The organism is Agromyces ramosus, assembly GCF_030817175.1.
Classification (GTDB): domain Bacteria; phylum Actinomycetota; class Actinomycetes; order Actinomycetales; family Microbacteriaceae; genus Agromyces; species Agromyces ramosus_A.
Genome location: NZ_JAUSYY010000001.1, coordinates 454,095 through 901,176 on the forward strand (window position 1 = coordinate 454,095; position 447,082 = coordinate 901,176).

Here is a 447,082-nt window from a genome sequence, read left to right on the forward strand (position 1 = left end):
CTCGCCGTGGCATCCGTCATCGTCGGGGTCGGCACGCTCGTGATGATCGTGCTCGTCGGCGACTCGGGAGCCCGCGCCGTGTGGGGCGGGCTCCTCGGCTGAGGCTCCGGCGCGGCCGAAGGGCCACCGGAGACCCGCTACGCGAACGCCTCCACGGGCGGGCACGCGCACACGAGGTTGCGGTCGCCGTAGGCCTGGTCGATGCGGCGCACGGGCGCCCAGTACTTGTTGCGAACGAGCGAGTGCACGGGGTAGACGGCCTGCTCGCGCGTGTACGGATGCGTCCACTCCCCCGCGATGACCGACTCGGCGGTGTGCGGGGCGTTGCGCAGCGGGTTGTCGTCGGCCGGCCACTCGCCGCGTGCGACCGCGTCGGCCTCACCCTTGATGAGGACCATCGCCTCGATGAACCGGTCGAGCTCGGCGAGGTCTTCGGACTCGGTCGGCTCGACCATGAGCGTGCCCGCGACGGGGAACGACATCGTCGGCGCGTGGAAGCCGTAGTCGACGAGCCGCTTGGCGATGTCGTCGACCGTGATGCCCGTGGCCGCCGTGAGCGGCCGGAGGTCGAGGATGCACTCGTGCGCGACGAGGTGGTTGTCACCCGTGTAGAGCACCGGGAAGTGGTCGCGAAGGCGGGCCGCGACGTAGTTGGCCGAGAGCACGGCGGCGGCGGTCGCCTGCTGCAGTCCCTCTGAGCCCATCATGCGCACGTACGCCCACGAGATCGGCAGGATCGAGGCGCTGCCGTACGGCGCGGCCGACACCGGTCCGCCGTCGTGGGTGACGCCGCCGGAGTGGTCGGCACGCTGGGCGAGCGGATGCCCCGGCAGGAACGGCGCGAGGTGCGCCTTCGCCGCGACCGGGCCGACGCCCGGTCCGCCGCCGCCGTGCGGGATGCAGAACGTCTTGTGCAGGTTCAAGTGCGAGACGTCGCCGCCGAAGTCGCCGAAGCGGGCGTAGCCGAGCAGCGCGTTGAGGTTCGCGCCGTCGACGTACACCTGGCCGCCGGCGTCGTGCACCGCCTGGGTGATCCGGGTCACCTCGTGCTCGTAGACGCCGTGCGTCGACGGGTAGGTGATCATGAGCGCGGCGATGCGGTCGGAGTGCTGGGCGATCTTCGCCCGCAGGTCGTCGAGGTCGACGTTGCCGAGCTCGTCGCACGCGACGACGACGACGCGCATGCCGGCGAGCACGGCGGATGCCGCGTTCGTGCCGTGCGCGCTCGAGGGGATGAGGCACAGGTCGCGGTCGACGTCGCCGTTCGCACGGTGATAGCCGCGGATCGCGAGGAGGCCCGCGAGCTCGCCCTGGCTGCCCGCGTTCGGCTGCAGCGAGACCGTGTCGTAACCCGTGACCTCGGCGAGCCAGCTCTCGAGCTGTTCGATGAGCCCGAGCGTGCCCTCGACGTCGGCCTCGGGCGCGAACGGGTGCAGGTTCGCGAACTCGGGCCACGTGACCGACTGCATCTCGGTGGCCGCGTTGAGCTTCATGGTGCACGAGCCGAGCGGGATCATGCCGCGGTCGAGCGCGTAGTCGCGGTCGGCGAGCTGCTTGAGGTAGCGCATCATCTGCGTCTCGGACTGGTGCGTGTTGAAGACCGGGTGCTCGAGGTACGAGCTCGTGCGGCGGAGTGCGCCCGGAAGGCTCGCGGGCAGCTCGCGAAGCGAGATCGGCACCTCGGTGCGCTCGGGCAGCCCGAACGCCTGCGCGACGAGCGAGAGCTCGGTCTCGGTCGTGGTCTCGTCGACGGCGACGTGCACGGTCGCCTCGCCTGCCTGCCACAGGTTCACGCCGAGCTCGCGGGCGCGCTCGACGACGTTGGCGGCGAGTCCGGGCACGTGGACGCGGATCGTGTCGAAGAACTCGTCGTTCGCGAGGGTCAGGCCGTAGTCGGTGAGCACGGCGGCGAGTGCGTTCGCCTTCGCGGCGGTCGAGAACGCGATGTGACGGATGCCGCGCGGGCCGTGGTACACCGCGTACATCGCTGCCATCACGGCGAGCAGCACCTGCGCGGTGCAGATGTTCGAGGTCGCCTTCTCGCGGCGGATGTGCTGCTCACGCGCCTGCAGGCTGAGGCGGTAGGCGGGATGCCCCGACGCATCCTGCGAGACGCCGACCAGGCGTCCGGGCAGCTGGCGTTCGAGGCCGGCGCGCACGGCCATGTAGCCGGCGTGCGGCCCGCCGAAGCCCATGGGCACGCCGAAGCGCTGGCTCGACCCGACGGCGACGTCGGCGCCCAGCTCGCCCGGGCTCGTGAGCAGCGCCATCGCGAGGAGGTCGGCGGCGGCCACGACGAGCGCGCCCTGCGCCTTCGATGCGGCGATGACGGATGCCGGGTTCCACACGCGCCCCGAGGCGCCGGGGTACTGCACGAAGAGGCCGAAGTGCTCGCCGAGGGCGGCGACATCCGTGCCCTCGTCGAGGGCCGCGACGACGAGCTCGATGCCCACGGCCTCGGCACGCGACTCGAGGAGCGCGTGCGTCTGGGGCAGCGCGTCGGCGTCGACGATGAAGCGGTTCGACGGGGACTTCGAGCCGCGGCGGGCCAGGAGCATCCCCTCGACGACCGCGGTGCCCTCGTCGAGCATCGACGCGTTGGCGGTGTCGAGCCCCGTGAGGTCGGAGACCATCGTCTGGAAGTTGATGAGCGCCTCGAGGCGGCCCTGCGAGATCTCGGGCTGGTAGGGCGTGTACGCGGTGTACCAGCTGGGGTTCTCGAGCACATTGCGCTGGATCACCGCGGGGGTGATCGTGCCCGAGTAGCCGAGGCCGATCATCGAGGTGCGCACGGTGTTCTGCTCGGCGAGTGCCGCGAGCTCGGCGAGCGCCTCGCGCTCGGTCGCCGCCGGTGGGATCGCCGAGTCGAGCACCTCCTGCATGCGGATCGAGGTCGGCACGGCGGCGGTCATGAGCGCGTCGAGCGAGTCGTAGCCGAGTTCGCGGAGCATCCGCTGGTGGTCGTCGGGGCTCGTGCCGATGTGCCGGCGACCGAACGCGTCGAGGTCGAAGGCCGAGGAGGTGGCGGTGCTCATGTGGTTCGTTACTCTCCGACCAGTGCGCGGTACTCGTCGTGCGTGAGGAGCTTGGGCAGTGAGGTGGTGGTGACCTTGATCAGCCAGCCCTCGCCGAAGGGGTCGCTGTTGACGAGCTCGGGCGCGTCGACGACGGCCTGGTTCACCTCGACGACCTCGCCGTTCACGGGCGCGAAGAGCTCACCTACCGACTTCGTCGACTCGATCTCGCCCACGACGTTGCCCTCGGTGACGGCCGTGCCGGGTGCCGGAAGGTCGACGTAGACGACGTCGCCGAGCTTCTCGGCCGCGTAGTCGGTGATGCCGATGGTCACGACGTCGCCGTCGACGCGGAGCCACTCGTGCTCTTCGGTGTACTGCAGGGCGGTCTGGTCGGTCATGATCTCTCCTCGAGTGCGTGCGGTCGTGCGGTCAGCGGTGCAGATGCGCGACGCGGGTCAGGCGTTGCGCTTGTAGAAGGGGAGCTTGACGACGGATGCCGCCACGCGCGAGCCCCGCACGTCGACGAAGAGCTCGCCTTCGGGCTCGGCGGCAGCGGGTGCGACGAGCGCCATCGCCACGGGGTGGCCGAGCGTCGGCGAGAGCGCGCCGCTCGTGATCACGCCGACGCGCTTCGCGCCGGCGCCCTCGCCGTCGTACACCTCGTAGCCGGCGCGGGGTGCGCGACGGCCTTCGGCGGTGAGGCCGACGAGCACCGGGGCATCCGCCGCGGGTCCCTGCTCGATCGCCGCGCGACCGACGAAGTCGCCCTCCTTCGTGAGGGCGACCACGCGGCCGAGGCCCGCCTGCACCGGGAGGATGTCGCGGCTGAGCTCGTGACCGTACAGCGGCATGCCGGCCTCGAGGCGCAACGTGTCACGGCTCGCGAGCCCGGCGGGCACGACGCGCGGGCCGCCGGTCTCGCGGAGGGCGTCCCACAGTGCGGCCGCCCGCTCGGGCGCGACATAGAGCTCGAAGCCGTCTTCGCCGGTGTAGCCGGTGCGCGCGACGAGCACGGGCTCGCCCTCGTACTCGGCGGGAATCGCGCGGTAGTACTTCAGCGCGGCGAGCGCCGTGACGAAGTCGTCGTTGTCGTTGCCCGCGCCCTGGATGCCGAAGCCCGGCGTCTGCTGCAGCACCTCGAGTGCGTCGGGCCCCTGCAGCGCGATGAGCGCGATGTCGTCGCTCTCGTCTTCGACGGCCGTGTCGAAGCCGGCGGCCCGGGAGCGCAGCTCATCGGCGACGACACGGGCGTTCGAGGCGTTCGCCACGACCATGTACCGGTCGTCGCCCGTGCGGTACACGACGAGGTCGTCGATGATGCCGCCGTCTTCGGCGAGGAGCAGCGAGTACTTCGCCTGCCCGACCTCGATCGCCGACAGCTTGCCGGCGAGCGCGAAGTCGAGCGCGGCGGCCGACTCGGGGCCGATGAGCACGATCTCGCCCATGTGGGAGAGGTCGAAGAGGCCGGCCGACTGCCGGACCGCGTGGTGCTCGGCAAGATCGCTCGAGTAGCGCACGGGCATCTGCCAGCCGGCGAAATCGGTGAAGCTCGCTCCTGCGGCGCGGTGCACCGCGTCGAGTGGGCTCAGGCGCTCGGTCGACGTGTCGACGGATGCCTCGGGGCTTGCGCTACCGGGTTCGGGGGTCACGAGAGTTCTCCAGACTGGCTGCCGAAACGAACGGCAAATCGCGAATCGCACGGCGTGTGCCGCGTGGGAACTCCCCCTCTGTCATGAGCCTGAGAGTTTCACGCGGGGACGCGCTTTCACCGTGGGCGGGCTGCCGCGGGCGTGCGGCATCCACTTTTCAGAGCGGCCTCGTCATCGCGGTGTGTGACCTGAGAGATTGGCGGGGAGGCTTGCTCCTTCGGTGCCGGCCACTGCTGCGTGAACAGCACGACCGACTCTCCCGCGACGCGTCGATGGCCCGGTATGAGGTTGTACGGCTGATCCTAGCAGCGGCCGGGCTGCGGCATCCGCTGGTCAGTACTGCGCCCTCTGCGCGGCGCATTGCCTGCACTACCGACCAGCAGACGCAGCGGGTCCCGCGGTCTGTGGATGGATTCGCGAGTGGGCGGCGATCACGCGGCAGGCTGAGGCGATGCGCCGCCCCGCCGACCTGCCGCCTGAGCTCGCGCAACGTGCGGCGTTCGCGGTCGGTGACGCACGTGGCGCGGGCGTCGGACGTGGCCGACTGGCGGCGTCCGACCTGGCGATGCCCTTTCGTGGGAGTCGCATGCCTGCCCGCATCGAGCCGTCGATCCACGACTTGGTGCAGGCATATGCGGTTCGAATGCCCGAGCGCCAGTTCTTCAGCCACTCGACGAGCGCGCTGCTGAACGGCGTGCCATTGCCATTGCACTTGGAACTCGACCGGCGGCTGCACGTGTCGGTGCTCCACGGCGCCCCTCGTCCGCGCGTCCGTGGCGTGATCGGGCATGCGCTGGAACGCTCGCGCACCCAGGTGCTCGAATCCGGTCCGATCCGCATGACGGATGCCGCGACGACGTGGTGCCAGCTCGCACCGATGCTCGACCTCGACGACCTCGTCGCCGCCGGCGACTTCATCATCACCGGCCGGATGCCGGTCGGCGGCCGCAACCCCATGGCGAGCGTCGAACGACTCCGTGCCGCGGCCGAGCTGCATCGTGGCAGCGTCGGCGCCGCCCGCCTCCGCGAAGCGCTCGAGCTGATCCGGTACGGACCGTTGTCGCGCCGCGAGTCGCGCCTGCGACTCCGCATGATTCGAGCCGGCCTACCGCAGCCCGCGATCAACTACACGGTGCGCGATGCGCGGCTCCTCGGATGGGAGCCGATGCTCGACCTCGCGTATCCCCGGTTCCGCGTCGGCATCGAGTACGAGGGCGACCACCACCGCGACCCGAAGCAGTTCCGGGTCGACGTGAGCAGGTACGAGCGTCTGTACGACGTCGGGTGGCTCACGGTGCGGGTGACCGCCGACGACCTCCCCGAGCACCGCACCGATGCGGCATCCGACGCCCTGGTCACCCGCATCGATGCGCGCCTTCGCTCGCGAGGCTGGGATGGCTCGCCTGCTGGTCGGTAATGCAGGGAATGCATGACCCGAAGGGCGCTCTACTGACCAGCAGACCGGCGGGCACCAGCAGCCGCGTCATCCGATTGGTGTTCAGGTCATTGTGACTGTAAGCTGATCCCGGCACTTCGAGTCATTCTGACTCTGAGCATCGGAGGTGAGCGGATGTCCCAGCAGTCGAGCGTGAGCGCGCAGGCCCGCCTCGCGGTCTCCACCGTGATCTTCGCGCTCAGTCCCGACACCGGCGCCGCCGCGCCGAGCCTCCGCCTCCCGCTCGTGCGCCGACTCCGTGAGCCGGGCGCCGGCCGGTGGGCGCTGCCCGGCGGCTGGCTGCCGGTCGACGAGGGCCTCGACGAGGCGGCGGCCCGCACCCTGCACGAGACCACCGGCCTCGCCCCGAACTACCTCGAGCAGCTCTACACATTCGGCGCGCCCGACCGCTCCCCCGGCGAACGGGTCGTCTCGGTTGTCTACTTCGCGCTCGTGCACTCCGACGAGGTCGAGCGCGCGGTCTCCGACGAGAACGTGTGCTGGTTCGACGAAGACCACCTGCCCGAGCTCGCGTTCGACCACCGCGACATCATCGACTACGCGCTGCTGCGCCTCCGCACGAAGCTCGAGTACTCGCGCATCGCGCACGAGTTCCTCGGCGAGACGTTCACGATGGCCGAGCTGCGCGGGGTGCACGAGGCGGTGCTGCGCAAGCGCGTCGACCCTGCGAACTTCCGTCGCACGATCGAGGCGTCCGGCACGCTCGTCGACACCGGCGAGCGACTCGCGGGCACCCCGCACCGGCCTCCCGCCCTCTACCGCTTCGACACCTCCGCCGACCCGGTCACCCCCGACCGGATCCTTCCCCTCTCGAGGATGAGCTCATGACGATCGCACCCGCCCCGGCACCCGCCCGCGACACCGCGCGAACGCGCGCCGCGGCATCCGTCGACCGCAGCATCCGCCTCATCACGAGCGGAGCCGCCGCCGGCGAGGCCTGTGCGCCCGAACTCGCGAAGGGCCCGTGGGAGTTCGACGGCGGCCCCGCGAGCTATGGGCCCGGCTCCTCGATGGGCGACGTGATCCCCACGGGCTCACCGCGCCAGGGCGCGCTGCCCGAGGCCTACCGCACGGCGTCGAACGAGGAGCTGCACGAGCGCATCCGCGCGGCGAAGGCGACCCTCGGCGACCATGTCGTGGTGCTCGGGCACTTCTACCAGCGCGACGAGGTCATCGAGCACGCCGACTTCGTGGGCGACTCGTTCCAGCTCGCGAACGCGGCGCTGAGCCGGCCCGACGCCGAGGCCATCGTCTTCTGCGGCGTGCACTTCATGGCCGAGACCGCCGACCTGCTCTCGGCCCCTGAGCAGGCCGTGATCCTGCCCAACCTCGCCGCGGGCTGCTCGATGGCCGACATGGCCGACGAGTCGAGCGTCGAGGAGTGCTGGGAGCAGCTCGAGGAGGTCTACGGCGACCTCGCGGCGGTCGGCGCCGACGGTCGCGTGCCCGTCATCCCGGTCACCTACATGAACTCGTCGGCCGCGCTCAAGGGCTTCGTCGGCCGGCACGGCGGCATCGTGTGTACCTCGTCGAACGCGAAGACCGTGCTCGAGTGGGCCTTCGAGCGCGGGCAGCGTGTGCTGTTCTTCCCCGACCAGCACCTCGGCCGCAATACCGCGAAGGCCATGGGCGTGCCGCTCGAGCAGATGCCGATGTGGAACCCGCGCAAGGCGCTCGGCGGCAGCACCCCCGCTGAGCTCGCCGACGCCCGGGTCATCCTGTGGCACGGCTTCTGCTCGGTGCACAAGCGCTTCACGGTCGACCAGATCGCCGCGGCCCGTGAGACCCACCCGGGCGTCCAGGTCATCGTGCACCCCGAATGCCCCATGCCCGTCGTCGACGCAGCGGATGCCGCCGGATCGACGGACTTCATCGTGAAGGCCATCCAGGCGGCGCCCGCGGGCTCGACGTTTGCGATCGGCACCGAGATCAACCTCGTGCAGCGCCTCGCCGCCGAGTACCCGCAGCACACGATCTTCTGCCTCGACCCCGTGGTCTGCCCGTGCTCGACGATGTACCGCATCCACCCCGGCTATCTCGCGTGGGTGCTGGAAGAGCTCGTCGCCGGCCGCGTCGTCAACCGCATCACGGTGCCCGACACGGTCGCCGACCCCGCCCGCCTCGCCCTCGAGCGGATGCTCGCGGCGAAGCCGCCCGAGGCACCCGTGCCGGCACCCGCGGCAGGAGTCTGACCCATGGCGCACGTGCTCGTCGTCGGGGGCGGCATCGCGGGCCTCTGGACCGCGGTGCGGGCGACGGATGCCGGGCACACCGTCGAGCTCGTCACGAAGGCCGAGCTCGACGAGGGCAACACCCGCTACGCGCAGGGCGGCATCGCCGCGGCGCTCTTCCCCGACGACTCGGCCGCACGCCACGCCGCCGACACGATCGCGGCAGGAGCCGGCCTCGCCGACCCAGGCGCGGTGCGGGTGCTCTGCGACGAGGGGCCGGCGCGCGTGCGCGACCTCATCCGCTTCGGCGTCGCCTTCGACCGCGGCGAATCGGGGCTCGAGCGCGGGCTCGAGGCCGCGCACTCGCGTCCGCGCATCCTGCATGCCGGCGGCGATGCGACCGGTGCGGCGATCCAGGCGGCACTCGTCGCGACCGTGCGGCGGCGCGCCGTGCACATCGACGAGGGTGCGATGCTGGTCGACCTCGTCGTCGAGGGCGGCCGGGTCGCGGGCGCACGCGTGCTCGAGGCATCCGGAGCCATCACCGTGCGCCGTGCCGACGCGGTCGTGCTCGCTACCGGCGGGAGCGGATGCCTCTCCCGGTATACGACGAATCCCGCCGTCGCGACGGGCGACGGCATCGCCGCGGCCTGGCGGGCGGGGGCGCAGCTCGCCGACCTCGAGTTCACGCAGTTCCACCCGACGGCGCTCGCTGCGCCGGGCACGCCGCTCATCTCCGAGGCGGTGCGCGGAGAGGGGGCGGTGCTGCGCGACGCGCACGGACGGCGATTCATGTTCGATGTCGATCCGCGCGGCGAGCTCGCACCCCGCGACGTCGTCGCCCGCGCGGTCTGGCGGCAGGCCATCGCTCAGGGCGGGGCGCCTGTGCTGCTCGACGCGACGGCACTCGGTCGCGAGCACCTCGCCCGCCGGTTCCCGGGGCTCGACGCCGCGTGTCGCGCCGCCGGTTTCGATTGGGCGAACGAGGCGGTGCCCGTGACGCCCGCCGCCCACTACGGCATGGGAGGCGTGGTGACCGACCTCGACGGACGCACGAGCCTTCCGGGCCTGTTCGCCGTCGGCGAGGTCGCCCGCACCGGCGTGCACGGGGCGAACCGCCTCGCGTCGAACTCGCTGCTCGAGGCGGCGGTCTTCGCCGACCGTGCCGCCCGGGCGCTCGGCGTCGCGCCCGCGGCGACCGCCCCGTCTGCCGTGACCACCGCGTCCGCCGCGACGGTCGTCACCACCGTTGTCCTCACCGCACGCGGGCAGCTGGTCGAACGAGCGGCGCTGCAAACCCTCATGTGGCAGCACGTCGGGCTCGAGCGCGACGAGGCGGGGCTCACCGAGGCATCCGCCACGCTCTCGTCCTGGCGCTCGCCGGAGCCACTCGATCGGCGCTCCGCCGAAGACCGCAACCTCCTCGACCTCGCCCGGCTCACCGTCGACGCGGCCCTCGCACGGCGCGAGAGCCTGGGTGCCCACTTCCGCAGCGACGACCCGCTCGCCGCAGCCCGCCATGCCGAGGAGGCAGCCTGATGACCGACGCCCGCGAGATCGACCGCATCGTCGGAGCCGCCCTCGATGAGGATGCGCCGTGGGGGGACCTCACGTCCGAGACGCTCATCCCGGTGCGCGCCGCCGCGACGGCCGAGCTGGTCGCCCGTGAGGGCGGAGTGCTGAGCGGCCTGGAGGTGTTCGCCGCGGCGTTCCGCCTCGTCGACCCTGCCATCTCGATCGAGCGCCTCGCCGGCGACGGCGACCACTTCGTCGCCGGTGACGTGCTCGCACGGGTGAGCGGGCCGGCACGCGGCATCCTGCGCGCCGAACGCGTCGGACTCAACCTCGTGCAGCGGATGTCGGGCATCGCCACCCTCACCGCACGCTACGTGGGCGCGACCGCTGGCACCCCGGCGCGCATCGTCGACACCCGCAAGACCACCCCTGGGCTTCGCAGCCTCGAGCGCCAGGCCGTGCGCGACGGGGGCGGGCGCAACCACCGCCGCTCGCTCTCCGACGCGGTGATGGCGAAGGACAACCACCTCGCGGTGCTCACCGCCGGCGGCCAGGATCTCGCCGAGGCGCTCCGCGCAGCACGCGAGCGGATGCCGCACACGGCGCACCTCGAGGTCGAGGTCGACCGCATCGACCAGATCGAGCCGGTGCTCGCGGGCGGCGCCGACACCGTCATGCTCGACAACTTCTCGGTCGACGAACTGCGTGCCGGCGTCGCCCTCATCGCCGGGCGCGCCATCGTCGAGGCATCGGGGGGCGTCTCGCTCGAGACGGTCGCGGCGATCGCCTCGACGGGCGTCGACGTCATCTCGGTGGGCGCGCTCACGCACTCGGTGCGGTCGCTCGACCTCGGGCTCGACATCGCCGTCGGCACTGGCGCGACGTCGGCGCCCGGCAGGGCGGGGCATCCGTGATCTTCCTCGACCACGCCGCGACGACGCCCGTGCGCCGGGAGGCGCTCGAGGCCATGTGGCCGTTCCTCACGGGGGCGTTCGGCAACCCGTCGAGCCGGCACGGGCTCGGCGACGAGGCCGCCCGCGCACTCGCGGCAGCCCGCGCCGAGGTCGCCGCCGTGGTGGGCTGCCGTCCGGGCGACGTCGTCTTCACGAGCGGCGGCACCGAGGCCGACAACCTCGCCGTGAAGGGACTCGCTCTCGCGAACCCGCGCGGCCGGCACCTCGTGATCTCGCCGATCGAGCACGAGGCGGTGCTCGAGTCCGCCCACCACCTCTCGCGACAGCACGGATTCGAGATCTCGGAGGTCGCCGTCGACGCGGGCGGGGTGGTCGAGGCCGACGCACTCGCCAGGGTCCTCCGGCCGGACACGACCCTCGTCTCGGTGCAGCTCGCGAACAACGAGATCGGCACGGTGCAGCCGGTCGCGGATCTCGCGGCGCTCGCGCACGCACACGGCGCGCTCATGCACAGCGACGCCGTGCAGGCCGCCGGATGGCTCTCGCTCTCGATCGACGAGCTCGGCGTCGACGCGCTCTCGCTCGCAGGGCACAAGGTCGGCGCGCCGAAGGGCACCGGGGCGCTCATCGTGCGCGGACGGCTGCAGCTCGAGCCGGTGCTGCACGGAGGCGGTCAGGAGCGCGGGCGACGCTCGGGCACCGAGAACGTCGCAGGAGCCGTCGCGTTCGCTACGGCGCTCCGGCTCGCCGAGGCGGAGCGGGCGGATGTCGCGCCGCGCGTCGCCGCGCTCGGCGCCGACCTCGCGGCGCGCGTCGTCGACACCGTGCCCGGCGCGCGCCTCACCGGCGACCCCGCACGACGCCTTCCCGGCACGGTCTCGTTCGTGTTCCCCGGCACGAGCGGAGAAGCGGTGCTGCTCGAGCTCGAGCGCGACGGCGTCGTCTGCTCGAGCGGGTCCGCGTGCGCGGCCGGGAGCGACGAGCCGTCGCACGTGCTCACGGCGATCGGCCTGCCGGCCGAGCTCGCGCAGACCGCGGTGCGGTTCACCCTCGGCGGCGAGACGACGGCCGACGAGATCGCGGATGCCGCGGCATCCGTCGCCAGGGCGGTGTCGGCGGTGCGCGATATCGTGGAATCATGAGCGATTCGACACCAACCCCAGCAGACGACGAGCTCGACCGCCGGGTCGAAGAAGAGCTCGCCCCTGAAGAAGAGCTGCTCCGCGAGTGGCTCCCCGAGGCTGAGCCGACCGACGGGCCTGCTCCGGCCCCGTAGAGCACGCCGCGACCCGATCCGCGCCGACGCCACCCCCTGCCGGCGACTGCGCCTTCGAAGCAATTTTCCATGCATTGCGATCCATCTCCGGATCGGGGAATAGTTCGTCTCCCGCCGCCTGTTGACCAAGCTATTCGACGCAAATCCCGGCGCAGCTGTGCGCCGAAATCGATTGGAAGCAATTTCCGTGACCGAACGCGCCGTTCCCGATCTCAACGACTCCGTCGCAGCGCCGGCCTCCGGGCCGCCCCCCGGCGACACCACCATGCACGAGCACTCCGACATCGAGGCGCTGCACGGCGCCCGCAACAACCGGGTGATCTGGCTCCTCCTCGCCTCGTCCTTCGTCGTCATCCTCAACGAGACGATCATGGGCGTGGCGATCCCCCATCTCGTCGTCGACCTCGACATCTCCGTCTCCGCGGCGCAGTGGCTCACCACCGCGTTCATGCTCACCATGGCCGTCGTGATCCCGATCACCGGCTTCCTGCTCCAGCGCTTCGCCACGCGGCCCATCTTCATCGCCGCGATGAGCCTCTTCTCGACCGGCACGCTCATCGCGGCGCTCGCCCCGGGCTTCGAGATGCTCCTGCTCGCCCGCGTGGTGCAGGCGAGCGGCACGGCGATCATGATGCCGTTGCTCATGACGACGCTCATGACCCTCGTCGCGCCGAGCGACCGTGGGCGGCTCATGGGCCGGGTCTCGATCGTCATGTCGGTCGCACCCGCGATCGGCCCGACGATCTCGGGCCTCATCCTGAACTACCTCAGCTGGCGGTTCATGTTCTGGCTCGTGCTGCCGATCGCGCTCACGATGCTCATCATCGGCATCCGCCGCGTCGAGAACGTGAGCGAGCCGCGCGTCATCCCCATCGACGTATTCTCGGTCGTGCTCTCGGCCTTCGGCTTCGGCGGCATCGTCTACGGCCTCAGCCTCATCGGCGGCGAAGCCGGCGGCGGTGGCGCGGGCGCGGCGCCGATGTTCATCGCGTTCGCCGTCGGCGCCATCGGCGTGGGCGCGTTCATCTGGCGACAGCTCGCGCTGCAGTCCTCCGACCGCGCACTCCTCGACCTGCGCACGTTCCGGTCGGGCAACTTCGCGATCTCGGTCGGCCTCATGACGATCATGATGGCCGCGCTCTTCGGCACGATCATCCTGCTGCCGATCTACTTGCAGAACGTGCTGCACCTCGAGCCGATCGCCACGGGGCTCCTGCTGCTGCCCGGCGGTCTCACGATGGGCCTGCTCGGGCCGACGGTCGGCCGCCTGTTCGACCGCTTCGGGCCGACCCCGCTGCTCATCCCCGGTGCCATCGTCGTCAGCGGTGTGCTCTGGTCGCTCACGATGGTGACCGAGCAGACGTCGCCGTGGCTGCTGCTGATCGCGCACGTCGTGCTCTCCGCCGGCCTGGCCCTTCATGTTCACGCCGCTGTTCACCTCAGCGCTCGGCTCCGTCGAGCCGCGCTTCTACTCGCACGGCTCGGCGATCGTCGGCACTGTGCAGCAGGTCGCGGGTGCCGCGGGCACGGCGCTGTTCGTGACGATCATGGCCGCCCAGTCGCTGAGTGTCGCGACCACCACCGGCGCCTCCGCCGAGGTCGCGACAGCGGCCGGCATCAGGGCGGCGTTCCTCGTCGGCGCGATCCTCTCGATCGGCGCGATCGTCGGCGCGTTCTTCGTGCGCAAGCCCGCCGACATGATGGAGGGCCCGCGCTCCGACGCCGCGCTCGAGGCCGCAGCGTCCGAGGTCTGAACCACGCTCGAACACGAAGGGCCCGGCATCGTGCCGGGCCCTTCGTGTGTCTCGGTCGGCCCTGCGGCCGCGTTCGCTCAGCCGCAGTTCGGACGGCAGCTGCGCTGTGAGAGCGCATCGACGAGCACGGTGCTGAGGTCTTCGGGCCTCGACGCGGAGTAGGCCGCACCCTTCGTCGCCTGGGCGATGCGCTGCATCGCCGCGAGGTCGGTGTCGGGCCCGAAGCCGATCATGATGACCGGCACCGGCTTCGTCGGGTCGTCGATCTTGGCGAGCTCGGCGAGCAGCGTGTCGAGGTCGATGCCGTTCTCGTCCTCGTTCTTGCCGTCGGTGATGAGCAGCACCGAGTTGACCTTCTCGGGGTCGTACGTCTCGCGCACCCGCTGCACGGCGGCGAGCGTCGTGTCGTACAGGCCGGTCGCACCGCCGAGGCGGGCGGGCAGCGATTGGATGATGCCTGCGATGCCCTGCATGTGAGCTGCATCGCCGAGCGGCGCGATGGGCGCGAGGTCCTCGTAGTCGAGATCGCCGTTGCGCGCGGTGGAGAACACCCAGACGCCGAGCTCGACCTCGCCCGAGAACTTCTGCATGGCGCCGATCGCGGCCTGCTGGAAGATGTCGATGCGGCGGAGGCCGTTCTCGGCCGGCTCCTCCATGGAGCCCGACACGTCGATGACCGCGAGCATGCGCGAACGCAGGGTCAACACGCCCCAGGCGCGGAGGATCTCGAGCTGGGTGGGACCGTCGAGCGCAGCGGTGGCAGCGGGCGGCGCGGCGCCGACGCCGTCGAGATCGAGCTCGCCGGTGCCGTCGGGAGCCCGGAAGCCCACGCTCGCGAGCGTGGTCGTGGCGTCGCGGACGGCGGCCTCGAACGCGTCGAGCAGCTCGGCCTTCGTCGCGGTGGCCGCTTCGCGGCGGTCGGCCGAGCCCTGGTCGGGCGTGGCATCCGGCCGCAATTGCACCCAGGGATAGTCGAGCAGCACCGTGCCGTCGGCCGGATACGCGGCAACCAGGGGCTCCGCGGGGTCGTCGAGGTTGTAGGCGGCGACCTGCGCCTCGGTCGTCACGACGACCGCCGGCTGCTCGGTCGCGCTGAGCGCGCCGAACGCCGCACCGGTCGATGCGGGGATGGTCTTGCCGAGCTCGATCATGGCCCCCGCGAATTGGCGCGGATCGTCGGGCGAGGAATGCCCGCGCAGTGCCAGCAGTCCGGCGAGGCTGGCAGCGGATGCCTCGGGGTCGGGGAGGATCGTCGGCAACGTGCCGCCGAGCACGCGGCCCCAACTGACCGGTTCGGTAGCCAGCTCGGTGGCCTTCGTCGCGGCAGCGGCGAACACGACGGGCGTGGACGCGATCGACAGCCGGACGTCGACCTCGGGAGCCGGCTGGCCGAGCGAAGCCGCGGTGGCGTTCATTCGGTCGAGCCAGACGCTGGACTCCGGCACCCAGGCATCGGCCTCGGACGCGCCCGACGCGAGGACCGCGGCCGTGTCGGCGGAATCCTGCGCCGTGACCTTCGTATCGACGCAGTTCTCGGAGTCCGCGTCGTAGGCCTTCGCGATGTCGGCGAGTGCGGGCGCAATGGACGTGTCGGCGACGATGTCGAGCCGCTCCGGGTCGGTGCAACCGGCCTCCGCCGCAGCGAAGAGCGGGTTCAGGTAGCCGCCCACCCAGAGGAAGACGCCGGAACCGACGAGGCCGATGACGGCGACGGCGGCGACGATGGACAGGATGAACCTACGGCCCGGCATCTTCACCGGCGCCGCGATACTGTGACGACCCACGGGTACTCCAAGCCGACGTGGCCGTGGCCCGCCGAATCCTTGAACGGGTTCCCCCGTTCAGGGGGAGGGATTTGAATCAGTGTAGGCGACGCGGCCCGATACGCGAATTTCACTCGTTACTTGCCCGGTCCGGCGCGGCTCGCACGCCGGAGCACACGAGGAAGGGGGCCGGGTGCCCCCTGGCACCCAGCCCCTGTATTTCCCCCGTCCTGCGCGGACGCTCCCTCAACCGTCACGCAGGCGCTGCTTCGCTTCGTTGCGACGTTCCACGGATTCGAACCCGGCCTCGGCTCGCCCGTCCTCGGGCCTCGGCTTGGAGCTCCTCCATCTGCTTCGACGTTAGATGCCGCTCAAGAGACGCGACAAGGGGTTGACGAACGAGACACCGCCCGGTAGTCCGGGGAAAGACAGGTGACACGCATGGAACAGTTCCGCAACCGCATCGAGGCCGGACGACGTCTCGCCGTTGCGCTCGAGGGTCATGACCTGCCGCACCCGGTGGTGCTCGGACTCCCCCGCGGCGGTGTGCCCGTGGCCGACCAGGTCGCACGCGCGCTCGACGCCCCGCTCGACGTGCTGGTCGTTCGCAAGCTGGGTCTGCCGGGCCAGCCCGAGGTCGCGATGGGCGCGATCGGCGAACAGGGCGCGCGGGTGGTGAACGAGGACATCGCCGGCCACGCAGCCCCCGCGGATCTCGCTCGCGTCGAGCAGCGCGAGCGAGATGAGCTCACGACCCGGGTTCGCCGGTTCCGAGGTGACCTCCCGCCCCTGGATCTCGCGGGGTGCACTGCGGTGATCGTCGACGACGGCATCGCCACCGGGGCCACCGCACGCGTCGCCTGCCTCGTCGCGCGAGCGCGTGGGGCGACCCGGGTCGTCGTGGCGACCCCGGTGGCCGCGCCAGACAGTCTCGCGTCGATCGCGGCCATGCCCGAGGTCGACGAGGTCGTCTGCCTCTCGACGCCTCGTGGCTTCATGGCCGTCGGAATGCACTACCTCGACTTCGGGCAGACGACGGATGCCGAGGTGCTGGCCCTGCTCGCGGCGTCGCGGGCAGGCGACGGGTGAGCGGTGTGCCGGCCGCGCTCAGGCGCGGCCGATGGCGACCGTTCCGCCGATCTCGTCATCGTGGATGATCCGGGCCTCGAGCCCACCGGCCGCCATGAGCGCGACGGTCGCCGGAGCCTGACGCTCGCTCGTCTCGATCAGGAGCCAGCCCCCAGGTGCGAGCCAATCGCGAGCGGATGCCGCGACGCGCCGGTGCACGTCGAGGCCGTCGATTCCACCGTCGAGGGCAATCGACGCCTCGTGGTCTCGCGCCTCCGGGGGCATCATCGCGATGTCGCCGGTGGGAACGTAGGGCGCGTTGACCGCCAGCACGTCGACGCGACCGCGGAGGTCGCCGGGGAGCGCGTCGAACAGGTCACCCTCCGCCACCCGCGCGCTCAGCGGCCCGAGGTTGCGGCGTGCCGCGCGAACGGCGGCGGGATCGAGGTCGGCGGCGACGAGCTCGATCGGGCCCGCGGCATCCGCGATCGCCGCACCGATCGCACCGGCGCCGCAGCACAGGTCGACGACGACGGGCCGGTGCCCGTCCACGCCCGCCGATCGAGCGAGCCGGGCGGCCTCGGCCGCGAGCAGCTCGGTGCGGCGGCGGGGAACGAAGACGCCCGGTTCGAGCAGGATGCGGCGGCCGGCGAACTCGGCCCAGCCGAGCAGCTGCTCGAGAGGCTCGCCCGCCACGCGGCGCACGACGAGTCGCTCGAGCTCGGCTGCGGCATCCGGCCGGCCGTCGACCGCCGCGAGCAGCAGCGCCGCCTCGTCTTCGGCGAACACGCACCCGGCCGCGCGCAGGCGGCTGACGAGGGCAGAGTCGATCGTGGCGGGCATTCTGGCATCGTATCCGCGTCGCCTCCGGGGCTGGCGGCGTGACGGATGCCAGGCGCGCAGTAGCTCGACCCCGCGCTGCGCGACGTCCTCGGCCGCTGATTCCGCGCGCACGTGCATTCCAGCGCGGATTCGCCTAGAGTGCAGGGCATGACCGCGTCGATCCGCACCTGGTGGCCCGCCTCCTAGGCGGACTCCACGTTTCGACGTACGACCGCCCGAGGGCGGTCGTTTCGTGTTTCTGCGGGATGCTCCGGCCGAAGGCCCGACCGGAGGCTCACATGACCCGCCTGCTGCATTCGCTCCTCGCCGCGACCGACGCGCCGCCGTTCGCGGTGCTCCATCGCGAGCACGACCCCACCGTCGACGTGCTCGTGGGCGAGGTCGTCGACGTCGAACGACTCGCCGACATCCCGCTCGACGGCGCAGAGGTGCTCGCCATCGTGCCGTTCCGCCAGGTGCGCGAACGCGGGTTCGCCGCGCACGACGACGGTGCTCCGCTTCGCTGCCTCGTGGTGCGCGAGCGCGAGTCGGTTCCGGTCGCCGAGGCGATCGAGCTGCTGCCGCGGCATCCGGTCGCCGTGGATCTCGATGTCGACGTGAGCGACGACGACTACGCGGCGATCGTGCGCCGCGTCATCGACGAGGAGATCGGCCGGGGCGAGGGTGCGAACTTCGTCATCCGGCGCGAGTTCACGGGATCGACGGATGCCCCGCCCGCGGCGACCGTGCTGGGGTGGCTGCGTGCGCTCCTCGAGCACGAGGTGGGCGCGTACTGGACTTTCGCGGTGCACACGCCCGGACTCGCGGCGGCGGGAGCGACGCCCGAGCGGCACGTCTCGTCGATCGGCGGCGTCGTGTCGATGAACCCGATCAGCGGCACCTTCCGGCACGGCCCCGGCGGGCACGACGACGACGCGTTCCGCGCCTTCCTCGACGATGTGAAGGAGCGTGAGGAGCTCGTGATGGTCGTCGACGAGGAGCTCAAGATGATGAGCGCCGTCTGCCCCGACGGCGGCGTCATCCGCGGTCCGTTCCTGAAGCGGATGTCTCAGCTCACGCACACCGAGTACGTGCTGGAGGGCCACTCGACCCTCGACCCGCGTGAGGTGCTTCGCCGCACGATGTTCGCTCCGACGGTGACCGGCTCGCCGATGGGCAACGCCTGCAGCGTGATCGCGCGGCACGAGACGACGCCGCGAGGATACTACGCGGGCGTGCTCGCGCGATTCACCCCGACGGCCGCCGGATACGACCTCGACGCCCCGATCCTCATCCGCACGGCCTACCTCGACGGCGATGGCGGTGTGCGCGTGCCGGTCGGGGCGACGCTCGTGCGGCACTCCGATCCGGCGAGCGAGGTCGCCGAGACCCGCGCCAAGGCGGCGGGCGTGCTGACGGCGCTCGGCGCGATCCCGCGGGCGGGATCGCGCGCAACGGTGCCTGACGTGGGGCGGTTCGACGGCGTGCTCGATGCGCGCAACGAGCACCTCGCGGCGTTCTGGCGCATCCCGCAGGCAGCTCGCGCGTCGCGAAGCGCGCGCGCCCTCGTGATCGACGCGGGTGACGACTTCACGACGATGCTCGCGCACCAGCTGCGCTCGCTCGGGGTCGACGCGCACGTGGTGCCGTGGCACGAGGCGTCGGCCGAGGCATCCGAGGACCTCATCGTCTTCGGCCCCGGCCCGGGCGACCCGCGCAACGACGAGGACCCGCGCATCAGGCGCCTTCGCGAGCTCATTGCGGCGCGTCTCGAGTCGGGCCGCCCGATGCTCGCCGTGTGCCTGAGTCACCAGGTCCTCGCCGACCTGGCCGGCCTGCCGCTCGCGCCGTTGGCGACACCCAGGCAGGGCGTGCAGCTGACGATCGACCTGTTCGGCACCGATGCGGCGATCGGCTTCTACAACACCTTCACGGCGCTGGGCCGGAACGCAGCCACCACGCCACGGCTCGGGCTCGAGGTGGCATCGGATGCCGCGACGGGTGTGGTGCATGCGCTGCGCGGACTCTCGGTCGCCTCCGTGCAGGGCCACCTCGAGTCGGTGACCTCGCCCGACGGATTCGCCGCGCTCGAGCGCCTGCTCGACGGCCTGCTCGGAAACGTGCGGATAATCCCGCACTCCGCCGCGTTTGGCAAGGCATTGCGGCCATCCGGCTCGTCAGGCTTGGCTTGACGCGAACCGACCCAGAGGAGGCGGATCATCGTGGAAACCAGCACCATCGTGTGGATCATCGTCGGCATCGTCGTCGTCATCGCGATCATCGCGGTCGTCATGTTCATGAACAGCCGGAAGCGTCGCGAGGCTCACGTCGAGGCCGAGCGCAAGAAGGCGGCCGAGCTGCGAGAAGACGCCCAGCGAACGGATGTCGCGCGCAGCGAACGTGAGGCCGATGCGGCACGCGCCGCGGCGGCCGCGAAGCAGGCCGAAGCCGACGCCCTCAAGGCGCGGCTGGAGTCGGAGCGGCTCGCCCGCGAGAGTGCGGCGCACCAGTCGGATGCGCAGCAGTTGCGCACGGACGTCGATGAGCGCCTGCAGAAGGCCGACTCCGTCGACCCCGACGTCGACACCGATCGAGACGGTCGAAGCGACACGGCTCAGCGTGACGAACGCGACCACGCCGGCGGCCAGCACGTCGCGGACACGACGCAACGTCGCGACACCGACACGGGTCGCCGCATCTGAGCGGACCGGCCGGATCGGTCAATCGGGCGGCGGGACATCGTCCCGCCGCCCGTCGCGTCAGCGGTCGCTGGGATCGAGGCGCGGTGCTGCCTGACGCTCGATGAGCACCCGCACCTCGGCGACGAGCTCGTCGGCCGGGCCGTCGACCGTGAGGCCCGGCGCCACCATCGTGATCGGCAGCGGCGCGACCGCTGACGGCGCGGCTCCCCTGGCGGCGCGCCACTCGGTGATCTGCGCGGCCGAGGCGACGTAGACGATGCGCCCGAGCCCGACCCACGCGTGCGCCGCGGCGCACATCGCGCAGTGCTCACCTGACGTGTAGACGGTCGAGGCGGCGCGCTCGTGGGCCGTCAAGTGCGTGACCGCCCACCGGACGATCTCGAGCTCGGGATGCCTCGTCTCGTCGCCCGTGCTCACCTCGCGGTTGCGATCGGCGAAACGTTGGACGCCGTCGGCGTCGACGAGCACGGACCCGAACGGGCCGTCGCCCCCGTCGGCGGCTTCGCGCGCGAGCTCGACGGCGCGTCGGAGGTGGATGAGGTCGGTCTCGGAGATTCCCATGCCTCGAGTCTGCCCCGACCCGCCGCGACGCGCCCGCGTTCAGCCGAGCGCGATGACCGCGTCGAGTGTCGCGTCGTCGAGCGGGCGATCGGCGAAGACCAGCCGCTCGAGGTGCGTCGTGTCATCCGGGCCGGATGGAGCCGCGCTCGACGCACCGCTCCACGCGAGTTCGAGTCCCAGTCGTTCGAGCACGCGCACCGACGAGGTGTTGTTCGCCAGTACCCGGGCGGTGACGGGCGTCTCGGGGCGGGCGTCGCGCGCGGCCGCGAGGGCGACGGTGGCCGCCTCGGTCGCGAAGCCGTGGCCCCACGCCTCGGGGGCCAAGCGATAGCCGAGGTTCCACGCGTCGAAGCCGAGCATCGCGGCGCCGGCCGAACCGAGGAACGCGCCGGCCGGGAGCCCGTCGACCGGCTCGCGGAGCATGACGGCACAATGCCCGAACCCGTGAGCGCGGTGGCTCAGCATCGACCGTTCGATCGCCCGCGCGGACTCGCCGCGACTCGTGTGTCGGCCGCTCGGCAGGTGAACCCACGTGCGCGGGTCACCATAGACGCGGTGGTAGTCGTCGACGTGGTCGATCGTGAGGGGGCGGAGCAGAAGGCGTTCGGTGCGCAATTCGTCGATCATCGCCGATCAGTATCGCAGCGGCATCCGACACTGCGCGTCACTTGAGCAGCCGGGACAGCACGCGATCGGCGAGCGGCTTTCCGCCGGTCTGGCAGGTGGGGCAGTACTGGAAGGTGGAGTCGGCGAAGATGACCTCGCGCACGGTGTCGCCGCACACCGGGCACGCCTCGCCGGTTCGGCCGTGCACCTGCATGCGGGTGCGCTTGGAGTCTTTGAGCTCGTCGGGCCGCTTGCCGGCCGCGGCGGCGATTGCGTCGTCGAGCGTGTCGCGGAGTGCGTGATAGAGCCGCTCGACGTCGTCGGGCTTCAGCTTCGCGGCGAGCGCGTAGGGCGACATGCGGGCGTTGTGGAGGATCTCGTCGGAGTAGGCGTTGCCCACGCCGGCAAACACCGACTGGTCGCGCAGCAGCCCCTTGATCTGCGTTCGGCGCCGGGCGAGGACGCCCGCGAAGTCGTCGAGCGTGAAGTCGGGCGCCGTGGGATCTGGACCGAGCCTGGCGATGCCGGGCACGTCGGATGGGTCGTGAACGACGTACACGGCGAGGGACTTCTTGGTGCCGGCCTCGGTGAGGTCGAACCCCGCGCCGTCGTCGAGGCGCACGCGAAGGGCGATGGGCGACTTGCCCGGCTTGATGAGCGTCTTCGGCAGCTCGTCGTACCAGCGCAGCCACCCGGCGCGCGCGAGGTGGAACACGAGGTGGGTGCCGCCGGCGTCGAGGTCGACGAACTTGCCGTGCCGTTGGGCCGCGACGATCTCGCGGCCGGCGAGCGTGCTGAGGGGCGGATCGAAGGTCTTCAACGCCGCGATGGCGGACACCGACGCCGACATGATCGCACGGCCCACCGCACGCTCGCGCAGGAATCCGACGAGCGCCTCGACCTCAGGAAGCTCGGGCACTCCCCTATCGTGCCACCGACCGCCGACAGGCGGGGTGATTCGAGGCATCGGGGCCGTTACGATCGATCGGGTGGTCCGGCCCATCCAGCTTCCGCACGACCTCGAGCTCCGACTCGTGCGTGCCGACGACGCGACGCGACTCGCCGACGCATACACCCGCAACCGCGAGTACCTCGCACCGTGGGAACCGCTCCGCCCCGACGCGTTCTTCGAGCCCGAGTGGCACGACGACGAGGTGCGGTTGCAGCTCGGGTCGGCAGCCGAGGGCCGTTCACTCCCCCTCGTGATCACCGACGGCGACCGGATCGTGGGCCGGCTGAACCTCTCGAACATCGTGCGCGGCGCGTCGCAGAGCGCGAGCCTCGGCTACTGGGTCGATCGTCACTACGCCGGGCGAGGGGTCGGCACGGCCGCGGTGCTCGCGGCGATCGACCTCGCTCGCGACGAGCTCACGCTCCACCGGCTCGAAGCCGGCACGCTCGTGCACAATCACCGCTCGCAGCGGGTGCTCGTCAACGCCGGATTCGAGCCCATCGGACTTGCGCCGCGATACCTGCGCATCGCCGGCCAGTGGCAGGACCACCGCCTGTTCCAGCGGCTCCTCGACGACTGAGTCGACGCCGCGCTTTCTCGTGATCGGCTCGAGGCCATACGATCCTGCTGTGGACCCGAACCTCGCGCGGCAAACGCTGCGCATCCTCCCCGACAGCCCCCTCACCGTCGAGCTCGTCGAGCGCGCGTTCGCCGGCGAGTCGTGGGCGCGACACCCTTCGCGATATCAGGATGTCTCGGCACGGCGCCAAGCCGAGGAGTGGGCGCAGACGCTGGTCGTCGCTCGCGACGTTCTGCTCGCCGAGGCGCGAACGTCGACCGCCCCGCACCCGAGCGTCGGGGCATCCGTGCCCGTCAGCACACCGGCGCCCCGCCGCGGCCTCTCGAGCGGCGCGGTCATCGGAATCGTGGCGGGCTCGGTCGCGGTGCTGGCCCTGATCACGGCCGGGGTGTTCGGTGCCACGACGCTTGCGACGAACGCGCTCACGACCGCGACCGAGCGGCTCGAGTCGGCGGCCGAAGAAGCCGCAGCTGGCGCAGAAGACGACACCGAGTTCGCCGATGTCGAGCGGATGCAATCCGGAGAGACGATGTACGCGTTCCCCGCCGCGCTCGAGATGTACAACGACAATCGGCACGGTGCCGATTGCCCGATCGAGTTCGCCGAGGGCTGCTGGCAGGTGGCGCTCTTCACCGAGGCCGACTGCCGCACCATCGAAGTCGAGCTCGGCTTCACCGACGACATCGACGCGTACTTGCCCGAACACCTCGAGACCATCGAGAAGCACGACGTCGTCGGCAATGAGGCGACGGTGGTCGTGTTCGGCAACGACGACTACGGCTACGGCTGGATCAACCAGGTCACCTGCCTCGACACCGCAAGCTGACCGACCAAGGCGACGAGCACCGGCCGGCACGGCCGTGCTTCATTCGAGCGCCGGCCGCCGCTAGGGTCGAGCCATGCGTATCGACGACAGCAGCGGCATCCGTGTGCTCCACCTCGAGGCTGAGGGCGAGCCCATCTCGACACCCGATGACGCATCCGACCTCGTCGGCACGGCCTGGTCGCACAACGCGAGCCTGATCGCCGTCCCGGTCGAACGCCTCGACCCCGAGTTCTTCCGGCTCCGCTCCGGCGTCGCCGGTGAGATCACCCAGAAGCTCGTCAACTACCGCCTGCGCCTCGCGGTGGTCGGCGACATCTCCGAGCACGTCGAGGCGAGCGGCGCGTTGCGCGACTTCGTGTGGGAGTCGAATATGGGCGAGCACGTCTGGTTCGTCGACGACGAGGCCGCGCTCACCGAGAAGCTCGCCAGCCGGGCCGCCCGCCGCGCGGGCTGACGCTGCGCCGCGTCTCGCGCTCAGCGCTCAGTCACCGTCGGCACTCGACACGAGATCGCCGGCCTCTGCGGCGGTCGGCTCCCACTCCTCGACGACCGATGCCGACGTGGAGCCGAGCGCATCGCCGGCACGAAGATTCGCCGCCTCGAGCGCGCGCTCGATCGCGACGTCGGTCGCTGATGGGTCCTGGCTGCCGCGGTCATCGATGGTCATGGTCGCCACCCCTCACTCGAAGACCGGCGACAGGAATCGTCGCTCGGAAGATCAATCCTGCCGGTCACTCGGAGTCGAAGTCCAGCTCCGAGTCCGCGACCGCGATGACCGACCAGGTGCCGCCCTCGGCATCGGTGAATTCGTAGCTCGGAACCACGAGCACGCTGCCATCGGGTTGCCACTGGCTCGCGAGGCCGAGGCGCGCGCTGACGATCTCGACGTGGTTCACCGGCCAGGAGATCGAGCTGCCCTCGGTCGGGGTCGCGGGCGGCTCGGTCGGGGGCACCCACTCCTCGGGGGTCATGAGCTGCTCCTCGCGAAACGCAATCGGCATGTTGGTCAGGTGCGCTCCGAACCGAGGATCGGAGAGGCGCTCGAACGCCTCCTGCTCGCTGACGATGGCGTATTCGCCCAGTTCGACGATGCCGGCGAGCGAACCGTTGGCGCTGAACACTCCCGCCGTCGTGAGTTCCAGCGACCACGCCTGGTCGAGACGCTGCCCGTCGATGACCGGCCACGCCTGGGCGGTTCGCGTCAACGAGCCCGCATATGTCTCCGAGGTGAACTCGAACGCTCCGGGGTCGCGTCCGACCGACACGAGGATCGACCGCAGCGCGCCGATGGCAGCGTCTTCGCTCGGCAGCTCGTCTTGGCTGGGAGCATTCGCCATCGGGTCGCACGGCTCCGTGATGTCGGCGCTCTTGGCACACTGCCATGGATTGATCAGTGGGTCGGAGTAATAGAAGGAGAGGGTGCCATCGAGACCCACGGAGAGGTATGGGGCGGTGCCGTCCTGCGGCCCGACCACCCAGCTGCCGTTCGTCAGTTCGGCTGTGCCGTCGACGCCGAGTGCACCGGCGAGCGCGGCGACGGTGTCGGCGCTCGACGCGGCGCGCGCGTCGAACGCGTATGCGACGGCGGTGCCGTCGTCGGTGGTGAGGCCCGACGCGCTGAAGCTGTTCCGACCGAACCCAGAGGGGTACATCATGTCGGCGGTCGCGAAGCCCGACGCCTTCTGGCTTTCGAGCCCCGAGGCGTCGGTGGCGATGCCCGGCGTCGTGCCCTCCTGCCCTGCACCGGTCTGCAGCGAAATGGGCGGAGCAGCGCCACCGGCCAGATTCGTCGCACCACCGGTCATCGCACCGACGCCGTATCCGAGCGCCCCGACCACGGCGATCGACGCGGCGACCGCGGCGATCGGAAGCCAGCGGGGGCGCCGGCGGGTGCGCTCGGAGGTCAGGTCGGACACCGGTGCCGGTGCCGACTCGGCAGCCGGCTCGGCGACCGCTCGAGCGACGACCTCGTCGGCGAACCCCTCGCGAGGTTCGACATCCCTCGCAGGGTCGGCAGCGCGCAGTCGCGCGACCGGGTCGAGCTCGTTGTCGTCGTTCATGTCGATCACCCTCCGTGAGTGCGGTTCACCTACGCATATGTGCGGCGCAGCCCGAACCTTGCACGAGGGTCAGAACGACATCCGCTCGCCCCATGCCTCTCGCAGTCGCTTGCGGGCCCGCGAGAGCGCAGCGTCGGCACCAGACCGGGAGATGCCGAGCACCTCGGCGAGCTCTTCACCGTCGAGACCCTCCCACGCGTGCAGGAGCAGGATCTGCCGATCGCGCTCCCCCACGGTCGCGAGTGCACCGCGGAGCTCGGCGTCGAACAGCGCGCTCAACTCGGGGTCGTCGCTGACGCGCACCGCGCCCGACTCGGGCACCGCATCGACCGGCAGGTCGACCTGTTTGCGGCGGTGGTTGGCGAGCGTGAATCCCGCAGTTCGGTAGAGCCACGGCAGCACGGCCTCGCGGGGCACGTCGTCGTGGCGGCGCCAAGCTGTGGCGAGGACCTCAGCGGCGAGGTCCTCGGCATCCTGGCGCGGTCCGCGACGGGCGAAGTAGCGAACAAGAGCCGTCGAATGCTCGCGGACGATCTCGGTGAACCAGGCCACGTCGGCGCTCGTCGCGGGCGAACCGGTGCTCTCGGGCATCGCCACCCCTCCGGCTCCGTCGGCGATTGCTGCGCTGCTGGCGTTCGTCACGACATGAATGTGTCACAACTGCCGCGAGTCTTGCACGGGATGTCGCGAATCCTCGTGAACCTGCGCAGGTCGCACCGCGTCCGCGTCGTTCGATCAGGCGAACATCGGCGTGAGGAAGCGTCGCTCGTAGCGGCGGAAGCAGCGGGTCTCCGCTCCGAACCGGTTCGCCTCGAGGCATTCGGGGTCGGTGCTCGCGGCGGTGCGGTACTGCTCGTACTCCGCGAGCGAGGGGAATGTGAAGAGCGCGAAGGCCTCATCACTGTCGCCCTCGCTCGGCAGGAAGTAGCCGTGGTGGATGCCACCGAGGCGGTTCACGAGGTGGATCCACCGTCGCCCGTACTCCTCGAAGTCGGCGAGCTTGTGGGGGTCGATCTCGTAGCGCAGGTGGATGGTGATCATGCATCCACCCTCGCATCGACCCCCGGACGGCCGGCTATGAATGCCTGCCAATCCTGCTGCTCCGACCGCCGAACTCACGACTGACGTAGCCTGAGGAACGGCCGCGATTCGCGCGGGCCGACGAAAGGCTCTCCCCGTGAACATCACCCTGCTTCGACGGTTCGTCGCAGTCGCTGAGGAGCTGCACTTTCCGCGTGCCGCAGACACCCTCGGCATCCCGCTCGCTTCGCTCTACTCGTCGATCGAGAAACTCGAGACCGAGGTCGGGCATCCGCTCTTCACCCGGAGTCGTGGTGAAACCCAGCTGACCAAGGTCGGAATCCTCTTCCTCGAAGAGGCCAAACAAGAGATCGCCGCGGCGCCCGCTCCCGCCGAGAAATCCGTGGCCAACGCCGGCGGCAAGGCGAAGGCCTCGAAGGGCAAGGGCCGCGCCCCCATCGTGAAGGGGAAGCCGAAGCCCTACAAGAATCGGCAGGGGCGCTGACCCTCCTCAGTGATTCACGGTCGGACCACCATTGTGGCGTACGGGATTCGCTTCGCCCGGTGGCGGCTCGGGTCACCCCAGCGTGATCTCGACGAGGCCGTCGTCGACGTAGCCGAGCCGCACCCGCACCCCCTCGAGAGTGAACTCGTCAGAAGCCGTCTCCACCGGGTCGCCCAGGACCGCCCGCGCTTGCTCCCGACCGCTGCCCGCGGTCAGTCCGGCGATGAGCGCGGCGGGGCGCGGATATGCACCGTCTCCGACGAGGCGGAACGTCATGACCGAAACACCGTCAGGACCGCCAGCGATCAGGGCCTCGCCGCCGGCGAGGCTCCGCGAGATTCCGGCCCGCTCGCCATCCGCCGGCTCGCCTATCGCATCGATGTGCCACCAGACCTCGCCGGCGGTCCGCGGCGGGATCATGCGGGTGCGGCACGCCCACCACAGCTCCGGCTTCCACGACCCACCGGCCGGGTGGAACAGGAGCAGGTCCTCATGCCGGCCTCGCCAGCAGTCCTCCATGAATTGCCGGTCCACCGCCCCGTCGACGAGCGCCGCGGTGTACTGCTCGTCAGTCAGCGCGAACAACGCGTCGGCCGAACCATGGCCGACCTGCTGGTCGATACCGATCCATGCCCGACCGGTCGAGAGCTCGACGCCCATGCTCGGGCTCCGGGTGACCTGCACGAACCGCCTCGTGACAGGGCGCGTGACTTCACGCTTCCGGGCCATCAGAGGTTCACCGAGCCCCAGCCGTCGGCGATCTCGATCACGTGTTCAGACGTCACCAGACGAGTGTATGGCCCGGGCCCCGGGTTCGGACCGGCCGACGGACGCGGGCAGCGGGCAGCGGGCAGCGGGCAGCAGCGGGCAGCGGCAAGAGCGCTACACGTTGAAGCGGAACTCGACCACGTCGCCGTCCATCAGCGAACCGTCTCCCACCAACCGGCTACCTTGTCCACCAGTTCCGTTGTGACAAGCCGGGTTGGCACTCCGAAGTGCTCGTCGAGTTCGTGCCTTAGGAACTGAGCGACTTCGGCCTTGCTATCGCCCCGGAGCAACCTGCTCAGTAGAGGGTCGCGGATGCAGTCGTACTCGTCCTGAGGAAGCCACTCCTCGTCGCCCGGTCCAGCCGGTACGTAGACCCCCAGTGGGTCCCACTCGTTCAGAAGAACCCGCAGCTCGCGCTGCGCCGAAAGCGCCCACGCTCTGTCGTGCTCGACCATCACCCACCCCTCATGCCTAACTGTGTGACGGAACTCCACCACGTCGCCGTCAGTCTTCTGGGCCGCGGACAGCGTCTCTGGCAGCTTGGAGTAGCCGATCGTAGTCAGTGCGGAACGGCGCAACCAGTTCTTTCTCCAACTGCCCCTCAACGCTCCAAAGCACCAGCTGTTCTGCTTTGTCCACGAAGGTCGATTCCAGCGCATCCTCGTCCTCGGCTCGGGCGAGCCATTCGAAAAGCACCAGAGCCTCTTCGGAACTGAGTTCGAGCGTGAAGTGCTCGCGCCGCTCGACTTCCGACACGGAAGGTTGCTCTGCCACCACAGCACGCTCCAATCGGACCAGACTTACGAACGCTGATCACGTTATGTTAAAGCGGAACTCCACCACGTCGCCGTCTTGCATGACGTAGTCCTTGCCCTCCATGCGGGCCTTGCCCTTGGCGCGAGCCTCGGCGACCGAGCCCGTCTCGACGAGATCGGCGAAGGAGATGACCTCGGCCTTGATGAAGCCGCGCTCGAAGTCGGTGTGGATGACGCCGGCCGCCTGCGGCGCCTTGGCGCCCTTCGGGATCGTCCACGCGCGCGACTCCTTGGGGCCGGCGGTGAGGTAGGTCTGCAGGCCGAGCGTGTCGAAGCCGATGCGGGCGAGCTGGTTGAGGCCCGACTCCTCCTGGCCGGTCGAGGCGAGCAGCTCTGCGGCATCGGCCGGGTCGAGGTCGATGAGCTCCGACTCGATCTTCGCGTCGAGGAAGACCGCCTCGGCGGGCGCGACGAGTGCTGCGAGCTCGGCCTTGCGCGCGGCATCCGTCAGCACGGCCTCGTCGACGTTGAAGACGTAGATGAAGGGCTTCGCGGTGAGCAGCCCGAGCTCCTTGATGGGCTCGAGGTCGACGGATGCCGCAGAGAGGGGTGTGCCCTTCTGCAGCAGTTCGAGCGCCTCCTTGGCAGCGACGAGCACCGACGGGTCGAGCTTCTTGCCCTTGATCTCCTTCTCGTAGCGCGGGATGGCGCGCTCGAGGGTCTCGAGGTCGGCGAGGATCAGCTCGGTGTTGATCGTCTCCATGTCGGCCTTGGGGTCGACGGTGCCCTCGACGTGCACGACGTCGTCGTCGTCGAAGCCGCGCACGACCTGCGCGATCGCGTCGGCTTCGCGGATGTTCGCGAGGAACTTGTTGCCGAGGCCCTCACCCTCCGAGGCGCCGCGCACGATGCCGGCGATGTCGACGAACGCGACGGCCGCGGGCAGGATGCGCTCGGAACTGAAGATGCCGGCGAGCGTCTCGAGCCGGGGGTCGGGCAGGTTCACCACGCCGATGTTCGGTTCGATCGTCGCGAAGGGGTAGTTCGCGGCGAGCACCTGGTTCTTGGTGAGCGCGTTGAACAGGGTGGACTTGCCGACGTTGGGCAGGCCGACGATGCCGATAGTGAGAGCCACGGGGGTCTATCGTACCGGCAGCCGTCGTGCGCGGACTCGCGCGGGTTCAGTCGAGCCGCGCGCGGAAGCAGCGCGTCAGGTACGGCACGTCGAGCTCCTCTGCCCCGGCGATCTCGGGATGCGTCGTGAGCAGGGTCTCGAGGGCGGCGATCGTGGCCCGTTGCTCGGCCTCGGTCGATGTGATGAAGTAGCTGCGCGAGCGCACGAGGTCGAGGAATCGCACCCGCGACATCCGCTCGGTCCACTCCACGGTGTGCTCCTCGACGGCGCCGAACGGCGGCCCGATCTGCACGTAGCTCTCGAAGGTGGCGCTCGCGTCGTGGCGCTCGTGCATGATGTCGCCGGCTTCACGGAGCCACTCGGCGCGCGTGTCCCGGCTGTTCCACACCAGGCCGAGGATGCCTCGCGGCCGGAGCACCCGGGCGATCTCGGGGATCGCGCGGTCGGGCTGGAACCAGTGCCACGCCTGGCCTGCGACGACGGCGTCGACCGCGCGGTCCTCGATGGGGATGTCCTCCGCGATGCCCAGGATGCGAGGCACGCCGGGCACGGCGACCTCGAGCTCCTCGAGCATCTCCTCCACCGGGTCGACCGCGATGACCTCGCGATCGAGCGCGACGAGCGCGGCCGTGAGCTTGCCCGTGCCGGCTCCGAGGTCGAGCACGCGGACCGCGTCGCCGATGAGCCACTCGACGGCCGCGACCGGGTAGCCGGGCCGGGCCTCGTGGTAGACGGATGCCGCCGCGCCGAACGAGCGCGCGCTGGTCATCGTCGCCGGGTCGCCCGGGTCGACGACGAGCCCCGTCTCGGCGGGAACCTCGTTGGCGGATGCCTCGTTCATGCCGTGATCGCCATGCGTTCGATGTGCCGGCCATCGGCATCGAGCCGGAAGGTGAACGTCGAGGGCCCGTTGAAGCCCTCGCCGCCGACGTCGGCCGTCACGATGACGTCGTCGCCGATCACGCGGGACTCGGTGACCTCGAACGTCTGGTGCACCCCGATCGACTCCTCGCGGCTCCACCGCGCGATCTCGTCGCGCCCGCGGAACTCACGCCCCCAGTCGTCGAGCACGCCGTCGTCGGCGAACGCGGCGGTGAATCGCTCGAGATCGCCGGCGTTCGTCGCGTCGAACGCCTCGCGCACGGGCATCGGAAGCTCGATCATCAGGTCTCCTCCGCTCGGCGGGCGCGAGGTGGAGAGCGCCACGGTGCAATTCCACGCCCTGCACGCGGCATCCGTCAACCGTCGAGGGCCGATCGCCGACCCGCCCGGCGCCCGCCGCGACCGTGTCGCACGTGCGTGCGAGGATGCTCGCGTGCCAGTGGACTTCACCGCGATCGACTTCGAAACCGCCAACTCGTCACCGGCATCCGCATGCTCCATCGGCCTGGTGAAGGTTCGAGACGGCCGGGTCGTCGATCGGGTGCATCACTACATCCGCCCGCCCTTCCCGCACGACGAGTTCTCCGAGTGGAACGTGCGCATCCACGGCATCACGCGCGAGATGGTGACGGATGCCGCAGGCTGGGCCGTGCACCTGCCGACGCTGCGCGAGTTCGCCGGCGACGACCTGCTCGTGGCCCACAACGCCGGGTTCGACGTGGGCGTCATCGCCAAGACCTCCGAAGCCGTGGGCCTCGCGGTGCCCGACTTCCAGTACCTCTGCAGCCTGCAGGTCGCCCGCCGCACCTACCACCTCGACTCCTATCGGCTGCCGGTGGCGGCGATGGCTGCGGGCTTCGAAGGCTTCTCGCACCACGACGCACTGGCCGACGCCGAGGCGTGCGCGGCGATCATCGTGCACGCGGCCCGCCGCCACGAGGCCGACGACCTCGAGCGACTCGCCCACATCACCCGCGTCAAGATCGGTGCGATCGGCCCGGCGGCCACCCGCGACCGCGGCGCGGTGCACGGGCCGATGGCCTTGCAGTAACGGCCGCATCGCACGCCGATCCCCCGATCGGTCTCGCGCCCAGCCGCGGCGGGTGCCCGGCGATGTCGTGGGCGCCTGCGACACTGGCGGCATGGACATCCTCGCTCTCGTTCTCGGCCTCGTCGTCGGCGCCGTGCTCGGCGCACTCGCGGTCGCGCTCCTCCTGCAGCGCCGCGCCGCCACTGCGCCCGTCGGCGAAGACCCGGCGCTGATCGAGGCGCGCCACCAGGCGCAGCTCGCCGAGGTGCGTGCCGGCGAAGAGGCGGCGAAGTCGCTCCTCCGCGAAGAGCTCGCGGCCATGCAGGCCCGGGCCGAGGCACTGCGCGACCAGATCTCGCTCGCTCAGCAGCAGCAGCGCGAGCTCGTCGAGCAGCACCGCGCAGAGCAGCAGGCTCGTGAGGCTCGTGAGCAGGCTGAGAGCCGGGTGCTGCAGGCCCTCGCGCCGGTCAAGCAGTCGCTGAGCGAGATGCAGTCGAAGGTCACCGAGCTCGAGTCGCAGCGCAACCTCCAGCACGGTGAGCTCACCCAGCAACTGAAGTCCGCCGCCGAGTCCGAAGAGCGGCTGCGCTCCACCGCCGAGTCGCTCGCCTCGGCCCTGCGCTCCAACAGCACCCGCGGCGTCTGGGGCGAGACCCAGCTCCGCAGCGTCGTCGAGGCGGCCGGGCTCATCGAACGCGTCGACTTCGACGTGCAGGCGAGCATCTCGAGCGACTCCGGCCACGGGCGTCCCGACATGGTCGTGCGGCTGCCCGGCGGCAAGTCGATCGCCGTCGATGCGAAGGTGCCGTTCAACGCCTATCTCGAGGCGAGCCAGATTCCCGCGACTGCGAGCGGAGCCGAAGGCGCACGGCGCACCGACTTCCTGAAGCAGCACGTCGCGGCGGTGCGCGCGCACATCACCGCGCTCGGCTCGAAGGGCTACTGGAACGGGCTCGACGCCTCCCCCGAGCTCGTCATCGCGTTCATCCCGAGCGAGTCGCTCGTCTCCGCCGCCCTCGAGGCCGATCCCAGCATCATGGAGTTCGCATTTTCCAAGCGAGTGGCGCTCGCCTCACCGGTGACGCTGTGGTCGGTGCTGAAGACGGTCGCCTTCTCGTGGCAGCAAGACGTGCTCACGAACGAGGCGAAGACCCTCTTCGACCTCAGCCGCGAGCTGTACTCCCGCCTTGCCACGACGGCGAGCCACATCGAGAAGCTCGGCCGCACCATCGAGCGCAGCGTGAAGGATTACAACGCCTTCGTCGGTTCTCTCGAGCGCCAGGTACTGCCGACGGCCCGCAAGCTCGGTGCACTCGACGAATCGAAGATCCTCGCCCCCCTCCAGGGCATCGAAGAGGCGCCGCGCGAACTCACGGCCTTCGAACTGGTGGCCGGCGGCGGTGCCGATCTCGACCCCGACCTGCGCCGGCAGCTGCAGACACCCGACGCCCGCGACTGACGCGCCGCCTCACGTGACGAGCACGCTCACCACGTTGCCGGCCGGGTCGCGGAACCACGCGATGTCCGGCCCCTCGCCGCTGGCGGAGCCTCTGACAATTCCGCGCTCGTCGGTGCCGAAGTCGTCTGGCGCGGTGTAGATCTTCGTTTCGATGCCCGACGCATTGAGTTCATCGACCGCTCGGTCGATGTCGTCGACCACGAGGTTCAGGATCGTGAAGCTCGCCGGCTCGTGATTCGACTTCGGGTAGACGAACACCGCCTGACCCGACGGCAACGAGATCTGCAGATCGCCCATTTCGCCATCCGCGACCGACAACCCCAGCCTGGTGCCGTAAAACTCCCGTGCCGCATTGATGTCGTTGACGCTGAAGCCGGGGAATGCATCTCGGATCGTGACCATTTCGGCCCCCTTTCGCACGATGTGTCCGCCCAGACTTGCACGAGTCGACCTCGACGTCGACCCTCGGGGCGCAACACGTCGGCGCAGGCTATCCGGGTTCGGGATCCGTGCGCGGCCGAAGCTCGCGCCGAGGGTGCGGCTCGTCGACCGGTGGCTCGAGGCGTGCGGAGGCCTCGCCACCCGTCACGGGCTCGGAGTCGACCATGCCGTCGAGCGGATGTGCCAGCTCGTCTTTGCCGAGCCGTGCGAACGCAAGCGTCGCGATCGCGAGCACGGGGCCCACGAGTCCGGCGATGAGGAACGCAGGCGCGAGTCCGATCGACTCGCCCACCGGGCCGGCGACGGCCATCGAAATCGGCATCAGCGCGAGCGAGACGAAGAAGTCGAGGCTCGACACCCGGCCGAGCATGGAAGGCGGCACGCGGCGCTGGAGCAGCGTGCCCCACACGACGGAGGCGCCCGAGAAGAGCAGGCCGCAGATGAACAGCGCCACGACCATCACCCAGAGCCACGACGTGAGCCCGATCACCGCGAGCGGGAGCCCGCCGAATCCCCACGCGAGGATCATCAGGGTGAGGTAACGCCGTGGCAGCCGCATGGATGCGACCGCGATCGAGCCGATGGCACCGCCGACCCCGAAGGCGGCGAGCGCGAGGGCGAACGCGCCGGCGCCCCCGCCGGTCTGGTCTTTCACCGCGAACGGAAGCAGCACCTCGATCGGGCCCATGAGGACGAACACGAGGAGGATCGAGAACACGAGCGTCGCGAACAGCCATCGGGTGCGCAACAGGTAGGCGAACCCGTCGCGAAGGTCGATGAACGTCTGCCGCACCGGGTGGCTCACGACCTCGTCGGGATCGCGGCGCACCGGAGTGGTGCGCATCGCGGCGAGCACGACCACCGCGACGACCTGCAGCACGGCCACGACGAAGAAGGCCAGCCACGGCCCCTGCACGGCGATGAGCAGGCTCGCGAGGGCAGGTCCGGCGGCATTCATGGCCGCAGGGCGCAGCACGCCCTCGACGCCGTTTGCCGCGAGCAATTGCGACTCGGGGAGGATGGAAGGCAGCCATGCCGAGTACGCGGGATAGAAGAAGCCGTCGGCAAGGCCGAGCACGAACGAGATGACCGCGAGGTGCCACACCTCGACGATGCCGGTGACCGCGAGGAACCCCGCGATCGCGAAGCCCGTGCCGCGCACGATCTCGACCACGAGCAGGATGCGCCGCTGCGGGATGCGGTCGGCCGCGACACCGCCGAACAGCACCGCGAGCACGAGCCCGAGGCTCGAGCCGACGGCGACGAACGAGAGGTCGATCGGGGTGCCCCCGAGTTGCACGACCTGCCAGACCGCGGCGACGATCCACGCGCCGGCGCTCAGGAGCGACGCCGCGAGGGCGATGGTGAGGAGTCGGTACTGGCCCGAGGAGAACGGACGCAGCGCGCGCGGCAGCCGGGTGGCGTCGGTCATCCGGTCATTCTTGCGGGTGCCGCCGACATCCACACGCGGTAATCGGTCAGCGGTCGGCTGGGTCGAGCCACTTCTCGGCGAGGTGGTCGGCCACGACGCGGCGGATCGTCCCCGAGGTGCCGCGGAGCACGATGCTCTCGGTGCGGATGATCGGCCCCTTGCGGCGAACGCCGTCGACGAGCTCGCCGTCGGTCACGCCCGTCGCGACGAAGAAGGTGTTGTCGCTGCGCACGAGCTCTCCGAGCTCGTAGACGCGGTCGCAGTCGAGCCCGGCGGCCTCGCCGCGCGCGCGCTCCGCGTCGTCCTTCGGCGCGAGCCGTCCCTGCATGAAGCCGCCCAGCGCCTTGATGGCGCACGCGGTGGTGATGCCCTCGGGGCTGCCGCCGATGCCGACGCACATGTCGATGCGCGACTCGTAGCGCGCCGCGTTGATGCCGCCGGCCACGTCGCCGTCGCTGATCAGGCGGGTGCCGGCGCCCGCTTCCCGGATGTCGGCGATGAGCTGCTCGTGCCGCGGGCGATTCAGCACCGCGACGCGCATCTCGCCGATCGGCTTGTTCTTCGCGGCGGCGAGCGCGCGCAGGTTCTCGCCGATGGGCTTGCGGATGTCGACGACGCCGATACCGGCGGCATCCGTGACGATCTTGTCCATGTAGAAGACGGATGACGCGTCGAGCATGGTGCCCCGGTCCGCCACCGCGATGACCGAGAGCGCATTCTGGCGCCCGGCGGCGGTGAGCGACGTACCGTCGATCGGGTCGACGGCGATGTCGCAGGCGGGCCCCCGGCCGTTGCCGACCCGCTCGCCGTTGAAGAGCATCGGGGCGGCATCCTTCTCACCCTCGCCGATGACCACGACGCCGTCGAAGTTCACCGTGCCGAGGAACGCGCGCATCGCGTCGACGGCGGCGCCGTCGGCGCCGAGCTTGTCGCCACGGCCGATCCACGGGTACGAGCGGATCGCGGCCGCCTCGGTCGCCCGCACGAGCTCGAGGGCGATGTTGCGGTCGGGGTGCAGGAACAGGGTTGCCGTATCGGTGCTCACCATCGAGGGTCCTCCCGGACGCTGTGTCGGGTTCCGACGCTCGGAACCGTCGGCGAGCGCGCGGCCCGCCCCTCCAGCCTAGGCATCCGGCCCCTGCGCGACGTGAAGTTCGAACGTTCCGAGCCGGAAAGATCCCCGGATCTTAACGTTCCGGCAAGGTCGCGTTCGTCTCCGTCGCCGCGTCGCCGTGACCTGCGGCCACCTGCACGAGCGCGGTCGGCACGGGTCCCAGCGCGCACGCGGTCACGGCGGCGATCGCGACGAACGCCGGTGAGGAGCAGAGCTCGTCTAGCGTCCGGACCCGATCGGCGTCGAGCCCCGCACGTCGAACGCGCTCGGCTTCACCGGCCGACTGTGGCGCCGCCCGGGCCTGCATGAACCCGTCGTGCGCGCGCACGATCGCCGCCTCGATGACGCCCTCGGGCGCGCCGCCGATGCCGAGCAGCAGGTCGAGCGATCCGGTGGATGCCACGGCGTGCACCACGCGCTCGATGTCGCCGTGCTCGAACGCATGCACGCGAGCCCCTGCCTGTTCGACGGCGGCGGCCGTTGCGGCATTGCGCGGCCGGGACTGCACGGCGACCCGGAGGTCCGTGACGCGGCATCCCCGCGCGGCGGCGAGGAGCGCGAGGTTCTCTTCGACCGGGAGCGTGAGGTCGAGACCGGCACCCGCGCCGGCGTGCACGAGCTTGTCGAGGTAGTGCGCCGGGCCGAGGTCGAGGAAGGCGCCGCGCGGCGCGGCCGCGAGGATCGCCATCGATCCCGGAAGGCCCGCCGCCGCGAGCCTCGTGCCGTCGACCGGGTCGACGGCGACGTCGACGGCTGGCCCGGATCCCGTGCCGAACCGCTCGCCCGGGTGCAGCATCGGAGCGTCGTCCTTCTCGCCCTCGCCGGCGACGATCCGGCCGTCGGCGGCCACGGTCGCGAGGGCCGCGCGAAGGGCATCCACCGCGGCGGCGTCGACCGCGTCGGAATCGCCGCAGCCGACGAGCGGCCGGGCGGCGTCGGCCGCCGCCGTGACCGCCGCGATGAGCTCCGCGCGTAGCGAGCGGGGAATCATCGTGGCCGCGGCATCCGTCGAGGTCGGCTGCCCGCCTGGTGCGCTGTGCATCCCGCCATCCTCGCGCACCGCGGATGCCCGCGGCATCCGTCACACCTGAGCCGTGCTCGGCAAGTCGATAGACTCGACCCAACCCACCTGTCGTCCGAAGGAGCCTTCATGCCCATCGCAACACCCGAGCAGTACGCCGAGATGCTCGACACCGCCAAGGCCAAGGGCTTCGCCTTCCCGGCCTTCAACGTCTCGTCCTCGCAGACCCTCAACGCGGTGCTGCAGGGCCTGGCCGAAGCGGGTTCCGATGGCATCATCCAGGTCACCACCGGTGGCGCCGACTACTTCGCCGGCCACACCGTCAAGGCCCGCGCGACCGGGGCACTCGCGTTCGCGCGCTTCGCGCACGAGGTCGCCAAGAACTACCCGATCACCGTGGCGCTCCACACCGACCACTGCCCGAAGCCCGCCCTCGCCGACTTCGTGTTCCCCCTCATCGAGGCCTCCGAGGCCGAGGTGAAGGCCGGCCGCAACCCGATCTTCCAGTCGCACATGTGGGACGGCTCGGCCGTGCCGCTCGGCGAGAACCTCGAGATCGCGAAGGAGATCCTCCCCCGCATGAAGGCGATCAACGCCATCCTCGAGGTCGAGATCGGCGTCGTCGGTGGAGAAGAAGACGGCGTGAGCCACGACATCAACGACAGCCTCTACACGACGCTCGACGACGCGATCGCCACCGTCGAGGCCCTCGGCCTCGGTGAGCAGGGCCGCTACATGGCCGCCCTCACCTTCGGCAACGTGCACGGCGTGTACGCGCCCGGCAACGTGAAGCTGCGCCCCGAGCTCCTGAAGCAGATCCAAGACGGTCTCGCCGCCAAGTACGGCAACGGCCCGAAGCCCCTCGACCTCGTCTTCCACGGCGGCTCGGGCTCGACCGACGCCGAGATCGCCGAGGCCGTCGCCAACGGCGTCGTGAAGATGAACATCGACACCGACACGCAGTACGCGTTCACGCGCTCCATCGCCGGCTACATGTTCTCGAACTACGACGGCGTGCTGAAGGTCGACGGTGGCGTCGGCAACAAGAAGCAGTACGACCCGCGCGCGTGGGGCAAGGTCGCCGAGTCCGCGATGGCCGCCCGCGTCGGCGAGTCGACGCGCCAGCTCGGTTCCGCCGGCCAGTCGATCACGGCATAGGGCCCCGGATGTCGCAGCACGGTGCCGCCCGCCCGTCCGACGAGTCGGACGGCGGCGGTGCCGCGCGCGGCGACGTGCCGGCCGCCCCGGCCGTTCCGCCCGTTCCCCGCGACGAGCGCCCCCGCCCGCAGTTCGGCGAGTACGCGCCCGAGGGCTGGACGTGGAAGCCCCCCGCCGAAGACCACATCTCCGACCCTGCGCCGCAGATGGTCACGCCTCCGGCCGCGGCAACCACTCGCTCGGCTCGCGCAGCCTCGGTCGAGGGCCGCCGCGAGCGCCCCACCGATCGGCTGATCACGATCATGCTGCTCGTGCTCGGCGTGTTCGGCACGTGGATCTCGATCAGCACGCTGCAGTCGCTGCCCGACGTGCTTCCCGACGCCATCAGCCGGGCCGCCGAGATGCTCGGCACGGGCGGCACGCCCCTCGACTACGTTCCCGGGCCCGAAGTGCCCGCGATCCTCCTCGCCGGCTCCATCTTCCAGGGGGTGCTGTGGCTGCTCACCGCATGGTGGTCGATCTCGCGGATTCGCGCACGGCGCCTCGCGTTCTGGGTGCCGCTCGTCGGCGGCGCGGTTTCGTTCATCGCGTTGTACGGCGCGATGACGATCGTGATCCTCAGCGACCCGGCGCTCGCCGCGAGCCTGACGCCGGCCTGAGGCCCGCGCGCCTCGGGCGCCGCGTATCGGGAGGTCGCGTGACGCCGGGTTCGCGTCAGCGTGAGACGCGGCCGCCGAGCGCCCGCGCGTCGCGGTTGCCGGCGAGGTCCTTGCGCAGTTCCTTCGGGAGCGAGAACATCAGGTCTTCCTCAGCCGTCTTCACCTCGGCGACGTCGCCATAGCCGGCGTCGGCGAGCGCGGCGAGCAGCTCTTGGACGAGCTCTTCGGGCACGGATGCCCCGCTCGTCACGCCGACCGTCTCGACCCCGTCGAGCCACTCCTGCTTGACCTCGCTCGCGTAGTCGACGCGGTAGGCGGCCTTCGCGCCGTACTCGAGGGCGGACCTCGACGAGGCGCACGCTGTTGGAGCTGTTGGCCGAGCCGACGACGATCACGAGGTCGGCGTCTTGGGCGACCTTCTTGATGGCGACCTGGCGGTTCTGGGTGGCGTAGCAGATGTCGTCGCTCGGCGGGTCTTGCAGGTTCGGGAACCGCTCGCGGAGCCGACGCACCGTCTCCATCGTCTCGTCGACCGAGAGCGTGGTCTGCGAGAGCCACACGACCTTGTCGGGGTCGCGCACCTCGATGTTCGCCACCTCATCGGGGCTGCCGACGAGGGTGACGTGATCGGGCGCCTCCCCGGCGGTGCCCTCGACCTCTTCATGGCCCTCATGGCCGATGAGCAGGATCTCGAAGTCGTCGCGGGCGAAGCGCACCGCCTCGCGGTGCACCTTGGTGACGAGCGGGCAGGTCGCGTCGATGGCATGCAGCCCGCGGTCGGCGGCGGCGTTCACGACGGCCGGCGAGACGCCGTGCGCACTGAAGACGATGTGGGCGCCCTCGGGCACCTCGTCGACCTCGTCGACGAAGATCGCCCCCTGCGCCTCGAGCTCGGTCACCACGTGGATGTTGTGCACGATCTGCTTGCGCACGTAGACGGGCGCGCCGTAGTGCTCGATCGCCTTCTCGACGGCGATCACCGCACGGTCGACTCCGGCGCAGTAGCCGCGCGGGGCCGCGAGCAGCACACGCTTGTGTCCGGGGACCGGGATATCCTTGAGCCGGCCGCGCACGCCCGGGACTCTGGGCATGCCGAGGCCGATTCGCGGGGCATCCGTCAAGCTCGTCACGGTGCCCATCCTACGCGGCGAGACTGGGCGAGCGACCTGAGAGGCCCCCATGACGGATGCACCAGCCACGCGCGAGGCGCCGTGGCCAGTTGCGGTGCTCTCCGGCAAGCTCAAGCAGTACCTCGACCGGCTCGGCACCGTCTGGGTCGAGGGCGAGATCACGCAGTGGGGCATCTCGGCCGGCAACGTCTACGGCAAGCTCAAAGACCTCGATGCCGACGCGACGCTGTCGTTCACGGTGTGGTCGTCGGTGCGTGCGCGCTTCGACGAGCAGTTCAAGCCGGGCGACCACGTCGTGGCGCTCGTCAAGCCGAGCTGGTGGGTCAAGGGCGGCTCGCTCTCGATGCAGGTGTTCGACCTGAAGCACGTGGGCCTCGGCGACCTGCTCGAGCGGCTCGAACGGCTGCGGACGCAGCTCGCAGCCGAGGGGCTCTTCGCCGCCGAACGCAAGCGCCGGCTGCCCTTCCTGCCGGGGGTCATCGGGCTCATCACGGGCAAAGACAGCGACGCAGAGAACGACGTGCTGCGAAACGCGCGCCTCCGCTGGCCGGCTGTCGAGTTCCGCGTCGTGCACGCCGCCGTGCAGGGCGATCGCACCGCACCCGAGGTGGTCGCGGCGATCAAGCGACTCGACGCCGATCCGGCCGTCGAGGTCATCATCGTCGCGCGCGGCGGCGGCGACTTCCAGAACCTCCTGGGCTTCAGCGACGAACGCGTCGTTCGGGCCGCGGCCGCCGTATCCACCCCCATCGTCTCCGCGATCGGCCACGAAGCCGACCGGCCGCTGCTCGACGAGGTCGCCGACCTCCGGGCGTCGACGCCGACGGATGCCGCGAAGCGCGTGGTGCCCGACATCAACGAAGAGCTCGTGCGCATCGAGCAGGCCCGCGCACGGCTCGGCATGCGCCTGTCGGCCATGCTCGCTCGCGAGGTCGACCGCATCACGCACCTCCGCTCACGACCCGCCCTGGCCGACACGGCGTGGATCATCGACCGCCGAGCTGAAGACCTCACCCGATGGGTCGCCAGGGGCAGCGAGCTCATCGACCGCACCCTCGAGCGAGCGACCGCCCGTACCGCCGAGCTGCGAGGCCATCTGCGCGCGCTGTCGCCGCAGGCGACCCTCGATCGCGGGTATGCCATCGTGCAGGGCGCCGACGGCCACGTGCTGCGCACTCCGGCCGCGGCTCCCGACGGCACCCCGCTCGTCGTGACGCTCGCCGAGGGTGCACTGGCGGCGGTCTCCCGCGGCCCGGCACAGGGCCGGCCCGTGACCGATGCGCCCGCGGCGGGGCCTGTCGCCGCCGCCGAATAGAATGGTTCCCATGCCCCCCACCACCGATGTCGCCGAGCTGAGCTACGAGCAGGCCCGCGACGAACTCGTGCGGGTCGTCGGCGAGCTCGAGCAGGGCTCGGCGACCCTCGAGCAGTCGCTCGCCCTCTGGGAGCGCGGCGAGGCGCTCGCCGCACGGTGCGAAGAGTGGCTCATCGGTGCGAAGGCGCGGCTCGATGCCGCCCGCTCCGGTGCGCGGCGGTCCTCGGGCGACGACGCCGGCGAGCGCTGATGGCCACGCGCGAACCCCCGGTCGTCGCCGAGCTCGGCCGGCCCGAGACCCCCGAAGAGACCGCGGCCCGCAAGGCCGAGAACTCCCTCAAGCACCGCCAGCGGCAGACGCTGAAGAACCTCGTCCTCGCGCTCGGCGCGAGCCTGCTGATCGTCCTCGTGATCGTGCTCATCGTGCCGCGCAGCGGCGCCCCCATCGATCGCGACATCGACGTCGCCGCCGTCGCCGAGCAGGCGCAGATCGCGAGCGACGACCCGCTGGCGGTGCCGAAGGTCCCCGAGGGCTGGCGGGCCAACGCCGCCGAGCTCCGCACGAGCGAAGCAGACGGCGTCACCGCCTGGTACGCCGGGTACCTCACCCCGAGCAGCGAGTACATCGGCATGTACCAGGGCCTCCAGGCGAACTCCACGTGGGTCTCCGCACTCCTCGAGCGCACGCTCGCGACCGGCACCACCACGATCGACGGCGTCGAGTGGACCGTCTACGACAACCGGGGCACCGGCGACGACGTCGGCAATGCCGAATACGGGCTCACCACCGAGGCGGGCGGCAGCACCTTCGTGCTCCTCGGCACCGCGACGCCGGCCGAATTCGAGGCACTCGCCGGCGCACTCGTGCCGACCATCGAAGCCCTGAGCTGAACCCGACCGCACCACCACTGAATCCAGCCCAACACCGAGAGGAGCGCCCGTGAGCGAGAAGCCGACCGAACGCCCTGAGACGCCGGCCGCCACGTGGCGGGAGCTTCGTCGCGGCAATGAGCGGTTCATCGCTGGCGAGCCGCAGCATCCCCGCCAAGACGTCGACCATCGCACCTCGCTCGCCACCGCGCAGCGGCCGCTCGTCGCGATCTTCGGCTGCAGCGACTCGCGGCTCTCGGCCGAGATCATCTTCGACGTCGGCCTCGGCGATGCCTTCGTCGTGCGCAACGCCGGGCAGGTCATCTCAGACTCGGTGCTCGGCTCCCTCGAGTACGCCGTCGGGGTGCTCGGAGTGCCGCTCATCCTCGTGCTCGGCCACGACGAGTGCGGCGCGGTGCGCGCGGCCATCGACTCGCAGGCGCCCGATGCCGCTCCGCTGCCGGCGCACATCGCCTCGATCGTCGACCGCATCGTGCCCGCCGTGAGGCGCGTGGCGGGCGGCGAACCGGGAGCACCCATCCGGCCCGACGACGTCGACGCGGGGTTCGTCGGTCGCGAGCACCTCCGCGACACCGTGGCCGAGCTCCTCGAGAGCTCCGAGATGATCAGCGACGCGATCGCAGCGGGTACGCTGGCTATCGTCGGCGCCAACTACCGCTTGTTCGAAGGACGCGCCGAGACCGACATCGTCGTCGGCCGCATCTGACCGCCGCGTTCCGCGGCACTCGCCGGGAGGGCCCGGCAGCAACCGAAGGAGAACCCGCCGTGGGCGACAACGCCGCCGACTACCGCATCGAGCACGACACGATGGGCGAGGTGCGGGTGCCCGCATCGGCGCTCTACCGGGCGCAGACGCAGCGCGCGGTCGAGAACTTCCCGATCTCCGGGTCCGGGCTCGAGCCGCAGCAGATCCAGGCCCTCGCGCGCATCAAGAAGGCCGCCGCGCAGGCGAACGCGAAGCTCGGCGTGCTCGACCCTGCCATCGCCGCCGCCATCGAAGAGGCCGCCGACGAGGTCATCGCGGGCCGCCACGACTACGCCGAGCACTTCCCCGTCGACGTCTACCAGACCGGCTCCGGCACCTCGTCGAACATGAACATGAACGAGGTGCTCGCGACGATCGCGACCTCGAAGCTCGGCAGTCCCGTGCATCCCAACGACCACGTCAACGCCTCGCAGTCCTCCAACGACGTGTTCCCCACTTCGGTGCACATCGCCGTCACGGCCGCGCTCATCGACGAGCTCATCCCCGCACTCGACCACCTCGCCGTCGCCCTCGAGGCCAAGGCCGAGGCATGGGCGGGCATCGTGAAGGCCGGCCGCACGCACCTGATGGACGCGACGCCCGTCACGCTCGGCCAGGAGTTCGGCGGCTACGCGCGCCAGATGCGCCTCGGCATCGAGCGCGTGCGCTCGGCGCTCCCCCGCGTCGCCGAGGTGCCGCTGGGCGGCACCGCGGTCGGCACCGGCATCAACACCCCTGCCGGCTTCCCGCAGCTCGTGATCGAGCTCCTTCAGCAGGAGACCGAGCTGCCGATCACCGAGGCGGTCGACCACTTCGAGGCGCAGGCCAACCGCGACGGGCTCGTCGACGCCTCCGGCGCGCTGCGCACCATCGCCGTGAGCCTCACGAAGATCGCGAACGACGTGCGCTGGATGGGCTCGGGCCCGAACACCGGTCTCGGCGAGCTCAGCATCCCCGACCTGCAGCCGGGCTCCTCGATCATGCCGGGCAAGGTGAACCCCGTCATCCCCGAAGCCGTGCTCATGGTGTGCGCACGGGTCATCGGCAACGATGCGACCATCGCGTGGGGCGGGGCATCCGGTGCCTTCGAACTGAACGTGCAGATCCCCGTCATGGGCACGGCGCTGCTCGAGTCGATCCGCCTGCTCTCCAATTCCCTGCGCGCCTTCGCCGACAAGACGATCGAGGGCCTCGAGGCCAACGTCGAGCGCAACGCGGCCCTCGCGGGCATGTCCCCGTCCATCGTCACGCCGCTGAACAAGCTCATCGGCTACGAGGCGGCGGCGAAGATCGCGAAGCACTCGGTCGCCAACGGCGTCACCGTTCGCGAAGCGGTCATCGAGCTCGGCTACGTCGAGCGTGGCGAGCTCAGCGAGGCCCAGCTCGACGCCGCGCTCGACCTGCTCTCGATGACGCGTCCGCCCCAGGCCTGACCTCCGAACGCCGAGCACCGCGCGGCGCGGCTCGCGGTGCTCGGCGTTCAGGCGAGCCGCCGGTACCGGTGCTCCTTGACGCGCGCGCCGACGACACGCCACGGATGCGGCTGAGCGGCCTCCAGCTCGGTGTAGAGCTCGGGCTCGACCTCGAAGTACTCGTAGATCGAGCCCGACTCGAACTGCACGGTGAGCACCCGGCTCTCCCGGTCGTACGCGGCGCCCAGCAGCGCCTCTGACTCGATGCGCCGAATCCTCGCCATGCATCAAGGCAAGCACGCGACAGGCGCCGACGGAAGGCCGCACCGCGACGCGAGCGGAGGAGAACGGCGGCTGGGGAGGGCGATCCGCTCGGATTCGCGCGCCCGTCGCGCCGATGACCTCCGCTCGCGCTCGTGGCCTCGGCTGGATCAGGTCAGCTCTGCACCGTCGAGCATCTCCGACACGAGCGCCGCGATCGCCGAGCGCTCCGACCGGGTGAGCGTGATGTGGGCGAAGAGCGGATGCCCCTTCAGCGTCTCGATGACGCTCGCGACACCGTCGTGACGACCGACCCGGAGGTTGTCGCGCTGGGCGACGTCGTGGGTGAGCACGACCCGGGAGTTCTGGCCGATGCGGGAGAGCACGGTGAGCAGCACGTTGCGCTCGAGCGACTGCGCCTCGTCGACGATCACGAACGCGTCGTGCAGCGAGCGCCCTCGGATGTGGGTGAGCGGGAGCACCTCGAGGATGCCGCGGTCGATGACCTCCTCGAGCACGTTGTCGGAGACCACGGAGCCGAGGGTGTCGAACACCGCCTGCCCCCACGGATTCATCTTCTCTCCCTGGTCGCCCGGCAAGTACCCGAGCTCCTGGCCACCCACCGCGTAGAGCGGGCGGAACACCATGATCTTCTTGTGCTGCTGTCGTTCGAGCACCATCTCGAGGCCGGCGCAGAGCGCGAGCGCCGACTTGCCGGTCCCGGCGCGACCGCCGAGCGAGAGGATGCCGATCTCGGGGTCGAGCAGCAGGTCGATCGCGAGCCGCTGCTCGGCTGAGCGGCCGTGCACGCCGAACACGTCCCGATCGCCCCGCACGAGCTTGACCTCGCGTTCGCCGACGACGCGGCCGAGTGCCGAGCCGCGCTCGGAGTGGATGACGAGCCCGGTGTTCACCGGCATCCCCTCGACCTCTGCGGTGGTCATCGCCTCGTGCTCGTAGAGCTTCGCCATGTCGTTGGAACCGAGCGAGAGCTCCCCCATGCCGGTCCAGCCGGAATCGAGGGCGAGCTCGGCGCGGTACTCCTGGGCGTCCAGGCCGATCGACGCGGCCTTGACGCGGAGCGGCAGGTCTTTCGAGACGACGGTGACCGCGATGCCGTCCTGTGCGAGGTTCGCCGCACACGCGAGGATCCGCGAGTCGTTGTCGCCGAGCTGGAGTCCGCTCGGAAGCACCGACGGGTTCGAGTGGTTGAGCTCGACCCTGAGCGAGCCGCCCTCGCCGACGGGGATCGGGAAGTCGAGTCGCTCGTGCTCGATGCGCAACTCGTCGAGGATGCGGAGGGATTGCCGTGCGAAGTAGCCGATCTCGGGGTCGTTGCGCTTCGCCTCGAGTTCGGTGATGACGACGACCGGCAGGACCACCGCGTGTTCGGCGAATCGGAACAGTGCCCTCGGATCCGAGAGCAGCACCGACGTGTCGAGCACGTACGTCCGTTCGGACTGCGCCACCGGCGCAGCAGACGCCTCACCGGACTGCGCCTTGGCGCGCCCCGCGACTCGACCGACGGACTTGGAGGTTTCAACAGAAGCCACGACCGCTCCCACCCCGAGCATGTCGCTCGGCTCTCGCGCCGGCCGGCGATCCTCCTACGAGCGGTTCACGAGCCGACTCGATCAGGCACCTTGCCCGATGCCTCAGACGCTACGACTGCGGCGGCGAATCCACGCGACCGACACGCGGGGCGCCACACGGTGTTCACCGAAACGCGGCACGGAGGTCGTTGAGACGGCGGGTCAGTACGACGCGGCGGTGCTGTACGAGACGAACGCCCCCCGGAGCATGTCGAACGTCTCCTCGGATGTCGCGGCGTGCAACGAGAGTCGCACCTGGCCGAGCCTCGTCGTGGCGGTGACCCCGTGGTTATGGAGCGACGCGGTGAGCAGCGTGACCTGCTCGGCGGGCGGCTCGAGCACGACGATTCCGGCTCGCTCCCGCTCGTCGCGCGAGGAGACGACCGCGATCGCGAACTCGTCGGCCAGGCCGATCGCCCGGCTCACGCCCTCGGCGACCGCCGCGTTGATCGCGGGGACGCCGACGCGGTCGATCTCCTCGAGGGCCGCGGCGAAACGGGCGGCGGCGATCGGGTCCTGATGCGAGATGCGGAACGCCCGGGCGTCAGGGGCGGGCGGGGGCACTTCGCCCCACGGCTCCGCCTCTTCGGTGCCGGTGAACCCCGAGAACACCGGGGTGAGTCGCTCGAGCGCCCGAGTGGAGAGCGCCATGATGCCGGTGCCCCACCCGGCGCGGCACCACTTCTGCCCACCCGTGAGCACGACGTCGGCCGCCTGCCAGGGCGCATCGACGACGCCGAAGCCCTGGATCGCGTCGACGATGAGCAGCCGGTCGCCGATGACCTGCCGGATGCCCTCGATGTCGCAGAGGTAGCCCGTGCGCGAGTCGACGAGGCTCACGGCGACCGCGGCCACGTTCGATTCGAGCTGCTCGCGGATCTGCCCGGGCGTGACCTTGCCGTGGTCGGTCTCGAGCCACACCGGCTGCACCGTGTGCAGGGCCTCCTGCGCGCGCACGGCGGCGATGGGCAGGCTGGGGAACTCGAAGGCCGAGAGGAGCACGCCGCCGGTGAGCCCGAACATCGCGTGCATGAGGCCCTGGGTGGTGTTGGGCTGCGCCACGATCTGGTCGGCGGGGATTCCGGTGACGGCCGCGGCCGCCGTGCGCAGCCGCACATCCTGCTCGAGCAGGTTGTCGAGGCTGCCGTGCCGTGCCCGCTGCAGCACTTGGGTGGACCCGAGCACCTCCTCGGCGACGACGGTCGAGAGGGGTCCGACGCGCGCGTAGTCGAGGTAGCCCGGCTCTTCGGTGAACCCGGCGGTGAATTCGTCGATGGTCACGTGAGGTGCCCCCTTCTCCGAGGCTCATTCTGGCAGAGCGCGGCCCGCGTGAGCACGGGACCGATCAGATCAGCCACCGAAGCGGCGATGGCGCTTGGCGTAGTCGCGGAGCGCGCGGAGGAAGTCGACCTTCCGCAGGTCGGGCCCGAGCGCCTCGACGAAGTAGAACTCACTGTGGGCGGCCTGCCACAGCATGAAGTCGCTGAGCCGCTGCTCGCCGGAGGTGCGGATCACGAGGTCGGGGTCGGGCTGGCCGCCGGTGTAGAGGTGCTCGCCGATGAGGTCGGGCGTGAGGCGCTCGGCGAGGTCTTCGAGGCTGCGGCCCTCTGCGTGATGCGACGCCACGATCGAGCGCATCGCGTCGGTGATCTCCTTGCGGCCGCCGTACCCGACCGCGAGGTTCACGTGCAGGCCACGCTTGTCGGCGGTGCGCTGCTCGGCAGCGTCGAGGGCGGCGACGAGCGGCGCCGGCAGCCCGGCATCCGACCCCACGTGCTGCACCTTCCAATCGCGGTAGTGCGAGAGCTCCTCGGCGAGCTCGGCGATGATCTCGATGAGATCGGCGAGCTCGGCGCTCGGGCGATTGCCCAGGTTGTCGCTGGAGAGCAGGTAGAGCGTGACCGTGCTGATGCCGAGGTCGTCGCACCACTCGAGGAACTCGCGCATCTTCGCCGCCCCGGCACGGTGGCCGTGGGCTGCCGACTCGTAGCCCAGTTGCCTCGCCCAGCGCCGGTTGCCGTCGATGATCATCGCGACGTGGCGGGGCAGTGCCGCGGGGTCGAGGGCGCGCCGCAGCCGGTTCTGGTAGAGGCGGTAGAGGATGCCGCGACCGAGGGGCTGATCGCTCGTCTGCACGGCACTACGCTACCGCTCCGCGGGGGCGGATACTCACAGCGGACCGTGATCGGCAAGGCCCTACGCTGTCCCCATGACTGCCAAGCGCCGCCAGGAGCACGACGATATCGCCGAGCGGCTCTCGCGCCCGATCGCACCCGATGACACGGCGGATGCCTCGATCTCACGCGCCCAGCACGGCTCCGACCTGCCCAACATCCCGCTGCTCGACGACGCGCTGAGCACCACCGCCGAGCCGAAGCCGACGTGGCGAGGCTGGATTCACGCCGTCACCTTCCCGCTGACGATCGTCGCGGGAATCGTGCTCATCGTGCTCGCGAACGGTGCGCCGGCGAAGTGGGCGTCCGCGGTGTTCGTGATCACGTCGATGCTGCTGTTCGGCAACTCGGCGCTCTACCACCGCTTCGACTGGGACCCGACGACGAGGGTCGTCCTGAAGCGCATCGACCACGCGAACATCTTCCTGCTCATCGCGGGCACCTACACCCCGCTCGCGATCCTCGCGCTGCCGCCCGACCAGGGGTGGCTGCTGCTCGGCGTCGTGTGGGGCGGCGCCCTGCTCGGCATCGGCTTCCGCGTGTTCTGGATCCACGCGCCCCGCTGGCTGTACGTGCCGCTCTACCTGCTCCTCGGCTGGGCCGCCGTCATGTACCTCGGCGACCTGCTGGCGGTCAACGCCGCCATGATGGTGCTCGTGATCGTGGGCGGCCTGCTGTATACGGCCGGCGCGATCGTCTATGCGCTGAAGCGGCCGAACCCGTGGCCGGGCGTCTTCGGCTTCCACGAGATCTTCCACGCGTGCACCGTGCTCGCGTTCGTGTGCCACTGGATCGCGACACTGCTCATCGCCCTCGAACCGGCGTACCACACCGGCTGACGACGGTCAGCGACCGGATGCCCCGTCGGGGCGTTCGTCGTCGCGCGGCTCGCCGTCCGCGGCATCCGTCGCCTGCCCGTCGGCCTCGCCGAGCTCGGCATCGCGCGCTTCGGCATCGAGCTGCTCGCGCACCTGTGCGCGATAGTTGGTGCGCCGGATGCGCCGCACCATGTCGAGGATGAGCAGGACCACCACGACCATCAGGAGGAACGTGACGACGAACCCCCAGATGCCCGGCGTGACGGAGTTCGGGTCGAACTCCTCTTCGCCCGCGAGGACGGCGGCGGCGGGCACGACGAGCATCGGTTTCCCTTCAGGGGGCGGGCCATTCACGGTCGGATAGGCTGGATTCAAGCCTAGACGATCGACGTCGGAAGGAGCCGTGCGGTGGCCGAGCCAGAGACCGACGCGCTCGCCGCGCGCTACGGCCGCACCCGCACCCGTCGCACGCGCGACCGGTTCCTTCTCGTCGCCGGAGCCGTCGCGTTCGCGGTCGTGCTCGTCGCATGGGTCGTCTGGGCGGGACTCGACGGGCAGAAGCCCTCGGTCGAGGTCACCGACACCGGCCATCAGGTCATGAACGACGAGCGCGCGGTCGAGGTCAGCTGGAACCTCTCGGTGCCGCCCGGAAACGACACCGCCTGCATCGTGCAGGCCCTCAACGAGGACTTCACGGTCGTGGGCTGGAAGGTCATCGAGGTCCCGGCTTCGACGGAGCACATCCGCAGCCTCACCGAGACCGTCCGGGTCGCCCAAACGGCCAACACCGGTTTGATTTCCCGCTGCTGGCTCACCTAACATAGGGCATTCGCCCCGGCAGACGACGGGGCGAAACGTCTATCCACGGAGTGTGCATCATGGCGCAGGACGCCACCGTCACCTGGCTCACCCAGGAGGCCTACGACCGCCTCGCGGCGGAACTCGAGCACCTCTCCACCCGCGGCCGTGAAGAGATCGCCAAGCGAATCGAGTCCGCGCGCGAAGAGGGCGACCTCAAGGAGAACGGCGGCTACCACGCCGCCAAAGACGAGCAGGGCAAGCAGGAGGCCCGCATCCGTCAGCTGAAAGAGCTCCTCCGCAACGCCGAGGTCGGCGACGCACCCAAGTCCACCGGCATCGTCGAGGCCGGCACCGTCATCACCGCGATCATCGCGGGCGACGAAGAGACGTTCCTCATCGGCAGCCGCGAGATCGCCGGCGACTCGGAACTCGACGTGTTCAGTGAGCAGAGCCCGCTCGGCACCGCGATCCTCGGCCTGAAGATCGGCGAGAAGACGAGCTACGAGACTCCCAACGGCCGCGAGATCTCCGTCGAGATCACGGGCGTCGAGACCTGGGGCGGCCAGTAGTCGTACCGCTCACGACGACGGCCCCTTCGCGCAGGCGACGGGGCCGTTCGTCATTCGAGGGCGCGTTCACGGATGCCTCGCGGCAACGCCCCGCTACTCGTCGTGCACGACGGGCTCGTAGCCCGCGCGCCGGAGCACTTCGACGACCTCGGTGCGATGCTCGGGGCCGCGGGTCTCGACCGAGAGCTGCAGTTCGACCTCGGAGATCTGCAGGCCCGAGCCGTGGCGCGTGTGGAGCACCTCGATGACGTTCGCGTTCGCCTCGGCGAGGAGCTCGGCGATGCGGGCGAGCTGCCCGGGTCGGTCGGGCAGCCCGATGCGCAGGGTCAGGTAGCGACCGGATGCCGAGAGCCCGTGTGCGATGACCCGTTGCATGAGCAGCGGGTCGATGTTGCCTCCCGAGAGCAGCGCGACGACCGGCCCGTCGCTGCGCACGGCGCCGGTCATGAGTGCGGCGACCGATACGGCCCCCGCCGGCTCGACGACGAGCTTCGCGCGCTCGAGCAGCACGAGCAGGGCGCGGGCGATGTCGTCTTCGGAGACGGTGACGACCTCGTCGACCGTCTCGCGGATGATCTCGAAGTTGAGCTCCCCGGGACGGTAGACGGCGATGCCGTCGGCGATGGTCGGCACGATCGGGACGTGCTGCGGCGCACCGGCCGCGAGTGAGGCGACGTAGGGCGCCGCGTTCTCGGCCTGCACGCCGATGACGCGGATGCTCCGGCCGAGCTCGGCGGCCCGCTGCTTCACGGCGCTCGCGATGCCGGCGGCCAGCCCGCCGCCGCCGATGGGCACGACGATGGTCGTGGCATCCGGAGCCTGCTCGAGGATCTCGAGGCCGAGCGTGCCCTGCCCCGCGATGACGTCGTGGTGGTCGAACGGCGGGATGAGCACGGCACCGGATGCCGCGGCGAACGCGGCCGCCGCCTCGAGCGTCTCGCCCATCGAGTCGCCGCGAAGCACGACCTCGGCGCCGTAGGCCTTGGTGGCCTCGAGCTTCGGCAGCGCGACGCCCACGGGCATGAAGATCGTCGCGCCGATGCCGAGCTCGCGAGCGGCGAACGCGACGCCCTGCGCGTGGTTGCCCGCGGACGCCGCGACGACGCCCCTCGCGCGCTCGTCGGCGCTCAGCGCGGACATGCGGTTGAACGCGCCGCGGAGCTTGTACGAGCCCGTGCGCTGCAGGTTCTCGCACTTGAGGTACACGGGCACGCCGAGCTCCCTCGCGAGGAATCGCGAGGATTCCATCGGCGTCTGCCGGGCGACCGTGCCGACGACGACGCGCGCGGCAGTGAACTCGGCAAGGCTCGGGCCTGCGATCGTCGCGCTCAACTCGTTCATTCTCCTCGTTGGTACCCGGGTCGCTGCGGCACGGTGCGCCAGAGCGGTGCGCGTGCGGCGATGGCCGGCGGCGGGGTCTCGTCTTTCCAGGCGCCGCTCGACACGTAGGCGATCATCACGTTGAGCACCGCGGCGACTGGCACGGCGAAGAGCGCTCCGGGGATGCCGGCCAGCAGCGAGCCGGTCGCGACGGCGACGACCACGCCGAGCGGATGCACCTTCACGGCGGTGCCCATGATGAGCGGTTGGAGCACGTGGCCCTCGACCTGCTGCACGAGCAGCACGATGCCGAGCATGATCAGCGCGATGACGGGCCCGTTGTAGACGAGCGCCACGAACACGGCGAGCGCGCCGGTGGCGACCGCACCGACGATGGGGATGAAGGAGCCGAGGAAGACGAGGATGGCGATCGGCACCGCGAGCGGCACGCCGAGGAAGAATGCGCCGAGCCCGATGCCGATGGCATCGATCGTCGCGACGAGGATCTGCACCTTCACGAAGTTCTGGAGCGTCGCCCAGCCGGCGACGCCGGCACCGTCGACCGCCGCGCGCGCACGACGGGGGAAGATGCCGACGATCCAGTTCCAGATGCCCCGACCGTCGATGAGGATGAAGAGCGTCGCGAAGAGGGCGAGCAGCATGCCCGCGAGGAAATGGCCGAGCGTCGAACCGAGCGAGAGCGCACCGGTCAGCAGCGCGCTGCCGTCTTCCTGCGCCGAGTTCACCACCTGGTCGACGAAGTCGTTCAGCTGCTGCTCGGTGATGTGGAACGGGCCCTCGAGCAGCCACTCCCGGAAGTCGTCCCACGCGACGAGCGACTGGGCGGCGAGCTCGTCGGAACCGCGGACGATCTGTGTGATGCCGAGGGTGAGCAGGCCGCCGACCGCGGCGAGCGCCGAGAGCATCGCGACGGTGACGGCCAGCCATTTCGGCCAGCGATGGCGTTGCAGGAAGCCGACGAACGGCACCAGCAGCGCGCCGATGAGCACGGCGACGAAGATCGGGATGACGATGAGCCGCAGCTGGATGATGAGGAACACGATGACGGCGAGCACGCCACCCACGAGCAGGAGTCGCCACGACCATGCTGCCGCGAGCCGCATGCCGAACGGGACGCTCGCCGTGACCTCGCGCTCGGCTTCGGCTGACCCGCCGACTGGCGGCTCGGCCGGCTGTGCCGGTTGCGCGGGCTCACCGGCCCGCTGCCGCGGCATCCTGCCCCGGTCTCTGGCCCGCCCCTTCGAGTCCGTCATCGCTCCAGTCTAGGCGGGACATATTGCCGCCAGGGCATGGGTTGACCGATGTCACCGGGGCCGCCCGGCCCGCATGTCGGTCGCTCCCGCTACCCTCGGAGACACCATGGTCGATGTCGTCAGTCCCGCCCTCGCTCGCCGCATCGCGCTCGCCGCGCAGGGGTTCGGTCGCCCGGTTTCCGAGACGGCGAGCACCCGTGCCGTCGGCGGGGTCGTCGATCGCCTCGGGTTGCTGCAGATCGACTCCGTCAACGTCTTCGAGCGCAGCCACTACCTCCCGGCCTTCAGCCGCGTCGGCGTCTACGACCGCGCCGCACTCGATCGCATCACGAGCGGCCGCCGCGGCCGCATGGTCGAGTACTGGGCGCACCAGGCCGCCTTCATCCCGCGCGAGCTGTGGCCGCTGTTCGAGTTCCGGCGCGAGGAGTTCCGACGCTCGGGCAGCGATTGGGGCGGCTGGGTCGCTGAGAACCGGCCGCTCGCCGACTGGCTGCGCGCCGAGCTCGCGGCCAACGGGCCGATGCGGGCCAGCGAGATCGAGCACGACGCCAATGAGCGTCGTGGTCCGTGGTGGGGCTGGTCCGACGTGAAGCGCACGCTCGAGATGATGTTCCGCACCGGCGACGTCGTGTGCGTCGAGCGTCGCCGGTTCGAGCGCGTCTACGCGCTGCCCGAGCAGGCGCTCGCGCCCGAGCTGCTCGGCCCGCCGCCGGCGGAGGCCGATGCCGTGCGTCAGCTCGTCGAGCTCGCGGCATCCGCGCAGGGCATCGCCACCGAGGCCGATCTCGCCGACTACTGGCGCATGAAGCGGGTGCCGGTGCGCGCCGCCATCGCCGAGCTCGAGGAGGCCGGCGTGCTCGTGCCCGTCGAGGTTCCCGGGTGGGCCACCGGCAGCCGCGCCACCCCCGCGTGGCTGCACCGCGACGCGAGGCGACCAAGGCGCATCGAGGCGGCCGCCGTGCTCTCGCCGTTCGACCCCGTCGTGTGGTTCCGCCCGCGCACCGAGCGCATGTTCGACTTCCACTACCGCATCGAGATCTACACGCCCGAGCCCGACCGCAAGTTCGGGTACTACTCCCTGCCCGTGCTCATCGACGACCGCGTCGTGGGCCGGGTCGACCTCAAGAGCGATCGCAAGGCGGGCGTGCTACGCGTGCAGTCGGCGTGGGCCGAGGTCGGCGCTCCGGCCGACACCGCGGCACGTCTCGTGCCCGTGCTGCGTCGCGCTGCGACTTGGCAGGGGCTCGACGACATCACGGTCATCGGGCGCGGCGATCTCTCCCCCGCCCTCGAAGCGGAGCTGCGCGCAGCGGCGTGACGCGGCGTCGCCGCGTGAGTCGGCGAGGGTACGGCGCAACCGCTAGAACGCCCCGCCGATCTGCTCGAGGCGCTTGACCCGCTCGGCGATCGGCGGGTGCGTCGCGAACAGCCGGTCGATGACCCCGGGCCTCAGCGGATCGGCGATCCAGAGGTGCGCCATCGACGAGTTCTGCCGTTTCATGGGCCGGCCGTAGGCCTCGAGCTTCAGGAGCGCTCGGGCGAGGGCGTCGGGATGCCGCGTGGTCATGGCCCCCGTGGCATCCGCGAGGTATTCACGCTGCCGGGAGACCGCGAGCTGCACGAGGCTCGCCACGAGCGGCGCGACGAGCATCGCGACGAGGCCGAAGACCATCACGATCGGATTGCCGTTGTTGTTGCCGCGGCCGAAGAACGCCATGCGCACGAGCATGTCGGAGATGAAGCCGACGGCGACGACGAGGCCGAACACGATCATCGACAGGCGGATGTCGTAGTTGCGCACATGGCCGAGTTCGTGGGCCATGACGCCCTCGAGCTCGGCGTCGTCCATGATCTCGAGCAGCCCGGTGGTCGCCGCGACGACCGCGTGCTCAGGGTCACGGCCGGTCGCGAAGGCGTTCGGTGCGGGGTCGGAGATGACGTACACCTTCGGCATCGGCGTGCCGGTGGTGATCGAGAGGTTCTCGACGGTGCGCCAGAGCCGGGGATGGTCGGCCTTGCTGCGCAGCTCAATCGCGCCCGACATCGAGAGCGCCTGCCGGTCGGCCGTGAAGTACTGGATGAGCGCGTAGCCGGTCGCCACGACGAGCGTCACCACGACGATCGTGACGTTGTCGTAGATCGCTGCCGCCAGCCATCCCAGCCCGCCGATGATGGCGAGGAAGAACAGGATGATGAAGACGGTGTTGCGCTTGTTCTTGGCGATCGCTCGGTACAACGCCGGGCCTTAGAACTGCACGCGCGGAGGCTCTGCGATGGCCGCAGGCTCCGTGACCTCGAAGAAGTCGCGCTCGTTGAAGCCGAGTCCGCGTACGAAGAGCGTGTTCGGGAACACCTTGATCTTCGTGTTGAGCTCGCGCACGCCGCCGTTGTAGAACCGGCGCGAGGCCTGGATCTTGTCTTCGGTGTCGACGAGCTCCGACTGCAGCTGCAGGAAGTTCTGGCTGGCCTGGAGCTGCGGGTACGCCTCGGCGACCGCGAAGATCGACTTCAGCGCCTGCTGCATGTGGTTCTCGGCGGCACCGGCCTCGACGGGGCCCTGCGCCTGCAGGGTCTCGGCGCGCGCACGCGTGACCGATTCGAAGACCGACCGCTCATGCGCGGCATAGCCCTTGACCGCCTCGATGAGGTTCGGGATGAGGTCGGCTCGCCGCTTCAGCTGCACCGTGATGTCGCTCCACGCCTCGTCGACGCGGACGTTCAGGGTGACGAGCGAGTTGTACGTGGCCCAGAGATAGATGCCGACGATCACCACGAGCGCGACGACGATGATGACGGGGATGAGCCATTCCATGGCACGGACTCCTCAGCGCTGTTCTGTGATGATCGACGGGCGATCTGACGATCTGATGCAGCATCCATCCTACCGACGGGCACCGCGCGGCCCCGGGCGTTCCCATGAGACTCGGAGGAACCCCGGGGCGGTCTTCGGGCGTAGGCTCGGCCTGTGGCGGATCGTTCCGAACCCCGACGGCGTGGCCGGCCGCGCGGCGCGAAGTCGGGCGACACGAAGGCGCGCATCCTCGATGCTGCGACGGCCGAGTTCAGCGAACATGGATACGAAGCCACCTCCATGCGCGCGATCGCGCGGCGAGCCGGCGTCGACCCGTCGCTCGTGCACCACTACTTCGACGACAAGCAGGGGCTCGTCGCCGAGGTCGTGTCGGTGCCGCTGCGCCCCGACCGCGTCGTGCAAGAGGCCCTCGAAGCGCCGATCGACGAGCTCGGCGAGCGGCTCGTGCGTGCGGTGCTCGGCGCCTGGGACTCCGGTCCGGTGCGGCCGGCGGCCATCGCCGCCCTGCGGTCGGCGGTCGGGCAGGGCCCGGTCGCGCGGATGCTCCGCGAGTTCCTTCGTCGCGAGATCATGCACCGCATCGCCTCGGCGCTCGGCCCCGCCGAGGACGCGGAGCTCCGGGCGGAACTCGCGGCATCCCAGCTCGTGGGGGTGATCATGGTGCGCTACGTCCTCGCATTCGAGCCGGTCGCCTCGATCGACGTCGAGGAGCTCGTGCGGCGGGTCGGGCCGGCGGTGCAGTGGCACCTCACCGGGCGTCCGGGAACGCTTGACACGGTCGCCTCGCAGGCGAACAATTCAACGCATGATGAATAAGTCGGATGCCGCGTCGGGCGCCGCATCAGGCGCCGCGGTCATCGTCGAGCAGCTGCACGTCAAGCGCGGCCGCGTCCCGGTGCTCGACGACCTCTCCCTCGCGGTCCCGCGAGGTCGCATCGTGGGCCTGCTCGGCCCGAGCGGCAGCGGCAAGACCACGCTCATGCGCGCCATCGTGGGCGTGCAGGTCGTGCAGTCGGGCACGATCGAGGTGCTCGGCGTCCCGGCCGGCACCCGCGCGCTCCGAAAGCGGGTCGGCTACGTCACGCAGCAGGCGAGCGTCTACGACGATCTCACCGTGCGCCAGAACCTCGCCTACTTCCGGCGAATCCTCGGCGCACCGGCATCCGACGTCGATCGCGTGATCGAGCGCACCGACCTCGGCTCCGTCGCCGCGCGGCTCGCCGGTTCGTTGTCGGGCGGGCAGCGCAGTCGGGTGTCGCTCGCGGCCGCCCTTCTCGGAACGCCCGAGGTGCTCGTGCTCGACGAGCCCACCGTCGGGCTCGACCCCGTGCTCCGCGTCGAGCTCTGGGGCCTCTTCCGCTCGCTCGCCGACGACGGCACCACGCTGCTCGTCTCGAGCCACGTCATGGACGAGGCGAAGCGCTGCGACCGGCTCCTGCTCATGCGCGACGGCGCGCTGCTCGCCGACGACACCGTGCGCGGCGTGCTCGAGGTCACCGGCACCGACGACGTCGAGCAGGCCTTCCTCCGGCTCATCGAACGCGGCGAGCCCGACCTGCGGCCGAGACTCGAGACGGAGGCGCCGCGATGACGCCCGGTCGCACCCTCGCCACCGCGGGCCGCGTGCTCACGCAGATCCGCCACGACCCGCGCACGGTCGCACTCCTGCTCGTCGTGCCGAGCCTGCTCATCGGCCTCATCGCGTGGATGTTCACCGACACCGACGTCTTCGCGAGCATCGGCCCCGCCATGCTGGCGCTCTTCCCCTTCATCGTGATGTTCCTCGTCACGAGCGTCGCGACCCTCCGCGAGCGCCGCCGCGGCACGCTCGAGCGGCTGCTCTCGATGCCCGTCGGCAAAGGTGACTTCATCCTCGGCTACGCCCTCGCGTTCGGACTGCTCGCGATCTTCCAGACCGCGATCGCCGTCTCGTTCGCCGTCTGGGTGTGCGGGCTCGAGATCGAGGGATCGATCTGGTTGCTCTTCGCCATCGCCGTCGCCGACGCCCTGCTCGGCACGTCGCTCGGCCTGCTCGCGAGCGCATTCGCCCGCACCGAGTTCCAGGTGGTGCAGTTCCTGCCGATCTTCGTGTTCCCGCAGATCCTGCTCGGCGGCATCTTCATCCCCCGCGACCAGCTGCCCGAGGGCCTCGAGGCCATCAGCGACTGGCTCCCGCTCACCTATGCCATCGACGCCCTCCAGGCCGTCGCCGACGACAACGAGTCGCTCGAGTGGATCCTCGCCAACCTCCTCGTGCTGGGAGCCTGGATCGCCGGATGCATCATCGTCGGGTCGATCACCCTGCGCCGCCGCACGGGGTGACGCGAGCCTCAGGCGCCGAGCACCCGATCGAGGTACGGGTTCGCGAAGCGGCGCTCGGGGTCGAGCTCGTCGCGCACCCGCTGGAAGTCGGCGAACCGCGGGTACACCGCGCTCAGGCTCTCGGCGGCCTGCGTGTGCATCTTGCCCCAGTGCGGGCGTCCGCCGTGCTCGCGCATGATCGCCTCGACCGCGCTGAAGTACTCGGTGGGGTCTTCACGGAAGTACCGGTGCACCGCAACGTAGCCGGTCTCGCGACCGTATGCGGTCGAAAGCCAGTTCTCGTCGGATGCCGCAGCACGAACCTCGAGCGGGAAGCTGATGCGCCATCCCCTCCGCTCGATCAGCGACCGTACGTCGCGGAACGCATCGGGCACCGCCGCGAGCGGCACGGCGTACTCCATCTCGCAGAACCGCACGGTGCGGTTGGTCGTGAACACCGCGGGCGAGAAGTCGGCGAAGTCGCGGTCGCCCGTGAGCTTGTCGACCTGCCGCGCGAAGAAAGGCGTCGTGCGGGGCGCGACGCGGCCGAGTGCGCAGACGCCGCGGTAGACGCCGTTCGCGAGCAGCTCGTCATCGACCCAACGCGGCACGCGCTTAAGCGGCCTGCGCGGGGCGTCTCCGGGCAGGCGCGTGTTCGTCTTCGTCAGCGCCGTGTCGGTGTGCGGAAACCAGTAGAACTCGAAGTGGTCGGCCGCGCGCACGCGCTGCTCCCACCCCTCGAGCACCTCCTCGAGCGGCTCGGGCTCTTCGACGGCGTGCAGCACGAATCGCCGCACGAGCTGCAGGGTCACCTCGACGAGCACGCCGAGGGCGCCGAGGCCGAGGCGAACGGCGGGCAACAGCTCGGATCGATCGGTCTCGCTCACGTGGATGAGCTCACCGGTGCCGGTCACGAGCTTCGCGGCGACGATCTGCGTCGCGAGCCCGCCGAAGCCGAGTCCGGTGCCGTGCGTGCCGGTCGACGTCGCGCCGGCGATCGTCTGCTTGTCGATGTCGCCCATGTTCGGCAGCGCGAGCCCGTACGGGGCGAGCAGCTGGGGCAGCTCGTGCAGGCGCGTGCCGGCGGCGAGCGTCACGCGGGCGGTCGCGACATCCGCGTCGATGAGACCCGTGAGATCGGTGAGGTCGAGCTGCACGCCCGGCGCGACGGCGATGCCCGTGAAACTGTGGCCCGACCCGACGGGCTTGATGCGCAGGCCGGATGCCGCAGCAGACGCCACGGCCCGCTGCACCGCTCCGGCCGTGGCCGGCCGCTCGACCCGGAGCGGTCGCACCGACTCCGTTCGGGCCCAGTTTCGCCACGTGCCGCCGCTCGCCGTCACAGGAAGGCCTTGCCGGCGCCGCGATACGTGGGCACCGTGTCGACGACCTCGCCACCGTCGACGATCGCGAACTCGTTGAGATGCTCGGCGAGCTCCCCCGATTTCGTGTGCCGGAACCACACGCGATCGCCCACGGCGAGAAGCCGGGCGTTGCGCCCGGTCACGGGCGTCTGCACCTCGCCCGCCATCTCGCGCGGCTCCATGCTGAGCCCCTCGGGCCACACCAGCCGCGGCTGACGGTCGTCGCCGGGCGGGCCCGACGCGATCCACCCGCCGCCGAGGATCGTCGCGTGGGCGGCGCTCGGCCGCCGCACGACGTCGAGGGCGAAGGCGGCGGCCGGCGCCGGCGTGAAGTGGGCGTAGCCGTCGAAGAGGTGCCCGCCGAGGATACCCGAGCCAGCGGCGATCTCGGTCACCGACGGGTCGGCCGAGGTGAGCTCGAGCGAGCCGGTGCCGCCACCGTTGACGAACTCGAGCTCGGCGTGCTCACGCACCGCCGCGACGGCGCGTGCGCGCCGCTCGACGAGCTCGGGCATCGAGCGGGACTGCATCCACCGGTTGAGCGCGCCGTCGATCGGCCGGCCCGCCGGCCGGTTCACGACCCCCGCGATCTGCGCCTCATACGACATCATGCCGACGAGCTCGAATCCGGGACGGGCGACGATGTACGCGGCGAGGGCGCCTGCGTCGGCCGGGTCGTGCACGGGCGAGCGGCGCACCCCGAGGTGGCCGAGCACCGGGGCATCCCACGACGCATCGAGCTCGAGGCACACGCGGATCGTCTCCCGCCTGCCGGGCGGGAGCACCGAGTCGACGAGGTCGAGCTGGCCCGGCGAGTCGACCATCAGCGTGACGCGGCTCGCGAGGTCGGAGTCGCCGGCGAGGCGACGGATGCTCCCACGCTCGGCCGTGGGATACCCGACCACGATGTCGTCGATCGTGTCGGCGAGCCAGAGCGCCTCGGCGAGCGTGTAGGCGAGCACGCCGTGGTAGCCGGGAAGACGGAGAAGCGCCTCGGTGACCTCCCGCACGCGCACGGACTTCGAGGCGACCCGGATGGGCGTTCCGTTCGCGCGCTGCTGCATGTCGAGCGCGTTGTGGCGGAGTGCCCCGAGGTGCAGCGCCCCGACCGGGGCATCGAGGTGGGCGGTCGCGGCGGTGAGCTCGGGCCAGTACCGGTCGGGCGTGCGCCAGCTCGGGGCATCCGCCCCGGTGCCGCTCATCCGGAGGTCGAGCGGCATCAGCGCACGCTCCGCACCCGGGCGACGGCGAACGCGCCCGCGAACGCGAACACGGCCGCGAGCACGAAGACCAGCACGAAGGAGCCGGTCGCGACGACCGCCGCCGCGCCGATCAGCGGGCCGACCGCCTGCGGGACCGCGGAGGCGATGTTCATGATGCCGAGGTCTTTGCCGCGCGTCGCCGCATCGGGCAGCACCTGCGTCGCGAGGGCCTGGTCGACCGAGAGGAAGCAGCCGTAGCCGAGGCCGAGCAGTCCCGCCGCGACCATCGCGACGGTCAGGTCGGGGAAGATCGCGAGGAGCAGCGCTGCGACACCCTGAAGACCCGATGCCACGAAGACGAACACCTTGCGGCGCCCGAGCCGGTCGGAGAGCTTGCCGAGGAAGAGCGACGCGATGATCACGAACACCATGTAGATGAGCGTCAGCACGATGAGGTCGGCTTCGGCATTCTCGTCGCCGAGGCCGAACATGAGGAAGTAGAGCAGCAGGCTCGTGCCGAGCGCATTGCCGACCGAGACGAGCACGCGGCTGAGCAGCGTCCAGCCGAAGTCGGGGTGCTTGCGCGGGCTGATCCAGAAGCTCGAGAGCATGCCCTTCGCGCTCACGCGCGTGCGCTCGGCCGCGGCGAGCGGCTGGTCGTGACGGGTGAGGAACGGCACGGCGAGCACCAGCAGCACCGCGGCGAGCAGGATGTACCCGAGCGACGCGTCAGTCACGAGCTCGGTCACGAGAATGAGCCCCACGATGATGCCGACCGCCTGCGGCGCCGACATCCAACCCGAGACGAAGCCCCGCTGGTTCACCGGCACCTGGTCGGAGATCGTCGCCGTGAGCGCGGCGGTGAGGATGCAGAACCCGACGGATGCCGCGATCCACGCCGCGCCGATCGCCCAGATCTCCGTCTGGAAGCCGAGCACCACGAGCGCAAGGGCGAACACGACGGCACCGACGACGATCCACGGTCGACGCCGCCCGAACCGCGAGGTCGTGCGGTCGGAGAGCGCACCCGTGAGCGGGTACGCGACGATCGTGGCGATCGCCGCGACGCCCGAGATGGTGCCGAACGCGACGACGCTGTCGACCCAGTTCTCGGGGTGGAGCACCGCATCGATCTGTGCGGGGAGCAGCAGCTGCACGGGGGTGAGCTGCGCCATCCAGATGCCGAACCAGATCGTCGCGAACGAGGCGATCCAGCCGCCGGAGACACGGCGGACCGGCTCGGCGAGTGCGGCGAGCGGTGCGGACGTGGGGGGCGCGAGGTCGGGGTCGAGGCTCGTCATCGGGGGTCGGCCATTCTCGAGAGGGCATCGGCGGCCGCGTGTGCGACCGCCCGGGCGGCGTCGTCGTCGCGATCGACGAGCCAGGTGAGGGTGAGTCCGTCGGTGAAGGCGATGAGCACGCGGGCCACTCGCTCGACGGGGGTGCGCCAGACCATCCCGGCCTGCTCGGCGGCGAGTGCGAGCGAGTGGGCGGCGAGCTCGGTGTAGCGCGCGTACTGGGCGATCGCGAGCGGATGCCGCTCGGGCGAGCGAAGCGCGTACTGCGTGAGCTCGAGCATCGCCTGCTCGTGCTGCGGATCGGCGCGCAGGTGCTCGAAATAGCGGAGCAGTCCCGCCTCGAGGAGCTCGTGGAGGTCGCGCCCCTCGACGACCTCGGGGAGCACCGCTTGCGTCTCGCGCGCGACAACCGTCGTGATGAGCTCGTCGATGAGCTCGTCACGCGAATCGAACGCGTAGTGGAAGCTCGCGAGCGACATGCCGGCCTCGGCCACGATGGCCCGCGTCGTGGCCTGTGCGATGCCGCGTTCCGCGACGACGCGGAGTGCGGCCTCGACGAGCGCCGCTCGCCGCTCGGGCGCCGGGATGCGTGCCACCGTGCTCCTCCCGACGCCTTCGCCGACCGAAGTGGGACGATCGTCCCAGTCGCATCAGTATGCACGAAAACCGTTACGCTCGCAGCATGCGCCTCGGAGTCCTCGACGTCGGTTCCAACACGGTGCACCTGCTCGTGGTCGACGCCCACCCCGGCGCCCGCCCCATCCCGACAGCCTCGCACAAGTCGGTGCTGCGGCTCATGCGCTATGTCGAGGCCGACGGCGCCATCTCCTCCGACGGCGTCGCCGCGATCCTCGACGCGGTCTCCGGCGCGGCGTCCGCCGCACGCGAGGCGGGCATCGACGAGCTCCTCGCGTTCGCCACCTCAGCCATCCGCGAGGCCGCCAACGGCGAGGCGGTGCTCACCCGCGTCGCCGACGAGACGGGCGTCGAACTGCAGGTGCTCTCGGGCGACGACGAGGCCCGCCTCACCTTCCTCGCGGTGCGTCGCTGGTACGGCTGGTCGGCCGGGCGCATGCTGCTCTTCGACATCGGCGGCGGCTCGCTCGAGATCGCCCAGGGTGTCGACGAAGTCCCCGATGTCGCACAGTCGGTGCCGCTCGGCGCCGGGCGCTCGACCATCGCATTCCTGCCCGACGATCCGCCATCCACCGACCAGGTCGCGAACCTGCGCGGACACGCTCGAAGGGTGCTCGCCGACGCGGTCGCGCCGTTCCGCGACCTGCCCTCGCCCGACCACGTCGTCGGTTCGTCGAAGACGATCCGCTCACTCGCGAAGCTCGCCGGCACGGTGGAAGACGGCGTCGGGTCATCCGAGCGCATGGTGCTCACGCGCCGCGAACTCGACGACTGGACGCCCCGCCTCGCCAAGATTCCCGCCGACGCACGCCCGGCGCTGCCCGGCATCACGGCCGACCGCACGTTCCAGATCGTCGCGGGCGCCGTGGTGCTCTCCGAGGCCATGCGCGCCTTCGACGTCGACGAGCTCGAGGTGTCGCCGTGGGCCCTGCGCGAGGGACTCATCCTGCGGCGGCTCGACCGCCTCGGCTGAGGAGATCCGCGCTGCGGGTGCTCCCGCTGGGACTCGAACCCAGACTGAGGCGATTTTAAGTCGCCTGCCTCTGCCGATTGGGCTACGGGAGCGCGGCGCCGAGTGCAGCGGCGCCGCGTCCCAGACTACTTCGCGGCGACGCGCTCGGCTTCGGCCCTCGCGCCCGGCGCGGCCTTCGACTTGGCGGGCGGTGCGACATCCTTCGATGCGGCTCCGCTCGTGATGGCGGGCTTGGGCGCCGCCTCGGCCGGGGGCTTCGGCCGTGCGGCGAACTGCTCGAACTGGGCGCGGGGCTGCTGCACCGCGGCGAGCGAGACGATGTCGCGGCCGAGCCAGAAGTTGTTCCACCAGCCCCAGAACACGCGGAACTTGCGCTCCCAGCTGGGCATTGCGAGGCCGTGGTAGCCGCGGTGCGCGAACCAGGCGATGAGGCCCGTCAGCGCAATGCGGCCCGACTGGAAGACACCCGAACCGATGCCGAGGCCCGCGACGGCGCCGAGGTTCTTGTGGAAGTACTCCTTGGGCTCCTCACCGCGGAGCACCGCGACGATGTTCTTCGCGAGGAGCTTGCCCTGACGCACCGCGTGCTGTGCGTTCGGCACGCAGTAGCCGCCCACACCGCCGCCCGTGAGATCGGGCACCGCAGCGATGTCGCCGGCCGCCCAGGCGTCGGCCACCCAATCGTCTTCATCGCCGACGCGGAGGTCGGCACGCGTCAGAATCCGGCCGCGCTCTTCGACCGGGAGGTCGCTCGAACGCACGATCGCCGGGTTCGCCATGACACCGGCGGTCCACACGATGAGGTCGGACTCGAAGCTCTCGCCCGTCGACAGCTCGATGACGCCGTCGACCGCGCTCGTGAGCTGCGTGTCGAGGTGGATCTCGGCACCGCGCTGCGCGAGGTGCTTGATGACCCAGTGGCTCGTCTGCAACGACACCTCGGGCATGATGCGGCCCATGGCCTCGATGAGGTGGAAGTGCGTCTCGTCGAAGGTGAGCTGCGGGTAGTACTCGAGCAGGGCGCTCGCGAAAGAGCGGAGCTCGGCGAACACCTCGATGCCCGCGAACCCGCCGCCGACGACGACGAACGTCAGCAGTCGCTCACGCTCGGGACCGGGCGGGAGGTTCGACGCCTTGTCGAAGTTGGTGAGCACGCGGTCGCGGATGGCGACGGCCTCCTCGATCGACTTGAGGCCGATCGCGTTGTCGGCGATGCCCGGGATCGGGAAGGTGCGGGAGACGGCGCCGCCGGTGACCACGACGACGTCGTACTCGAACTCCCACGGCTCACCGAGCTCGGGCGTGATCGTCGCGGTCTTCGCGGCGTGATCGATGCGCGTGACCTTCGCGGTGATGACGTTCGTCTTCTTCAGGTGCCGGCGCTGCGACACGACCGAGTGGCGCGGCTCGATGGAGCCGGCTGCGACCTCGGGAAGGAACGGCTGGTACGTCATGTACGGCAGCGGGTCGACGACAGTGACCTCAGCCTCGCCGGAGCGCAGCCACTTCTCGAGCTTCCACGCCGTGTAGAACCCCGCATAGCCACCGCCGACGATGAGAATCTTGGGCACGGTGAATGGACTCCTCAGGTTTGGTACGTGCGGTCTGGTGCCTGCGATCACTGCTCGCGAGTGCGGACAGTCCGCCTGGTATGCCGAGTGGCGCCGATGCCCAACAGCGCTGCTAGCGTACCAAACCCTGCGACGAGCGAGAGCGGCACCGTAATGTACGCGAGCGTCCACTGCGTCGGCAACAGGGTCTGGGCGCCATCGGATCTCGGCAGCGGCGGGTCGGCGATCGGCACGACGACGGGCGTCTCGGTCGATGGGTCTTCTTCCGCTGCATCCGCTCGCCGATGCAGGGTGATCCACGCGGCCAGCCCGTCGACGAGGGTGTCGGGGTCGATCTCGGGGACCTCTGCGGTGAGCGCCGCCACCGGGTCGATGAGCCCGTTGCCATAGAGCGGGCTCGGCACCTCGTGGCCGTTCGGATCGGCCGTGCGGATGACGCGCTCGATCACGTTCGCGGCGTCGAGGTCGGGGTACTCCGAGCGCACGAGCGCGACGAGCCCCGACACCAGCGGCGCGGCGCCGCTCGTGCCGCTCCACACGTAGGTCTTGCCGTCGGGCTGGACGCCCACGAGGTCTTCGCTGGGGGCCGCCACGCCGATCGTGATGCCCTGCGAGCTCGCGTCGAAGCTCGCGTTCTTCTCCTTGTCGACGCCGGCCACGGTCAGCACGCCCGGGATCGTGGCCGGCGCGCCGACCTCCGTCGTCCCGCCGGCGCGGTTGCCCGCCGCCGCGACGACCACGACGTCGTGCTCGAACGCGTACATGAACGCGTCGTCCCAGCTCTCGGGCCAGTCGCGTGTGTTGCGCGTCAGCGACATGTTGATGACGTCGGCGCCGTTGTCGACGGCCCACACCACGGCCTCGGCGATCTGGTCGTCGTTCGACTTCTCGACCCCGAGGTCTTCGCCGAATGCGACCGACACCGTGAGCAGGTCGGCCTCGGGCGCGACGCCGATGACGCCGTTGCCGTCGCCGGTTCCGCGTCCGGCGAGCAGGGACGCGACCATCGTGCCGTGCGTGTCGTCTTCACCGACCGGTGTCTGGCCGTCGGGCGTGCCGACGCCCGAGACATCCGTGCCGCCGATCACGACGCCCGCCAGCTCGGCGACGGCGCCGTTGACTCCCGTGTCGATGATCGCCACGGTCACGCCTTCGCCTCGCGAGGTGTTCCACGCCGTGGTGAAGCCGTAGTCGCCGAGCCAGTACTCGTAGTCGCGCACGATGTCGGCGCTTGCCGGTGCGGCTCCGGCGAGCGCGACGAAGCTCGCCGCGACGACCGCCGCGGCGGCCTTCGCGACCGTCGCGAGCGGGCGTCGGGCGGAGCGGGTCATGCGGACGGCACCTCGTCGTCGACGCCGTAGTCGGGGCACCTGCACACCGAGGGCGACCAGGTCGAGCGCTGGAGCGCGATGTCGCCGATCGGGTTCTCGCCCGGACCGGCCGCGAGCGCATGCGCGGCGAGCGCATGCAAGCACTTCACGCGGGTCGGCATGCCGCCTGCGGAGATGCCGGCGAGCTCGGGGACCACGGCGATCGACTCGCGGTCGGCGAGGTAGTCGCGGTGCGCGCGCTCATACGACGCCGCGGTCTCGGGGTCGTCGGCCAGCAGCTCGGTGCACTCCACCATCAGCTGCGCCGCCTCGAGGAACGACATCGCCGCCGTCGCCACCGGGTGCGACAGGTAGTAGAACGTGGGGAACGGCGTTCCGTCGGACAGGCGCGGCGCGGTGGCCACCACGGTGGGCGCGCCGCACACGCAGCGGGCCGGGATTCCCACCACGTCGCGGGCCGGGCGACCGAGCTGCGCCGAGACGATGCGGATGTCCCGCTCGGTCACCGGCTCGAACGGCGGGCGGCTCATTCGGCACCCCCGGTGGCCGGCGCACCGGCGGGATCGGTCGGCGCCGTCGCCTCGGGCGCCAGACCCGCGGTCATCACGGAGTCGAGCAGGGTGCGCATCCAGTCGCCCTTCGATTCGGTCACCTCGGCGGAGACCTCGGTGGTGGCATCGGCCTTCGCCGCCGCGGTGCGGTCGTCGATGACGAGGTAGCTGACCTCGCCCGGCATCACGTAATAGAGGCGCTCGCGCGCCTGGGTCACGATGAACGTCTCGTCATTCCAGCGTTCACGCTCGTCGCGGAGGCGCTGCACCTCCTCCTCCTGCGTGGAGACGGCGGCGCGGAGCTCCGCGATCTGCTGTCGTTGCTGCGCGAACGCCGCGATCGTCGGTGCGAGCACGATCACGGCGAGTACGAGCACCCCCATCATGATGAGCGAGAAACCTGAGAATCGGATGCCGCTGAGCCAGCCCGACCGCACGGCCGCCGCCTTGCCCGTGCTCGCCGCCTTCGCCGTCGCCTTCGCGTTCGCGCGTGAGGCTCGTGCGGATGTCGCGGAACTCGCCTTCGCGTCGGCGCCCCTGCCCGTGGCGGACTTCGCCGTGCCGGCCTTCGCCCGGGCGGCGGATGGGTTTGCGGGGCGCCGTGGCGCCCGGCCGGGGCGTGCGGGATCGTCGCGCATGCGCCCCTCCTCACCGACCCGGAAAGCCGCGACGGGGGCGGCCACTCGGCCGCCCCCCGTCGCTGCGTCGAACTTCGTCTACGCCGTGTAGCGGGGGAACGCCGTGCGGCCGGCGTACACCGCGGCCTCACCGAGTTCTTCTTCGATCCTCAGAAGCTGATTGTACTTGGCGACTCGCTCGCTCCTCGCGGGCGCGCCCGTCTTGATCTGGCCGCAGTTGGTCGCGACGGCGAGGTCGGCGATCGTCGTGTCTTCGGTCTCGCCGGAGCGGTGCGACATGACGGCGGTGTAGCCGGAGCGCTGCGCGAGGGAGACCGCGTCGAGCGTCTCGGTGAGGGTGCCGATCTGGTTGACCTTCACGAGGATCGAGTTGCCCGCGTGCTTCGCGATGCCGTCGGCGAGGCGCTTCGGGTTGGTGACGAACAGGTCGTCGCCGACGAGCTGGAGCTTGGTGCCGAGCTCGGCGGTGAGCGCCGCCCAGCCTTCCCAGTCGTCTTCGGCCAGCGGGTCCTCGATGGAGATGAGGGGGTATGCGTCGGCGAGCTCGGCGTAGTACGCGTTCATCTGCGCCGAGGTGCGGTCCTGGCCCTCGAAGCGGTAGACGCCGTTCTCGAAGAACTCGGTCGCCGCGACATCCAGGCCGAGCGCGATGTCGGTGCCGAGGGTGAAGCCGGCCTTGCCGATCGCCTCGGCGATGAAGTCGAGCGCGGCGCGGTTCGTCGCGAAGTCGGGGGCGAAGCCGCCCTCGTCGCCGAGACCGGTCGACAGGCCATTCGACTTCAGCAGGCTCTTCAGTGCGTGGTAGGTCTCGACGCCCCAGCGAAGGCCCTCGGAGTACGTGGACGCGCCGATCGGCAGGACCATGAACTCCTGGATGTCGACGCCCGTGTCGGCGTGCGCACCACCGTTGATGATGTTCATCATCGGCACCGGCAGCACGTGGGCGTTCGGGCCGCCGAGGTAGCGGAACAGCGGAAGGTCGGCGGCGTCGGCGGCGGCCTTCGCGGTGGCGAGGCTCACGCCGAGGATGGCGTTCGCGCCGAGGCGGCTCTTGTTCTCGGTACCGTCGGCCTCGATGAGGGCGGCATCGACGAGGCGCTGGTCTGCGGCATCCAGGTCTTCGATGGCTGGGCCGAGCTCGTCGAGCACGGCGTCGACGGCCTTCTGCACACCCTTGCCGAGGTAGCGGTCGTTATCGCCGTCGCGCAGCTCGTACGCCTCGAACGCACCGGTGGACGCGCCGGAGGGCACAGCCGCACGGGCGAGGGTGCCGTCGTCGAGGAGCACCTCGACCTCGACGGTCGGGTTGCCGCGAGAATCCAGGATCTCGCGGGCGCCTACAGCTTCGATGAATGCCACAGTGGACTCCTCTGTGATGGGGGTATGTGCGTCGGACGACTCCGTCGTGATCCGCCAGCCAGTCTAGTGAGGCGATCGAGCACGTGACATTCGCCGACGGATGCCCCGAGCCTCGCGCCCAGCGGCGCCCCACTTCCGCGGGTGGGCGATGTTGGCGAGGCAGTCGGGTGAATTCCCGCCAGAATCGCCCACTCGGCGACCATGATCGCGACATCCGAGTGGGCCTGTGGAAAAACGACGGCGTCGTAGTCGCGTACCGGTCACGATGTGCGCATGCTCGAGCGCCGTCCTCACGACCCAATCCCGCGCGGTGCGGCGATCCGCACGAGCGAGCACGAGGTGTTCGGCACGACGCGGGCGAGGCTGCGGGCCCGCGCGGTGCAGCATCCGTTCACAGGGGTGAGTTCGCTGGGACTGGATGTCGACTCGATCATCGATCTCTGCCGCGCGTACGAGCCGCTGCTCCGGCCCGGTGAGGCGTTCAGCCACTCGACCGCGGCGTTGCTGTTCGGGGCACCGCTTCCGGCGAGGCAGGGGTCGATGCGACCGCTCCACATCCTGAGCCCCGGCGTGACCCGTTCGAGGACGCAAGGCACGGTCGGCCATCGTTCCGCCACCGGCTTCCCCGTCGTGCTGCGCTTCGGCCTCCCGGTGGTTGCGCCTGCTGCCACGTGGATCCACCTCGCTGCCGAACTCAGCCGAGAAGACCTGACCGCAGTCGGCGACTTCCTCGTGACCGGTGTCCGCTACGGGCGTGCCTGCGGGGTGCCGCTCGCCACACCGCACGAGCTCGGCTTCGCGCTCGAACGGAGTGCCGGATGTCGCGGAGCGCGCGGCGCCCGATGGTCGCTGGACCGCGTCCGCGTCGGCCCGGCATCGCGAACGGAGACGCTCCTCCGATTGCTCATCATCGCCGCCGGACTCCCCGAGCCCGCGATCGGTCCAGCGGTTCCGGTCGCCGGCGGTTCCCTCATGCTGCATCCCGATCTCGCCTACCCCGACCTCCGCATCGCGATCGAGTACGAGGGCGACGGTCACCGGGACGCGGGACGGTGGGAGCGGGACATCGAGCGACGTGAGCTGTTCGAGGATGCCGGATGGCGTGTCATCAGGGTGACTCGATACGCGCTGTTCGACCAGCCGGAAACGCTCCTCACTCGCATCCGTCGCGCTCGGGCCGCGCGCTCGACCACATGAGTGGGCGAAGTTGGCGGGGCTCGATGGAGTCACTCCGCCACTTCGCCCGCTCACGAAACGGGGGCAGCGCGCCGGTGGGCGGCGGCGCGCGGGCCGCGGTGGCGCGAGCTACCCGGCGAGGTCGCGGAACGCGAGCGACGAGGCATCCGTCGTCTCGGTCGTCACGTTCGCGAAGGCGTCGAAGCCGTCGGCGGTCACACGATCGAGCAGGGCGCGCACGTTCTTGACGCGGCGCTCGAAGCGCACGCGGGTTCCGGATGCCACGAGCTCGTGCTTCAGGCCGAGCAGCGTCGACGGGGGGACCTCGGCGTCGTACACGAGCACGACCGCCCGCGGGCGCCCCTCGTCGCGCACCGCGAGGAGGTCGACGATGCGCTCGAATCCGATCGAGAAGCCGCACGCCGGCACCTCCTGGCCGAGGAAGCGCCCGATCATGTGGTCGTAGCGGCCGCCGCCGCCGAGCGAGTAGCCGAAGTCGGGGTGGGCGATCTCGAAGATCGTGCCCGTGTAGTAGCCCATGCCGCGAACGAGCGTGGGGTCGAACTCGATGGCGGCGTCGGGCAGCGCCGAACGCAGCGCGAGCAGGTCGGCATACGCCTCCCGATCGAGCCACGCGGGCGGCGGCGCGATGCCATCGTGCAGGTGCCAGTCGGCCGCGGTGAGCGCTTCGAGCTCGGCCGCGACATCCGAGTCGGCCGGCACGATGCCGAGCTCGCGGAGCTCGGCCGCCACTCCCCCGGCGCCGAGCTTGTCGAGCTTGTCGATCGTGATGAGCGCACGCTCGCGCAGCTCGTCGGGCACGCCCCACGACCCGAGGATGCCGGCGAGGATGCGCCGGTCGTTGAGCCGGATGGTGCAGCCGCCGAGTCCGAGGGCGTCGAGGGTCGCGACGGTCGCGGTGAGCAGCTCAAGCTCGGCGAGCTGGCCCGCCTCGCCGATGATGTCGATGTCGCACTGCACGAACTGGCGGTAACGGCCCTTCTGCGGGCGCTCGGCCCGCCACACCGGCGCGATCTGGATCGAGCGGAACACCGGGGGCAGCGCGGCGCGGTGGGTCGCGTAGAACCGGGCGAGCGGCACGGTGAGGTCGTAGCGCAGGCCGAGGTCGGCGAGCGAGAGGGCGTCACCGGACGCCGCGGCCTCGGCGAGGTCGGCGGGCGTCAGGCCGCGCTTCATCACCGCGAACGCGAGCTTCTCGTTGTCGCCGCCGAGGCCCGCGTGCAGGCGCGCCGAGTCCTCCATGACGGGCGTCTCGATCTCGTCGAAGCCGTGCGCCGCGTAGACGCCGCGGATCACGCCGAGCGCGTGCTCGCGTCGGGCCTTCTCGGCGGGCAGGAAGTCGCGCATGCCGCGCGGAGGGGTGACGGATGCGGCCATGCCGACCATTCTTCCAGCACCGGGACCGCGGTCGCGGTCGCCGGGCCCGCAGCAGTGCCGCTGGGTCGTGCCGGGTCAGAGCTGGATGCCGCGCGCGGCCGCCGCACGCTGGAGCGCCTGGGATTCGTCGATGCCGACGGCGAGGTAGACGTGGAGCCCGTCGGCGTCGTCGCGCACGAGGTACTCGTAGTCGGTCTTCACGATGAGCTCGTCGTTCGCGTCGAGGTAGCTCCAGCGCACGCGCACCGTGCTGATGCGGTCGGTGAGGGCGCTCGCAGCGCGGATCTCGGGCACCGCCGACTCGAGCCCGAGGCGACGGTAGACCGGATACGACGACGAGAGCCCGGCGGCCATGTCGGCGCGGCTCTCGAGCGCGCCCGCGAAGTCGTCGGTGACGACCATGCCGGGCAGGCCCCACAGCCGTGCGGTCGCCTCGGCGTCGAAGTCGCGGAGCGCCGCGGCGTACGCGTCGAAGAACTCGGCGAGCCGTTCCTCCTCGATGCCCACGGCAGCCTCCTCCATCCGTTTGTCCCGACGGTACGCCGACGCACGCCGGGGCGCGACCCCTTCGGCGCGGTGACGTTGCGGCGGCATCAGTCGCCGGCGCCCACCGCGTCGCGCTCGGTGGCGCGCACCTCGTCTTCGAGTCCGCGCACCGCGGAGCGGAGGGCCCGTTCGGCGTCGAGTCCCTGCGAGCGAGCGGATGCCACGAGCGCGAGCAGCACGCGTCCGAGCTCGTCTTCCGTGGCCGGCGAGCCCGGCACCGAGGCATCCGGCATGGGGGCATCCGTCACCGAGGCATCCGTCACCCCCACCTTCTCGGCCTTGCCGAGCACCTTCTGCGCGAGCGCGAGGGCGGGCATGCCGCGCGGGATGCCATCGAGCACGCTCGTGCGATGCGGCTTCTCGCTCGCCTTGAGGTCGTCCCAGAAGGCGACGACGTCGGCGGCCGTCTCCGCCTCGCGATCGCCGAAGACATGCGGATGCCGCGACACCATCTTCGCCGTCATGTGCCGGGCGACATCGTCGATGTCGAAGTCCTCGCCGGGGGTGTGCGCGGCGAGGTCGGCGTGGAAGAGCACCTGGTAGAGCACGTCGCCGAGCTCCTCGATCATCTCTTCGCGGTTGCCGGACTCGATCGCGTCGATGAGCTCCCAGCTCTCCTCGACGAGGTACTGCACGAGGCTCTCGTGGGTCTGGTCGGCGTCCCACGGGCATCCGCCCGGCGCCCGGAGCCGCGCGACCATTGCGACCAGTTCGGTGAGGCCCTCATGCGTGTGCGTCTCGACGTCGCCCATGCCGCCAGCCTACGTCGGCTCGGGCACGACGCGGCTGAGACCCGGCGCAATCACGCGGAGCCGGGGCCACCGATAGGATTCCCTGAGGAGCGCCGGGAAGTCTGGTCGGCCGACGGGGAAACCCGTCGTCGTCATTCGTCCGACGTCGCTTGCAGCCAGGCTGCCGCAGCGCACGCGACTTCCGAACAGGAGTCCCATGAACTTCCTCCGCTCCGAACGCTGGTCGGCCACGTTCCTCCTCATCGCCGCCGTGCTCGGCCTCGCCGTCGCGAACCTCCCCTTCGGCGCGTCGCTCCTCGACTTCAAGAACGAGCACCTCGACCTGCCGTGGCTCGGGATCGATCTCTCGGCGGGTCATTGGGTCAGCGACGGCCTGCTCGCGATCTTCTTCTTCATCGTCGCCGTCGAGCTGAAGCGCGAACTCGTGATCGGCGAGCTCAACAGCGTCTCGAAGGCGATGCTGCCGGCCATCGCGGCGGTCGGCGGCGTCGTGGTGCCGGCACTGATCTTCCTCGCGTTCACCTCGGGCACGCCCACCATCGACGGCTGGCCCATCCCCACCGCGACCGACATCGCCTTCGCCCTCGGCGTGCTGGCCGTCTTCGGCCGGTGGATCCCCACCCGCGTGCGCGTGTTCCTCCTCGCGCTCGCAGTGCTCGACGACCTCGTCGCGATCCTCATCATCGCGTTCTTCTTCACGAACGACGCCGACCTCGCCGCCCTCGGATTCGCGGGGGTGGCCATCGCGCTGTTCGGCGCGGTCAGTCGGCTCTTGAAGCCGCGTTCCGGATGGATACTCGCGCGTCGCCCGCAGTGGCCCGTCATCATCGTGCTGGTCGTGCTCGGCGTGCTCGCGTGGTACTTCGTGTACCAGTCGGGCGTGCACGCCACCATCGCCGGCGTCGCGCTCGGCCTCGTGATGGCGAGGCGGCCGGGCGGCCGGGCGGTGCACGTGCTCGAACCCTATTCCAACGGCATCATCCTGCCGCTCTTCGCCTTCACCGCGGCGATGGTCGTCGTCCCCCAGGTGCGGCCGAGCGAGCTCGACCCGGCGTTCTGGGGCATCCTCGTCGGGCTGCCGGTCGGCAAGATCGCCGGCATCCTCCTTGCCGGGTGGCTCGGTGCCGTCGTCGCGCGACGCCGCTCCGCCACGCACCTCACCAGCGGCGACCTCCTCATCGTCGGCGCGCTCGGCGGCATCGGGTTCACGGTGTCGCTCCTCATGAACGAGCTCGCCTTCGCCGGGCTTCCCGATGTGGTCGACGTGGGCACCCTCGCCGTGCTCCTCGGCTCGGGCATCGCGATCGTGCTCTCGGCGATTCTCGTGAGCCTGCGGTCCCGGTGGTACCAGCGCCACGGCGGTCACCCGGGCACCGGTGGGGCGTTCAGTCGGTGAACGAGGCCGACGCCCTGCTGCGCACCATCAACGCCGACCTCGAGCGGATGTCGGGCGCGGAGTTCCTCGGCGAGTGGGGTCACCTGAAGCGGTAGGACGGCGGCTCACCGCACGGGCCGCCGGACCGGCAGGCCGACGCCGGTGCTATTCGGCGGCCGCCACCGGCGTCGACGGCGGCACCGCGGCATCGGTCGCCTGCGCTTCGGGAACCGGGAAGATCGCCGTGATGAGCCGCGATGCCCAGTCGATGAGGTCGGCGTCGCCCGGCAGCTCGCCGCCGACGACGGGGAACGGCACGATGATGACGTCGTTCTGGGCGAAGTGCTTCGCGCCCGGATACATGCGCTCGAGCCGCACCCGGCGGGAATCGGGGATCTTCGCCGGGGCGATTCGGAGCTTCGACCCGGTCGCGATGACGTCGGAGAGGCCCGCGCGCTGCGCCTCGCGACGGAGCCTCGAGATCGCGATGAGGTGCTGCACCTGCTCGGGCGGTGCGCCGTATCGGTCGACCAGCTCTTCGAGCACCTCGTCGATCTGCCCCTCCTTCGCGGCCGGCCCGCTCGCGGCCGAGAGCTTCTGGTACGCCTCGAGGCGCAGTCGCTCGCTGTCGACGTAGTCTTCGGGGATGTGCGCGTCGACCGGCAGCTCGAGCCGCAGCTCGGTCTGGCCCTCGGCGACGTCGCCGCGGAACGCCGAGACGGCTTCGCCGATCATGCGCAGGTACAGGTCGAAGCCGACGCCCGCGATGTGCCCGGCCTGTTCGGCGCCGAGGAGGTTGCCGGCGCCGCGGATCTCGAGGTCTTTCAGCGCCACCTGGATGCCGCTGCCGAGCTCGTTGTTCGCGGCGATGGTCGAGAGCCGGTCGTGCGCCGTCTCGGAGAGCGGCTTCGCCGGGTCGTAGAGGAAGTAGGCGTAGGCGCGGTCGCGACCGCGGCCCACTCGGCCGCGCAACTGGTGCAGCTGGCTGAGGCCGTACTTGTCGGCGCGGTCGATGATGATCGTGTTCGCGTTCGTGATGTCGAGGCCGGTCTCGATGATCGTCGTCGAGACGAGCACGTCGTACTTGCGCTCCCAGAAGTCGCCGACGATCTGCTCGAGCACGTGCTCGTTGAGCTGGCCGTGCGCGACCGCGATGCGCGCCTCGGGCACGAGCTCGGCGAGCTGTGCGGCGACGCGGTTGATCGACGAGACGCGATTGTGCACGAAGAAGATCTGCCCCTCGCGCAGCATCTCGCGGCGAATGGCAGCCGCGACCTGCTGCTCGGAGTAGGGGCCCACGAAGGTGAGGATCGGATGCCGGTCTTCGGGCGGCGTCGCGAGGGTCGACATCTCGCGGATGCCGGTGACCGCCATCTCGAGCGTGCGAGGAATGGGCGTCGCGCTCATCGCGAGGATGTCGACGTTCGTCTTCAGCTTCTTCAGCGCATCTTTGTGCTCGACGCCGAAGCGCTGCTCTTCGTCGATGATGAGGAGCCCGACGTCTTTGAACCGGATCTGCTCGGTGAGGATGCGGTGCGTGCCGATGACCATGTCGACCGTGCCGTCGGCGAGGCCCGCCACGGTCTCACGCACCTCTTTGTCGCTCTGGGAGCGGCTGAGCGCCCGAACGTGCACGGGGAATCCGGCGAACCGCTCGATGAACGTCTCGACGTGCTGGCGAACGAGCAGGGTCGTGGGCACGAGCATCGCGACCTGCTTGCCGTCTTGGATGGCCTTGAACGCGGCCCGCACGGCGACCTCGGTCTTGCCGAAGCCGACGTCGCCGGCGAGCAGGCGATCCATGGGGATCGACCGCTCCATGTCGGCCTTCACCTCGTCGATGGTCTGCACCTGGTCGGGCGTCTCGACGAACGGGAACGCCTCTTCGAGCTCGCGCTGCCACGGGGTGTCGGGACCGAACGCGTGCCCCTTCGAGGCCATGCGAGCCGAGTACAGCTTCACGAGCTCGACGGCGATGTCGCGCACCGCGCGTCGGGCGCGGCCCTTCGCCTGCGCCCAGTCGCTGCCGCCCATCTTCGAGAGCGACGGCGCCTCGCCGCCGACGTACCGCGAGAGCAGGTCGAGCTGGTCGGTGGGCACGAAGAGCCGGTCGCCCGCCTGGCCGCGCTTCGACGGCGCGTACTCGATGACGAGGTATTCGCGCACCGCGGTGGGCGCCTGCGCGATGCCCGCCGTGCGGCTCGGGCCCTTGGGCCGCGAACCGGTGGCGACCTCGCGCTGCACCATCTCGACGAAGCGGCCGATGCCGTGCGTCTGGTGCACGACGAAGTCTCCGGCCTTCAACTGCAGGGGGTCGACGACGTTGCGACGACGACTCGCGAGCTTCTTGCCCTGACGGGCGTCGTATCCGGCGGCGCGGCCGTAGAATTCGGCCTCGGAGATGAGCCCGAGCTTCACCTCTGGCACCTCGTAGCCGCGGGCCGCGTCGGCCTGCACGAGGTAGGCGACGCCCGGCTCGAGCTCGGTGGGCACGTCGTCGACCAGCCGCGCGGCGAGCCCGGCCTCGGAGAGGACGTCGCGTGCCCGCTCGACGAGGCCGTGACCGGCGGATGCCACGACGAGGCTCCACCCGTCGCGCAGACGTTCGGCGGCATGGTCGACCGCGCCGGCGACGTTGCCCTGGAAGCTCGGCATCGCGTTCGCCGCGAGCCGGATCGTGGTGGCGGCGGCGGCCACCGAGGTCGCCGCGGCCTCGGCCGCCCTGGCTGCCTCGCCGCCCGCGGCGGCGACCACCTCGGTCGCGTCGCCGATGTCGAAGGTCGAGAAGTTCCACCACACGCGGCGCGGGTCGGGTTCGCCCGGGGCGCTGAAGAGCGCGGCATCGCGGAGCTCGCGCACCGTGAGGAAGTCGCCGGCGGCGAGGTCGATGGGCGCCTCGGCGCCCGCCGTCGCGGCGCTCCACGCCGCACCGAGGAACTCGCGGTTCGTCTCACCGAGGCTCACGGCGCGGCCGGCGACGCGCTCGGGGCCGAGCACGGCGACGGCGGCACCCTCGGGAACGTAGTGGGTGAGCGGCACCAGCCGGTCGAGGAGCGCGGGAGCGAGGGATTCCATGCCCTCGACCGGGATGCCCTCGGCGACCTTCTCGAGCAGTGCCGAGAGGCTCGGGAACTCGTGCACCATCTCGCGAGCCCGCTGGCGCACGGGCGCGGTGAGCAGCAGCTCTCGGCTCGGCGCGAGGGTGACCCGCTCGACGGGTTCGGGCAGCGACCGCTGGTCGGCGACCGAGAACGCCCGCAGCTCCTCGATCTCGTCGCCGAAGAACTCGACGCGCACGGGGTGGTCGGCGTTCGGCGGGAAGACGTCGAGGATGCCGCCGCGCACGGCGAACTCGCCACGACGCGCGACCATGTCGACCCGGGCATACGCGAGGTCGACGAGTCGCACCGCGAGCTCGGCCAGGTCGTAGCCGCGACCGCCGGCGACGAGCTCGACCGACGCGAGCTCGGCCAGGTTGTCGGCGAGCGGCTGCAGCGCCGCCCGCACCGAGGCGACCACGACGAGCGGATGCCGCGAGCCCGCCTCGGCCCACTCGTGCATGCGCCGCAGCGCATGCAGGCGCCGCCCGACGGTCTCGGCGGAGGGACTGAGCCGCTCGTGCGGGAGGGTCTCCCATGCCGGGAACTCGAGGAGCTCGGCGTCGTCGGCGAGGTACGGCCCCAGCGAGGCGCGCAAGGACTCGCCCTCGCGACTCGTGGCGGTGATGACGAGGAGCGCCGGCGAAAGCCCGGCGTCGGCGCGACGTTGCAGAAGGCCGGCGAGCAGCGGCGCATCGAGGCCGGCCGGTGCCGAGAAATCGGCATTGCGCAGGGCTTCGGCGAGCGCACCGTCGACGGTGGAGGCGCGCGCGAGCGCCGTGAGCAAGCCCTGGAGATTCACCCGTCGAGTCTACGCGGCGCGCCCGACACACCGGCCGGACGGCCGCCGCGACGGTCGAGCCCACCGGGATACCATGGGCGCCGCACGCGAATGCCAGGAGGCCTCCACGATGATCACTGCCGCCGCCGACGGATCGGCACTCGGAAACCCCGGCCCTGCCGGGTGGGCCTGGTACGTCGACGACGCCAACTGGGCGGCGGGCGGCTGGCCGCATGCCACGAACAACCAGGGCGAGCTGAAAGCCGTGCTCGAGCTCTTCCGCGCGACGGCGCACCTCGATGACGACCTCCTCGTGCAGTGCGACAGCCAGTACGTGATCAACTGCATCACCAAGTGGATGCCCGGCTGGAAGCGCAAGGGCTGGCGCAAGGCCGACGGCAACCCGGTGCTGAACGTCGACCTCCTCCAGGAGCTCGACGCGGCGCTCGCCGGGCGTCGCTACCGCTTCGAGTGGGTGCGGGGCCACGTCGGCCACGAGTTGAACGAGGCGGCCGACGTGCGCGCCCGCGCCGTCGCCGAGGCCTTTCGTCGCGGCGGCGACATCCCGGTCGGGCCGGGCTGGACCGGCACCGGCACGCTCGCCGCGCTCGAGCCGTCGCCCGAACCGGCCGCCGCCCTCGTCGACCCCGAGGCATCCGCGGTGCCCGAACTCGAGCTCGGTGACGACGCCCTGTTCGACCTCGACGAGGCGGCGACGGCGTGGCACACGCTCACCCTCGAGCTCTCGACCGAGGAGCACGAGCGGCTCGTGGTGCGCGCCCGCGCCGAGGGTGTCTCGCCAGAGGACTTCCTTCGCGGCCTGATCTGACGCCGCCGGGCTCGATCGAGCCGAGCCCGCCCGCCTCAGGCGGGCGAGTGGAACCGCTGCTGCGCCGCGACGAGCCCGTCGCTCGCGACCGCCTCGACGGCGTCGGCGGCATCCGAGATGAGGTTCGGCAGCGCCTGCCGCTCGGTGCCCGAGAAGTCCTTCAGCACGAAGTCGGCGGCGTCCTGACGGCCGGGCGGACGCCCGATGCCGACCCGCACGCGCGTGAAGGGCCCGGCATCGGTCGCCTTCGAGATGTCGCGGATGCCGTTGTGACCGCCGTGGCCGCCGCCCTGCTTCAGGCGCACCGTGTCGAAGGGGACGTCGAGCTCGTCGTGCACGACGATGAGCCGGTCGACCGGCAGCGAGTAGAACTTCAGGAGCGCCGACACCGGGCCGCCCGAGGTGTTCATGTAGCTGTTGGGCTTCGCCACCACGAGCTTCGGTCCGCCGGGGCGGAGGAAGCCCTCAGCGACGCGCGACGGCGTCTTGTGGCTCTTGAAGGTCGCGCCGAGGCGGGCTGCCAGCTCGTCGGCGACCATCTGGCCGACGTTGTGCCGGTTGCCGGCGTACTGCGCACCGGGGTTGCCGAGTCCGACCACGAGCCAGGTGTTCTCGGCCACGGTGTCGTCCTTCCGGCGGGGGCGGAACAGGTCGAGGAAACCCACGCGGTCTCCTTTCTGGAATGAGAAGAGGCCTGCGGCCCCGCAGTCCGAGCGTACCCGGATGCGGCGCCGCAGGCCCCTGCGGAGCTGGTTACTCGGCCGACTCGGCGGCTTCGCCCTCGGCGGCCTCGGGCGCCTCGGCCTCTGCGGCTTCGGCGGCGGCCTCAGCGGCCTCCTCGCCGAGGTCGACCTTCTGCGGCTCGTGCACGAGCACGACGAGCGTGTCGGGCTCGCTCAGGAGCGTGGAACCCTTGGGCAGCACGACGTCCTTCGCGTGGATCTGGGCCCCGTCTTCGAGGCCCTCGATGTCGACGACGATGTTCTCGGGGATGTGCATGGCCTCGGCCTCGAGCGACAGCGTCTTGGCGTCGAGGTCGGCGATGGTGCCGGGGTACGACTCGCCCGAGAGGTGCACGGGCACCTCGACCTGGACCTTCTCGCCCACGCGCACGACGATGAGGTCGAGGTGCTCGATGATCTGGCGCACGGGGTCCTTCTGCACGTCCTTCACGAGGGCGAGCTGGCTCTTGCCCTCGATCTGCAGGTCGAGCACGGCGTTCGCCTTGCGGATGAGGAGGCCGACCTGGTGGGCGGGCAGCGCCACGTGGCGGGGCTCGGTGCCGTGACCGTAGACGACGGCCGGGATCTTGCCGACGGCGCGAAGCTTGCGGGCCGCGCCCTTGCCGAACGAGTCGCGCGTGTCGGCGACGACCTTGTTGTCTTCGTCCATGATGTTGTTCTCCTTGCGGGCTCACTCGGCCCAGATCGTGTGTCTGATGTTTCGACTCGAACGCGCGCACGGAACGTGCGCATTAGCGTGAGGAAAAGCCGTGGAGCCTGCTCCTACCGCGTCGATCACGGATGCCCCGCCGCCCGTTCGTACGGGCGATGAGGCTTCCCTCGCCGAAGTTCACGGCCGCGCGCACCCGAAGGCTTTCGCGACCGAGGAGAAAGTCTACCAGCCCGGCTGGAGTGCGGCGATCGCGCGCGCGACCACGGTGTCGACGTCGCCGGAGTTCTCGACGCGGGCGCCGCGTTCGTCGTCGCCGAGCGGTTCGAGCGCGTCGAGCTGGGACGAGAGCAGGGCGGCCGGCATGAAGTGTCCGGGGCGGTGCGCGACGCGGTCCGCGAGCTCGTCGAGCGGCACGACGAGCTCGATGAAGGCGGCGTCGGGGCATCCGCGCCGGATGAGGTCACGATAGGCGCGCCGCAACGCGGAGCAGGCGATCACGCGCCCGCCCCGACCTTCGGTGAGCGACTCGCCCACGAGGAGCAGCCACGGCGCGCGATCGTCGTCGTCGAGTGGCACCCCCGCCCGCATCTTCTCGACGTTGGACTCGGGATGCAGCGCGTCGGAGTCGATGAAGTCGAGGGCCGGGAACCGGGCGGCGAGCCGGTCGGCGAGCGCGGCGCCGATGCGCGACTTGCCCGCGCCGCTCGGCCCCATGACGACGACACGGGGGACGGTGACGGATGCCGCGCTCATGCGTTGCAGGCTAGTGCACGCGAGCGCGGGGCATCCGAGCCGATCGCTCCCCGCCGACCTCACTGCAACACCGGGCAACGGTGAGCGGCGCTCACAGTACGCTGGAGGCGACCCCAGAATTCTCGAGGAGAGCTTCGTGCCTGAAACCCCCCAGTCAGCAAACATCGGCGTCGTCGGCCTCGCGGTGATGGGGTCGAACCTCGCCCGCAACCTGGCGAGCCGCGAAGGCAACACGGTCGCCGTGTTCAACCGTTCGCCCGAGCGGACCCGCACACTCACCTCCGAGCACCCCGAGGCCGGGTTCGTCGCCGCTGAGGGCTACGACGAGTTCGTCGCCTCGCTCGCGAAGCCCCGCACCGCGATCATCATGGTGCAGGCCGGCAAGGGCACCGACGCGGTCATCTCCGAGCTCGTCTCCCGCTTCGAGCCGGGCGACATCATCGTCGACGGCGGCAACGCGAACTTCCACGATACGATCCGCCGCGAGGCCGAGATCAGCCCGACCGGCATCCACTTCGTCGGCGCCGGCATCTCAGGCGGCGAAGAGGGCGCCCTCAAGGGCCCGTCGATCATGCCCGGCGGCTCCGCCGAGGCCTATGAGACGCTCGGCCCGATCCTCTCCTCCATCGCCGCGGTCGCCGAGGGCGAGCCGTGCGTCACGCACGTCGGCACCGACGGCGCGGGCCACTTCGTGAAGATGGTGCACAACGGCATCGAGTACGCCGACATGCAGCTCATCGCCGAGGCCTACGACCTCATCCGCCAGGGCACTGGCAAGTCGCCGACCGATATCGCCGACATCTTCGCCGAGTGGAACACCGGCGAGCTCGAGAGCTACCTCATCGAGATCACCGCCGAGGTGCTCCGCCAGACCGATGCCGCCACGGGCGAGCCGCTCGTCGACGTCATCCTCGACGAGGCCGGTGCGAAGGGCACCGGCGCCTGGACCGTGCAGAACGCCCTCGAGCTCGGCGTGCCCACGTCGGGCATCGCCGAGGCCGTGTTCGCCCGCAGCCTCTCCTCCAAGCGCGCGCAGCGCGAGGCGGCATCCGACCTCCCCGGCCCCTCGGCCGAGTGGAAGGTCGCCGACGCCGACGCCGACGCGTTCATCGAAGACGTGCGCCGCGCGCTCTACGCCTCGAAGATCATCGCGTACTCGCAGGGCTTCGACGAGATCGTCTCGGGCGCCGAGCAGTTCGGCTGGAACGTGCACAAGGGCGACATCGCGAAGATCTGGCGCGCCGGATGCATCATCCGCGCCCGCTTCCTGAACCGCATCGCCGAGGCCTACGCCGACAACCCCTCGCTCGTGGTGCTCGTCTCCGCACCGTACTTCCGCGACGCCGTCGCCGGCACCCAGGAGAGCTGGCGCCGGGTCGTCGCGATCGCCGCACAGGCGGGCATCCCGACGCCCGCGTTCTCGTCGTCGCTCGCCTACTACGACGGCCTCCGCGCCGCGCGCCTCCCCGCGGCCCTCATCCAGGGCCAGCGCGACTTCTTCGGCGCGCACACGTACCAGCGCGTCGACAAGCCGGGCGTCTTCCACACGCTCTGGTCGGGCGACCGCTCCGAGATCGAGACGACGCCCTCCTCGCACTGAGTCGAGGCGGGTCACCGGGAGCGAGGAGCGAGCGGATGCCGGAACCGGCCTGGCGGCACGACGGCGAGGAGCCCGACTACCGCTTCACGCTCGCGAACGAGCGCACCTTCCTCGCGTGGATCCGCACGGCGCTCGCGCTGCTCGCGGGCGGCGTGCTGCTCCACCAGTTCGCGACGGAGCTCGACCCCCGGCCGGTGGTGACGGTGCTCGCCGTCGGCCTCGGTGTCGTCGCGGGCGTGCTGAGCGTCATGTCGTACACGCGCTGGCGCGGCAATGAGATCGCGATCCGCCGTGGCCGCCCCCTGCCGTTCAGCTGGGTGCTGCCCGGGCTCGCCGCAGTGTGCCTCCTCACGAGCGCGGTGCTCGTGGTGCTGCTGCTGCTGACGTGATCGGGCGGGTCGGATGATGCGCGTGCACGCGGTGGCGGCGACCGGGGATCCCGGCCTCCAGCCCGAGCGCACGGCGCTCTCGTGGAGCCGAACGGCGCTCGCGCTCGCGGTGAACGCCCTGCTGTCGATGCGCGCGGGTCTCGTCGCGGGCGAGCCGTGGCTCGTCGCCGTCGGGGCGGTGCTGTTCGCGTCATCCGGGGTGGCCGTGGCCATCGGCACGGTGCGGCGCCGGCAGCTCTCGGGCGACCGGCTCGTGATCACTCCCCCGCGCGGCGCCCTCGTCGGCGTCGCGGTGGCGACCCTCGTCGCGAGTGCCGGCGGAGTCGCATCCGTCTTCGTCGGAGGCGCCTCATGAGCGACCACCACCCCGAACTCGACGGCGATCCCCACGACGACCGTCCGGTGCACGGCGAGCGGCGCCGTCGGGCACTCCGCATCACCGTGTTCATCGCGCTCGGCGCGCTCGTGCTGCCGCTCGCGCTCTCCGCGTACAGCGTCGCCTACTCGGCGGCGTCCCGCGCGTGCTCGGTGTACGTCGCGAACTTCAGTGCGGGCTCCGACTACCGTGTCTCGCTCGAGTTCTTCGGCGACGGCGGCCCCGGCTGGCAGTGCTTCGCCGTCTCGGCCAGCGGTGTCGCGACGCCACTCGCGAACCTCGGCCTGTTGCCGGCGGCGCCTCGACCGGCGCTGCCCGACGAGCGCGACACCTGAGCGGTCGCGGGCTCACTCCTCGTGGGCCGCGGGCCCCTCGTCGGGGAAGACGCGCTTGTACCTGCGCCCGTCGGACAGCTCGACCGTCTCGGATCGCAGCAGCCCGCGGGTGACCCGCTGGTAGATCGCCTGCGGCGTCACCCCCATGCGCGCCGCCGCCTCGGTGACCGAGAGCCCGGGTAGGTCGGTGGGCACGCTCGAGGGCCGCTCGCGCTTGCGCTTGCGGCTCGCCTCCTGGCGTGACGCGATCTCGTCGTCGCCGCCGGCCCAGCGGTACTTCGCAGCCGAGGGGCTGAGTCCAGCGGCATCCGCGATCGCCTCCCACGACCGGCCGGCATCGAGGGCCTCGCGCACGGCGACGAGGGACGCCGGGTCGGATTCGAGGGCGGCGAGGAGCGAGCGGATGCCGCGGAGCCGCTCGAGCGGCGTGGCATCCGTTTCGGCGTCACCGCCCTCGAGTGCGTCGAGCGCCACGAGTTCGGCGAGCGCGCGAGCCGTCTCGGCGGACAGGAAGGACATGCCGGGTGCCGCGCTCAGCCGTTGAGGAGCGTGTTGCGCACGTCGCGCCGCAGCACCTTGCCGATGAGCGAGCGGGGCAGGTCGTCGGCCTGCACGACCCGCTTCGGCACCTTGTAGGGCGTGAGCCCGTCGCGGGCGAAGGCGCGAATGGCGGCCTCATCGAGGGTCGCCCCCTCGCGGAGCACCACCACGGCGACGACCTCTTCACCCGAGTGCTCGTCGGGCAGCCCGACGACCGCGCAGTCGTCGACGTCGGGGTGCGCGCGAATCGCCTCCTCGACCTCGCTCGGCGCGACGTTGAAGCCGCCCGTGATGATGAGCTCCTTGATGCGGTCGACGATGCTGACGAACCCGTCGGCGTCGATGCGCACGATGTCGCCGGTGCGGAACCAGTCGGCGCCGCCATCGGTGGCGGGCACGAAGACCGCCTCGGTCTCGTCGGGCTTCAGCCAGTAGCCCGAGAACACCTGCGGGCCTCGCACGATGAGCTCGCCCTCGGCGCCGGTCGCGACATCCGTGCCGGGCGCTTCGGGGTCGACGACGCGCACCTCGGTCGAGGGCAGCGGCAGCCCGACGGTGCCCGCGCGCCGAGTCGGGGCCACGGGGTTCGCCATGAGCACCGGCGACGTCTCGGAGAGGCCGTAGCCCTCGACGAGGTAGCCGTGCGTCTGGGCCTCCCATGGCTCGACAACCTCGGCCGAGAGCGGCATGGCGCCCGAGATGGCGATGCTGATGCCGTCGAGGGAGACGCCCTCGGCTGCCGCGGCCTTCGTCAGTCGCTCGTAGATGGGCGGCACCGCCGGAAGGAAGGTGGGCGGGCGCTGCTTCACGACCTTCAGTACGAGGTCGGGGTCGAACTTCGGGAACAGCACGAGCCGCGCGCCCATGCTCATCGCGAAGGTCAGGCAGAGGGTGAGCCCGTAGGCGTGGAACATCGGCAGCACCGCGTAGACCACGGAGGTGCCGCGCTCGATCTCGGGAACCCACGCGCGCGCCTGGGCGGCGTTCGCGAGCAGGTTCGCGTGCGTGAGGGTCGCGCCCTTCGGGCTGCCCGTCGTGCCGCTCGTGTACTGGATGAGGGCCACGTCGTCGACGCTCGGCGCGATGATGTGCGGGTCGATGGGGGCGGAGTCGATGAGCTCCTCCCAGCGCACGGTGTCGCGCACCTTCGTCGTGAGGGCCGCGCGCGACTCGCGCGCCTTCGCGACCGGGAGACGCAGCATCGCGCGCATGCGGAACGGCATGGCACGGGTCACGTCGACCGAGATGACGTGGGCGACCGAGACATCCGCCGGGAACGCCTGGATCGTCTCGACGACCTTGTCCCACGCGATCACGACGCGCGCGCCGTGGTGCTCGAACTGGTGGCGGAGCTCGCGAGGCGTGTAGAGCGGATTGTGCTCCACGACGATCGCGCCGAGCCGGAGCACGGCGTAGAACGCGACGATGTGCTGCGGGCAGTTCGGCAGCACGAGCGCGACGGGGTCGCCCTGCTGCACGCCGAGGAGCCGCAGTCCCTCGGCGGCGCGCTCGACCTGGGCGCCGAGCTCGGCATACGTCGTGGTGCGCTCGAAGAACTCGAGCGCCGCGTGGTCGGGGTACTGCTCGACGGAGGCGCGGATCAGGTCGTAGAGAGACCCGTCGGGCGCCTCGATGTCACTCGGCACCCCCTCGGCGTAGCTCGAGAGCCAGGGACGGGGCGTCGTGATCGTCACGGGTGACCGCCTAGGCCGCGCCGTCGAACATGCTCGTCACCGAGCCGTCTTCGAACACCTCGTGGATGGCCCGCGCGAGCAGCGGCGCGATCGGGAGCACGGTGAGGCGATCCCAGCGCTTCTCTTCGGGCACCGGCAGCGTGTCGGTCACGACGACGTGGTCGATCGACTCGCTCTGCAGGATCTCGGTCGCCGGGTTGGAGAACACCGCGTGAGTCGCGGCGACGACGACGCCGATGGCGCCGTTCGCCTTGAGCGCCTCGGCGGCCTTCACGATCGTGCGGCCGGTGTCGATGAGGTCGTCGACGAGCAGGCAGACGCGGCCCTCGACGTCGCCGACGATCTCGTGCACGGAGACCTGGTTCGGCACGAGCGGGTCGCGGCGCTTGTGGATGATGGCGAGCGGTGCCCCGAGCTTGTCGCTCCAGATGTCGGCGACGCGCACGCGGCCCATGTCGGGCGAGACGACGGCGAGCGTCGACGGGTCGAGCTTCTCCCTGAAGTACTCGAGCAGCACGGGCATGGCGAAGAGGTGGTCGACCGGGCCGTCGAAGAAGCCCTGGATCTGCGCGGCGTGCAGGTCGATCGACATGATGCGGTCGGCGCCGGCGGCCTTGAAGAGGTCGGCGACGAGTCGCGCCGAGATCGGCTCACGCCCGCGGCCCTTCTTGTCTTGCCGCGCGTAGGGGTAGAACGGCGCCACGACCGTGATGCGCTTGGCCGACGCGCGCTTGAGCGCGTCGATCATGATGAGCTGCTCCATGAGCCACTCGTTGATCGGCGCCGTGTGCGACTGGATCACGAACGCGTCGGAGCCGCGCACGCTCTCGTCGTAGCGCGCGTAGATCTCGCCGTTGGCGAAGGTGCGCGCATCGGTCGGGACCAGGTCGGCACCGAGCTCCTCCGCGATCTGCTCCGCGAGGGCGGGGTGCGCCCGCCCCGTGACGAGCACGAGGCGTTTCGATCCGGTGGTCTCGATTGCAGCCATCTGGTCTGTCCTCTCCACCCGCCTCGGCCGGTGCATTCAGTCGGCGTCGGGGCCGGATGCCTCTCCGGCTGCCTCGGCAGCCTCGGCTGCAGCAGTGCCGGGTCGGTGCGTCTGGACCCATCCCTCGATGTTGCGCTGGGGTGCCACGTTCACGGCCAGCGCGCCTGCGGGAACATCCTTGCGGACGACGGTGCCGGCGCCCGTGTAGACCCCGTCGCCAATCCTAATGGGCGCGACGAAGACGCCGTGCGCGCCGGTCTTCACGTGCGAGCCGATCTCGGATCGGTGCTTGTTCACGCCGTCGTAGTTGGCGAAGATCGAGCCGGCTCCGATGTTGGAGTGATCGCCGACCGTGGCGTCGCCCACGTAGCTGAGGTGCGGCACCTTGGTGCCCTCGCCGATGGTGGAGTTCTTCGTCTCGACGAACGTGCCGATCTTGCCGTCGGCGCCGAGCACGGTGCCCGGACGGAGGTAGGCGAACGGGCCCACGGATGCCCCGGGGCCGACGATCGAGAGGGTGGCATCGGTGCGTCGCACGTCGGCGTTCGCGCCGATCTCGCAGTCGACGAGCGTCGTGTCGGGCCCGATCATTGCGCCGGTCGCGACGACGGTGGCGCCCTTGAGCTGGGTGCCCGGGCGGATCGTGACGTCGGGTTCGATGCGAACGGCGAGGTCGATCCAGGTGGTGGCCGGGTCGTCGATCGTGACGCCGTTGAGCTGCCAGCCGCGCACGATGAGCGCGTTGAGCCGGGCGGCGGCCTCGGAGAGCTGGGCGCGGTCGTTGATGCCCGCGACGAGCCACGGCTCGGACACCGGCACCGCCTCGACCTCGGAGCCGGCCGCGCGGAGCAGGCCGATGATGTCGGTGAGGTACTTCTCACCCTGTGCGTTCTCGGTCGTGAGGTTCGCGAGCTGGTCGCGCAGCGCCGCGGCGCCGAACGCGTAGATGCCCGCATTGATCTCGGCGATCGCACGCTCGTCGTCGGTGGCGTCCTTCTGCTCGACGATGCGGTCGAACGCGCCCGTGGCGTCGCGCACGACCCGGCCGTAGCCCGAGGGGTCGTCGTAGACGGCCGACAGCACGGATGCCGCGGCGGAGTCGGCGCGGTGCTGCTCGAGGAAGGCGGCGAGCGTGCCGGCGTTCAGGAGCGGCACGTCGCCGTTGAGTACGAGCACCTCGCCCTCGAAGTCGTCGGGCAGCGACGCGAGCGCCTGCTCGACCGCGCGGCCCGTTCCGGGGATCTCGTCTTGGTCGACGATGACGGTGCCCGGCAGCTCGGCCTCGACCGCGGCAGCGACGAGGTCGCGCTCATGGCGCACCACGGTGACGACGTGCGCCGCGTCGAGCGCACGCGCCGTGGCGAGCACGTGCGCGACGATGGGCGCGCCGGCGAGCGGGTGCAGGAGCTTGGGCACGGCGGACTTCATGCGCGTGCCCTGGCCGGCGGCGAGCACGATGATCGCGAGATTGTGATCCATGCTCCGCCGCCAGGACTCGAACCTGGACCGAACAGCTCCAAAGGCTGTCGTGCTGCCATTACACTACGGCGGATCGCGCGGGCGGGTCGCGCCGCGCGACAACAAGTCTGCCATGCCGCGCAGGGTGGTTCGTGGCATCCGCCGCGCCGTCCGCCCGCTCTCGGCGCAGGTTCGTCGCGTCGGCGCATCGACGTCGTACCGCCCGCGCGAGGAACGTGCGCCCGGCATCGGGCGTAGGGTGATGGCGGCGCGCGGGATAATGGCGGCATGACGGATGCTGACGAGGTCGACCGGATCGTCGACGACTGGGAGCGCGAGCGCCCCGACCTCGATTTCGCTCCCCTGCAGGTGCTCTCCCGCGTCGCCCGGCTCGCGAAGCACCTCGACCGCGCGCGGCGCCAGGCCTTCGCGCGGTCCGAGCTCGAGGCATCCGAGTTCGACGTGCTCTCGGCTCTCCGCCGTGCCGGCGCGCCCTATCGCCTCTCCCCCAAGCAACTGCTGCAGCAGACCCTCGTCTCGAGCGGCACGATGACGAACCGCATCGACCGGCTCGTCGAACGCGGTCTCGTGACGCGGCAGACCGACCCCAACGACGGGCGCGGCATCCTCGTCGAGATGAGCCAAGCCGGCCTCACCAGGGTGGATGCCGCGATCACGCGACTCGTCGACGCGGAGTCCGAGTTGCTCAGCGGGCTGCCCGCGGCCGAGCAGAAGCGGCTGGCCGGACTCCTCCGCAAGTTGAGCCTCGGGTTCGACTGAGCGGTTCGCGACGTGCTTCGGGCCCTCGCATCGCCCCGGTTGGGGCAGTTTTGATAATGGTTATCATTAACGATAGCGTGGCGGCCATGACGACACATTCGAAGCCACTTCCCCTCCGATCCGCGGTGATCGGGGCGTCCGTACTGGCGCTCGCCGCGCTCGCCGGCTGTTCGGCCCCGGCCGCCGGGGCGCAGACGGGCGCCGCGGCATCCGATGCTCCATCGACCGCTCGCGAGGTCCGCGCGCCTCGGGTCGTCGTGAGCTACGACGGCGGCCTCCTCGTGCTCGAGGGCGACTCGCTGGAGGTCGCGGCCGACGTGCCGCTCGACGGATTCCTCCGCCTGAATCCAGCGGGCGACGAGCGACACGTGATGGTGTCGACGGATGACGCGTTCCGCGTGCTCGACACGGGGGTCGAGATCGACCGGCACGGCGACCACGCGCACTACTACGCCGAGGAGCCCGAGCTCACCGAGCTCTCGTTCGCAGCGGAGCATCCGGGACACGTCACGACGCACGCGGGCATCACGGCGCTCTTCGCCGACGGCACCGGACGCGTCGAGCTGCTCGACCCGGCCGCGCTCGACCCCGACGCGCGCGACGGCGACGACGTCGACGAACCCGAGGTCACGGTCTACGAGAGCGCCGAGGCGCACCACGGCGTGGCGGTCGCGCTCGAGGGCGGCGGACTCCTCACGACGTTCGGCGACAGCGAGGCCCACACCGGCGCCGTCGTGCTCGATGCGGCGCGCACGGAGGTCGTGCGCAGCGAGCAATGCCCCGGCGTGCACGGCGAGACCGTCGCCGCCGACGGCGTGATCGTCATCGGCTGCGAGAACGGCGCGCTCGTCTACCGCGACGGCATCTTCACGAAGGTCGCGGCACCCGACGCGTACGGCCGCATCGGAAACCAGGCCGGTTCGCCCGAGTCGCCGGTCGTGCTCGGCGACTACAAGGTCGACGCCGCCGCCGAGCTCGAGCGGCCGCAGCGCGTGAGCCTCATCGACACCGCCACGGCGACCCTCCGATTCGTCGACCTCGGCACCAGCTACACCTTCCGGTCGCTCGCCCGCGGGCCGCACGGCGAAGCGCTCGTGCTGGGCACCGACGGGGCGATCCACGTGATCGATCCCGACACCGGCGAGGTCGCGCAGCGCATCGCGGTCGTCGACGCGTGGACCGAGCCCACCGACTGGCAGGAGCCGCGACCGGCGCTCGAGGTGCGCGGACACCGCGCCTACGTGACCGATCCCGCCGCTGACGCGATCCACGTCGTCGACCTCGAGTCCGGCGAGATCACCGCGAGCGCATCGCTGCCGCAGACGCCGAACGAGCTGACGACGGTCGGCGAGTAGCGTTCAGGGGCGGATGCCTCGGGGCATCCGCCCTCGCGCGGCGACGTCAGGGCGAGCACCCCCGTCCGTCAGCGCCGCATCACCTTGCGCGCCAGCCAGTTGCCGAAGAACTGCGCGACCTGCACGAACACCACGATCAGCACCACCGCGGCCCACGTCACCACGGGCTCGAACTGCCGGTAGCCGTAGACCTGCGCGAACGTGCCGAGGCCGCCGCCGCCGATGACGCCCGCGACCGCGGTCATGTCGATGATCGCGACGAGCACGAAGGTGTAGCCGAGGATGAGCGGCCCGAGCGCCTCGGGGATCACGACGGTGCGGAGGATGCGCAGCGGCGACGCACCCATCGACCGCGCCGCCTCGATCACGCCCGGCGAGACGGTCAGCAGGTTCTGCTCGACGATGCGTCCGATCGCGAACGACGCGGCGAGCGAGAGCGCGAAGATCAGGGCGTTGTTGCCGATGCCCGTGCCGATCACGAACCGCGAGAACGGCTGCACCGCCGCGATGAAGATGATGAACGGGATCGGGCGGAAGAAGTTGATGACGACGTTCAGCACGTTGAACACCACACGGTTCGACAGCAGCGACCCCGGTCGCGTCGTGTAGAGCGCGATGCCGAGCAGGAGCCCGGCGAATCCGCCGATCAGGAGCGTGAGCGCCACCATGTAGAGCGTCTCGACGGCGGCGACCCAGAATTCGCCCTGCAGCTCGAACAGGCGATCCATCACGGCACCTCCGTCACGTCGACGCGGGCGGCGATCGTGGCGAGCGCCCGCTCGATCGCGGCATCCGACCCCCTGATCGCCAGGGTGAGGTGGCCGAACGCCCGGCCCTGGATGTCGTTGATGCCGCCGTAGACGAGCTCGAACTCGAGCCCGGCATTCGCGAGCTCGAGGAAGACGGATGCCTGTGACGCGTCCCCGTCGCGGAACGAGATCGTGACGATGCGGCCCTCGTGGCGCTCGCGCAGCACGTCGAGCTCGGCCGGCGAGGGGACGCCCTTCACCACGGTCGCGACGAATCGCTGCGATGACGGGTTCTGCGGGTCGGAGAACACCTCGAAGACGTCGCCGTGCTCGATGACCCGGCCGCCGTCCATGACGGCGACCTTCGTGGCGATCGATTGGATGACGTCCATCTCGTGGGTGATGACGATGATCGTCACGCCGAACTCGCGATTCACGCGCTTCAGGAGCGCGAGGACCTCCTGCGTCGTGTCGGGGTCGAGGGCGCTCGTCGCTTCGTCGGCCAGCAGCAGCCGCGGCGAGGTGGCGAGGGCCCGGGCGATGCCGACGCGCTGCTTCTGACCGCCCGAGAGCTGGTCGGGGTAGCTCTTCGCCTTGTCGGCGAGCCCGACGAAGTCGAGCAGTTCGGTCACGCGCGCGGCGATCTCGGCCTTCGAGGCGCCGGCGACCGTGAGCGGGTACGCGATGTTCGCCCAGACCGTCTTCGAGTTGAACAGGTTGAACTGCTGGAAGATCATCCCGATGCCGAGACGGATGGCCCGGAGCTCGCGTTCGGGCATCGTCGTGATCTCGCGACCGTCGACCTCGATGCTGCCCGACGTCGCGGGCTCGAGTGCGTTCACGAGCCGCACGAGCGTGGACTTGCCGGCGCCCGAGTAGCCGATGATGCCGTAGACGTCACCGGCCTCGACCTCGAGGGTCACGTCGTCGATCGCGATGATGGGGTCACCCGACGCACCGGGTGCCGGGTAGGTCTTCGTGACGTTCCGGAGGGCGACGAGCGCCATGTGTCCTCTCCTCCCACACGCCGTGCAGGGCGGCGGGCGCCGAAGCCGGCGTCCGCCGCCCGTGCGGCGAGTGATCGATCGCCGAGGCGATCAGCGGTCAGCGGTCGGCGATCAGCCCTTGGCGGCCTTCGTGTCGGACTCGACCTTGGTGAGCGAGTCGACGAGGTCGGCGACGGGCGTCTGCACCGGCACCGCGGTGTTGCCCGAAGCCTCGACGAGGGCGGCCTGCACATCGGAGTCGGTCTGGAAGATCTCGACGAGCTTCAGGTAGGTCTCGTCGTCCTTGTCTTCGGCGCGGGCGGCGAAGATGTTGACGTAGGGCAGCGCGTTCGGGTCGCTCGGGTCGTCCTGCGCGATCGCGTCCTGGAAGCTCAGGCCGGCGTCCTCGACGAAGTCGTTGTTGATGACCGCGGCGGCGACGTCGGGGAGCGACGTCGGCGTGAGCGACGCCTCGAGCGCGGTGACCTTGACCTTCGATGCGGACTCGTCGATGTCGGCGAGGTCGGAGAAGATCGTGCCGCCGCTCTTCAGCTCGATGAGCCCGGCCGACTGCAGTACGAGGAGTGCACGGGCCTGGTTCGACGCGTCGTTCGGCACCGCCACGGTCTCGCCCTTTGGGATGTCCTTCACCGAGTCGTACTTCGTCGAGTAGAGGCCGAGCGGGTAGATCGCGGTGGACCCGATGGGCGTGAGGTCCTCACCGCTCGACACGTTGTAGTCGGCGAGGTACACGATGTGCTGGAACTGGTTGAGGTCGAGCTCGCCCTCGCTCGTCGCGGGGTTGGGCTGGGCGTAGTCGGCGAAGTCGACGACCTCGATCGTGATGCCCTCGTCGGCGGCCGCCGCCTCGAACGCGGCCCACTGCGGGTCGCCCGCTCCGACGACGCCGATCTTCACGACGTCGTTCGCGGAATCGCCGCCCTCGCCCGCTGCGGGGCTCGCGCATGCGGCGAGGCCGGCGATGAGCGGGACTGCGGCCAGTGCGGCGATGAGCTTCGTACGGTGTGACATGTTCTCCCTTTCGCGTGAATGCGCCGCGATCAGGTGCTGATGGCGTGGAGCAGGCATGGCTCCGCCACGGTTGGTAACGGTGGGGGCTTCGATGCCGCGAGCGCGGGCGCAATTCCACGCTAGACGAAGGATCTTCGGGGCCTTGACCACGTGGTCATGTCGCGTCACAGTTCCTGCGTCGCGATGCAGCGACTGTGAGGGATGCTTCGACGGCTCAGCCTTCGAGTGACTCCGACACCTCGAGCCACCGGGTCTCGAGCTCGGCGACCGAGGTCTCGAGCCGCCCGAGTTCGTCGCCGAGCACGGCGAGCCCCACGTAGTCGCCCTGGTCGTGCACGGCGAGCTTCTCGTGGAGCCGGGCGATCTCGGCGGCGAGCTTCTCGAGCCGGCGGTCGATCGAGGAGAGCTCCTTCTCGGCGGTTCGGCGCTCCGCCCCGGCGAGCGCCGGGGCGGCGGCCGAGGCGTGCATCGCGGCGCCGGTCGATGCGCCCGCGCCGGGGGTCGGCACCGCCGCGGCCGTCTCGACGCCCGCCTTCCGGAGCTCGAGGTACTGGTCGACGCCGCGCGGCAGGTCGCGCAGGTGCCCGTCGAGGATCGCGAACTGGCGGTCGGTGACGCGCTCGATCAGGTAGCGGTCGTGCGAGACGACGAGCAGGGTGCCGGGCCAGGAGTCGAGGAGGTCTTCGATGGCGGCGAGCATGTCGGTGTCGAGGTCGTTCGTGGGCTCGTCGAGGATCAGCACGTTGGGCTCGGCGAGCAGGATGAGGAGCAGCTGCAGGCGTCGCTTCTGCCCGCCCGAGAGGTTCTTCACGGGCGTCGAGAGCTGGGCCGTCGTGAAGCCGAGGCGCTCGAGCAGCTGCCCCGGCGTCATCTCCTTGTCGCCCACCTGGTAGGAGGTGCGCTGCTCGGCGACGACGGCGCTCACGCGCTGCTCCGAGTACTCGGTGAGCTCGGCGAGCTCCTGGCTGAGCGTCGCGATGCGCACCGTCTTGCCGCGCTTGACGCGCCCGGTGGTCGGCTGCACGGCGCCCGTGACGAGGCCGAGCAGCGTCGACTTGCCCGCGCCGTTCACCCCGAGGATGCCGGTCCGCTCCCCCGGCGCGATGCGCCACTCGAGCTCGTGCAGCACCGTGCGGGTCGCTGGGGCATCGGCCGGGGCATCCGCCACCGGGTAGACGACCGACACGTCGAGGAGGTCGACGACGTCCTTGCCGAGTCGAGACACCGCGAGCCGGTTGAGCTCGACGGGGTTTCGCAGCGGCGGCTCGTTCTCGATGAGCTGGTTCGCCGCCTCGATGCGGAACTTCGGCTTCGAGGTGCGTGCAGGGGCGCCGCGGCGCAGCCACGCGAGCTCCTTGCGCATGAGGTTCTGGCGCTTCGACTCGGATGCCGCGGCCATGCGGTCGCGTTCGACCCGCTGCAGCACGTAGGCCGCGTACCCGCCCTCGAATGGCTCGACGATGCCGTCGTGCACCTCCCACGTGTTCGTGCAGACCTCGTCGAGGAACCACCGGTCGTGGGTCACGACCACCAGGGCGCCCGAGTTCTGCGCCCACCGGGCCTTCAGGTGGCCCGCGAGCCAGGCGATGCCCTCGACGTCGAGGTGGTTCGTGGGCTCGTCGAGGAGCACCACGTCCCAGTCGCCGACGAGCAGGGCGGCGAGTCCGACGCGGCGGCGCTGCCCGCCCGAGAGGCTCGCGATCTGCGCGTGCCACGGGACATCTGCGAGCAGGCCCGCGATGACGTCGCGAACCCGCGCGTCGCCCGCCCACACGTGCTCCTCGATGCCGCCCACGACCGACTCGGCCACGGTCTTGCCCGGGTCGACGACGTCGGCCTGGTCGAGCATGCCGATGCGGATGCCCCGGCGCAGCGTCACCCGTCCGCCGTCGGGCTCGATGCGACCCGAGAGCAGCTTCAGCAGCGTCGACTTGCCGTCGCCGTTGCGTCCGACGACACCGATGCGATCGCCCTCGTCGATGCCGAGGGTGACCTCGTCGAAGACGGTGCGCGTCGGGAACTCGAGGTGCAGGCGCTCGGCGCCGAGGAGGTGTGCCATGTCCTGACGAGCCTAGCCGCCGCGGGCTGGGAGGCGACCCGGTCGCAGTCGGGGCGGCCTAGCCGTGCATGATGCGCGCGCCGTGCACCGGACCGTGCACGTGCACGACGTTCAGGCGCGCCGCGGAGAGGGCGACCTGCAGCTCGATCGCCGACTCGGCGTCGTCGACGAGGAACGCGACCGTCGGACCCGAGCCCGAGACGATTCCGGCGAGCGCGCCGTGCGCCTCGCCGAGTTCGAGGATGCCGCCGAGGCCGGGTGCGAGTCCGAGCGCAGCCGCCTGCAGGTCGTTGTGCAGCGCTCCGGAGAGGAGCCGCGGGTCGCCGGCGCGAAGCGCCTGCAGCACCGCCGAGTCGACGACGGGCGATCGCTCGGCGGGCGCGAACGCGAGCCGTTCTTCACGGCGCCGGTCGAGCTCCCGGTACACGCCGGGCGTCGAGAGGCCGAACTCCGCGACCGCGAGCACCCAGTGGAACGACCCGGTCGCGAGGGCGGGGCTCAACCGGTCGCCCCGGCCGGTGCCGATGGCCGTGCCGCCCGACAGGGCGAACGGCACGTCGGCGCCGAGCTTCGCGGCGAGCGCGTGCAGCTCCTCCTTGGAGAGCGCCGTGCCCCAGAGCGCGTCGCACGCGACAAGGGTGGCCGCGGCATCCGCCGACCCGCCGCCCATGCCACCCGCGATCGGCACGTGCTTCTCGATCTCGAGACGCACACCGCCCGGCACGCCGGCCGTGCGCGCGAGGAGCTTCGCCGCCTTGATGGCGAGGTTCGAGCTGTCAACCGGGAGCCCCGAGGTGTCGATGCTGCCGCCGAAGCCCACGCTGAACTCGTCGTCGGGCCAGGCCCGCACGTCTTCGTAGAGCGAGACGGCCTGGTAGGCGGTCGCGACATCGTGGTAGCCGTCGGCCTGCACGGAGCCCACGCGCATGAAGAGGTTGACCTTGCCGGGCGCCCGAACGTGCACTGCCTCGTCGGTCGCGGCGATCGTCATGCTTCCACGTTAACCGACTGCTCGCAGCCAGTCGCGCATCTGCGTCTTCACCTCGGCCAGGCGCGAGTCGTCGGGCAGCTTGCCCCAGGTGAGCCCGATCGACGACCTGCCGCCGTCACGGTCGGTCGCCGACGCGAGCACGAACTCGCCGTCGAGTGGGAAGCGCGCGGTCGGATGCTTCGCCTCGAGGTTCAGGGCCAGCGGCTCGACGCCCAGCTCGCGGCCGACGACCGCGGCCAGTGCCCGAAGTGCCGCCTGCTTCTCGAGCCCGACCGTGCGCGTGACGCTCGCCTCGTACGTGCCGTCTTGACGTTGCCCGGGCCGCCGGATGCCGCGCGCCTGCTCGTAGGCGACGGTGACCCCCTGCGACCACCACGGGTCGACGCCCTGGTCGCTGACGAGCCATCGCGCGATCGCCTGGTGCTTCCAGGTCGCGGCCCCTGCAGCGTCGAGGATGCCGAACCACTCGTCGCGCGAGCGACCCGTGGCCTCACGTACGGCGTCGTCGCCGACGCCCTCTGCGCTGCTCCCCACGGGCTTCGCCATGGTTCACGCTACCGCCGCTGCACGTGCGATGGCGAGGAAGTCGCCGACGCGGAGTTGCTCGCCGCGGGTCTCGGGGTCGACCCCGGCACGGGTGAGCACCTCGGAGGCGGCGGCCGCGGATCCGCCGAGCACGCCCGAGAGCGCCTGGCGGAGCATCTTGCGGCGCTGCTGGAACGCCGCGTCGACGATGGCGAACGTCGCGCGACGCTCCTGCTCGGTTCCGGGCGGAACGGCACGCTCGAAGCCGACGAGCACCGAGTCGACGTTCGGCACCGGCCAGAACACCATGCGCGACACCTGGCCGGCCGTGCGCCAGCGCCCGTACCACGCCGCCTTCACGCTCGGGGCGCCGTAGACCTTCGAGCCCGGGTCGGCTGCGAGGCGGTGCCCGACCTCGGCCTGCACCATCACGATGCCCGACGCGAGCGACGGGAAATGCTCGAGCAGGTGCAGCAGCACCGGCACCGAGACGTTGTACGGCAGGTTCGCCACGAGCCGCGTGGGCGCTCCGGGCAGCTCGGTCACCTGCAGGGCGTCGGCCCGCACCACCGTGATGGGCGTGCCCGGCTGCATGACCGCGACCGTGTGCGGCAGCTGCTCGGCGAGGCGGTGGTCGATCTCGACGGCGATGACGGATGCCCCGGCCTCGAGCAGCCCGAGTGTCAGCGAGCCGAGGCCGGGCCCGATCTCGAGCACCGTCTCTCCGGGCTGCACTCCGGCGACGTGCACGATGCGCCGCACCGTGTTGCCGTCGTGCACGAAGTTCTGGCCGAGCTTCTTGGTGGGCGTCACGTCGAGGAGCTCGGCGAGGTCGCGGATCTCGGCCGGCCCGAGCAGGCGTGGCGCGGCGGCACCACCCTCGGCCTCATGCCGGTGGGCGTTCACGCCGTGCCCTGCTGATGGATCGGCAGCACGGGCTCATCTTGCCACGAGCCGTACACCCGAACCGTGTTCGACGCGAGCTGCGAGCAGAAGTCGTCGAGGTCGGTTCCGAGCGCCTCGGCCATGAATCGGGCGGTGTGCGGCACGAGGTAGGGCGCGTTCGGGCGCCCTCGCAGGGGTGCGGGCGTGAGGTACGGGGCATCCGTCTCGACGAGGATGCGGTCGCGCGGCGCGACCCGCAACGCCGCACGGAGGTTCTCGGCGTTCTTGAACGTGACGTTGCCGGCGAACGAGAGGTACCAGCCCTCGTCGGCGGCGAGCCGTGCGAGGTCCGCGCCGCCGGAGAAGCAGTGGAACACCGTGCGCTCCGGCGCACCCACGCGCCGGAGCGTCTCGACGACCTCGTCGTGGGCGTCGCGGTCGTGGATCTGCAGCGCGAGCCCGTGCCGCTTCGCGATGTCGAGGTGCGCCTCGAAGGCGCGGAACTGGGCGCCGCGGCCGTCGTCGCCGGTGCGGAAGAAATCGAGTCCGGTCTCGCCGATGGCGCGCACGCGCGGCCGGGCCGCGAGCTCGTCGATCACGGCGAGCGCCTCGTCGAGGGTTCCGGATGCCTCGAGCCGGGGCGCCTCGTTGGGGTGCAGCGCCACCGCCGCGAGGAGCCGCGGCTCGCGTTCGGCGACCTCGGCCGACCAGCGGCTCGTCGCGACATCCGTGCCCACCTGCACGGCGCCGACCACGCCGACGGATGCCGCGCGCTCGAGGTGCTCGTGCACGTCGAGCGGCAGCGCGCCGTCGGCGATCTCGAGGTGCGTGTGGTTGTCGTAGACGCCGACCGGAAGCGGTTCGGGCAGCGGCGGGTACTCGACGGCACGGCCGCCGTCGGCACGGGTGCGGAGGTGATCGGGGGTGGGTCCGGTCACTCGGGGCTCACTCGGTGATCTCGACGCGCGGGAACAACGCCTCGAGCGGCGCGACCCGTTCGCCGGTCGCCCAGTCGTGGGCGCGATCGATGCGCTGCTCCTGCACGGTGCCGGGAGCGCCGAGCGCGGTCCAGAGCTTCGCTGTCGCCTTCGGCAGCACCGGCGAGAGCAGCACGGCGAGCGTGCCGAGGCCGTGGTAGGCCGTGGCGAGCACGGTCTCGAGCCGTTCGCGCTTGGCCGGATCCTTCGCGAGGGTCCACGGCTCCTCGATGGTGAGGTAGCCGTTGAGCGCGTCGACGAGCTCCCACGCGGCGCCGATCGCCTCGTGGATCGCGGTTCGGCCGATGGCCTCCCACGAGGCATCCGTCGCACGCCGCTCGACCGAGCCGATCTCGAGATCGGCGACCGTCGGCGCACCGCCGGTCGGAACCACGCCGTCGCAGTAGCGCGTGACCATGGCGATGACCCGGGAGGCGAGGTTGCCGAAGCCGTTGGCGAGCTCGGCCTGGTATCGAGCCGCCAGGTCTTCCCACGAGAACGAGCCGTCTTGGCCGAACGCGATGGCGCGCAGGAAGTAGTAGCGGAACGCGTCGGACCCGAAGGTCTCGGTGATCTGCTCGGGGGCGATGCCGGTGAGCTTCGACTTCGACATCTTCTCGCCGCCGACGAGGAGCCAGCCGTGCCCGAAGACGCCCTTGGGCACCTCGAGGCCCGCCGCGATGAGCATGGCCGGCCAGATGACCGCGTGGAAGCGCAGGATGTCCTTGCCGATGATGTGCTGCGCGGGCCAACGACGGGCGAACTCCGCCTCGTCTTGACCGTAGCCCGCCGCGGTGATGTAGTTCAGCAGCGCATCGAACCAGACGTAGACGACGTGCGTCTCGTCCCACGGCACCTTCACGCCCCAGTCGAACGTGGAGCGCGAGATCGAGAGGTCGGCGAGGCCCGACTTCACGAACGAGACCGCCTCGTTGCGCGCCGACTCGGGCTGCACGAAGTCGGGACGCTCCGCATAGAGGGCGAGGAGCTGGTCGGCGAAGGCGGACATGCGGAAGAAGTAGTTCTTCTCATTCAGCAGCTCGACGGGCTTCGAGTGGATCGCGCAGACGAGCTGGCCCTCGTAGTCGCCGGTGCCCGGCACGAGCTCGGACTGCTGCTTGTACTCTTCGCAGCCGACGCAGTAGTAGCCCTCGTACTCGCCGGTGTAGATGTGACCGTCGTCGTAGAGCTTCTGCAGGAACTTCTGCACGTTGCGCTCGTGCCGCTCGTCGGTCGTGCGGATGAAGTCGTCGTTCGCGATGTCGACCGTCTCGAGCAGCGGCACCCACGCCTCGGCGACGAGCTTGTCGGCCCACTCCTTCGGCGTCACGCCGTTGGCGGTCGCCGTGCGCAGGATCTTCTGGCCGTGCTCGTCGGTGCCCGTGAGCATCCACGTGTCGTCGCCCGCCTGGCGGTGCCAGCGCGCGAGGACGTCGGCGGCCACCTCCGTGTAGGCGTGGCCGATGTGCGGCACGTCATTCACATAGAAAATGGGCGTGGTGACATAGAACGAGGAGCCGTCGGCCATGCGCTCAATCCTATGGGCGAGCGCATGCGCCTTCGGCCGGGTTACACGTCGTCGAGTGCGGGGTCCGGTTCAGCGGTCGCCCCTTCGGTCTCCGCCTCCGCCCTGCGTGCGCGTTCCGCGCGTTCCTCGCGGTGCCGGCGGCGCACGCTGCCGTCGCCGATGGCCGACGGGACCGCCTCCTCGGCGTCGAGGTGCGCGTGCGGCGTGGGCACGCCGAGCGTGACGTCCTGCTCCTTGATCGCGGGCTCCTGCACGCGCTGGCCGGCGTATCCGACGATGCGGAATCCGAGCACGATCTTGCCGGGCGCCTCGCGGCGGTCGAGGGCACGGTAGGCCTCGACCACGTCGTCGAGGGGGAACACGTCGGCGATCGGCAGCCGGACCCGACGAGCGGCGGCGAGCGCGGCGACGCGGCCGAGGGCCACGACATCGCCCGCGTAGAGCTTCACGGCACCGCGTTGATCGACCGCCTCCCAGTCGACGAGCGTCAGCGTGCGCGACGCCGGCACGCCGAGTGCCACGGCCTCGTGCACCTCGCCGCCGAGGAAGTCGAGGAACGCGGTGACCGGGCCGTGCGCGAGCTCGCGGACCCGCTCGGCGAGCGCCGGGCCGTACCCGGTCGGGAGCACCCCGAACTGGCGGAGGAAGTCGAAGCGCATCGGCGCGCTCGTGCCGACCACGGTCGCGCCGCGCGAGCGGGCGAACTGGGCGGCGAGGCATCCGATGCCCCCGGCCGCCGCCGTGACGACGACGGTGTCGTTCGGGCCGAGCCCGAGTCCCTCGACGGCGTTCCAGGCAGTGGTGCCGGCGACGTAGAGGGAGCCGGCCACCTCCCACGACAAGGCCGGAGGCTTCGGCAGGAGCTGGCGTTCGGGCACGACCACGTGAGTGGCCTGTGCGCCGCGGTCGACGTAGCCCATCACCTCATCGCCCCGCGCGAACCCGACGACACCCGGCCCGGTCGCGAGGACGACGCCCGCGAGGTCGCGCCCCTGCGGCGACGGGAACTGCACCGGCCATCGATCGGGATGCTCGCCTCGCCGGATCGCGCTCTCGACGGGGTTCAGCCCGCAGGCGAACACCTCGACGAGCACTTCGCCCTCGCCTGGATCGGGCGTCGGGACCTCGACGACCTCGAGCACCTCGGGGCCGCCGAACCTGGAGAATCGGACTGCGTGAGCCATGTCGCACCTCCACTGTGCGGTGGTCCCATTCTCCGCCTCCGCGTCCGGGAGCGACAGTGCCGGGCTGGACGTGGCGTGTCGCGCGCGGGCCGGCCTCGCCTCACGCGCCCTTGCGGGCCGCGAGCGCAGCCTCGTAGAGCTCACGCTTCGGGAGGCCGCTCTCCCCGGCAACGAGCGCCACGGCGTCTTTCAGGCGGGTTCCGGATCCCGCGAGCGCGAGCACCCGCTCGAGCGAGGTCGCGGCATCGGCCTGCTGCTCGGCCGCCCCGCCGACGACGATGCAGATCTCACCGCGCACGCCGCCGGCCGCCCACTCGGCGAGCTCGCCGAGGCCGCCGCGCCGCACCTCCTCGTGCAGCTTCGTGAGCTCGCGGCAGACCGCCGCCGGCCGGTCGGTGCCGAACGCCTCTGCGAGCGCCGTGAGGCTCGCGGCGAGCCGCGACGGCCCCTCGAAGAACACGAGCGTACGCCGGTCTCCGGCGAGCTCGGCGAGGCGACGGCTGCGCTCCCCCGCCTTGCGCGGCAGGAACCCCTCGAACGCGAACCGGTCGGTCGGCAGGCCGGAGACGGCGAGCGCGGTGACGACGGCCGAGGGCCCCGGGATCACCGTGACCTCGACGCCGCCGGCCGCGGCGGCCGCGACGAGCGGGAAGCCCGGGTCGGACACCGTGGGCATGCCGGCATCGCTGAGCACGAGCAGGTCGGTCTCCCGCGCGAGCTCGACGAGCTCGGCCGCTTTCTGGCGTTCGTTGTGCTCGTGCAGTGCGATGAGGCGCGGGCGGTTCGCGATGCCGAGACCCGCGAGCAGCCGCTGAGTGACCCGGGTGTCTTCGGAGGCGACGATCGTCGCGTTCTGCAGCGCCTCACGGAGCCTCGTCGAGGCGTCGCCGAGGTTGCCGATGGGCGTCGCCGCGAGGATGATCATGCACTCAGTCTGTCACCGGCCCGCCCGAGCGCCGCTCGTGCGCGGAGTCGCCGAGTGGCGTTTGAGCTTAGGGTGGGCGCATGGGAGTGGAGCCGGGCGCCGCCGAGACGCGCGAGGGTGCGACGGCGGCATCCGATCTCCAAGACCGCCCGGTCGTGCACGACGGCGTGGCACACGAGCTGCCGCCGCACGAGCAGCCGCGCGGCACGAGGCTCGACGACTGGTGGGGGCGCCTGCTCTCCACGCCGCGTCGCCGCGCGTTCTGGTACTGGGGCGGTCCGCTGCTCGTCACAGTGGTCGCCGCCGTGCTCCGGTTCTGGAACCTCGGGCATCCGCAGGCCGTCGTGTTCGACGAGACCTACTACGTGAAAGACGCCTGGACGCTGTTCCAGAACGGCTACGAGTCGTCATGGCCCGAGGGCGCCGATGCCGACTTCGCGAGCGGCGACACCGACATCTTCAGCGACGACCCGTCGTACGTGGTGCATCCGCCGCTCGGCAAGTGGCTGATCTCGCTCGGCATGATGGCGTTCGGAGCGGGCGACGCGTTCTGGTGGCGTGCCACCACCGCCCTCGCCGGCACGATCGCCGTGCTCGTCATGACGTTCGTCGCGCGCCGCCTCTTCGCCTCGACGATCCTCGCGGTGATCGCCGGGCTGCTCTTCGCCGTCGACGGCAACGCCATCGTGATGTCGCGGGTGGCCTTGCTCGACAACTGGCTGATGCTCTTCACGCTGCTCGCGTTCTGGTTCGTGCTGCTCGACCGCGACCGATCGCGCCGCATGCTCGAGGCCCGATTCGACGAGGCGCGTGCGTTCGGCCGGGAGTCGTACGCCGGGCCCGCGCTGTGGGACCGCCCGTGGGTGTTCGCCGCCGGGCTCGCGCTCGGCGCCGCGTGCGCCGTGAAGTGGTCGGGCGTCTACTTCCTCGCCGCGTTCGGCATCTACCTTGTGGTGGTCGACGCGCTCGCGCGGCGACGAGCCGGCGTGCCGTTCTGGATCAGCGGTGCGCTGCTCAAGCAGGGGCCCATCACGTTCGTGCTGCTCGTGCCGATCGCGGCCGTCGTCTACCTCGCGTCCTGGACGGGGTGGCTCGTCACCGACGGCGGCTATTACCGGCACTGGGCCGAGGAGGCCGGCAACGCGGCGACCGGATGGCTCGCCTGGGTGCCGACCTCGCTGCAGAGCCTCTGGCATTACCACGTGTCCGCCTACGGCTACCACGTCGGGGTGCACAGCCCGCACCCGTGGCAGTCGAACCCGCTCGAGTGGCTCCTCATGATCCGCCCGACGAACATGTACTTCGACGACCAGTCGGGCGGATGCGGCGCCGACACCTGCTGGTCGTCGATCATCGAGGTGGGCAACCCGCTCATCTGGTGGGCGGCGGCCGTGGCATCCGTGTACCTCGTCTACCGGCTCGTGCGCTACCGCGAGTGGCAGGTCGGTGCGATCCTGCTCGGCATCGCGGCCGGCTACCTGCCGTGGCTCATGTACCTGAGCCGCACGGTCTTCCAGTTCTACTCGATCGCCTTCGAGCCCTACACGGTGCTCGCGCTCGTCTTCGTGATCGGGTTGATCCTCGGGCGCCGCGACGACCCCACGTGGCGACGCAAGCGCGGGCTCGCGACCGTCGGCATCTTCCTCGGCGCCGTGCTCGTCGTCTCGGCGTTCTTCTATCCGATCTGGATCGGGATGCCGGTCACGCCGCTCTTCCGCCAATTGCACTTCTGGCTGCCGAGCTGGGCGGCGTGATGTTCGCCGGTCGGATGCCGGGACTCCTCCTCGCGGCATGCGCGGCCCTCGTGGCGTGGCTCGCGCACCTCGCGGTGCCGCTCGTGCCGCTGCTGACCGCCGCCGTGGCCCTCGGCATCGTGGTCGGCCAGGTCCCGGCGCTCCGCACTGCGCTCACGGGCAGCCTCGCGCCCGGGCTGCGGGTCGCGTCGCGGCAGCTGCTGCGCATCGGCATCGTGCTGCTCGGCCTGAAGCTGAGCCTCGTCGACATCGCCGAGCTCGGCTGGGTGTCGATCGTCACGACGATCGGCGTCGTCGTGCTCACGTTCGTCGGCACGATCGGCCTCGGCCGTGCGTTCGGCCTGCGGGGGCACCAGCCGATCCTCGTCGCGAGCGGCTTCTCGATCTGCGGCGCCTCGGCGATCGGCGCGATGGGCGCCGCGGTCCGCGCGCGCGACGAGGAGCAGGCGGTGCCCGTCGCGCTCGTGACCCTGTGCGGCACGATCGCCATCGCGGTGCTGCCCGCGCTGTGGCATCCGCTCGGCCTCTCCGCCACCGGGTTCGGGCACTGGGTCGGTGCGGGCGTCCATGACGTTGGCCAGGTCATCGCCACCGCACAGATCGCCGGCACCACGGCGCTCGCCGTCGCGGTCGTCGTGAAGCTCACCCGGGTGCTCATGCTCGCCCCGATGGTCGCGATCACCGTGGCCGTCGAACGGCGGCGGGCGACGGATGCCACGAGCCCCCGCCCCGCGATCGTGCCGCTCTTCGTGGCCGGCTTCCTCGCCGCCGTGGTGCTCAACAGCCTCGTGCCGCTGCCCGAATGGCTGCTCGTCGGCGCCGACTGGCTGCAGACCGCCCTGCTCGCGATGGCGCTCTTCGCGCTCGGCGCGTCGATCCGGTTCGCCGAGCTCGCCAGCACCGGATGGCGCGCCCTCGTGGTGGGACTCACCTCGTGGGCGCTCATCGCGGTGCTCGCCTACGGTGCGGTGCTGTTGGGCTGACCTGCCGGCTGGACCCGGCTCAGCCGACCGTCAGCACGACCTTGCCGCGCACGACGCCCGACTCGAAGCGGGTGAGTGCGTCGGCCGCCTGCTCGAGCGGGAACACCTCATCGACGACGGGCGTGATCTCGCCCGCGTCGATGCGGCGGGCCAGCTCGGCGAGGTCGTCGCCGCTGCGCCGCGCGGCGAGCGGGCGCAGTCGCTGCGACACGAACGGCGAGATCGCGGTGGCGCGGATGATCCGCCCGAACGGCCCGAAGATCCTTCCTCCCGTGCCGGACGAGAGCACGAGCGTGCCGTGCTTCGTGAGCGAACCGCGCAGTCGCGCGAGCGGATGATCGACCACGGAGTCGAAGATCACGTCGAAGCGGGGGCCGCCCGCGGTGAAGTCCTCGGCGGTGTGGTCGATGACGTGATCGGCGCCGAGCGCACGCACGTGGTCGACCTTGGCGGTGCGACAGACGCCCGTGACCTCGGCGCCCATGGCCTTCGCGAGCTGCACCGCGAATCCGCCGACCCCGCCCGAGGCGCCGTTGACGAGCACATGTTGTCCGGGCTGCACGCCGGCCAGCCTCAGTCCTTGGAGCGCGGTCGTGCCCGACACCGGCACGGCTGCGGCGTGCACGACGTCGACGGCGCCGGGTCGCCGTGCGACGAAGTCCTGCTGCACCGCGACGAGCTCGGCGTAGGCGCCCTGCTCGGACTCGGCGTAGACCGGGTCACCGATACGGAATCGGGTGACTCGCGACCCCACCGCCGCGACCTCGCCCGCGACATCCCGGCCGATCGTCGGCTGCTTCGGCCGCCGCAGCCCGAAGGCGAGGCGCACTGCACGGGGCTCGCCGCGCATGATGAGCGCGTCGCCTGCGCTGACGGCGACCGCGCGCACTCGGATGAGCACCTCGTCGTCGCCCGGCACGGGCGTCTCGACCTCGGCGAGCGACAGCACCTCGGGCCCGCCGTAGCGGTGCTGCACGATGGCCCTCATGATGCGGCCTCGCCGCGCGCTGCTGCCTGCTCGCGAACCGCGGTCATCGCCACGACGACGCTGCCCGCCTTGTGCCCGGTGTCGACGCGCCGGTGCGCTTCGACGATGTCGTCGAAGGGCACGACCATGTCGATCACGGGCACGAGTGCGCCCCGTTCGACGAGTTCGACGAGGAGCGCGAGATCGGCGGCCTTCGCCTGCGCGCTGCGAAGCCCGGTGAAGGTGATCGCCGCCCGCCGGCCCCGGCTGAGCCACCGCGTGAACGGCGCCTGGAGCAGGATCGCACCCGACGGCACCGTCGTGAGGTAGATGCCCCGGTCGGTGAGGGCGGCGCGACAGGCGCCGAACGAGCGCTTGCCGACGGCGTCGAAGATGACGTCATAGGTGCCTCGCGCATCGGTGAAGTCGTCGCGGGTGTAGTCGATCAGGCGATCGGCGCCGAGCGAGTGCACGAGCGGCTCGTTCGCGCCGCTGCACACCCCGACGACGGTCGCCCCGAAGTGCTTCGCGAGCTGCACGGCGGCCGAGCCGACGGTGCCGGATGCCCCGTTCACGAGCACGACCTGGCCGGGGCGCACCTTCGCGACGTCGCGGAGGAACGGCAGGGCCGTGAGGAAGCCGTCGACGATCGCCGCCGCTCCGGCCTGATCGAGTTGCTCGGGCACGTGGACGATCGGTCCGTCTTCGGCGATCTTCAGGAGCTCAGCGTGCGCGCCGGTCGACGGCGCCACCGTGCCGAACACGCGGTCGCCGGGAGCGAATCGGCCCACTCGCGCACCGACGCGTTCGACGAGCCCCGCGAAATCGGAGCCGAGCACCGGATGCTTCGGCTTCGTGAGCCCGAAGAAGAGGCGCGCGAAGCGCGGCGTGCCGCTGCGGCCCGCGCTGTCGGAGGCGCCGACGACGGTCGCCTCGACGCGCACGAGCACCTCGTGCTCGCCGACCACCGGGTCATCGGCATCCGTGATGCGTACCACGTCGGGTGCGCCGTATCGTTCGTGGACTGCGGTTCTCATGATGCGGACTCCTCTGAGCCTGATGCGGGGTACTGGAACACGTCGTCGAGCGGCACTCGGAAGACGCGGGCGATCTGGAAGGCCATCTCGAGCGATGGCGAGTAGCGGCCCTGCTCGATGGCGATGACCGTCTGGCGGGTGACGCCGAGTGCCTCGGCGAGCTCGGCCTGGGTCATCTCGCCGTGCCGGAAGCGCAGCGCCCGGATGTCGTTCGTGACCCGGGTCGGCGGCTTCACCACGTCGGCACGCCCTTGCGGTAGACGATCACCTTCGTGACGCTCGCGAGGATCGCGGAGAGCACGAACCCGAGGTAGATCACGTTCGCGATCCAGAAGTACCCGCCCTCGAACAACGCGAGCACGAGCGCGCCGAGGGCGCCGATCACGAGGAAGGCGTTGCCGACGCGCTCGCCGAGCCGGTCGATCTCCTTGTCACGCACGTCACCACGGGTGCTGCCGCTCGGGGCCACGATCTCGACGAGGATTCGGAGCACGATCGCCGCGACGATCGCGCCGCCGATCGTCCAGAGCACGGCGGGCACGTAGTCGATCTCGTCGACCGCGGTGCCGCTCAACAGCTGCGGGAGCACGAGGAACACGTAGACCGCGTACCCGGTCACCGAGACCACGAGGTAGACCCACGTGCCCTTCTCTTCGTATGACATGCCCGCTCCTGTTGGATCGATGTAAAGAAAACCTGACATCGATCAATGTAAAGGATTCTAGACATCGCGTCAAGCATTTTTGACACGTAGGTTGCTCGAGCGTCCGCGCTAGTGGCTGCCGTCGACGAGCTTCAGGGCCGACCACGCAGCCGACGAGCCCCGCGAGGAGGGCGAGCTTCACCCACGAGACATCCGTGTCTCCCGTGATCATCGCCCAGATCACCGTGAGCGCCGCGCCGATGCCGACCCAGACCGCGTAGGCGGTCCCGATCGAGATGTCGCGCATCGCCCAGGCGAGCCCGCCCATCGAGAGCGCGAGCGCGCCGAAGAAGACGACCGACGGCCAGAGCTTCGTGAAGCCCTCGGACTTGCCGAGCGCGGTGGCCCAGACGGCTTCGAGCACGCCCGAGGCGATGAGGATGACCCATGCCATGACTGTTCACTCCCGTGGCCAGTCTTGTCGCGTTCCGGGTACTGATCCCTCGTCCGGGGCCGCGGGTCGGCGGCCTGGTTCGAGCCTAGCGATCAGGGCTGTGCACGTCCTGTGCAGCGGCGGCGGCGGTGCGGGGCCGGTGCCGCTCGTCAGCCGGCGAGCCCCGTCGGCGAAGCCGACCGCTCCGCGATCGCGCGGTCGGCGGCGAAGAGCGCGGGCGCCGGGCCGGAGCCGTCGGCCAGGTCGGCGAGGATTCGGCCGACGACCGGCACGAACTTGAAGCCGTGTCCCGAGAACCCGGCGCCGACGACGACCGGGCCGATGCGGTCGAGCACGAAATGCTCGTCGGGCGTCGTCGTGTACGTGCAGCTGATCGGCGTCACGACCTCGGCGTCGACGCCCGGCAACCAGTCGCGGGCGTAGCGCTGCAGGGCGGCGAGCTGGTCGGGCACCGGCGCGAAGTCGCGCAGATCGGGGTCGACGACGGGCCCGACTCCGTGCCAGCCCGCCTTGACGCCCTCGCCCGGCGTGAGCATGCCGTACACGGGCGACCGCCAGTAGTCGTAGCCGTCGCCCGCGCCCGGGAAGTGGTTGAAGCTCGGCCATACCACCGAGTCGTCGCGCACGGCGAAGTGCGCGGGCTGCTCCTGCGTGACCACGAGCCTCGGCAACGAGACGCCCGTGAGCAGCTTCGTGGTCCAGGCACCGAGCGTGACGACGGCCGTGCGGGCCTCGAACACCTCGGTGACGCCGGCGTCGGTGACGGATGCCACGTGCACGATGCCGTCGTCGACCACGTCGATGCGCGTGGCCCGGGTGCCGTGCCGAACGTCGGCACCGGCAGCGGCGGCTGACTCGTGCAGCGCCCGCACCGTGGCATCCGCGTTCACCCGTCCGGCCTGCTCGTTGAAGAGGACCCGGGTGTCGAAGCGGATGCCCGGCCAGCGCTCGCCCGCCTCGTCGACGCCCAGGAAGACGGCCGGGATGCCCGCCTCGGCGAGCGCGGCCCGCACGCCGTCGAAGGCGCCGCGCGGCCCGTGGTTCGCCACGCCGACGAGATCGAGGAGGGCGGCGCCGCTCTCGGCCTCGAGCTCGCGCCAGAGCGGCAACGCCTCGACGAGCATGCGCACGTAGGTCGGGTCGGCGTAGGCGACGTTGAAGTTGCGCGAGGCGCCGTGCGAGGCGCCCATGCGGTGACCCGGCTGCCAGCGCTCGAGGAGCGCGACCTCGCCACCCCGACGGGCCAGCTGCCATGCCGTCGCGGCCCCCATGGCGCCGCCGCCCACCACGATCGTCTCGACTCGCGTCACCATGGGATTCAGCCTAGACGCGGGCTGCGAGCACCTCGGCGAAGTGCTCGACGACCGGGAACGGCTCGTAGAAGCCGTGCAGGAGCTCCCGCCAGCGACCGTATTCGGGTGAGCCGCGGAAGCCGACCTCGTGCGCCTCGACGCTCTGCCACTGCACGAGGAGCAGGTACTCGTTCGGCGTCTCGATCGAACGCGACAGCCGCAGGTCGAGGAAGCCCGGCATTCCGGCGATGATGGGCGCCGCCTCGGCGAACGCCGACTCGAAGTCGGCCTCGCGGCCGGGGATGACGGGCAGGATCGCATGTTCGAGAATCACCGTCTCACCGTACTGTGCGCGGAATCAGGCCGCGGCCGCCCCGGACACGGCGTCTCTGCCGGTTTTCGTGCGCATCCGGTCAGATCGGCCGGTTTTCACCGCGCGCCGTCATCGCGCGAGGCACGATGGAGCATGCCCTTCGACGACACCGCAGCCCTCATCGTGATCGACGTGCAGCAAGGCTTCGACGACCCCGTGTGGGGCGCCCGCAACACTCCAGATGCCGAGTCCAACATCGCGCGGCTGACCACGGCATGGGCGGATGCCGCGCGGCCGATCGTGCTCGTGCGCCACGACTCCGCCTCCCCCGGTTCGCCGCTCGCGGCCGGTTCTGCGGGCAACGCGCTGAAGGACGTCGTGGCCGGGGTCCCGCACGACCTCCTCGTCACGAAGCAGGTGAACTCGGCGTTCTACGGCGAACCCGACCTGCACGGATGGCTCGAGGCCCGGGGCATCCGTCAGCTCGTGATCTGCGGCATCCAGACGAACATGTGCGTCGAGACGACCGCGCGCATGGCGGGCAATCTCGGCTATGACGTGACCGTGCCGCTCGACGCCACGCACACCTTCGACCTCGACGCTCCGGGCGGCCTGCACCTCACCGCCGACGAACTCGCCCGTGCCACCGCGGTGAACCTCGCCGGCGGCGGATTCGCCGAGGTCACGACGACCGACGACGTGCTGCGTCCATGAGGCTCGCGTTGCTCTCCGTTACGGGATCCGAGGTCGAGCGCCCCGCCCACGGCTAGCGTGAACCGCATGGCAGACCGCGAATACGGCTTCAAGACCCGCGCCATCCATGCGGGCAACATCCCCGACCAGGTCACGGGCGCCCGCGCGCTGCCGATCTACCAGACGAGCGCGTTCGTGTTCGACGACACCGCCGACGCCGCAGCCCGCTTCGCACTGCAGAAGTACGGCAACATCTACTCCCGGCTCGCGAACCCCACCGTGGCGAGCTTCGAGGAGCGCGTCGCGAGCCTCGAGGGCGGCCTCGGGGCCGTCGCGACCGCGAGCGGCCTGAGCGCGCAGTACATCACCTTCGCGAGCCTCGCCGGCACCGGCGACCACATCGTCGCGTCGGCGAACCTCTATGGCGGTTCGATCACCCAGCTGGATGTCACGCTGCGCCGTTTCGGCATCGAGACCACCTTCGTGTCGAGCTCCGACGCCGACGACTACGCCGCCGCGATCACCGACCGCACGAAGGCGCTGTTCGTCGAGACGATCGCGAACCCGTCGGGTGAGATCGCCGACCTCGAGGCGCTCGCCGACGTCGCCCACGCGCACGGCATCCCGTTCATCGTCGACTCCACGATCCCCACGCCGTACCTCAACCGGCCGATCGAGTGGGGCGCCGACATCGTCACGCACTCGGCGACGAAGTTCCTCGGCGGTCACGGCACGACCCTCGGCGGCGTCGTCGTCGAATCGGGCCGCTTCCACTGGCACTCCGACAAGTTCCCCCTCTTCGGCCAGCCCGTGCCGAGCTACGGCGGCCTCGAGTGGTCGGGCAACTTCGGCGAGTACGCATTCCTCACGCGGCTCCGTGCCGAGCAACTGCGCGACATCGGCCCGAGCCTCGCGCCGCACTCGGCGTTCCTCCTCGCGCAGGGGGTCGAGACGCTGCCGTATCGCATCCAGGCGCACATCGACAACGCGCGCGCCGTGGCCGAGTGGCTCGTCGCCGACTCGCGCATCGAGCGGGTCTTCTGGGCCGGCCTGCCCGAGCACCCGCATCACGAGCGTGCGCAGAAGTACCTGCCGAAGGGTCCCGGCTCGGTGTTCAGCTTCGAGGTGAAGGGCGGCCGCGCGGTCGGCCAGAAGCTCATCGAATCGGTCAACCTCGCGAGCCATCTCGCGAACATCGGCGACGCGAAGACCCTCATCATCCACCCCGCCTCGACGACGCACGCGCAGCTCAGCGAGCAACAGCTCGTCGACGCCGGCGTCCTGCCGGGGGTTGTGCGCCTCTCGGTCGGCATCGAAGATGTTGAGGACATCATCGACGATCTCGACCAGGCCCTCACGGCCGCGACTGGAGGAGCACGATGACCACGGTGACGGATGCCACGACCGCCGCTTCGGGCGAGGTGACGCATGCCGAGGCATCCGCCGACCTCGAGACCGTGCGCCTCGTCAACGGCCTCTCGTGCGAGCTGCCCGCGAACTCGCCGCTCGCGAAGCTGTTGCACTCGCAGCGCACCTGGGTCGGCCCCGACGCGAAGCAGCGCCTCGCGATCCTCCGCGCCGCCAAGTCCGTCGCGATCGTCGGGGCATCGCCGAACCCCGCCCGGTCGAGCTTCTTCGTCGGCACGTACCTGCAGCAGTCGAGCGACTACCGCCTGTACTTCGTGAACCCGAACGCGACGGAGATCCTCGGGCAGCCGGCCTACCCGAACCTCGCAGCGCTGCCGGAGGTGCCCGACATCGTCGTGGTGTTCCGCCGCGGCAGCGACATCCCGAGCGTGGTCGACGACGTCGTCGCGGTCGGCGCGAAGACCATCTGGGTGCAGCTCGGCATCTGGAATCAGGACGCCGCCTACGACGGCGAGGCGAAGGGCCTCACCGTCGTGATGGACCGCTGCATCAAGGTGGAGCACGCGCGCTTCCACGGTGGCCTGCACCTGCTCGGATTCGACACCGGCCAGATCACGAGCCGCAAGACGCTGCGCTGACGCGAGCCGGGCCGGCGTGCTCCGGCCTCGCCGGCGAGGCCTATCCGACTCGACGCAGCGCCCGGTCCCGTCGCTTCGCAACACTCGATCCCGACTCCCGGCGCGCCATGCGGCGCAGCACGATCGGGGCGAGCACGAGCCCGGCGACCGCCCAGGCGCCGAGCACCGCCACGGTCTCCAATTGGCGCCATGACTCCCCGATCTCGATGACCGCGGCGTCATCGGGAAGGAACGCCGAGCGCATGCCGAGGCCGAGCCAGTAGATCGGGAAGGCCTGGGCGATGCCCTGCAGCCACACCGGCAAGGCGGTGATGGGGGCGAAGATGCCCGAGATCGCGATCAGGCCGATGATCGGAAGCGACAGGTGGCCCGCTGCCCGCTGGCCGGAGACGAGCGACCCGAGCATCGCACCGATGGTCTGGGTCGCGACCAGCCCGAGCAGGAGCACCCACGCGAAAGTGAGCCATGAGCGCCAGCTGTCGAGGGTCAGGCCTCCGACGAGGAGGGCGCCGGGGATGATGAGGATCGCGAGGTACACGAGCACCGTCGCCGAGATCTGCACGAGCTTCCCGACGAGGTAGGCCGGAATCCCGTCGGGGGTCGCCTTCGCGCGCAGGAGCGTGCCGTCTTCACGATCGGCGGCGAGCTGCTGCACGACGAGGAGCATCCCGAGTGCCACGAACATGCCGAGCACTCCCGGCAGCATGACGCTGCCCAGGCTGAACCCTCCCCCGAGGTCACGGTCGCGGAGGAAGAACACGGCCACGAGCGTGGCGATCGGCCAGAGCAGTTGGCCGACCAGTGCTGCTCCGCTGAATGCCTGGCGGAGCTCGATGCGGCCTCGACGCAGGCCGGCGCGGAGGGTGGAGGTTGCGAGCGTCATCGGGATGCACCCTCCAGTTCGGTCTCCAGCGGCGCCGTGCCGGCGAGCTCCGCCTCACGCACGAGTGTCAGGTAGGTCTCCTCGAGTGAGGCACGCCGGATGTCGAGCTCGCTGACGCCCGACTCGTCTCGCCTGAGCAGCTCGCGCACGAACGCGGTGGAGTCGGCGACCGAGCGAGTGTGGTGCGCTCCGTCCTGAACCCAGCGGACCTCGTCGTGGCCGACGATCTGCCGTGCGAGCTGCTCGGAGGTGCCGTCGGCGATGATCCGCCCGCCGACGAGGATGAGGATGCGGTCGGCGAGGTGCTCCGCCTCGTCGAGATCGTGCGTCGTGATGACGATCGTCGCGCCGAGTTCGTGGGAGATCTGCCGCACCAGGCCGTGGAAGTCTCGTCGTGCCTTCGGGTCGAGCCCCGTCGTCGGCTCGTCGAGGAACACGAGGTCGGGCCGGCCGACGAGGCCGATGGCGACGTCGAGTCGGCGCCGCTGCCCCCCGGAGAGCTTGCCCACGGGCCGCTCGGCTTGCCCGGTCAGCCCGACGGCGGCCAGGAGATCGTCGACCATCCAGGGTCGCGGGATCGAGGGAACGGAATAGGCGGCGTACAGCGAACCCTGGTAGGCGAGCAGCTCCCGCACCCGCCACTTGGCGTGATCACGCCAGGACTGCAGCACGATGCCGATTCGAGCCCGCCACTGTTCGTCGCCCCGGGCCGGGTCGACACCCAGCACGTCGACTCGCCCGGCGGATCGCATCCGGAACCCCTCGAGCACCTCGATCGTGCTGGTCTTTCCGGCGCCGTTCGGGCCGAGGAGGGCGAGCACCCCGCCTCGGCGCACACCGAAGGACACGTCGTGCAGCACGTCGGTCGACCCGTAGCGCATGCGAAGTCCCTCGACCTCGATCACGTCCCGCTCGTTCGTCGTCGTCGTCATCATCGTCTCATCTCGTCTCGTGGATCGGGTTCGTCGGTCTGCGCCGACGTCAGAGCTGCTCGAGTCGGGTCACGAGCGCGGCACGGTCGACCCCTGCGTAGGCCAGCGCGCGGGGCACCGTGCCGAGGTCGGCCCGGAGCACCCCGATGAGCGCGTCGGCGATGGCGAGTCGCTCGCGCTCGGCGCGGCTTCGGTCGCGGCGCGCCTTGTAGTTGCCGCGCTGCAATCCGTCGCGGATCGACGCGCCCCAACCGGGGCGGGAGTTGCCGGTGGCGTGCAACCGCTCCTCGGCGACGGGGTCGATGCCTGCGGCGCGGAGGGCGCGCTCACGCTCGCCGCGGAGCGCTGCCTCGACGCCGGCGTAATCGAGTCCGACGTCGGCGAGCACGTCAGCCGCGACGTCCCCGCTTCCGGCGATCGCGAGCAGCAGGTGCTCCGCCTCGACCTTGGCGGCGCCGCGCCGCGCAGCCTCGTCGATCGAGCGCACGATGACGGCCTTCAGGCCCACGCCGAGATCGTCGTGGAGTTGCTCAGGCATTGCGCCTCCTCAGTTCGATGCCGGCGGTGTCGAGCCGGCGATGATGCTTCTTGTGCACGGCCTGCCGGGTCACGCCGAGCGCCTCGGCGACCTGGCTCCAACTCCAGCCGGCGCGCATGGCGCGCTCGACGGCGGCGTCTTCGAGCCGGTCGGCGAGCTCGCGCAATGCGACGACGGCAGCGAGGTCGTCGGCCTCTGCTCCAGTGGGATCCGGCGTCTGCGGGGTCATGTAAGCAACTTAGGTTGCTTACTCGGAATTGTCAACTCGGGTTGCTTACCGTGAGCTGACCGACAAGCCACGAAGACGGAATTGGCTGTTGTGGCGCCCGGCACAGCCGCGCTTGTATCGGAGGATGCCTTTCGAGTCCTCCGCCGAGCACGAGCTCTCCGGCCAGTTCGAGTACTCCGCCGATCCCGCTCGGCTCGATCACGAGCGCGTGCACCGCTGGCTGTCGGAGGAGTCCTACTGGGCGATGGGGCGGTCGCGCGCCGCGCACGAAGCCGCAATCGCGGCGTCGCGCAACTTCGGCATCTACGACCGGGCGACGGGTGAGCAGCTCGCCTACGCGCGGGTCATCACCGATGGCGTGACGTTCGCTTGGCTGTGCGACGTGTTCGTCGCCGTGGAGGCCCGTGGGCACGGAATCGGCGTGGCCCTGGTCGACCGCGTCATCGGGTCACTCGAACCCCTCGGCCTTCGGCGAATCGCCCTCACCACCGGTGATGCCCACGGGTTGTACGAGAAGTTCGGGTTCCGCCCACTCGATCGCCCGGAGGAGTGGATGTCGCGGGCCGGCACGGCGGGACCCGCATGACACGTCAGGCGGCCCCCGCCTCGCGATCGACGTCGTGGTCGGTCTCGTGGTCGGCGTCTCGCCCGTAGGCGAGCATCAGGAAGCTCGACCCGTCGGGCCGCTCGAAGACGAACTCGCGCTCGTGCAGCCGCTCGAATCCGAGGCGCTCGTAGAGGCGCTGCGCCGCGACCATGTCGGGACCGGTGTTCAGCACGACCCGCTCGAGTCCGCGGAGGCGGGCGAGGCGCAGCACATGCCGCACGAGGAGCTCGCCGATGCCGCGGCGGCGAGCCTCGGTCGCAACGCCGAGGAAACGGAAGTCGAGCTCGCCGTCGCGGGCGAGCGGTGAGATCGCGGCGCCGGCCCTGGGCGTCGAGGCGGTGCCGAGCGGCATGCCGCTCGAGGCATCCGTCACCACCCACACCTGGTGGTCACGCGCGCGCTGTGCGACCGCCGCGATGTCGGCCCGGTATGCGTCGCTCAGCTCGAAGTCGGCCGCGTACGCACTCTCGACGAGGGCCGCGACCGCACTGGACTCGTCGGGCCGCATGAGGCGCACCCGCACGTCGGCGCGCTCCTGGAGCGGCTGGGCATACACGAAGGAGTCCACGCCATCGGCGGAGGCGGCTGCATCGCGCTCGGGGTCCCGCACGAACCCGAGGCGTTCGGAGAGCGACTGCGCACGCGTGTTGCGCGCACCGGTGTCGAGCACGAGGGCGTCGGCGCCCCAATCGAGCGCCGCCTCGAGAGCCGCCCGCATGAGCGCTTCGCCGATGCGTGCGCCCTGGAGCTCGGGGTCGACCGCGAGCAGCCGGATCTCCGCCTCGCCGGCCATCGCGACCCGCGCATACCGGGTGCGCGCTCGAAGCACGCTCGCGGTTCCGACCACCCGGCCGTCACGACGGGCGACGAGCACGGCACCGGATGCCGCTCGCCCCGTCGTATCGCTCACGAACTCGCGGCGCTCGGCGCTCACCTCGAGGCGCCCATAGGGTCCGGCGGCGAAGGCCCGCTCGATGAGGGCGGACTCGGCTCCAGCCTCGCCATCGCGGATCGGACCAATGGTGAACGGTGTACCGGCGAGCGTCATCATCGCGTTCCAGCCTAGAGCGGACCCGCTGGAAGAACGGGCCCCGCCGTGTGGCGGAGCCCGTCCGTCTGGTGTGCCGAGCGAGTGCCAGGCCCGCCGCCTCGCCGTCAGGAGGCGAGCCCCTCCTGCCACTCGATGAGGTCGCCGATCTTCGCGACGAGCACGTCGTCCTGGATGCCGTTGGCCTTGGCTTCGGCCTGGCGCAGGACCTTGATCGCGGCACCGTGGTCGCCGGCATCGGCGGCGAGCTCTGCCGCGTCGAGCGACTCGGCGACATCACCGGCCAGGTGCACGTTCTTCTGCGAACCGGTAGCCAGTTCGGCCAGGAGCTCATCGACCTCGCCGAAGGTCACGCAGTCGCCCCCACCCGTCGTGACGCCGGCGGTCCACTCGATGCCGCCGAGCACGTGGCCGAGGAACAGCGGGTCGGTCCACGTGACATCCGTGTGGCCCGCCCCCTCGTACCAGGAGCGACCTCCCTCGAAGTTGTGGCACCATGCGAGCGGGTGATCGGCACCCATCGACCCGCCCGAGTAGGTGGACTCGTCGAGCGTGATCAGCACGTGCACGTCTTCCCGCGGGTTGGTCGTGTAGTTGTACCACTCGTCGAAGCGCACCAACTCGGCGGGCAGCATCTCGGTCGACGGATGCGTCGGGCTCTCGACGCGCATGGTCGCCGTCTGCTGTGCGGGGTGGTTGCGGAAGCGCGCGCCGCCACCGGTGAGCTCGCTGTACCAGGGCACCGTGTGCATCGAGTCGGTGGCGGCGTGCAGCCCGACGTACCCGCCGCCGCTCCGGATGTACCCCTGGAACGCCGCCAGCTCGGTATCGTCGAGCAGGCGCGGCCGAGCGGGATCCAGGTTGTTCGTCCCGTCCACCGGCGACGCGAACACGATCGTGGCGTACTTCGACAGGTCCGCCGCAGTGGTGAAGGGCGTGCTCGCGAGGGTCAGGGCCGGCTGCCGCGGATCCCACACCTCCACGTCGAAGCCGTTCTCCTCCCCCAGTTGGATGACCGCACGGGTGGTGTCGTCGATGTGCGAGTGCCGGAAGCCGAGGGTCTTTCCGACGACGAGCACGTCGTACTCGGCGTCGTCGGCATGGGCCGGCGCCCCGGCGACTCCGAGGGTGAGCGTGATGCCGATGGCACAGGCTCCGGTGATCAGGCGCTGCATGTGTTGCTTCATAGGTCGTTTCTCCTCGTCGAGCTGGACCGTTCCAGAGCCGCCTGCGTCAGGCGGGGCAATATGTTGCGCGAGGCGACATATTCGCCAGACCGAGACTACTGGGGCGCCTGCCCACTGTCAACGACAGCACCCGATTAGTTGCGACACGGGCGCACGACTTTCATCGCCCATGACGAACCTTTCTCTTGACAGATGAGAAAAGTGCTGCTCCCCGCACGCCCTGTCACCCGCGTGCGCCGGAAGCCCGATCAGCGCACGATTCTGCGACACGACGCCCGATGCGTGCGCGCACGGGGACGTAGCCTTGAGGGGTGACAGCGTTCGTCTCAGCCCTCGATCTCTTCTCGATCGGGATCGGCCCCTCGAGTTCGCACACCGTCGGCCCGATGCGGGCGGCACGTGCGTTCGCCGAGCGACTCGACGACTCGGGGGTCCTCGACGGCGTGACGCGCATCACGTGCTCGCTCTACGGCTCGCTCGGCGCCACCGGACTCGGTCACGGCACCCCCGACGCGATCGTGGCGGGCCTCGCAGGCCTGCGACCCGACGACTGCGACCCCGATGAGGTTCGCGCGGCATGGACTCGGCTCGGCGACGGCACCGACGTCCTCGTCGCGGGTCGGCACACGATCACGATGGCGCAATCCGACCTCAGCCTCGAACCGCGCACGCGCCTCCCCGGCCACCCGAACGCCATGACCCTGCAGGCGTGGGCCGATGGTGAGGTGCTGCCCGTCGCCGAAGAGACCTACTACTCGGTCGGAGGCGGGTTCATCCGCCGCGAGGGCGACGCGCCCGAGGACTCCGAGGCGCTGCGGCATCCGCTGCCCTACTCGAACGCCGCCGAACTGCTCGAGCTGTGCGATGAGCACGGCGTCTCGTTCTGCGACGTGGCACGGTTCAACGAGGTCGCGGTGCATGGCGAGGAGGGCATCGACTCCGGTCTCGACGCCATCTGGGCCGCGATGGCCACGTGCGTCGAGAACGGGCTCGCCACGGGCGGGACCCTGCCCGGTGGCCTCCGCGTGAAGCGGCGCGCACCCGAGGTGCGACGCCGGCTCGAAGAGTACGACCACGACGAGCAGCGCAGTGGCCAGCAGCATCGCGACACCTCGACCGAGTGGCTGCATGCGTTCGCGCTCGCGGTCAATGAGGAGAACGCCTCGGGCGGCCGCGTCGTGACCGCCCCGACGAACGGGGCCGCCGGCATCATCCCCGCCGTCGGGCACTACTACCTGCGCTTCGTGCCCGGAGCGGATGCCGCGGGCATCCGCCGCTTCCTCCTCACCGCCGCGGCCATCGCCTCGCTCGTCAAGAAGAACGCCTCGATCTCCGGAGCCGAGGGCGGATGCCAGGCCGAGGTCGGCTCCGCCTGTGCCATGGCCGCGGGCGCGCTCTGCGCCGTGCTCGGCGGCACCCCCCGGCAGATCGAGAACGCCGCCGAGATCGCCATGGAGCATCACCTCGGCCTCACGTGCGACCCCGTCGGCGGACTCGTGCAGGTGCCGTGCATCGAGCGCAACGCCATTGCCGCGTCGACCGCCGTCTCGGCAGCGCGACTCGCGCTGCACGGCGACGGCACCCACCTCGTCTCACTCGACACCGTCATCGAGACGATGCGACAGACCGGTCTCGACATGATGACGAAGTACAAGGAGACGAGCGAAGGCGGGCTCGCCGTCAACGTCATCGAGTGCTGAGCGAGCTCACCACGCCCGACATCGACACTCGTGTCCCCCGATCGGGACTCTCGCGCCCGTCGTCCGGGTCTGCCACGCTGTGCTCATGGACACCCCCGACCCGACCATCCCCGAGAGCTACGAGTTCCTCTTGGGCGCCGGCCTCATCGGCCTCATCATCGGACTCGTGATCTACCTCGCGGTCCTCGGGCTCATGCTGTGGATCGGCTACCTCATCATCAAGGCGGCGGTACGCAACGGGCTCCGCGAGCACACGCTCTGGCTCGAGAGCCGCCGCGGCCCGATTCGCTGAGCCCCCAGGCGTCGCCCCGCACGCGTGCCGCCGACGGTACCGCTGCGTTACCGCCTGTTGCGGCATCCGTCGGCCGGCCGCCGGTGCGCCGTTAGCGTGTTCGCATGAACGCCCTCGAGTTGCCCACGCCCCTCGTCACCACCGACTGGCTCGCCGAACGTCTCGGCGACGACCGTCTCGTGGTGGTCGACGCGAGCGTGCTCAGCGTCTCGACGGCGGCCGGCTCGCGATGGTTGAGCGGCCTCGACGACTACCTCATCGGCGGGCATGTCCCCGGGGCGGTGTTCGCCGACCACCTCGAGGAGTTCTCCGACCCGGAGGGCCGGTTCGGGTTCACCCGCCCGACCCTCGCCCGAATCGCGCGCGCGGCTCGTGAGCTCGGCATCGACGACGACGTCTCGGTCGTCGTCTACGACTCCTCGTTGGGGCACTGGGCTGCCCGGCTCTGGTGGCTGCTGAGCGCGGCGGGATTCCCGCGCATCGCCGTGCTCGACGGCGGCCTCTCGCGGTGGCAGGCCGAGGGCCGCCCGATCGACACGGGCTTCCAGCTCCCGCGCGAAGCCGGCACGCTCACGCTCGCCCGGATCGACGGGTTCTGGGCCGACCTCGACGAGGTGCAGCGCATCGTCGACGGCGAATCCGATGCCGCGCTCGTCTGCGCACTGTCCGCGAGCGAATTCCGGGGCGAGACCGGCACGCGATCGCGACGCGGACACATCCCCGGGAGCGTGAACATCCCGCTCGGCTCGATCGTCGACCGCGAGACGCGCACGCAGCTCGATGGTCAGGCGCTCGCCGAGCGGGTGGCTCCCGCGACCGCGGGCGGCGCGCCCCGCATCGTCGTGTACTGCGGAGGAGGCATCGCAGCCGCGGGCACGGCGCTCGCGCTGCGTCGGGCGGGACATCCGGATGTCGCGGTGTACGACGGCTCGCTCGACGAGTGGGCAGCCGATCCCGAATTGCCGCTCATCACCGTCGCGTGAGCGTGATCGTCATCATGAGCGGGGCGGCGGGCGGCGATGCGATTCAGCAGGCGCAGCTGATCGTGCCGGCGCCGACCGGCCCGCCCGCGAGGCCCGCCGCGGCGACGTTCGTGAGCGGATCTGCCCCCAGCTGGGCCGGGCCATCGGCGGTGTCGTAGGCGAAGCCCTCGCGCACCCAGTACTCGAAGCCTCCGAGCATCTCCTTCACGGGGTGGCCGAGCAGGGCGAACTCGAGCGCCGCACGCGTGGCCCCGTTGCATCCGGGACCCCAGCAGTAGACCACCACGGGCGAGCCGGCGGGAATCCGGGACGCCGCCTCCGCCGCGATGCGCCGGCCGGGCAGGTGGATCGCACCCGGCACGTGACCTTGCGCCCACGAGGCATCGTTGCGGGTGTCGACGAGGACGAAGCCCGGCTCGGGCTCGGCGAGCGCGGCGGAGACGTCGGAGACATCGGACTCGAAGCCGAGCCGGCCACGGAAGTGCGCGACCGCCGCAGCGCTGTCGGCGACGTGCTCGAACAGCGCGGGGGCGGCGCTGGTCGGGGTGGAGATCGTCTCGGTCATGTCCTCACCCTGTCACCGACGTGCTCCGGCCGGCCCGTGAGATCGCGCCGTCATGGCGCGACATCCGGCCAGCGTGCCGTGCGGCGCCGCCCGTCATACCCTGAACGCATGCACATCGGCGAGGTCTTCCTGCTGCTCGGCGGTTCGCTCGCGGTCACCGCGTTCGCCCGATGGCGAGAGTGGCCCGCGCCGCTCCTCGTGATGGGGGTCGCCTTCATCGTGTCGGTCATTCCGGCCGTTCCCGAGATCGACGTCGACGGCGAGCTCGTACTCACCCTCGTGCTGCCGCCCCTGCTCTATTCGGCGGCACTCGACGTGACGTACCTGAACTTCCGGCGCAGCATCCGGCAGATCCGCCGGCTCGGCATCGGCCTGCCGATCGGCACGGCTGCGGCCGTGGGCCTCGTCGTGTGGCTCATCGCCCCGTCGCTCGGGCTCCCGATGGCGCTGCTCGTCGGGGCGATCGTGGCACCGTCCGACGCCGTGTCGGCAGCCGCCGTCGGGCGCAGGCTCGGCCTGCCGCGCCGCGTGATGACCGTGATCTCCGGTGAGAGCCTCGTCAACGACGCCACCTCGATCACGCTCTTCCGCACGTTCGCGGCGATCGTCGCGGGCGCGACCGTGACCTGGCTCGACGGCATCGGCTCGTTCCTCATCGCGGTCGCCCTCGGCACCGCTCTCGGGCTCCTCATCGGCTGGCTCGTGACGCTGGTGCGCACCCGACTCGATGACCCCGCCGTGCTCGGCACCATCAGCCTGCTCGTTCCGTTCGCGGCGTACGCGATCTCGGAGCGCCTGGGCGGCTCCGGGGTGCTCGCCGTCGTGGCGGCCGGCATCCTCATCGGGTACAACGCCCCGAAGACGAGCTACGCGACGCGTCAGCAGGAACGGCCGCTCTGGCAGTCGGTCGACGTCCTGCTCGAGGGACTCGTCTTCGCGCTCATCGGGCTGCAACTGAGTCCCGCGATCACCGACGTGCTCTCGAGCCCGCTCGGCCTCGGCCTGAACATCGGACTCGCGCTCGCGGTGCTGGTCACCGTGATCGCCGTCCGAATCGCCTGGGTGTTCGGCGGGTACGCGCTGGCGCGCGGCGTGGGCGGATGGCTCGCCCCCCGCTGGGCGGCACGAGGTCGCCGCTACCACCTCGAGCCGAGGCTGTCGCCGAGCGAGCTCACGGTCATCTCGTGGGCGGGAATGCGCGGCGTCGTGACCCTGGCAACCGCGACCGCGATCCCGACGGCGGCGGGCGATCCCACAGCGGCGAGCACCGTCTTCCTCATCGCGTTCGTGGTCACGGTCGGCACGCTCCTCGTGCAGTCGACGACCCTGCCCCTCCTCATCCGGCGCCTCGGGGTGGTCGCCGACGACGAGCGGGAGCAGGACCGCACGGAGATCCGTGCCGTGCTCCGCCGCAGCACGAAGGCGGGCCTCGAGTACATCGAGAGCCGGCGCGAGGCATGGCGCGAGCGTTACGGCGCAGAGCTCGCCGACCGAGTCATCGATCGGTTCGAGAAGCGCGTGCGAGCGGATGCCTCCAAGACGCTGCAGCTCGCCGGCGACGATGACCAGGCGCCCGCGGGCTCGCACGACGAATTCGCGGAGCTCAACCGCAACTGGATCGCCGCCCGTCGCGCGATCGTGCTCGAGGAGCGCGACGCGGGCAATCTCAATGAGGAGGTCATGCGCGAGCTGCTCTTCTCGCTCGACGCCGAGGAGCTCGCCTTCGACTCCCGCACCGCGGTGCGGGCCGACGCCCGTGGCGAGATGACCTGACCCTGAGCCGACCTCAGGCCGCGGGCGCGAAGAACGCGGTGACCGCGGCGCCGAGGGCGACGAGGTCGTCGACGTGGGCGAGTTCCCGTGCCGAGTGCATCGACAGCAGAGGCGGCCCGACGTCGACGGTGCGCATGCCGAGACGCGTCGCCGACAGCGGGCCGATCGTCGAGCCGCACGGGATCGCATTGTTCGACACGAACGCCTGCGTCGGCACGCCAGCCTGGCGGCAGACCTCGGCCCACAGCGCGGCGCCGACGGCGTCGCTCGCGTAGCGCTGGTTCGCGTTCAGCTTCAGCAGCGGTCCGCCGCCGAGCACCGGCTGGTTCGCCGGGTCGTGCCGCTCGGGATAGTTCGGGTGCACGGCGTGCCCGGCATCCGATGACAGGATCCAGGATGCCGCGAACGCACGCCGGCGCTCGACCTCACCGGCGCCCAGCCCGGCGGCCACGCGCACGAGCATGTCCTCGAGCGCGGGTCCGCTCGCGCCCGAGCGCGACTCCGAGCCGAGCTCCTCGTGGTCGAAGGCGGCGAGCACGCTGACGTGACCGGCGTCGCGCGGCGCGGCGAGCAATGCGACGAGACCCGCGTACACGGAGGTCAGGTTGTCCATCCGTGCCGAGGCGAAGAAGGCGTTGTCGCGTCCGAAGCGGGCGGGGGCCTGCGTGTCGACGAGCAGCAGGTCGTGGCCGGCGACGGACTCGGGATCGATGCCGGCCTCGCGCGCCGCCTCGGCGAGGAGGTCGGCACCTGCGGGTGCGCCGCTGACGGTGCCCCAGATCGGCTGCGTGTGCCGCTGCTTGTCGAGCGTGAGCCCCTTGTTGACGTCGCGGTCGAGGTGGATCGCGAGTTGCGGGATGCGCAGCATCGGGCCGGTTCGCACGAGGTGCTCGGCCCCGTCGACGGTGACGATGCGGCCGGCGAGCTCGAGTTCGCGGTCGAGCCAGGAGTTCAGCAGTGGCCCGCCGTAGACCTCGACGCCGGCCTGCAGCAGTCCCCCGGTGCTGGAGGCGTGCTGCGGCTTCAGCTTGAACGACGGCGAATCGGTGTGTGCGCCGAGGATGCGGAACGGCGTCGTCGGGGTCGCGCCCTCAGGCTGCACCCACGCGATGACCGCGCCATCGCGCACCACGAGCCGGCCGCCCGGCGTGGCCGCCCACTCGTCGCGCTCGTCGAGCCGCTCGAAGCCCGCCGCCTCGAGCTGCCGTGCCACCTCGGCGGCCGCGTGGTACGACGACGGCGAGGCTTGGACGAATGCGGCGAAGTCGTCGACGTAGGCGTCGGTGTGCAGGGCGTCGGTGTGCTGCGGGGCGGTGTGCTGCGGGGCGGTCTCAGGTGCGGGCATCCTCCCATCCAACACCGCGGAGGCGGCGGGCGCGACTCAGGCGAAGCGCACGACGGCCTGGAGGCGCGAGCGCACCTCCATCACCTCGGTGCCGCCGAGGTGCGCCGAGCCCGGCAGGCCCTCGCGCACGGCACTCGCGAGCCGTGATCGGCGCACGAGGGCGACGACGGCGCCGCGATTGGTGCCACCGAGCTCGAGCGGCTCGGCGGCATGCTCGTCGGGCACCACGATGATGAGCGCGGTGGGCTTCACTCGCGCCGCGCGCCCGATCGCCTTCGCGCGAGCAGCGAGCGCGCGCATGGGGCGTTCACCGTCGAGCGGCTCGCCGACGAGCTCGCCGCGCTTCATCGCGACGGTGCCACCCCAGTCCTCCGACTGGATGGCGAAGAGCCCCGTCGGCCCGAGCACGAGATGGTCGAGCTTCGGCGGAAGGTCGCGACCCGCGGCATCCGTGGCGAGGTCGTGCCAGACGGTGTAGGCGATGCCGAGCGTCGCGAGCGAACGCGCCGTCGCCTCTTCGGCGAGCGCATCGGCGAGCACGTGACGGATGTCGCGGGGCGCGCCGCGCACGAGCGCCGGATCGTATGGGTCGTCGAGGGTCACGCCACGACCTGCCCATTCCCTGATGCGCGACAGGTAGCGCTCACGCGAGAGCCCGCCCGGATGCCCGTACGAGCGTGCGAGCGGACGCGAGTCGCGCCGCGGCTTCGGAGCGGCGGGCGCCCACGCTTCCCGGGTCGGCGCCGGCGCGCCACCGCGTGCTGCACCGCGGTCGAACGCCGCCCGCGCCTCGGGAGTGCCGACGAGTTCCCACGCCAGCTGCACGGCGTGGAATCGAGCCGGATCGCCGCCGGTGTCGGGGTGGGCCGTGCGCAAGGCACGACGATAGGCGAGCCGCAGCGCCACGGCGTCCGCGTCACGCGGCACGCCGAGCACCTCATATGGGGAGGCGGAGAGCGGACTGTCGGGCATGGACTCGCTTTCGGTGTGCGACCACGAGGATACCGTGACCATCTCGGTGTTCGCCGAGGCCGTGGCGTTCTCAGATGCGACGGATCCTCAACGCTAGACTCCGCACGAGGCCCGGTGCGGGCCGCGCAAAGGGGAGGTGCGTCGTGGTCGTCGACGTCAACTACTGGGCCGTCCTGATCGCCACGCTGTCGACGATGATCGTCGGGTCGATCTGGTACACGCCGAAGGTCTTCGGCAACTACTGGATGCGAGTGGCCAAAGTCGACGACACCGGCGACCGTGGTGCCGTCGGCCCGATCCTGACGACGCTCATCGTGAGCTTCATCTCCGCATGGGTGCTCGCGATCGCCACGCAGGTGGCCTGGACCGCCCTCGACGGCAACTACCTGCTCATGGCGATCACCACGGGCCTGATGCTGTGGGCCGGTTTCACCGCTGCGCGGTTCATCACCCACGATGCATTCGAGGGGCGACCCCCGGGGCTCACGATCCTGAACATCGGGCACGAGCTCGTCACGGTGCTCATCATGGCGCTCATCATCGGGGCGTGGCCGCCCGCCGGCACCGTCTGACCGCCACCGCCTCACCGGACACGGATGCCGCGTGCGGGGTCACTCTGGCCCGAGGTCCGACTCGGCGAAGTGCAGCATCCCGTCGTCGATGAGGGTCCGCACGGCGGGCAGCAGCTCGGCCGAGAGCGCCGACTCGTCGACCTCGAGCAGGTGCGCGAGCGCCGCGACGATCGCGCCGACCGAGAGGACGCCGTCGCAGGCGCCGACGAGCGCCGCGAGCCCCGTGTCGAGGGTGATCGCGCGACCGAACCCGCCGCCCTGGCGCAGCAGCATCGCCGTCGGATCCTCGTCGCCCGGCCAGTAGTGGCGCTCCTCGGTGACGTCGCCGGCCACCACCAGGTGCGCCGACGCGAGCTCCGCGTCATCGAGCGACGCCTGCCGGTCGTGCGCGGCGAGGCATTCGGCGAGGTGGCCGCCGAGGCCGGAGCCGTTGTCGCCGAGCGGACCGTGCAGCCGTTCGAGGCGTGCCAATCGCGGGCGCCGGCCGCTGTCGTCGGCGCGTCGCAGCAGCACGTACCCGAAGCCCACCTGATGCACTCCCCGAGCCGCGAAATCGTCGAGCCACGCGTCGTAGAGCCGGTCGAACTCGGGCGTGCCGTGGCGCGTGCCGCCGTCGCGGATCCAGGTCTCGGCGTAGACCGTGACGTGCTGGACCTCGCGTTCGACGACCCAGTGGTCGAGCCCGGTGACCCACGCGCGCACGCGGTCGAGCGCCTCGCGACGGCCGCGGTACTCCCAGTTGCCGAGCAGCTGGGCGATGCCGCCCGGCTCGAGATGGTCGGCGACGCCCCGGATGACCGCTTCGACGAGCGCGTCGCCGACCATGCCGCCATCGCGGTAGTCGTACTCGGGCACGTCGCCGCCGCGCGGGGTGATCACGAACGGCGGGTTCGACAGTATTCGGTCGAACCGTTCGCCCTCGACCGGCTCGAAGAGGCTGCCCAGCCTGAACTCGACCCCGCCGATGTCGTTCAGCATCATGTTCAGGCGCGCGATCTCGAGCGCCCGCGTGGAGATGTCGGTCGCGACGACGTGCTGCGCGAGCCGCGACGCGTGCATGGCCTGGATCCCGCAGCCCGTGCCGAGATCGAGCACGCGACGAGCCGGGGTGGGCAGCATCAGTCCCGAGAGCGTCGTCGACGCACCGCCGACGCCCAGCACGTGCCGCTCCCCCAGGGCGTGTCCGAGGGCGAGCTCGCCCAGGTCGGACAGGATCCACCACTCGGCGGAGCCCAGCGCATCGCTGAACGCGTAGGGCCTGAGATCGAGCATCGCGCGGAGGGACTCCCCGAGTCCGTGCCCGACATCGTGCCCGAGCAGCCCGAGCAGCACCGCCCCGTCGATGCCGAGCGCAGGCAACGCGTGCGCCACGTCGGCAGCCGGCACGGGCAGGCCGAGCACGAACAGCTCCGCGAGCGTCGCAAGATCGGCGGATGCCCCGTGCGCGGCCCGGCGGGCGTCGAGCACGCGGCGCGCCGGCACGCGTTCGCCGCGATGCAGCGCCGACGCGGCATCCGCACCCCACAGGCCCTCGAGCGAGGCAACCGTGAAGCGTGCCGCGGCGAGGTCGTCGCGAAGCCGGGCGATCAGGCCGCGCGTCGCCCCGTCGGCGTCGGCGTCGGCATCGACGTCGTTCGGGGTCGGCGCAACGGCGCCCGGCTCGGTGGTCATGCGTCCATTCAAGCGCACCCGTGCGCGGGCGGCCGGCCGCCCGAGGCCTCCCACGGGCGCCCGACCGTCATGCCGCCGTCATCTCGTGTACACCTCGGATTGCTCCGTGTAACCCGACCGTCACACGGTGCACGTAGCGTTGGTTACGATCGATTCAGCGAGGGGAGGCGCGACATGGCCGAGGCATCGACGCTCGAACGGCTGCGCCAAGACGCGCGCGACGAGCTCTCCGCACTCATCGAGTTGCGCTGCCGGCTCGGCGAAGACCCGTGGGTGTTCCTGCCCGAGCTGCCCTCCGTCGACGAGCAGGTCGTGGCGACGCTCCGCGAGGAGCGCCTGCATTCCGAACGCTGGAGCCCTGCACGCGCGCGCGCCTATCACCCGGCTGCCCGCGAGGGTGATGCGGCGCGGTTCGAGTACGACCTCCTCCGCGAGATCGCGCTCGACCACCCCGACCTCAGTGAAGCGGTGTGGACGGTGCTCGAGCGAGTTCCCTCGCCGTGGTGATGCGCTGCACGCGCATCCAGGTGATGAACCCGAAGATCGTGAATGCCCCGTAGAAGACGTAGAGCAGCGCTGAGGCGTAGTAGCCGGCGCTGATGAGCAGGGGGACTCCGACCACGTCGACGGCGACCCAGATCAGCCAGAACTCCGTCCATCCCTTCGCCATGCCCCACGTGGCGAGCAGCGACCCCATGAAGATCCACGCGTCGGCCCACACGGGTTCGAATGAGCCGAGCGCCCGGAAGATCGGAGTGAGCACGAGCGTGCCACCGACGAGTGCGACGGCGAGCAGCACACGCTCCTTCGTGCTCGCCCAGCGCGGCTCGACCGCGGTCTCGCTCACGTGGCGGTGCTGCGACCAGCGCACCCAGCCGTAGATCGACACGGCGATGAACATGAGCTGGCGCCCCGCCTGGCCGAGCAGGTTCACGGGATTCGGCGTATCGAAGACGGCTCCGAGGAACACGGTGAACAGGAGCGCGTTGCCGACGATGCCGACGGGCCACGCCCAGACCTTGCGGCGGAGTCCGCCGAGCGCGCTCGCGAGCCCGAAGAGGTTGCCGACGATCTCGCGCCAGAGGATCACCTGGTCGCCGATCACGAGCTGGGCGTCGAACAGCCACTCGATGGGGTTCACGCGTCGACCGAGTTCGCTCGGGAGCGACGCCGCGTGAGCGTCGCGACGACGCGCGCGAGGAGGCGCCAGCCGATGAGGAATGCCGCGAGCACCGACGCAGCGACGATCACGAACGCGGGGTCGGTGCCCTGCCCGCTCATGGCACGCAGCAGCATGCCGCCGATCAGGGTCACCACCCAGATCACGATCGCGGACGGCCAGACGGCGATCGGATGCCGCCATGCGCGTGCCACGAGCCAGCCGGTCGCAAGGGCCACGAGGAACGGCCAGGCGGTGCCCCAGACTTCGATGAGCTCGAGCCCTTCGGCGTGGCTGCGGCGCCCGATGAGGACGAAGACGACGACGGCCGCCGTGTCGAGCAGGGCAGCCGTGATGATCGCGCTCGCACGCGATGGTTCGGTCATGCTCCCATCGTAGGGATCCCGGCGACCGCCGCCGTTCACCGTTCGACGGCGAGGGCGTCGAGGGCTGCGGCGTCGCTCACGGGCAGCGCGCAGACGAAGGTGCGGCACCGGTACGCCGCGGCACGGTGATCGCCGGCGGGGCGCCCTTCGAACAGCTCGAACCCGGCGCCGGCGAAGGCGCGCGCTTGCGCTTCGGTCACGATCACCGCGACGGATGCCTCGTGGCGCCGCGTGCTCGCGACGAGCTCTGCGATCGTCGGCTCGGCGGCAACGTCCGCGTCGGGCACGACCGTGACGAGTTGCACGATCGGCGCGGCCATTCGCGCCATCAGTTGCAGCGCACTGCCGAACGCGAGCGGACGCTCGAGCGCGAGCCCCGCAACCGAGCGCATCGCGGTGGCTGCCACCTCCCGATACTCCTCGCCCGCGCCGAGGAGGTAGAGCCGCCACGCGGCGTGGGCGCACGACGTCAGGGCGGATGGCGTCGCCCCTTCGGCAGGGTCGCTCGGCAACGCGAGCCCACGGGCGGCGAGCACCGGATCGGCGCCGCCCGGTGCCGCGAACGGGACGGCCGACGCGTCGGCGGCGCGCACCGCGGCGTCGACCAGGCTGCGAGCGACGACGGCGTACGACGCCTCGCCCGTCGCCGAAGCGAGGTCGAGCAGCCCGCCTGCGAGCATCCCGGTGTCCTCGAGGGTCGCGGTCGCCGAGGAGACGGTTCCGTCGAGCGAGGATCGTACGAGCCGGTCGCTGTGGACGTGATGCTCGAGCACGAAGCCGGCCGCCCGACGCCCCGATGCGAGCAGCTCATCGTCGTCGAAGGCGAACGCCGCTCGCGCGAGCGCACCGATGGCGAGGCCGTTCCACCCGGTGAGCACTTTCTGGTCGAGCGACGGCGGTTCGAGCCCTGCCCGCCCGGCGGCGTCGCGGTGGTAATAGCCGCCCTCGCTGCGTGCGCCGTCGATGACGCTCTCGGAGTCCTGCGCGCTCGCGAACCCGCCCGACGGGAGCTGCATGCGACCGGTGAGGAACCCAGCAACGCCCCGCGCGATCGCCTCGGATCCTCCTTCGAGATCTTCCGACCGCGCGAGATCGACGGCGACGTCGAGGAGCAGCGCGTTGTCAGTCAGCATCCGCTCGTAATGCGGCTCGCTCCAGTCGGCGCGAGTGGCGTAGCGGAAGAACCCGCCGTCGACCCGGTCGCGAAGGGGCGATGCGCCCATGAGCTCGAGGGTCCGTCGGGCAATCGTCCGCCCTCGGTCGCCGGAGGCGGTGAGAAAGCCGAGCACCGGCGCCACCGGGAACTTCGGCGCACCGCCGAATCCCCCGTACAGGCGGTCCTCGTCGCGGGCGAGCGCCTCGACGGCGCCCTGCAGCTGCTCCGTCGACGGCAACGCGCCCGAGGTGTCGGCGACGGATGCCGCGACGAGCGCATCGGCGACCGCGGCGGCGGTCTCGTCGAGTTGCGGTCGCCGCTCGCGCCAAGCCTCACCGACGGCCTCGAGCACTTGGGTGAACGACGGCATGTTCGGGGCCGCGCGCGGCGGAAAGTACGTGCCGGCGTAGAAGGTTCGACCCTCGGGCGTCGCGAATACCGTGAGCGGCCAGCCGAGTTGCCTGGTGAAGGCGGATGCCGCGGCGAGGTAGCTCGCATCGACATCGGGGTGCTCTTCGCGGTCGACCTTGATCGCGACGAACCCCTCGTTCAGCACCCTGGCGACCTCGGGATCACTGAAGCTCTCGCGTGCCATGACATGACACCAGTGGCACGTTGCATACCCGATCGAGATGAGGATCGGCACGTCGCGTTCATGCGCGGCCGCGAACGCCGCCTCGCCCCATTGATACCAATCGACGGGGTTCGAGGCATGTGCCCGCAGGTACGGGCTCGTGGAGTCCGCGAGACGATGACCCATCACTCCAGCGTAGGTGCGATCGGCGACAATGCAGGGGCCTTGACCGGTGCGTTAAACCAAAGAGAGCCGCCCAACCTTGGGCGGCTCTCTTCGAAATGATGTCCGGCGGTGTCCTACTCTCCCACAGGGTCGCCCCTGCAGTACCATCGGCGCTGCGAGTCTTAGCTTCCGGGTTCGGAATGTGTCCGGGCGTTTCCCTCGCGCTATGGCCGCCGAAACTCTTGCCACACCGCGTCCGCCACGTGTTGTGGGGTGGGTGTGTGGTCTCGGTGTCCGCACCGGGCCCCGGTTGCCAACCCTGTGGTCGGGGTGGTGGTGGGGTGGTGCGGGTACAACTGTGTTGAGTTATGAAGTGTGTGGTGTTTTCCGTCTGAAGGGAACCACAGAGTGGACGCGAGCAATCTTGGGCCACTCACACGGCCTTTCGATGAATGATCTTCAAACGTGTGTGAGTGTAGTGATTGTCAAGTTATCGGCTTATTAGTACCGGTCAGCTCCGACAGTCGTTAGTCCTGTCTTCCACATCCGGCCTATCAACCCAGTCGTCTGGCTGGGAGCCTCTCCCCCGAAGGGTTGGAAATCTCATCTTGAGGCCGGCTTCCCGCTTAGATGCTTTCAGCGGTTATCCATCCCGAACGTAGCTAACCAGCGGTGCTCCTGGCGGAACAACTGGCACACCAGAGGTTCGTCCAACCCGGTCCTCTCGTACTAGGGTCAGATCCTCTCAAATTTCCTACGCGCGCAGCGGATAGGGACCGAACTGTCTCACGACGTTCTAAACCCAGCTCGCGTACCGCTTTAATGGGCGAACAGCCCAACCCTTGGGACCTACTCCAGCCCCAGGATGCGACGAGCCGACATCGAGGTGCCAAACCATGCCGTCGATATGGACTCTTGGGCAAGATCAGCCTGTTATCCCCGAGGTACCTTTTATCCGTTGAGCGACAGCGCTTCCACAAGCCACTGCCGGATCACTAGTCCCGACTTTCGTCCCTGCTCGACCTGTCAGTCTCACAGTCAAGCTCCCTTGTGCACTTACACTCGCCACCTGATTGCCAACCAGGTTGAGGGAACCTTTGGGCGCCTCCGTTACTTTTTGGGAGGCAACCGCCCCAGTTAAACTACCCACCAGGCACTGTCCCTGAACCGGATCACGGTTCGAAGTTAGATATCCAGAGTGACCAGAGTGGTATTTCAACAATGACTCCACCGACACTAGCGTGCCAGCTTCACAGTCTCCCACCTATCCTACACAAGCCACACCGAACACCAATACCAAGCTGTAGTAAAGGTCACGGGGTCTTTCCGTCCTGCTGCGCGTAACGAGCATCTTTACTCGTAATGCAATTTCGCCGAGTTCGCGGTTGAGACAGCTGGGAAGTCGTTACGCCATTCGTGCAGGTCGGAACTTACCCGACAAGGAATTTCGCTACCTTAGGATGGTTATAGTTACCACCGCCGTTTACTGGGGCTTAAATTCTCAGCTTCGCCTTGCGGCTAACCGGTCCTCTTAACCTTCCAGCACCGGGCAGGCGTCAGTCCGTATACATCGTCTTGCGACTTAGCACGGACCTGTGTTTTTAGTAAACAGTCGCTTCCCACTGGTCTCTGCGGCCCTGCAGCGCTTCCCTCAGCTAGTGAGTTCACGCCTTAGGCCCCCCTTCTCCCGAAGTTACGGGGGCATTTTGCCGAGTTCCTTAACCACGATTCTCTCGATCTCCTTGGTATTCTCTACCTGACCACCTGAGTCGGTTTGGGGTACGGGCGGCTTGAACCTCGCGTCGATGCTTTTCTCGGCAGCATAGGATCACCAACTTTTCATCCGCATCGTGTCTCAGCCTTGATGAACCGCGGATTTGCCTACGGTTCGGCCTACGCACTTGCCCCGGGACTACCATCGCCCGGGTTTGGCTACCTTCCTGCGTCACACCTGTTAATACGCTCACCGCCTCGACATGGGGTCGCACGCTCCACCAGCCGGTGTCCCCGAAGGGACGATGACTGGCTTCGGATGCTTAGCACTATCGGATTGGTGTGGGCGGTTCTTCGCCGGTACGGGAATATCAACCCGTTGTCCATCGACTACGCCTGTCGGCCTCGCCTTAGGTCCCGACTTACCCAGGGCAGATTAGCTTGACCCTGGAACCCTTGGTCTTCCGGAGGACGGGTTTCTCACCCGTCTTTCGCTACTCATGCCTGCATTCTCACTCGTGTGGCCTCCACGGCTGGTTCACACCGCCGCTTCGCTGGCCACACGACGCTCTCCTACCCATCAACACGGCTGGACCACGAAGGCCTACCACTAATGTCAATGCCACAACTTCGGTGGCGTGCTTGAGCCCCGTTACATTGTCGGCGCGGAATCACTTGACCAGTGAGCTATTACGCACTCTTTCAAGGGTGGCTGCTTCTAAGCCAACCTCCTGGTTGTCTGTGCAACTCCACATCCTTTCCCACTTAGCACGCGCTTAGGGACCTTAGTTGGTGGTCTGGGTTGTTTCCCTCTCGACGATGAAGCTTATCCCCCACCGTCTCACTGCTGCGCTCTCACTTACCGGCATTCGGAGTTTGGCTGACGTCAGTAACCTTTTAGGGCCCATCGGCCATCCAGTAGCTCTACCTCCGGCAAGAAACACGCAACGCTGCACCTAAATGCATTTCGGAGAGAACCAGCTATCACGAAGTTTGATTGGCCTTTCACCCCTATCCACAGCTCATCCCCTCCATTTTCAACTGAAGTGGGTTCGGTCCTCCACGACGTCTTACCGTCGCTTCAACCTGGCCATGGATAGATCACTTCGCTTCGGGTCTAGGACCTGCGACTGAATCGCCCTATTCAGACTCGCTTTCGCTACGGCTGCCCCTCACGGGTTAACCTCGCCACAGATCACTAACTCGCAGGCTCATTCTTCAAAAGGCACGCTGTCACCCCAACACGGAGGCTCCAACGGTTTGTAAGCAAACGGTTTCAGGTACTATTTCACTCCCCTCCCGGGGTACTTTTCACCTTTCCCTCACGGTACTTGTCCGCTATCGGTCATCTGGGAGTATTTAGGCTTATCAGGTGGTCCTGACAGATTCACACGGGATTTCTCGGGCCCCGTGCTACTTGGGATCCCTCTCCGGGCCGCCAGGCATTTCGACTACGGGACTCACACCCACTCCGGTCCGGCTTTCAATCCGGTTCGTCTATACCTGACGCGTCACCGTGACTGCACGGCAGTACAGTCCGAAAGGTCCCACAACCCCGACCATGCAACCCCTGCCGGGTATCACACATGGCTCGGTTTAGCCTGTTCCGCGTTCGCTCGCCACTACTTACGGAATCACGGTTGTTTTCTCTTCCTGTGGGTACTGAGATGTTTCACTTCCCCACGTTCCCTCTACCCGCCCTATATATTCAGGCGGGAGTCACCAGGTCACCCAAAGGGCCTGGCGGGGTTTCCCCATTCGGAAATCCTCGGATCACAGCTCGTTTATCAGCTCCCCGAGGCTTATCGCAGATTACGACGTCCTTCTTCGGCTCCAGATGCCAAGGCATCCACCGTTTGCTCTTAAAAACTTGAAAATCACATGAGATCGAATCGTGCAACACCACCCCGAAGAGCGATGCTGCGAAATTGACCAGTGAACACGCCAAACAACACCCCCGAAAGGATGCCATTGGCGATTCACCTTTTGTGAAACACGACCCGAAGGTCCTGTTTCTAAGATGCTCGCGTCCACTATGTAGTTCTCAACAGACGGCCAGAACCCCCACACCCACCAGCAACCGCCGGCATCGGTGAAGGCCTGCAAGAAACCATCACCCCCACCCCCGAAAGGGCAGAGTTGTCCGGTCCCTCAGGACCCAACAGCGTGCACGTACCAGCCTCCCCCGACCACACCGTTCCAACCCCGCAAGCGGAGCGTACTGAGTACAGCCGAAATCAACCGGCACCTATGTCAATGTTCCACCCATGAGCAACCAGCGAGCCACAAAGGACCCGATCTGGTCAGCACTGCGAAGACCCGAAAGCCTCCGAGTTGCTCCTTAGAAAGGAGGTGATCCAGCCGCACCTTCCGGTACGGCTACCTTGTTACGACTTAGTCCTAATCACCGATCCCACCTTCGACGGCTCCCTCCCACAAGGGGTTAGGCCACCGGCTTCGGGTGTTACCGACTTTCATGACTTGACGGGCGGTGTGTACAAGGCCCGGGAACGTATTCACCGCAGCGTTGCTGATCTGCGATTACTAGCGACTCCGACTTCATGAGGTCGAGTTGCAGACCTCAATCCGAACTGAGACCGGCTTTTTGGGATTCGCTCCGCCTTACGACATCGCAGCCCTTTGTACCGGCCATTGTAGCATGCGTGAAGCCCAAGACATAAGGGGCATGATGATTTGACGTCATCCCCACCTTCCTCCGAGTTGACCCCGGCAGTCTCATATGAGTTCCCACCATTACGTGCTGGCAACATACGACGAGGGTTGCGCTCGTTGCGGGACTTAACCCAACATCTCACGACACGAGCTGACGACAACCATGCACCACCTGTAACCGAGTGTCCAAAGAGTTCCACATTTCTGCGGCGTTCTCGGTTATGTCAAGCCTTGGTAAGGTTCTTCGCGTTGCATCGAATTAATCCGCATGCTCCGCCGCTTGTGCGGGCCCCCGTCAATTCCTTTGAGTTTTAGCCTTGCGGCCGTACTCCCCAGGCGGGGCGCTTAATGCGTTAGCTACGACACGGAAACCGTGGAAAGGTCCCCACATCTAGCGCCCAACGTTTACGGCGTGGACTACCAGGGTATCTAATCCTGTTCGCTCCCCACGCTTTCGCTCCTCAGCGTCAGTTACGGCCCAGAGAACTGCCTTCGCCATCGGTGTTCCTCCTGATATCTGCGCATTCCACCGCTACACCAGGAATTCCATTCTCCCCTACCGCACTCCAGTCTGCCCGTACCCACTGCAGGCCCGAGGTTGAGCCTCGGGATTTCACAGCAGACGTGACAAACCGCCTACGAGCTCTTTACGCCCAATAATTCCGGACAACGCTCGCACCCTACGTATTACCGCGGCTGCTGGCACGTAGTTAGCCGGTGCTTTTTCTGCAGGTACCGTCAAGCCGAAGCCCTTCTTCCCTACTAAAAGAGGTTTACAACCCGAAGGCCGTCATCCCTCACGCGGCGTTGCTGCATCAGGCTTGCGCCCATTGTGCAATATTCCCCACTGCTGCCTCCCGTAGGAGTCTGGGCCGTGTCTCAGTCCCAGTGTGGCCGGTCACCCTCTCAGGCCGGCTACCCGTCGACGCCTTGGTGAGCCATTACCTCACCAACAAGCTGATAGGCCGCGAGTCCATCCCAGACCGAAAAACTTTCCACCCAAAACCATGCGGTTCCAGGTCCTATCCGGTATTAGCTCCGATTTCTCGGGGTTATCCCAGAGTCCAGGGCAGGTTACTCACGTGTTACTCACCCGTTCGCCACTAATCCCCAGGTGCAAGCACCCGGTTCATCGTTCGACTTGCATGTGTTAAGCACGCCGCCAGCGTTCGTCCTGAGCCAGGATCAAACTCTCCAAAAAAACTGGTTCAACCCACCCCGAAAGGCAAGTCAAGAGTTGAATCTCTGACCGAGAACAATCATTACTGACTGTCCATCAATCCAAAGGAATCCCACCCCCACCCGAAGGCAGAGGACAGGGTTCAAAAATTGGCATTGAACATAGTGCACGCTGTTGAGTTCTCAAGGAACGGACGCACCCGGATTCAGCCTCACGGCCTGCTTCCAGGGCAACCTATCTATCGTACCACCCCTACGGCGGGCTCGGAACTGAAGTCCGGGCCGGCGGCCTGTCAAAGGCCAGAATCACAACGCGAACGTTGGGATTCTCAGGGAGTGGAGTTTCATCTTAGGCTTGAAATCACCGAGTCGCAATGCGACTTCGAGGCTATTTGGCTAAGAATATCGCCGACCGGCCGGGCCGCTGTGCTGAGTGTCTCAGCCTGCTTCCCGCACCGCCGTGGCGATGAGTAAGAATTTACGCGGATCCCGTGGCACCGGCAAATCCTGGCAGCATCCCGGGCGTGTCGCGGCGGCCGCGGCCGACGGAAGCCCAGACCGGACGCGAATTCCGTCAACTCACGTCATCGGGATGCGAGCTGACGCGTCCCTCGCGCTCGAGCGCCGTGATCGCCGCCATCTCCTCCGCATCCAGCTCGAACCCGAACACGTCGAAGTTCTCGGCCATGCGAGCACGATCGCCGGACTTCGGGAAGACGATGTGACCGCGTTGCAGATGCCAGCGGATGACGACCTGGGCCGGCGACATGCCGTGGGCTTCGGCGGCATCCGTCACCTCCGGCAGCTCGAGCAGCGGGTACTTGCCCTGGCCGAGCGGACCCCACGCCTCGATGGCGATGCCCTGCTCCTCGGCGTAGGCCGCGGTGGCGGGCTGCTGATGTGCCGGGTGCAGTTCGATCTGGTCGACCGCCGGCACGACGTCGGTCTCGGCGAGCAGGCGCTCGAGGTGCGGAACGAGGAAGTTCGAGACGCCGATCGAGCGGACCCGCCCCGACTCGCGGAGCGTCTCGAACGCGCGCCACGTCTCGACGTACCGATCGTTCGCGGGCGACGGCCAGTGGATCAGGTAGAGGTCGACGTAGTCGAGGCCGAGCCGATCGAGGCTCGCATCGAACGCGTCGAACACCGATTGCGTGCCCTGGTCGTCGTTCCAGAGCTTCGTCGTCACGAAGAGCTGTTCACGAGGGACACCGGAGGCGGCGAGCGCGCTGCCCACCCCCGCTTCGTTGCCGTAGATGCGTGCCGTATCGATGTGGCGGTAGCCGATCTCGAGCGCGTCGGCGACGATGCGCTCGGTCTGGGCCGGGTCGACCTTGAACACCCCGATTCCGAGCTGCGGGATCGAGTGGCCGTCGTTGAGCTGGATGCGGGGCACGGAGGTCATGATTCATCCCACCACGGCGGGCGGAGCATCCGACAGCCGGTTCGCTCCTCGCGATCAGCCGGCGAGAGCCGAATCGGGGAGGAAGACGATCACGAGGGCCGGCGCGCTCGTCATGAGGTTCACGAGCAGGTGGGCGACGATGATCGGCATCAGCCGACGCTGTCGCCAGACGATGATTCCGGAGCCGATGCCCCAGACGAAGAACGCCGCGAGGTAGACGAGCACGGCGTCGGGCGTGACCGCGTAGAAGACGTGCTGGAGCGCGAAGATCGACGCCGGAACGAGGATCGCCCACAGCACCGGCCAGCGCCGTTGGAGGCCCCCCTGCGAATAGCCCCGGTAGATGAGCTCTTCGGCCGGCGCGTTGAGCGGCGCGAACGTCACCACCGAGACGACGGCGAGCACCGTGAGGATCGCCCGATCGAACATCGGTGCGGCCTCGGCGTCGTAGAAGACCGTGTCGAAGCGGTCGAGCGCAGCGCCGCCGTGGAGGGCGAACATCACGCCCATCACGGCGAGGAAGAACGGGATCGCGAGCACCGTCATCCAGAGGACCCCCCACAGCACGTCGGTGCCGAGGCGTCGTGCCGAGTAGCCGATGAGGTCGCGTGCACGCCGGCCCTCACGATGCAGGGCCCGGCGCACGAGCCAGATCGAGATGAGGTTCACCGGGAGCATGGTCGCCGCGGCGAACAGCATCGACGGTGGGAACGGACCGGGCTCGTCGGCGGCGGCGAGCACCGCCCACGTGACGAGTGCGGCGGTGCCCACGAGCGCGACGCGAAGCAGGGGGAGCCCGAGCAGGGAGACGAGGGTCGGGCGGCGCGGCGGCGCGGCGCTCAGCTGGGCCGCCACATCCGTCGTCATGCCTGAGTTCTATCACGGCCCCGCGAACACCGCATACGATGGTGGGCTGTGCTTCCCGCGATCACCTATCCCCCAGAGCTGCCGGTCTCCGGCCAGCGCGAGGAGATCGCGCGCGCCCTTCGCGACCACCAGGTCGTGATCGTCGCCGGAGCGACGGGCTCGGGCAAGACCACCCAGCTGCCGAAGATCTGCCTCGAGCTCGGCCGCGAGTCGATCGCACACACCCAGCCGCGCCGCATCGCGGCCCGCACGATCGCCGAGCGCATCTCCGAAGAGCTCTCCGTCGAGCTCGGCAGCCTCGTCGGATACCAGGTGCGGTTCACCGACAAGGTGAGCGACGCGACCCGCATCAAGGTGATGACCGACGGCATCCTGCTCAACGAGATCCACCGCGACCCCGACCTGCGCCGGTACGACACGATCATCATCGACGAGGCGCACGAGCGCAGCCTCAACATCGACTTCCTGCTCGGGTACCTCAAGCGCCTCCTTCCCCGGCGCCCCGACCTCAAGGTCATCGTCACGAGTGCGACCATCGACCCCGCGAGCTTCGCGAGGCACTTCGCGGATGCCGCGGGCAACCCCGCGCCCGTCATCGAGGTGTCGGGGCGCACGTACCCGGTCGAGATCCGCTACCGGCCGCTCGTGGCCGAGGGCGGCGCCGGCGCGGGCGGCGAGGACAGCGACGACGAGGGAGCGGCCGCCGACGACAAGGACGTGCAGCGCGGCATCCTCGATGCGCTCGACGAACTCGAGCGCGAGTCATCCGGCGACGTGCTCGTCTTCCTCTCGGGCGAGAGCGAGATCCGCGACGCCGAAGCCGCCGTGCGGGCGCATGCGACCCGCCGCGGCGGCGCCGGCGAGACGGAGGTGCTCCCGCTCTACGGCCGCCTCTCGGCCGCCGACCAGCACCGGGTCTTCGAGCCGTCGAAGGTCGCCGGGCTGCGGCGCCGCGTCGTACTCGCGACCAACGTCGCAGAGACGAGCCTCACGGTGCCCGGCATCCGCTACGTCGTCGATGCGGGTACCGCCCGCATCAGCCGGTACTCGGTGCGCTCGAAGGTGCAGCGCCTGCCGATCGAGCCGATCTCGCAGGCCTCGGCCAACCAGAGATCGGGTCGGTCGGGCCGCACGAGCGACGGCATCGCCATCCGCCTCTACTCCGAAGACGACTACGAGCGCCGCCCGGGGTACACCGATCCCGAGATCCTGCGCACCAACCTCGCCGCCGTCATCCTGCAGATGGCCTCGCTCGGCCTCGGGCCGATCGAGGCGTTCCCCTTCCTCACGCCGCCCGACAGCCGGGGCATCCGCGACGGCCTCGAACTGCTCCGCGAGCTCGGCGCACTCGACGACGGGGCCCGGGGCGACGGGCCGCAGCTGACCCGCATCGGCCGTCAGCTCGCGAGGCTCCCGATCGAGCCGCGCTTCGCGCGCATGGTGCTCGAGTCGAAGGCCCAGGCCGTCTCGAGGGAGGTGCTCGCGATCGTCGCCGGACTCACGGTGCAGGATCCGCGAGAACGGCCGCTCGACAAGCGCGAGCAGGCCGACGGCTTCCACGCCCGCTTCGTCGACCCCACGAGCGACTTCCTCAGCCTCCTGAACCTCTGGAACCACCTCGAGGAGCAGCAGCGCCAGCTGTCGGGCAGCGCGTTCCGGCGGATGTGCAAGGCCGAGTTCCTGAACTACCTGCGGGTACGAGAGTGGCAGGACCTCTACCGCCAGCTCGTGCGGCTCGCCAAGCCCCTCGGGCTGCACCTCAACGAGCCGAGGGTCGATCCCGACGGCATCCACCGCGCGCTGCTCGCGGGACTGCTCTCGCAGATCGGCCTGCGCGACGATACGAAGACCTCGAGCGGCCGCGGCGGAGCGGGCACGGCGCGCGAAGCCGAGCGCAAGGGCCGCCGGCAGCAAGCGGAGTTCGTGGGCGCCCGCAACACCCGGTTCGTCGTGTTCCCCGGATCGGCGCTCGCGAAGAAGCCGCCCGCCGCGCTCATGAGCGCCGAGCTCGTGGAGACGAGCCGGCTCTTCGCCCGGACGAACGCGGCGATCGATCCCGCGTGGGCCGAGCAGCTCGCCGGGCCGCTCGCGAAGCGCAGCTACAGCGAGCCGCGGTGGGAGCGTCGCCAGGGCGCCGCCGTCGCCGACGAGAAGGTGACCCTCTTCGGCGTGCCGATCGTGGCGAAGCGGCGCATCCAGCTCGCTCGCGTCGACCCGGCGCTCGCTCGCGAGCTGTTCATCCGGCACGCCCTCGTCGAGGAGGACTGGGACACGAGCCGCCTCGACAAGCGGCTCTTCGCGTTCCTCCGCAAGAACCGCGAACTGCGGCGGGAGCTCGGCGAAGTCGAGGAGCGCACACGCCGCCGCGACCTCCTCGCCGGCGACGAGGTCGTCGTCGCGTTCTACGAATCGCGGGTGCCCTCGGATGTCGCGGACACGCGCGCATTCGAACGCTGGTGGCGCGACGAACAGCGCACCCGCCCCGAGCTCTTCACGATGGCAGCCGCCGACGTCGTCGCCGAGGACGCCGCGGTCGACCGTGACGACGGCTTCCCCGACCGTTGGAGGCAGGGCGACCAGACCCTCACGCTCGCCTACCGGTTCGAACCGGGCGCCGACGACGACGGCGTGACCGTGATCGTGCCGCTCGTGCTGCTGCCCCGCCTCACCGCATCCGGCTTCGACTGGCAGGTGCCCGGCCTGCGCGACGAGCTCATCACCGCGATGCTGCGCACCCTGCCGAAGGTGCTCCGCCGACAGGTCGTACCGGCCGCCGAGTGGGCCGGCAGGATCGCCGCCGAGCTGCCCGACGGTCCCGAAGCCGGTGCCGAACGCGAGCCGTTCGCGGCCGTCGTGAGCCAGGCGATCCGCCGCCTCACGTTCACGCCCGTCGACCCCGGCGACTTCGACCTCGAGCGGGTGCCCGCGCACCTCAGGATGACGTTCCGCGCGGTCGACGAGCGCGGCCGCACGCTGGGCACGTCGAAAGTGCTCGGCGAGCTGCAGTCACGGCTCGCCGGCCAGACCCGGGCTGCCGTCGCGAAGGCCGTGGGCGGGTCGTCCGCAACCACGGCGACGGCGACGACCGGCGACGCGACGCGGGCGCCCACCGCGAGCGAGGCGCGAGCCGCCGGCTTCACCGAGCGCACCGGGGTCACCGCGTGGGAATGGGACGAGATCCCCGCCCACCTCGACACCCGGCAGGCGGGCAACGTCATCCGCGCCTATCCGGCGCTCGTCGACGACGGGGCGTCGGTCGCGCTGCGACTCGTCGCGACCGCGGAGGAACGCGACCGGGCGTCGCGCCGTGGCATCCGTCGCCTGCTCGTGAACGCCACGCCCTCACCCGTCGCCTACGTGCAGGAGCACCTGTCGAACGAGGAGAAGCTGCAGCTCGCGGCGAGTGCCTACCCCGGCACCCGGGCGCTCCTCGACGACTGCCTCGCCGCGTGCGTCGACGCCGAGCTGCGGGCACGCCACCCCGACGGCCTCCTGCGGACCCGCGCCGAGTTCGACACGGTGCGCGACGCGATCGCCGCGGGAATCATGGAGCGGATGTTCGAGACGGTCTCGCTCGTCGCCCGCATCGTGAAGGCCTCGCGCGACGCCGACCGGGCGATCAGCACGGCCTCGAGCATGCACCTGATGGCGGCGCTCGGCGACGCCCGTGCCCAGTTGCAGGGGCTCGTGCCGTCGGGGTTCGTCTCGGCGACCGGCCTCGAGCGGCTGCGGCACCTCCCGCGGTATCTCGAGGCGATCTCGGTGCGCGTTCGCAAGCTCGTGGAGAACCCGGGGCGCGATCGGCAGGCCATGAACCAACTCCAGGGTTCGATCGCCCTCTTCGAGGCGGCAGGCGGGCGAATCCCGATCGACCCCGAGGCGCCCGAGCAGCTCGTGCGCACCCGATGGATGCTCGAGGAGTTGCGCGTCGGCCTCTTCGCCCAGGAGCTGCGCACGGCGGAGACCGTTTCGCCGCAACGCATCGCGAAGGCGCTGGCCGGCTGACGCGATGGAGCGGCGGCGGCATGTCGCCGTATCGGTTCGCGAAGCACACCGGAACCCCTTGACCTGAGGAAAACTCGGGGTCAGAGTTGACAGGTCCGGTGGTGCCGTCCCGCATCCACCCGATCGCGATCCACCCGATCGCCCGGACGGCACATCTCCCGGTTCTTGCAGAGTCGCAGGGAGCAATCGTGAACAGAAATCAGAGAGTCGGCTTCGGCGTCGTGGCAGCCACGGCATTGGTCGCACTGACCGGCACCGCCGTCTATGCCGCGATCCCGACGGATACGACGGCGTTGCGTGAGGCGGTCACCGCCGACGCGATCATGGATCACCTGGCAGAGCTCCAGGAGATCGCCGATGCCAACGGCGGCACCCGCGCCAGCGGCACCGACGGGTACGACCAGTCGATCGACTACATCGAGGCGGCCCTCCTGGCCGCCGGCTACGAGGTCACGCGCCAGGACTTCCTGTTCAACTCGTTCCGCGAGCTGTCCGAGCCGGTCTTCGAGCGCGTCTCACCTGATCCCGAGGCCTATGTTCCCGGAGTGGACTTCTACACGGCGTCGTACTCCGGCAGCGGCGACGTCACCGCGCCGTTGCAGGCGGTCGACCTCGTGCTGCCGCCCGGCCCGACCGCGAGTACGTCGACCAGCGGCTGCGAGCCTGAGGACTTCACCGGCTTCATCGCGGGCAACATCGCCCTCGTGCAGCGCGGCACGTGCGACTTCTCGGTCAAGGCCGCGAACGCCTTCGATGCGGGCGCCGTCGGCGTGATCATCTTCAACGAGGGGCAGGAGGGCCGACAGGAGACGCTCAATCCCACGCTGGGTGACGCGTTCAGCGACCCGATCCCCGTCGTCGGCACTTCGTTCGAGATCGGCAATGAGCTCGCCTCCCTCCTCGCGACCGGCACGGTCACGATCCACCTGGTGACCGACACGCTCATCGAGCTCGACGTCCCGACGACGAACCTCATCGCCGAGACGCCGACCGGGCGCGATGACCGCGTGGTGATGGCCGGCGCCCACCTCGACTCCGTTCCGGAGGGTCCTGGCATCGAGGACAATGGCACGGGATCGGCGACACTGCTCGAGACCGCGCTCCAGATCGCCGAGCTCGGCATCGAGCCCCGCAACACCATCCGCTTCGCGTGGTGGGGCGCCGAGGAGGCCGGACTGGTGGGATCGCAGTACTACGTCGACTCGCTCACGAAGCGGGCGGCGAAGAACATCGAGCTGTACCTCAACTTCGACATGATCGGCTCGCCGAACTTCGCACGCTTCGTCTACGACGGCGACGGCTCGGCGTTCGGCATCAAGGGCCCGAGCGGCAGCGACGACATCGAGGCGCTCTTCGAGGACTTCTTCGCCTCCCAGGGCCTCGTGTCGGAGCCGACGGCGTTCGACGGGCGCTCCGACTACGACGCGTTCATCACGGCGGGCATCCCGGCCGGTGGCCTGTTCACCGGAGCGGAAGACGTCAAGACGCCGGAGCAGGTCGAGTGGTATGGCGGGCTCTCGACGTTCGAGGGTGAACCGGTGTCGTACGACCCGTGCTACCACCAGGCCTGCGACAGCATGGACCCGATCGCGGATGGCGCGGACGCCGACCTGTACGAAGCGCTGAACGAGGCGTATGGGGGTGCACTCCTGTACGAGGGCGTCATCACCAACGTCAACACGCAGGTGCTCGAGGAGATGGCGGATGCCGTGGCGCACGCAATCCTCACGTACGCGATGTCGACCTCGTCGGTGAACGGCACGGCGAAGGCCTCTCCGATGGCGATGGAGAGGGCCGGGGACCGTCTCGGCTCCCACTTCCGGCGCTGACGGGTTCCCTGCGCTGAGCCCTTCCGCAACCGTGCGGGAGGGCTCAGCGGCGTGCTGCGGCGAAGCGTGCCTCGTACGCCGGCGCGAGCTCGGCGAGGCGGCGGTGCCACGCGTCGCCGTCGGCCAGGTCGAGCGCCGGCTCGAGGAGATGCCAAGCGAGCGCCTCGAGGTATGCGTGCCAGCCCGGGCCGTACGCGACATCGGTGACGCCCTCATGGCGGAGGCGCAGCCACGTGCGTTCGCCGTCGGACTCGAGCCGGACGATGAGCTCGGTGGGCGGGGCATCCGCGACCTGCCAGGTGGTGGTGAATGCGCGTGGCGGCTCGCACGAGGTGACGTCGCCCACGCAGTACACCCCGCCGTCGGAGCCGATCGCCTCCCAGCGGCCCCCGAGCCGGAACTCGCCCCGGTACGGCGCCATGAAGCGAGACAGTCGTTCGGGGGTCGTGATGGCGTTCCAGAGGTCGTCGATGTCGGTGTCGTAGAGCTCGTCGAACTCGAGCAGGAATCCCGTGGCCGCCGCGGAGATGCGGCCGTCGTCGATCGTCATGAGCGGTCCTCCTCACGGCCGCCCTCGGCACGGCGGCGAGCCAGCCGGCCGCGCGCGACCTCGGTGTGCAGGGCGGCGAGGCCCGCCGTCCACGTGGAGCGGTAGCGCTCGAGTTGCAGGCTCGCGTCGTCGAGCCCGCTCGGATCGATGGAGTAGAGCCGCCGGGCGCCCTCGGCCCGGACACTCGCGAAGCCGGCCTCCCGGAGAATGCGGAGCTGTCGCGAGACGGCGGGCTGGGTGATGCCGAATTCGCGACCGACGACCTCGACGACCTCGCCGGCGCTGGACTCCCCCGTTGCGAGCAGGTCGAGGATGCGGCGGCGGACGGGGTCGCCGAGGACGTCGAAGGCGTGCATGTGCTGAGAATATCAGCTACGTTTTATATAAACAACACCTTATGTTGCGACCTTCAGAGCACCTTCGAGAGGAAGGCACGGGTTCGCTGGTGCTGCGGGTTCGCGAGCACTTCGCGTGGATCCCCGGCCTCGACGACGACGCCGCCGTCCATGAAGACGAGCGTGTCGGCGACCTCGCGGGCGAAGCCCATCTCGTGCGTCACCACGATCATCGTCATGCCGCTCGCCGCGAGGCCCTTCATGACGTCGAGCACCTCGCCCACGAGCTCCGGGTCGAGCGCCGAGGTGGGCTCGTCGAAGAGCATGAGCTTCGGATCCATGGCCAGCGCCCGGGCGATCGCCACCCGCTGCTGCTGCCCCCCGGAGAGGTGGGCCGGGTAGTAGTCGGCCCGATCGGCGAGCCCCACCCGGTCGAGCAGCTCGAGCGCGCGAGCCTTCGCCTCCGCCTTCGAGGTGCCCTTCACGAGCACCGGCGCCTCCATCACGTTCTCGAGCGCCGTCATGTGCGGAAACAGGTTGAACCGCTGGAACACCATGCCGATGTCACGACGCTGCCTGGCGGCATCCTTGGGGTGCAGCTCATAGAGCTTGTCGCCCGCCTCGCGGTAGCCGACGAGCTGCCCGTCGACCGAGAGACGACCCGACGACACGCGCTCGAGGTGGTTGATGCAGCGCAGGAACGTGGACTTGCCCGAACCGCTCGGGCCGACGAGGCACAGCACCTCGCCACGCTTGACCTCGAGCGAGATGGACTTCAGCACCTCGTTCGATCCGAAGCTCTTCGACACGGCCTCGGCGAGCACCATGGGCGTGGGGTCGACGGATGCCGCGGTCGCCGCGGTCTCGTTGACGTCGGTCATCGTGCGTCCCCTCCCTGCTTCGAGGCGATCGGCGGCTCGGGATCGGCGACGGTCGGCACGACTCCAGTGGGCGGCGCGGCGACCGTGTCGGGACGATCGCCGACCCCCCGCGCGAACCGCTTCTCGAGGTAGTACTGGCCGACCATGAGCACCGAGGTGAAGAACAGGTACCAGATCGACGCGACGATGAGCAGCGGGATCGGGTTGAAGGTCTCGGCCGAGATGTCGCGCGTGCGGCTGTAGAGCTCGGTCGTGAGCGGGATGGCGGTGACGAGCGAGGTGGTCTTCAGCATCGAGATCACCTCGTTGCCGGTCGGCGGGATGATGACCCGCATCGCCTGCGGCAGGATGACGCGACGCATGGTCTGGAACCAGCTCATGCCGAGCGCGGTCGCCGCCTCGTCTTGTCCCTTGTCGACCGAGAGCAGGCCGGCGCGCACGATCTCGGCCATGTACGCCGCCTCGTTGAGCGAGAGGCCGATGACGGCGAGCCAGAACACCCCGATCAGGTCGTTGGTGTCGAACGAGAGCCACGGCTCGGTGAAGGGGATGCCGACGTCGATCGTCTTGTAGATGATCGCGAAGAGCCCCCAGAACACCAACTGCACGTACACGGGCGTGCCGCGGAAGATCCAGAGGTAGAACCAGGCGACCGACTTCACGACCGGGTTCGGTGAGAGCCGCATGATCGCGAGGATCACGCCGAGCACGATCGCGATGATCATCGACAGCACGGTCAGCTCGAGCGTGACGAGCGCGGCCGCCGAGACCCGCCGGTCGAACAGGTACTGCGCGACCGTGGGCCAGTCGTAGGCCTCGCGTTGCGACGCGTCGATCACGAACAGCGCGAAGATCAGCACGAGCACGACGGCGAAGACGTTGCGCCACGGATGCCGCAGCTTCACGGCCTTCACCGGCACATGCTGCTCGGCGCCGCCCGGCGACGGGCTCGTGCCCGCCGCCGAGCGGCCGGTTGCGGAGGTCGACACTGACTCAGCCGTTCGACGCCGCGTTGATCGTGATCTCGTCGATGGCGCCGTCGGCGACGCCCCACTCGTCGAGGATGTCGCCGTAGGTGCCGTCGTCGACGAGCGCCTGCACGGCGGCCTGGATCGCCTCGGTGAGACCGTCGCGGTCCTTGCCGACCGCGATGCCGTACGGCGCGACGTCGAACGACTCGCCCGCGGGCTGCAGCTTGCCGTCGGTCTGCGAGATCGCGTAGAGGGTGACCGGGGAGTCGGCGCTGAGCGCGTCGGCCTGGCCGAGCGCCACGGCGTTGGTCGCGGCATCCTGCGTGTCGAAGGGCACCTTCTCGATGGCGGGCTTGCCTGCGGCGACGCACTCGTCGGACTTCGCGGGCACCTCGTCGGTGTCTTCGTAGGTGGTGGCCTGCACGGCGACCTTCAGGCCGCAGGCGTCGGCCGGGTCGACCTCATTGCCGGCCGCGGAGGCCCACATGATGCCGGCCTCGTAGTAGTTGACGAAGTCGACCTGCTCCTCGCGCTCGACCGTGTCGGTGAAGGAGGACACGCCGATGTCGGCCTTGCCGCCGACGACGCTCGGGATGATGTTGTCGAACTTCGACACCTGGAACTCGACCTCGAGACCGAGCTTCGCGCCGATCGCCTCGGCGAGCTCCGCGCCCCAGCCGATCGGGTTGCCGTCGGCGTCCTTGAACTCGTTCGGCGGGTAGGTCGGGTCGATGCCGACGATGAGCTTGCCCGACTCCACGACGTCGTCGGGAAGCAGGGCCACCGCCGCCTCGTCGACCGTCACGGACGAGGTGGATTCGCCTTCGGAGCCGGCGTTCGGCGACGTGTTGTCGACACAGGCGGTGAGCAGGAGCGCCGACGCGGCCAGGAGGGCCGGGACTGCGACGAAACGTGTACGCATTTGATGATTCCTCTGATCAGATTTCTGGCGACATCGGACCGGGTGACGGTCATCGTCGACACGGGAGACACTAATACAGACACCGAGAGGCCACCCCACCGAGGGGGTCACGGTTCGGGTGCGATTCGCCGTCGCGGCGGTTGTGCTCGGCACGAGTCGACGGTAGGGCGGATGCCCCCGCGACATCCGCCTCGATAGAGTGGGCGAACCGTGGGAAGCTACACCGATCTGCTCAGGACCTCGGGCGTCGCTCGCATCATCGCCGCCCAGCTGACGGCACGGTTCCCGTCGGGAATGCTCTCGCTGGCCTTCCTCCTCCACGTCGAACAGCAGACCGGCAGCTATGGCGCGGCGGGTCTCGTGCTCGCAGCCACCTCCATCGGCCAGGCGATCGCCGGTCCGATGACGAGCCGGCTCATGGGCCGCTTCGGCATGCGCCCCGTGCTGATCACGACGCTCGTCGTGTGCGTGACCGGCGTCGTCGCGATCGGGGTGCTCACGCTGACCGTCCCTCTCTACATGATCGTCGGCTTCGTCGTCGGCCTCTCGACACCGCCCGTGCAGCCCGCGGTGCGCACGATCTATCCCAAGATGGTGAACTCCCGCCAGCTCACCCCGCTGTTCTCGCTCGATGCGTCGGCGCAAGAGATCATCTGGGTCGTGGGCCCGGTGGTCACCACGTTCGTGGCGACGCAGATCGGCACCGTCTGGGCGATCCTGCTCGCCGCGGTGCTCATGGTCGTCGGCGGCGTCTGGTTCATCTCGTCACCCGAGCTCGGGCGCGTGCGCATCCCGCGCTCGAAGCGCCGCTTCGGCACGGTGCTCGCGCGCCCGCCGGTGCTGCTCGCGACCGTCGTCGGCTTCCTCCTCATCGGCGCGTGCGCGGCCATCGAGGCGGGCGTCGTCGCGGCGTTCGGGCACGACGGCGCCGAGGCCGGCATCGTGCTCGCGATCTTCTCGATCGGCTCGCTCGGCGGTGGCCTCTTCCTCGGCCACGTGCCGATCGGCCCGTGGTCGACCGCGCGCCGCATGCTCATCGTCTTCGTGGGCACCGCGCTCGCGGCCTTCGTCATGGACTTCTGGTGGCTCTCGGTCACGCTCTTCATCGCGGGCATCGGCATCGCGCCGGCCCTCGCGGTGCTCTTCGCGATCGTCTCGGCGAGCGTCAAGTTCTCCGACACCGCCGAGGCCTACGGCTGGGTCGGCACCGGGCAGCTCATCGGCGCCGCGCTCGGCTCGGCCCTCGCGGGCTTCCTCATCGACGACTTCGGCGCGCAGGGCGCGTTCTGGGCAGCTGCGGCGATCGCGTTCGTGGGCTTCCTCGTGCCGGCACTCGCCCGGCGCTGGCATCCCGACCTGCGAGGCCGCGACGCGAGCCCGATTCCCGACACCGAACCCGTGCCGTTGCAACCGAGCTAGCGAGGAGTTCGCGTGCTGTCATCGATCCCGCCCGCCCCGCGCCTGTCACTCGCCGACGGCGCCGACATCCCGCAGCTGGGCCTCGGCCTCTACAAGGTGCCGGCGACGGATGCCGCCCGCCTCTGCCGCGACGCGATCGACATCGGCTACCGGCACCTCGACACCGCGGCCTTCTACGGCAACGAGCGCGAGGTCGGCGACGCCGTGCGCGCCGCACCCGCGCCCCGCGACGAGCTCTTCATCACGAGCAAGGTCTGGATGGACGACAACGGGTTCGACACCACCCTGCGCGCGTTCGACGCATCGATGAGCCGGCTCGGGCTCGACCGGCTCGATCTCTACCTGATCCACTGGCCGGTGCCGTCGACCGACCGCTACGTCGACACGTGGCGTGCGCTGATCCGCCTGCAGCAGGAGGGGCGGGTGCGCTCGATCGGCGTGGCGAACTTCCACACGCACCACGTCGAGCGCATCGTCGACGAGACCGGCGTGACGCCGGCCGTCAACCAGGTCGAGCTGCATCCGTGGCTGCCGCAGGCGGCGGTGCGCGCGTTCGATGCTGCGCGAGGCATCCGCACCGAGGCGTGGTCGCCGCTCGCACGAGGACGCGTGCTCGGCACGCCGCTGCTCGACGACCTCGCCGCCAAGCACGACCGGACCCCGGCGCAGGTCGTGCTGCGCTGGCACGTGCAGCTCGGCAACGTCGTGATCCCGAAGGCGTCCTCTCGTGAGCGGCTCGCCGAGAACCTCGACGTCTTCGGGTTCGAGCTCGACGCCGACGACCTCGCCGCACTGGCGACGCTCGAGACCGGCGAGCGCACCGGACGCGATCCCGACGACGACTGAGCCGAGCGGCATCCGCCCGATGAACGGCCCACTGAACCGGAACGTTGTGCCCGTTCGGCGATTCACAGCGAACAGCAACCCGATCGTGATTCGACTCCCAGCCGGAGCCCAGACATCGGCATCCTGCCGGGCAATACAGTGAGCGCATGAGACGACTCGCACCCGCGGCAGCGGCCGCAGCACTCACGGCGCTCCTGCTCGCGGGCTGCTCGGCGGGCGCCGACCACGCGGGCTCGATGGAGCCCGGCGTCGCCGAACCCGCAGCCCCCCGCGATCAGGGCCAGACCCCGACCGAGGGCGGTGAGGCCGGCAGCGCCGAGCTCGACGCCACCGAGCCCGACGCCGACCGCAGCGTCATCACCACGGGTTGGATGTCGGTGACCGTCGACGACCCGATCGCGTCCGCTGAAGCGGCGTCCGACATCGCCGAACAGGCCGGCGGGCGCATCGACAACCGAAGCGAGACTCCGGCCACCGGTACGCAGCCGGCGAGCGCCTCGCTCACGATGCGGGTGCCTGCCGACGAGCTGAAGGGCGTCGTCAACGAACTGCGCGAGCTCGGCTCGGTGAACTCGGTCTCGATGAACGCGTCGGATGTCACACAGCAACGCCAGGACCTCGACGCCCGCATCGAAGCGCTCACCGCCTCGGTCGACCGCCTGCAGCAACTGCTCGGCACCGCCACCTCGATCGCCGACCTCATCGCGATCGAGTCGGAGCTGACGACCCGCCAGGCCGAGCTCGACAGCCTCACCCAGCAGCGCGACTGGCTCGTCGACCAGGTCGACTTCTCGACCCTGACGCTCGAGCTCGTCACCGAAGACGTCGCGCCCGATCCTGCGCCCGACGACTTCTGGAGCGGACTCGTGGCGGGCTGGTCCGCGCTCCTGGCATTCGCATCCTGGCTCGGCGTGGCGATCGGCGTGCTGCTGCCGTGGCTGCTCACCGGTCTCGTCATCGCGGCGATCGTGATCACGGTCGTGGTGGCGTCGACCCGCCGGCGACGACCTCGGTCGGTGGATGACACGACCACCGTCGACGCACCGGCGCCGACCACGACCGCGGCGACGAGCGAGACTGACGCACCCCGCCCGCCCTCGTCGGGCGGCACGCCCGAGTTGTAGTCTGGCGGCGTGAGCGCGACGCCCGAGATCCTGTTGCCCGACGACCTCCTCGAACGCTTCCGCGAACGCGCCGGCCGCTACGACCGAGACAACGCCTTCTTCGTCGAGGACCTCGTCGAGCTGCGCGAGGCCGGGTACCTCACCGCGCTCGTGCCCACTGAGCTCGGCGGTCTCGGCTGGACCTTCGCCGACGCGGTGCGCGCCCAGATGCGACTCGCCGGTGCGGCGCCCGCCACGGCGCTCGCGGTCAACATGCACCTCGTATGGACCGGCGTCGCGAAGATCCTCCGCGATCGGGGCGACCACTCGCTCGAGTTCGTGCTGCGCGAGGCCGCCGACGGCGAGATCTTCGGATTCGGCATCAGCGAGGCCGGCAACGACCTCATGCTGTTCGGCTCCCGCACGGTCGCCGAACCGCAAGCCGGCGGCGGCTATCGCTACAACCGGGCGCAAGATCTTCACCTCGCTCTCGCCCGCGTGGACCCGGCTCGGCACCATGGGCCTCGACACCACATCGCCCGATGCGCCGAAGATCGTCTACGGCTTCATCGACCGCGACGACCCCGACGTGCGCACCCTCGACGACTGGGACACGATGGGCATGCGGGCGAGCCAGAGCCGCACGACGGTGCTCGACGGGGCGTTCGCCGCCGACGACCGCGTCGTGCGGCGCCTCGACCCCGGACCCAACGCCGACCCGCTCATCTTCGGCATCTTCGCGAGCTTCGAGCTGCTCCTCGCCTCGGTCTACGCGGGCGTCGGCGCCCGCGCCCTCGACCTCGCGGTCGCGGCAGCGCACCGTCGCACGTCGATGAAGCACGACGGCCGGCCCCTCGCCCAAGATCCCGACATCCGCTGGCGCATCGCGGATGCCGCGCTCGCCCACGACGCCATCGAACCGCAGCTCACGGCCATCGCCCGCGACCTCGACGATCTCGTCGATCACGGCGCCCTGTGGTTCGCCAAGCTCGTGGGCGTGAAGGTCCGCGCGACCGAGACGGCGAAGCACGTCGTCGACCAGGCGGTGCGGGTCTCGGGCGGCTCGACCTACTTCGCGGGCTCCGAGCTCGGCCGGCTCTACCGCGATGTGCTCGCGGGCATCTTCCACCCCTCCGACGACGAGTCGGCGCACTCGACCGTGGCGACCGCGTGGCTCGGACCGCTCGAAGCCTGAGCCTCGCCCGTCGCTAGACTGGCCGAGCGGCGAAGGGCCGCCCGCGCACTCTGGAGGTCGTCGTGAACGTCATCGCTTTCCTCATCGCCATGGGACTCTTCGTCTTCGGCATGTGGATCATGAGCATCGCACCCGAGGTCGCCGGGCTGCAGGCCGCAGTGTTCTTCGGCGGCATCCTCTCGGTGTCCCTGGCCGTCGCGATCCCCGTGAACCTCCTCGGTCGCGGCGACGGCGTCTGATCGCCGCGATGACCCTGCCCACGCGCGACACGCGCGTCACCTATCCCGATGGTGCGCTCGCGACGACCGCCGTGGTACTCCATGTCGCACCCGCCGGCGGCGATCGCCTCGCGATCGTCACCGACGTCACGAGCTTCCACCCGGTCGACGCGGCGTGGCCCGACCAGCCGGCCGACGCGGGCGTCATGCGTGCGAACGGCTCCGAGCTGCCGATCCGCGACGCCGTCGTGGCGGCGACCGACGGCGTCGAACTGCACCTGGGCGGCGACATCCCGGTGCGCAAGGGCACCGAGGGCTGGGCATTCCTCGTCGCGCACCTCGTCGACGCCGATGCTTCCGTCGCCGAAGGCGACGAGGTCGAGATCGAGGCGGATGCCTCGGTGCGGGACGCCCTCTCGATCGGCCACACGGCGTGCCACGTGGCATCCCTCGCCCTGAATCGCGCCCTCGCAGGCAGTTGGTCGAAGCCCGCGCGCACCGATGCACTCGGCGACCCCGACTTCGACGGCATCGCGATCGCCACGAGCCGCATCGAACCGAACGGCTCGGTCGACACCTATCGCCTCAACAAGTCGCTGCGCCGGTCGGGGTTCGATACCACCGCCGTCGCCGCCGACGCGCTCGAGGATCTCACGGGCACCGTCGAGGCCGTGCTCGCCGAGTGGGCGGCCTCGGGGGCCGCCGTGCAGATCGACCGCGACGGCGACGGGCTCACCGACCGGCGCCACTGGGTGTGCGAGCTGCCCGGCGGTACGGCTCGCATCCCGTGCGGCGGAACGCACGCGCACTCGCTCGCCGACCTCGGTCGCGTGCAGGTGCGATTCGCGACAGGTGACGACGCCGGCACCCCCGTGCTCGTCATGCGCACGACCGCAGATCCGCAACGCTGAGCGCGGAGGCGCCAGCACCCCACAGCGGGGTTACGATAGCCGATGTGGGTATTCACATCGAGAAGGTCGACCTTCCTGGCATCGGCATCCGCCATGATCTCGTCACCGAAGGCGGCCGCCGCATCAGCGTGGTGTCCCACCGCGACGGCGAGCGCGACCTCGGCATCTTCGACATGGACGATCCCGACGCCTGCCGCGACTCGATCCCGCTGAACGACGACGAGGCCGCCGCCCTTGCCGATGTGCTCGGCGCGTCCGTCATGCTCAGCCGCCTCACGAGCCTCAGCGACGAGACCGCGGGGCTCTACACCGAGCAGATCGCACTGCCGACCGACTCGCCCTACCTCAATCGCACGCTCGGAGCCACGAAGGCCCGGACGCGCACCCACGCGTCGATCGTCGCAATCGTGCGCGACGGCGCCATCATCCCCTCCCCCACGCCAGCCGAACCGCTGCGCGCGGGCGACGTCATCGTCGGCGTCGGTACCCGTGAAGGACTCGACGGAGTAGCACGCCTGCTCTCCAACGGCCCCGGTTAAGCGGCCGCCATGCACGAGACCACGCTGCTCCTCATCGAAGTCGGCGCGCTGCTTCTCGGCATGAGCCTGCTCGGGCGCCTCGCCCTCGCCACCGGCATCTCGCCCATCCCGTTCTACCTCGTGCTCGGGCTCGCCTTCGGCAACGGCGGGTTCGTGCCGCTCGACGCGAGCGAGGAGTTCTTCCAGACGAGCGCGGAGATCGGCGTCATCCTCCTGCTCGTGCTGCTCGGCCTCGAATACACGGCGCCCGAGCTCGTCGGCAGCCTCCGCTCCGCCCGCAGTGCCGGGCTCGTCGATGCGGCGCTGAACGCGCTGCCGGGCGCCGCGCTCGCCCTGCTCCTCGGCTGGGGTCCGGTCGCCGCCGTCGCCCTCGCGGGCGTCACGTGGGTGTCGTCGTCGGGCGTGATCGCGAAGCTCCTCCGCGACCTCGGCCGCCTCTCCAACCGCGAGACCCCGGCGATCCTCGCCGTGCTCGTGATCGAAGACCTCGCGATGGCCTTCTACCTGCCCGTGCTGTCGGCGATCGTGGTGGGGGTCAGCCTCATGCAGGGTGCGATCTCGGTGGCGGTCGCCGTCGCGGTCGTCACGCTCATCCTGTACGTCGCGCTCCGCCACGGCCACATCGTGTCGCGGCTCTTCCCCGCGGACGAGCACGAGCCGCTGCTGCTCGGCGTGCTCGGGCTCACGATGCTCGTGGCCGGGCTCGCCGCCGAGGTGAGCGTCTCCGCGGCGGTCGGGGCGTTCCTCGTCGGCATCGCCCTGTCGGGCAGAGTCGCGACGAATGCGAGCCAGGTGCTCACACCGCTGCGCGACCTCTTCGCGGCCATCTTCTTCGTCTTCTTCGGGCTCACGACCGACTGGTCCGAGCTCATCTCGATGCTCGTGCCCGCGCTCGCCCTGGCGGGCGTCACGATCGTCACGAAGCTCATCACCGGCGCCTACGCCGCTCGGCGGGCAGGTGTCGGCGCACTGGGCCAGTGGCGCGCCGGCTTCTCGCTCGCGCCGCGCGGCGAGTTCTCGATCGTGATCGCCGGGCTCGCGGTCAGCGCCGGCGTCGCCCCCCAGCTCGCGCCCCTCGCAGCGGCGTACGTGCTCATCACGATCATCGCGGGCACGTTCCTCGCGCGCATGCCCGATGCTCCGTGGTTCCGCGCGGCCGTGCTGCGGCGGCGCGCGCGGGCGACCGCCTGACCGCCGACCGGGCGCTCAGTCTCCGGGAAGCTCCCGTGCAGCCGCGGCATCCGCCCGATCGTCGCGGCCGATGGAGGCCACGGCGTCGAGTTCGGCGTCGTCCGCGTCAGTGGCCGCGAGCAATTCGCGCACGCGCGGCACGACCTCGGTGGCGTAGCGCTCGATGCTGCCCATCATCGCCTCGTGCGGGAGCGTGCCGTTCGAGTACTTCAGGTCGAAGCGCGAGGCGCCGATGGAGCGCATCGCCGCCGCGATCTTCTGCGCCACGGTCTCAGGGGCGCCCGCGTACAGTGCGCCGTGGGTGCTCGCCTCGGACTCGAAGTGCTCGCGGGTGGCCGGACCCCAACCGCGTTCGCGGCCGATGCGGTCGATGATCACCTGGTAGTGCGGCCACAGCGTGTCGAGCGCCTCCTGGTCGGTGTCGGCGATGAAGCCCGGTGAGTGGATCGCCACCGGCTGGAGAGGGTGGCCGAACTGGGCGAGCGCGCGACGGTAGAGGTCGGCGAGCGGCGCGAAGCGGGCCGGGCTGCCGCCGATGATCGCGAGCACGAGCGGAAGGCCGTAGTGCGCGGCGCGCACGACCGACTCGGGGCTGCCGCCCACGCCGACCCAGGTCTTCAGTCGCCCGTGCTCGACCGGCGGGTAGACGACCTGGCCGGTGAGCGGGGGGCGCAGTTCGCCGCTCCACGTGACGGGCTCCTGCGGGAGCAGCGCGGCGAAGAGGTTGAGCTTCTCCTCGAACAGCTCCTGGTACTGGTCGAGGTTGTAGCCGAAGAGGGGGAACGATTCGATGAAGGAGCCCCGCCCGAGGATCACCTCGGCCCGCCCGCCGGAGAGCCCGTCGAGCGTCGCGAAGCGCTGGAAGACCCGGACCGGGTCGTCGGAGCTCAGCACGGTCACCGCGGAGCCGAGGTGGATGCGCTCGGTGCGCCCCGCGATGGTGCCGAGCACGACCTCGGGTGCGGAGACCGCGAACTCGTGCCGGTGGTGTTCGCCGATGCCGAAGAAGTCGAGCCCGAGGCGGTCGGCGAGCACCGCCTCCTCGACGACGTTGCGGAGCACCTGGCCATGCGGCAGGGGTGTGCCGTCGGGACCCATCGTCACGTCGCCGAACGTGTCGACTCCGAACTCGTACCGCTCAGGCATCCGTTGCTCCCTCGTTCGCGATCTCATGCGCATGCATGCAGGCTGAGAACCCCCACGCTGCCGAGACTATTCCCGCGCCCGCACGACGGGAATGCCCGCATCGCGTTCCGCGTTTTGGGAAGATGAGAACGTATCGAATCGGGCATACCCGACGAATGGGGGCTGGAACGGTGACCGAGCGGCCGGTGGTGGGGATCTTCGGAGCGGGCAAGGTGGGCACTGCGCTCGCCCGCCTGCTCGTGGCATCCGGTCACGAAGTGCTCATCTCGGGATCGCCCCGCCAGACCGCACTCGACCTCCTCGTCAGCGTCGTGGCCCCCGGCGCCCGCGTCGCGACGCCGGCCGAGCTCGTCGCGGCGGCCGACGTCATCGTCCTGGCGATCCCCTTCAGCAAGGCGGGCACACTGCCGTGGGAGTCGTTCGACGGCCGGTTGGTCGTCGACGCCATGAACTACTGGCCCGCCGTCGACGGCAACATCGCCGAGATCGATGCCGATCCGCGTACCACGAGTGAGATCAACGCCGCCCGCAATCCCCGTGCACGGCTCGTGAAGTCACTGAACCACCTCGGCTACCACGAGATGGAAGACGACAGCATGTCCCCCGGCTCGCCGCTGCGCCGCGCACTCGCGGTCGTCGGCGACGATGACGCAGCTCGAGCCGTCGTCGCCGCGATCATCGACGCGATCGGCTTCGACCCCGTCGACGGCGGTGCGCTCCGCCACGGCCGCGCGCTCGAGCCCGGACACCCCGCCTTCGGACGCGAGCTGTCGGCGGGCGAACTCGCCGTGCTCCTCACCCCTGCAACGACCCTCGCCGCCTGATGCACGCGCCGACGGATGCCCCGGCGCTCATCACTGCGCTCGAGGGCATGGCGACCGCGGCGGAGCGCGACAAGTACACGAGGTACTTCGCACCCGATCCGGATGCACCGTTCATCGGCGTGCGCATGGGCGCCGTGTTCGACCTGGCCAAGACCGCGCTGGACCTGCCTGCCGCGGAACTCGAGCAGCTCCTTCAGCAGCCGACCCACGAGGTACGGGCGCTCGCGTGCAGCATCATGGGCAAGTCGGCGGCGCGCCGCACGACGACGGGCGAACGCCGCACCGAGCTCTACGAGCTCTACCTCCGGCGTCACGACCGCATCGACCAGTGGGACCTCGTCGACCTCGCCGCCCGCGACGTCGTCGGCGCGTACCTCGTCGCGCGCGACCGCTCGCCGCTCGCGCGCCTCGCGGCATCCGGATTCTGGCCGGAACGGCGCACCGCGCTCGTCGCGAGCTTCGCCTTCCTGCGGCTCGGCGAGCTCGACGACGCGTATCGTCTCGCCGACACGCTCGTCGACGATCCCGAGCCGCTCGTGCAGAAGGCGCTCGGCTGGGTGCTGCGCGCGGCCGGCGACCTCGACCGCCCGCGACTCACCGCGTTCGTCGAGGAGCATGCGGCGACCATGCCCCGGGTGGCGCTGCGCGCCGCGATCGAGCACTACGAGAAGCCGGAGCGGGCCCGCATCCTCGCGATCCGGTGACGCTGGCGCCAGCTCGTCGCGGGGCGGTCAGTGGCGCCCGAAGTGACACGCCGCTCGAGTCACGCCTCCGCGAGCTCCGGTCCGCCGAGCGCGCTCCGCTCGCGACGGCGGGCGGCGAGGTCGGCGACGCCGATCGCGAACGCGACCGCGACGAAGATCGCGACCGCGAGCATGCCGAACCCGTAGGCGTCGTGGTACACCGCCAGGTCGGGCTCGCCCGAGGCCGACTCCCGGAAGATCGTCGAGTAGAACAGTGACAGCGTCACGGCGGTGCCGATGGCCGTGCCAATGCGCTGGCCGAGCTGCCCCACGGAGCCAGCGAGGCCGCCCTGCTTCACGGGGATGTCCATGAGCGTGAGCGTCTGGTTCGGCGAGATGATGAGGCCGCCGCCCACGCCGCCGATCGTCATCGCGCCCGCCATGGCCCAGGGCGTCACCTCGGGCGGGGTCACGAAGGCGAAGAGCACGAGCAGGCCGATGCCGACGAGGAGGATCACGAGTCCCCACACGACGAGCGGCCGCCCGATGCGGTTCACGAGGTTGCCGCCGACCCACGAGCCCACGGCGCTCATGAGCGCGAAGCCGATGCCGACCATGCCCGCGAAGACCGCCTCGAGGCCGAGCCCGTGCTGGAGGTACAGCGTCGTGAGCAGGAACATCGACGGCATCGCCGCGAAGTACACGCTCGCGAGCGCGGTGCCGTTGCGGTAGGAGCCCACGCCGAAGAGCGCGAGCGGCACGAGCGGATGCCGCCCCGAGGCCGCATACCGCCGCTCCCAGGCGATGAACGCGGTGAACGCGAGCACGAACACGACGAGGACCCACCACCTCGCGGGGTTGTCGTCGGGCGAACCCGTCGTGAACAGGAACGGCCACATCAGCGACACCACGGTCACCCCGAAGAGCCCGAGGCCCACGGGGTCGAGCGAGAGCGGCTTACCCGACGGATGCCTCGTCTCGGGCAGGAGCCAGACGGCGAGCGCGATGGCGGCGAGCGCGAGCGGCACGTTCATCCAGAAGATTCCGCGCCAGCCGTCTTCGGGCCCGCCGATCGCGATCATCAGGCCGCCGAGCGTCGGCCCGAACGCCGTTGCGAGGCCGATGGTGGCGCCGAACAGCCCGAACGCCTTGCCGCGCTCTGCACCGTGGAAGAGCTCCTGGATGATGCCGAGCACCTGCGGCATCTGGATGCCCGCCGCCACCCCCTGCAGCAGCCGCGCGATGAGCAGCACCTCGACGGTCGGTGCGAGCGCCGCCACGAGGCTCGTGAGGGTGAAGAGGCTGAGGCCGACGACGAAGAGCATCTTGCGCGACCGCTGGTCGCCGATGCGCCCCGCGGGCACGAGCGTGAGCCCGAACGTGAGCACGTACCCCGCGACGATGAGCTGCAGCTCGGTCGATCCCGCGCCGAAGGCGTCTTCGATGGAGGGCAGCCCGACATTGACCTTGGAGAGGTCGAGGATCGTCAGTGCGGCCACGGCGACGCAGACCCAGTACGCGCGCCAGCGATGCTGTTCGGTGAGCGGGATCGAACGAGTGGCCGGTGGCAGTGACATCCGTTCCACCATACGCCCGCCGGAGGTCGGGCACGGGCGGGGCCGGCATCCTATTCCTCGGGCCTCCGGAGAGGAACCCGTAGCCCGCGCGCGGCGATGCGAATAGCGTCGGATCGAGGAGGGATACCCATGCCCGATGTCATGATCTTCGCGCCGTCTCCGCTCCTGACCGTCACGCTCGAAGGCGACCCGAGCGGAACCGACCTGCACCTCCACGCCGGAGGACAGGGAGTCTGGCAGGCCCGGATGCTCCGGACGCTCGGCTGCTCGGTCTCGATCTGCTCCGTGCTGACCGGCGAGTCCGGCCGCGTGGTGCAACATCTGCTCGAGGACGACGGCATCACCGTGCATGCGGTCATCCGCGAGGGACGGGGCGCCGCCTACGTGCACGACCGGCGCACCGGTGAACGCGCCCCGATCGTCGAACTGGAGGGCGACCCGCTGTCGCGCCACGAGCTCGACGAGTTGTACGCGCTCACCCTGCGCGAGGCGCTCGGCTCCGACCTCGTGCTCCTGAGCGGACCCTTCGGCGACGAAGTGCTCCCCGACGATGTCTACCGGCGCCTCGCGGCCGACCTTCGCGCGGCAGCGCGCCCGGTCGTCGTCGATCTCGCCGGCGGCCGCCTCGCCGCCGCACTCGACGGCGGTGTACGGCTCGCGAAGGTCAGCGACGCCGAGCTCACGAGCTCGGGACAGGCGACGGATGCCTCGGTGCCCGCGCTCGTCGCCGCGGCAGAACGACTCCGGGGGGCCGGCGCGGAGAGCGTCGTCGTGACACGGGCGGGCCACGCCTCGCTCGTGCTCGACGGGGCCACCGCGGCGACCGTGCAGGTACCCGTGATGGAAGAGGTCGACACGAGGGGCGCCGGCGATTCGCTGACGGCCGCGATCGCGGCATCCCTCGCCGCCGGCGACAGCCTCCACGACGCCGTGCGCCTCGGCGCGGCGGCCGGAGCGCTCAACGTCACGAGGCACGGACTCGGCACCGGCGATGCCGAGGCGATCCGCCGCCTCAGCGAACAGGTCGCGATCGCTCCGATCGAGGCCGGTGAAGGGTCGCTCGACTCACTCGACGAGCTCGCGACGAAGGTGCAGGTGGACGGCGCATGACCACGGTGCTCATCACCAACGACGACGGGATCGACTCGCCCGGCTTGCATGCCCTCGCGACCGCGGCGGTCGCGGAGGGGCTCGACGTCGTGGTCGCCGCGCCCGCGACCCAGTCGAGCGGCAGCAGCGCGTCGATCCTCGGCGCCGAGGCCGACGGGCGGATCCACATGGAACCCCGTGAGATCGCCGGGCTCACGATGCCCTGCTATGCCGTTCACGCGGCACCCGCGCTCATCGCGCTGATCGCTGCGCACGGCGCGTTCGGGGAGCCGCCGCACGCGGTGCTCTCGGGGGTGAACCGCGGTGCCAACATCGGCCGCGCGGTGCTGCACTCCGGCACGGTCGGCGCCGCGCTCACCGCCGGCTCCAATGGTGCACGCGGCCTCGCGGTGTCACTCGATGTCGGCATGCATCCCGACGTCTGCCACTGGGATGCCGCCGCGACCGTCGCCCGCGGCGTGCTCGCCTCCCTGATCGCCGCGCCCGCCGGCACGGTGCTCAACCTGAACGTGCCCAACGTGGCCGAGGCGACATCGCCGCGCGAGGCGACGCTCGCCGTCTTCGGTATCGTGCAGACGACCGCCACCGAACGCGGCGAGGGCGAGATGCGACTCACGGTCGCCGACCTCACGGGCGAACACGATCCCCGCAGCGACGCGGCACTGCTCCTCGACGGGCACTCGACACTCACCGCGATCACCGCGGTGCGCGACACGGCCATGCCCGACGGAGTGCCGGTCGTGACGTGAGGCCGCGGCATCCGAGAACCAAAAAGGTCGTTGCCCGACCCGCATTCACGAGTGTGGAACAACGACCATTCGGTGGACCCAGGGGGATTCGAACCCCCGACCTTCTCATTGCGAACGAGACGCGCTACCAACTGCGCCATGGGCCCGAGCGAGAAAGAGCCTATCATCCCGCACGGGGTGATTCGGACCAGGGCTGGGGCCCTCAGCCCACTTCGCGGCGGCGGCGGAGCACGGCGTCGAGGTCGCCGAATGCCGGTCGCGCGTCATCGACGATGCCCATGCGCGCATACGGGCTCGCGGGCTCGGCCGTGCGGGCCACGGGGCGTCGCGGAGCAGCCTCACGCTCGGCCGGCACGCGCGCCGCCGGGGCGATCGAGGGAACGTCGGCGTCGAGTGCCGACGCCCGACGGGCGACCTCCTCGCCCGTCTCGACGCGCTTCAGCTCGGCGGCCGCCTCGATCGAGGCCATCGCCATGGCGGCGATCGTGCCCCGCGAGAGGTGCAGCGGACGCGGCAACGGCTGCGGGATCCAGCCGGGTTCGGCCGTGGACTCCTCGGCGAGCTCGATGGGCTCGAACGGCGCCGATTCGCGCGCAGCCTGCGCCTCGACCGCGGCGGGCGGAACCCGCACCTTCGCCAGCCGGGCGAGCATGCCGACGGCGGCGATCACCCCGATCGCACCCCCGGCGGGGACGAGGAGCGACGCGCCGAAGACGGCGGCGATGAGCCCGGCGATCACCGTGATCAGGGAGACCAGCAGCACGAGCGAGGTGAGCGCCCGCTTGCGTCGCAGCGCGCGAAGCTTCGAGCGTCGGAACCCCTCGGCGTCGGTCGCCGTGACCGTGTGGGCGGCCGGCGCGATCGTGGGGATGGGCTCGGTCACGGGCTCGTGCGCGGCGAGCGCCTCGGCGGCGCGCGCTCGGGCTGCGTGAGCCGCCTCCTCCGCGGCCCGGCGCTCGGCGATCGCGAGGTGCTCGGCGGCCTCGGCCTCGAGCCGGGCGGTCTCCTCGTGCTCGTGCAGGATGCGCTGCTGCACCGCGACCTCGCGAGCGGTCGCCTCGACGCGCACGGCCTCGGGCGTCTCGGCGGTCTCGGCGAGGATCCGCAGGGTCTGCTGGAGCCGCACCGCGTTGCGTTCGGTCGCGAGATACTGGCGGCGTCGCAGCCAGCTCGGGAGCAGGTACGCGATCCAGAGCAGGGCGGCGACGGCCACGAGCAGTCCCCCGCCGATCACGTCCATGGGACAACGCTAGGTCACGGCGGACGAATGGCCCCGCGCGGCGCGCCCGTGATCAGCGATCGGCGAGCGGCAGCGGGTGCGTGGCGGCCTCGAGGTCGTCGGCGTTCACCCGCGCCGCGCCGTCCGGGACCCGGCCGTCGCGCCAGCGCTGGAGCACTCCGTGGGGAACCTCCTCGGCGACGAGGGCGAACGCGAAGTGATCGCGCCATTCGCCGTTGATGTGGATGAAGCGGCGCCGCAGGCCCTCGTAGCGGAACCCGAGCTTCTCGACGACTCGAAGTGACGGGGCGTTCTCCGGGCGGATGCAGATCTCCATGCGGTGCAGGTGCAGCACCTCGAAGCAGTGGTCGGTCGCGAGCCCGACCGCCGTGGGGGTGATGCCGCGCCCGGCCACGTCCTGCGCCACCCAGTAGCCGATGGTCGCCGACGAGAGCGACCCGAAGGTGATCGACGAGACGTTCAGCTGCCCGACGAGACGGCCGTCGTGCTCGATCACGAACGGGAGCGCGTTGCCCGAGCGTGCATGCGCCAGGAGGTTGCGGATGCTCGACCGGGTGTCGATGAAGGACCCGCCGCCCGGATAGGTCGCCTCCCACTGGCGCAGCCAGCTCCGATTGGCGAGCAGCACGCGTTCGAGCGGCTTCGCGTCGCGAGCGCGGATGGGCCGAAGCGTGACATCGCCGTCACGGAGGGTCGGCAGGGCGGCTGCGGGCATGCTCAGACTGTATCGAGTCCCGACGCGTACTTGACCAGCCACGGGCGCAGCTCGGGGCCGAGATCGTCGCGATCGGCGGCGAGCTGGATGACCGCCTTGATGTAGTCGAGCTTGTCACCCGTGTCGTACCGTCGTCCTCGGAACACCACGCCGTAGACGCCGCCGGTTCCCTCGACGTCGCCGGCCATCTCCATGAGTGCGTCGGTGAGCTGGATCTCGCCGCCCTTGCCCGGCTCGGTGTGCTCGAGCACGTCGAACACCTCGGGCTTGAGCACGTAGCGTCCGATCACCGCATAGTTCGAGGATGCGGTGCCGGGTGCGGGCTTCTCGACGAGGCCCGTGACGCGCACGACGTCGGGGTCGTCGGTGACTTCGACCTCGGCCGCGCCGTACAGGTGCATGTTCTCGGGGTCCACCTCGAGGAGCGCGATGATCGAGGCATCCCGCTTGCCCTGCTCCACGAGCATGCGGCCGAGCAGTTCGTCGCGGGCGTCGATGATGTCGTCGCCGAGGAGCACCGCGAAGGCCGCGCGACCGACGTGCATCTTGGCACGGAGCACCGCATGGCCGAGCCCGAGCGGGTCGCCCTGGCGCACGTAGTGCACGTCGGCGAGATCGGTCGACTCGTTGACGGTCTCGAGCTTCGCGGTGTCGCCCTTGCGCTCGAGCGTCGCCTCGAGCTCGGCGACCCGGTCGAAGTGGTTCTCGAGGGCGTTCTTGTTGCGGCCCGTGATCATGAGCACGTCGGTGAGCCCCGCGTGCACGGCCTCTTCGACGACATACTGGATGGCCGGCTTGTCGACGACCGGGAGCATCTCTTTCGGCATGGCCTTGGTGGCGGGGAGGAACCGTGTGCCGAGGCCTGCGGCCGGGATGACGGCCTTCGTGATGCGATCAGTCATGCCGTTCAGCGTAACCGGATGCCCCGGCCCGCGCAGAGGCGACGGGCACGGGTCGGCCTAGGATGTGTGCCATGCCCGACGATCCGGACGTCCAGAAGCGCGTGCTGCGCGCCGAGCTCCGCGAACGCCGCCAGAACATGCCGGCGCACGAACGCGAGCACGCGACCGAGGGCTTCACCGCGCGCCTCGAGGAACTCATCGGCTCCACCGGGGCGGAATCGATCTCGTGCTACCTCTCGATGCCGACCGAGCCGAACACGCGCCCCTTCGTGAACTGGGCCGAGGCCAGGGGCATCCGCGTCCTGTTCCCGATCACCCGTGAAGACGGGCTGCTCGACTGGACCGTCGGCGAAGAGGAACTCGAGACGCTCGGCCTGCACGGGGTGCCCGAAGCGGCCGGCGAGCTCCTCGGACCGATGGCGATCAACGACGTCGACCTCATCATCGTGCCGGCCGCCGCGGTCGACGTCACGGGCATGCGGCTCGGGTGGGGACGAGGCTATTTCGACAAGACCCTCGGTTCGATGGGAAAATGTCCTCCGGTGTACGCCGTCGTCTACGACAGCGAGTTCGTCGAGCGCGTCCCGCGTGAGGTGCACGACCAGCCGGTCAACGGAGTCGTGACGCCCACGCGCATTCTCGCGTTCTGACCGGCACCCGCCGGAACCCCCAATCGGAGAGTCATGCCCACGTATTCCTACCGTTGCACCGAGTGCGACAACGCCTTCGACATCCACCAGGCGTTCACCGACGACGCGCTGTCGGTCTGCGACCTGTGCGGCGGCAAGCTGCGCAAGCTCTTCAACACGATCGGGGTGACCTTCAACGGCACCGGGTTCTACCGCACCGACTCGCGGGCTGCCGACGGCGGTTCCGGCAAGTCCGGGTCCTCGTCCTCCGGCTCGTCGGGCTCGTCCGACTCGGGCTCGTCCGGCTCCGGCTCGTCGGGGTCGGGCTCCTCCGGCTCCGGCTCCTCGACTTCGGCCGGCGGCGCGTCCTCGGCTAGCGTGGCCTAGACCCGCTGCGAGTGCGGCGGAACGAGGGAGAGCCGATGCTCAAGGGATTCCGGGACTTCATCACGCGCGGCAACGTGATCGACCTCGCGGTCGCGGTGGTCATCGGCGCCGCGTTCACCGCGGTCGTCAACGCGATCGTCGACGGGCTCATCAACCCGCTCATCGGCCTCGTCTTCAACGCGCAGAGCCTCGACGAGGCGATGATCGTGACGGTCGGCGAAGCGGACTTCAGGTTCGGCGCCGTGCTCGGCGCGATCATCACGTTCCTCGCGGTGGCCGTCGTCGTCTACTTCGTCTTCGTCTTCCCGATGAACACGTTCCGCGAGCACCAGGCTGCGAAGGCCGCCGCCGGCGTGCCGACCGACGAGCCGCTGACCGAGGCCGAGCTCCTCACCCAGATCCGCGACCTGCTCGCCGAGCAGGGCGCGGCCTCGGGACGCCGGCGCACCGACGTCTAGGTCTGCTTCCAGTGCGGCGGCCGGTCGCGCGTGAGGCGTTCGTCGTCGGATGACGCCGGCCTGCGCTTCGGCGCAGGCGCATCGCCGGGGTGCTCGACGGGCGCTTCGGGCGACGGGTCGGATCCGGGCGCGGGGGTCAGCTTCGCGCGACGCGCCCGCCCCGCGGCCCGCTCGACGCGCTGACGCGGTTCTTCGGCCATCAGCTCGCGGCCGCGGCATCCGCCGGCTTGGTGACCTCGGGCCGGCCGAGCAGGCTCGCCACGCGCGCCGCGACCGCGTCGGGGTTGCCGAACAGTTCGAAGCTGTGCACCCGCAGGTAGTGCCAGCCGAGCCGGCGCAGCACGTCGGGCCGGAGACGCAGCGACTCGCGGAGGCTGAGGCCGGCGAGCGCGTCATCGGTCTCGACGACGACCGCCTTGCCGGCGTGCGCGGCGGCGAGCGCGAGTCGTCCGCGATGGCCGACGCTGACCCGGATGCCCCGCCGCTCGAGACGCGCCGCCAGGTCGTGCAGCATCGAGGCGCTGGGCTCGCCCTCACCGGAATCCGCGGCGCGCTCCTCGGTCTGGGTGAGCACGTTCGCGAGGGCGAGGACGCCGTGGCTCTGCCGCTGCTCGTCGATGTCGTCGGGCCGGAACGCGGAGACGATGTCCATCGAACGACGAGCACGGGTCATGCCGACCGCGAGGAGGCGGTCGCCGCCCGGCTCGCCGAGCGAGCCGAAGCTCGAGAGCAGCCGGCCGTGCGGGGTGCGGCCGTATCCGATCGAGAAGATGACGCGGTCGCGGCTCTGCGCGACGGACTGCTCGAGCGTGAGCACCGTGAAGGGCTCCGCGCGATCCTTCAGGATGAAGTCCGAGAGGTCGGTGCGCTTCGCGAAGGCGGCGAGCACCGCCTGGTGCACGCGCGCCGCGTGCTTCGCGCTCGCGGTGATCACCATGAGCGACTCGCGCGGACGCTTCACCGCGTGATCCATGACGAGCTCGACGACCTTCGCGACCTCGGAGTCGATCGACTCGACGGTGCCGGTCACCGAGTCGGGCAGGCCGTTGCCGGTCACGTAGTGCAGACCCAGGCTGCCGTGCCCGAGGAAGCTCCCCGCCCACGGCAGCGAGACGATGCGGCCGGCGTAGAACCGCCGGTTCACGAGCTCGGCGAGATCCTCGCCGCCGGCCCGGTAGCTGCGGGTGAGGGTGAGCGTCGGGAGGAGTTCGCCGAGCCGTGCGAGCGCCGAGTCGGCGTGCAGGGCGTCGACGCCGTGCTCGGTCGACGAGGTGCTGGACTGCTCCGCATCGTCGAGCCCGGTCTCGAAGAGCGTCGGCGTCTGCGTCACGGGGTCGCCGAATGCGACGACCTGCTTCGCGCGGCGGATGGCGCCGAGGTTCTCGGCGATCGTCGTCGCACCCGCGTCGACGAGGATCACGGTGTCGAACGGGATGGAGTCGTCGATCGCGGCGACCTCGTATGGAGAGGCGAGCCAGATGGGCGCGAGGACGCGGAACAGGTGCGGCGTCTCGGCCTGCAGGGAGCCGGGGCGAACCCGGTCGCCGCGGAGCATCCGCTTCAGGGTGTCGGCCTCTTCGGGATGGTCGACGAGCGCGACCTTCCAGTTCTCGGCGAGCCGCCATGCGAGCAGTGGACCTGTGGCCGAGGCGTGCGCCTCGTCGACGAGGCGGAAGTCGCTCTCGAGCCGGTCGAGCACGGCCGTGTTGGCGCCGAGCAGCGCCTTCTCGCGCGCGAGCATGGTCTCGAGCACCGACTGCCACCAGGCGAGCTCGAGCTCGTCGGCGACGGCGCGCTCGGGCACGTGGCGCTTGGCGAGGTCGAGCAGGAGCGGGTCGAGCCCGAGGTCCCGCAGGCGCGCGAGCACGGCGGTGCGCTCCTGGAGGTTCGTGAGCACCTCGGATTCGGCGGCGAGACCCGCGAGGGCGGTCGTGAGCTCTCGCACCGGACGCGCCGCGAGCTGCCGTGGCGTGCCGACCACGCCGAGGGGCGCATCGAGTGCGGAGAGGTCGGTCGCGACGTGCTGGTAGGCGACGTGCACGTCGTCGATGCCGACGGGCACGCCGGGGATCGCCCCCGCCTCGGAGTAGCGCTGCCAGAGCGTGCGCTGCTGCTGGATTCCCCGCAGCGCCGCGTTCAGGTCGTTCACGTGCACCCCGGGGCGCACGAACTCGAGGGCGTGCCGGCGCAGTCGCCGACGGTTGGGCCCCGACATGCCGGGCGAATCGCGTCGCGACGACGTCGCGGCGATGAGCTCGCCGAGCGGCCGGTCGAACACCGACGGCTGGAACCGGTCGAGGGTCTCGCGCACGTCGAGCAGCAAGCGGAGGAACACGCCGAGCTCGGCGATCGACTCGAACTCACGGAGCCGCGTCTGGGCGATGAGGGCGCGGCCTCGTTCGAGCAGCCGCGGCACCTCGGTGGCGCTCAGTCGCTTCGCGAGTCGGTGGGCGTTGGCTGCCTCGTCTGAGGAGGTGAACGAGGCGCCGTACCAGGGCGAGTCGCCCGGGCCGTAGCGGAACTCGCCGAGCGCCGCCGCACGTGCGAGGTCGCGCGCGACCTGCTCGCGCCCGGTCGCGAGCGCCGCGAGAGCGCGGTGGTCGAGTCGGGCGGTCGTCGACGGCGAGTCGGGCGCCAGCGCGAGTCGAGCGAGTTCGCCGAGCGCATCGAGCACCGAGACGTGCAGTTCGGGATCGCGATGCGTGAGCGCGGCGCGGTAATCGAGGAGCACCTTGCGCAGCCGCACGAGGGCATCGTCGACGTCGGCGACGCGCGGTCGCTCCACCTTCTCGTTGCGCGAGATCGACTGGATGAGCTCGCGCCGAAGACCCGGCGTGGTGACCGCGGCTCCGCCGAGGCCCACCTGGCCGAGGCGATGCGCGATGCCGTCGAGGCTGGCGCGCCGCGAACCGACGACGAGCACGCGCTTGTCGCGGGCGACGAGCGCGCCGATCGCGTTGACGATGGTCTGGGTGCCCCCGGTGCCCGGGAGCGTCTTCACGACGACGGACGTGCCGGCCTCGATCTCGGCGACGGCCTGCTCCTGCTCGGGGTCGGCGTCGAGCAGCAGGGTGTCGGTCGATGGCGGGCGCTCGTCTTGCGGAACGGGGCGAGCACGCTCGCTCTCGGACGCGAGGAGCGCCGCGCGCGCCGCCTTGTTGCCGGCGAGCGCGTCGATCGCGCGGTGGTCCAGCCGCGCGGCATCCGCCGCCATCGCGGGACCGACCTCGGCGAAGGCGGAGACGACGAGCCGCGGGGCGACGTGGAACCAGGGCAGGTGCGAGGTCAGCCCCCGGAGTCGGTCGATGACGGGCTGCGGCTTGAACACGCCGTTCGTGATCGCGAGGGCGACGAACGCCTCGGCATCGAGCGTGATCTGGAACTGCTCGCGCAGTTCGCGGGCGAGCGCGGGGTTCAGGAACGGCTGGCCCTTGAGCTTCAGCTCGAAGTCGCGGCCGTAACGGCGGATCGCGAGCGGACGCAGGAGCACGGGCGCGAGGTACTCTTCGCCGGCGTTGCGCCACGAGGCGAGGCCGATGGCGAGATGCACCGACTCGATTCCCCGCACCGAGCGCAGCTCGATGCCCTTCTGGGTGATCTCGGCGGCGGCCAGCCGGGCGTTGCGCAGGGCGAGCTCGTCGCGGATGAGGCTCGAGAGCAGCGTCGACTTGCCCGTGATGAACTGCGGGAGCCCGCCGGGGTGCGTCGTCGAGAGCTCGATGCGCGTGCGTGGCGAGTCCACGAAGCGAACGAGGGGCGAGCGGCCGCCGACGGCGGCGAGTTCGCCGTGCCAGCGTCGCCATGACGGCTCGGCGACGTTTCCGGCCACGAGATCGGGGTCGCCGAGGCTGAGGCCGTGAGGGCTGGTGTTGTCCTGTCGCATGGGATCCGGGGTGAGGTTGTCGGCTGCGGCATCGGGTTCGGGACCGAGGATCTCCTCCTCGTCATCATTCCGATCGAGCCGCCACACACCGACACCCTAAGGCCCAAGGTCGTGAAATCCGGGCAGCATCGCCGCATGCCCGCCGGTTCGATACCCCAGGGGTATGGTGATAGCGTCGTCGGATGCCTCCCGCCACCCTCCGCGCCACCGACCAGCCGGGGGCCCGGCATCCCGTCACCGTCATCATCGGCGGCGTCGCGGGCGGGATGTCGGCCGCAACGCGACTGCGTCGTCTCGACGAGGAACGCGAGATCGTCGTGCTCGAGCGGAGCGGCGCCGTCTCGTTCGCGAACTGCGGGCTGCCGTACCACGTGTCGGGCGTGATCGCCGATCGTGACGAGCTCGCCCTGCAGGACCCGGCGCGACTCGCGGCACGGTTCCGCATCGACGCACGCGTCGAGACCGAGGCGATCGCGATCGACCCCGTCGCCAAGACCGTGACAGTGCGTCCTGCCCGCGGCGGCGCCGAGGAGCGCATCAGCTACGACGAGCTCGTGCTCTCCCCCGGCGCGACGCCACGACGGCCGGAGCGGGTGGCGGCGGATGCTCCGCTGCACACCCTGCGCACGCTCGACGACCTCGACGCCATCATGCTCACGGTCGCCGGGCTCCCCGCGCGCGCCCGCGCCGTCGTCATCGGAGCCGGATACGTCGGCATCGAGCTGGCCGACAACCTGCACCGCCGCGGCATCGCCACGACGATCGTGCAACCGGGAACCGGGCTCCTCGGCCTCGACGCCGAGATGGCCGCGCCGCTCATCGACCACGTGCGAGCCGTCGGTGTCGCCGTCGAGCTCGGCCGGCGCGCCGTGCGGGTCGAGCGCGATCGAGTCGTGCTCTCCGACGACACGGTGCTGCCCGCCGACCTCGTCATCGCCGCGATGGGCGTGGTGCCCGAGTCGGGGCTCGCCCGCGCCGCCGGACTCGAGCTCGGGCCGGGCGGCGGCATCGTGGTCGACGAGTTCCACCGCACGAGTGACCCCTCGATCTTCGCCGTCGGCGATGTCGCCGAGAAGCACGACCTCGTCGACGGGTCACCGCGACTCATCGCCCTCGCCGGTCTCGCGAACCGGCACGGGCGCGCCGTCGCCGACACCATCGCCGGAACACCGGCCCCCGCCGCCCCCGCACTCGGCACGGCGATCATCGACGTGGTCGGCCGCACGGCGGCGAAGACCGGCTGGACCGAGGACGTCGCACGAGCGCGCGGTCGCGACATCCGGGTCATCCACACCCACCCGCTCTCGCACGCCGGGTACTTCCCGGGCGCGCAGCCGATGTCGCTGAAGCTCGTCGTCGACGCGGCGACCGACCGCATCCTCGGCGCCCAGGCGGTCGGGAGCGACGGGGTCGACACTCGGCTCGACATCATCGCGACCGCGATGGCCGCCGGGCTCACCGCCTCGTCGCTCGCCGACCTCGAGCTCGCGTACGCCCCGCAGTACGGCGCCGCGAAGGATCCGGTCAACCTGCTCGGCTACATCGACCGCAACCTCGCGAGCGGCGAGGACCGCGTGCTCCAGTGGCACGAACTCGACGCGGCGATCGCGGCGGGCGCCGTCTTCCTCGACGTCCGCGCCGAGGGCCAGCTCGCCGAGGGCACGATCCCCGGCGCGACCTGGATTCCCGTCGAGCAGCTGCGTGAACGCCACCACGAGTTCGCCGGCCGACCCATCGTCGTGCACTGCCGCGTGGGCCAGGGTGCGCACACCGCCGCGCGCCTGCTCGCACGTCTCGGCCACGATGTCAGGAACCTCGACGGCGGCTACCTCACCTGGCGCGACGGCGAGCGCGCCCGCGCGCTCGAGCGGGAGGCGGATGCCGCGGCATCCGCCCGCGCCGCCTGACCCCACCCACCGAAGGAGCACGCATGCGATCCATCAGCCCCGAAGAGGTGCACGCGCTCGACGACGCGGTCATCCTCGATGTGCGCGAGCCGCACGAACTGACCCAGGCGCGCATCGACGGCACGCTCGACATCCCGCTCGGCGAGCTCGTCGAACGCCTCGGCGAGGTGCCCCGCGACACGACGGTCTACGTCATCTGCCACGTCGGCGGACGCAGCGCGCAGGCGACGCAGTACCTCGAGGCCAATGGCGTCGACGCGGTCAACATCTCGGGCGGCATCCTGCAGTGGTACCAGTCGGGGCTGCCGGTCACCCTCGGCGGTGCGTCATGAGCGCCACGCCGGCGACCGTGACGACGACGGATGACGCGCAACGGCGCATCCTCAACCGCCTGAAGCGGGCGCGCGGCCAGCTGAACGCGGTCATCGAGGCGGTCGAGGCGGGAAGCGACTGCCGCACGGTGGTCACGCAGCTCGCTGCGGTGTCGAGTGCGCTCGACAAGGCCGGCTTCGCCATCATCTCGAGCGCACTGCGGGACTGCCTCGTCGACGGGGGCGGTGCTCCCGCGGCGCGCCGATCGGGCGCGCCCGATCGCCTCACGGTCGACGAACTCGAGAAGCTGTTCCTCACCCTGTCGTGATCCGCGGCCCTCGCGGCGGTCAGTGCGCCGACTGGAGCTCCAGTCCGTGCGCCAGCGCCACGCCCTCGTTCGTGAGCCGCCCGTCGGTCGCGTTGAGGCCCTTCGCGAGCGCGGGGTCGGCGGTGAGCGCGCGCTCCCAGCCGAGGTCGGCGATGCGCAGCGTGTAGGCGAGCGTCGCGTTCGTGAGCGCGGGCGTCGAGGTCGCGGGCACCGCACCCGGCATGTTCGCGACGCAGTAGAAGATCGCGTCGTGCACGCGGAAGGTCGGGTCGGCGTGCGTCGTGGGACGCGAGCCCTCGAAGCATCCGCCCTGGTCGATGGCGATGTCGACGAGCACGCTGCCCGGCTTCATCGCGGCGACCATCTCGTCGGTCACGACCTTGGGCGCCGCGGCGCCCGGCACGAGCACGGCGCCGATCACGAGGTCCGCGTCCTTCAGCTGGCGGGCGATCTCGTACGGCGACGAGGCGAGCGTGTGGATGCGGTGCTCGTAGCGCGCGTCGAGCTCACGCAGCTTGGGCAGCGAGATGTCGAACACCGTCACGTCGGCGCCGAGGCCGAGCGCGGTCGCGGCCGCCTGCTCGCCGGCGACCCCGCCGCCGATGACGACGACCTTGGCCGGGGAGGTGCCGGGGACCCCGGCGAGCAGCACGCCGCGGCCTCCCCGCGAGGCGAGGAGCTCTGCGGCGCCGACCTGCGGTGCGAGCCGTCCGGCGACTTCGCTCATGGGGGTGAGGAGCGGCAGCGAACGGTCGGCGAGCTGTACCGTCTCGTACGCGATCGCGGTCACGCCGGAGTCGAGGATGGCGCGGGTCAACGGCAGGTCGGCCGCGAGGTGCAGGTAGGTGAAGAGGGTCAGGTCGGGCCGGAGGAAGCCGTACTCGGCCGCGATCGGCTCCTTCACCTTGAGCACGAGTTCGGCCGCCCACGCCTCGGCGGCGGTCGCGACGATCGTGGCCCCGGCGGCGGCGTACTCGTCGTCGAGGTAGCCGGCCCCGATGCCGGCTCCGGCCTGGATGGCGACCTCGTGGCCGCGCTGGGCCAGGGCATGGACGCCAGCGGGCGTCATCGCGACACGGAACTCGTTGTTCTTGATCTCAGCGGGCACGCCGATGTGCATGATGACTCCGAATGCTGTGGGGGTGGATGCCCCCATTCTCGCCGGTTGTTCGCCTGTTGAAAATGAGCGGCGCACATAATTCGGTAGGGTGACCGTATCCGTGGCAATAATTCGGTGAGAGGGGTCGCCGTGACCGATGAACCGCAGATCAGCGAGCCGGTCGTGCTCGACGAGATCGACCGCGCGATCATCGCGCGGTTGCACGAGAACGCGCGCATCCCCAACGTCGACCTCGCGCGCGCCGTCGGGGTCTCACCGTCGACGTGCCTCGCACGCGTGCGCTCGCTGCGTGAGCGCAGGGTGATCGTGCGCTATACGGCGGAGATCAACCCCGTCGCGCTCGGCTTCACGTTGCAGGCCCTCGTGAGCGTGCGCATCCGGCCGGGGGCGAGGCATCTCATGGAACAGATCTCCGACGAGCTGCGCACGCAGCCCGAGGTCGCGCAGCTCTTCTTCCTCGGCGGCTCTGAAGACTTCCTCATCCATGTGCGGGTGCGGGACAGTGCGCACGTTCGGCAGTTCGTGCTGAAGAACCTCTCGGCGAACCCCGCGGTCGCCCTCACCGAGACGAACCTCGTCTTCGAGCACCACACGGCACTCTCGGCGGGACTCCGCGCGGTGCTCTGAGCCGCGTTCTGCATGAGCAGCGCTACTGAGCGGCCCTGAAGTTCAGGATGTCGGCGAGGTCGAAGCCGACCGGCTCCTCGAGCTGCTCGTAGGTGCAGGTGCGCGGATCGCGGTCGGGGCGCCAGCGGCGGAACTGGGTCGTGTGCCTGAAGCGGTCGCCCTCCATGTGATCGTAGGCGACTTCGACGACGAGCTCGGGGCGAAGCGGCACGAACGAGAGGTTCTTGCCGGCGCTCCAGCGGCTGACGGCGCCCGGCATGCGCCCCTGCGCGTGGGCCTCCTGATCGGCCCACTCGCCCCAGGGGTGGGCGCCCAGGTCGTCGGCGACGTAGGGTTCGAGCTCGGTCACGAGGCTCGCGCGGCGGGCCATCGGGAACGACGCGACGACGCCCACGTGCTGCAGCCGCCCTTCGTCGTTGTAGAGGCCGAGCAGCAGGGAGCCCACGACGTCGCCCGTCTTGTGCCACCGGAACCCGGCGATCACGCAGTCGGCGGTTCGCTCGTGCTTGATCTTGAACATCGTGCGCTTGTCGGGTTGGTAGGTGCCGTCGAGCGGCTTGGCGACCACGCCGTCGAGGCCTGCACCCTCGAACTCGGTGAACCAGGCCTTCGCCTGCGCGGGGTCCGACGTCGACGGGGTGATGAACACGGGGTCGCGGGCGTCGGCGAGCGCCTCGCCGAGCTGCCGGCGACGCTCGGCGAACGGTTGCTGCATGAGACTCTCGTCGCCGAGCGCGAGCGCGTCGAACGCGATGAACGAGGCGGGTGTCTCGAGCGCGAGCTTCTGCACGCGACTGTCGGCCGGGTGGATTCGCTGCTGCAGCGTGTCGAAGTCGAGCCGGCCGTCGGCGATGATGACGATCTCGCCGTCGATGACGCAGCGCGGTGGCAGGTTCTCCCGCAACGCGTCGATGAGCTCGGGGAAGTACCGTGTCATCGGCCGGCCGTTGCGACTGCCGAGCTCGACCTCTTCGCCGTCTTTGAAGACAATGGTGCGGAAGCCGTCCCACTTGGGCTCCACATGCCCGACATCGGGAATCTCCGGCACGGATTTCGCAAGCATCGGCGCGATTGGCGGCATCACCGGCAGGTCCATCTGACCATCTTGCTCCGCCGCGACGACATTGTCTCGATACCATCCCGATACCATCGGCCCGGATGCCTCGAGGAGAGGATCGTCGGGATGCACCCACTCCGAACCCACGGCGTCGCGGCCGCCAGCCTGCATCACCCGGCAACCTCGCCTACCTCGAGGACCACGTTGCCGTCGGAGCGGGCGAGCCGCAACGTTACGGGACTCAGTTCGGGTGCGGGCCCGTGGGTGCCGTGCCGGCGACGCCGATCGACGACGAAGCGGCTCGAGGGTGCGGGTAGCACGCACCCGTTCGGGGGTCAATCCCTTTCCCGGTGCGCGGTCCCCGCGTACGGTCGACTTGCCGACCCCGACGGAGTGGTCCGGCCCGAACGAGGAGCACCACCATGAGCGACCCCGACCCTACCGATCGCAGCGCGGAAGAAGCCGACCAGGCGGTCCAGGCCGTCGAGCAGCACCAGCGTGCCGAGGAGGACGCCGACCCAGACGAGGAGGTCGTCATCCGCGATCCCGAGACCGGCGCGATGTCCGAGGAGCGTGCGCAATGAGCTCCGTGATCGACGACCGCGCGCACGGCGAGCGACACCGCAGCCCCCAGCCGCTCCCGCCCATCGGCCTCTGGTGGCCGATGCTCGAGCGCCCGCTCAAGCGCGAAGTGCTCGAGAACGTCGACGCCCCCCTGCGGGCGATCGTCGTACGCCGAATCTTCGAGCTGTGCGAACTCGACGCGGGTGTCACGCCCCAGCTCGGCGTGCGCCTCGGTGAGAACGAACGCGCGTACATCGCGGGTTGGATGCACGCGGTCGACTGGAACTGACGGCGAGTCGGATGCCCCGCGCACGCCAGTGCGCGGCACACTCCTCTCGTGACCACCGCAACCGGCCTCGACCGGCGCTACGAACGCGACACCGTCGAGTTCGCGCGCGCCGTCGCGTTCTTCGACGCGGTGTACGCGATCGCCCTGACCCTGCTCGTCGTCAACATCGACCCGCCCGCTGCAGCCGACTGGGCGAGCCTCGGCGCGTTCCTCTCGAGCGGAGTCGGGTGGCAGCTGCTCGGCTTCGCGATCAGCTTCGTGGTGATCGCGGTCTTCTGGCGCGTCAACCATCGCATCATCGCCGGCTTCAGCGCGCTCACCCCCGCCACGATCATCGCCAACCTGGTCGCGATCGCGTTCGTCGTGCTGATCCCGTTCTCGACGCAGGGCATCAGCGACGTCGAGACCTCCGACGAGCCGCTCGCCGTCGCCGTGTATGCGATCGACATCAGCCTCGCGGTGCTCGCGCAGTCGGCGATGTACGCGGTCGCCCGTCGCGACGGCGTGCTGCGGCATCCGCTCCCCCGACGTGCCGACGCCGTCAGGTTCATCGACACGCTCACGACGCCCCTGGTGTTCCTCGCGTCGATCCCGATCGCCTACGCCTTCGGCGCCGACTGGGGCCGCTACACGTGGGCGACGCTCCTCGTGATCGGTCCGTTGAGCGGCCGGTGGGCCGATCGCAGGGTCGCGCGGATCCGTGCCGAGGCTGCGGCAGCCGACACGACGAGCGAGGCCGCCTGACGAGTGCGGCGTCCGATCGTGTCGCAGGAGAATGCGACGATTGAGGGATGACCGTCGACACCTTCCCGCTCGTCGAGGAGCTCGCGATCGCGAGGTTCGTGGGTCCGTTGAACCTGAGCCGCGGCCGCACGGTCGAGCGCGCCGGTGCCGTCGACGCGCTGGCGTGGGATGCCGCCCGGTTCCGCCTCAGCGCCAAGGTGCGCGGCACCGCCCCCGACGCCTACCGCGCGAACGTGAGCCTCGACCTCGGCATCCCCGGGCGGGTCACGATCCTGGCCGGAACCTGCACCTGTCCCGTCGGCCGCAACTGCAAGCACCTCGCCGCCGTGCTCCTCGCCGCCGCCGAGCTGCACCGTCGCGAGCAGCGCGAGGCCGCCGAGGCGATCCGGCTGCTCGACGCCGGTGCAGGAGGGGTCGTCGGCTGGCGCGCCGAGGTGGCGGCGCTCGCCGGCGGGGCATCCCACGCTCCGGTCGAGTCCGACATGTCGCGCCGGCAGCCGCTCGCCCTGCAGTTCGAGTTGCGCGAGCGCGTCGCGCGCCGAACGGCTCGACGGCAGGCGGCGCGCGACGAGCCGGCGGCGTCGGCGGCATCCGTCGACCGCCTCGCGGTGCGCCCGGTGACCCGCGGTGCACGGGGCAACTGGATCAAGGGCAACCTCACCTGGCAGAACGTGGGCTTCCAGGGGCGTGCGGGCGGCTTCGAGCCGGCGCAGGCACGGTGGTTCGCCGAGTTCTCCCTGCTCAAGGGCTCCCGCCACTCGGCGTTCGCGGAGTTCGGCTCGGCCTGGATCTCGCTCGACGAGTACGAGAGCCGAACCCTCTGGGCGCTCCTCGACGCGGCTCCGGTGCTCGGCATCCCGCTCGTCGGCACCACGTCGACGACCACGATCGCCGTCGCCGCCGCCCGCGCCGAGATCGGCCTCGACGCCCGCGTGAGCGGCGAGTCGGCCGGCGACCTGCTGCTCGTGCCGTCGGTCACGATCGACGGCACCGTGCATGCGACCGATCACGTGCGGCTCATCGGCGACCACGGCGTCTACGCGTTCGACTTCGCGCGCGGCACCATCACGCTCGCGCCGCTCAGCGGCCCGCTCACGGCCGCGGGCCGGGCGGCCGTGCGGCGGGAGTCACCCGTCGTCGTGCCCGCCGACGAGGTGAGGGCGTTCGTCGCCGAACAGTACCCGACGCTCGCCCGGTCGCTGCGCATCTCGAACCGCGACGAGAGCTTCGCGCTCCCCGCGCTGCCGCCGGCGACCCTCGTCGCCACGGTCCACCACGAGCCGCACCACGTGCTCCGGCTCGAGTGGCAGTGGGAGGCCGACGGCGGGCGCCGGTTCCCGCTCGACGCCCCCAACGGCGAGTTCCACGACCCGGCGGTCGAGCGCGCCGTGGCGACGGCGGCGGCGGCGGCCCTCGCCGACGACCCGGCCGGTGCACCTGCGGCTCGTCCGGGCGCGGCCCCGCTCCTGCGACCGAACGTGCTCCTCCGCGGACTCGAGGCCGCGGAGTTCGCGGCGCGCATGCTCCCGGCGCTGCGATCGATCGAACGGGTCCGCATCGACGAGATCGGCGATGCCCCCGCCTATCGCGAGGTCGTCGAGACGCCGAAGCTCAGCGTGACGACCGTCGAGAGCGATCGCACCGACTGGTTCGACCTCGGCGTGGTCGTCACCGTCGAGGGCAAGCAGGTGCCGTTCGGGCCGCTCTTCTCCGCGCTCGCACGTGGGCGGGCGAAGCTCCTGCTCATCGACGGCAGCTACCTCTCGCTGAAGCAAGCGGTGTTCGCCCCGCTGCGCGAGCTCATCGACGAAGCGGGCTCGCTCCGCGAGTGGGGCAGCTCGACGGAGTCGAGCGTCGGGCTGCGCATCAGCCGCTACCAGACGAGCCTCTGGTCGGAGTTCGAGGACCTCGCCGACGAAGCAGAACCGGCACGCACGTGGCGTGCCACCGTCGCCGGCCTGCGCGATTCGGGCGGCGTCGAGTCCATCCCGGCGCCCGACGGCCTCGCCCTCGAGTTGCGGCCGTACCAGCTCGAGGGGTTCCGCTGGCTGGCCTTCCTCGCCGAGCACAAGCTGGGCGGCATCCTCGCTGACGACATGGGGCTCGGCAAGACGGCCCAGACGCTCGCGCTCATCCTGCATCAGATCGGGCGAGCGGATGCCACGGGGCAGCCGTTCCTCGTCGTCGCGCCCACCTCGGTCGTCTCCAACTGGGTCACCGAGGCGGCGCGCTTCGCGCCCGGACTCCGCGTCGAGACCATCACGTCGACGCGGGCGGCGAGCGGGCGGAGGCTCGCGGATGCCGCGGCCCGCGCCGATCTCATCGTGACGAGCTACGCCGTGCTCCGGCTCGACGCCACCGAGTTCGGGTCGCTCGATTGGGCGGGACTCGTGCTCGACGAAGCCCAGTTCGTGAAGAACGGGACCTCGAAGGCGCACGCGGCGGCACGCGACATCCGTGCCCCGTTCCGTCTCGCCGTGACCGGTACCCCCGTCGAGAACAACCTCATGGAGCTGTGGGCGCTGCTGCAGATCGTCGCGCCCGGGCTGTTCCCGTCGGCGCGCGCGTTCGCGGAACGCTACCGCCGGCCCATCGAGTTCGATCGCAACTCCGAGCGGCTCGCGACGCTGCGGCGGCGCATCCGACCGTTCGTGCTGCGACGCACGAAAGAACTGGTCGCCCCCGAGCTGCCGCCGAAGCAGGAGCAGGTGCTCACCGTCGAGCTCGACCCTGAGCACCGGCGCATCTACGACACGTTCCTGCAGCTCGAGCGGCAGAAGCTGCTCGGGCTCATCGACGACCTCGATCGCAACCGGTTCACGGTGTTCCGCTCGCTGACCCTGCTCCGCATGCTGAGCCTGCACGCCGGGCTCATCGACGACGAGCAGTACTCGGCGGTGCCGTCGGCGAAGCTCGATGCCCTCTTCGAGCAACTCGAGGAGGTGATCGCCGAGGGACATCGCACGCTCGTCTTCAGCCAGTTCACCTCGTTCCTGCAGCTCGCCGCCGCGCGGCTCGATGCCGCGGGCGTGCGCTACGCGTACCTTGACGGATCGACGACGAAACGCGCCGAGGTGATCGACGGCTTCCGCAGCGGCGCAGCGCCGGTCTTCCTCATCAGCTTGAAGGCCGGCGGGTTCGGGCTGAACCTCACCGAGGCCGACTACGTGTTCCTCCTCGACCCCTGGTGGAATCCTGCGAGCGAGGCGCAGGCGGTCGACCGCGCGCACCGCATCGGCCAGTCGAAGTCGGTCATGGTCTACCGCATGGTCGCCGCCGGCACGATCGAAGAGAAGGTGATGGCGCTGAAGGCGAAGAAGGCGGCGCTCGTCTCGTCGGTCCTCGACGACGGCGAGTTCTTCAGCGAGGCGCTCACGGCCGATGACATCCGGGGGCTGCTCGAGGCCTGACACGCCACGCCGGGTCGCCCCGCTGCGCTCTGGTGCCGGGAACGGCTGCGCGCTATCTTGAGGGTCAACTCACCTCGCGACCGTGTCGCGGGCCGGTGAGGGCATGCCGACGACTGGGGAAGAACGCATGGCAATCACGGTTTCGAACGACAACTTCGTCAGGGCGGAGACCGATCGCATGTTCGCCGGCCTGCAGGCCGCCGCCGGCGGGGTGAACACGTGGAATCACTACCGCGAACCCACGCCGATCGACCAGCAGACGATCATTCGCATGAACCGCGACACGCTCTACAGCCTCGCGGTGGTCGACGCGTCGAAGGGGGTGACGCTCACGGTGCCCGAGTCGGGCGAGCGATACCTCTCGGTCATGGTCATCGATGAGGACCACTACATCAAGCGCATCTTCCACGAACCGGGCACGTACACCCTCACTGCAGACGAGATCGGCACACCGTATGCCGCCTTCGGGGCTCGGGTGCTGCTCGACGAGACCGACCCCGGCGATCTCGACCGCGTGCACGCGATCCAAGACGGCTTCTCGATCGACGCCGCATCGAACGAGCCGTTCGTCATGCCCGACTACGACGAAGCGTCGTTCACCGCGACCCGGGAGGCCATCCTCGCGGAGGTGCGACGCGTGGGTCTCGCCAGCGGGACGCACGGGATGTTCGGCGACAAGGACGAGGTCGACCCCCAGCAGCACCTGCTCGGAACCGCGGCCGGCTGGGGAGGCCTGCCCGAGACCGAGGCGTTCTACGTCTCCGAAGAACCGCACCTGCCGGTCGGCGCATATCAGCTCACGGCCAAGGACGTGCCGGTCGACGCCTTCTGGTCGGTCAGCCTGTACAACGCGGCTGGGTTCTTCGAGCAGAACGCGCTCGGTGCCTACAGCGTCAACAGCATCAACGGCGTGAAGAACGACGACGGGTCGGTGACGGTGCGATTCGGCGGCGACGAGAGCCTGCCGAACTGCCTGCCCCTCACCGAGGGCTGGAACTACCTCGTGCGCATGTACCGGCCGCATCCCGAGATCCTCGACGGCTCGTGGAAGTTCCCGAAGCTCGAGCCGGTCGACTGAACGACGACGACGACGAGGCGGGCGCCGTGCTGGCGCCCGCCTCGTCGGATGCCGCGGGAACGGCTCGTGCGGCGGATGCCTCGCTAGATCCGCCGGCGACGACCGGGCGTCACCGCGGCGCCCACGACCGCGGCCCTCGCGATCGGGCTACGCCCGGGTGAGACGGCCGCGCCGACGACGGCGGCCTTGGCGACCGGCGCGCGAACCACGCCGACTCGTCCGATTCGTGCTGGCCTCAGCATGTCACTCTCCTACCGTTTCGAGTTCTCCATCAGCCTCGAGCGAGGCGATGATGGCCTGAATGGGAATCCGGCCGTTGGCGATCAGCTGACCGCCGGCTCGTCGGGCCGCGGCAGCGAACGGCGCGGCCCAGAGGTTCTCGTAGACGAGCACACCCGCCACGCTGCCCGGTTCCATCGCTGCGGCCAGGTTGACGACATCCTCCTCAGCGAGGAGTTCGGCGAGGTCGGCTTCGATGCGAGCGAGTTCACCGAGGTCGTCGAGGTCCTCCAGCTCCACCGCGTCGATGTCGCCGTTCTCATCTTTCGTCAGGATCAGCACGTCGATGACGCGGATGGTTCCCGCATCGACGAGTTTGAGCAGTTCCTCGGCCATCTCGCCCGTGAAGTTGGACTCTCCCGCAGGAAACTCCACGATCACGAAGTCGACAGGGCCGAGTTCATCGAGTGCAGCATCGGACATTTGCATCCCCCGTTCGGTCCGGACACGGCGCCCGGGATTCAGGGCCACCATACGCCTGCGCGTGGCCCGACCAACAGTGCGTATTCCCGGTCGGCTCCGCGAGCCGACCGGGGCTCGCCCGCCGACGAGCACCGCGACGGCGGCGTAGCGTGAGTGCATGCCGAGCGATGCGTTCCTGCAGGCGATGAACGCGATCCATCGCGCGCTCCTGGCCGTGACGCGCGGTCGAGTCGGCTGGTGGGTGGCGAGGATGCCGATCCTCGAGCTCACGGCCATGGGGCGTCGGAGTGGCAAGCGCCGCGCCACGATGCTGAGCTCGCCGTTGCAGCGCGGCGATGCCTACCTGGTCGTCGCCTCGCGTGGCGGTGACGACCGGCATCCGGCCTGGTACCTCAACCTGCTCGAGGATCCCGACGTCGAGGTGACGACGCAACACGGGACCCGGCGCATGCGGGCACGCGTGGTCGGATCCGAAGAGCGGTCGGAACTGTGGCCGCAGGTCACGAAGGATCACCCGAACTACGCCGGCTACCAGCGGAGGACGGATCGCGAGATCCCGTTGATCTGGCTCGAGCCGCTGCCGTGAGGCGACTCGACGGGCGCAAGAGGAGGACGTGGCTCGTCGAGATGCCGGCGCTCAGTGCGTGGTGCCCCTGGAGGGACTCGAACCCCCAACCCTTTCCTTAGGACGGAACTGCTCTTCCATTGAGCTACAGAGGCTGACCGCACGAGTCTACCGGCTCGCGGTAGCGTGTTCAGCGGGGCGACGAGCGCCCGGGATCGCGGCAGCGCCGCAGGGAAGAGACGAGCAATGGCGACCACGGGCACGAGGTTCTGGGTGGGCGCGTCGACGACCGGCGCGCTGGGATCGCCGGCACGCGGCATCCGATCGATCGACCTGACGGCCGATGGCGAGGCGACGCTCGGCGAGCAGATCGACGTCGGCGAGAACCCCATGTATCTCGCCGTGTCGCCGGCGACCGGCGTGCTCGGCATCGTGCACGAGCGTGCCGAAGGGCTCGTCTCGACCTGGACCATCGAGGGCGATGAGCTGCGCGCGTTCGGCGCGCCGGGCACCACGGGTGCCGCCGGCCCGTGCCATCTGGCGTTCGACGAGTCGGGCGATCTGCTCTTCGCCGCGCACTACTCGGGCGGGCGGCTCTCGGTGCACCAGGTGGCTCCGGATGTCGCGGCCGACGCCGTTCTCGCCATCGACTTCACGGGCACCGGCCCGAACCCGAAGCGACAGGAGGGGGCGCACCCGCATCAGGTCGTGATCGACTCGGCGCGCGACCGGCTGCTCGTGCCCGATCTCGGTGCCGACCGTGTGCGAGTGCTCGACCTCGCGGGGCTCCCCCGGTCGCTCGACCATTCCGATGCCGACGACATCGTGCTGCACCCCGGAGCCGGACCCCGCCATCTCGTGATCAGCGGCGACCTCGCCATCGTCGCGAACGAGCTCGATCGCACCGCGAGCATCGTCGACCTGGCGACGGGCGAGGAGGTGCGATGGTTTTCGGTGGGTGACGACGTGGAACCCCGGGGCCTCGGATGCTCCGCCATCCGCCTCACCCGAACGGGCATCGTGCTCATCGGCGACCGCGACGCCGACGCCCTCCGGGCGCTGCGGTTCGACGCCGACGCACGCACGCTCGAACTCGTTGCGACGGTGCCGACGGGCGGGCGGCATCCGCGCGACCTGCACCTCACCCATGACGAACGCCACGTGCTCGTCGCCGACCAGGCCTCCGACTCGATCGCGGTCATCGCCGTCGATCGCGACGGCGTGCCGACCGAGGTCGTCTCGACCGTCGCCACGCCCGCGCCGGCGTGCCTGGCTCGCGTGCCGTAAGGCGAACGCGGCGCGTTGCTCAGCCCGGCGGGTAGAGGTACAGGGCGGAGCCGGCCGGGATGGTGCGCCGGTGGTAGGAGTGGTCGGAGTTCTGGTTGTACTCCTCGATGTTCACGCTGCCGTCGCCGTTGATCGACTGCACGTAGGCGACGTGGTTGTAGGGGAACCACGCGACCGCTCCGACGACGGGTTCGCTCGACGTGGGCCAGCCGTTCGACGCCCACGCGTCGGCCCATGCGTAGGCACTTCCGGAGGCGAGATTGCTCCAGTCCCATTTCCAGGGCGCGCTCGTGACGCCGGCGTCACGGTTCAGGCGCCACGCGACGAAGTCGACGCATTCGCGGTAGTAGTACCGGAGCGGCGAGAGCCCTCCGCCGTAGTCGTCGGGCACCTGGTCCCACCAGGGGTAGTCGTCGCCCTCGGCCTTGACCGTGTAGATGGCGTAGCTGCCCGACCCGCGAGACGCGAGCTCGGCGGCCCACGTGGCCCGCTGCGCCTCTTCGGCATCGATGCGCGCCTGCTCGATGTCGGCCTTCGTGGTCACCGAGTAGGCGTCGGCCGCTGACAGCGGCGCACCGCTCGCGAGCGCGGAGACGTCGACGTCTTGAGCCTCGGCGGCGCGACAGGCTGAACTCGCTCGACACGCCGAAGGCGTCGCCGCCGGGCATGAACGCGTAGGCGGGCAACGCGACGGTGCCGACGATCGCGGGCACCACGAGCACGGTGGCGAACACGCGCGCGGGACCGTTGCGGCGCACGGCTCGCCGGCTCGACTGCACGGCGCGACCGAGGTCGCGCCCGCCGGCGTTGGCGGGACCGTGGGCGACGGATGCCGCGGCATCCGCTCGCTTCACCCGGCCGCGCCGCGCGCGGGTCGAGTCGGTTCGACGGCCGCGACCGTCTTCGGTCGCGCGACGCCCAGTGCGCGAACGCTCATGGGCGTCGTTCGTCTCGTCACCGCTCAACAGCTGCACCTCCGGCACCGATCGCAGGCCGCGCAGCAGCCCGGATCGGAGTGGCTTCTCAGGTCGCGGAGCGGTGTCGGTGCTCCGGACTCGTACCACCATAGGGCACGCCCCGCCGCTTTGTCACGGACGATCACGCCGCGGCGAGGTACTCGTTCCACTGGGGCAGCGGCCGCTCGAATCCGCGCACGACCCAGCCGCGACCGCCGGGCATCCGCGGGGTGAAGCGCAACTCCCAGCCCATCTCGGCAGGCGTGCGGTCGCTCTTCGTGTTGTTGCAGCGCAGACAGCACGCGACGAGGTTCTCCCACGTGTCCCTGCCGCCGCGCGAGCGCGGAAGCACGTGGTCGATCGTCGAGGCTGCCCTGCCGCAGTAGGCGCAGCGGTGCTCGTCTCTGCGCAGCACTCCGCGCCGGCTGACCGGGACCTGGTGCCCGCGTGGGGCTCGGACGTAGCGGGTCAGGAGGATGACGCTCGGTCGCTCCCATGAGCCGCTCGCCGCGCACACCGGGTTGCCCTCCTCGTGGAGGATCACGGTCGCCTTCTGGTTCATCACGAGGAGAAGGGCGCGCTTGAACGAGACGACGGCGAGGGGTTCATACCCGGCATTGAGCACGAGGGTGCGCATCGGCTGCCTTTCGATCGGTGCTGGATGGCTTCCAGCCGCGTGAACGGAACGACGATCCGGGGGCCTCGCGGGGTGCCGGGAAACGAAAAACGGGCACTGTCATCAAGACAGTGCCCGTGGGCGCGGTGGTCGCGCTCGTCGTGCTCGGCTGACTACTGTGCCGCTGGTCGAAGAGCGCGCGCGCATCCGTGGAATGGATGCTGCGCGGCTGAACCATTGGCTTCCCCGTCCGGTGAATCGGAACGTCAGGCTACAAGGGTAAGACATGAACGGCGTACCGGAAGAATCCGGCACGCCGCCCACGTCGCGCTCACGCGCTGTTCACCGGTCAGATACCGATGCGCACGATGTAGTAGTCGCTCGTCCAGATGGGCTGGATGCGAACGGATGCGCCCTCGTACGGTGCGTGCAGGATCATGCCGTTGCCGGCGTAGAAGCCATCGTGGCCGGGCATGATCACAAGGTCGCCGGGCTGGGCGTCGGCCTCGGAGATGCGGGTGCCCATCGCGCCCTGGCCGGCCGAGGAGTGCGGCATGCTGATGCCGAACTGTGCGAAGACGTACATGACGAAGCCGGAGCAGTCGAATCCGGCAGGCGTCGCCCCACCGTAGACGTAGGGCGTGCCGATGTACTGCGTCGCGACGTTGTAGACGCTCCCGAGGTCGTAGCCCGGGTAGGGCGGGTTGGCGAGGAAGTCGCCGACCGACGGGCCGCTGTACGACGCGGCGTACGAGGTCATGGCGGACTCCGCCGCGACGCGAGCGGCCTCCGCGGCGGCTGCGGCCGCCGCTGCGTCGGCGGCGGCCTTGATCTCGGCGCCGGTGACCGCTTCGTACGCGTCGTTCGTGAGCGGAGCGGCGAGGACGTCGTCGGCGACCTCGACGGACTGCGCCTCGGCCTTGGTGAGCTTCGTCGCGTCGGTCGCGCCGTACTGCGTGCCCTCGCTACCTGGCGCGAACGCGTAGGCGGGGATGGCGAGCGTGCCGACGATGCCGGCGGCGATGGTCATGACGACCACGTTGGCGAGACCGCCCCGGCGAAGCCGGCGGGTCGATGGGAGTGGAGCCGATGAGACGGCTCCTGTGGGCTGGTGCGTGGGCGAAACGGGCGGCTTCGAAGCGATGATCGCCTTCGTCGCGGCCCCGCGAGCGTGGTTCCTTGTAGGACGACGCCGGGAGAATCGAGCCAAAACGTGTACCTCCGTCGCCCCGCGACATCGGATGTCACCCCACCGGATGCGCGCAGCGGCGCTTCACGGGTACTGGATCGAGCGGTGGGCTTGGGAGGCTCTCGATCCTGGCCCTCCGACTGGCTTCGTGCCGGTGGACTCGACCGAGCGTACGCGACTCTCGCCCGAATGTCACATTCTGGTCACGGTGCGGCGGCGATCGGCGTCTCTGCTGCGATGAAGAGATGACCGGCCACCTCGCTCGGCAACTCGAGCCCGCCGTCGGCTCCGTCGACCTCGACGAGCACGTAGCCGCCGGACTTGCTGAAGGTGGCGGCGGCGCCGGGCACGACGCCCGCCTGCTTCAGTTGCAGGAGGAGTTCGGGGTCGAATTGCACGGGTTCGCCGAGGCGGCGCACCACGCCGCGCACCGGCACGTCGCTCGCGTCGACGGCCTCGACGACGTTGACGACGCCGGTCATGAACGAGTCGCTCGGCGGCAGCCCGAGCTCTTCGAGCCCCGGGATGGGATTGCCGTAGGGCGACTCCCGGGGGCTGCCGAGGATCTCGATGAGCCGGCGCTCGACCTGCTCGCTCATCACGTGCTCCCAGCGGCATGCCTCGTCGTGGACGTATTCCCAGTCGAGGCCGATGATGTCGGAGAGCAGTCGTTCGGCGAGCCGGTGCTTGCGCATGACGTGCACGGCCTTGGATCGGCCGGCGGGGGTGAGCTCGAGGTGACGATCGCCTGAGACGACGACGAGCCCGTCACGCTCCATGCGCGCGACCGTCTGCGAGACGGTGGGCCCCGAGTGACCGAGTCGCTCGGAGATGCGCGCACGCAACGGAACGATGTTCTCCTCCTCGAGATCGAGGATGGTGCGGAGGTACATCTCCGTCGTGTCGATGAGATCGGTCACGCGTATCCTCCCGTTGTCACAGCCCGTCTTCCAGCCTACCGGCCGCCACCCCGTCGCTAGAATCGACGCATGCCGAGCCCCGTGATCCCTCGAGACCTGCTGCCCGCCGACGGACGCTTCGGCTGCGGGCCGTCGAAGGTCCGGCCCGAACAGCTCGCGCATCTCGCTGAGGTCGGCCCGTCGATCCTCGGCACGTCGCACCGCCAGGCCCCGGTGAAGGAGCTCGTCGGTCGCGTCCGGGCGGGCTTCGCCGAGCTGTTCTCGCTTCCCGACGGCTACGAGGTCGTCCTGGGCAACGGCGGCTCGACGGCGTTCTGGGATGCCGCGGCATCCGGCCTCATCGAGCGCCGAGCGCAGCTCTGCTCCTTCGGCGAGTTCGGGGCGAAGTTCGCCGCGGCCGCCGGCGCCCCGTGGCTCGAGTCGCCCGACGTGCGCAAGGCCGATCCGGGCACCCGGTCCTCGCCCGAGCCCGTCGGCGGCGTCGACGTCTACGCATGGCCGCAGAACGAGACGTCGACGGGCGTCATGGCGCCCGTCACGCGGGTGGCCGGCGACGGCGGCGCGCTCACCGTGATCGACGCGACGAGTGCCGCGGGCGGCATCCTCGTCGACGCCTCCGAGTTCGACGTGTACTACTTCGCGCCGCAGAAGAACTTCGCCTCCGACGGCGGAATCTGGTTCGCCCTCATGTCGCCCGCCGCCATCGAGCGGGTCGAGCGCGTGGCCGCGAGCGACCGGTACATCCCCGAGTTCCTCTCGCTGAAGAACGCGGTCGACAACTCGCGCCTGAACCAGACGCTCAACACGCCCGCGCTCACGACGCTGCTCCTCCTCGAGAGCCAGCTCGACTGGATGAACGCGGCAGGCGGCCTCGCCTGGGCCGACGCCCGCACCCGCGAGTCGTCGTCGGTGCTCTACGAGTGGGCCGAGCGTACCGGGGTGGCCACGCCGTTCGTCGCCGAGCCGGCAGATCGCTCGCAGGTGGTCGTCACGATCGACTTCGACGAGTCGACGGATGCCGCGCGCATCGCGTCCATCCTTCGCGAGAACGGCATCGTCGACACCGAGCCCTACCGCAAGCTCGGTCGCAACCAGCTGCGAGTCGCCACGTTCACCGCGATCGATCCCGACGACGTTCGCGCCCTCACGGCGTCGATCGACTACGTGCTCGCCGAGATCGGCTGAGTCCCTTGCGGTTCTGGCTCAGCGAAGACGAGCGTCGGCCCGATCCCGTGCCGGCCCGGGCCGACGCCAGGAAGGCCGTCGTCGCAGGCACGGTCGTCTGGGCGCTCGCGCTCGTGTTGGGACTGATGTTCCGGGCATCGCTCATCGACGCCGGGTTCGGATGGTTCATCCCGGCGTCGATCGCGGGCGTCGTGCTCGGCGTGCTCGGCTTCGTCGTGGTGCAGCTCAGCCGGCGGCGCTCGCGTCAGGCGGTCGGCGGCCCGAGGGGCTGATCGGCCTCGTCGGCCCCGTCGGCATCGTCGTCGGTCGAGTCGTCGAGAGCGTCGATGTCGATCCCGTCGAACTGGTCGACCGCGTCGTCGTGATCGTCGTCGTCGAGCTCATCGTCATCGTCGTCGTCGTCGTCGTCGAGCTCATCGTCATCGTCGTCGAGCTCATCGTCGTCGTCGTCGAGGTCGTCGTCCTCGTCGAGCTCGTCGTCGTCGTCGTCGGCGTCGAACTCGTCGGACGCATCATCGACGAGGACATCGGGTGCCGCGTCGCCGACTTCTCCCGCGGCCGCGGCGATCGCCTCCTGGGCCGCCTTGTAGTCGGCCAGCCGCTCGGACCACGGCACCCATTCGGGAGCGAGGAGCGCAGCGTCACCGGGCATCAGCTCGGTCTCGACGACCGTGGCTTCGCCATCGTCGACCCGCGCGATCGTCACGCTCCAGTGCCAGCCGGGGTAGCCGCGGAGATCGGCGGCGAAGAGCAGGGTGAGCACGTGCTCGCCCTCGACGAGGTGGCCGAGGACGCCGCCGACGGTCTCGGGCGGAGTGACGTCGAGCAGTGCACGGCGTGCGAGGTCGACCGAGGCCAGCAGTACCTCATCGGCGTCGATGACGGGTGCGGGCTCGCCGGCGTCGATGACGGGTGCGGGCTCGCCGGTCTGGGTCACGAGCGTCGCCTCGTCGGCCTGGGCGGACGCCGCCTCGTCGGCCCGGACCTCGGGCGTCGCCTCGGATTCGGGTTGCTCAGGCATCCAGGTCGTCAGCAACCTTGCGCAGGACCGCAGCCACGGTGCGCGTCTTGGCCTTGTCGGGGTAGCGGCCGCGGCGGAGATCGGCGCCGATGCCGTCGAGCACCTTCACCACGTCTTCGACGATGATCGCCATGTCGTCGGCGGGCATGCGATTGATCTTCGTGAGGCTCACGGGCGTGTCGAGCACGCGCACCGAGAGGGCCTGCGCGCCGCGCTTGCCTTCGGCGACACCGAACTCGAGACGGCTCCCCGCACGCACGGTCGCGCCGGCGGGAAGAGCGGATGCGTGGAGGAAGACCTCCTGGCCGTCATCGGAGCTGATGAAGCCGAATCCCTTCTCCTCGTCGTAGAACTTGACCTTGCCGGTGGGCATCGTGGGAACCTCGCTCGTGTCGCTGGGCGCGCCGAAATGGCGGGCCCGTCCAACGCCCAGTCTAGGGCTCCGGTCAGCCGAGAGGGCGCCCACTGGCCTATTCTGGACGAGTGAGCGAATCCGGCCCCATCACCGACAATCGCGCCGAACGTGTCCTCGCGGCGATGTTCGCCGCCTTGGTGGGGCTGTCGATCCTCGCATTCTTCGCCCTCATGATCGGCACGGCGATCGGCGCGGCCGCCGACAACGGCTTCAGCGAGGGCATGTGGCCGTTCGTCATCATGCTGCCCTGGTTCGCGCTGCCGGCCGCGTTCCTCCTGCTGATCGCGCTCCTCATCGTCAACGGCATCCGCCGTGCCCGCGCTTCCCGAGCCGGATCGAGCTGATCCGGAGACGATGCTCGAGCTCGCCGCACGACTCCGCGGGCTGCCGCGAGAAGAACTCGCTGCAGCGCTCTCGACGCGCGAGTTCGACGCCTCTGGGGCCCGAGACCTCTTCGACCTCGCCGAGGCCCTGCTGGCACCCGATTCCGTCGACCACACCATCAGCCGTCTCGATCGTCGTCGGCTCGCGGTGCTCGCCGCGATCGTCGACACGCGCGACGACGTGGGCGGCACCACGGTCGAGGCGGTCCGCGCCGAGCTCGTGCGCCTCGGTGCATCCGATGAGCTGAGGGATGCCGCGGGCGAGCTCGTCGATGCACTCGCCGCCGCTCTCCTCGTCGTGCGCGACGGCGACCGCGTGCACATCCCGCACGCGGTGACCGCCCGGCTCGGCGTGCAGTCCGACCACGACCTGCCGACCACGGCCGAGCTGGCCGCACCCGCCCCGCCGGTCCTCATCACTCCAGACGAGGTCGATCGCAGCATCCTCGAGCGGCGTGCGGCGGAGTCCGCCTACGCGACCGTGGCCGCCACCGCCGAGCTGCTGTCGGGGCTCGGCAGCCAGCCGGCACGCGAGCTCGCGAAGGGCGGCCTCGCGCTGCCCGACTCGAAGCGTCTCGCCGAGGCCAGCGGCACGCCCCTCGAATCCCTCCCCCGCCTGTTCCACCGCGCCGATGAAGCCGGCCTCGTGGTGCGCGAGGGCGCATTCTGGCTCGAGTCCGACCTCGGCGCCGAGTGGACCCTCCAGTCGGCGGCGGGGCGCTGGCGCCGGCTCGCCGAGTGCTGGCGCGACCGCATCCCGGCAGCGCTCCGCGAGCTCGTCGGCCGCCGCAGCGAGACGCTCACCGCCTCGACGCTCCGCGACGACGTGCACTGGTTCTATCCGGCCGGCGGCCGCTGGATCGAGGAAGGGCTCGAGCGGCTCATCGACGAGGCCGAGGCCCTCGGGCTCGCCGTCGCGGGCCAACCCGTCGAGGCCGGGCGCCTCGTGCTCGCCGGCCAGCTCGACCGCGCCGCGACGATGCTCGCCGCGCACTTCCCGCCGCAGGTCGACCGGGTCTACCTCCAGCACGATCTCACGATCGTCTCGCCGGGTCCGCTCGAGCCCGCGCTCGATGCACGGCTCCGCGGCTTCGTCGACATCGAGGCGCGCGACCTCGCCTCGACCTATCGCGTCAGCGCGGCATCCGTCAATCGCGGGCTCGCCGCGGGCGAATCGGCGGAATCGATTCTCGAGTTCCTCGGCGCGCTCTCGCTCACCGGCATCCCCCAGCCGCTCGCTTACCTCATCGGCGAGGCCGCGGCCCGGTTCGGGTCGGTCCGCGTCGCCGCGGCACCCGAGTCGGATGCCCCCGCACGCGCCTCGATCCGCTCCGACGACCCGCAGCTCGTGCGCACGCTCGCGGTCGACCAGTCGCTCGCCTCCCTCGGCCTGCGCCAGACGGGTCCGCATCGGCTGCTCTCCCGCTTCACCCCCGACCTCGTCTTCTGGGCGCTCTCCGACGCGAAGTACCCGGTCGCCGCCGAAGACGCCGAGGGTCGCATCATGCGCCTCCGCCGGCATCGCCTCGCGCCGGCTCCGCCCCCGGTGGTCAAGACCGACCCGATCGCGGCGCTCCTCGACCGGGTGCTCGACGACGGCGACGAGGCCGCGACCGAGCAGGCCTGGCTCGCGCGGCAGCTCGAGGCGGCGGCTCGCGCGAAGGAGACGCTCACCGTGACCGTGCGCATGCCGGGCGGCGACACCGCCGACTACCTGCTCGCACCGGCGAGCGTCGCGAACGGCCGGCTCCGGGCGCGCGACCGCAAGGCCGACATCGAGCGCACGCTGCCGCTCTCGGCGATCGCGGCCGTCGCGCCGGCTCCGGCGGGCGCGTGACGGCACCATCCGGCCGTCGTCCCCCGAAGCGGGCGTAGACTCGATCGTTATGTCAGACGGCCCCCTCATCGTGCAGAGCGACCGCACCGTGCTTCTCGAGGTCGCGCACCCGCTCGCCGAAGATGCGCGGCACGATCTCGCGGTCTTCGCCGAGCTCGAGCGTGCGCCCGAGCACGTGCATACGTACCGCATCACGCGCCTCGGCCTCTGGAACGCGCGCGCGGCCGGGCACGACGCCGAGGACATGCTCGGCACGCTCGAGCGCTATGCGAAGTTCCCCGTGCCCCAGACGGTCGCCGTCGACATGCGCGAGACCGTCGCTCGCTACGGCCGGCTCGTCGTCGACCGCACCGACGACGGCGCCCTGCGCCTCCACAGCTCCGACATCGCCGTGCTCACCGAGATCGCGAACGCGAAGCGCATCGCGCCGCTGCTCACCGAGCGCATCGACGACGAGAGCTTCCTCGTCGCGCCATGGGCTCGCGGTGCGCTGAAGCAGGAGCTCGTGAAGCTCGGCTGGCCGGCTGAGGACCTCGCCGGCTACACGCCCGGCACGCCGCATCCGATCGAGCTCGACCTCTCCGACTGGCACCTGCGCGGCTACCAGCAGCAGGCGGTCGACAACTTCTTCGATGGCGGCTCCGGCGTGGTCGTGCTGCCCTGCGGCGCCGGCAAGACCCTCGTCGGCGCGGGTGCGATGGCCACGGCGAAGACGACGACCCTGATCCTCGTGACGAACACGGTCTCGGCGCGCCAGTGGCGCGACGAACTGCTGCGGCGCACGTCCCTCACCGCCGACGAGATCGGCGAGTACTCGGGGCAGGTGAAGGAGGTCAAGCCCGTGACGATCGCCACCTACCAGATCCTCACCGCGAAGCGGAAGGGCGAGTACGCACACCTGGCGCTCCTCGACGCCCTCGACTGGGGTCTCGTGGTCTACGACGAGGTGCACCTGCTGCCTGCGCCGGTCTTCAAGCTCACCGCGGAGCTGCAGGCCCGCCGCCGCCTCGGCCTCACCGCCACCCTCGTGCGCGAAGACGGCCGCGAGGGCGACGTCTTCTCGCTCATCGGCCCGAAGCGGTTCGACGCGCCGTGGAAGGAGATCGAGGCGCAGGGCTTCATCTCGCCCGCCGAGTGCTACGAGGTGCGCATCGACCTGCCGCAGTCCGAGCGACTCGCGTACGCGGCATCCGCCGACGACGAGCGCTACCGGCTGGCCGCGACGGCTCCCGCGAAGCTCGGCGTCGTGCGGCAGCTCGTCGAACGGCACGCTGGCGAGCGCATCCTCGTCATCGGGCAGTACCTCGACCAGATCGACGAGCTCGCCGAGGCCCTCGGCGCGCCGAAGCTCACGGGTGCGACACCCGTCGACGAGCGCGAGCGCCTGTTCCAGGAGTTCCGCGATGGCCGCACCCCCGTGCTCGTGGTCTCGAAGGTCGCGAACTTCTCGGTCGACCTGCCCGAGGCGACCGTCGCGATCCAGGTGTCGGGCTCGTTCGGTTCTCGCCAGGAGGAGGCGCAGCGCCTCGGCCGCCTGCTGCGGCCGAAGGAGTCCGGTCTCTCCGCGAACTTCTACACGCTCGTCGCGCGCGACACCGTCGACCAGGACTTCGCGCAGAACCGCCAGCGCTTCCTCGCCGAGCAGGGCTACAGCTACACGATCCTCGACTCGCACTCGCTCGCGGCGGCCTGATCTCCGGGTCGCGCGTGGTCATCCGCTTTTGCCGAAGCGGCGAATCAGCTTAGGCTTACCTAAGCCTCCCATCGAGGCGACTCCCCCGACCTTCGGAGCAGCATCGCCATGCGTTCATTCCGCCCTGTCCTCGCCCTCGGCGCGGGCGTCGCCGTCGCCCTGACCCTCGCCGCGTGCACGGCGAGCCCCGAATCCGGATCGCCGTCGACCGAGGGCGAAGACACCCTCACGATCTATGCCGGCCGTAACGAGGCCCTCGTCGGACCGCTCCTCGAGCAGTTCACCGAGGACACGGGCATCGAGATCGACGTGCGCTACGCGACGAGCCCCGAGCTCAACGCGCTGCTCCTCGAGGAGGGCGAACGCACGCCGGCCGAGGTCTTCCTCTCGCAGGATGCCGGGGCCCTCGGCTCGATCGCGAACGCCGGGCTCACCTCGCCGATCCCGGCCGAGCTCGCCGACCTCATCCCGGCCGGATTCACCTCCGACGACGACAGCTGGATCGGCGTCACGGGACGCGCGCGGGTGATCGCCTACGACGGCGAGCACCTCACGCCCGAGACGGTGCCCGACACCGTCGATGCACTGGCCGCTCCCGAGTGGAAGGGCCGTGTGGCCTTCGCACCCGGCAACGCCAGCTTCCAGTCCTTCATCACGGCGCTCCGCGTGCTCGAGGGCGAAGAGGCGGCCGCCGAGTGGGTCGACGCGATCGCCGCGAACGACCCCATCCTCACCGACAACAACCTCGCGACACTCGACCTCGTGAACGAGGGGCAGGCCGACATCGGCCTGATCAACCACTACTACTGGTTCGAGCGTGCCGCGGAAGAGGGCGAGGAGAACATGCGCGCGCAGCTCGAGTTCCTCCCGGGCGACCCCGGCGGCATCGTGAACGTCAGTGGCGCAGCGATCCTGAAGGGCGCAGAGGGCGACCCCGACGCGCTCGCGTTCGTCGAGTACCTCGTCTCGGAGAAGGCGCAGCGGTACTTCGTCGAGGACACCTTCGAGTACCCGCTGCTGCCGGGCATCGCCGCACCCGAGGGCCTGCCGTCGCTCGACAGCCTCGTGAACCCCGAGCTCGACCTGGCGGACCTCGAGTCGCTCGAGCAGACGCAGCAGGTCCTCGCCGACGCCGGCCTGCTCTGATCGCTTCGGCCATAGGCTGAACGGATGCCCCACCTGCGCGCCGCACGGCCGCCACGAGCACTGCTCGTGGCGGCCGTGGTCGCGTGTGCGCTCGCGGCGATCCCGCTCGGCTACCTGCTGGTGCGCGTCGGCTCTGCCGGATTCGAGGACGTGCTCGCGGTGTTCGATCGGCCGCGCGTGCCCGTGCTCATCGGCAACACCGTGCTGCTCGCGGCATCCGTCACGCTCTCGACCGTCGCGATCGGCGTGCCGAGTGCGTTCCTGCTCGCCCGCGCTCGACTGCGCGCCCGAGCGGTGTGGACCGTGCTCGCAGCCCTGCCGCTGGCCGTTCCGTCGTACCTCGCAGCGTATGGCTGGCTCGCGGCGCTGCCGTGGATGCAGGGGTTCTGGGCCGCCTGGTTCGTGCTCACCCTCGTCGCGGTTCCGTATGTGACGCTCCCGGTCGCGGCGGCCCTCCGCGCCGGCACGACGGGGCTCGACGACGTCGCCCGCACGCTCGGCCGCGGACCGTTGGCCGCGTTCCGGCTCGGCACCTGGCCGCAGATCCGGCCGGCGGTGCTGGCCGGCGCGCTCCTCGTGTGCCTGTACACGCTGAGCGACTTCGGCGGCGTCGCCCTGTTCCGCTATCAGGTGCTCACCACGGCGATCCAGCAGGCCTACGGCGCGAGCTTCAACCGCGACTACGCGGCCATCCTCGCGAGCCTGCTCGTGCTCCTCGCCCTCACCGTCGTCATCGCCGAGCAGTTCGCGCGGGGCAGGGCGGCTCGGCAGTTCGGCGCCGTCACCGGCCAGCCGCGCCAGCGCCGCGTGCGCCTCGGGCAGTGGACGGCACCCGCCGTGGTGCTGCTCGCGGTGCCGTCGGCGCTCGCGGTCGCGGTGCCCGTCACGGTGCTCGTCGTTCGCCTGTTCGAGGCGCAGACGCTGAGGGCGTTCCACCCCGCCGAGCTCGTGGCGGCCACCGGCAACACCGTGCTGCTGTCGGCGGGCGGTGCCCTCGTGGCCATCGCGCTCGCCCTGCCGATCGGCGTCCTCGCCGCCCGCTACCGCGGCCGCGTCGTTCGCGCCGTCGAGACGACGGGCTACCTCGCCCTCGGGCTCCCCGGCATCGTCGTGGGACTCTCGCTCGTCTTCTTCTCGCTTGCCGCCGTGCCGGCGCTCTACCAGACCGCGTTCGTGCTCGCCTTCGCGTACGGCGTGCTGTTCATGCCGAAGGCGATCGGCGGCATCCGGGGGGCGACGGCACAGGTGCCGACCTCCCTCGAAGATGTGTCGCGCACCCTCGGCAACGGCCGTCTCCGCACCTGGTGGCTCGTGACCGCGCGGCTCGCCCGGCCGGGCATCGCGGCGGCGGCCCTGCTCGTGGCCGTCACCGCGATGAAGGAACTGCCCGCGACGCTCCTCCTCCGCCCGACCGGCACCGACACCCTCGCGACCGAGCTGTGGTCGCGCACCGACGTCTCGGCCTACGGCGCCGCAGCACCGTACGCGGTCACGCTCATCCTCGTGGCCGCGGTGCCCGCCTTCCTGCTCTCCCACGCGCGCGCCGGTGCCGGCGAGCTCGAGGAGGCGACCGCATGAGCCGGCTCGAGGTGCGCGACCTGGTGGTCGGCTACGACGCGGCCGACGTGCTGCGCTCGGTGAGCCTCGACGTGCCCGACGGCTCGCTGCTCGCGATTGTGGGGCCGAGCGGATGCGGCAAGACGACCCTCCTGCGCACGATCGCCGGGCTCGTGCGTGCGCGCGCCGGCGAGATCCGCATCGGCACCCGCATGGTCACCACGCACGGCATCCACCTCGCCCCCGAGAAGCGGCGCATCGGATGGGTGCCGCAGGACGCGGCGCTCTTCCCGCACCTCACCGTCGCGGAGAACATCGCCTTCGGCCTGCCGAGCGCTCGCGGTTCGGCGAAGAGCGCCCGACGTGCCGCGACTCGCGACGACGTGCAGCGCCTGCTGGCGCTCGTGGGCCTGGGCGCGCTCGGCGACCGGTTGCCCGCGCAGCTCTCGGGCGGCCAGGCGCAACGCGTCGCCCTCGCCCGGGCGCTCGCCTCGGCGCCCGACGTCGTGCTCCTCGACGAGCCGTTCGGCGCGCTCGACCCGATCCTGCGCGCGGACCTGCGCGGCTCGGTGCGCGAGCTCCTCCGCGAAGCGGGCGTCACCGGCATCCTCGTGACGCACGACCAGGCCGAGGCCCTCTCGATCGCCGACCTCGTGGGCGTCATGCGCGGGGGCGAGCTGCTCCAGCTCGACACCCCCGAGCAGGTCTACCGCCGTCCGGCGACGCCATGGGTGGCCGGGTTCGTCGGCGACGCCGTGTTCCTGCCGGGCACCTGGCACGGCGATGAGGTGGCCTGCGCGCTCGGCCGGCTGCCCGCCGATTGGGTGCCGGATGACGCGGCGACGGCCTCACCGCTCGAGGCACCCGTCGACGGGGCATCCGTCGCCGTGCTCGTGCGCCCCGAAGAGCTCGCACTGTCGCCGCTTGCGGCCGACGCCGAAGCCCAAGCCGTCGGCGGGCCCGCCGCGGTCGTCACCGGCGTCAGCTACACCGGGCACGACGCGATGCTCACCGTCGTCGCCGGTGACCTCCGGCTCGAGGCACGGGTCACGGCTGCGGGCCTGCTGCCCGTCGGTACGCGGGTCGCCGTTCGGGTGACCGGTCGCGTACTCGCCTACCCGGCGCGCGCGTAGCGGAGCAGCAGCAGGTCGCCCGCGGTGATCGCGTGCACGAGCCGCATGCGCCGCTGCAGCTCGCCCACACCGCGCACCATGCGCTCGGGGTCGCCGGCGACGATCATCGGGCTGAGGCTGAGGCAGAGCTCGTCGACCCGGTCGGCTCCGACGAGTGAGCCGAAGAGGTGCGGCCCGCCCTCGCAGAGCACCTGCGGCAGCCCGCGTTCGGCGAGCGCGCGCAGCATGAGGTCGACGTCGACGGAGGCCTCGCCGCACACGAGCACGTCGGCGACGTCGGCGAGCGCCTCGCGGCGGTGCGCCGGCGACCCCGCGTGCGTCACCACGATCGGACGCCCGGTCGCCTCCGCGAAGAACGGGTGCTCGGGGTCGAAGTCGAGCCGGGAGGAGATCACGGCGATGCGCGGCTGGCTCGCGAGCCCGTGCGCGGCTCGCCACGCGGCATCCGCATCGCCGACTCGCACGCCGCTGTAGCCCTCGGCGCGCACGGTGCCCGCGCCGACGAGCACGACGTCGGCGAGGGTGCGGAGCACTTGCATCGCGAGCCGGTCGCTCGCATCGCCGAGTCCGCCGCTGCGTCCGTCGACGGTGACGGCGCCGTCGAGGCTCATCACGAAGTTCATGCGCACGCGGGGCGTGCTGCGTTCGGGGAGGGCGTAGGCCTCGAGGAGCTCGTCTCGGGTGATGGCGGCCTGCTGGCTCATGGCTCCTCGTTCGGCCCGTCGACCATGTTGTGGCGGAGGTGGGCGGGCTGCCGCCAGCCGAGGATCGCCTCGACCGTGCGTGCGGCGTCGACCGATTCCGCCACGTTGTGCATGCGCAGGATGCGCGCGCCCTGCAGCGCGCAGAAGACCGCGGCGGCGAGCGACCCGGCCAGCCGCTGCTCACGGGGCCGATCGAGTGTCTCGCCGATGAAGTCCTTGTTCGACACGGCGGCGAGGAGGGGGAAGCCGAGCGCGGTGAGCTCGCCGAAGCGGCGCGTGAGCTCGAGCGAGTGCAACGTGTTCTTGTTGAGGTCGTGCCCCGGGTCGAGCACGATGCGATGCTCGGGCACGCCGTGGGCGACGGCGAGGCCGACCCGCTCTTCGAGGAACGCGCTGATCTCGCCGACGACGTCGTCGTAGTGCGGCCGCGGGAACCACTGCCTGGGCTGCGCACGGCTGTGCGTGATGACGAGCGTCGCGTCGCTCGACGCCACGACCTCGGCGAGCGCCGGGTCGTGTACGCCCGTCGTGTCGTTGACCACATGCGCTCCGGCCGCGACCGCGGCCCGCGCGACCTCGGCGTGGAAGGTGTCGACCGAGATCGCCGCACCCGAGCCGCGCAGCGCCTCCACCACGGGCACCACGCGGTCGATCTCCTCCGCGACGGGGATCGCCGGCCCCGGGCCGAACCGCGCGCCGCCGATGTCGACCCATGCGGCGCCCTCGGCGATGGCCCGGGTGGCCGCCGCGACGGCCTCGTCGAGCCCGAACGTCGCGCCCCGGTCGTAGAACGAGTCGGGCGTGCGATTGACGACAGCCATGATCGCGATCGTGCGGCGGAAGTCGACGTCGGCGCCGGCGATGCGTCGAACCGGGTGTGCGAGCTTCGGCTCGACCCAGCCGTGCGGCCCGTCAACGGTCACGCGGATGCCCCGGCGACGAGCTCGTCGAGCGGCACTGCGGGGTCGGCGAGCCGGGCGGGATCGACGACGGCACGCGAGCGGATGAGTCGCTGCACCGCCTCGTTGACGTCCCACACGTTCACGTTCATGCCGGCGACGACGCGGCCCTCGGCGAGCCAGAACGCGATGAACTCGCGTGCGTCGCGGTCGCCGCGGAACAGCGGATCGACATCCGCGGCGAGCGCGGCGTAGCCGGAGTATTCCATCCCCAGATCGTACTGGTCGGTGTAGAAGTAGGGGATCTCGTCGTACTCCACCCGCTCGCCGGCGAGCGAGCGTCCGGCCGCCCTGCCGGCATTCTCGGCGTTGGCCCAGTGCTCGATGCGAATGGCGCGCGCGAGCACCGGGTGGAAGACATTGGCGACGTCGCCGACGGCGTAGACGTCGGGGGCACTCGTGCGGAATGCGGCATCCGTCGACACCCCATTCTCGATCGTGAGGCCCGCAGCCTCGGCGAGCCCGGTCTCGGGGATCGCACCGATGCCGATGACCACGAGATCGGCGGGAACGATCTCGCCGCCCTCGAGCTCGACGCCGGTGACCCTGCCGTCGGCTCCGACGATGCTCGCGACGCTCGTCGACATCCGCAGGTCGACGCCGTGGTCGCGATGCAGGTCGGCGAAGACCGAACCGGCGGCGTCGCCGATGGCCGCGCTCAGCGGCACGGCCTCGCGCCCCAGCACCACGACGTCGTTGCCGTAGCCGCGCGCTGCGGCGGCGACCTCGAGGCCGATCCAGCCCGCGCCGACGATCACGACGCGACGCCCGCCCGTGGAGAGGGCTTCGCGGAGCGCGTCGGAGTCGCCGACCGTGCGCAGGACATGCACGTCCGGCAGGTCGGCGCCCGGCCCGCGGAACCGCCGTGGCGAGGCGCCCGTCGCGAGCAGGAGCCGGTCGTAGCGCAGCTCCTCGCCGCCGTCGAGTTCGACGAAGTGCGCAGCGGGGTCGAGCCGGGCGGCGCGACGGCCCAGCTGCAGCTCGACGCGCTCCTCGCGGTACCACTCGGCCGGATGCACGTCGAACTCCCCTCGCTGCGACGTACCGGCCAGGAACTCCTTCGACAGCGGCGGCCGGATGTAGGGCAGGGCGTCCTCCGCACCGATGAGCACGAGCCGTCCGTCGAAGCCGGCCGCCCGGGCCCCCTCTGCCGCCCGGGCACCGGCAAGGCCTCCGCCCACGATCACGATCACGTCGTCGTCACGCATCTCAAGCCTCTCGTTCCGCGCGCATGTGCGCCTCCGTGCCCCGGTGATGCCGACGCTAGGCCCGCGGCATTCTTTTGTCAACGGATATTGCTTTTAGAGATATGCTCGACGCGTGTCAGCCGACGACCGGGACTTCGCACGGCGGCTGGGCGCGGTCTCCGCGCTCGTCGATCCGGTGCGGCGGCGCGTCTACGACGCGGTCGCCCGCAGCCCTGAGCCGCTCAGCCGCGAGGCCGTGGCCGCGCGGGTCGAGGTCCCGCGCAGCACCGCCGCGTTCCACCTCGACCGGCTCGCCGCCGAGGGCCTGCTCGACGTCGAGTTCCGGCGGCTGAGCGGTCGCACCGGCCCCGGCTCGGGCCGACCGGCCAAGGTCTACCGGCGTGCCGACGCCGACGTCTCGGTCCTCGTGCCGCACCGGCACTACGAGCTCGCCGGCGAGATCATGGCCGAGGCGATCGGGCGGGCGGATGGCGACGGCCCGGATGTCTCGGTGCGCGAGGCCGTGCGCGATGCGGCCACGCGCGCCGGCCGACGCCTCGCCGCGGCATCCACCGATCTCGAGGACGCGCTCGAACGAGCCGGGCTCGAGCCGCGCGCCGACGGTGACGACACGGTGCTCGGCACCTGCCCGTTCCACCGACTCGCCCGCACGAACCCGGCCGTCGTCTGCGATCTCAACCACGCCATGCTGTGCGGCATGGCCGAGGCCGTCGACGACGACCACGACCGAGTGCTGCTCGACCGGGGATCGGGTGCATGCTGTATCCGCATCGTGCGACCCGCCGATGGACGCGCCATCCACACGACTCACAGGTGAGATTCAGCAAACGCTAAGAGAATCGACCCATGAGCGATGGACCACGCATTCTCATCGTCGATGACGAGCCCAACATCCGCGACCTCCTCACCACGAGCCTCCGCTTCGCCGGGTTCGCGGTGCGAGCGGTCGGCAACGGTGCCCAGACGATCTCCGCGGTGCTCGAGGAGGAACCAGACCTCATCATCCTCGACGTCATGTTGCCCGACATGAACGGGTTCGGCGTGACCAAGCGGCTTCGATCCGCCGGATACACCGCGCCGATCCTCTTCCTCACCGCCAAAGACGACACCGAAGACAAGATCACCGGCCTCACGGTGGGCGGCGACGACTACGTGACCAAGCCGTTCAGCCTCGACGAGATCGTCGCGCGCATCAAGGCGATCCTGCGGCGCACCATGCACGCCGAAGAGGACGCGGTCATCCGCACCGGCGAGCTCACCATGGATCAGGACACCCACGAGGTGCTCGTCGGCGACATCCCCGTCGAGCTCTCCCCCACCGAGTTCAAGCTGCTCCGCTACCTCATGCTGAACCCCAACCGGGTGCTCTCCAAGGCGCAGATCCTCGACCACGTGTGGGAGTACGACTTCAACGGCGACGCGGGCATCGTGGAGAGCTACATCTCCTACCTCCGTCGCAAGCTCGACCAGCACTCCACCGAGCCGCTGATCCAGACCAAGCGCGGATTCGGCTACATGCTGAAGTCCTCCAAGCCCTGACTCAGGGTTCGCCGCCTAGACTCGGCCGCGCCATGAACCAGATCTCCGAGCGGTGGAACCGCATCTCGTTGCGTACCAAGATCACGGGTGTCACCGTGCTCATGCTGACGCTCGGGCTGCTCGTCTCGGGCATCGGCACGGCGGCCATGCTGCGCTCCTACGTCGAAGACCAGATGGACGCCAAGCTCGAGGCGATCGCCTCGGGCGACATGACGAAGTACTTCGAGATCGACGCCGACCGGCCGCGCGCGCAGATGAACCTCAACCAGCTCGACTTCGCCGCCGAAGACGAGGTCTTCATCGCCGTGTACACGGTCGACGGCGAGTACGATCGCAACAACTGGGACGAGCTCGAGGCCGATCGCCTTCCCGACTACCCCTCGATGCTGTCTCGCGCCGACGTCACCACGCTCAACAGCGGGCACTTCGAGACGTTCGAGCTCCGTGACGCCGAGGGTGAACCGACCTTCCGTGCCGTCGCCGCCCTGATGACCGCCGACCCGCATGGCACCTACGTGCCGGTGCTCATCGCGATCTCCGCGAAAGACACCGAGCGCCTCCTCGCCGCGTACCTCACGATCTTCCTCGGCTTCGGGTTCGGCGTGGTCCTCGTCGGCGCCCTGCTCACCCGCATGCTCGTGACCACGACGTTCATGCCGCTGCGCGAGGTCGAGCGCACCGCGGCCGCGATCGCCGACGGTGACTTCAGCCAGCGCCTCGCCGGGGCCACGCCGAACACCGAGGTCGGCCGGCTCAACCGATCGCTCAACACGATGCTGAACCGCATCGACCGTGCCTTCCGCGATCGCGCGCGCACGATCGACCAGATGCGCCGATTCGTCGGCGACGCCTCGCACGAGCTGCGCACCCCGCTCGTCTCGGTCCGCGGCTATGCGGAGCTCTACCGCATGGGCGCACTGCAGACGTCCGATGAGGTCGGGCAGGCGATGGATCGCATCGAGAAGGAGGCCATCCGCATGGGGGGCCTCGTCGAGGACCTCCTCGCCCTGGCCCGGCTCGACGAAGCCAAGCCGCTCGAGCTCGTCGAGGTCGACCTCGTGCCGCTCGCACGCGACGCGGCGCTCGACACGATGGCCGCGAACCCCTCGCGTGTCGTCACGGTGATCGCGCCCGAAGACCTGGCCGGCACGGATGCCCCGAGCGCGCCCGCCCCCGACCTCGAAGTCGAGCTCGACGCCGCGGCGGCACGGGTCCCCCTCACCGGCCCGATCTCGTTCGCCGGGGCGACGCTCGCGCGGTTGCGTGGTCGCCGCCCGAAGAGCGACGTGCCGGCTGCCCCGAGCGGCCGCAAGGGCGCGGCGGCGGCCAAGGCCGGTGCCGCGACATCCGGAACCTCGAAGCGATCCGCGCGCGTCGCCGCAGCCGCGTCGCGTGAAGCCGCCCTCGCGGTCGCCGAATCCGACACGGTGGCGCCCTCGGCCCGCGCGGCCGACCGCGCGCCGAAGCCGGTGCGGCGAGCGATCGTGCTCGCAGAGGAGAACAAGATCCGCCAGGTGATCACGAACCTGATGGGCAACGCGATCCGCTTCACCTCGGACGACAGTCCGATCGAGATCCGGATCTCGATCGATGACGCGGCCGAACGCGCCATGATCGAGGTCGTCGACCACGGCGAGGGCATTCCGCCGCAGATCCGCGAGAAGATCTTCCAGCGCTTCTGGCGCGCCGACACGTCGCGCACGCGCGAGACCGGCGGCTCCGGGCTCGGCCTCGCGATCGTCTCCTCGATCGTCGCCGCGCACAACGGCGCCGTCGACGTCATCGCGACGCCGGGCGGTGGGGCCACCTTCCGGGTCTCTCTGCCGCTTGCGGGTTCCCCGGCGTCGCCGCAGCGCGTGGTCGAGGCGTAAGCCCGGCCGGCACTCCTCCTCGACAGCGGGCGGCAGTCGGATGCCGCGCACGACCGGCGCCCGGATGCCTCACCGTGCCGTCCCGCCCGCGTAGCGTCGGCGGTACACCGAGTGAGAGGACTCCCCCATGACCAGTTACCACGTCGACGCCGAGCAGGTCTCCGCCGCGACCCAGACCGTGCAGGGCACGATCGGCCGCATCCAGTCCGAGGTCTCCGGCCTGCTCGGCCAGCTCACCGGGTTGCAGTCGTCGTGGTCGGGTCAGGCGTCCGCGGCGTTCCAGGGCGCCGTCGCCGACTGGCGATCGACGCAGCTGCAGGTCGAGCAGAGCCTCGCGAGCCTCAACCACGCGCTCGGGCTCGCGGCCTCGCAGTACGCCGACGCGGAGCAGTCGAATGCGCGGCTCTTCGTGCGCTGACCGCGGTCGGGCCGTGGCGAGCGGTTCGCGACGATCGGCTCCGCGATCGGCACGGCGACCCGGCCGTGACACGACGATGGGCGCCTCCCGAAGGAGACGCCCATCGTTTCGATCCGGACGCGAGGCCGCAGATCGTTCGGACTAGAAGTCCATGCCACCCGTGGGGTCGCCGGCCGGAACCGGGTTGCGCTCGGGCTTGTCGGCGACGACGGCCTCGGTCGTGAGGAACAGGCCGGCGATCGATGCCGCGTTCTGCAGCGCCGAACGAGTCACCTTGGCGGGGTCGATGATGCCCTGCGCGATGAGGTCGCCGTACTCGCCGGTCGCGGCGTTGAGGCCGTGACCTGCGGGCAGGCCCGCGACCGTGTTCGCGACGACGCCCGGCTCGAGGCCGGCGTTCAGCGCGATCTGCTTGAGCGGCGCCTCGATCGCGACGCGAACGATGTTCGCACCGGTCGCCTCGTCGCCCGTGAGCTCGAGGGTCGCGAAGGCACGTGCACCGGCCTGGATCAGGGCCACGCCACCACCGGCGACGATGCCCTCTTCGACGGCAGCCTTCGCGTTGCGCACTGCGTCTTCGATGCGGTGCTTGCGCTCCTTGAGCTCGACCTCGGTCGCCGCGCCCGCCTTGATGACGGCGACGCCGCCGGCGAGCTTCGCGAGACGCTCCTGGAGCTTCTCACGGTCGTAGTCCGAGTCGGTGTTCTCGATCTCCGCGCGGATCTGCGCGACGCGACCGGCGATGGCCTCGGCGTCGCCGGCACCCTCGACGATCGTGGTCTCGTCCTTGGTGATGACGACCTTGCGGGCGGTGCCGAGCAGGTCGAGCGTGACGTTCTCGAGCTTGAGGCCGACCTCTTCGGAGATGACCTGGCCGCCGGTGAGCGTCGCGATGTCCTGCAACTGCGCCTTGCGACGGTCGCCGAAGCCGGGTGCCTTGACGGCGACCGACTTGAAGATGCCGCGGATCTTGTTCACGATCAGGGTCGCGAGCGCCTCGCCGTCGACGTCTTCCGCGATGATGAGGAGCTGCTTGCCGGTCTGGATGACCTTGTCGACGATCGGCAGCAGGTCCTTGATGTTCGAGACCTTGCCGTTGACGATCAGGATGTAGGGGTCTTCGAAGACCGCTTCCTGGCGCTCGGGGTCGGTGACGAAGTAAGCCGACAGGTAGCCCTTGTCGAAGCGCATGCCCTCGGTGAGCTCGAGCTCGGTGCCGAAGGTGTTCGACTCCTCGACGGTGACGACACCCTCCTTGCCGACCTTGTCGATCGCCTCGGCGATGATCGCGCCGATCTCGGGGTCTGCGGCGGAGATCGAGGCGGTGGCCGCGATCTCTTCCTTGGTCTCGATCTCCTTCGCCGCGGCGAGCAGCTCAGCGGTGACGGCCGCGACGGCCTTCTCGATGCCGCGCTTCAGCGAGATCGGGTCGGCGCCTGCGGCGACGTTGCGGAGCCCTTCGCGCACGAGCGCCTGGGCGAGCACGACCGAGGTCGTGGTGCCGTCGCCGGCGACGTCATCGGTCTTCTTGGCGACCTCCTTGACGAGCTCGGCGCCGATCTTCTCGTACGGGTCGTCGAGCTCGATCTCCTTGGCGATCGACACGCCGTCGTTCGTGATGGTGGGCGCGCCCCACTTCTTCTCGAGCACGACGTTGCGACCGCGCGGGCCGAGGGTCACCTTCACGGCGTCGGCGAGCTGGTTCAGCCCACGCTCGAGTCCGCGGCGGGCCTCCTCGTTGAAAGCAATGATCTTTGCCATGTGTGTTTCTCGTCCTTTCCCGGACGTCTTCAAAGATTCGTGAATTAGCACTCAAATCGCGCGAGTGCTAAGTCGATTCTGGCACTCGACCGCGACGAGTGCAAGCGCGCCCGGGGTACGCGCAGTCACCTCACGGCGTGAACGCGACCGATCCGTCATCGGGCACGAGCTCCACCCACGTGTTGCCCGGGGCGAGCCGCAATGGACTCCCGTCGTCGGCGGTGAGCCGGATCGGCGAGCCCGGGGCATCCTTCGCCCAGGTGCCGTGGGCGGTCCGCCCCGCAACCGAGACCCAGGCCTCGCCCGAGGACACCATGACGGTGCGCGGCACCTCGCCGTAGCTGTCGTCGATGGCGACACGCAGCGTCACGACGTTCGTGGCGCGAACGCGCTCGCCCGAGGCCTCGAGGTCGGGCGCGCCCTCCTGCGACCGTTGCCACGCGGATGCCGCGGCATCCCACTGCCACGAGGGGAACCGCTCATCGGAGAACACGAGCTCGACGCTCGACGTGGGCACGGCCACGTAGGCCGGCGCTGCAAGAGGATCTGCGGAGCCGTACGCGAACTGCACCGAGGGCGGAGCGACGGACGCGTTGCGCGTCACCGCCTCAGCCGACGCGAGGATGACGTCGTGGGGGCCCGGGCGCTCGTCGGCACGGTGGAACAGGCCGGTGTCGTCGTAGTCGAAGACGAGGTTCACGAGCGGCGTCGCCATCATCATCTCGACGAACTGCTCCTGGCCGCCGGAGTAGGCGATGATGCCGCCGAAGGGCGTTGCGATGTCGGGGTCCATGGGGCGGATCGAGCGAACCGGCCCGACCTCGTCGGGGATGTCGGAATGCCACACGGCGACGTACCGCGTGAGACCGCCCTCGACGAGTTCCTCGAAGACGATGTCCGTGCGATTCAGTGCGATCTGGGGTCGCGCGTTCTCGTGATTGTCGACTTTCACGGCGAGCGAGGGATGTGCGAGGGCCGCGGCATCCGCCGACCTGCCGGTCAATGGAGCGAAGGCGACGGCGGCGGGCGGCGCCTCGCCGGCCGGCCGTGCGACCACGGTGGCCACGGGAAGCGGCCCGAGCACCTCACCCTGGCAAGCGGTCAGCGTGGCCGCAGCGACGAGCGCGACGAGCATCGACACTCGACGACGCGAGCTTCGACCGGCCCCCACTGCCATTCCGCCATCGTAGCGTCGAGCGCACCCGAGACCACGGAACGCGCCGGCGGTGATGGCCTCGCGCTCAGGCCGAGCCTCAGGCGGGGCGAACGGCCTCGGCCTGCGGGCCCTTCGAGCCGGTGCCGACGTCGAAGACGACCTGCTGGCCCTCTTCGAGCACCTTGTACCCGGACATGTCGATGGCGGAGTAGTGCACGAAGACGTCTTCACCGCCGTCGGCGGTGATGAATCCGTAGCCCTTTTCAGCGTTGAACCACTTCACGGTTCCGTTCGCCATGCGTTGCTCCCATGTTGCTGTGTGTGGATCAGCACGTGCCAGTCGCCTGTACCGGGCCCCCGCCCTCCTGCTGACGGGGCACCGAATGCGATGCCGGACGTTCACACGGGATTCGAGCGACCAATTCCAGATCCTGAAGGATGTCGCCGCAACGCACAAGAGGTTCGGCGCCGGGAATGATCGCAGATTGGCAACGATTCGGTCGCGATCAGCCGGCAGTGGCGGTCGCGTAGTCGGCGCCGAGCACGACGACGAGCGGAGTGCCGATCTGCGCGAACTGCTCGGAGAGCCGCACGTCGGCCTCGGGCAGGAACTGCGCGACTCCACGCGCCGCGCCTTCGAGGTCGGGCGTGGCGTAGTAGACGACCGTCTCGGTGAGGTCGTTCTCGCTGGCGTTGGCGGTGGACCCGACGGGAACGCCGCTGGCCACGAGCGCCTCCTGCGCCTTCGCCGCGAGCCCCGACGTCGTGGTGCCGTTCAGCACGAGCACGGGGAGGTCGGGTGCGATGGTCGGTTCCGCGGTGACGACCGGCTCGGGGCTCGGCGTCGACGCCGGCGGAGCGAGGAAGTTGAGCCGGTCGTTGAAGACCACGACCGCGCCGATGCCGACCGCGACCAGCACGACGGTGGCCAGGGCAGCCCACCCGAAGGCGATCCAGCCCGCGCCGCGCCGCGCCGGCGCCCGGTGCGCACCGACGCGATCGATGCCGTGCGGGATTGCGTCGAATCGATCGCGGGGAAACTTCTGCGCCATGAGTCCAGTCGTCGGGTCGGGGCCGGGCTCAGTCGAGCGGACGGCCGATCGAGAGCGAGCGCCGTGTGCGCGCCGCCTGACGTGCCTCGCGCATGCGCTGCAGGCGTTTCACGAGCATCGGTTCGCGCCGCAATGCCGCCGGCGAGTCGATGAGCTCTCCGAGGATCCGATAGTAGCGGGCCGCGGAGATGCCGAACTCCTCGCGGATCGCCTCCGCCTTGACGCCGGGATGCTGCCAGGCACGGGCCTCGAATGCGAGGATGCCCAGTTGCCGTTCGTCGAGCCCTGCCCGTTCGGGGCGATCGGGCACGCGCTCCGCGATCATGCGATCCTCCCGTCGGGCGTGCCGGATGCATCGCCTGCAGCACATCCTAGGCAACCACTACCGCGAGCACGCCGAACAACGCGGCGTGTGCCCGTGCGCGGAACACGGGGCATCCGTTCGCTGTTGCATCCGTCACAGCAAGAACTGCGACCATGGTGGGATACGACCACCGATGAGAGGAGCGCACGTGGGCTACCGCGTGAACAAGAGCGACGAGGAATGGCGCGCCGAACTCGATGCCGAGCAGTACGCCGTGTTGCGCGGGGCGTCGACCGAGCGACCCTGGACCGGCGAGCTCCTCGACGAGGAGCGCGCGGGCGTCTACACGTGCGCCGCCTGCGGCTCCGAGCTCTTCAAGAGCGGCACGAAGTTCGACTCGGGCTGCGGCTGGCCGAGCTTCTACGAGTCCGTCGACCCCGACGCCGTCGAGCTCATCGACGACACCTCGCTCGGCATGGTGCGCACCGAGGTGCGCTGCGCGAACTGCGGTTCGCACCTCGGCCACGTCTTTCCCGACGGCTTCGGCACGCCGACCGGCGACCGGTACTGCATGAACTCGATCGCCCTCGACTTCACCGCCGAGTCCTGAGCGGTGCCATCGCTTCGTGAAGCGGCGCTCGCGAGGCGCTCGGCGCCGAAGGTGACGGATGCCGCGCCCGACGATGCCACGATCCTCTCGCTGCTCGACGCGGCGGCTCGGGTCGCCGACCACGCCTCGCTCGCACCGTGGCGCATCATCGCGCTGCGCGGTGACGCGCGGGCGCGGCTCGGGACGGCGCTCGCGGCCGCGGCCGGCTTCGACGGCGCGCACGCCGAGCGACTCGCGGCGAAGCCGCTGCGCGCCCCGCTGCTGCTCGCGATCGTCGCCGTCACCGGCGAGCACCCCAAGGTGCCCGTGTGGGAGCAGGAGGCCGTCGCCGCCGGTGTCGCACACGTGCTGAGCCTGCTGCTCGACGAGGCCGGCTGGGGCGTGATGTGGCGCAGCGGCCCGCACACGCGACATCCGCTCGTCGCCGAAGCGCACGGGCTCGCCGCGAACGAGCGCCTGATGGGCTGGCTCTACGTGGGCGGGCTGCCGGAGGGAACCCGCGCGCAGCGCAGCACCGACGGCATCGCCGCCGCCCGGTTCACGACGTCGACGTGACTCCAGCGGTGTCGACGGCGACGTGCCGGTGCCGCGACCAGCGGATCGACGCGACCGCCACCGCGATGAGCGCGAGCACGGTGCCGCCCACCGTCGCGAGGTCGACGGGTCGATCAGCGGTCGGAGCGAACAGGTCGAGCGCGAGCGCCGCGGCCAGCTGGCCGGCGACGCCGCACAGGGCGAGGAGCAGCACGCCGACCACGCGTACCAGCATCGCCTGGCCCGCGATGAAGATGCAGCCGACCGCCCCACCCGCATAGAGCCACGGGTCGGCGGGCAGCGCCTCGGGCCAGCCGTCGGATGCCGCGTGCACGAGCATCACGATGACGAGCGCCGCGGTGCCCACGGCGAAGTTCACCACCGTCGCCGTGAGCGCGCTGCCGGCCTCGACCTTGACACGCCCGTTGACCGCCTGCTGCCAGCCGGCGCCGAGTCCGGCGATGAACGGCAGGATCATCAGCACGAGTGGCACGTCGTGCACGAGCTGCGCCGACACGGCCCAGCCGATGGCGACGAGCGCGAGTACCGCGCCGACCACCCGCATGACGGTGAGCGGACGGCGCCCGCCCGGCCCCAGCCCGACGAGGTCGAAGACGATGCCGCCGATCGTCTGGCCCGCCACGATGGCGACGGTGAAGAGGGCGACGCCGAGCACCCCCACCGAGAGTCCCTGTGTCGTCACGAACCAGGCTCCGGCAAGGCCACCGAGGAGCATCCACCAGGCGATGCGCCCACCGCGGAGCCCCGCGACCACCTTGACGAAGCCGGTGCGTCCCGGCCGCCAGAGCGCGAGGGCCACGAGGAGGATGAGGAGCCCGGAGCCGAACGAGATCGTCGCGGCCGTGTACGGGTCGTCGAGCTCGGCCGCGAGCTGGCCGTTCACGCGCGACTGCACGGCGGTGAGCGCGCCGAGCACGACCGCGAGGGTGATCGAGATCCAGAACGGCACGAGGGGCCGCTCGACGTGGGCGTGTCTGTGGGTCGTCTCGGATGGCACCGCCCGGTGCGCGGCATCCGAGGTCGCTGCTTCGGTCAAGAGCCGGCTGCGGGACTCGAACCCGCAACCACCGCTTTACAAGAGCGGTGCGCTACCAATTGCGCCAAGCCGGCGAGGGGCTGCCTCTGCAACATCCTATCGATCGACGCGCGGCCGACCGCACGAAGGCCCGGCGCCGGGCCGGGCCTTCGCGACGACGGGATCGCTACTGCGCCGGGGTCGGCGTGGGAGTCGGCGTCTCGGTGGAGTTCGACTCCGAGAAGGTCTCACCCGTGGCCTGCAGCACGAACGACTGGAACTCGGCCGGGTCGGTCAGCGAGCCGACGTACTGCTTGCCGTTCACGAGCACGGTCGGCGTGCCGGTGATCGACTCGAGGTCGGAGTTCGGCACCTTCTCGGTCAGCGCACGGTTCGTGGCGGCCTGCACCCAGCCCTTGAACTGGGTGTCGTCGATGCACTTGTCGATGGACGAGAGCGACGAGGCCCCCGACTGCTCGACGAAGCCCTTGAGCTCATCGTTGGTGAGACCGGTCGAACCCTCTTCGGGCTGGTTCTCGAAGAGCAGCGCGTTGAAGTCGAAGAACGCGTCGGGCGAGCTCTCGGCGACGCACGCGGCGGCGTTGGCTGCACGGAGCGAGTACTGCGTGCCGGCGGACTTGTTCGTGAGGATCGCGACGGGGTGGATCTCGAGCGTCGCCGCGCCCGATTCGACCATCGTGCGCATCGACTCGGAGTTCGTGGTCTCGAACTGCCCGCAGAAGGGGCAGAGGTAGTCGACGTAGGTGACGATGTTGGCGACGGTGCCGCTGTCGTCGGGCACGGTGTTCGTGGGCGTACCACCTGCGGGGATCGCCGGGGTCTCGACCGCGGTGATCGTGCCGTCGACGCCGGTGAGCACGATGCCGTCGCTCGCCATGTTCTCGGGGCCGGGACCCTCCGGCTTCGTGCTCTGCATGATGAGGCTCACGACGAGCGCGGCGATCGCGAGGACCGCGACGATGACACCGCCCTGGATCAGGACCTTGTTGCGACGTTCCCGCTTCTTCTGCTCTTCACGCAGGATGCGGGCCTTCTCACGAGCCGCGTCTCTGCGTTCGTTTCGGGTGGGGCGTGGCTGAGTTGATCCGCCATTGCTCATCGATGGTCACTCCGGTCGCTGTGGGGCGCGCGCGTATGCACACGAACGCAACCACGATAGTAGGAGGGGTGTCTGGGAATCACCCAAACGGATGCCGCACGCCGGCCGTGTCCACGCTGCGTACCCTCGCCTCCCGTGTGTGTTCGGCACGCACGCGCGTGCGATACTGATTGGGCGTCATCGACGACGCAGTCCATTCACAACGGATCGTCCGGCACGTACCTGCCGGTGAAGGAGAACAGAACCATGGCGTCAGTCACGTTCGACAAGGCCACCCGGCTCTACCCGGGCAGCACCCGGCCGGCAGTCGACAAGCTCGACCTCGAGGTCGCAGACGGCGAATTCCTCGTCCTCGTCGGCCCTTCGGGCTGCGGCAAGTCCACCTCGCTCCGCATGCTCGCGGGCCTCGAAGAGGTGAACGAGGGCAACATCCTCATCGGCGACCGCAACGTCACCGACGTGCCCCCGAAGGATCGCGACATCGCGATGGTCTTCCAGAACTACGCGCTCTACCCCCACATGACCGTTGCCGAGAACATGGGCTTCGCGCTCAAGATCGCCGGCGTCGGCAAAGACGAGCGTGCCGCTCGCGTGCTCGAGGCAGCCAAGCTCCTCGACCTCGAGCCCTACCTCAGCCGCAAGCCCAAGGCGCTCTCGGGCGGCCAGCGTCAGCGCGTCGCCATGGGCCGCGCCATCGTGCGCCAGCCGCAGGTGTTCCTCATGGACGAGCCGCTGTCGAACCTCGACGCCAAGCTTCGCGTGCAGACCCGCACCCAGATCGCGTCGCTGCAGCGCCGCCTCGGCGTCACCACCGTCTACGTCACGCACGACCAGACCGAGGCGCTCACCATGGGCGACCGCATCGCGGTGCTGAAGGACGGCCTGCTCCAGCAGGTCGGCACGCCCCGCGACCTCTACGAGCAGCCGAAGAACGTGTTCGTCGCCGGCTTCATCGGCTCGCCCGCGATGAACCTGTTCCACGCCGACCTCGTCGAGGGCGGGATCATGTTCGGCACCGCGAACGTGCCGGTCGAGCGTGAGGCGCTCGCCGACACGAGCAGCAAGGTCGCCACGATCGGCGTTCGGCCCGAAGACATCGTCGTCTCGCCGCACGAGGGCGAGGGCCTCGCGGTCGACGTCGACCTCGTCGAGGAGCTCGGCGCCGACGGCTACCTCTACGGCCACTCGACGGTCGAGGGCAAGCGCACCGACATCGTCGCGCGCGTCGACGGTCGCGTGCACCCCAACGCCGGCGAGCGCGTGTACCTCACGGCCACGCCGGGCCACGTCCACATCTTCGACGCCGAGACGGGCCTCCGCCTCAGCAAGAAGCCGGTCGTCGCCTGACACCCAGCGCCAACCAAGTGATGCCGGTCGGGCCCTCGGGCCCGGCCGGCATCGCCGTTTGCGCCGCTGATCGGTTCAGCGCCCATGTTCAACCGCGACTACGCTGAACCACGATGAGCGGCTCACTTTCGATCACTTCGGCCATGGCCGACCCGGCACTCCTCGACCTGCCGTGGGATCTCCCCCTCGAGGCCTGGCCGAACGACACGATCGCGGCCCTCCCCAAGGGCATCTCGCGTCACCTCGTGCGGTTCGCGCACCTCGGGGCGCACGTCGTGGCGATCAAGGAGACCACGGCCGAGATGGCCAAGGGCGAGTACGAGATGCTGCGCTCCCTGCAGCGTCTCGACATCCCGTGCGTCGACCCGGTCGCGGTCATCACCAACCGCTCCGACGCCGATGGCGAGGCGCTGAAGCCGGTCCTCGTCACCCGTCATCTGCGCTTCTCGCTGCCGTACCGGGCGCTCTTCTCGCAAACCCTTCGGCCCGACACCGCGACGCGACTCGTCGATGCGCTCGCCGTGCTCCTCGTTCGCCTGCACATCGTGGGATTCTTCTGGGGCGACGTGTCGCTGTCGAACACCCTGTTCCGGCGCGATGCCGGCGCCTTCGCCGCGTACCTCGTCGACGCCGAGACCGGCAAGCTCTACGAGGGCGGCCTCTCGAACGGGCAGCGCGAGAACGACCTCGAGATCGCTCGTGTCAACATCGCCGGCGAGTTGCTCGACCTCGAGGCCGGAGGCAAGGTCGCCGACGAGCTCGACCCGGTGAACATCTCCAACGGCATCGTCGAGGCCTACCGCAGTCTCTGGAAGGAGCTCACGGGCTCCGAGTCGTTCTCGACCGCCGAGCGCTGGCGCATCAACGAGCGGGTGAACCGGCTCAACGAGCTCGGCTTCGACATCGAAGAGCTCGCGATCCGCACCGACGAGGCCGGCACGACCGTGCGCATCCAGCCGAAGGTCGTCGACGCGGGCCATCACCAGCGCCGCCTCCTCCGGCTCACCGGCCTCGACGCCGGCGAGAACCAGGCACGCCGACTCCTCAACGACCTCGACTCGTATCGTGCCACCTACGGCAAGAGCGAGCTCGATGAGGAGATGGTCGCGCACGAATGGCTCATGCGCGTCTTCGAGCCGGTCGTGCGTGCGATCCCGGTCGAACTGCGCGGCAAGCTGGAGCCTGCCGAGGTGTTCCACCAACTGCTCGAGCACCGGTGGTTCATGGCCCAGCAGGCGGGTCACGACATCCCGCTCGCCGAGGCGGTCAGCTCCTACGTGAACTCGGTGCTGCGTCACCGCCGCGATGAGGCGACGGTGATCGGCCCGCAGACGGGCTCGATCACGACGAGCATCGACGTCATCGCGCCCGACACGTCATCGGTCGCGGTCGTCGACCCCGACGACGAGACCGACTGGCGCCTCAACGTCTGAGCGACCACCGGTTCAGTCGCCGGCGCGGAGCTTCGAGATCTCGTAGAGGGTGACCGAGGCCGCGATGCCGGCGTTCAGCGACTCGGTGGTCGACTCGATCGGGATCGAGACGATCGCGTCGCACGTCTCGGCGACGAGACGCGAGAGACCCTTGCCCTCACTGCCGACGACGACCACGATCGGGCGATCGGCCCACGACAGGCCAGGGAGCGAGACATCCCCGCCGCCATCGAGTCCGAGCACGAAGACGCCGCGCTCCTTGAGCGCCTTGAGCGTCTGGGTGAGGTTCGGCGCCATCGCGACGGGCACGCGCGCTGCAGCGCCCGCCGAGGTCTTCCAGGCTGCCGAGTTGACCCCGACCGAGCGGCGCTGGGGCACGATGACGCCGTGCCCTCCGAACGCGCCGGTGGAGCGCAGGATCGCCCCGAGGTTGCGGGGGTCGGTGATGCCGTCGAGCGCCACGAAGAGCGGCGTCTGGTCGCGGCCGAGCACCTCGTCGAGCAGTTCGATGGGATGCGCGTACTGGTAGGGCGGCACCTTGAGGGCGATGCCCTGGTGCACACCGCCCTCGCCGGCGAGGCGGTCGAGCTCGGGACGCATGACCTCGAGCATGGGGATGCCGAGTTGGGTGGCGAGCTTCATCGCCTCTTTGACCCGGTCGTCCATCTCGACCCGCGCGGCGATGTAGAGCGTGGTCGCCGGAATGCGCGTGCGCAGCGCCTCGACGACCGAGTTGCGGCCCGTGACGATCTCGGACTCGTCACCGGACTTCGCGCGCTTGGCGGCGCCGGATGCTCCGCGCGGGGCGCCCGAGCGCTGCGCGGGGCCCTGGCCCGCGACCTTGCTGCGGCCCCCCGATGCGCGATAGCGCTCTTCGGCGGCCTTGCGCTTGCCAGCCGGGTGCCAGGCGCGATCTTCGGCCTTCGGGGTCGGCCCCTTGCCCTCGAGTGCCTGACGGCCCTGGCCTCCGGAGCCGACCTGCTTCGCCTTGCCCTTGCGCACGGCTCCGGCGCGCGACTTTCCGCTGCTGCCCTTCATGATCCCAAGCTCCAATGCGTGCCGGTCTGGCTGTCTTCGATGGTGATGCCCGCTGCCGAGAGTTCGGTGCGGATGCGGTCTGCTGCAGCGTAGTCCTTCGACTCGCGAGCTTGCTGACGGTCTTCGATGAGGCGGGTGACGAGCGCGTCGAGCGCGGACGCCGCAGGGCCCGCCTCGGTGGCTCGCCAGTGCGGGTCGCGTGGATCGATGCCGAGCACCTCGACCATCGCGACGACCTGGCCGTGCGCGACGGCGGCGTCGTGCAGTTCCTCGGCGTCGAGGGACTGGTTGCCGGCACGCACCGTGTCGTGCAGCACGGCGAGCGCCTGCGGCACGCTGAGGTCGTCATCCATCGCGGCGCCGAAGGCCTCGGGGATGACGGGGCTGCCGACGCCGGCGTAACGAGCGCCGGCGAGCCGGCGCTCGACGCGCTCGAGGAAGGCGCGGATGCGGTCGACCGCGGCCTCGGCCTCGGCGAGCGAGCCCGGACTGTAGTCGAGCGTCGAGCGATAGTGGGCGGCGCCGAGGAGGTAGCGAACGGCGAGCGGCGACGCGAGGCCGAACAGCTCGGCGGCGTAGACGGAGTTGCCGAGCGACTTCGACATCTTCTGCCCGCCGACGTTCACGAGGCCGTTGTGCACCCAGTACCGAGCGAAGGCGTCGCCCGCGGCGGTCGACTGCGCGAGCTCGTTCTCATGGTGCGGGAAGCGCAGGTCGAGGCCGCCGCCGTGGATGTCGAACTCGGGACCGAGATAGCGCGTCACCATGGCCGAGCACTCGATGTGCCACCCGGGCCGGCCGTCGCCCCACGGGGACTTCCACGATGCGGATTCGGGCTCGGAGGCCTTGCGTCCCTTCCACAGGGCGAAGTCGCGGGGATCGCGCTTGCCACGGGGATCGGCGTCGGCGGCAGCTTCCATGTGGTCGCGCGACTGGCGGGTGAGTTCGCCGTAGGCGGGCCAGCTCGCGGTGTCGAAGTACACATCGCCGGAGGCATCCGGAGCCGGATACGCGTGGCCGCGCTCGATGAGCCTCGCGATGATCTCCTGCATCTGCTGCACGCTCGCCGTGGCGCGCGGCTCGTAGGTCGGGGCGAGGATGCCGAGCGACGTATAGGCCGCCGTGAACTCGAGCTCGATGCGGTAGGCGAGCGCCCACCACTCCTCGTGGCCGGCGGCCTGCAGGATCTTGTCGTCGATGTCGGTGACGTTGCGCACGAACGTGACGTCGGTGCCGCGGGCGGCGAACCACCGCCGCATGATGTCGTAGACGAGCGCACTGCGGAGGTGGCCGATGTGCGGGCTCGACTGCACCGTCGGCCCGCAGACGTAGATGCCGACGTGCCCCTCACGGAGGGGCACGAAGTCTCGCAGCGCCTGGGCCTTCGAGTCGTAGAGTCGCACGGTCACCCGCCAAGCCTACCGGCGCGTCATGCCGGACCCTGTGTGTTGCGCGTTCCGGGAATCAGGCGTCGCCTGACCTCAGGCGGGCACGATCAGCGCCGTCGCGATCGCCGCGATGCCCTCTCCACGACCGGTGAGACCCAGACCGTCGGTCGTGGTGGCCGACAGGCTCACCGGGGCGTCGAGGGCGCCCTCGAGCACCGCCTCGGCCTCGGCGCGACGCCCCGCGAGCTTCGGGCGATTGCCGATGACCTGCACGCTCACGTTGCCGATGCGGAACCCTGCGCGCTCGATCAGGTGGCGTGCCCGCGCGAGGAACACCTCGCCGTGCGCTCCGATGAGTGCGGGGTCGTCGGTGCCGAAGACCGCGCCGAGGTCGCCGAGGCCCGCTGCGGCGAGCAGCGCGTCGACGATCGCGTGGCTCGCGACGTCGCCGTCGCTGTGCCCGGCGAGGCCGCGCTCGCCCGGCCAATGCAGGCCGGCGAGCCACAACGGCGTGCCCGGCTCGTCGGCGAGCGCGTGCACGTCGATGCCCGTGCCGATGCGGGGTGCGAAACCGATCGGGGGCGGGGCCGGCATCCGTGGGCCGGGTGGCGGCCGCGCGCTCGACGACCAGCTGCTCGGCGCGGTGCAGGTCGGACGGCAGCGTGACCTTGAAGGCCCGGGCGTCGCCCGGGACGGTGTCGACCCGAAGGCCCGCGGATGCCACGAGCGCGGCGTCGTCGGTGTACTCCGCGTCGGCCGTGGCATATGCCTCGTCGAGCGCCTCTCGCGGGAACCCCTGCGGCGTCTGCACCGCCGCGAGCTCGGAGCGGTCGACCGTCTCGACGATCCGGCCGCGATCGACCCGCTTGATCGTGTCGATCACGTCGAGGGCCGGCACGATGCCGTGGCCCCGCGAGCGCACCGCGGCAGCGACCTCGTCGAAGACGATCGAGGGGGTGAGCGGGCGGGCGGCATCGTGCACGAGCACGGTGTCGACGACGCGCGGCAGCACGGCGAGCCCGCGCCCGACCGAGAGCTGTCGGGTAGGCCCCCCGGCGACGACGTCGAGCGGGGCGGATGCCGCCGCCGCGACCTCGGCGAACAGGAGACGGGCCTCATCGACCCGGTCGGCCGGCACCACGAGCACCAGATGCGGCGTCTCGCGCATGCCGAGCACGGCATCGACGGCCACTTCGAGGATCGTCGACGAGCCGAGCGGCACGAACGCCTTCGGCTCGCTGTGCCCGAGTCGTGTGCCGCTGCCCGCGGCGACGACGATGACGGCGACCGTTGACGCGCTCATGGATCGAGCGTATCGCGGGTCTGGATCAGCGTTGCCGACCCAGACCCGCGGGAGGTTCGCCTAGGAGGCGAGTACCTCGTCGAGCACGGTCGAGGCGCGCTCCTCGTCAGTCTTCTCGGCGAGCGCGAGCTCGGAGATCAGAATCTGGCGCGCCTTGGCGAGCATGCGCTTCTCGCCGGCCGACAGCCCGCGGTCCTGATCGCGGCGCCACAGGTCGCGCACGACTTCGGAGACCTTGATGACATCGCCGGAGGCGAGCTTCTCGAGGTTCGCCTTGTAGCGACGCGACCAGTTGGTCGGCTCTTCGGTGAAGGGAGCTCGGAGCACCTCGAAGACCTTGTCGAGGCCCTCTTTGCCGATGACGTCGCGAACGCCGACCAGGTCGACGTTCTCAGCAGGCACCTCGATGACGAGGTCTCCCTGCGTGACGTTCAGCTTGAGGTAGAGCTTCTCTTCACCTTTGATGATGCGTTTCTTCACCTCGGTGATCGTTGCGGCTCCGTGGTGGGGGTAAACGACGGTTTCGCCAACCTCAAAAAGCATGAATACGTGTCCTTTCGGCAACTATCAGGATATCACATCCGGGATCGTGCTAAGGTTCGCCACCCCTCCGCGAGGGCCGTGCGCCGTAGGCTACACTCGACTCGTTCCCTTCCCGCGCGGGCTGTTCCGGCCTGCGCGCGGCTCGCACTTGGAGGTTCTGTGAAGGCGCGTCTCGCGGCATCCGTCGTTCTTGCCCTTGGTCTCGTCGTGGGCGCGAGCGGATGCTCGATGATCACCTACCAGGCCACCACCGAGCACTACGACCCCAGCGACGGCGTCTCGGTCGACGTCGGCGACCTCGACGTGCGCAACGCGCTCGTCGTGAGCGAAGACGGCGTCGACGGCAACCTCGTGCTCACGGTCGTGAACACCAGCGACGAAGACGCCGAGCTCGGTGTGCAGGTCGGCGAGGGCGGCGGCGAGACGCTGACGATCGAGGTCGGGGCCGGCGAGTCCGTCTCCCTCGGCGACGACGAGGAGCCGCTGCTGCTCGAGGGCATCGACACCCAGCCGGGCGGGCTGCTGCCGATCTTCTTCCAGTACGGCTCGGCTGAAGGCCTCCAGAAGCTCGTGCCCGTGCTCGACGGGCGCCAGCCCGAGTACGCCGACCTCGTCCCATAACCCGGACGAGCGGTCAGCCCTCGAATCGGTAGCCGAGTCCGCGCACCGTGACGAGCTGCACCGGTTCCGATGGCTGCGCCTCGATCTTCGACCTGATGCGCTTGATGTGCACGTCGAGCGTCTTCGTGTCACCGAAGTAGTCGGATCCCCACACGCGGTCGATGAGCTGGCCCCGGGTCAGCACCCGGCCCGGGTTGCGCATGAGCAGCTCGAGCAGCTCGAATTCCTTCAACGGCATGGGCACGGGGTCACCGTCGACCTCGACGGTGTGCCGGTCGATGTCCATGCGGACCCGTCCGCCCTCGAGGATCGCCTCGTCGAAGTCCTCGACCTCGATGCGACGACGCAGCACGGCTCGGATGCGCGCGAGGAGCTCGCGCGTCGAGTACGGCTTCGTGACGTAGTCGTCGGCGCCCAGCTCGAGCCCCACGACGATGTCGATCTCGGAGTCCTTCGCCGTGAGCATGATGATCGGCACGGTCGATCGGGTGCGGATCTCCCGGCACACCTCGGTGCCGGGCAGACCGGGCAGCATGAGGTCGAGGAGCACCAGGTCGGCACCCGACTGGTCGAACGCGGCGATCGCGGCCGGGCCGTCGGCGGCCACCTCGACGTCGTAGCCCTCGCGACCGAGCAGGTAGCTCAGCGGGTCGCTCAGCGCGATCTCGTCTTCGACGAGCAGGATGCGGGTCACGTTCGGTCTCCTCGTTTCGACGCGGCGGGGACCGCCGCGGCCTCGGCGGCCGGGGCATCCGCCACCGGGTCGTCGTCATCAGTCGGCGGGGTCGCGGTCTCGGCGAGCGGCAGACGGATCATGAACGTCGAACCGCGGCCGGGCTGCGACCACACGCGCACGTCGCCGCCATGGTTCTGCACCGTGTGCTTGACGATGCTGAGCCCGAGGCCCGAGCCGCCGGTGTTGCGCGAACGGGCCTGATCGACGCGGTAGAAGCGCTCGAACACGCGCTCGAGGTCATCGGCCTCGATGCCGATGCCCTGATCGGTGACGGCGATCTCGACGGTGTCCCCCTCGACCTTCACGCCCACGCCGACGCGGCCGCCCTCGTTCGAGTACGCGATCGCATTGGCGATGAGGTTGTGCACCGCGACGATCATGAGCGACCGATCGCCGTAGACCTGCGCGCCGCTCGAGGCGCGCGCCGCGACGTCGATGCGCCTCGATGCCGCAACCACCCGATTCTGGTCGACCGCCGACGCGATGACGTCGTCGACGTCGACGAGCACGTCGCGCCGCAGCGCGTCGCGGGCCTGCAGGCGCGAGAGCTCGATGACCTCGCTCGTGATGTGCGCGAGGCGACTGGCCTCGACCGAGAGCCGGCCGGTGAATCGGCGCACCCGGTCGGGCTCGTCGGCCGCCTGGTCGATGGCCTCGGCGAGCAGGCTCACCGAGGCGATCGGGGTCTTCAGCTCATGGCTGATGTTGGCCACGAAGTCGCGGCGCACCTCGTCGAGTCGATGCGCCTCGGTGCGGTCCTCAGCGAGGAGCAGGACGAATCGCGTGCCGAGCCGTGCCACCCGCACGTGGAGCCGAACGGTCGACTCGCCGAACGGCCCGCGGGCGAGCGTGAGCTCGTCGACGACGGCCTCACCGCCGCGACGCACGAGCGCCACCAGGTCGAGCAGCTCGGAATGGACGAGGGCCTGCTGTCGGACGAGCCCCATCGCGAGTGCGCCGGGCGAGGCCCGCAGCACGTTGTTCGACGGGTCGAGCACGATGCCCGCGGAATCGAGCACCTCGAGCACCTGGTCGACGCCGTCTGGGATCGTGGGCGCGACGACCCTCGCGGCGTTCGAACCACGGCGCTCGGCCATGTGCAGCACGATCATGAAGGCGGCACCGAGGAAGATGCCGAAGGCCAGTGCGGTGAGCACCAACCACGTGGAGGTCATGGCTCCACACTAACCAGACGGATCGGGCCTCTCGCGCCTCCGGCGCCCATGCAGGGGTACGTTAGTGAGTGTTCAAGCTCCCGGCACCGGTTGTTCATCTTCGGGCGGCAGGATGACCCGGGGCCGGATCGAGCCGGTGTGCCCGCGTGCCCGCGGACCGAGCAGAAGGAAATTCGTACATGCGTGAGGTGTTCCAGCAGGAACTGCGCGAGGTGCAGGAGCGACTCGTCGAGATCGCCGGCCTCGTCGCCGAATCGATCGACAAGGCGACCCGGTCGTTCAACGAGTCCGACGTCAGCCTGGCCGAGGAGGTGATCGCCGACGACAACCGCATCGACCAGGCGGCCATCGAGCTCGACGAGCTGGCCATCACGATCCTCGCGCGGCAGCAGCCGGTCGCACGCGACCTCCGCATCGTCGTGAGCGCGCTGCGCATCAGCGCCTCGCTCGAGCGCATGGGCGACATGTCGACGCACATCTCGCAACTCGCCCGGTACCGGTTCCCCGACAAGGTGGTGCCCAAGTCGCTCCGTCCGACCTTCGCCGAGATGGGCCGGCTCGACGTCGAGATCGCGCGCAAGCTCGTCGAGCTCCTCCGCACCGAAGACGTCGCGATCGCCGAGTCGATCCGCAATGAAGACGACCGCATCGACGCGCTGCACCTCTCGGTCTTCGACAAGGTGCTCGGCGAGAAGTGGAAGGGCGAGGCCGTCGACACGGTCGACGCGACCCTCGCAAGCCGGTACCACGAGCGCTTCGCCGACCACGCCGTCTCGATCTCGAAGAAGGTGCAGTACCTCGCGACCGGCGACTGGGTGCCCGAAGACGCGTAGCACGAGCACGTGCGAAGGGCGGGGGATGCGACATCCCCCGCCCTTCGCCGTGCCGGCAGGCCCCGGCTACTTCTTGCCCTGCGCCGCAACTGCGGCAGCACCGGCCGCCGCAGCCTCGGGGTCGAGGTACTCGCCGGGACCGAGCGGCATGAAGTCGTCGCCGAGTCGGTAGACGAGCGGGATGCCGGTGGGGATGTTGAGCTCGGAGATGTCGTCGTCGCTGATGCCGTCGAGGTGCTTCACGAGGGCGCGGAGCGAGTTGCCGTGCGCGGTCACGAGCACGACCTTGCCGGCCTCGAGGTCGGGGATGATGTCGGACTCCCAGTACGGCAGCATGCGCGCGATGACGTCTTTCAGGCACTCCGTGCGCGGCAGCTCGTCGTCGGCGAGGTTCTCGTAGCGAGGATCGCCCACCTGCGACCATTCGGCGTCGTCATCGAGCACGGGCGGCGGCACATCGAAGGAGCGGCGCCAGAGCTGGAACTGCTCGGGCCCGTACTTCTCGAGCGTCTCGGCCTTGTCGAGGCCCTGCAGCGCACCGTAGTGACGCTCGTTGAGGCGCCACGAGCGGCGCACGTCGATCCACGCGCGGTCGGCCACGTCGAGAGCGATGTTCGCGGTCTGGATCGCACGGGTGAGCACCGAGGTGTGCTGCACGTCGGGCAGCACACCGTGCTCGACGAGCAGCTCGCCGGCGCGGTTCGCCTCGGTCTTGCCGAGGTCGCTGAGCCGCACATCGACCCAACCGGTGAACAGGTTCTTCTGGTTCCATTCGCTGTTGCCATGGCGAAGCAGCACAAGGGTATGGGGCATGCCGACAGCCTACCGGCGGGGCATCCGTCGACCGTCTTCGTGAAGGCCGATGACGACGCGCGAGACCCGTCGCGGCCCCAGCGTCACTTGCGGACGCCGAGCCTCGGCAGTCGTGGCACGTCGATGGCGGCGCCGGCGTCGGCGGGCACGATCTCGACCTGCGCCGCGGCGACCTCGATGCCATGGCTCAGCACGATGAGGGGCAGGTCGGCCGGCACGCTGCGCTTGACCACGGCGAGCGCGACCGGACCGAGCTCATGGTGCATCGCGCTCGAGGTGATGTGGCCGACGGTGCGCCGCTCGGGCGCCTCACCCGGTTCGGGCTCGGGCCGCACCTTCTCGCCGACGACCTCGTCGCCCGGTGCCGGGAGCACCGTGTCGCTGCCGTCGAGGTGCAGGAGCACGAGGCGACGCGGCGGCCGACCGAGGTTCAGCACCTTCGCCACGGTCTCCTGGCCCTTGTAGCAGCCCTTGCCGAGGTCGACGGCGGTGCGCAGCCAGTCGAGCTCATGCGGAATCGTCTTCTCGTCGACCTCGGTCGCGAGCCTCGGACGCCATGCCGCGATGCGCAGGGCCTCGGCGGCCAGCGAGCCGGCGGCGATGACACGCCCGGCAGCGACGGCGGCCGCCGCGTCGGCGAGCGCTTCGCGCGGCACGATGCGCTCGATCCAGTGCCAGTCGGATGCCGGGTGGCCGGCCTCGTGCGCGTACTGGTGGCCGCCCGGCGCGGGCGCCGCCCACGGGTCGGCCCAGTCGAGTGCGACGCCGGCGGGCGCGAATGCCGGGGTCGCCGCGTCGAGCGCCGTGGTCGACATGGCGCCGAGGACCGCGAGCTCGGCGCTGCGGTCGGCGACCTCGACCCGCAGCATGAATCGCATGCGATCGAGCCAGGCGGTGAGCGATGCGGCCTCGTCGCCCTCGACCACGAGCCAGGTCGTCTCGCCGTCGTCGATGACGTGCGCGGCGTGCTCGATTCGGCCGGATGCGTCGAGCAGGAGCGCTTCGGTGCCGGTGCCCGGCTGCAGCCGGGCGAGCGCCTGGCTCGCCATGGAGTGCAGCCACGACAGCCGGTCGGGACCCGTGACGGTCACGATGCCGCGGTCGGAGAGGTCGACGATCGCCTCGCCGCGTTCGAGCTTGCGCTGCTCGACGATGGGATTGCCGTAGTGGCCGGCGACCCCGGCGTCGACGCCTTCGGCTGCGACGGCGCCCGGCAGGGCGAGGAACGGGGAGGCGGTCATCAGTCCACTTTCGCGAGTCTGGCGGAGGCGTGGGTGCGGAGGTCTTGACCCAGCGCCGCGATGTCCCAGGCCCAGAGCAGGTGGCCCTCGACGAGGCCGTAGAGCCTCGTGGCCGCCGCATATTCCTTGGCGCCGGCCGTGCGCATGACGGCGTCGGTCGCGAGGTCGATGCGCGGACCCTTCACCTGGCCGAGGTAGAGCTCGCTCACGCCGCCGGGGTGCACGATCGACACCTCGAGGTCGAATCCGCCGTCGGCGTTGCGGAGCGTCTCGACCGAGTCGGCGTCGGCGTAGCGGCGCTCGCCCACCGCGGGCAGCAGGCCCGGCCCGACGTCGCCCTCGCCGAGCTCGCGTGCGAGCCGCCAGTAGCCGGTCTCGGTCGCGAGCGGGGTGGGGTCGCCGCTCTCGTCGTCGGGGAACAGCCACGTGTACGAGGTGTAGTTCAGGTGGGGCAGGCCGTCGTGGCTGAAGCTCACGCGCTGCCCGAACTCGTGCGTGATCGACTCGTCGCCGACCTTGTAGTCGAGCACGCCCGACCCCTCCCAGACCCCGAGGAGCCACGAGAGCGGAACGAGCTCGGCCGGGACGCCGACAGGCAGCTCGATCATCGGATCAGCGCTGCCCCTTGAAGAGCTTGTAGACGACGACGCCGCTGATCCAGGCGATGGCGAGGCTTGCGAGGCCGAGCAGGCCGATGAAGAGGAGTTCGAGGGCGAGCAGCTCAGTCATGCTCCGAGTCTATCCCGCCCTGGCCCGCTCGCTCCCCGCCCGCTCCCGCTCAGCCGAGGACGGACGGCGCGATGGCGAGTGCCGCCGTCGCGACGATGACCACGGCGCCGCCGACGCTCGCGCTCGTGCGGGAGACGAAGCCCGCGGGTCGCCGCGAGGCGAGCTGCACGATGAGCGAGCCGAGCACGGATGCCGCGAGCACCACGCCGAGCGCGCCGTACGCGGCGAGCGCGCCGGAGTCTCCGAACCACACGTTCGCACCGGAGTACGCACGTGCCACGACGACGATGACCCCGACGAGCGCGATCGCCCAGACGAGCGCGATGCCCGGCCATCCGCCGCCCGCCGTCGACTCCTGCTGCATCGTCTCCCCATTCATGTCGACGGACCCGCGTCCGGCGTCCCGTAGTATTGACCGCACCTTACTACTGGAGGGTGTGGCGTGGCGCAGCTGCTGATCTTGTCGCCGGCGGCCAACGATGACGTTCTTCCGGCTCTGTCTCTTCTGACTCACCGAACCCGGGTCATTCCGGCTTCGCCCGAGCAGCTGGTCAGAGCGCCCGAATCCGACCTCGTCTTCCTCGACGCCCGCACCAATCTCGCGGGCGCGAAGGCCCTCTCGCAGATACTCCGCACGACCGGTCTCTCGGTTCCGCTGATCCTCATCGTCACCGAGGGCGGGCTCACCGCGGTCACGCCCGACTGGGGCATCGACGACGTCGTGCTCGAGAATGCGGGCCCCGCCGAGGTCGACACGCGCATCCGGCTGGCCATCGGCCGGGCCCAGTCCTCGCAGCCGAGCGAGCGCATCCAGACCTCCGGCGTCATGATCGACGAGGCCAGCTATTCGGCGAAGGTGCACGGTCGTCCGCTCGACCTGACCTACAAGGAGTTCGAGCTGCTGCGCTTCCTCGCCGCGCACCCCTCGCGCGTGTTCACCCGCGAGCAGTTGCTCAGCGAGGTGTGGGGCTACGACTACTTCGGCGGCACCCGCACGGTCGACGTGCACGTTCGCCGGCTCCGCGCCAAGCTCGGCGACCTCGACAGCCTGATCGGCACGGTGCGAAACGTCGGCTACCGCTTCAACGTGCACGAGGAAGACGACCAGGGCGCGACCGTCACCGCCCGTTGACGCGGCACCCATCGCGCGGCAGTACCCGAATGGCATGATGAGGGGATGACCGCCGACAGCATCCTCGACGACCGCACGTCGAGTGACTTCGACGACGACTTCGAGCCGTTCGACCTCGAGGGTGCGCCCGAGCTCGCGTCCGAGCGCTACCTCGACCGCGAGCTGAGCTGGCTCGCGTTCAACCAGCGGGTGCTCGAGCTGGCTGAGGACCCGAGGGTGCCGGTGCTCGAACGCGCCAACTTCCTCGCGATCTTCGCCTCGAACCTCGACGAGTTCTTCATGGTGCGCGTCGCGGGCCTCAAGCGCCGCATCGTCACGGGCCTCGCCGTGCCGACGAACGTGGGCCGTTCTCCGCTCGACGTGCTGAGCGACGTCTCCGCGAAGGCGCACGTGCTCCAGGAGCGGCACGCGGCCGCCTACCAGGAGCTCGTCAAGCCGGCGCTCGCCGAGTCCGGCATCCGGATCATCACCTGGGCCGAACTCGGCGACGACGAGCACGCGCACCTCCGCGACTACTTCTCCAAGCAGATCTTCCCCGTGCTCATGCCGCTCGCGGTCGACCCGGCGCATCCCTTCCCGTACATCTCCGGGCTCTCGTTGAACCTCTCGGTGCGCGTGCGCAACAGCCGCACCGGGCGGCAGGAGTTCGCCCGCGTCAAGGTGCCGCAGATGCTGCCGCGCTTCGTGCGCGTCGAGCCCGACGAGTCCATCGAAGACGCGCGGTACATCACGCTCGAAGACCTCATCGCGAACCACCTCGGCGACCTCTTCCCGGGCATGGAGATCGTGGAGCACCATGTGTTCCGGGTCACCCGCAATGAAGACGTCGAGATCGAGGAGGACGAGACCGAGAACCTCATCAAGGCGCTCGAGAAGGAATTGCTGCGGCGCCGCTTCGGCCCGCCGATCCGGCTCGAGATCACCGACGACATGGATGAGGTGACCCTCGGCCTGCTCGTGCGCGAGCTCGACGTCACCGAGCAGGAGGTGTTCCGCCTCCCCGCGCCGCTCGACCTCGGCGGGCTCTTCGACCTCTCGCGGCTCGACCGGCCCGAGCTGCACTACCCCACCCACGTGCCGACCACCGCGCTGCAGCTGCAGCCGAGCGAGTCGAACCTCCGAGCGGATGTCTTCGCCGCCGTCTCCCGCCAAGACGTGCTGCTGCACCACCCCTACGAATCGTTCGCCACGAGCGTGCAGGCGTTCCTCGAGCAGGCCGCCGCAGACCCGCACGTGCTCGCGATCAAGCAGACCCTCTACCGGACCTCGGGTGACAGCCCCATCGTGGAAGCGCTCATCGATGCTGCGGAGTCGGGCAAGCAGGTGCTCGCCCTCGTCGAGATCAAGGCCCGCTTCGACGAGCAGGCGAACATCTCGTGGGCGCGCAAGCTCGAGAAGGCCGGCGTGCACGTCGTCTACGGCCTCGTCGGCCTGAAGACCCACTGCAAGCTCGCCCTCGTCATCCGGCAGGAGAAGGGCGTGCTGCGCCACTACAGCCACATCGGCACGGGCAACTACAACCCCAAGACGAGCCGCATCTACGAGGACCTCGGGCTCCTCACGGCCGACGACCAGGTCGGCAAAGATCTCACCCGCCTCTTCAACGAGCTGTCGGGATATGCGATCGAGAAGAAGTTCAAGCGCCTCCTCGTCGCACCGTTGCACCTGCGCAAAGGCCTCCTGAAGCTCATCGCGACCGAGATCCGCAATGCCGAGGCGGGGCGGCCGTCCGGCATCCGCATCAAGGTGAACTCGATCGTCGACGAGGCGATCATCGATGCCCTCTACCGCGCCTCGAACGCCGGCGTGCCCGTCGACGTGTGGGTGCGCGGCATCTGCAGCCTCCGCCCGGGCATCGAGGGGCTGAGCGAGCACATCCGGGTGCGCTCGATCCTCGGGCGATACCTCGAGCACTCGCGCATCTTCTCGTTCGCGAACGACGGCGACCCCCAGATCTTCATCGGCTCCGCCGACATGATGCACCGCAACCTCGACCGCCGGGTCGAGGCGCTCGTGCGCCTCACCGACGTCGATCACCTCAGCCAGATCGACTCGCTCTTCGACCTCGCGATGGCCGACACCACGAGTTCGTGGCGCCTCGACGGATCGGGTGAGTGGATCCGGTACTCGGGCGACGCAGCGGGGCATCCGCTCGACGACATGCAGAATCGGCTCATGCAGCAGGTCGGCCAGCGCACTCGCACGGGCAAACGGCGGTGAAGACGGCCGTGACGACGGCGATCTACGCCGCAGGCGCCGTGTGCTGGCGCCTGATCGACGGCAAGGTCCACGTGCTGGTCATCCACCGCACGGTCCACGGCGATGTCACGATCCCGAAGGGCAAGGTCGATCCCGGCGAGTCGCTCCCCCGCACCGCGGTGCGTGAGATCGCCGAAGAGACGGGGCTCGACGTCGCGCTGGGCGTGCCGCTCGGCATCTCGCGCTATGCACTGCCGAGCGGCCGGGAGAAGATCGTGCACTACTGGGCCGCCGAGGTGAGCGAGCGGGCCGTGCAGCGATCGACGTTCAAGCCGAACGCCGAGGTCGCCGCCCTCGAGTGGGTCACCATCAAGCGCGCCCGCGGCTACCTGAGCTACGCACCCGACGTCGAGATCCTCGACACCTTCGCCAAGCTCGTCGACCAGGGTGTCACGAGCACGTTCGCACTCGTGCTCGTGCGTCACGGCAAGGCCGTGGGCCGGTCGGGCTGGAAGGGCCCGGATGCCGCGCGGCCGCTCACCGAGCGGGGCGTCACGCAGGCTGCCGCCCTCGTCGACACGATCACGGCGTGGTCCCCGCGTCGCATCGTGTCGAGCCCGGCCGTGCGCTGCGTCACGACGGTCGCGCCGCTGGGCGCGGCCACCGGCATCCAGGTCAAGCGCGACGACGGCATCAGCCAGGACGCCTGGGAGGCTGGGCACGACGAGGTGCGCCGGGTCGTCGGCAAGCGCGTCCGGTCGGGCAAGTCAGCGGTGCTCTGCAGCCATGGCCCGGTGCTGCCCGAGATCATGCGCGAGATCGCACTCGCCACCGCGACCCCGCTCGGCTCCTATGTCACGGATGCCGCGGGCCTCGAGCCCGGCGCCTTCAGCGTCGCGCACCTCTCGGCCACGAACTCGGGCTCCGGCATCATCGCGATCGAGACGCACGCCCCTCGCGCCTGACGCACAGCGCGCCCGCATCCGTTCACCTCCCGTTTACCGAGGTGGCGGAAGCTCGTAAGGCGCGCTCGTTAGCGTCGCAGGCGGGTCGGCACCGGCCCACAATCCTGCATACGAACCCCGGAAGGGAATTCACGTGAATCTCAAGCGTTTCGGCGTGCCCGCCGTCATCGCCGTCACGGCGGCGATCGCGCTCAGCTCCTGTGCCTCGAACGAAGGCGGCGGCGACGCCCCCGAGTCGGCCTCGACGCTCTCGGGCAACCTCGTCGGCGCCGGCGCCTCCTCGCAGGACGCCGCCCAGCAGTCGTGGATCGCCGGTTTCCAGACCGCGAACCCCGACGTGACGATCGACTACGACCCCTCCGGCTCGGGTGCCGGTCGCGAGACCTTCCTCGAGGGGGCCAGCGACTTCGCCGGCTCCGACCGCGCGTTCAGCGACGAGGAGATCGCCGCGGGCGGCTTCGCGAAGTGCGCCCCCGACTCCTCGATCGTCGAGCTTCCGCTCTACGTCTCGCCGATCGCCGTGATCTTCAACCTCGAGGGCGTCGACACGCTCGACCTCGACGCGGCCACGATCGCCGGCATCTTCGCGGGCACGATCACGAAGTGGAACGACCCGGCCATCGCCGCGACGAACTCCGACGCGACCCTGCCCGACCTCGCGATCACGCCCGTGCACCGTTCCGACGACTCGGGAACGACCGAGAACTTCACCGAGTACCTCGGCGCAGCGGCTCCCGACGTGTGGACCTACGAGGCCGACGGCGTCTGGCCGTTCGAGGGCGGCGAGGCCGCTCAGGGCACCTCGGGTGTCGTCGACGCCGTGACCAACGGCACCGGCACCATCGGCTACGCGGATGCCTCGCGCGCCGGTGACCTCGGCACCGTCGCGGTGCAGGTCGGCGACGAGTTCGTGCCGTACTCGCCCGAGGCCGCTGCGGCCATCGTCGACGCGTCGCCGTTCGTCGAAGGACGCGCCGAGGGCGACCTCGCCCTCGAGATCGACCGCACCTCCGAAGAGGCGGGGGTCTACCCGATCGTGCTCGTGAGCTACCTCATCGCGTGCCAGCAGTATGAGGACACGGCGAACGTCGAGCTCGTGAAGTCCTACCTCTCGTACATCGCGAGCCCCGAGGGCCAGGATGTGGCCGCGACCGACGCCGGCTCGGCGCCGATCTCGGACTCGCTCCGCGAACAGATCACTGCTGCGATCGACTCGATCCAGTAGTAGGTTCGTGCCCGACCCCGACGCGTCCACGGACGGCGGGGTCGGGCACGATCATGTCTCCAGAATCCGACCCCCTGAACCTCGAGGATTGCGACAGATGAGCACCGCAACCACCACGATCAAGGCGAGACAGCGACCCGGTGATCGTGTGTTCTCGGGCGCCGCGGTGTTCGCCGGCTCGATGATCCTCGTCACGCTCGCCGCGGTCGCGATCTTCCTCATCGTGCAGAGCCTCCCTGCCCTGTTCGCGACGACGGAAGACGCCTCGATCCTGCCGACGAACTTCTGGGCCTACGTCGGCCCGCTCGTCTTCGGCACGGTCTGGGCCGCGGCCCTCGCACTCCTCATGGCGGTGCCCGTCTCCATCGGCATCGCGCTGTTCATCTCGCACTACGCCCCGCGACGCCTCGCCTCGGTGCTCGGCTACATCGTCGATCTCCTCGCCGCGGTGCCCTCGGTCGTCTTCGGTCTCTGGGGCATCGGGGTGCTCGCCCCGGCCGTGCAGCCGTTCTACACGTGGCTCGTCGACAACCTGGGCTGGTTCCCGCTCTTCGCCGGGCCCGTCTCCGGCACCGGGCCGCACGATCCTCACCGCCGCGATCGTGCTCGCGGTGATGGTCCTGCCGATCATGACGGCGATCTCCCGCGAGGTGTTCCTGCAGACCCCGGTGCTGCACGAGGAGGCCGCACTCGCGCTCGGCGCCACGCGCTGGGAGATGATTCGCACCGCGGTGCTCCCGTTCGGTCGCTCCGGCATCATCTCGGCCGCGGTCCTCGGCCTCGGCCGGGCGCTCGGCGAGACGATGGCCGTGGCCATGGTGCTCTCCGCCACGGGCGCCGTGACGTTCCAGCTCCTCACCTCGGTGAACCCGTCGACCATCGCGGCGAACATCGCGCTCAGCTTCCCCGAGGCGTACGGCATGAACGTCAACGTGCTCATCGCCACGGGCCTCGTCCTGTTCATCGTCACGTTCGCGGTCAACGCGTTCGCCCGCTGGATCGTCAGCCGTCGCAAGGAATTCTCGGGAGCCAACTGATGACCATGACGACGAAGCCCCGACCGGCGACCGCGGTCGCGTCGCCGATCGCGAACTCGCTGACGGCGGGTCGCCTGCCGACCTCCGCCCCGTGGGTCATCCTCGGCACCGCCGTCGCCGTCGCGGCCGCCGTGTTCGGGGTGTTCGCCCTCGCCGGCGGCACCGGGTTCGACTGGGGTGGCGCGCTTCTCGTGGGCGCCCTGCTCTACGTCCCGGCCATCTGGCTCTTCTCCACCCTCGTCGAGGGCCGTCGCCGCGCGATGGACCGGCTCGTCACGGCGCTCGTGACCGCGGCGTTCGTGCTCGCGGTCATCCCGCTGATCTCGCTCACCATCACGGTCGTGACCTTCGGCCTGTCCCGCTTCGACGCCGAGTTCTTCACCTACTCGATGCGCAACGTCACCGGCGAGGGCGGCGGCGCGCTGCACGCCATCGTCGGCACCCTGCTCATGACGGGCACGGCAGCGCTCATCTCCATCCCGATCGGGCTCCTGACCTCGGTCTACCTGGTCGAGTACGGCCGCGGCCGGCTCGCGCAGGGGATCACCTTCCTGGTCGACGTCATGACCGGCATCCCGTCGATCGTCGCCGGCCTCTTCGCCTACGCCCTCTTCGCGATCTTCCTCGGCCCGGGGGTGCGCCTCGGCATCGCGGGCGCGGTGTCGCTCGCGGTGCTCATGATCCCGGTGGTGGTGCGCTCGAGCGAGGAGATGCTGCGGCTCGTGCCGAACGAACTGCGTGAGGCGGCCTACGCCCTCGGCGTGCCGAAGTGGCTGACGATCGTGAAGATCGTGCTGCCCACGTCGATCGCGGGCATCACCACGGGCGTCATGCTCGCCATCGCCCGTGTCATCGGCGAGACCGCTCCCCTGCTCATCGCCGCCGGCTTCACGGCGAGCATGAACTACAACCTCTTCGAGGGCCGCATGCAGTCGCTGCCGGTCTTCGTGTACACGCAGTACGCGAATCAGGGCAACCCGCCCGAGGCGTACCTCGACCGGGCCTGGGCGGCCGCCCTCACCCTCATCCTCATCGTCATGGCGCTGAACCTCATCGCCCGACTCGTCGCCCGCTACTTCGCCCCGAAGTTCGGCCGCTGACCGCGAGCCAGTAAGGAAACCCGTGTCCAAGCGCATCGAAGTCCGTGACCTCAACGTCTACTACAGCAAGTTCCTTGCCGTGGCCGACGTGAGCCTCGAGATCGAGCCCCGCAGCGTCACCGCGTTCATCGGCCCGTCGGGCTGCGGAAAGTCCACGTTCCTCCGCACCCTGAACCGCATGCACGAGGTGATTCCCGGTGCCCGTGTCGAGGGCGAGGTGCTCATCGACGGCAACAACCTCTACGACCCCGAGGTCGACCCGGTGCTCGTGCGACGCCAGGTCGGCATGGTGTTCCAGCGACCCAACCCGTTCCCGACGATGTCGATCAAGGAGAACGTGCTCGCGGGCGTCAAGCTCAACAACAAGCGCATCTCGAAGTCCGATGCCGACGAGCTCGCGGAGAAGTCGCTGCGCGGCGCGAACCTCTGGAACGAGGTGAAGGACCGCCTCGACCGCCCCGGCTCCAGCCTCTCGGGCGGCCAGCAGCAGCGACTGTGCATCGCACGCGCGATCGCCGTCTCCCCCGAGGTGATCCTCATGGACGAGCCGTGCTCGGCGCTCGACCCGATCTCGACCCTTGCCATCGAGGACCTCATCGAGGAGCTCAAGCAGGACTACACGATCGTCATCGTCACGCACAACATGCAGCAGGCGTCTCGCGTGTCCGACCGCACCGCCTTCTTCAACATCGCGGGGACCGGCAAGCCCGGCAACCTCATCGAGTACGACGACACGACGACGATCTTCTCGAACCCCTCGGTCAAGGCGACGGAGGACTACGTCTCGGGCCGCTTCGGCTGATCAGTCGCGCGGGCTCAGCAGGTAGGCGTTGAGCTCGCGGGTCTCGTCGGCGTCGTAGGGCACGGATGTCCCGTCGACGTCGGTGATGCCGGCGGCGAGGCGCACGCTCGAGACGAGCCACGCGGCATCCGCCGTCGTGAGCTCTTCGACGGCGATGTCGCGGTACTCGGTGCGCCCGCCTGCCGCCTCGACGTGCTCGAACAGGCTCTGCTGGGTGGTGCCGTGCAGGATGGCGCCCGAGGGCGCCGGCGTCGCGTAGACGCCGCCGCGTCGGATGATGACGCTCGACGTCGGCCCTTCCATGACGTAGCCGTCGCTCGTGACGAAGATCGTGTCGTCGGCGCCGCGGCGTTTCGCCTCGCGGAGCGCCGCCATGTTCACGGCGTAGCTCAGCGTCTTCGCGCCGAGCAACAGCCATGGGGCTCGTTCGGCGGTGCCGCGGGCGTACCCGCGATCGAGGGTGACGACCCGGATGCCGTGCTCGCGCGCGGCGGTGAAGTCGGCCGCCGCCGAGGCGTGCAGCCACGCGGTCGGGGCGGGGCCGTGCTCGACGCCCCGGCTCAGCACGAGCTTCAGCGCGTACTCCCCCGTCGCCGGGAGCGACCCGACCGCGCGGGCGATGGCGGCCTCCCACTGCGGCAGGTTCGGCTCGGGCAGCTCGCAGATGCGGGCGGAGTTGCGGAGGCGCTCGAGATGCGCCCTGGCCTCCTGCGCGTGGCCGTCGACGACGCCGATCGTCTCGAAGATGCCGTCGCCGCGCTGGGTCGACAGCTCGCCGACGCGGAGCGCGGGTGCCGAGGCATCGACCTCGCGGAACGTCGCGTCGAGATCGGCGCCGACCTCACCGGAGGGCAGCGGTTGGATGAGGAGCGTGACGGTCGGGGCCATGCTCCGATGCTACGCGGATGCCGCGAGCCGCCGCATACGCGGAGAGGCCTCGGGGCAGATGAGAGGCCGGCCGCAGAACGCCTCTCGGCGCGAGGCCGCTCGGAGCGGCGAATATTGGAGCCCGGGGTTACTGCGGCCGGCCACGTCAATTCTAAACGAGGCTCGGGGGTGGTTCATTCCCGCGCGACGAATCGGACTCGCGCCCACCCTTCGGCCCGGCGAGCCCGTGTTCGAAACCCCAGATCACGACGTGGACGCGATCAGGAAGCGCGAGCTTGCTGAGAATCGACTTGAGGTGCGTCTTCACGGTGTTGCCGGTGAGGTGGAGGCGCGCGGCGATCACGTCGTTCGACGCGCCGGTCAGCAGTGCCATGAGCACGTCGCGCTCGCGAGGGGTGAATCGGGCGAGCAGCGCGTCGTGGTCGGGCGGTTCGGGTGCCCGTGCCACGAAGTCGATGAGGCTCGCGGTGGCGCGCGGCGCGACGACCGCATCGCCCACGTGCACTGCGCGGATGGCCGCGGCGAGCTCCTCGCTCGAGGCGTCCTTCGTGAGGAATCCGCTTGCGCCGGCGCGAATCGCCGCGAACACGTATTCGTCGAGGTCGTACGTCGTGAGCACGAGCACGCGGGTGCCCGGATGCGCCGCGACGAGCCGCTCGGTCGCGGCGATGCCGTCGAGGCGCGGCATCCGGATGTCCATCAGCACCACGTCGACGCGGCGGGCGCGCAGCGACTCGAGGAGCTCTGCACCGTCGGATGCCTCGAGCACGAGGTCGAGGTCGTCGTGCGCCTCGATCATCGCGCTCACGGCTGAGCGGATGAGCTCCTGATCGTCGGCGACGGCGACCCGGATCCGCGGGTCGCCGGTGCGGTCAGTCATGCGCGACCGCCTCGGGATCGGGGAACGTCGCCCTGACCTGCCAACCCCCGTGCGGGCCCGCCCCGCTCTCGAAGTGCCCGCCGGCCTGCTCGACCCGGTCGCGCATGCCCCGGATGCCGCGGCCCGGAGCGACTGGCGACGGGCTCGTCTGCCCCGCGGGAAGCGCACCGTCGTCGACGACGGTGACCACGAGCCCGTCAGTCGTCCAGGCCAGCCGCACCTCGCTCGTCGTGGGCGGCGCCGTGTGCTTCAGCGTGTTCGTCAGGGACTCCTGCACCACGCGGTAGACGGTGAGCGCGGTGCCCGGGCTGACCGGGCGGGGAACGCCCGTCTCGGTGAGCACCGCGGCTCGTCCGAGAGCAGCCGAGCGCTCGACGAGTGCCGCCAGCTCGGCGAAGCCGGGGCTGGGTTCGCGTGGTTCGGGGCTCGCGGCGTCCGCAGCGGCAGCGCCCGCACGGGCCGGCGGTTCGGCGAGCACCGCGAGGAGCCCGCGCATGTCGGTCATCGCCGTGCGACCGGTCGACACCACGTGCTCGATCGCCGTGCGCGCGCGGGTCTCATCACGGTCGAGCAGCACTCGTGAGGCCTCGGCCTGGGCGACCATCACGGCGAGCGAGTGGGAGATGACGTCGTGCAACTCCCGGCCGATGCGCCGGCGCTCATCGGCCACGGCCGCGCGCTCCCCCTGCAGCCTGAGCTCGGCGGACTGCCGGCGCCCCAGCTCTTGAGCGGCCCGCTTCCTGCGCGATTCCCGACGGTAGCGTCCGAGTGCCCACGCCGCGGCGATCGAGGCGACGAGGAAGCCGCCGAGGGAGATGAGCGCCCGGGCCTCGGGGACCGGGCCGTGCGCGATGGCGACCGCGGTGATGAGCGCGGCGCCGAGCAGTCCGAGCACGATGGACGGGACATCCGCCCACGGGTCGTCGCTCGCGGCTGCCGTGAAGACGAAGACGAGGTAGGCGGCGCTGCTCGGCAGCAGCACCGCGATCGAGGACGTGCCCGGGAGGCTCGCGACGGTGAGCAGGAGCATCACGGCGGATGCCCCGAACAGCGCGAGGCGCGGCGACCGGCGGCGAACGACCACCGTGAGGTGCAGCACGACGAAGAGGACGATCGTGCCCGCGAGCCAGACGGCATCGGGCGCCTCGCCAGCCTCGCGAACGAGCTCGACGACGGTCACCGGCAGGAGCGCGGCGGCACACGCGGCCGCCCAGACCCAGTCGGCCACCGTCGGCGGCCGGGCTTCCCGGTCGGGCTCGCCGGATGCCGCCACGCCGCGGCCTGCCGACGACGTGGAGCGAGAGTCAGACGATGCACCCATTCCGCGATCCACGCTACCCGGGACGGCACTTGCATATCTCGCCCGTTCGGGTGAGGCAGGTCGCCTCCGGTGCCTGCGACGCTGACGGGGTCGGATCGCATACGGGCGGTCCGGCGGCATCCGGAAGGAATGACGACGCACATGACGTTCACCGCATCATCGACTGCATCGGGCTCGCACCCCATCGGTCCGAGCCGACCACGAGGGCGCCTGGCGCGCACGATCGCCTTCACGGCCGTCGTCGTGTCGGCCGCGACGACGGGCCTCGGGCTCGTCTGGGTGCTGGCCCCGGGACTGAACCCGTTCGCCGACGGCACGATGACGAGCCTCCTGAGCGCCGTGGCCGCGCCGGCCGCGGTCGCCATCGCCGCGCTCGCGCTCGGCGTCGCGGGCGTCGCGCTCGCGGTGCTGCTCCTGCTCGACGCACGAATGCCTCACCGGGCGCTCGTCGGGCTCGGCGCCGCGGCGCTCGCCCTCGCCGTCGGGCTCATCCTGGGGAGCATGGGGACCATCGCCTATGCCGGCTACCTGTTCGGGCTCGCCGCCGTCGTCGCGGGCGTCGCCACGATGGTGGTGACCCTTGTCCGGACCCCCCGACTGGGCCTCCTCCTCCTCGCCGTCCTGCTCGCGGTGCTGGCGGCAGCCGTCTGGCTCGCCGGCCTCACCATCGACGGGGTCACCGAGTTCGCCATCGCATTCGGCGATGCGCTCGCCGCGCATGCGCCGAACATCGCCGTCTCAGCCGTGATCGTCGTCGACGCACTCGTCTGGGCGGCCATTGCGATCTCCGCCCTCCGCGCTGCCTCGGCCGGGCAGCGCTTCGAATCCTGGCTCGTGCGCCATCGTCGAATCCTGACGATCCTGGCGGCGCTCGGTCCGGTGCCGTATGCCGTGGCGCGGGTGAGCTGGCTGACGCCGTGGCCGCTCTTCGGCCCGATGCCCGAGGACCTTCCGCCCAGCCTCCTCGCCACCGGCCTCATGCTCGGTGGGGGCGCCGTCGCAGCGAGCGTGCTCACGCTCGGCCTGATCCTGCCGTGGGGTCGCAGGTTCCCGAGGTGGATGCCCCGCATCGGCGGCCGCTCCGTGCCCGCCGCCGCGGCCGTGGTCCCCGGATCGATCGCGGCGGGAGTGATCTGCATCTCAGCAGCGCCGATGTTCGTGACGACCGTCGGCGGCGCCGATGCACCCGTCGACGCGCTGCTCGTCAACCTCGTGCTCCCGCTCTGGTTCTGGGGGCCGATGCTCGCACTCGCCGTGTGGGCGTATGCGGCCTGGCGGCGCGATGAGGTGCAGCGGGGCTGACGCCTCAGTCGAGGGCGTCGCGGCGCCAGAGCCTCGCACACGACGACAACTCGTCGGCGAGCTCGGTGAGCCGCAGCGCCCGGGTCGTGAGCGCGGCCGGTCGATCGGGTTGCACGGCATCGGCGGCATCCGCGTCGTCGGCGTGGCTCGCGAACCCCGTCGCCGCGACCCGGGCGAACGCAGCGGCTCGGTCGAGGGCGACCGCGAAATCACCCGTGAACAGCCCGTGGAGGATGCGGTCGGCGAGCTCGCGCACCTCATCGGGTCCGGCCGGGACGGGTGCCCCGGCGACGACCGGGTCGATCGTGTGCGACAACTCGGAGCCGCGCTGGAACGCGAGGCTGAGGCCCTGGGGATCCTGCCGGATGAGCGTGCGCAACAGGTACACGCGCCAGAGCGCGCCGGGAAGGCTCTTCGCCGATGCCTGGGACCAGAGCTCGGCGATCGCATCGATGCCGTGCTCGTCGGTGTACGACACCAGTCGGGCGACGACCTCGGGATCGGGATCGTCGCGCACGCGGGCGAGGAGCGCCGCGGCGGTGTCGTGCGCGACGCGACTGATGCGCGCCGGGTCCTCGCCGCCGAGGAATCCCTCGAACATGCCTGGCGGGAATCGCGTGGGGCGGTGGAAGTCTGAAGCCATCGCGCACACCTTACCCGCCTTCGCTCCGAGCCGTCGACGACGACGCCGCGATGGATGAGCCGACGCCGAAGCAGGCGACCACGCCGTGCGGGGTCAGGCTATTCTGGTTCAGCGGGCCTCTAGCTCAGTTGGCAGAGCAGCGGACTTTTAATCCGCGGGTCGTCGGTTCGAGCCCGACGGGGCCCACCGTCGCGACGGCCGTTCCGGCTGTTTCCCGTCCATCTGCGCATGCGGGTGCGAGGGCACGCCGCGGCGCCTCCACGCACGAGGCGCATCGGCGCCGGGCACCGCCCGGCGGGCGTTCGAGCTACAGGGCGGCCTGTTCGAACGTTCCCGCCACAGCGGCTCCTCCCCAGTTGTCCCCTTCCCGCACAACCTCGTACGGGTGCCTCTCACGCTAGACCTGCGAACGTGGTCGCGCCAGAGAAGTCCCCCCGTACTGGGGACACCGCGCGCCGCCGTCGGACCGCCGGTCGAGGGCGACCCCGACGTACGGGTGAACGGATGCCGCGACGCTCCGCTCAGCCGACGAGGGCGCGGAAGCCGGACATCAGCGCCACCCGCTCGGCGGAGGAGCGCGCGAGCGGCGTGACCGTGAGCGTGGTCACACCCGCCGCCGCGAAGGCCGCGACCCGCTCGGCGACATACGACGCGGGGCCGATGAGCGACACCGCGCGCACGAGCTCGTCGGGAACGGCGGCGATCGCCTCGTCCTTGCGCCCCGCGAGGTACAGGTCCTGGATGCGTGCCGCCTCGGCGGCGAACCCGTAGCTCGCGATGAGGTCGTTGTAGAAGTTCTTGCCCCGCGCACCCATGCCGCCGATGTAGAGCGCGAGGTTGGGCTTCACGAGTGACAGCACCTGCTCGGGGTGGTCGGTGATCGCGAGCGCGGGGCTCGCGAAGACGTCGAGTTCGCCGAGCTCGGGCGAACGGCGCGCCCGCCCGGCGGCGAGCGCCTCGCCCCAGACCTCGGCCGCCCGCTCAGGGTGGAAGAACATCGGGAGCCAGCCGTCGGCGATCTCGGCGGTCTGCTCGACCGACTTCTGGCCCAGTGAAGCGATCGTGATGGGGATGCGCTCGCGCACCGGGTGGTTGATGAGCTTCAGCGGTTTGCCGAGCCCCGTTCCCTCGCCCTCGGGCAGCGGGATCTTGTAGTGGCGGCCCTCGTGCACGACCGGCTCGCGTCGCCAGGTCATGCGGCAGATGTCGACGATCTCGCGCGTGCGGCCGAGCGGCGCGTCGTAGCGCACGCCGTGGAAGCCCTCGATGACCTGCGGGCCGGATGCCCCGATGCCGAGCTCGAACCGGCCGTCGGAGACGTAGTCGAGGCCTGCTGCCGTCATCGCGGTGAGTGTGGGGGTGCGTGTGTAGAGCTGCAGGATGCCGGAGGCGAGCGCGATCGTCGAGGTGCGCGCTGCGAGGAAGCCGAGCTGGCTCACCGCGTCGAACGAGTACGCCTCGGGCACGGCGATGAGGTCGACGCCCGCCGCTTCGAGCTCGGCGACCTCGTCGGCCGCCTCGCGGAAGCCGCCCGCGTAGTTCAGGAACATGCCGACGCGCATCCGTCACTCCTCGTCGTGTGTGGCGCCCGGCCGGTCGCCCGGAGCACTCAGACCCTAACGGAATCGCTGGCCCGTCGCGTCATGCGTTGTGGGTGGTCGACTACGTCTCGATGACCACGATCGGTTCGGTGGTGGGTTGTGGCGAACCGCCGGCGGGCTCGACCGTCACTCCGACGGCGACGCCCGGCGCGAACCGCCCGTCGAGCACCCGCCAGGTCTCCTCGCCCTGCACGTCGAAGGTCCCCGCGGAGGTCGCCCCGGAGTCGTCGAGGTACCAGAGCTCGTAGGTCGAGTCGTCGCCGACATCGGGCAGCCCCTCGACGACCACGGCCGAACGGCCCTCGTCGGCCGACCAGTACAGGGTGACCTCACCCCCGTCGGGCACCTCGTGGGTCGTGGTCTGCACGTCGGGCGCCGCGGCGATCGCCGCCATCTCACGCTGCGCCCCCCAGCCGTTGGGCCCCGGCCAGTTGGCGCCGACGATCGCCCCGGCGATGAGCAGGATGGCGGCCGCCGCTCCGGCCAGGATCGCGGCCGGTCGCTGGAACCAGCGCCGCTGGGCGGCGTGCTCGGCGGGGCCGGGTGCCGGTTGCCGTGCGGGCTCGGGCGCCGGCGGAGCGGAGGACGGGGCATCCGTCGACTGCTGCGGGAGTTCGTCGAGCCGCGACATCAGCCGATGCCTCATGGCCGGCGGGGGTTCGACCGGCTCGGCGAGCGCCGCGAGCAGGGCGGCCGTCTCGGCGTAGCGGTCGGCCTCGTCGCGCAGCTCGGGCGACTCGTCGACGGCCCGCTCGTAGGCGGCGCGCTCGTCGTCGTCGACGGCATCGAGGGCGTACGCTGCCGCCAGCCCGCGGAACGCCTCGAGGGAATCGAGCTCAGCCTCGCGCCCGTCGTCGCGACCGGCCCGCTCGTCATCGTGCTGGTTGCGTTCGGTCATGTCGTCACCCCCAATGCGGTTCGCAATCGGATCATCCCGTCGCGCAAGCGTGTCTTCACGGTGCCGAGTGGCACCTCGAGCCGGTCGGAGATCTCGCGCTGGGTCAGCCCGCCGTAGTAGGCGAGCGAGACGCACTCGCGCTGCAACTCGCTGAGCTCGCCGAGTGCGCCCTGCACCCGTTCGTGCTCGACCCGCACCTCGACGGCCTCGGCGACGGTGTCGACCGGCACGTCGAGGTCGCGTGCGCCGATGCGGAGGTCTCGTTCGCGTGCGGCCTGCGACGCGCGGATGCGGTCGACCGCCCGCCGATGGGCGAGGGTGAACATCCAGGTGAGCGCACTGCCGCGAGCCAGGTCGAAGCGCGGGGCGGTCTGCCAGATCTCGAGATACACGTCTTGCGTCACCTCCTCGGCCTGCGCGGGGTCGACCACGAGGCGTCGCACGAGACCGAAGACCCGAGCGGCGGTCGCGTCGTAGAGGGCGCCGAATGCGGCCCGGTCACCGGTGCCGACCTGCGCGAGGAGCTCCTCGGCGGTCGGACCGGGAATGGGCGCCGTGCCCTCACCGCCGCCGTCAGCCACGTATTCCAGCATGGCAGATCGGATGCCGCCCGTCGCCCGGGTTGCGGTGGCGTGAGACTGGGGTATGAGCACACGGGTCATCCGAACGTGAAGGAGTAGGCGTCGACGCCGGTCGACACGGTGACGGTGATGGTTCCGGATGCCGCGGCATCCGTCTTCACGAGCTCGTACGACCGCGGCACCCCGGCGACCGCGATGACGCGCGCGTCGCGCCCGTCGTCGACGGTGACCGTTCCGGTGCCGCCGAGGACCATGCGCACTTCGCTCGCCGTGTAGTCGAGGCGGACGCGCGCGGGGCCGTCGGCCGGGGTGACCGATTGGGTGTCGAGTGCCCAGTCGCCATCGAGGGCGAAGGCGTCACCCGGCAGCTCGTCGGGGAACTGGAACCCGGTCGTGGCCCGCCGATACGGCTCGTCGCCGCCGAAATTCACCTGCTTCGTGGTGCCGAGGAAGCTCTCGCGTGTCGTTGAATCGGCGTCGGGGGTGTCATCGAGCTGGTCGGTGACCGGCGGCAGGGAGACCCCCGGATCGGCGTCCTCGAGCAGCTCGCGGATCAGCTGCTCGGTCTCGGCGTAGTTGCCCTCGCCGAATGAGATGTGCCGCACGGTGCCCTCGGCGTCGATGAGGTAGTGCGCGGGCCAGTACCGGTTGCGGTAGTTCGTCCAGGTCGCGAGCGAGTTGTCGAGGCCGACCGGGTGGTCGATGCCGAACGCCGTGATGCCCGCCTCGACGTTGCGCGGTTCCTTCTCGAAGGCGTACTCGGGCGAGTGGATGCCGATGACGCGCAGGCCGGCGTCGCGGTAGGCGTCGTCCCACGCCACGACGTGCGGCACCGAGCGCTGGCAGTTGATGCACGAGTAGGCCCAGAAGTCGACGAGCACGACCTCGCCCCGGAGTTCGGCGAGGTCGACCGCGGCGCCGCCGTCGGTGTTGAACCACTGCTGGATGCCCCTGAGCGACGGTGCGGTGCCGCAGGACTCCAGCTCGGCCGCCCCGTTCGTGCAGTTGTCGAGCTCGGCGTTCTCCTCGTTCACGAGGCCGCCGAGGTCGAGGGCGCGGGTGATCTCCTCGGAATCGGCCAGGTCCTGCTGGATCGCGCTCGTGTAGTCGGGCACGAGACGCTGGAGGAGCTGCGGCAGGTTGAACACGAGGCCGACGGCGAGCGCGATCATCACGACGCCGCCGGTGATGCGAATCGCCTTCTGGTGCTTGCGGAAGGTCTTGACCCGCTCGGCGACCCGGCGCCCGGCGAGCGCGAAGATGAGGAGCGGCAGCGCCGCACCCACCGCGAACGACACGGTGAGCACGACCGTCTCGACGCCGATGCGGCCGGTCGATCCCGCGACCGTGATGGCGGCGAGCACCGGCCCCGCGCACGGCACGTACACGGCGCCGAGGGCGAGGCCGAGCGGGAAGCCGCCCTGCTCGGTGCCGACGTTCTTGCGCGGGATCCACGAGAACGGCTTCTCGAGCAGCTCCTCGAACCGCGGCACGATGAGGCCGACGCCGATGAGCACGAGCACGACGATGCCCGCCCAGCGGAGCACGTCCTGCGGCAGCCCCAGGACCGCGAGGAGGAGCGAGCCGACCAGCGTGAACACGCTGAAGCTCACCACGAGTCCCGCGATCACGAGGCACGGGCGCCAACGGCCCGCCTGCGGGGCATCCGTCGTCCCTCTCGCGCTCTGCGCGCCGCCCGAGAGGAAGATCACGGGCAGCACGGGCAGGATGCACGGCGAGATGCCGGTGATGAGGCCTCCGAGGAGGCCGATGAGGGCGAGGGTGATCACGGGGTCCTGCTTTCTCGGGTCAGCGGTGGTTCGCAGCGGCGCGCCGATCCGATTGGTCGGATGCCCCGGAGAGACGGAACGCGTCGGATCTCGCCCCGTCCAATCCGATCGGCGCACCGCGCCGAACCCCTCGCATCGGCCCCGCTCCGAGGGCCTTCCACGAAGGAGTCCACCGATGCGATCAACGTCACACAGCACTCGCGCCGCCCTCGCCGCGTTCTCGATCACGGCCGTCGCCGTGCTCGGCCTCGCCGGCTGCGCCATGGGCGGCAGCGCCGCCGAGACCGAGGAGCCCACCATGTCCCAGGAGGCCGAGCCCACGGAGGAGGCCACGCAGATGGATCCCGCAGCCGACCTCGTCGGCCCCGGCTGCGCCGCCTACGCGGAGGCGGTGCCCGACGGCCCCGGCTCGGTCGTGGGCATGTCGACCGACCCGGTCGCCGTCGCAGCTTCGAACAACCCGCTCCTGACCACCCTCGTGGCGGCGGTCTCGGGCCAGCTGAATCCCGAGGTCGACCTCGTCGACACGTTGAACGGCGACGAGTTCACCGTCTTCGCCCCCGTCGACGACGCCTTCGCGAAGATCGACGCCGCGACGATCGAAGCCCTGAAGACCGACACGGCGACGCTCTCGAGCATCCTCACGTACCACGTGGTGCCCGGCCAGCTCTCGCCCGACGAGGTCATCGGGACCCTGACGACCGTGCAGGGCGGCACGGTCGAGGTCACCGGCTCGGGTGACGCGCTCATGGTGAACGATGCCGCAGTCATCTGCGGTGGCGTCCACACCGCGAACGCCACCGTGTACCTCATCGACACGGTGCTGATGCCCGCCATGTAGTTCCGGAATGGCCGCGTCGTTCGCCGACGCGGCCATTCGTGTGCCCGGACGCCCCGGACCGTTCGCGAGCGCGCCTTCAGGAGACTCGAAGTCGGATGCCGCAGGCTGGAAGCCCGCGACCTCGACCCGAACGAACGGAGCAACCATGGGCTGGAGCCTGGTGCTCGACGTGCTGCTCGTGCTCCTCTTCATCGGCGCCATCGTCAACGGGTGGCGCGCGGGCCTGCTCGGCACCGCCGCAGGGCTCGTGGGGCTCGTCGCGGCCGGCATCGCCGCGTTCTTCGTGATGCCGTGGATCGCAGGGGTCATGCCTGCGCCGGAATGGCGCGCGCCCGCGGCGATCCTCGTGGCGCTCGTGCTGCTCTCGCTCGGCGCATGGCTCGGAGCGGTCGTGGGCCGGGCCCTGCGCCACGGCGCCCGGGCCGTGAAGCTCGGAGTGCTCGACCGCGTCCTGGGCGCGATCGGCAACCTGATCGTCACGGCGTTCGTGGTGGCGCTCGTCGCCTCGGGCGTCTCCGCCATGGGCGTGCCGGTGCTCTCGCCGGCCGTGACCGGCTCACGGGTGCTGCAGGCCCTCGACCAGCTCACGCCCGCACCCGCGCGAACGCTGCTCGCCCAGATCCGCACGGCCGCGCTCGGCGAGGCGATCCCCTGGCTCGTCGAGGTGCTCGATGCGCCCGTCGAGAGCCCGCAACTGCCGGGCAACGTGCTCGACGACGCCGTGCTCGCCCGTGCCGCGGCATCCGTCGTGCGCGTCACCGGCAACGCCTTCGAGTGCGGCAGCAATCTCTCGGGCAGCGGCTTCGTCGTCGCGCCCGACCGCATCGTCACGAACGCGCACGTCGTGGCCGGGGTCGATGCGCCGATCGTCGAGGCCCCGGGCCAGCCCGCGGTCGAGGGACGCGTCGTCGCGTTCGACCCCGAGAACGATCTGGCCCTCATCGCGGTGTCCGGGCTCGCGACGCCGCCGCTGGCGCTCGCGGATGCCGCGGCCGGCGCTGACGCGGCGGTCGCCGGCTACCCGTTCGGCGGCCCGCTCGAGGTGCGCCCGGCGCGCGTCATGTCGGTCGGCCCGCTCACCATCATCGAAGGCGGCGTGCGGTCGACCCGCGAGGTGATGACCCTTGCCGCCGACGTCGACCACGGCAACTCCGGCGGACCGGTGATCACCGGCGACGGCTCGGTCGGCGGGGTCGTGTTCGCGAAGTCGGAGTCGACCGAGAACGTGGGCTTCGCCGTGACGGTCGACACGCTCTCGCCGCTCGCGGCCGACGCGTCCGACCTCAGCGAGCCGGTCGACTCGGGCGCGTGCGTGGCACGCTGACGCCCTCGCCGCGTGGCTGCCTGGTCGTCTGGCCGTCTATTCGGCGGTGAACCCGGCGAAGCGGATGCCCCAGCTCAGCTGCCATCCCTCGCCCGGGTCGAGCCACTTCAGCCCGCGACCGGAGTTGAACGCCTCGGCCGGCGCCGTCATCGGCTCGACGGCGATCGCGACATCGCCGTCTTCGCCGGGGAACTCGCGCGTGGTGAACACCTGCACGTACTCGAACTCGTCGTCGGCCCAGATCGAGACGCTGCGGCCGTCGGGCGCGGTGAGCGAGTGCAGCACCTGGCCGCCTTCGCTCGCGACCTCGCCGAACGCGTCGTCGAGCTCGAGGTCGCCGACGCGCTGGCCCTCGCGGAAGTCCCACTCGCTGCCGTCGACGGGAACCTCGCCGGTGGGCAGCAGCCGCTCGTCGACCTCGATGTGGCTCGCGGCGTCGAGGCGGAGCACGAGGTCGGCCGTGGGCACGCCGCCGATCTTCAGGTACGGGTGGGAGCCGAGCGCGACGGGGGCCGCTTCGGCACCGAGGTTCTCGACGAAGTGCGTCACCTTGAGCCCGTCGGCGACGAGCTCGTAGTGCACGGCGGTGCCGAGCAGGAACGGGTAGCCGAGCTGCGGGTAGATGGTCGCGGCGAGGGTGACGGAGTCGCGTTCGCGGGCGATCGGCTTGTACTCGGTGTAGCGGAGGAGGCCGTGGATGGCGTTCGTGCGCGCCGGCTCGGTGATCGCGAGCTGGTGCTCGACGCCGTCGTGGCTCCAGCGGCCGTCGCGGATGCGGTTCGGCCACGGGGCGAGCACGATGCCCGCGCCCATGGGCGGCGTGCGGTCTTCGGCGTAGCTCGGCACGAGGTCGATGCCGTTGATGCTGAGTGAGCGGATGCCGGCTGCGACGGCGGTGACCGTCGCGCGGACCTCGCCGCTCGCGGTCGACGTCTCGAGGGCGAACTGCTCGCCCGTGGGAAGGGTCATGGATCCACTCTAGGGTCTCGTGCGGCGAGCACCGTGAGCCCCGACTGCTCGAGCTCGGCGACGAGGGCGTGCGGCGCCGAGGCATCCGTCACCAGCACGTCGAATGCGTCGATCGGGGCGATGCGTCCGAGATGGACCTCGCCGAGCTTCGAGGCGTCGGCGACGACGATCGTGCGGGCCGCCGCGCGGAGCATGAGCGCCTTCACGGCGGCTTCGGGGAGGTTCGCGTTCGTGACGCCGTGCACGGGGTCGACGCCGTTGCACCCGATGAACGCGAGGTCGACGTGCACCTCGTCGAGCATGGAGCCCGCGAGCGGGTGCACGAGCGAGTGCTGCTTCGGACGGAGGGTGCCGCCCGTGACGACGACGGTGAAGCGCGGGATCTCGTCTTCGAGCTCGAGCGCGATCGAGAGGCCGTTCGTGAAGATCGTGAGGTCGTCGAGGTCGGCCCGGGCGCGCAGCGCCCGGGCGATCTGGAGGGTCGTGGTGCCGACGTCGAGGATGACGCTCTGGCCGCTGCGCACGAGGGCCGCGGCGTGCTCGCCGATCAGGCGCTTCGGGACGACGGATGCCTCGAGCGCCTCCTCGAAGCTCGGTTCGCGTTCGGGGCGCTCGGCGGCCAGCGACGACGACGCCGGCACCGCCCCGCCGTGCACCCGGCGGATCGCGCCCTGCCGCTCGAGCGCGTCGAGGTCGGCGCGGGCCGTCACGGTCGTGACGCCGAATGCGGCGCTGAGCTCGGCGACGCGCACGAAGCCGCGCTCGGCGACGAGCGCGAGGGCGAGGCTCCGGCGGGCGGGGGCGTCGAGCTGGGCGGCGGGTTGCGGCTCGGACATACCCGGATTGTGCGGCATCCGACGCCGCTTTGCAATACGAAATGCAGTTGTTTGCGAAACGCAAGTCGCGTATCGTGTGCGGGGTGTCCGACCTGAACGCCGCCGCTGCGGCATCCGCCCCCGTCGTCGACCCGCGCATCGCGGTGCGATCATCGCGCCTCGCCGACGGGCGCGAGCTCATCTACTTCGACGACGCCGACACGACGCTGCCCCCCGAGCGCGGCATCGACGAGCGCGCCCTCGACCCGCGGCCCGCCAACGCGCACATGCGGCAGGACCCCCTCACGGGTGAGTGGATCTCGATCGCGGCCGCCAGGCAGAACCGCGTCGTCCTCCCGCCCGCCGACCTCGACCCGCTCGCCCCGCAGCGGCCCGGCAACCCGTCGGAGATCCCGAGCAACTACGACGTCGCCGTCTTCGAGAACCGCTCGCCGTCGTTCGGTCCCGAACTCGCCGCGGCCGATTCTGCGCCAGCCACCGCCCTCGCCGAGCTCCGCCGCGTCGGCCTCGAGCGCACGCTGCCCTCGCTCGGCCGGTGCGAGGTCGTCTGCTTCAGCCCCGAGCACGAGGGCTCGTTCGGCACCCTCAGCGTGTCGCGTGCCCGCACCGTGATCGAGGCGTGGGCGCAGCGCACCGCAGCGCTCTCCGCGCTTCCCGGTGTCGAGGAGGTGTTCCCGTTCGAGAACCGCGGCCGCGAGATCGGCGTGACGCTGCCGCACCCGCACGGACAGATCTACGCCTATCCCTACGTGACGCCGCGCACCGAGCGGCTGCTCGCCTCGGTCGACGCCTATGGGCCGACGCTCTTCGCCGACCTGCTCGACCGCGAGCGCAACGGACCGCGCGTGCTGCTCTCGGGCGAGCACTGGACCGCGTTCGTGCCGTTCGCGGCGCGATGGCCGATCGAGGTGCACGTGCTCCCCCACCGGCACGTGCCCGACTTCGCGGAGACGACCCTCGAGGAGCGCGAGGAGCTCGCCTCGCTCTACCTGCAACTGTTGCGCGGAATCGATCGGCTCTACGACACGCCGACGCCGTACATCGCCGCCTGGCACCAGGCGCCCGTGCACGAGGGACGCGATGACGTGCGGCTCATGCTCCAGCTCACGAGCCCGCGCCGGGCCGCCGACAAGCTGAAGTACCTCGCCGGCTCGGAGGCCGCGATGGGAGCATGGATCGGGGATGTCACGCCCGAGGTCGCGGCCGAGGCGCTGCGCCGGGCCATCGGGGAGGTCGAGGCATGAGCGAGGTCGACGACGCGATGCGGGGGTTCGCCGATTGGTTCGGACGCCGCCCGATCGGCGCATGGTCGGCTCCCGGCCGGGTCAACCTCATCGGCGAGCACACCGACTACAACGACGGGTTCGTGTTCCCGTTCGCGATCGACCACCGCACCGCGGTCGCCCTCGGCGACCGTGATGACCGCGTCATCCGCGTCGCTTCGAGCTTCGCCCCCGAGCCCGTCGAGATCCATCTCGACGAGCTCTCGCCCGACGCCCTCGACGGCTGGTCCGCCTATCCGCTCGGGGTCGCCTGGGCGCTCGGCGAGCTCGGCGCCGACCTCGAGCACGTGCGCGGTGTCGACCTCTACATCGTGAGCACCGTGCCGATCGGCGCCGGGCTGTCGTCGTCGGCGGCGATCGAGTGCTCGGTCGCGCTCGCCCTCGACGAGCACTGGGGGCTCGGCTTCGACCGCCCCACGCTCGCGAAGGTCGGCCAGCTGGCCGAGAACCGCGTCGTCGGCGCGCCGACGGGCATCATGGACCAGTCCGCCTCGCTCCTCGGCGAAGCAGATGCCGGCGTCTTCCTCGACTGCCGGAGCCTCGACGCCGAGGTCATCCCGCTCGGCTTCGCCGCCGACGGGCTCTCCCTCGTCGTCATCGACACGAAGGTCGAGCACGCGCACGCCTCGGGCGGCTATGCCGCTCGGCGCGCTTCGTGCGAGGCCGGCGCGCGGGCGCTCGGCATCGACTCGTTGCGCGACCTGCACCTCGACGACCTCGAGCGGGCCGCGGCGCTGCTCGACGACGAGACGTTCCGGCGGGTGCGCCACGTCGTCACCGAGGACCAGCGCGTGCTCGACACCGTGCGCACGCTGCGCGAGCACGGTCCCGGGGCGATCGGGCCCTTCCTCGACGCCTCGCACGTGTCGATGCGCGACGACTTCGAGATCTCGGTGCCCGAGCTCGACCTCGCGGTCGCGACGGCACAGGCGAACGGCGCGATCGGCGCGCGCATGACGGGCGGCGGGTTCGGCGGCTCGGCCATCGCGCTCGTGATCGACGCGCTCGTGCCGATCGTGACCCGCGAGGTGCTCGCCGCCTTCGCAGAGCGCGGCCACCGCGAACCCGCGATCTTCACCGCGCGCCCGAGCCAGGGCGCCCGCCGCGACGCCTAGCGGGCGCCAGCGGTCAGGGGTCGCATCGGCACGCGCAGTCGTCGATGCAGCCGCGGCCGTCCCAGCACGCGCTGAGGCAGGAGCACTCGACGTCGAGCAGCGTCACGGCCACGTGTCGCGCGTGTCGGAGACGTTCGGCGCGGCGCGCGCGCTCACGCTCGGCGAGCTCACTCACGGTCGGCTGATCCTGGACGCGGTCGGGCCCTCCCGCGTGTCTCTGGCGGTCTCGTGCGGCTCGATGGTGGTACCAGCCGCGCGGACTGGGGCGACCAGTGTGAGGTTTGAGCAGCACCGACGTCGGCGGGTCAGACGGTTCGCGCACGTCGAGATGCGTCGGCATGCGGCGATCGGCGTGATCGCGGAGCACATCCTTCGGGACGGGGATCACCTCCGCTCCGTGCCGATCGAGGACGGCGATGCGCATTCCGGCGAGCGCCAGGATCCGAACCAACAGCGGAAGATCGACGCGACGTTGTGACGACTCGATGCGAGCGACCTGCGATTGGGCGAGGCCCAATGCGCTGCCGAGATCCCGCTGGCTCAGGTCACATGCGCGCCGCACGCGCATGACGATTCCCGGCACATCGATCTCGGCGCCATGGCCTGCATCGAGCCCGCCAGTGTCTACCTGTTCGGCACTCATGTCGTCCGCTCCATTGCCGGAGCCTCGCAGATGGCACTGACATGGCTCCGAGCGACTTCGGGTCCTGCAGACTCCGCCACTGATGCCAAAACAGCATCAGTGGCGGAGTCGGAGGCAGAACGGCGGGACCTGGCCCTCATGGCCGTGTGGCGATGGGTCAGCGGCGCGCGCGCCACTCCTCGGCGAGGATGCCGTAGGTGTAGCCGTCGACCCAACCGAGCTCGGCGTGCCATGAATCGCGCACACCGTGCTGCTCACGTCGCATGCCCAGCTTCTCCATGACCCGCCACGAGGCGGCGTTGTCGGCGAAGCAACCGGCCGTGACCCGGTGAAGACCGAGATCCGTGAAGGCGAGGTCGAGCAGGGCCCCGGCGATATCGGTCGCGTACCCGTTTCCGGCGTGGGCGGGGTCGATGAGGTAGCCGAGGAGCCCTTCAGCCCTGCGCCAGGCATCGCCCTGGAACTGCCCCATGCCGTCGCGCACGTCGAGGGAGCCGGTTCCGATGACGACCCCGTCGAGCACGGCCACCGCTGCGTGCTGGTCGGGGTCCGCGACGCTGTCGAGCCATGCGGTGCGGAATGCCTCGGGGTCGACCGTCGTACGCAGCAGCCAGCGGGTGACCTCGGGCGTGTTGCGCCAGGTGAGCACCTGCTCGAGGTCGTCGCTCGTGGGCGGTCGGAGGATGAGCGGGCCCGCGGGGCGCGGCCAGGCCACGCCGGGCGAAGTCACGCCGAAGCCTCGCGGGACGGCTCGACGGCGCGGGGCGTGCCGCCCGTGATGCGCACGAGCTCGTCGAAGGTGGTCGGGAAGACGGTCTTCGCGTGCCCCGCCGCCGCCCACACGACCGGGTAGTCGGCGAGCTGGACGTCGACGACGGTGCGCACGGGTCGAGGGTGTCCGAGCGGTGCGACGCCGCCGATGACCTGGCCCGTCGCCTCCTTCACGGTCTCCTTCGACGCACGGCGGACGACTCCCCCGAGCTGCTCGCCGAGCCACGCGGTGTCGACACGGTGGGCGCCCGACGTGAGCACGAGGATCGGCTCGTCGTCGATCGTGAACACGAGCGAGTTGGCGATCTGGCCGACCTCGACGCCGAGTGCGTCGGCGGCGAGTTGCGCCGTCGTCACGGCATCGTCGAACCAGACGATCTCGGGGTCGAGTCCGTGCCCGGCGAGGGCATCGATGACGCGGTCGACCGAGGGGTGGGAGAGCGTGGTCATGCACCGATCCTATGATCGGCGGCGACATCCCACGCGTCGTCCGCATGGCGTAGTGTGCCAGCGTGACCGCCGCCGCCCAGCCCGCCCACGATCGTCTCGCCCGGCGCCTCGGACTCGGCGATGCCGTCGCGATCGGGCTCGCCGCGATGATCGGCGCGGGAGTCTTCGCGGTGTGGGCCCCGGCTGCACAGGCGGCCGGCGCCGGGCTCCTCATCGGCTTGGCGATCGCGGCATTCGTCGCGTTCGCGAACGCGAGCTCGTCGGCCCAGCTCGCCGCACGCTACCCCGACTCCGGTGGGGCCTATCGATACGGACGAGAGCGGCTCGGGCCCTGGCCCGGCTTCCTCGCGGGGTGGTCGTTCGTGATCGGCAAGACCGCCAGTTGCGCCGCGATGGCACTCACGGCGGCCGCGTACCTCGTCCCGCCCGAGTGGCAGAAGCCCGTGGCCGTCGTCGCGGTGGTCGCGCTCGTGGGCGTGAACCTCCTCGGCGTGACCCGCACCGCGCGCGTCGGCGCCGTCCTCGTCGCCGGGGTGCTCGTCGTGCTCGCGATCGTCGTCGCGGCGGGCACCGTGTCGGCGACCGCGGGCGAGACGACCCTCCCCGACGCGCTGCAACCGGTGGGCAGTGGCGGCGTGTACGGCATCCTGCAGTCGGCGGCGCTCCTCTTCTTCGCGTTCGCGGGGTACGCGCGAATCGCGACGCTCGGCGAGGAGGTCCGCGAACCGGCGCGAACCATTCCGCGGGCGATCGGCATCTCCCTGCTCGTCGTGATCGTCGTCTACACGGCCGTCGGCCTCGCGACACTCGCCTCCCTCGGGCCACGACTGCTCGCGGCATCCGACGCCCCGCTCGCCGAGGTCGTGGCGAGCGCCGGGTGGCCATGGGCAGAACCCGTCGTGCGCATCGCCGCCGGCGTCGCGGCCCTCGGCGCGCTGCTCGCCCTGCTTGCGGGCATCGGCCGCACGAGCCTGGCGATGGCGCGCGACAGCGAGCTTCCGGCTCCGCTCGCCGCGGTGCATCCGCGATTCAGCGTGCCCTACGTCGCCGAGATCGCCGTGGGCGTCGCCGTCATCGCCCTCGTGCTGTCGGTCGACCTGCGCGGTGCGATCGGGTTCTCCTCGTTCGGCGTGCTGCTCTACTACTTCATCGCGAACGCCGCCGCCGTCACGCAGCCGCGATCCGAGCGGCGCGTGCCCAGGGCGCTGTCGATCGCCGGGGCGATCGGATGCCTCGTGCTCGTCGTCACCCTGCCGCTCTCGTCGATCGTGGCCGGCGTCATCGTGCTCGCGGTGGGTGTGCTGTACCGGCTCGTGGCGCGCGCGGTGCGCTCCCGGCGCGGCGCGGCCGGGCACCGGCCGCCCGCGTAGGCTGGCGCCATGACCGCAGATCCCTCGGCCCGCATCATCACCATCGCCGGCGTGCCGGCCCCCGCGCTCGACGAGAGCGCGTTCGTTGCTGCCGGTGCGGTCATCGTGGGCGACGTCCGCCTCGCCGCGCACTCGAGCGTCTGGTACAACGCGGTGCTGCGCGCGGAGGCCGAGCCCATCGTGCTCGGCGAGGACTCGAACCTGCAGGACACCGTGGTCTGCCACGTCGACGCGGGCTTCCCGCTGACGATCGGTCGCGGGGTCTCAGTCGGACACGGCGCAGTGCTGCACGGCTGCACGGTCGAAGACGACTGCCTCATCGGCATGAGCGCGACGGTGCTGAACGGTGCCGTCATCGGCGCCGGCTCGCTCGTCGCGGCCGGCGCGGTCGTGCTCGAGGGCACCATCGTGCCGCCGGGTTCGCTCGTCGCGGGAGTCCCCGCCAAGGTGCGTCGCGAGCTCACCGAGGCGGAGCGGAGCGGCATCCGGCGCAACGCCGAGCACTACCTCGCGCACGTCGTCGAGCACACCGCACCGGTCGACTGACGCCGCCGGCCCCAGCCTGCCCGGCCAGGCCGCGTGTCGAGGCTCACGCGGCCTCGACGAACTCCGACGCCGTCGACGGCATCAACCAGCGCCGAGCCCGGCGCACGCGCCGCACCACCCACCGCGCCGGCACCGCGACCACCATCGAGAGCGTGCCGGCGGCCGACCGGTCGTGATGGCCGAGCATGCGCTTGCGCTCGAACGCCCGCCGAAGCGCCCCGCCGCGCAGGTTGTATCGACGGGTCGGCAGCGGGATCGGGACCGCAGCTCGCCTCGCGAGGAGCTCGTCGAGCTGCGCGAGCCAGTCGTCATGCTCGCGACCGTGGAAGTAGTTGTCGCCGAGCCAGTCGTCGGCCGGATGCCGCGCCGCCCACGCCGCGACGTCGTCGGCGCCGCCGAACAGGCCGCTGCCCTCGAACACGGTGTTGATGAGCTTCGGCGTGACGCCGAACTCGTCGATCAGGATCGCCGGCACACCCGCGGCGATCGCCTCGAGCACGGCCGTCGAGCTCACCGTCACGATCGCCGCCGCCGTGCGGAGGTGCCCGGCCATGGGACCGTCCTCGACGACGAGGTTCGCCGGCAACGTGCCGCCCAGCTCGGAGCGCACCGCCGGGTCGGCGAGCAGCTCGGCGAAGTCGAACTCCTCGGCATGCGTCTGCGCCTCGCCGCGGCCCGCCCGCACCTTCACGACGACCCGCCGTGAGGGGCGGCGGCATGCGGCATCCGCGAGCCACCCGAGCAGCCGCACCCGTTGGTCGCGCTCGGTCGGGACCTTGGCCTGCGCGGCGAACACGAGGTCGCCGCCGGTCGCCGGATCGGCGAGATCCTGGGCGTGGTCGTGGGCCGGGGCATCCGGCAGGAACGGCAGCGTCGACAGGCCGAACTCCACGGGCACGCCGAGCTGCTCGGCGTTCGCGCGGAACTCGCGCACCTCGCGGTGGCTGTGCAGCACGATGAGGTCGACCTGCTCGCGGTACACGATGGCCTTCGGCTCGGCCGGGATCGTGAGCCCCGGGAACCCGCTCACGAGCACCGGCCGCTGCGGTCGGCGGCCGACGATCGGCGCGACGACGCGCACGAGCGGGCCGCGGAGCGAGAGGAGCACGGCATCGGGACGCGAGTTCGCGAGGTGGGGTTCGAGCTCGTCGAGTTCGAGCGAGCGCGCGTCGTTCGGGGCGAACGCCGACCCCGCGAGCGCGGAACGCAACTGGCGCGCACTCGGCATCGCGGGGTTCGCGAGCACCACGAGTTCGGTCGTCCAGTCACCGGGAAGTCGTGAGGCGAGCGCGGCACCCCACTTCACGTACGAGTCGGTGTCGGCGACGACGAGGAACCGTCGACTCACAGGGCGGGCACCCGCCGCAGCTTCGCACGCGGCGCCTCCTCACCCGGGAAGACGCGCTTCACGCCGTCGCCCATCGCCTCGCCGATGATGCGGATGTCGCGCACGAGGTGCTCGAACCCCTGCGGTTCGAGCGACGCGGCCTGGTCGGAGCCCCACATCGCGCGGTCGAGCGTGATGTGGCGCTCGACGGCGACGGCGCCGAGGCTGACGGCGGCGATCGAGATCTGCAGGCCGCGCTCATGGCCCGAGTACCCGATGGGCACGCCGGGGTACCGCCCGCGCAACGTGTCGATCGTGCGCAGGTTCGCCTCCTCGGGCGGCATCGGGTAGCTCGACGTGGCGTGCATGATCACGAGCCGGTCCGTGCCGAGCGTCTCGACGGCGCGGTCGATCTCGTCGAGCGTCGACATGCCCGTCGAGAGGATCACGGGCTTGCCGGTCGCCGCGATGGCGTCGAGCAGGGCGAGGTCGGTGACCGACGCGGACGCGACCTTGTGCGCCACGACGTCGAGCGCCTCGAGGAACTCGACCGACGGGACATCCCACGGCGAAGCGAACCAGTCGATGCCGGCACGCATCGCGTATGAGGCGATCTCGAGGTACTCGGCCTCGCCGAACTCGACCCGGCGACGGTAGTCGAGGTAGCTCATCGTGCCCCAGGGCGTCTCACGCGGGACGTCGCGCATGTGCTCGGGGGTCGCGATCTCGGGGGTGCGCTTCTGGAACTTCACCGCCTGCGCACCCGACTCGACGGCGACGTCGATGAGGCGCTTCGCGACCCCGACGTCGCCGTTGTGGTTCAGCCCGATCTCGCCGATGACGTAGACCGGGTACTCGTTTCCGACCATCGATCGGCCGATGCGAACTGACGTCATGTGCGTGCTCCTGTGGGGTCGCGGGCGGTCTCGGGAGATATCAGGTCGGCCTCGGCGGTCGCCGTGGCGGCGGCGGCGCGCGCCGCGAGCACGAGATCGGCGAGCTCCCGCACGGCGCCATGACCGCCGGGCCGCTCGAGCACGTGCCGCGCGGCGTCGAGCACGGCGGGAACGGCATCGGCGACCGCGGTCGGCCAGCCGACCTCCGCGAGCGCCGGCAGGTCGCCGTGGTCGTTGCCGAGGTACGCGATGCGATCGAGGCGGATGCCCCGTGCCGCCGCCCACCCTCGGAGCACCGCGCCCTTCTCCGCCACGCCCTGCGCGCACTCGACGCCGAGCTTCTCGGCTCGGCGTCCGACGACGGGGTTCTCCTCGGCCGAGAGGATCAGCATCGGGATGCCGGCCGCCCGCAGCCGCGCGACGCCGTGGCCGTCGCTGCGGCTCACCCGCACCGACTCGCGTCCGAGCTGGTCGACCATGACGGTGTCGTCGGTGTGCACCCCGTCGAAATCGGTCACGACCGCGTCGACGTCGATGAGCGGCGACGGATGTCGCGGCGCGGCGTCGATCTCACGCGCGAGTGCGTTGGCGTGCGCGAGGTCGTCGGCATCGTCGATCTCGATGGCGTAACCGGTGCGCACCCGCTGGACGCCGACCCGGCCGAAGAATCGGTGCCTGGCCTCGACGAAACCGGCCGTGCGCATGACGTAGAACGCGCCGGTCTCGGCGTACTCGGGCTCCCGGTCCTGTCGACGTGGCCGATGCGCCGCGTCGTGGTTCACGCCGACAGCGCTGCCCTCGCCGACATCGTCGCGCCAGAGGAAGACGTGCGTCGGCGTCGCCGAGAACACGACGTCCCGCTCACCGCCGGCCACCGTGGCGATCGCCGTGTCGAGGTCCGCCGGATCGATGAAGGGCGAGGTGGCCTGGATGAACACCGTGATGGCGCTCGACGCATCGATCTCGGACAGCTCGTCGAGCGGTGCCCCCGCACCGCTCGACGGCGTCCCGAGTTCGCCGATCGTCTCGAGCGCGTGCAGCACGGCCGACTCGCTCGTGGCCGTGCTCGTCGCCAGCTCGGCGGGGCGAACGACGATCTCGGCGCCGGCGGCGCGCGCCGCACCCGCGATCGCCTCGTCGTCGGTGGTGACGACGACCCGCCCGATGCGCGCCGCGGCGAGCGCCGCGCGAACCGCCCGCTCGACGAGCGGCACGCCTCCCACGTGCGCGACGTTCTTGCCGCGCAGCCCCTGCGACCCGCCCCGGGCCGGGATGATCGCCGTGGCCCGCGCGGTCGGGGCATCCGTTCGCCCGGCGACGGCGCGACGCACGGGCGGTGCGGCGACAGGGTCTTCGGCGAGCTCGACGTGGGCCATGGCGCGAAGCTACGCGCGGCGTGCGGCCGCTCGGTGAGCGTTCGGTGAACGAACGGCGACCGTCAGGTCGACAGCCGATGCAGCGCGCCTGAGCGGCTCCGCTACCATCCGGAACCCCTGACCCCCGAAGAAGGGGCAGAGGGGCACGTTGCGTTCCCCGCTAACCACCATGCTCCTCTGTAGAGTCACGAGTTGGACCCAAACTGAAAGGCAAAGAATGGACTTTGCGGACTCCCTGACAGCCCTAGCGCAAAAGGTGCGCAATCAGCGCGATGGCATCCTCACTGAGGAGGCGACGAAGAACGCATTCGTCATGCCATTTATCTCCACGGTGCTGGGGTACGACGTATTCGATCCCCTGGAAGTGGTTCCCGAGTTCACAGCTGATGTCGGCATCAAGCGTGGCGAAAAGATCGATTACGCCATCATGCGGGACAGCGAAGTGCAGATGCTGATCGAGTGCAAGAGCTCGACCGCACCGCTCAAGGTCGAGCACGCATCGCAACTCTTCCGCTACTTCGCCGTGACCAACGCGCGCGTCGCCGTTCTCACGAACGGTCAGGTTTACCACTTCTTCACAGACCTCGACGCGCCGAACCGCATGGACGAGAAGCCCTTCCTTGTTCTCGATCTGCTCGATATCGATGAGACCCTCATCGATGAGATCAAGAAGCTGACCAAGGCTGCCTTCGATCTGGACTCCATCATCAGTGCCGCAGGTGAACTGAAGTACATCGGGCAACTCAAGCGCACGATCGCTGAACAGTTCCGTACTCCGAACGACGATTGGACGCGGTTCTTCATTGGCAAGGTCTACGACGGTGCCATCACTCAGAAAGTCCGCGAGCAGTTCACTCCCCTCGTGACGAAGGCTTCCGCCCAGTTCCTCAACGACCAAGTCAATGATCGGCTCAAGGCCGCACTTCGGGGCGGCGGCTACAGCGAGGACGATGAGGCGGCTGTGACAAGCAAAGATGTCGCAGAAGAAGACCTCGATCGCGACACCGAGATCGAGACGACACTTGAAGAGTTGGAGGCCTACCAGATCGTCAAGGCGATCGCCTGCAGCGAGGTCAAGCCCCAACGTGTCACCCAGCGGGACTCCAAGTCGTACTTCGCGATCCTTCTCGATGACAACAATCGAAAGCCCATCGCACGTCTTCACTTCAACTCGAGGAAGCAGAAGTACCTCGGACTCATGGGCGCGGACAAGTCTGAGACTCGGCACCCTATCGGCGGCTCCGACGAGATCTATCAGTTCGCCGGCGAGATTCGCGAAGCGGTGAATCGCTACATGTGACAATTGCGGATGCCGCAGGCCCTGAGCTTGCGGCATCCGTTCAATCCAAGTCGTCCGATGGCGACGTACTCAGCGGTGGAGTCGCTGCTCGGCCGCCTTCACGACGTTCGCGAGCAGCATCGCGCGAGTCATCGGGCCCACACCACCGGGGTTCGGCGAAAGATGCCCGGCGACCTCGGCGACACCCGGGTCGACGTCGCCCGTGAGCGTGCCCTTGCCGGTGTCCTCGTCTTGCACGCGCGTGATGCCGACGTCGAGCACCGCCGCACCGGGCTTCACCCAGTCGGGCTTCACGAGGTGCGGCACGCCGACCGCCGCGACGACGATGTCGGCCCGGCGCACCTCGGCCGCGAGGTCCTGCGTGCGCGAGTGCGTGAGCGTGACCGTGGCGTCGAGGCCCTTGCGGGTGAAGAGCAGCCCGAGCGGACGGCCCACGGTGAGTCCGCGGCCGATGACGGTCACGTGCTGCCCGCGGATCGGCACGTCGTAGCGCCGCAGCATCTCGACGATGCCCGCGGGCGTGCACGGCAGCGGGGAGTGCAGCTCGCCCTCGATGCCGAGCACGAGCCGGCCGAGGTTCGTGGGGTGCAGGCCGTCGGCGTCCTTGTCGGGGTCGATGAGCTCGAGCATCGCGTTCTCGTCGTGGCCCGCGGGCAGCGGCAGCTGCACGATGTAGCCGGTGACCTCGGATGCCGCGTTGAGGTCGCGGATCGCGGCGCGTACGTCGGCCGTCGTCGCCGACGCGGGCAGGTCGACGCGGATCGACTCGATGCCCACCTCGGCGCAGTCGCGGTGCTTGCCCGCGACGTAGGAGCGCGACGCGGGGTCGTCGCCCACGAGCAGGGTGCCGAGACCCGGCACCACGCCGTGCGCCTTCAGCAGCTGGATGCGCGACGCCAGCTCGGACTTGACGGCCGACGCGGTCGCGACGCCGTCGAGAGTGATCGCGGTCATGGTTCTCTCTTCCCTACTCGGTGTATCGCGATTCGGGGATCTTCAGGGACACTCCGCACGTGGATGGCCGGTGACGGCGTGTCGACGCGGATCCCCGAATCGCGCAACAGGCGGGCGACGTGCACGCCGCCCGGCGAGCTACTGCTGGAGGCCCGGGTACAGCGGGAATGCCGCCGTGAGGGCCTCGACGCGGGAGCGGAGCGTCGCGACATCCGCTTCGCCCTGCAGCGCGAGCGCGATGAGGTCGGCGACCTCGGTGAACTCGGCGTCGCCGAACCCGCGGGTCGCGAGCGCGGGCGTGCCGATGCGCAGGCCGGAGGTGACCATCGGCGGGCGCGGGTCGAACGGGACCGCGTTGCGGTTCACCGTGATGAGCGCGTCGTGCAGGAGGTCTTCGGCCTGCTGGCCGTCGATCTTCGAGTTGCGCAGGTCGGCGAGCACGAGGTGCACGTCGGTGCCGCCGGTGAGCACGTCGATGCCCGCGGCGCGCGAGTCGTCGGCTGTCAGGCGCGCGGCGAGGATCTGGGCGCCGCGGATCGTGCGCTCCTGGCGGTTCTTGAACTCCTCGGATGCCGCGATCTTGAACGCCGTGGCCTTCGCCGCGATGACGTGCATGAGCGGGCCGCCCTGCTGGCCGGGGAACACGTTGGAGTTGAGCTTCTTGGCGAGCTCCATGTCGCGCGAGACGATGAAGCCCGAGCGGGGGCCGCCGATCGTCTTGTGCACCGTCGAGGAGACCACGTCGGCGTGCGGCACGGGGTTCGGGTGCAGGCCCGCGGCCACGAGGCCGGCGAAGTGCGCCATGTCGACCCAGAGCTTCGCGCCGACCTCGTCGGCGATCGCGCGGAACGCGGCGAAGTCGAGGTGGCGCGGGTAGGCCGACCAGCCGGCGATGATGACCTGCGGCTTGTGCTCGAGGGCCTTGTCGCGCACGACGTTCATGTCGACGAGGAACGTCTCGGGGTCGACGCCGTAGGAGACGGCGTTGTAGAGCTTGCCCGAGAAGTTGAGCTTCATGCCGTGCGTGAGGTGGCCGCCGTGCGCGAGCTCGAGGCCGAGGATCGTGTCGCCCGGCGTGGCGATCGCAGAGAGCACCGCGGCATTGGCGGTGGCGCCCGAGTGCGGCTGCACGTTCGCGTACGCGGCGCCGAAGAGCGACTTCGCCCGCTCGATCGCGAGCGACTCGGCGACGTCGACGTACTCGCAGCCGCCGTAGTAGCGGCGGCCGGGGTAGCCCTCGGCGTACTTGTTGGTGAGCACGGAACCCTGGGACTGCAGCACCGAGACGGGAACGAAGTTCTCGCTCGCGATCATCTCGAGATAGTCGCGCTGGCGACCGAGTTCGAGCTCGAGAACTTCAGCGATCTCGGGATCGACCTCGGAGAGGGGCGCGTTGAAAACGGACTCGGCCAAGACTGGCTCCTTCATGACATACGGACCTACGTGGGGTGCTGCCTCGCGCGACCGCGCAGAGGTATCCGTACCGGCCCAGGCGAGCGGTCGGTCCGTGCCAGTCGCTCCCCGATGGTGACCATCTGAACGCCAGTCGCGACGCTCGCAAGCATAGCAACGGATGCCCCGTGCGGCAGGTTGGGGGCGACTCCCCCTGTAACGCAGCGGGCGCGCATGGCAGGATGGTGCGGAACCGTGTTCGTCAGGAGTCCTGCCTTCGCGCTCCAACGACCATACGAGGACGCATGCACCGACGCACCGCCCGGCTTCGCCGCGCCGTCGCCCTGATCGCGACGGCCGCGGTCGTTGCGGCCGCGGCGAGCGCGTGCACGTCGCCCGACCAGAACGGAGCCGCCGTGACCGGCATCATCCCCGCGCCCGCGCAGTTCACGCTCGACGACGCACCGGCGTTCGTGCTCTCCGCGGAGTCCCGCCTCGTCGCGACGGGCGACGGTGCGGCGGCCGTCGCCGAGACGTTCGCCGCGCCCGCGCGCGCCGCAACCGGGTTCGCCTTGCCCGTCGTCGACGGCGAGGCCGCGGCATCCGACATCGAACTCGTCGTCGCCGAGCGCGAGGCACCCGGGGCGGAACCCGAGGGCTACACGCTCGAGTCGGGCGAACTCGGCGTGCGCATCGGCGCCGACACGGCGGCCGGGCTCTTCCGGGGCACGCAATCGCTGCGGCAACTGCTCCCCGCCGACATCGAGCGAGCGGATGCCTCGAGCCCGCCCGCCCTCGGATGGGCCGTGCCCGCGGCATCCGTCGCCGACGCCCCCCGCTTCGCCTACCGCGGCTCGATGCTCGACGTCGCCCGCCACTTCTTCCCCGTCGAGGACGTGCTCTCGTTCATCGACGCCATCGCACTGCTGAAGCTCAACGTGCTGCACCTGCACCTCACCGACGACCAGGGCTGGCGCATCGAGATCGACTCGTGGCCCGAGCTCACCGGAACCGGTGCCGCGACCTCGGCGGGCGGCGACGGCGGCGGCTTCTACACGAAGGCCGACTATCGCCGCATCGTCGAGTACGCCGCCGAGCGGTTCATCACCGTCGTGCCCGAGATCGACCTGCCCGGGCACACCAACGCCGCGCTCAGCGCCTACCCCGAGCTGAACTGCGACGGCGTCGCCCCCGCGCCGTACGAGGGCACCGAGGTGGGGTTCTCCTCGCTGTGCGCCTCGCCCGAGCGCGCCGAGGCCACCGACCGGTTCCTCACCGACGTCACGCGGGAGCTCGCCGAGATGACGCCCGGGCCGTGGCTGCACCTCGGCGGCGACGAGTCGCTCGCGACCTCGCGCGACGACTACCTCGACCTCGTGCGCCGCATCACGCACGCGGGCGCGGCGACCGGCAAGACCGTGATCGGCTGGCATGAGATGGGCGCCTCGGCGCAACTGCCGCCCGGCACGATCGGCCAGTACTGGAGCTTCGTCGAGCCCGAGGACGACGCCGCCTCGCTGACCCGGTCGTTCGTCGAGCAGGGCGGGGCCGTCATCCTCTCGCCCGCCGACGTCGCGTACCTCGACATGAAGTACGTGGACGACCCCCAGGGTCCGCTCGGCGGACGGCTCGGCCTCGACTGGGCGAAGGGCCCGACGACGCTCGACGAGGCCTACGCGTGGGAGCCGACCACGATCGTGCCGGGCCTCGCCGAAGCCGACATCCTCGGCATCGAGGCGCCGATCTGGACCGAGACCATCGGATCGCTCTCGGAGGTCGAGTTCATGCTGTTCCCGCGCATCGCGGCGATCGCCGAGGTCGCGTGGTCGCCCCGCAGCCCCCGGGACCGTGAGTCGTTCTTCACGCGCGTCGCCTGGCTCGGCACCCACCTCGACGCGCTCGGCGTGACCTATTACCCCGTACGCGGCGTGCCCTGGGTCGAGTAGCCCCGATCACGGCGCGCGAACGACGTCCCGCCCGGGGCGCCGGGCCGGTGATCGGTTGAATACCCCCATGAACGGGGGATTGCCCCGGTCATCTCGGCACAACAGACTCGGGCGTAGTGGTGTACCCGAGCACCGCTGTTCCCGGAGGTCCTCATGCGCGCTTCCAGCGGCATTTCGTCGAGACGAATTCGTGTTCGCGAAAGCCGCACACGCGGCTGGCTCGCCGTGGTCGGTTCGGGAGCGGTGGTGGCGGGGATGCTCGCTGCAATGCCCGCCTTCGCTTCGACCGTCACGAGTGCCACGTTCACCGGAGGCACCGGTACCGTTTCGTCTGGCGGCTCGCTCTATGCCAAGCAGGGCAGTGCGCTGACGCTCACGGTCGTCGCGAGCAGCGACACCCGGTGCGTGGATGTCGCCGGCGCGTTCGCCGCGCACGATCAATCCGGCGCGGCCAAGACGAGCTGGACCTTCACGACGACGGCCGGTGCGGGCGACGGCGCCCAAGCAGTGACCGTGTCCGCCTCCCCCAACGTGAACCCCCAGGGCAAGTGCACCGGCCAGACCAGTTCCATGCAGGCATCGTTCACGCTCGACAACACGGGGCCGGTGGTGACCGCCGCCCTTGCGCCTGTCGCCAACAGCGCTGGGTGGAATCGGGCGAATGTGGGGATCACCTGGTCGGCAACGGATGCCGGTTCGGGGATCGGCAGCGGCCCCACCCCCGCTGCGGACAGCGTGAGCTCGAACACGGCCGGCGTCACGAAGAACGCCACAGCGAGCGACCGGCTGGGCAACAGCGGTACCGGCGCAGCGGTCGTGAAGCTCGACAAGACCGACCCGACCGTCACCGGGAGCGCCGCTCCAGCCGCGAACGCGGCCGGCTGGAACAACTCCGACGTCACGGTCTCGCTGATCTGCGCGGATGCACTCTCCGGCATCAAGTCCTGCACCGGCGGCGGCACCGTCGTGATCTCGACCGAGGGAGCGAACCAGTCGGTGACCGGAACCGCGGTCGACAACGCGGACAACTCGGCGAGCGCCGGTGTCTCCGGCATCAGCATCGACAAGACGGCGCCGACGCTGGGCGGCACGCCGACCACGTCGCCCAACGCCAACGGCTGGTACAAGGGCGATGTCGTCATCGGATGGTCCGGGGCCGATGCGCTGTCCGGGATCGACGCGTCGACGCAGCCGGCTGATGGCCTGATCACCGGTGAGGGCGGCGCGCTGACCACGAACGCCTCGATCGCCGACAAGGCCGGGAACACGACGACGGCGTCGAGTGTGCCCGTCAGCGTCGACCGGACGCCTCCGGTGACTGGAGTGGGCGGGTCTTCGAACAGTTGGACGAATGAGAGTGTCACGGTGGTCCTGTCGCCGTCCGACAACCTGTCCGGAGTCGCGTCGACCTCGTACGCGGTCGATGGCGGAGCGGTGCAGAGCGGGACGAGTGTGACGCTGTCGAGCGAGGGCGACCACTCGATCTTGTTCTTCAGCACTGATGGGGCCGGCAACGTCGAGGCCGCGCAGACGGCCCACGTGAAGATCGACACGACGGCACCGTCGATCAGTCACTCGTTCACGCCGGTGACGTACTCGGATGGCGCCTGGTCGAACGAGGACGTGACGGTCACGTTCGAGTGTGCTGACGCCGGTGCCGGTGTGGCCTCGTGCACCGCTCCGGTGACGACGACATCGGAGGGTCTTGCTCAGCAGGTGACGGGCACCGCGACCGACAACGCGGGGAACTCCGCGTCGGACACGGCCGTGGTGAGCATCGACAGGACCGCGCCGACGATCTCGGCTTCGGCTGATCGGGCGGCCAACGATGCCGGTTGGTACCGGGATGACGTGACGGTGAGTTTCTCCGCGAACGATGGCCTGTCGGGTCTTGCGTCCACGTCGCCTGCCCAAGTCCTCGGCGAGGGTGCGAACCAGTCGGCGACCGGTACGGCGACGGATGCGGCTGGGAACAGCGCGAGTGCCGGGGTGTCGGGCATCAACGTCGACAAGGCCGCGCCGGTCCTCCTTGCGGTGTTCTCACCTGGTTGGCATACCGATGACGTGACGGTGCTCTGGTCATGCACGGATGCGGTGTCCGGGATTGCAGCGGGCCCGGTGGATGACACGGTCATGGGTGAGGGCGGCAACCTGTCGTCGTCGGCCACGTGCACGGATGTCGCCGGCAACACCGCGATCGCGACGGTCGACGGCATCCAGATCGACCGCACCGCACCGACGACCACCGCGACGGTCCCCGACCCGCTCGCAAGCGGCTGGTATGCCGGCGGAGTACTGGTCACGTTGAGCGGACATGACCCGCTCTCCGGCGTTGTCGCGACGCACTACAGCGTCGACGGCGGTGCGGCCCAGCTCTCCACCGGCCCCTTCACGTTCAGTGCGAAGGGCACGCACACCATCGCATTCTGGAGCACGGATGCCGCCGGCAACAGCGAAGACGCGACGGTCAACAGCATCACGCTCAAGATCGACGGCGCCCCGCCGGTGACGACAGTGATCAACCCGATCTCGCCGGCCAGCGGCTGGTTCGTCACGAGCGGCATCCCCGTCGCGTTCGACGCCGATGATGCGGAGTCGGGCATCGCGGCGACCTACTACGAGATCGACGGTGGCGAGGCGCAGACGTACGGCGCCGCATTCACGGTGGAGCTCGCGACAGGGAGCCACACCATCACGTACTGGAGCGTCGACCTCGCCGGCAATACGGAGGCGAAGCAGACCACGATTCTGAAGGTCGACGATGTCGCGCCGTCCATCGTCGGGGTCGCCTCACCCGCGGCGAACGGCTTCGGCTGGAACAACACGGACGTCGAGGTGGCCTTCACGTGCACCGACGCCGAGTCCGGAGTCGCCGGTTGTGGCCCCAATGGAACGGTCACGACCGAGGGAGCGAACCAGCAGATCCAGGGCGACGCGCAGGACGTCGCGGGCAACACGAGGTCGACGACCGTCGACCACATCAGCATCGACAAGACCGAGCCGACCCTCGTCGGCACCCCGACCACCGATGCCAATGGCGCCGGCTGGTACAACGGCGATGTCACGATCGAGTGGACCGGGAACGACGCGCTGTCCGGCATCGACCCGTCCACGCAACCGGCTCACGACACGATCAGCGCCGAGGGCGACGACCTGGGCGCCTCAGCGAGCATCTTCGACAAGGCGGGGAACGAGAAGACGGCATCGGTGAGCGGAATCAACATCGACCGCACCCCGCCCGTCATCGAGGGCGGCCCGACGACGGCTCCGAATGCCGCCGGCTGGTACCGCGACCAGGTGGTCCTCGACTTCATCTGCACGGATGCACTGTCCGGGGTGGCGTCCTGCCCCACCAGCGAGGTGATCGCCGGCGACGGCGCCGACCAGGCCGTCACCAGTGACCCGGCGAGCGACACGGCGGGCAACGTCAGCGCAGGCAAGACCGTCGGCGGCATCGACATCGACGGATCCGCCCCGAGCACGACGGCCGACAACCAGTGCACCAAGACCAACGGGTGGTGCACGGGCGCGAGCGCGAACGTCGTGCTGACGGCCACCGACCAGGCCGGTCTGTCGGGGGTCAAGGAGATCCATTACAGGATCGACGGTGGAGCCGAGCAGGTGGCGGCAGGTGCGGCCAAGACGGTCAGCGTTCCGCTCGACAGCAGCGGTGCCGGCACCGTGCACTACTGGGCGGTCGACCTCGCAGGCAATGCGGAGGCCCCGAACGCCGTCGCCCTCAAGTGGGACAACATCGCGCCCATGGTCACCCACACGCTGTCACCCGTCCCCAACGCGAATGACTGGAACGCGAGCGATGTCACGGTCACCTTCGCCGCGAACGACGACGATGCGGGATCCGGCGTTGCCGACGTGACTGCGCCCATGATCGTCTCCACCGAGACCGACGGACAGGTCCTGGTCGGATCGGCCACGGACACCGCAGGAAACGTGGGGACCGACACGGTCACCGTCAAGCTCGACAAGACGGCGCCGACCATCAGCGGTGCGGTCGTCGGCGGCGCCCAGGGCTCGAACGGCTGGTATGTGGGGCCGGTCACGGTGCACTTCACCTGCGCCGATGACCGCTCCGGTGTGGCGACCTGCCCCGACGACGTGATCCTCACCTCCAACGGGGCGAACTCCGCGAGCGGCACGGTGACCGACAACGCGGGCAACACGGCTGTCACCGCGGTGTCCGGGATCAATATCGACACGGACGGGCCCACCATCACCGCGGTCAACGTCGCCGGTGGCCTCTACACGCTCGGTGCCGTGCCCGCAGCGACCTGCGCGGCCAGCGATGGCGTCTCGGGCATTGCCGGATCGTGCGTGGTCGCGATCTCCGGAGGAACCCCGAACGGCGTCGGCACGTTCACCTACACCGTGAGGGCCACCGACGCGGCCGGCAACACGGCGACGACGACGGGGAGCTACCGGGTGATCTACCGGTTCGACGGATTCCTGCAGCCGATCAACGACACCGCGCACCAGGTCGGCACGTCGACGAGCGTCTTCAAGGGCGGGAGCACGATCCCGGTCAAGTTCCAGCTCAAGAACGCGAGCGGCACCCTCGTGAAGGCGAATGTCGCGCCCGTATGGCTCAACCCAGCCAAGGGCGCCTCGATGAGCCTGCCGGTCGACGAGTCGCTCTATGCTGCGGCCGCCGACAGCGGCAGCACCTATCGAGTCGAGGGATCCCAGTACGGCTACAACTGGAAGACCCCGTCCGGCGGCTACTACTACCGCATGGGAGTCACGCTCGATGACGGACAGACCTACTACGTCAACATCGGCCTGCGCTGACGGTCCTCGAACAGCGCCCTACCGGCGAACGGCGTCCGGGACTAACCTCCCGTCGAGGCACGGTGTGCCGTGCCCACCGAGGAGAACAGGAGACGCACGATGTCCGGAGTGGTGCATTTCGAGATCCCGGCCGACGACCAGGAGCGCGCCAGGGACTTCTACGGCGAGGCCTTCGACTGGCGACTCGACGTTCTGCCCGAGCTGCAGTACACGAACGTGGTCACGACGCCCGTCGACGAGCAGACCCAGCAGCCGCTCGAGCCCGGGGCGATCAACGGCGGGCTCTTCCAGCGTGAGGGCGACCTCGCTCACCCGATCATCACGGTCGACGTCGACGACATCGACCGCACGCTCGAGCGGATCGCCTCGCTCGGCGGGTCCGTCGTGCAGCCGCGAACCGCGATCCCGAGCATGGGGTACTTCGCGTACTTCCGGGACACCGAGGGCAACGTGCTCGGGTTGTGGACGACCGCGCCCGATGCCGGAGCCGAGGAGTGAGCCCGAAGTGACCAGGGTGACGGATGCCGCGGCATCCGTCACCGCTACTTGACGCTGCCCGCCGTGAGGCCGCCGACGAGGCGCTTCTCGATGAGCATGAAGAGCACCACCACGGGGATGATCGCGACGACCGAGACGCCGAACACGTAGTGCCACGACGTCTCGTACTGTCCGACGAACTTCGTGAGGGCGACCGAGAGCGGCTGGTTGCCCGCAGTGGAGAGGATCACGAGCGAAGCCGCGAACTCGTTCCAGCAGGCGACGAAGGTGAACACGATCGCCGTGACGATGCCGGGCCAGACGAGCGGCAGGTTGATCTTGAAGAGCACGGTCATGCGCCCGGCGCCGTCGATCTGCGCCGCCTCGTCGATCTCCTTCGGCACGCCGGCGAAGAAGGAGTGCATGATCCACACCGCGAACGACAGGTTGAACGCCGCGTTGACGAGGATCATCGCCGCCCACGTGTCGATGAGGTTCAGGGCGACGAACTGCCGGAAGAGCCCCGAGGTCAGCACCGCGGGCTGGAGCATCTGCACGACGATCACGAGGAAGAGGAACACCATGCGGCCCGGGAAGAGGTACCGGGCCGTGTAATAGGCGGCGGGCATCGCGACGAGCAGCACGAGCAACGTCGCGAAGATGGAGATCACGATCGTCGAGATGAGGTTCTGCACGAGCGGCGTCTCGGGCGTCGACCACATGTTGACGTAGTTCTCCCAGTGCCACTCGGTGGGGAAGTACGTGGGCTCGACCGAGCGGATCTGCGCCTTCGTCTTCACCGAGCCGAAGAACATGATCGTGTACGGGAGGATGAAGATCGCGAGCACCACGAGCCCCGCGAGCATGCGCAGGATCACGGTGCCGACGGGCACCTGGTCTTCGGTGTAGCGGCGCTTTCGAGCGGATGTCGCGGGCGGGGCGATCGTCTCGAACGCGGGGGCGGTCACGGCCATGCTCAGACCTCCTTCATGGGCTTGACCACGCGCACGTAGACGGCGACGATCACGATGACGATCACGAAGGCGACGACCGAGAGCGCGCTCGCCACGTCGACCTTGTGCTGGTTCTGGATGTACTTGAAGATCATCGTCATGATCGTGTCGGCGTCGTAGCCGGGGATCGACCCGGTCATGACCTTCAGGATCGGCAGCGAGTTGAAGACGTTGATGATGTTGATGAGCACGGCGACGGAGAGTGCGCCGCGCAGCTGCGGGAGCACCACCCCGAAGTACGTGCGGGCCGGCCCGGCGCCGTCCATCTTCGCCGCCTCGAGGACCTCGCCGGGCACCGTCTGCAGCCCCGCGAGGATCGTGTACGTCGTGAACGGCAGCGAGACGAAGATCGCCACGACGATCGACCACGCGAAGGCCGTGGTGGGGTTGCGGGTCCATCCGTAGCCCTCTGGCGTGTCGACGAGGCCGATGTCGACGAGGAACGTGTTGATGATGCCGAAGTACGGCTCGAGCCCGTAGAAGACCACCATCGTCGTCATGACGACGGATGCCGCCCAGGGGATGATCACGGCGAGGCGCACGATGCGCCGCCCCGGGAACGCCTTGTTCAGGAGCTGGGCGAGCCCGAGCGAGATGACGACGGTGGCCGCCACGACGACCACGACCCACACGATCGTGCGCCCGAAGATCGGCCAGAAGTACGGGAACGAGAACACCTCGACGTAGTTGTCGAGGCCGACCGAGCCCTGGTCGATTCCCGAGATGGAGATGTCGCGGGTCGAGTTGAAGAACATGACGACGGCCGGGAACAGCACGACGCCGAAGATGAGCAGGAGGGCGGGGCCGATCCACGGCAGCGAGGCGAGGGCGGCGGGGCCGCCCTTGCCCGACTGGGCGGGACGGGCGGGACGGGCGGGGCGGCCGGGCCGGCCGGAGCGACCCGGCCGACCGGCCTGCCCGGGGCGGGAGCGACCGTCGGCCGCTCCCGCCTGGATCGATGACACATCGGGCGTGGTACTCATGGTTCGGTGGTCACCGATTCCTCCGGGGTGAGACGGGTGGCGGAGTGGACTAGCCGGCGTCGGCCTGAGCCTGGATCTCGGCCAGCACCTCTTGGGCGGGCTTGGTCTGCAGCTGTCCGAAGAGGGCCTTGAACGCGGCATCCGTCGCCGACCACTGGGGGTTGGTGCTCGGGTAGAACTGCGCGTCGGGGAGCACCTCGAGGAACGGCTGGAGGGCCTCTTCATCCTGCAGCGCCTCAGCGCCCGAGATGGTCGTGGGCAGGAAGCCCTCGGCCTGGACCCACGGCACGTAGACCTCGGGGTCGAAGAAGTAGTCGAAGAACTTCGTGATCGCCTCCTGCTTGTCGCCATCGTTCTGGAAGGCCATGAGCTGGTCGGCGACACCGACCGTCATGGGGCTCCCGTCCTGCGTGGGGATCGGGACGATCGAGTAGTCGAGCTCGGGGTTGTTCTCCTCGATCTGGCCGACGGTCGGCGGCAGGCCGACCTGCATGCCGATCTTGCCCTGCACGAAGATGTCCATGAGCGGCGACCGGTCGGTCGAGCCCGGGTCGGCCTGGGTGGCGCCGGCGTCGATCATCTTCTTGATCTGCTCGGCTCCGGGCAGGTTCGCGGGGTCGTCGACCGTGATCGCCGACTCGTCACCGAACGTGCCGCCGCCGCCCCAGAGCCACACGGCCGCCTCGGCCTGCGCCTCTTCCGAACCGAGGGGCATGCCGTAGCCGGCGATGCCGCCGCCGAGCGCAGACACCTTGACGGCCGCGTCGAGCAGCTCGTCCCACGTGGTGGGCGGGGCAGCGACTCCGGCCTGCTCGAGCAGCGCGTTGTTGACGAAGAGTGCTCGCGCCGACGCGATGAGCGGCAACGCGTACGTGGTGCCGTCGACCTGCTCGTTGGCGATGAACGACTCCTGGAAGTCGCTGAAGACCGCCGGCGAGATGATCTCTTCGGCGTCGTAGAGGAGGCCGTCGGCGGCGAAGCCGGCGAAGGGGCCGCCGTTGTAGATGTCAGGCGCTTCGCCACCCTGGATCTTCGTGGCGACGACGCTCTCGAGGTTGTCCCACGACTGCACCTCGAGGTTCACCGTGATGCCGTCGTTCTCGTCCTCGAAGCCCGCGATGACGTCTTCCCACAGGCCCTGGGTGGCGTCGGAGTAGCTCGGGACGAGCAGGTCGAGGGTGGTGCCCCCGTTGGCGTCATCTCCGTCGCCGGATCCGCCGCCGAAGCCGCAGGACGCGAGTGCGAGCGTTGCGCTTGCCGCGATGGCGACAGCCGCTCCGATGCGATGTGTCTTCCTCACTGTGTGTTTCCTCACTTCTCGGTGTTGCGTGCTCCGCCCAGATTCGGGACGGCCGGCCCAGCTGGAGTACTGTTCACGCTGGGCGAGATTGAACTTTATTGAGTGTTATTGCCAGTTAACGATCACTATGCGTCATCGGCTTGCAGGAATCTTGTCGCGTCGATGCGATCGCGTCAAGTGCATTGACCATTTCGTTATCCGCCTTTACAAATTCTCCGGTCATGAGATGCCGAGGACTCCGGCGAGCACCAGCACGAGCGCCCCGCGGAGCACGATGTCGGGCCCCTGTTCGGTCAACCTGAGCTCGAGTCCATCGAAGAAGACTGGCAGCAACCGGCTCTTGAGCGCCTCGCGTGCGGCGTCGAGAAGCACGCCGTCGAGCAGGTGCGGCGGCCCGCTGACGATCACGTCAGTCAGGCCCAGGGCACCCACCACCGGTGCGAGCGCGTAGCCGAGGCGGCGCCCCGTCTCCCGCAGCACCTCGTCGGCCGCATCGGCTCCGGATGCCTCGGCGAGCCGTGCCTCGAGCCGGGGCACCGCGATCCAGGCCTCGAGGCAGCCGGAGCGGCCGCACGCGCAGAGTGGGCCCGCGTCGGTGCCGACGACGACGTGTCCGATCTCGCCCGCCGCGAACCGCCTGCCGTGCACGAGCCGCCCGTTCGCCAGCACTGCAGCGCCCACGCCGTGGCCGACCTTGAGGAGGAGCAGGTCATGGGTCGCTCCGCCGAAACTGTGCTCGGCGAGGCTTGCGGCGTTGGCATCGTTCGCGACGTGGACCGGAAGACCGGTGCGCTCGGCCAGTGCCGCTCGCATCGGCACGTTCGTCCAGTCGAGGTTGGGCGCGGAGAGCACCGCCCCGTCGAGATCGACGATGCCCGGCGATCCGACGCCGATGCCGAGCACGGGGGCGGTGGCACGTGCACGAAGCTCGTCGACGAGCTCGAACGCGGTCTCGAGCGCGGCAGCGCCCATCGCCCCGCCGCGCGGCACGGAGATGCGGGCGATCAGCCCACCGTCGAGGTCGAGGACCGCGCCATCGAATTTCTCGGCGTCGGAGAGATCGACGGCGACCACCTGCCAGCGGTCACGTGCGATGTCGAGCTCGACCGCCGGCTTGCCTGGCCCCGTCGAGGTGCGCTGCCTGGTCTCGACGACGAGGCCCTCTGCGAGCATCTCGGCGACGAGGTCGGAGACGGTCACCTTGGTCAGGGCGGACGCTCGGGCGAGATCGGCCCGCGACTGCCCCCCGTTGCGGTAGAGCATCTGCAGCACGAGCGAACGGTTATGCCCGCGTGCGTATTCGGGGAGCACCTTGCCGGTGGCGCGGAGCGCACCGGCGTGATTCAGCGACGCCATGATCCTCCTCGCCCGATGAGCGCCCGACGGCGGGCCCCCGTGATTTTGTTAGTACACCATACAAACTAACTTGCGGTCAACGACTTCGTCCATGGAGAGCAACCATTCAAATGATCATCCCGTTGATCGAATATTCCGGTTATGATCAACTGCAATCAAACCGAGCACACGGAGGAACGATGATCGCGGGCCGAATCGAACACATGGCGTCGGAGCTCGCCTCCCAGCCCGAGACCTGGGCGGCGGCGGCCTCGCTCACGGCCGAGCAGGCGCTCCTCCCCGCCCGCGGCGAGCGGATCGCCGTGGTCGGATGCGGCACGTCATGGTTCATCGCCCAGTCGTACGCATGGCTGCGGGAGACCGGCGGACATGGCGAGACCGATGCCTTCGCGGCATCCGAGGCGTTCGTCGACCGCGGCTACGACGCCGTCGTCGCCCTCACCCGCTCGGGCACCACCACCGAGGTGCTCCAGCTGGTCGAGGGCCTCCGCGGCCGGGTGCGCACCATCGGCGTCATCGGCGACGCGACCTCGCCGCTCGTCGAGCTCGTCGACGACGCGGTCACCCTGCCGTTCGCCGACGAGCGCTCGGTCGTGCAGACCCGCTTCGCGACGACCGCGCTCGCGCTCTTCCGCTCCTCGCTCGGCGAGCGCCTCGACGACGCGATCGCCGATGCCGGGCTCGCGATCGCCGAGGAGCTCGACCCCGCCCTCATCGACGCCGAGCAGTTCACCTTCCTCGGGCGCGGCTGGGCGGTCGGACTCGCCCACGAGGCCGCGCTGAAGATGCGGGAGGCGTCGCAGTCGTGGACCGAGTCGTACCCCGCGATGGAGTACCGGCACGGTCCGATCGCGATCGCCGCGCCCGGGCGGGTCACGTGGCACTTCGGCGAGGCGCCCGACGGCCTCGGCGACGAGGTGGCCGCCACCGGAGCGCGCTTCGAAGCCGGCCGGCTCGACCCGATGGCCGAGCTCGTTCGGGCCCAACGCGTCGCCCTCGGGCGAGCGAGGGCCAAGGGACTCGACCCCGACTCGCCGCGCAACCTCACTCGCTCGGTCATCCTCGACGACTGATGACCGCACCTCCGACACCGGATGCCGCGCCCGGCGCTGCGCCAGACGCCGCCACGCCCATACCCGGCCCCGATCTCGGACCCGGCGAGGCCGTCCTCGCGTTCGACGTCGGCGGCACCGACACGAAGTCCGCGCTCATCGATCGCCACGGGCTCGTGCTCGGGCTGCGCCGCACCCCCACACCGCGTGACGGCAGCGACCCGAGCGGAGCGATCGTCGCAGCGCTCGCCGGGCTCGCCCGCGAGCACCTCGTCGACGCACCCGGCATCCGGCCCGTGGCCGCCGGGGTGAGCGTGCCCGGCCTCGTCGATGAGCTCAACGGGGTCGGCATCTTCGCCTCGAACCTCGGATGGCGCGATGCCCCGATCCGAGCGCTCGCCGAGCGAGCGCTCGGACTCCCCGTCGCATTCGGCCATGACGTGCGCGCCGCCGGCGACGCCGAACACCGGCTGGGCGCCGCGCGCGGCTACGGCGATGTCGTCGTGCTCGCAATCGGCACCGGCATCGCCGGCGCCCTCGTGCTCGACGGCAAGCCCTATGCCGGCGGCGGCTTCGCGGGCGAGCTCGGCCATGCCCTGAGCGATCCCGACGGCGAGCCGTGTGCATGCGGTGCGCGCGGATGCCTCGAGACCATCGCCTCGGCTGGCGCCATCGCGCGACGCTACACCGCGGCATCCGGGGTCGCCGTGCCGGGCGCCCGCGAGGTGCTGGCCGCCGCCTCCGCGGGAGACGCCGACGCCGTGCGGGTGTGGGAGGACGCGATCGAAGCCCTCGCGGAGGCGCTCGCCCGCCTCGTCGCGACGATCGCCCCCGAGGCGGTCGTCATCGGCGGCGGCCTCGCGCAGGCGGGCCCCGAGCTGTTCGAGCCGCTCAGCCGACGCCTGGACTCGCTGCTCAGCTTTCATCGTCGCCCCGCTCTGCTCCAGGCCCGGCTCGGCGACGACGCCGGCCTCCTCGGCACGGCACTCGCCGCCCGCGACCTCGCAGCGGGACTCGACGCGGGCGGCGTTCCGTGATCCTCACCGTGACGCCGAACCCCGCCCTCGACCTCACGTGGCACGTCGAGGCGCTCAGCCCCGGCGCCACCCACCGCGTCCCGACGGCGGCAGCCCGCGCGGGCGGCAAGGGCCTGAACGTGGCGCGCGTGCTGCACGGCGCCGGACACGAGGTGCTCGCGCTCGCGACCACGGGCGGTGCGACCGGCGCCGAGTTCACGGCGGAGCTCGCGGCATCCGGCGTCCCGCATCGACTGCTGGCCGTTCGCGCGCCGACGCGCCGGAGTGCGGCGATCGTCGACGACCGGCGTGGCGAGACGGTCGTGCTCAACGAGCTGGGCGGCCCGCTCGCGGCCGAGGAGTCGACCGCCCTGCACGATTCGGCGGTGCAACTCGCGCGCGATGCGGGCGTGGTCGCGATCTGCGGCAGTCTCCCGCCGGGATTCGGCGCCGAGCACCTCGGCGAGCTCGTGGCGGCGATCGCCGCATCGGGCGTGCCCGTCGTGGCCGACACGAGCGGCCCCGCGCTGCTCGCCGCCGCCCGCGCGGGGGCCCACGTCGTCAAGCCCAATCGCGAAGAGCTCGAACAGGCCACCGGCCGGGCCGAGCCGCTTGCGGGCGCGCGCGCCCTGCTCGACCTGGGCGCCCACCTCATCGTCGTCTCGCTGGGCACCGAAGGACTTCTGGTCGTCGGCCGGTCGGGTGCGCCGGTGCACGCGCGCCTTCCGGAACCGCTGCACGGCAATGCGACAGGCGCCGGCGACGCCGCCGTCGCGGCCATCGCGGCCGCCCTCGCGACCGGAGTCGACCTCGCCGCCGACACGGATGCCGCGGCTCGCGCGCGGCTCGATCTCGCCCGCCGTGCCACCGCCTGGTCGGCGAGCGCCGTGCTCATGCCGCTCGCCGGAGAGCTCTCGCCACGACATGCGGAACTCGAAGCCGCGGTCGTCGCCACGCCGATCCACGAGGAGTCCCGATGACGCTCACGCCCACCAGCACGATCCTCGCCGAGGCGCACGCGATCGGCCGCGGCGTCGGCGCGTTCAACGTCGTGCACCTCGAGACCGCAGAGGCGCTCGCCGGTGCGGCCGAGGCGGCGGCGTTGCCCGTGATCCTGCAGCTCTCGGAGAACTGCATCCGCTACCACGGCGCCCTCGAACCGATCGCCGTCGCGACGCTCGCGATCGCCCGGGCCTCGAGCGCGCCCGTCGCGGTGCACCTCGATCACGCCGAGGATCCCGAGCTCGCGCTGCGAGCCATCGACCTGGGATTCGGCTCGGTCATGTACGACGGGGCGAAGCTCGACTTCGCCGACAACGTTGCGACGACCCGCCGCGTCGTCGCACACGCCGAGGCGGCGGGCGTGCTCGTCGAGGCGGAGCTCGGGGAGATCGGCGGCAAGGACGGCGCGCATGCGCCCGGGGTGCGCACCGACCCCGACGAAGCGGCACGCTTCGCCGCCGAGACCGGCATCGGAGCCCTCGCCGTCGCGGTCGGCTCGTCGCACGCGATGACCGAGCGCACCGCGGCCATCGACCTCGACCTCATCGCCCGTCTCGCCGATGCCGTCGCCGTGCCGCTCGTGCTGCACGGATCGTCGGGGGTGCCCGACGAGGCGATCGTGCGCGGCATCCGCTCAGGGCTCACGAAGGTCAACGTGTCGACGCACCTGAACGCCGCCTTCACGCGCGCCATCCGAGACCACCTCGCGCGGCATCCGGCGGCCGTAGACTCCCGCTCGTACGTCGCGGCGGGTCGCGACGCCGTGCAGCAGGAGGCCGCCCGTCTCCTGACGCTCTTCGCCTCCACCACGAAGGAGAACCGATGAACCGCGCCGAACGCCTGAGCACCGTGCTCGACCTGCTCGCCGAGAGCGGGCAGATCGAGGTCGACCAGATCGTCGACCGGCTCGGCGTCTCTCCGGCCACGGCACGGCGCGACCTCGACGCCCTCGCCCAGCAGCAGCTGCTCACCCGCACACGAGGTGGCGCGGTCGCGCACTCGGTCGCCTACGACCTGCCGATCCGCTACAAGAACCAGCAGAACCCCGACGCGAAGGCGGCGATCGCGAGGGCGGCGAGCGCGCTGGTGCCCAGGGGCGCCGTCATCGGCCTGTGCGGCGGCACGACCTCGACGGCGATCGCCGACGCGCTCATGGCGCGCGCCGACATCATGGAGCCCGCCCCCGACCCGAGCCTCACGGTCGTCACGAACGCCATCAACATCGCCATGCAGCTCGCCATGCGGCCGCAGATCAAGACCGTGGTCACCGGCGGCGTCGTGCATGCGCGTTCCTATGAGCTCGTCGGCGCGTACACCGACGCCGTGCTCGGCAACATCACGCTCGACCTCGCGTTCATCGGGGTGAACGGCATCGACCCCGTGCTCGGCCCCACCTCGCACGACGAGCGCGAAGCCGCCGTCAACGCCCTCATGGCGAGCCGGGCGGCGCACGCCGTGGTGGTCGCCGATTCGTCGAAGATCGACAAGCGCGCCTTCGCGGCGATCGGCCCGCGCCGGCTGTTCGCGACGGTGATCACCGACTCGGGTGCCACCGCGGAGCAGCGACAGCGACTCGCCGACCACGGCTTCGACGTTATCGTTGCGTCGTGAGCCCAGCGACGACCGTCATCCACTCCGCCCGTCTCGTGGGTACCGGCGGCATCGTCGTCGACGCCTGGGTGCGCTTCGACGGCGACCGGGTCGCTGCGCGCGGCCTCGGCGACACCTGGCGCGACGGCCTCCCGACAGCGGCGGAGGTGACGGATGCCGCGGGGCGTTTCCTCACCCCCGGATTCATCGACCTGCACTGCCACGGGGCAGGCGGCGCGTCGGTCGACGAGGGCGTCGAGGCGATCGGGCGCACCCTGGCCGTGCACAACGCCCACGGCACGACCCGCTCGGTGCTCTCCCTCGTGACGGCGAGCGTCGATCGTCTCGTGCCGCAGCTCGAGACGATCGCCGGCGTCGCCGCCGTCGACGCGCGCGTGCTCGGCTCGCACCTCGAGGGGCCGTTTCTCGACGCCGAGTTCCGCGGGGCGCACGATTCGTCGCTCCTGCGCACCGCCGACGCGGCATCCGTCGATCGTCTCATCGCCGCGGCCGGCGGCACCCTGCGCCAGGTCACGATCGCCCCCGAGCACGACGGCGCCTCGGTCGCCATCTCCCGGTTCATCGACGCCGGCGTCCAGGTCGCGGTCGGGCACACCGGCGCCGACTTCGACACCGCCCTCGCAGCCTTCGACGCCGGGGCGACGATCCTCACGCACGCGTTCAACGGCATGCGCGGCATCCACCATCGCGCCCCCGGTCCGGTGCTCGCGGCGATGCACGCCGACCACGTGACGCTCGAGGTCATCAACGACGGCGTGCACGTGCACCCCGACGTCGTGCGGCTCGCGTTCGCGGGCGCCCCCGGACGGGTCGCACTCGTGACCGATGCGATGGCGGCGACGGGCTCGGCCGACGGCACGTACCTCCTCGGCTCGCTCGAGGTCCTCGTCGAGGGCGGCGTCGCACGCCTCGTCGAGGGCGGCTCGATCGCGGGCTCCACCCTCACCCATGACGTGGCGCTTCGTCGCGCCGTCATCGACAGCGGCATCGCCCTCGAGGCCGCGGTCGGCGCGCTCACGGTCACGCCCGCGGCAGCCATCGGCCAGGCGCACGACCTCGGCAGGCTCGACCCCGGATACGCGGCCGATGCCGTGCTGCTCGACGACGGGCTCGAGGTCACCGCCGTGTGGGGCGCGGGCGCGCGCCTGGCGTAGCCGCCCGCAGGGGCATCGTCCCGATCCGGGAGCTGGATCCGGAGGCGTGTTCCCCATCGCCTCCGGACCCCCGCCCGTTCCCAGTTCGACCGACCCCCGATGCGAACTGTTGGGTGCCGTCGGGTACCGGCTTCCGCCGCGGGGTTCCGGGTGCCCGAGACGGTGGTGCACGAAGGCCCCCTTTCGGGTGCCGTCACCTGAGAGAGCACGGAACGGCGCGAGTATGACGCGGCTTTCAGAGAAATCCGCCGACTTTCAGAGAAATCCGCCGACTTTCAGAGAAATCTGCTGGCTTTCAGAGAAATCTGCTGCAATGGGTCTCACCGACGATCCGCGTCATGATTCCCGGCGCGATGCGTCTCTTCTCCGAACGACCACGAACGCCCACCCCCAAGGAGGCGGCTTGCCCGCCCTGCGCACCGACCAGTCCGCCGATACGGCGCTCATCGAGCGAACCCGGCGCGGCGACCGTTCGGCGTACGGGGAGCTCTGGCAGCGCCACGCCGCGTCGGCTCGCACCGTGGCGCGGTCGTACAGCTCGCTCGATCCCGACGACCTCGTCGCCGAGTCGTTCACGCGCATCTACGACGCCATCCTCGCCGGAGGCGGCCCGACCGGCGCATTCCGGCCGTACCTCTTCACCACGATCCGCAACACCGCCTCGAGTTGGGGCCGTGCACGACGTGAGACCAACCTCGAGACGCTCGAGTCCTTCGAAGACCCGGCGACGAGCGAGGCCGCCTCGCTCGAGGCGCTCGACCGCTCGACGACCGCGCAGGCGTTCCGCTCACTGCCGACCCGCTGGCAGGAGGTGCTCTGGTACGCCGAGGTCGAGGGCATGACCCCGCAGCAGCTCGCGCCGCTCGTCGGCATGAGCGCGAACAGCACCGCCGCGCTCGCCTACCGCGCGCGCGAGGGCCTCCGCCAGGCCTGGATCCAGGCCCACCTCCGCAACGCCGTGAACGAGCCCGAGTGCCGGTGGACCATCGACCGTCTCGGCAGCTACACGCGCGGCAGGCTCCGCACCCGTGAGACCACCCGGCTCGAGGCGCACCTCGACGACTGCGCCCGATGCACGATCGTCGCGGCCGAGGCTCGTGAGGTGGGCTCGCGCCTCGCTCTCGTACTGCTGCCGCTCGCAGCCGGTGTCGGCGGCGCGACGGCGTACTCGGCGTGGCTCTCGCAGGGCGCGCCGGCCGTCGATGTCGCGCTCGGGGCCGCGGGCCTGCCCGCCGCTCTCGGTGGCGTCGGCGGCACCACCGCATCGACCGGCGCCGCCGGATCGGGTTCGTCGGCCGCAGCGGGCGCATCGGCGGCCGCCGTCGGTGGCACGACCACCGCCGGCGTGGGCGGCGTCGCGATCGGAGCCGGAGTCGGCGCCCTCGTGCTGGCCGCCGCCGCGGTCGCAGCCGTCGTCGTGCTGCCCGCCCTCACCGCGAGCCCTCCCGCGGCGCCGCCGGCCGTCGCCGCCGAAGCGAGCGCCGAGGATGACGCGATGACCACGATTCCGGATGCACCCACGCACATCCTCCCCCAGCCGGTCCCGCCTGCGCCGCTCGTGCCGGCACCGATCGACGCACCCGAGCCGCCGCCGGCGGACGACGCCGACGCGGCCACCCCCGATACTGCAGTCGCACCGGCACCAGCACCAGCACCAGCACCGGCGACGCCGCCGCCCGCACCGGACCCCGAGCCCGAGCCCGTCGACACCGTCGCGCTGCCGCCCACCGTCTTCACGCCCGACACCGCCGGCGGGCTCGTCGACCCGCTCCTCTCGGGCACCGCCGAGCCGGGCGCCGCGATCGTCGTCTCCTCGCCCGGCGCTAAGACGTGGGCAACCACCGCGGGCTCCACGGGCGAGTGGCTGCTCACCGTCGACGGCATGCCGGTCGGCGTGACGGTGCTCTCAATCGTGCAGACGGACGCGGCGGGCAACCGCTCGGCATCGGCAGCGGTGACCGTCGAGCTCGCAGCCGCGGCCCTCACGCTCCACGCCATCGGTCCGGTGGTCTACTACGCCGAGATCAGCGGCGTCCCGGGCGCGCTCGTCGAGGTGCATCTCAACGGCCATGCGTTCGGAAGCTTCACGCTCGACGCGAACGGGTTCGCCGACAGTGAGCGCATCCGGTGGCTTTCAGGCCAGAACGAGGTGACGGTGCGGTACGTCGTGGGCTCCCGCGTCGGGCCGCTCGTCTCGGCGACACGCGTCGGATACGCCGGGGACCCCGCTTCCACTGAACCCGTCGAGCCCGCCGAGCTCTGAGCACGCGCCGGCGCATCCGCCCACCGGGTGAGACCGGTGCATCCTGGGACGCGGCCGCGTCCGGGTACTCTGGGCGGATGACGACGGATGCCGCCCCCGATCACCTGTACCACTGGGTCGTGACGCTCAGCTGCACCGACGGTCCGGGCATCGTGCACGCCGTGAGCGGGGCGATCGTCACGGCCCGGGGCAACATCACCGAGAGCCAGCAGTTCGCGAGCCTCGACACCGGCCGGTTCTTCATGCGGCTGCAGGTCGAGTCCCCCGCGGCTCGGGCGGAGCTCGAGGCGGCGCTGCTGCCGGTCACCGAGCGGTGGAGCATGAGCTGGCACCTCGACGAGGTCGGCAGACCGCTGCGCACCCTCGTGCTCGCCTCGACGGCCGGCCACTGCGTCAACGACCTGCTGTTCCGGCAGCGGGCGGGCCAGTTGCCGATCGAGATCCCGCTCGTCCTCTCGAACCACGGCACGCTTCGCGACCTCGTCGACTTCTACGGCGTGCCGTTCGAGGCGGCCGCCGTCACCGATGCCGACGAGAAGGCCGCCTTCGAGCGCCGCGTGCTCGACGCCGTCGACGAGTTCGACATCGAGCTCGTCGTACTCGCTCGTTACATGCAGATCCTCTCCCCCGAGCTGTGCGCGGCGCTCGCGGGTCGCTGCATCAACATCCATCACTCGTTCCTGCCCGGATTCAAGGGCGCGAACCCGTACCGGCAGGCGCATGCCCGCGGCGTGAAGCTCATCGGCGCGACCGCGCACTTCGTGACGAGCGACCTCGATGAAGGACCGATCATCGAGCAGAACGTCGTGCGGGTCGATCATTCGCGAAGTCCGTCCGAGCTCGTCGCGATCGGCCAGGACGAGGAGAGCCGCACCCTCAGCCAGGCGGTGAAGTGGTTCGCCGAGCGCCGGGTGCTGCTCGACGGCGCACGCACGATCATCTTCCGGTGACCCGCCGGTAGGCTTGCACGTTGTGAACGAGCGCAGCCAGCAGCAGTCCCTCCCGAAGATCGGCCCGAACGACATCGTCCGGTTCCTGCTCGAGCTCTTCGCGTTCGTCTCGCTCGGCGTCTGGGGCTTCCTCGCCTTCCCGCTGCCGTGGCCCGGCGTGCTCGTCGGCCTCGGCGCGCCCGCGCTCGCGATCCTCGTCTGGGCGCTGTTCGTGTCGCCGAAGGCGGTCTTCCACCTCGACGTGTTCGGCAAGGCACTCGTCGAGATCGCCGTCTTCAGCGCGGCGGCGCTCGGATGGTGGGCGCTCGGCCAGCCGGTCGTCGCGATCGTCTTCGCCGTGGTGGCCGCGGTGAGCGGCATCCTGCACGGTCGCAAGGAGCTCGCGGGCTGACCGCGGCCCCGAGCACTCAGTCGGCGACGGATGCCTCGGCATCGGGCTCTGCGCCGCCCGCCGTTCGGAAGTGCCCGATCACCGAGAGCAGCAGGCCGCCCACTGCCCAAGCGGCGAGCACGAGCCACGGGAAGGTCATGTCGGCTGCCGGGAAGTACGACAGCTCGCGCATGAGCGTGGCGGCGGCGCCCGGTGGGAACCACTGCCCCACGTCACCCCAGGGCTCGGGGATGAACTCCTTCGGGACGGCCGCGGCCGAGATCGGGTTCGCGAAGAGCAGCATGACGACCGGGCCCACGGCGATGCCGGCACGCCCGATGAGCGCGACGAACCCCGTGATCGGGGCGGCGATGGCGGCGAGCGCGAGCGCGATGGCGGCGGCGTTGACCCAGTAGTCGAGCTGCAGCGAGCCGAACCAGAGCTGCAGGATGGCGGTCAGGGCGAGGCCGCCCAGTGCCGAGTACAGGATGACGGCCAGCACGCGACGCATCGCACCGATGACCGCGATCGAGATGGCGATGCCGCCGAGCATGCCGCCGAGCACGAGCGGGAAGAGCGCGGCGGTCAGGCCGGTGCCGCGCGGGTCGGTGTCGGCCAGGGGCACGACGTCGGTGACCGTGACCTCGATGTGCGGCGGGGCGGTGGGGGCGCCTGCCGCCTCGGCGGCCGCTGCGGCCTGGGCATTGACGCCCTCTTCGAGTTGTGCGGCGACCGTGGTGAGCAGTTGGGCCACGACGAGGGTCGACGCCGAGGAGGTGAGCACCTCGGGCTCCTGCCCGAGCACGATCGCGCCGTAGACCTCGCGCGTCTCGATCGCGTCGACGGCGGCGTCGCGACCGTCGACCTCCTCGAAGGCGATCGCGCCCCGCGCCTGCTCATCGACGGCCTCCTCGGCGGCGCTCACGGCCTCGGCCGGGCCGACGATGGCAACGGGAAGATCGTGCGCCTCGGCGGTGACAGCCGGCCAGGAGAAGGCCAGCACGACGACGGCGACGATGGCCGCGAGGGCGACGGCGAGGGCGACCACCCGGCCGATCGGGGTATGGCGCGGTGCGCCATCCGAGTGGGCCATGACTCCTCCAAAACAAAACGAATATTCGTTCTTTATTCTCGTGCGCGTGGCTATGCTTGTCAAGAACGGTCATTCGGTTTGCGAGGGAGTGCACGATGCCGAAGGTCAGTGACGCGTATCGAACCGCGCGCCGCGACGAGATCATCGTCGCGGCGCTGCGCTGCTTCGCCGCCAAGGGCTACCAGCGCACGTCCATGGCCGACATCATCGAGGAGTCCGGCCTCTCAGCCGGCGCGATCTACGGCCACTTCGCGGGCAAGAAGGAGCTCTTCGCCGCGGTCGCCGGGCGGGTGCTCGATGCCCGACGTGGCGAGCTCGAGGCACGCAGGTCCGACACCGGCCCGCTCCCGCCCGGCGAGATCGTCGCGACGCTCCTCCAAGGCATGCGCACCGAGCCCTTCGGCGGGGTCATCGTGCAGCTGTGGGCCGAGGCTGCGGTCGACGCCGAGATCCGCGAGCTCGTGCAGGGGGTCTTCGCACGACTGCGCGAGACCGTGCGCGCCGGGCTCGCCGAATGGGCCGCGGCCGAACCCGGCCGCGTCGAGGGAGACCCGGAGCGCTGGGCGGCTCGCCTGGCACCGGTCGTGCTCGGGCTCGGGCCGGGCTTCATGGTGCAGCGGGCCATCATCGACGACTTCGACGAGGATGCCTACCTCAGCGCATTGCCTGAGGCGCTCCCGCACTGACCCTCGCTCAGATGCCCTGCCAGGCCGGCTTGTTCGCCCACGCGTGGCGGTAGTAGTCGAGGTTCGAGAGCCTCGAAGCGGCCGCTTCGTCGACGATGACCGTCGTGTGCGGGTGCAGCTGGATCGCCGAACCGGGCTGGCTCGCCGAGACCGGCCCTTCGACGGCAGCCGCGACGGCGTGCGCCTTCGCCTCGCCGAACGCGAGGAGCACGAGGTGGCGTGCCCGCAGGATGGTGCCGATGCCCTGGGTGATGCAGTGCATCGGTACCTCGTCGGGCGAGTCGAAGAAGCGGGCGTTGTCGGCACGGGTCGCGGCGGTGAGCGTCTTCACGCGCGTGTGCGACGCGAGCGAGGAGCCCGGCTCGTTGAAGCCGATATGTCCGGTGCGTCCGATGCCGAGGATCTGCAGGTCGACGCCGCCCGCCGCCGTGATGGCCACCTCGTAGTCGGCCCCCGCGTGCTCGATCGTCGCAGGATCGCCGTTCGGCACCCGCACGAGCTCGGGCGTGAGCCCGAGCGGCTCGACGACCTCGCGGGCGATGACCGCCCGGTAGCTCTCGGGGTGCCCCGCCGGCAGGCCGACGTACTCGTCGAGCGCGAACCCGCGGACCCCGCGCACGTCGATCCGGTCGTCGGCGATGCGGCGCGCGAGCGCCCGGTAGCTCGCCAGCGGCGTGGAGCCGGTGGCGAGCCCGAGCACGGCGTCGGGCTTGGAGCGGATGAGGGAGACGATCGCGTCGGCGACGAGGGCACCTGCGGCATCCTCGTCGGCGACGATCACGACTTCGGCCATTGGTGTTCTCCTACCAGGGCGGCGCCGACGGCGGCCGCCGGGAATCCGATCGGGATGACCTGCACGCGCGCGGCGAGGTCGAGGGAAGCGAGGAAGGCCGACTCGGCGGCCCACCCGTTCAGGATACGGCGCGTGCCGGAGACGAGTGGGTCACCGAGCGCGGCGAGCCCTCCACCGATGACCACGTCGTCGACGTCGGTCGTGAGCGCGAGCAGCCGCACCGCGGCAGCGACGCCCGTGAGGAAGCGTTCGCGAACGGCGATCGCTCGGACGTCGCCCGCGTCGGCGGCGTCGAAGAGTGCACGAGCGGGCAGCGGATGCTCGGTGGGCCAGCTTCGCGAGACCGCCCAGCCCGAGGCGACGGTCTCGAGGCATCCGCGCTGTCCGCAGCCGCACCGATCCCCCGCCGGGTCGACCGGGATGTGGCCGATCTCGCCCGCGACGCCCTGCTCGCCGCGCAGCAGGCGCCCGTCGAGCACGATGCCCGCCGCGAGGCCCGTGCCGAGGTTCAGGTAGGCCATCGAGTGCGCCAGGATGCCGTCGGCGACGCCGAGGAGGTGGTGCGCGCCGAGGGCGGCGGCCTTCACGTCGTTCTCGACCCGCACGTCGACGCCGAGCCGGTCGGCAAGGCGGGAGCCCAGCTCGAGCCCCTCGAGTCCGAGGTTGACGGCATGGGCGACACGCCCGGTGCGGCTGTCGACGGCGCCCGGGATGCCGATCCCGATCGAGGAGAAAGCGGATGCCTCGACGCCGGCGATCTCGGTCATGCGATCGACCGTGCGCAGCGCCGTCGCGACCACTGCCTCCGCTCCGAACCCCGTCGGCATGCGCACCTGGTCGCTGAGCTCGCCGTCGGCACCGATCGCGACCGCCGCGGTCTTCGTGCCGCCGATGTCGATGCCGAGCCTCACGGCACCCCCGGAGCGCCGATCGTCGCGCTGGTCGCCCTCGCCGCGCCGACCGCCGCGCCGATGAACTCGACCACGGCCTCGCCGACGAGCCGCGACGCGCCGTACGTCGACACGTCGGCGAACGCACGATCGTTCGACGGCCAGCCCATGTCGACCGTCACGACGTCGTCGCGCACCGCGCGCAGCGCCTCGATCGCCGCGCGGGCGAAGGGGTGCCGGTGGAGGTCCTTGCCGATCACGAGCACGGGGCCGGACAGCCGCGCCGGCTCGGTGAGGGGCTTCCCCTCGGAGACCACGACGATCGACGCCTCGGCGAGCCAGGACGGTTCCGCCGCGACCGAGTCGACGGCGAACGGCCCCCACGGCGCGACGCCGATCGCGATGTTCACCCCGCCATCGATGCGCACCACGGTGCCGATGCCAGATGCGACCGCGAGGCGTGCGCGCGCGGCATCCGACACCTCGAAGCCGCCGGCGATGACCGCGCGATCGGCGGCGTCGTGCCGGGGTTCGATCCCGGCCGGCGGCGTCGCCGCCACGGGCACCGGCGGGGCGGTCGCCGCAAGGGCACGAACACGGGCGGCGGCCTCGCGAACGCGGTCGGGCGGAAGGCGTCCGCCCGCGACGGCCGCCTCGACCGCCTCGACGATCTCGTCGAGCTGCTCGTCGGTGTTGTCGCTGCCGATGCACAGCAGGTCGCAACCGGCGGCGAGGGCGCGCACGGCCGCCTCGGGGATGCCGTGCACGCCGCTCGCCCCTGTCATGTCGAGGGCGTCGGTCACGATGACGCCCTCGAACCCCAGCTCACCGCGGAGCAGGCCCTGCAGGATGCGCGGTGAGAGGGTGGCGGGATTGTCCGTATCAAGGTGCGGGAGCAGGATGTGGGAGGTCATGATCGTGCGGGCGCCGGCCGCGATCGCGGCACGGAAGGGCACGAGCTCGCGCTCGCGCAGGGTCGCGAGCGGGACGTCGACCACGGGCAGCGCGAGGTGCGAGTCGGTCGCGGTGTCGCCGTGACCGGGGAAGTGCTTCGCACTCGCCGCGACGCCGGTGCTCTGGATCGCACGCACCCACGCCGCAGCATGCCGCGCCACGAGTGCGGGATCGGCGCCGAAGCTGCGCACGCCGATGACCGGGTTGTCGGGGTTCGAGTTCACGTCGACGTCGGGGGCGAAGGTGACGGTGCATCCGGTGGCCACGAGCGCCTCGCCCACGGCCGTCGCCACGCGACCGGTGAGATCGACGTCGTCGATGCGGCCGAGCAGGGCGTTGCCCGGGTACGGAGCTCCGCGATCGTAGAAGAGGCGGGTGACGTCGCCGCCCTCCTCGTCGATCGCGATGACGGCGAGCGGGTTCGCTCGCCGCAGCGACGCGTTCAGCCGACGCAGTTGCTCGGCCGAGACGACGTTCCACCCGAATATGCAGACGCCGCCGAGGCCGTCTTCGAACCGCCGCAGGAGCCACTCGGGCGCCTCCGTGCCGGCGAAGCCGGGGAGCAGGGTCGTGAGGATGTCCCGGCGCAGGTCGCTTCCCGCGCCGGTCTCGAGGCTGCCGGTCATCCCTTGACGGCCCCGCTCACGAGCCCGCTCGTCATCCGGCCCTGCACGACGAGGAAGAAGACGACGACGGGGATCGCCATGAGGGTCGACCCCGCCATGATCGCCGCCCAGTTCGTCGTGCCGTTCGCCACGAGGAAGGTGCGGAGCCACACCGGCAGCGTCATCATCTCGGGCCTCGCGTTCAGCACGAGGGCCATGATGAACTCGTTCCACGCCTGGATGAACCCGAAGACGCCGGTCGCGATGAGTCCTGGCGCGAGCAACGGGAACGTCACGCGCCAGAAGGCGCCGGCCCTGGAGCATCCGTCGATCATCGCGGCCTCCTCGAGGTCGACCGGCACGCCGTTCACGAAGCCGCGCAGGGTCCAGATCGTGAACGGGAGCACGGTGGCGACGTAGACGACCGTCAGACCGATGATGGTGTTCAGCAGGTGCCAGCCGTCGATGACCCGGAAGATCGAGACGATCATGGCCTCGCCCGGGATCATCTGCACCACGAGGATCGTGATGATGAACGCACGGCGGCTCGCGAAGCGGAAGCGCGTGACGGCGATCGAGGCGAGGAACGCGAAGATCAGCGCGATGACCACGGTGAGGATCGTGATCACGAGCGAGTTGCCCGCCGCGGGGAGGAACGGCGTGCGTCCGGGATCGAACAGCACGGTCTCGTAGTTGCGCAGCGTGAAGTTCTCGGGCCAGAAGTTGACGTCGAGGCCGCGGATCTCGTTGTTCGGCTGGAAGGAGGTGCTCACCATCCAGTACACGGGGAACACGAAGACCACGAACAGCACGACCGAGAGTGCGCTCAGCAGCACCGTCGTGGTGCGGCGGCCGGCCCCGCCGGTGCGGCGAACGCTCTCCGGCTTCCCGGCTCCGGCGACGATTCCGCCGATCGACTGGCCGGCGGCGACGGTGGTGCTCACAGCTCCTCCTCCTTCGTGGTCTGGCGCACGTAGTAGATCGAGATGGACATGATCAGGATCGCGGTGATCACCGCGATCGCACCGCCCTGGCCGAACTCGCCGCCCGCGATCGAGGTCTGGTAGATGTACACGCCGAGCGTGTTGGTGAGGGCACGGATGCCGCCGATGTCCTGCAGCGCGAAGATCTGGGTGAAGACCTTCAGGTCCCAGATGATCTGCAGGATCGTCGTGATCAGGAACAGCGGCTTGAGGTACGGGAAGATGATCAGCCGGAAGCGCTTGAAGCCGCCCGCGCCGTCGAGCTGCGCCGCCTCGAGCACCTCATCGGGCACCTGCGTGAGGCCGGCATAGAGCGTGAAGGCGACGAACGGGATCGCGCCCCAGACGATGATGATGCCGGCGACGAAGAAGAAGCTCAGCGGGTCGATGAGCCAGGAGTGCTGGAAGAACTGCTCCATGCCGAACCAGTTGACGAGCATATAGTTGACGACCCCGTAGGCGGTGTCGAACATCCAGCCCCAGACGATCGTCGAGGTCAGGGCGGGCATCGCCCACGCGAGCAGCATGCCGAGTGAGAGCAGCAGGCGGAACCCCTTCGGGAGCCGCGCGAGCATGAGGGCGATGAGGGTGGCCGCGACCATCGTGATGACCACGCAGGCCGCGGCGAAGAGGATCGTGCGCACGAGGACCGCGAAGAAGACGGGGTCGGTCAGCACGTTGGTGTAGTTCTCGAACCCGATCCACGCGGGCGGCGCGCCGAAGACCTGGGCCCGGCCGAACTCCTGGAACGAGGTGACGAGGAGCTGCACGAGCGGCCAGCCGATGAGGAGGGCCAGCACGATGAGCGCCGGGGTGAGCAGCGCATACGGCGTGAAGCCGCCCGAGCGACGACGTGGGCGCCCGGCGGGCTTGGGCTGCGGCGCCATCAGGCGCTCGCCCTCGACGGTGCTCTGCACCGGATCGAGTCCGCGGTCGACGGTGGTCATTGTTGGTGCTCCCGGGAGGTCGAGGGGTTCGGGGTTTGGGGTTGCGGTGCGGCGGCGAGGGAGTGCCGCCGCACCGCGCAGCCGGACGGATCCGACTAGCTGTTGAGGATCGCCTCGATCTCCTCGTCGGCCGCTTCGGCGAGCGCCTGGACGTCGCCGCCCTGTGCGATGTTGACGAAGAGGTCGGTCAGGATGCCGGCCGCCTCGACGTCGGCCCACTTCGGCGAAGCCGGGGTGAGCTTGGCGTTGCCCGCGGCCGCCGCGATCGCCTGGGCGACCTCGTCGGTGCCGAGGGTGTCGGCGAGCGAGAGCTTGGCCGGAACGAGGCCGTTCTCGCCGTAGATCGTCTGGAACTCGTCGGAGAGGATGATCTCCAGCGCGCTCAGAGCGAGCTCGGGGTGAGCCGACTTCGCCGAGATGCCGATGTTCGATCCACCGGCGAAGACCTTCGCCGCGCCGCCGTCCATGCCCGGGAGGGCGTAGACGCCGAGGTTGGCCTCCTGGTCGGGGCATCCGGGAGCCTCAGCATCGGCCGGGGCGAGGATCGACCACTTGACCCAGCTCGGCGCCGACAGCTGCAGCGTCGTGCCGTCGCAGAAGCCGACCTCTGGTCCGGTCTCGTTGCCGTCCTTGGGGGCGGCCGAGGCGTTGGTCATGACCTGCTGGACCTGCTCGAGGCCTGCGACCGACTCAGCGGAGGAGAGCTGTGCGTCCCACTCCTCGCCGTCGGGCACGGCGATCTCGCCGCCGTTCTCCCAGATGTAGGGAAGGGCGTTGTACCAGTCCTGGCCGGGCCACCAGATGCCCGACTTGCCGGGGTTCGCCGCCGCGAGCGCCTCGCCGTTGGCGATGTACTCGTCGAGCGTCGTCGGGACCGACAGTCCGGCCGCCGCGAGGGCGTCCTTCTTGTAGAACACGAGGCGGGCGCCCGAGTACAGCGGAGCGGCGTAGAACTTGTCGTCGTACGAGCCCGCCTCGACGAACCCGGGCAGCAGGTCGTCGCCGCCGAGCGTGTCGTAGTGCTCGGTGAGGTCGAGGAACGCACCGGCCGAAGTGAAGGCCGAGGCCTGGGTGTTGCCGACCTCGACCACGTCGGGGCTGTCGGAGCCGGAGAGGCTCGTGGTCAGGCGGTCGACGAGACCGTCCCAGGACTGCTCCTCGATGACCAGGGTCGAGCCCGGGTTCTCCTCTTCGAAGGTCTCCACGAGATACTCGCGGGCCTCGTCGGGCGTGTCGGTGCCGACGAGCCACACGCGGATCTCAGCGCCATCCTCGGAGGCGCCGGTGCCTCCCGAGGCACAACCGGCGAGGGTGAGCGCAGCAACGGCGCCGAGCGCCGCGATGCCGAGTTTCCTCATTGTCGTTTCCTTTCATGGGGTGTGGGAGACAGCGGGGGTTCGCCGTCACCCTTGGTGCGTGGAGTCCCTCACGAGACTCCGAGTTGTCCGGAGAGGACCATGACGGCCGCACCGCGGAGGACGATGTCCTGCGCCTGTGCGGTCATCCGGAGCCTCAGATCACGGTTGAACTCCGCCATCGTCCGCATCCGGAGCGTGTCGACGGCCGCATCGTGCAGCGCACCGTCAAGCAGTTCGGCGGGGCCGCTCAGCACGACCTCCGACAGGTTGAGCGCGCCGACGACCGGCGCGAGCACGATGCCGAGTCGCCGGCCGGCCTCGCGGAGGATGTCGTCGCGAGCGGATTCGCCCTCGTCGCCGTCGGCCTCGACGGCGTCGAGGCGGGCGGTCAGCCGGGGCACCGAGAGCCAGGTCTCGAGGCATCCGTGCTTGCCGCAGGCGCAGTCGGGGCCGCTGTCGGTGCCGACCACGACGTGGCCGATCTCACCTGCGGCGAAGCCGCCGCCGATGACGGGGCGGCCGCCGACGATGAGCCCGGCGCCGACGCCGTGGCCGATCTTCACGAGCAGCAGGTCGTCGAGCTGCGACTCGCCGTGTTCGGCGAGCACGGCGACATTCGCGTCGTTCGCGACGTGCGCGGGCAACGAGGTCAGCGCCGCGAGGCGTGCCTGGAGCGGGACGTCGCTCCAGCCGAGGTTCGGAGCGGAGCGGACGACACCGTGCGGGTCGACGACGCCCGGGGAGCCGACGCCGATGCCGAGCACGGGGGTCGTCGTCGAGGCGACGAGCCGTTCGACGAGGGCGTCGACGAGCGCGATGGCAGCATCGCCCGTGGCGCCGTCGCGGGCCACCTCGGCCCGGGCGACGATGCCGCCGTCGAGGTCGATCACGGCGCCGCGGAACACTTCGTGCTCCGAGAGGTCGACGCCGATGAGGTGGAAGGCCGTGCGGTCGACGTCGATGAGGGTCGCGGGCTTGCCCGGGCGGGCGTCTTCGCGCTGGCCGAGTTCGATGACGAGTCCCTCGGTGATGAGATCGGCGACGAGGTCGGAGACCGTGACCCGGGTCAGGCCGGTGCCGCGCGCGACATCCGCTCGGCTCTGCGCACCGGAGCTGTAGAGGGTCTGCAGCACGAGCGCGCGGTTGTGGCTGCGGGCATGCTCGGGGAGCACCTTGCCCGTCGGGCGCAGGGCACGTGCGCGGGTGAAGATCGGGGCGCCGGCGAACGGCACGGTGAGCAGGTCGGAAGTGGCCCTGTGCGGGGTCGCGGGTGTCGTCTCCGTCGTGGAGGGGCCTCGCTGCGCTTCAGTGCTCACGTTTGTTAGTAAACATTACGAACAAACTCGCCGCAAGACCTTCACGGAGGTATTTCCCGGTGTTACCGACTTGTGATCTGCCGCCGCTGCCGCCGCAGCAGGCGCGAAGGAGGGGGTCGGATGCCGCGGCATCCGACCCCCTTCGCGAGGCGCTGCCGGCTACGCGGCCAGTCGCGCCTTGAGGTTGTCGGCGAGCGTCGCGAGGAACTCCTCGGTCGTCTGGTACGCCTGCTCGGGGCCGACGAGCGCCGCGAGGTCCTTCGTCATCGCGCCGGACTCGACCGTCGTGATGACGACGTCTTCGAGCGTGTGCGAGAAGTCGATGAGCTCCTGGTTGCCGTCGAGCTTGCCGCGGTGCGCGAGGCCGCGCGTCCAGGCGTAGATCGAGGCGATCGGGTTCGTCGACGTGGGCTTGCCCTGCTGGTGCTGGCGGTAGTGGCGCGTGACCGTCCCGTGCGCCGCCTCGGCCTCGACGACCTTGCCGTCGGGCGTCGCGAGCACGCTCGTCATGAGGCCGAGCGAGCCGAAGCCCTGCGCGACGGTGTCGGACTGCACGTCGCCGTCGTAGTTCTTGCAGGCCCAGACGTAGCCGCCCTCCCACTTGAGCGACGCGGCGACCATGTCGTCGATGAGGCGGTGCTCGTAGGTGAGGCCGGCCTCGTCGAAGGCCTGCTTGAACTCGGTGTCGAAGATCTCCTGGAAGAGGTCCTTGAAGCGGCCGTCGTAGGCCTTCAGGATCGTGTTCTTCGTCGAGAGGTACACGGGGTAGTTGCGCGAGAGGCCGTAGTTCAGCGAGGCCCGGGCGAAGTCGCGAATCGAGTCGTCGAGGTTGTACATGCCCATGGCCACGCCCGAGCCCGGCGACTGGAACACCTCGAACTGCTGCGGCTCGGAGCCGTCTTTCGGGGTGAAGGTCATCGTGAGGGTGCCCTCGCCCTCGAACCGGAAGTCGGTGGCGCGGTACTGGTCGCCGAACGCGTGGCGGCCGACGATGATCGGCTTGTTCCAGCCGGGCACGAGGCGCGGGATGTTCGAGATGATGATCGGCTCGCGGAAGATCACGCCGCCGAGGATGTTGCGGATCGTGCCGTTCGGCGAGCGCCACATCTTCTTCAGGCCGAACTCCTCGACGCGCGCCTCGTCGGGCGTGATCGTGGCGCACTTGACGCCGACGCCGTGCTTCTGGATCGCGTGCGCCGCGTCGACCGTGATCTGGTCGTCGGTCTCGTCGCGCTTCTGGATCGAGAGGTCGTAGTACTCGAGGTTCACGTCGAGGTACGGGTGGATGAGCTGGTCCTTGATGGCCTGCCAGATGATGCGCGTCATCTCGTCGCCGTCGAGTTCGACGACGGTGCCTTCAACCTTGATCTTGGACAAAAGGGTGTCTCCTTGGATCTACTGGGGGAAACGGGAAGCCTGCGGGCGGGCGGGCGGACACGCCGTCCGCCAGCTTACCGCGTCGGCCGAATATCTCGACATCGAGACAAACACCCCCGCGCTTCAGTGGCAGGTGGAGACGGCGCTACCGGCTGTGCCACCGCACAGGTTAGCCTTGGCAGCATGGCTGAGCTGAGACTTGAAGACCTGTCCGCGTCCAACATCGTGGCAGCGAACTCGCTCTCGCTGAAGCCCGGGCAGGAGCAGTTCATCGCGCCCGTCACCTACTCCGCCGAGTCCTCGGTCGTGAACCCCGCCACGGCCTGGCAGCGGGTCGCGCTCCTGAAGGACCGCGTCGTCGGCTTCATCCACGGCAACTTCGACCCCGAGAACCCCCACGAGGAGTTCCGCGCCTGCATCTGGCGCATCAACGTCGACGCTGAGGTCCAGGGCAAGGGCGTCGGCCGCTTCCTCGCGACCGCACTCGCCGAAGAGGCCAAGCGCCGCGGCTTCGACCGCATCACCGTGCTGTGGGAGCCGGGCAGCGAAGGCCCCGAGGCGTTCTTCCACCGCATCGGCTTCGTCGACATCGGCGAGACCGCCTACGGCGACGTGATCGGCGCGCTCGAACTCTGAGCCGGGCGCACACCGTGCCGCAGCAGCCGGTCGGATTCGTCGACGCGGTGCTCGCCGTCGTCGCCGAGATCCCGCCGGGGCAGGTCGCCACGTACGGCGACGTCGCCGCCGTGCTCGGTTCGCGCGGTGCGCGTGCGGTCGGGCAGGTGATGGCGCGGTACGGGTCGGATGTCCCGTGGTGGCGCGTCGTGCGCGCCGGCGGCCGCCCGCCCGCCGGTCACGCCGAAGCCGCACGTCCGCGCTACGAGGCCGAAGGCGTGCCGATGCGCGCGACGGCCGATGACGACGGCTACCGCATCGACCTCGCGGCGTGCCGCTGGCGGCCCTGACCCGAGCCGGCGCTCAGGCTGCGGCGGGCTTGTCGACGCCGCTGTCGACCGGGATGTGCACCGCGATCGACGTGCCCGCGCCCGACGGACTCTCGACCTCGAGCCGCCCGCCGACCGCGTCGACGCGGTCGGTCATGCCGAGCATGCCGCTGCCGTCGGGGGCCGCGCCACCGACGCCGTTGTCGCGCACGACGAGCTCGAGCTCGTCGTGCTCGATGCGGGCGCGAACCCACGCGCGCGTCGCCCCCGAGTGCTTGGCCACGTTGGCGAGCGCCTCGGCGACGACGAAGTACGCGGTGGACTCGATGACCTCGGGCAGGCGCCCCTCGGCCTGCACGTCGAGCTCGACGGGCACCGGGCAGCGTCCGGCCAGCTCGGGCACGGCGAGCGCGAGGCCGCCCGACGAGAGCAGGCTCGGATGGATGCCGTGGGCGAGCTCGCGCAGTTCCCGCAGCGCCTGGTTCAGCATGGCGATCGTGCCGTCGAGCTCGACGCCGAGCGCCTCGACGCCGCGATCGCGCGCCTGGTTCGCGGCGAGCCGGAGCCGCATGCCGAGCGAGACGAGCTGCTGCTGCGCGCCATCGTGCAGGTCGCGCTCGATGCGCCGCCTGGCCTCGTCACCCGCTTCCACGATGCGGCTGCGCGATTGCCGCACGTGTTCGAGGGTGCGCTCGATCTCGGATCGCAGCCGCCCGTTGTCGACCGAGAGCCGCAGGGCGCTCGAGACGCCGTCGAGCAGCCGCATGTTGTCGGTGAGCACCCGATCGTGCCGGATCAGCGCGATCGGCATGCCCGTGGGCGAGGCGACGGGCAGCAGGCTGTGATCGCCGTGCCGGTCGGCGGGGTCGTGGTCGAGGGGCTGGCCGGCGGCATCCGCGTACCTGCCCCGCTCCTCATCCCACCAGTAGACCCGCACCGACGCGTCGCGCAGGGTGCGGGCGAGCGACTCCGCCCAGAGGCCCCGGTCGGCGCCTTCGCGGGTGATGCGCATGAGGTCGGCGACGCGGGCGCGCATGTTGCGCGCGTGCGCGACCCCGGCGACGAAGCTCACGGGGATCGAGGCGATCGCCACGAGGGACACCGTCGCGAGCACGCCGTCGGAGGTGCCGGATGCCGCGTACGTCGCCGCCTGCGCCGCGAGCGTCGTCGCCCAGGCGAGGAGCGCGAGGGGCATGAGGAAGGCGACCGTGCGGGCCGGGACGCTGCCGCGCACCCAGCGCGCGAGCAGCCGGCCGGCGATGATCAGGGCGAGCATCACGCCGACGATGCGGTAGCCGATGTCGATGGCCGCGAACAGCGCGGGCGCGTCGGCGATGCGGTACGGGTTCGGGGCGCAGTCGCACGTCGCGGCGTCGGGCTGCGCGAGCAGCAGCACGCCGACGAAGAACACGAGGGCGGCGGCGAGGGCGATGCCCGCGATCCAGCGGTCGGCGCGGCCGACGAGCCAGCCGCGTGGGTAGATGAGCACGAGGATGCCGGTGAGCACCGCCCACCAGAGATGCACGCCGTAGAGGATCGGCCACAGCCACCCGATGTCCTCGATCACGCGGAAGAACGACAGCGGGATCCAGACCAGCGGGAACGCGGCCATCAGCCGAGCGGGCGCCCGCGAAGGACCGATGCTCCACGCGACGCCGGCGCACGCGGCGAACACGAGCGCCACGGTCGCGTGCAGCGTGGTCCACGACACCTCGCCCCGCGCCTCGGCCGGGGTCGCGAGGTACCCTGACACCTCCATCGCGAGGCTCGCCGTGACGACCGCCGTGATGATGATGGTGCGCCTGACGATCCGGCCTCTGCGGCCGGGGGCCATCACCTCGCGCCGAGGAGCGTCAGTACCGCGAGCACCCGCCGGTGGTGCTCGGGTGACTCCTCGAGGTCGAGCTTCTGCAGGATCGAGCGCACGTGGGTCTCGACCGTCTTCAGGCCGAGGAACAGGGTCTGGGCGATGCCGCCGTTCGAGTAGCCCTGGGCCATGAGCTCCAGCACCGAGCGCTCACGCTCGGTGAGGCGGGAGAGGGGATCGTCGGCGCGCGTGCGCTGCACGAGCTGCTCGACGACCTCGGGGTCGACGACGGAGCCGCCCGAGGCGACCGTCTCGACGGCGCGAACGAGGGTCTGCGGCTCGGACACGCGCTCTTTCAGGAGGTAGCCGGTGCCGCTGCCGGCGCCCATGACGCGCAGGGCGTACTCGGGCGTCGCGTACATCGAGAGCAGCAGCACGCCGATCGTCGAGCCGGCGGCGCGCATCTGCTCGAGCGCGACGATGCCCTCGTCGCGGAAGCTCGGCGGCATGCGGATGTCGAGCACCGCGGCGTCGAGGTTGCCGGCGCTCGCGATCTCGACGAGCTCGGCGCCGGTGCCGACCGAGGCGACGACCTCGATGCCCCCGCCCTCGAGCACGGTGGAGATGCCCTCTCGGAGGAGCAGGGCGTCGTCGGCGATGGCCACTCGCAGCGACCGGCTCACCTCGCCCATGTCGCCTCCGTTCGTTCGGGTTTTTCGGGCAGGCGAGACCGGACCGGTCCCCCCGCCTGACGCGACTGTACCGCTTCCCGGCGCCGGCCGCCCTCCCCGATTCAGGGGGCATCCTGATGCGGGGCGGCCGGTCGCGTGCCAGTCTGGCGCTGCGGGGCGTGTGCGGTCTGCCGGAACTCGGCGCTCAGTCGGCTGCCCCGGCTCGCGCACCTTCGATCGAACCGTTCGCATGAGCTGTCGAGAACATGCCACGCTGTCAGTACGCGCGCACCCTACCCGCCGCGCGATCCCCCGAGGCGCCCCGCGCCACCCGACCGAGGAGCACGATGGTCAGCAGCGACGCGACCCGGGCCGCATCCGCACCCGCACCCGTCACCACCTCGACGCGGAAGGTCCGCGTCATCGTGGTGCGCCCCGACGAGCGCATCGACGAGGTCGTCGAGCGTCATCCCGGCGCGGTGCCGTCGTTCAACCGCACACTCCGCATCGCGCTCGCCATGCGCGGTGGGGTGAGCCTCGCGGTGTGGATCGGCGGCGCCGTCGCCGAGCTCGACCTGCTCCGCCGCATCCGCCTCTACGACGACGGTCCCGAGACCCTCGCGCTCGTGCCCGAGACGCCGGCGTCACCCGTCACCCCCGCCCTGCTCGCCCGCCTCCAGTCGTATGCCGAGATGCTCGACGCGAGCGGCTACGACCGGGTCGAGTTCGACCTGCTCGCCGGTGCGAGCGCGGGCGGGCTGAATGCCGTCGTCTACGCCGTGGCGCAGCGCGCCGGCACGGGGCTCGAACGACTGCTCGACACGTGGGGCAGGGTCGGCGGATTCTGGGGCCTCCTGCACCCCCCAGGAACCCGCCGCATCCTCGCGCTCATGCAGGGCGAGGACTACTTCCGCGCCCAGACGTTCGACGCACTGCGGGCGATCTACGACACGGACGACCGACACCCCGACCTCGTCTCCGAGTACACGAGCGTCGACCTCTCCGCCACCGTCATCGACGCGAACGACGAGTTCGAGGAGGACGCGCACGAGGGTCGCGGCCACTTCCGCTTCGTCGGCAGCGACGAGCATCCGTTCGACAACCGCATCCCTCGCCGACTCGATGGCATCGACGAGACCCGTGAGCTCGACGACCTCGCGAACCTCTCACGCCTCGCGCTCGCCGCGCGGTCGACGTCGTCGCTTCCCGGCGGCTTCGAGCCCGCGCACGTCGACTCGTTCAACGGCATCGCCGGCGAGCCCGAGGTCGCGGAGGAACGTGGCATGCGGTTCGCGTTCGCCGCCCATCGAGAGCAGGCCGGCACGCCGTACCGCATCGTCGACGGTGCCGTGTTCGACAACGTCCCGATCGACCGCGCGCTGCGGGCGGCCCGCTCGCGCACATCGGACCGCAAGGCCGACCGGGTGATGCTCTTCCTCGATCCCGAGCCCGACGCGCCCGTCGGCGGAACCTTCGCCTGGGACGAGCACGCCTCGCGGTTCTTCCGCGCCATCGGCGCGATGCTGTCGCGGCAGCTGCGGAGCGAGTCGGTCGCGCGAGAGGTCGCGGACCTCGAGCGCTTCAACGCCGAGCGGCTGGTCGCCGCCGCGCGGCTCGACAGCGTGGCACCGCTCGTGGCGGCGGCACAGTGGTCGCAGCCCGCGATCGCCGAGCGGCGCGGCGCCTACGTGCGCGCGCTCGGCACGACGCTCGCCGAGCACCTCGCCGACACGCTCTCGGCACCGAGCGTGTGGCAGCTGCACTCCACGCTGCCGACCCGGCGGCGGTACCGCCCCATCGCGCGGATCGCCCTCGCGGGCCTCGGCCAGGCCTGCGCACGCCGCTTCGCCGAGCTCTCCCCCGCGGATGCCGCGGCCGTCGCCCGTTCACCGCTCGCCCTCGCCGACGCGGCCAACTGCGTGCTCGGCTGGACGCGCGCGCTCGAGTCCCTTCCCGAGGAGGAGGGCTCGCGACGCGGTCTCGCCCTCCCCGAAGTGCGGCGCGCCGGGTACGACGCGCTCCTCGCCGCGAACCGCTGGCGCGATGAACTGACCGCCGCGGTGCTGGCGCAGTCCGACCGGCTCGCGGCGACGGGCGGCGCGCCCACCGCCGCCGACTACGACGACTGGATCGACGGCTGGCTCCGGGCATCCGCTCGCATCGCGACCTCCGAGCAGTGGCGCGACCTCGACATGTCGGTCGCGCGCCTGCGGATCATGAGCTCCGGGTTCGAGCGCGATGCTCGCGTGGGGCGACGAACGCTGCCCGCGACGTGGACGGACTCGGCGTGGCGCCCGCTGGCGACGACCCCCGGCTCGCTCTCGGCGGCCGACCTGCCTCCGCTCTACCACGCGAGCGGCATTCCGGCCGCGCTCTCGCACGTGCGGTACTGGCCCATCGGCGTCGACGAGGAGCCAGACGATCCGGCGAGCTACCGCACCCTCGCGGCCGACCGCTGGTATGCCATGCTCGGCCGCGCGATGCGCCAGCCGCGCACGACCCCCGCCGAGATTGCTGCGGCGGTCGACGCGGCATCCGACCGCGTGGTGATCGACCGGCGTTCGAAGCTCGCCGGCTACGGGTTCGGCAACTTCCTCGGGTTCCTCGCCCGCGATTGGCGAGTGAACGACTGGTGGTGGGGCCGGCTCGACGCGGCCGCCGGCATCGCGCGGTTCTTCACCTCGCTCGCACCCGAGGCGGTGCACACCGGGCCGGCGATCCGCATGCTCCAGGACGCGGTGCTCGAGGAGGCGGACGCGCCACGGCTCGTGGCCGAAGGACTGTCGCCGCTCGAGGAGGCGCCGGCCGCACACGAGGCTGCCGGCGGGCCCGACGAACCGGAGCGGCGGGCGGCGGCACGGCGGGCGCGGCTGCGCGCCGGTACCGACACGATCGTCAACCTCGATCCCTCGTACCGGTTCGCGATCGCCTCACGCACCGTGCGACTCCTCGACCGGGTCATCGTGCAACCGCTGAACCGGGGGGTCACCGCACTCGCCGCCGCGGTGCTCGCCCTGCTGCGGCCGGTGCTCGTCGCGCTGCCGACGGTGGCCGACCCGCCGCGACTCGCGCTCGTCGCGGGGCTCGTCGCCGGCGTCGCATGGCTTCTCACGTGGGTGCCGATCAGGCCGCCGAGCCCCGGCTGGATCGCCGCGACCACGATCATCACGGTGGGAATCGCGGGCATGATCGTAGGCGGCGTGTGGTCGACGCGCCGGCGGTGGTCGGCGGTCGCCGAGGCGCTCGACGCGCCACTCGACGGGTTCGCGCGAGGCGCTGCAGAACGGGCGTGGGGACCCACGCTCCGCCTCATGCTCCTGGCGCTCGCGAGCCTCGTGCCGCTGACCGTCTCGCTCCTGCAGACGAACGTGCTGCTCGTCCTGCTCTGCCTCGGCGTCACGGGCGTGCTCACCGCGATCACCCTCAGGGTCGCCTCATCCGCTCAACGCACCCGGATTCCGGCCCGCGATGTCCGCACCGGGTTCATGATCGCCTGGTTCGCCATCTTCGGCGGGCTGCTCCCCCTGGTCCAGCTGGTCTTCGCGGTGCCCGGCAACTGGCTCTCGCCGCCCGTGTCGTGGAACCCGTGGGTGCTCGCGACCGGGGCGGCGGCCGTCACGATCGCGCTCACGGCCGACTGGCTCCGCCTCGGCCGCACCGCGCTCGCGATCCGGCTCACACGCGGCATCAACTGGATCACGGTCACCCCGCTGTCCGTCGCGGCCGGGCTCGGCGGCTACGCCATCGCCTGGGCGCTCACCGCCGGGGTCGCGCCGCTGCTCGCCGAGAACCTGCGCGCGGCGGCGTTCATCGTGGCGTGGGCGAACGCCCTCTGGTGGCTGCCCGAGCTCGCGAAGGCGACGCCCGACGTCGTCGACCGCGTGGAGCGAGCCCCGCTCGTCGCGGCCGACCTCGGCGCCGCGACGCAAGCCGTCGCCGAGGCCGCCCGCACCGGGGATGCCGCACGTCGCGCCTGACGCGCGCCGTGCGGCATCCGCCCGCTTGGACTTCCCTGCCCGCTACACCAGCGAGTCGCGCCACGCGGCGTGCAGCGCGGCGAACCGGCCCGTGCCGCCGATGAGCTCCGACGGCGAACCGTCTTCGACGATGCGGCCGTGCTCCATGACGAGTACCCGGTCGGCGATCGCGACCGTCGACAGGCGGTGCGCGATGATGACGGCCGTGCGGTCGGCGAGGAGCGTCGTGAGGCCCTCCTGCACGAGCCGCTCGCTCGGGATGTCGAGCGAGCTCGTCGCCTCGTCGAGGATCAGCACCGCGGGGTCGGCGAGGAACGCGCGTGCGAACGAGATGAGCTGCCGCTGCCCGGCGCTCACCCGGCCGCCGCGCTTGTTCACGTCGGTGTCGTACCCGTTCGGCAGGCTCTCGATGAACTCGTGCGCGCCCACGGCCTTCGCCGCCGCCACGATCTCCTCGAACGACGCGTCGGGCTTGCCGAGCGCGATGTTGTCGGCGACCGATCCCGAGAAGAGGTACGCCTCCTGCGTGACCATGACGATCGCGCGCCGAAGGTCCTTCGGGTGCAGCGAGCGCAGGTCGACGCCGTCGAGCTCGACGACGCCGTCGCTCGGGTCGTAGAACCGCGCAAGCAGCTTCGCGAGCGTCGACTTGCCCGCGCCGGTCGACCCGACGAGCGCGATCGTCTGCCCGGCCGGCACGTCGAGGTCGAAGCGCGGGAGGATGACGCGATCCTTCGTGTACGCGAACTCGACGGCTTCGAAGCGCACATGCCCCGACGCCTTCCACAGGTCGACCGGATGCCGCGGCTCGGGCACGCTCGGCTCCTCCTCGAGCACGCCCGAGATCTTCTCGAGCGCCGAGGCGGCCGACTGGTACCCGTTGTAGAACATCGCCATGTCCTCGATCGGGTCGAAGAACCGCTTCGTGTAGAGGAGCGCCGACAGCAGCAGGCCGACCGCGAGCTCGCCGTCGACCGCGCGGAAGCCGCCGACGACGAGCACCGCCGCCACGCACGCGTTGCCGATGAGCAGCAGCCCGGGGTCGTAGATGCCGAAGAGCTGGATGACCTTCGCGTTGACGTCGCGGTAGTCCTCGACGAGCCCCGCGAACTCCTTCTCGTTGCGGCGCTCCTTGCGGAACGCCTGCACCGCCCGAATGCCCGTCATCGACTCGACGAAGTGCACGATGAGGTTCGCCGAGGCGACTCGGGAGCGACGGAACAGCTTCTGCGAGCGCACCTGGAACCAGCGCGTGAGCACCGTGAGCGGCACGAGCGCGACGACCAGCACGAGCGCCGACTTCCAGTCGACCAGGGCGAGCGCGACGGCCGTGAACGTCATGTACAGCACCCCGCGCACGAGCTGGTTGATGCCCTCGTCGAGGAGCTCGCGGATCGCGTCGAGGTCGCTCGTCTGCCGGGAGATGATGCGCCCCGAGGTGTAGGACTCGTGGAACTCGAGCGAGAGCTTCTGCGTGTGCAGGAACACTCGGGTGCGCAGGTCGAGCAGCACGGCCTGGCTGATGCGGGCCGACAGCTTGATGTACCACGCGATGAGGAACGCGCCGACGACCCCGGTGACGAGGTACGCCAATCCATAGAAGCCGATCGGGAACCAGTCGCCCTCGATCAGGGCAGGCAGGCCCTGGGTGATGCCGAAGCCGATCAGCGCCGGCCCCGCCACCTGCGCGGCCGTGGAGACGACGACGACCGCCATCGTCACCCAGAGTCGCGCTCGCACGGGCAGGAGCAGCGAGCCGAGCAGGCGCAGCGAGCGCTGCCGGATCTGCTTGGATTCGGACTTCGTGAACTCGTGGCGTTCCTCGCCTTCGACGCCCAAGACGCTCATCGGGCCGCCTCCTCTCGTTCGCTGGGTTCGATTCCGGTCTTCGCCGCGGTCGCGGCATCCGACACGTCGGCCTCGACGGCCGTCGCGAGCTCGGCCGAGATGACCTCGGCCGCCTCGACCTCGGCTGCCTCGCGGTCGATGCGCCCTGATGCCTCCGCCGCCTCGCGGCGAACCTCGTCTTCGAGGCTCGAGATCACGAAGGCGTAGTGCTCGCTCTCGCGCAGGAGCTCGGAGTGGGTGCCGACCGCGGTGATGCGGCCGTCTTCGAGCAACGCGACACGGTCGGCGAGCATGACGGTCGACGGGCGGTGCGCCACGATGAGCGCGGTCGTCGAGTCGAGCACCCGGCGGAGCTCGGCCTCGACCCTCGCCTCGGTGGCGACGTCGAGCGCCGACAGCGGATCGTCGAGCACGAGCACCGCGGGCGCCGCCGCGACGGCCCGCGCGAGCGCGAGTCGCTGGCGCTGGCCGCCGGAGAGGCTCATGCCTTCTTCGCCGACCTTCGTGTCGACGCCGTCGGGCAGCTCGTAGGCGAAGCCCGCCTGTGCGATGGCGAGCGCCTCATCGAGCACGCGCTCGGCCTCGGCGCGCACGCCGGGCTCGTCACTCGCGAGTTCGGGCCGGCCGAGCAGCACGTTGTCGCGTACCGACGCGGAGAACAGCGTCGCATCCTCGAACGCCATGGCGATGTGGGTGCGGAGCTCCTCCCGGCTGAGCGCGCGGATGTCGACACCGTCGAGCGTGATCGAGCCGGCGGTGACGTCGTAGAGGCGGGTGGTGAGCGCCGTCATCGTCGTCTTGCCGGAGCCCGTGAGGCCGACGAGGGCCATCGTCTCGCCCGGCTCGAGCGTGAGGTCGATCCCGTCGAGCAGGTCGCCGAACCGGTCGGGCGAGTCCTGGTAGCGGAACCGCACCCCGGTGAAGGCAAGCTCGCCCCGGGGCCGCTCGATCGTCGCCGGGCGCTCGGGGTCGGTGATGACGTTCTCGCTGTCGAGGATGTCGAAGAACCGGTCGGTCGCGGTGCGCGCATCGACCGAGAACGCGAGCAGGAACCCGATCGACTCGATCGGCCAGGCGAGCACGCTCGCGGTCGCGAAGAAGGCGACGAGCTGACCGACGGTGAGCACGCCCTGCGCGGCGAGCACGACGCCGAACACGAGGCAGACGGCGAGGGCGACGGCCGGGACCAGGAGGATCCACGCCCAGATGCTCGCCTCGAGGCGCGCCTTCTCCATCTCGGTGCTCCGCAGCGACTCAGCCTGCTTGCGGAAGGTCGACAGGGCGTGCTTGCCGCGCCCGAAGGCCTTCAGCACGCGGATGCCGTGCACCGACTCCTCGACGGCCGTCGCGAGGTCGCCGGCCTGGTCTTGGCTCAGCCGGGACACCTCGGAGTACCGGCCCTCGAAGCGGTAGCCGACGATCCAGAGCGGGATCGAGCAGAGGAGGAACACGATGCCGAGTACCCAGCTCATCGAGATGAGGATGCCGAGGCCGACGACGATCACGATGAGGTTCACGACGAGGAGCACGAGCCCGAACGAGAGCCAGCGGCGGATCAGGCCGAGGTCGCTCACGGCGCGTGAGAGCAGCTGCCCGCTCGGCCAGCGGTCGTGGAAGCTCACCGGCAGGTCCTGCAGCTTCGCGTAGAGGGCGTTGCGCATGCGCGCCTCGACGCGCGTGCCCGGGGTGAGCACGAACCAGCGCCGGAGCGCGACCATCGCTGCCTCGAGCACGCCGAGGGCGAACACGAGCGCCGCGAGCGGCCAGATCGCCGACGCGTCGCCATCGGTGAGCGGGCCGTCGACGATCGCCTGCAGGACCTGCGGGATCGCGAGCGCGACGAGCTGCGACAGGAGCGCGGCCACCATGCCCGCGATGATCGCGGGAAGAGCTGGGCGAGCGTACTCGATGAGGCGTGCGAGCGCGCGAACGGTGCCGACGCGTGTGGTGGGAGCGTCCTGTGACACGGGGGTGGCGGACAAGCCGGGTTCCTTCCGGAAGGGCGCCGAACGGTCGCAGGGCGAGCCGGTTCGGTCGTGTTCGGATCGAGTGGACGCGAAGAGAGGCGTCGGATGCGGGGCTACCGCAGAGAGCTGGGCAGGCTGCGCCTGCGCGGGACGGGGCGGAGTTAGCCCGTGAACCCCTGGGCGAGGAGCGACGGGCGGGCAGCGCCATCGACCGCGATCCAGCGGGCGTAGCTGTCTGTCTGCATGGTGTCCTCCTGCGTCGTCTTTGGAACCCTCGAGGCCGCGGGATGTCTCACGTCGGCCAGCCCTACAGACTACGGGTCTTTCGTGGTCGCGTGCAAGACCACCCGCGACGATAGGCTGTGCGGATTCGCCGCCGCGCGGGCGTGCGTGCCGTGGCCCGTCGAGGCCCGCACCGCCGGCGCGAGCGACGCCGATCGATGAGGAGAGCGTGTGGGTTCGGCACGGACGTCGTTCGCCCGCGCTGCCGCGCGTGCGGGCGTCCTCGGCTCGATCGCCGCAGTGGTGTTCCTGCTCGCCGGGCTCGGCACGGCCGTCGTCGACTCGCTCGCGGGCGCCTCCGTGGGCGGTCTCCGCTCTGGGCTCGCCGCGGCTTCCGGCATCGACGGCGCGGCGAGGTGGCAGATCCGCCTCTCGAGCGATCCGGCCGCGCAGGCCGATGCGGCGGCATCCGTGCTCGACCGCATGATCGTGCCGCACGGCGCGAGCTGGAGCCGGTCGGTCGAGACCGCACCTGTCGATGCCACAGGGCCGGCTGGCCCGTTCGGTGCGGTGCTGCTCGCCGATGACGGCGTTGCCGATCGCTCCCAGCTCGTGAGCGGCAGCTGGCCGACCGAGCCGCAGGCCGTCGCCGACGCCGACGGGGCCCTTCCTGCGACCCTGCACGCCGAGGCGGCCGCCGCCCTCGGGCTCGAGCCCGGCGACCTCGTCGAACTGGGCGGCGGCGGGCGCCTGCTGGTCGTCGGCACGTGGCTGCCGCTCGACCCCAACGAGCCCGTGTGGTTCGGCGAGCCCGCGGTCGCGACCGGCCTCGTCGACGACGGCGCCGGGCCGTTCCTCGTGCCCGAGGAGGCGCTCCTCGACGTGCCGGCCGCCACGGACGTGCGCTGGACCGCACTCGTCGACGCGGGCACGATGACCCCCGAGGTCGCCCGCACCCTGCGTGCCGCGCTGCCGAACGTGGAACCCGCGCTTCGCGCGCAGGAGGCCATCGGCGCCGACGGGCTCAGTGCGCTCGGCGCACTCGACGCGACGCTCGACCGTCTCCTCGCCGGCCTGGGCGCGGTGCGTGCGATCGCCCCGCTGCCCGTGCTCCTCCTCGCCTTCGCGGGCTTCGCCGCGCTCGCGCGCCTCGCCGCCCTCCTCGGCGCCTCGCGGCGAGGCGAGACGGTGCTCCTCCGCGCGCGCGGCGCCTCCGCGACCCGCCTCACCCGCGACGCCGCCGCCGAGGTGCTCGTGCTCGGCGTGCCGGCCGCGACATTGGGTGCTGCGGCCGGGCTCGCGCTGCTCGTGCTCCTCCGGCCCGGCGAGGCTCGCGACGTGGCGATCGCGTGGGTCGCGGCATCCGTCGCCGTCGTCGGCGCGCTCGTGCTCGTCGCCGGGCAGGCCTGGCGTGAGTCCAGGCGACCGGTCGTGCGCGGGTCGGGTGACGAGGTCGGGCGGATGCCCCGCACGCTCGTCGCGGGCGGCGTCGTGCTCGTCGCCGTGGTGGCGGCGGTGTCGCTGTGGCAGTTCCGCCTGTACGGCTCGCCGCTCGTGCCGACCGTGTCGGGCGCGCTCGAGATCGACCCGATCGCGGTGCTCGCGCCGGTGCTCGTGCTGCTCGCTCTCTCGCTCGCGGCCGTCGGGCTCTCGCGGCCCATCGACCTGCTGCTCGAGCGAGCGGCCGCCGCACGCCCGGGGCTGACCCCGGCGTTGCCGATGCGGCAGCTGGCACGCCGGGCGGCGCTCTACGCCTCCGCCTCCCTCGTGTCGATCCTCGCCGTCGCGGGCCTCACGCTCGCGGCGGCGTTCGCGGGCGCATGGCAGGACTTCGACCGTGCCGCGGCCGCCGTCACCACGGGCGGCGACGTGCAGGTCGCCTTCGCGGGCCGCGACGTCGTGCGCGGCGACGACCCCTTCGCGCTCGGCGACCCCTTCGCCGGCGTCGAGGGCATCACGGCGAGCGGGCCGGTGTACCGCGGCGAGATCCGCATCGGCTCCGACCGGTCGACGATCGTCGCGGCACCGGTCGCGCAACTGCCGGCGATCGCACCCGGCACGCACGCCGCGGCCGATGGCGGCGCCCTCGCCGAGTCGGCCGCCACCGCGGGCGTCGAGATTCCCGGCGGCGCCGTGGCGCTCGAGTACGTCGCGCGCGTCGCGGCTCCCCCGCGAACGCCCGGTACGGTCTCGATCTCGGCGTGGCTCCTCGGCGACGGCGGCGCGGCGACCCGCCTTCCCGCGGGCTCGTTCGCGGTCGAGAGCGGTGGCGGCACCGGCCGATTCGAGCTTCCGGATGCCGCAGGGCTGCGCTTCCTCGGGCTCGAGGCGACGCTCACCGGGGCGCAGGGCGCCGACGACGTACGGGTCTCGCTCGGCGACGTCGCCCTCGACCCCGCCACCGACCCCGCTCCCGACCTCCAACTCGACGGTGAGCTCACGGTCTCGTCGGCCGACCCGAGCGACCGAGCGCCGCTCGCCGCCGGCGCCGACATCGGGCTGCCGGTGACGCTCGGCTCCGCGCTCGCGGCACGGATCCAGGCCCGGGTGGGCGACGAGTTCTCGTTCCGCATCCTCTCGGGCGGCGCGGAGGTCGATGCCGTCGTGGCCGACATCGTCCCCGCCGTCCCGGCGGCGGGCGGCGACGGCGTCCTGGCGGACCTCGGTGCCCTCGAGCAGTATGCGTTCTCCGCCGACGCCGGGGTGCCGCAGTACGGGCAGCGGTGGCTCGCGACATCCGACCCCGCCGTCGTGGCGGCGGAGCTCGAACGCGACCGGCAGGTCGCCATGACCGTCACCACGCGACAGCTCGCGTCGTCGGCGATGCTCATCGGCCCCGCGGTGACGGCGCTCTGGGCGGGCGCGGTCGGTGCGCTCGTGTTCGCGCTCATCGCGATCATCGCCCTGGTCGCCGCGCTCCGCACCGCACGGCTCGGCGAGGTCAGCGTGCTGCGCGTGCTCGGCATGCCCGCCCGAGCACAGGCGCGCGCCCGGCTCGCCGAGCTCTCGGTCACCCTCGGCACCGCGGTCGTGGTCGGCGTGGCCGTGGGCCTCCTGACCGCCCTCGTGACGGCGCGCGAGCTCGCACGCGCGGCGGTCGCCGGCGCACCCGAGGTGCTCCCAGTGGGCTTCGCGGTCGACTGGCTGCCGTGGGCGACCGCCCTCGTGGCCTTCCTCGTGGCCGCGGTGACGATCGGGGCGGTGGCCTCGAACGCCGTGCGCCGCGACGCCTCCCGACCCGCGAGGCCGGAGGAGGAGCGATGAGCGCCCGCCACCACTCCCGTCTCTCGACGGCCGGACTGCTCCGGCGCCAGTTCTTGGCCGGTCCGGGCGCCTCGATCATGCTCGCCCTGCTCGTGCTCGTCGGCGCACTGCTCGCCACCGCGGTGCCGCGCGCCGTCGCCGCGATGCACACGGCGGCGCTCGGCGTCGCCCTCGGCGACTTGCCCGCGAACGAGCTCGACCTCACGAGTGCCCTGCGGGCGACCCCCGAGATCGCCGCGTCGAACGGTGCCACGACCTTGCCTGACGACGTCGAGGCGGTCTGGGGCCATCAGGAGCAGCGCCTGCTCGACATCCGAGCCGGCATGCCGCAGCCGCTCCGCGGCATCACGGAGGCGCCGCTGTCGGTGCTCACGACCGGGCCGGCGCAGGTGTTCGTGCCCGGTGCCGCGCCGAGCGGGCCGGTGTTCCGGGTCCTGCCCGGGTTCGACCCGCGGCTGCGCGAGCACGTGACGCTGACGAGCGGCGAGTGGCCCGCCCCGGTCGACGAAGCCGTGCCCGGGGCCGCCGCCGTCGAGGTCGTGTTCACCGACGCGATCGCCGAGGGCATGCAGTGGGAGCTCGGCGAGGAACGGCGCCTGCCGGCAGGCAGCGGCGACCAGCAGGTGCGCCTCGTCGGCACCGTGTCGGCGGTCGATCCCGACGACGGCTTCTGGACCCACCTGCCGCTCGCGCTCGAACCGTCGATCCTCGGCATCGACCCGCCCGTGATCACCGGTGTCGCCTTCGTCGACCCCGCCTCATGGCCGGCCTTCGTCGACGTACGCATGCCCGCGACCATGCACGCCTGGTTCCCGGCCGTCGGCGACCGCATCGAGGCCGACGAGACCCGCACCCTCATCGGGCAGCTCGACGAGTTCACCTCCCAGGTGCAGTCGCTCGGCGATGGCCCGCAGCAGTTCTCCGACCTGACGGTCGGCGAGGTGAGCTTCTCGAGCGGCCTCCGCGACGCGCTCATCGAGGCCGCCGCCGCCGCGAGCGCGAGCGATGCCGTGCTCGCGACGATCGCGTCGGGGCCGATCGGGGTCATGGTCGCCGTGCTCGTGCTCGGCGCCCGCGTCGTGTTCGAGCGGCGACGCACGGGCCTCGAGCTCGCCGCGGCCCGCGGCGCGTCACCGGGCCAGCTCAGGGGCATCCTCGCCATCGAAGGCCTCGCGATCGGCGTTCCGGCTGCGCTCGTCGGCGGCATCGCGGGCACGGTCGCAATCGCCGCCGACGCGGGCTGGGCCGGATGGGTCATCGCCGCCGTGTTCGCCCTCACGCCCGTGGTGCTGCTCGTCTCCCGGGCTCCGTCGCTGAGTCCGCTGCGGCGCGCCCGCGCCGACCTCGGCACAGCGGATCGCGACCGTTGGCGTTGGATCGTCGAGGCCCTCGTCGTCGTGCTCGCGACGGTCGCACTCGTGCTGCTCCTTCGTCGTGGGCTCGCGACCTCGGCCGTCGACACGGGCGTCGACCCGCTGCTGGCCGCGGTGCCGTTGCTGCTGTCGCTCGTCGCGTGCGTCGTGGTGCTCCGCCTCTACCCCGTGCCCCTCGCGGGATTCGTGCGCCGCGCCTCGCGGCGCCCGTCGCTCGTGCCGTTCCTCGGCTCCGCGCGGTCGCTCCGCGATCCCTCGGCGGGCCTCGTGCCCGTGCTCGCGGTCGTCGTCGGCGTCTCGGTCGCGGTCTTCTCCGCCGTGCTGCTCGGCACGGTGCAGTCGGGCGTCGAGCGCACCGCCGACGCCGAGGTCGGGGCGGATGCCTCGGTGTCGGGCACCCCGTTCACGCTCGAGCAGCAGGCGGCCTTCGCCGACGTGCCGGGCGTCGCCGCGACGGCGCCGGTCTACGCGACCACCGCGATCCGGGTGAGCATCGACGGGCGCAACCGCTCGACGACCCTCATCGTCGTCGATGTCGCCGAGATGCGGGCGGTGCAGGCGGGCCGCGTCGACGCGACGCCCCTGCCCGAAGTGCTCGCCGAGAGCGGCGACGACGGCGTCCCGGTGGTGCTCTCACGCGTCATCGCCTCGTCGATCGAGGGCGCCGACGAGGTCGAGATCGACGGCGAGGCGTTCGAGGCGATCGGCGTCGTCGACGGCTCGACCGCCTACCTCGACCGGGCCAGCTGGGTGCTCATGGACCGAGCCAACGCCGAGCCGTTCACCGATACCCTCGTGCCGCGCGTCGTGCTCGTGCGGTTCGAGCCCGGGGCCGATGTCGCTCGGGTCACCGCCGAGCTCGCCGAGATCGCCGGACCCGATGCGCACGTCACGACGCCAGACGATCTCCGCACCGAGCTCCACGCCAGGCCCACGACCCGCGGACTCGTCGTCGCACTCATCGCCGCGATCGTGCTCGCGAGCCTGCTCACCGCCCTCGCGATCGTGCTCACCCTCGTCGTCGGCAGGCCCGCGCGCGAACGCCTGCTGCCGCTGCTCACGACGCTCGGACTCCCCCGTCGCGGCGAGCGTGCGCTCGTCGCCTGGGAGATCGGTCCGGTCGCCGTCGTCGCGCTCGTCGCGGGCGCCGTGCTCGGCGTGCTGCTGCCGCTCGTCGTGCTCCAGGGCGTCGACCTCCGCGCGTTCACGAGCGGTGACCACCAACCCGTGGTCACCTACGAGCCGTGGCTCATCGCCGCGGTGCTCGCCGGCTCGGTGCTCGTGACGGTCGTCGCGGCCGCCGCGGCCTCTCGCGTCGACGGTCGCGTGAACGTCGCGCGCGCGATGCGCAAGGAGGAGGAATGATGAACCCCATGGCCAACGCCTCGAGTGAACCGCACATCCTCTGCGCCGACCTCGTGCGGATCTTCACCGCCGACGGCGTCGAGGTGCAGGCCCTGCAGGGGTTGAACCTCCGCGTCGACCCCGGTGAGATGGTCGCCGTCGTCGGCGCCTCCGGCTCGGGCAAGTCGACGCTGCTCACGATCCTGTCGGGGCTCGACACCGCCACGGCCGGTGTCGCCCGCGTCGCGGGGCACGACCTGCTCGCGATGGGCTCCCGTGAGCGCGTCGCCTACCAGCGCCACACCGTCGGCTTCGTCTGGCAGCAGACGTCGCGCAACCTCCTCCCCTACCTCACGGCGGCCGAGAACGTCGCCCTCGCGATGAACGTCGCGGGCACGCTCCGCGGTGCGGCGCGCGCGGCACGAGTCGATGAGCTCCTCGAGCTGCTCGACGTGGGAGCCGAGCGCGACCGCCGTCCGGGTGAGCTCTCGGGCGGCCAGCAGCAGCGAGTGGCCATCGCCGTCGCCCTCGCGAACTCGCCGCTCGTGCTGCTGGCCGACGAGCCCACGGGCGAGCTCGACGAGGCGACCTCCGTCGCCGTGCTCGAGGCGATGCGCGGCGTCAACGACGAGCTCGGGGTGACCACCCTCATCGTCACGCACGACCCGGCCGTCTCGGGCCACGTGCGCCGAACCGTGCAGATCCGCGACGGTCGCACGTCCACCGAGGTGCTGCGCTCCACCCGCGTCGACGAGCACGGTGAAGAGCAGCACGTGGCCGAGGAGTTCGCGGTGCTCGATCGCGTCGGCCGGCTGCAGCTGCCGCACGACTTCATGCAGACCCTCGAGCTGCGTGACCGCGTGCGGCTCGCGCTCGAGCCCGATCACGTCGGCGTGTGGCCGGGCCACGAAGGGCGAGCGGATGTCCCGGCGGCCACGGTCCCGCCGGCTCCCGCGGCTCCCACGGCGTCTCCCGACGCACCCGCCGCGCCGTCGCCGGCCCGCCCGGCTGCCGCCGCCGCGCCGCGCCGGCCGCGTCACGTCGCCGAACCGGAAGCCGCAGCATCCGGCCCCGCGGCATCCGGCCCCGCACCCGAGCAGGAGGAGGAACGATGACGACGCTCCGCGCCGAATCCGTCAGTCGCGTGTTCGAGAGCCGGGCGGGCGCGGTGCACGCCGTCGCCGACGTCTCGCTCGAGGTTCGCCCCGGCGAGCTCCTCGTCGTCACCGGGCCCTCCGGCGCGGGCAAGACGACGCTGCTGAACCTCCTCGGCGGCCTCGACCGGCCGACGTCGGGGCGGGTCTTCCTCGGCGACGACGAGCTCTCGGCGCTCGGCGAAGACGCTCTCGCGGCGGTGCGGCGCGACCGGCTCGGCTACGTGTTCCAGTCGTTCGGCCTCATCCCGGTGCTCTCGGCCGCCGAGAACATCGAGGTGCCGCTGCGGTTGCAGCGCATGGCACCCGCCGAGCGCGATGCGCGCGTCGCGGAGGCGCTCGAGCTCGTGGGCCTCTCAGGGCATGCGGCCCAGCGGCCCTACGAGCTCTCGGGTGGACAGCAGCAGCGCGTGGGCATCGCCCGCGCGCTCGCGGCGCGGCCGCAGCTGCTGCTCGCCGACGAGCCGACGGGCCAGCTCGACAGCGGCACCGCCGCGACCGTCATGGACCTCATCGGTGAGCTCGTGCACGCACGAGGGGTCGCGGCCGTGGTGACCACGCATGACGCCGCGCTCGTGAGCCGCGCCGATCGCGTGCTCGAGCTGCACGACGGTCGGGCGGTGTCGCTCAGCGAACCCGCACCGACAGGCACGTGACGCAGCCCTCGAGCTTCTCGAACTCGCTGATGTCGACCGTGACCACGCGGTAGCCGAGTCCGGCGATCATCGCCGCCGTCTCAGGCGCCGACGACGACATGAGCAGCGAGCCCGCCGACAGCTCGACGACGGCGACCCCCTCGGGCTCGGGCACGGGCAGGAACCTCGGGAACAGGCTGACCGCGTCGAGCAGCGCGGGGTCGCCGATGATCGTGCCGTCGGGCAGCGCCGTCGCCGCGCTCTTCAGGTGCAGCGCCTTCGTGTGCGGCACCGCGACCACGGCGTAGCCGTGCGGGGTGAGCAGCGACCGCAGCTGGTGGATGCCCTCGGCGTTCGTGCGCGACGACGCGCCCACGTAGACGGTGGAGCCCACCTTCAGCACGTCGCCGCCGTCGAGGGTGCCCGGCCGTTCGATGCGCTCGATCGTGAGGCCGGGGATGCCGCGGACGGTGCGTTCGACGGCCTCGACCTCGTCGCGCCGCGACTCGGCACCGGGGCTCGTGAGCACGGCGAGGTCGCCGAACATCACGACCGTGTCCTCGACGAACACCGAATCCGCCAGCTCGGGCGCGGCGTCGACCTCGATGGTCTCCCACCCCTCGGCGACGAGCGCGGCGCAGTAGTTGTCCCACTGCTCGTCGGCGAGTGCCGTGTCGACGACCTGCCGTTCGAGATGCGTGAGCTGTCCGTCGGCGAGGTTCGAAGCCGGGATGCGCACGAGTGCGATGCGTCGAGGTGCGCGCCGGGGCGCATAGCCGAGGATGCCGCGGAACACACGCGGCGCGAGGAACACCTCGCCGGCGATGACGGCGAGGATGAAGACGAGGTTGAGGCTCACGAGGGAGCCGAGCACGAAGAGGACCAACGGCCCGCTGAACGGGTTGCCGATCGCGCTCGCCGTCGCAGTGGTGGCGATCAGTGCGGCGAGGCACGCCGAGGCGAAGCCGGCGATGAGCGCGAGGAACCACGCGCGCGTGGCGCCGACCGAGTTCGCGACGGCGAGCAGCACGAACGCGATGAGGGCGGCGAGCGAGAAGTGGCCGAAGACCTGGCCGACGACCTGCGGCGACTGGTTGCCGCCGATGAAGAACGCGAGCACCGCGACGAGGAGCGCGAGGACCGCGACGGCGGCCGCGGATGCGAGCACCGCCAGCGCCCGCCGCCCCGGGGTGACGGCCGGTGTGAACCGGGCGGGGGTGGGCGGGAGCGTGGCGGCGGGGGTCGTCATGGCACGAGCCTACTGGCCCGCGCCGGGCCGTCAGCGCGCCGCGTCGAGCCGCGTTCGAGCGAGCTGCTCGGCCGCTTCGAGCGTCGTCGATCCGCTCGCGTCGGCGCTGCGCAGCACCGAGGCGACGGTGTCGCCGATGCCCGCGATGCGAGCGTCGAGCGCGGCCTGGTCGGCGCCGGGAGCGCTCGCGACGTCGAGGTAGATGACGCCGCCGGCGTTCGCCAAGAAGTCGGGGGCCCAGACGATGCCGCGACCCTTGAGCATGTCGGCGACGTCGCGTGAGGCGAGCTGGTTGTTGGCGGCGCCGACGACCGCGCGCACGCGCAGTTCGCGCACGACGGAGGGCGTGAGCACGCCGCCGAGGCCGCACGGCACGAAGACGTCGGCGTCGACGAGGTGCGCGTCGGCGGGGTCGACCCAGGCCGCGCCGAGCTCGTCGGCGAGGGCGCGCTTGGACTCCGCGACATCCGTGACGGTGAGGCGGGCGCCGGATGCCGCGAGGCTCCGTGCGAGGCGCCCGCCGACCTGTCCGAGGCCCGCGATCACGAAGTGCCGCCCGGTGGCCTCGCTCGAGCCGAAGACGTGGCCGAGGGTGGCGAGGATCGAGGCGTGGACGCCCGCGGCCGTGGCATCCGCCGGCTCGCCGACGCCGCCCTGCTCGGGCGGGAGTCCGCAGACGTGCTCGGTGCGCTCGTGCACGACGGCCATGAGCTCGGCGCTCGTGCCGACGTCTTCGGCGGTCATGTAGGCGCCGCCGAGCGACTCGACGGCGTCGCCGAGGTCGAGCATGGCATCGCGGGTGCGCGCCTCGTCGAGCGTCACGCCCGCGGGAATCGCGATCACCGACTTGCCGCCGCCGCGAGCGAGGCCGGCGGCGGCGTTCTTCAGGGTCATCGCCTGCGAGAGGCGGAGGGCGTCGGCGAGGGCGTCGGTCCAGTGGCCGTAGCGCCAGAGGCGGGCACCGCCGAGTGCCTGGCCGAGGCGGGTCGAGTGCACGGCCACGACGATGGTGAGGCCGGAACGGGGGCCGCGGGTGATGAGCACTCGTTCGTGCTCGGGCGCCTCGATCGGCAGAGCTGCGCTGACCTCGGCTGCGCGGGTGGCCGGGGCGTGGGTGATCGTCATCGATCGTTCTCCTTGAGTCATCCGCTTCGTGGGCGGAACCGTGCCCGCGCCTCGTGAGCGCAGGTTCACTTCAAGGGTACCTCCGAGCGTATCCGGCCGCGCGCATGGAGAGCCGGCGCTGGCCTCAGTGGAAGAAGTGCCGCTCGCCCGTGAAGTACATCGTGACGCCCGCCGCGCGAGCCGCCTCGACGACCTCCTCGTCGCGAACCGAGCCACCGGGCTGCACGACCGCGCGCACCCCACCGTCGATGAGCAGCTGCAGCCCGTCGGCGAACGGGAAGAAGGCGTCGGATGCCGCGACCGACCCCGCGGCCCGCTCGCCGGCACGCTCGACGGCGAGCTTGCACGAGTCGACGCGGTTGACCTGGCCCATGCCCACGCCGACCGAAGCCCCGCCGGAGGCGAGCAGGATCGCGTTCGACTTCACGGCCCGGCACGCCCGCCACGCGAACTCGAGATCGGCGAGGGTCGCCGCGTCGGCGGGGGCACCGGCGGCGAGGGTCCACTCGGCCGCGGGCGTGAAGTGTCGGTCGGCCTGCTGCAGGAGCATGCCGCCCGAGACCTGGCGGAGCTCGACGACCGTGGGCGTGAACCCCTCGGGCAGCGTGAGCAACCGCACGTTCTTCTTCTTCGTGAGCAGCTCGAGCGCATCGTCGTCGAAGGCGGGGGCGACGAGCACCTCGGTGAAGATGCCCGAGACCGCCTCGGCCATGGCGAGGGTCACGGTGCGGTTCGCCGCGATCACGCCGCCGAATGCCGAGACCGGGTCGCACTCGTGCGCTCGCAGGTGCGCGTCGGCGATGGGGTCGGATGCCCCCGGCGACGCCACCGCGATGCCGCACGGATTCGCGTGCTTGATGATCGCGACGGCGGGCTCATCGAAGTCGAATGCACTGCGCACCGCGGCATCCGCATCGACGTAGTTGTTGTACGACATCTCCTTGCCGTGCAGCTGCACCGCCTGCGCGATGCCCGGGCGCCCGCCCTGCGAGGCGTAGAGCGCCGCCCGCTGGTGCGAGTTCTCGCCGTAGCGGAGGTCGCTGTCTTTCGTCCAGCTGCCTCCGACCCATGCGGGGAACGGCGACTGTTCGACCGGCTGGTCGGGCGCGACGACACTGCCGATCCACGAGGCGACCGCGATGTCGTAGGCGGCCGTGTGCCGGAACGCCTCGCGCGCGAGCTCGCGGCGCTGGGCGAGCGTCGTGCCGCCCGCGGCCACCGCGGCGATGACCTCGTCGTAGCGATCGGGCGAGACGACGACGGCGACGTTCGCGTGGTTCTTCGCCGACGCGCGCACCATCGCGGGACCGCCGATGTCGATCTGCTCGACGACGACCTCGGCGTCGGCGCCCGCGGCGACCGTCTCGGTGAACGGGTAGAGGTTGACGACGACGAGCTCGTAGGGCTTGATGCCGAGTTCGGCGAGCTGCGTCTCGTGGCTCTCGAGCCGCAGGTCGGCGAGGAGGCCGGAGTGCACTCCCGGATGCAGCGTACGCACACGCCCGTCGAGGTGCTCGGCGTACCCGGTGACCTCGGAGACCTGGGTGACCGGAAGGCCGGCGTCGGCGATGACCGCGCCGGTGCCGCCCGTCGAGACGATCTCGACGCCGGCGCCCGCGAGTGCGGTCGCGAGCTCGACGAGGCCGCGCTTGTCGCTCACGGCGACGAGCGCCCGGCGCACGGGGATCACGTCGCGGTCGCGGTAGAGGCTCGGGTCGTGCTGGGGGCCGCTCATGATCGTGCCAGTTCCTTCAGGTCGAGGTGTGCGTTGGCGATGTCGAGCACGGCCTGGATGAGCAGGCGCCGCTCGACGGGCTTGATGCGGTCGTGGAGGCTCGACTCGGTGTCACCCGGCAGCACCGGGATGCGCTCCTGCGCGATGATCGGCCCGCCGTCGACGCTGTTGTCGACGACGATGAGGCTCGCGCCGGTCTCGGTCACGCCCGCGGCGAGCGCGTCGCGCACCCCGTGGGCGCCCGGGAACTCGGGCAGGTACGCGGGATGCGTGTTGATGAGGTGCGGCGAGAAGGCGTCGACGACGGTCGGCGGCACGAGCCGCATGAGCCCGGAGAGCACGACGAGGTCGGGCTCCCACTGCCGCACCTGCTCGATGAGCGCGGCGCCCCACGCCTCGCGGTCGGGGTAGGCCGTGAACGGCACGGTGAAGGTCGGCACGCCGAACTGCTCGCCGAGGAGCAGCCCGTCGGCCTCGCGGTCGGCGCCGATCGCCACGACCCGCGCCGGGAATTCGGCGTCTTCGGCGGCTTCGAGCAGAGCTCGGAGGTTCGAGCCTGTGCCCGAGATCAGGACGACGAGCTTCAGCACCCTTCGAGCCTACCGGCTGCCGAGTGCGCCCTCCGCGGCGTCGGAGCCGCGCTGGCCCGCGCCGTACGCGTCCTCGCGGCGGCGCATCCATGCCGCGTACGCACCGGCGATGGCGCCGATTCCCACAGTGGCGGCGGTGACCATCGCGACGGCCCACGGGTCGGGGCCGACCTCCGCGAGGCGCCCCGGGCCGGCCGCGCCGCCCGACCACCAGGCGAGGAGCCCGAGCACCATGGCGGCGACCACGGCGGCCGCGACGCCGATCGCCGCGGGCTGCCACCACGGGGCATTCGCCCGCCGCCGGAAGCCGGACACGGAGGAGGCACCGAGGTCGGCGCCATCGCCGCCACGAACGACCCACGCGCCGACGAAGGCGAAGAGCACCGGCACGATCAGCCAGAGCGCCCCGAGCACCGGCGCACCGCTCGGCAGCGCCCCGAGGATCGGGATGCCGGGCATCGGGCCGAGCACGGTGCCGCCTGGCGACACCTCAGTGCCGGCGCCGATCGCGAACCCGGGCCCGAGGAGCCACGCGGCGGCCCAGATGATGAAGTTCGGCACGAGCGAGAGCTCGGCGACGGTGAGCGCGATCCCCCCGTCGATGCCCGCGCCGAGCGATTGCCCGAGGCCGGCGATGGTCGCGTAGTCGGCGGCGATGAGCACCGCGACGGCGACTGCCGCGACGGTGAGCACGCCGAACGCGGCGCCGGCGCCGATGCGAACGGCGACTCGTGCGCCGTCGACGAGCGACGCCGGCAGCAGGGCGAGGGCGCGACGCAGCATGCCACTCGTGGCATCCGCTTCACCGGCCTCACCGAGCGCGCCCGGAACGGCCCCGATGACCACGCCGAGGGCCATGGCGAATGCCGGCAGCGCCACCGCCTGCCAGAGCGACGGCATCGCCCCTGGGACCTGTGCGGTGAGGGCGAGCGCGCCACCGACGAGCGCGTAGACGACGATGGCGGCGACGGCACCGGTGAACGCGTGCCCACCGGCGACCGAGCGCACCCCGATGCGGCGCCCGGAGGCCACCGACATCAGCGCGAAGCCGAGGAGCGCGATCGTGATCGGGAACGGGTCGCCCGCTCCCGGCAGGCCGATGCGGCCCGCGGTCAGCGCGTCGAGCTGCACCACCACGTCGACCCCGTGGCCGAGGAGCCACACGTCGGCGGCGGCGCGGAGGAACAGCGCGGCGTCGACGGCGAGCCCGAAGTGCACCGCCCACAGCAGCATGAGCGGCACGAGGACGATGCCGAGGCCGATGAGGGCGGCGACGGATGCCTCGAGGCCGGCCAGCAGGGCGATCGTCGTGCGTCTCATTCCTCCGGGAGCTTAGCCCGGCCCGGCCGCCTCAGTCGGCAGGACGTGCGGTCGTGCGCGGAGTCTGCACCTCGATATCGGGCCCTTGGAGGGAACCCCCGGCGGGGACGAGCACCTCGGAGGTCTCGGCGTCGACGTCGACGGGCACGACCTCGAGGTCGGCGAGGGCGACCTCCTCCGCCGGCCGGCGCAGCAGTTCCACGAGCAGCACGGCGATGAGGGCGAGTATCACGGTCGTGACGATCATGCCCGTCGTGACGGGCCGCGACAGGAGCACCGCGACGGATGCCACGACGGCGATGGCGGCGTACGCGAAGCCCCGCCAGCGATCGAGCCAGATGCCGAACCGGCCCGTCGTGACGCCATGGCTCGCGGCCGAGCGGCGCACGGACGAGAAGCCCGAGTCGGCGAACCCGCGCACGGCGCGCGCCGGACGTGACGGCCCGGAGAACCACGCGATGAGGGCGACGGACACGCTGAGCACGATCAGGGCGAGGATCGTCGAGAGCATGAGCTCGAGGAGCCCGTCGTACACGACCTCCGCGGTGTCGGAGGGCATGATCGATGGACTCACGGTGCCGATGAAGAAGGCGCGACCGATGCCGATGCCGGCCGCGAGGGCGGCCATCGTGAGCGCGAGGCCACCGGCGGTCCAGACGAGCGCGTTCGAGCGGCGCTTCGCGACCAGGACCCCGGCGGCGAGCAGGAGCAGCACGATCCACGGAAGCCAGGTGCCGACCGCCACCGCGAGCGTGTAGAGCGTTCGGATGAGCACGAAGGCGTCATCCTGCGCGATGACGATGCTGCGATCGACCTCGGGGATCGCCGACGCGAAGCCGACGCCCTGGTCGATGAGTCGCTGCTTCACCTCCGCGATGATGGGGCCGAGCTGCACGGAGATGGCGCCCTCGCCGTCGATCGCGAGGACCGCATCGGGATCGCCCTGAACGGCCGCGATGAACTGGGTGTGGGTGGCGCGGAGTGCTGCCGCCCAGACATCGGCGAACGCCTCCGACGTCACGACGCGGTCGACGACGCCGGCGACGAGTTGCTGGAGGCCTTGAGCCGCCGGCGCCTCGAGCAGGGTCAGGGCGTCTGCGGCGCGCGGCGGCAGGTCGAGCGACTTGATGCCGTCGAACACGTCTTTCGTGAGGCCGGGGATGTCGACCTGCTCTTCGATCGCCGCCGTCGCCTGGGCGCCGATGTACTCCTGCACCGCGGGCTCCTCGGCCAGGGGTGCGAACGTCGCGACGAACCGCTCGGTGTCGACGAGCTCGAGCCGCGCCCAGGCGCTGATGACCGCGACGGGCGCGAGCAGCAGCCCGACGACGACGAGCACGATCGCGGCAGCCGTGCGGCCCCACCGTCGGCGCTCCCGTATCGGGGCGACGGATGCCGCGGCATCCGCTCGGCCCACTCCCGCGGTTTCGACCGTGACGGCGCCAGCCCGCAGCGCCGCGTTCTCCGCCTCGAGCTCGGCGATCCGTGCCTCGAGTTCGCCGCCGTTCGTCCCGCTCTTTCCGGCCATGAGACCCCCCTCAGCATGACGATAGACCTCGGGGGTGCTCTTCCGCACCGATTCAGTGGATGACGGCCTTCAAGACGATCATGGCGATCCCGAACGCAGCGGTCGCGAGGGCGCCGACCACCTGCATGGGCCACGGGGCGCCGCGCCGACGGAAGGCGATGAACCCCAGCACCGCGAGCACGATGACCCCCGACCAGAGCGCGGCCCACAGGGCGAGCGGGTCGGGGATCGCCCTCGTCGCGCCGAGCAGCAGGATGAACGCCGGAATGAGCGCCGAGGCGAGCAGCCCGAGCGATCTCCGGAGCGCGCTGCGGAAGGCGTCGCGAAGCCCGACGATGCGATCGTGGTCGAGCCCGTGGTGGGCGACGGTGCCGGCGTAGAGATGCGCCGCCCAGAACACGATCACGGTCACGACGACGGTCCAGAACACGCTCCATGAGCTCGCGCCGTGGCCCCCCGAAGCGACGATCATGCCCGAGACGAGAATGACGCCGTAGACGGATTCCTCGGTGACGAACGCTGCACGCACGAGCGGGCTCGGCTTGTGTGCGGGACGACCGCCCAGGACTGCCGAATCGCCGGTCGCTGCATCCGGGGACGTCTCGTTCATGCGTCCAACTGTCTCATGACGGGGCCTCCGACAGGGCGGGTTCACGCCATGGCGCTCACTCGCCGCGGTGGTCGATTGACCCGAGAGCCGCCGCGCTGGGAGATTCGGACGCGAGTTCGAGGAGCCTCAGGATCACCGGGTCCGCTCCCCGCTCGAACCGGCGTCGACCTGACGCCGGTCCTGACCCTCGTCTAGGAGCACGATGAGAACACGCAAGAAGCTGGTCGGCGCCGCATCCGCGGCACTGATCTCCGCCGCGATGATGCTCGCGCCGATCGGGGCAGCCACCGCGTCGCCCACATCGCCCCCCGACCAGGGATCCTCGGCCACCCCCGACCCCGACGGGCCGTTCGCCCCTGGCCGGCCCGGCGCCGCGGACCCCCGAGATCCATCCGCTGGAATCGGACAGCACGCGACCGGCGAGCCGCAGCTCTACGAGCCCGAGGCGGATTCCGGCTTCCACCCGATCGACTCGACCGGGTCCTCCGACGATGCCGCCGAGAAGCTCGGCCAAGCCGACACCAGACTCCTGCAGCAGGCGCAGATCGAGGAGACGACCACCGTCACCGTCATGATGCTCGCCCGCAAGGGGGCGACCGACGACGTCGTCACGGCCGTCCGCGAAGCGGGCGGAACCGTCGGATCGGTGACCGAGAAGCTGGGCTACGTGCGGGCCGCCGTGCCCACCGACAGCGTCTCCACCCTGGCCGGCTTGTCGGCCGTCAAGGCGATCGACCTCAACCGCACGTACCGGATACCCGTCCCCGACCTGAGAACGGGCATCGCCCCGACGCGGTCCGCACGTGACGCCGGGCCGAGCGCCCCGGACGCGAGCACGCCCGGCGCGAACCCGTACCTGCCCATCGACGAGACCGGCGCCACCTCGTTCGTGGAGGCGAACCCGGAATGGGATGGTCGAGGCACCGTCGTCGGCGTGCTGGACACGGGCGTCGACGTCGGACACCCGGCGCTGCAGAAGACCAGCGACGGCAAGCCCAAGATCATCGACTGGGTCACCGCGACCGATCCGCTTCTGGACGGTGACGGCTCGTGGGTCGAGATGTCGATCCCGAAGAGCGGCCCCTCGTTCACGTACAGGGGCGACACCTGGAGCGCGCCCGCCGGGGACTTCCTGCTGGGCGTCTTCTACGAGTACTCGACCTCGGGCAGCGACTTCGCGGGCGATCTCAACGGGAACGGCGACGTCTGGGACGCCTTCGGGGTGCTCTACGAGCCGTCGACCCACAAGATCTGGGTCGATGCCGACAACGACAAGGACTTCACCGACGCGCCGGCCATGGCGCCGTACGCGATCGACCAGCAGGTGGACCACTTCGGCGTCGACGAGCCGACCACCCCCGAGAACGAACGGATCCCCTTCGTCGTGGAGTACCGCGACGACGTCGACCTCTCTCCCATCGGCAACGACGGCGCGACCGGCACCTACGTCAACATCGGTCTCCCGGCCGCCTCGCACGGAACCCACGTGGCGGGCATCGTCGCCGCGACCTCGATGTTCGGCGGCGAGATGCACGGCGCCGCCCCCGGCGCGCAGATCGTCTCCTCCCGCGCCTGCACCTTCGACGGCGGCTGCACCCAGGCCGCGCTCACCGAGGGCATGATCGACCTGGTGCTCAACCGCGACGTCGACGTCGTCAACCTGTCGATCGGCGGACTGCCGGCACTCAACGACGGCTCCGACGTGGTCTCCGACCTGTACGACCAGCTCATCGACGAGTACGACGTGCAGATCGTCATCGCCGCCGGCAACGACGGCCTGGGCAGCAACACCGTCAGCTCGCCCTCGGTGGCCGGCCAGGCCATCTCGGTCGCGGCATCGGTCAGCTCCCGCACCTGGTGGGCCGACTACGGGGCCACGGTGACCGCTGCGCAGGGAATCTTCGGGTTCTCCTCACGTGGCCCTGCCGAGAACGGCGCCCTGGCGCCGCAGGTCTCGGCCCCCGGTGCGGCGGTCTCGTCGATCCCGATGTGGCTGCCCGGCCAGCCCGTCCCCGAGGCCGGATACGGGCTTCCCGCCGGGTACGGCATGGCCAACGGCACCTCCATGGCGGCGCCACAGGTCGCAGGGTCCGCGGCGCTGCTCCTGTCGGCTGCGAAGGCCGACTCGGTACCGGTTTCCGCGGCCGCGCTGAAGACCGCCCTCATCGGGACGGCGAGCCTGATCCCCGGCATCCCCACGACGGCGCAGGGTGCCGGCATCGTCGACACGGTCGCCGCCTGGAGAGAGCTGGCCGCGACGGTCTCGGTCAACACCCTCGAGGTCTCCGCCCCCGTGTGCAGCTCGCTGTCCGGCCTCCTCGAGACGCCGCACACCGGAGCAGGTGTCTACAACCGGTGCCTGCCCGAGGAGGGCGGTCAGGTGACGGGTGACGAGAAGACCTACAAGGTGGGCGTCACCCGTACGACCGGTGCCGACAAGAGCATCGTCCACCGCGTCGGGTGGATCGGCAACGACGGAACGTTCAGCGCCCGCACCAGCCTGCCCCTGCAGAAGGGCAAGGCCGCCAGTGTCACCGTGACCGCGACCGCGAAGGCGTCCGGGGTTCACAGCGCGATCATGACCGTCGACGACCCGGCGACGGCCGGCATCGACCAGTTCGTCCCGGTCACCGTTCTCGCGACGACGCCGCTGGCGCGCCCCGACTACTCGGTGACGGATTCGGGCACGCTCCCGCGCGGCGGAAGCACCTCGCTGCTGGTCCCGGTCCCTCCGGGCGTCGAAGCGCTGCAGATGACGCTCGAGGGAATCGCGGACGGCAGCCAGGTCCGCATCCTGCCCATCGACCCGGATGGCATTCCCGCAGATTCGAACGCCAGCGACCACTGCTACACCGCCTACGCCGATCCGGGCAACTGCGACGCCACCGCAAGGCCGGTGTATCGACCCAAGCCGGGCATCTGGGAGTTCGTCATCGAGGCGCGTCGCACCTCGGGCACCGACGCCAACACGTACACCGCGGAGGTCTCGCTGCAGGGCATGAGCGTGGAGCCGGGATCGACCACACTCGACTCGGTGACGATGAACGAGCCGACCGAGGTCGGCATGTCGGGCACGAACACCTTCGGTCCCGTCGATGCGCATGTCGCGACCGGTGAGATCGGCACTGTCGTCGATCTGTTCTCGACGGTCGCGCAGGGAGAGGTCACCGCCAACCAGCTGTACGTCCCGCGTGGGGCGACCCGGCTGGATCTGACGCTCACCCCGAGAGCGGACGCCGATCTGGATTTCTACGTGTACTTCGGCGGACGTGCGGTCGGTCAGAGCACGGCGACCGGCAACGCAGCGGAGCGCATCGTCATCGACGATCCGCAGCCTGGCACCTACTACGTCGTGGTCGCCGGACTCAGCGTCCCCGCAGAGGGCGTCACGTTCGACTATCACCAGGAGATGTTCTCGAAGGGGCAGGGCACCGTTGCACCGAAGTCCGAGGCGACGTTCGAGCTGTCCGCGGGCGAGTCCATGCCGGTCGACGGCGCGCTGACCGTCAGCGCCCGTCAGCTGACCGGCGCGCCGATGGTCGGCCGAGTGAGGGTGGCCAACGAGTACGGCACGATCATCGGCGCGGCGAGCGTCGAGATCACCACCGTGGAGGTCCCTCAGCTCGATGTCGTCAGCTGGGCTCCGCCGTTCGTCGGAGCTGAGATGACCGACGGCGGCGTCGCCGCGGGCGACCGGCAGTACGAGGGCCGGATGACGCCGACCACCTGGACCGCGGAGGACGGCCTGGTGAACCTGGCCCTCGAAGACCGCGAGTACGGTGCGGCGCTCGGCATCAACGAGGACCGGACGGCCGTGGGGGTCGTGACCGACAGCGCCGGGAACTTCCTTCCCTCCCTGTGGGCCGCGGACGGGTCGCTCACGGTGATCGGCATGCCTGGCTGGCGGCCGTACTCGAATGGCTACGCGACCGCGGTGAACGACGAGGGTGTCGTCGCCGGGTTCGCCGAACTCCTCCAGCAGGATCCCGACGGCGCGTGGCACAGCTACAGCGAGGGGTACGCGCGCACTCCTGACGGGACGTTCGGCAAGCTCGAGCACTTGTCGTCCAACCCCTCGGGAACCCAGCCGCGTGCCATCAACGCTGCCGGGACGGTCGTCGGCAACTCCCTCGCCGAGGACGACGCACCGCATGCGGTGACGTGGGATGCCGCGACCGGCGCCGTGCGCGACCTCGGCACTCTCCCGGGTCAGTGGACGGCGCAGGCCATGGACGTGAACGCGACCGGCACCGTCGTGGGAACGAGCGGTGACGACGCGTTCGCGTGGACCGAGGCGAACGGGATGACGCGTCTCGCCGACTACGGGTTCGACGCGACCGCGGAGAAGGTGACCGACGACGGTTGGGTCCTCGGCACGGTCGAGCTCGAACCGTACTTCGCCGTCGCAGCGATGTGGGATCCCCAGGGCCGGCTCTGGGATCTCTCGGGCATGATCCCCGTCGAGGACGGCGGCTGGTTCCTGCCGACCTACAGCTTCGACATCAACAACCGGCACCAGCTGATGCTCTATGGAGAAGGAGGACCCGATTCTGCGCCGTCCAGCACGGTGATGCTGAGCATCCCCGCCGGACTGCGCGAGTAGTCTCTTCGCCACACCATCGAGAAGGCCCCGCCGGCAAGCCGGCGGGGCCTTCTCCTGTGCATCGACTACAGCGCGGCGTAGACCTCGCGCAGCAGCTCCGCGGTCTCGCTCGGGGTCTTGCCGACCTTGACTCCGGCGGCCTCGAGGGCCTCCTTCTTCGCCTGTGCGGTGCCGGCCGAGCCGGACACGATCGCGCCGGCGTGGCCCATCGTCTTGCCCTCGGGCGCCGTGAAGCCGGCGACGTAGCCGACGACGGGCTTCGTCACGTTGGCCTTGATGAAGTCGGCCGCGCGCTCTTCGGCGTCGCCGCCGATCTCGCCGATCATCACGATCGCCTTGGTCTCGGGGTCGGCCTCGAACGCGGCGAGCGCGTCGATGTGCGTCGTGCCGATGATCGGGTCGCCGCCGATGCCGATGGCGGTCGAGAAGCCGAGATCGCGCAGCTCGTACATCATCTGGTAGGTCAGCGTGCCCGACTTCGAGACGAGGCCGATCGGGCCCTTGCCGGTGATGTTCGCCGGGGTGATGCCGACGAGCGACTCGCCGGGGCTGATGATGCCGGGGCAGTTCGGCCCGATGATGCGGGTCGTGTTGCCCTTCTCCTGGGCGTAGGCCCAGAACTTGGCCGAGTCCTGCACGGGCACGCCCTCGGTGATGATCACGAGCAGCGGGATCTCGGCGTCGATCGCCTCGACCACGGCATCCTTCGTGAAGGCCGGGGGAACGAAGGCGATGGAGACATCCGCCCCCGTCTGCTGGATCGCCTCGGCGACCGTGCCGAACACGGGCAGCTCGACGGCGTTGCCGTCGGCGTCGGTGTGCAGGACCGTGGTGCCGGCCTTGCGGGCGTTCACGCCGCCCACGACCTGGGTGCCGGCCGCGAGCATGCGCGCCGTGTGCTTCGAGCCCTCGCCGCCGGTGATGCCCTGGACGATGACCTTGGAGTCCTTGTTGAGGAAGATCGTCATGTCTGTATCCCTTTACTTACGCGGCGTTCGCCAGCTCGGCGGCCTTGTCGGCGCCCTGGTCCATGTTCTCGGCGAGCGTCACCAGCGGGTGGTTCGCCTCGGCGAGGATGCGGCGACCCTCTTCGACGTTGTTGCCGTCGAGTCGCACGACGAGCGGCTTGTTCGCGGCAGAGCCGAGTTCGGCGAGCGCACCCACGATGCCCTTGGCGACCTGGTCGCACGCGGTGATGCCGCCGAAGACGTTGACGAAGACACTCTTGACCTGCGGGTCGCCGAGGATGACGTCGAGACCGGCGGCCATGACCTCGGCGGAGGCGCCGCCGCCGATGTCGAGGAAGTTCGCGGGCTTCACGCCGCCGTGGTTCTCGCCGGCGTATGCGACGACGTCGAGCGTCGACATGACGAGGCCCGCGCCGTTGCCGATGATGCCGACCTCGCCGTCGAGCTTCACGTAGTTCAGGTCGGCAGCCTTCGCCTTGGCCTCGAGCGGGTCGGCCGCAGCCTTGTCTTCGAGGAGCGCGTGGCCGGCGTGACGGAACTCGGCGTTCTCGTCGAGCGAGACCTTGCCGTCGAGCGCGACGATGTTGCCGTCTTCGTCGAGGATGAGGGGGTTCACCTCGACGAGGGTCGCGTCTTCCTTGTCGTAGACCTCGTAGAGCTTCACGAACGCGTCGGCGACCTTGTCGACGAGCTCGGCGGGGAAGTTCGCGGCGACCGCGATCTCGCGGGCCTTCTCGATCGTGACGCCCGCGATGGGGTCGACCTCGATGCGCGCGAGCGCCTCGGGCTTCTCGACCGCGAGGACCTCGATCTCCATGCCGCCCTCGACGCTCGTGAGCGAGAGGTACGAGCGGTTGGCCCGGTCGAGGAGCACGGAGAAGTAGAACTCCTGCGCGATCTTCGCGCCGCCCGCGACCATGACGCGCTTGACGACGTGGCCCTTGATGTCGAGGCCGAGGATGGCCTTCGCCGCCTCGTACGCCTCGTCGGGGTTCTTCGCGACCTTGACGCCGCCCGCCTTGCCGCGGCCACCGGTCTTCACCTGGGCCTTGACCACGACCACGCCGCCGAGCTGCTCGGCCGCGGCGCGAACCTCGTCGGGGGTGTCGGCCACGATGCCCGGGAGCACCGGGACCCCGTAGTGCTCGAACAGGTCTCTGGCCTGGTACTCGTAAAGATCCACGCTCTACTTCCAATCGATCCGCACGCGCGGTCGCGCACAGGGGCTGGTGGGGTGTGGCCCGGCCGAAGGTCTCTCGAAGTCGAGATACGCGGGGCCGACGACCATGGTACTCCCCCTCGATGAGGCGACCGAACCGGGCAGTGGTCAGCGCAACCCGCTGGCGTGCTGCACAGCCCGATGCGAGACTGGCGTGATGACGCACCCCGGGGAGCCGATCCATCGAGCTGATCCGCACGAGGTCTCGGTGCATTCGAAGCTCAACTGGCTCCGCGCCGGGGTGCTCGGCGCGAACGACGGCATCGTGTCGGTCGCCGCCCTCGTCGTGGGTGTCGCAGCCGCCACGCCGGAGGTCGGTCCGGTGCTCATCGCCGGCGTCGCGTCCGTCGTCGCCGGCGCGACCTCGATGGGACTCGGCGAGTACGTCTCGGTGTCGAGCCAGCGCGACACCGAGCGGGCGCTCATCGCGAAGGAGCGCTGGGAACTCGAGACGATGCCCCAGCAGGAGCTCGCCGAGCTCACGGGCATCTACCGCGCGAAGGGGCTCTCCGACGCGACCGCCGAGGCGGTGGCGCGCGAGCTCACGGCTCGGGACGCCCTCGCGGCGCACCTCGAGGTCGAGCTCCGCATCGATCAAGACGATGTGGTGAATCCGTGGCACGCGGCCGGGGCATCCGCACTCTCGTTCGTGGTCGGAGCGGTGCTGCCGATGCTCGCCATCCTGCTTCCGCCGCCCGAATGGCGCATTCCGACCACGTTCGTGGCGGTGCTCGTCGCCCTGGCCATCACGGGCTGGCTGAGCGCGTGGATCGGCGGCAGCCCGAAACCGCGCGCCGTGCTGCGGGTGACGATCGGCGGGGCGCTCGCCCTCCTCGTCACGTGGACGATCGGCGCCATGCTCGGGGTGGCCGTGTAGGAATGGCGGGCAGCGGAATGACCGGCCACGCGGAGGTGCGGATCGGCATCTCCGGCTGGCTGTACCCGCCGTGGCGGGGCGTGTTCTATCCCAAGGGCGTGCGGCAGGCCGACGAGCTCGAGTACGCGTCGCAGCAGGTCACCTCGATCGAGGTCAACGGCTCCTTCTACTCGCTGCAGCGGCCGGCGAACTGGGCACGCTGGCGTGACACCGTGCCCGACGACTTCATCTTCGCCGCGAAGGGCCCGCGATTCGTCACCCACATCAAGCGGCTCCGCGACATCGACGCGCCGCTCGCGAACTTCTTCGCCTCCGGCCTGCTGACCCTCGGGCGCAAGCTCGGCCCGGTGCTGTGGCAGTTGCCGCCGAATCTGCAGTTCGATGAAGCCCTCCTCGACGCGTTCCTCGCCCGGCTGCCGCGAACGCACGGCGAAGCGGCGACCCTCGCGCGACACCGCGACCGGCGGATGATCGGACGCACGGCGTTCGCGCTCGGGGCGCCCGCCGACCGGGTGCTGCGTCATGCGGTGGAGGTGCGGCATCCGAGCTTCGAGACGGATGCCTGGCGGTCGATGCTCGAACGACACCACGTGGCATCCGTCATTGCCGACACGGCCGGCAAGTATCCGCGCCTCGATTGGACCACGGCCGATTTCGCCTATGCCAGGCTGCACGGCGAGCAGGAGCTCTACACCTCGGGCTACGACGACGAGTCGCTCGACCGGTGGGCGGTCTGGGCGCGTGCGCACCTCGAGGCCGGCCGCGATGTCTATGCCTACTTCGACAACGACATCAAGGTGCGGGCGCCGTTCGACGCGATGGCGCTCATCGAACGGCTCCCCCGGCCCACAGGGCACGCTCGGCCATCATGACGAGGCGTGCGGCGGTCTGCTCCTCACTGAGACCCCGCCCCGTGTACAGCTGGTCGAACGTCTCGAAGCTCGTGATCACCCACAGCATGTCGGTCGCCTCCTCGACGGTGACGTCGGAGTGCAGGTGCCCCTCCTCGGCGAGCCGCCGTGCCAGCCAGCTCTCCCCCTCGGCGCGGCCGCGCTCCACCACCTCGAAGGCGCGGCGCACGGCTTCGGGCTCGAGCGACCACATCGAGTAGATGGTCCGGCTGACGTCGCGCTCGGATGCGTACACGCCGGCCGCCGCCCGGAGGCTTTCACGCACCGCATCGCGCGCGTCGGGGAGCGCGACCGCGTCGACGATGCGCTGGAAGCCGGTGCGCTCGAGCAGGTCTTGGCCGAGCGCCTCGAAGAGCCCGGCCTTGGAGCCGAACACCAGGTAGACGGTCGACCGGGCGACGCCGGCCTCCTGTGCGACCCGCTCGATGCTCAGCGCTTCACTGGGAGCAGCGCGGAGCCGGTCGCGCATCGCATCGAGGATGCGGCGGCGGGTTTCGTCGGCCGCTGCAGCGCGTGCCTGCTGGGTGTACCTGCGTGTCGTCACTCGAACATCCTACTTTCACTTGACATTGCGTCCGACAAAAGACACACTGTCTCTTGAAAGACATACTGTCCGATGAATTTGAATCAGGAAGATCTGCACATGCACCCGACCGCTCAACCCACCGTGATCGTCGTGGGAGCCGGCCCCGCCGGCCTCACCACGGCAATCGCCCTCTCACGCCACGGCGTGCGCACGCTCGTCGTCGAGCGCCGCACCGCCCTGTCCCCGTTCCCGCGCGCCACCGGCATCAATCTCCGCACCATGGAGCTCATGCGCGCCTGGGGGCTCGAGGCCGCCATCCGCTCAGGAGCGATCGACGTGAAGCCCACCGCGTGGGTCGGTCGCACGCTCGCGTCGCCCGAAGGCGCTGAAGCCCCGATGGGCTTCCCGTCGGCCGAGGTCGCCGCATCGATCAGCCCGACGACGGGGGCCATCGCTCCCCAAGATCACCTCGAGCCGGTGCTCATGCAGCACCTGCTCTCGCTCCCGGGCACGTCGGTGCGGCTCGGCGCCGAAGTGATCGCACTCGACCAAGACCGCGACGCCGTCACAGTGACGCTTCGCGAGGGCGACGAGACCTCGACCGTGCGCGCCGCCTACGTGATCGGTGCCGACGGTGCGCACAGCACTGTGCGTCGTCAGGCCGGCATCGCGATGCAGGGTCCGGGCGAGCTCGGCGCCTACCTCGCCGTGCTGTTCCGGGCACCACTCGCCGACATCGTGGGTGAACGCCGCCACGGGCTCTACCTGCTCATGCGCCAGGGGCCGCCCTGGGTGTTCCTGCCCACCGATCGTCACGACCGTTGGGTCTTCTCGATGACGTGGGACCCCACGCGTGAGACGCGGGCCGACTACCCGCCCGAGCGCCTCGTCGAGCTCATCCGCGCCGGCGCCGGAGTGCCCGACCTCGAGACGGAGATCGTCTGGACCGGCGACTTCGCATTCACCGCACAGATCGCCGACAGGTACCGCGAGCGACGGGTGTTCCTCATCGGCGATGCGGCGCACCGGATGACCCCGCGTGGGGCCACCGGTATGAACACGGCGATCCACGACGGGTACGACCTGGGATGGAAGCTCGGCTGGGTGCTGAGCGGATGGGCCGACGAGTCGCTGCTCGACTCGTTCGAGGCCGAGCGCCGGCCGGTCGGCCTGCGCAACATGCAGCGCTCCGCGAACGGTTCGGAACAACGCGACGTGTCACTCGATTACCTCGACGACATCGCCGACCGGATCCCGCACCGGTGGCTGGCGGATGGGCGCACCTCGACGCTCGACCTCCTCGGCGACGGGCTGACGATGCTCGCCGGCCCTGGCGCGCACGTGTCGCCGGCACCGTCGCATGCCGTGCCGATCACGCAACAGCGCGTGGACCGGGCGACCGCCGAGGCCCTCGGGATCGGTGCCGACGGAGTGGTGCTGGTTCGGGCCGACGGCCGACCGGTCGCGCGGTGGGTCGCGTCGGCCGACACCACGTCGGTCTCGTTGGCCGTGGAGGCCGCTGTCCGCGGAACGACGGACGCCGGCCTGCCTCAGGCGGCGTGAGGGCCACGGCGGGTCGGTGACGGATCAGAGTTTCTCGATGGGCGCGATCTTGATGAGGAGCTTCTTCTGCCCGGAGGTGTCGAAGCTCACGTGGGCCACCCGTTTGGTGCCCTCGCCGGTGACCTGCGTGACCTTGCCATCACCGAAGTCGACGTGCCGGATGCGGTCGCCCGCCTGCAGTGTGAGGTCGCCGTTGTCGCGTACGGTGCCGGTGACCCGGTTGGCCCACTCGGTCTTCGGCTTGTCGGCCCTCGTGACGCTGAAGCGCTCGAGGTCGCGATCACGCGTGCCCCACGCACCGCCCTGGCCGGGGCGCGAGTTGAGCGCGCGCGGCCGGGTTCCGCCGCGCGACGTCGCCATGCCGGGCGACTGCCTCCAGTCGATGAGGCCCTCGGGGATCTCCTGCAGGTAGCGCGACGGCATGGCGACCGCGACCTCGCCGAACTGGGCCCGGCTCATCGCGAGCGAGAGGTACAGGCGCTTGCGGGCGCGCGTGATGCCGACGTAGAAGAGCCGCCGCTCTTCGGCCGGGCCGCCCGGCTCTGACGCCGACATCTGGTGCGGGAGGAGCCCCTCTTCGAGGCCCGTGAGGAACACCGCGTGGTACTCGAGGCCCTTCGCGGTGTGCAGCGTCATGAGCGACACCGTGCCCGAGGCGTCGTCGAGCTCGTCGGCTGCGGCGACGAGCGAGACCTGGGTGAGGAAGTCGACGAGGGTCGCATCGGGGTTCTCGCGGTCGAAGTCCTTCGTCTGCCCGACGAGCTCCTCGACGTTCTCGGCGCGCGTCTCGTCTTGCGGGTCACGGCTGTTGCGCAGGGCGTCGATGAGGCCGGAGCGCTCGAGCAGGAACACCAGCACGTCGGAGACCTTGGCCGCGCCGGCGTTGGTGCCGGCGGCGATCGCCTGGGGCGTGGGCACGAGCATCGCGGCGGCCTCGTCGAGCAGGGTGGCGAGCCCGGTGATGGCGGCCGTCACCTTGGACCCGAGGCCGAGCCCGTCGGCGGCGCGCATCGCCTGCCGGAACGAGAGGCCGTTCTGCTCGGCGAAGCTCGCGAGCGCCGTCTCGGTGGCTGGGCCGATGCCGCGCTTCGGCGTGTTCAGCACCCGCCGCAGCGCGAGCTCGTCGAGCGGGTTCGCGACGGCGATGAGGTAGGCCATGGCGTCTTTGATCTCGGCACGCTCGTAGAACTTCGTACCCCCGACGACGCGGTACGGCAATGCCGACCGCACGAAGATCTCTTCGAGGGCACGGGTCTGCGCGTTGGTGCGGTAGAACACCGCGATGTCGCGGTAGGCCACGCCTGCGCGATGCAGCGACTCGATCTCGTCGGCGACGAACTGCGCCTCGTCGTGAGCGGTGTACCCGGTGTACCCCACGATCTGGTCGCCATCACCGTCGGCCGTCCAGAGTTTCTTCTCCTTGCGGTCGAAGTTGTTCTGGATCACCGCATTCGCGGCAGAGAGGATGTTCTGCGTCGACCGGTAGTTCTGCTCGAGCAGCACGACCTTCGCGCCGGGGAAGTCGCGCTCGAACTCGACGATGTTGCGGATGTCGGCGCCGCGGAACGCGTAGATCGACTGGTCGGAGTCGCCGACCACCGTGAGGCTCGCGCCGGGGATGCCGCCGGACGCGTCGGTCATCGACTGCACGAGAATGCCATGCGCGTCGAGGTCTTCGACGATGTCGCGGGTCACCGGCTTCGTGAGCTCGCGGATGAGCGAGTACTGGGCGTGGTTCGTGTCTTGGTACTCGTCGACGAGCAGGTGCCGGAACCGACGCTGATAGAGCGCCGCCACCTTCGGGAACGCCCGGAAGAGGTAGACCGTCTCGGCGATGAGGTCGTCGAAGTCGAGGGCACTCGCCTCACGAAGACGTCTCGTGTACTGGCGGAAGATCTCGAGGAACATGACCTCTTGCGGGTCGTTCATGTTCGCGTTGCGTGCGAACGACTCGACGTCGGCGAGTTCGTTCTTCAACTTGGAGATCTTGGCCTGTGCGCTCGCGGGCGTGAACCCCATCGTGTCGGCGTCGAGCGCCTTGATGATGCGCTTCAGGATGGTGCGCTGGTCGGCGGAGTCGTAGATCGTGAACGTCGACGAGAGGCCGAGCGCCTCGGCCTCTCGGCGGAGGATGCGCACGCACGCGGAGTGGAACGTGGAGATCCACATTCCGGATGCCCCCTCGCCGAGCAGCGCCTCGACGCGCTCGCGCATCTCGGCGGCCGCCTTGTTCGTGAACGTGATCGCGAGGATCTGGCTCGGCCACGCCTCGCGGCTCTCGATGAGGCTCGCGATGCGATGGGTGAGCACCCGGGTCTTGCCCGAGCCCGCGCCGGCGACGATGAGGAGCGCCTGGCCGCGGTATTCGACGGCCTCGCGCTGCTCGGGGTTCAGCCCGTCGGTGAGGCGGGAGCCGGAGGGGCCGCCGGATGCCGCGGGCTGGGCCTCGCGCCAGCCGGCCGGGTCGTCGGGGTCGAGGATCAGCGTCATGTCACCCTCAAGTCTAGGCGCGGCATCCGACACCCGGCCCCCTGCGACGGCGTCGCGAGGCCGCCCTCAGCCTGCGCGCCCGAGCGACCAGTCGCGCGCCACGACGCCGAGGTCGGGGTGGTCGACGAAGATCCCGTCGACGCCCATGTCGACGATGTGCGTGAACTCCCCGAGCCAGTCGCCGAAGGCGGCGCGCACGGTGCCTCGGCGGTACCCGCCGGCGAGGAAGCGGTTCTCGGGCCGCAGGGTCCACGTGAAGATCTCGAGGCCGGCCGCGTGCGCGGCGTCGACGAGCTCCGCGCCCGTGAGGGGTGCCCCCGGGGCATCCGCTCCCCGTCTCGTCTGGGTCCCGCCGACGAGCCGCGGCTTGCCGACACTGACCCCGTCGAACCGGCCGGTGAGCCCGAGCAGGCCCTGCTCGGTCACGAACGAGTCGTAGCTGCGGGCGCCGTGTCCGTCGGCGAGCACGAGGTCCCACGGCGCCCCGGTCGCCTCGATGAGGAACACCCGCTTGCCCCGGATGCCGCGGGCTCCGAGGCGCTCGAGCAGGGTCGGCTCGAACGCCTCCATGATGAGACGATCGTCGCCGCGGCCCCAGCCGGCCGCGTCGAGCTCCGCCACGAACAGCTCGTCGAGGGGCAGCCCGAGCTCGTCGAAGTAGGCGGCGTGCTTGAACTCGGCGACCATGCGCAGGACCCGGCCGCGTTCGTCGGCGGCCGCGTCGATGAGCTCGAACAGGTCGCGGAGGCGGATCACGGGGTAGCGGTCGTCGAAGCTCGCACTCGCCTGGCGCACCCGCCCGAGTCGCTCGCGGGCACGGAGGGTGGAGAGCTCGGCCCACGTGAAGTCCTCGGTGAACCATCCGGTGAGGGCTCGCCCGTCGACCTCGCGCGTGGTGCGCCGGCCGACGAACTCGGGCCGCCTCGCGACATCCGTCGTGCCTGAGATCTCGTTCTCGTGACGCAGGACGAGCACGCCGTCGCGGGTGGCGACGAGGTCGGGCTCGACCGCGTCGGCGCCGAGCGCGAAGGCCAGCTCGTAAGCCGATCGCGTGTGCTCGGGGCGGTAGCCCGGCGCGCCGCGATGGCCGATGACGAGCGGGCGCGAGGCGGTGTCCGACAGCATGCGCCCCAGCGTAGCGATGCGGCCCTCGGGCACGCGGGAATCCCCCGGAAACTCAGGGCGTTGTCTCACTCAGAGCGGGTAGGTTTGATTCCGGCGACGGATGCCGCATCCGACCGCCGCTCCCCCGCACCGACGACAGCCGAAAGCAGAGGAAACCATGGCTCTCGACAACCCCGCGTATTCGCGGAACCCCGCATTCTCTTCGCAGGGAGCCGTGGCCGCAGCACAAGACGTCTCGGCCCAGCAGCTCCAGGAGATGTACAACCAGCCCGCCACGCCGCCCGCCGGTGAGACGATGACGGTCGAGACGACGCTCCAGAAGGCGGCCGTCTCGTTCGGCCTGCTCGTCGTGGGCGCCGCGCTCGGCTGGGTCACCACCGAGTCGCTGCCGTTCCTGTGGATCGGCGCCGGCATCGTGGGCTTCGTGCTCGCGCTCGTCAACATCTTCAAGAAGGAGCCGTCGCCCGGCCTCGTGCTCGCCTACGCGGGCGTGCAGGGCATCTTCGTCGGCGGCATCTCGGCCTGGTACGAGACGGCATTCGGCGGCGGCATCGTCGCCCAGGCCGTCATCGCGACCCTCGTCGTGGTCGGCGTGACGCTCGCCCTGTTCGCCTCTGGCAAGATCCGCGCCTCGAAGAAGGCGACGAAGATCTTCCTCATCGCCATGGTCGGCTATGCGGTGTTCTCGCTCGTGAACCTCGGCATGATGCTCTTCGGCGCGACCGACAACGCGTTCGGCCTGCGTTCCATTGAGATCATGGGTATCCCGCTCGGCCTGATCCTCGGCGTGCTCGTCGTCATCATGGCGGCCTACTCGCTCGTGCTCGACTTCGACTTCATCCAGCAGGGCGTGCGCAACCGCGCCCCGAAGAAGTACGAGTGGACCGGCGTGTTCGGCATCATGGTCACGGTCATCTGGCTCTACCTCGAGATCCTGCGCATGCTCGCCATCGCGCAGTCGAGCGACTGACGCACTGACGCTCCAGCCGAGAACGGCCGCCCCTCGGGGCGGCCGTTCTTGCGTTCGTCAGCGCTACTCCCACTCGATCGTGCCCGGCGGCTTCGACGTGACGTCGAGCACGACCCGGTTGACCTCGGGCACCTCGTTGGTGATGCGGTTCGAGATCTTCGCGAGCACGTCGTAGGGCAGGCGGGTCCAGTCGGCGGTCATCGCGTCTTCAGACGAGACGGGGCGCAGCACGATGGGATGCCCGTAGGTGCGGCCGTCGCCCTGCACGCCCACCGAGCGCACGTCGGCGAGGAGCACGACCGGGCACTGCCAGATCTCTCGATCGAGGCCCGCGGCCGTCAGCTCTTCGCGCGCGATCGCATCGGCCTGGCGGAGCAGATCGAGGCGCTCACGGGTAACCTCACCCACGATGCGGATTCCGAGGCCTGGCCCCGGAAACGGCTGGCGGCCGACGATCGCCTCGGGCAGGCCGAGGTCACGGCCGATCTGGCGCACCTCGTCTTTGAAGAGCGTGCGCAGCGGCTCGACGAGCTCGAACTGCAGGTCTTCGGGCAGGCCGCCGACGTTGTGGTGGCTCTTGATGTTCGCGGTGCCCGTGCCGCCGCCCGACTCGACCACGTCGGGGTAGAGCGTGCCCTGAACGAGGAACTTGATCGGCTGCCCGTCGGCCGCAGCCTCGGCGATCAGGTCGCGCTCGGCCTGCTCGAAGGCCCGGATGAACTCCCGGCCGATGATCTTGCGCTTCTCCTCGGGGTCGCTGACACCGGCCAGTGCGTCGAGGAAGATGTCGACCGCGTCGATCGTGACGAGGCGCACGCCCGTGGCAGCGACGTAATCGTTCTGCACCTGCTCGCGCTCGCCCTGGCGAAGCAGCCCGTGGTCGACGAACACCGCCGTCAGCTGGTCGCCGACGGCCTCGTGCACGAGGGCGGTCGACACCGCAGAGTCGACGCCGCCCGAGAGTGCGGAGATGACGCGCGCCGAGCCGACCTGCTCGCGGATGCGCGCGACCTGCTCGGCGATGACGTTGCCCGAGTTCCACTCGGCGGGGATGCCCGCGGCCTTGTGCAGGAAGTTCTCGATGACCTGCTGCCCGAACTCCGAGTGCTTCACCTCGGGGTGCCACTGCACGCCGTAGAAGCCCTTCTCGTCGTTCGCGAACGCGGCGACGGGCGTCGAGGCGGTCGACGCGAGCACCTCGAACCCCTCGGGGGCACGGGCGACCGAGTCGCCGTGGCTCATCCAGACGGTCTGCGCACCGGGCTGGCCGTCGAGCAATGCGTTGCCCGACCCATCCGTCACCGTGGCCGCCGTCGCGCCGTACTCCCGCAGGCCCGTGTGCGCGACCTCGCCGCCGAGCTGGCGGGCCATGACCTGGAAGCCGTAGCAGATGCCGAGCGTCGGTAAACCGAGCTCGAGGATGCCCTCGTCGAGCGCGGGAGCGCCCTCTTCGTAGACCGACGACGGACCGCCCGACAGCACGATGCCCACCGGGTTCTTCGCGGCGACCTCGGCCGCGGTGATCGTGTGCGGGACGATCTCGGAATAGACGGATGCCTCGCGCACCCGCCGCGCGATGAGCTGCGCGTACTGCGCGCCGAAGTCGACGACGAGCACGGGCCGCTGCTCGGTGGGCTGCTCGGGCTGGTCGGTCACGGCTGGGCCTCCACGGAGTCGATGGTCGGGTCGGATGTCGCGGGCGCGGCACCGGCTGCCACGCCGGCGGAGCCCGCCTCGCGCCCCTCGAGGTACGCCCGCACCTCGCGGCCGATGCGCGCCTCGAGGAAGAAGGAGAGGAACGGGATGATGCCGCCGAGCGCGATGAGGATGAACCGGCCGAACAGCCACCGCATGAGGCTCCAGAGGCGGAAGTCGCTGAAGAGGTACACGACGTAGAACCAGCCGTGCACGATGAGGATGCCGGTCGAGAGGTTCACGGCCGTGACGGCGTCGCCCGGCACGAACGCGAGGAAGCCGTGCTGGCCGCCGAGCTCGAGCTCGAGGCCGAAGGCGTACTTCATGATCATCTCGGCGCAGAGTGCGAGGAGCAGCACGCCGGTGATGATCGAGGCGACCTGGTAGAACTTCAGTGCCCCGCGAATGCGCGGCAGGTCGGCGAGTTTCGGCTCGAGGGGCATGCGACCAGTCTACTTCGCGCGCACGAGGCGGCGTCTCACACGTCGACGAGCTCGCGAGGCACGACGAAGACGTCGACGAGCGCCCCGTTGCGCCAGACCGTCATCTCGAGTTGCCGGTCGATCGCGTTCTCGACCATCAGCTTCTGGATCGACGTGGAGGTCACGACGTCCTGCTTGTCGAGCGAGACGACGATGTCGCCGCGGTGAATCCCGGCGAGCTCGGCCGGGCTGTCGGGCGCGACACCCGCGACCTGCAGTCCGGTCGGCGAGCCGATGCGGGCGGCGAGCGCCGGTGCGAGCTGCACCTTCGCCCCCGCGATGCCGAGCCACGCGCGACGCACGCGACCCGTGCTCATGAGCGCGGCGATGATCTCGCGGGTGGCGCGGTTGATGGGCACGGCGAGTCCGAGGCCGATGCCGGCGACCGCGGTGTTCACTCCCACCATGCGGCCGCGGCCGTCGGCGAGCACGCCGCCGGAGTTGCCGGGGTTCAGCGCGGCATCCGTCTGGATGACCTCGTCGATGACGCGACCCGACGCGGTGGGCAGCGACCGTCCGAGGCTCGAGACGATGCCGGCGGTGACGCTGCCCGCGAGGCCGAGCGGGTTGCCGAGCGCGACGACGAGCTGCCCGACCTTGAGTTCGCCCGCTTCGCCGAGCTCGACGGGCGCGGGCACCGTGGCGCGGGCACGCAGCACCGCGAGGTCGGAGAGCACGTCACGACCCACGACGTCGACGGCGACCGAGGTGCCGTCGCCGAACAACGCCTCGGCCGCCGTCGCGCCCGCGACGACGTGCGCACTCGTCAGCAGGAAGCCGTCGGCGGTGATGACGCTCGCGCTGCCGGCGCCGTCGCCCCGCCGGGTGCGCACGGCGAGGCTCGCCACGCTCGGCAGCACGTCCCTGGCGACGGCCGTGACGATGGCGGAGTACGCGTCGAGCGGGTCTTCGGTGTCCACACGGAAATCATCGCCCCGCGCGCGGGTCGCGCTTCCGGCGTTCGCCGCAGGCGGAAACGCCCGTCACTCGGTTCCGGATGCCCCGGCGCTCGACTCGGCGGCCTTCACACCGGTGCCCGGAACGGCGTTCTCCGCCTCGGCGGCCCCGGCCGCGGCGAGCTCCCGCTCGCGCTCGACGGCGTCGCGCACGAGCCGGTACCAGAGGAATACCGCGAACCCCGCGAACACCGCCCACTCGAGCGCGTAGAAGATGTTCAGCCAGTTGAGCTCGACCGACTGCTCGGGCGGGGGCGAGACGATGGCCTCGAGCCCCGCTGCCGGCTCTGTCGTGGTGACGTAGCCGAAGTACACGGGCCGGTCGTCGTAGTCGGCCCACAGGTTGATGAGCTGGGCGACGGCCACGGTCTGCATTGCAAAGGGGTCGTCGCCCTCGTCGGGCACGATCGGTGCCTCGCTCGGCAGGAAGCGTCCGACGATCGTGACCGGGTCGCCCGCCGCCTCGGCCGCGTCGGCGTCGACGCGCTCGAGGGCCGCGCGGGCGGATGCCTCGTCGGGCGCCCAGCCGAGTGCGATGGGCAGCCCGCCTGGCGCGGCATCCGTCACCTCGAGGTGGGCCACCACCCAGAAGCCGGCCACGCCGTCGTTGAGCCGCCCCTCGATGAGCACCGTGTCGCCCGGCACGATCTCGCCCGAGACCTCGACGCGCTGCGCGGTCGCGGCCTGCTCGGTCGGACGGTCGGGCTCGGCAACGTCGGCGAGCGGCCGCACCTCCTCAGTCGGTCGTTCGACGACCGCGGCCTGCTCGACGGCACGCTCGAGCTGCCATTGCCCGAGCAGCGCGAATGCCGCGGCGATGCCGAGGGCGAGGAGGAGCGCGAGCACCCAGCGTGGGCGCACCATCATCGTGAGCATCAGGCGCCGGTGTCCTCACGGAATCCGGCGCCGTCGTGGACTGCGCGGAACATCGTCTCGATGCCCTCGGTCGGACCGACCGCGACGATGGTGTCGCCGGCCTGCACGACGAAGTCGGCTGCGGGTGACGGATGCGCGTGGTCGTCGCGCACGATGGCGACGAGGGCGACACCGGGTGCTGCGGGCATCACGCCGAGGGGACGCCCGGCGATGGCGTCGTCGGCGTCGATCGTGATCCAGTCGATGGGAACACCCGGCAGCTCGTCGAGCTCGGTGATGGACTCGACGATGCGCGTGCCGCCGAGGAGGTCGGCGAGGGTCCGTGCCTCGTCTTCGTCGAGGCGCACCATCGAGGCCGCGTCGTCATCGCCGCTCGCCGGCCGCGTGACGAGGTCGCTCGACCCGGTGCGATGCGCGACGACCGCGAGCTCGACGCCGTCGGCCGTCTCGAACGAGTGCAGCACGCCGACCCCGGGGAGGGTGACCCGGCGGACATCGACCATTGCGCAGACTCCTCGGTCTCGAGTGCGTCGCGCTCCAGTCTATCTGCGCCGGCTCAGTCGACCTTCACGATGTCGCGCGCCTCGAGCCGCACGCGGTCGGCCGACTCGTCGTCGGGCTGCTCCTGCGAGGCGCGCTCGGCGGCGACGCGCTCGAGATAGCGCTCCACCTCGAGCGCCTCGCGCGCGGCATCCCAGCCCAGCACCTTGCCCATGAGCTTCGCTGCGACCGGTGCCGCCGAGACCCCGCGGTCCCACGCCTCGATCGAGATGCGGGTGCGGCGTGCGAGCACGTCGTCGAGATGCAGGGCTCCCTCGTGGGATGCCGCGTACACGACCTCGGCCCCGAGGTAGTCGTCGGCGCCGGGCAGGGGCTCGCCGAGCGAGGCATCGTCGCGGATGAGGTCGAGGAGTTCGTCGGTCATCGTGCCGTAGCGGTTCAGGAGGTGCTCGATGCGCACCTTGTGCACGCCGAACGCGCTGGCGATCTTGCCGCGCTTGTTCCACGCCGCCTGGTAGCCCTCGGCCCCGAGGAGCGGGATGTCCTGCGTCGTCGACGCGGGCACCTTGCCGTCGAGCGCGTCGGCGGCCGCGTCGATGGCGTCCTTGGCCATGACCCGGTAGGTCGTCCACTTGCCGCCGGCGATCACGACGAGCCCGGGCACGGTGTGCGCCACGAGGTGCTCCCGGGAGAGCTTCGAGGTCTGGTCGCTCTCGCCGGCGAGGAGCGGCCGCAGGCCGGCGAAGACGCCCTCGACGTCTTCGCGCGTGAGCGGCACCGCGAGCACGGCGTTCACGTGCTCGAGCAGGTAGTCGATGTCGGCTGCCGTGGCCGCGGGGTGCGCCTTGTCGAGGTTCCAGTCGGTGTCGGTCGTGCCGATGAGCCAGTGCCGGCCCCAGGGGATGACGAACAGCACGCTCTTCTCGGTGCGGAAGATCATGCCCATGGCCGACTGGATGCGGTCGCGGGGCACGACGAGGTGGATGCCCTTCGAGGCCCGCACCTTGAAGGTGCCGCGTTCGCCGACCATGCGCTGCGTGTCGTCGGTCCAGACGCCCGTCGCGTTCACGACCTGCTTGGCACGCACCTCGAAGCGCTCATCGGTCTGCAGGTCGTGCGCCTTCACGCCCACCACGCGCTCGCCGACCTTGATGAAGCCCTCGACCTTGACCCGGCTCGCCACGTGCGCGCCGTAGAACGAGGCCGTTCGGGCGAGCGATGCCACGTAGCGTGCGTCGTCGACCTGCGCGTCGTAGTACGTGAGCCCGCCGATGAGCGCGTTCGGCGCGAGCGAGGGAATGGCCTTGCGCACCTGGCGCTTCGAGAGGTGCCGGTGGTGCGGGACCCCGGGGGGCCGGCCGCCGCTGTAGCTGAAGATGTCGTAGAGCATCATGCCGGCGCCCACGTAGAACCGCTCGATGAACCGCGTCTTCAGCGGGTAGAGGAAGCGCACGGGCTTCACGAGGTGCGGCGCGATGCGCTGCAGCAGGAGGCCTCGTTCGATGAGCGCCTCCCGCACCAGGCGGAAGTCGAGCTGTTCGAGGTAGCGGATGCCGCCGTGCACGAGCTTCGACGACCGGCTCGACGTGCCCGACGCCCAGTCGCGCGCCTCGAGCAGTCCGGTCGAGAGGCCCCGCGTCACCGCGTCGAGGGCCGCACCGGTGCCGACGATGCCGCCGCCGACCACGAGGATGTCGAGCTCTTTCTCCTTCAGCCGCGTGATGGCGGCCTCTCGCTCCTCGGGTCCGAGCTTGGTCGAACGCGTCACGGACTTGAGTCTCGCCATGGTCGTAACCCCATCCCCGCGGCCTCACGGGCACGGCCGCGCGATCCGATTTCCACGCTACCCGAGGGGGTGCCGGTTCGCCATCGAACGCGCGGGCTCACACCGCGTCGTAGGGCGCGACGATGATGTCGACGCGCTGGAATTCCTTGAGGTCGGAGTATCCGGTGGTCGCCATCGACTTGCGCAGCGCCCCGATGAGGTTCGCCGTGCCGTCGGCGGCGGGTGCCGGCCCGTAGAGGATCTCCTCGAGCGGTGCGACCTGCCCGACCTCGACGCGCTGGCCGCGCGGGAGCTTGGAGTGGTGCGCCTCGGCGCCCCAGTGATAGCCGGCGCCCGGGGCATCCGTCGCCCGTGCCAGCGCCGCACCGAGCATGACGGCGTCGGCGCCGCACGCGATGGCCTTCACGATGTCGCCCGACTTGCCCACGCCGCCGTCGGCGATGACGTGCACGTAGCGTCCGCCCGACTCGTCGAGGTAGTCGCGACGTGCGCCCGCGACATCCGCGACCGCCGTGGCCATGGGTGCGTGGATGCCGAGCGTCGCGCGCGTGGTGGACGCCGCTCCCCCGCCGAATCCGACGAGCACGCCCGCAGCACCCGTGCGCATGAGGTGCAGGGCGGCGGTGTAGGTGGCCGCCCCACCGACGATGACCGGAACGTCGAGCTCGTAGATGAACTTCTTGAGGTTCAGCGGCTCCTGGTTCTTCGAGACGTGCTCGGCCGACACGGTGGTGCCGCGGATCACGAAGAGGTCGACGCCCGCCGCCACGACCGTCGAATAGAGCTCTTGGGTGCGCTGCGGCGAGAGGGCGCCGGCGACCGTGACGCCGGCCGCGCGGATCTCGGCGAGCCGCGCCGTGACGAGGTCGGGCTTGATGGGCTCGGAGTAGAGCTGCTGCATGCGGTCGGTGGCATCGGCGTCGGCGAGCGAACGGATCTCGGCGAGCACCGGCTCGGGGTCTTCGTAGCGGGTCCACAGGCCCTCGAGGTCGAGCACGCCGAGGCCGCCGAGCTGGCCCATCATGATCGCCGTGCGTGGTGAGACGACGGAATCCATGGGGGCCGCGAGGAACGGGATGTCGAACTGGTAGGCATCGATCGACCAGCTGACGGAGACGTCTTCGGGGTCGCGCGTGCGTCGGCTCGGCACGATCGCGATGTCGTCGAACGCGTACACGCGGCGGCCCCGTTTGGCGCGGCCGATCTCGATCTCCTGGGTCACCCTGCAACCCTACCCGGCCGATACTCCGCCGGTTGAGAGGAGCAGGGCGTCCACCGGAACTCGCATTGATCCACAGCGGCGACATGACGCTCTACAGCGCTGGCATGACGCCGAGAGCGACCAGCAACGTCGGCACGAGCACCAGGATGCCGGCGAGGAGAATCGGCGCGCCCAGGAGGCCGGCCACGATCGGGGCCGGTCGCCAGCGTGTGCGCCGAGAGTACGAGCTCGCCGCGACACCGAAGCACGCCGCGAAGAACACCGTGCCCAGCAGGTAGACGACGCCGGGCGCATCGATGTCGTCGGGGCCTCCGGCGATCCCGGTTGCCAGTGCGGCGGCCTCGCCGATCGTGCCGAGCGCATAGATGGCGAAGGTGCCGAAGGCTCCCCACAGCAGCAGCGCCATCGTGTTCGGTGCGAACGCAGTCGCCCGCTTGCTCACCGACAGCATCAAGACGACGGCCCCGAACAGCTTGAGGCTCACCACCAGCCAGTTCATGACGGTCAGACCGGAGGCGTAGCCCGCCAGAGGTCCGTCGGCGAAGTGGTTCGTTCCCTCGAACTGCACGTTCACCGCCGCGAACGCGAGCAGCCCCAGCATGCCGAGCACTGCCGTGACTGTTGCGGTCGTCGACGCAGTTGTCGAGCCGACACCCTGCGACCCGACAACGGACTGGACGGAACTCATGCCGTGCTCTTTCCTGATCGTGATGAGTGCTCGGGAACGGCGCCCTCCGACGCAGACGGGTTCACTGCTTCGACCGGACGTTCGCCCCTGCCCGGGTCAGCCGATGGACGCTGACGGCTCTGGCGCGCCGACTGCACGACAGCGATGACCGCCGCCACGAGCACGAGCAGGAACCCGGACACCGGCGCTGCGCTCACCCCGATCAGCGCGATCATCAGCAGCGCGATGCTGACCGACCATGGCAGCCGCCCGGCGTGCTCGAGGGCGGTCATCGCCAGGCCGGTGACCATTCCGAAGAATCCGGTCATCAAGAACCAGAGCGCCACCTCGAGGTTGCTCGTCATCGCTCCGAACCAGCCGCTGGCCAATGCCTCGCCCAGCGCCGGAGCAGATGCAAGCACTCCAACGGCAGTGTGCAGCACGCACACGATGATGAGCGCCGGTCCGGCAATCGCCGTTCGCCTGTTGTTTCTCTGTCTCGTCATGCCGATCAGTCTGAGTGCGGGCAATCCCTCCGCGCCTCACCCGATCGGGTGACCCGACTCCGCGCCCACAACTCACCCCGTGACTCTCAGCACGAAAGCTAGCGGGCGCGCACCACGCGCTGCTCGTCCCACACCGGGACATCCGACTCCACGACCTCACCCGTGCCGCTGAACACCACGAACCGGTCGAAGCTGCGCGTGAACCAGCGGTCGTGGGTCACCGCGAGCACGGTGCCGTCGAATCGCGAGAGCCCCTCTTCGAGCGCCTCGGCCGAGACGAGGTCGAGGTTGTCGGTGGGTTCGTCGAGCAGCAGCAGGGTCGCGCCCGAGAGCTCGAGCAGCAGGATCTGCAGTCGTGCCTGCTGGCCGCCCGAGAGCGACTCGAAGGTCTGCTGGGCGGATGCCGCGAGCCCGTAGCGATCAAGGGCCGAGCTCGCGGCCTCCCGCGCCATGCCGTCGCGGTTGGCGTCGCCGCGGTGCAGGATGTCGAGGAGGGTCCGCCCGCGGTACTCGGGATGGTCGTGGTTCTGCGCGAACCAGCCGGGCACGACGCGCGCGCCGAGCATCGCGCGGCCGGTGTGGGGCACGCGGGCGAGGGTCTCGCCGACCGTCGTGACGTGCCCGAGCAGCCGATCGGGCTCCGTGCCGCCGCCGGCGAGCAGCCGCAGGAAGTGCGACTTGCCCGAGCCGTTCGAGCCGAGTACCGCGACGCGGTCGCCGTACCAGACCTCGAGGTCGAACGGCTTCATGAGGCCCGTGAGCTCGAGCCGCTCGCACACCACGGCCCGCTTGCCGGTACGGGCGCCGCGCAAGCGCATCGACACTGCCTGCGCGGGCGGGCGCTCCTCGGGCGGCCCGGCCTCCTCGAACTTGCGCAGTCGCGTGAGCGCGGCCTGGTATCGCGACGCCATGCCGTCGTTGTAGGTCGCCTTCACCTTGAGGGTCGCCACGAGCTGCTTGAGCGCCACGTGCTGCTCGTCCCAGCGACGGCGCAGCTCGTCGAGCCGCTCGAATCGCTCATCGCGGGCGCGGTGGTAGCCCTCGAAGCTGCCGCCGTGCACCCACGCGGTGTTGCCGGCGGCGCCGAGCTCGAGGGTCACGATGCGGTCGGCGGCGCGGGCGAGCAGCTCGCGGTCGTGCGAGACGAGCAGCACCGTCTTCGGCGTCGCGCGCAGTTGCGCCTCGAGCCAGCGCTTGCCCGGCACATCGAGCGAGTTGTCGGGCTCGTCGAGGAGCAGCACCTGCTCGGGCCCGCGGAACAGCGCCTCGAGCGCGAGGCGCTTCTGCTCGCCGCCCGACAGGGTCGACAGTTCGCGCCACCGGGCGCGCTCGAACGGGATGCCGAGGGCTGCGCTCGTGCAGTGGTCCCACACGACCTCCTGCTCGTAGCCGCCCGCCTCGGCGTACTCGGCGAGCGCGGTCGCGTACCGCATCTGCGCGGCCGTGTCGTCGCGTTCGATGAGGGCGTCCTCGGATGCCTCGAGCTCGAGCGCCACCGCCCGCACCCGCGCGGGCGCGACCGACACGAGGAGGCCGGCCACCGTCTCGGTCGCGCCGGGAGCGGTGCGTCCGGTGCCGACGAACTGGTCCATCACGCCGAGGCCGCCGTCGACCTGCACGCTGCCCTCATCGGGGCGGAGCTCGCCGCGGATGATGCGGAGGAGGGTCGACTTGCCGGCGCCGTTCGCGCCGATGAGCGCCGTGGTGGCGGCATCCGTCACCCGGAACGCGAGGTCGGCGAGGAGCGGCCTGCCGTCAGGCAGCGAGAAGGAGACGCCGTTGACGTCGATGAAGCCCATGGGATGATCCGTTCGAGTTCGCGGCCGTGCCGCACCGCCCTTCGGGCAGCCGATCAGGATATCCCCTCGACGTGCCGCCCTGCCACCCCGCCCCGATCTGCGGCAAGCTGGAGGCATGCAACGCATCGCCGCAGAGCCACTCGACGCACTCCGCACCCGCACGAGCGCCAAATGGCGCCTGTATCCGGCCGACGTGCTGCCGCTGCCGGTCGCCGAGATGGACTACCCGCTCGCCGAGCCCATCGCGGCCGCGCTGCACGCCGCGATCGACCGCTCCGACACCGGCTACACGAACGGCAGCCTGCCCGTGGCCGAGGCGTTCCAGGACTTCGCCTCCACCCGACTCGGGTGGGAGGTCGACCCGGCACGCGTCACCTGCACGGCCGACGTCAGCATGGGCATCGTCGAGGTGCTCCGACGGGTCACGACTCCCGGCGACGGGGTGATCATCACCCCGCCCATCTACCCGCCCTTCTTCGACCTCGTGGCCGAGGCGTCCTGCGCTGTCGTCGAGGTGCCGATGCTCGGCGGCATCGACGAGGGCTGGGCGCTCGACCTCGACGGCATCGACGCGGCCTTCGCGGCCGGGGCGCGGGCGATGGTGCTCTGCAACCCGCACAATCCGATCGGATTGGTGCCGGATGCCTCGACCCTCGCCGCGCTCGCCGAGATCGCCGCCCGCCACGACGCCACGATCGTCGCCGACGAGGTGCACGGCCCGCTCGCGCAGCCCGCGACCCCGTACACGCCGTTCCTCACCGTGTCGGAGACCGCTCGCGAGCACGGCATCGCCATCACGTCGGCGAGCAAGTCGTTCAACATCGCCGGGCTGAAGTCGGCGCTCGTCGTGACGGCGAGCGAGCGCGCCGACCGGGTGCGGCAGCAGCTGCCCTACGAGGTCGAGTGGCGCATGGGCCAGTTCGGCGCGATCGCCTCGATCGCTGCGTTCCGCGAGGGCGGGCCCTGGCTCGACGGCGTCCTCGCGAGCCTCGACGACAACCGGCGACTGCTCGCCGACCTCATCGCCGACGAGCTTCCCGGCGTTCGGTATCGCATCCCGGATGCCACGTACCTCGCGTGGCTCGACCTCTCAGCGCTCGGCTGGGGCGACGATCCCGCCGCCTACGCACTCGAGCACGCGAAGGTCGCGCTCGCGATCGGGCCGACGTTCGGTGCGACGGTCGGACGCGGGCACGCCCGGCTCAACTTCGCGTGCACGCCCGAGGTGCTCTCGGAGGCGATCACGCGGCTCGCCGACGCCCGCATCGGCTGACGCGTTGCGCTACCTGGTGTAGTTCGGCGCCTCGACCACGATCTGCACGTCGTGCGGGTGCGACTCCTTGAGGCCCGCGGGCGTGATGCGCACGAAGCGTCCCTTCGCCTTGAGCTCGTCGATGCTGCGGGCCCCGACGTAGAACATCGACTGGCGGAGACCGCCGACGAGCTGGTACGCGACGGCCGAGACCGGGCCACGGTAGGGCACCTGGCCCTCGATTCCCTCGGGGATGAGCTTGTCGTCGCTCGGGACATCCGCCTGGAAGTAGCGGTCCTTCGAATAGGAGGTCTTCTTGCCGCGCGTCTGGAGCGCGCCGAGCGAACCCATGCCGCGGTAGGTCTTGAACTGCTTGCCGTTTTGGAAGACGAGCTCACCCGGGCTCTCGGCGGTGCCGGCGAGGAGCGAGCCGAGCATGACCGTGTCGGCGCCGGCGACGAGTGCCTTCGCGATGTCGCCGGAGTACTGGAGCCCGCCGTCGGCGATGAGCGGCACACCGGCCGGCCTCGTGGCCTTCGACGCCTCGTACACGGCGGTGACCTGCGGCACGCCCACGCCCGCGACGACGCGCGTCGTGCAGATCGAGCCCGGCCCGACGCCGACCTTCACGGCGTCGGCGCCCGCGTCGACGAGCGCCTGCGCGCCCTCACGCGTCGCGACGTTGCCGCCGATGACATCGATGTGCTCGAAGCTCGGGTCGGCCTTGAGCCGCCGGATGATGTCGAGCACGCCGGCGCTCTCGCCATTGGCCGTGTCGACGACGAGCACGTCGACGCCGGCGTCGCGCAGGGCCTCGGCGCGCTCCCACGCGTCGCCGAAGAAGCCCATGGCCGCACCGACGCGCAGGCGCCCCTCGGCGTCTTTCGTGGCGTTCGGATACTGCTCGGACTTGTCGAAGTCCTTCACGGTGATCAGGCCCGTGAGCCGGCCCTCGTCGTCGACGAGCGGGAGCTTCTCGACCTTGTGCTGGGCGAAGATCGCGATCGCCTCATCGGGGTTCATGCCGACGCGACCGGTGATGAGGGGCATCTTCGTCATGACGTCGGCGACCTTCGTCGACGACTTCTCGAAGTCGGAGACGAAGCGCATGTCGCGGTTCGTGATGATGCCGACGAGGATGCCGTCGGCGTCGATCACGGGCAGGCCGCTGACCCGGAACGTGGCGCACAGCTCGTCGACCTCGGCGACGGATGCGTCGGGCCTCGTCGTGACCGGATTGGAGACCATGCCCGACTCGCTGCGCTTCACGCGGTCGACCATCTCGGCCTGCTCGGCGATCGAGAGGTTGCGGTGCAGGATGCCGATGCCGCCCTGGCGGGCCATGGCGATGGCCATTCGCGACTCGGTGACGGTGTCCATCGCGGCCGACAGGAGCGGCGTCGCGACGGTGATGCGCCGGGTGAGGCGGGAGGCCGTGTCGGCCTCGCTCGGAATCACGTCGGTGTGACCTGGCAGCAGCAGGACGTCGTCGTAGGTGAGTCCTGTGAATCCGAACGGATCTGCCTGATCCATGTCTTCCCTTCGCGTCGAGTTCTGCCCGTGGTGCGCTCAAGTGGGTGTCGCACGATCTACCAATGTTAAGCGAGTTTGCACGAGGGGCATTCCCCGGATAACAATCAAGGGCCATTGTGACCATGCATGAAACACATGGGACATAATCGGCACGTACTGTCGACGACGTCGTCGATAGGAAGACCGGACCCCGAGGCCAACAGCCCCGGGACTCTTGGAGGTGCAGTGGAACCCACGCAATCAGTCGCCAGACGGTCGCCAGGGAGGTGGCTCATCCTCCTCGGAATCCTTTTGTCAGCACTCACTCTGTCCAGCATCGCAGCGTCCCCTGCGGTGGCGGATGAAGTGAGTACCGACGAGAGCTCCGAGGAGTTCGAGTTCCACTTCCGTGGCAACGTCCAACACGACGGCGAACCGCTCGAAGGCGTGCACATCACGCTCGAGGGCAACGGCTTCGAAGCCGAGACCGACACCGACGCCGACGGACGGTGGAGCATCGGCGTGCCCGAGAAGGGCACCTATACGGTGACCCTCGACGAAGACACCCTTCCCGAGGGCGTCGTCGTCGCCGAGGGCAGTGCCACACGGGAGGCGAGCTTCGGCCTCACGCGCAACGCGTCGGTGAACTTCTTCCTCGGCGAGGGCGTCCGCACGACCGTGAGCTTCTTCGACCAGTTCGTCCAGCGACTGATCAGCGGCATCAACTTCGGCCTGCTGCTCGCGCTCGCGGCGATCGGCCTCTCGCTGATCTTCGGCACCACCGGCCTCTCGAACTTCGCCCACGCCGAGCTCATCACGTTCGGCGCGCTCATGGTGCTGACGTTCGGGGTGAATCTGGCGTGGCCGCTGTGGATCGCGATCGGGGTGGCGCTCGTGTTGAGCGCCGCGCTCGGATGGGGCCTCGATGCGGTGATCTGGAAACCGCTGCGCCGCAAGGGCGTCGGCCTCATCCAGCTCATGATCGTGAGCATCGGCCTCTCGCTCGCCATGCGCTACACGTACCAGTTCTTCTACGGCGGCTCGACGAGCCAGCTCCCCGGGGCGACGCTTCCATCCGACATCCGGTTCGGGGCGGTCGCGCTCTCGTGGGTCGACATCGCGAGCATGGGGGTGAGCATCGTGGTGCTCCTCGGCGTCGGCTACTTCCTGCTGCGCACCCGCATCGGCAAGGCGACCCGAGCCGTGTCCGACAACGCGAGCCTCGCCTCCGCGAGCGGCATCGACGTCGACCGGGTCATCCGCATCGTCTGGGTGCTCGGCGCGTTGCTCGCCGGCCTCGCCGGAATCCTCTGGGCCTACTTCCGTCCGGGCGTCAGCTGGGACATGGGGTTCCAGATCCTGCTCCTCGTCTTCGCAGCGGTCACGCTGGGCGGGCTCGGCACGGCGTTCGGCGCCCTGGTCGGCTCGATCATCGTGGGCCTGTTCGTCGAGCTCTCGACGCTGTGGCTCCCGAGCGACATGAAGTACGTCGGCGCCCTGGTCATCCTGATCGTGGTGCTGTTGTTCCGACCACAGGGAATCCTGGGTCGTCGAGAGCGAATCGGATAGGAGGGGACGACCATGATCGACTGGGGAGCAATCTTCGGAAACGCGGCCGTCGAGCTGATCAGCCCGACCACTGCCGCCTACGCACTCGCCGCACTGGGTCTGGCGATCCACTTCGGCTTCACCGGCTTGCTGAACTTCGGCCAGGCGGGCTTCATGCTGCTCGGCGCCTACGGGTACGCCATCCCCGCCCTCAAGCTGGGGTGGCCCGTCTGGGCCTGCGTGCTCACCGCACTCGCGGCATCTGTCGTGTTCGCACTCATACTCGGTATCCCGACGCTGCGACTGCGCGCCGACTATCTGGCCATCGTGACGATCGCCGCCGCCGAAGTGCTGCGGCTGGTGTTCACCTCGAACGAGTTGCAGGCGGTGACCGGTTCGGCGAACGGCCTCTCGGAGTATCAGGCGGGCCTGCTCGCCTTCAACCCGTTCCCCGCCGGACGCTACGGCTGGGGCCCGTTCATCTTCGACAACCGGGTGTGGTTCTTCCTGGTGATCGCGTGGATCGTCGTGGCGATCGCCGCGGTGCTCACCTGGCTCATCATGCGCAGCCCGTGGGGCCGGGTCATCAAGGGCATCCGCGAAGACGAGGACGCCGTCCGCGCGCTCGGCAAGAACGTCTACTCCTACAAGATGCAGAGCCTCGTGCTCGGTGGTCTCCTCGGCACCATCGCCGGCATGTTGTTCGTCATGCCGCGAGCGGTGGTGCCGTCGTACTTCCAACCGTCGCTGACGTTCTTCATCTACGCGATCCTGCTCCTCGGCGGCGCCGCGACGATCTTGGGGCCGATCCTCGGCTCGATCGTGTTCTGGGTGCTGCTGTCGTTCTTCTCGGGCTTCATCGCCCGCGCGGTCGAAGCGGGCTGGCTCCCCTTCATGACGCAGGTGCAGGCCGGCCAGATCCGGTTCATCCTCGTCGGGGTCGCGATCATGCTGATCGTGGTGTTCATGCCACAGGGCATCCTCGGAAACAGGAAGGAGCTTGCTTTTGTCAAGTGAAACCGCCTCCTCGAGGCCCGTCAAGACGACCGGACTCCACATCGGCGATTCGGCACCCGGAGTCAAGAAGCACGACCCCATCCTCATCGCCGACGGTGTCAAGCGCACGTTCGGCGGCCTCACCGCCGTCGACGTCGACCACGTCGAGATCCCGCGGGGCGCGATCACCGCGCTCATCGGCCCGAACGGTGCCGGCAAGACGACCTTCTTCAACCTGCTGACCGGCTTCGACAAGCCCGACACCGGAAGCTGGTCGTACGAAGGGCGCTCGCTGGCCCACGTGCCCGCCTACCGGGTGGCGCGCATGGGACTCATCCGCACGTTCCAGCTGACCAAGTCGCTCGCGCTGCTCTCCGTCATGGACAACATGAAGCTCGGCGCGAAAGACCAGATCGGCGAGAATCTCTTCCGCTCACTCGTGCCGGCGCTCTGGCGCAAGCAAGACGAGGAGATCGAGGTGAAGGCCCTCGAGCTGCTCGGGCGGTTCAAGCTCGACGCCAAGAAAGACGATTACGCGGCCAGCCTCTCGGGCGGACAGCGCAAGCTCCTCGAGATGGCGCGCGCCCTCATGAGCGACCCCACGCTCGTCATGCTCGATGAGCCGATGGCCGGCGTGAACCCCGCGCTCACGCAGTCACTGCTCGACCACATCCTCAACCTCAAGGCGGAGGGCATGACCGTGCTGTTCGTCGAGCACGACATGCACATGGTGCGCCACATCGCCGATTGGGTGATCGTCATGGCCGAAGGTCGTGTGGTCGCCGAGGGCGACCCGCACACGGTGATGGAGGATCCCGCCGTGATCGACGCTTACCTCGGCGCGCACCACGACGCCGATCTCGGCGCCCCGACCACCGGGCACGTTGAAGCGCTGAAGGAGCTTATCGATGACGAACAGTAGCCCAGCACCCGCTGTGGCGCCGACGCCCGCCACCGACCTGGTGGTCGAGGTCCGCGACGTCACCGCCGGATACATCACCGGCGTGAACATCCTCACCGGCTGTTCGCTGACCGCCGCCCCCGGTGAGTTGATCGGCATCATCGGACCCAACGGAGCGGGCAAGTCGACGCTCCTGAAGGCGATCTTCGGTCTCGTGAAGGTCCGCGAGGGCGGCATCTTCCTGCACGGCGAGGAGATCACGAACCAGAAGGCGAACAAGCTCGTCGGCAAGGGCGTCGGGTTCGTCCCGCAGACGAACAACGTGTTCCCCTCGCTCACCATTCAGGAGAACCTGGAGATGGGCATGTTCCTCAAGCCCAAGGGGCTGAAGGATCGCCTCGAGTTCGTCACCGAGATCTTCCCAGAGCTCGGCAAGCGGCTCACCCAGCGCGCGGGTTCTCTCTCAGGCGGAGAGCGGCAGATGGTCGCCATGTCCCGAGCGCTCATGATGGGCCCGCACGTGATGCTGCTCGATGAGCCCTCTGCCGGCCTGTCGCCGGTGCGTCAAGACGAGGCGTTCCTCCGTGTGAAGGAGATCAACAAGGCCGGCGTCACGACCATCATGGTCGAGCAAAACGCTCGCCGCTGCCTGCAGATCTGCGATCGGGGCTACGTGCTCGACCACGGACGCGACGCCTACACGGGGACCGGTCGTGAACTCCTCAACGACCCGAAGGTCATCGGCCTCTACCTCGGAACCCTGGGGCAAGACGACTGATCCATCGACCGAACGGAGGGGGCGGATGCTGCGGCATCCGCCCCCTCCGTCGTCTGCCGGGCTGCGGTGCCACCGGGCTGCGAGGAGGAAGGGCGCCCGGCCTGGTACGGGAAGCCGGCGAGCGGCACGTGGTCGAGTGCGCCACGTCGAGGGATCAGGCAGGCCGTCACGGCGAGCCCCTCGGCGCGATCTGACGCCCGCTCGGCTCGACCGGCGGAGCGGGGCCCCGCGCGGCGTCTCCCGCACGCCTGGTGGTGCCACGAGCGGCCGCTGGTGCGATTGGCGCTGTGCACGAGACTCCCGAGGGCACGCAAAAGGGCCCCGGCCGAAGCCGAGGCCCTTCCGTCACCGCTCAGATCAGCCGTCGCCGATGCGTGAGTAGGTGTTGTCGTCGTTGTACTCGTAGATGCCGATGGTCGCCTCTGTGGGGTCACCGTGCTCGTCGAACGTGACCGGGCCCGAAGGTCCGTCGTAGTCGATCTGCTGGCCTTCGGCAAGGAGCGCGATGCCCTCTTCGTAGGTGCTGACCTTCTCGCCCTCACCTGAGCCGCCGGAAACCTGGCGGAGGTACTTGGCGATCTCGACACCGTCGGTGCTGTTCGCCGCATAGGCTGCGAGCGCGAGGAGCACGACGGCGTCGTACGACTCGGCCGCGTAGCTGTAGTCGGCCAGGTCGGGGTCGACCTCGAGCAGGCGATCGGTGAAGTCACCGAGCGTGCCCACGTCGAGACCCGGCAGCGTGCCCTTCGAGCCGGCGACGAGGCCGGGCGCGAAGTCCGCACTGTAGTCGGACAGGTTGCCGTCGACGAAGTAGAGCTGGTCACCGGGGTAACCCGAGCCCACGAGCGCCGGCGTGATGATCTGCGCCTGGTCGAACGTGATCAGCGCGATCGCGTCGGGGTTGGCCGCCGTGACCTCGGAGATCTGCGCGTCGAAGCTCGAGTCGCCCTCGTTGAAGAGCGCCTCGGCGACCACCTCACCGCCGGCCGCCTCGAAGGCGTCCTTGGTGAACTGCGCGAGACCGGTGCCGTACGAGTCGTTCAGCACGATCATGCCGAGGGTCGCGTGACCGTCTTCGGCGATCAGGTTTCCGAGCACCTCGCCCTGGAGCACATCGGACGGAGCCGTGCGCCAGTACAGGTCGTTGTCGTTGTACTCGGTGAAGTCGGCCGAGGTGTTGGCCGGCGAGAACTGGATGACGCCCGCGGCGACGATCTGGTCGATGACCGTCTTCGAGACACCCGACGACGCTGCACCGATGATCGCGGAGACGTCCTGCGAGAGCAGGTCGGTGACCGAGACCGTCGCGGTGTCGGTCGTCGTGTCACCCGAGTCGCGGAAGACGACCTCGACGCCGAGGCCGGAGTCGGACACCGCGTTGACGTCATCGGCACCGAGCTGGACGCCGGCCTCTTCGGGCGGGCCGAGGAATGCGAGCGCGCCACTCTGCGGGAGGATCGTTCCGAGCTTGAGTGCGAGGTCGCGCTCACCCTCTGCGATGGGCAGGGCGTCTCCGGCGGTTTCGGCTGGGTCGTCGGTTTCGGCGGGGGCCGGGGCACCCGAACTGCACGCGGTGAGGAGGAGGGCGCTGACGCCGGCAATGGCGATACCCGTCCAAGCCGCGCGAGCCGAGCGCGAGGCCGAGGCCTTCGCGAATACGCTCATGTTGCTCCTTGGGACTGAAGGAATTGGTACACAATGCAGCGCCATGGTGACGCCGTTGTCTGACAGTATTGCGCGCCCAAGGCGGAAACAAGTCGAGCCGGTCACAACCGTGTAACACCAGCTGAATCGTTACCTCACCGTCACCGCACGGCGCATTTGGCGCACGGAATCGGCGTGATCGACCGTAGCGACGCTCGGATCTGGCGCGTAGACCGCGGGCGGAAGCGCACGGTTGAACGCCGTGGATGCAGCGTCAGGCAGGCTCCGCGACCACACGCCGTGCTGTGCGGACGCCCCGGAGCAGATCGAACGTGAGCACGCCGAGCGCCACCCAGACGAGGGCGAATCCGATCCAGCGTTCGAGCGGCATGGGTTCCTTGAGCACGACCACCCCGACGAGGAACTGGATGAATGGCGCGAAGTACTGGATGAAGCCCATGTAGATGAGCGGCAATCGGCGCGCGGCCGCCGCGAACAGCAGCAACGGCACCGCCGTCACCGCGCCGGCCGACAGCAGCAGCACGGTGTGCCAGACGCTCACCGTGCCGATGGTGAGCCCGGTCGTCATTGCGACGAAGACGAGCTGCACCACGGCGAGCGGCGCGAGCCAGACCGTCTCGATGGTGAGGCCGGAGACGGCGTCGACCTGCGGTCCGACTCGCTTCTTGATGAGGCCGTAGAACCCGAACGAGAAGGCGAGCACGAGGGCGATCCATGGCAGCTGCCCATATCCGAAGGCGAGCACGACGACGGCGACGATCGAGATGCCGACGGCGACCCATTGCGTCGCGTTCAGCCGTTCCTTGAGCACGAGCACACCGAGGAAGACCGTGACGATTGGGTTGATGAAGTACCCGAGCGCCGCCTCGACGACCTGGTTCGTGAGCGTGGCGTAGACATACGTCTGCCAGTTCACGAAGATCAGGAGCCCAGCCAGCCCCATCGTGAGCACCACGCGCCGATTGCGCATGAGCGCCGCGAGGTGCCGCCATGCGCGGGTCACCGTGATGAGCAGGGCGCAGAAGACGAGTGAGAACAGCACCCGCCACGCGACGATCTCGAACGGGCCAGCCGGAGCGAGCGCGATGAAGTACACGGGCAGGAATCCCCAGAGCCCGTAGGCACCGATCGCGAAGGCGAGCCCCGAGCGGCTCACTCCCTGTGCGGCGCCTGGAGTCGGGGCGGTCGCGGATTCGGAGCTCGATGACACCCGATCAGCCTACGCCGGGTGTGCGACGGCAAAGACAACGAGGCCCGGATGCCGCAAGGGGCATCCGGGCCTCGAATGGAATCGTGTCGACTAACGCACGACCACCGCGAGCACGTCGCGCGCCGAGAGGACCAGCAGGTCTTCGCCGCCGAACTTGACCTCGGTGCCGCCGTACTTCGAGTAGATCACCTTGTCGCCGACGGCGACGTCGAGCGGCACGCGGTTGCCGTTGTCATCGATGCGGCCGGGGCCCACGGCCACGACCTCGCCCTCCTGGGGCTTCTCCTTGGCGGTGTCGGGGATGACCAGACCGGATGCGGTGGTCTGCTCTGCCTCGACCTGCTTGATGACGATGCGATCCTCGAGCGGCTTGATGGAAACCGACACGTTGGCCCCTTCTCTAATGTGAAACTGTCTAGACGAAGACTGGTTAGCAGCCTCAGAGTGAGAGTGCTAAACCGAGTCTAGGCGCGATTTGGCACTCGTGCAACGTGAGTGCCAGCGGGTCCCGCCGGGCTGCATCCGCCTCGTCGCTCGGTGCTAGCGTGGCCGGGTGGACCGCTCCGAGCTCGTCGAACTGCTCTCCCCCGAGGGCCTGCGCCTGCTCGACGCCTTGCCCGAATGGGACTCGAAGGCCGACATCGTGCGGACCGTCGCGCACCTGCGGGGGCAGGGGCATCCGGCCGGTCTCGTCGCCACCGTGCTCACCCAGTCGAAGCTCCGCGCCAAGGCCCGTGCCAAGTTCGGCGAGTTCGCCTCGCGGATGCTCTTCACCGAAGCCGGCCTCGAGCAGGCGACCCGGCTGAAGGTCGCCGCCCTGCACGCGGGGCGCTTCTCGCGCGCCGGGATCGAGCACGTCGCCGACCTCGGCTGCGGCATCGGCGGCGATGCCCTCGCCATGGCAGCGATGGACCTCGAGGTCACCGCCGCCGAGGCCGACGAGGTCACCGCGGCCATCGCGGCATACAACCTCACGCCGTTCCCGCGGGTGCGCGTGCTGCACGCCCGCGCCGAAGACGTCGCACTCGGGGGCATCGGAGGAGCCTGGCTCGACCCGGCGCGACGCACCACCACCGGTGGCATGACGAAACGACTGTCGGATGCGGCCGACTACTCCCCCGGGCTCGATTTCGCCTTCGGCCTCGCCGAGCGCATGGCCGTCGGAGTGAAGCTCGGACCGGGCACCGACCGCGACGTCATCCCGTCCGACGCCGAGGCGCAGTGGATCTCGGTCGACGGAGACCTCGTCGAACTCGGCGTCTGGTTCGGCGTCGTAGCCCGCCCGGGCATCCGTCGCGCCGCCCTCGTGATCCGCGGCGACGCGGCGCACGAGCTCACGGCCGGTGCTGACAGCGAAGACGCGCCCGTCGGCCCGCTCGGCGACTACCTCTACGAGCCCGACGGCTCGGTCATCCGCGCCCGGCTGATCGGCGCGTTCGCGCGAGCGAACGGCGCCTGGATGGCGAGCAAGGGCATCGCCTACGTCACCGCCGACACTGCCTTCGAGTCGCCGTTCGCACGTGGGTTCCGCGTGCTCGAACGCCTGCCGACCGATGAGCGGCAGCTTCGCCAGGCCCTCGCCGCCCGCCGCATCGGCACGCTCGAGATCAAGAAGCGCGGCGTCGACATCGATCCCGCGGTGCTGCGCACGAGGCTGAAGCTGCGCGGCGAGGAGTCGGCCACCATCGTGCTGACCCGCGAAGAGGGACGTCACGTGTCGCTCCTCGTCGAGCGGATCTGATCGCGCGCACCACCGCCCCGTGGGTGCCGCCCTCCCGCTAGTGCGGCAGGGCGCCGAACACGATCGCGTAATAGCCGATCCACACCGCCGAGAAGACGAGGCCGGCGATGCCCGTGCCGATGCCGACGAACGCGAGCGTGCGACCTTCGTCTTCGCGACGCAGGCCGAGCACGCCGAACACGATCGCAGCGATCGAGAGCGGCAGCATCCACCCGACGAAGAGCGACGCCACGGCTCCGAGCGTGCCGACCACTGCGGCGACCCAGCTGTACACCCGGCGTTGCGTGTCGACCTCGATCGCGTCGGCCTCGGCCCCGTCGGGCCGATGCACGATGAGCAACTGCCCGGTCGAGAGTCGGCGCAACTGCCCGGTGTCGAACGGCACGTCGTACTCGCGCTCGGGGCCGAGATCGGCCCGGAGGGTGGGCTCGGCCGGCCGGTACGGCTCGAAGGGGTCGACCAGGGCCTCGCTCCGGGGAACTGCCTCGGGCGTGTCGTGGGGCGGACCGTCGGGCGCGCGGTCCGATGCCGAAACCGCATCGCCGCGGTCGCCCGGTTGCCCCGTGGGAACGCGATCGGGGGCCCCGCCCTCAGGCGGAACCCCGTCGCGGTCACTCATGGGTGAGACCTCAATAGCTGTAGAACTCGCCGTAGCTCGCGAAGAACACACCCCAGAGGATGAGCGACAGCAGCGCCATGGCGATGCCCACGAAGCCCAGGATGAGGCCGGTGAGCCACATTCCCTTCGCCGCGGGCTCCTTCTTCTTGCCGAGGAATCCCAGCACGACGGCAGCTGCCGGGATGAACAGCTGCAGGATGCCGCCGACGAACGGGATCCAGACGACGGCGAAGCCGCCGAGCACGCCGATGATGCCCGCGATCAGCGAGAGGATGCTGAGGATCGGCGTCGGCTTGGCCGGCGCAGAGCCGTAGGCGGGTGCGACGTAGCCGGGCTGGGCAGACGATCCGTACGCGGCGGGCTGACCCACGGCCGGTGCCGCAGGCGCGCCATAGGCCGGCGGTGCGGGAGGCGGCGGCGGCGGGGTCGAGGCGCCATAGCTCGGCACCGTCGGCGGCTCGGGCGGCGCCGGTGGCGCCGGCGGCTCGGGCGCTGCCGGAGGCTCGGGCGCCGACGGCACCTCGGGCACGTCGGGGGTCGAACCCGACGCGACGGCGTCGACCGGCACATCGGGCTCGGGCACGCTGGGCACCTCGGGCTCGGCCGGCACCTCGGAAAATTCGTCAGGATTCTTCGGATCTGTCATGAGTGCCTCAGTAGGTGTAGGAGGCGCCGTAGCTCGCGAGAGCTATGAACGCGATGATCGTCACGATAATGCTGATGAGGCCGATGGCGATGCCGACGAACCCGAGGATGATGCCGGTGAGCCACATGCCCTTCGCGGCGGGCTCCTTCTTCTTGCCGATGAAGCCGAGCACGATCGCGGCGATCGAGAAGAGCAGGCCGAAGTAGAACCAGGAGGAGAGGATGCCGATGATGCCGCCGATGAGCGACAGGATGCTGAGGATCGGCGTCGCGGAGGCCGGGGCGCTCTGGTAGGCGGGAGCCGTGTACCCGGGCTGCGCTGGCGCCGCGGGCTGCGGCGTACTGTATGACGGCGCGGCGGGCTGGGCGGGCTGGGCGGGTGCGGCAGGGGGCACCGGCGGAACGCCGGAGCCTGGCTGCTCAGGAAGGTTCGGATCGGTCACGGTGCGATTCCCCTCGATGCTGTGGTGTCCGCGTCGCCACGTCGGCGGCCGCGCCGGGTGCCGCGAGCTGTCGCGGCATCCGGTCTCGCTTCACACTATCGCGCTGTGTGCGTCGTGCACAGATTCGACTCGTGCACAGATTCGAAACGAGCGGGTCACACCTGGATGTCGGTGACCGGCAGTGTCGAGTCCGCACCGAATCCGAGGTCGGACGCCGGATGCCCCGCCATCACGAGTTGCGCACCGAGCGCGGCGATCATGGCGCCGTTGTCGGTGCAGAGCGACAGCGGCGGCACGCGCAGCGCGACGCCGGCGGCATCCGCCCGCTGCTCGGCGACTTGCCGCAACCGGGCGTTCGCGACGACCCCGCCGCCGAGGAGGAGCCGGGGCACGCCGAGTTCGGCGCACGCGGCGATCGCCTTCGACACGAGCACGTCGACGACGGCCTCGCGGAAGCTCGCGGCGACGTCGGCGAGCGGCACCGGCTCGCCGGCGGCCTCGCGCTGCTCGACCCACCGGGCGACCGCTGTCTTCAGGCCGGAGAAGCTGAAGTCGTAGCGGTGCGCAGCCTGGTCTTTCGCCTGGGTGAGCCCGCGCGGAAAGCGGATCGCCGTCGGGTCTCCGCCGATCGCCGCTCGGTCGATCTCGGGGCCGCCCGGATACGGGAGCCCGAGCAGTCGGGCCACCTTGTCGAACGCCTCGCCCGCCGCGTCGTCGACCGTCTCGCCGAGGAGCTCCACGTCGGAGACGAGGTCGCGCACGAGGAGCAAGGAGGTGTGGCCGCCCGAGACGAGGAGGGCGACGGTCGGGGTCTCGAGGGGCGCCGCGGTGTCGAGCAGGTCGGCGCCGACGTGCCCGACGAGGTGGTTCACTGCGTAGATCGGCACCTCGAGCGCGAGCGCGAGCGCCTTCGCGGCCCCGACGCCGACCATGAGTGCGCCGGCGAGACCCGGTCCGCTCGTGACGGCGATCGCGTCGAGGTCGTGCAGCGACACGGATGCCTCGTCGAGCGCCGAGCGGATCGTCGGGCCGAGCGCCTCGAGGTGCGCGCGGGCCGCGACCTCTGGCACGACCCCGCCGTAGCGGGCGTGCTCCTCCATGGAGGAGGCGATGACGTTCGCGAGCAGGCTCGTGCCGCGCACGATGCCCACCCCGGTCTCGTCGCACGAGGTCTCGATGCCGAGGACGAGCGGTTCGGCCCGGTTCACCGAGCGTCCTCGGGCACGCTGCCGCGGGCGACGTCGGCCCCGCCGGAGGCCGGACGCGTCACGGCGGGCGGCACGTCGAGGCGCATGAGGACCGCGTCGATGCCGTGGCGGTAGTAGCGCGGACGCACGCCGATCTCCTCGAACCCGAGCGAGCGGTAGAGCGAGCGGGCGATCGCGTTGTCGGCGCGAACCTCGAGGAAGAGCTGGGCGATGCCGCGGCGACGCGCCTCGGTGATGAGGGCGTGCATGAGTCCGCGGCCGAGTCCCAGCCCGCGCGCGGCCGGCGCGACGGCGATCGTCTGCACGTCGCCCTGCTCGCCGCCCTTCGGCGCGAGGAGCCCGGCGTAGCCGAGCAGCGACGGGTCGAGCGCCGTCGCATCGGCACTGGCTCCGGCGCCGGCTTCGGCTTCGGCGTCGCCCGCGTGGCCGTCGGCGTCGCGATCACCGGCGGCCGGCCCTGCCGCTGCATCATCGTCGACCGCGATGAGGTAGTAGCCGTGCTCCCCCTCGAGCTCGCGCCGCATGGCATCTACCGGCCAGGCGTCATCGGTGAAGGTGGCGCGTTCGAGCCGCATGATGCGATCGAGGTCGGTGACGCGCGCACGACGCATGAGCACGCTCATCGCAGCACCTTCTTGCTGCCGGCCGACGGCGTGACGTCGGGAGCCCTGAGGTAGAGCGGCTGCTCATCGGCGAGCGGCAGGCGACCCGCGGAGAACGCGAGTTCGGCGAGCATGCCGAGCGCGCCCGCCGAGACGCGGGCCGCATCGAGGCGGATGCCCCGGGCGGGCGGCACCGAGTCACGCGGGGCGAGCGCGGGGCCCTCGGTGCGCACCGGGAGGCCGTCGGCGTCGAGGGCGTCGTAACCGGTCACGGCGAACTCGCGGCGACGGGCATCGGTGACGACCTGGAGCGCGCCGCTTCCGCCGTCGCGGTACCACGCCGACGCGATCGCATCGTGGCTCACGATCGGGACGAGCGGGCGCGCGATGCCGAGCGCGAAGGCCTGCGCCGCGGCGATGCCGACCCGGAGTCCGGTGAACGGCCCTGGGCCCATGCCTGCGGCGACGCCCGAGAGCCGAGACGGCGCGACGCCCGCGGCGGCGAGCGCGTCGCGGATGAATCCGCCGATCACCTCGGCGTGGCGCATGGTGTCGTCGGTGCCCGTCTCGGCCAGGATTCCCGAACGATCGACGACGGCGACGCTCGTGCCCGTCGAGGTGTCGATGGCGAGGAGCATGGAGTCAAGCCTACGCTCACGCGGCGTAGCGGCTGCCCGTCCACCGCGGCCCGTAGCCGTGCACCGTGAGCACGCGCGGCTCGTCGGCGTCGAGGGGGTCGGATGCCGCGGCATCCGTCTGCTCGGGGGCATTCGTCGACGCGGCATCCGTCGCCCTGCTCGCGCCCGTGGGCCGCTCGATGACGATCTCGAGCCACGAGTCGCTCGCATCGTCGACGAGCCCGGCGCCCCATTCGACGACGACCACGGAGTGCTCGAAGTCGAGGTCGAGGTCGTCGAGCAGGGTGGCGTCGCCGAGCCGGTAGGCGTCGACGTGCACGAGCGGCGCGCCGCCGACGAGGCTCGGGTGGGTGCGGGCGAGCACGAAGGTCGGGCTCTGCACCGGGCCGCGCACCCCGAGCCCCGCCCCGATGCCACGGGTGAGCGTGGTCTTGCCCGCACCGAGCGGGCCGGTGAGCACGACGAGGTCGCCGGCGCGGAGCTCGGCGCCGAGCTCGCGCCCGAACGCCTCCATGTCGTCGGTGGTCGGCGCGTCGATGCGCATCACGGGCCGCCCACATAGGTGCGTGGCACTCGCGCGCCGATGCGGGTGACGATCTCGTAGCCGATCGTGTCGGCGGCGTCACCCCAGTCGTCGGCCGAGGGCGCACCGGTCAGCGGGTCGCCGAACAGCACGACCTCGTCACCGGGAGCCACCGCGTCGTCGCCGACATCGACGACGAACTGGTCCATCGCGATGCGGCCGACCACCGGTCGGCGCGCACCCGCCAGCCAGACCTCGGCGCGGTTCGACGCCTGACGCGGCACGCCGTCGGCGTAGCCGAGCGGCACGAGGGCGAGCGTCGTGGGGCGCTCGGCGCGCCAGATGTGCCCGTACGATGCCCCGGTTCCTGCCTCGACGCGACGCACCGCGGCGACACGTGCCCGCAGGGTCATCGCCGGCCGCAGGCCAAGCTCCTCGGCCGTCGTGCCGTCGCCGAATGGCGGGACGCCGTAGCTGCCGATGCCGATGCGCACGAGGTCGAAGCGGGCGGCGGGCATGCGGAGCGCCGCGGCGGTCGAGGCGAGATGTCGCACCTCGGGTGCGAGCCCGGCATCGGATGCCGCGGCGAGCGCCGCCTCGAACGCGGCGAGCTGGCGCGTGTCTTCTTCGGGTGAGGTGTTCGCGAGGTGGCTGAAGACGCCGCGTACGCGCAGGCTCCCTTCACGCTCGCCCCGCGCGGCCGCGGCCACGACCGCGCCCCATTCCTCGGGAGCCACGCCGTTGCGGCTGAGCCCGCTGTCGATCTTCAGGTGCACGGCGGCCGGGCGGGCGACGGATGCCGCGGCATCCGCGATCGCCTGCAGCTGGGGCGCGGACGACACCCCGAGGTCGACCTCGCGCTCGATCGCCGGTGCGAACGCCTCGGCGGGGTCGTGCAGCCAGGCGAGGACGGGCGCGTCGATGCCGGCATCGCGCAGGGCGAGCGCCTCGGCGATGTCGGCGACCCCGAGCCACTCGGCGCCGCCGGCGATGGCGGCTCGCGCGACCGGTACCGCACCATGTCCGTAGGCATCGGCCTTCACCACGGCCATCACCTGCGCAGGAGCGACCTGCCTCGCGATGGCGGCCACGTTGCCGCGGATGGCGTCGAGGTCGATGACGGCTTCGCGGAACGGCTGCGGGTTCATCGCCCGCCTCGAGGCGACTGGTCGGACTCGAGCACGACGAAGGCGCTCGCGATGCCGGCGTCGTGGCTCATCGACAGGTGGACCCGGTCGATGCCGAGTGCCTCCATGTGGTCGGCGAGCCCGCCCGAGAGCAGGAAGTCGGGGTTGCCCTGGGAGTCCTGCACGACCTGCATGTCGTGCCAGCGGATGACGGCATGCCCCCCGAGCGCCTTGATGAGCGCCTCCTTGGCGGCGAACCGCGCGGCCAGCGAGCGCGCCGGCCGACCGCGTTCGCTCTCAGCGAACAAGCGCTCGACCAGCCCCGGAGTGCGGGCGATCGAACGCTCGAAGCGCCCGATGTCGACCACGTCGATGCCGATGCCGGCGATCATGAGCGTCCCTTCGACCACCCGACCGTGGCCCGCGTCACTCGACGGTAACCGACTTCGCCAGGTTGCGCGGCTGGTCGACGTCGAGCCCCTTGGCCTGCGCGAGCTCCATGGCGAAGATCTGCAGCGGCACGACGGCGAGCAGCGGCTCGAAGAGCGGTGCCGCGAGCGGAATGCGCAGCACCTCGTCGGCGAACGGCAGGACCGCGGCATCCCCGGCCTCGGCGATCGCGATGACGCGAGCACCCCGTGCGCGGATCTCCTGGATGTTCGAGACGACCTTCGGGTGCAGAGTCGCCGAACCGCGCGGGCTCGGCACCACGACGAAGACCGGCTGCCCCGGCTCGATGAGCGCGATGGGGCCGTGCTTGAGCTCACCGGCGGCGAAGCCCTCGGCGTGGATGTACGCGAGCTCCTTGAGCTTCAGCGCACCCTCCATGGCGATCGGGTAGCCGACGTGGCGGCCGAGGAAGAGCACGGAACGGGTGTCGGCCATCCAGTGCGCGAGCTCGCCGACCCGCTCGGCCTGGCCGAGCACGGTCTCGAGCTTCTCGGGCACGGCCTGCAGCTCGGCGAGCTGCTCCGCGAGCTGCTCGGCAGTCAGGGTGCCGCGCACACGTGCGAGGTGGAGACCGAAGAGGTAGAGGGCGGCGATCTGCGCCACGAACGCCTTCGTCGAGGCGACGGCGACCTCAGGGCCCGCGTGCGTGTAGACGACCGCGTGGGACTCGCGGGGAATCGTCGCGCCCTGGGTGTTGCAGATCGAGATCGTGCGCGCGCCCATCTCACGCGCGTACTTCACGGCCATGAGCGTGTCCATGGTCTCGCCCGACTGGCTGATCGACACGACGAGCGTGTCGGCGTCGAGCACCGGCTCGCGATAGCGGAACTCATGGCTGAGCTCGACCTCGACCGGCACGCGCGCCCACTGCTCGATCGCGTACTTGGCGACCATGCCCGCATAGGCGGCGGTGCCGCAGGCGATGACGGTGATGCGACGGACGGCGCGGAGCTCCTCGTCGCCGAAGTCCGCGAGCTCGGGGATGACGACCTGGTGGTCGACGACGCGGCCGAGCAGTGTGTTGCGAACGGCCTCGGGCTGCTCGGAGACCTCCTTGCGCATGAAGGAGGACCATCCGCCCTTCTCGGCGGCCGAGGCATCCCATGCGACATCGAACGGCTCGACCTCGACGGTCTCGCCCGCGAAGTCGGTCACCGTGACCTCGTCGGCCGTGATGGTGACGATCTGGTCCTGACCGATCGCGACGGCACGCTTCGTGTACTCGACGAAAGCCGCGACATCCGAGCCGAGGAAGTTCTCGCCCTCGCCGAGGCCGATGACGAGCGGGGAGTTGCGGCGAGCGCCGACGACCACGCCGGGCTCGTCGCGGTGCACGGCCAGGAGCGTGAAGGCGCCGTCGAGCCGGGAGACGGTGTTGCGGAAGGCCTCGCGCAGGTCACCGGTGGTCCGGTACTCACGGCCGAGGAGCACTGCGGCGACCTCGGTGTCGGTCTCGCTCTCGAAGGTGGCTCCGCCGGCGAGCAACTCGTCTTTCAGCTCGGCGAAGTTCTCGATGATGCCGTTGTGGATGAGGGCGAGTCGGCCCTCATCACCGAGGTGCGGATGGGCGTTGCGGTCGGTCGGACCACCGTGGGTCGCCCACCGGGTGTGGCCGATACCGGTGCGGCCGCGGTGAGGGGGATTCGCGTCGAGTTCGTCAGCGAGCACCTGGAGCTTGCCGGCTCGCTTCGCGGTCTCGATCACTCCCTCGTCATTGACGATCGCGATACCGGCCGAGTCGTAGCCACGGTACTCGAGGCGGCTCAGGCCACCCATGAGGACGTCGAGGCTGTTGCGCTCTCCGACGTATCCGACGATTCCACACATAGGGAGGATCCTACCTGTGCGCGGCTGTGCGGCCGCCCCGCGCGATCACGGGCAGCCCTGTGCCCGACACTAGACTGTCGTGGTGCCAGATCCGCAGAGCCCGTCATCGAACGGCGCCCAGATCTCGCCGTTCATCGAACTCGGCCGGGCCGACTGGGCGGCGCTCGCCCCGTCGATGCCGACGCCATTGCGCGAGACCGAGATCGTCCAGCTGCGGGGCCTCGGTGAGCCGCTCGACCTCCGCGAGGTCGCCGAGGTCTACCTCCCCCTGAGCCGGCTGCTCAACCTCTACGTGGGCGGCACGAAGTCGTTGCACGACGTCACGAGCGAGTTCCTGCGCGAGCGCGTCGAGTCGACCCCGTTCGTCATCGGCGTCGCGGGGTCGGTCGCGGTCGGCAAGTCCACGATCGCCCGGCTCCTGCGTGAGCTCCTCGCCCGGTGGGAGCACACGCCGCACGTCGAGCTGATCACGACCGACGGGTTCCTCTTCCCGAACGCCGAGCTCGAGCGGCGCGGCCTCATGGCCCGCAAGGGCTTCCCCGAGTCGTACGACCGCCGGGCGCTGCTCAGGTTCGTCAGCGAGGTCAAGGCCGGCGCATCCGAGGTGCGCGCACCCTTCTACTCGCACCTCGCCTACGACATCGTCCCCGACGCGCAGGTCACCGTGCGACGACCCGACGTGCTGATCGTCGAAGGCCTCAACGTGCTGCAGCCGCCCGGCCCCGGCCACCGGCTCGCGGTGAGCGACCTGTTCGACTTCACCATCTACGTCGACGCGCGCACGAGCGACATCGCCCGGTGGTACGAGGAACGCTTCCTGAAGCTGCAGCGCGGCGCCTTCGCGAACCCCCGGTCGTACTTCCACCGCTACGCGAGCCTGACCGAAGCCGAGGCGCGCCAGCGCGCCCGTGAGATCTGGCACACCATCAACGAGCCGAACCTGTTGCAGAACATCAGGCCGACGAGATCGCGTGCGTCGCTCGTGCTGCGCAAGGGCGCCGATCACACCGTCTCGAACGTGCTCCTGCGCAAGCTCTGACGGCGCGCCGCCCAGCATCCGGCGTCGGCTAGCTCGTGAGCCGCTCGCGCACGACGCCGGCGAGCGTCGCGGCGTGGCGTTCGGCCGACTCCTGGTCGGCCGCCTCCACCATGACGCGCACCATCGGCTCGGTGCCCGAGGGCCGCAGCAGCACCCGGCCCGAATCGCCGAGCTCCGCTTCGGCCGTGGCGACGGCCGCTGAGATCTCGGCGTCGTCGTGCAGCGCATGGTGGTCGACTCCGCGCACGTTGACGAGCACCTGCGGATAGACCGTCATGACCGAGGCGAGGTCGGCGAGCGACCGGCCCGAGCGCGCCATCTCGGCCGCGAGGTGCAGGCCGGTGAGCACGCCGTCGCCGGTCGTGGCGTGTTCGGTCATGATCACGTGACCCGACTGCTCGCCACCGAGGGCGAGCTTGCCGGCGGCCAGCGCCTCGAGCACGTATCGGTCGCCGACCTTCGTCTCGATGACACGGATGCCTCGCTCCGCCATGGCCCGGCGGAGCCCCAGGTTCGACATGACGGTGACGACGAGCGTGTCGTCGGTGAGGATGCCGCGCTCGTGCATCGACACGGCGAGGATCGCCATGATCTGGTCGCCGTCGATGACATTGCCCTCGGCGTCGACGGCGAGGCAGCGATCGGCGTCGCCGTCGTGGGCGATTCCGAGGTCGGCCCCGTGCTCGACCACCGCGGCCTGCAAGGGCCCGAGGTGTGTCGAACCGACGCCGTCGTTGATGTTCATGCCGTCGGGATCGGCGCCGATGACCGTGACTCGAGCTCCGGCATCGCGGAAGGTCTCGGGCGAGACGCCGGCCGCTGCGCCGTGGGCGCAGTCGAGGACGACGTGCAGCCCTTCGAGACGGTGCGGCAGCGTGCCGAGCAGGTGCACCACGTAGCGGTCTTCAGCGTCGGCGAAGCGCCGGATGCGCCCGACGCCGTCGCCGACGGGTGCCAGCTTCGGCTTGCCGAGATAGGACTCGATGCGGTCTTCGACCTCGTCGGGCAGCTTCGTGCCGCCGAAGGAGAAGAACTTGATGCCGTTGTCGGGCGCGGGATTGTGCGACGCCGAGATCATCACGCCGAAGTCGGCGCCGATGGAGTCGATCAGGTACGCGGTCGCCGGAGTGGGGATGACGCCCGCGTCGAGCACGTCGACGCCCGATGAAGCGAGGCCGGCCGAGACGGCCGCAGTGAGGAACTGGCCGGAGACCCGGGGGTCGCGCGCGACGACCGCGACCGGTCGCCGGCCGGCGGCGCGGAGTTCGTCGGCGTGCCGCCCCTGTGTGAGCACGGACGCAGCCGCCTGGGCGAGGCCCAGAGCCAGGTCAGCCGTGAGTTCACGGTTGGCCAGGCCCCGGACCCCGTCGGTTCCGAAAAGCCGAGGCATGTACGGAGAACCGTATGCCGGGATCAGCGCTTCGAGAACTGAGGTGCCTTGCGGGCCTTCTTGAGACCGGCCTTCTTGCGCTCGATGACGCGAGCGTCACGCGTGAGGAAGCCCGACTTCTTGAGCGTCGCGCGGTTGTTGTCGCGGTCGATCTCGTTGAGCGCACGCGCGATCGCGAGGCGCAGCGCGCCGGCCTGGCCCGAGGGGCCGCCACCGGTGATCTTCGCGACGACGTCGTACGAACCCGTGAGCTCGAGCACGGTGAACGGGTCGGTGATGAGCTGCTGGTGCAGCTTGTTCGGGAAGTACTGCGCGAGCTCACGGCCGTTGACCGTGATGGTGCCGGCACCGGGGACGAGGCGCGCGCGGGCGATGGCCTGCTTGCGGCGGCCGACGGCCGAGCCCGAGACGTTCAGCACGGGACGGGGGGTGGTGGGGGCTTCCGAGGGGGTGCTCTCGGTGGTGTAGCTCTCGGGAGCCGCTTCGATCTGGTCTGCGATCTTCGCCATGGTGATGTGAATCCTTATTTCGAGAACGTCGAGTGCGCCGGAACTACTGGGCGACCTGGGTGAGGGTGTACGGCTTCGGCTGCTGAGCCGCGTGCGGGTGCTCCGGTCCGACGTAGACCTTCAGCTTCTTGAGCTGGGCGCGGCCGATCGAGTTCTTCGGGAGCATGCCGCGGATCGCCTTCTCGACGGCGCGGACGGGGTTCTTCTCAAGGAGCTCGGCGTAGCTGACGGCCGTGAGGCCACCCGGGTAACCGGAGTGGCGGTAGGCCTTCTTCTGCTCGAGCTTCTGGCCGGTGAGGGCCACCTTGTCGGCGTTCACGATGATGACGAAGTCACCGGTGTCCATGTGGTTCGCGAAGATCGCCTTGTGCTTGCCACGCAGCAGGGCTGCGGAGTGGCTCGCGAGACGACCGAGCACGATGTCGGTTGCATCGATGACGACCCAGTCGCGCTGGATCTCATTCGGCTTGGGGCTATAGGTGCGCGTCACGGAAGTGCTGCTTTCTGATCGAGTGAGGGGTTCGTGAATCCCACTCCGGTGGGTGTTCGCCCGCGATACGTTCGAACGCCCTGGTGGAGGGCTCAACTTCGGATGCCGCCGCAGAGGACGGCACCAAAGATCAACCTTAGCCGATTACCCCGTCGACGTGCAATTCGCGGCGGGCTCGGGTCTGAGCCGCGCGGACCTCCATCTCGGCGTCGTCGGGGTATCCGACCTCCGTGAGCACGAGTCCCCTTGCGGGCATGACCATGAACGCGCTCGTGCGCGCCGCCGCCTGCAGTAGTTCGGCGGGGTCGCCCGGATCGAGCCGGCCCTCCCCGACCGCGACGCAGGCGCCGACGAGCGCCCGCACCATCGAATGGCAGAACGCGTCGGCCTGCAACGATGCGACGAGCAGTCCGTCGGCATCGCGCACCCAGCGGTACGACTGCAGCGTGCGGATGGTCGTGGCCCCTGTGCGCGGCTTGCAGAACGCCGCGAAGTCGTGGAGTCCGACGAGCCTGCCCGCCGCCTCGTCCATGGCGGCCGCATCGAGCACGCGGGGGGCGGTCACGGTGCGCCGGCGCTCGAGCGGATCACGGCGGGCGGATGCGTCGGACACGCGGTATTCGTAGCGGCGCCAGAGTGCCGAGAACCTCGCGTCGAATCCGATGGGAGCCCGCGCGATCTCGGTGACGACGACATCGGCGTCGGCGCCCAGGATGCCGGCGACACGTCGCCGGAGCACCGCCTCAGCGGTCGCGCCGTCGGACGGGTGCCCGCTCCGCGGACGGGTGACCGAGGCGAGCGCAGTCGCGGGGAGGTCGAGATGCGCGACCTGGCCGAGCGCATGCACGCCCGCATCGGTGCGGCCGGCAACGGTGAGCCGCGGCTCCACACCGGTGCGGCGGAAGAGGGTCGCCAACGCCGTCTCGAGCACGCCCTGCACCGTGCGAAGTCCGGGCTGCCGGCTCCACCCGCTGAAGTCGGTGCCGTCGTAGGAGATGCCGAGGCGCAAGCGCACGAATGATTCCTCGGCGGCGGCGGCCTCGACGGTGGCACTCGACTCGAGACCGCCCACGCCGGTCGACATCGCACCCGCGGGCTGCGTCTCGGGCGCGGCATCCGGTCGTTCGTTCACCTCACCAGCCTAGGGTCGGGATCACCGTCCCGCGCGATCACCGACTGCGCCAGGACGGGTTCGGGCATCGCCCGTGGCCCGCGACCGCCGATCGTGAGCGCCACCACCGCGCCCGTCACGAGCAGGCAGCCGGTGACGCCGACCTGCCACGGCACGTAGCCCTGGGTGAGGATCACGCCGACTCCCGCGATCGCGACCGCCATCCACGCGACGACCGCGACCAGCGGAGTGCGGCGCTCGACGGGGTCGGGCCAGCGAGCCTCCAGTCTGGGCACCACGAGGCAGCACAGCGCGACGACCACGCCGATGGCGGCGACCCACAGCGGCCTCGTCGCCCACCACGCCGGCGAGAGCACCGCCGGGAACGGAAGACCGAGCACCGCCTGTGCGCCGACCACGACCGCCATGGCGAACGTGTGCCAGAGGTAGATGACCATGCCGAACACGCCGAACACGTAGACACCGCCGAGCAGTGCCCGGCCATGCATCGCCCGGCGGATCGCGGGCTGCGCGAGCGCGAACAGGGAGACCTGGCCGAGCGCGAGCGCGAGGATGCACAGGGTCGGCGGGTTGAGGTTGTCGAGCATGTCGTGCGAGTAGCCGAACACCGTGACGAGCACGACGATGACGCCATAGCTGCCGGCCGCCATGGCCCAGAGCGTCGCCCGCGAGCACCGCGCGAACCAGCCGTCGCGCAGTCCGAAGCCCAGCTGCTGTGCGAACAACCACACGAACAGCCAGTTGAGCGGGCCGATCGGCAGCCCGGTCACGCGCGAGAGTGCGTCGACCGCCACGACACCGCCGGCGAGCCCGAGGTATCCGGCCCACGGTGCGTGGCGATGGACGGTCGACATCACGGGCACGAGCGCGGTGCACGCGATGTAGACCGGGATGAACCACAACGGCTCGGCGAGCCGCACCGCGAAGGTTCGTACGAACTCGAAATCGGCGCCGGCCGCGAGCATCACCGCGAGCACCCCGCCGACCGCCGCGGTGACGGAGACCACCGGACGAGCGAGCCGGATGACGCGGAGCCGCACGTAGTGCGCGACCGTCTCGCCGTGCCCGCGAAGCCGGCGCCACTGGGTGATTGCCGCGAAGCCGCCGCAGATGAAGAAGACCGGCATGATCATGAGCGGCCACGTCGCCCAGGCGAGTGGCTCGAAGCCGTCGAGCGCGTTGAACGCGCGGAGCGGATCACCGCCGATGCCCATCTGCAGGGCATGCAGCAGCACGACGACGGGCAGGCAGAGAGCACGGGCGAAGTCGATCGAAAGGTCGCGGTCGACCGGGACGCGAAGCGTGGACATGCTCTCCCTCTCGTGCGCCGCCGTCGGCTGCACCGAGAACAGATTCTAGGCAGAAACGGCGAACGGGCCCCGCGCCCTGTGGAAAGGGGGGACGCGTCCGAACGGATGGCCCGTCGACCTGGCTAGACCACGATCGTGTAGCTCGTCTCGCGGCTCGCCACACCGCCACGTCGGGATGCGCGAGCGGCGGGAGCGCGGCCGGGGCCGTGATGCGCTCACGGAGCGGCGGCACTTCCTCCTCGGCCACCCGTCCAGCCTCGACGCGGCACGCTTCGCGACGACGAAGGGCCCCGGTGCGATCGCACCGGGGCCCTTCGTGAACGTGCGTTGAGACCTACTTGGCCTCGACCTCTTCGGCCGGCGCCTCATCGGCGGCGACCTCGGTGGTCTCGTCGGCGACGGGAGCCTCGGCGACCTCGGTGGTCTCCTCGACCTCGGCCGGAGCCTCGTCGACGACGGGCGCTGCTGCGGCGGCCGGCTTCGCGGCGCGCTGCTTCGGCGTGACGGGCTCGAGCACGAGCTCGATGACCGCCATGGGGGCGTTGTCGCCCTTGCGGTTGCCGATCTTCGTGATGCGGGTGTAGCCGCCCTCACGGTCGGCGACCTGCGGTGCGATGACCGTGAACAGCTCGTGCACGACGGTCTTGTCGCCGATGACCCCGAGCACGCGACGGCGCGCGTGCAGGTCACCGCGCTTGCCGAACGTCACCAGACGCTCGGCGAGCGGACGCAGGCGCTTGGCCTTCGTCTCGGTCGTGGTGATGCGCTTGTGCGTGAACAACGCAGCGGCGAGGTTCGCGAGCATCAACCGCTCGTGGGCGGGGCCGCCTCCGAGGCGGGGGCCCTTCGTGGGCTTCGGCATGGTTCGTTCTCTCCAGTAGTCAGGGGTTGGTGCGGCGGGTGAAGACGATCAGGACTCGTCGTCGAAGCCCGTGTAGAAGTGGGCGCCGTCGAATCCGGGAACCGAATCCTTGAGCGACAGGCCCATCTCGGTGAGCTTGTCCTTGACCTCATCCACCGACTTCTGACCGAAGTTGCGGATGTTCATGAGCTGCGACTCCGACAGGGCGACGAGCTCGGACACGGTGTTGATGCCCTCACGCTTCAGGCAGTTGTAGCTGCGCACCGAGAGGTCGAGGTCTTCGATCGGGATCGAGAGCTCGCTGGAGAGCACGGCGTCGACCGGCGCGGGGCCGATCTCGATGCCCTCGGCCGCGGTGTTCAGCTCGCGTGCGAGGCCGAACAGCTCGGTGAGGGTGCGGCCGGCCGAGGCGATCGCGTCGCGGGGCGTGATGGCGGGCTTCGACTCGACGTCGACTACGAGGCGGTCGAAGTCGGTGCGCTCGCCGGCACGGGTGGCCTCGACGCGGTAGGTGACCTTCAGCACGGGCGAGTAGATCGAGTCGACCGGGATCTGGCCGGCCTCGGAGTACTCGTTGCGGTTCTGGCTGGCCGAGACGTAGCCGCGGCCACGCTCGATCGTGAGCTCGAGCTCGAACTTGGCCGAGTCGTTGAGCGTCGCGATGACGAGCTCGGGGTTGTGCACCTCGACGCCCGCGGGAGCGGAGATGTCGGCGGCGGTGACCTCACCGGCACCCTGCTTGCGCAGGTAGGCGGTGATCGGCTCGTCGTGCTCGCTCGAGACGACGAGGTTCTTGATGTTGAGGATGATTTCGGTGACATCCTCCTTCACGCCGGGAACCGTCGAGAACTCGTGGAGCACGCCGTCGATGCGGATGCTCGTCACGGCTGCGCCGGGGATCGAGGAGAGGAGGGTGCGACGGAGCGAGTTGCCCAGGGTGTAACCGAAGCCCGGCTCGAGGGGCTCGATCACGAAACGCGAACGGAACTCCGAGATGTTCTCTTCGGTGAGCGTCGGGCGCTGTGCGATCAGCACTGTTGATTCCTTTCGGCAGGGTGTCCGCTATATGACACCTGCGAGTACGAGGATCTTGAGTTGTGAGAAGAACGGATGCCCGGTGGTCGAACGATGCCGTCAGGCAACGCTCGACCACCGGTGCGGTGAATCAGACGCGGCGACGCTTGGGCGGGCGGCATCCGTTGTGAGCCTGGGGCGTCACGTCGTTGATGCTGCCGACCTCGAGGCCGGCGGCCTGGAGCGAGCGGATCGCGGTCTCACGGCCCGAGCCGGGGCCCTTGACGAAGACGTCGACCTTCTTCATGCCGTGCTCCTGCGCCTGGCGCGCGGCCGACTCGGCGGCGAGCTGTGCGGCGAAGGGGGTCGACTTGCGCGAGCCCTTGAAGCCGACACCGCCGGACGATGCCCAGCTGATCACGGCGCCGTTCGTGTCGGTGATCGACACGATCGTGTTGTTGAACGTCGACTTGATGTGGGCCTGGCCCACGGCGATGTTCTTCTTTTCCTTCTTGCGCGGCTTGCGAGTAGCCGCCTTGGGTGCTGCCATGTGTGAAATCTCCTAGATCTGGCGACGAGCGGTTACTTGCGGCCGGGCTTCTTCTTGCCGGCAACGGTGCGCTTGGGGCCCTTGCGGGTACGCGCGTTGGTCTTCGTGCGCTGGCCGCGGACCGGGAGACCGCGACGGTGGCGCATGCCCTCGTACGATCCGATCTCGACCTTGCGGCGGATGTCGGCGGCGACCTCACGGCGGAGGTCACCCTCGACCTTGAAGTTGCCCTCGATGTAGTCGCGGAGGGCGACGAGCTGCTCGTCGCTGAGGTCCTTGACGCGGATGTTTCCGTCGATGCCGGTGTCGGCGAGCGTGGTGAGCGCTCGCGTGCGGCCGACGCCGTAGATGTAAGTCAGTGCGATCTCCACGCGCTTCTCGCGCGGGATGTCGACTCCTGCCAGACGTGCCATGTGTGGCTCTCCTGTAGTGAAGTGGAGGTGTGGAGCAACGCCGGTGCCCGGGCCTCCAACCCGAGGTGTCCCCGCGGCATCCGAGGATGTCGCGGTTCTGGCGCTGCCGATTCGGTGTTCAGTTATGGGAGCGGGGCACGCTGCGCGCGCACCCGACGTCTGGGATTAGCCCTGGCGCTGCTTGTGGCGCGGGTTCTCGCAGATCACCATGACGTTGCCATGGCGGCGGATGACCTTGCACTTGTCGCAGATGCGCTTGACGCTGGGGTTGACCTTCATAGTTGTTCCTTGGGATTCGCTGTCTTCGTACCTGCGAGATGTCGCGGGCCGTTACTTTCCGAGCAGCCTTTACTTGTAGCGGTAGACGATTCGGCCGCGCGTCAGGTCGTACGGGCTCAGCTCTACGATCACGCGGTCTTCGGGAAGAATGCGGATGTAGTGCTGGCGCATCTTTCCTGAGATGTGCGCGAGGACCTTGTGCCCGTTCGTGAGTTCCACCCGGAACATCGCGTTCGGAAGCGCCTCGACAACCGAGCCTTCGATCTCGATGACGCCGTCTTTCTTGGCCATAGACTCACTATCGCTTGGAGTTGGGTTGCTTGGTCGTGCGATGATGCTGCGCGCGGTTGCCATCGGGCATGCCGAAGCGGGCGTGCAGAACACCAAGGGTCAACTATAGGCGATTCCGGGGCGTTCCGCCAATCAGGGCCCGGATACCCCGGGGGTGGTCGTCATTCTGCTGCGCTGGCCTCGGCGACCGCCGTCACGAGCCCGGGCTCGAGCGGATGCCCCGCGGCGATGCCCGTGACCTCGTGCACGAACGCCGCCGGCTCGCGGGTCGCGAGGAGCTCCTGCAGTTCGACGCTCTCGGGATCGGCCGGCAGGTCGAATCGGAGTGCCGCGCCGACCGCCTCGAGGAGTCCGTCGACCGCCTCGCCGCGCTCGGCGAGCTCGGCCGCGGGGCCGACGAATCGTTCGTGTCGGCCGAGCTTGCGCAGCGGCTGCCGGCCGACGCGCTCCACGGTGTCGGGCAGCTCGGGGTTCCGGAACCGCTCGAGGATCGTGGCGCGGTACGCGGACTGCTCCGCCGCGGTGAAGTCGTGCTTGTCGACGATGAGCCGTGACGTCTCCTCGAGCACGCGCTCGACCGCTGTGGCGACCGCTGGGTCGGCGAGCGCGTCGCTGATGCGCTCGTGCCCGGCGAGGAATCCGAAGTAGGCGGTGGCGGCGTGCCCCGTGTTCACCGTGAACAGCTTGCGCTCGATGTAGGGCGCCAGATCCGCCACGAAGTGCGCGCCGGGGATCGCGGGCGGCTCGTCGCCGAACGGCGCCCGTTCGATCGCCCACTCGAAGAAGGTCTCGACGGTGACGTCGAGGCCTGAGCCGGCCGCCTGCGCGGGCACAATGCGGTCGACGGCGGCATTCGCGAACACCGCGCGCGCGGCAAGGGTCGGCCACTCGTCGGGGCTCGACAGCGAGGCGATCTCGTCGTGGAGCAGGTCGGTCGCGTTGATCGCGTTCTCGCAGGCCATGATCGCGAGCGGCGAGGCATCCGCCGCCCGCTCCCTGAGCGCCGTGACGAGATGCGGGGCGATGAAGCGCAGGATCGTGGGCCCCACCGCGGTGGTGACGAGGTCGGCCGTCGCGAGCTCGGTGAGGAGCCACGGGGCATCCGTCGCGCTGTTCACCGCGCGGTAGCCGCGCACGACCCGGTCGACGGCACCCGCCCCGACCTCGTGCACCGTGTACTCGTCGGAGTCGTCGAGCGCGTCGATGAGCTCGGCGTTGACGTCGGCGAACACGACCTCGTAGCCCGCATCGTGCAGCAGCAGTCCGACGAAGCCGCGCCCGATGTTGCCGGCGCCGAAGTGCACGGCCTTCACGGCTCGTTGACCTCGGAGAGCAGGGTGTGGAGCTCCTTCGCGGAGCCTGCGGCGAGGAGTCGCGCCACCGCCTCGTCGTCGGAGAAGATGATCGCGATCTTCGAGAGGATCTCGAGGTGCTCGTTCTCGATGCCGGCGATGCCGACGACGAAGCGGGCCTCCTCGCCGCCCCAGTCGACCGGCTCGTCGTAGCGGATCACCGAGAGCGCCGAGCGGCGGATGTGGTTCTTCGCCTCGTTCGTGCCGTGCGGGATTGCGAGGAAGTTGCCCATGTACGTCGACACGGATGCCTCGCGCTCGAGCATCGAGTCGAGGTAGGCGGGGTCGACGGCGCCGACCTCGACGAGGACCTCCCCCGCCTCGCGGATGGCGTCATCGCGGCTCGCCGCGCGTGCGGCCAGCCGCACGTTGCCCTCGGGCAGGATCTCTTCGGCCATGGTGTTCTCCCTCTCCTCGTGATTCATGCGGCGACCCGACGCCGCGGCGACCTCCGCACCGGGAGACCGCCGCGGCATCGGGCTGCCGCCATTTCGTTCCTGCGATGGATCAGCGCACGCCTTCGCTCTGCAGCAGGCTCACGATCTCGTCGTACTTCGGCGAGTTCATGAAGTTGTCGACCGAGACGTGCAGCGCGTTCGGCGACTGGCCCTTCGCACGATCGGTGAGATCCTGATGGGTGATCACGAGGTCGACGTCGTCGGTGAGGTTCGCGATCGCCTTGTTCGTCACCGTCACGCTGTCGATGCCGGCCTTCTTGATCTTGTTGCGCAGCACCGTCGCGCCCATGGCACTCGAACCCATGCCCGCATCGCACGCGAAGATGATCGTGTGGATCGGCTTGCGCTCGAACGCCGCCTCCTCGCCCTCGACGAGCAGCTCACCGCCGGCGGCTGCGCCCTCCTCCTGGAGGTTCTGCAGCACGTCGCTCGACTTGCCCTTGTTCGCCTCGGTCTTCGCGATCGCAGCGGAGAGGTCGCCCGCATCCGCCCTCGCGAGGTCGCGCTTTCGACTCGACCGCAGGATCACCGCGGCGATGAGGAACGACACGGTCGCCGAGAGTATGACCGAGAGGATGACCCCCACGTAACTGTCGGAGGCCGTCTGGGCGAGCACCGCGATGATGCTGCCCGGCGCCGCCGGGGCTCGAAGGCCGCTGTTGAAGAGCACGTTCGTCGCGACACCGGTCATTCCGCCGGCGATGGCCGCCAGGATGAGGATCGGCTTCATGAGCACGTACGGGAAGTAGATCTCGTGGATGCCGCCGAAGAACTGGATGATGATCGCGCCCGGAGCGCTCGCTCGCGCCATGCCGAGTCCGAAGAACGTGAATGCGAGCAGGATGCCGAGGCCGGGGCCCGGGTTCGCTTCGACGAGGAACAGGATCGACTTGCCGGTCTCGCTGGCCTGCTGGGTTCCGATGGGAGTGAACACGCCGTGGTTGATGGCGTTGTTCAGGAAGAGCACCTTGCCGGGCTCGACCAGGATGCTGAGCAGCGGCAGCAGCGACAGCTTCACGAGCCAGTCGACGGCCGCCTCGAGACCGTTGCTCAGCCACTGCACCACGGGCCCGAAGGCGAGGAAGCCCACGATCGCGAGGCCGAAGCCGAGGATGCCGGCTGAGAAGTTGTTGACCAGCATCTCGAAGCCGGCCTCTGATCTTGCCCTCCCAGAGGCGGTCGACCTGCTTCATGAGATAGGCCGCGAGCGGCCCCATGATCATGGCGCCGAGGAACATCGGGATGTCGGTGCCGACGATCACGCCGACCGTCGCGATCGATGCCACGACGCCGCCGCGCGTGTCGTACACGAGCCGGCCGCCCTGGTTGGCGATCAGCAGCGGCAGCAGGTAGGTGATCATCGGGCCGACGAGCGTCGCCAGCGACTCATTGGGCGTGAAGCCTGCCGGGATGAAGAACATCGTGACGATGCCCCACGCGATGAAGGCCGCGATGTTCGGCAGGATCATGTTGGACAGGAACGAGCCGAATCGCTGGACCGCGACGCGACCTCCCCCTGGTCGCTTCGTGCCCGAAGACGTCGTTGTCATGTCAGTAGCCTCTCTGATGGGGTTACGACGCGGCTGCCCGCGACGTGGGGATCTCAGACGCGGCGGCTTGCGCCGCGTGCTTGGCTTCGGCCGCTCCCTCAGCGGCCAGGGCTGCCCGGGCGATCGCGCGTGCGTCGTCGGGGCGGTACCGCGCGAGGGAGGCGCGGACGTCTGCGAGTGCCGATGGCGACATCGACAGTGAGGTGGCGCCGAGGCCGACGAGCACGACCGCGAGCAGCGGGTCGGCGGCGGCCTCGCCGCAGATGCCGACGGGCTTGCCGAGCTCGGCTCCGGCACGGCCGACGTCGGCCATGAGCTTGAGCACCGCCGGATGCCACGGGCTCTGCAGGTTCGCGACCGTGCCGAGCAACCGGTCGGCGGCCATCGTGTACTGGGTGAGGTCGTTCGTGCCGATCGAGGCGAAGTCGCAGGCGGCGAGCACGCGGTCGGCGATGAGGGCGGCGGCGGGGGTCTCCACCATCACCCCGGCGACCCTGATGCCGAGTTCCTTCGCGAGCTCCGTGAAGTACCTCGTCTCCTCGACGGTCGCGATCATGGGCGCCATGACCCACAGCTCGGCGTCGGTCGCGGCATCCGCTGCGGCGAGCGCGGTGAGCTGCTCACGGAGGATCACCTCGGAATGACGCAGGGCACGGATGCCGCGGAGCCCGAGTGCCGGGTTCTCCTCGGGCGCGTCGTTCAGGAACGACAGTGGCTTGTCGGCGCCCGCGTCGAGCACCCGGGCGACGACCTTCCGGCCGGCGAACGCGGCGAGGAGCCGGGTGTACTCGCGCTGCTGGTCGGTGACCGATGGCGCCCGATCGGCGTCGAGGAAGAGGAACTCGGTGCGGAAGAGCCCGACGCCCTCGGCGCCGAGCTTGATGGCCTCGGCTGCGCCGTCGGCTGAGCCGAGGTTCGCGAGCAGCGGCACTGGCGTGCCGTCGGCGAGCGCCCCGGGCGTGACCGGTGCGGTGTCGCGCGCCGCCCGCTCGGCGATCCGCGCCTTCGCGTCGGCGATCTCGTCGGTGCCGGGCGACGCGATCACGAGGTCGCGCTCCGCGTCGACGATGACGGTGTCGCCGTCGGCGAGGCCCGAGGCATCCGCTGCCCCGACGATCGCGACGATCGACTTCTCGCGGGCGAGGATCGCCGTGTGCGAGGTCGGCCCGCCGTCGACCGTGATGAGTCCGAGCACCTGGCCGAGGTCGAGCGTCGCGGTGTCGGCTGGCGCGAGGTCACGGGCCACGAGCACGAACGGATGGCCCGGGTTCGGCACGCCCGGTGCGGGCAGCTTCAGCAGGTGGGCGATGACGCGCTGGGAGATGTCGTCGAGGTCGGCAGCGCGCTCGCCCATGTACCCGCCCATGCCGGCGAGCAGGTCGCGATACGTTGCGAATGCCTCGAACACGGCGCGCTCGGCGGTCTTGCCGGCTTCGACGCGCTTCGTGATCTCGTCGACGACGCTCGGGTCCTCCGCCATCATGGCCTGCGCCTCGAGCACGTCCTGGGCGGCCCCGCCCGCTGTTGCGCCGCGGCTCGCGAGCTCGGCGGCGACGACCGAGAGCGATGCCGTGGCGCGCTCGATCTCTCGGTCGGGCGAGAGGTGGCTCGGCCGGTCGACGGGTTCGGGCAGCCGCTCGGCCATCCTCACCACCGGTCCGACGGCGACGCCTTGCCCGATGCCAGTGCCCTTGATCTCCATCACGCGACCTCCCTGTGCGTTGCGAAGGGAGACGGATGCCGCCGGCTACTCGTCGTGGTCGGTGCTGAGCAGCTCGATGAGCTGGTCGAGCACCGCTGCCTCGTCGGAGCTGCCGTCGCCGTCGCCGTCGCCGTCGACCACGATCGTGACCTCGTCGCCGTGATCGATCCCCTGCGAGATGACCGCGAGGATGCTCGCCGCGTTGACGGGAGCACCGCCCGACTTGCTGATCGTGACCTTGGCGCCCGAAGCGGCGACGGCCTGGGTGAAGAGCTTGGCAGGCCGTGCGTGCAGGCCGTGCGTCGAGCCGATTCGAACTGTGCGTTGCACCATGATTCAGGTCTCCGTCGCTGGCGTCCGTTCCCTCGTTCACCATAGTCCGCGGCATCCCGGGTGGGTACCGTGGCGCGCGTCATGCGCGGGTTCATGATCCGGCCCCAGCGAACTCGAGGGCCAGGTCGAGGGCAGTTGCGCCGTCGGGCGCGGCGGCGGCGCTCTCGGGCAGGATCACGACGGGCACGGATGCCGCGTGGGCATGTTCGCGCACGAGACCGATGCGGTCGCCGAGGTGGGCGCCGACGAGCAGCACGTCGGCGCCGTCGAGCGAGTCGACCAGCCGGGACTCGCTCGTCGCCCTCGCCTCGACCGTCATGCCGCGCGCGGTGGCGGCCTGGCGGATGCGGTGGGCGATGAACGTGCTGGAGGCGCCGGCGCCGCACACGACGATGATGCGCATCTCCAAGCCTCCTCGCCCGGTGTCGCCCGGTCTCCGTCGATCGGCCACGGCGTGCGCCGCGATCGAGTCGATTCTCCGCTCGGCCGGTGCTGCCGTGCCACCAGATCGCCTTCCGCACCCCCGGAAAGTCCAGCCGATATGGCGCCGTGCGCCGCGCCCGGGTGGTTGACTGGCTGCACCGCCCGGCGCCGCGTGGCCCGGGCGCCGACCGTGGAGCGCTGCGTGGCCGAGAACTGGGAGCGACTCGTCGAGGTGCTTGCCGACGAGCAGGAGTGGACGACCGCCGGTGCGCTGGCCGACCGGCTCGGCGTCACGGCCCGCACCATTCGCTCCTATGTCGCTCGTGCGAACACCGACGTGACGCTCGTCGCCTCGGGGCCGGCCGGATACCGGCTCGACCGTGGGGTCTGGGCCGCTCACGGCGTGCCGAGCGGGCGCGACGCCTCCCCCGCTGCGCGCGCGGCGCGGCTCATCCGTTCACTCGTCGATGCCGACGAGGGCCTCGACGTGCACGAGAGCGCCGCCGCCCTGTTCGTGAGCGAGTCGACCATCGAGGCGGATCTCGGGCGCATTCGCGCGCGCCTCGACGGAACGGGCCTCTCGCTTGCACGACGCGGCTCGCTCGTCGAGCTGATCGGTCCCGAATCCGCGAGGCGACGCCTGCTCGGCGCCCTGTTCCGTGAGGAGTCCGCGCGCGGCATGGCCACGCTCGACGAGCTCAGGGCGGCCTTCCCCGCGTTGCCGTCGTTCCGCGATGCCCTCGTGTCGAGACTCTCCGACGCGGGCTACGCGCCGAACGAGTTCGCGCTCAACGACGTGCTGCTGCACCTCGTGATCGCCCTCGACCGCCTCGCGCACGATCACCCGCTCGACGATGCCGAGCTGTCCGAGGCGTCACTCGGGCCTGCCGACCCGGGCGACCTCACCGAGCTGCTCGACGGGCTCGTCCGCGAGCAGTTCGGCCGGAGCCTCGGCCGGGCCGAGCTCGTGCACCTCGCGCGGCTCCTCGGCACGCGTGCCGCCACTCGCTCGGCTTCGACGGATGCCGCAGGGCCGGCGACGTCCGAGCGTGCCGAGCTCGTTCGCACGATCGTCGCGCGGGCCGCGGCCGAGTACCTCGTCGAGCTCGACGACGACGACTTCATCGAGCGGCTCGCCCTTCACGTCGACAACCTCGTGGCGCGAGCGGGCGAGGAGCGCTATGCGCGCAACCCGCTCACCGCCACGATCAAGTCGGCATACCCGCTCATCTACGACCTCGCCGTCTATATCGCGAATGAGCTGCAGCATTCCGAGCGCATCCTCGTGAACGACGACGAGATCGCGTACATCGCCATGCACGTGGGCGCTCACCTCGATCGTCGGCGCGCGGCATCCGAGCGCGTGCGCGTCGCCGTCGTGGCCCCGGCGTACCACGACGTGCACACGGCGCTCGCCGAGCGCATCAGCACGGTGTTCGGCGCGGAGGTCGACCTCGTGGCGCTCGTCGACCACGTCGACGTGGCGTGGTCTTCGCTGCCGGCCGAGCTCGTCATCTCGGTGATCCCGCCGACCGCGCCCGTCGAGCACCTCGTGCGCGTGGCCCCGTTCCCGACCGACGATGACCTCGACCGGGTGCGCGTCGAGCTGGCCCGCATCCGGCGGGCACGGCGTAGGGCCCGCCTCGCGGCGGCGCTCTCGCAGTACATCGCACCGGAACTGTTCATCCGGGGGCTCCGCGGTCTCGACCGCGAGCAGGCCATCCGGCTCCTCGGTGAGCGGATGATCGCGCAAGGCGTGATCGACGAGGCGTACGTCGAGGGTGCGATCGAACGTGAGCGGCTCTCGTCGACCGCCTTCACCGAGCATCTCGCCGTGCCGCACGCGATGACGATGTCGGCCCGCCGCACCGCGATCGCCATCGCGATCGACGAGCACCCGATCGACTGGGACGGCGCACGTGTGAACGTCGTCGCGCTCATCGCCTTCTCCGAAGAGGGACGCGCGGAGTTCCAGGACGTGTTCGACCAGTTCGTCGAGGCGTTCTCCGAGCGCGAGAACGTGCAGCGGCTCGTGAGAGGTGCGACCGACTATCCGGGCCTGCTCGCCGAGCTCGCGCGGCTCATGGAGCCGTGAGCGCAGCCGTACGGCTCAGCGGATCGGCACGGGGACGATGCCGTGCGGCGCGAGGCCTGCGGCTCCCCCGTCTTCGGCGGTCAGCACCCAGATGCCGCCGGCGTGCACGGCGACGCTGTGCTCCCAGTGCGCGGCGTCGGCGCCATCCGAGGTCGTGACGGTCCAGTCGTCGTCGCGCACGAACGTATCGATGGACCCGGCGACGATCATCGGCTCGATCGCGACGACGAGGCCGGGCTTGACCGCCAGGCCCTTGCGATCGACCCGGTAGTTGAAGACGGGCGGCTCCTCGTGCATGGTGCGGCCGATGCCGTGGCCGACGTATTCGGTGAGGATGCCGTACTGGTTGCCATGGCCGTTCGCATCCGCGCGCTGGGAAACGACGAAGTCCTCGATCGCCGCGCCGACCTCGTTGAGGTGGGTGGCGCGCGCGAGCGCCGCGATGCCATGCCAGAGCGCCTGCTCGGTGACCGTGGCGAGCACCTGGCGTGCGGCCACGACATCGGGCCGCGCGGTATCGGGAAGCACGACCGTGAACGCCGCGTCGCCGTTCCAGCCTCCGACCTCTGCGCCCCCGTCGACCGAGACGATGTCGCCGGCGCGGAACGGGCGGTCGCTCGGGATGCCGTGCACCACGTCATCGTCGACCGAGACGCACAGCGTGTGCCGGTATCCCGGCACGAGCTGGAAGTTCGACCAGCCGCCGTGCTCGCCGATCACTCGCTCGGCTGCCGCGTCGAGCTCGAGCGGGGTCGCGCCCACGACGAGAAGTCGACGCGCCTCGGCCAGGGCCGCGGCGGTCGCGCGCCCCGCGACGGCCATCGAGCGAAGTTCAGCAGGCGACTTGTAGACGGAGCGTCGGAACACGAGTGGGGTCAGGCCGTCGCAGCGGCGTCGGCTGCGGGCTGGAACCCGCGCTCGGCGAGGTTCGCGAAGATGCGCGACGTGACCTCGTCGAGCGAGCCGACTCCGTCGATCTCGGCGACCACGCCGCGGTCGCGGTAGATGCCGAGGATCGGGGCGGTCTCGCGCTCGTAGATCGCGAGACGGTTGGCGATGACCTCTTCGGTGTCATCGGTGCGTCCCTGCTCGATCGCCCGCTGGTGGAGCCGGCGGATGCTCTCTTCGCGCGGGACGACGAGCTCGATGACCACGTCGAGCGCCTCGCCGCGTGAGCGGAGGAACTCGTCGAGGTCGTCGAGCTGGCCCTGATTGCGGGGATACCCGTCGAGCAGGAACCCGGTCGAGGCATCCGGCTGTGACAACCGGTCGCGCACGAGTTCGCTCGTCAGCTCGTCGGGCACGAGGTCGCCGGCCTCGACGATCGACTTGACCCGCTCGCCGAGCTCGGTGCCGCCCGAGATGTTCGCGCGGAACACGTCGCCCGTCGACACCGAGGGGATCCCGAAGGCTTCCGCGACGAGCACGCCCTGCGTTCCCTTGCCGGAGCCTTGGGGTCCGACGATGAGGAAACGGGCGGAACCAGTGGCGGAAGCCGTCATCGGAGGAGTCCTTCGTAGTGCCGCTGCTGCAGCTGGGCGTCGATCTGCTTCACCGTCTCGAGGCCGACGCCGACGATGATGAGGATCGAGGCGCCGCCGAACGGGAAGTTCGCATTCGCACCGACGAGCGCCAGGGCGATGAGCGGGATGAGCGCGATGAGGCCGAGGTAGATCGAGCCCGGCAGCGTCACACGGGTGAGCACGTAGTCGAGGTACTCGGCAGTCGGACGACCGGCACGGATGCCGGGAATGAATCCGCCGTACTTCTTCATGTTCTCGGAGACCTCGTCGGGGTTGAACGTGATCGCCACGTAGAAGTACGTGAACCCGACGATGAGCATGAAGTACAGCAGCATGTAGAGCGGGTGATCGCCCTGCGTGAGGTAGTTCGTGATCCAGATGACCCACGGCTGTGCCTCTTCGCCCTGCGGCGGCTGGTTGAACTGCGCGATGAGCGCGGGCAGGTACAGGAGCGACGAGGCGAAGATGACGGGCACGACGCCGGCCATGTTGACCTTGATCGGGATGTACGTGTTGTTGCCGCCGTACGTGCGACGTCCGACCATTCGTTTCGCATACTGCACCGGGATGCGGCGCTGGGACTGCTCGACGAAGACGACGGCGACCACGATCAGGAGTCCGATCGCGAGCACCAGGGCGAAGATGTCCCAGCCGCGGGCGATGCCGATCGCCCAGAGCGAGCCGGGGAAGGTCGCAGCGATCGAGGTGAAGATGAGGAGCGACATGCCGTTGCCGATGCCGCGCTCGGTGATGAGCTCGCCCATCCACATGATGAGGCCCGTGCCCGCGGTCATCGTGATGACCATGAGCAGGATCGCGTACCAGGCGTCATTCGTGATGAGCTGCGAGCACTCGGGGGCACTCGACGGGAACAGCGCGCCCGACCGTGCCACCGTGATGAGGGTGGTGGACTGCAGCACGCCCAGCGCGATCGTGAGGTAGCGCGTGTACTGCGTGAGGCGCCCCTGGCCGGACTGGCCCTCCTTGTAGAGGGTCTCGAAGTGCGGGATCACGACGCGCAGCAGCTGCACGATGATCGACGCGGTGATGTACGGCATGATGCCGAGCGCGAAGATCGACAGCTGCAGCAGCGCGCCGCCCGAGAACAGGTTGACCAGGTCGTAGAGGCCCGACGCCCCTGCCTGGTTGGCGGCGAGACACGCCTGCACGTTGCCGAAGTCGACGAACGGCGCCGGAATGAAGGAGCCCAGTCGGAACAGGGCAACGATGCCCAGCGTGAAGCCCAGCTTGCGGCGAAGATCCGGCGTGCGGAAGATCCGCCCGATGGCGTTGAACACTCGTCCTCCTGTAGCTCCGTCGTGGAGTCAGTCGATATGCGGCTCGAGCCTGTCGAGACCCCCGTGAATCATACGCGAGGTCCCGACAGGCTCGGAATCGATCGTGCTGCGGCGTTAGTTGACCGAGCCGCCGGCGGCGACGATCTTCTGCTCTGCCGAGCCGGAGACCTTGTCGACCGCGACGTTCAGCTTCACCTGGATGTCGCCGTTGCCGAGCACCTTGACGCGCTCGTTCTTGCGCACGGCGCCCTTCTCGACGAGGTCGGCGACGGTGACGTCGCCGCCCTTCGGGTAGAGCTCCGCAAGCTTCTCGAGGTTGACCACCTGGTACTCGACGCGGAACGGGTTCTTGAACCCGCGCAGCTTCGGCGCACGCATGTGGTACGGCAGCTGCCCGCCCTCGAAGCCGGGGCGGATGTTGCCGCGGGCCTTCGAGCCCTTGGTGCCACGGCCGGCGGTCTTGCCCTTAGAACCCTCACCGCGGCCGACGCGGGTCTTGTCCTTCTTGGAACCCGGGGCGGGGCGCAGGTGGTGCACCTTCAGCACGGGCTCGCGCTTGGCGTCCGCCGCGTCCTTCTTGGCGGCGGGCTTCTTGGCGGCGGCCTTCGCCGGCGCCTTGTCAGCCTTCGCGGCGGGGGCCTTCTCCGCGGAGGCCTTCTCGGCCTTCGCGGCGGCGGCCTTGGCCGGTGCCTTCTTCTCAGCAGCGGGCTTTGCCGCGGCCTTCTTCGCCGGAGCCTTCTTGGGGGCTTCGGCGGCGACGTCGTTCTTGTCGTCAGCCATTAGTCAATCTCCTCAACCTTCACGAGGTGGGCGACGGTGTTCACGTAGCCGCGGTTCTGCGGGGTGTCCTCGCGAACGACCGACTGGCCGATTCGCTTGAGCCCGAGGCTGCGGAGCGTGTCGCGCTGGTACTGCTTCTCGCTCACCTTGGACTTGATCTGGGTCACCTTGAGCTGCTTGGCCATCAGGCACCTGCCTTCGCTGCTGCGGCAGCCTCGGCTGCCTGGGCCTCGGCACGCAACAGGCGCGCCGGGGCGACCTGGTCGTAGTCGAGACCACGGCGGGCGGCGACCGCACGCGGCTCTTCGAGCTGCGTGAGGGCTGCGACCGTGGCGTGCACGATGTTGATGGTGTTCGACGAGCCGAGCGACTTGCTCAGGACGTCGTGGATGCCGGCGCACTCGAGCACCGCACGCACCGGACCACCGGCGATAACACCGGTACCGGGCGATGCCGGACGCAGCAGGACGACGCCTGCAGCGGCCTCACCCTGGACGGGGTGCGGGATGGTCGCTCCGACGCGGGGGACGCGGAAGAAGTTCTTCTTCGCCTCCTCGACGCCCTTCGAGATCGCCGTGGGGACCTCGCGCGCCTTGCCGTAGCCGACGCCGACGAGTCCGTTGCCATCGCCCACGACGACGAGCGCCGTGAAGCTGAAGCGGCGACCGCCCTTGACGACCTTCGACACGCGGTTGATGGTCACGACGCGCTCGAGGAACTGGCTCTTCTCGGCGTCACGGCCACCGCGGTCACGGCCACCCTGGTTGCGGTCACGACCGCCGCCGCGGCGAGCTTCACGCTCGTTGCGGGCCGGCTCTGAAGCGGCTGCCGTCTCGACGGGTGCCTCTGCAGTCACCTCGGTCTCCTTCGTAGTGTTCTCACTCACAGGTTGAGCCCTGCCTCTCGCGCTCCATCGGCGATCGCTGCGACGCGACCGGCGTACTTGTTGCCGCCGCGATCGAAGACGACCGACTCGACGCCGGCCTGCTTCGCGCGCTCTGCGACGAGCTCGCCGACCTTCTTGGCCTTGGCGGTCTTGTCACCGTCGAAGGCACGGAGGTCGGCCTCCATCGTGGACGCCGATGCCAGCGTGCGGCCGGCGGCGTCGTCGACGACCTGCACGAACACGTGCCGTGCCGAACGGGTGACAACGAGGCGCGGACGCAGCTCGGTGCCGACGACCTTCTTGCGAAGGCGGGTGTGGCGGCGCGAACGCGCAGCCGTCTTGGTCTTCACAGCCATGATTACTTACCTGACTTTCCGGCCTTGCGACGCACGACCTCGCCGGCGTAGCGGATGCCCTTGCCCTTGTAGGGCTCCGGCTTCTTGATCTTGCGGATGTTCGCGGCGGTCTCGCCGACGGCCTGCTTGTCGATGCCGGCGACGGTGATCTTGTTGTTGCCCTCGACGGTCAGCGTGATGCCGGCAGGGGGCTCGACCACGACGGGGTGCGAGAAGCCGAGCGCGAGCTCGAGCGACGAGCCCTTCTGGGCGACGCGGTAACCCGTGCCGACGATCTCGAGAGCCTTGGAGTAGCCCTGCGTCACGCCGATGATCTGGTTGGCGATGAGGGTACGCGTCAGGCCGTGCAGCGAACGCGAGTTGCGCTCGTCGTCGGGCCGGGTGACGAGCACCTGGTTCTCTTCGAGCTTGACCTCGATCGGAGCCGCGACGGTGAGCGCGAGCTCACCCTTCGGGCCCTTCACTGAGACGGCCTGGCCGTCGATCTTGACGTCGACGCCCGTGGGGATGTCGATGGGAAGTCGTCCGATTCGTGACATGGAACTACCACACGTAGGCGAGGACTTCCCCACCCACGCCCTTCTTCTCGGCCTGGCGGTCGGTGAGCAGACCGCTGGAGGTGGACAGGATGGCAACGCCGAGGCCGCCGAGCACCTTGGGGAGCTCCGTCGACTTCGCGTACACGCGGAGGCCGGGCTTGGAGACGCGCTTGATGCCAGCGATCGAGCGCTCACGGTTCGGGCCGAACTTGAGCTGCAGCGTGAGGGTCTTGCCGACGCGAGCGTCGGTCACCTCGAAGTCCGCGATGTAGCCCTCTTTCTTCAGGATCTCGGCGATGTGCGCCTTGAGCTTGGAGTTGGGCATCGAAACGGAGTCGTGGTGCGCGGAGTTCGCGTTGCGCAGACGGGTCAGCATGTCAGCGACCGGGTCGGTCATCGTCATGACGATTGTTTCCTAACGTTCACCAGGTTTCAGCACCCGTTACACGAGTGATGACCTGTGGTGGCCGACCTGAGCGAATGCCTGGGCCGGTTTTCGGATGCCGCGAACGCGACATCCGGAGGTTCAGTTGGCGGGCTCGGACGACCGGAACGGGAACCCGAGCTGCTTCAGCAGCGCACGGCCCTCGTCGTCGGTCTTCGCCGTGGTCACCACGGTGATGTCCATGCCGCGAACGCGGTCGATCTTGTCCTGGTCGATCTCGTGGAACACGGACTGCTCCGTGAGACCGAAGGTGTAGTTGCCGGTGCCGTCGAACTGCTTCTCCGACAGGCCGCGGAAGTCGCGGATACGGGGCAGCGCGAGCGAGAGCAGGCGGTCGAGGAACTCCCACATGCGGTCGCCGCGCAGCGTGACGTGCGCACCGATCGGCTGGCCCTCGCGCAGCTTGAACTGCGCGATGGACTTGCGGGCTTTGGTGACCTGCGGCTTCTGGCCGGTGATCTTCGTGAGGTCGGCAATGGCGCCGTCGATGATCTTGCCATCGCGGGCCGCCTCGCCGACGCCCATGTTGACGACGATCTTCACGAGACCCGGCACCTGGTGCACGTTGGTGTAGCCGCGCTCCTCGGTGAGGGTCTTCGAGATCTCGTCCCGGTACTTGGTCTTCAGTCGCGGCTGGATTTTGCCAGCCTGCGTGGCCGTATCGGTCATTACAGGTCCTTACCTGACTTCTTCGCGTAGCGGACGCGGACGGTCTTCTCGACGCCGTCCTTCGTCACGGTCTCGGTGCGGAAGCCGACGCGGGTCGGCTTCTTCGTCTCGGGGTCGACGAGTGCGACGTTCGACACGTGGATCGACGCCTCCTGCGTCTCGATGCCACCGGTCTTGGTGCCGCGCTGGGTCTGGCCGACGCGCACGTGCTTCGTGACGAAGTTCACGCCCTGCACGACGACGCGGTTCTCGGCGACGAGCACCTCGAGCACCTTGCCCTGCTTGCCGCGGTCTCCGCCGCGAGCCTGGCTGCGGCCCGAGATGACCTGGACGAGGTCACCCTTCTTGATGTTGGCCATGACTAGATAACCTCCGGTGCCAGCGAGATGATCTTCATGAACTTCTTGTCGCGAAGCTCGCGACCGACCGGTCCGAAGATACGGGTGCCACGGGGGTCACCATCGTTCTTCAGGATCACCGCGGCGTTCTCATCGAACTTGATGTAGGAGCCGTCGGAACGACGGGTCTCCTTGACGGTGCGGACGATGACGGCCTTGACCACATCGCCCTTCTTGACGTTGCCGCCGGGGATGGCGTCCTTGACGGTCGCCACGATCGTGTCACCGAGGCCGGCGTACCGGCGCTTCGAGCCACCGAGGACGCGAATGGTGAGCAGCTCCTTGGCGCCGGTGTTGTCGGCGACCTTGACTCGTGATTCCTGCTGAAGCACTTCGAACTCCTTCTTTCAAGCAAGCCCGAGGCTTACTTGGCCTTCTCGACGATTTCGACGAGGCGCCAGCGCTTGGTGGCGCTGAGGGGCCGGGTCTCGGAGATCACGACGAGGTCGCCGATGCCGGCGGTGTTCAGCTCGTCGTGCGCCTTGACCTTCGAGGTGCGTCGCATGACCTTGCCGTAGAGCGGGTGCTTCACGCGGTCTTCGACCTCGACGACGATGGTCTTGTCCATCTTGTCGCTGACGACGTAGCCACGACGGACTTTGCGATAGCCGCGGACGAGTTCGGCCGCGGTGTCGACCTCGGCCGTAGCCGCAGCCGTAGCCTTCTTGGTCTCAGCCATGATCAGGCCTCCTTGGTCTCTGCGGCGTCGGTTGCAGCATCGTCGGATGCCTCGGCCTTGGCCTTCTTGGTCTTCTTCTCGGCCTTCGCGGGCACCTCGACCGGCACGGGCGTGGCCCGGATGCCGAGCTCGCGCTCACGGATGACCGTGTAGATGCGCGCGATGTCGCGCTTGACCGCACGAAGGCGGCCGTGGCTCTCGAGCTGGCCGGTGGCCGACTGGAAGCGCAGGTTGAACAGCTCTTCCTTCGCCTTCTTCAGCTCGTCGACGAGTCGCTCGTCTTCAAACGTGTCGAGCTCAACGGGGCTGAGCTCCTTGGTTCCGACAGCCATTATGCGTCGCCCTCCTCGCGCTTGATGATGCGTGCCTTGAGGGGCAGCTTGTGGATGGCACGGGTCATCGCCTCACGAGCGAGCTCTTCCGAGACGCCGGAGACCTCGAAGAGGACTCGACCCGGCTTGACGTTCGCGACCCACCACTCGGGCGAACCCTTACCGGAACCCATGCGGGTCTCGGCAGGCTTCTTCGTGAGCGGACGGTCGGGGTAGATGTTGATCCACACCTTGCCGCCACGCTTGATGTGACGGGTCATCGCGATACGAGCGGACTCGATCTGACGGTTCGTCACGTACGCGGGGGTCAGGGCCTGGATGCCGAACTCACCGAAGGTGACCTTCGTGCCACCGGTCGCCTGGCCCGAACGGCCGGGGTGGTGCTGCTTGCGGTACTTGACTCGACGGGGAATCAACATGGTTATGCCTCAACTCCTGCTGCCACCGGCTCCTGCGCCTTGGGCGCACGACGGGGACGGTCACTGCGCTCGGGGCGCGTCGACTTCTGGTTGGCCTGCTCGCGGGCGAGCTCCTTGTTGGTGATGTCGCCCTTGTAGATCCAGACCTTCACGCCGATGCGGCCGAAGGTGGTCTTGGCCTCGTAGAAGCCGTAGTCGATGTTCGCGCGGAGCGTGTGCAGGGGCACACGGCCTTCGCGGTAGAACTCCGAACGGCTCATCTCGGCGCCGCCGAGGCGGCCCGACACCTGGATGCGGACACCCTTGGCGCCGGCGCGCTGTGCACCCTGCAGGCCCTTGCGCATCGCGCGGCGGAATGCCACACGAGCGGAGAGCTGCTCGGCGATGCCCTGCGCGACGAGCTGGGCGTCGGCCTCGGGGTTCTTGACCTCGAGGATGTTCAGCTGGATCTGCTTGCCGCTGAGCTTCTCGAGGTCGGAGCGGATGCGCTCGGCCTCGGCGCCGCGGCGGCCGATCACGATGCCGGGGCGCGCCGTGTGGATGTCCACGCGAACGCGGTCACGGGTGCGCTCGATCTCGATGCGCGAGACTCCCGCGCGGTCGAGCGACGTCTGGAGCAGTCGACGGATCTTGATGTCTTCTGCGAGGTAGTCGGCATAGCGCTGACCGGGCTTCGTCGAATCTGAGAACCACCGCGACACGTGGTCGGTGGTGATGCCGAGACGGAAGCCGTACGGGTTGACCTTCTGACCCATTACTTCGTACCCTCCTCGGGCGTGGCGAGCACAACGGTGATGTGGCTCGTTCGCTTGTTGATGCGGAAGGCACGACCCTGAGCGCGCGGCTGGAATCGCTTGAGGGTGGTGCCCTCATCGACGAATGCGCGGCTGACGAAGAGGTCCTGCTCGTCCAGATAGGTGTTCGAGGCATCGGCCTTGACGCGAGCGTTCGCGATGGCCGAGGCGACGAGCTTGTACACCGGCTCGCTCGCACCCTGGGGTGCGAACTTCAGGATGGCGAGTGCCTCCTGTGCCTGCTTGCCGCGGATCAGGTTGACGACGCGGCGGGCCTTCATGGGGGTCACGCGGATGTGTCGCACGCGTGCGATCGACTCCACCATTTCTTTCCTCCTTCACGCCACCGCGTCAGCGGCGGCGGCCCTTCTTGTCGTCCTTCACGTGTCCACGGAAGGTGCGGGTGGGTGCGAACTCGCCGAGCTTGTGACCCACCATGGTCTCGGTGACGAACACCGGGATGTGCTTGCGGCCATCGTGCACGGCGATCGTGTGCCCGAGCATCGCGGGGATGATCATCGAGCGGCGTGACCAGGTCTTGATGACGTTCTTGGAACCGGCTTCGTTCTGGTTGACGACCTTGCGAAGCAGGTGGTCGTCGACGAAGGGGCCCTTCTTGAGACTGCGCGGCATCTTCTTCTACTCCTACTTGCGCTTCTTGCCGACGGTGCGACGACGGACGATGAGCTTGTCGCTCTCCTTGTTGGGGCGACGGGTGCGTCCCTCGGACTTGCCCCAGGGGCTGACCGGGTGGCGACCACCGGAGGTCTTGCCCTCGCCACCACCGTGCGGGTGGTCGACCGGGTTCATGGCGACACCACGCACGGTCGGGCGGACGCCCTTCCAGCGCTTGCGGCCGGCCTTGCCCCAGTTGATGTTCGACTGCTCGGCGTTGCCGACCTCGCCGATGGTCGCGCGGCAGCGCGCATCGACGTTGCGGATCTCGCCCGACGGCAGGCGGAGCTGCGCGTAGGGGCCGTCCTTCGCCACGAGGCGAACGGATGCACCGGCGGAGCGGGCCATCTTGGCGCCGCCACCGGGGCGGAGCTCGATCGCGTGGATCACGGTACCGGTCGGGATGTTGCGCAGCGGCAGGTTGTTGCCCGGCTTGATGTCGGCGTTGGGGCCCGACTCGATGGGGTCGCCCTGCGACAGCTTGTTCGGCGCGAGGATGTAGCGCTTCGTGCCGTCGATGAAGTGGAGCAGCGCGATGCGTGCGGTGCGGTTGGGGTCGTACTCGATGTGAGCGACCTTGGCCGGCACGCCGTCCTTGTCGTTGCGACGGAAGTCGATCACGCGGTACTGGCGCTTGTGGCCACCACCGATGTGACGAGTCGTGATGCGGCCCTGGTTGTTGCGGCCGCCCGTCTTGGACAGCGGGCGCAGCAGCGACTTCTCGGGCGTCGAGCGCGTGATCTCCGCGAAGTCCGCAACCGAGGAACCGCGACGACCCGGGGTCGTGGGCTTGTACTTACGAATAGCCATTCTTATTCCTCTGCTCCCTAGCCGACAGCCGTGAAGATGTCGATCGAGCCGGACTTGAGCGTGACGATCGCGCGCTTGGTGTCCTTGCGCTTGCCGAGACCGAACCGCGTGCGGCGGGTCTTGCCCTGACGGTTCAGCGTGTTGATCGACGCCACCTCGACGTTGAAGATCTTCTCGATGGCGAGCTTGATCTCGGTCTTGTTCGAACGGGGGTCCACGATGAACGTGTACTTGCCCTCGTCGATCAGGCCGTAGCTCTTCTCCGAGACGACGGGCGCGATGATGATGTCGCGCGGGTCCTTGTTCTGGGCGGCGGTGCTCATGCGGAAACCTCTTCCTTCACTGCGCTGTCGGCCTTGGGCGACTTCGACGCCACGAAGGCCTCGAGTGCGGCGGTGCTGAAGACGATGTCGTCGGAGACGAGCACGTCGTAGGCGTTCAGCTGGTCGACGCGCAGCACGTGCACGGTCGGGATGTTGCGCACCGCGCGCTGCGAGAGCTCTTCACCCGGCGCGAGCACGATGAGGAACCGCTTGGCGGGCGCGATCGCACCGAGGAGCGCGATGGCGTCCTTGGTCTTCGGCGTCTCGCTCGCGGCGAAGGTCTCGACGGCGTGGATGCGGCCGCCGCGTGCGCGGTCGGACAGCGAGCCGAGGAGCGCCGCAGCGATCATCTTCTTAGGGGTGCGCTGCGAGTAGTCGCGCGGCTGCGGCCCGTGGACGATGCCACCGCCGGTCATCTGAGGAGCGCGGATCGAACCCTGACGGGCGCGGCCGGTGCCCTTCTGCTTGAACGGCTTGCGACCTGCGCCGGAAACCTCGCCGCGGGTCTTGGTCTTGTGCGTGCCCTGGCGCGCTGCTGCGAGCTGGGCGACGACGACCTGGTGGATGAGCGGGACGTTGGTCTGCACGTCGAAGAGTTCAGCGGGCAGCTCGACCGAGCCGGACTTCTTGCCGGTCACGTCGAGGACGTCGATGGTGTTGGTCGCGGTAGCCATGGACTACGCCCCCTTCACTGCGTTGCGGACGAAAACGAGACGGCCACGTGCACCGGGAACCGCGCCCTTGACGAGCAGCAGGCCCTTCTCGGCGTCGACGGCGTGCACGAGGAGGTTCATCACGGTCACGCGCTCGCCACCCATGCGGCCCGCCATGCGCATGCCCTTGAAGACACGGCTGGGGGTCGAGGAAGCACCGATCGAGCCGGGCTTGCGGTGGTTGCGGTGCGAACCGTGCGAAGCGGAGACACCCTTGAAGTTGTGGCGCTTCATGACACCGGCGAAGCCCTTGCCCTTGCTCGTGCCGACGACGTCGACGAGCTGGCCGGCTTCGAAGGTCGCGTCGACCGTGAGCTCCTGGCCGCGCTCGTAGCTCGAGGCATCCGCGGTGCGGACCTCTGCGAGGTGGCGGCGCGGGGTGACCCCGGCCTCACGGAAGTGGCCGGCGGCAGGCTGGTTGACCTTGCGCGGGTCGATGGCGCCCGCGGCGATCTGCACGGCGTTGTAGCCGTCGATCTCGGGGGTGCGGATCTGCGTGATCACGTTCGGGGCGATCTCGATGACGGTGACCGGGATGAGCTTGTTGTTCTCGTCCCACACCTGGGTCATGCCGAGCTTCGTGCCCAGCAGGCCCTTCACGTTCTTGGTAGCGGAAGACATCTGTTACCTCAGAGCTTGATCTCGATGTTGACGTCGGCCGGAAGGTCGAGTCGCATGAGCGAGTCGACGGCCTTGGGCGTCGGGTCCACGATGTCGATGAGACGCTTGTGGGTGCGCATCTCGAAGTGCTCGCGGCTGTCCTTGTACTTGTGGGGCGAACGGATGACGCACACCACGTTCTTCTCGGTCGGAAGCGGCACGGGGCCGACGACCGTGGCGCCCGCGCGGGTCACCGTGTCGACGATCTTGCGCGCCGAGGTGTCGATGACCTCGTGGTCATACGACTTCAGTCGAATGCGGATCTTCTGTCCCGCCATCTCGGACTCTCTCTCTGTCAAGGCGTCTTACCCCTTCCGAGGGCATCGGACGCCGCGTAGCCACTTCGGGTGAAGCACCACTGTTCTTCTGTCAAAGGCCGGTGATCGAGCCTGTCGAAGCCACCCGCCCGGATTCCCCGGGGCGGTGCCCTCGACACGCTCGACCTTCGAGCCCCTCGCCGGCGCACGCGGACAGAGTTCACCCATGTCGTTGATTGTCGGCTCAGTTGTGTTCTGCTGCCCGCGGCCTAGCCTGACCCCTTCGGCTCCGTTGGAACCGGGTGGCTATGCACTGCCTGGCAGTGATCCGATCGGCGCGCACGTGTGCACGCGTTCGAAATGTTGAACTCATCGAGTTTGCCACAGTCCGGGCCTTCGTGCAACCCGGGCGTGTCGCGCTCGTTCGGTTCACAGCCAGGTCGCAGGCGACGGATGCCTCTGGCTCGCGTCATCCGTGATGGAATCGGTCTGACGACGATGGTTTGGAGGCCACATGACCGAGCACGCGCACCGGGTGAGCGAGCACATCGGACCCGGAAGCGTGTCGGTCACGCGCACGGGCTCACGCACGTACGAGGGCATGAACGAACGCGGTTCGACCGTGCTGATCGGGCCTGCGGAGGCTGAGGGACACTTCACGCCGGGTGAGCTCCTGAAGCTCGCCCTCGCCGGTTGCGCCGGAATGAGCGCCGACAAGGTCGCCGCCCGGCGCCTCGGCGACGACTTCGAGCTGACCGTCTGGGCGCACGGCACGTCGAAGCCCGACAACCGCTACGACCGCGTCGAGGAGGAGCTGCTCGTCGATCTCTCGGTGCTCGACGATGCCGAGCGCGCGAAGCTCATCGAGATCATGGTGAAGGCGATCGATCGCGGATGCACCGTGGCGCGCAGCGTGCACGACAGCATCGAGCTCGCCACGACGATCGACGGCACCCCGGTCTAGCCGGCGGGCCGCGGGTCAGTCACCCTGCTCGTCGTCGTGCTCGCACGCGACGTGACGCTCCGCCACGACGCCCGGCGCGACCATGCCCGTGCCCACGATGACCGCGACCACCACGCCGAGGCCGCCGAGCATCATCACGGGACGCGCGCTCAGGGCCCGGCGGCCCTGGCGGAACGGATCCTCGATCCAGCGCTTCGATGCGCCGGCGACGACGAGCGAGATGATGACGAGCAGCACCATCAGCCACGGCGGGCTCGGCATTCCCGTCAGGTACGGCGTGAACATGAAGATCGGCCAGTGCCACAGGTACAGCGAGTACGACACGTCACCCACCCACTGCACCGGCCTCGTCGCCGCCATGCGGGTCGGCGACCACGGTACCTCGGGCATGCCCGCCCAGATCACCGCGAGGGTGCCGGCAACGGGGATGACCACGACCAGGCCCGGGAACACCTCGGGCGAGCGGAACGTGACGATCGGCACGGCGATGAGCACGAGGCCGACCCATGACACGGCCGCCCGCAGGCCGGCATGGACGGGTTGGGGGCTCGCCGCGACGAGCGCGAGCATGCCGCCGACCCCGAACTCCCAGGTGCGGGCGAGCGTCGAGAAGTACGCCAGGTTCGCATCCTGCGCGGTGAGCACGAGCGACAGCACGAACGAGGCGGCCGATGCGGCACCCAGGATCACGAGTGCGACCCGAACCGACGACGACGCGCGTCGCGCTGCGATCCACAATGCGAGGAGCAACAGCAACGGCCAGAACAGGTAGAACTGCTCCTCGACCGACAGCGACCAGAAGTGCTGCACCGGTGTCGACTCGAGGTCGGCGCGCTGCGGCAGCTGCGAGTCGATCGCGAGCTGCCAGTTCTCGAAGTACAGCGCGCTCGCGACGATCTCGCGGAACCACTGCTGCCACTCGCTGCGTGGAACGAGCGCGAGCGTGAGGGCCGATATCGCGAAGAGCACCACGAGGGCGGCGGGAAGGATGCGTCGCGCCCGGCGGAGGTAGAACTGGGAGAGGGAGATGCGTCCGGTGCGTTCGGCCTCGCGCATGAGCAGGCCGGTGATCAGGAATCCCGAGACCACGAAGAAGACGTCGACGCCCATGTACCCCGCCGGGGCGACGGCCGGCCATCCGTGATGCAGGACGACCGCACCGACGGCGACCGCCCGGAGAGCCTGGATCTCGGGACGCGCCGTTGACCGTGTGAATGGTGCAGGGGAAACCATCCCCTCCAGCGTACGGACGCGGCGGACCCAGCGCGATCCCCCAGTCGGCAGATGACGAAAAGGGAAGACGAAAGGGGCCGGGCCTCTCGGCCCGACCCCTGTCGGTGTATCATCCGCTCCGCTGGAGCGGTGGGACTACTTGATGATCTTCGTGACCGTACCGGCGCCGACGGTGCGACCACCCTCACGGATGGCGAAGCCGAGGCCCTCCTCCATGGCGATCGGCTGGATGAGCTCGACCGTCATGTCGGTGGTGTCGCCGGGCATGACCATCTCGGTGCCCTCGGGCAGCGTGATGACGCCGGTGACGTCGGTGGTGCGGAAGTAGAACTGCGGACGGTAGTTCGCGTAGAACGGGTTGTGACGACCGCCCTCCTCCTTGGAGAGGATGTACGCGGTGCCCTCGAAGTTCGTGTGCGGGGTGACCGAACCGGGAGCGACGACGACCTGGCCGCGCTCCACGTCTTCGCGCTTCGTGCCGCGAAGGAGGAGGCCGCAGTTCTCGCCGGCCCAAGCCTCGTCGAGCTGCTTGTGGAACATCTCGATGCCGGTGACCGTGGTCTTCTGCGTCGGGCGGATGCCGACGATCTCGACCTCGGAGTTGATCTTCAGCGTGCCACGCTCGGCGCGGCCCGTGACGACGGTGCCACGACCGGTGATCGTGAAGACGTCCTCGATCGGCATGAGGAAGGGCTTGTCCTTGTCGCGCACCGGGTCGGGGATCGACTCGTCGACGGCCTCCATGAGGTCGAGAACGGACTGGGTCCACTTCTCGTCGCCCTCGAGGGCCTTGAGGCCGGAGACGCGCACGACGGGAGCGTTGTCGCCGTCGAAGCCCTGGCTCGAGAGCAGCTCGCGGACCTCGAGCTCGACGAGCTCGAGGATCTCCTCGTCGTCGACCATGTCGGACTTGTTGAGCGCGACGAGCAGGTAGGGCACGCCGACCTGCTTGGCGAGCAGGACGTGCTCACGCGTCTGGGCCATCGGGCCGTCGGTGGCGGCGACCACGAGGATCGCGCCGTCCATCTGAGCCGCACCGGTGATCATGTTCTTGATGTAGTCGGCGTGACCCGGGGCGTCGACGTGCGCGTAGTGGCGCTTCGGCGTCTCGTACTCGACGTGCGAGATGTTGATCGTGATGCCGCGCTGACGCTCTTCAGGAGCCGAGTCGATCGACGCGAAGTCGCGCTGCACGTTGGTGGCCGACGGGAACTTGTCGGCGAGCACCTTCGAGATTGCGGCGGTGAGCGTCGTCTTGCCGTGGTCAACGTGACCGATGGTTCCGATGTTGACGTGCGGCTTGGTCCGCTCGAACTTGGCCTTAGCCACTGTGGGTCCTCCTCAGGACTCGTGTAGAACCGCCGGGCGCTGGATTGCGACCGGTGGTCTACGGGGGTTGTGTTGATATGTTACGCGAACCGGCAGGCTCGTGCGTTATCGGACTATTCGCCCTTGTTCTTCTGGACGATCTCGTCGGCCACGGCCTTCGGGACCTCCGCGTAGCTCTGGAACTCCATCGAGTACACCGCGCGACCAGAGGTCTTCGACCGAAGGTCGCCGATGTATCCGAACATCTCCGAGAGCGGGACGTGCGCACGCACGACCTTCACGCCGGCGGCATCCTCCATGGACTGGATCTGGCCGCGACGCGAGTTCAGGTCGCCGATGACGTCGCCCATGTACTCCTCAGGAGTACGGACCTCGACGGACATCAGCGGTTCGAGCAGCACGGGGTTCGCCTTGCGAGCGGCTTCCTTGAAGCCCATCGAGCCGGCGATCTTGAACGCCATCTCCGAGGAGTCGACGTCGTGGGCCGCGCCGTCGAGCAGGCTCGCCTTCACGCCGACCATCGGGTAGCCCGCGAGGATGCCGTACTGCATGGCGTCGCGGAACCCGGCGTCGACCGAGGGGATGTACTCGCGGGGAACGCGGCCACCGCTGACCTTGTTCTCGAACTCGTAGATCTTGTCGCCTTCGATCTCGAGCGGCTCGATCGCGAACTGGATCTTCGCGAACTGGCCGGAACCACCGGTCTGCTTCTTGTGGGTGTAGTCGTGCTTCTCGACCGCACGCTTGATGGTCTCGCGGTAGGCCACCTGGGGCTTGCCCACGTTGGCCTCGACGTTGAACTCGCGCTTCATGCGGTCGACGAGGATGTCGAGGTGCAGCTCGCCCATGCCCTTGATGACCGTCTGGCCGGTCTCGGAGTTCTGCTCGGTGCGGAAGGTGGGGTCCTCCTCGGCGAGCTTCTGGATCGCGGTGCCCAGCTTCTCCTGGTCGGCCTTCGTCTTCGGCTCGATCGCGACCTCGATGACGGGCTCGGGGAAGGTCATCGACTCGAGCACGACCTGGTTGTTCGGGTCGCACAGGGTGTCACCGGTGGTCGTGTCCTTGAGGCCGATGACGGCGTAGATGTTGCCGGCGGTCACCGACTCGACGGGGATCTCCTTGTTGGCGTGCATCTGGAAGATCTTGCCGATGCGCTCCTTCTTGCCCTTGGTCGAGTTGATGACCTGGGCACCGCTGTCGAGGCGGCCGGAGTAGACGCGAACGTACGTGAGGCGACCGAAGAACGGGTGCACGGCGACCTTGAACGCGAGGGCCGTGAACGGCTCCGTCGCGTCGGCGTGACGCATGACGACCTTCTCCTCGTCACGAGCGTCGTGCGCCTCGATGGCGGGCACGTCGAGCGGCGACGGGAGGTAGTCGATGACGGCGTCGAGCATGGGCTGCACGCCGCGGTTCTTGAAGGCAGAGCCGCAGAGCACCGGGTAGATCTCGCTCTTGACCGTGAGGCCGCGGATGGCCGCCTTGATCTCGGCGACGGTGAGCTCTTCGCCGCCGAAGTACTTCTCCATGAGGTCGTCGCTCGTCTCGGCGACGGCCTCGAGCAGCGCGGTGCGGTACTCGGCGGCCTTGTCGACGAGGTCGGCGGGGATCTCCTCGATGGCGTACTTGGCGCCCATCTGGACGTCACCCTTCGCGTCGCCGCGCCAGGTGAGTGCACGCATCTCGACGAGGTCGACGACGCCTTCGAAGTTCGACTCGGAGCCGATCGGCAGCTGCAGCACGAGCGGCTTGGCGCCGAGGCGGCTGATGATCGTGTCGACCGTGTAGTAGAAGTCGGCGCCGAGCTTGTCCATCTTGTTGACGAAGCAGATGCGCGGAACGTTGTACTTGTCGGCCTGGCGCCAGACCGTCTCGGACTGGGGCTCGACGCCCTCCTTGCCGTCGAAGACGGCGACCGCGCCGTCGAGCACGCGGAGCGAGCGCTCGACCTCGACCGTGAAGTCGACGTGGCCGGGGGTGTCGATGATGTTGATCTGGTTCTTGTTCCAGAAGCAGGTCACGGCGGCAGACGTGATCGTGATGCCGCGCTCTTTCTCCTGCTCCATCCAGTCGGTCGTCGAGGCGCCGTCGTGGGTCTCGCCGATCTTGTGGTTGACGCCCGTGTAGAACAGGATGCGCTCGGTGGTGGTGGTCTTGCCGGCATCGATGTGCGCCATGATGCCGATGTTGCGGACCTTGTTCAGGTCGGTGAGCACGTCTTGTGCCACGGGGGTTCCTCCGGGATGTTCAGGAACGAAAAAGATGAGGTGAGCGGATGCCGCAGCGTGCTGCCGCGGCATCCGCTCGGCCTGCTACCAGCGGTAGTGGGCGAATGCGCGGTTCGACTCGGCCATCTTGTGGGTGTCTTCGCGGCGCTTGACCGCGGCACCGAGGCCGTTCGAGGCGTCGAGGATCTCGTTGGTGAGACGCTCGGTCATGGTCTTCTCGCGACGAGCCTTGGCGTAGCTGGTGAGCCAGCGGAGGGCCAGGGTGTTGGCGCGATGAGGCTTGACCTCGACGGGGACCTGGTAGGTCGAGCCGCCGACGCGGCGCGAACGCACCTCGAGGGTGGGGCGCACGTTGTCGAGCGCCTTCTTGAGGGTGGCGACGGCGTCCTGGCCGTTCTTCTCGGCGACGTTCGAGAGCGCCTCGTACACGATGCGCTGGGCGAGGTCCTTCTTGCCGTCGATGAGGATCTTGTTGACGAGCTGGCTGACGACGGGCGAACCGTAGACCGGGTCGGCGACGACGGGGCGCTTCGGAGCGGGTCCCTTGCGAGGCATTACTTCTTCTCCATCTTCGCGCCGTAGCGGCTGCGGGCCTGCTTGCGGTTCTTCACGGCCTGCGTGTCGAGCGCGCCGCGGATGATCTTGTAGCGCACACCGGGGAGGTCCTTCACACGACCGCCGCGAACGAGCACCATCGAGTGCTCCTGGAGGTTGTGGCCCTCACCGGGGATGTAGGCCGTGACCTCGGTGCCGTTCGAGAGCTTCACACGAGCGACCTTGCGGAGCGCGGAGTTCGGCTTCTTCGGGGTGGTGGTGTACACACGCGTGCACACGCCCCGCTGCTGGGGGTTGGCCTTCAGGGCGGGAGCCTTGGTCTTGGTGACCTTCGGCGAGCGACCCTTGCGGACCAACTGCTGAATGGTTGGCACTGCTTCTCCTTGTTTGTGCTGCACGGTGACAGCGTGATGAATTTCACATCATGACCCACCGGCACTGCAGAGCTGCAGGGCTTGTGAGATGGTGGGTATGCCGTGGGGGCCGACCCGTGGGTGACCCTTGCAGTGTGCGACTTGTACGAACTCGTGCTGCGCCGACCTGGGCTGAGGCCTCAGAGGCTCCTGCTGATCGGGCACGGTTCAAGCGCGCAGAACGCGCACACCCGGTCAATAGTAGTCGGCGGCTCGTCGTCGGTCAAATGGCGACGGATGCCCCTCAGCCCGGCCACCCCGGCGCGTCGAGTTCGCGGTCGAGGTCGGCGAGGAGCTCGGCGACCTGCGGTTCGACGATGCGCGCCACCGCGACGCCGATGCGCTCGCGGTGCTGCGCGAGCTCGACGCAGATGCGGCGGCCGAGCTGCTTGGCGAACTCGTCGGCGAGCCGCACCTCCTCGCGGAGCGCCTCCTTCTCCTCGAGAGTGAACGGCCGCGGCGCGGGCTCGGCATTCTCGGCCGCGGCATCGGCCTCGAGTCCGCTCAGCGTGAAGAGGAACGGCTGGTCGGGCGCTGGCTCCGGGTCGAGGTCGAGACCGAGGAATTCGGGCTCGAGACCCTCGCCCGCCCGGTACGGCCGCCTGGCCTTGCGTTCCTCGGCCAGGCGGATCTCGCGGTGCAGCATCGGGAGGTTGCGTGCGGTGTAGTCGTCGACGGCGGTGTCGATGATGCCCTTCATGCGCATCGAGAACGCGTGCTGCACCGGATGCGGCACGTCGACATCGAGCCCGGCGGCCACGAGGATCGGTGAGCCGAAGCAGCGCTGGCAGAGCCGCACGCGGGCGCGGTGCGTGCCCGGTCGCCACCGCGGCAGCCATGCGAGCCAGCGGTCGACCTCGTGGCTGACGCGCGCCTCGATGGAACCCTCCACCCGTTCACGATACTGCCGCGAGGGCGCGGACCGTGGGGTGGATGCCGCACTGGCGCGCCGCGCGGCATCCCTCACTCCTCGTCGTCGCGCTCCCACGGCCAGCGGGGCCGCTCCATGCCCGCGTCGCGGCCACGTGCGACGAGCACCGCGAACGACGCCGTCAGCGCGGCGAGCGCGGGGATGAGCAGGCCGAACCATCCGATGCCGAAGCCGAGCCCGAACAGCAGCGCCGCCACCACCGTGTTCGCCGTGCTCGCGAGGGCGAAGCCGACGAGGGCGACCACGACGGCGGCGAGCCAGCTCCAGAGCGCCGCGAACACGACGCTCGGCAACATCCGGTCGGGGCGGCGAAGCGTGTGGGCGAGCGTGAGCAGCACGGCGACGACGGATGCCCCGACCGCTGCGGGCGCGACGAACCGGCCGGCCGCGGGATCCGCGATCACCTCCACGTCGCTGAGCAGGCTGACGAAGCCGAACGCGCAGACGACGAGTGCGAGGTCGAGGGCCGCGGCGAACGCGGCGACGATCCAGGCCGTGCGGCGCGGGTCCATGCTTCGAGCGTACGCCGCCGGCGCAACCGCCGAGCGCTGGGCGCGTGCGATCATGAGCGTCGAACCGACCGCTCTCGAGAGGCCCTGGATGCACCCCGACGAATCGAGTCCGCCCGCGCGATCGCAGCCGTGGCGCTACGAGGTCGCGCTCGACGTCGACAAGGTGCACACGGCGGGCCGCTGGAACTCCGGGTTCATCCTCGTGGGCATCGGGCTCCTCGCGATCTGCGTCAGTGCCATCTGGACCATCGCCGCGACCGGCGTCGGGTCGTGGATCCCGTACGTGTTCGTGGGCGTCGTCGCCGCGGCATCCGCTGGGCTCGTGGTCTCGAGCGTGCTGCGCAGACGGATGCTGCTGCTCCTCGTCGGCCGGTCGGCCTCCGCCTGCACGATCACCGAGCACGGCATCACGCTCGCGGGCGCGCCCGAGATCGCGTGGGGCGAGATCGAGTTCATCGCCGTGCTGAACGATCGGCCGCGCACCGACCGGCTGCGTGCGATCCCGCTGCTCGGCCGTCTGGGCGAACTGACCCTGAAGGCCGGCAACGGTTCGATCCTGTGCGAGATCGCGGTGCGCGACGGTGAGTCCCTGCGGCGCCGGTTCGACGATCGGGCCGCCGCACGGCGGGTGACGCTCTACGGGCGATGGCCCGACGGCCGCCGACGCGGCGTGTTGTCGCTGCTCCTCGACGCCGTGCTCTCGGAGACGGACACCGAGACGACCGTCAGGGCCGCGCTCGCGGCGGCGTCGGCGCACGCGATCCCCAGCACCGTGCACGCATCGACGCTCGCCAACCTGCGGTGGAAGGCGCCTCGACTGGACCCCGACTGGCCTCGACCCGCCGAGTAGCCGGCGCGTGCGCGTCGGTCGTGGGCGCTACCAGCCTTCGCAGCCGCTGCAGGCGAGGCTGACCGGGTACAGGCCGAGCTCGGGGTTCTTCAAGAGCGCCCACGCCTCGTCGCCCTTGTCTTCGGCGATGAGCGCCTCGGCGCGCCGGAGCATGGGCTCGGCGTCGCGATGCCAGGTGAGGTAACCGGATTCCTCGATGCCGGCGACGCCGTTCGCGAGGATGCCCTGCATCACGCGCAGCTTCTCGGTCAGCTCGGGGTAGTACTCCGGCCGCGCGTTCGCTCGCAGCCCAGCCTGCACGAGTTCGCGGATCGGTTCTCTGAGCTCGGCACAGCGTGCGGCGAGCGCGGGTTCCGTCATGTTCGCCCTTCCGGCCTCTACTCGAACTTCGACAGCGGGGTGCGCTGTCCTTCGCGGAATGCGTCGAGCCCGACCGAGATGTCGATCGCGGAGCCGAGGTAGAGCACGCTCGAGTCGGGGGCGACGAAGATCGTTCCACCGCCGCGCACGGCGCGTACGACCGCGACGCCCAATCCCTCAGGCAGCGGGACCAGGTTGAGCGGACCCGTGTCGGCCTCGCCCGCGTCGCGAGCGAGCTGCTCGAACAGGGTTCTGCCGGTGTCGGCCAGGGCACGCTCGTCTGGCGGCAACGCCTCGAGCGCGACGACCTGTGGCTTCCACTCGGCGGCACCTGATTCGGCCATGTCCGTTCCAACCCCTTCGAAACTGATTCTCGTGCGACCCGCGCACCACGCGTACGCGCACTGATGGGCACCGTAAGCCTGTCACTCACCATATCGCCATGGGCAGTCCTGCCCACCGCGGCCGACGCGGTCGAACGGCTATCGTTGACCCCATGTTCGAGGATCTCAGACGAGCGTTGACCGAGCGCGGATTCACGGCGCGCGAAGTGCTCCTGCCGGGCGATGGCCAGGAACCGCTGCAGGGCGCGCTTTCGCTTCGTCCGAGCGGCGACGGCTTCGAGCTCGTCTCCGTCGACTACGGGCGTGAGGCACCGCTCGGGCGCTGGGACGACGCCGAGCAGGCGGCACTGGGTCTCCTCGACTATGTGAGCCGGCCGCTCCCCGCCCCCGAACGGCCGAATGCGACCGCGTTCGCGATGCTCGGCGACGCGGCCTCCGAACACTACGACGAACTCCGTGGCCGCCTGGCCACCGGCGGTTCGCTGCTGATCGCCCTTCCGCCCCGCCTCGCGCTCGACCGCATCGGCGCCCTCGACGGCGTCATGCTGTTCCCGGCCGGCACCTCGGTCGAGCAGCGGGCGCTGCCGCCGAGTGCACTGGTCGACGGGGCATCCGTGCACCGCTTCGTGTCCGCGGCGGATGTGCTCGTGCGGGCGGAGCTCGTGCAGCCTTGGTTCGGCCAGCCCGGCGGCGGCCTGCGCTTCACGATCGCCGACGACTTCATCGGCATCCGCGACCTGGTCGTGACCGACCGGTTGCGGCGAGTCGAACTCCAGCCGGTGGCGGCATAGCCCGCACGCGACCTGCGTCAGCGGATCCTGAAGAGCGGTCGACCGCCCGGATCGAGCAGCGCCGCGATGAGCTCACTCTCGGATGCACGCACGTAGTGCGCGAGCATCACCGCCGCGGACGTACCGCCGCCCCCGGCGCGGAATCGCGCCGAGCGCCGAACGCCGTCGTCGACCCATGCGAGCTCGACTCCACTGCTCGCGGCCTCGTCGAGGCTGAATCCCGCCGGGAGGTCGCTCGACGCGGTTGGCAGCGCCACCGGTCGCAGCCTCAGGTGCGCTCGCACGCTCACGCCGATGAGCTGGATGAGGTTGGAGCGCACCACGGAGAGCGACTCGCTCGACACGATCAGGAGTGGAGCGGCGCTTCGCTCGGTCTTCTGGAGTTCGTATCGGTCGCCGCCCTCGACGATCTCGTAGAGCAGCTCCATGTTGCCGATGCGGAGCACCGCGTCACGCGGGGGGAACGTGATGATCCGGCCCTTCGCAGCGAAGGCGATCAGCTCGGCATCGTCACCGGCCGGGTCGGGTGACGTCACCTGCAGGCCTCAATTCCCCAGTGCGGATCGATGCGCCTCGCCGGCACCCGGAAGCGGAGGAGCGCTGGGCGGCTCGTCGATCTCGTCGAGGTAGGGGTCGCCGTCGAGCAGCCGGCCGAGGATCGGGTCGCCCTCGAGCGCAGTCCAGTGGTCGCCGTCCAATCGGAACTCGCCGAGCTGCGGCGAGACGGCGAAGATGCGAGCGCCGTTCGGCGTCTCTCGCGTGTAGAACCTGGTGCCCATGGATTGCACCCCTTCAGAGTAGTCGGTGGCCGGATGCCACAGAGGGTCAGAGCGGTCCTCGCACGACCACGCTCCTGGTCGAGAGGTCGATGATGGCATCGATTCGCGATGCGCTCACGATGGCGCCGTAGCCCTCCGGAAGGAGCAGTGCGCGCGCGATGTGCTTGTTGATGCCGAGCGTCTGGTACGCCGGCCACCGAACGAAGTCCTCCGCCGGTCGCTCCTCACTCGGCTGCGGGAAGACGTCGATGTACCATCCCGAGTCATCGGGGGCATCCCTCCGCGTCGTGCGGCTCATGACCAGCCGGTCGGCACCCTCGATGCCGCGATAGCACAGCACGGTGTCGCCGAACCGGACCGGAGCCGCCTCGGCGCCCTGCACCTCGCGCGCGAGGACCACCTGTCCATTGAGGACCCAGAGCGCGAGCGTGAGGTCGGTGACCCAACCGACGTGCTCGGGCGTCTTCGTCGCGAAGTCGGGCGCGGCCACGTCGAAGCGCCCCTCACCGCGGGCGATCAAGAGAAACGGCGCCCACCCGGCCTGGAGGCTGAAGCCATCACGGAGCTCGTCGGCATGCGACTCGAACAGGTCGAGGAGTGCGGATGCCTGCGACGCGAGGGTGTCTGCGGCGTTGACCGCGACGAGCGCCGAACCGATCTGCCGCGAGAACTCACTGATCTGGAGGGTCACTGACAAGTTCCATTCGCTCGGGGGGCCTGCTGAATGATGACACGATCCGTCGACACGTCAGCCACGCAGGAGCTCATCGATGTGAGCTTGCACGGCCGCCTCGGCCTGCTGCCCGATGCGAGACCATGCGGACACGATATGGGCTGGAACCGGCCCACGGCCGAGATGGCCACCGGCCGCGAACCACTCCGCGAACGTGCGCCCACCCTTCGACGAGTTCGAGCCGCCCTCGAGGCCGACGAAGTTGTCGGCGAGGTTCACGACCTCGAGCATCTGCTCCCACGTGAGGTCGCGGAAGCCCGGCATGTCGACGATCTGGACGAGCGGGTGGATGTGATCCGCCTCGAGGGTGGTCGCACTCACGTTCGTGTAGATGGGGTCGTGCCCGGGTGATCCCTGGTTGACCATCACCCGGAGCGCGGGCGTCGGCGTCTCGTCCCGCAGGGCCCTCGCGAGCTCGCGCCCGTTGAGTCCCTCGGTGGCAGACGAGTTGGGGGTCGACAGGCTGCTGGCCGGCGTCACGCCATCGCTTGCGGAGTCGATCCGCAGCTCGCGCTCGATGTCCGCCCGTACGTCATCGGGCAGCGGCGCATCGGTGAGCAGGCCGTTGCTGGCAAGCTCATCGTCGATGCTCGTGAGCAGTGCATCGATGTCGGCCGCATCGGACGGCTCGTCGACCTCGTGGGCGGCACCGTCGGAATCGTGCTCGGCAGCGCTGCCGCGTGGGCTGGGGGCGACAGGGGCGGCGCCTCGCGAGGGTGGGGTCACCGGGGGCGTGTGCGGCTGGTCGGCTTCCGCCCCCGAGATCGAGGCGACATCGGCCGGGACAGCGAGATCGGCTGCTGCTGCGAACATCTCAGCGTTCAGTCGCGCACGCACCTCGGCGTCGGTGCTCACCCGGTACTGCTCGTACAGGGTGTGCAAGCGGCCTTCTTTGAGCGCCAGCGACTCCGGCGTGTGGAACTGCAGCTCCACGCGCTGTCCGGTCGGGCTCGTGAGTGCGACGTTCACGCCCTGGTACGGGTTGCTGTCGACGAGCCAGTAGTTCTTCACCCGGACGCCCCAACCCTGGGTGCGAAGCGCCGAGAGCGTGTCCCGCACCGCACCGGTGTAGCCGGCGGCGTCGGTGCGGATCGTGTAGCGCAGCGCATCGGAGACGGCAGAGGCCGCTTCGGCCGGCGTGAGCCCGTCGACCGCGGCGTCGCTGGCGATCTTTCGCGCCAGTGAGTCGGGCGCCTTGAGCCGGAATTCGAGGCCGGCCAGTTCTCCGTCGACGGATGCCGCGAGCTCCTGCATCAACTGCGTCGTCGCGGGCTCGATGGCCGCCGCGTTCTCGCCGACGACCGCCGCTGCTTCGTCGACGGTGGCGGCCGTCGGGATCGATCGCATCGTCTCGCGCGAGGCGGTGGTACCGCCCTCTGCCTGACCCGCCTCCGATGCGGCATCGACTGGCGTGGGCGCCTCAGGGCCACTCGTTTCGGGTGCACCGGTTCGTGCGGGCGCCTCAGGAGCGACGTCCGGTGCCCCCGTGCCGGATGCCGGAGCCGCCGTGGGCGCCGCTGGCGGAGTGCCGTGAGTGTACCGGCCGTTGGCGCCATCGACCTCGGTGCGATGCAGCACGCGGTCGAGGACGAGCTGATCGACCGTCATCGGAGTGCCGTCGGCACCGAGGATCCGTACCTGCAGACCGCCACCATCACGTCCGAACGCCGGGGCGATCTCTGACACCTCGATGCGTACACCCTGCGGCAGGCGGCTGCCCATCTCGTAGATGGAGTACGCATCGCGCAGGTTGCTCGGCGGCAACGACCGCATCTCGAACGGGGTACCGGGGAACGACAGGAAGCCGCCCGACGGATCGCCCATTCGGTCGAGCAGGCTTCCGTAATCCGCGATGAACGCGTCCATGTCGTGGTACTCCACGAACGAGCCCTGCGTGCCTCCGTCGTTCCCGGGGTAGATCGGACGCCCATCCGCGTTCGTGTACCGAGCCTCCCACTCCGTGCGAGAGAACGGGGTGCCGTCGGTGTCGCGACCGTAGGGCGCTTCAGGATCGGTGATCAGGTGTGCGATCTCCGCCGGCACCGTGCCCGGGTGGGCGTACGGATCCGCAAGGGCGCCGCTCTCACCCGGCGCTCGCACGTCGCCATAGCTCGGGTCGATCGGATTCGTCACGCGATCGGGCACCCGCTGCCAGCCCGGCCCGTTGTCGGCGCCCGAGAATACCGGGTCGCCCATCTCGGGGGTCCACGGGCGGTCGGGGGCAGCAGTCGTCGGGGCATCCGTCGACTCGCCGCGACCGGTCGCGTCGGGCTGACCCGACTTGGGCGACCCGTCACCGTCGACGGCGGGCGTCGTGGCATCCGGAGCAGTCGAATCGACTCCAGGTGGTACCGGAGCGACGTGATCGGGGTGGATCGACGCGTCCCAGTTCGTCGCGTTCGGCTCGTGCGGAGGGAACGGCGTCATGGTGCCGTTCTGCGCGTCGAGCGTCCAGACCGTCGTGCCGTCGAAGTACGCGTTGAACCAGTGTCCGGCACCGGTCGAGCGGTCGACGCCCACGACGCAGTGCGAACCGGCACCCTGGGCGACGAGCGAGTCGATCACCTGCTGCGGCGTCATCGCGGTCTGCGGGAGGCCCGTGCGCGCCTCCATCTGCGGCGTGGACAACGTGCCCGTGGGCGCCTCGGTGACGGGCGAGCCGTTGAGCACATCGTTGAGGATCGACGAGGTGTTGCCGCAGTTGTTGTTGTACTCGCTCTTCGGATTGAGCGGGTCGAAGTTCGGGTTGATCGCCTTCAGCGCATCGAGGATCTGCTGCAGCGTGAGCTTCGTCGGCGGGTTCACCGGTGCCGTGGCGTCGGCTGCACCATCGGAGCCGTCGCCGGTGTTCGAGGTCGGCGCATCCGGTGCGACCGGCGCATCGCCGCTGCCCGAGTCGTTCGAGCTGCTGCCGTGAGCTTGGCTGTCGGCGCCTGCATCGGCACCGGTCGCCGGGCCGGGCTTGCCACCCTGAGTCGGCGACAAGGTGGACGGCTTCGGCAGCTGCATGGCGAGCACCGCCGCAGCAGCGCCGCCACCCACCGCGGCCGCAGCGGCCGCCTCGGCGTCGACGTCATCACCGTCGGCTTCAGCATCGTCGTTCGACGAATCGGCGTCTGCGTCATCGCCCTCGGTCGCCGGCGCCTCGGGGTGCGTGGGAGCGGCATCGTCGGCGGCGGGGGCGTCGGCGTCCTGGCCAGACGACGCGGGCGTCGTGCTCGTGCCCGTGCCTCCGGCTGCCGGCACCGCCTCGGGAGCGGATGCCTCAGGGGCCGAGGTCTCCGGAGCGGAGGTCTCAGGTGCCGAGGTCTCCGGAGCGGAGGTCTCAGGTGCCGAGGTCTCCGGAGCGGAGGTCTCCGGAGCCGAGGTCTCCGGAGCCGAGGTCTCCGGAGCCGAGGTCTCAGGGGCGGACGTCTCAGGGGCGGACGTCTCAGGAGCGGACGTCTCAGGAGCGGACGTCTCAGGAGCGGACGTCTCCGGAGCGGACGTCTCAGGAGCGGACGTCTCAGGAGCGGACGTCTCAGGAGCGGACGTCTCAGGAGCGGACGTCTCAGGAGCGGACGTCTCAGGAGCGGACGTCTCAGGAGCGGACGTCTCCGGAGCGGACGTCTCCGGGGCGGACGTCTCAGGAGCGGACGTCTCCGGGGCGGACGTCTCAGGAGCAGACGTCTCAGGAGCAGACGTCTCAGGAGCCGACGAGTCGGGAGCGGCGGGCATCTCGACGCTGGGGCCGCTGTCGCTCCCACCGGTGCCGGCGTCGCCGGTGCCCGGCGTCGGGGCATCGTTGCTGACGTCGACGGATGATCCGCCACCGCTCGTGTTCGACCCTCCACCGCCGGAACCGGGGGTGGGCGCGCCGTCACCGGGCACGCTGACGCCGCCGGGTGAAGCCGTCGTCACGGGCGCGGGTCCGCCGCTGCCGCCCGGCGTCGGGATCGTCGTCTGCGACGGGGAGCCGGCGTTGCCGCTGGTCGGGGTGCTCGTGTGACCACCGCCACCTCCGCCCGGCAGGAAGTGCATGCCGCCGCCCATGAGGGCGCCGAGCACCATGGCGCCTTCGTAGTTGCCCTCCTCGCCGAAGAGGGTCGCACCGGCGGCCGTGCTGAACGCACCGTCGGCGATGCCGCCGATGACGTTGCCGTGGAACGTGTCGGGGCCGTCGAGGTTGCCCGCGTTCGGACCGCGGCGTATGGCCGAGGCCGCGCCGCCGACGATCGCGCCGCCACCGCCACCGATCGCCGACGCTGCTGCGTTGCCCCAGACGTCTTGCGCCTGGTAGTTCGCATCGAACTCGCTGCCGGAGTTCAACCTGATCTGGTTCACCGTGAACGACGCGCCGGCGCTCGCGACACCGGCCGCGGCCGCCTCGTTGACCGCCCGTGCGAGCAGTCCCTTGAGTCGATTGCCGATGCGAGCTGCAGCAGACCCGATCGCGCGCATGATGCGGGCGAGATCCTTGCACTTGTCGACGATCTTCAGCACCCACTTGCCGACCGTGACGAGGATCTTCGCCGTCATCGCGACTGCACCGGCACCGAAGGAGATTGCGCCGAGGACCGCGCCGATCGCGATCTCGGCGATGATCTCGATCGCCATCTGCGCGAGGAACCACCGGATCTCGTGCCACGCCTGCTCGACGTTCTGCTTCATCTGGTCGACGTAGTCGCGCATGCCGTCGGCGGACTCGGCGAGCTCGTCGATCCAGTTTCCGAGCTTGTCGCGGGACTCCTGGATGCTCGCCTGCTGCGGCATCCGGAACCCGGAGACCGACCCGAGGTCGCCACGCACCGAGCTCGCGATCGGAACGAGTCCGCCCTGCAGGCTGCTCCACGCCGACGATGCGCTGTCGAGCTTGCCGGAGTCGGCACACGGCAACGGCACCCCGTACTCCCGGAGCTTGTCGAGCACGAAGTCCGCGAACTCCCCCAACGGCTCCTGCGGACCCTCGCCATACGACGTCGGCACCGACGCCGAGGGTGAGCCGAACGAGGGCCGCAACTCGGCGATGCCGCTCGACTCGGGGGCCTTGCCGGCGCCGACCAGCTGCACGCCGTCGTAGACCCGACCGGTGTTGTTCACCGCCGCCTCGAGCGATTCGACGAAGTCGGCAGCGAGACGCACGTTCTTCAGCGCCGAGACGGCGTACTCGTCGTAGCCCTGCCCGTCGGTGCCCTCGCCCTGCGCGAACACTCGCGCGGCCTCGTCGTCGCCCGCCATGTACGTCGTGCCGCGCAGCGAGCTCTCGCAGCTCTCGGCAGCGGCGCGCAGCCTGGTCGCGAGTCCCCCGAGGGAGCTCGCATCGAGTGCGAGCTGGGAAGCATTCAGTTGCACCGTGGTCATGATCGTCTGCCTCAGCTGCCCGGGATACTCGACTTGAGCGAGTTCCACATCGTGTCAAGATTCGTGATCGCGGTGTCGTACGCGGCCTGCACGACCTTCGCCTGCGCCTCGAGCTGCGTCGCCGAGGTGTGCATCGCCGACGCCGACGCCGCCCACGCCTCGAAGTTGCCGAGGAACGCGCCCATCGCCGGGCCCTGCCACTCGTTCGGCAGCATGTATGCGAAGACGCTCGCGCCCTGTCGCAACGCGTCGCAATAGTTCTTCAGCTCACCCATCGCGGCGACCAGCTGCGCCAGCTCCGCGACATCCGCCTGCTGCTCAGGCATCTTGCACCCCGCTCTGCGTCGCAGCCGACTCGGCCGAGTTCTCGGAATCGCCCTCGGCGGACGCCGCCTCGAGGCCCGCGCCGCCTTCAGGAGCCACGAACGGTTCGCCATCGGCACCCAACCGGAAGACCCCGGTGCCGATCTGGTCGTCGTCGCCATCGCCGTCGCTGTCACCGGGACCGCCACCCGTGGCCTGACCGCCGCCACGACGGCCGACCATTCCTCCGCCGAACTGCTCGACCTCGTCGTCGCCGGCATAGTCACGGCCGAAGAACTCGGCCATGTCCTCGGCCTTCTCCTCGCCGGAGGCGACGCGGGTGCTCAGTGGCGACGACGCCTTGCGTACCGCGGCGACCGTGGGAGCCGCCCCGTTGAACGAGGTCTTCACCCCGGTCTCGGTGCGGGTATAGGTGCCGTCTGCGGCGATCAGCTTCATCTGCAACGTCGACAGCGCCTGGCGCACCATCGCCGCCTGCGTCTCGAAGTTCGCCCACTCCTCGGCGAACTTGTCGGCGTCCAGACCACGCCACGTCGTCTGCGCCATCGACGTCACCGTCGAGGACACGCCGGCGAGATTCGCGTCGAACGTCGCGATCACGGTGCCGATGCGCCCGGCGACATCGCTGAGCGAATCTGCGCGAACCTTGAAGTAGACCATGCCAGTCCCCTAGAACCGTCGAGAAGCAATCAGGCGAAGAGAGATGCCGACGCACACCGTGCGCCGGCATCCGCACGGATCAACCGTTGAACGTGCCCGCGATCGCGTTCTCGCTGTCTTCGTACGACAGCGCCGCCTGGTTCAGCAGGTCGCTGATGCCCTGCAGGGACTCCTTCAGCTGGAGACCGGCCTGGTCCCACTGGGAGTACAGCTCGTTGAAGCTCTGCGACGCCGTGCCGCTCCAGTCGCCCGAGATCAGCCCCTCGACGAGGGACTTCAGGTTCGACAACTGCGACTCGATGGACTGCGAGCCGCTCGAGAGCTGGCCTGCGACGCCCGCAAGCGAGTCCGAAGTAACGCGGATTTCCGCCATGATTTCCTCCGTGGATCAACTGGGAACAACCGGATGCCGTGCCAGCTCCGCGACATCCGCGATGCCTCCGGCTCACCCGACTCCCTGAACGCTACCCGATGAGGGGAAATGAGCACATGGGGATCGCTCCCCATGCGCGACGCTGCTCAGACCGAGGCGCCGTCGTCGTAGCGAACCGCGACGCCACGCGCAGCGGCAACCGTCTCGACGGCGCGGAAGGCGTCGTGGAACGCCGTCACCGGCAGGGCGGCGCCGAACGGCAGCCGGAGCACCGCACGCCCGCCTTCGTCGCGAACCATTCCGGATGCCGCGCCCGAACGCTCAGCTGCACGGGCACGGGCCGCGTCGTGCAGCGTCACGAGCACGTCCATCTCGCTCTTGCCGCCTCGCATGCGCAAGTGGAAGCCGAGGACGCGGCCGTATGCCCCGGGCGTGCCGCGGAACACCCCGTCACCGGAACGGCGGTCGCGGAACTCGATCTCGCGAATCTCCGTCCAGTCGACAGGTCCGAACGCGCCGAGCCCGACCCGCTGCCCGTCGACGGCGAGCACGACCCCGTCGTCGCCAACTGCCTGACGGAGATTGCGCCGCCACCGGTTCACCGCCGCAACCATCGCGACCAGCACCGCCAAGCCGAACAGGATGAAGAAGATCGCCGGCAGGGAGGTGTTGGAGTCGGGTTCGCGGCCACCCGAGATCGACGAGACCAGACCCCACGTGCCGAGCGCGACGATCGCACCTCCGACAATGATGCCGAGGGTCAGCGCCTGCCCCTGCGCCCGGCTCGCGACCCCTGCCCGTTCGGTCGGCACCCGGAAGTCGGACGCTCCGGATGCCACCGGTGGATGCTCACTCGCCATGCCTGCCATCTTTCCAGACCCTCGCTAGACGGCCGGGCGGAGCTCGAAGCTGAGGTCGCCGACCCACACTCGATCGCCCGGCACGACCTCGACGGGAGCACCGGCGCCCTGCAGGGGAATCTGCTGCCCGGCGCGCTCGATGCTCGAGCCGTTGCTGGAACCCGCGTCGGCCACGGTCATGCGACCGGCCTCGAGGGCGAAGTAGAGGTGCACCCGCGACACCGACCGCGTGTCGTCGAGCAACTCGATCGCCTGCGCGCCCGTGGCGGCGGCGGTCTGGCCGGGCTTGCGGCCGATGACCGCCGTGCCGCTGACGACGACGCGCTGGCCGGTCGAGAACGAGAGCTCGACCTTCGAGAGCGCCACACCTCGGACCTCGGCGGATGCGGCGGACGTCGGCTTCTGCTCGCTCGCCTGGGCCTGCTGCCACGGCAGCAGCGACGGCAGCGGCACCGGCTCGATCGGACCCCGCGAGGTCGCTGCAGACGCGCCACCGGCGGGCCGCTGCGGAGCCGGGCCACCCGAGTACGGCGCCGGCGGACGACTCGACGACGACTGCGGAACGAGCTGCCCGCACGAGGTGCAGAACATGCTGTTCGGCTGCAGTGTGGCATCGCAATACGCGCAGCGTGCAGAGACCACGGGGCATCACCTTTCGAGTACACGGACCGCAACGGCGGCCCAGTCGAGTCTACGGTCGATGGAGGACACCGAGCCGGTCACTGCCTGACGTCGGGCACGCGCGCGGGCATCCACCCGCTCGGCGTCGTGAACACGCCGCCACCGGCGGGCGCCTGCCCGAGCATGAACTTGGGGATCGGTGCACCGACGGCCTGGGTGCCGACCATGGCCGCCCCCGGCCGGAGCACGAACGCCCGCCGCGCCTTCTTCGCCTCGACGAACGGCCCGCCGAAGAGCGTCGACAACGAGTCGGTGTCGGCGGCGACGATGAACGTCGCCCGATGCTTGATGCCCGTCAGCGCGTGCTCGATGGGTGCGTTCTTGAACTGCTCCGCGTCGTCGACGACGACGGTGACGCGGCCGTCGAACGGTGCGAGGATCTCGTCGAGTTGCGCCGGTTGCGTATCGGCAGCGCTGATGACCGGGATGCCGGAGCGCTCGGCGAGCTCGGTCAGCACCGAGGCGCGGGGCGAGACGACGAGCAACGGCTCCTTGCGCCAGGCGAGCTGGTGCACGATGGCCGCGAGCGTCGAGGACCGCCCGGATCGCCGGTCGCCGGTGACGACGAAACCGCCGTCGCCGGGCCAGTCGAGCGTGAACTTCGACAGGCGGTCGCCGCCGATCGCCACGACGGGGCCGTCCTCGCCGCCGCCGTCACCCAGTGGGAGCTCGTACGCCGCGGTGAGCGCCATGTATCCGGGCAGGGGATCGACGCGGAACGGCTGGGGCAGCTCGGCGAGCTGCGGGAACTGGTCGAAGTGGTCGCGGACGTGCTCGATCGTGCGGCGCAGCGCCGTGGTCTGCGCTTCACCGCTCGTGTCGCGCACCAGCACGGCGAACTGGGCCTCCGAGCCGTTGGCGCCCCAGAGCGCGCGTCCGGCCGGCAGGTTCAGCGGGACATCCTTCGCCATGACTCCCGCGGTGCGGTAGTCGTTGATGTCGCGCATCGGAAGCACGTACTGCTCGTCGATGAACGACGAGACCTTGTCGCCCGAGATGCCACGGTCGCCCGTCATGACGACGCGCACGCCCACCGCCGGACCCTCGCGGAGCACCCGCATGAACTGCTCTCGGAACGCGACCAGCTGGTCGGGGTTCATGGTCGAGCTCATGCGCTCCCAGCCGTCGACGGCGAAGATCGCGTACGGCAATGCCGTCGTGGGGTCGGCCTGCGCGCGCTGTTCGTTGATGTGGCCCACACCGGCGCTCGAAAGGGTCGCCTGGCGAGTGGCGAGCTCCTCGAGCACGCGCTGCATCAGGCGTGGCAGCCGGTCGCCGTCGAGCTGCGTGACCACCGCGCCGCATTGCGGGGCATCGGCGAACGGCAGCAGCGCGCCGTTGCCGAAGTCGCTGATGTAGAGATGGAGGTCGGCCGGCGTGAATCGCTGTACCGTCTGTGCGAGCAGCGTCCGGAGGGCGGTGGTGCGTCCCGACATCGACCCGCCGAGGAACAGGATGTGCGAGCCGTTCGCGACGTCCCACGTCAACGGCCGCTGGGACTGCTCGCCCGGGACGTCCTCGAGCCCGAGCAGGAGCTCGGTCGGCTTCAACGGGGTGTCGGCGAGCTTGTCGAGGGGAAGCACGGCGGGAAGCGGAAGGAGCCACGGCGACGGGTTCTTCGCGATGCCGAGGCGGTTCGTCGCCTCGGTGATGACGTCGACGACGGCCCGCAGATCGGTGTCGTCGTGATCGCGGTTCTCCTCGTGCTGGGACGACGTCTGCGGATACCTGACGGGGAAGCCGAGCGTCTCCCATTCGATCTTGGCCGCGGGCGGCAGCACCTTGACGACGCGCTGGACGCCGGGCCGGATGCCGGCCACGCGCGCGGTCTGGAATCCGCTCGGCGCCGCGCTCGGCCCGAGCCGCACGAAGCCGCGGCCCGGTGTGGATGCGCTGATCAGCGCGGCCTCGCCCGAGCCGAGGATGTCGGAGGAGTCCGAACGGTCGGTGACGCGCAGCGCGACCCTGAGGTTGATGTTCGACTGCATCTCGGCCGTGATGACACCGGCCGGTCGCTGCGTCGCGAGCACGAGGTTGACACCGAGCGAACGACCGACCCGCGCGATGCGCACGAGGCCGTCGATGAACTCGGGGAGCTCGGTCTTGAGCTCGGCGAACTCGTCGATGACGATCATGAGGCGCGCCAGGCCGCGCTGGGCGGCGGTCTCTGCGTCCTTCGCCCAGGCCGCGTCGACGTCTTTCGCGCCCATGTCGCGCAGCACCACCTCGCGGCGCTTGAGCTCCGCATCGAGCGAGGCGAGTGCACGCTCCGTCTCGCGTGCGTCGAGGTTCGTGACCATGCCGACGGTGTGCGGCAGCCGCTCGCAGTCGGCGAACGCGGAGCCGCCCTTGTAGTCGACGAGCACGAAGTTCAGGGCGTCTGGCCGGTTGGCGAGCGCGAGGCTCACGACGAGGGCTTGGAGGAACTCGGACTTCCCGGAGCCGGTCGTTCCGGCGACGAGCGCGTGCGGCCCGTCGCGTGAGATGTCGAGCGCGAACTCGCCGTCGGCATTGGCTCCGACGACGACGAAGGTGTTGCGCGGCTGCTTCGCCCAGCGCTGCATGATGGGTGCCGGGTCGTCGAGGTCGATCTTCAGCAGGTCGACCATGCGCACGCTCGTCGGCAGCATCGCGTCGTCGCCGACGCCGCTCACGTGCTGGATGGAGCACAGGCTCCGAGCGATCCGTTGTGCGAGCGGCAGCGAGACCCCGTCGAGGAGCACCGTCGGGTAGTACTCCTTCCCGGTCTCGAACCGGGCGAGGGCGGGGTCGGCGGGATCGACCACGACGACGCTCGTCGCTTCCTCCGGCAGGCGGGCCCGCTCGGAGTCGAGCGCGATCACGTGGATGCCGTGGGCGGCGCCGTGCTCGAGCAGCGGCACCATGCCCGGGAGCATCCGGTACTCCCGTGCGCCGTCGACGACCACGAGGATGTCGGAGGGACTGGCTGCCCCGCGCTGGCCGGCGGCGCGCATGCGATTCTCGAGCGTGACCGCGATCTCGCGGAGTCGCTCGCGACGGGTGTCGTCGGTGTTGCCCAGCATCGCCGGGACCGAGCTGCTGGCCTGCACGTGCGGGAGCCACTGGGTCCAGCCCCACTCGGCGTCGGCGTCGGCGTCGCAGATGACGATGAGCTCGGCGTCGCGCGGGGAACGCAGTGCCGCGAACGAGGTGAGCATCGCGCGAGCGAGGCTGCGCACGGCATCGGCCGGGCCCGCGATGCCGACGACGCCCTTGCCGAGGTCGGCGGCCACCGGTTGCGGCGTGACGCCGACGCTCCCCTGTGTCGTGCGATCCTTGCCGCCGCCCTCGAGGCGCACATCGAGCTCCACCTCGGTGACGCCGACGCGGATCTGGAGCGCGTCGTCATCGTTCTTGCGCCGTTCCCAGAGGCGAGCCAGCGGCCGAAGGGCGATGTCGGCGATGATCACGGGGTCGGGCATGCGATACCAGCCATCGAGCCGCTGCGCCTTCGCGAGGTCACGGATGCGACGCTCGGCCACCTTGACGTCGGCGATCCACTGCTTCTCGGTCTTCACGCCCTTCTTCTTCGCCATCTTGCGGTTCGCGATGAAGGAGCCGACGACCATGATGGGACTCGCCGCCGCCATGAGCAACATGATGGGCCGGGCGAACACGATCGCCATCGTGACGCCGAGCACGACCGGGATGATCGCCGAGAGCCAGGGCATGGGCGACTGGTCGGGGTCTTCCGGCTTGTCGCCGGGCAGCATCACGACCGGCTGCGCCTTGGACGGCTGGATCCGCGACGGGCGGTTGAAGCCGCGGGCACCGAGCGCATCGCGGGTGAGGTCGGCGTCGGAGCCGGGCGCCATGCCGAGCCGGAACATGCTGTTGCCGAGCTGGAAGAGGTCGGCCGGCACGAGCGTGACCGAGCCGTCGACGGTGTCGCCGTTGACCCAGATCGGAGCCCCGGCGACGGCGGGCGCGAGTGTCGCGGAGAGCGGCGCGGGACGCCCGTCCTCGACCGGCGCGGGGACGTCGAGGCTCAGAACGGCGTGCTGCGGCGCGAGCGAGGGATCGGAGATCGCGAGGTGCGCCGTCGGAGCACTGCCGATCGTGACCGCGACCCCGAATGAGAGGGGGATGGTCTCACCGGCGAACGGGCCGCCGACGACCTCGAGCCGGAGCGTGCCGGGCTCGGGACCGTCGTGGTCCTGCGCCGGGATCGTCGCTCCCGAGAGCAGCGCGGATTCACCGAAGGGCGTCGTGGCGGTCGAACGAGGGTCGAGCGCGGAGGGCGCGACACCCAGCGACTCGGCGACCTCGCCCACCGTGGTGGCCTCGTCGACCTTGAGCAGCCACGATGCGGGCTCTCCTTGCGCGACGGGCGCGCCGATCGTCAGCCGAACGGTCATGGTCCACACCTCTCACTCAACGCGCAGCCCCCACTCCATCGAGTGTCTCGATGAGCGGGCTGAAGATCCCGTCGTCGCCGCCGGATCCGGGCTCGACCGGCACCCGGGGAACGATCATCGAAGGTACGCCATCGTCGCCACGCTGCACAGCCGAGGCGGGAACGAGCCCCGCAGGCGGCAGTTCGGACGAGTCGCCGACGAGCGTCACCGAGCCGGTCGCCTGCTCACCGTTCGCCGTGGCGACGTGGTAGCTGAACTGGTCGACGGATGCTCCGGACGGAATGTAGATCGCCGTGCCGTCGGATGCGCAGACGACCGTGCCGTGCACGGCGGCACCGCATCCGAGGAAGTGGAGCTCACCGGCATCCATGCCGAAGACCAGTGGACGCAGGTCGACCGCCTGCTGCTCCGTGCCCTCGACCGCGGCGAAGACGCTCGTGGCGACGAGTGCGGCAACGGGGCGGTACACCGGCACGTCGATCGTCGCATCGGGTGACCAGGCGCCGTAATCGTCGGCGAACCGCACGACGATGCCCGCGCTGCCGGAGTACGCGGCCGACGGCCGGAACACGAGGTGCGTGCCGGTCGCAGCCGCAGTGCCGGCCGACGGGGGCTCGACCGCGACGACGTCGAGTGCGCCGCCATCGGCGCAGACCGGGCACTCGATGCCGAGGTCGCTCAGCGGGAGCATCACGGTGGATCCCGCTGCAACGGGGAACCCCACCGGACCACCGGTGACCGTCGGACGCTCGGGGGGCGCGAGGGTCACGGTGTAGTGGAAGACGACCGAGGTCGCGCCGTTGGACTGCGGGACCGGGACGACGGTCGCTCCCGCCTCGGGGTCGTAGGCCGTCGCTGTGAGGGTGAGCTTCGTCGACTCGCACTCGGTGACGAGCGCCGTCGCGGCGCGCGGCACCGCGCAGTCGGAGATCTGCCAGCCCGAGCCGGGCTCGATCGTCGTGGTGCCGAGGTACGGCACGGCGACCGAGGTCAGGCCCTCGTCGGTTTGCGCGGCATCCGCTCGCGGCCCCTGTTCGACCACGGTGATGGAGGCGATGAGCGCGCACAGCAATGAGAGGCTGCCCATCAGGGCATGGCGGCGTCTCGCTCTCGCCACTGGTCTCCCGTCGTCGCGCACGAATCGTGCTCCGGCGTCCGGGATACCATGGTACGCGGTCGGCCGGAACGGCTGTACAGCACGGCACCGCGAAGCACGAAGGGAACCGATGTCCGACTCTTCACGTCGCCGCGATTTCCGGAGCACCCTCAAGCAGCACGAACGCCTCGCCTCGACGCCGGATGCCGCTGCGCTCGCGTCGTCGGCCGCGCCGAGTGTCATGCCCCCTCCTGCGCCGGCCGGCGCTCCTCGTGCGTCCATCGGCACCGCCCCGGGCCAGCCCGCCCTCCGATCCTCCGCCGGCACGCGACCTCTCGGCACCGCCGGCTCCGTGCTGCCCGAGCTCGCCGAGGCCCCGCAGTCGGAGCGCAAGTGGTGGCGGCATCCGGCGTTCATCGTCTCGATCGCTCTCACCGTGCTCGCCCTCGCGGGTGCGGCGACCTGGTTCATCGTCTCCGCCGTGACCGATGACTCGGTCGCGGTCAGCGCACTGGGCCTGCAGATCGACGAAGGCAATGCGCACCTCGACTGGAGTGGACCCGACGCCGCCTACAGCCTCTATGCCGTGCACGGCAACGGCGACGTCGTCGACCTCACGCAGTTCGTGCGCGGAGGCACCGAGGCGTGGGTGTACTCGGCCGCGGGCCTCTACGAGAGCGATACGTGCTTCGTCGTGCGCCCGACCGCGGTCGGCGGCGACGTCGCACTCGACGCCGCGACCCTCGCATCGCAGCGCGCCCGGAGCGTCTGCGTGGCCGACGCGTCGTCGTGAAGCGTCACCTCGCGCTGCTCGCGCTCGTGGGCGTGGCGCTCACCGCGTGCAGCGGGCAGCCCGCGGATGCCCCGCCCACACCGTCCCACCTCGCCCTCGACCGGCTCGGTGACGAGCCGGCATCCGGCAACGGGCTCTGGCTGCTCGGGGGCGGCGACGCCGCCGACGAGATCGAGCGCGCGGTGGGCGACGCCGGCACCGTGACGTACTCGGGCGAGTTCACCGAGCTCACGCCCGGCACCGCCGGGGCTGAGCCGAGCCCCGGGCGCACGCTCCGCGTCGAGTACACCGGCCGGCCCGACCACTATGCGGCCACGATCGAGACCGGCGCGCTCCGCGCCGAGGTCGTGGCCGTCGACGGTCGCACCTACCTGCGCGGCAACGCCGCGTACGCCGCACATACCGGCATCGCCGAGGTGGAGCAGGGATTCGTGTGCGCCGTGTCGGGCGGGTCGCTCGTCGAGGAGTGGGCGCCGTTCCTGCACCCGCGAGAACTCGTCGCCGACCTGCTCGAGGCGAGCGCCACACTGACGGTGCAACCGCCGCAGGGCGACGCCCAGACCCTCGATGTCGTCGTCGGCAGCGCCGACGCACCCGCCGGCGTGATGACCGTGCAGCGCACCGGTCCGCCGCTCCCGGGAGCGTTCACCGCGGGCGACTCGACCGGCAGCGGCTCGTTCACGTTCTCTGCGTGGGGCGAACAACCTGATGTTGCCGCACCGACCGATCCGGTGCGTGCGTGCGGCTCCTGAGCTCGACGAACGCCTAGCGCTGCACCTGCGGGCCGGCCGCGAGTTCGCGGTCGTACTCCTCGCGCGCGAGCCGGTTGCGCTCGGTGACGGAGCGCCCGCGCGCCGCGATCCACCCGCCCAGCCAGATCGGGATCTCGTGGGCGATGACGAACGCCGCGATCGCGAACGGGTCGAGCCAGCGCTGTCCGATGAACTCGCCCGCCTGCTCGGCAGTGCGCGTCCACGCCTCGACCGTGAGCAGCGCGCCCCCGATGTAGGAGAAGTACACGAGCACCGCGACCAACAGGCTGAACACGGCGTACGACCACCACGGGCCGCGATTGACGATCACGGCGAGCAGCGCGAACCCGATGAAGAACGCGGCGACCGGCACCCAGAACACGGGCTTCACGAGGAACTCCGTGAACACGGCGTTCGCCTCGCCCGCGTTGCCCTGCGCGAGCAGCAGCAGGTAGGCGACCCCCGCGTACAGGAGCGCGAACAGCACGGTGCCGAGGAGGGCGACGAGCGCGCCGAACCCACGGTTGCTGCGCATCTTCGGAGGGGTCGGCGCCTGAACGTAGATCGTCTGCTGCGCAGGCTGCGGCGCGATGTAGGGCTCGGGCTCGTCGGCGAGCGTTGCCGCCCCGGCCGTGGTGCCCGCGGCCACCGTCGCGGCCGGCACGTACGTGTCGCGGCGCACCGCTTCGGCGGGGACGGGCGCGGGCGTGTCCGTGGCCTCGTCGATGCCATTGGCCTCGGATGCCGCGGCGTCGGCGTTGGCTCGTTCGACCGCCGCGTCGAGTCGTGCGGTGGCCGCGTCAGGGGCCTCGTCGTCGGCCGGTGGCGCAGGCTCCGGCGTGGTCACGTCGGCGGCTCGTGCGTCGTCGGGCGCGGCGTCGTCGTATGCGTCGCCCACCTGGGGCTCGTCGGGCGCAGGCTCGGGCGTCGGCGCGGGAACCGCAGCGTCGTCGGCTGTGGTGTCGTCGTGGCGCTCCGGATCCGCTCCGGGAGTCGTGCTGCTCATGATCGCGCTCCTTCCGGGCACCCACGTACCCGCGATGGCCCAAATGTAGCAACCAGCCGCCGCCCGGGCCGGGAGCCCGCGCCGGGCGAGCTCACCGAAACGTCCCACGCATGAACGACGAAGGGCCCCGGATCGCTCCGGGGCCCTTCGTGCGTGTCGGCGACTAGCTGTAGTTGCCGGGGGTGAAGTCGTCGCTCGAGAATGCGTCGAAGTCGACGAAGCTCAGGTCACCCTCGGTGAAGGCCGCGTCGTCGGTGAAGATGCGGTTCGGGTAACGCTCCGCCTTCGCCTCCTCGGTGGCCTCGACCGCGACGTTCCGGTAACGGCCGAGGCCGGTACCCGCCGGGATGAGCTTGCCGATGATGACGTTCTCCTTGAGGCCGACGAGCGGGTCGGACTTGCCCTCCATGGCGGCCTGCGTGAGCACGCGGGTCGTCTCCTGGAAGGACGCGGCCGACAGCCACGACTCGGTCGCGAGGGAGGCCTTGGTGATACCCATGACCTCCTGGCGGGCCGAGGCGGTCTTCTTGCCCTCGGTCAGCGTCGCGCGGTTGATGTCGTTGTACTTCAGGCGGTCGACGAGCTCACCGGGCAGCAGGTCGGTGTCGCCGTGGTCGACGACGGTGACCTTGCGCAGCATCTGGCGCACGATGACCTCGATGTGCTTGTCGTGGATCGGCACGCCCTGCGAGCGGTACACGTCCTGGACGCCGTTCACGAGGTGCTTCTGCACTTCGCGCACGCCCTTGACCCGGAGGACTTCCTTCGGGTCGACGGTGCCGACGATCAGCTGCTGGCCGAGGTCGACGTGCTGGCCGTCTTCCACGAGCAGCGTCGAACGCTTGAGCACGTTGTACGCGATCGGCTCGTCGCCGTTGTCGGGCGTGAGGATGACCTTGCGCTGCTTGTCGGTCTCGTCGATCGTGACGCGACCGGCGGCCTCGACGATGGGCGACGCACCCTTGGGGGTGCGAGCCTCGAAGAGCTCCTGCACGCGGGGAAGACCCTGCGTGATGTCGTCGGCCGAGGCCGAACCACCGGTGTGGAAGGTACGCATCGTGAGCTGCGTGCCGGGCTCACCGATCGACTGGGCCGCGATGATGCCGACGGCCTCGCCGATGTCGACGAGCTTGCCGGTCGCGAGCGAACGGCCGTAGCACCGCGCGCAGACGCCGACTGCGGACTCGCACGTGAGGACCGAGCGCACCTTGATCGACTCGACGCCCGCGGCGAGGAGCTCGTTGATGAGCACATCGCCGACGTCGGAACCGGCCTCGGCCACGACCTTGCCCTTCGCGTCGACGGCGTCAGCCGCGAGGCTGCGCGCGTACACGGCGTTCTCGACGTTCGGGTCGCGCACGAGCGCGCCCGTGGCATCCGTCGTCGCGATCGGCAGGTCGAGACCCTTGTTCGTGCCGCAGTCGTCTTCGCGGATGATGACATCCTGCGAGACGTCGACGAGACGACGCGTGAGGTAACCCGAGTCGGCCGTACGGAGGGCCGTGTCGGCCAGACCCTTGCGGGCACCGTGCGTCGCGATGAAGTACTCGGCGACCGAGAGGCCCTCGCGGTAGCTCGAGATGATCGGGCGAGGGATGATCTCACCCTTCGGGTTGTTCACGAGGCCTCGCATGCCGGCGATGTTGCGCACCTGCAGCCAGTTACCACGAGCACCCGACGTCACCATGCGGTTGATGGTGTTGTCGATCGGGAAGTTGTCCTGCATGGCACGGGCGACCTCGTCGGTGGCCTTCGTCCAGATCTGGATGAGCTCCTGGCGGCGCTCGAGGTCGGTCGTGAGACCCTTCTCGAACTGCGATGTCACCTTCGCGGCCTGCTTCTCGTACTTCGAGACGATCTCCGCCTTGTTGGGCGGCGTCAGGATGTCGGAGAGTGCGACGGTCACGCCGGAACGGGTCGCCCAGCGGAAGCCGGCGTCCTTGATCCGGTCGAGGGTCGCGGCGACCTCGGTCTTCGGGTAGCGCTCGGCGAGGTCGTTGACGATCTCGGAGATCTGCGACTTGCCGGCCTGCTCGTTGACGTACGGGTAGTCGACCGGCAGCGCCTCGTTGAAGAGGGCACGGCCGAGCGTCGTCTCGAGGATGAACGGCTTGCCCTGAACGAAGCCCTCGGGGGCCTGGCCCTCGGCGAAGTGCAGCCCCTCGAGGCGGATCTTCACCGTGGCGTTCAGGTCGAGCGCGATCTCACCCGGACGGTTCTGGTCGAACGCGAGGATGGCCTCGGAGATCGACGAGAACGCGCGACCCTCGCCGGCTGCGCCGGGCTTGTGGGTCGTGAGGTGGTGCAGGCCGATGATCATGTCCTGCGTGGGCAGGGTCACCGGGCGGCCGTCGGACGGCTTCAGGATGTTGTTCGAGGCGAGCATCAGGATGCGCGCCTCGGCCTGCGCCTCCACCGAGAGGGGAAGGTGCACGGCCATCTGGTCGCCGTCGAAGTCCGCGTTGAACGCGGCACACACGAGCGGGTGGAGCTGGATCGCCTTGCCCTCGACGAGCTGCGGCTCGAAGGCCTGGATGCCGAGACGGTGCAGCGTGGGCGCACGGTTCAGCAGCACCGGGCGCTCGCGGATGATCTCCTCGAGCACGTCCCAGACCTGCGGGCGCGAACGCTCGACCATGCGCTTGGCGGCCTTGATGTTCTGAGCGTGGCTCAGGTCGATGAGGCGCTTGATCACGAACGGCTTGAAGAGCTCGAGCGCCATCTGCTTGGGCAGACCGCACTGGTGCAGCTTCAGCTGCGGGCCGACGACGATGACCGAACGGCCCGAGTAGTCGACGCGCTTGCCGAGCAGGTTCTGGCGGAAACGACCCTGCTTGCCCTTGAGCATGTCGCTCAGGGACTTGAGGGCGCGGTTGCCGGTACCGGTGACCGGGCGGCCACGACGACCGTTGTCGAACAGCGCGTCAACGGCCTCCTGGAGCATCCGCTTCTCGTTGTTCACGATGATCTCGGGAGCCCCGAGGTCGAGCAGGCGACGAAGGCGGTTGTTGCGGTTGATCACACGACGGTAGAGGTCGTTGAGGTCGGAGGTCGCGAAGCGGCCACCGTCGAGCTGCACCATCGGCCGGAGCTCCGGCGGGATCACGGGCACCACGTCGAGCACCATCGCAGCCGGCGAGTTGCCGGTCTGCAGGAAGGAGCTGACGACGCGGAGCCGCTTGATCGCGCGGATCTTCTTCTGGCCCTTGCCCTCGGCGATCTGCAGGCGCAGGTCTTCCGCCTCGGCGGCCAGGTCGAACGCCTCGAGGCGCTTCTTGATGGCCTCGGCGCCCATGTAGGCGTCGAAGTACATGCCGAAGCGGTCCTGGAGCTCGTGGAAGACGGAGTCTTCGGGCTTCAGGTCGCCGACCTTGAGGGTGCGGAAGTCCTCCCACACGCGCTCGAGGTGCGCGATCTGCTCGTCGGCCGACTTGCGGACGCCGGTCATCTCCTTGTCGGCCGCAGCCTCGGCGCGCTTCTTCTGGTCGCTCTTCGCGCCTTCGGCCTCGAGCGTCTCGAGCTCGGTCTCCTTGCGCTTCATGAGCTCGGCGATGCGGGCGTCGCGCTGGTCGCCGATGGTCTTGATCTCGAGGCGGAGCTCGTTCTCAAGGCCGGGCATGTCGGCGTGACGACCCTCGTCGTCGACGTCGATCACCATGTATGCGGCGAAGTAGATGACCTTCTCGAGGTCCTTCGGCGCCATGTCCAGCAGGTAGCCGAGGCGGCTGGGCACACCCTTGAAGTACCAGATGTGCGTGACCGGGGCGGCGAGCTCGATGTGGCCCATGCGCTCACGGCGCACGGAGGACTTGGTGACCTCCACGCCGCATCGCTCACAGACGATGCCCTTGAAGCGCACGCGCTTGTACTTGCCGCACGCGCACTCCCAGTCGCGGCTCGGGCCGAAGATCTGCTCGCCGAACAGACCGTCCTTCTCGGGCTTCAGGGTGCGGTAGTTGATGGTTTCAGGCTTCTTGACCTCACCGTAGGACCACTTGCGGATGTCCTCTGCGGTGGCCAGGCCGATGCGAAGCTCGTCAAAAGTCGTTGCGTCGAGCAATTTCTCTCCTTGGAAAGTCTCTGGAATCGTCTACTGGCCTGGGCTTAGATCTCGTCGATGTTCGACGATTCGAAGCGAGCGGAGATGTTGATGCCGAGCTCTTCCGCAGCGCGGAAGGCCTCGTCGTCGGTGTCGCGGAGCGAGACCGCGGTGCCGTCGGCCGAGAGGACCTCGACGTTCAGGCAGAGCGACTGCATCTCCTTCATCAGCACCTTGAACGACTCGGGGATGCCGGGCTCCTGGATGTTCTCGCCCTTGACGATCGCCTCGTAGACCTTGACGCGGCCGAGGATGTCGTCGGACTTGATCGTGAGGAGCTCCTGCAGCGCGTACGCCGCGCCGTAGGCCTGGAGCGCCCAGACCTCCATCTCACCGAATCGCTGACCACCGAACTGCGCCTTACCACCGAGCGGCTGCTGGGTGATCATCGAGTACGGGCCCGTCGAACGCGCGTGGATCTTGTCGTCGACGAGGTGGTGCAGCTTCAGGATGTACATGTAGCCGACCGAGACCGGGTACGGGAACGGCTCGCCGGAGCGGCCGTCGTAGAGCTGCGTCTTGCCGCTCGAGTCGATGAGCCGCTCGCCGTCGCGGTTGGGGAGGGTCGAGTCGAGCAGACCCGCGATCTCCTCCTCGAGGGCGCCGTCGAACACCGGGGTCGCGACCTTGGTGCCGGGCGCGGCCTCGTGGGCGTCCTTCGGGAGCTTCTTGGCCCACGCCGGGTTGCCCTCGACCTTCCAGCCCTGCTTCGCGACCCACCCGAGGTGGGTCTCGAGCACCTGGCCGAAGTTCATGCGGCCGGGGATGCCGAGCGGGTTCAGGATGACGTCGACCGGAGTGCCGTCGGCGAGGAACGGCATGTCCTCGACCGGCAGGATCTTCGAGATGACGCCCTTGTTGCCGTGGCGGCCGGCGAGCTTGTCGCCCTCGGTGATCTTGCGCTTCTGGGCGATGTAGACGACCACGCGCTGGTTGACGCCCGAGCCGAGCTCGTCGTCACCGTCTTGCGAGTCGAACACCTTGACGGCGATGATCGTGCCCTGCTCACCGTGGGGAACCTTCAGCGAGGTGTCGCGAACCTCACGGCTCTTCTCGTTGAAGATCGCACGGAGCAGGCGCTCTTCGGCGGAGAGCTCGGTCTCACCCTTCGGCGTGACCTTGCCGACGAGGATGTCGCCGGGGCGCACCTCGGCACCGATGCGGATGATGCCGCGCTCGTCGAGGTCGGCGAGCAGGTCGGGGCTGACGTTCGGGAGGTCACGGGTGATCTCCTCCTTGCCGAGCTTCGTGTCGCGCGCGTCGACCTCGTACTCCTCGATGTGGATCGACGAGAGCACGTCGTCCTTCACGAGGTTCTGGCTGAGGATGATCGCGTCCTCGAAGTTGTGACCCTCCCACGGCATGAACGCCACGAGGAGGTTCTTGCCGAGCGCGAGCTCGCCGTTGTCGGTCGCAGGACCGTCGGCGACGACCTCGCCGACCTCGATGCGGTCGCCCGCACTCACGAGCACGCGGTTGTTGTAGCTCGTGCCCTGGTTGGAGCGGTCGAACTTGCGGAGGAAGTAGGTCTGCGTGCCGCCCTCGTCGAGCTGCACCGTGACCGAGTCGGCCGAGACCTCGGCGACGACGCCCGCCTTGTCGGCGGTGATCACGTCACCGGCGTCGACCGCGGCGTAGCCCTCCATGCCCGTGCCGACGAACGGCGAGTCGCTGCGGAGCAGCGGCACAGCCTGACGCTGCATGTTCGCACCCATGAGGGCGCGGTTCGCGTCGTCGTGCTCGAGGAACGGGATGAGCGAGGTCGCAACCGACACCATCTGGCGCGGCGAGACGTCCATGTAGCCGATCTCACTCGCGGGGAAGAGGTCGACCTCGCCGCCCTTCTTGCGGGCGAGCACGCGCTCCTCCTGGAAGTGACCGTCGGCCTTCAGCGGCGCGTTGGCCTGGGCGACGATGTAGTCCTCTTCCTCCATCGCGGTGAGGTAGTCGATCTGCTCGGTGACCTTGCCGTTGACGACCTTGCGGTACGGCGTCTCGATGAAGCCGAACGAGTTGATGCGCGCGAAGGACGCGAGCGAACCGATCAGGCCGATGTTCGGGCCTTCCGGGGTCTCGATCGGGCACATGCGGCCGTAGTGCGAGGGGTGGACGTCTCGAACCTCGACGCCGGCGCGGTCTCGCGAGAGACCGCCCGGGCCGAGCGCCGAGAGGCGGCGCTTGTGGGTCAGGCCCGCGAGCGGGTTGTTCTGGTCCATGAACTGCGACAGCTGCGAGGTGCCGAAGAACTCCTTGATCGCGGCGACGACGGGTCGCACGTTGATCAGGGTCTGCGGGGTGATCGCCTCGATGTCCTGCGTCGTCATGCGCTCACGCACGACGCGCTCCATCCGGCTGAGGCCGGTGCGCACCTGGTTCTGGATGAGCTCGCCGACCGCGCGGATGCGACGGTTGCCGAAGTTGTCGATGTCGTCGACGTCGAGGCGCAGCTCGACCGCCTTGCCGCCGCGGCGGCCGGGAAGGGTCGCGCGCTCGTCGTGGAGGGCGACGAGGTACTTGATCGTGGCCACGATGTCTTGCACCGTGAGCACCGAGTCGGTGAGGGGCGCCTCGAGGCCGAGCTTGTTGTTGATCTTGTACCGGCCGACCTTGGCGAGGTCGTAGCGCTTCGGGTTGAAGTAGAAGTTGTCGAGGAGCGCACGCGCGGCCTCGGCGGCAACCTGCTCGCCCGGACGGAGCTTGCGGTAGATGTCCTTGAGGGCTTCTTCCTTCGTGAGGATGTTGTCCTTCTCGAGGGTGAGCGCGATCGACTCGTAGCCGGCGAACTCCTCGAGGATCTCTTCACTCGTGAGGCCGAGCGCCTTCAGGAAGACGGTGACCGACTGCTTGCGTTTGCGGTCGATGCGAACGCCGACCTGGTCGCGCTTGTCGATCTCGAACTCGAGCCAGGCACCGCGGCTCGGGATGACGCGAGCCGAGTAGATGTCCTTGTCGGAGGTCTTCTCGGGCGTGCGCTCGAAGTAGACGCCCGGCGAACGCACGAGCTGGGACACGACGACACGCTCGGTGCCGTTGATGACGAAGGTGCCCTTCGGGGTCATGAGCGGGAAGTCGCCCATGAAGACGGTCTGCGTCTTGATCTCACCCGTGAGGTGGTTCATGAACTCCGCGTTCACGTAGAGGGGTGCGGAGTAGGTCTTGGACTTCTCCTTGCACTCGTCGATCGTGTACTTCGGAGGCTCGAGCTCGGGGTTGGTGAACGAGAGCTGCATCGTCTCGCCGAGGTCTTCGATGGGAGAGATCTCCTCGAAGATCTCCTCGAGCCCGGTGGTCTCGGGCAGGTCTTGCCGTCCGGTCGCCTTGCCGTCAGCGACACGAGCCTTCCACGCATCGTTGCCGACGAGCCAGTCGAAGCTCTCGGTCTGCAATGCGAGGAGGTCGGGTACGGTGAGGGTGTCGGTGACCTTCGCGAAGGAGAGGCGGCTTGCACCGCGTCCGTTCTTGGGGGTGGGCGTGGTCGCGTTGCGCGCAGCAGCCAAGTGAGTATCCTCCATGGGCCCCGTCGGGCCCGGTTCACTGTCGGTAGCGGAGAGTGGTACCCCTCAGACGAAGTGCGGGTGCCGGAGACCGAAAGGTCTCGACACGCACGGAGCCGACCGCAATATGAAGGCATGGTGGGTCTGGGAGCGCAAAGGTTAACTATATGTCTCCAGACGCGCCATGTCCAGTCGATTCTTGACCTCGTCGCAGATCTCGGGTATAACCCAGCTTCACGGTGCCGCCGGAGCCCCGGAACCGGGCATCCAGGGCGATGTCCTCACTCGCAGGCCGCACCTCGCTCGTGCCACGATGCAGGCATGGCGCAGCCCCGCATCGAGTTCGAGACCGACGTGTTCTCGCCGAGCGGGCTCACCCTGCTCGTCCAGGGTGCGGCGCAATCGCACGTCGATCCCGGTGACCCCACGCGCCTCTTCTTCGAGTACACCCGCCGCATCGGTCACGTGATCGATGCGATGCGGTTGCCGGGCTCGCCGCTCCGGGTGCTGCACCTCGGCGGAGGCGCGCTGACCCTTCCCCGGTACGTGGAGGCCACGCGCCCGGGTTCGGCACAGGTCGTCGTCGAGCTCGACCGCGAGCTCCTCGAGGTGGTGCTCGACCGCCTGCCACTGCCGGCCGCAGCGGAGGTCGAGGTGATCGTCGGCGACGCGGCATCCGTCATCGGCGACCTCGCGGCCGCCGGCACCTCCTTCGACCTCGTCGTCATCGACCTCTATGCGCGACTCGAGGCGCCGGCCTTCGTCGACACCCGCGAGTTCATGGCCGGATGCCTCGCGCTCGTCGCTCCCGGCGGCGTGCTCGTCGCGAACGTGGCCGATGCGGCCGGACTCGAGCGTTTGCGGGCGCAGGCGCGCGCGGTCGCCCGCGCGGCTCCGTCGGCCGAGCTGCTCGTCGCGGGCGACCCATCGGTGCTGTCGGGCACCGAGGAGGGCAACGCGGTGCTCGTGGCCGCCCCCGACGGGGTCCCGAAGCACCTCGTGCAGCGGCTCCGGGAGCACGGGCCGCACCCCGCCGAGGTGCTCGAACGCGAACGGCTCGACTTCGTGCTCTGGGATGCCTGCTGAGCGGAGGCGGCGAGCGCGGCGGGTAGCGTGGCATCCGTGCCAGAACTCGATCGGCCGGACCTCGAACGCCGCCTCGCCGCGAGCGGCCACCTCGCGCGCCTCGAGGAGTCCAGGCAGGTGCCCGGGTCGTGGACCCTCTACGTCGACGGCACGCCGCAATCGCATGTCGAGCTCGATCGGCCCGACTGGCTCGGCTTCGAGTACGTGCGCCGCATCGGCCACGCCGTCGATCTCGTGCGGCCCGAAGGGCAGCCGATCACGGCGGTGCACCTCGGCGGCGGCGCGCTGACCCTGCCGCGGTACGTCGCGGTGACCCGGCCGGGCTCGCGCCAGCAGGTCGTCGAGCTGGAGTCAGAACTCGTGGAGCTCGTGCGCGAGCACCTGCCGCTCCCCCGCGGCGCGCAGGTGCGGGTGCGGCACGGCGACGCCCGCGAGGTGCTCGCGAAGCTGCCCGGCGGCCTCGACGGCGCCGTCGACCTCGCCGTGGTCGACATCTTCTCGGGCGCGCGCACGCCCGCGCACGTCACGAGCGCCGAGTTCTACGGGCTGCTCGTGCCGCGCCTCGCGCCGGGCGGCATCGTCGCCGTCAACGTCGCCGACGGTGCGGGGCTCGCGTTCGCGCGCTCGCAGGCGGCGACGCTCTCGCACGTCTTCGCGCACGTCGCGATCGCCGCCGACACCTCGATGCTGAAGGGACGCCGGTTCGGCAACGTCGTCATGTACGCCTCGCGCGACGAGCTGCCGTTCGCGGGCCTGCCGCGGCGCCTCGCGAGCGACCCCGCGCCGGCGAAGCTCGTCGACGGCGACGAGCTTCGCCGGTTCATCGCGGGTGCCCCCGTCGTGACCGATGCCACGGCGGTGCCGTCGCCGCCGCCCGCCCGATCGGTGTTCCTCACCAAGCCGGGCGGCTGAGGGGCATCCTCGTCGCTACTCGGTGACGCGCACGCCGCTCGGCGCGGTCTCGTTCCAGACCCGGTCGAGCGCGGTCACCGCGTAGGTGTAGACCGCACCCGGCTCGGCCGTCTCGTCGACGAACCGCTGCACGACTCCCGGCGCGGCGCGGCGCGTGGCCATGAGGTTCGCGGCGTTCTCGACGTCGATCGCGTCGGCGCGGCCGTCGACCCGGTAGATCGCGAACGAGGTCGCGCGCGAAGTCGGCGGTGCGGCATCCGACCACTTCACCGTGACCCCGCCCGCGCCGTGCACGGCGTTCGCGAGCACGGGCGTGCGCAGCGAGCCCGCCGGCAGCCAGGGCATGGCCGGCACGATCGCCGGGCGCGAGTAGTGGTCGGCGCGCACGAGTGACATCGAGCCCTGCGGGTCGGCGGGCACGTGCTTGGCCGAGAAGTACACGTTGCCGTGCACGGGCGCACGGGTCGCATCGATGTCGCGGTCGAACGTGAGGTGCTTCGAGAGCTCGGCGGGGTCGGTGAAGACGCCGGAGGTCACCTTGTAGAGGGCCTCGCCGATGTAGAGGTGCGTCCCGGATGCCTCGGCGACATCGGCCCACCAGGGCACGAGCTTCGCGTAATCGGCGACCGCGAGTCCGAACTGCCAGTAGATCTGCGGGTTGATGTAGTCGAGCCAGCCCTCGAGCACCCACTTGCGGGTGTCGGCGAACTGCAGGTCGTACGACTGCGAGCCGCCGGTCTCCGACCCGAGCGGGTCGGTCGCCTTGTTGCGCCAGATGCCGAATGGGCTGATGCCGAACTTCACCCAGGGCTTCAGCGCCTTGATGCGCTCGGAGACGGAGTGCACGAAGGTGTCGACGTTGTTGCGCCGCCAATCGGCGACGTTCGCGAACCCGGCGCCGTGCGCGGCGTAGGTCGCGGCATCCGGAATCGTCTGGCCGGCGACGGGATAGGGATAGAAGTAGTCGTCGAAGTGCACGCCGTCGAGGTCGTAGTGCTCGACCGAGTGCAGGATCGCCTGCTGGATGTGCTCCTGCACCTCGGGCAGTCCGGGGTCGAAGTAGAGCTTGCCACCGTACGCCCAGATCCACTCGGGATGCACGCGGGCGGGGTGCTCGGGGACGAGCTTCGACGGGTCGGCGCCCATCGAGACGCGGTAGGGGTTGTACCAGGCGTGCAGTTCGAGGTTGCGGCGGTGCGCCTCCTCGACGATGAAGGCGAGCGGGTCGTAGCCCGGGTCCTGGCCCTGCACGCCCGTGAGGTACTGCGACCAGGGCTCGAGCGGACTCGGCCAGAACGCGTCGGCGGTCGGGCGCACCTGCACGAACACGGCGTTCAGGTTGAACTGCTCGGCGACGTCGAGCCAGTGCAGGAACTCGGCCTGCTGGTCGGCGGCGCTGAGTCCGGTGCGCGAGGGCCAGTCGATGTTCACGACCGACGAGATCCACATGGCGCGCAGTTCGCGCTTTCGAGGGGCGAGGGCGGCGGATGCCCCGACGGCGTCACCGGTCGCCGCGAACGCCGGGCTCGGGCTGAGCGTGCCGATCGTGACCGTGAACGCGGATGCCGCGGCGCCGGCGACGGCGAGGGTGATGAAGCCGCGCCGGTCGAGCGCGGGGGCGGAAGCGGGGTCGCGCGGCTGACGGTCGTGCGGCGTGCGGTCGAGGGGCATCGTCGATCCTCCTGGTCGGTCCGTTTTGGAAGATACTTCCACAGCGCGTGCGATCTGTGAAGAGTTACTTCCAAAGTCGATCAGGCGTGCCGGAAGCGCACCGGCTGCCCGGGTCGCAATTGCGCGACCGCATCGAGCGAGGCGGACGCCACGACCGCGATGACGGGGTAGCCGCCCGTCACCGGACGGTCGGCGAGCAGGATCGTCGGCTGTCCGCCACCGGCGACCTGGATCGAGCCCGGCACCGTCGCCTCGCTCACGAGCTCGCCCGCGATGCGCCGTTCGAGCGGCGGGCCGTCGAGCCGCGCCCCGATGCGGTCGGCCTGCTCGGAGAGGCGCCACTCGGTCTCGAAGAGGTTCGCGTGCGCGGCATCCGTGAACCAGTCGGCCCGCGGACCTGGAAGCAGCGCGATGGCCACCGCGCCGGCGGGCGGCGGGAAGGCCGCCTCCTGGTCGAGCAGGGGCACGGATGCCTCGGGCTCGTCGCCGATCGCGAGCACCTGTGCGGCGGCGATCGGCTCGGGGCCGAGGCCCGCGAGCGTGTCCCGCGAACGCGAGCCCAGCACCGCTGGCACGTCGATGCCGCCACGCACGGCGAGCACGTAGCGGATGCCGCGCTCGGCGAGGTCGATCTCGAGCACCGCGCCGTCGCGCCCACGCGCCGCCGTGTACGGCGCGATCGCACGCCCGTCGAGGCGCACGCTCCCCCAGGCGCCGGTCACCGCGAACCACGTCTCACCCTCGAAGCGGGCGCGGAACCCGCCGACGAGGAGCTCGAGGGCCGCCGCGCCGTCGGCGTTGCCGACGAGCCGGTTCGCGAGCGTGAGCGCGCCACGGTCGAGGGCGCCGGATGCCGCGACGCCGAGGTTCGCGAACCCGGGTCGTCCGAGGTCCTCGACGAGGGCGAGCGCCCCGGGCTGCTCGACGTGGAGCCGGTTCATCCGGTGCCGATCGCCTCGAAGCGCACCCGGCGGCCCGGCATGAGCAGCGCGGGCGGATCGGACTCGGGATCCCACAGCGCCGCGTCGGTGCGCCCGATGAGGCGCCAGCCGCCGGGGCTCGGGCGCGGGTACACGCCGCCGAACGCGCCGGCGACCGCGACCGAGCCGGCGGGCACCCGAGTGCGCGGCGCGTCGAGCCTCGGCACCTCGAACGGCCAGTCGTCGCTCACGAGGTAGCCGAACCCCGGCGCGAAGCCGATGAAGGCGACCCGCCACTCGGCCGCCTGGTGCCGCGCGGCGAGCGCCTCGGTCGAGACGCCGAGCAGCGCGGCGGTCTGGTGGAGGTCGTCGCCGTCGTAGACCACGGGGATCGTGACCTCGTCGGCCGTTCGCCCCGCGATGCGCGAGCCGGCCTCGGCGGGGACGCGCCGCACCCAGGTCGCGGCGGATTCGAGCGGCAGGCGTTCGGGGTCGACCGCAACGAGGATGGTGCGCGCGGCGGGAACGAGCTCGATCACCCCGGGCCGCGGATCCGCGGCGAGCGCGTCGTGCAGTGCGAGCACCTCTTCGAGCGAGTCGCACTCGACGAGCACCGCCGCCTCGCCGCTCGGCAGCAGCCGACGGCTCATGCGAACGCCTCGATCGCGATGCCGGCGCCCTCGAGCGAACGGCGCACAGCGGTGGCGATGGCCACGGCGCCGGGGGTGTCGCCGTGCAGGCACAGCGAATCGGGGGCGAGGTCGACGCGGCTGCCGTCGTCGGCGGTGATGCCGCCGGTCTCGGCGAGCTCGAGGGCGCGGTCGGATGCCGCGGCGGGATCATCGATCACGGCGCCCGGCTCGCCGCGGGGCACGAGCGACCCGTCGGCGGCGTAGCCGCGATCGACGAAGGCCTCACGCGCGAATCGGAGGCCCGTGGCATCCGCCGCCCGCTCGAGCGCGCTGGCCGGCAGGCCCAGCAGCGGCAGCATGGGGTCGTAGGCGGCGACCGCCTCGGCGAACGCGTGCGCCGCCGATTCGTCGACGGCCAGACGGTGGTAGAGGGCGCCGTGCGCCTTCACATGACGCACGCGGGTGCCGGCCCCGCGGGCCGCGCCATCGAGCGCACCGAGCTGCACGAGGAGCTCGGCGGCGAGCTCGTCGGGACTCGTGTCGAGCGCACGCCGGCCGAAGCCCGCGAGGTCGCGATAACCGGGATGCGCGCCGAGCGCCACCCCGTGCCGGGCAGCGAGGCGGGCGCTCGCGAGCATCGTCGCGGGGTCGCCGGCGTGGAAGCCGCACGCGACGTTCGCACTCGAGACCAGGGCGAACATCGCCTCGTCGTCGCCGAGCCGCCACGCGCCGAACGACTCGCCGAGGTCGCTGTTGAGGTCGATCGCGGGGCGCATCCTCCCATTCTGCCGTTCCGGCGCGCACACTGGTGTCGGGAGGTCCGATGCGGGAGGCAGGCGGCGCGACGCATCGCGCAATGTCGCGGCACGCGGCATCCGTCGCGCTCCTCTCCGTGCTCGTGCTCGCCGGCTGCACGACGCCCCTGCCGCTGCCCACCCCGACCCCGCTGCCGACGACGGATGCCGCGCGCACCTCCACCCCTGCGACTCCCACGCCACCGCCGGCGGTGCTGCAGCCTGCGGGCGCCCCGGCCGTCATCGCGTCGGGTCTCGATGCGCCGTGGTCGATCCTGCGACTGCCCGGCGGCGGCGTGCTCGTGAGCGAGCGTGACACGGGCGACATCGTGGAAGTGCTCGGCGACGGCTCGCTCCGCGTCGCGGGCACGGTGCCCGGCGTCGCGCCCGGCGGCGAGGGCGGTCTGCTCGGGCTCGCGTTCCGGCCCGGCGACGGGGCGCAGCCCGACCGCGTCTACGCGTATCACACCGCGGCATCCGACAATCGGATCGTGCGGATGCCGCTCACGGGCGCTCCCGGCTCGCTCGGCCTCGGTGCGCCGGAACCGGTGCTCACCGGCATCGCCCGAGCCGGCAACCACAACGGCGGGCGCATCGCCTTCGGTCCCGACGGGTTCCTCTACGCCACCGCGGGTGACGCGGGCAACCGTGATGCCGCACAGGACCCGACCTCGCTCTCGGGCAAGCTCCTGCGGATGACGCCCGACGGCGCGGCCGCCCCCGGCAACCCCTTCGGCAACCTCGTCTGGTCGCTCGGCCATCGCAACCCTCAGGGCATCGCGTGGGATGCGACCGGGCAGCTGTGGGCGGCCGAGTTCGGGCAGAACACCTGGGACGAGCTCAACCGCATCGAGCGCGGCGGCAACTACGGCTGGCCGGTCGTCGAGGGTGCCGCCGGCGACGCGCGCTTCATCGACCCGGTGCAGCAATGGCGCACCGACGAGGCGAGTCCCAGCGGGCTCGCGATCGTCGGCGACACCCTGTTCCTCGCGGCACTGCGCGGTGAACGCCTCTGGAGCATCGCTCCCGCCACCTCGGGCGCTCCGATCGCGGTGACCCCGTGGTTCGCGGGCGAGCTCGGCCGGCTCCGTGACGTGACCGCCGGACCCGATGGCGAGCTGTGGTTCATCGGCAACAACACCGACGGGCGGGGCGCACCGCGCGACGGCGACGACCGGCTGTACCGGGTGCCGCTCGCGCCGGCCGGGTGAACCTCCCGTTCGGGGGTGGCGCGGTCCGCCCACCGTGTGGGCGCGCGGCGCTATTCTCGATCCCATGGCGGATCTCGTTCGCGTGCGGCGGTGGGCAGAGGCGCTCATCGCACTCCACCTCGACCCCGCCACGTGGTCGTTCGAGTTCGACAACGCGAAGAAGCGCGCGGGGCTCTGCAACTACACCGAACGGCGCATCTCGGTGTCGCGGTACCTCGCGGCGAGGTACGACGACGACGAGGTCCACCAGATCCTGCTGCACGAGGTCGCGCACGCGATCGCGGGGCCGCGCGCCGGACACGGCGCCAAGTGGGCGTCCATCGCGTCGGAGCTCGGGTTCGTCGGCAATCGCACGCACGACGGCGAGGTCGCGCATGAGCTCGCGCCCTGGGTCGGCCGTTGTCCGGCCGGGCATGAGCACTTCCGCTACCGTGAACCGAGCCGTCCGCTGAGTTGCGGGCTCTGCCGGCGCGGCTTCGACCAGGCGAACCTCATCGTGTGGCGCCGGCGCGAGATCACCGCGGCGGTGCGACGACGGGCCGCGAGCGCCGCTGCCGGCTGAGCTCATCCGTAACCGGCTAGGGTGGTTGCATGCCCGTCTCCACCGTGTCCATCCCCGTCGGACAGTGGTTCGACTCGAACGAGGGCGTTCGCTGGTGGTTCGACTCCGGCTCGTTCGCACTCGACTTCGCGTACACCGGCACGATCGGCGGGATTCACGCCGAAGACCAGCTGCACACGCCCGACGACCTCACGACGTGGACTCGCGAGCGCTTCCCCGTGCCGGTCGGCGCCGCTCGTTCGCGTGACCTCTTCGACGCCGTCGCGCTGCGCGACACGATCGCCCGCCTCGCCGTCGGGCGCAGTCTCGGCGAGGAGGCGCGGCCCTCCGATCTCGATCTCGTGAACCTCTATGCGGCAACCCCCGACATCCCGCCGTCGCTCCCGGGCGGAACCCGGCAGGCGGGCCGGTCGGTGCAGACCGTGTCGCAGGCGCTCTCCACGATCGCTCGAGACGCCGTCGACCTGTTCTCGGTCTCGAACGCCGACCGCATCCGCACCTGCTCGGGGGGCGACTGCGAGGTGGTCTACCTCGACACGTCGCGGGCGGCGAGCCGCCGTTGGTGCTCGATGCAACGCTGCGGCAACCGCGCCAAGGTGCGTGCGCACCGGGCACGCCGGGCGGTGCAGTCGGCCGCCTGAACACGCGCCGTCGGCAGCGCCACGGGCAGGTCAGCTGACGGATGCCCCGCGCACCTGCGACGCGGTGCGCACGACCCGGGCTTCGCCGCTCGAATCGAGCGATGCGGCCGCGTGCAACTCGCCCGTTCCGACGCCGGCCGCGGCCGCCGCACGGCCCGACGCCGACGCCGACGTGAGATGGCGCACCGCCCGCCGCAGGCCGCCGAACGCCGCAGCAGCGACCGCCGCCTCGGGTGAGGTGTCGTCGATGCCGAGCGCGGCGAGCGCGTCGATCACGGCGCCGGCACCGAGCAGGTCGTCGGCTGCGAACCCGGCATCGGCGTCGCCGGCGGCGAGGATCGCGAGGTAGGCACGGCGGCCGAGGCGCTCCTGCTCGGCGAGGATCCAGCGGGCGGTCGCGGTCGCGTCGACGAGACCCGCGACGAGCACCGCGGCATCGGCGGGCACGCGTTCGAACAGGCCCGTGGGAAGACCCGTCGCCGCGGCATCCGGAATCGCGGCATCGCGAATGACGTCGACCCACACCACGACATCGGCGCCGCCCGCGATGCGGGCCGCCCCGCGCACTCCCCAGTCGAAACGCACCTGGTACTTGGATTGGCCGAACGCCTCGCTCGATTCACTCACCGCAGCAGAGTATCCGCTCGTCGCTACTTGCTCATGCCCGCGGTCAGCCCCGAGACGATCTGTTTCGTCGCGATGAGGAAGAGCACCACGAGCGGGATCGTCGCGAGGGTCAGCCCCGCGAAGAGGGTCGCCCAGTCGGTCTGGTACTCGCCGAAGAACCGGGTGATGCCGACGGGCAGCGTGTACGCGTCCTGGTCGCGGATGAGGATCAGCGGGTAGAAGAAGTCGTTCCAGACCGGCACGAAGCGGAACACGATGACCGTGGCGATCGCGGGCTTCACGAGTGGCAGGTGCACACGCCAGAACGTCGCGAACGGGCCGGCACCGTCGAGGCGGGCGGCCTCGTCGAGCTCGATCGGCAGCTGGCGGAAGAAGCTCGCGAGCACGAACGTCGAGAACGGGATGCCGAGCGCACCGTAGACGAGGATCAGGCTCCAGAGGTTGCTCACCATGCCGAGGCTGTCGAGCAGGAAGAACAGCGGCAGGATCGCGAGGAACACCGGCAGCATGAGCCCCGAGAGGAACGTCGCCTCGAGCACGCCGAACAGCTTCGACCTCGTGCGGGCGAACGCGTAGGCGGCGAGCAGTGACACCGCGGTCGAGAGCAGCACCGAGGCGACCGTCACGAAGATCGAGTTGAAGAAGTACGTGTCGAACGACGCCGTGATCCAGGCCTTCTGGTAGCTCGCGAAGTTCGGCGGCAGCGGAAGGCCGATCGGGTTCTGCGCCATGTCCTGCGTGGTGCGCAGCGAGTTCGACACCATGAGCAGCAGCGGCGAGATCGAGATGACCGCGTAGATCCAGAGGAACGTCGATGAGGCGACGCCGCCGAACGTGACGGGCTTGCGACGACGAGAGTCGCGGCCCGGCGCGGGATGCCTCGGGCCCGTGTCGACGGCCGGAGGAGAGGTGAGCACGGTCATCAGTAGAGCCGCCGTTCCGCACGTCGCATCAGCCAGGTGATGAGCATCGAGACTCCGAAGATGAAGAGGAAGAGGAGGGTCGCGATCGCCGAGGAGGTGCCGATCGCGTTGGAGGAGCCCGACTCGAACGCCGTGCGATAGAAGAGGAGGCTCAGCACGTCGGTCGCGCCGGCCGGACTGCCTTGGGAGCCGCCGAGGGCGTACGGGATCGGGAACGCCTCCATGGCGCCGATGAACGTGAGCACGCTCACCGTGCCGATCGCGGGCACGAGCATCGGCAGCGTGATGGAGCGGAAGCGCTGCCAGGGCCCGGCGCCGTCGAGCGAGGCAGCCTCGTCGATCTCCTCGGGGATGCCGCCGAGCGCCGCTCCGTAGAGCAGCACCGGGAAGCCGATCCACTGCCAGGCGGTGACGATCACGACGACCCAGATCGCCGTCGCGGGGTCGCCGAGCCACGGCTTCGCGAGATCGCCGAGGCCGATCGCCCGCAGCACCGAGTTCACCGGGCCGAAGAGCGGCGACAGCATGAGCGACCACAGGTAGCCGACCACGAGAGGTGAGACGAGGTAGGGCAGCGTGTACATCGTCTGGAAGAAGCGCTTGAAGCGCGACATCCGGTGCAGGAGCGTCGCGAGCCCGAGGCCGACCGTGTTCTGGAAGAACATCGCACCGGCGAACAGCAGCAGGTTGTGGAGGAAGGCGTTCGGGATGTCGGTGCTGAACGGCAGCTCGGTGAACAGCGCGACGTAGTTCTCGATGCCGGTGAAGCCGCCGCGAACGATGCCCGTCCATCCGAAGAAGGAGTAGCTGAGCGCCGTGAGCAGCGGATACAGGATGAAGACGGCGAACAGCACGAGGGCCGGGAGGACGAAGACCATGCCCGCCCGTCGCGACAGGGCGATGCCCGTGCGCGTGGTGCGGCGTGAGGTGATGGCGGACATGGTCCTCGTTCCTTCTACTCGGTCACTCGCCCGGGACGAACCACTGCGAGACGCCCGCCTGCAGGGCGCCGGCGACGCCGGCCGGGTCGGTCTGGCCGAGGAACATCTTCTGCACCTGCTCGCCGAGCACCGCGGTTCCCTGTGGCTCGCCGTAGCGGAAGTCCACGAGGAGCAGGTAGGGCGCCTGGCCGTCCTGGTAGTTGTCCCATGCCTCCTTCATGACCTCGTCGGAGTACTCCACGCCCGGGATCGCCGAGAACTGGTTGAGCTCGTCGGCGACGAGCTGGCCGAACTCGGGCGTCGCGAGCCAGTTGAGCAGCTCGAACGCGGCGTCCTTGTTCTCCGACTTCGAGTTCACGGCGAAGTTGCCGTCGGCGTAGGCGGGGCTCACGGGCGTCTCCGAGACGGCGTTCGGCGGCAGCGGCACCTGGTAGGAGCCGAGCTCCAGCTCGGGCGCCTGGGTGCGGAATGTCGCGATCTCGAACGAGCCGCCCGGGAACTGCGCCGCCTGCCCCGAGGTGAACTGGATCTGGCTGTCGGTGTAGCTCACGCCGACGACGTCGGGGGTGAGGTACTTCTGCATGTCCGCGACGATCTGCAGGGACTCGACGTAGTCGGGGTCTTCGAAGGTCGCCGAGCCATCGAGGATCTTCTCCTCGAAGGCGCTGCCGCCGTAGCGGGTGGAGCCGAAGATGTCCGAGAAGATCGGCAGCATCCAGGCATCCTTGGCGCCGAGGGCCATCGGCGTGACGCCCGCCGCGAGGAGGTCTTCGTTGAGCTCGATGAAGTCGTCCCACGTCTTCGGCACTTCGAGGTCGTGCTCCTCGAAGATGGCCTTGTTGTAGAAGACCTGCAGGGTCTGCGTCGCGAGCGGCACGGCGTAGAGCTTGCCGTCGGACTTGCCCTTCGCCCCGGCGAGCACGCTGGGGGCGATCTCGTCGACGCCGTCGACCTTGCCGTCGATGGGCTCGAGCTGGCCGGCCTCGATGTTCGGCTGCAGCTGGCCGTAGGCGCGCACCATCGGCACGTCGGGGCCATCGGAGCCGGCGAGCCCGGTCGTCAGGATCTGGTTGTACTCGGTGTTCTGGAACGCCTCGAACTCGACGGTGATGCCCGGGTGCGCCTCCTCGAACACGTCGAAGATCGAGTTGTACGCCTCGACGTCTTCGGTTCGCCACGACCAGACCTTGAGGGTCACCTCTTCGTCGCTCGTCTGGGATCCGCCGCTCGGCGCACTCGGTGCGCAGGCGCTCAGCACGAGCGCGGAGCCGAGGGCGGCCGCCGCGATCGTGAGTGTACGTCGCCTCATGTGTGTACTCCTTCGATGTGGGTGGTGGGGGTGGTGCCGGTGGGGGTGGTACCGGTGGTCCTGCCGTGATTCGTACCCAGCGCGGCGAGGGCGGCGCGTACCGAGGCGTCGTGAGCTGCGAGGGTGGCCCTGGCCTCGGATGCCGCGACGCCCGCGAGTCTCGCGACGAGCGCGGTCTTCAGGTCGCCGTCGGCATCGAGCAGCAGCTCGCGCGCCTCGTCGGGCTCCGCGCCGGTGGCGTCGGACAGGATGCGAACGGTGCGCCGGCGCAGCTTGTCGTTCGTGGCCACGACCGAGACCATGAGGTTGGACCAGGTGCGCCCGAGTGCGACCATCAGGGCGGTCGAGAAGCCGTTGAGCACGAGCTTCTGCGCCGTGGCGGCCTTGAGCCGCGTCGAGCCGGTGATCACCTCGGCCCCGGTCTCGAGCACGATGTTGCGGTCGACGTCAGGGCCGAAGGCCGAGTCGGGGTTGCACGAGACGAGGGCCGTGTAGGCGCCCGCCTCGCGTGCGGCGGCGAGCGCGCCGCCCACGTAGGGGGTGTTGCCGGATGCCGCGAGCGCGATGACGAGGTCGCGACCGGTGACGCCTGCTGCGGCGGCGCGGCCGGCCTCGATCGAGTCCTCCGCATCTTCGACCGCACGCACGAGGGCGGTCTCGCCTCCCGCGAGGTGCGCCACGACGACGCCTTCGTCGAGGTTGAAGGTGGGCAGGAGCTCGGCGGCGTCGAGCACGCCGAGACGGCCGGACGTGCCGGCGCCGAAGTAGTGCACCGAGCCGCCGTCGCGGACACGCCGGGTGGCGTGCTCGACGAGGTCGGCGAGTTCGGGCAGCACGCGGGCGACGGCGTCGACGGCGAGCCGGTCATGCACGTTCAGGAGTCGGAGGAGCTCTTCGGTCGTCGCGCCGTCGATGCCGATCGATGCGTCGAGTCGCTGCTCGGTCGGGGAGTTGTCGACCCCGTCGCGCGTCACACCATCGGCGTGGGAGGAGGAGAGAGCCATGGAGCGAGGGGTCCTTTGCAGCCTTCGATGAAGCGTGTTTCGACAGTATGAACAAAAATGTCGCATTATGGAAGATAGTTGGGGATTTTTTCCAGCGGTGACCGATCCCTGACGGGAGGGAACCGAATGCATCCGGTGGCAGGCATCCTGCAGGCAGGGTCGATGAACGCCCCGCCCGCGTTCTCAGGGGCCGTGGTGCTCGCGGCGGTCGACGGTGCGGTCGAGGTGCACGAGGTCGCGGGGCGCACGGTCGCGTGGGCCGACGCCGAGCGGCGAGTCACCGCGCACGGCGAGCCGGTCGATGCGGGCACCTACTTCGACCTCGCCTCGATCACGAAGGTGTTCACGGCAGCCGCGTTGCTCGCGGAACTCGACCGGCACGGGCAGGACGCCGAGTTCGCCGTTGCCGAGGTACTGCCTGAGTTCCGAGACGGTCCGGCGCGTGCGGTGACCGTGCGGCACCTGCTCACCCACACGGCCGGCTTCGCCGCCGAATGGCTCGACCGGCGACGCGACGCCGACAGCCGACGTCGATTCCGCATCACCCGGCCGATCGACGCACCGGGCGAGGTGCACCGGTACTCGTGCGTCGGCTACATCTGGGCGGGCCTCGCCGCCGAGGCGCTCTCGGGCCTGCCGCTCGACCACCTCATCGCCCGGCACGTCACCCGCCCGCTCGGGCTCGCCGACACCATGTTCCGGCCGCCCGCGGCACTCCGCTCGCGGATCGCCGCGACCGAGGTGCAGCACGAACCCGACCGCGGGCTCGTGCACGGCGAGGTGCACGACGAGACGGCCTGGGCGCTCGACGGGGCATCCGGCAATGCAGGACTCTTCTCGACCGCCGGCGACCTGCTCCGCGTCGCGGAGTTGTTCCGGAGCGGTGGTGCGGCAGACGGCGAGCAGGTGCTTCCGGCCTGGGTCGTCGAGGCGATGACGACGGCCGACCCGCGCGTCCCGAGCCCGACCGACGGTTATGGCCAGGCACTCGGCATGCGCGTCGACGAGGAGTGGATGGGCGGCCTCCGCGTGCCGGGGCACGCGGTCGGGCACACCGGC

At 70.2% G+C, this 447,082-nt stretch carries 422 protein-coding genes, 6 tRNA genes, 3 rRNA genes, 8 pseudogenes and 3 riboswitches (1 of these 442 running past the window's edge); of the genes and pseudogenes, 160 read left to right on the plus strand and 279 right to left on the minus strand.

Annotation, left to right across the window (positions count from 1 at the left end):
• Positions 1–137: 137 nt before the first annotated feature.
• From gcvP to gcvT, 3 genes are read right to left on the minus strand one after another with little or no spacing between them, the layout of a single operon-like run.
• Complete coding sequence (gene gcvP, locus QFZ26_RS02130; protein ID WP_307038830.1) at positions 138–3,035, minus strand: aminomethyl-transferring glycine dehydrogenase; 2,898 nt, start codon at positions 3,033–3,035, stop codon at positions 138–140.
• Positions 3,036–3,043: 8 nt separating this feature from the next.
• Complete coding sequence (gene gcvH, locus QFZ26_RS02135; protein ID WP_307038831.1) at positions 3,044–3,415, minus strand: glycine cleavage system protein GcvH; 372 nt, start codon at positions 3,413–3,415, stop codon at positions 3,044–3,046.
• 57 nt (positions 3,416–3,472) lie between these two features.
• The gene (gene gcvT, locus QFZ26_RS02140; RefSeq protein WP_373460668.1) at positions 3,473–4,666 is read right to left on the minus strand and encodes a glycine cleavage system aminomethyltransferase GcvT; all 1,194 of its coding nucleotides are present in this window, start codon (positions 4,664–4,666) and stop codon (positions 3,473–3,475) included.
• Between the two features lie 167 nt (positions 4,667–4,833).
• Positions 4,834–4,938: riboswitch (glycine riboswitch) on the minus strand.
• 179 nt (positions 4,939–5,117) lie between these two features.
• Between gcvT and QFZ26_RS02145 the strand changes: the two genes are divergently transcribed.
• The 8 genes and pseudogenes from QFZ26_RS02145 to QFZ26_RS02180 all read left to right on the plus strand — a co-directional run bounded on the left by QFZ26_RS02145 (position 5,118) and on the right by QFZ26_RS02180 (position 13,752).
• On the plus strand, positions 5,118–6,083 hold the full coding sequence (locus QFZ26_RS02145) for a hypothetical protein (RefSeq protein WP_307038832.1): 966 nt from the start codon (positions 5,118–5,120) through the stop codon (positions 6,081–6,083).
• Positions 6,084–6,236: 153 nt separating this feature from the next.
• Entirely contained in the window at positions 6,237–6,950 is a 714-nt protein-coding gene (locus QFZ26_RS02150; RefSeq protein ID WP_307038833.1) for an NUDIX hydrolase, read from the plus strand.
• Positions 6,947–8,314, plus strand: coding sequence for a quinolinate synthase NadA (gene nadA / locus QFZ26_RS02155; protein WP_307038834.1), 1,368 nt, complete (start codon positions 6,947–6,949; stop codon positions 8,312–8,314). The genes QFZ26_RS02150 and nadA overlap by 4 nt, the downstream gene beginning before the upstream one ends.
• Positions 8,315–8,317: 3 nt before the next feature.
• Positions 8,318–9,832, plus strand: coding sequence for an L-aspartate oxidase (nadB, locus tag QFZ26_RS02160; protein ID WP_307038835.1), 1,515 nt, complete (start codon positions 8,318–8,320; stop codon positions 9,830–9,832).
• Entirely contained in the window at positions 9,832–10,722 is an 891-nt protein-coding gene (gene nadC / locus QFZ26_RS02165; protein ID WP_307038836.1) for a carboxylating nicotinate-nucleotide diphosphorylase, read from the plus strand. The genes nadB and nadC overlap by 1 nt, the downstream gene beginning before the upstream one ends.
• Positions 10,719–11,864, plus strand: a complete 1,146-nt coding sequence (locus tag QFZ26_RS02170; protein ID WP_307038837.1) for a cysteine desulfurase family protein — start codon at positions 10,719–10,721, stop codon at positions 11,862–11,864. Before nadC ends, QFZ26_RS02170 begins: the two co-directional genes overlap by 4 nt.
• On the plus strand, positions 11,861–11,998 hold the full coding sequence (locus QFZ26_RS02175) for a hypothetical protein (RefSeq protein WP_307038838.1): 138 nt from the start codon (positions 11,861–11,863) through the stop codon (positions 11,996–11,998). Before QFZ26_RS02170 ends, QFZ26_RS02175 begins: the two co-directional genes overlap by 4 nt.
• A 265-nt stretch (positions 11,999–12,263) precedes the next feature.
• A pseudogene (locus QFZ26_RS02180) lies at positions 12,264–13,752 on the plus strand (DHA2 family efflux MFS transporter permease subunit).
• Between the two features lie 77 nt (positions 13,753–13,829).
• On the opposite strand, the gene QFZ26_RS02185 reads toward QFZ26_RS02180, so the two are convergent.
• Positions 13,830–15,536 (minus strand): VWA domain-containing protein, encoded by a 1,707-nt coding sequence (locus tag QFZ26_RS02185; RefSeq protein ID WP_307038839.1) that lies wholly within the window; start codon positions 15,534–15,536, stop codon positions 13,830–13,832.
• A 420-nt stretch (positions 15,537–15,956) separates the two neighbouring features.
• Between QFZ26_RS02185 and QFZ26_RS02190 the strand changes: the two genes are divergently transcribed.
• A complete protein-coding gene (locus tag QFZ26_RS02190; RefSeq protein ID WP_307038840.1) occupies positions 15,957–16,604 on the plus strand; it encodes a phosphoribosyltransferase in 648 nt (215 codons plus the stop codon).
• Between the two features lie 18 nt (positions 16,605–16,622).
• On the opposite strand, the gene QFZ26_RS02195 is transcribed toward QFZ26_RS02190, so the two are convergent.
• Positions 16,623–17,426, minus strand: coding sequence for a putative protein N(5)-glutamine methyltransferase (locus QFZ26_RS02195; RefSeq protein WP_307038841.1), 804 nt, complete (start codon positions 17,424–17,426; stop codon positions 16,623–16,625).
• 278 nt (positions 17,427–17,704) lie between these two features.
• Between QFZ26_RS02195 and QFZ26_RS02200 the strand changes: the two genes are divergently transcribed.
• Entirely contained in the window at positions 17,705–19,597 is a 1,893-nt protein-coding gene (locus QFZ26_RS02200; RefSeq protein ID WP_307038842.1) for an anthranilate synthase family protein, read from the plus strand.
• A gap of 30 nt (positions 19,598–19,627) precedes the next feature.
• On the plus strand, positions 19,628–20,107 hold the full coding sequence (locus tag QFZ26_RS02205; protein WP_307038843.1) for a hypothetical protein: 480 nt from the start codon (positions 19,628–19,630) through the stop codon (positions 20,105–20,107).
• A 57-nt stretch (positions 20,108–20,164) separates the two neighbouring features.
• On the opposite strand, the gene QFZ26_RS02210 is transcribed toward QFZ26_RS02205, so the two are convergent.
• From QFZ26_RS02210 to QFZ26_RS02220, 3 genes are read right to left on the minus strand one after another with little or no spacing between them, the layout of a single operon-like run.
• Positions 20,165–20,668 carry a deaminase gene (locus QFZ26_RS02210; protein WP_307038844.1) on the minus strand — a complete coding sequence of 168 codons (504 nt, stop codon included), beginning with the start codon at positions 20,666–20,668 and terminating at the stop codon, positions 20,165–20,167.
• Positions 20,669–20,707: 39 nt separating this feature from the next.
• Positions 20,708–21,295 (minus strand): GNAT family N-acetyltransferase, encoded by a 588-nt coding sequence (locus QFZ26_RS02215; RefSeq protein WP_307038845.1) that lies wholly within the window; start codon positions 21,293–21,295, stop codon positions 20,708–20,710.
• A gap of 37 nt (positions 21,296–21,332) precedes the next feature.
• Positions 21,333–22,193: an Fpg/Nei family DNA glycosylase gene (locus QFZ26_RS02220; RefSeq protein ID WP_307038846.1), complete on the minus strand. Its 861-nt coding sequence runs from the start codon at positions 22,191–22,193 to the stop codon at positions 21,333–21,335.
• Positions 22,194–22,263: 70 nt separating this feature from the next.
• Here QFZ26_RS02220 and QFZ26_RS02225 point away from each other — a divergent pair, with 70 nt between their 5' ends.
• The 3 genes from QFZ26_RS02225 (at position 22,264) to QFZ26_RS02235 (ending at position 24,086) form a co-directional block, all read left to right on the plus strand.
• Complete coding sequence (locus QFZ26_RS02225) at positions 22,264–22,806, plus strand: GNAT family N-acetyltransferase (protein WP_307038847.1); 543 nt, start codon at positions 22,264–22,266, stop codon at positions 22,804–22,806.
• A 49-nt stretch (positions 22,807–22,855) separates the two neighbouring features.
• Complete coding sequence (locus tag QFZ26_RS02230; protein ID WP_307038848.1) at positions 22,856–23,632, plus strand: hypothetical protein; 777 nt, start codon at positions 22,856–22,858, stop codon at positions 23,630–23,632.
• Positions 23,633–23,705: 73 nt separating this feature from the next.
• On the plus strand, positions 23,706–24,086 hold the full coding sequence (locus QFZ26_RS02235; RefSeq protein WP_307038849.1) for a DUF4180 domain-containing protein: 381 nt from the start codon (positions 23,706–23,708) through the stop codon (positions 24,084–24,086).
• A 27-nt stretch (positions 24,087–24,113) separates the two neighbouring features.
• On the opposite strand, the gene QFZ26_RS02240 is transcribed toward QFZ26_RS02235, so the two are convergent.
• The 4 genes from QFZ26_RS02240 to QFZ26_RS02255 form a co-directional block, all read right to left on the minus strand.
• On the minus strand, positions 24,114–24,299 hold the full coding sequence (locus QFZ26_RS02240) for a hypothetical protein (protein WP_307038850.1): 186 nt from the start codon (positions 24,297–24,299) through the stop codon (positions 24,114–24,116).
• 64 nt (positions 24,300–24,363) lie between these two features.
• Positions 24,364–25,692, minus strand: a complete 1,329-nt coding sequence (locus tag QFZ26_RS02245) for a hypothetical protein (protein WP_307038851.1) — start codon at positions 25,690–25,692, stop codon at positions 24,364–24,366.
• Between the two features lie 69 nt (positions 25,693–25,761).
• Complete coding sequence (locus QFZ26_RS02250; protein WP_307038852.1) at positions 25,762–26,334, minus strand: RNA polymerase sigma factor; 573 nt, start codon at positions 26,332–26,334, stop codon at positions 25,762–25,764.
• Positions 26,335–26,427: 93 nt separating this feature from the next.
• Entirely contained in the window at positions 26,428–26,733 is a 306-nt protein-coding gene (locus QFZ26_RS02255; RefSeq protein WP_307038854.1) for an NIPSNAP family protein, read from the minus strand.
• Between the two features lie 136 nt (positions 26,734–26,869).
• Here QFZ26_RS02255 and QFZ26_RS02260 point away from each other — a divergent pair, with 136 nt between their 5' ends.
• A complete protein-coding gene (locus QFZ26_RS02260; RefSeq protein ID WP_307038856.1) occupies positions 26,870–27,217 on the plus strand; it encodes a LysR family transcriptional regulator in 348 nt (115 codons plus the stop codon).
• 72 nt (positions 27,218–27,289) lie between these two features.
• Here the strand turns inward: QFZ26_RS02260 and QFZ26_RS02265 are convergent, their stop codons facing one another.
• The 6 genes from QFZ26_RS02265 to QFZ26_RS02290 all read right to left on the minus strand — a co-directional run bounded on the left by QFZ26_RS02265 (position 27,290) and on the right by QFZ26_RS02290 (position 31,039).
• Positions 27,290–27,877, minus strand: coding sequence for a hypothetical protein (locus QFZ26_RS02265; protein ID WP_307038858.1), 588 nt, complete (start codon positions 27,875–27,877; stop codon positions 27,290–27,292).
• 260 nt (positions 27,878–28,137) lie between these two features.
• The gene (locus QFZ26_RS02270; RefSeq protein ID WP_307038860.1) at positions 28,138–28,440 is read right to left on the minus strand and encodes a hypothetical protein; all 303 of its coding nucleotides are present in this window, start codon (positions 28,438–28,440) and stop codon (positions 28,138–28,140) included.
• A 49-nt stretch (positions 28,441–28,489) separates the two neighbouring features.
• Positions 28,490–28,759: a hypothetical protein gene (locus tag QFZ26_RS02275; RefSeq protein ID WP_307038862.1), complete on the minus strand. Its 270-nt coding sequence runs from the start codon at positions 28,757–28,759 to the stop codon at positions 28,490–28,492.
• Between the two features lie 39 nt (positions 28,760–28,798).
• Positions 28,799–29,875, minus strand: a complete 1,077-nt coding sequence (gene ychF, locus QFZ26_RS02280; RefSeq protein WP_307038864.1) for a redox-regulated ATPase YchF — start codon at positions 29,873–29,875, stop codon at positions 28,799–28,801.
• 46 nt (positions 29,876–29,921) lie between these two features.
• On the minus strand, positions 29,922–30,716 hold the full coding sequence (locus QFZ26_RS02285) for a class I SAM-dependent methyltransferase (protein WP_307038866.1): 795 nt from the start codon (positions 30,714–30,716) through the stop codon (positions 29,922–29,924).
• On the minus strand, positions 30,713–31,039 hold the full coding sequence (locus QFZ26_RS02290; RefSeq protein ID WP_307038868.1) for a nuclear transport factor 2 family protein: 327 nt from the start codon (positions 31,037–31,039) through the stop codon (positions 30,713–30,715). The genes QFZ26_RS02285 and QFZ26_RS02290 overlap by 4 nt, the downstream gene beginning before the upstream one ends.
• A gap of 151 nt (positions 31,040–31,190) precedes the next feature.
• Between QFZ26_RS02290 and QFZ26_RS02295 the strand changes: the two genes are divergently transcribed.
• Both QFZ26_RS02295 and QFZ26_RS02300 read left to right on the plus strand, forming a co-directional pair.
• On the plus strand, positions 31,191–31,808 hold the full coding sequence (locus tag QFZ26_RS02295) for a 3'-5' exonuclease (RefSeq protein ID WP_307044889.1): 618 nt from the start codon (positions 31,191–31,193) through the stop codon (positions 31,806–31,808).
• A 91-nt stretch (positions 31,809–31,899) separates the two neighbouring features.
• Positions 31,900–33,246 (plus strand): DNA recombination protein RmuC, encoded by a 1,347-nt coding sequence (locus QFZ26_RS02300; RefSeq protein WP_307038870.1) that lies wholly within the window; start codon positions 31,900–31,902, stop codon positions 33,244–33,246.
• Between the two features lie 9 nt (positions 33,247–33,255).
• Here QFZ26_RS02300 and QFZ26_RS02305 read toward each other — a convergent pair whose 3' ends face one another.
• The 4 genes from QFZ26_RS02305 to QFZ26_RS02320 all read right to left on the minus strand — a co-directional run bounded on the left by QFZ26_RS02305 (position 33,256) and on the right by QFZ26_RS02320 (position 37,275).
• On the minus strand, positions 33,256–33,648 hold the full coding sequence (locus QFZ26_RS02305) for a VOC family protein (RefSeq protein ID WP_307044891.1): 393 nt from the start codon (positions 33,646–33,648) through the stop codon (positions 33,256–33,258).
• Positions 33,649–33,736: 88 nt separating this feature from the next.
• Entirely contained in the window at positions 33,737–35,119 is a 1,383-nt protein-coding gene (locus QFZ26_RS02310; RefSeq protein WP_307038872.1) for an MFS transporter, read from the minus strand.
• 46 nt (positions 35,120–35,165) lie between these two features.
• Entirely contained in the window at positions 35,166–36,167 is a 1,002-nt protein-coding gene (gene glpX, locus QFZ26_RS02315) for a class II fructose-bisphosphatase (RefSeq protein WP_307038874.1), read from the minus strand.
• 139 nt (positions 36,168–36,306) lie between these two features.
• Positions 36,307–37,275 (minus strand): fructose-bisphosphatase class II, encoded by a 969-nt coding sequence (locus QFZ26_RS02320; RefSeq protein WP_307038876.1) that lies wholly within the window; start codon positions 37,273–37,275, stop codon positions 36,307–36,309.
• Between the two features lie 108 nt (positions 37,276–37,383).
• Here QFZ26_RS02320 and fbaA point away from each other — a divergent pair, with 108 nt between their 5' ends.
• Entirely contained in the window at positions 37,384–38,412 is a 1,029-nt protein-coding gene (fbaA, locus tag QFZ26_RS02325) for a class II fructose-bisphosphate aldolase (RefSeq protein WP_307038878.1), read from the plus strand.
• A gap of 8 nt (positions 38,413–38,420) precedes the next feature.
• Entirely contained in the window at positions 38,421–39,071 is a 651-nt protein-coding gene (locus QFZ26_RS02330; RefSeq protein WP_307038880.1) for a DUF6264 family protein, read from the plus strand.
• Between the two features lie 55 nt (positions 39,072–39,126).
• On the opposite strand, the pseudogene QFZ26_RS02335 reads toward QFZ26_RS02330, so the two are convergent.
• Positions 39,127–40,162 (minus strand): annotated as a pseudogene (locus QFZ26_RS02335) (4-hydroxy-3-methylbut-2-enyl diphosphate reductase).
• A gap of 88 nt (positions 40,163–40,250) precedes the next feature.
• On the opposite strand from QFZ26_RS02335, the gene xseA reads away from it, so the two are divergent.
• The 5 genes from xseA to QFZ26_RS02360 are packed head-to-tail and all read left to right on the plus strand — an operon-like array spanning position 40,251 to position 44,585.
• Complete coding sequence (gene xseA, locus QFZ26_RS02340) at positions 40,251–41,516, plus strand: exodeoxyribonuclease VII large subunit (RefSeq protein ID WP_307038881.1); 1,266 nt, start codon at positions 40,251–40,253, stop codon at positions 41,514–41,516.
• A gap of 10 nt (positions 41,517–41,526) precedes the next feature.
• Positions 41,527–41,766 carry an exodeoxyribonuclease VII small subunit gene (locus QFZ26_RS02345; RefSeq protein WP_307038883.1) on the plus strand — a complete coding sequence of 80 codons (240 nt, stop codon included), beginning with the start codon at positions 41,527–41,529 and terminating at the stop codon, positions 41,764–41,766.
• Positions 41,766–42,407, plus strand: a complete 642-nt coding sequence (locus tag QFZ26_RS02350; RefSeq protein ID WP_307038884.1) for a DUF4245 domain-containing protein — start codon at positions 41,766–41,768, stop codon at positions 42,405–42,407. Before QFZ26_RS02345 ends, QFZ26_RS02350 begins: the two co-directional genes overlap by 1 nt.
• 49 nt (positions 42,408–42,456) lie before the next feature.
• A complete protein-coding gene (locus QFZ26_RS02355) occupies positions 42,457–43,113 on the plus strand; it encodes a carbonic anhydrase (RefSeq protein WP_307038886.1) in 657 nt (218 codons plus the stop codon).
• 59 nt (positions 43,114–43,172) lie between these two features.
• On the plus strand, positions 43,173–44,585 hold the full coding sequence (locus QFZ26_RS02360; protein WP_307038888.1) for a class II fumarate hydratase: 1,413 nt from the start codon (positions 43,173–43,175) through the stop codon (positions 44,583–44,585).
• Positions 44,586–44,632: 47 nt separating this feature from the next.
• Here QFZ26_RS02360 and QFZ26_RS02365 read toward each other — a convergent pair whose 3' ends face one another.
• From QFZ26_RS02365 to QFZ26_RS02380, 4 genes are all read right to left on the minus strand, one after another.
• Positions 44,633–44,848 carry a KTSC domain-containing protein gene (locus tag QFZ26_RS02365; RefSeq protein ID WP_307038890.1) on the minus strand — a complete coding sequence of 72 codons (216 nt, stop codon included), beginning with the start codon at positions 44,846–44,848 and terminating at the stop codon, positions 44,633–44,635.
• A 147-nt stretch (positions 44,849–44,995) separates the two neighbouring features.
• A complete protein-coding gene (locus QFZ26_RS02370) occupies positions 44,996–46,399 on the minus strand; it encodes a PhoH family protein (protein ID WP_307038891.1) in 1,404 nt (467 codons plus the stop codon).
• Between the two features lie 180 nt (positions 46,400–46,579).
• The gene (locus QFZ26_RS02375) at positions 46,580–47,698 is read right to left on the minus strand and encodes an aminotransferase class V-fold PLP-dependent enzyme (RefSeq protein WP_307038893.1); all 1,119 of its coding nucleotides are present in this window, start codon (positions 47,696–47,698) and stop codon (positions 46,580–46,582) included.
• Between the two features lie 69 nt (positions 47,699–47,767).
• Positions 47,768–48,553 (minus strand): isoprenyl transferase, encoded by a 786-nt coding sequence (locus QFZ26_RS02380; RefSeq protein WP_307038897.1) that lies wholly within the window; start codon positions 48,551–48,553, stop codon positions 47,768–47,770.
• 187 nt (positions 48,554–48,740) lie between these two features.
• On the opposite strand from QFZ26_RS02380, the gene trhA reads away from it, so the two are divergent.
• Entirely contained in the window at positions 48,741–49,430 is a 690-nt protein-coding gene (gene trhA, locus QFZ26_RS02385; protein WP_373460744.1) for a PAQR family membrane homeostasis protein TrhA, read from the plus strand.
• 6 nt (positions 49,431–49,436) lie between these two features.
• Here the strand turns inward: trhA and QFZ26_RS02390 are convergent, their stop codons facing one another.
• Entirely contained in the window at positions 49,437–49,733 is a 297-nt protein-coding gene (locus tag QFZ26_RS02390) for a hypothetical protein (protein WP_307038901.1), read from the minus strand.
• A gap of 84 nt (positions 49,734–49,817) precedes the next feature.
• Between QFZ26_RS02390 and QFZ26_RS02395 the strand changes: the two genes are divergently transcribed.
• Complete coding sequence (locus QFZ26_RS02395; RefSeq protein ID WP_307038902.1) at positions 49,818–50,228, plus strand: DUF4307 domain-containing protein; 411 nt, start codon at positions 49,818–49,820, stop codon at positions 50,226–50,228.
• Between the two features lie 59 nt (positions 50,229–50,287).
• Positions 50,288–50,779, plus strand: coding sequence for a transcription elongation factor GreA (greA, locus tag QFZ26_RS02400; RefSeq protein WP_307038904.1), 492 nt, complete (start codon positions 50,288–50,290; stop codon positions 50,777–50,779).
• 93 nt (positions 50,780–50,872) lie between these two features.
• Here the strand turns inward: greA and ilvA are convergent, their stop codons facing one another.
• Positions 50,873–52,120 carry a threonine ammonia-lyase gene (gene ilvA, locus QFZ26_RS02405; protein ID WP_307038906.1) on the minus strand — a complete coding sequence of 416 codons (1,248 nt, stop codon included), beginning with the start codon at positions 52,118–52,120 and terminating at the stop codon, positions 50,873–50,875.
• Positions 52,117–53,373: an AI-2E family transporter gene (locus QFZ26_RS02410; RefSeq protein WP_307038908.1), complete on the minus strand. Its 1,257-nt coding sequence runs from the start codon at positions 53,371–53,373 to the stop codon at positions 52,117–52,119. Before QFZ26_RS02410 ends, ilvA begins: the two co-directional genes overlap by 4 nt.
• A 106-nt stretch (positions 53,374–53,479) precedes the next feature.
• Between QFZ26_RS02410 and QFZ26_RS02415 the strand changes: the two genes are divergently transcribed.
• Complete coding sequence (locus QFZ26_RS02415; RefSeq protein WP_307038909.1) at positions 53,480–54,691, plus strand: winged helix-turn-helix domain-containing protein; 1,212 nt, start codon at positions 53,480–53,482, stop codon at positions 54,689–54,691.
• Positions 54,692–54,733: 42 nt separating this feature from the next.
• Here QFZ26_RS02415 and QFZ26_RS02420 read toward each other — a convergent pair whose 3' ends face one another.
• Positions 54,734–55,609 (minus strand): M48 family metalloprotease, encoded by an 876-nt coding sequence (locus tag QFZ26_RS02420; protein ID WP_307038910.1) that lies wholly within the window; start codon positions 55,607–55,609, stop codon positions 54,734–54,736.
• A gap of 9 nt (positions 55,610–55,618) precedes the next feature.
• Positions 55,619–56,185: a LemA family protein gene (locus QFZ26_RS02425; RefSeq protein ID WP_307038911.1), complete on the minus strand. Its 567-nt coding sequence runs from the start codon at positions 56,183–56,185 to the stop codon at positions 55,619–55,621.
• A gap of 153 nt (positions 56,186–56,338) precedes the next feature.
• Here QFZ26_RS02425 and QFZ26_RS02430 point away from each other — a divergent pair, with 153 nt between their 5' ends.
• From QFZ26_RS02430 to QFZ26_RS02440, 3 genes are read left to right on the plus strand one after another with little or no spacing between them, the layout of a single operon-like run.
• Complete coding sequence (locus QFZ26_RS02430) at positions 56,339–57,001, plus strand: TetR/AcrR family transcriptional regulator (protein ID WP_307038912.1); 663 nt, start codon at positions 56,339–56,341, stop codon at positions 56,999–57,001.
• Entirely contained in the window at positions 56,991–57,776 is a 786-nt protein-coding gene (locus QFZ26_RS02435) for an ABC transporter ATP-binding protein (protein ID WP_373460669.1), read from the plus strand. The genes QFZ26_RS02430 and QFZ26_RS02435 overlap by 11 nt, the downstream gene beginning before the upstream one ends.
• The gene (locus tag QFZ26_RS02440; RefSeq protein WP_307038914.1) at positions 57,773–58,507 is read left to right on the plus strand and encodes an ABC transporter permease; all 735 of its coding nucleotides are present in this window, start codon (positions 57,773–57,775) and stop codon (positions 58,505–58,507) included. The genes QFZ26_RS02435 and QFZ26_RS02440 overlap by 4 nt, the downstream gene beginning before the upstream one ends.
• 8 nt (positions 58,508–58,515) lie before the next feature.
• On the opposite strand, the gene QFZ26_RS02445 is transcribed toward QFZ26_RS02440, so the two are convergent.
• The 4 genes from QFZ26_RS02445 to QFZ26_RS02460 are packed head-to-tail and all read right to left on the minus strand — an operon-like array spanning position 58,516 to position 62,946.
• Entirely contained in the window at positions 58,516–59,829 is a 1,314-nt protein-coding gene (locus tag QFZ26_RS02445; protein WP_307038916.1) for a D-arabinono-1,4-lactone oxidase, read from the minus strand.
• Complete coding sequence (locus QFZ26_RS02450) at positions 59,826–61,070, minus strand: alanine racemase (protein WP_307038918.1); 1,245 nt, start codon at positions 61,068–61,070, stop codon at positions 59,826–59,828. The genes QFZ26_RS02445 and QFZ26_RS02450 overlap by 4 nt, the downstream gene beginning before the upstream one ends.
• Positions 61,070–62,353, minus strand: a complete 1,284-nt coding sequence (locus tag QFZ26_RS02455) for an MFS transporter (RefSeq protein WP_307038919.1) — start codon at positions 62,351–62,353, stop codon at positions 61,070–61,072. Before QFZ26_RS02455 ends, QFZ26_RS02450 begins: the two co-directional genes overlap by 1 nt.
• On the minus strand, positions 62,350–62,946 hold the full coding sequence (locus QFZ26_RS02460; protein WP_307038921.1) for a TetR/AcrR family transcriptional regulator: 597 nt from the start codon (positions 62,944–62,946) through the stop codon (positions 62,350–62,352). The genes QFZ26_RS02455 and QFZ26_RS02460 overlap by 4 nt, the downstream gene beginning before the upstream one ends.
• A gap of 86 nt (positions 62,947–63,032) precedes the next feature.
• Between QFZ26_RS02460 and QFZ26_RS02465 the strand changes: the two genes are divergently transcribed.
• The gene (locus tag QFZ26_RS02465) at positions 63,033–63,959 is read left to right on the plus strand and encodes a Ppx/GppA phosphatase family protein (RefSeq protein ID WP_307038923.1); all 927 of its coding nucleotides are present in this window, start codon (positions 63,033–63,035) and stop codon (positions 63,957–63,959) included.
• Between the two features lie 18 nt (positions 63,960–63,977).
• Here QFZ26_RS02465 and QFZ26_RS02470 read toward each other — a convergent pair.
• The 6 genes from QFZ26_RS02470 to eno form a co-directional block, all read right to left on the minus strand.
• Positions 63,978–64,051 (minus strand) — tRNA-Leu (locus QFZ26_RS02470).
• Between the two features lie 33 nt (positions 64,052–64,084).
• Entirely contained in the window at positions 64,085–65,530 is a 1,446-nt protein-coding gene (locus QFZ26_RS02475; protein ID WP_307038925.1) for an NAD(P)/FAD-dependent oxidoreductase, read from the minus strand.
• A 47-nt stretch (positions 65,531–65,577) separates the two neighbouring features.
• A complete protein-coding gene (locus QFZ26_RS02480) occupies positions 65,578–66,861 on the minus strand; it encodes a S8 family serine peptidase (protein WP_307038927.1) in 1,284 nt (427 codons plus the stop codon).
• Positions 66,858–67,391 carry a DUF501 domain-containing protein gene (locus QFZ26_RS02485; protein ID WP_307038929.1) on the minus strand — a complete coding sequence of 178 codons (534 nt, stop codon included), beginning with the start codon at positions 67,389–67,391 and terminating at the stop codon, positions 66,858–66,860. The genes QFZ26_RS02480 and QFZ26_RS02485 overlap by 4 nt, the downstream gene beginning before the upstream one ends.
• Entirely contained in the window at positions 67,388–68,050 is a 663-nt protein-coding gene (locus QFZ26_RS02490; protein ID WP_307038931.1) for an FtsB family cell division protein, read from the minus strand. Before QFZ26_RS02490 ends, QFZ26_RS02485 begins: the two co-directional genes overlap by 4 nt.
• 78 nt (positions 68,051–68,128) lie before the next feature.
• A complete protein-coding gene (gene eno, locus QFZ26_RS02495) occupies positions 68,129–69,409 on the minus strand; it encodes a phosphopyruvate hydratase (RefSeq protein WP_307038933.1) in 1,281 nt (426 codons plus the stop codon).
• Positions 69,410–69,682: 273 nt separating this feature from the next.
• On the opposite strand from eno, the gene QFZ26_RS02500 reads away from it, so the two are divergent.
• Complete coding sequence (locus tag QFZ26_RS02500) at positions 69,683–70,606, plus strand: endonuclease domain-containing protein (protein ID WP_307038935.1); 924 nt, start codon at positions 69,683–69,685, stop codon at positions 70,604–70,606.
• A 108-nt stretch (positions 70,607–70,714) separates the two neighbouring features.
• On the opposite strand, the gene hisS is transcribed toward QFZ26_RS02500, so the two are convergent.
• The 3 genes from hisS to QFZ26_RS02515 all read right to left on the minus strand — a co-directional run bounded on the left by hisS (position 70,715) and on the right by QFZ26_RS02515 (position 73,281).
• The gene (hisS, locus tag QFZ26_RS02505; RefSeq protein WP_307038937.1) at positions 70,715–71,983 is read right to left on the minus strand and encodes a histidine--tRNA ligase; all 1,269 of its coding nucleotides are present in this window, start codon (positions 71,981–71,983) and stop codon (positions 70,715–70,717) included.
• 75 nt (positions 71,984–72,058) lie between these two features.
• The gene (locus tag QFZ26_RS02510; RefSeq protein ID WP_307038939.1) at positions 72,059–72,490 is read right to left on the minus strand and encodes a DUF6841 family protein; all 432 of its coding nucleotides are present in this window, start codon (positions 72,488–72,490) and stop codon (positions 72,059–72,061) included.
• A gap of 86 nt (positions 72,491–72,576) precedes the next feature.
• A complete protein-coding gene (locus tag QFZ26_RS02515) occupies positions 72,577–73,281 on the minus strand; it encodes a MazG family protein (RefSeq protein WP_307038941.1) in 705 nt (234 codons plus the stop codon).
• A gap of 196 nt (positions 73,282–73,477) precedes the next feature.
• On the opposite strand from QFZ26_RS02515, the gene nhaA reads away from it, so the two are divergent.
• Positions 73,478–74,677 (plus strand): Na+/H+ antiporter NhaA, encoded by a 1,200-nt coding sequence (nhaA, locus tag QFZ26_RS02520; RefSeq protein ID WP_307038943.1) that lies wholly within the window; start codon positions 73,478–73,480, stop codon positions 74,675–74,677.
• Positions 74,678–74,821: 144 nt separating this feature from the next.
• On the opposite strand, the gene mfd is transcribed toward nhaA, so the two are convergent.
• Positions 74,822–78,556 (minus strand): transcription-repair coupling factor, encoded by a 3,735-nt coding sequence (gene mfd, locus QFZ26_RS02525; RefSeq protein WP_307038944.1) that lies wholly within the window; start codon positions 78,554–78,556, stop codon positions 74,822–74,824.
• 109 nt (positions 78,557–78,665) lie between these two features.
• Between mfd and QFZ26_RS18810 the strand changes: the two are divergent.
• Positions 78,666–79,202, plus strand: a pseudogene (locus QFZ26_RS18810) (ribonuclease H family protein); the annotation flags it as partial.
• 197 nt (positions 79,203–79,399) lie between these two features.
• Here QFZ26_RS18810 and pth read toward each other — a convergent pair.
• The 3 genes from pth to QFZ26_RS02545 form a co-directional block, all read right to left on the minus strand.
• Positions 79,400–80,029, minus strand: coding sequence for an aminoacyl-tRNA hydrolase (pth, locus tag QFZ26_RS02535; protein ID WP_373460671.1), 630 nt, complete (start codon positions 80,027–80,029; stop codon positions 79,400–79,402).
• An 88-nt stretch (positions 80,030–80,117) separates the two neighbouring features.
• Positions 80,118–80,756 carry a 50S ribosomal protein L25/general stress protein Ctc gene (locus tag QFZ26_RS02540; RefSeq protein ID WP_307038945.1) on the minus strand — a complete coding sequence of 213 codons (639 nt, stop codon included), beginning with the start codon at positions 80,754–80,756 and terminating at the stop codon, positions 80,118–80,120.
• A 225-nt stretch (positions 80,757–80,981) separates the two neighbouring features.
• The gene (locus QFZ26_RS02545; protein WP_307038947.1) at positions 80,982–81,512 is read right to left on the minus strand and encodes a gluconokinase; all 531 of its coding nucleotides are present in this window, start codon (positions 81,510–81,512) and stop codon (positions 80,982–80,984) included.
• Positions 81,513–81,648: 136 nt separating this feature from the next.
• Here QFZ26_RS02545 and gndA point away from each other — a divergent pair, with 136 nt between their 5' ends.
• The 4 genes from gndA to QFZ26_RS02565 are packed head-to-tail and all read left to right on the plus strand — an operon-like array spanning position 81,649 to position 84,212.
• On the plus strand, positions 81,649–83,112 hold the full coding sequence (gene gndA / locus QFZ26_RS02550; protein WP_307038949.1) for an NADP-dependent phosphogluconate dehydrogenase: 1,464 nt from the start codon (positions 81,649–81,651) through the stop codon (positions 83,110–83,112).
• Between the two features lie 35 nt (positions 83,113–83,147).
• Positions 83,148–83,501, plus strand: a complete 354-nt coding sequence (locus tag QFZ26_RS02555; RefSeq protein WP_307038951.1) for a YidH family protein — start codon at positions 83,148–83,150, stop codon at positions 83,499–83,501.
• A 13-nt stretch (positions 83,502–83,514) separates the two neighbouring features.
• On the plus strand, positions 83,515–83,856 hold the full coding sequence (locus QFZ26_RS02560; protein ID WP_307038953.1) for a DUF202 domain-containing protein: 342 nt from the start codon (positions 83,515–83,517) through the stop codon (positions 83,854–83,856).
• A complete protein-coding gene (locus tag QFZ26_RS02565; protein WP_307038955.1) occupies positions 83,853–84,212 on the plus strand; it encodes a hypothetical protein in 360 nt (119 codons plus the stop codon). The genes QFZ26_RS02560 and QFZ26_RS02565 overlap by 4 nt, the downstream gene beginning before the upstream one ends.
• 12 nt (positions 84,213–84,224) lie before the next feature.
• Here the strand turns inward: QFZ26_RS02565 and QFZ26_RS02570 are convergent, their stop codons facing one another.
• From QFZ26_RS02570 to QFZ26_RS02590, 5 genes are all read right to left on the minus strand, one after another.
• Positions 84,225–84,731 (minus strand): hypothetical protein, encoded by a 507-nt coding sequence (locus QFZ26_RS02570; protein ID WP_307038957.1) that lies wholly within the window; start codon positions 84,729–84,731, stop codon positions 84,225–84,227.
• A 14-nt stretch (positions 84,732–84,745) separates the two neighbouring features.
• Positions 84,746–86,446: a long-chain-fatty-acid--CoA ligase gene (locus QFZ26_RS02575; RefSeq protein ID WP_307038959.1), complete on the minus strand. Its 1,701-nt coding sequence runs from the start codon at positions 86,444–86,446 to the stop codon at positions 84,746–84,748.
• A gap of 10 nt (positions 86,447–86,456) precedes the next feature.
• Positions 86,457–87,434, minus strand: coding sequence for a ribose-phosphate diphosphokinase (locus QFZ26_RS02580; RefSeq protein ID WP_307038961.1), 978 nt, complete (start codon positions 87,432–87,434; stop codon positions 86,457–86,459).
• Positions 87,435–87,470: 36 nt separating this feature from the next.
• Positions 87,471–88,913, minus strand: a complete 1,443-nt coding sequence (gene glmU / locus QFZ26_RS02585; protein WP_307038963.1) for a bifunctional UDP-N-acetylglucosamine diphosphorylase/glucosamine-1-phosphate N-acetyltransferase GlmU — start codon at positions 88,911–88,913, stop codon at positions 87,471–87,473.
• Between the two features lies 1 nt (position 88,914).
• Positions 88,915–88,986 (minus strand) — tRNA-Gln (locus QFZ26_RS02590).
• 194 nt (positions 88,987–89,180) lie between these two features.
• On the opposite strand from QFZ26_RS02590, the gene QFZ26_RS02595 reads away from it, so the two are divergent.
• Positions 89,181–89,672 carry a MarR family winged helix-turn-helix transcriptional regulator gene (locus tag QFZ26_RS02595; protein WP_307038965.1) on the plus strand — a complete coding sequence of 164 codons (492 nt, stop codon included), beginning with the start codon at positions 89,181–89,183 and terminating at the stop codon, positions 89,670–89,672.
• 86 nt (positions 89,673–89,758) lie between these two features.
• Entirely contained in the window at positions 89,759–91,027 is a 1,269-nt protein-coding gene (gene aztD, locus QFZ26_RS02600) for a zinc metallochaperone AztD (RefSeq protein WP_307038968.1), read from the plus strand.
• A gap of 68 nt (positions 91,028–91,095) precedes the next feature.
• Here the strand turns inward: aztD and QFZ26_RS02605 are convergent, their stop codons facing one another.
• The 11 genes from QFZ26_RS02605 to rsmI all read right to left on the minus strand — a co-directional run bounded on the left by QFZ26_RS02605 (position 91,096) and on the right by rsmI (position 102,868).
• A complete protein-coding gene (locus QFZ26_RS02605) occupies positions 91,096–91,755 on the minus strand; it encodes a methionine ABC transporter permease (RefSeq protein WP_307038970.1) in 660 nt (219 codons plus the stop codon).
• Entirely contained in the window at positions 91,755–92,783 is a 1,029-nt protein-coding gene (locus tag QFZ26_RS02610) for a methionine ABC transporter ATP-binding protein (protein WP_307038972.1), read from the minus strand. Before QFZ26_RS02610 ends, QFZ26_RS02605 begins: the two co-directional genes overlap by 1 nt.
• Positions 92,784–92,894: 111 nt before the next feature.
• Entirely contained in the window at positions 92,895–93,794 is a 900-nt protein-coding gene (locus tag QFZ26_RS02615; RefSeq protein WP_307038974.1) for a MetQ/NlpA family ABC transporter substrate-binding protein, read from the minus strand.
• A gap of 214 nt (positions 93,795–94,008) precedes the next feature.
• Complete coding sequence (locus tag QFZ26_RS02620; protein WP_307038976.1) at positions 94,009–95,853, minus strand: ABC-F family ATP-binding cassette domain-containing protein; 1,845 nt, start codon at positions 95,851–95,853, stop codon at positions 94,009–94,011.
• 58 nt (positions 95,854–95,911) lie between these two features.
• Positions 95,912–96,844 carry a 4-(cytidine 5'-diphospho)-2-C-methyl-D-erythritol kinase gene (locus tag QFZ26_RS02625; protein ID WP_307038978.1) on the minus strand — a complete coding sequence of 311 codons (933 nt, stop codon included), beginning with the start codon at positions 96,842–96,844 and terminating at the stop codon, positions 95,912–95,914.
• A gap of 9 nt (positions 96,845–96,853) precedes the next feature.
• Positions 96,854–97,390 carry a hypothetical protein gene (locus QFZ26_RS02630; RefSeq protein WP_307038980.1) on the minus strand — a complete coding sequence of 179 codons (537 nt, stop codon included), beginning with the start codon at positions 97,388–97,390 and terminating at the stop codon, positions 96,854–96,856.
• Between the two features lie 3 nt (positions 97,391–97,393).
• Positions 97,394–98,275, minus strand: a complete 882-nt coding sequence (gene rsmA / locus QFZ26_RS02635) for a 16S rRNA (adenine(1518)-N(6)/adenine(1519)-N(6))-dimethyltransferase RsmA (RefSeq protein WP_307038982.1) — start codon at positions 98,273–98,275, stop codon at positions 97,394–97,396.
• A complete protein-coding gene (locus QFZ26_RS02640; RefSeq protein ID WP_307038984.1) occupies positions 98,272–99,192 on the minus strand; it encodes a TatD family hydrolase in 921 nt (306 codons plus the stop codon). The genes rsmA and QFZ26_RS02640 overlap by 4 nt, the downstream gene beginning before the upstream one ends.
• Positions 99,193–99,199: 7 nt before the next feature.
• The gene (gene metG, locus QFZ26_RS02645) at positions 99,200–100,759 is read right to left on the minus strand and encodes a methionine--tRNA ligase (protein ID WP_307038986.1); all 1,560 of its coding nucleotides are present in this window, start codon (positions 100,757–100,759) and stop codon (positions 99,200–99,202) included.
• A 41-nt stretch (positions 100,760–100,800) separates the two neighbouring features.
• On the minus strand, positions 100,801–101,943 hold the full coding sequence (locus tag QFZ26_RS02650) for an NADP-dependent oxidoreductase (protein WP_307038988.1): 1,143 nt from the start codon (positions 101,941–101,943) through the stop codon (positions 100,801–100,803).
• 100 nt (positions 101,944–102,043) lie between these two features.
• Positions 102,044–102,868 (minus strand): 16S rRNA (cytidine(1402)-2'-O)-methyltransferase, encoded by an 825-nt coding sequence (rsmI, locus tag QFZ26_RS02655; RefSeq protein ID WP_307038990.1) that lies wholly within the window; start codon positions 102,866–102,868, stop codon positions 102,044–102,046.
• Positions 102,869–102,948: 80 nt separating this feature from the next.
• Between rsmI and QFZ26_RS02660 the strand changes: the two genes are divergently transcribed.
• Together QFZ26_RS02660 and QFZ26_RS02665 are read left to right on the plus strand one after the other, a co-directional pair.
• Positions 102,949–104,622, plus strand: coding sequence for a dolichyl-phosphate-mannose--protein mannosyltransferase (locus QFZ26_RS02660; protein ID WP_307038992.1), 1,674 nt, complete (start codon positions 102,949–102,951; stop codon positions 104,620–104,622).
• The gene (locus tag QFZ26_RS02665) at positions 104,622–105,605 is read left to right on the plus strand and encodes a YeiH family protein (protein ID WP_307044897.1); all 984 of its coding nucleotides are present in this window, start codon (positions 104,622–104,624) and stop codon (positions 105,603–105,605) included. The genes QFZ26_RS02660 and QFZ26_RS02665 overlap by 1 nt, the downstream gene beginning before the upstream one ends.
• A gap of 19 nt (positions 105,606–105,624) precedes the next feature.
• On the opposite strand, the gene QFZ26_RS02670 is transcribed toward QFZ26_RS02665, so the two are convergent.
• The 7 genes and pseudogenes from QFZ26_RS02670 to QFZ26_RS02700 all read right to left on the minus strand — a co-directional run bounded on the left by QFZ26_RS02670 (position 105,625) and on the right by QFZ26_RS02700 (position 110,332).
• A complete protein-coding gene (locus tag QFZ26_RS02670; protein ID WP_307038995.1) occupies positions 105,625–106,593 on the minus strand; it encodes an NAD(P)-dependent alcohol dehydrogenase in 969 nt (322 codons plus the stop codon).
• Positions 106,590–107,609, minus strand: coding sequence for an NAD(P)-dependent alcohol dehydrogenase (locus QFZ26_RS02675; protein WP_307038997.1), 1,020 nt, complete (start codon positions 107,607–107,609; stop codon positions 106,590–106,592). Before QFZ26_RS02675 ends, QFZ26_RS02670 begins: the two co-directional genes overlap by 4 nt.
• Positions 107,606–107,845 (minus strand): helix-turn-helix transcriptional regulator, encoded by a 240-nt coding sequence (locus QFZ26_RS02680; protein ID WP_373460745.1) that lies wholly within the window; start codon positions 107,843–107,845, stop codon positions 107,606–107,608. Before QFZ26_RS02680 ends, QFZ26_RS02675 begins: the two co-directional genes overlap by 4 nt.
• Positions 107,842–108,273, minus strand: coding sequence for a hypothetical protein (locus QFZ26_RS02685; protein WP_307039001.1), 432 nt, complete (start codon positions 108,271–108,273; stop codon positions 107,842–107,844). The genes QFZ26_RS02680 and QFZ26_RS02685 overlap by 4 nt, the downstream gene beginning before the upstream one ends.
• Before the next feature lie 108 nt (positions 108,274–108,381).
• Positions 108,382–108,706: pseudogene (locus QFZ26_RS02690) on the minus strand (DMT family transporter).
• A 13-nt stretch (positions 108,707–108,719) separates the two neighbouring features.
• Positions 108,720–108,785, minus strand: a riboswitch (guanidine-III (ykkC-III) riboswitch).
• Between the two features lie 70 nt (positions 108,786–108,855).
• Positions 108,856–110,019 carry an FAD-dependent oxidoreductase gene (locus QFZ26_RS02695; RefSeq protein ID WP_307039003.1) on the minus strand — a complete coding sequence of 388 codons (1,164 nt, stop codon included), beginning with the start codon at positions 110,017–110,019 and terminating at the stop codon, positions 108,856–108,858.
• Between the two features lie 10 nt (positions 110,020–110,029).
• The gene (locus tag QFZ26_RS02700) at positions 110,030–110,332 is read right to left on the minus strand and encodes an antibiotic biosynthesis monooxygenase family protein (protein ID WP_307039006.1); all 303 of its coding nucleotides are present in this window, start codon (positions 110,330–110,332) and stop codon (positions 110,030–110,032) included.
• Positions 110,333–110,464: 132 nt separating this feature from the next.
• Between QFZ26_RS02700 and QFZ26_RS02705 the strand changes: the two genes are divergently transcribed.
• The 3 genes from QFZ26_RS02705 to QFZ26_RS02715 all read left to right on the plus strand — a co-directional run bounded on the left by QFZ26_RS02705 (position 110,465) and on the right by QFZ26_RS02715 (position 113,010).
• Positions 110,465–111,025, plus strand: coding sequence for a cysteine hydrolase family protein (locus QFZ26_RS02705; RefSeq protein WP_307039008.1), 561 nt, complete (start codon positions 110,465–110,467; stop codon positions 111,023–111,025).
• Positions 111,026–111,091: 66 nt separating this feature from the next.
• Positions 111,092–112,387 carry an O-acetylhomoserine aminocarboxypropyltransferase/cysteine synthase family protein gene (locus QFZ26_RS02710; protein ID WP_307039010.1) on the plus strand — a complete coding sequence of 432 codons (1,296 nt, stop codon included), beginning with the start codon at positions 111,092–111,094 and terminating at the stop codon, positions 112,385–112,387.
• 131 nt (positions 112,388–112,518) lie between these two features.
• Positions 112,519–113,010 carry a CoA-binding protein gene (locus QFZ26_RS02715; protein WP_373460746.1) on the plus strand — a complete coding sequence of 164 codons (492 nt, stop codon included), beginning with the start codon at positions 112,519–112,521 and terminating at the stop codon, positions 113,008–113,010.
• A gap of 40 nt (positions 113,011–113,050) precedes the next feature.
• Here QFZ26_RS02715 and QFZ26_RS02720 read toward each other — a convergent pair whose 3' ends face one another.
• The 4 genes from QFZ26_RS02720 to QFZ26_RS02735 are packed head-to-tail and all read right to left on the minus strand — an operon-like array spanning position 113,051 to position 115,592.
• Positions 113,051–113,893 (minus strand): ABC transporter permease, encoded by an 843-nt coding sequence (locus tag QFZ26_RS02720; RefSeq protein WP_307039014.1) that lies wholly within the window; start codon positions 113,891–113,893, stop codon positions 113,051–113,053.
• Positions 113,890–114,825 (minus strand): ABC transporter ATP-binding protein, encoded by a 936-nt coding sequence (locus tag QFZ26_RS02725; RefSeq protein ID WP_307039016.1) that lies wholly within the window; start codon positions 114,823–114,825, stop codon positions 113,890–113,892. The genes QFZ26_RS02720 and QFZ26_RS02725 overlap by 4 nt, the downstream gene beginning before the upstream one ends.
• A gap of 49 nt (positions 114,826–114,874) precedes the next feature.
• Complete coding sequence (locus QFZ26_RS02730; protein WP_307039018.1) at positions 114,875–115,363, minus strand: Clp protease N-terminal domain-containing protein; 489 nt, start codon at positions 115,361–115,363, stop codon at positions 114,875–114,877.
• The gene (locus QFZ26_RS02735; RefSeq protein WP_307039020.1) at positions 115,356–115,592 is read right to left on the minus strand and encodes a helix-turn-helix domain-containing protein; all 237 of its coding nucleotides are present in this window, start codon (positions 115,590–115,592) and stop codon (positions 115,356–115,358) included. Before QFZ26_RS02735 ends, QFZ26_RS02730 begins: the two co-directional genes overlap by 8 nt.
• 124 nt (positions 115,593–115,716) lie before the next feature.
• Between QFZ26_RS02735 and QFZ26_RS02740 the strand changes: the two genes are divergently transcribed.
• The gene (locus tag QFZ26_RS02740) at positions 115,717–116,178 is read left to right on the plus strand and encodes a GNAT family N-acetyltransferase (protein ID WP_307039022.1); all 462 of its coding nucleotides are present in this window, start codon (positions 115,717–115,719) and stop codon (positions 116,176–116,178) included.
• 4 nt (positions 116,179–116,182) lie between these two features.
• Here the strand turns inward: QFZ26_RS02740 and QFZ26_RS02745 are convergent, their stop codons facing one another.
• Both QFZ26_RS02745 and QFZ26_RS02750 read right to left on the minus strand, forming a co-directional pair.
• Positions 116,183–117,250 (minus strand): GNAT family N-acetyltransferase, encoded by a 1,068-nt coding sequence (locus QFZ26_RS02745; protein ID WP_307039024.1) that lies wholly within the window; start codon positions 117,248–117,250, stop codon positions 116,183–116,185.
• Between the two features lie 104 nt (positions 117,251–117,354).
• On the minus strand, positions 117,355–118,434 hold the full coding sequence (locus tag QFZ26_RS02750; RefSeq protein WP_307039027.1) for a ThuA domain-containing protein: 1,080 nt from the start codon (positions 118,432–118,434) through the stop codon (positions 117,355–117,357).
• Positions 118,435–118,745: 311 nt separating this feature from the next.
• On the opposite strand from QFZ26_RS02750, the gene QFZ26_RS02755 reads away from it, so the two are divergent.
• From QFZ26_RS02755 to QFZ26_RS02765, 3 genes are all read left to right on the plus strand, one after another.
• A complete protein-coding gene (locus tag QFZ26_RS02755) occupies positions 118,746–120,134 on the plus strand; it encodes an L-serine ammonia-lyase (protein ID WP_307039030.1) in 1,389 nt (462 codons plus the stop codon).
• Between the two features lie 85 nt (positions 120,135–120,219).
• Complete coding sequence (locus tag QFZ26_RS02760) at positions 120,220–120,426, plus strand: hypothetical protein (protein ID WP_307039032.1); 207 nt, start codon at positions 120,220–120,222, stop codon at positions 120,424–120,426.
• A gap of 104 nt (positions 120,427–120,530) precedes the next feature.
• Complete coding sequence (locus QFZ26_RS02765; protein WP_307039033.1) at positions 120,531–121,409, plus strand: sulfurtransferase; 879 nt, start codon at positions 120,531–120,533, stop codon at positions 121,407–121,409.
• A gap of 43 nt (positions 121,410–121,452) precedes the next feature.
• Here the strand turns inward: QFZ26_RS02765 and QFZ26_RS02770 are convergent, their stop codons facing one another.
• Entirely contained in the window at positions 121,453–121,974 is a 522-nt protein-coding gene (locus QFZ26_RS02770; RefSeq protein ID WP_307039035.1) for a rhodanese-like domain-containing protein, read from the minus strand.
• 108 nt (positions 121,975–122,082) lie between these two features.
• Between QFZ26_RS02770 and QFZ26_RS02775 the strand changes: the two genes are divergently transcribed.
• Positions 122,083–123,747 (plus strand): cation:proton antiporter, encoded by a 1,665-nt coding sequence (locus QFZ26_RS02775; protein WP_307039037.1) that lies wholly within the window; start codon positions 122,083–122,085, stop codon positions 123,745–123,747.
• A gap of 13 nt (positions 123,748–123,760) precedes the next feature.
• On the opposite strand, the gene QFZ26_RS02780 is transcribed toward QFZ26_RS02775, so the two are convergent.
• Both QFZ26_RS02780 and QFZ26_RS02785 read right to left on the minus strand, forming a co-directional pair.
• Complete coding sequence (locus QFZ26_RS02780; protein WP_307039039.1) at positions 123,761–125,092, minus strand: M18 family aminopeptidase; 1,332 nt, start codon at positions 125,090–125,092, stop codon at positions 123,761–123,763.
• A gap of 36 nt (positions 125,093–125,128) precedes the next feature.
• Positions 125,129–126,064, minus strand: coding sequence for a J domain-containing protein (locus QFZ26_RS02785; protein ID WP_307039041.1), 936 nt, complete (start codon positions 126,062–126,064; stop codon positions 125,129–125,131).
• Positions 126,065–126,207: 143 nt separating this feature from the next.
• Between QFZ26_RS02785 and QFZ26_RS02790 the strand changes: the two genes are divergently transcribed.
• Complete coding sequence (locus QFZ26_RS02790; RefSeq protein ID WP_307039044.1) at positions 126,208–126,636, plus strand: DUF1761 domain-containing protein; 429 nt, start codon at positions 126,208–126,210, stop codon at positions 126,634–126,636.
• 39 nt (positions 126,637–126,675) lie between these two features.
• On the opposite strand, the gene QFZ26_RS02795 is transcribed toward QFZ26_RS02790, so the two are convergent.
• Entirely contained in the window at positions 126,676–128,307 is a 1,632-nt protein-coding gene (locus QFZ26_RS02795; protein ID WP_307039046.1) for a DUF7059 domain-containing protein, read from the minus strand.
• Between the two features lie 174 nt (positions 128,308–128,481).
• Between QFZ26_RS02795 and QFZ26_RS02800 the strand changes: the two genes are divergently transcribed.
• Complete coding sequence (locus QFZ26_RS02800) at positions 128,482–128,814, plus strand: hypothetical protein (RefSeq protein ID WP_307039048.1); 333 nt, start codon at positions 128,482–128,484, stop codon at positions 128,812–128,814.
• Here QFZ26_RS02800 and pnuC read toward each other — a convergent pair.
• The 8 genes from pnuC to QFZ26_RS02840 all read right to left on the minus strand — a co-directional run bounded on the left by pnuC (position 128,765) and on the right by QFZ26_RS02840 (position 139,584).
• Complete coding sequence (gene pnuC / locus QFZ26_RS02805) at positions 128,765–129,448, minus strand: nicotinamide riboside transporter PnuC (protein ID WP_307039050.1); 684 nt, start codon at positions 129,446–129,448, stop codon at positions 128,765–128,767. The genes QFZ26_RS02800 and pnuC overlap by 50 nt on opposite strands.
• Positions 129,445–129,852, minus strand: coding sequence for a DUF3054 domain-containing protein (locus tag QFZ26_RS02810; protein WP_307039052.1), 408 nt, complete (start codon positions 129,850–129,852; stop codon positions 129,445–129,447). Before QFZ26_RS02810 ends, pnuC begins: the two co-directional genes overlap by 4 nt.
• 35 nt (positions 129,853–129,887) lie before the next feature.
• The gene (locus QFZ26_RS02815) at positions 129,888–131,768 is read right to left on the minus strand and encodes a thioredoxin domain-containing protein (RefSeq protein ID WP_307039054.1); all 1,881 of its coding nucleotides are present in this window, start codon (positions 131,766–131,768) and stop codon (positions 129,888–129,890) included.
• 100 nt (positions 131,769–131,868) lie between these two features.
• Positions 131,869–131,985 (minus strand): 5S ribosomal RNA (gene rrf, locus QFZ26_RS02820).
• A gap of 243 nt (positions 131,986–132,228) precedes the next feature.
• Positions 132,229–135,336 (minus strand): 23S ribosomal RNA (locus QFZ26_RS02825).
• 469 nt (positions 135,337–135,805) lie between these two features.
• Positions 135,806–137,334: ribosomal RNA gene (locus QFZ26_RS02830) — 16S ribosomal RNA — on the minus strand.
• Together the 16S, 23S and 5S rRNA genes form the textbook arrangement of a ribosomal RNA operon.
• Before the next feature lie 552 nt (positions 137,335–137,886).
• Positions 137,887–138,717 (minus strand): aldo/keto reductase, encoded by an 831-nt coding sequence (locus tag QFZ26_RS02835; RefSeq protein ID WP_307039057.1) that lies wholly within the window; start codon positions 138,715–138,717, stop codon positions 137,887–137,889.
• A 54-nt stretch (positions 138,718–138,771) separates the two neighbouring features.
• Complete coding sequence (locus tag QFZ26_RS02840; RefSeq protein WP_307039059.1) at positions 138,772–139,584, minus strand: CPBP family intramembrane glutamic endopeptidase; 813 nt, start codon at positions 139,582–139,584, stop codon at positions 138,772–138,774.
• 48 nt (positions 139,585–139,632) lie between these two features.
• Here QFZ26_RS02840 and hrpA point away from each other — a divergent pair, with 48 nt between their 5' ends.
• Both hrpA and QFZ26_RS02850 read left to right on the plus strand, forming a co-directional pair.
• Positions 139,633–143,589 (plus strand): ATP-dependent RNA helicase HrpA, encoded by a 3,957-nt coding sequence (gene hrpA, locus QFZ26_RS02845; protein ID WP_307039061.1) that lies wholly within the window; start codon positions 139,633–139,635, stop codon positions 143,587–143,589.
• Between the two features lie 188 nt (positions 143,590–143,777).
• Positions 143,778–145,418, plus strand: a complete 1,641-nt coding sequence (locus tag QFZ26_RS02850) for a M20/M25/M40 family metallo-hydrolase (RefSeq protein ID WP_307039063.1) — start codon at positions 143,778–143,780, stop codon at positions 145,416–145,418.
• 43 nt (positions 145,419–145,461) lie between these two features.
• On the opposite strand, the gene QFZ26_RS02855 is transcribed toward QFZ26_RS02850, so the two are convergent.
• Genes QFZ26_RS02855 through QFZ26_RS02875 form a run of 5 tightly spaced genes read right to left on the minus strand, consistent with a single transcriptional unit; the run spans position 145,462 to position 149,077 of the window.
• Positions 145,462–145,968 carry an SRPBCC domain-containing protein gene (locus QFZ26_RS02855; RefSeq protein WP_307039064.1) on the minus strand — a complete coding sequence of 169 codons (507 nt, stop codon included), beginning with the start codon at positions 145,966–145,968 and terminating at the stop codon, positions 145,462–145,464.
• Entirely contained in the window at positions 145,965–146,324 is a 360-nt protein-coding gene (locus QFZ26_RS02860) for an ArsR/SmtB family transcription factor (protein ID WP_307039066.1), read from the minus strand. Before QFZ26_RS02860 ends, QFZ26_RS02855 begins: the two co-directional genes overlap by 4 nt.
• 53 nt (positions 146,325–146,377) lie before the next feature.
• The gene (locus tag QFZ26_RS02865; RefSeq protein WP_307044899.1) at positions 146,378–147,130 is read right to left on the minus strand and encodes an amino acid ABC transporter ATP-binding protein; all 753 of its coding nucleotides are present in this window, start codon (positions 147,128–147,130) and stop codon (positions 146,378–146,380) included.
• A 50-nt stretch (positions 147,131–147,180) separates the two neighbouring features.
• Positions 147,181–148,173, minus strand: a complete 993-nt coding sequence (locus tag QFZ26_RS02870) for an amino acid ABC transporter permease (RefSeq protein WP_307039069.1) — start codon at positions 148,171–148,173, stop codon at positions 147,181–147,183.
• A gap of 4 nt (positions 148,174–148,177) precedes the next feature.
• Complete coding sequence (locus QFZ26_RS02875; RefSeq protein ID WP_307039071.1) at positions 148,178–149,077, minus strand: ABC transporter substrate-binding protein; 900 nt, start codon at positions 149,075–149,077, stop codon at positions 148,178–148,180.
• A 210-nt stretch (positions 149,078–149,287) separates the two neighbouring features.
• Here QFZ26_RS02875 and QFZ26_RS02880 point away from each other — a divergent pair, with 210 nt between their 5' ends.
• The 8 genes and pseudogenes from QFZ26_RS02880 to QFZ26_RS02915 all read left to right on the plus strand — a co-directional run bounded on the left by QFZ26_RS02880 (position 149,288) and on the right by QFZ26_RS02915 (position 156,499).
• Entirely contained in the window at positions 149,288–150,496 is a 1,209-nt protein-coding gene (locus tag QFZ26_RS02880) for an MFS transporter (protein WP_307039073.1), read from the plus strand.
• A gap of 24 nt (positions 150,497–150,520) precedes the next feature.
• Positions 150,521–151,342 carry an aldo/keto reductase gene (locus QFZ26_RS02885; RefSeq protein ID WP_307044901.1) on the plus strand — a complete coding sequence of 274 codons (822 nt, stop codon included), beginning with the start codon at positions 150,521–150,523 and terminating at the stop codon, positions 151,340–151,342.
• Positions 151,343–151,488: 146 nt separating this feature from the next.
• Positions 151,489–152,466, plus strand: a complete 978-nt coding sequence (locus tag QFZ26_RS02890; RefSeq protein ID WP_307039075.1) for a DUF4349 domain-containing protein — start codon at positions 151,489–151,491, stop codon at positions 152,464–152,466.
• Between the two features lie 9 nt (positions 152,467–152,475).
• Positions 152,476–153,640, plus strand: a pseudogene (locus tag QFZ26_RS02895) (acyl-CoA dehydrogenase family protein).
• A gap of 62 nt (positions 153,641–153,702) precedes the next feature.
• On the plus strand, positions 153,703–153,879 hold the full coding sequence (locus QFZ26_RS02900) for a hypothetical protein (protein ID WP_307039077.1): 177 nt from the start codon (positions 153,703–153,705) through the stop codon (positions 153,877–153,879).
• 8 nt (positions 153,880–153,887) lie between these two features.
• Positions 153,888–154,769 carry a metal-dependent hydrolase gene (locus QFZ26_RS02905; RefSeq protein ID WP_307039079.1) on the plus strand — a complete coding sequence of 294 codons (882 nt, stop codon included), beginning with the start codon at positions 153,888–153,890 and terminating at the stop codon, positions 154,767–154,769.
• Positions 154,770–154,813: 44 nt separating this feature from the next.
• On the plus strand, positions 154,814–155,308 hold the full coding sequence (locus QFZ26_RS02910; RefSeq protein ID WP_307039081.1) for a cation:proton antiporter regulatory subunit: 495 nt from the start codon (positions 154,814–154,816) through the stop codon (positions 155,306–155,308).
• A 9-nt stretch (positions 155,309–155,317) separates the two neighbouring features.
• Positions 155,318–156,499 (plus strand): cation:proton antiporter, encoded by a 1,182-nt coding sequence (locus QFZ26_RS02915; RefSeq protein WP_307039083.1) that lies wholly within the window; start codon positions 155,318–155,320, stop codon positions 156,497–156,499.
• 15 nt (positions 156,500–156,514) lie between these two features.
• Here the strand turns inward: QFZ26_RS02915 and QFZ26_RS02920 are convergent, their stop codons facing one another.
• Complete coding sequence (locus QFZ26_RS02920; RefSeq protein ID WP_307039085.1) at positions 156,515–157,645, minus strand: LLM class flavin-dependent oxidoreductase; 1,131 nt, start codon at positions 157,643–157,645, stop codon at positions 156,515–156,517.
• Between the two features lie 170 nt (positions 157,646–157,815).
• Here QFZ26_RS02920 and QFZ26_RS02925 point away from each other — a divergent pair, with 170 nt between their 5' ends.
• Together QFZ26_RS02925 and QFZ26_RS02930 are read left to right on the plus strand one after the other, a co-directional pair.
• Positions 157,816–158,469, plus strand: a complete 654-nt coding sequence (locus QFZ26_RS02925; RefSeq protein ID WP_307039087.1) for an NADPH-dependent F420 reductase — start codon at positions 157,816–157,818, stop codon at positions 158,467–158,469.
• Positions 158,469–159,173 (plus strand): DNA alkylation repair protein, encoded by a 705-nt coding sequence (locus QFZ26_RS02930; protein WP_307039089.1) that lies wholly within the window; start codon positions 158,469–158,471, stop codon positions 159,171–159,173. Before QFZ26_RS02925 ends, QFZ26_RS02930 begins: the two co-directional genes overlap by 1 nt.
• Before the next feature lie 59 nt (positions 159,174–159,232).
• On the opposite strand, the gene QFZ26_RS02935 is transcribed toward QFZ26_RS02930, so the two are convergent.
• The gene (locus QFZ26_RS02935; RefSeq protein WP_307039091.1) at positions 159,233–160,729 is read right to left on the minus strand and encodes an MFS transporter; all 1,497 of its coding nucleotides are present in this window, start codon (positions 160,727–160,729) and stop codon (positions 159,233–159,235) included.
• A 129-nt stretch (positions 160,730–160,858) separates the two neighbouring features.
• On the opposite strand from QFZ26_RS02935, the gene QFZ26_RS02940 reads away from it, so the two are divergent.
• The gene (locus QFZ26_RS02940) at positions 160,859–161,839 is read left to right on the plus strand and encodes a PfkB family carbohydrate kinase (protein WP_307039093.1); all 981 of its coding nucleotides are present in this window, start codon (positions 160,859–160,861) and stop codon (positions 161,837–161,839) included.
• Complete coding sequence (surE, locus tag QFZ26_RS02945; protein WP_307039095.1) at positions 161,836–162,588, plus strand: 5'/3'-nucleotidase SurE; 753 nt, start codon at positions 161,836–161,838, stop codon at positions 162,586–162,588. The genes QFZ26_RS02940 and surE overlap by 4 nt, the downstream gene beginning before the upstream one ends.
• A 73-nt stretch (positions 162,589–162,661) precedes the next feature.
• Here the strand turns inward: surE and QFZ26_RS02950 are convergent.
• From QFZ26_RS02950 to QFZ26_RS02965, 4 genes are all read right to left on the minus strand, one after another.
• Positions 162,662–162,734: transfer RNA gene (locus tag QFZ26_RS02950), tRNA-Ala, on the minus strand.
• Between the two features lie 56 nt (positions 162,735–162,790).
• The gene (locus QFZ26_RS02955) at positions 162,791–163,828 is read right to left on the minus strand and encodes a hypothetical protein (protein WP_307039097.1); all 1,038 of its coding nucleotides are present in this window, start codon (positions 163,826–163,828) and stop codon (positions 162,791–162,793) included.
• Positions 163,829–163,880: 52 nt separating this feature from the next.
• Positions 163,881–164,543 (minus strand): GNAT family N-acetyltransferase, encoded by a 663-nt coding sequence (locus tag QFZ26_RS02960; protein ID WP_307039099.1) that lies wholly within the window; start codon positions 164,541–164,543, stop codon positions 163,881–163,883.
• Positions 164,544–164,545: 2 nt separating this feature from the next.
• Entirely contained in the window at positions 164,546–165,445 is a 900-nt protein-coding gene (locus tag QFZ26_RS02965) for a UTP--glucose-1-phosphate uridylyltransferase (protein WP_307039101.1), read from the minus strand.
• A gap of 71 nt (positions 165,446–165,516) precedes the next feature.
• Here QFZ26_RS02965 and QFZ26_RS02970 point away from each other — a divergent pair, with 71 nt between their 5' ends.
• From QFZ26_RS02970 to mscL, 3 genes are read left to right on the plus strand one after another with little or no spacing between them, the layout of a single operon-like run.
• Complete coding sequence (locus QFZ26_RS02970; RefSeq protein WP_307039103.1) at positions 165,517–166,095, plus strand: 5-formyltetrahydrofolate cyclo-ligase; 579 nt, start codon at positions 165,517–165,519, stop codon at positions 166,093–166,095.
• A gap of 33 nt (positions 166,096–166,128) precedes the next feature.
• Positions 166,129–166,461 (plus strand): FmdB family zinc ribbon protein, encoded by a 333-nt coding sequence (locus QFZ26_RS02975; protein WP_307039105.1) that lies wholly within the window; start codon positions 166,129–166,131, stop codon positions 166,459–166,461.
• Positions 166,462–166,496: 35 nt separating this feature from the next.
• Positions 166,497–166,919, plus strand: a complete 423-nt coding sequence (gene mscL, locus QFZ26_RS02980) for a large conductance mechanosensitive channel protein MscL (RefSeq protein ID WP_307039107.1) — start codon at positions 166,497–166,499, stop codon at positions 166,917–166,919.
• Here mscL and QFZ26_RS02985 read toward each other — a convergent pair.
• Positions 166,916–167,119, minus strand: a complete 204-nt coding sequence (locus tag QFZ26_RS02985; RefSeq protein ID WP_307039109.1) for a hypothetical protein — start codon at positions 167,117–167,119, stop codon at positions 166,916–166,918. The genes mscL and QFZ26_RS02985 overlap by 4 nt on opposite strands.
• Positions 167,119–170,889: an AAA family ATPase gene (locus tag QFZ26_RS02990; RefSeq protein ID WP_373460672.1), complete on the minus strand. Its 3,771-nt coding sequence runs from the start codon at positions 170,887–170,889 to the stop codon at positions 167,119–167,121. Before QFZ26_RS02990 ends, QFZ26_RS02985 begins: the two co-directional genes overlap by 1 nt.
• Before the next feature lie 95 nt (positions 170,890–170,984).
• On the opposite strand from QFZ26_RS02990, the gene QFZ26_RS02995 reads away from it, so the two are divergent.
• Genes QFZ26_RS02995 through QFZ26_RS03005 form a run of 3 tightly spaced genes read left to right on the plus strand, consistent with a single transcriptional unit; the run spans position 170,985 to position 173,349 of the window.
• Positions 170,985–172,709: an FAD-dependent oxidoreductase gene (locus QFZ26_RS02995; RefSeq protein WP_307039111.1), complete on the plus strand. Its 1,725-nt coding sequence runs from the start codon at positions 170,985–170,987 to the stop codon at positions 172,707–172,709.
• Positions 172,710–172,732: 23 nt separating this feature from the next.
• Positions 172,733–173,041 (plus strand): rhodanese-like domain-containing protein, encoded by a 309-nt coding sequence (locus QFZ26_RS03000; protein WP_307039114.1) that lies wholly within the window; start codon positions 172,733–172,735, stop codon positions 173,039–173,041.
• Positions 173,038–173,349: a metal-sensitive transcriptional regulator gene (locus QFZ26_RS03005; protein ID WP_307039116.1), complete on the plus strand. Its 312-nt coding sequence runs from the start codon at positions 173,038–173,040 to the stop codon at positions 173,347–173,349. Before QFZ26_RS03000 ends, QFZ26_RS03005 begins: the two co-directional genes overlap by 4 nt.
• Positions 173,350–173,368: 19 nt before the next feature.
• Here QFZ26_RS03005 and ald read toward each other — a convergent pair whose 3' ends face one another.
• Entirely contained in the window at positions 173,369–174,469 is a 1,101-nt protein-coding gene (gene ald, locus QFZ26_RS03010; RefSeq protein WP_307039118.1) for an alanine dehydrogenase, read from the minus strand.
• A gap of 129 nt (positions 174,470–174,598) precedes the next feature.
• Here ald and QFZ26_RS03015 point away from each other — a divergent pair, with 129 nt between their 5' ends.
• Positions 174,599–175,096 carry an Lrp/AsnC family transcriptional regulator gene (locus QFZ26_RS03015; protein WP_307039121.1) on the plus strand — a complete coding sequence of 166 codons (498 nt, stop codon included), beginning with the start codon at positions 174,599–174,601 and terminating at the stop codon, positions 175,094–175,096.
• Positions 175,097–175,118: 22 nt separating this feature from the next.
• On the opposite strand, the gene QFZ26_RS03020 is transcribed toward QFZ26_RS03015, so the two are convergent.
• Entirely contained in the window at positions 175,119–176,192 is a 1,074-nt protein-coding gene (locus QFZ26_RS03020) for an ATP-dependent DNA ligase (protein ID WP_307039123.1), read from the minus strand.
• A 383-nt stretch (positions 176,193–176,575) separates the two neighbouring features.
• On the opposite strand from QFZ26_RS03020, the gene QFZ26_RS03025 reads away from it, so the two are divergent.
• From QFZ26_RS03025 to QFZ26_RS03045, 5 genes are all read left to right on the plus strand, one after another.
• Positions 176,576–176,737 (plus strand): hypothetical protein, encoded by a 162-nt coding sequence (locus tag QFZ26_RS03025; protein WP_307039125.1) that lies wholly within the window; start codon positions 176,576–176,578, stop codon positions 176,735–176,737.
• Positions 176,734–177,006 carry a hypothetical protein gene (locus QFZ26_RS03030; protein WP_307039128.1) on the plus strand — a complete coding sequence of 91 codons (273 nt, stop codon included), beginning with the start codon at positions 176,734–176,736 and terminating at the stop codon, positions 177,004–177,006. Before QFZ26_RS03025 ends, QFZ26_RS03030 begins: the two co-directional genes overlap by 4 nt.
• Before the next feature lie 48 nt (positions 177,007–177,054).
• Positions 177,055–177,750 carry a TMEM175 family protein gene (locus QFZ26_RS03035; protein WP_307039130.1) on the plus strand — a complete coding sequence of 232 codons (696 nt, stop codon included), beginning with the start codon at positions 177,055–177,057 and terminating at the stop codon, positions 177,748–177,750.
• Between the two features lie 47 nt (positions 177,751–177,797).
• A complete protein-coding gene (locus QFZ26_RS03040) occupies positions 177,798–181,160 on the plus strand; it encodes a DEAD/DEAH box helicase (RefSeq protein ID WP_307039132.1) in 3,363 nt (1,120 codons plus the stop codon).
• Between the two features lie 127 nt (positions 181,161–181,287).
• Positions 181,288–182,238 carry a DUF1214 domain-containing protein gene (locus QFZ26_RS03045; protein ID WP_307039134.1) on the plus strand — a complete coding sequence of 317 codons (951 nt, stop codon included), beginning with the start codon at positions 181,288–181,290 and terminating at the stop codon, positions 182,236–182,238.
• Positions 182,239–182,321: 83 nt separating this feature from the next.
• Here the strand turns inward: QFZ26_RS03045 and QFZ26_RS03050 are convergent, their stop codons facing one another.
• Positions 182,322–182,480: a hypothetical protein gene (locus QFZ26_RS03050; protein WP_307039136.1), complete on the minus strand. Its 159-nt coding sequence runs from the start codon at positions 182,478–182,480 to the stop codon at positions 182,322–182,324.
• A gap of 1 nt (position 182,481) precedes the next feature.
• Positions 182,482–183,099, minus strand: a complete 618-nt coding sequence (locus tag QFZ26_RS03055; RefSeq protein ID WP_307039138.1) for a DUF6325 family protein — start codon at positions 183,097–183,099, stop codon at positions 182,482–182,484.
• On the opposite strand from QFZ26_RS03055, the gene QFZ26_RS03060 reads away from it, so the two are divergent.
• Entirely contained in the window at positions 183,098–183,526 is a 429-nt protein-coding gene (locus tag QFZ26_RS03060; protein ID WP_307039140.1) for a nitroreductase/quinone reductase family protein, read from the plus strand. The two genes, QFZ26_RS03055 and QFZ26_RS03060, sit on opposite strands and share 2 nt — an antisense overlap.
• Before the next feature lie 59 nt (positions 183,527–183,585).
• On the opposite strand, the gene QFZ26_RS03065 is transcribed toward QFZ26_RS03060, so the two are convergent.
• A tRNA-Arg gene (locus QFZ26_RS03065) sits at positions 183,586–183,660 on the minus strand.
• Between the two features lie 91 nt (positions 183,661–183,751).
• Between QFZ26_RS03065 and QFZ26_RS03070 the strand changes: the two genes are divergently transcribed.
• Complete coding sequence (locus tag QFZ26_RS03070) at positions 183,752–184,792, plus strand: lactonase family protein (protein WP_307039142.1); 1,041 nt, start codon at positions 183,752–183,754, stop codon at positions 184,790–184,792.
• A 19-nt stretch (positions 184,793–184,811) separates the two neighbouring features.
• Here QFZ26_RS03070 and QFZ26_RS03075 read toward each other — a convergent pair whose 3' ends face one another.
• From QFZ26_RS03075 to QFZ26_RS03090, 4 genes are all read right to left on the minus strand, one after another.
• Positions 184,812–185,336, minus strand: coding sequence for a CHAP domain-containing protein (locus tag QFZ26_RS03075; RefSeq protein ID WP_307039144.1), 525 nt, complete (start codon positions 185,334–185,336; stop codon positions 184,812–184,814).
• Between the two features lie 554 nt (positions 185,337–185,890).
• Positions 185,891–186,385: an HNH endonuclease gene (locus tag QFZ26_RS03080; RefSeq protein WP_307039146.1), complete on the minus strand. Its 495-nt coding sequence runs from the start codon at positions 186,383–186,385 to the stop codon at positions 185,891–185,893.
• Between the two features lie 328 nt (positions 186,386–186,713).
• Positions 186,714–187,394, minus strand: coding sequence for a C40 family peptidase (locus QFZ26_RS03085; protein ID WP_307039150.1), 681 nt, complete (start codon positions 187,392–187,394; stop codon positions 186,714–186,716).
• A gap of 362 nt (positions 187,395–187,756) precedes the next feature.
• On the minus strand, positions 187,757–188,473 hold the full coding sequence (locus QFZ26_RS03090) for a metal-dependent transcriptional regulator (RefSeq protein ID WP_307039152.1): 717 nt from the start codon (positions 188,471–188,473) through the stop codon (positions 187,757–187,759).
• 69 nt (positions 188,474–188,542) lie between these two features.
• Between QFZ26_RS03090 and serC the strand changes: the two genes are divergently transcribed.
• Entirely contained in the window at positions 188,543–189,658 is a 1,116-nt protein-coding gene (serC, locus tag QFZ26_RS03095) for a phosphoserine transaminase (RefSeq protein WP_307039154.1), read from the plus strand.
• A 5-nt stretch (positions 189,659–189,663) separates the two neighbouring features.
• Entirely contained in the window at positions 189,664–189,930 is a 267-nt protein-coding gene (locus tag QFZ26_RS03100; RefSeq protein WP_307039157.1) for a DUF2530 domain-containing protein, read from the plus strand.
• Here the strand turns inward: QFZ26_RS03100 and QFZ26_RS03105 are convergent.
• Positions 189,903–190,679: a DUF3027 domain-containing protein gene (locus QFZ26_RS03105; protein WP_307039159.1), complete on the minus strand. Its 777-nt coding sequence runs from the start codon at positions 190,677–190,679 to the stop codon at positions 189,903–189,905. The genes QFZ26_RS03100 and QFZ26_RS03105 overlap by 28 nt on opposite strands.
• Positions 190,672–191,052, minus strand: coding sequence for a cold-shock protein (locus QFZ26_RS03110; protein WP_307039161.1), 381 nt, complete (start codon positions 191,050–191,052; stop codon positions 190,672–190,674). Before QFZ26_RS03110 ends, QFZ26_RS03105 begins: the two co-directional genes overlap by 8 nt.
• Before the next feature lie 110 nt (positions 191,053–191,162).
• Here QFZ26_RS03110 and QFZ26_RS03115 point away from each other — a divergent pair, with 110 nt between their 5' ends.
• From QFZ26_RS03115 to QFZ26_RS03140, 6 genes are all read left to right on the plus strand, one after another.
• Positions 191,163–191,438: a multidrug ABC transporter ATPase gene (locus QFZ26_RS03115; RefSeq protein WP_307039163.1), complete on the plus strand. Its 276-nt coding sequence runs from the start codon at positions 191,163–191,165 to the stop codon at positions 191,436–191,438.
• 10 nt (positions 191,439–191,448) lie between these two features.
• Positions 191,449–193,314, plus strand: a complete 1,866-nt coding sequence (locus QFZ26_RS03120) for a helicase-associated domain-containing protein (protein WP_307039165.1) — start codon at positions 191,449–191,451, stop codon at positions 193,312–193,314.
• A gap of 49 nt (positions 193,315–193,363) precedes the next feature.
• The gene (locus tag QFZ26_RS03125) at positions 193,364–195,007 is read left to right on the plus strand and encodes a DNA repair helicase XPB (RefSeq protein WP_307039168.1); all 1,644 of its coding nucleotides are present in this window, start codon (positions 193,364–193,366) and stop codon (positions 195,005–195,007) included.
• A gap of 108 nt (positions 195,008–195,115) precedes the next feature.
• Positions 195,116–196,153, plus strand: coding sequence for an iron ABC transporter substrate-binding protein (locus tag QFZ26_RS03130; protein WP_307039170.1), 1,038 nt, complete (start codon positions 195,116–195,118; stop codon positions 196,151–196,153).
• Between the two features lie 24 nt (positions 196,154–196,177).
• Positions 196,178–197,731, plus strand: coding sequence for an ABC transporter permease (locus tag QFZ26_RS03135; protein ID WP_307039172.1), 1,554 nt, complete (start codon positions 196,178–196,180; stop codon positions 197,729–197,731).
• Positions 197,728–198,843 carry an ABC transporter ATP-binding protein gene (locus tag QFZ26_RS03140; protein WP_307039174.1) on the plus strand — a complete coding sequence of 372 codons (1,116 nt, stop codon included), beginning with the start codon at positions 197,728–197,730 and terminating at the stop codon, positions 198,841–198,843. Before QFZ26_RS03135 ends, QFZ26_RS03140 begins: the two co-directional genes overlap by 4 nt.
• Here the strand turns inward: QFZ26_RS03140 and QFZ26_RS03145 are convergent.
• Genes QFZ26_RS03145 through QFZ26_RS03155 form a run of 3 tightly spaced genes read right to left on the minus strand, consistent with a single transcriptional unit; the run spans position 198,825 to position 201,714 of the window.
• On the minus strand, positions 198,825–199,547 hold the full coding sequence (locus QFZ26_RS03145; protein ID WP_307039176.1) for a pyrimidine reductase family protein: 723 nt from the start codon (positions 199,545–199,547) through the stop codon (positions 198,825–198,827). The two genes, QFZ26_RS03140 and QFZ26_RS03145, sit on opposite strands and share 19 nt — an antisense overlap.
• Positions 199,544–200,470, minus strand: a complete 927-nt coding sequence (gene folP / locus QFZ26_RS03150) for a dihydropteroate synthase (RefSeq protein ID WP_307039178.1) — start codon at positions 200,468–200,470, stop codon at positions 199,544–199,546. The genes QFZ26_RS03145 and folP overlap by 4 nt, the downstream gene beginning before the upstream one ends.
• The gene (locus QFZ26_RS03155; RefSeq protein ID WP_307039181.1) at positions 200,467–201,714 is read right to left on the minus strand and encodes an NAD(P)/FAD-dependent oxidoreductase; all 1,248 of its coding nucleotides are present in this window, start codon (positions 201,712–201,714) and stop codon (positions 200,467–200,469) included. The genes folP and QFZ26_RS03155 overlap by 4 nt, the downstream gene beginning before the upstream one ends.
• Before the next feature lie 112 nt (positions 201,715–201,826).
• Between QFZ26_RS03155 and QFZ26_RS03160 the strand changes: the two genes are divergently transcribed.
• The 4 genes from QFZ26_RS03160 to QFZ26_RS03175 all read left to right on the plus strand — a co-directional run bounded on the left by QFZ26_RS03160 (position 201,827) and on the right by QFZ26_RS03175 (position 205,542).
• Positions 201,827–202,531, plus strand: a complete 705-nt coding sequence (locus tag QFZ26_RS03160; protein ID WP_307039183.1) for a helix-turn-helix transcriptional regulator — start codon at positions 201,827–201,829, stop codon at positions 202,529–202,531.
• A 29-nt stretch (positions 202,532–202,560) separates the two neighbouring features.
• The gene (locus QFZ26_RS03165; RefSeq protein ID WP_129521658.1) at positions 202,561–203,253 is read left to right on the plus strand and encodes a response regulator transcription factor; all 693 of its coding nucleotides are present in this window, start codon (positions 202,561–202,563) and stop codon (positions 203,251–203,253) included.
• 32 nt (positions 203,254–203,285) lie between these two features.
• Positions 203,286–205,124 (plus strand): sensor histidine kinase, encoded by a 1,839-nt coding sequence (locus tag QFZ26_RS03170; RefSeq protein WP_307039185.1) that lies wholly within the window; start codon positions 203,286–203,288, stop codon positions 205,122–205,124.
• 127 nt (positions 205,125–205,251) lie between these two features.
• Entirely contained in the window at positions 205,252–205,542 is a 291-nt protein-coding gene (locus QFZ26_RS03175) for a WXG100 family type VII secretion target (RefSeq protein WP_307039186.1), read from the plus strand.
• 141 nt (positions 205,543–205,683) lie between these two features.
• On the opposite strand, the gene groL is transcribed toward QFZ26_RS03175, so the two are convergent.
• From groL to QFZ26_RS03200, 5 genes are all read right to left on the minus strand, one after another.
• The gene (gene groL / locus QFZ26_RS03180; RefSeq protein WP_307039188.1) at positions 205,684–207,303 is read right to left on the minus strand and encodes a chaperonin GroEL; all 1,620 of its coding nucleotides are present in this window, start codon (positions 207,301–207,303) and stop codon (positions 205,684–205,686) included.
• Positions 207,304–207,433: 130 nt separating this feature from the next.
• Positions 207,434–208,480, minus strand: a complete 1,047-nt coding sequence (locus tag QFZ26_RS03185; RefSeq protein ID WP_307039190.1) for a DUF3048 domain-containing protein — start codon at positions 208,478–208,480, stop codon at positions 207,434–207,436.
• Positions 208,481–208,556: 76 nt separating this feature from the next.
• A complete protein-coding gene (locus tag QFZ26_RS03190) occupies positions 208,557–208,757 on the minus strand; it encodes a cold-shock protein (protein WP_307039192.1) in 201 nt (66 codons plus the stop codon).
• 208 nt (positions 208,758–208,965) lie between these two features.
• Positions 208,966–209,511, minus strand: coding sequence for a LytR C-terminal domain-containing protein (locus QFZ26_RS03195; RefSeq protein WP_307039194.1), 546 nt, complete (start codon positions 209,509–209,511; stop codon positions 208,966–208,968).
• A gap of 28 nt (positions 209,512–209,539) precedes the next feature.
• Positions 209,540–209,836 (minus strand): DUF3263 domain-containing protein, encoded by a 297-nt coding sequence (locus tag QFZ26_RS03200; protein ID WP_307039196.1) that lies wholly within the window; start codon positions 209,834–209,836, stop codon positions 209,540–209,542.
• 187 nt (positions 209,837–210,023) lie between these two features.
• On the opposite strand from QFZ26_RS03200, the gene msrB reads away from it, so the two are divergent.
• Both msrB and QFZ26_RS03210 read left to right on the plus strand, forming a co-directional pair.
• On the plus strand, positions 210,024–210,425 hold the full coding sequence (gene msrB / locus QFZ26_RS03205) for a peptide-methionine (R)-S-oxide reductase MsrB (protein WP_307039198.1): 402 nt from the start codon (positions 210,024–210,026) through the stop codon (positions 210,423–210,425).
• 3 nt (positions 210,426–210,428) lie between these two features.
• Positions 210,429–210,980, plus strand: a complete 552-nt coding sequence (locus tag QFZ26_RS03210) for a nitroreductase family protein (RefSeq protein ID WP_307039200.1) — start codon at positions 210,429–210,431, stop codon at positions 210,978–210,980.
• Here QFZ26_RS03210 and QFZ26_RS03215 read toward each other — a convergent pair.
• From QFZ26_RS03215 to QFZ26_RS03225, 3 genes are all read right to left on the minus strand, one after another.
• Entirely contained in the window at positions 210,964–212,016 is a 1,053-nt protein-coding gene (locus QFZ26_RS03215; RefSeq protein WP_307039202.1) for a DMT family transporter, read from the minus strand. The two genes, QFZ26_RS03210 and QFZ26_RS03215, sit on opposite strands and share 17 nt — an antisense overlap.
• 1 nt (position 212,017) lies before the next feature.
• Positions 212,018–212,090, minus strand: a tRNA-Thr gene (locus QFZ26_RS03220).
• A 92-nt stretch (positions 212,091–212,182) separates the two neighbouring features.
• A complete protein-coding gene (locus QFZ26_RS03225) occupies positions 212,183–213,115 on the minus strand; it encodes a DsbA family protein (RefSeq protein WP_307039204.1) in 933 nt (310 codons plus the stop codon).
• A 246-nt stretch (positions 213,116–213,361) separates the two neighbouring features.
• Here QFZ26_RS03225 and QFZ26_RS03230 point away from each other — a divergent pair, with 246 nt between their 5' ends.
• Positions 213,362–214,462 carry an ABC transporter ATP-binding protein gene (locus QFZ26_RS03230; RefSeq protein ID WP_307039206.1) on the plus strand — a complete coding sequence of 367 codons (1,101 nt, stop codon included), beginning with the start codon at positions 213,362–213,364 and terminating at the stop codon, positions 214,460–214,462.
• Between the two features lie 113 nt (positions 214,463–214,575).
• A complete protein-coding gene (locus QFZ26_RS03235; protein WP_307039208.1) occupies positions 214,576–215,895 on the plus strand; it encodes a DUF4032 domain-containing protein in 1,320 nt (439 codons plus the stop codon).
• A gap of 12 nt (positions 215,896–215,907) precedes the next feature.
• On the opposite strand, the gene rlmB is transcribed toward QFZ26_RS03235, so the two are convergent.
• From rlmB to QFZ26_RS03260, 5 genes and pseudogenes are all read right to left on the minus strand, one after another.
• On the minus strand, positions 215,908–216,933 hold the full coding sequence (gene rlmB, locus QFZ26_RS03240) for a 23S rRNA (guanosine(2251)-2'-O)-methyltransferase RlmB (RefSeq protein ID WP_307039210.1): 1,026 nt from the start codon (positions 216,931–216,933) through the stop codon (positions 215,908–215,910).
• Positions 216,930–218,342 carry a cysteine--tRNA ligase gene (gene cysS / locus QFZ26_RS03245; protein WP_307039212.1) on the minus strand — a complete coding sequence of 471 codons (1,413 nt, stop codon included), beginning with the start codon at positions 218,340–218,342 and terminating at the stop codon, positions 216,930–216,932. Before cysS ends, rlmB begins: the two co-directional genes overlap by 4 nt.
• Positions 218,343–218,414: 72 nt before the next feature.
• On the minus strand, positions 218,415–218,915 hold the full coding sequence (gene ispF, locus QFZ26_RS03250; RefSeq protein ID WP_307039214.1) for a 2-C-methyl-D-erythritol 2,4-cyclodiphosphate synthase: 501 nt from the start codon (positions 218,913–218,915) through the stop codon (positions 218,415–218,417).
• Positions 218,916–219,006: 91 nt separating this feature from the next.
• Positions 219,007–219,624 (minus strand): annotated as a pseudogene (locus QFZ26_RS03255) (IspD/TarI family cytidylyltransferase); the annotation flags it as partial.
• Positions 219,625–219,684: 60 nt separating this feature from the next.
• Positions 219,685–220,167, minus strand: a complete 483-nt coding sequence (locus QFZ26_RS03260) for a CarD family transcriptional regulator (protein WP_188742537.1) — start codon at positions 220,165–220,167, stop codon at positions 219,685–219,687.
• A 159-nt stretch (positions 220,168–220,326) separates the two neighbouring features.
• Here QFZ26_RS03260 and QFZ26_RS03265 point away from each other — a divergent pair, with 159 nt between their 5' ends.
• Positions 220,327–220,788, plus strand: coding sequence for a hypothetical protein (locus QFZ26_RS03265; RefSeq protein ID WP_307039216.1), 462 nt, complete (start codon positions 220,327–220,329; stop codon positions 220,786–220,788).
• Between the two features lie 13 nt (positions 220,789–220,801).
• On the opposite strand, the gene QFZ26_RS03270 is transcribed toward QFZ26_RS03265, so the two are convergent.
• Positions 220,802–221,482, minus strand: coding sequence for a response regulator transcription factor (locus QFZ26_RS03270; protein ID WP_307039218.1), 681 nt, complete (start codon positions 221,480–221,482; stop codon positions 220,802–220,804).
• Positions 221,479–222,699 (minus strand): sensor histidine kinase, encoded by a 1,221-nt coding sequence (locus QFZ26_RS03275; protein WP_307039221.1) that lies wholly within the window; start codon positions 222,697–222,699, stop codon positions 221,479–221,481. The genes QFZ26_RS03270 and QFZ26_RS03275 overlap by 4 nt, the downstream gene beginning before the upstream one ends.
• 179 nt (positions 222,700–222,878) lie before the next feature.
• Here QFZ26_RS03275 and phoU point away from each other — a divergent pair, with 179 nt between their 5' ends.
• Positions 222,879–223,532 (plus strand): phosphate signaling complex protein PhoU, encoded by a 654-nt coding sequence (gene phoU / locus QFZ26_RS03280; RefSeq protein WP_307039223.1) that lies wholly within the window; start codon positions 222,879–222,881, stop codon positions 223,530–223,532.
• A 66-nt stretch (positions 223,533–223,598) separates the two neighbouring features.
• Here phoU and QFZ26_RS03285 read toward each other — a convergent pair whose 3' ends face one another.
• The 4 genes from QFZ26_RS03285 to QFZ26_RS03300 all read right to left on the minus strand — a co-directional run bounded on the left by QFZ26_RS03285 (position 223,599) and on the right by QFZ26_RS03300 (position 226,694).
• Positions 223,599–224,345: a phosphoglyceromutase gene (locus tag QFZ26_RS03285; protein ID WP_307039225.1), complete on the minus strand. Its 747-nt coding sequence runs from the start codon at positions 224,343–224,345 to the stop codon at positions 223,599–223,601.
• 83 nt (positions 224,346–224,428) lie between these two features.
• Positions 224,429–225,586 (minus strand): CAF17-like 4Fe-4S cluster assembly/insertion protein YgfZ, encoded by a 1,158-nt coding sequence (ygfZ, locus tag QFZ26_RS03290; protein ID WP_307039227.1) that lies wholly within the window; start codon positions 225,584–225,586, stop codon positions 224,429–224,431.
• The gene (locus QFZ26_RS03295; protein WP_307039228.1) at positions 225,586–226,194 is read right to left on the minus strand and encodes an FABP family protein; all 609 of its coding nucleotides are present in this window, start codon (positions 226,192–226,194) and stop codon (positions 225,586–225,588) included. The genes ygfZ and QFZ26_RS03295 overlap by 1 nt, the downstream gene beginning before the upstream one ends.
• 170 nt (positions 226,195–226,364) lie before the next feature.
• Complete coding sequence (locus QFZ26_RS03300; RefSeq protein WP_307039230.1) at positions 226,365–226,694, minus strand: hypothetical protein; 330 nt, start codon at positions 226,692–226,694, stop codon at positions 226,365–226,367.
• 63 nt (positions 226,695–226,757) lie between these two features.
• Between QFZ26_RS03300 and QFZ26_RS03305 the strand changes: the two genes are divergently transcribed.
• The 7 genes and pseudogenes from QFZ26_RS03305 to pstB all read left to right on the plus strand — a co-directional run bounded on the left by QFZ26_RS03305 (position 226,758) and on the right by pstB (position 234,775).
• A complete protein-coding gene (locus QFZ26_RS03305; protein WP_307039232.1) occupies positions 226,758–227,447 on the plus strand; it encodes a response regulator transcription factor in 690 nt (229 codons plus the stop codon).
• Between the two features lie 45 nt (positions 227,448–227,492).
• Positions 227,493–229,667, plus strand: a complete 2,175-nt coding sequence (locus QFZ26_RS03310) for an RNA degradosome polyphosphate kinase (RefSeq protein WP_307039234.1) — start codon at positions 227,493–227,495, stop codon at positions 229,665–229,667.
• Between the two features lie 8 nt (positions 229,668–229,675).
• A complete protein-coding gene (locus QFZ26_RS03315; protein WP_307039236.1) occupies positions 229,676–230,611 on the plus strand; it encodes an NUDIX hydrolase in 936 nt (311 codons plus the stop codon).
• A 133-nt stretch (positions 230,612–230,744) separates the two neighbouring features.
• The gene (locus QFZ26_RS03320; RefSeq protein WP_307039238.1) at positions 230,745–231,836 is read left to right on the plus strand and encodes a phosphate ABC transporter substrate-binding protein PstS; all 1,092 of its coding nucleotides are present in this window, start codon (positions 230,745–230,747) and stop codon (positions 231,834–231,836) included.
• Between the two features lie 97 nt (positions 231,837–231,933).
• Positions 231,934–232,873, plus strand: a pseudogene (gene pstC / locus QFZ26_RS03325) (phosphate ABC transporter permease subunit PstC).
• On the plus strand, positions 232,873–233,973 hold the full coding sequence (gene pstA / locus QFZ26_RS03330; protein WP_307039240.1) for a phosphate ABC transporter permease PstA: 1,101 nt from the start codon (positions 232,873–232,875) through the stop codon (positions 233,971–233,973). Before pstC ends, pstA begins: the two are co-directional and overlap by 1 nt.
• Positions 233,974–233,995: 22 nt before the next feature.
• A complete protein-coding gene (gene pstB, locus QFZ26_RS03335; RefSeq protein ID WP_307039242.1) occupies positions 233,996–234,775 on the plus strand; it encodes a phosphate ABC transporter ATP-binding protein PstB in 780 nt (259 codons plus the stop codon).
• On the opposite strand, the gene QFZ26_RS03340 is transcribed toward pstB, so the two are convergent.
• The 3 genes from QFZ26_RS03340 to QFZ26_RS03350 all read right to left on the minus strand — a co-directional run bounded on the left by QFZ26_RS03340 (position 234,776) and on the right by QFZ26_RS03350 (position 237,864).
• On the minus strand, positions 234,776–235,663 hold the full coding sequence (locus tag QFZ26_RS03340; RefSeq protein ID WP_307039244.1) for an aminodeoxychorismate lyase: 888 nt from the start codon (positions 235,661–235,663) through the stop codon (positions 234,776–234,778). It abuts the gene before it with no gap.
• 151 nt (positions 235,664–235,814) lie between these two features.
• Entirely contained in the window at positions 235,815–236,543 is a 729-nt protein-coding gene (locus QFZ26_RS03345; RefSeq protein ID WP_307039246.1) for a response regulator transcription factor, read from the minus strand.
• The gene (locus tag QFZ26_RS03350; protein ID WP_307039248.1) at positions 236,536–237,864 is read right to left on the minus strand and encodes a sensor histidine kinase; all 1,329 of its coding nucleotides are present in this window, start codon (positions 237,862–237,864) and stop codon (positions 236,536–236,538) included. The genes QFZ26_RS03345 and QFZ26_RS03350 overlap by 8 nt, the downstream gene beginning before the upstream one ends.
• 141 nt (positions 237,865–238,005) lie before the next feature.
• Here QFZ26_RS03350 and QFZ26_RS03355 point away from each other — a divergent pair, with 141 nt between their 5' ends.
• Positions 238,006–239,166 carry a hypothetical protein gene (locus tag QFZ26_RS03355; protein ID WP_307039250.1) on the plus strand — a complete coding sequence of 387 codons (1,161 nt, stop codon included), beginning with the start codon at positions 238,006–238,008 and terminating at the stop codon, positions 239,164–239,166.
• A 4-nt stretch (positions 239,167–239,170) separates the two neighbouring features.
• Here the strand turns inward: QFZ26_RS03355 and QFZ26_RS03360 are convergent, their stop codons facing one another.
• Positions 239,171–239,809, minus strand: a complete 639-nt coding sequence (locus QFZ26_RS03360; RefSeq protein ID WP_307039252.1) for a DNA-directed RNA polymerase subunit beta — start codon at positions 239,807–239,809, stop codon at positions 239,171–239,173.
• A 113-nt stretch (positions 239,810–239,922) separates the two neighbouring features.
• On the opposite strand from QFZ26_RS03360, the gene QFZ26_RS03365 reads away from it, so the two are divergent.
• Positions 239,923–239,995 (plus strand) — tRNA-Lys (locus QFZ26_RS03365).
• Positions 239,996–240,330: 335 nt separating this feature from the next.
• On the opposite strand, the gene QFZ26_RS03370 is transcribed toward QFZ26_RS03365, so the two are convergent.
• The 4 genes from QFZ26_RS03370 to QFZ26_RS03385 all read right to left on the minus strand — a co-directional run bounded on the left by QFZ26_RS03370 (position 240,331) and on the right by QFZ26_RS03385 (position 244,679).
• Positions 240,331–241,371 (minus strand): LLM class F420-dependent oxidoreductase, encoded by a 1,041-nt coding sequence (locus QFZ26_RS03370; RefSeq protein WP_307039254.1) that lies wholly within the window; start codon positions 241,369–241,371, stop codon positions 240,331–240,333.
• A gap of 100 nt (positions 241,372–241,471) precedes the next feature.
• Positions 241,472–242,308: an anti-sigma factor gene (locus QFZ26_RS03375; protein ID WP_307039256.1), complete on the minus strand. Its 837-nt coding sequence runs from the start codon at positions 242,306–242,308 to the stop codon at positions 241,472–241,474.
• A complete protein-coding gene (gene sigK, locus QFZ26_RS03380; RefSeq protein ID WP_307039258.1) occupies positions 242,305–242,901 on the minus strand; it encodes an ECF RNA polymerase sigma factor SigK in 597 nt (198 codons plus the stop codon). Before sigK ends, QFZ26_RS03375 begins: the two co-directional genes overlap by 4 nt.
• Before the next feature lie 65 nt (positions 242,902–242,966).
• Positions 242,967–244,679, minus strand: a complete 1,713-nt coding sequence (locus QFZ26_RS03385) for a cytochrome c biogenesis protein CcdA (RefSeq protein WP_307039260.1) — start codon at positions 244,677–244,679, stop codon at positions 242,967–242,969.
• 175 nt (positions 244,680–244,854) lie between these two features.
• On the opposite strand from QFZ26_RS03385, the gene QFZ26_RS03390 reads away from it, so the two are divergent.
• Entirely contained in the window at positions 244,855–245,520 is a 666-nt protein-coding gene (locus tag QFZ26_RS03390; protein ID WP_307039262.1) for a fasciclin domain-containing protein, read from the plus strand.
• Positions 245,521–245,527: 7 nt separating this feature from the next.
• Positions 245,528–246,844, plus strand: coding sequence for a MarP family serine protease (locus tag QFZ26_RS03395; RefSeq protein ID WP_307039264.1), 1,317 nt, complete (start codon positions 245,528–245,530; stop codon positions 246,842–246,844).
• 36 nt (positions 246,845–246,880) lie between these two features.
• Here the strand turns inward: QFZ26_RS03395 and QFZ26_RS03400 are convergent, their stop codons facing one another.
• Together QFZ26_RS03400 and QFZ26_RS03405 are read right to left on the minus strand one after the other, a co-directional pair.
• The gene (locus QFZ26_RS03400) at positions 246,881–247,813 is read right to left on the minus strand and encodes an aldose 1-epimerase family protein (RefSeq protein WP_307039266.1); all 933 of its coding nucleotides are present in this window, start codon (positions 247,811–247,813) and stop codon (positions 246,881–246,883) included.
• The gene (locus tag QFZ26_RS03405) at positions 247,810–248,649 is read right to left on the minus strand and encodes a DeoR/GlpR family DNA-binding transcription regulator (protein ID WP_307039268.1); all 840 of its coding nucleotides are present in this window, start codon (positions 248,647–248,649) and stop codon (positions 247,810–247,812) included. The genes QFZ26_RS03400 and QFZ26_RS03405 overlap by 4 nt, the downstream gene beginning before the upstream one ends.
• Positions 248,650–248,741: 92 nt before the next feature.
• On the opposite strand from QFZ26_RS03405, the gene galT reads away from it, so the two are divergent.
• Complete coding sequence (galT, locus tag QFZ26_RS03410; RefSeq protein WP_307044907.1) at positions 248,742–249,893, plus strand: galactose-1-phosphate uridylyltransferase; 1,152 nt, start codon at positions 248,742–248,744, stop codon at positions 249,891–249,893.
• The gene (gene galK / locus QFZ26_RS03415; protein WP_307039269.1) at positions 249,890–251,047 is read left to right on the plus strand and encodes a galactokinase; all 1,158 of its coding nucleotides are present in this window, start codon (positions 249,890–249,892) and stop codon (positions 251,045–251,047) included. The genes galT and galK overlap by 4 nt, the downstream gene beginning before the upstream one ends.
• Positions 251,048–251,060: 13 nt before the next feature.
• Here the strand turns inward: galK and QFZ26_RS03420 are convergent, their stop codons facing one another.
• From QFZ26_RS03420 to QFZ26_RS03430, 3 genes are all read right to left on the minus strand, one after another.
• Entirely contained in the window at positions 251,061–251,690 is a 630-nt protein-coding gene (locus QFZ26_RS03420; RefSeq protein ID WP_307039271.1) for a helix-turn-helix domain-containing protein, read from the minus strand.
• Between the two features lie 157 nt (positions 251,691–251,847).
• Positions 251,848–252,420 (minus strand): GNAT family N-acetyltransferase, encoded by a 573-nt coding sequence (locus tag QFZ26_RS03425; protein WP_307039273.1) that lies wholly within the window; start codon positions 252,418–252,420, stop codon positions 251,848–251,850.
• The gene (locus QFZ26_RS03430) at positions 252,417–252,911 is read right to left on the minus strand and encodes a YbaK/EbsC family protein (RefSeq protein ID WP_307039274.1); all 495 of its coding nucleotides are present in this window, start codon (positions 252,909–252,911) and stop codon (positions 252,417–252,419) included. The genes QFZ26_RS03425 and QFZ26_RS03430 overlap by 4 nt, the downstream gene beginning before the upstream one ends.
• Before the next feature lie 62 nt (positions 252,912–252,973).
• On the opposite strand from QFZ26_RS03430, the gene QFZ26_RS03435 reads away from it, so the two are divergent.
• Positions 252,974–254,281 carry an APC family permease gene (locus tag QFZ26_RS03435; protein ID WP_307039277.1) on the plus strand — a complete coding sequence of 436 codons (1,308 nt, stop codon included), beginning with the start codon at positions 252,974–252,976 and terminating at the stop codon, positions 254,279–254,281.
• 9 nt (positions 254,282–254,290) lie between these two features.
• Entirely contained in the window at positions 254,291–254,827 is a 537-nt protein-coding gene (locus QFZ26_RS03440) for a gamma carbonic anhydrase family protein (RefSeq protein WP_307039279.1), read from the plus strand.
• A 43-nt stretch (positions 254,828–254,870) separates the two neighbouring features.
• Here the strand turns inward: QFZ26_RS03440 and QFZ26_RS03445 are convergent, their stop codons facing one another.
• From QFZ26_RS03445 to QFZ26_RS03455, 3 genes are read right to left on the minus strand one after another with little or no spacing between them, the layout of a single operon-like run.
• Positions 254,871–256,175, minus strand: a complete 1,305-nt coding sequence (locus tag QFZ26_RS03445) for a DUF6716 putative glycosyltransferase (RefSeq protein ID WP_307039281.1) — start codon at positions 256,173–256,175, stop codon at positions 254,871–254,873.
• A complete protein-coding gene (locus QFZ26_RS03450) occupies positions 256,172–257,050 on the minus strand; it encodes an N-acetylneuraminate synthase family protein (protein WP_307039283.1) in 879 nt (292 codons plus the stop codon). The genes QFZ26_RS03445 and QFZ26_RS03450 overlap by 4 nt, the downstream gene beginning before the upstream one ends.
• Positions 257,047–258,426 carry an acylneuraminate cytidylyltransferase gene (locus QFZ26_RS03455; protein WP_307039285.1) on the minus strand — a complete coding sequence of 460 codons (1,380 nt, stop codon included), beginning with the start codon at positions 258,424–258,426 and terminating at the stop codon, positions 257,047–257,049. Before QFZ26_RS03455 ends, QFZ26_RS03450 begins: the two co-directional genes overlap by 4 nt.
• Before the next feature lie 217 nt (positions 258,427–258,643).
• On the opposite strand from QFZ26_RS03455, the gene QFZ26_RS03460 reads away from it, so the two are divergent.
• Positions 258,644–259,726, plus strand: a complete 1,083-nt coding sequence (locus tag QFZ26_RS03460) for a type I restriction enzyme HsdR N-terminal domain-containing protein (protein WP_307039287.1) — start codon at positions 258,644–258,646, stop codon at positions 259,724–259,726.
• A 69-nt stretch (positions 259,727–259,795) separates the two neighbouring features.
• On the opposite strand, the gene QFZ26_RS03465 is transcribed toward QFZ26_RS03460, so the two are convergent.
• Positions 259,796–260,680: a bifunctional methylenetetrahydrofolate dehydrogenase/methenyltetrahydrofolate cyclohydrolase gene (locus QFZ26_RS03465; protein WP_307039289.1), complete on the minus strand. Its 885-nt coding sequence runs from the start codon at positions 260,678–260,680 to the stop codon at positions 259,796–259,798.
• 138 nt (positions 260,681–260,818) lie between these two features.
• Positions 260,819–262,093 carry a serine hydroxymethyltransferase gene (glyA, locus tag QFZ26_RS03470; RefSeq protein ID WP_307039290.1) on the minus strand — a complete coding sequence of 425 codons (1,275 nt, stop codon included), beginning with the start codon at positions 262,091–262,093 and terminating at the stop codon, positions 260,819–260,821.
• Between the two features lie 66 nt (positions 262,094–262,159).
• Positions 262,160–262,240, minus strand: a riboswitch (ZMP/ZTP riboswitch).
• Positions 262,241–262,377: 137 nt separating this feature from the next.
• Here glyA and QFZ26_RS03475 point away from each other — a divergent pair.
• The 3 genes from QFZ26_RS03475 (at position 262,378) to QFZ26_RS03485 (ending at position 269,322) form a co-directional block, all read left to right on the plus strand.
• Complete coding sequence (locus QFZ26_RS03475; protein WP_307039292.1) at positions 262,378–264,018, plus strand: family 20 glycosylhydrolase; 1,641 nt, start codon at positions 262,378–262,380, stop codon at positions 264,016–264,018.
• Positions 264,019–264,285: 267 nt separating this feature from the next.
• Positions 264,286–268,824: an OmpL47-type beta-barrel domain-containing protein gene (locus tag QFZ26_RS03480; RefSeq protein ID WP_307039294.1), complete on the plus strand. Its 4,539-nt coding sequence runs from the start codon at positions 264,286–264,288 to the stop codon at positions 268,822–268,824.
• A gap of 99 nt (positions 268,825–268,923) precedes the next feature.
• Positions 268,924–269,322, plus strand: a complete 399-nt coding sequence (locus QFZ26_RS03485; protein ID WP_307039296.1) for a VOC family protein — start codon at positions 268,924–268,926, stop codon at positions 269,320–269,322.
• Between the two features lie 44 nt (positions 269,323–269,366).
• On the opposite strand, the gene QFZ26_RS03490 is transcribed toward QFZ26_RS03485, so the two are convergent.
• The 4 genes from QFZ26_RS03490 to QFZ26_RS03505 form a co-directional block, all read right to left on the minus strand.
• Positions 269,367–270,275 (minus strand): carbohydrate ABC transporter permease, encoded by a 909-nt coding sequence (locus QFZ26_RS03490; RefSeq protein WP_307039298.1) that lies wholly within the window; start codon positions 270,273–270,275, stop codon positions 269,367–269,369.
• A 2-nt stretch (positions 270,276–270,277) separates the two neighbouring features.
• The gene (locus QFZ26_RS03495; RefSeq protein WP_307039301.1) at positions 270,278–271,297 is read right to left on the minus strand and encodes a carbohydrate ABC transporter permease; all 1,020 of its coding nucleotides are present in this window, start codon (positions 271,295–271,297) and stop codon (positions 270,278–270,280) included.
• A gap of 49 nt (positions 271,298–271,346) precedes the next feature.
• Positions 271,347–272,597: an extracellular solute-binding protein gene (locus QFZ26_RS03500; protein WP_307039303.1), complete on the minus strand. Its 1,251-nt coding sequence runs from the start codon at positions 272,595–272,597 to the stop codon at positions 271,347–271,349.
• Positions 272,598–272,816: 219 nt separating this feature from the next.
• A complete protein-coding gene (locus tag QFZ26_RS03505; RefSeq protein WP_307039304.1) occupies positions 272,817–273,953 on the minus strand; it encodes an ROK family transcriptional regulator in 1,137 nt (378 codons plus the stop codon).
• Between the two features lie 203 nt (positions 273,954–274,156).
• Here QFZ26_RS03505 and QFZ26_RS03510 point away from each other — a divergent pair, with 203 nt between their 5' ends.
• From QFZ26_RS03510 to QFZ26_RS03550, 9 genes are all read left to right on the plus strand, one after another.
• Entirely contained in the window at positions 274,157–275,026 is an 870-nt protein-coding gene (locus QFZ26_RS03510; protein WP_307039306.1) for an SIS domain-containing protein, read from the plus strand.
• The gene (locus tag QFZ26_RS03515) at positions 275,026–276,042 is read left to right on the plus strand and encodes an ROK family protein (protein ID WP_307039308.1); all 1,017 of its coding nucleotides are present in this window, start codon (positions 275,026–275,028) and stop codon (positions 276,040–276,042) included. Before QFZ26_RS03510 ends, QFZ26_RS03515 begins: the two co-directional genes overlap by 1 nt.
• Entirely contained in the window at positions 276,039–277,001 is a 963-nt protein-coding gene (locus QFZ26_RS03520) for a 1-phosphofructokinase family hexose kinase (RefSeq protein WP_307039310.1), read from the plus strand. Before QFZ26_RS03515 ends, QFZ26_RS03520 begins: the two co-directional genes overlap by 4 nt.
• Complete coding sequence (locus QFZ26_RS03525; RefSeq protein WP_307039312.1) at positions 276,998–277,849, plus strand: class II fructose-bisphosphate aldolase; 852 nt, start codon at positions 276,998–277,000, stop codon at positions 277,847–277,849. The genes QFZ26_RS03520 and QFZ26_RS03525 overlap by 4 nt, the downstream gene beginning before the upstream one ends.
• Positions 277,846–278,634, plus strand: a complete 789-nt coding sequence (locus QFZ26_RS03530; RefSeq protein ID WP_307039314.1) for a DeoR/GlpR family DNA-binding transcription regulator — start codon at positions 277,846–277,848, stop codon at positions 278,632–278,634. The genes QFZ26_RS03525 and QFZ26_RS03530 overlap by 4 nt, the downstream gene beginning before the upstream one ends.
• A complete protein-coding gene (locus tag QFZ26_RS03535) occupies positions 278,631–279,788 on the plus strand; it encodes an N-acetylglucosamine-6-phosphate deacetylase (protein ID WP_307039316.1) in 1,158 nt (385 codons plus the stop codon). Before QFZ26_RS03530 ends, QFZ26_RS03535 begins: the two co-directional genes overlap by 4 nt.
• 403 nt (positions 279,789–280,191) lie before the next feature.
• Positions 280,192–282,051 (plus strand): sigma-70 family RNA polymerase sigma factor, encoded by a 1,860-nt coding sequence (locus QFZ26_RS03540; protein ID WP_307039318.1) that lies wholly within the window; start codon positions 280,192–280,194, stop codon positions 282,049–282,051.
• Positions 282,052–282,128: 77 nt separating this feature from the next.
• Positions 282,129–283,001 carry a formyltetrahydrofolate deformylase gene (purU, locus tag QFZ26_RS03545; RefSeq protein WP_307039320.1) on the plus strand — a complete coding sequence of 291 codons (873 nt, stop codon included), beginning with the start codon at positions 282,129–282,131 and terminating at the stop codon, positions 282,999–283,001.
• A 22-nt stretch (positions 283,002–283,023) separates the two neighbouring features.
• Complete coding sequence (locus QFZ26_RS03550) at positions 283,024–283,392, plus strand: YrdB family protein (RefSeq protein WP_307039322.1); 369 nt, start codon at positions 283,024–283,026, stop codon at positions 283,390–283,392.
• Between the two features lie 16 nt (positions 283,393–283,408).
• On the opposite strand, the gene QFZ26_RS03555 is transcribed toward QFZ26_RS03550, so the two are convergent.
• Entirely contained in the window at positions 283,409–284,464 is a 1,056-nt protein-coding gene (locus tag QFZ26_RS03555; RefSeq protein WP_307039324.1) for a hypothetical protein, read from the minus strand.
• 95 nt (positions 284,465–284,559) lie between these two features.
• Here QFZ26_RS03555 and QFZ26_RS03560 point away from each other — a divergent pair, with 95 nt between their 5' ends.
• Positions 284,560–285,150 (plus strand): TetR/AcrR family transcriptional regulator, encoded by a 591-nt coding sequence (locus QFZ26_RS03560; RefSeq protein WP_307039326.1) that lies wholly within the window; start codon positions 284,560–284,562, stop codon positions 285,148–285,150.
• A 7-nt stretch (positions 285,151–285,157) separates the two neighbouring features.
• Here QFZ26_RS03560 and QFZ26_RS03565 read toward each other — a convergent pair whose 3' ends face one another.
• From QFZ26_RS03565 to QFZ26_RS03600, 8 genes are all read right to left on the minus strand, one after another.
• Positions 285,158–285,943, minus strand: coding sequence for a glucosamine-6-phosphate deaminase (locus tag QFZ26_RS03565; RefSeq protein ID WP_307039328.1), 786 nt, complete (start codon positions 285,941–285,943; stop codon positions 285,158–285,160).
• Entirely contained in the window at positions 285,928–286,854 is a 927-nt protein-coding gene (locus QFZ26_RS03570; protein WP_307039330.1) for an ROK family protein, read from the minus strand. The genes QFZ26_RS03565 and QFZ26_RS03570 overlap by 16 nt, the downstream gene beginning before the upstream one ends.
• Positions 286,851–288,413, minus strand: a complete 1,563-nt coding sequence (locus QFZ26_RS03575; RefSeq protein ID WP_307039332.1) for a glycoside hydrolase family 3 protein — start codon at positions 288,411–288,413, stop codon at positions 286,851–286,853. Before QFZ26_RS03575 ends, QFZ26_RS03570 begins: the two co-directional genes overlap by 4 nt.
• On the minus strand, positions 288,410–289,228 hold the full coding sequence (locus QFZ26_RS03580; RefSeq protein WP_307044910.1) for a carbohydrate ABC transporter permease: 819 nt from the start codon (positions 289,226–289,228) through the stop codon (positions 288,410–288,412). The genes QFZ26_RS03575 and QFZ26_RS03580 overlap by 4 nt, the downstream gene beginning before the upstream one ends.
• Before the next feature lie 104 nt (positions 289,229–289,332).
• Entirely contained in the window at positions 289,333–290,322 is a 990-nt protein-coding gene (locus QFZ26_RS03585; protein WP_307039334.1) for a carbohydrate ABC transporter permease, read from the minus strand.
• A 95-nt stretch (positions 290,323–290,417) separates the two neighbouring features.
• The gene (locus QFZ26_RS03590) at positions 290,418–291,680 is read right to left on the minus strand and encodes an extracellular solute-binding protein (protein WP_307039336.1); all 1,263 of its coding nucleotides are present in this window, start codon (positions 291,678–291,680) and stop codon (positions 290,418–290,420) included.
• Between the two features lie 68 nt (positions 291,681–291,748).
• On the minus strand, positions 291,749–292,921 hold the full coding sequence (locus QFZ26_RS03595) for an ROK family transcriptional regulator (RefSeq protein WP_307044912.1): 1,173 nt from the start codon (positions 292,919–292,921) through the stop codon (positions 291,749–291,751).
• A gap of 234 nt (positions 292,922–293,155) precedes the next feature.
• Positions 293,156–294,373, minus strand: a complete 1,218-nt coding sequence (locus tag QFZ26_RS03600) for an NADP-dependent isocitrate dehydrogenase (RefSeq protein WP_307039338.1) — start codon at positions 294,371–294,373, stop codon at positions 293,156–293,158.
• A gap of 183 nt (positions 294,374–294,556) precedes the next feature.
• Between QFZ26_RS03600 and QFZ26_RS03605 the strand changes: the two genes are divergently transcribed.
• On the plus strand, positions 294,557–295,009 hold the full coding sequence (locus QFZ26_RS03605; RefSeq protein WP_307039340.1) for a GNAT family N-acetyltransferase: 453 nt from the start codon (positions 294,557–294,559) through the stop codon (positions 295,007–295,009).
• 14 nt (positions 295,010–295,023) lie between these two features.
• Positions 295,024–295,338: an MGMT family protein gene (locus tag QFZ26_RS03610; RefSeq protein ID WP_307039342.1), complete on the plus strand. Its 315-nt coding sequence runs from the start codon at positions 295,024–295,026 to the stop codon at positions 295,336–295,338.
• Positions 295,339–295,351: 13 nt separating this feature from the next.
• Here the strand turns inward: QFZ26_RS03610 and QFZ26_RS03615 are convergent, their stop codons facing one another.
• Together QFZ26_RS03615 and QFZ26_RS03620 are read right to left on the minus strand one after the other, a co-directional pair.
• Positions 295,352–297,151, minus strand: coding sequence for a sensor histidine kinase (locus QFZ26_RS03615; protein WP_307039343.1), 1,800 nt, complete (start codon positions 297,149–297,151; stop codon positions 295,352–295,354).
• Positions 297,151–297,816 carry a response regulator transcription factor gene (locus QFZ26_RS03620; protein ID WP_307039345.1) on the minus strand — a complete coding sequence of 222 codons (666 nt, stop codon included), beginning with the start codon at positions 297,814–297,816 and terminating at the stop codon, positions 297,151–297,153. The genes QFZ26_RS03615 and QFZ26_RS03620 overlap by 1 nt, the downstream gene beginning before the upstream one ends.
• 326 nt (positions 297,817–298,142) lie before the next feature.
• On the opposite strand from QFZ26_RS03620, the gene QFZ26_RS03625 reads away from it, so the two are divergent.
• Positions 298,143–301,772: a DUF3376 domain-containing protein gene (locus QFZ26_RS03625; protein ID WP_307039347.1), complete on the plus strand. Its 3,630-nt coding sequence runs from the start codon at positions 298,143–298,145 to the stop codon at positions 301,770–301,772.
• A gap of 42 nt (positions 301,773–301,814) precedes the next feature.
• On the opposite strand, the gene QFZ26_RS03630 is transcribed toward QFZ26_RS03625, so the two are convergent.
• Together QFZ26_RS03630 and QFZ26_RS03635 are read right to left on the minus strand one after the other, a co-directional pair.
• Entirely contained in the window at positions 301,815–303,620 is a 1,806-nt protein-coding gene (locus QFZ26_RS03630) for an ABC transporter ATP-binding protein (RefSeq protein ID WP_307039349.1), read from the minus strand.
• The gene (locus tag QFZ26_RS03635) at positions 303,617–305,602 is read right to left on the minus strand and encodes an ABC transporter ATP-binding protein (protein WP_307039350.1); all 1,986 of its coding nucleotides are present in this window, start codon (positions 305,600–305,602) and stop codon (positions 303,617–303,619) included. Before QFZ26_RS03635 ends, QFZ26_RS03630 begins: the two co-directional genes overlap by 4 nt.
• A 438-nt stretch (positions 305,603–306,040) precedes the next feature.
• Here QFZ26_RS03635 and QFZ26_RS03640 point away from each other — a divergent pair, with 438 nt between their 5' ends.
• The 4 genes from QFZ26_RS03640 to QFZ26_RS03655 are packed head-to-tail and all read left to right on the plus strand — an operon-like array spanning position 306,041 to position 313,600.
• On the plus strand, positions 306,041–309,073 hold the full coding sequence (locus tag QFZ26_RS03640; RefSeq protein ID WP_307039352.1) for a hypothetical protein: 3,033 nt from the start codon (positions 306,041–306,043) through the stop codon (positions 309,071–309,073).
• Positions 309,070–311,811, plus strand: a complete 2,742-nt coding sequence (locus QFZ26_RS03645) for an ABC transporter permease (RefSeq protein ID WP_307039354.1) — start codon at positions 309,070–309,072, stop codon at positions 311,809–311,811. Before QFZ26_RS03640 ends, QFZ26_RS03645 begins: the two co-directional genes overlap by 4 nt.
• A gap of 8 nt (positions 311,812–311,819) precedes the next feature.
• On the plus strand, positions 311,820–312,905 hold the full coding sequence (locus tag QFZ26_RS03650; RefSeq protein ID WP_307044913.1) for an ABC transporter ATP-binding protein: 1,086 nt from the start codon (positions 311,820–311,822) through the stop codon (positions 312,903–312,905).
• Positions 312,902–313,600: an ABC transporter ATP-binding protein gene (locus QFZ26_RS03655; protein WP_307039356.1), complete on the plus strand. Its 699-nt coding sequence runs from the start codon at positions 312,902–312,904 to the stop codon at positions 313,598–313,600. The genes QFZ26_RS03650 and QFZ26_RS03655 overlap by 4 nt, the downstream gene beginning before the upstream one ends.
• Here the strand turns inward: QFZ26_RS03655 and ddaH are convergent.
• The 7 genes from ddaH to QFZ26_RS03690 all read right to left on the minus strand — a co-directional run bounded on the left by ddaH (position 313,572) and on the right by QFZ26_RS03690 (position 321,736).
• Positions 313,572–314,828: a dimethylargininase gene (ddaH, locus tag QFZ26_RS03660; protein ID WP_307039358.1), complete on the minus strand. Its 1,257-nt coding sequence runs from the start codon at positions 314,826–314,828 to the stop codon at positions 313,572–313,574. The genes QFZ26_RS03655 and ddaH overlap by 29 nt on opposite strands.
• Positions 314,829–314,858: 30 nt before the next feature.
• Complete coding sequence (locus tag QFZ26_RS03665; protein ID WP_307039360.1) at positions 314,859–315,953, minus strand: Glu/Leu/Phe/Val dehydrogenase family protein; 1,095 nt, start codon at positions 315,951–315,953, stop codon at positions 314,859–314,861.
• 124 nt (positions 315,954–316,077) lie between these two features.
• The gene (purH, locus tag QFZ26_RS03670; RefSeq protein ID WP_307039363.1) at positions 316,078–317,688 is read right to left on the minus strand and encodes a bifunctional phosphoribosylaminoimidazolecarboxamide formyltransferase/IMP cyclohydrolase; all 1,611 of its coding nucleotides are present in this window, start codon (positions 317,686–317,688) and stop codon (positions 316,078–316,080) included.
• Positions 317,685–318,278 carry a phosphoribosylglycinamide formyltransferase gene (gene purN, locus QFZ26_RS03675; protein WP_307039365.1) on the minus strand — a complete coding sequence of 198 codons (594 nt, stop codon included), beginning with the start codon at positions 318,276–318,278 and terminating at the stop codon, positions 317,685–317,687. The genes purH and purN overlap by 4 nt, the downstream gene beginning before the upstream one ends.
• A 9-nt stretch (positions 318,279–318,287) precedes the next feature.
• The gene (locus QFZ26_RS03680; RefSeq protein WP_307039367.1) at positions 318,288–319,598 is read right to left on the minus strand and encodes a CDP-archaeol synthase; all 1,311 of its coding nucleotides are present in this window, start codon (positions 319,596–319,598) and stop codon (positions 318,288–318,290) included.
• 31 nt (positions 319,599–319,629) lie between these two features.
• Positions 319,630–321,126, minus strand: a complete 1,497-nt coding sequence (locus QFZ26_RS03685) for a hypothetical protein (protein ID WP_307039369.1) — start codon at positions 321,124–321,126, stop codon at positions 319,630–319,632.
• Positions 321,127–321,178: 52 nt separating this feature from the next.
• Positions 321,179–321,736: a hypothetical protein gene (locus tag QFZ26_RS03690; RefSeq protein WP_307039370.1), complete on the minus strand. Its 558-nt coding sequence runs from the start codon at positions 321,734–321,736 to the stop codon at positions 321,179–321,181.
• Between the two features lie 202 nt (positions 321,737–321,938).
• On the opposite strand from QFZ26_RS03690, the gene QFZ26_RS03695 reads away from it, so the two are divergent.
• Positions 321,939–326,339 carry a S8 family serine peptidase gene (locus QFZ26_RS03695; RefSeq protein WP_307039372.1) on the plus strand — a complete coding sequence of 1,467 codons (4,401 nt, stop codon included), beginning with the start codon at positions 321,939–321,941 and terminating at the stop codon, positions 326,337–326,339.
• Positions 326,340–326,404: 65 nt separating this feature from the next.
• On the opposite strand, the gene sucD is transcribed toward QFZ26_RS03695, so the two are convergent.
• Both sucD and sucC read right to left on the minus strand, forming a co-directional pair.
• Positions 326,405–327,307: a succinate--CoA ligase subunit alpha gene (sucD, locus tag QFZ26_RS03700; RefSeq protein WP_307039374.1), complete on the minus strand. Its 903-nt coding sequence runs from the start codon at positions 327,305–327,307 to the stop codon at positions 326,405–326,407.
• A 16-nt stretch (positions 327,308–327,323) separates the two neighbouring features.
• Positions 327,324–328,490, minus strand: a complete 1,167-nt coding sequence (gene sucC / locus QFZ26_RS03705; protein ID WP_307039376.1) for an ADP-forming succinate--CoA ligase subunit beta — start codon at positions 328,488–328,490, stop codon at positions 327,324–327,326.
• A gap of 193 nt (positions 328,491–328,683) precedes the next feature.
• Between sucC and QFZ26_RS03710 the strand changes: the two genes are divergently transcribed.
• Positions 328,684–329,403 (plus strand): VIT1/CCC1 transporter family protein, encoded by a 720-nt coding sequence (locus QFZ26_RS03710; RefSeq protein WP_307039378.1) that lies wholly within the window; start codon positions 328,684–328,686, stop codon positions 329,401–329,403.
• 17 nt (positions 329,404–329,420) lie between these two features.
• Positions 329,421–330,275, plus strand: coding sequence for a DUF72 domain-containing protein (locus tag QFZ26_RS03715; protein ID WP_307039380.1), 855 nt, complete (start codon positions 329,421–329,423; stop codon positions 330,273–330,275).
• Here the strand turns inward: QFZ26_RS03715 and QFZ26_RS03720 are convergent.
• The gene (locus tag QFZ26_RS03720; RefSeq protein ID WP_307039382.1) at positions 330,229–330,858 is read right to left on the minus strand and encodes a TetR/AcrR family transcriptional regulator; all 630 of its coding nucleotides are present in this window, start codon (positions 330,856–330,858) and stop codon (positions 330,229–330,231) included. The genes QFZ26_RS03715 and QFZ26_RS03720 overlap by 47 nt on opposite strands.
• A gap of 99 nt (positions 330,859–330,957) precedes the next feature.
• On the opposite strand from QFZ26_RS03720, the gene QFZ26_RS03725 reads away from it, so the two are divergent.
• Positions 330,958–332,403, plus strand: a complete 1,446-nt coding sequence (locus QFZ26_RS03725; RefSeq protein ID WP_307039384.1) for an FAD-dependent monooxygenase — start codon at positions 330,958–330,960, stop codon at positions 332,401–332,403.
• 24 nt (positions 332,404–332,427) lie between these two features.
• Here the strand turns inward: QFZ26_RS03725 and QFZ26_RS03730 are convergent, their stop codons facing one another.
• Positions 332,428–334,893 (minus strand): ATP-dependent helicase, encoded by a 2,466-nt coding sequence (locus QFZ26_RS03730; RefSeq protein WP_307039386.1) that lies wholly within the window; start codon positions 334,891–334,893, stop codon positions 332,428–332,430.
• A 66-nt stretch (positions 334,894–334,959) separates the two neighbouring features.
• The gene (locus QFZ26_RS03735) at positions 334,960–336,018 is read right to left on the minus strand and encodes a glycerophosphodiester phosphodiesterase family protein (protein ID WP_307039388.1); all 1,059 of its coding nucleotides are present in this window, start codon (positions 336,016–336,018) and stop codon (positions 334,960–334,962) included.
• Between the two features lie 157 nt (positions 336,019–336,175).
• Between QFZ26_RS03735 and QFZ26_RS03740 the strand changes: the two genes are divergently transcribed.
• The gene (locus tag QFZ26_RS03740) at positions 336,176–336,988 is read left to right on the plus strand and encodes a Bax inhibitor-1/YccA family protein (protein ID WP_307039390.1); all 813 of its coding nucleotides are present in this window, start codon (positions 336,176–336,178) and stop codon (positions 336,986–336,988) included.
• Positions 336,989–337,051: 63 nt separating this feature from the next.
• On the opposite strand, the gene guaA is transcribed toward QFZ26_RS03740, so the two are convergent.
• The 10 genes from guaA to QFZ26_RS03790 all read right to left on the minus strand — a co-directional run bounded on the left by guaA (position 337,052) and on the right by QFZ26_RS03790 (position 347,478).
• Entirely contained in the window at positions 337,052–338,644 is a 1,593-nt protein-coding gene (gene guaA, locus QFZ26_RS03745) for a glutamine-hydrolyzing GMP synthase (RefSeq protein ID WP_307039392.1), read from the minus strand.
• Positions 338,641–339,126 carry a DUF3817 domain-containing protein gene (locus tag QFZ26_RS03750; RefSeq protein ID WP_307039394.1) on the minus strand — a complete coding sequence of 162 codons (486 nt, stop codon included), beginning with the start codon at positions 339,124–339,126 and terminating at the stop codon, positions 338,641–338,643. Before QFZ26_RS03750 ends, guaA begins: the two co-directional genes overlap by 4 nt.
• A 35-nt stretch (positions 339,127–339,161) precedes the next feature.
• Positions 339,162–340,085, minus strand: coding sequence for a S1C family serine protease (locus QFZ26_RS03755; RefSeq protein WP_307039396.1), 924 nt, complete (start codon positions 340,083–340,085; stop codon positions 339,162–339,164).
• Between the two features lie 63 nt (positions 340,086–340,148).
• On the minus strand, positions 340,149–340,997 hold the full coding sequence (locus QFZ26_RS03760) for an SURF1 family protein (protein ID WP_307039398.1): 849 nt from the start codon (positions 340,995–340,997) through the stop codon (positions 340,149–340,151).
• Positions 340,997–341,500 carry a cation:proton antiporter regulatory subunit gene (locus QFZ26_RS03765; RefSeq protein ID WP_307039400.1) on the minus strand — a complete coding sequence of 168 codons (504 nt, stop codon included), beginning with the start codon at positions 341,498–341,500 and terminating at the stop codon, positions 340,997–340,999. Before QFZ26_RS03765 ends, QFZ26_RS03760 begins: the two co-directional genes overlap by 1 nt.
• 53 nt (positions 341,501–341,553) lie before the next feature.
• Positions 341,554–343,284, minus strand: coding sequence for a glycerol-3-phosphate dehydrogenase/oxidase (locus QFZ26_RS03770; RefSeq protein ID WP_307039402.1), 1,731 nt, complete (start codon positions 343,282–343,284; stop codon positions 341,554–341,556).
• A 97-nt stretch (positions 343,285–343,381) separates the two neighbouring features.
• On the minus strand, positions 343,382–344,506 hold the full coding sequence (locus QFZ26_RS03775; protein ID WP_307039404.1) for a GuaB3 family IMP dehydrogenase-related protein: 1,125 nt from the start codon (positions 344,504–344,506) through the stop codon (positions 343,382–343,384).
• Positions 344,507–344,597: 91 nt separating this feature from the next.
• Positions 344,598–345,194 carry a hypothetical protein gene (locus QFZ26_RS03780; RefSeq protein ID WP_307039406.1) on the minus strand — a complete coding sequence of 199 codons (597 nt, stop codon included), beginning with the start codon at positions 345,192–345,194 and terminating at the stop codon, positions 344,598–344,600.
• Entirely contained in the window at positions 345,191–345,679 is a 489-nt protein-coding gene (locus tag QFZ26_RS03785) for a DUF6463 family protein (protein ID WP_307039408.1), read from the minus strand. The genes QFZ26_RS03780 and QFZ26_RS03785 overlap by 4 nt, the downstream gene beginning before the upstream one ends.
• 98 nt (positions 345,680–345,777) lie before the next feature.
• Complete coding sequence (locus tag QFZ26_RS03790; protein WP_307039410.1) at positions 345,778–347,478, minus strand: ABC-F family ATP-binding cassette domain-containing protein; 1,701 nt, start codon at positions 347,476–347,478, stop codon at positions 345,778–345,780.
• A gap of 115 nt (positions 347,479–347,593) precedes the next feature.
• Here QFZ26_RS03790 and QFZ26_RS03795 point away from each other — a divergent pair, with 115 nt between their 5' ends.
• The gene (locus QFZ26_RS03795; RefSeq protein WP_307039411.1) at positions 347,594–348,751 is read left to right on the plus strand and encodes a MalY/PatB family protein; all 1,158 of its coding nucleotides are present in this window, start codon (positions 347,594–347,596) and stop codon (positions 348,749–348,751) included.
• 9 nt (positions 348,752–348,760) lie between these two features.
• Here the strand turns inward: QFZ26_RS03795 and guaB are convergent, their stop codons facing one another.
• The gene (guaB, locus tag QFZ26_RS03800) at positions 348,761–350,263 is read right to left on the minus strand and encodes an IMP dehydrogenase (RefSeq protein ID WP_307039413.1); all 1,503 of its coding nucleotides are present in this window, start codon (positions 350,261–350,263) and stop codon (positions 348,761–348,763) included.
• A gap of 225 nt (positions 350,264–350,488) precedes the next feature.
• Between guaB and QFZ26_RS03805 the strand changes: the two genes are divergently transcribed.
• The 4 genes from QFZ26_RS03805 to QFZ26_RS03820 are packed head-to-tail and all read left to right on the plus strand — an operon-like array spanning position 350,489 to position 354,465.
• On the plus strand, positions 350,489–351,811 hold the full coding sequence (locus QFZ26_RS03805) for an ABC transporter permease subunit (protein WP_373460674.1): 1,323 nt from the start codon (positions 350,489–350,491) through the stop codon (positions 351,809–351,811).
• 15 nt (positions 351,812–351,826) lie between these two features.
• The gene (locus tag QFZ26_RS03810; RefSeq protein WP_307044916.1) at positions 351,827–352,807 is read left to right on the plus strand and encodes a branched-chain amino acid ABC transporter permease; all 981 of its coding nucleotides are present in this window, start codon (positions 351,827–351,829) and stop codon (positions 352,805–352,807) included.
• Positions 352,797–353,708, plus strand: a complete 912-nt coding sequence (locus QFZ26_RS03815) for an ABC transporter ATP-binding protein (protein WP_307039415.1) — start codon at positions 352,797–352,799, stop codon at positions 353,706–353,708. Before QFZ26_RS03810 ends, QFZ26_RS03815 begins: the two co-directional genes overlap by 11 nt.
• Positions 353,695–354,465: an ABC transporter ATP-binding protein gene (locus QFZ26_RS03820; protein WP_307039417.1), complete on the plus strand. Its 771-nt coding sequence runs from the start codon at positions 353,695–353,697 to the stop codon at positions 354,463–354,465. The genes QFZ26_RS03815 and QFZ26_RS03820 overlap by 14 nt, the downstream gene beginning before the upstream one ends.
• A 357-nt stretch (positions 354,466–354,822) precedes the next feature.
• On the opposite strand, the gene QFZ26_RS03825 is transcribed toward QFZ26_RS03820, so the two are convergent.
• The 3 genes from QFZ26_RS03825 to groES form a co-directional block, all read right to left on the minus strand.
• Positions 354,823–356,130, minus strand: a complete 1,308-nt coding sequence (locus QFZ26_RS03825; RefSeq protein ID WP_307039419.1) for an ABC transporter substrate-binding protein — start codon at positions 356,128–356,130, stop codon at positions 354,823–354,825.
• Between the two features lie 253 nt (positions 356,131–356,383).
• Positions 356,384–357,340: an EamA family transporter RarD gene (gene rarD, locus QFZ26_RS03830; protein WP_373460675.1), complete on the minus strand. Its 957-nt coding sequence runs from the start codon at positions 357,338–357,340 to the stop codon at positions 356,384–356,386.
• A gap of 90 nt (positions 357,341–357,430) precedes the next feature.
• Positions 357,431–357,727: a co-chaperone GroES gene (gene groES / locus QFZ26_RS03835; protein WP_056010764.1), complete on the minus strand. Its 297-nt coding sequence runs from the start codon at positions 357,725–357,727 to the stop codon at positions 357,431–357,433.
• A 166-nt stretch (positions 357,728–357,893) separates the two neighbouring features.
• Between groES and QFZ26_RS03840 the strand changes: the two genes are divergently transcribed.
• Positions 357,894–359,081 carry a class I SAM-dependent methyltransferase gene (locus QFZ26_RS03840; protein WP_307039422.1) on the plus strand — a complete coding sequence of 396 codons (1,188 nt, stop codon included), beginning with the start codon at positions 357,894–357,896 and terminating at the stop codon, positions 359,079–359,081.
• 37 nt (positions 359,082–359,118) lie between these two features.
• Here the strand turns inward: QFZ26_RS03840 and QFZ26_RS03845 are convergent, their stop codons facing one another.
• The 10 genes from QFZ26_RS03845 to glmS form a co-directional block, all read right to left on the minus strand.
• On the minus strand, positions 359,119–359,700 hold the full coding sequence (locus QFZ26_RS03845) for a DUF4190 domain-containing protein (RefSeq protein ID WP_307039424.1): 582 nt from the start codon (positions 359,698–359,700) through the stop codon (positions 359,119–359,121).
• Between the two features lie 10 nt (positions 359,701–359,710).
• A complete protein-coding gene (locus QFZ26_RS03850) occupies positions 359,711–360,346 on the minus strand; it encodes a DUF4190 domain-containing protein (RefSeq protein ID WP_307039426.1) in 636 nt (211 codons plus the stop codon).
• Positions 360,347–360,353: 7 nt separating this feature from the next.
• Positions 360,354–360,788: a DUF4190 domain-containing protein gene (locus QFZ26_RS03855; RefSeq protein WP_307039428.1), complete on the minus strand. Its 435-nt coding sequence runs from the start codon at positions 360,786–360,788 to the stop codon at positions 360,354–360,356.
• A gap of 155 nt (positions 360,789–360,943) precedes the next feature.
• Positions 360,944–361,996, minus strand: coding sequence for a tRNA (adenosine(37)-N6)-threonylcarbamoyltransferase complex transferase subunit TsaD (gene tsaD, locus QFZ26_RS03860; protein WP_307039430.1), 1,053 nt, complete (start codon positions 361,994–361,996; stop codon positions 360,944–360,946).
• Positions 361,993–362,619 (minus strand): GNAT family N-acetyltransferase, encoded by a 627-nt coding sequence (locus tag QFZ26_RS03865; RefSeq protein ID WP_307039432.1) that lies wholly within the window; start codon positions 362,617–362,619, stop codon positions 361,993–361,995. The genes tsaD and QFZ26_RS03865 overlap by 4 nt, the downstream gene beginning before the upstream one ends.
• The gene (tsaB, locus tag QFZ26_RS03870) at positions 362,616–363,236 is read right to left on the minus strand and encodes a tRNA (adenosine(37)-N6)-threonylcarbamoyltransferase complex dimerization subunit type 1 TsaB (protein ID WP_307039434.1); all 621 of its coding nucleotides are present in this window, start codon (positions 363,234–363,236) and stop codon (positions 362,616–362,618) included. The genes QFZ26_RS03865 and tsaB overlap by 4 nt, the downstream gene beginning before the upstream one ends.
• 16 nt (positions 363,237–363,252) lie before the next feature.
• A complete protein-coding gene (gene tsaE, locus QFZ26_RS03875; protein ID WP_307044920.1) occupies positions 363,253–363,780 on the minus strand; it encodes a tRNA (adenosine(37)-N6)-threonylcarbamoyltransferase complex ATPase subunit type 1 TsaE in 528 nt (175 codons plus the stop codon).
• The gene (alr, locus tag QFZ26_RS03880) at positions 363,780–364,907 is read right to left on the minus strand and encodes an alanine racemase (protein WP_307039436.1); all 1,128 of its coding nucleotides are present in this window, start codon (positions 364,905–364,907) and stop codon (positions 363,780–363,782) included. The genes tsaE and alr overlap by 1 nt, the downstream gene beginning before the upstream one ends.
• Positions 364,904–365,278 (minus strand): holo-ACP synthase, encoded by a 375-nt coding sequence (locus tag QFZ26_RS03885; RefSeq protein ID WP_307039438.1) that lies wholly within the window; start codon positions 365,276–365,278, stop codon positions 364,904–364,906. Before QFZ26_RS03885 ends, alr begins: the two co-directional genes overlap by 4 nt.
• A gap of 34 nt (positions 365,279–365,312) precedes the next feature.
• Positions 365,313–367,163, minus strand: coding sequence for a glutamine--fructose-6-phosphate transaminase (isomerizing) (gene glmS / locus QFZ26_RS03890; RefSeq protein ID WP_307039440.1), 1,851 nt, complete (start codon positions 367,161–367,163; stop codon positions 365,313–365,315).
• A gap of 82 nt (positions 367,164–367,245) precedes the next feature.
• Between glmS and coaA the strand changes: the two genes are divergently transcribed.
• On the plus strand, positions 367,246–368,202 hold the full coding sequence (coaA, locus tag QFZ26_RS03895) for a type I pantothenate kinase (RefSeq protein ID WP_307039442.1): 957 nt from the start codon (positions 367,246–367,248) through the stop codon (positions 368,200–368,202).
• A gap of 28 nt (positions 368,203–368,230) precedes the next feature.
• Here coaA and glmM read toward each other — a convergent pair whose 3' ends face one another.
• From glmM to QFZ26_RS03980, 17 genes and pseudogenes are all read right to left on the minus strand, one after another.
• Positions 368,231–369,592, minus strand: coding sequence for a phosphoglucosamine mutase (gene glmM / locus QFZ26_RS03900; protein WP_307039445.1), 1,362 nt, complete (start codon positions 369,590–369,592; stop codon positions 368,231–368,233).
• A gap of 23 nt (positions 369,593–369,615) precedes the next feature.
• Complete coding sequence (gene rpsI, locus QFZ26_RS03905; RefSeq protein ID WP_307039447.1) at positions 369,616–370,101, minus strand: 30S ribosomal protein S9; 486 nt, start codon at positions 370,099–370,101, stop codon at positions 369,616–369,618.
• Between the two features lie 43 nt (positions 370,102–370,144).
• Complete coding sequence (rplM, locus tag QFZ26_RS03910) at positions 370,145–370,591, minus strand: 50S ribosomal protein L13 (RefSeq protein WP_307039449.1); 447 nt, start codon at positions 370,589–370,591, stop codon at positions 370,145–370,147.
• A gap of 136 nt (positions 370,592–370,727) precedes the next feature.
• Positions 370,728–371,723: a tRNA pseudouridine synthase A gene (locus QFZ26_RS03915; RefSeq protein ID WP_307039451.1), complete on the minus strand. Its 996-nt coding sequence runs from the start codon at positions 371,721–371,723 to the stop codon at positions 370,728–370,730.
• Positions 371,720–373,033 carry an acyltransferase family protein gene (locus QFZ26_RS03920; protein WP_307039453.1) on the minus strand — a complete coding sequence of 438 codons (1,314 nt, stop codon included), beginning with the start codon at positions 373,031–373,033 and terminating at the stop codon, positions 371,720–371,722. Before QFZ26_RS03920 ends, QFZ26_RS03915 begins: the two co-directional genes overlap by 4 nt.
• 334 nt (positions 373,034–373,367) lie before the next feature.
• Entirely contained in the window at positions 373,368–373,895 is a 528-nt protein-coding gene (gene rplQ / locus QFZ26_RS03925) for a 50S ribosomal protein L17 (protein WP_307039455.1), read from the minus strand.
• A 48-nt stretch (positions 373,896–373,943) separates the two neighbouring features.
• Positions 373,944–374,930 (minus strand): DNA-directed RNA polymerase subunit alpha, encoded by a 987-nt coding sequence (locus QFZ26_RS03930; RefSeq protein ID WP_307039457.1) that lies wholly within the window; start codon positions 374,928–374,930, stop codon positions 373,944–373,946.
• 130 nt (positions 374,931–375,060) lie between these two features.
• Positions 375,061–375,459 (minus strand): 30S ribosomal protein S11, encoded by a 399-nt coding sequence (gene rpsK, locus QFZ26_RS03935; RefSeq protein WP_022889749.1) that lies wholly within the window; start codon positions 375,457–375,459, stop codon positions 375,061–375,063.
• 32 nt (positions 375,460–375,491) lie between these two features.
• Positions 375,492–375,872 (minus strand): 30S ribosomal protein S13, encoded by a 381-nt coding sequence (gene rpsM / locus QFZ26_RS03940; RefSeq protein WP_307039460.1) that lies wholly within the window; start codon positions 375,870–375,872, stop codon positions 375,492–375,494.
• Between the two features lie 165 nt (positions 375,873–376,037).
• Positions 376,038–376,151 carry a 50S ribosomal protein L36 gene (gene rpmJ, locus QFZ26_RS03945; protein ID WP_129520984.1) on the minus strand — a complete coding sequence of 38 codons (114 nt, stop codon included), beginning with the start codon at positions 376,149–376,151 and terminating at the stop codon, positions 376,038–376,040.
• A 69-nt stretch (positions 376,152–376,220) separates the two neighbouring features.
• Positions 376,221–376,442, minus strand: coding sequence for a translation initiation factor IF-1 (gene infA, locus QFZ26_RS03950; RefSeq protein WP_021759551.1), 222 nt, complete (start codon positions 376,440–376,442; stop codon positions 376,221–376,223).
• Between the two features lie 161 nt (positions 376,443–376,603).
• Positions 376,604–377,755, minus strand: a complete 1,152-nt coding sequence (locus tag QFZ26_RS03955) for a mannitol-1-phosphate 5-dehydrogenase (RefSeq protein ID WP_307039463.1) — start codon at positions 377,753–377,755, stop codon at positions 376,604–376,606.
• Complete coding sequence (locus QFZ26_RS03960; RefSeq protein WP_307039465.1) at positions 377,752–378,192, minus strand: PTS sugar transporter subunit IIA; 441 nt, start codon at positions 378,190–378,192, stop codon at positions 377,752–377,754. The genes QFZ26_RS03955 and QFZ26_RS03960 overlap by 4 nt, the downstream gene beginning before the upstream one ends.
• A 109-nt stretch (positions 378,193–378,301) precedes the next feature.
• Positions 378,302–379,802, minus strand: a pseudogene (locus tag QFZ26_RS03965) (PTS mannitol transporter subunit IICB).
• A gap of 22 nt (positions 379,803–379,824) precedes the next feature.
• Entirely contained in the window at positions 379,825–381,504 is a 1,680-nt protein-coding gene (gene ptsP / locus QFZ26_RS03970; protein ID WP_307044922.1) for a phosphoenolpyruvate--protein phosphotransferase, read from the minus strand.
• 45 nt (positions 381,505–381,549) lie between these two features.
• Positions 381,550–381,837, minus strand: coding sequence for an HPr family phosphocarrier protein (locus tag QFZ26_RS03975; RefSeq protein WP_307039467.1), 288 nt, complete (start codon positions 381,835–381,837; stop codon positions 381,550–381,552).
• Between the two features lie 91 nt (positions 381,838–381,928).
• Entirely contained in the window at positions 381,929–382,240 is a 312-nt protein-coding gene (locus tag QFZ26_RS03980; protein ID WP_307039469.1) for a PTS sugar transporter subunit IIB, read from the minus strand.
• 222 nt (positions 382,241–382,462) lie between these two features.
• Here QFZ26_RS03980 and QFZ26_RS03985 point away from each other — a divergent pair, with 222 nt between their 5' ends.
• A complete protein-coding gene (locus tag QFZ26_RS03985; protein ID WP_307039471.1) occupies positions 382,463–384,355 on the plus strand; it encodes a BglG family transcription antiterminator in 1,893 nt (630 codons plus the stop codon).
• A 15-nt stretch (positions 384,356–384,370) separates the two neighbouring features.
• On the opposite strand, the gene map is transcribed toward QFZ26_RS03985, so the two are convergent.
• The 23 genes from map to rpsJ form a co-directional block, all read right to left on the minus strand.
• On the minus strand, positions 384,371–385,222 hold the full coding sequence (gene map, locus QFZ26_RS03990) for a type I methionyl aminopeptidase (RefSeq protein WP_307039473.1): 852 nt from the start codon (positions 385,220–385,222) through the stop codon (positions 384,371–384,373).
• An 8-nt stretch (positions 385,223–385,230) separates the two neighbouring features.
• Complete coding sequence (locus tag QFZ26_RS03995) at positions 385,231–385,857, minus strand: adenylate kinase (protein WP_307039475.1); 627 nt, start codon at positions 385,855–385,857, stop codon at positions 385,231–385,233.
• Positions 385,854–387,176 (minus strand): preprotein translocase subunit SecY, encoded by a 1,323-nt coding sequence (secY, locus tag QFZ26_RS04000; protein ID WP_307039477.1) that lies wholly within the window; start codon positions 387,174–387,176, stop codon positions 385,854–385,856. Before secY ends, QFZ26_RS03995 begins: the two co-directional genes overlap by 4 nt.
• A 114-nt stretch (positions 387,177–387,290) precedes the next feature.
• Positions 387,291–387,956 carry a 50S ribosomal protein L15 gene (gene rplO / locus QFZ26_RS04005; protein ID WP_307039479.1) on the minus strand — a complete coding sequence of 222 codons (666 nt, stop codon included), beginning with the start codon at positions 387,954–387,956 and terminating at the stop codon, positions 387,291–387,293.
• Positions 387,956–388,141 carry a 50S ribosomal protein L30 gene (rpmD, locus tag QFZ26_RS04010; RefSeq protein ID WP_022889741.1) on the minus strand — a complete coding sequence of 62 codons (186 nt, stop codon included), beginning with the start codon at positions 388,139–388,141 and terminating at the stop codon, positions 387,956–387,958. Before rpmD ends, rplO begins: the two co-directional genes overlap by 1 nt.
• On the minus strand, positions 388,141–388,842 hold the full coding sequence (rpsE, locus tag QFZ26_RS04015; protein ID WP_307039481.1) for a 30S ribosomal protein S5: 702 nt from the start codon (positions 388,840–388,842) through the stop codon (positions 388,141–388,143). Before rpsE ends, rpmD begins: the two co-directional genes overlap by 1 nt.
• Complete coding sequence (gene rplR, locus QFZ26_RS04020) at positions 388,839–389,198, minus strand: 50S ribosomal protein L18 (RefSeq protein ID WP_022893867.1); 360 nt, start codon at positions 389,196–389,198, stop codon at positions 388,839–388,841. Before rplR ends, rpsE begins: the two co-directional genes overlap by 4 nt.
• A gap of 2 nt (positions 389,199–389,200) precedes the next feature.
• A complete protein-coding gene (gene rplF, locus QFZ26_RS04025; RefSeq protein ID WP_307039484.1) occupies positions 389,201–389,737 on the minus strand; it encodes a 50S ribosomal protein L6 in 537 nt (178 codons plus the stop codon).
• 4 nt (positions 389,738–389,741) lie between these two features.
• Positions 389,742–390,140 (minus strand): 30S ribosomal protein S8, encoded by a 399-nt coding sequence (gene rpsH / locus QFZ26_RS04030; RefSeq protein WP_108595996.1) that lies wholly within the window; start codon positions 390,138–390,140, stop codon positions 389,742–389,744.
• Between the two features lie 123 nt (positions 390,141–390,263).
• The gene (gene rplE, locus QFZ26_RS04035) at positions 390,264–390,851 is read right to left on the minus strand and encodes a 50S ribosomal protein L5 (RefSeq protein ID WP_307039487.1); all 588 of its coding nucleotides are present in this window, start codon (positions 390,849–390,851) and stop codon (positions 390,264–390,266) included.
• On the minus strand, positions 390,851–391,210 hold the full coding sequence (gene rplX, locus QFZ26_RS04040; RefSeq protein WP_307039489.1) for a 50S ribosomal protein L24: 360 nt from the start codon (positions 391,208–391,210) through the stop codon (positions 390,851–390,853). The genes rplE and rplX overlap by 1 nt, the downstream gene beginning before the upstream one ends.
• Positions 391,211–391,212: 2 nt before the next feature.
• Positions 391,213–391,581 carry a 50S ribosomal protein L14 gene (gene rplN, locus QFZ26_RS04045; protein WP_214868946.1) on the minus strand — a complete coding sequence of 123 codons (369 nt, stop codon included), beginning with the start codon at positions 391,579–391,581 and terminating at the stop codon, positions 391,213–391,215.
• 32 nt (positions 391,582–391,613) lie between these two features.
• Entirely contained in the window at positions 391,614–391,928 is a 315-nt protein-coding gene (rpsQ, locus tag QFZ26_RS04050) for a 30S ribosomal protein S17 (RefSeq protein ID WP_307039492.1), read from the minus strand.
• A 2-nt stretch (positions 391,929–391,930) separates the two neighbouring features.
• Entirely contained in the window at positions 391,931–392,260 is a 330-nt protein-coding gene (rpmC, locus tag QFZ26_RS04055) for a 50S ribosomal protein L29 (protein WP_307039494.1), read from the minus strand.
• Positions 392,260–392,679 (minus strand): 50S ribosomal protein L16, encoded by a 420-nt coding sequence (gene rplP / locus QFZ26_RS04060; protein WP_122937453.1) that lies wholly within the window; start codon positions 392,677–392,679, stop codon positions 392,260–392,262. Before rplP ends, rpmC begins: the two co-directional genes overlap by 1 nt.
• A 2-nt stretch (positions 392,680–392,681) precedes the next feature.
• Positions 392,682–393,434 carry a 30S ribosomal protein S3 gene (gene rpsC / locus QFZ26_RS04065; RefSeq protein ID WP_307039496.1) on the minus strand — a complete coding sequence of 251 codons (753 nt, stop codon included), beginning with the start codon at positions 393,432–393,434 and terminating at the stop codon, positions 392,682–392,684.
• Complete coding sequence (gene rplV, locus QFZ26_RS04070; protein WP_307039498.1) at positions 393,434–393,799, minus strand: 50S ribosomal protein L22; 366 nt, start codon at positions 393,797–393,799, stop codon at positions 393,434–393,436. The genes rpsC and rplV overlap by 1 nt, the downstream gene beginning before the upstream one ends.
• Before the next feature lie 25 nt (positions 393,800–393,824).
• The gene (gene rpsS / locus QFZ26_RS04075; protein WP_307039500.1) at positions 393,825–394,106 is read right to left on the minus strand and encodes a 30S ribosomal protein S19; all 282 of its coding nucleotides are present in this window, start codon (positions 394,104–394,106) and stop codon (positions 393,825–393,827) included.
• 12 nt (positions 394,107–394,118) lie between these two features.
• On the minus strand, positions 394,119–394,958 hold the full coding sequence (rplB, locus tag QFZ26_RS04080) for a 50S ribosomal protein L2 (RefSeq protein WP_307039502.1): 840 nt from the start codon (positions 394,956–394,958) through the stop codon (positions 394,119–394,121).
• A gap of 17 nt (positions 394,959–394,975) precedes the next feature.
• Positions 394,976–395,281, minus strand: a complete 306-nt coding sequence (rplW, locus tag QFZ26_RS04085; RefSeq protein WP_307039504.1) for a 50S ribosomal protein L23 — start codon at positions 395,279–395,281, stop codon at positions 394,976–394,978.
• Entirely contained in the window at positions 395,278–395,955 is a 678-nt protein-coding gene (gene rplD, locus QFZ26_RS04090; protein ID WP_307039506.1) for a 50S ribosomal protein L4, read from the minus strand. Before rplD ends, rplW begins: the two co-directional genes overlap by 4 nt.
• Before the next feature lie 3 nt (positions 395,956–395,958).
• Positions 395,959–396,615: a 50S ribosomal protein L3 gene (rplC, locus tag QFZ26_RS04095; RefSeq protein WP_307039508.1), complete on the minus strand. Its 657-nt coding sequence runs from the start codon at positions 396,613–396,615 to the stop codon at positions 395,959–395,961.
• A gap of 8 nt (positions 396,616–396,623) precedes the next feature.
• Positions 396,624–396,932: a 30S ribosomal protein S10 gene (rpsJ, locus tag QFZ26_RS04100; RefSeq protein ID WP_017201594.1), complete on the minus strand. Its 309-nt coding sequence runs from the start codon at positions 396,930–396,932 to the stop codon at positions 396,624–396,626.
• A gap of 493 nt (positions 396,933–397,425) precedes the next feature.
• Between rpsJ and QFZ26_RS04105 the strand changes: the two genes are divergently transcribed.
• Complete coding sequence (locus tag QFZ26_RS04105) at positions 397,426–397,875, plus strand: OsmC family protein (RefSeq protein WP_307039510.1); 450 nt, start codon at positions 397,426–397,428, stop codon at positions 397,873–397,875.
• A gap of 15 nt (positions 397,876–397,890) precedes the next feature.
• Here the strand turns inward: QFZ26_RS04105 and QFZ26_RS04110 are convergent, their stop codons facing one another.
• The 7 genes from QFZ26_RS04110 to QFZ26_RS04140 form a co-directional block, all read right to left on the minus strand.
• Complete coding sequence (locus QFZ26_RS04110; protein WP_307039512.1) at positions 397,891–399,108, minus strand: acyltransferase family protein; 1,218 nt, start codon at positions 399,106–399,108, stop codon at positions 397,891–397,893.
• 135 nt (positions 399,109–399,243) lie between these two features.
• Entirely contained in the window at positions 399,244–400,437 is a 1,194-nt protein-coding gene (tuf, locus tag QFZ26_RS04115; protein ID WP_307039514.1) for an elongation factor Tu, read from the minus strand.
• Between the two features lie 113 nt (positions 400,438–400,550).
• On the minus strand, positions 400,551–402,665 hold the full coding sequence (fusA, locus tag QFZ26_RS04120; protein WP_307039516.1) for an elongation factor G: 2,115 nt from the start codon (positions 402,663–402,665) through the stop codon (positions 400,551–400,553).
• An 84-nt stretch (positions 402,666–402,749) separates the two neighbouring features.
• Positions 402,750–403,220, minus strand: a complete 471-nt coding sequence (gene rpsG / locus QFZ26_RS04125) for a 30S ribosomal protein S7 (RefSeq protein ID WP_022893887.1) — start codon at positions 403,218–403,220, stop codon at positions 402,750–402,752.
• Positions 403,220–403,594, minus strand: a complete 375-nt coding sequence (gene rpsL / locus QFZ26_RS04130) for a 30S ribosomal protein S12 (RefSeq protein ID WP_022889720.1) — start codon at positions 403,592–403,594, stop codon at positions 403,220–403,222. Before rpsL ends, rpsG begins: the two co-directional genes overlap by 1 nt.
• A gap of 283 nt (positions 403,595–403,877) precedes the next feature.
• The gene (locus QFZ26_RS04135) at positions 403,878–404,525 is read right to left on the minus strand and encodes a spermidine/putrescine ABC transporter substrate-binding protein (protein ID WP_307039519.1); all 648 of its coding nucleotides are present in this window, start codon (positions 404,523–404,525) and stop codon (positions 403,878–403,880) included.
• Between the two features lie 71 nt (positions 404,526–404,596).
• The gene (locus QFZ26_RS04140) at positions 404,597–405,076 is read right to left on the minus strand and encodes a DUF6121 family protein (protein WP_307039521.1); all 480 of its coding nucleotides are present in this window, start codon (positions 405,074–405,076) and stop codon (positions 404,597–404,599) included.
• 88 nt (positions 405,077–405,164) lie between these two features.
• Between QFZ26_RS04140 and QFZ26_RS04145 the strand changes: the two genes are divergently transcribed.
• Positions 405,165–405,926 (plus strand): hypothetical protein, encoded by a 762-nt coding sequence (locus QFZ26_RS04145; RefSeq protein ID WP_307039524.1) that lies wholly within the window; start codon positions 405,165–405,167, stop codon positions 405,924–405,926.
• A 27-nt stretch (positions 405,927–405,953) separates the two neighbouring features.
• Here the strand turns inward: QFZ26_RS04145 and QFZ26_RS04150 are convergent, their stop codons facing one another.
• Together QFZ26_RS04150 and QFZ26_RS04155 are read right to left on the minus strand one after the other, a co-directional pair.
• Entirely contained in the window at positions 405,954–406,286 is a 333-nt protein-coding gene (locus tag QFZ26_RS04150) for a hypothetical protein (protein WP_307039526.1), read from the minus strand.
• Between the two features lie 17 nt (positions 406,287–406,303).
• On the minus strand, positions 406,304–406,630 hold the full coding sequence (locus tag QFZ26_RS04155; RefSeq protein WP_307039528.1) for a hypothetical protein: 327 nt from the start codon (positions 406,628–406,630) through the stop codon (positions 406,304–406,306).
• A 152-nt stretch (positions 406,631–406,782) separates the two neighbouring features.
• On the opposite strand from QFZ26_RS04155, the gene QFZ26_RS04160 reads away from it, so the two are divergent.
• A complete protein-coding gene (locus QFZ26_RS04160) occupies positions 406,783–407,421 on the plus strand; it encodes a TNT domain-containing protein (protein WP_307039530.1) in 639 nt (212 codons plus the stop codon).
• 17 nt (positions 407,422–407,438) lie between these two features.
• Here QFZ26_RS04160 and QFZ26_RS04165 read toward each other — a convergent pair whose 3' ends face one another.
• Genes QFZ26_RS04165 through QFZ26_RS18815 form a run of 4 tightly spaced genes read right to left on the minus strand, consistent with a single transcriptional unit; the run spans position 407,439 to position 411,942 of the window.
• A complete protein-coding gene (locus QFZ26_RS04165; protein WP_307039532.1) occupies positions 407,439–407,957 on the minus strand; it encodes an Imm61 family immunity protein in 519 nt (172 codons plus the stop codon).
• Between the two features lie 9 nt (positions 407,958–407,966).
• Positions 407,967–408,200, minus strand: a complete 234-nt coding sequence (locus QFZ26_RS04170) for a hypothetical protein (RefSeq protein ID WP_307039534.1) — start codon at positions 408,198–408,200, stop codon at positions 407,967–407,969.
• Positions 408,201–408,246: 46 nt separating this feature from the next.
• A complete protein-coding gene (locus QFZ26_RS04175) occupies positions 408,247–408,891 on the minus strand; it encodes an immunity protein Imm33 domain-containing protein (RefSeq protein WP_307039536.1) in 645 nt (214 codons plus the stop codon).
• A 57-nt stretch (positions 408,892–408,948) separates the two neighbouring features.
• The gene (locus QFZ26_RS18815) at positions 408,949–411,942 is read right to left on the minus strand and encodes a glycohydrolase toxin TNT-related protein (RefSeq protein WP_373460747.1); all 2,994 of its coding nucleotides are present in this window, start codon (positions 411,940–411,942) and stop codon (positions 408,949–408,951) included.
• Here QFZ26_RS18815 and QFZ26_RS18820 point away from each other — a divergent pair.
• The gene (locus QFZ26_RS18820) at positions 411,941–412,921 is read left to right on the plus strand and encodes a pentapeptide repeat-containing protein (protein WP_373460748.1); all 981 of its coding nucleotides are present in this window, start codon (positions 411,941–411,943) and stop codon (positions 412,919–412,921) included. The genes QFZ26_RS18815 and QFZ26_RS18820 overlap by 2 nt on opposite strands.
• Before the next feature lie 1,363 nt (positions 412,922–414,284).
• Here the strand turns inward: QFZ26_RS18820 and QFZ26_RS04185 are convergent.
• The 7 genes from QFZ26_RS04185 to QFZ26_RS04215 form a co-directional block, all read right to left on the minus strand.
• A complete protein-coding gene (locus QFZ26_RS04185) occupies positions 414,285–414,599 on the minus strand; it encodes a hypothetical protein (RefSeq protein ID WP_307039539.1) in 315 nt (104 codons plus the stop codon).
• Complete coding sequence (locus QFZ26_RS04190; protein ID WP_307039542.1) at positions 414,592–415,257, minus strand: WXG100 family type VII secretion target; 666 nt, start codon at positions 415,255–415,257, stop codon at positions 414,592–414,594. The genes QFZ26_RS04185 and QFZ26_RS04190 overlap by 8 nt, the downstream gene beginning before the upstream one ends.
• Before the next feature lie 79 nt (positions 415,258–415,336).
• A complete protein-coding gene (locus tag QFZ26_RS04195) occupies positions 415,337–415,630 on the minus strand; it encodes a WXG100 family type VII secretion target (protein WP_056010942.1) in 294 nt (97 codons plus the stop codon).
• A 146-nt stretch (positions 415,631–415,776) separates the two neighbouring features.
• A complete protein-coding gene (locus QFZ26_RS04200; protein WP_307039544.1) occupies positions 415,777–416,490 on the minus strand; it encodes a hypothetical protein in 714 nt (237 codons plus the stop codon).
• 24 nt (positions 416,491–416,514) lie between these two features.
• Positions 416,515–417,132 carry an FHA domain-containing protein gene (locus QFZ26_RS04205; protein ID WP_307039546.1) on the minus strand — a complete coding sequence of 206 codons (618 nt, stop codon included), beginning with the start codon at positions 417,130–417,132 and terminating at the stop codon, positions 416,515–416,517.
• Between the two features lie 77 nt (positions 417,133–417,209).
• A complete protein-coding gene (locus QFZ26_RS04210; RefSeq protein ID WP_307039548.1) occupies positions 417,210–421,550 on the minus strand; it encodes an FtsK/SpoIIIE domain-containing protein in 4,341 nt (1,446 codons plus the stop codon).
• A 16-nt stretch (positions 421,551–421,566) separates the two neighbouring features.
• Positions 421,567–422,637 (minus strand): Ig-like domain-containing protein, encoded by a 1,071-nt coding sequence (locus QFZ26_RS04215; protein WP_307039550.1) that lies wholly within the window; start codon positions 422,635–422,637, stop codon positions 421,567–421,569.
• A gap of 139 nt (positions 422,638–422,776) precedes the next feature.
• Between QFZ26_RS04215 and QFZ26_RS04220 the strand changes: the two genes are divergently transcribed.
• Both QFZ26_RS04220 and QFZ26_RS04225 read left to right on the plus strand, forming a co-directional pair.
• Positions 422,777–423,439: a hypothetical protein gene (locus QFZ26_RS04220; protein ID WP_307039551.1), complete on the plus strand. Its 663-nt coding sequence runs from the start codon at positions 422,777–422,779 to the stop codon at positions 423,437–423,439.
• Complete coding sequence (locus QFZ26_RS04225) at positions 423,436–424,191, plus strand: hypothetical protein (RefSeq protein ID WP_307039553.1); 756 nt, start codon at positions 423,436–423,438, stop codon at positions 424,189–424,191. The genes QFZ26_RS04220 and QFZ26_RS04225 overlap by 4 nt, the downstream gene beginning before the upstream one ends.
• 13 nt (positions 424,192–424,204) lie before the next feature.
• Here the strand turns inward: QFZ26_RS04225 and QFZ26_RS04230 are convergent, their stop codons facing one another.
• From QFZ26_RS04230 to rpoB, 3 genes are all read right to left on the minus strand, one after another.
• Positions 424,205–425,197: a hypothetical protein gene (locus QFZ26_RS04230; RefSeq protein ID WP_307039555.1), complete on the minus strand. Its 993-nt coding sequence runs from the start codon at positions 425,195–425,197 to the stop codon at positions 424,205–424,207.
• 163 nt (positions 425,198–425,360) lie between these two features.
• Complete coding sequence (gene rpoC / locus QFZ26_RS04235) at positions 425,361–429,257, minus strand: DNA-directed RNA polymerase subunit beta' (RefSeq protein ID WP_307039557.1); 3,897 nt, start codon at positions 429,255–429,257, stop codon at positions 425,361–425,363.
• Between the two features lie 44 nt (positions 429,258–429,301).
• On the minus strand, positions 429,302–432,793 hold the full coding sequence (gene rpoB / locus QFZ26_RS04240; RefSeq protein WP_307039559.1) for a DNA-directed RNA polymerase subunit beta: 3,492 nt from the start codon (positions 432,791–432,793) through the stop codon (positions 429,302–429,304).
• Positions 432,794–433,111: 318 nt separating this feature from the next.
• On the opposite strand from rpoB, the gene QFZ26_RS04245 reads away from it, so the two are divergent.
• Positions 433,112–433,876 (plus strand): spermidine synthase, encoded by a 765-nt coding sequence (locus QFZ26_RS04245; protein ID WP_307039561.1) that lies wholly within the window; start codon positions 433,112–433,114, stop codon positions 433,874–433,876.
• A 36-nt stretch (positions 433,877–433,912) separates the two neighbouring features.
• Positions 433,913–434,788 (plus strand): spermidine synthase, encoded by an 876-nt coding sequence (locus tag QFZ26_RS04250; RefSeq protein ID WP_307039563.1) that lies wholly within the window; start codon positions 433,913–433,915, stop codon positions 434,786–434,788.
• 15 nt (positions 434,789–434,803) lie between these two features.
• Here the strand turns inward: QFZ26_RS04250 and QFZ26_RS04255 are convergent, their stop codons facing one another.
• The 4 genes from QFZ26_RS04255 to QFZ26_RS04270 form a co-directional block, all read right to left on the minus strand.
• Positions 434,804–436,459, minus strand: coding sequence for a glycoside hydrolase family 10 protein (locus QFZ26_RS04255; RefSeq protein WP_307039565.1), 1,656 nt, complete (start codon positions 436,457–436,459; stop codon positions 434,804–434,806).
• Between the two features lie 80 nt (positions 436,460–436,539).
• A complete protein-coding gene (locus QFZ26_RS04260) occupies positions 436,540–437,400 on the minus strand; it encodes a 5-oxoprolinase subunit C family protein (protein ID WP_307039566.1) in 861 nt (286 codons plus the stop codon).
• Positions 437,397–438,029, minus strand: coding sequence for a 5-oxoprolinase subunit B family protein (locus tag QFZ26_RS04265; RefSeq protein WP_307039568.1), 633 nt, complete (start codon positions 438,027–438,029; stop codon positions 437,397–437,399). Before QFZ26_RS04265 ends, QFZ26_RS04260 begins: the two co-directional genes overlap by 4 nt.
• On the minus strand, positions 438,026–438,787 hold the full coding sequence (locus QFZ26_RS04270) for a LamB/YcsF family protein (RefSeq protein ID WP_307039571.1): 762 nt from the start codon (positions 438,785–438,787) through the stop codon (positions 438,026–438,028). The genes QFZ26_RS04265 and QFZ26_RS04270 overlap by 4 nt, the downstream gene beginning before the upstream one ends.
• 80 nt (positions 438,788–438,867) lie before the next feature.
• Here QFZ26_RS04270 and QFZ26_RS04275 point away from each other — a divergent pair, with 80 nt between their 5' ends.
• From QFZ26_RS04275 to QFZ26_RS04285, 3 genes are all read left to right on the plus strand, one after another.
• Complete coding sequence (locus QFZ26_RS04275; RefSeq protein WP_307039573.1) at positions 438,868–440,016, plus strand: PQQ-dependent sugar dehydrogenase; 1,149 nt, start codon at positions 438,868–438,870, stop codon at positions 440,014–440,016.
• A gap of 64 nt (positions 440,017–440,080) precedes the next feature.
• Entirely contained in the window at positions 440,081–440,578 is a 498-nt protein-coding gene (locus tag QFZ26_RS04280) for a SprT-like domain-containing protein (RefSeq protein WP_307039575.1), read from the plus strand.
• A gap of 29 nt (positions 440,579–440,607) precedes the next feature.
• Entirely contained in the window at positions 440,608–441,219 is a 612-nt protein-coding gene (locus QFZ26_RS04285; RefSeq protein ID WP_307039577.1) for a CGNR zinc finger domain-containing protein, read from the plus strand.
• A gap of 30 nt (positions 441,220–441,249) precedes the next feature.
• Here the strand turns inward: QFZ26_RS04285 and QFZ26_RS04290 are convergent, their stop codons facing one another.
• Genes QFZ26_RS04290 through QFZ26_RS04310 form a run of 5 tightly spaced genes read right to left on the minus strand, consistent with a single transcriptional unit; the run spans position 441,250 to position 446,023 of the window.
• The gene (locus tag QFZ26_RS04290) at positions 441,250–441,846 is read right to left on the minus strand and encodes a 2-phosphosulfolactate phosphatase (RefSeq protein ID WP_307039579.1); all 597 of its coding nucleotides are present in this window, start codon (positions 441,844–441,846) and stop codon (positions 441,250–441,252) included.
• Positions 441,847–441,869: 23 nt separating this feature from the next.
• Complete coding sequence (locus QFZ26_RS04295; protein WP_307039581.1) at positions 441,870–442,769, minus strand: carbohydrate ABC transporter permease; 900 nt, start codon at positions 442,767–442,769, stop codon at positions 441,870–441,872.
• Positions 442,769–443,710 (minus strand): carbohydrate ABC transporter permease, encoded by a 942-nt coding sequence (locus QFZ26_RS04300; protein ID WP_307039583.1) that lies wholly within the window; start codon positions 443,708–443,710, stop codon positions 442,769–442,771. The genes QFZ26_RS04295 and QFZ26_RS04300 overlap by 1 nt, the downstream gene beginning before the upstream one ends.
• A 22-nt stretch (positions 443,711–443,732) precedes the next feature.
• The gene (locus QFZ26_RS04305; protein ID WP_307039585.1) at positions 443,733–445,019 is read right to left on the minus strand and encodes an ABC transporter substrate-binding protein; all 1,287 of its coding nucleotides are present in this window, start codon (positions 445,017–445,019) and stop codon (positions 443,733–443,735) included.
• The gene (locus tag QFZ26_RS04310) at positions 445,016–446,023 is read right to left on the minus strand and encodes an N-acetylmuramic acid 6-phosphate etherase (RefSeq protein ID WP_307039587.1); all 1,008 of its coding nucleotides are present in this window, start codon (positions 446,021–446,023) and stop codon (positions 445,016–445,018) included. Before QFZ26_RS04310 ends, QFZ26_RS04305 begins: the two co-directional genes overlap by 4 nt.
• Positions 446,024–446,149: 126 nt before the next feature.
• On the opposite strand from QFZ26_RS04310, the gene QFZ26_RS04315 reads away from it, so the two are divergent.
• Positions 446,150–447,082, plus strand: the 5' portion of a protein-coding gene (locus QFZ26_RS04315) for a serine hydrolase domain-containing protein (RefSeq protein WP_307039589.1). The gene runs 153 nt beyond the window's last position; only the first 933 of its 1,086 coding nucleotides appear in the window; its start codon is at positions 446,150–446,152; the stop codon falls past the right edge of the window.

What these genes read in the sequence shown, in the direction of transcription:
- QFZ26_RS03355 (WP_307039250.1), top strand. Translation starts at nt 238,006, where the DNA reads ATGACGTTCACCGCATCATCGACTGCATCGGGCTCGCACCCCATCGGT.
- QFZ26_RS02190 (WP_307038840.1), top strand. Translation starts at nt 15,957, where the DNA reads ATGGAACAGTTCCGCAACCGCATCGAGGCCGGACGACGTCTCGCCGTT.
- QFZ26_RS03845 (WP_307039424.1), bottom strand. Translation starts at nt 359,700, where the DNA reads ATGAGTGACCGCGACGGGGTTCCGCCTGAGGGCGGGGCCCCCGATCGC.
- QFZ26_RS03300 (WP_307039230.1), bottom strand. Translation starts at nt 226,694, where the DNA reads ATGAATGGGGAGACGATGCAGCAGGAGTCGACGGCGGGCGGCGGATGG.
- groL (WP_307039188.1), bottom strand. Translation starts at nt 207,303, where the DNA reads ATGGCAAAGATCATTGCTTTCAACGAGGAGGCCCGCCGCGGACTCGAG.
- QFZ26_RS04195 (WP_056010942.1), bottom strand. Translation starts at nt 415,630, where the DNA reads ATGGCGGAAATCCGCGTTACTTCGGACTCGCTTGCGGGCGTCGCAGGC.
- QFZ26_RS02970 (WP_307039103.1), top strand. Translation starts at nt 165,517, where the DNA reads ATGCCCGACGATCCGGACGTCCAGAAGCGCGTGCTGCGCGCCGAGCTC.
- QFZ26_RS02215 (WP_307038845.1), bottom strand. Translation starts at nt 21,295, where the DNA reads ATGATCGACGAATTGCGCACCGAACGCCTTCTGCTCCGCCCCCTCACG.
- QFZ26_RS03715 (WP_307039380.1), top strand. Translation starts at nt 329,421, where the DNA reads ATGACCGGCCACGCGGAGGTGCGGATCGGCATCTCCGGCTGGCTGTAC.
- QFZ26_RS02995 (WP_307039111.1), top strand. Translation starts at nt 170,985, where the DNA reads ATGCCTCCCGCCACCCTCCGCGCCACCGACCAGCCGGGGGCCCGGCAT.
- QFZ26_RS03105 (WP_307039159.1), bottom strand. Translation starts at nt 190,679, where the DNA reads ATGCCTGAGCAACCCGAATCCGAGGCGACGCCCGAGGTCCGGGCCGAC.
- QFZ26_RS03825 (WP_307039419.1), bottom strand. Translation starts at nt 356,130, where the DNA reads ATGAGCGTATTCGCGAAGGCCTCGGCCTCGCGCTCGGCTCGCGCGGCT.
- QFZ26_RS02450 (WP_307038918.1), bottom strand. Translation starts at nt 61,070, where the DNA reads ATGCCGCTCGACCTCCGGATGAGCGGCACCGGGGCGGATGCCCCGAGC.
- QFZ26_RS03645 (WP_307039354.1), top strand. Translation starts at nt 309,070, where the DNA reads ATGAGCGCCCGCCACCACTCCCGTCTCTCGACGGCCGGACTGCTCCGG.
- glmS (WP_307039440.1), bottom strand. Translation starts at nt 367,163, where the DNA reads ATGTGTGGAATCGTCGGATACGTCGGAGAGCGCAACAGCCTCGACGTC.
- QFZ26_RS03195 (WP_307039194.1), bottom strand. Translation starts at nt 209,511, where the DNA reads ATGGCGCAGAAGTTTCCCCGCGATCGATTCGACGCAATCCCGCACGGC.
- QFZ26_RS02560 (WP_307038953.1), top strand. Translation starts at nt 83,515, where the DNA reads ATGATGCGCGTGCACGCGGTGGCGGCGACCGGGGATCCCGGCCTCCAG.
- QFZ26_RS02595 (WP_307038965.1), top strand. Translation starts at nt 89,181, where the DNA reads ATGACGGATGCTGACGAGGTCGACCGGATCGTCGACGACTGGGAGCGC.
- QFZ26_RS02960 (WP_307039099.1), bottom strand. Translation starts at nt 164,543, where the DNA reads ATGCCCGCAGCCGCCCTGCCGACCCTCCGTGACGGCGATGTCACGCTT.
- QFZ26_RS02720 (WP_307039014.1), bottom strand. Translation starts at nt 113,893, where the DNA reads ATGACGCTCGCAACCTCCACCCTCCGCGCCGGCCTGCGTCGAGGCCGC.
- ilvA (WP_307038906.1), bottom strand. Translation starts at nt 52,120, where the DNA reads ATGAACGAGTTGAGCGCGACGATCGCAGGCCCGAGCCTTGCCGAGTTC.
- QFZ26_RS02670 (WP_307038995.1), bottom strand. Translation starts at nt 106,593, where the DNA reads ATGAGGGCCATCGTGCAGCACCGCTACGGCGGGCCCGAGGTGCTGTCG.
- QFZ26_RS03350 (WP_307039248.1), bottom strand. Translation starts at nt 237,864, where the DNA reads ATGGGTGCATCGTCTGACTCTCGCTCCACGTCGTCGGCAGGCCGCGGC.
- rplO (WP_307039479.1), bottom strand. Translation starts at nt 387,956, where the DNA reads ATGGCTGACGACAAGAACGACGTCGCCGCCGAAGCCCCCAAGAAGGCT.
- QFZ26_RS03345 (WP_307039246.1), bottom strand. Translation starts at nt 236,543, where the DNA reads ATGACTGACCGCACCGGCGACCCGCGGATCCGGGTCGCCGTCGCCGAC.
- QFZ26_RS04270 (WP_307039571.1), bottom strand. Translation starts at nt 438,787, where the DNA reads ATGCGCCCCGCGATCGACCTCAACAGCGACCTCGGCGAGTCGTTCGGC.
- nadC (WP_307038836.1), top strand. Translation starts at nt 9,832, where the DNA reads ATGACCGACGCCCGCGAGATCGACCGCATCGTCGGAGCCGCCCTCGAT.
- QFZ26_RS03080 (WP_307039146.1), bottom strand. Translation starts at nt 186,385, where the DNA reads ATGCGCACCCTCGTGCTCAATGCCGGGTATGAACCCCTCGCCGTCGTC.
- QFZ26_RS03145 (WP_307039176.1), bottom strand. Translation starts at nt 199,547, where the DNA reads ATGAGCCAGCAGGCCGCCATCACCCGAGACGAGCTCCTCGAGGCCTAC.
- gcvP (WP_307038830.1), bottom strand. Translation starts at nt 3,035, where the DNA reads ATGAGCACCGCCACCTCCTCGGCCTTCGACCTCGACGCGTTCGGTCGC.
- QFZ26_RS02235 (WP_307038849.1), top strand. Translation starts at nt 23,706, where the DNA reads ATGCGTATCGACGACAGCAGCGGCATCCGTGTGCTCCACCTCGAGGCT.
- QFZ26_RS02330 (WP_307038880.1), top strand. Translation starts at nt 38,421, where the DNA reads ATGTCGCAGCACGGTGCCGCCCGCCCGTCCGACGAGTCGGACGGCGGC.
- purH (WP_307039363.1), bottom strand. Translation starts at nt 317,688, where the DNA reads ATGAGCGGCCCCCAGCACGACCCGAGCCTCTACCGCGACCGCGACGTG.
- QFZ26_RS02150 (WP_307038833.1), top strand. Translation starts at nt 6,237, where the DNA reads ATGTCCCAGCAGTCGAGCGTGAGCGCGCAGGCCCGCCTCGCGGTCTCC.
- rpmC (WP_307039494.1), bottom strand. Translation starts at nt 392,260, where the DNA reads ATGGCTGTCGGAACCAAGGAGCTCAGCCCCGTTGAGCTCGACACGTTT.
- QFZ26_RS02760 (WP_307039032.1), top strand. Translation starts at nt 120,220, where the DNA reads ATGGACACCCCCGACCCGACCATCCCCGAGAGCTACGAGTTCCTCTTG.
- QFZ26_RS02415 (WP_307038909.1), top strand. Translation starts at nt 53,480, where the DNA reads ATGGTCGATGTCGTCAGTCCCGCCCTCGCTCGCCGCATCGCGCTCGCC.
- QFZ26_RS03850 (WP_307039426.1), bottom strand. Translation starts at nt 360,346, where the DNA reads ATGACAGATCCGAAGAATCCTGACGAATTTTCCGAGGTGCCGGCCGAG.
- serC (WP_307039154.1), top strand. Translation starts at nt 188,543, where the DNA reads ATGCCGAGCCCCGTGATCCCTCGAGACCTGCTGCCCGCCGACGGACGC.
- ddaH (WP_307039358.1), bottom strand. Translation starts at nt 314,828, where the DNA reads ATGACGACCCCCGCCGCCACGCTCCCGCCCACCCCCGCCCGGTTCACA.
- QFZ26_RS03225 (WP_307039204.1), bottom strand. Translation starts at nt 213,115, where the DNA reads ATGAGCAATGGCGGATCAACTCAGCCACGCCCCACCCGAAACGAACGC.
- QFZ26_RS02270 (WP_307038860.1), bottom strand. Translation starts at nt 28,440, where the DNA reads ATGGTCGAGCACGACAGAGCGTGGGCGCTTTCGGCGCAGCGCGAGCTG.
- QFZ26_RS03420 (WP_307039271.1), bottom strand. Translation starts at nt 251,690, where the DNA reads ATGAGTGCCGAACAGGTAGACACTGGCGGGCTCGATGCAGGCCATGGC.
- QFZ26_RS03665 (WP_307039360.1), bottom strand. Translation starts at nt 315,953, where the DNA reads ATGACGATCACCCACGCCCCGGCCACCCGCGCAGCCGAGGTCAGCGCA.
- QFZ26_RS03630 (WP_307039349.1), bottom strand. Translation starts at nt 303,620, where the DNA reads ATGAGCGTCTTGGGCGTCGAAGGCGAGGAACGCCACGAGTTCACGAAG.
- QFZ26_RS03020 (WP_307039123.1), bottom strand. Translation starts at nt 176,192, where the DNA reads ATGGACCTGCCGGTGATGCCGCCAATCGCGCCGATGCTTGCGAAATCC.
- QFZ26_RS02440 (WP_307038914.1), top strand. Translation starts at nt 57,773, where the DNA reads ATGACGCCCGGTCGCACCCTCGCCACCGCGGGCCGCGTGCTCACGCAG.
- QFZ26_RS02200 (WP_307038842.1), top strand. Translation starts at nt 17,705, where the DNA reads ATGACCCGCCTGCTGCATTCGCTCCTCGCCGCGACCGACGCGCCGCCG.
- QFZ26_RS04285 (WP_307039577.1), top strand. Translation starts at nt 440,608, where the DNA reads ATGCCCGTCTCCACCGTGTCCATCCCCGTCGGACAGTGGTTCGACTCG.
- QFZ26_RS03920 (WP_307039453.1), bottom strand. Translation starts at nt 373,033, where the DNA reads ATGTCCACGCTTCGCGTCCCGGTCGACCGCGACCTTTCGATCGACTTC.
- QFZ26_RS02145 (WP_307038832.1), top strand. Translation starts at nt 5,118, where the DNA reads ATGCGCCGCCCCGCCGACCTGCCGCCTGAGCTCGCGCAACGTGCGGCG.
- QFZ26_RS18820 (WP_373460748.1), top strand. Translation starts at nt 411,941, where the DNA reads ATGGCGAGCACCGCCGCAGCAGCGCCGCCACCCACCGCGGCCGCAGCG.
- QFZ26_RS03865 (WP_307039432.1), bottom strand. Translation starts at nt 362,619, where the DNA reads ATGAGCGTGCTCATGCGTCGTGCGCGCGTCACCGACCTCGATCGCATC.
- QFZ26_RS03040 (WP_307039132.1), top strand. Translation starts at nt 177,798, where the DNA reads ATGACCGTCGACACCTTCCCGCTCGTCGAGGAGCTCGCGATCGCGAGG.
- QFZ26_RS03235 (WP_307039208.1), top strand. Translation starts at nt 214,576, where the DNA reads ATGAGCGGCTCACTTTCGATCACTTCGGCCATGGCCGACCCGGCACTC.
- QFZ26_RS02650 (WP_307038988.1), bottom strand. Translation starts at nt 101,943, where the DNA reads ATGGCTCACGCAGTCCGATTCTCCAGGTTCGGCGGCCCCGAGGTGCTC.
- QFZ26_RS03565 (WP_307039328.1), bottom strand. Translation starts at nt 285,943, where the DNA reads ATGGCCGAAGTCGTGATCGTCGCCGACGAGGATGCCGCAGGTGCCCTC.
- QFZ26_RS02615 (WP_307038974.1), bottom strand. Translation starts at nt 93,794, where the DNA reads ATGTCACACCGTACGAAGCTCATCGCCGCACTGGCCGCAGTCCCGCTC.
- rplR (WP_022893867.1), bottom strand. Translation starts at nt 389,198, where the DNA reads ATGGCTGTGAAGACCAAGACGGCTGCGCGTTCGCGCCGCCACACCCGC.
- QFZ26_RS03430 (WP_307039274.1), bottom strand. Translation starts at nt 252,911, where the DNA reads ATGACCACGCTCTCCCACCCCTCGGTCGACCGCGTCATCGATGCCCTC.
- QFZ26_RS02730 (WP_307039018.1), bottom strand. Translation starts at nt 115,363, where the DNA reads ATGCCTGAGCAACTCCACGACGATCTCGGCGTGGGCCTGAAGGCCGTC.
- QFZ26_RS02285 (WP_307038866.1), bottom strand. Translation starts at nt 30,716, where the DNA reads ATGAACGAGGCATCCGCCAACGAGGTTCCCGCCGAGACGGGGCTCGTC.
- gcvH (WP_307038831.1), bottom strand. Translation starts at nt 3,415, where the DNA reads ATGACCGACCAGACCGCCCTGCAGTACACCGAAGAGCACGAGTGGCTC.
- surE (WP_307039095.1), top strand. Translation starts at nt 161,836, where the DNA reads ATGACCACGGTGCTCATCACCAACGACGACGGGATCGACTCGCCCGGC.
- QFZ26_RS03285 (WP_307039225.1), bottom strand. Translation starts at nt 224,345, where the DNA reads ATGCCCCATACCCTTGTGCTGCTTCGCCATGGCAACAGCGAATGGAAC.
- QFZ26_RS02675 (WP_307038997.1), bottom strand. Translation starts at nt 107,609, where the DNA reads ATGAGAACCGCAGTCCACGAACGATACGGCGCACCCGACGTGGTACGC.
- guaB (WP_307039413.1), bottom strand. Translation starts at nt 350,263, where the DNA reads ATGGATCAGGCAGATCCGTTCGGATTCACAGGACTCACCTACGACGAC.
- nadA (WP_307038834.1), top strand. Translation starts at nt 6,947, where the DNA reads ATGACGATCGCACCCGCCCCGGCACCCGCCCGCGACACCGCGCGAACG.
- QFZ26_RS04140 (WP_307039521.1), bottom strand. Translation starts at nt 405,076, where the DNA reads ATGGACCCGCGCCGCACGGCCTGGATCGTCGCCGCGTTCGCCGCGGCC.
- QFZ26_RS04160 (WP_307039530.1), top strand. Translation starts at nt 406,783, where the DNA reads ATGTTCGAGGATCTCAGACGAGCGTTGACCGAGCGCGGATTCACGGCG.
- QFZ26_RS02775 (WP_307039037.1), top strand. Translation starts at nt 122,083, where the DNA reads ATGCACATCGGCGAGGTCTTCCTGCTGCTCGGCGGTTCGCTCGCGGTC.
- QFZ26_RS03440 (WP_307039279.1), top strand. Translation starts at nt 254,291, where the DNA reads ATGACCGCAGATCCCTCGGCCCGCATCATCACCATCGCCGGCGTGCCG.
- rplC (WP_307039508.1), bottom strand. Translation starts at nt 396,615, where the DNA reads ATGTCTTCCGCTACCAAGAACGTGAAGGGCCTGCTGGGCACGAAGCTC.
- QFZ26_RS02745 (WP_307039024.1), bottom strand. Translation starts at nt 117,250, where the DNA reads ATGATGACGCTCGCCGGTACACCGTTCACCATTGGTCCGATCCGCGAT.
- QFZ26_RS02920 (WP_307039085.1), bottom strand. Translation starts at nt 157,645, where the DNA reads ATGCCTGAGCGGTACGAGTTCGGAGTCGACACGTTCGGCGACGTGACG.
- alr (WP_307039436.1), bottom strand. Translation starts at nt 364,907, where the DNA reads ATGAACCCGCAGCCGTTCCGCGAAGCCGTCATCGACCTCGACGCCATC.
- QFZ26_RS02500 (WP_307038935.1), top strand. Translation starts at nt 69,683, where the DNA reads ATGCTCGAGCGCCGTCCTCACGACCCAATCCCGCGCGGTGCGGCGATC.
- QFZ26_RS03455 (WP_307039285.1), bottom strand. Translation starts at nt 258,426, where the DNA reads ATGGCCCACGTCGAGCTCGCCGAAGACCCTGTCGCCGCACCGCCCGTG.
- QFZ26_RS02255 (WP_307038854.1), bottom strand. Translation starts at nt 26,733, where the DNA reads ATGATCACCATCCACCTGCGCTACGAGATCGACCCCCACAAGCTCGCC.
- QFZ26_RS03790 (WP_307039410.1), bottom strand. Translation starts at nt 347,478, where the DNA reads ATGGGCTTCATCGACGTCAACGGCGTCTCCTTCTCGCTGCCTGACGGC.
- QFZ26_RS03340 (WP_307039244.1), bottom strand. Translation starts at nt 235,663, where the DNA reads ATGGCCCCGACCGTCACGCTCCTCATCCAACCGCTGCCCTCCGGTGAG.
- QFZ26_RS02630 (WP_307038980.1), bottom strand. Translation starts at nt 97,390, where the DNA reads ATGGCGAAGCCCGTGGGGAGCAGCGCAGAGGGCGTCGGCGACGACGCC.
- QFZ26_RS02740 (WP_307039022.1), top strand. Translation starts at nt 115,717, where the DNA reads ATGCCTTTCGAGTCCTCCGCCGAGCACGAGCTCTCCGGCCAGTTCGAG.
- QFZ26_RS02370 (WP_307038891.1), bottom strand. Translation starts at nt 46,399, where the DNA reads ATGCTCGGGGTGGGAGCGGTCGTGGCTTCTGTTGAAACCTCCAAGTCC.
- QFZ26_RS04190 (WP_307039542.1), bottom strand. Translation starts at nt 415,257, where the DNA reads ATGGTCTACTTCAAGGTTCGCGCAGATTCGCTCAGCGATGTCGCCGGG.
- QFZ26_RS02480 (WP_307038927.1), bottom strand. Translation starts at nt 66,861, where the DNA reads ATGACCCGCTCCGCCCGACGCCCGCTCGCGACGGTCGCGAAGGCCGCC.
- QFZ26_RS02290 (WP_307038868.1), bottom strand. Translation starts at nt 31,039, where the DNA reads ATGATCGAGCTTCCGATGCCCGTGCGCGAGGCGTTCGACGCGACGAAC.
- QFZ26_RS03995 (WP_307039475.1), bottom strand. Translation starts at nt 385,857, where the DNA reads ATGACGGCTTCCGCCACTGGTTCCGCCCGTTTCCTCATCGTCGGACCC.
- QFZ26_RS03480 (WP_307039294.1), top strand. Translation starts at nt 264,286, where the DNA reads ATGCCCGCCTTCGCTTCGACCGTCACGAGTGCCACGTTCACCGGAGGC.
- QFZ26_RS04280 (WP_307039575.1), top strand. Translation starts at nt 440,081, where the DNA reads ATGGCGGATCTCGTTCGCGTGCGGCGGTGGGCAGAGGCGCTCATCGCA.
- QFZ26_RS03585 (WP_307039334.1), bottom strand. Translation starts at nt 290,322, where the DNA reads ATGACCACCGTCGACCGCGGACTCGATCCGGTGCAGAGCACCGTCGAG.
- QFZ26_RS02770 (WP_307039035.1), bottom strand. Translation starts at nt 121,974, where the DNA reads ATGACCGAGACGATCTCCACCCCGACCAGCGCCGCCCCCGCGCTGTTC.
- QFZ26_RS04110 (WP_307039512.1), bottom strand. Translation starts at nt 399,108, where the DNA reads ATGGTTTCCCCTGCACCATTCACACGGTCAACGGCGCGTCCCGAGATC.
- QFZ26_RS04145 (WP_307039524.1), top strand. Translation starts at nt 405,165, where the DNA reads ATGCACCCCGACGAATCGAGTCCGCCCGCGCGATCGCAGCCGTGGCGC.
- QFZ26_RS03110 (WP_307039161.1), bottom strand. Translation starts at nt 191,052, where the DNA reads ATGCCCACCGGCAAGGTCAAGTTCTACGACGAGGAGAAGGGATTCGGC.
- QFZ26_RS03975 (WP_307039467.1), bottom strand. Translation starts at nt 381,837, where the DNA reads ATGGTGCAACGCACAGTTCGAATCGGCTCGACGCACGGCCTGCACGCA.
- QFZ26_RS04300 (WP_307039583.1), bottom strand. Translation starts at nt 443,710, where the DNA reads ATGTCCGCCATCACCTCACGCCGCACCACGCGCACGGGCATCGCCCTG.
- QFZ26_RS03125 (WP_307039168.1), top strand. Translation starts at nt 193,364, where the DNA reads ATGTCAGACGGCCCCCTCATCGTGCAGAGCGACCGCACCGTGCTTCTC.
- QFZ26_RS02195 (WP_307038841.1), bottom strand. Translation starts at nt 17,426, where the DNA reads ATGCCCGCCACGATCGACTCTGCCCTCGTCAGCCGCCTGCGCGCGGCC.
- QFZ26_RS02265 (WP_307038858.1), bottom strand. Translation starts at nt 27,877, where the DNA reads ATGGGCGTCGAGCTCTCGACCGGTCGGGCATGGATCGGTATCGACCAG.
- tsaB (WP_307039434.1), bottom strand. Translation starts at nt 363,236, where the DNA reads ATGCTCCTCGCCATCGACACCTCGACGGGCACGAGCGTCGCCGTCGTC.
- sigK (WP_307039258.1), bottom strand. Translation starts at nt 242,901, where the DNA reads ATGCTGGAATACGTGGCTGACGGCGGCGGTGAGGGCACGGCGCCCATT.
- rpsM (WP_307039460.1), bottom strand. Translation starts at nt 375,872, where the DNA reads ATGGCACGTCTGGCAGGAGTCGACATCCCGCGCGAGAAGCGCGTGGAG.
- QFZ26_RS04220 (WP_307039551.1), top strand. Translation starts at nt 422,777, where the DNA reads ATGTCCGACTCTTCACGTCGCCGCGATTTCCGGAGCACCCTCAAGCAG.
- QFZ26_RS02855 (WP_307039064.1), bottom strand. Translation starts at nt 145,968, where the DNA reads ATGACGATCGACGACGGCCGCATCTCCGCGGCGGCCACGGGATTCCTG.
- QFZ26_RS03005 (WP_307039116.1), top strand. Translation starts at nt 173,038, where the DNA reads ATGAGCGCCACGCCGGCGACCGTGACGACGACGGATGACGCGCAACGG.
- QFZ26_RS02345 (WP_307038883.1), top strand. Translation starts at nt 41,527, where the DNA reads ATGCCCCCCACCACCGATGTCGCCGAGCTGAGCTACGAGCAGGCCCGC.
- QFZ26_RS02610 (WP_307038972.1), bottom strand. Translation starts at nt 92,783, where the DNA reads ATGGCGCTCGTCGCCCTCCGGAACGTCACGAAGACCTACCCGGCACCC.
- QFZ26_RS02860 (WP_307039066.1), bottom strand. Translation starts at nt 146,324, where the DNA reads ATGCACGCCTTCGACGTCCTCGGCGACCCCGTCCGCCGCCGCATCCTC.
- QFZ26_RS02410 (WP_307038908.1), bottom strand. Translation starts at nt 53,373, where the DNA reads ATGACGGACTCGAAGGGGCGGGCCAGAGACCGGGGCAGGATGCCGCGG.
- QFZ26_RS02685 (WP_307039001.1), bottom strand. Translation starts at nt 108,273, where the DNA reads ATGTCATACGAAGAGAAGGGCACGTGGGTCTACCTCGTGGTCTCGGTG.
- QFZ26_RS02310 (WP_307038872.1), bottom strand. Translation starts at nt 35,119, where the DNA reads ATGACCGACGCCACCCGGCTGCCGCGCGCGCTGCGTCCGTTCTCCTCG.
- QFZ26_RS02725 (WP_307039016.1), bottom strand. Translation starts at nt 114,825, where the DNA reads ATGACGACGACGACGAACGAGCGGGACGTGATCGAGGTCGAGGGACTT.
- QFZ26_RS03360 (WP_307039252.1), bottom strand. Translation starts at nt 239,809, where the DNA reads ATGGCTTCAGACTTCCACCGCCCCACGCGATTCCCGCCAGGCATGTTC.
- rplB (WP_307039502.1), bottom strand. Translation starts at nt 394,958, where the DNA reads ATGGCTATTCGTAAGTACAAGCCCACGACCCCGGGTCGTCGCGGTTCC.
- QFZ26_RS02705 (WP_307039008.1), top strand. Translation starts at nt 110,465, where the DNA reads ATGCCCTTCGACGACACCGCAGCCCTCATCGTGATCGACGTGCAGCAA.
- pstA (WP_307039240.1), top strand. Translation starts at nt 232,873, where the DNA reads ATGACCATGACGACGAAGCCCCGACCGGCGACCGCGGTCGCGTCGCCG.
- QFZ26_RS03530 (WP_307039314.1), top strand. Translation starts at nt 277,846, where the DNA reads ATGAACCGCGCCGAACGCCTGAGCACCGTGCTCGACCTGCTCGCCGAG.
- QFZ26_RS03465 (WP_307039289.1), bottom strand. Translation starts at nt 260,680, where the DNA reads ATGACCGCGATCACTCTCGACGGCGTCGCGACCGCGTCGGCCGTCAAG.
- glmM (WP_307039445.1), bottom strand. Translation starts at nt 369,592, where the DNA reads ATGCCTCGGCTTTTCGGAACCGACGGGGTCCGGGGCCTGGCCAACCGT.
- QFZ26_RS03740 (WP_307039390.1), top strand. Translation starts at nt 336,176, where the DNA reads ATGGCTCTCGACAACCCCGCGTATTCGCGGAACCCCGCATTCTCTTCG.
- QFZ26_RS02620 (WP_307038976.1), bottom strand. Translation starts at nt 95,853, where the DNA reads ATGGCACACCTCCTCGGCGCCGAGCGCCTGCACCTCGAGTTCCCGACG.
- QFZ26_RS03155 (WP_307039181.1), bottom strand. Translation starts at nt 201,714, where the DNA reads ATGCGTGACGACGACGTGATCGTGATCGTGGGCGGAGGCCTTGCCGGT.
- QFZ26_RS04170 (WP_307039534.1), bottom strand. Translation starts at nt 408,200, where the DNA reads ATGGGCACCAGGTTCTACACGCGAGAGACGCCGAACGGCGCTCGCATC.
- QFZ26_RS03680 (WP_307039367.1), bottom strand. Translation starts at nt 319,598, where the DNA reads ATGAGACGCACGACGATCGCCCTGCTGGCCGGCCTCGAGGCATCCGTC.
- QFZ26_RS02815 (WP_307039054.1), bottom strand. Translation starts at nt 131,768, where the DNA reads ATGGGTCATCGTCTCGCGGACTCCACGAGCCCGTACCTGCGGGCACAT.
- QFZ26_RS02515 (WP_307038941.1), bottom strand. Translation starts at nt 73,281, where the DNA reads ATGGGCGACGTCGAGACGCACACGCATGAGGGCCTCACCGAACTGGTC.
- QFZ26_RS02875 (WP_307039071.1), bottom strand. Translation starts at nt 149,077, where the DNA reads ATGCGTACACGTTTCGTCGCAGTCCCGGCCCTCCTGGCCGCGTCGGCG.
- QFZ26_RS03165 (WP_129521658.1), top strand. Translation starts at nt 202,561, where the DNA reads ATGAGCGATGGACCACGCATTCTCATCGTCGATGACGAGCCCAACATC.
- QFZ26_RS04185 (WP_307039539.1), bottom strand. Translation starts at nt 414,599, where the DNA reads ATGCCTGAGCAGCAGGCGGATGTCGCGGAGCTGGCGCAGCTGGTCGCC.
- QFZ26_RS03400 (WP_307039266.1), bottom strand. Translation starts at nt 247,813, where the DNA reads ATGACCCTTCCCACGGGCGAGCAGTTCGCCCTCGAGACGTCGACCGCG.
- QFZ26_RS02540 (WP_307038945.1), bottom strand. Translation starts at nt 80,756, where the DNA reads ATGGACGAAGACAACAAGGTCGTCGCCGACACGCGCGACTCGTTCGGC.
- rpsG (WP_022893887.1), bottom strand. Translation starts at nt 403,220, where the DNA reads ATGCCTCGCAAGGGACCCGCTCCGAAGCGCCCCGTCGTCGCCGACCCG.
- ptsP (WP_307044922.1), bottom strand. Translation starts at nt 381,504, where the DNA reads ATGGAGATCAAGGGCACTGGCATCGGGCAAGGCGTCGCCGTCGGACCG.
- QFZ26_RS03295 (WP_307039228.1), bottom strand. Translation starts at nt 226,194, where the DNA reads ATGATCGAGCTGCCTGTCGGCGTCCCGGCCGAGCTCGTTCCGCTCTCG.
- QFZ26_RS02985 (WP_307039109.1), bottom strand. Translation starts at nt 167,119, where the DNA reads ATGGCCGAAGAACCGCGTCAGCGCGTCGAGCGGGCCGCGGGGCGGGCG.
- QFZ26_RS03130 (WP_307039170.1), top strand. Translation starts at nt 195,116, where the DNA reads ATGCGTTCATTCCGCCCTGTCCTCGCCCTCGGCGCGGGCGTCGCCGTC.
- greA (WP_307038904.1), top strand. Translation starts at nt 50,288, where the DNA reads ATGGCGCAGGACGCCACCGTCACCTGGCTCACCCAGGAGGCCTACGAC.
- QFZ26_RS02555 (WP_307038951.1), top strand. Translation starts at nt 83,148, where the DNA reads ATGCCGGAACCGGCCTGGCGGCACGACGGCGAGGAGCCCGACTACCGC.
- QFZ26_RS03460 (WP_307039287.1), top strand. Translation starts at nt 258,644, where the DNA reads ATGGACTTTGCGGACTCCCTGACAGCCCTAGCGCAAAAGGTGCGCAAT.
- purU (WP_307039320.1), top strand. Translation starts at nt 282,129, where the DNA reads ATGACGACGGATGCCGCCCCCGATCACCTGTACCACTGGGTCGTGACG.
- QFZ26_RS02465 (WP_307038923.1), top strand. Translation starts at nt 63,033, where the DNA reads ATGCGCCTCGGAGTCCTCGACGTCGGTTCCAACACGGTGCACCTGCTC.
- QFZ26_RS04295 (WP_307039581.1), bottom strand. Translation starts at nt 442,769, where the DNA reads ATGACCGTGCTCACCTCTCCTCCGGCCGTCGACACGGGCCCGAGGCAT.
- QFZ26_RS03765 (WP_307039400.1), bottom strand. Translation starts at nt 341,500, where the DNA reads ATGGTCGATGTCCGCCGGGTCACCCTCCCCGGGGTCGGCGTGCTGCAC.
- QFZ26_RS03980 (WP_307039469.1), bottom strand. Translation starts at nt 382,240, where the DNA reads ATGCGCATCATCGTCGTGTGCGGCGCCGGCGCCTCCAGCACGTTCATC.
- QFZ26_RS03615 (WP_307039343.1), bottom strand. Translation starts at nt 297,151, where the DNA reads ATGGCCCCCGGCCGCAGAGGCCGGATCGTCAGGCGCACCATCATCATC.
- QFZ26_RS02455 (WP_307038919.1), bottom strand. Translation starts at nt 62,353, where the DNA reads ATGACGAGCCTCGACCCCGACCTCGCGCCCCCCACGTCCGCACCGCTC.
- QFZ26_RS03175 (WP_307039186.1), top strand. Translation starts at nt 205,252, where the DNA reads ATGACCAGTTACCACGTCGACGCCGAGCAGGTCTCCGCCGCGACCCAG.
- QFZ26_RS03490 (WP_307039298.1), bottom strand. Translation starts at nt 270,275, where the DNA reads ATGGCCGTGACCGCCCCCGCGTTCGAGACGATCGCCCCGCCCGCGACA.
- QFZ26_RS02365 (WP_307038890.1), bottom strand. Translation starts at nt 44,848, where the DNA reads ATGGCGAGGATTCGGCGCATCGAGTCAGAGGCGCTGCTGGGCGCCGCG.
- QFZ26_RS02625 (WP_307038978.1), bottom strand. Translation starts at nt 96,844, where the DNA reads ATGACGATCGCCGCGACCGACGAGGCAGTGCACGTTCGGGCGCCCGGC.
- QFZ26_RS03475 (WP_307039292.1), top strand. Translation starts at nt 262,378, where the DNA reads ATGCACCGACGCACCGCCCGGCTTCGCCGCGCCGTCGCCCTGATCGCG.
- QFZ26_RS03685 (WP_307039369.1), bottom strand. Translation starts at nt 321,126, where the DNA reads ATGGCCGGAAAGAGCGGGACGAACGGCGGCGAACTCGAGGCACGGATC.
- sucD (WP_307039374.1), bottom strand. Translation starts at nt 327,307, where the DNA reads ATGACGATCTTCCTCAACAAGGACTCCAAGGTCATCGTCCAGGGCATC.
- QFZ26_RS04275 (WP_307039573.1), top strand. Translation starts at nt 438,868, where the DNA reads ATGTCGCGGCACGCGGCATCCGTCGCGCTCCTCTCCGTGCTCGTGCTC.
- rplQ (WP_307039455.1), bottom strand. Translation starts at nt 373,895, where the DNA reads ATGCCGAAGCCCACGAAGGGCCCCCGCCTCGGAGGCGGCCCCGCCCAC.
- QFZ26_RS02780 (WP_307039039.1), bottom strand. Translation starts at nt 125,092, where the DNA reads ATGCCCGCACCTGAGACCGCCCCGCAGCACACCGCCCCGCAGCACACC.
- QFZ26_RS02840 (WP_307039059.1), bottom strand. Translation starts at nt 139,584, where the DNA reads ATGACGACGGATGTGGCGGCCCAGCTGAGCGCCGCGCCGCCGCGCCGC.
- QFZ26_RS04245 (WP_307039561.1), top strand. Translation starts at nt 433,112, where the DNA reads ATGGCGCAGCCCCGCATCGAGTTCGAGACCGACGTGTTCTCGCCGAGC.
- QFZ26_RS03710 (WP_307039378.1), top strand. Translation starts at nt 328,684, where the DNA reads ATGACGCACCCCGGGGAGCCGATCCATCGAGCTGATCCGCACGAGGTC.
- QFZ26_RS03135 (WP_307039172.1), top strand. Translation starts at nt 196,178, where the DNA reads ATGCCCCACCTGCGCGCCGCACGGCCGCCACGAGCACTGCTCGTGGCG.
- QFZ26_RS04305 (WP_307039585.1), bottom strand. Translation starts at nt 445,019, where the DNA reads ATGAGGCGACGTACACTCACGATCGCGGCGGCCGCCCTCGGCTCCGCG.
- ispF (WP_307039214.1), bottom strand. Translation starts at nt 218,915, where the DNA reads ATGCCGGCCCCGCCCCCGATCGGTTTCGCACCCCGCATCGGCACGGGC.
- galK (WP_307039269.1), top strand. Translation starts at nt 249,890, where the DNA reads ATGAGCGAGGTCGACGACGCGATGCGGGGGTTCGCCGATTGGTTCGGA.
- QFZ26_RS04200 (WP_307039544.1), bottom strand. Translation starts at nt 416,490, where the DNA reads ATGGCGAGTGAGCATCCACCGGTGGCATCCGGAGCGTCCGACTTCCGG.
- rplD (WP_307039506.1), bottom strand. Translation starts at nt 395,955, where the DNA reads ATGGCTACCGCGACCAACACCATCGACGTCCTCGACGTGACCGGCAAG.
- QFZ26_RS03050 (WP_307039136.1), bottom strand. Translation starts at nt 182,480, where the DNA reads ATGCTGAGGCCAGCACGAATCGGACGAGTCGGCGTGGTTCGCGCGCCG.
- QFZ26_RS02435 (WP_373460669.1), top strand. Translation starts at nt 56,991, where the DNA reads ATGATGAATAAGTCGGATGCCGCGTCGGGCGCCGCATCAGGCGCCGCG.
- QFZ26_RS02800 (WP_307039048.1), top strand. Translation starts at nt 128,482, where the DNA reads ATGGCCGAGGCATCGACGCTCGAACGGCTGCGCCAAGACGCGCGCGAC.
- QFZ26_RS03590 (WP_307039336.1), bottom strand. Translation starts at nt 291,680, where the DNA reads ATGAGGAAACTCGGCATCGCGGCGCTCGGCGCCGTTGCTGCGCTCACC.
- rplV (WP_307039498.1), bottom strand. Translation starts at nt 393,799, where the DNA reads ATGGTGGAGTCGATCGCACGCGTGCGACACATCCGCGTGACCCCCATG.
- rplE (WP_307039487.1), bottom strand. Translation starts at nt 390,851, where the DNA reads ATGACCGATACGGCCACGCAGGCTGGCAAAATCCAGCCGCGACTGAAG.
- rpsC (WP_307039496.1), bottom strand. Translation starts at nt 393,434, where the DNA reads ATGGGTCAGAAGGTCAACCCGTACGGCTTCCGTCTCGGCATCACCACC.
- QFZ26_RS03405 (WP_307039268.1), bottom strand. Translation starts at nt 248,649, where the DNA reads ATGTCCGAGCCGCAACCCGCCGCCCAGCTCGACGCCCCCGCCCGCCGG.
- aztD (WP_307038968.1), top strand. Translation starts at nt 89,759, where the DNA reads ATGACGACACATTCGAAGCCACTTCCCCTCCGATCCGCGGTGATCGGG.
- QFZ26_RS03085 (WP_307039150.1), bottom strand. Translation starts at nt 187,394, where the DNA reads ATGACCATCGCCGCCGGCATCGTCGGCACGCTCGCCATCCCCGCCTAC.
- QFZ26_RS02765 (WP_307039033.1), top strand. Translation starts at nt 120,531, where the DNA reads ATGAACGCCCTCGAGTTGCCCACGCCCCTCGTCACCACCGACTGGCTC.
- QFZ26_RS02210 (WP_307038844.1), bottom strand. Translation starts at nt 20,668, where the DNA reads ATGGGAATCTCCGAGACCGACCTCATCCACCTCCGACGCGCCGTCGAG.
- QFZ26_RS04230 (WP_307039555.1), bottom strand. Translation starts at nt 425,197, where the DNA reads ATGAGCAGCACGACTCCCGGAGCGGATCCGGAGCGCCACGACGACACC.
- QFZ26_RS03960 (WP_307039465.1), bottom strand. Translation starts at nt 378,192, where the DNA reads ATGGCCGAAGAGATCCTGCCCGAGGGCAACGTGCGGCTGGCCGCACGC.
- QFZ26_RS03750 (WP_307039394.1), bottom strand. Translation starts at nt 339,126, where the DNA reads ATGCCCCTCGAGCCGAAACTCGCCGACCTGCCGCGCATTCGCGGGGCA.
- QFZ26_RS03625 (WP_307039347.1), top strand. Translation starts at nt 298,143, where the DNA reads ATGGTCAGCAGCGACGCGACCCGGGCCGCATCCGCACCCGCACCCGTC.
- QFZ26_RS02605 (WP_307038970.1), bottom strand. Translation starts at nt 91,755, where the DNA reads ATGGATCGCCTGTTCGAGCTGCAGGGCGAATTCTGGGTCGCCGCCGTC.
- QFZ26_RS02665 (WP_307044897.1), top strand. Translation starts at nt 104,622, where the DNA reads ATGTTCGCCGGTCGGATGCCGGGACTCCTCCTCGCGGCATGCGCGGCC.
- QFZ26_RS03885 (WP_307039438.1), bottom strand. Translation starts at nt 365,278, where the DNA reads ATGATCGCCGGCATCGGCATCGACGTGGTCGACATCGGGCGCTTCGAG.
- rplX (WP_307039489.1), bottom strand. Translation starts at nt 391,210, where the DNA reads ATGGCCAACATCAAGAAGGGTGACCTCGTCCAGGTCATCTCGGGCCGC.
- QFZ26_RS02390 (WP_307038901.1), bottom strand. Translation starts at nt 49,733, where the DNA reads ATGCTCGTCGTGCCCGCCGCCGCCGTCCTCGCGGGCGAAGAGGAGTTC.
- QFZ26_RS03370 (WP_307039254.1), bottom strand. Translation starts at nt 241,371, where the DNA reads ATGCGCGTCGGCATGTTCCTGAACTACGCGGGCGGCTTCCGCGAGGCG.
- QFZ26_RS03170 (WP_307039185.1), top strand. Translation starts at nt 203,286, where the DNA reads ATGAACCAGATCTCCGAGCGGTGGAACCGCATCTCGTTGCGTACCAAG.
- rpsQ (WP_307039492.1), bottom strand. Translation starts at nt 391,928, where the DNA reads ATGGCTGAGACCAAGAAGGCTACGGCTGCGGCTACGGCCGAGGTCGAC.
- rpsS (WP_307039500.1), bottom strand. Translation starts at nt 394,106, where the DNA reads ATGCCGCGCAGTCTCAAGAAGGGCCCCTTCGTCGACGACCACCTGCTT.
- QFZ26_RS03795 (WP_307039411.1), top strand. Translation starts at nt 347,594, where the DNA reads ATGCAACGCATCGCCGCAGAGCCACTCGACGCACTCCGCACCCGCACG.
- QFZ26_RS03495 (WP_307039301.1), bottom strand. Translation starts at nt 271,297, where the DNA reads ATGAGTACCACGCCCGATGTGTCATCGATCCAGGCGGGAGCGGCCGAC.
- QFZ26_RS02570 (WP_307038957.1), bottom strand. Translation starts at nt 84,731, where the DNA reads ATGTCCTTCCTGTCCGCCGAGACGGCTCGCGCGCTCGCCGAACTCGTG.
- QFZ26_RS03650 (WP_307044913.1), top strand. Translation starts at nt 311,820, where the DNA reads ATGGCCAACGCCTCGAGTGAACCGCACATCCTCTGCGCCGACCTCGTG.
- QFZ26_RS02930 (WP_307039089.1), top strand. Translation starts at nt 158,469, where the DNA reads ATGCACGCGCCGACGGATGCCCCGGCGCTCATCACTGCGCTCGAGGGC.
- QFZ26_RS02890 (WP_307039075.1), top strand. Translation starts at nt 151,489, where the DNA reads ATGAGACGACTCGCACCCGCGGCAGCGGCCGCAGCACTCACGGCGCTC.
- QFZ26_RS03560 (WP_307039326.1), top strand. Translation starts at nt 284,560, where the DNA reads ATGCCGAAGGTCAGTGACGCGTATCGAACCGCGCGCCGCGACGAGATC.
- QFZ26_RS04155 (WP_307039528.1), bottom strand. Translation starts at nt 406,630, where the DNA reads ATGGCCGAATCAGGTGCCGCCGAGTGGAAGCCACAGGTCGTCGCGCTC.
- QFZ26_RS02580 (WP_307038961.1), bottom strand. Translation starts at nt 87,434, where the DNA reads ATGGCTGCAATCGAGACCACCGGATCGAAACGCCTCGTGCTCGTCACG.
- nadB (WP_307038835.1), top strand. Translation starts at nt 8,318, where the DNA reads ATGGCGCACGTGCTCGTCGTCGGGGGCGGCATCGCGGGCCTCTGGACC.
- xseA (WP_307038881.1), top strand. Translation starts at nt 40,251, where the DNA reads ATGACGGATGCACCAGCCACGCGCGAGGCGCCGTGGCCAGTTGCGGTG.
- QFZ26_RS03310 (WP_307039234.1), top strand. Translation starts at nt 227,493, where the DNA reads ATGACCGCCGACAGCATCCTCGACGACCGCACGTCGAGTGACTTCGAC.
- QFZ26_RS03770 (WP_307039402.1), bottom strand. Translation starts at nt 343,284, where the DNA reads ATGGCGAGACTCAAGTCCGTGACGCGTTCGACCAAGCTCGGACCCGAG.
- QFZ26_RS03725 (WP_307039384.1), top strand. Translation starts at nt 330,958, where the DNA reads ATGCACCCGACCGCTCAACCCACCGTGATCGTCGTGGGAGCCGGCCCC.
- QFZ26_RS03055 (WP_307039138.1), bottom strand. Translation starts at nt 183,099, where the DNA reads ATGCACTCACGCTACGCCGCCGTCGCGGTGCTCGTCGGCGGGCGAGCC.
- QFZ26_RS03785 (WP_307039408.1), bottom strand. Translation starts at nt 345,679, where the DNA reads ATGACGAGACAGAGAAACAACAGGCGAACGGCGATTGCCGGACCGGCG.
- QFZ26_RS03730 (WP_307039386.1), bottom strand. Translation starts at nt 334,893, where the DNA reads ATGACGCTGATCCTCGACCCCGACGACCCGGCCGGCTGGCGCGAGGCC.
- QFZ26_RS02955 (WP_307039097.1), bottom strand. Translation starts at nt 163,828, where the DNA reads ATGGACGTGATCGGCGGGGGACTGCTCGTGGCCGTCGCCGCCCTGCTC.
- QFZ26_RS04310 (WP_307039587.1), bottom strand. Translation starts at nt 446,023, where the DNA reads ATGGCTCTCTCCTCCTCCCACGCCGATGGTGTGACGCGCGACGGGGTC.
- QFZ26_RS02660 (WP_307038992.1), top strand. Translation starts at nt 102,949, where the DNA reads ATGGGAGTGGAGCCGGGCGCCGCCGAGACGCGCGAGGGTGCGACGGCG.
- QFZ26_RS02940 (WP_307039093.1), top strand. Translation starts at nt 160,859, where the DNA reads ATGCCCGATGTCATGATCTTCGCGCCGTCTCCGCTCCTGACCGTCACG.
- QFZ26_RS03045 (WP_307039134.1), top strand. Translation starts at nt 181,288, where the DNA reads ATGGCAATCACGGTTTCGAACGACAACTTCGTCAGGGCGGAGACCGAT.
- QFZ26_RS03140 (WP_307039174.1), top strand. Translation starts at nt 197,728, where the DNA reads ATGAGCCGGCTCGAGGTGCGCGACCTGGTGGTCGGCTACGACGCGGCC.
- QFZ26_RS02835 (WP_307039057.1), bottom strand. Translation starts at nt 138,717, where the DNA reads ATGACCTCCGTGCCCCGCATCCAGCTCAACGACGGCCACTCGATCCCG.
- QFZ26_RS02915 (WP_307039083.1), top strand. Translation starts at nt 155,318, where the DNA reads ATGCACGAGACCACGCTGCTCCTCATCGAAGTCGGCGCGCTGCTTCTC.
- QFZ26_RS03525 (WP_307039312.1), top strand. Translation starts at nt 276,998, where the DNA reads ATGACGCTCACGCCCACCAGCACGATCCTCGCCGAGGCGCACGCGATC.
- QFZ26_RS02240 (WP_307038850.1), bottom strand. Translation starts at nt 24,299, where the DNA reads ATGACCATCGATGACCGCGGCAGCCAGGACCCATCAGCGACCGACGTC.
- rpmJ (WP_129520984.1), bottom strand. Translation starts at nt 376,151, where the DNA reads ATGAAGGTCAACCCCAGCGTCAAGCGCATCTGCGACAAGTGCAAGGTC.
- QFZ26_RS03120 (WP_307039165.1), top strand. Translation starts at nt 191,449, where the DNA reads ATGCTCGAGCTCGCCGCACGACTCCGCGGGCTGCCGCGAGAAGAACTC.
- QFZ26_RS02905 (WP_307039079.1), top strand. Translation starts at nt 153,888, where the DNA reads ATGACCCTGCCCACGCGCGACACGCGCGTCACCTATCCCGATGGTGCG.
- QFZ26_RS04215 (WP_307039550.1), bottom strand. Translation starts at nt 422,637, where the DNA reads ATGGGCAGCCTCTCATTGCTGTGCGCGCTCATCGCCTCCATCACCGTG.
- rpmD (WP_022889741.1), bottom strand. Translation starts at nt 388,141, where the DNA reads ATGGCCAAGCAGCTCAAGGTGACCCAGATCAAGTCCAAGGTGAGCGAG.
- QFZ26_RS04255 (WP_307039565.1), bottom strand. Translation starts at nt 436,459, where the DNA reads ATGCCCCTCGACCGCACGCCGCACGACCGTCAGCCGCGCGACCCCGCT.
- rpsH (WP_108595996.1), bottom strand. Translation starts at nt 390,140, where the DNA reads ATGACGATGACCGACCCGGTCGCTGACATGCTGACCCGTCTGCGCAAC.
- QFZ26_RS02750 (WP_307039027.1), bottom strand. Translation starts at nt 118,434, where the DNA reads ATGAAGCAACACATGCAGCGCCTGATCACCGGAGCCTGTGCCATCGGC.
- QFZ26_RS03260 (WP_188742537.1), bottom strand. Translation starts at nt 220,167, where the DNA reads ATGCTTTTTGAGGTTGGCGAAACCGTCGTTTACCCCCACCACGGAGCC.
- QFZ26_RS03000 (WP_307039114.1), top strand. Translation starts at nt 172,733, where the DNA reads ATGCGATCCATCAGCCCCGAAGAGGTGCACGCGCTCGACGACGCGGTC.
- QFZ26_RS03690 (WP_307039370.1), bottom strand. Translation starts at nt 321,736, where the DNA reads ATGAACGAGACGTCCCCGGATGCAGCGACCGGCGATTCGGCAGTCCTG.
- infA (WP_021759551.1), bottom strand. Translation starts at nt 376,442, where the DNA reads ATGGCCAAGAAAGACGGCGTCATCGAGATCGAAGGCTCGGTTGTCGAG.
- QFZ26_RS03185 (WP_307039190.1), bottom strand. Translation starts at nt 208,480, where the DNA reads ATGGCAGTGGGGGCCGGTCGAAGCTCGCGTCGTCGAGTGTCGATGCTC.
- rpsJ (WP_017201594.1), bottom strand. Translation starts at nt 396,932, where the DNA reads ATGGCGGGACAGAAGATCCGCATTCGACTGAAGTCGTATGACCACGAG.
- QFZ26_RS03395 (WP_307039264.1), top strand. Translation starts at nt 245,528, where the DNA reads ATGGCCGCGTCGTTCGCCGACGCGGCCATTCGTGTGCCCGGACGCCCC.
- QFZ26_RS02795 (WP_307039046.1), bottom strand. Translation starts at nt 128,307, where the DNA reads ATGACCACCGAGCCGGGCGCCGTTGCGCCGACCCCGAACGACGTCGAT.
- QFZ26_RS03780 (WP_307039406.1), bottom strand. Translation starts at nt 345,194, where the DNA reads ATGAGTTCCGTCCAGTCCGTTGTCGGGTCGCAGGGTGTCGGCTCGACA.
- glmU (WP_307038963.1), bottom strand. Translation starts at nt 88,913, where the DNA reads ATGGATCACAATCTCGCGATCATCGTGCTCGCCGCCGGCCAGGGCACG.
- QFZ26_RS03760 (WP_307039398.1), bottom strand. Translation starts at nt 340,997, where the DNA reads ATGCTCACGATGATGGTGCGCCCACGCTGGGTGCTCGCGCTCCTCCTC.
- QFZ26_RS03200 (WP_307039196.1), bottom strand. Translation starts at nt 209,836, where the DNA reads ATGATCGCGGAGCGCGTGCCCGATCGCCCCGAACGGGCAGGGCTCGAC.
- QFZ26_RS03190 (WP_307039192.1), bottom strand. Translation starts at nt 208,757, where the DNA reads ATGGCGAACGGAACCGTGAAGTGGTTCAACGCTGAAAAGGGCTACGGA.
- QFZ26_RS02785 (WP_307039041.1), bottom strand. Translation starts at nt 126,064, where the DNA reads ATGCCCGACAGTCCGCTCTCCGCCTCCCCATATGAGGTGCTCGGCGTG.
- QFZ26_RS03375 (WP_307039256.1), bottom strand. Translation starts at nt 242,308, where the DNA reads ATGACCGAACGCAACCAGCACGATGACGAGCGGGCCGGTCGCGACGAC.
- QFZ26_RS03575 (WP_307039332.1), bottom strand. Translation starts at nt 288,413, where the DNA reads ATGACCGGCAGCCTCGAGACCGGCGCGGGAAGCGACCTGCGCCGGGAC.
- QFZ26_RS02490 (WP_307038931.1), bottom strand. Translation starts at nt 68,050, where the DNA reads ATGCGCGACGATCCCGCACGCCCCGGCCGGGCGCCACGGCGCCCCGCA.
- QFZ26_RS02935 (WP_307039091.1), bottom strand. Translation starts at nt 160,729, where the DNA reads ATGTCACTGCCACCGGCCACTCGTTCGATCCCGCTCACCGAACAGCAT.
- tsaE (WP_307044920.1), bottom strand. Translation starts at nt 363,780, where the DNA reads ATGCGCATCGACGCGCCGACCACCGACGACATGGAGGCGTTCGGGCGC.
- QFZ26_RS02710 (WP_307039010.1), top strand. Translation starts at nt 111,092, where the DNA reads ATGGCAGACCGCGAATACGGCTTCAAGACCCGCGCCATCCATGCGGGC.
- QFZ26_RS03450 (WP_307039283.1), bottom strand. Translation starts at nt 257,050, where the DNA reads ATGACGTCAGTTCGCATCGGCCGATCGATGGTCGGAAACGAGTACCCG.
- phoU (WP_307039223.1), top strand. Translation starts at nt 222,879, where the DNA reads ATGCGTGAGGTGTTCCAGCAGGAACTGCGCGAGGTGCAGGAGCGACTC.
- QFZ26_RS02300 (WP_307038870.1), top strand. Translation starts at nt 31,900, where the DNA reads ATGGACATCCTCGCTCTCGTTCTCGGCCTCGTCGTCGGCGCCGTGCTC.
- rpsI (WP_307039447.1), bottom strand. Translation starts at nt 370,101, where the DNA reads ATGGCGAAGATCGCAGACCAGATCGAAGCGGCTCCCGAGAGCTACACC.
- QFZ26_RS02175 (WP_307038838.1), top strand. Translation starts at nt 11,861, where the DNA reads ATGAGCGATTCGACACCAACCCCAGCAGACGACGAGCTCGACCGCCGG.
- QFZ26_RS03505 (WP_307039304.1), bottom strand. Translation starts at nt 273,953, where the DNA reads ATGGCGTCGCTGAATCACGCCGGTGCGCTCCGCGCCACCGGCAAGGTG.
- QFZ26_RS02545 (WP_307038947.1), bottom strand. Translation starts at nt 81,512, where the DNA reads ATGAGCGCGGCATCCGTCACCGTCCCCCGTGTCGTCGTCATGGGGCCG.
- QFZ26_RS02695 (WP_307039003.1), bottom strand. Translation starts at nt 110,019, where the DNA reads ATGGTGACGCGAGTCGAGACGATCGTGGTGGGCGGCGGCGCCATGGGG.
- QFZ26_RS03390 (WP_307039262.1), top strand. Translation starts at nt 244,855, where the DNA reads ATGCGATCAACGTCACACAGCACTCGCGCCGCCCTCGCCGCGTTCTCG.
- QFZ26_RS04150 (WP_307039526.1), bottom strand. Translation starts at nt 406,286, where the DNA reads ATGACGGAACCCGCGCTCGCCGCACGCTGTGCCGAGCTCAGAGAACCG.
- QFZ26_RS04105 (WP_307039510.1), top strand. Translation starts at nt 397,426, where the DNA reads ATGACCGAGCACGCGCACCGGGTGAGCGAGCACATCGGACCCGGAAGC.
- metG (WP_307038986.1), bottom strand. Translation starts at nt 100,759, where the DNA reads ATGGCCGACGGCTCCTCGTTCTATGTCACCACGCCCATTTTCTATGTG.
- rsmI (WP_307038990.1), bottom strand. Translation starts at nt 102,868, where the DNA reads ATGATCATCCTCGCGGCGACGCCCATCGGCAACCTCGGCGACGCCTCG.
- QFZ26_RS03820 (WP_307039417.1), top strand. Translation starts at nt 353,695, where the DNA reads ATGACGAACAGTAGCCCAGCACCCGCTGTGGCGCCGACGCCCGCCACC.
- QFZ26_RS02425 (WP_307038911.1), bottom strand. Translation starts at nt 56,185, where the DNA reads ATGGAATGGCTCATCCCCGTCATCATCGTCGTCGCGCTCGTGGTGATC.
- QFZ26_RS03605 (WP_307039340.1), top strand. Translation starts at nt 294,557, where the DNA reads ATGGCTGAGCTGAGACTTGAAGACCTGTCCGCGTCCAACATCGTGGCA.
- QFZ26_RS03655 (WP_307039356.1), top strand. Translation starts at nt 312,902, where the DNA reads ATGACGACGCTCCGCGCCGAATCCGTCAGTCGCGTGTTCGAGAGCCGG.
- QFZ26_RS02320 (WP_307038876.1), bottom strand. Translation starts at nt 37,275, where the DNA reads ATGCACAGCGCACCAGGCGGGCAGCCGACCTCGACGGATGCCGCGGCC.
- QFZ26_RS04210 (WP_307039548.1), bottom strand. Translation starts at nt 421,550, where the DNA reads ATGACCGTTCGGCTGACGATCGGCGCGCCCGTCGCGCAAGGAGAGCCC.
- rpsK (WP_022889749.1), bottom strand. Translation starts at nt 375,459, where the DNA reads ATGGCAGCACCCAAGGCGGCTACTCGCAAGCCGCGCAAGAAGGAAAAG.
- QFZ26_RS03275 (WP_307039221.1), bottom strand. Translation starts at nt 222,699, where the DNA reads ATGACCTCCACGTGGTTGGTGCTCACCGCACTGGCCTTCGGCATCTTC.
- QFZ26_RS03510 (WP_307039306.1), top strand. Translation starts at nt 274,157, where the DNA reads ATGGCGTCGGAGCTCGCCTCCCAGCCCGAGACCTGGGCGGCGGCGGCC.
- rplW (WP_307039504.1), bottom strand. Translation starts at nt 395,281, where the DNA reads ATGAGCACCGCCGCCCAGAACAAGGACCCGCGCGACATCATCATCGCG.
- QFZ26_RS18815 (WP_373460747.1), bottom strand. Translation starts at nt 411,942, where the DNA reads ATGCAGCTGCCGAAGCCGTCCACCTTGTCGCCGACTCAGGGTGGCAAG.
- QFZ26_RS03060 (WP_307039140.1), top strand. Translation starts at nt 183,098, where the DNA reads ATGCCGAGCGATGCGTTCCTGCAGGCGATGAACGCGATCCATCGCGCG.
- QFZ26_RS03695 (WP_307039372.1), top strand. Translation starts at nt 321,939, where the DNA reads ATGAGAACACGCAAGAAGCTGGTCGGCGCCGCATCCGCGGCACTGATC.
- QFZ26_RS02350 (WP_307038884.1), top strand. Translation starts at nt 41,766, where the DNA reads ATGGCCACGCGCGAACCCCCGGTCGTCGCCGAGCTCGGCCGGCCCGAG.
- QFZ26_RS03485 (WP_307039296.1), top strand. Translation starts at nt 268,924, where the DNA reads ATGTCCGGAGTGGTGCATTTCGAGATCCCGGCCGACGACCAGGAGCGC.
- QFZ26_RS02485 (WP_307038929.1), bottom strand. Translation starts at nt 67,391, where the DNA reads ATGAGCCGCCCGCCGTTCGAGCCGGTGACCGAGCGGGACATCCGCATC.
- QFZ26_RS02305 (WP_307044891.1), bottom strand. Translation starts at nt 33,648, where the DNA reads ATGGTCACGATCCGAGATGCATTCCCCGGCTTCAGCGTCAACGACATC.
- QFZ26_RS03025 (WP_307039125.1), top strand. Translation starts at nt 176,576, where the DNA reads ATGAGCGACCCCGACCCTACCGATCGCAGCGCGGAAGAAGCCGACCAG.
- rplF (WP_307039484.1), bottom strand. Translation starts at nt 389,737, where the DNA reads ATGTCACGAATCGGACGACTTCCCATCGACATCCCCACGGGCGTCGAC.
- rlmB (WP_307039210.1), bottom strand. Translation starts at nt 216,933, where the DNA reads ATGAAGGGCAGCAGCGGAAAGTCGCGCGCCGGAGCCGTGCGCAAGGGC.
- hisS (WP_307038937.1), bottom strand. Translation starts at nt 71,983, where the DNA reads ATGGCCGCATCCGTCACCCCTCCGCGCGGCATGCGCGACTTCCTGCCC.
- QFZ26_RS02565 (WP_307038955.1), top strand. Translation starts at nt 83,853, where the DNA reads ATGAGCGACCACCACCCCGAACTCGACGGCGATCCCCACGACGACCGT.
- glpX (WP_307038874.1), bottom strand. Translation starts at nt 36,167, where the DNA reads ATGGTGAGCACCGATACGGCAACCCTGTTCCTGCACCCCGACCGCAAC.
- nhaA (WP_307038943.1), top strand. Translation starts at nt 73,478, where the DNA reads ATGAACTTCCTCCGCTCCGAACGCTGGTCGGCCACGTTCCTCCTCATC.
- mscL (WP_307039107.1), top strand. Translation starts at nt 166,497, where the DNA reads ATGCTCAAGGGATTCCGGGACTTCATCACGCGCGGCAACGTGATCGAC.
- ygfZ (WP_307039227.1), bottom strand. Translation starts at nt 225,586, where the DNA reads ATGACCGCCTCCCCGTTCCTCGCCCTGCCGGGCGCCGTCGCAGCCGAA.
- QFZ26_RS03515 (WP_307039308.1), top strand. Translation starts at nt 275,026, where the DNA reads ATGACCGCACCTCCGACACCGGATGCCGCGCCCGGCGCTGCGCCAGAC.
- QFZ26_RS02965 (WP_307039101.1), bottom strand. Translation starts at nt 165,445, where the DNA reads ATGACTGATCGCATCACGAAGGCCGTCATCCCGGCCGCAGGCCTCGGC.
- QFZ26_RS03735 (WP_307039388.1), bottom strand. Translation starts at nt 336,018, where the DNA reads ATGCTGTCGGACACCGCCTCGCGCCCGCTCGTCATCGGCCATCGCGGC.
- QFZ26_RS03070 (WP_307039142.1), top strand. Translation starts at nt 183,752, where the DNA reads ATGGCGACCACGGGCACGAGGTTCTGGGTGGGCGCGTCGACGACCGGC.
- QFZ26_RS02735 (WP_307039020.1), bottom strand. Translation starts at nt 115,592, where the DNA reads ATGACCCCGCAGACGCCGGATCCCACTGGAGCAGAGGCCGACGACCTC.
- QFZ26_RS02975 (WP_307039105.1), top strand. Translation starts at nt 166,129, where the DNA reads ATGCCCACGTATTCCTACCGTTGCACCGAGTGCGACAACGCCTTCGAC.
- QFZ26_RS03620 (WP_307039345.1), bottom strand. Translation starts at nt 297,816, where the DNA reads ATGGGCGAGGTGAGCCGGTCGCTGCGAGTGGCCATCGCCGACGACGCC.
- QFZ26_RS04265 (WP_307039568.1), bottom strand. Translation starts at nt 438,029, where the DNA reads ATGAGCCGTCGGCTGCTGCCGAGCGGCGAGGCGGCGGTGCTCGTCGAG.
- QFZ26_RS02810 (WP_307039052.1), bottom strand. Translation starts at nt 129,852, where the DNA reads ATGACCGAACCATCGCGTGCGAGCGCGATCATCACGGCTGCCCTGCTC.
- ald (WP_307039118.1), bottom strand. Translation starts at nt 174,469, where the DNA reads ATGCACATCGGCGTGCCCGCTGAGATCAAGAACAACGAGTTCCGTGTC.
- QFZ26_RS04260 (WP_307039566.1), bottom strand. Translation starts at nt 437,400, where the DNA reads ATGAACCGGCTCCACGTCGAGCAGCCCGGGGCGCTCGCCCTCGTCGAG.
- rplP (WP_122937453.1), bottom strand. Translation starts at nt 392,679, where the DNA reads ATGTTGATTCCCCGTCGAGTCAAGTACCGCAAGCAGCACCACCCCGGC.
- fbaA (WP_307038878.1), top strand. Translation starts at nt 37,384, where the DNA reads ATGCCCATCGCAACACCCGAGCAGTACGCCGAGATGCTCGACACCGCC.
- QFZ26_RS03030 (WP_307039128.1), top strand. Translation starts at nt 176,734, where the DNA reads ATGAGCTCCGTGATCGACGACCGCGCGCACGGCGAGCGACACCGCAGC.
- QFZ26_RS03555 (WP_307039324.1), bottom strand. Translation starts at nt 284,464, where the DNA reads ATGGCCCACTCGGATGGCGCACCGCGCCATACCCCGATCGGCCGGGTG.
- QFZ26_RS02245 (WP_307038851.1), bottom strand. Translation starts at nt 25,692, where the DNA reads ATGAACGACGACAACGAGCTCGACCCGGTCGCGCGACTGCGCGCTGCC.
- QFZ26_RS02865 (WP_307044899.1), bottom strand. Translation starts at nt 147,130, where the DNA reads ATGGTGCTCGCCGAGGCCGTGTCGAAGAGCTTCGGATCGAACGAGGTG.
- QFZ26_RS03230 (WP_307039206.1), top strand. Translation starts at nt 213,362, where the DNA reads ATGGCGTCAGTCACGTTCGACAAGGCCACCCGGCTCTACCCGGGCAGC.